This window comes from Vibrio fluvialis (assembly GCF_900460245.1).
GTDB classification, from domain to species: Bacteria; Pseudomonadota; Gammaproteobacteria; order Enterobacterales; family Vibrionaceae; genus Vibrio; species Vibrio fluvialis.
This window is the reverse complement of the sequence record NZ_UHIP01000002.1, coordinates 516,752-978,124: the sequence shown is the minus strand read 5'-3', so window position 1 is coordinate 978,124 and position 461,373 is coordinate 516,752. Positions and strand designations below refer to the sequence as shown.

429 protein-coding genes, 3 pseudogenes and 1 riboswitch (2 of these 433 only partly in view) are annotated in these 461,373 nt (G+C 50.9%); of the genes and pseudogenes, 215 read left to right on the top strand and 217 right to left on the bottom strand.

Features of this window, described 5'->3' with window-relative positions; translation table 11 throughout:
* From DYA43_RS19545 to thpR, 4 genes are all read right to left on the bottom strand, one after another.
* Positions 1-333, bottom strand: partial view of a LysE family translocator gene (locus tag DYA43_RS19545; RefSeq protein ID WP_061055434.1) — the 5' portion only. The gene continues 300 nt to the left of window position 1, outside the view; only the first 333 of its 633 coding nucleotides appear in the window; its start codon is at positions 331-333; its stop codon lies beyond the left edge, outside the window.
* 27 nt (positions 334-360) lie between these two features.
* Positions 361-693 (bottom strand): hypothetical protein, encoded by a 333-nt coding sequence (locus tag DYA43_RS19540; RefSeq protein WP_061055433.1) that lies wholly within the window; start codon positions 691-693, stop codon positions 361-363.
* A gap of 13 nt (positions 694-706) precedes the next feature.
* Positions 707-997 (bottom strand): YciI family protein, encoded by a 291-nt coding sequence (locus tag DYA43_RS19535; protein WP_061055432.1) that lies wholly within the window; start codon positions 995-997, stop codon positions 707-709.
* Positions 998-1,072: 75 nt separating this feature from the next.
* A complete protein-coding gene (gene thpR / locus DYA43_RS19530) occupies positions 1,073-1,612 on the bottom strand; it encodes an RNA 2',3'-cyclic phosphodiesterase (RefSeq protein WP_061055431.1) in 540 nt (179 codons plus the stop codon).
* A 161-nt stretch (positions 1,613-1,773) separates the two neighbouring features.
* Here thpR and DYA43_RS19525 point away from each other — a divergent pair, with 161 nt between their 5' ends.
* The 3 genes from DYA43_RS19525 (at position 1,774) to DYA43_RS19515 (ending at position 5,515) form a co-directional block, all read left to right on the top strand.
* Entirely contained in the window at positions 1,774-2,724 is a 951-nt protein-coding gene (locus tag DYA43_RS19525) for a ketopantoate reductase family protein (RefSeq protein ID WP_061055430.1), read from the top strand.
* A 63-nt stretch (positions 2,725-2,787) separates the two neighbouring features.
* Entirely contained in the window at positions 2,788-3,423 is a 636-nt protein-coding gene (catB, locus tag DYA43_RS19520) for a type B chloramphenicol O-acetyltransferase (RefSeq protein ID WP_061055429.1), read from the top strand.
* A gap of 433 nt (positions 3,424-3,856) precedes the next feature.
* Positions 3,857-5,515, top strand: a complete 1,659-nt coding sequence (locus tag DYA43_RS19515) for a putative transporter (protein WP_020329078.1) — start codon at positions 3,857-3,859, stop codon at positions 5,513-5,515.
* A 90-nt stretch (positions 5,516-5,605) separates the two neighbouring features.
* Here the strand turns inward: DYA43_RS19515 and DYA43_RS19510 are convergent, their stop codons facing one another.
* Both DYA43_RS19510 and DYA43_RS19505 read right to left on the bottom strand, forming a co-directional pair.
* Positions 5,606-6,640, bottom strand: a complete 1,035-nt coding sequence (locus tag DYA43_RS19510) for a methionine synthase (protein WP_061055428.1) — start codon at positions 6,638-6,640, stop codon at positions 5,606-5,608.
* A 28-nt stretch (positions 6,641-6,668) separates the two neighbouring features.
* A complete protein-coding gene (locus DYA43_RS19505) occupies positions 6,669-7,646 on the bottom strand; it encodes a DUF1852 domain-containing protein (protein WP_061055427.1) in 978 nt (325 codons plus the stop codon).
* Positions 7,647-8,104: 458 nt separating this feature from the next.
* Between DYA43_RS19505 and DYA43_RS19500 the strand changes: the two genes are divergently transcribed.
* The 3 genes from DYA43_RS19500 to DYA43_RS19490 all read left to right on the top strand — a co-directional run bounded on the left by DYA43_RS19500 (position 8,105) and on the right by DYA43_RS19490 (position 11,857).
* The gene (locus DYA43_RS19500; RefSeq protein WP_061055426.1) at positions 8,105-9,649 is read left to right on the top strand and encodes a methyl-accepting chemotaxis protein; all 1,545 of its coding nucleotides are present in this window, start codon (positions 8,105-8,107) and stop codon (positions 9,647-9,649) included.
* Between the two features lie 193 nt (positions 9,650-9,842).
* A complete protein-coding gene (locus DYA43_RS19495; protein WP_047460379.1) occupies positions 9,843-11,228 on the top strand; it encodes a sensor histidine kinase in 1,386 nt (461 codons plus the stop codon).
* Positions 11,225-11,857 (top strand): response regulator, encoded by a 633-nt coding sequence (locus DYA43_RS19490; RefSeq protein ID WP_024374452.1) that lies wholly within the window; start codon positions 11,225-11,227, stop codon positions 11,855-11,857. Before DYA43_RS19495 ends, DYA43_RS19490 begins: the two co-directional genes overlap by 4 nt.
* Before the next feature lie 255 nt (positions 11,858-12,112).
* Here the strand turns inward: DYA43_RS19490 and DYA43_RS19485 are convergent, their stop codons facing one another.
* The gene (locus DYA43_RS19485) at positions 12,113-13,351 is read right to left on the bottom strand and encodes a DEAD/DEAH box helicase (protein WP_061055425.1); all 1,239 of its coding nucleotides are present in this window, start codon (positions 13,349-13,351) and stop codon (positions 12,113-12,115) included.
* A 385-nt stretch (positions 13,352-13,736) separates the two neighbouring features.
* Here DYA43_RS19485 and DYA43_RS19480 point away from each other — a divergent pair, with 385 nt between their 5' ends.
* Entirely contained in the window at positions 13,737-14,363 is a 627-nt protein-coding gene (locus DYA43_RS19480) for a LysE family translocator (protein ID WP_061055424.1), read from the top strand.
* 39 nt (positions 14,364-14,402) lie between these two features.
* On the top strand, positions 14,403-15,467 hold the full coding sequence (locus tag DYA43_RS19475; RefSeq protein WP_061055423.1) for an NAD(P)H-dependent flavin oxidoreductase: 1,065 nt from the start codon (positions 14,403-14,405) through the stop codon (positions 15,465-15,467).
* A 67-nt stretch (positions 15,468-15,534) separates the two neighbouring features.
* Here DYA43_RS19475 and DYA43_RS19470 read toward each other — a convergent pair whose 3' ends face one another.
* From DYA43_RS19470 to DYA43_RS19380, 19 genes are all read right to left on the bottom strand, one after another.
* Positions 15,535-15,975, bottom strand: a complete 441-nt coding sequence (locus DYA43_RS19470) for a F0F1 ATP synthase subunit epsilon (RefSeq protein ID WP_020329068.1) — start codon at positions 15,973-15,975, stop codon at positions 15,535-15,537.
* Between the two features lie 15 nt (positions 15,976-15,990).
* A complete protein-coding gene (gene atpD / locus DYA43_RS19465) occupies positions 15,991-17,376 on the bottom strand; it encodes a F0F1 ATP synthase subunit beta (protein ID WP_020329067.1) in 1,386 nt (461 codons plus the stop codon).
* A 22-nt stretch (positions 17,377-17,398) separates the two neighbouring features.
* A complete protein-coding gene (gene atpG / locus DYA43_RS19460) occupies positions 17,399-18,259 on the bottom strand; it encodes a F0F1 ATP synthase subunit gamma (protein WP_020329066.1) in 861 nt (286 codons plus the stop codon).
* 30 nt (positions 18,260-18,289) lie between these two features.
* Entirely contained in the window at positions 18,290-19,825 is a 1,536-nt protein-coding gene (gene atpA, locus DYA43_RS19455; protein WP_024374457.1) for a F0F1 ATP synthase subunit alpha, read from the bottom strand.
* 12 nt (positions 19,826-19,837) lie between these two features.
* The gene (locus DYA43_RS19450; RefSeq protein WP_024374458.1) at positions 19,838-20,380 is read right to left on the bottom strand and encodes a F0F1 ATP synthase subunit delta; all 543 of its coding nucleotides are present in this window, start codon (positions 20,378-20,380) and stop codon (positions 19,838-19,840) included.
* Between the two features lie 8 nt (positions 20,381-20,388).
* A complete protein-coding gene (locus DYA43_RS19445; protein WP_020329063.1) occupies positions 20,389-20,859 on the bottom strand; it encodes a F0F1 ATP synthase subunit B in 471 nt (156 codons plus the stop codon).
* Between the two features lie 44 nt (positions 20,860-20,903).
* On the bottom strand, positions 20,904-21,140 hold the full coding sequence (gene atpE / locus DYA43_RS19440) for a F0F1 ATP synthase subunit C (RefSeq protein WP_004727739.1): 237 nt from the start codon (positions 21,138-21,140) through the stop codon (positions 20,904-20,906).
* A 55-nt stretch (positions 21,141-21,195) separates the two neighbouring features.
* Positions 21,196-21,966 (bottom strand): F0F1 ATP synthase subunit A, encoded by a 771-nt coding sequence (atpB, locus tag DYA43_RS19435; protein ID WP_061055422.1) that lies wholly within the window; start codon positions 21,964-21,966, stop codon positions 21,196-21,198.
* The gene (locus DYA43_RS19430) at positions 21,967-22,365 is read right to left on the bottom strand and encodes an ATP synthase subunit I (protein WP_061055421.1); all 399 of its coding nucleotides are present in this window, start codon (positions 22,363-22,365) and stop codon (positions 21,967-21,969) included. It abuts the gene before it with no gap.
* A gap of 565 nt (positions 22,366-22,930) precedes the next feature.
* Positions 22,931-23,647, bottom strand: a complete 717-nt coding sequence (locus DYA43_RS19425; RefSeq protein WP_061055420.1) for a carbonic anhydrase — start codon at positions 23,645-23,647, stop codon at positions 22,931-22,933.
* Positions 23,648-23,924: 277 nt separating this feature from the next.
* Positions 23,925-25,982: an FUSC family protein gene (locus tag DYA43_RS19420; RefSeq protein ID WP_061055419.1), complete on the bottom strand. Its 2,058-nt coding sequence runs from the start codon at positions 25,980-25,982 to the stop codon at positions 23,925-23,927.
* A 5-nt stretch (positions 25,983-25,987) separates the two neighbouring features.
* Positions 25,988-26,851: an efflux RND transporter periplasmic adaptor subunit gene (locus DYA43_RS19415; protein WP_024375152.1), complete on the bottom strand. Its 864-nt coding sequence runs from the start codon at positions 26,849-26,851 to the stop codon at positions 25,988-25,990.
* 8 nt (positions 26,852-26,859) lie between these two features.
* Positions 26,860-27,060 carry a DUF1656 domain-containing protein gene (locus DYA43_RS19410; protein ID WP_020329055.1) on the bottom strand — a complete coding sequence of 67 codons (201 nt, stop codon included), beginning with the start codon at positions 27,058-27,060 and terminating at the stop codon, positions 26,860-26,862.
* Positions 27,061-27,470: 410 nt separating this feature from the next.
* A complete protein-coding gene (locus DYA43_RS19405) occupies positions 27,471-27,818 on the bottom strand; it encodes a helix-turn-helix domain-containing protein (RefSeq protein WP_020329054.1) in 348 nt (115 codons plus the stop codon).
* A 231-nt stretch (positions 27,819-28,049) separates the two neighbouring features.
* Positions 28,050-29,222, bottom strand: coding sequence for a D-alanyl-D-alanine carboxypeptidase family protein (locus DYA43_RS19400; RefSeq protein ID WP_047459926.1), 1,173 nt, complete (start codon positions 29,220-29,222; stop codon positions 28,050-28,052).
* Positions 29,223-29,559: 337 nt separating this feature from the next.
* Complete coding sequence (locus DYA43_RS19395) at positions 29,560-30,285, bottom strand: amino acid ABC transporter ATP-binding protein (RefSeq protein ID WP_020329052.1); 726 nt, start codon at positions 30,283-30,285, stop codon at positions 29,560-29,562.
* Between the two features lie 19 nt (positions 30,286-30,304).
* Complete coding sequence (locus DYA43_RS19390) at positions 30,305-31,249, bottom strand: amino acid ABC transporter permease (RefSeq protein ID WP_020329051.1); 945 nt, start codon at positions 31,247-31,249, stop codon at positions 30,305-30,307.
* 89 nt (positions 31,250-31,338) lie between these two features.
* Positions 31,339-32,148 (bottom strand): transporter substrate-binding domain-containing protein, encoded by an 810-nt coding sequence (locus DYA43_RS19385; protein WP_061055418.1) that lies wholly within the window; start codon positions 32,146-32,148, stop codon positions 31,339-31,341.
* Positions 32,149-32,330: 182 nt separating this feature from the next.
* Positions 32,331-33,560 (bottom strand): trans-sulfuration enzyme family protein, encoded by a 1,230-nt coding sequence (locus tag DYA43_RS19380; RefSeq protein WP_061055417.1) that lies wholly within the window; start codon positions 33,558-33,560, stop codon positions 32,331-32,333.
* Positions 33,561-33,711: 151 nt separating this feature from the next.
* Between DYA43_RS19380 and DYA43_RS19375 the strand changes: the two genes are divergently transcribed.
* Positions 33,712-34,179, top strand: a complete 468-nt coding sequence (locus DYA43_RS19375; RefSeq protein ID WP_020329048.1) for an Lrp/AsnC family transcriptional regulator — start codon at positions 33,712-33,714, stop codon at positions 34,177-34,179.
* 73 nt (positions 34,180-34,252) lie between these two features.
* Here the strand turns inward: DYA43_RS19375 and speB are convergent, their stop codons facing one another.
* From speB to DYA43_RS19360, 3 genes are all read right to left on the bottom strand, one after another.
* Positions 34,253-35,179, bottom strand: a complete 927-nt coding sequence (gene speB / locus DYA43_RS19370; RefSeq protein ID WP_020329047.1) for an agmatinase — start codon at positions 35,177-35,179, stop codon at positions 34,253-34,255.
* On the bottom strand, positions 35,180-37,090 hold the full coding sequence (gene speA / locus DYA43_RS19365; protein ID WP_020329046.1) for an arginine decarboxylase: 1,911 nt from the start codon (positions 37,088-37,090) through the stop codon (positions 35,180-35,182). It lies immediately after the preceding gene.
* 177 nt (positions 37,091-37,267) lie between these two features.
* Positions 37,268-38,104: a TPR end-of-group domain-containing protein gene (locus tag DYA43_RS19360; protein ID WP_225869410.1), complete on the bottom strand. Its 837-nt coding sequence runs from the start codon at positions 38,102-38,104 to the stop codon at positions 37,268-37,270.
* 306 nt (positions 38,105-38,410) lie between these two features.
* Between DYA43_RS19360 and proV the strand changes: the two genes are divergently transcribed.
* The 4 genes from proV (at position 38,411) to DYA43_RS19340 (ending at position 42,308) form a co-directional block, all read left to right on the top strand.
* The gene (proV, locus tag DYA43_RS19355; protein WP_061055416.1) at positions 38,411-39,598 is read left to right on the top strand and encodes a glycine betaine/L-proline ABC transporter ATP-binding protein ProV; all 1,188 of its coding nucleotides are present in this window, start codon (positions 38,411-38,413) and stop codon (positions 39,596-39,598) included.
* 52 nt (positions 39,599-39,650) lie between these two features.
* The gene (gene proW / locus DYA43_RS19350) at positions 39,651-40,757 is read left to right on the top strand and encodes a glycine betaine/L-proline ABC transporter permease ProW (protein ID WP_061055415.1); all 1,107 of its coding nucleotides are present in this window, start codon (positions 39,651-39,653) and stop codon (positions 40,755-40,757) included.
* Complete coding sequence (proX, locus tag DYA43_RS19345) at positions 40,754-41,758, top strand: glycine betaine/L-proline ABC transporter substrate-binding protein ProX (protein WP_061055414.1); 1,005 nt, start codon at positions 40,754-40,756, stop codon at positions 41,756-41,758. The genes proW and proX overlap by 4 nt, the downstream gene beginning before the upstream one ends.
* Positions 41,759-41,819: 61 nt before the next feature.
* Positions 41,820-42,308, top strand: coding sequence for a MarR family winged helix-turn-helix transcriptional regulator (locus tag DYA43_RS19340; protein ID WP_020329041.1), 489 nt, complete (start codon positions 41,820-41,822; stop codon positions 42,306-42,308).
* 20 nt (positions 42,309-42,328) lie between these two features.
* Here the strand turns inward: DYA43_RS19340 and DYA43_RS19335 are convergent, their stop codons facing one another.
* Positions 42,329-44,686, bottom strand: coding sequence for a methyl-accepting chemotaxis protein (locus DYA43_RS19335; protein WP_061055413.1), 2,358 nt, complete (start codon positions 44,684-44,686; stop codon positions 42,329-42,331).
* 321 nt (positions 44,687-45,007) lie between these two features.
* Between DYA43_RS19335 and DYA43_RS19330 the strand changes: the two genes are divergently transcribed.
* From DYA43_RS19330 to hemB, 6 genes are all read left to right on the top strand, one after another.
* Positions 45,008-45,583 carry a mechanosensitive ion channel domain-containing protein gene (locus DYA43_RS19330; protein WP_020329039.1) on the top strand — a complete coding sequence of 192 codons (576 nt, stop codon included), beginning with the start codon at positions 45,008-45,010 and terminating at the stop codon, positions 45,581-45,583.
* The gene (locus tag DYA43_RS19325; protein WP_020329038.1) at positions 45,580-46,929 is read left to right on the top strand and encodes a magnesium transporter; all 1,350 of its coding nucleotides are present in this window, start codon (positions 45,580-45,582) and stop codon (positions 46,927-46,929) included. The genes DYA43_RS19330 and DYA43_RS19325 overlap by 4 nt, the downstream gene beginning before the upstream one ends.
* A 266-nt stretch (positions 46,930-47,195) precedes the next feature.
* A complete protein-coding gene (locus tag DYA43_RS19320) occupies positions 47,196-47,486 on the top strand; it encodes a co-chaperone GroES (RefSeq protein WP_020429407.1) in 291 nt (96 codons plus the stop codon).
* Between the two features lie 30 nt (positions 47,487-47,516).
* Positions 47,517-49,109, top strand: coding sequence for a chaperonin GroEL (groL, locus tag DYA43_RS19315; protein ID WP_061055412.1), 1,593 nt, complete (start codon positions 47,517-47,519; stop codon positions 49,107-49,109).
* A gap of 52 nt (positions 49,110-49,161) precedes the next feature.
* Positions 49,162-49,377, top strand: coding sequence for a hypothetical protein (locus tag DYA43_RS19310; RefSeq protein WP_081035119.1), 216 nt, complete (start codon positions 49,162-49,164; stop codon positions 49,375-49,377).
* A gap of 295 nt (positions 49,378-49,672) precedes the next feature.
* Positions 49,673-50,659: a porphobilinogen synthase gene (gene hemB / locus DYA43_RS19305; protein ID WP_061055411.1), complete on the top strand. Its 987-nt coding sequence runs from the start codon at positions 49,673-49,675 to the stop codon at positions 50,657-50,659.
* A 56-nt stretch (positions 50,660-50,715) separates the two neighbouring features.
* On the opposite strand, the gene DYA43_RS19300 is transcribed toward hemB, so the two are convergent.
* Both DYA43_RS19300 and DYA43_RS19295 read right to left on the bottom strand, forming a co-directional pair.
* Entirely contained in the window at positions 50,716-51,669 is a 954-nt protein-coding gene (locus tag DYA43_RS19300; protein WP_020329033.1) for a GGDEF domain-containing protein, read from the bottom strand.
* A 29-nt stretch (positions 51,670-51,698) separates the two neighbouring features.
* Positions 51,699-52,826, bottom strand: coding sequence for an HD domain-containing phosphohydrolase (locus DYA43_RS19295; protein ID WP_061055410.1), 1,128 nt, complete (start codon positions 52,824-52,826; stop codon positions 51,699-51,701).
* A gap of 367 nt (positions 52,827-53,193) precedes the next feature.
* Here DYA43_RS19295 and DYA43_RS19290 point away from each other — a divergent pair, with 367 nt between their 5' ends.
* Positions 53,194-53,913 carry a prephenate dehydratase domain-containing protein gene (locus tag DYA43_RS19290; protein ID WP_104408438.1) on the top strand — a complete coding sequence of 240 codons (720 nt, stop codon included), beginning with the start codon at positions 53,194-53,196 and terminating at the stop codon, positions 53,911-53,913.
* 65 nt (positions 53,914-53,978) lie between these two features.
* Here the strand turns inward: DYA43_RS19290 and DYA43_RS19285 are convergent, their stop codons facing one another.
* Positions 53,979-54,950 (bottom strand): LysR substrate-binding domain-containing protein, encoded by a 972-nt coding sequence (locus DYA43_RS19285; protein WP_020329030.1) that lies wholly within the window; start codon positions 54,948-54,950, stop codon positions 53,979-53,981.
* Between the two features lie 289 nt (positions 54,951-55,239).
* Here DYA43_RS19285 and DYA43_RS19280 point away from each other — a divergent pair, with 289 nt between their 5' ends.
* Positions 55,240-55,641 carry a ribosome recycling factor family protein gene (locus tag DYA43_RS19280; protein ID WP_061055409.1) on the top strand — a complete coding sequence of 134 codons (402 nt, stop codon included), beginning with the start codon at positions 55,240-55,242 and terminating at the stop codon, positions 55,639-55,641.
* A gap of 39 nt (positions 55,642-55,680) precedes the next feature.
* Here the strand turns inward: DYA43_RS19280 and DYA43_RS19275 are convergent, their stop codons facing one another.
* From DYA43_RS19275 to ectA, 5 genes are all read right to left on the bottom strand, one after another.
* Complete coding sequence (locus DYA43_RS19275) at positions 55,681-56,484, bottom strand: Cof-type HAD-IIB family hydrolase (RefSeq protein WP_061055408.1); 804 nt, start codon at positions 56,482-56,484, stop codon at positions 55,681-55,683.
* Positions 56,485-56,888: 404 nt separating this feature from the next.
* Positions 56,889-58,325 carry an aspartate kinase gene (locus DYA43_RS19270; protein ID WP_020429420.1) on the bottom strand — a complete coding sequence of 479 codons (1,437 nt, stop codon included), beginning with the start codon at positions 58,323-58,325 and terminating at the stop codon, positions 56,889-56,891.
* Between the two features lie 83 nt (positions 58,326-58,408).
* Positions 58,409-58,801 (bottom strand): ectoine synthase, encoded by a 393-nt coding sequence (locus DYA43_RS19265; protein WP_020329026.1) that lies wholly within the window; start codon positions 58,799-58,801, stop codon positions 58,409-58,411.
* A gap of 9 nt (positions 58,802-58,810) precedes the next feature.
* A complete protein-coding gene (ectB, locus tag DYA43_RS19260) occupies positions 58,811-60,076 on the bottom strand; it encodes a diaminobutyrate--2-oxoglutarate transaminase (RefSeq protein ID WP_055452195.1) in 1,266 nt (421 codons plus the stop codon).
* A gap of 11 nt (positions 60,077-60,087) precedes the next feature.
* Entirely contained in the window at positions 60,088-60,654 is a 567-nt protein-coding gene (ectA, locus tag DYA43_RS19255; protein WP_020329024.1) for a diaminobutyrate acetyltransferase, read from the bottom strand.
* Between the two features lie 591 nt (positions 60,655-61,245).
* Between ectA and DYA43_RS19250 the strand changes: the two genes are divergently transcribed.
* Positions 61,246-62,145 (top strand): AraC family transcriptional regulator, encoded by a 900-nt coding sequence (locus DYA43_RS19250; RefSeq protein ID WP_024375521.1) that lies wholly within the window; start codon positions 61,246-61,248, stop codon positions 62,143-62,145.
* A gap of 65 nt (positions 62,146-62,210) precedes the next feature.
* Here DYA43_RS19250 and DYA43_RS19245 read toward each other — a convergent pair whose 3' ends face one another.
* Both DYA43_RS19245 and DYA43_RS19240 read right to left on the bottom strand, forming a co-directional pair.
* Complete coding sequence (locus DYA43_RS19245) at positions 62,211-62,978, bottom strand: TerC family protein (RefSeq protein ID WP_061055407.1); 768 nt, start codon at positions 62,976-62,978, stop codon at positions 62,211-62,213.
* A gap of 198 nt (positions 62,979-63,176) precedes the next feature.
* Positions 63,177-64,034 (bottom strand): AraC family transcriptional regulator, encoded by an 858-nt coding sequence (locus tag DYA43_RS19240; RefSeq protein ID WP_061056060.1) that lies wholly within the window; start codon positions 64,032-64,034, stop codon positions 63,177-63,179.
* 97 nt (positions 64,035-64,131) lie between these two features.
* Here DYA43_RS19240 and DYA43_RS19235 point away from each other — a divergent pair, with 97 nt between their 5' ends.
* Complete coding sequence (locus DYA43_RS19235) at positions 64,132-65,523, top strand: MATE family efflux transporter (protein ID WP_061055406.1); 1,392 nt, start codon at positions 64,132-64,134, stop codon at positions 65,521-65,523.
* Between the two features lie 106 nt (positions 65,524-65,629).
* On the opposite strand, the gene DYA43_RS19230 is transcribed toward DYA43_RS19235, so the two are convergent.
* Positions 65,630-65,962 (bottom strand): 4a-hydroxytetrahydrobiopterin dehydratase, encoded by a 333-nt coding sequence (locus tag DYA43_RS19230; RefSeq protein ID WP_020329019.1) that lies wholly within the window; start codon positions 65,960-65,962, stop codon positions 65,630-65,632.
* Positions 65,955-66,746, bottom strand: coding sequence for a phenylalanine 4-monooxygenase (gene phhA / locus DYA43_RS19225; protein WP_061055405.1), 792 nt, complete (start codon positions 66,744-66,746; stop codon positions 65,955-65,957). Before phhA ends, DYA43_RS19230 begins: the two co-directional genes overlap by 8 nt.
* A gap of 227 nt (positions 66,747-66,973) precedes the next feature.
* Here phhA and DYA43_RS19220 point away from each other — a divergent pair, with 227 nt between their 5' ends.
* Positions 66,974-68,959: an acetoacetate--CoA ligase gene (locus DYA43_RS19220; RefSeq protein WP_061056059.1), complete on the top strand. Its 1,986-nt coding sequence runs from the start codon at positions 66,974-66,976 to the stop codon at positions 68,957-68,959.
* A gap of 106 nt (positions 68,960-69,065) precedes the next feature.
* On the top strand, positions 69,066-69,989 hold the full coding sequence (locus DYA43_RS19215) for a LysR family transcriptional regulator (RefSeq protein WP_024375478.1): 924 nt from the start codon (positions 69,066-69,068) through the stop codon (positions 69,987-69,989).
* 246 nt (positions 69,990-70,235) lie between these two features.
* Here the strand turns inward: DYA43_RS19215 and DYA43_RS19210 are convergent, their stop codons facing one another.
* The 8 genes from DYA43_RS19210 to DYA43_RS19175 form a co-directional block, all read right to left on the bottom strand.
* Positions 70,236-71,690 (bottom strand): sensor histidine kinase, encoded by a 1,455-nt coding sequence (locus tag DYA43_RS19210; protein ID WP_370446026.1) that lies wholly within the window; start codon positions 71,688-71,690, stop codon positions 70,236-70,238.
* Positions 71,644-72,300, bottom strand: coding sequence for a response regulator (locus DYA43_RS19205; RefSeq protein WP_024375479.1), 657 nt, complete (start codon positions 72,298-72,300; stop codon positions 71,644-71,646). The genes DYA43_RS19210 and DYA43_RS19205 overlap by 47 nt, the downstream gene beginning before the upstream one ends.
* Positions 72,301-72,302: 2 nt before the next feature.
* On the bottom strand, positions 72,303-72,938 hold the full coding sequence (locus DYA43_RS19200) for a tetratricopeptide repeat protein (protein WP_047459868.1): 636 nt from the start codon (positions 72,936-72,938) through the stop codon (positions 72,303-72,305).
* Between the two features lie 11 nt (positions 72,939-72,949).
* Entirely contained in the window at positions 72,950-73,762 is an 813-nt protein-coding gene (locus DYA43_RS19195) for an SDR family oxidoreductase (RefSeq protein ID WP_020329012.1), read from the bottom strand.
* Positions 73,763-73,772: 10 nt separating this feature from the next.
* On the bottom strand, positions 73,773-74,456 hold the full coding sequence (locus DYA43_RS19190; protein WP_061055404.1) for an iron-containing redox enzyme family protein: 684 nt from the start codon (positions 74,454-74,456) through the stop codon (positions 73,773-73,775).
* 34 nt (positions 74,457-74,490) lie between these two features.
* Entirely contained in the window at positions 74,491-75,975 is a 1,485-nt protein-coding gene (locus DYA43_RS19185) for an AMP-binding protein (protein WP_052193040.1), read from the bottom strand.
* Positions 75,972-76,592 carry a thermostable hemolysin gene (locus tag DYA43_RS19180; protein WP_024375483.1) on the bottom strand — a complete coding sequence of 207 codons (621 nt, stop codon included), beginning with the start codon at positions 76,590-76,592 and terminating at the stop codon, positions 75,972-75,974. Before DYA43_RS19180 ends, DYA43_RS19185 begins: the two co-directional genes overlap by 4 nt.
* Positions 76,593-76,722: 130 nt before the next feature.
* Positions 76,723-77,304: a class I SAM-dependent DNA methyltransferase gene (locus DYA43_RS19175; RefSeq protein ID WP_024375350.1), complete on the bottom strand. Its 582-nt coding sequence runs from the start codon at positions 77,302-77,304 to the stop codon at positions 76,723-76,725.
* Positions 77,305-77,583: 279 nt separating this feature from the next.
* On the opposite strand from DYA43_RS19175, the gene DYA43_RS19170 reads away from it, so the two are divergent.
* From DYA43_RS19170 to DYA43_RS19160, 3 genes are all read left to right on the top strand, one after another.
* Positions 77,584-78,462: a LysR family transcriptional regulator gene (locus DYA43_RS19170; RefSeq protein WP_020329009.1), complete on the top strand. Its 879-nt coding sequence runs from the start codon at positions 77,584-77,586 to the stop codon at positions 78,460-78,462.
* 202 nt (positions 78,463-78,664) lie between these two features.
* Positions 78,665-79,561, top strand: coding sequence for a cation diffusion facilitator family transporter (locus tag DYA43_RS19165; RefSeq protein ID WP_024375351.1), 897 nt, complete (start codon positions 78,665-78,667; stop codon positions 79,559-79,561).
* A 248-nt stretch (positions 79,562-79,809) separates the two neighbouring features.
* Positions 79,810-80,328 (top strand): P-loop NTPase family protein, encoded by a 519-nt coding sequence (locus DYA43_RS19160; protein ID WP_032080753.1) that lies wholly within the window; start codon positions 79,810-79,812, stop codon positions 80,326-80,328.
* Positions 80,329-80,370: 42 nt separating this feature from the next.
* Here DYA43_RS19160 and yddG read toward each other — a convergent pair whose 3' ends face one another.
* The 5 genes from yddG to DYA43_RS19135 form a co-directional block, all read right to left on the bottom strand.
* Positions 80,371-81,294: an aromatic amino acid DMT transporter YddG gene (gene yddG, locus DYA43_RS19155; RefSeq protein ID WP_061055403.1), complete on the bottom strand. Its 924-nt coding sequence runs from the start codon at positions 81,292-81,294 to the stop codon at positions 80,371-80,373.
* 52 nt (positions 81,295-81,346) lie between these two features.
* Positions 81,347-81,919: a sugar O-acetyltransferase gene (locus DYA43_RS19150; protein ID WP_020329004.1), complete on the bottom strand. Its 573-nt coding sequence runs from the start codon at positions 81,917-81,919 to the stop codon at positions 81,347-81,349.
* A gap of 81 nt (positions 81,920-82,000) precedes the next feature.
* Entirely contained in the window at positions 82,001-82,606 is a 606-nt protein-coding gene (locus DYA43_RS19145; RefSeq protein WP_061055402.1) for a DUF1294 domain-containing protein, read from the bottom strand.
* A gap of 98 nt (positions 82,607-82,704) precedes the next feature.
* Complete coding sequence (locus DYA43_RS19140; RefSeq protein WP_020329002.1) at positions 82,705-83,109, bottom strand: OsmC family protein; 405 nt, start codon at positions 83,107-83,109, stop codon at positions 82,705-82,707.
* Positions 83,110-83,140: 31 nt separating this feature from the next.
* The gene (locus DYA43_RS19135) at positions 83,141-83,785 is read right to left on the bottom strand and encodes an exopolysaccharide biosynthesis protein (RefSeq protein WP_032080750.1); all 645 of its coding nucleotides are present in this window, start codon (positions 83,783-83,785) and stop codon (positions 83,141-83,143) included.
* Between the two features lie 825 nt (positions 83,786-84,610).
* On the opposite strand from DYA43_RS19135, the gene DYA43_RS19130 reads away from it, so the two are divergent.
* Positions 84,611-85,075 (top strand): dCMP deaminase family protein, encoded by a 465-nt coding sequence (locus DYA43_RS19130; protein WP_020329000.1) that lies wholly within the window; start codon positions 84,611-84,613, stop codon positions 85,073-85,075.
* Positions 85,076-85,330: 255 nt separating this feature from the next.
* Positions 85,331-87,145: a putative bifunctional diguanylate cyclase/phosphodiesterase gene (locus tag DYA43_RS19125; RefSeq protein ID WP_047461069.1), complete on the top strand. Its 1,815-nt coding sequence runs from the start codon at positions 85,331-85,333 to the stop codon at positions 87,143-87,145.
* Here DYA43_RS19125 and DYA43_RS19120 read toward each other — a convergent pair.
* On the bottom strand, positions 87,123-89,774 hold the full coding sequence (locus tag DYA43_RS19120; RefSeq protein ID WP_061055401.1) for a hybrid sensor histidine kinase/response regulator: 2,652 nt from the start codon (positions 89,772-89,774) through the stop codon (positions 87,123-87,125). The two genes, DYA43_RS19125 and DYA43_RS19120, sit on opposite strands and share 23 nt — an antisense overlap.
* Before the next feature lie 119 nt (positions 89,775-89,893).
* On the opposite strand from DYA43_RS19120, the gene DYA43_RS19115 reads away from it, so the two are divergent.
* The 6 genes and pseudogenes from DYA43_RS19115 (at position 89,894) to DYA43_RS23155 (ending at position 98,666) form a co-directional block, all read left to right on the top strand.
* A complete protein-coding gene (locus DYA43_RS19115; RefSeq protein WP_225869409.1) occupies positions 89,894-90,334 on the top strand; it encodes a hypothetical protein in 441 nt (146 codons plus the stop codon).
* Positions 90,331-91,374, top strand: coding sequence for a hypothetical protein (locus DYA43_RS19110; protein ID WP_061055399.1), 1,044 nt, complete (start codon positions 90,331-90,333; stop codon positions 91,372-91,374). The genes DYA43_RS19115 and DYA43_RS19110 overlap by 4 nt, the downstream gene beginning before the upstream one ends.
* Before the next feature lie 356 nt (positions 91,375-91,730).
* A complete protein-coding gene (locus DYA43_RS19105) occupies positions 91,731-93,167 on the top strand; it encodes a glyceraldehyde-3-phosphate dehydrogenase (protein WP_024375360.1) in 1,437 nt (478 codons plus the stop codon).
* 462 nt (positions 93,168-93,629) lie between these two features.
* Positions 93,630-96,746 carry a DUF748 domain-containing protein gene (locus tag DYA43_RS19100; RefSeq protein ID WP_061055398.1) on the top strand — a complete coding sequence of 1,039 codons (3,117 nt, stop codon included), beginning with the start codon at positions 93,630-93,632 and terminating at the stop codon, positions 96,744-96,746.
* Positions 96,747-97,076: 330 nt separating this feature from the next.
* Positions 97,077-97,541 (top strand): annotated as a pseudogene (locus DYA43_RS23160) (CSS-motif domain-containing protein); the annotation flags it as partial.
* Positions 97,542-97,868: 327 nt separating this feature from the next.
* Positions 97,869-98,666 (top strand): EAL domain-containing protein, encoded by a 798-nt coding sequence (locus tag DYA43_RS23155; RefSeq protein WP_225869408.1) that lies wholly within the window; start codon positions 97,869-97,871, stop codon positions 98,664-98,666.
* Here the strand turns inward: DYA43_RS23155 and DYA43_RS19090 are convergent.
* Entirely contained in the window at positions 98,663-99,688 is a 1,026-nt protein-coding gene (locus DYA43_RS19090) for an FAD-binding oxidoreductase (RefSeq protein WP_061055397.1), read from the bottom strand. The genes DYA43_RS23155 and DYA43_RS19090 overlap by 4 nt on opposite strands.
* A gap of 49 nt (positions 99,689-99,737) precedes the next feature.
* Positions 99,738-101,399, bottom strand: coding sequence for a hydroxylamine reductase (hcp, locus tag DYA43_RS19085; protein ID WP_061055396.1), 1,662 nt, complete (start codon positions 101,397-101,399; stop codon positions 99,738-99,740).
* Between the two features lie 277 nt (positions 101,400-101,676).
* Here hcp and DYA43_RS19080 point away from each other — a divergent pair, with 277 nt between their 5' ends.
* The gene (locus DYA43_RS19080; RefSeq protein ID WP_061055395.1) at positions 101,677-101,892 is read left to right on the top strand and encodes an FxsA family protein; all 216 of its coding nucleotides are present in this window, start codon (positions 101,677-101,679) and stop codon (positions 101,890-101,892) included.
* Between the two features lie 107 nt (positions 101,893-101,999).
* Here the strand turns inward: DYA43_RS19080 and DYA43_RS19075 are convergent, their stop codons facing one another.
* The 4 genes from DYA43_RS19075 to DYA43_RS19060 all read right to left on the bottom strand — a co-directional run bounded on the left by DYA43_RS19075 (position 102,000) and on the right by DYA43_RS19060 (position 104,431).
* Complete coding sequence (locus DYA43_RS19075; RefSeq protein WP_024375202.1) at positions 102,000-102,614, bottom strand: LysE family translocator; 615 nt, start codon at positions 102,612-102,614, stop codon at positions 102,000-102,002.
* Between the two features lie 73 nt (positions 102,615-102,687).
* Entirely contained in the window at positions 102,688-103,614 is a 927-nt protein-coding gene (locus DYA43_RS19070; RefSeq protein ID WP_061055394.1) for a LysR family transcriptional regulator, read from the bottom strand.
* Positions 103,607-103,981, bottom strand: coding sequence for a nuclear transport factor 2 family protein (locus DYA43_RS19065; protein ID WP_061055393.1), 375 nt, complete (start codon positions 103,979-103,981; stop codon positions 103,607-103,609). Before DYA43_RS19065 ends, DYA43_RS19070 begins: the two co-directional genes overlap by 8 nt.
* Entirely contained in the window at positions 103,982-104,431 is a 450-nt protein-coding gene (locus tag DYA43_RS19060; RefSeq protein ID WP_020328986.1) for an Lrp/AsnC family transcriptional regulator, read from the bottom strand.
* Between the two features lie 313 nt (positions 104,432-104,744).
* Between DYA43_RS19060 and yjeH the strand changes: the two genes are divergently transcribed.
* Entirely contained in the window at positions 104,745-106,004 is a 1,260-nt protein-coding gene (yjeH, locus tag DYA43_RS19055; protein ID WP_061055392.1) for an L-methionine/branched-chain amino acid transporter, read from the top strand.
* 55 nt (positions 106,005-106,059) lie between these two features.
* On the opposite strand, the gene DYA43_RS19050 is transcribed toward yjeH, so the two are convergent.
* The 3 genes from DYA43_RS19050 to hutX all read right to left on the bottom strand — a co-directional run bounded on the left by DYA43_RS19050 (position 106,060) and on the right by hutX (position 109,594).
* A complete protein-coding gene (locus DYA43_RS19050) occupies positions 106,060-108,183 on the bottom strand; it encodes a methyl-accepting chemotaxis protein (protein WP_061056057.1) in 2,124 nt (707 codons plus the stop codon).
* Between the two features lie 353 nt (positions 108,184-108,536).
* Positions 108,537-109,067 (bottom strand): heme utilization protein HutZ, encoded by a 531-nt coding sequence (hutZ, locus tag DYA43_RS19045; RefSeq protein WP_020328983.1) that lies wholly within the window; start codon positions 109,065-109,067, stop codon positions 108,537-108,539.
* A gap of 23 nt (positions 109,068-109,090) precedes the next feature.
* Positions 109,091-109,594 (bottom strand): heme utilization cystosolic carrier protein HutX, encoded by a 504-nt coding sequence (gene hutX / locus DYA43_RS19040; RefSeq protein ID WP_024375207.1) that lies wholly within the window; start codon positions 109,592-109,594, stop codon positions 109,091-109,093.
* Positions 109,595-109,915: 321 nt separating this feature from the next.
* Here hutX and DYA43_RS19035 point away from each other — a divergent pair, with 321 nt between their 5' ends.
* The 6 genes from DYA43_RS19035 to DYA43_RS19010 are packed head-to-tail and all read left to right on the top strand — an operon-like array spanning position 109,916 to position 114,471.
* Positions 109,916-110,680, top strand: coding sequence for an energy transducer TonB (locus DYA43_RS19035; RefSeq protein WP_081094730.1), 765 nt, complete (start codon positions 109,916-109,918; stop codon positions 110,678-110,680).
* Complete coding sequence (locus tag DYA43_RS19030; RefSeq protein ID WP_061055390.1) at positions 110,680-111,372, top strand: MotA/TolQ/ExbB proton channel family protein; 693 nt, start codon at positions 110,680-110,682, stop codon at positions 111,370-111,372. Before DYA43_RS19035 ends, DYA43_RS19030 begins: the two co-directional genes overlap by 1 nt.
* Complete coding sequence (locus DYA43_RS19025) at positions 111,369-111,785, top strand: ExbD/TolR family protein (protein WP_061055389.1); 417 nt, start codon at positions 111,369-111,371, stop codon at positions 111,783-111,785. Before DYA43_RS19030 ends, DYA43_RS19025 begins: the two co-directional genes overlap by 4 nt.
* Before the next feature lie 11 nt (positions 111,786-111,796).
* Positions 111,797-112,651 carry a heme/hemin ABC transporter substrate-binding protein gene (locus DYA43_RS19020; RefSeq protein ID WP_061055388.1) on the top strand — a complete coding sequence of 285 codons (855 nt, stop codon included), beginning with the start codon at positions 111,797-111,799 and terminating at the stop codon, positions 112,649-112,651.
* A gap of 6 nt (positions 112,652-112,657) precedes the next feature.
* Entirely contained in the window at positions 112,658-113,689 is a 1,032-nt protein-coding gene (locus DYA43_RS19015; RefSeq protein WP_370446025.1) for a FecCD family ABC transporter permease, read from the top strand.
* Positions 113,689-114,471 carry a heme ABC transporter ATP-binding protein gene (locus DYA43_RS19010; protein ID WP_061055386.1) on the top strand — a complete coding sequence of 261 codons (783 nt, stop codon included), beginning with the start codon at positions 113,689-113,691 and terminating at the stop codon, positions 114,469-114,471. The genes DYA43_RS19015 and DYA43_RS19010 overlap by 1 nt, the downstream gene beginning before the upstream one ends.
* A 64-nt stretch (positions 114,472-114,535) precedes the next feature.
* On the opposite strand, the gene DYA43_RS19005 is transcribed toward DYA43_RS19010, so the two are convergent.
* A complete protein-coding gene (locus DYA43_RS19005) occupies positions 114,536-114,997 on the bottom strand; it encodes a TetR family transcriptional regulator (protein ID WP_020328974.1) in 462 nt (153 codons plus the stop codon).
* A 557-nt stretch (positions 114,998-115,554) separates the two neighbouring features.
* Here DYA43_RS19005 and DYA43_RS19000 point away from each other — a divergent pair.
* Positions 115,555-115,857, top strand: coding sequence for a YfcZ/YiiS family protein (locus tag DYA43_RS19000; protein WP_020328973.1), 303 nt, complete (start codon positions 115,555-115,557; stop codon positions 115,855-115,857).
* A 155-nt stretch (positions 115,858-116,012) separates the two neighbouring features.
* Entirely contained in the window at positions 116,013-116,612 is a 600-nt protein-coding gene (locus DYA43_RS18995; RefSeq protein ID WP_061055385.1) for a leucine-rich repeat domain-containing protein, read from the top strand.
* Between the two features lie 66 nt (positions 116,613-116,678).
* Here DYA43_RS18995 and DYA43_RS18990 read toward each other — a convergent pair whose 3' ends face one another.
* Complete coding sequence (locus tag DYA43_RS18990) at positions 116,679-117,785, bottom strand: 1-acyl-sn-glycerol-3-phosphate acyltransferase (protein ID WP_020328971.1); 1,107 nt, start codon at positions 117,783-117,785, stop codon at positions 116,679-116,681.
* A gap of 249 nt (positions 117,786-118,034) precedes the next feature.
* Between DYA43_RS18990 and DYA43_RS18985 the strand changes: the two genes are divergently transcribed.
* A complete protein-coding gene (locus DYA43_RS18985) occupies positions 118,035-118,643 on the top strand; it encodes a hypothetical protein (RefSeq protein ID WP_055452557.1) in 609 nt (202 codons plus the stop codon).
* A 50-nt stretch (positions 118,644-118,693) separates the two neighbouring features.
* Here the strand turns inward: DYA43_RS18985 and DYA43_RS18980 are convergent, their stop codons facing one another.
* Complete coding sequence (locus tag DYA43_RS18980; protein ID WP_061055384.1) at positions 118,694-120,514, bottom strand: hybrid-cluster NAD(P)-dependent oxidoreductase; 1,821 nt, start codon at positions 120,512-120,514, stop codon at positions 118,694-118,696.
* A 258-nt stretch (positions 120,515-120,772) separates the two neighbouring features.
* On the opposite strand from DYA43_RS18980, the gene pyrC reads away from it, so the two are divergent.
* Positions 120,773-121,801 carry a dihydroorotase gene (gene pyrC, locus DYA43_RS18970; RefSeq protein ID WP_061055383.1) on the top strand — a complete coding sequence of 343 codons (1,029 nt, stop codon included), beginning with the start codon at positions 120,773-120,775 and terminating at the stop codon, positions 121,799-121,801.
* Positions 121,802-121,898: 97 nt separating this feature from the next.
* On the opposite strand, the gene rlmC is transcribed toward pyrC, so the two are convergent.
* A complete protein-coding gene (gene rlmC, locus DYA43_RS18965; RefSeq protein ID WP_061055382.1) occupies positions 121,899-123,032 on the bottom strand; it encodes a 23S rRNA (uracil(747)-C(5))-methyltransferase RlmC in 1,134 nt (377 codons plus the stop codon).
* Between the two features lie 92 nt (positions 123,033-123,124).
* On the bottom strand, positions 123,125-124,033 hold the full coding sequence (locus DYA43_RS18960; protein ID WP_061055381.1) for a DUF808 domain-containing protein: 909 nt from the start codon (positions 124,031-124,033) through the stop codon (positions 123,125-123,127).
* Between the two features lie 183 nt (positions 124,034-124,216).
* On the opposite strand from DYA43_RS18960, the gene DYA43_RS18955 reads away from it, so the two are divergent.
* The gene (locus DYA43_RS18955) at positions 124,217-125,134 is read left to right on the top strand and encodes a M14 family metallopeptidase (RefSeq protein WP_020328965.1); all 918 of its coding nucleotides are present in this window, start codon (positions 124,217-124,219) and stop codon (positions 125,132-125,134) included.
* 24 nt (positions 125,135-125,158) lie between these two features.
* On the opposite strand, the gene DYA43_RS18950 is transcribed toward DYA43_RS18955, so the two are convergent.
* Positions 125,159-125,947: an AraC family transcriptional regulator gene (locus tag DYA43_RS18950; protein WP_061055380.1), complete on the bottom strand. Its 789-nt coding sequence runs from the start codon at positions 125,945-125,947 to the stop codon at positions 125,159-125,161.
* A 99-nt stretch (positions 125,948-126,046) separates the two neighbouring features.
* On the opposite strand from DYA43_RS18950, the gene DYA43_RS18945 reads away from it, so the two are divergent.
* The 3 genes from DYA43_RS18945 (at position 126,047) to DYA43_RS18935 (ending at position 128,742) form a co-directional block, all read left to right on the top strand.
* Positions 126,047-126,949 carry a DMT family transporter gene (locus DYA43_RS18945; RefSeq protein WP_020328963.1) on the top strand — a complete coding sequence of 301 codons (903 nt, stop codon included), beginning with the start codon at positions 126,047-126,049 and terminating at the stop codon, positions 126,947-126,949.
* A gap of 163 nt (positions 126,950-127,112) precedes the next feature.
* Entirely contained in the window at positions 127,113-127,874 is a 762-nt protein-coding gene (locus DYA43_RS18940) for a DeoR/GlpR family transcriptional regulator (RefSeq protein ID WP_020328962.1), read from the top strand.
* 145 nt (positions 127,875-128,019) lie between these two features.
* Entirely contained in the window at positions 128,020-128,742 is a 723-nt protein-coding gene (locus DYA43_RS18935) for a LuxR family transcriptional regulator (RefSeq protein ID WP_061055379.1), read from the top strand.
* A 1-nt stretch (position 128,743) separates the two neighbouring features.
* On the opposite strand, the gene DYA43_RS18930 is transcribed toward DYA43_RS18935, so the two are convergent.
* A complete protein-coding gene (locus DYA43_RS18930; RefSeq protein ID WP_020328960.1) occupies positions 128,744-129,325 on the bottom strand; it encodes an acyl-homoserine-lactone synthase in 582 nt (193 codons plus the stop codon).
* Between the two features lie 337 nt (positions 129,326-129,662).
* Between DYA43_RS18930 and DYA43_RS18925 the strand changes: the two genes are divergently transcribed.
* Both DYA43_RS18925 and DYA43_RS18920 read left to right on the top strand, forming a co-directional pair.
* Positions 129,663-130,154 (top strand): acyl-CoA thioesterase, encoded by a 492-nt coding sequence (locus tag DYA43_RS18925; RefSeq protein WP_020328959.1) that lies wholly within the window; start codon positions 129,663-129,665, stop codon positions 130,152-130,154.
* Positions 130,155-130,289: 135 nt separating this feature from the next.
* Complete coding sequence (locus DYA43_RS18920; protein ID WP_061055378.1) at positions 130,290-130,541, top strand: hypothetical protein; 252 nt, start codon at positions 130,290-130,292, stop codon at positions 130,539-130,541.
* 338 nt (positions 130,542-130,879) lie between these two features.
* Here the strand turns inward: DYA43_RS18920 and malG are convergent, their stop codons facing one another.
* From malG to malE, 3 genes are all read right to left on the bottom strand, one after another.
* Complete coding sequence (malG, locus tag DYA43_RS18915; protein WP_020328957.1) at positions 130,880-131,770, bottom strand: maltose ABC transporter permease MalG; 891 nt, start codon at positions 131,768-131,770, stop codon at positions 130,880-130,882.
* Between the two features lie 14 nt (positions 131,771-131,784).
* On the bottom strand, positions 131,785-133,356 hold the full coding sequence (gene malF, locus DYA43_RS18910; RefSeq protein WP_024375421.1) for a maltose ABC transporter permease MalF: 1,572 nt from the start codon (positions 133,354-133,356) through the stop codon (positions 131,785-131,787).
* 79 nt (positions 133,357-133,435) lie between these two features.
* The gene (gene malE, locus DYA43_RS18905; protein WP_024375422.1) at positions 133,436-134,617 is read right to left on the bottom strand and encodes a maltose/maltodextrin ABC transporter substrate-binding protein MalE; all 1,182 of its coding nucleotides are present in this window, start codon (positions 134,615-134,617) and stop codon (positions 133,436-133,438) included.
* 745 nt (positions 134,618-135,362) lie between these two features.
* On the opposite strand from malE, the gene malK reads away from it, so the two are divergent.
* Positions 135,363-136,487 carry a maltose/maltodextrin ABC transporter ATP-binding protein MalK gene (gene malK / locus DYA43_RS18900; RefSeq protein WP_061055377.1) on the top strand — a complete coding sequence of 375 codons (1,125 nt, stop codon included), beginning with the start codon at positions 135,363-135,365 and terminating at the stop codon, positions 136,485-136,487.
* 43 nt (positions 136,488-136,530) lie between these two features.
* On the opposite strand, the gene DYA43_RS18895 is transcribed toward malK, so the two are convergent.
* The 3 genes from DYA43_RS18895 to DYA43_RS18885 all read right to left on the bottom strand — a co-directional run bounded on the left by DYA43_RS18895 (position 136,531) and on the right by DYA43_RS18885 (position 138,527).
* The gene (locus DYA43_RS18895; RefSeq protein ID WP_020328951.1) at positions 136,531-136,806 is read right to left on the bottom strand and encodes a hypothetical protein; all 276 of its coding nucleotides are present in this window, start codon (positions 136,804-136,806) and stop codon (positions 136,531-136,533) included.
* 98 nt (positions 136,807-136,904) lie between these two features.
* Complete coding sequence (locus DYA43_RS18890) at positions 136,905-137,816, bottom strand: hypothetical protein (RefSeq protein WP_020328949.1); 912 nt, start codon at positions 137,814-137,816, stop codon at positions 136,905-136,907.
* 69 nt (positions 137,817-137,885) lie between these two features.
* On the bottom strand, positions 137,886-138,527 hold the full coding sequence (locus DYA43_RS18885) for a curlin subunit CsgB (protein ID WP_061055376.1): 642 nt from the start codon (positions 138,525-138,527) through the stop codon (positions 137,886-137,888).
* 263 nt (positions 138,528-138,790) lie between these two features.
* Between DYA43_RS18885 and DYA43_RS18880 the strand changes: the two genes are divergently transcribed.
* The 3 genes from DYA43_RS18880 to DYA43_RS18870 are packed head-to-tail and all read left to right on the top strand — an operon-like array spanning position 138,791 to position 140,539.
* The gene (locus tag DYA43_RS18880; protein WP_075990041.1) at positions 138,791-139,243 is read left to right on the top strand and encodes a CsgE family curli-type amyloid fiber assembly protein; all 453 of its coding nucleotides are present in this window, start codon (positions 138,791-138,793) and stop codon (positions 139,241-139,243) included.
* A 25-nt stretch (positions 139,244-139,268) separates the two neighbouring features.
* Complete coding sequence (locus tag DYA43_RS18875; protein ID WP_225869396.1) at positions 139,269-139,679, top strand: curli assembly protein CsgF; 411 nt, start codon at positions 139,269-139,271, stop codon at positions 139,677-139,679.
* A 23-nt stretch (positions 139,680-139,702) separates the two neighbouring features.
* On the top strand, positions 139,703-140,539 hold the full coding sequence (locus DYA43_RS18870; RefSeq protein ID WP_020328945.1) for a CsgG/HfaB family protein: 837 nt from the start codon (positions 139,703-139,705) through the stop codon (positions 140,537-140,539).
* Positions 140,540-140,587: 48 nt separating this feature from the next.
* Here DYA43_RS18870 and DYA43_RS18865 read toward each other — a convergent pair whose 3' ends face one another.
* A complete protein-coding gene (locus tag DYA43_RS18865; protein WP_038127602.1) occupies positions 140,588-141,493 on the bottom strand; it encodes a DMT family transporter in 906 nt (301 codons plus the stop codon).
* A 97-nt stretch (positions 141,494-141,590) separates the two neighbouring features.
* Between DYA43_RS18865 and DYA43_RS18860 the strand changes: the two genes are divergently transcribed.
* The 4 genes and pseudogenes from DYA43_RS18860 (at position 141,591) to DYA43_RS18845 (ending at position 144,344) form a co-directional block, all read left to right on the top strand.
* A complete protein-coding gene (locus DYA43_RS18860; protein ID WP_061055375.1) occupies positions 141,591-143,012 on the top strand; it encodes an aminotransferase-like domain-containing protein in 1,422 nt (473 codons plus the stop codon).
* Positions 143,013-143,084: 72 nt separating this feature from the next.
* Positions 143,085-143,486: pseudogene (locus DYA43_RS18855) on the top strand (DUF2391 family protein); the annotation flags it as partial.
* 81 nt (positions 143,487-143,567) lie between these two features.
* Positions 143,568-144,089, top strand: a complete 522-nt coding sequence (gene speG, locus DYA43_RS18850; protein ID WP_020328940.1) for a spermidine N1-acetyltransferase — start codon at positions 143,568-143,570, stop codon at positions 144,087-144,089.
* A gap of 3 nt (positions 144,090-144,092) precedes the next feature.
* On the top strand, positions 144,093-144,344 hold the full coding sequence (locus DYA43_RS18845) for a Rho-binding antiterminator (RefSeq protein ID WP_061055374.1): 252 nt from the start codon (positions 144,093-144,095) through the stop codon (positions 144,342-144,344).
* A gap of 60 nt (positions 144,345-144,404) precedes the next feature.
* On the opposite strand, the gene DYA43_RS18840 is transcribed toward DYA43_RS18845, so the two are convergent.
* The 4 genes from DYA43_RS18840 to kdgR all read right to left on the bottom strand — a co-directional run bounded on the left by DYA43_RS18840 (position 144,405) and on the right by kdgR (position 148,589).
* Positions 144,405-145,013 carry a 2OG-Fe(II) oxygenase gene (locus DYA43_RS18840; protein WP_020328938.1) on the bottom strand — a complete coding sequence of 203 codons (609 nt, stop codon included), beginning with the start codon at positions 145,011-145,013 and terminating at the stop codon, positions 144,405-144,407.
* Between the two features lie 115 nt (positions 145,014-145,128).
* Positions 145,129-145,845: an exonuclease domain-containing protein gene (locus DYA43_RS18835; RefSeq protein ID WP_061055373.1), complete on the bottom strand. Its 717-nt coding sequence runs from the start codon at positions 145,843-145,845 to the stop codon at positions 145,129-145,131.
* A 3-nt stretch (positions 145,846-145,848) separates the two neighbouring features.
* Positions 145,849-147,723, bottom strand: a complete 1,875-nt coding sequence (locus DYA43_RS18830) for a putative nucleotidyltransferase substrate binding domain-containing protein (protein ID WP_061055372.1) — start codon at positions 147,721-147,723, stop codon at positions 145,849-145,851.
* 83 nt (positions 147,724-147,806) lie between these two features.
* Entirely contained in the window at positions 147,807-148,589 is a 783-nt protein-coding gene (gene kdgR, locus DYA43_RS18825) for a DNA-binding transcriptional regulator KdgR (RefSeq protein ID WP_032080597.1), read from the bottom strand.
* 260 nt (positions 148,590-148,849) lie between these two features.
* Here kdgR and kduD point away from each other — a divergent pair, with 260 nt between their 5' ends.
* The 7 genes from kduD to DYA43_RS18790 all read left to right on the top strand — a co-directional run bounded on the left by kduD (position 148,850) and on the right by DYA43_RS18790 (position 153,940).
* Positions 148,850-149,611 (top strand): 2-dehydro-3-deoxy-D-gluconate 5-dehydrogenase KduD, encoded by a 762-nt coding sequence (gene kduD / locus DYA43_RS18820; protein ID WP_020328934.1) that lies wholly within the window; start codon positions 148,850-148,852, stop codon positions 149,609-149,611.
* A 22-nt stretch (positions 149,612-149,633) separates the two neighbouring features.
* A complete protein-coding gene (locus DYA43_RS18815) occupies positions 149,634-150,155 on the top strand; it encodes a YgjV family protein (RefSeq protein WP_044366517.1) in 522 nt (173 codons plus the stop codon).
* A gap of 14 nt (positions 150,156-150,169) precedes the next feature.
* Positions 150,170-150,493, top strand: coding sequence for a cupin domain-containing protein (locus DYA43_RS18810; protein ID WP_020328932.1), 324 nt, complete (start codon positions 150,170-150,172; stop codon positions 150,491-150,493).
* A 51-nt stretch (positions 150,494-150,544) separates the two neighbouring features.
* Positions 150,545-151,180: an RpiB/LacA/LacB family sugar-phosphate isomerase gene (locus DYA43_RS18805; protein WP_020328931.1), complete on the top strand. Its 636-nt coding sequence runs from the start codon at positions 150,545-150,547 to the stop codon at positions 151,178-151,180.
* A 111-nt stretch (positions 151,181-151,291) separates the two neighbouring features.
* Positions 151,292-152,206 (top strand): alpha/beta hydrolase, encoded by a 915-nt coding sequence (locus tag DYA43_RS18800; protein WP_061055371.1) that lies wholly within the window; start codon positions 151,292-151,294, stop codon positions 152,204-152,206.
* 173 nt (positions 152,207-152,379) lie between these two features.
* On the top strand, positions 152,380-153,306 hold the full coding sequence (gene kdgK / locus DYA43_RS18795) for a 2-dehydro-3-deoxygluconokinase (protein WP_061055370.1): 927 nt from the start codon (positions 152,380-152,382) through the stop codon (positions 153,304-153,306).
* Positions 153,307-153,316: 10 nt separating this feature from the next.
* Positions 153,317-153,940 (top strand): bifunctional 4-hydroxy-2-oxoglutarate aldolase/2-dehydro-3-deoxy-phosphogluconate aldolase, encoded by a 624-nt coding sequence (locus tag DYA43_RS18790; protein ID WP_020328928.1) that lies wholly within the window; start codon positions 153,317-153,319, stop codon positions 153,938-153,940.
* A gap of 151 nt (positions 153,941-154,091) precedes the next feature.
* On the opposite strand, the gene DYA43_RS18785 is transcribed toward DYA43_RS18790, so the two are convergent.
* The 3 genes from DYA43_RS18785 to DYA43_RS18775 form a co-directional block, all read right to left on the bottom strand.
* Complete coding sequence (locus DYA43_RS18785; protein WP_061055369.1) at positions 154,092-155,123, bottom strand: pectinesterase family protein; 1,032 nt, start codon at positions 155,121-155,123, stop codon at positions 154,092-154,094.
* A gap of 316 nt (positions 155,124-155,439) precedes the next feature.
* Positions 155,440-157,665 carry a right-handed parallel beta-helix repeat-containing protein gene (locus DYA43_RS18780; RefSeq protein ID WP_061055368.1) on the bottom strand — a complete coding sequence of 742 codons (2,226 nt, stop codon included), beginning with the start codon at positions 157,663-157,665 and terminating at the stop codon, positions 155,440-155,442.
* Positions 157,666-157,748: 83 nt separating this feature from the next.
* Positions 157,749-158,468, bottom strand: coding sequence for an oligogalacturonate-specific porin KdgM family protein (locus DYA43_RS18775; protein ID WP_020328924.1), 720 nt, complete (start codon positions 158,466-158,468; stop codon positions 157,749-157,751).
* Positions 158,469-159,122: 654 nt separating this feature from the next.
* Between DYA43_RS18775 and DYA43_RS18770 the strand changes: the two genes are divergently transcribed.
* The 9 genes from DYA43_RS18770 (at position 159,123) to DYA43_RS18730 (ending at position 170,575) form a co-directional block, all read left to right on the top strand.
* Positions 159,123-160,007 carry a carbohydrate ABC transporter permease gene (locus DYA43_RS18770; RefSeq protein ID WP_020328923.1) on the top strand — a complete coding sequence of 295 codons (885 nt, stop codon included), beginning with the start codon at positions 159,123-159,125 and terminating at the stop codon, positions 160,005-160,007.
* Positions 160,008-160,009: 2 nt separating this feature from the next.
* On the top strand, positions 160,010-160,921 hold the full coding sequence (locus tag DYA43_RS18765) for a carbohydrate ABC transporter permease (protein WP_020328922.1): 912 nt from the start codon (positions 160,010-160,012) through the stop codon (positions 160,919-160,921).
* A gap of 33 nt (positions 160,922-160,954) precedes the next feature.
* A complete protein-coding gene (locus DYA43_RS18760; RefSeq protein ID WP_055453675.1) occupies positions 160,955-162,097 on the top strand; it encodes an ABC transporter ATP-binding protein in 1,143 nt (380 codons plus the stop codon).
* Between the two features lie 21 nt (positions 162,098-162,118).
* Positions 162,119-163,405, top strand: a complete 1,287-nt coding sequence (locus DYA43_RS18755) for an ABC transporter substrate-binding protein (RefSeq protein ID WP_020328920.1) — start codon at positions 162,119-162,121, stop codon at positions 163,403-163,405.
* A 189-nt stretch (positions 163,406-163,594) separates the two neighbouring features.
* Positions 163,595-165,232, top strand: coding sequence for a pectate lyase (locus DYA43_RS18750; protein WP_061055367.1), 1,638 nt, complete (start codon positions 163,595-163,597; stop codon positions 165,230-165,232).
* A 32-nt stretch (positions 165,233-165,264) separates the two neighbouring features.
* Complete coding sequence (locus DYA43_RS18745; protein ID WP_225869395.1) at positions 165,265-166,725, top strand: EmmdR/YeeO family multidrug/toxin efflux MATE transporter; 1,461 nt, start codon at positions 165,265-165,267, stop codon at positions 166,723-166,725.
* 403 nt (positions 166,726-167,128) lie between these two features.
* Entirely contained in the window at positions 167,129-168,898 is a 1,770-nt protein-coding gene (locus tag DYA43_RS18740) for a sodium:solute symporter family protein (RefSeq protein WP_020328916.1), read from the top strand.
* 61 nt (positions 168,899-168,959) lie between these two features.
* Positions 168,960-170,123 carry an oligogalacturonate lyase family protein gene (locus tag DYA43_RS18735; RefSeq protein WP_044366496.1) on the top strand — a complete coding sequence of 388 codons (1,164 nt, stop codon included), beginning with the start codon at positions 168,960-168,962 and terminating at the stop codon, positions 170,121-170,123.
* Between the two features lie 131 nt (positions 170,124-170,254).
* Complete coding sequence (locus DYA43_RS18730; RefSeq protein WP_024375009.1) at positions 170,255-170,575, top strand: heavy metal-binding domain-containing protein; 321 nt, start codon at positions 170,255-170,257, stop codon at positions 170,573-170,575.
* A 122-nt stretch (positions 170,576-170,697) separates the two neighbouring features.
* Here the strand turns inward: DYA43_RS18730 and DYA43_RS18725 are convergent, their stop codons facing one another.
* Both DYA43_RS18725 and DYA43_RS18720 read right to left on the bottom strand, forming a co-directional pair.
* The gene (locus DYA43_RS18725; RefSeq protein ID WP_024375010.1) at positions 170,698-171,369 is read right to left on the bottom strand and encodes a LuxR C-terminal-related transcriptional regulator; all 672 of its coding nucleotides are present in this window, start codon (positions 171,367-171,369) and stop codon (positions 170,698-170,700) included.
* A gap of 301 nt (positions 171,370-171,670) precedes the next feature.
* Entirely contained in the window at positions 171,671-172,123 is a 453-nt protein-coding gene (locus tag DYA43_RS18720) for an Lrp/AsnC family transcriptional regulator (protein WP_020328912.1), read from the bottom strand.
* A gap of 121 nt (positions 172,124-172,244) precedes the next feature.
* On the opposite strand from DYA43_RS18720, the gene rarD reads away from it, so the two are divergent.
* Complete coding sequence (rarD, locus tag DYA43_RS18715) at positions 172,245-173,174, top strand: EamA family transporter RarD (protein ID WP_225869394.1); 930 nt, start codon at positions 172,245-172,247, stop codon at positions 173,172-173,174.
* On the opposite strand, the gene DYA43_RS18710 is transcribed toward rarD, so the two are convergent.
* Entirely contained in the window at positions 173,163-173,681 is a 519-nt protein-coding gene (locus DYA43_RS18710; RefSeq protein ID WP_081094684.1) for a TetR/AcrR family transcriptional regulator, read from the bottom strand. The genes rarD and DYA43_RS18710 overlap by 12 nt on opposite strands.
* Positions 173,682-173,800: 119 nt before the next feature.
* Here DYA43_RS18710 and DYA43_RS18705 point away from each other — a divergent pair, with 119 nt between their 5' ends.
* Together DYA43_RS18705 and leuA are read left to right on the top strand one after the other, a co-directional pair.
* The gene (locus DYA43_RS18705) at positions 173,801-174,007 is read left to right on the top strand and encodes a hypothetical protein (RefSeq protein ID WP_032080933.1); all 207 of its coding nucleotides are present in this window, start codon (positions 173,801-173,803) and stop codon (positions 174,005-174,007) included.
* A 175-nt stretch (positions 174,008-174,182) separates the two neighbouring features.
* The gene (leuA, locus tag DYA43_RS18700) at positions 174,183-175,862 is read left to right on the top strand and encodes a 2-isopropylmalate synthase (protein ID WP_061056054.1); all 1,680 of its coding nucleotides are present in this window, start codon (positions 174,183-174,185) and stop codon (positions 175,860-175,862) included.
* Here leuA and DYA43_RS18695 read toward each other — a convergent pair.
* From DYA43_RS18695 to DYA43_RS18680, 4 genes are all read right to left on the bottom strand, one after another.
* A complete protein-coding gene (locus tag DYA43_RS18695) occupies positions 175,859-176,623 on the bottom strand; it encodes an AraC family transcriptional regulator (protein ID WP_061055365.1) in 765 nt (254 codons plus the stop codon). The two genes, leuA and DYA43_RS18695, sit on opposite strands and share 4 nt — an antisense overlap.
* A gap of 334 nt (positions 176,624-176,957) precedes the next feature.
* The gene (locus DYA43_RS18690) at positions 176,958-177,203 is read right to left on the bottom strand and encodes a hypothetical protein (RefSeq protein WP_024375015.1); all 246 of its coding nucleotides are present in this window, start codon (positions 177,201-177,203) and stop codon (positions 176,958-176,960) included.
* Positions 177,204-177,271: 68 nt separating this feature from the next.
* Positions 177,272-177,622 (bottom strand): hypothetical protein, encoded by a 351-nt coding sequence (locus tag DYA43_RS18685; RefSeq protein WP_024375016.1) that lies wholly within the window; start codon positions 177,620-177,622, stop codon positions 177,272-177,274.
* Positions 177,623-177,722: 100 nt separating this feature from the next.
* Positions 177,723-178,109: a tautomerase family protein gene (locus tag DYA43_RS18680; protein WP_020328906.1), complete on the bottom strand. Its 387-nt coding sequence runs from the start codon at positions 178,107-178,109 to the stop codon at positions 177,723-177,725.
* Positions 178,110-178,209: 100 nt separating this feature from the next.
* Here DYA43_RS18680 and DYA43_RS18675 point away from each other — a divergent pair, with 100 nt between their 5' ends.
* Positions 178,210-179,238: an IS110 family RNA-guided transposase gene (locus DYA43_RS18675; protein ID WP_061055364.1), complete on the top strand. Its 1,029-nt coding sequence runs from the start codon at positions 178,210-178,212 to the stop codon at positions 179,236-179,238.
* A 355-nt stretch (positions 179,239-179,593) separates the two neighbouring features.
* Here the strand turns inward: DYA43_RS18675 and DYA43_RS18670 are convergent, their stop codons facing one another.
* Both DYA43_RS18670 and ppiC read right to left on the bottom strand, forming a co-directional pair.
* The gene (locus DYA43_RS18670; protein WP_024375017.1) at positions 179,594-179,857 is read right to left on the bottom strand and encodes a hypothetical protein; all 264 of its coding nucleotides are present in this window, start codon (positions 179,855-179,857) and stop codon (positions 179,594-179,596) included.
* Between the two features lie 571 nt (positions 179,858-180,428).
* Positions 180,429-180,707, bottom strand: a complete 279-nt coding sequence (gene ppiC, locus DYA43_RS18665; protein WP_020328905.1) for a peptidylprolyl isomerase PpiC — start codon at positions 180,705-180,707, stop codon at positions 180,429-180,431.
* 260 nt (positions 180,708-180,967) lie between these two features.
* On the opposite strand from ppiC, the gene DYA43_RS18660 reads away from it, so the two are divergent.
* Entirely contained in the window at positions 180,968-181,888 is a 921-nt protein-coding gene (locus DYA43_RS18660) for a chemotaxis protein (RefSeq protein ID WP_020328904.1), read from the top strand.
* Positions 181,889-181,893: 5 nt separating this feature from the next.
* Here the strand turns inward: DYA43_RS18660 and DYA43_RS18655 are convergent, their stop codons facing one another.
* The gene (locus DYA43_RS18655; RefSeq protein ID WP_172465305.1) at positions 181,894-182,265 is read right to left on the bottom strand and encodes an MmcQ/YjbR family DNA-binding protein; all 372 of its coding nucleotides are present in this window, start codon (positions 182,263-182,265) and stop codon (positions 181,894-181,896) included.
* Positions 182,266-182,280: 15 nt separating this feature from the next.
* A complete protein-coding gene (locus DYA43_RS18650) occupies positions 182,281-182,763 on the bottom strand; it encodes a MarR family winged helix-turn-helix transcriptional regulator (protein ID WP_020328902.1) in 483 nt (160 codons plus the stop codon).
* Positions 182,764-182,880: 117 nt separating this feature from the next.
* Between DYA43_RS18650 and DYA43_RS18645 the strand changes: the two genes are divergently transcribed.
* Together DYA43_RS18645 and DYA43_RS18640 are read left to right on the top strand one after the other, a co-directional pair.
* Positions 182,881-183,777, top strand: coding sequence for a DMT family transporter (locus tag DYA43_RS18645; protein ID WP_061055363.1), 897 nt, complete (start codon positions 182,881-182,883; stop codon positions 183,775-183,777).
* A gap of 207 nt (positions 183,778-183,984) precedes the next feature.
* On the top strand, positions 183,985-185,001 hold the full coding sequence (locus DYA43_RS18640; protein ID WP_061055362.1) for a GGDEF domain-containing protein: 1,017 nt from the start codon (positions 183,985-183,987) through the stop codon (positions 184,999-185,001).
* A gap of 92 nt (positions 185,002-185,093) precedes the next feature.
* Here the strand turns inward: DYA43_RS18640 and DYA43_RS18635 are convergent, their stop codons facing one another.
* Positions 185,094-185,672 carry an aldolase/citrate lyase/malate synthase family protein gene (locus tag DYA43_RS18635; protein WP_020328898.1) on the bottom strand — a complete coding sequence of 193 codons (579 nt, stop codon included), beginning with the start codon at positions 185,670-185,672 and terminating at the stop codon, positions 185,094-185,096.
* Positions 185,673-185,830: 158 nt separating this feature from the next.
* On the opposite strand from DYA43_RS18635, the gene DYA43_RS18630 reads away from it, so the two are divergent.
* Complete coding sequence (locus tag DYA43_RS18630) at positions 185,831-187,345, top strand: DUF3612 domain-containing protein (RefSeq protein ID WP_075990017.1); 1,515 nt, start codon at positions 185,831-185,833, stop codon at positions 187,343-187,345.
* Positions 187,346-187,617: 272 nt separating this feature from the next.
* Here the strand turns inward: DYA43_RS18630 and DYA43_RS18625 are convergent, their stop codons facing one another.
* Complete coding sequence (locus DYA43_RS18625) at positions 187,618-188,052, bottom strand: Mpo1 family 2-hydroxy fatty acid dioxygenase (protein WP_061055361.1); 435 nt, start codon at positions 188,050-188,052, stop codon at positions 187,618-187,620.
* Positions 188,053-188,087: 35 nt separating this feature from the next.
* The gene (locus DYA43_RS18620; protein WP_020328895.1) at positions 188,088-189,449 is read right to left on the bottom strand and encodes a diguanylate cyclase; all 1,362 of its coding nucleotides are present in this window, start codon (positions 189,447-189,449) and stop codon (positions 188,088-188,090) included.
* Between the two features lie 134 nt (positions 189,450-189,583).
* Between DYA43_RS18620 and DYA43_RS18615 the strand changes: the two genes are divergently transcribed.
* On the top strand, positions 189,584-190,198 hold the full coding sequence (locus DYA43_RS18615) for an alpha-ketoglutarate-dependent dioxygenase AlkB family protein (protein WP_061055360.1): 615 nt from the start codon (positions 189,584-189,586) through the stop codon (positions 190,196-190,198).
* Positions 190,199-190,311: 113 nt separating this feature from the next.
* Positions 190,312-191,421, top strand: a complete 1,110-nt coding sequence (locus DYA43_RS18610) for a DUF3541 domain-containing protein (RefSeq protein WP_061055359.1) — start codon at positions 190,312-190,314, stop codon at positions 191,419-191,421.
* 64 nt (positions 191,422-191,485) lie between these two features.
* Here DYA43_RS18610 and DYA43_RS18605 read toward each other — a convergent pair whose 3' ends face one another.
* On the bottom strand, positions 191,486-192,403 hold the full coding sequence (locus DYA43_RS18605) for a DMT family transporter (RefSeq protein WP_061055358.1): 918 nt from the start codon (positions 192,401-192,403) through the stop codon (positions 191,486-191,488).
* A 92-nt stretch (positions 192,404-192,495) separates the two neighbouring features.
* Here DYA43_RS18605 and DYA43_RS18600 point away from each other — a divergent pair, with 92 nt between their 5' ends.
* Both DYA43_RS18600 and DYA43_RS18595 read left to right on the top strand, forming a co-directional pair.
* Entirely contained in the window at positions 192,496-193,392 is an 897-nt protein-coding gene (locus tag DYA43_RS18600; RefSeq protein WP_061055357.1) for a LysR substrate-binding domain-containing protein, read from the top strand.
* 115 nt (positions 193,393-193,507) lie between these two features.
* Positions 193,508-194,671 carry a GGDEF domain-containing protein gene (locus DYA43_RS18595; protein ID WP_061055356.1) on the top strand — a complete coding sequence of 388 codons (1,164 nt, stop codon included), beginning with the start codon at positions 193,508-193,510 and terminating at the stop codon, positions 194,669-194,671.
* Here DYA43_RS18595 and DYA43_RS18590 read toward each other — a convergent pair.
* Positions 194,668-194,961, bottom strand: a complete 294-nt coding sequence (locus DYA43_RS18590; RefSeq protein ID WP_020328889.1) for a hypothetical protein — start codon at positions 194,959-194,961, stop codon at positions 194,668-194,670. The genes DYA43_RS18595 and DYA43_RS18590 overlap by 4 nt on opposite strands.
* Before the next feature lie 202 nt (positions 194,962-195,163).
* Between DYA43_RS18590 and DYA43_RS18585 the strand changes: the two genes are divergently transcribed.
* Complete coding sequence (locus DYA43_RS18585) at positions 195,164-196,012, top strand: pirin family protein (protein ID WP_047460924.1); 849 nt, start codon at positions 195,164-195,166, stop codon at positions 196,010-196,012.
* A 132-nt stretch (positions 196,013-196,144) separates the two neighbouring features.
* Here DYA43_RS18585 and ppnP read toward each other — a convergent pair whose 3' ends face one another.
* Positions 196,145-196,426, bottom strand: coding sequence for a pyrimidine/purine nucleoside phosphorylase (gene ppnP / locus DYA43_RS18580; RefSeq protein WP_024375139.1), 282 nt, complete (start codon positions 196,424-196,426; stop codon positions 196,145-196,147).
* Between the two features lie 488 nt (positions 196,427-196,914).
* Between ppnP and DYA43_RS18575 the strand changes: the two genes are divergently transcribed.
* The gene (locus DYA43_RS18575; protein ID WP_024375140.1) at positions 196,915-197,355 is read left to right on the top strand and encodes a DUF2850 domain-containing protein; all 441 of its coding nucleotides are present in this window, start codon (positions 196,915-196,917) and stop codon (positions 197,353-197,355) included.
* 3 nt (positions 197,356-197,358) lie between these two features.
* Here the strand turns inward: DYA43_RS18575 and DYA43_RS18570 are convergent, their stop codons facing one another.
* On the bottom strand, positions 197,359-198,726 hold the full coding sequence (locus DYA43_RS18570; protein ID WP_061055355.1) for a TrkH family potassium uptake protein: 1,368 nt from the start codon (positions 198,724-198,726) through the stop codon (positions 197,359-197,361).
* Positions 198,723-199,385 (bottom strand): potassium channel family protein, encoded by a 663-nt coding sequence (locus DYA43_RS18565; protein ID WP_020328884.1) that lies wholly within the window; start codon positions 199,383-199,385, stop codon positions 198,723-198,725. The genes DYA43_RS18570 and DYA43_RS18565 overlap by 4 nt, the downstream gene beginning before the upstream one ends.
* 249 nt (positions 199,386-199,634) lie before the next feature.
* Between DYA43_RS18565 and DYA43_RS18560 the strand changes: the two genes are divergently transcribed.
* A complete protein-coding gene (locus DYA43_RS18560) occupies positions 199,635-200,669 on the top strand; it encodes a mechanosensitive ion channel family protein (protein WP_225869393.1) in 1,035 nt (344 codons plus the stop codon).
* Positions 200,670-200,733: 64 nt separating this feature from the next.
* Here the strand turns inward: DYA43_RS18560 and DYA43_RS18555 are convergent, their stop codons facing one another.
* From DYA43_RS18555 to DYA43_RS18545, 3 genes are all read right to left on the bottom strand, one after another.
* The gene (locus DYA43_RS18555) at positions 200,734-201,978 is read right to left on the bottom strand and encodes an MDR family MFS transporter (protein WP_061055353.1); all 1,245 of its coding nucleotides are present in this window, start codon (positions 201,976-201,978) and stop codon (positions 200,734-200,736) included.
* A 250-nt stretch (positions 201,979-202,228) separates the two neighbouring features.
* Complete coding sequence (locus DYA43_RS18550) at positions 202,229-203,857, bottom strand: methyl-accepting chemotaxis protein (RefSeq protein ID WP_061055352.1); 1,629 nt, start codon at positions 203,855-203,857, stop codon at positions 202,229-202,231.
* A 253-nt stretch (positions 203,858-204,110) separates the two neighbouring features.
* Positions 204,111-206,471, bottom strand: coding sequence for a Lon protease family protein (locus tag DYA43_RS18545; RefSeq protein ID WP_020328880.1), 2,361 nt, complete (start codon positions 206,469-206,471; stop codon positions 204,111-204,113).
* Positions 206,472-206,706: 235 nt separating this feature from the next.
* On the opposite strand from DYA43_RS18545, the gene DYA43_RS18540 reads away from it, so the two are divergent.
* Positions 206,707-207,201, top strand: coding sequence for a hypothetical protein (locus DYA43_RS18540; RefSeq protein ID WP_024375144.1), 495 nt, complete (start codon positions 206,707-206,709; stop codon positions 207,199-207,201).
* Positions 207,202-207,213: 12 nt separating this feature from the next.
* Positions 207,214-208,833 (top strand): ABC transporter ATP-binding protein, encoded by a 1,620-nt coding sequence (locus DYA43_RS18535; protein WP_061055351.1) that lies wholly within the window; start codon positions 207,214-207,216, stop codon positions 208,831-208,833.
* Between the two features lie 140 nt (positions 208,834-208,973).
* On the opposite strand, the gene DYA43_RS18530 is transcribed toward DYA43_RS18535, so the two are convergent.
* Together DYA43_RS18530 and DYA43_RS23285 are read right to left on the bottom strand one after the other, a co-directional pair.
* Positions 208,974-209,873: a LysR family transcriptional regulator gene (locus DYA43_RS18530; RefSeq protein ID WP_004727550.1), complete on the bottom strand. Its 900-nt coding sequence runs from the start codon at positions 209,871-209,873 to the stop codon at positions 208,974-208,976.
* A gap of 167 nt (positions 209,874-210,040) precedes the next feature.
* Positions 210,041-210,118: pseudogene (locus DYA43_RS23285) on the bottom strand (deoxyribodipyrimidine photolyase); the annotation flags it as partial.
* A 1-nt stretch (position 210,119) separates the two neighbouring features.
* On the opposite strand from DYA43_RS23285, the gene DYA43_RS18520 reads away from it, so the two are divergent.
* The 3 genes from DYA43_RS18520 to DYA43_RS18510 all read left to right on the top strand — a co-directional run bounded on the left by DYA43_RS18520 (position 210,120) and on the right by DYA43_RS18510 (position 215,924).
* Positions 210,120-211,772 (top strand): L-lactate permease, encoded by a 1,653-nt coding sequence (locus tag DYA43_RS18520; protein ID WP_370446016.1) that lies wholly within the window; start codon positions 210,120-210,122, stop codon positions 211,770-211,772.
* A 114-nt stretch (positions 211,773-211,886) separates the two neighbouring features.
* Positions 211,887-213,023, top strand: coding sequence for an FMN-dependent L-lactate dehydrogenase LldD (lldD, locus tag DYA43_RS18515; RefSeq protein WP_047459483.1), 1,137 nt, complete (start codon positions 211,887-211,889; stop codon positions 213,021-213,023).
* A 42-nt stretch (positions 213,024-213,065) separates the two neighbouring features.
* Positions 213,066-215,924 (top strand): FAD-binding and (Fe-S)-binding domain-containing protein, encoded by a 2,859-nt coding sequence (locus DYA43_RS18510; RefSeq protein ID WP_081094682.1) that lies wholly within the window; start codon positions 213,066-213,068, stop codon positions 215,922-215,924.
* 86 nt (positions 215,925-216,010) lie between these two features.
* On the opposite strand, the gene ppsR is transcribed toward DYA43_RS18510, so the two are convergent.
* On the bottom strand, positions 216,011-216,844 hold the full coding sequence (gene ppsR / locus DYA43_RS18505; protein WP_061055350.1) for a posphoenolpyruvate synthetase regulatory kinase/phosphorylase PpsR: 834 nt from the start codon (positions 216,842-216,844) through the stop codon (positions 216,011-216,013).
* Between the two features lie 155 nt (positions 216,845-216,999).
* Between ppsR and ppsA the strand changes: the two genes are divergently transcribed.
* Positions 217,000-219,390: a phosphoenolpyruvate synthase gene (gene ppsA, locus DYA43_RS18500; RefSeq protein ID WP_020328873.1), complete on the top strand. Its 2,391-nt coding sequence runs from the start codon at positions 217,000-217,002 to the stop codon at positions 219,388-219,390.
* A 67-nt stretch (positions 219,391-219,457) separates the two neighbouring features.
* Here the strand turns inward: ppsA and DYA43_RS18495 are convergent, their stop codons facing one another.
* Both DYA43_RS18495 and DYA43_RS18490 read right to left on the bottom strand, forming a co-directional pair.
* Complete coding sequence (locus tag DYA43_RS18495; protein ID WP_024374848.1) at positions 219,458-220,189, bottom strand: helix-turn-helix domain-containing protein; 732 nt, start codon at positions 220,187-220,189, stop codon at positions 219,458-219,460.
* Between the two features lie 21 nt (positions 220,190-220,210).
* Positions 220,211-220,672: a carboxymuconolactone decarboxylase family protein gene (locus DYA43_RS18490; RefSeq protein WP_020328871.1), complete on the bottom strand. Its 462-nt coding sequence runs from the start codon at positions 220,670-220,672 to the stop codon at positions 220,211-220,213.
* 174 nt (positions 220,673-220,846) lie between these two features.
* On the opposite strand from DYA43_RS18490, the gene dsdA reads away from it, so the two are divergent.
* Complete coding sequence (gene dsdA, locus DYA43_RS18485; RefSeq protein ID WP_061055349.1) at positions 220,847-222,157, top strand: D-serine ammonia-lyase; 1,311 nt, start codon at positions 220,847-220,849, stop codon at positions 222,155-222,157.
* Here dsdA and DYA43_RS18480 read toward each other — a convergent pair.
* The 3 genes from DYA43_RS18480 to DYA43_RS18470 form a co-directional block, all read right to left on the bottom strand.
* On the bottom strand, positions 222,154-222,570 hold the full coding sequence (locus DYA43_RS18480; RefSeq protein WP_061055348.1) for a PaaI family thioesterase: 417 nt from the start codon (positions 222,568-222,570) through the stop codon (positions 222,154-222,156). The genes dsdA and DYA43_RS18480 overlap by 4 nt on opposite strands.
* A gap of 116 nt (positions 222,571-222,686) precedes the next feature.
* Complete coding sequence (locus DYA43_RS18475) at positions 222,687-223,268, bottom strand: hypothetical protein (protein WP_047459493.1); 582 nt, start codon at positions 223,266-223,268, stop codon at positions 222,687-222,689.
* A 12-nt stretch (positions 223,269-223,280) separates the two neighbouring features.
* On the bottom strand, positions 223,281-223,622 hold the full coding sequence (locus DYA43_RS18470; RefSeq protein ID WP_061055347.1) for a DUF805 domain-containing protein: 342 nt from the start codon (positions 223,620-223,622) through the stop codon (positions 223,281-223,283).
* Between the two features lie 222 nt (positions 223,623-223,844).
* Between DYA43_RS18470 and DYA43_RS18465 the strand changes: the two genes are divergently transcribed.
* Positions 223,845-224,870 (top strand): helix-turn-helix domain-containing protein, encoded by a 1,026-nt coding sequence (locus DYA43_RS18465; RefSeq protein ID WP_061055346.1) that lies wholly within the window; start codon positions 223,845-223,847, stop codon positions 224,868-224,870.
* A 117-nt stretch (positions 224,871-224,987) separates the two neighbouring features.
* Entirely contained in the window at positions 224,988-225,545 is a 558-nt protein-coding gene (locus DYA43_RS18460; protein ID WP_061056052.1) for a hypothetical protein, read from the top strand.
* A 50-nt stretch (positions 225,546-225,595) separates the two neighbouring features.
* On the opposite strand, the gene DYA43_RS18455 is transcribed toward DYA43_RS18460, so the two are convergent.
* Together DYA43_RS18455 and DYA43_RS18450 are read right to left on the bottom strand one after the other, a co-directional pair.
* On the bottom strand, positions 225,596-225,982 hold the full coding sequence (locus DYA43_RS18455) for a hypothetical protein (RefSeq protein WP_020328864.1): 387 nt from the start codon (positions 225,980-225,982) through the stop codon (positions 225,596-225,598).
* A gap of 104 nt (positions 225,983-226,086) precedes the next feature.
* A complete protein-coding gene (locus tag DYA43_RS18450) occupies positions 226,087-226,989 on the bottom strand; it encodes a LysR family transcriptional regulator (protein WP_047459500.1) in 903 nt (300 codons plus the stop codon).
* A gap of 164 nt (positions 226,990-227,153) precedes the next feature.
* Between DYA43_RS18450 and DYA43_RS18445 the strand changes: the two genes are divergently transcribed.
* The 5 genes from DYA43_RS18445 (at position 227,154) to DYA43_RS18425 (ending at position 230,032) form a co-directional block, all read left to right on the top strand.
* Positions 227,154-227,774 (top strand): glutathione S-transferase family protein, encoded by a 621-nt coding sequence (locus tag DYA43_RS18445; protein ID WP_061055345.1) that lies wholly within the window; start codon positions 227,154-227,156, stop codon positions 227,772-227,774.
* Positions 227,771-228,163 carry a nuclear transport factor 2 family protein gene (locus tag DYA43_RS18440; RefSeq protein WP_225869392.1) on the top strand — a complete coding sequence of 131 codons (393 nt, stop codon included), beginning with the start codon at positions 227,771-227,773 and terminating at the stop codon, positions 228,161-228,163. Before DYA43_RS18445 ends, DYA43_RS18440 begins: the two co-directional genes overlap by 4 nt.
* Positions 228,164-228,181: 18 nt before the next feature.
* A complete protein-coding gene (locus DYA43_RS18435) occupies positions 228,182-228,376 on the top strand; it encodes a tautomerase family protein (RefSeq protein WP_020328859.1) in 195 nt (64 codons plus the stop codon).
* Between the two features lie 211 nt (positions 228,377-228,587).
* Entirely contained in the window at positions 228,588-228,962 is a 375-nt protein-coding gene (locus tag DYA43_RS18430) for a hypothetical protein (RefSeq protein WP_047459508.1), read from the top strand.
* A 407-nt stretch (positions 228,963-229,369) separates the two neighbouring features.
* Entirely contained in the window at positions 229,370-230,032 is a 663-nt protein-coding gene (locus tag DYA43_RS18425) for a glutathione S-transferase family protein (protein ID WP_061055344.1), read from the top strand.
* An 86-nt stretch (positions 230,033-230,118) separates the two neighbouring features.
* Here DYA43_RS18425 and DYA43_RS18420 read toward each other — a convergent pair whose 3' ends face one another.
* The 3 genes from DYA43_RS18420 to DYA43_RS18410 all read right to left on the bottom strand — a co-directional run bounded on the left by DYA43_RS18420 (position 230,119) and on the right by DYA43_RS18410 (position 233,486).
* Complete coding sequence (locus DYA43_RS18420; RefSeq protein WP_020328855.1) at positions 230,119-231,447, bottom strand: MFS transporter; 1,329 nt, start codon at positions 231,445-231,447, stop codon at positions 230,119-230,121.
* 237 nt (positions 231,448-231,684) lie between these two features.
* On the bottom strand, positions 231,685-232,302 hold the full coding sequence (locus DYA43_RS18415) for a YagU family protein (RefSeq protein WP_061055343.1): 618 nt from the start codon (positions 232,300-232,302) through the stop codon (positions 231,685-231,687).
* A gap of 278 nt (positions 232,303-232,580) precedes the next feature.
* Entirely contained in the window at positions 232,581-233,486 is a 906-nt protein-coding gene (locus DYA43_RS18410) for an EamA family transporter (protein ID WP_061055342.1), read from the bottom strand.
* 105 nt (positions 233,487-233,591) lie between these two features.
* Between DYA43_RS18410 and DYA43_RS18405 the strand changes: the two genes are divergently transcribed.
* From DYA43_RS18405 to DYA43_RS18380, 6 genes are all read left to right on the top strand, one after another.
* On the top strand, positions 233,592-234,968 hold the full coding sequence (locus DYA43_RS18405; protein ID WP_047459517.1) for an aminotransferase-like domain-containing protein: 1,377 nt from the start codon (positions 233,592-233,594) through the stop codon (positions 234,966-234,968).
* 171 nt (positions 234,969-235,139) lie between these two features.
* The gene (locus tag DYA43_RS18400; RefSeq protein ID WP_020328852.1) at positions 235,140-235,676 is read left to right on the top strand and encodes a hypothetical protein; all 537 of its coding nucleotides are present in this window, start codon (positions 235,140-235,142) and stop codon (positions 235,674-235,676) included.
* A gap of 116 nt (positions 235,677-235,792) precedes the next feature.
* Complete coding sequence (locus tag DYA43_RS18395) at positions 235,793-236,587, top strand: PhzF family phenazine biosynthesis protein (RefSeq protein ID WP_061055341.1); 795 nt, start codon at positions 235,793-235,795, stop codon at positions 236,585-236,587.
* A 44-nt stretch (positions 236,588-236,631) separates the two neighbouring features.
* The gene (locus DYA43_RS18390; RefSeq protein WP_061055340.1) at positions 236,632-236,991 is read left to right on the top strand and encodes a GFA family protein; all 360 of its coding nucleotides are present in this window, start codon (positions 236,632-236,634) and stop codon (positions 236,989-236,991) included.
* Between the two features lie 2 nt (positions 236,992-236,993).
* Positions 236,994-237,701, top strand: coding sequence for an AraC family transcriptional regulator (locus DYA43_RS18385; protein ID WP_061055339.1), 708 nt, complete (start codon positions 236,994-236,996; stop codon positions 237,699-237,701).
* 152 nt (positions 237,702-237,853) lie between these two features.
* Entirely contained in the window at positions 237,854-238,774 is a 921-nt protein-coding gene (locus DYA43_RS18380; protein ID WP_061055338.1) for a DMT family transporter, read from the top strand.
* Between the two features lie 27 nt (positions 238,775-238,801).
* Here the strand turns inward: DYA43_RS18380 and DYA43_RS18375 are convergent, their stop codons facing one another.
* The 3 genes from DYA43_RS18375 to DYA43_RS18365 form a co-directional block, all read right to left on the bottom strand.
* Positions 238,802-241,687 carry an alkaline phosphatase family protein gene (locus DYA43_RS18375; protein ID WP_061055337.1) on the bottom strand — a complete coding sequence of 962 codons (2,886 nt, stop codon included), beginning with the start codon at positions 241,685-241,687 and terminating at the stop codon, positions 238,802-238,804.
* Between the two features lie 21 nt (positions 241,688-241,708).
* Entirely contained in the window at positions 241,709-242,788 is a 1,080-nt protein-coding gene (locus DYA43_RS18370) for a threonine aldolase family protein (protein ID WP_061055336.1), read from the bottom strand.
* A 118-nt stretch (positions 242,789-242,906) separates the two neighbouring features.
* The gene (locus DYA43_RS18365; RefSeq protein ID WP_032080889.1) at positions 242,907-243,881 is read right to left on the bottom strand and encodes a sensor domain-containing diguanylate cyclase; all 975 of its coding nucleotides are present in this window, start codon (positions 243,879-243,881) and stop codon (positions 242,907-242,909) included.
* 161 nt (positions 243,882-244,042) lie between these two features.
* Here DYA43_RS18365 and DYA43_RS18360 point away from each other — a divergent pair, with 161 nt between their 5' ends.
* The gene (locus DYA43_RS18360; RefSeq protein ID WP_020328843.1) at positions 244,043-245,380 is read left to right on the top strand and encodes an MATE family efflux transporter; all 1,338 of its coding nucleotides are present in this window, start codon (positions 244,043-244,045) and stop codon (positions 245,378-245,380) included.
* A gap of 51 nt (positions 245,381-245,431) precedes the next feature.
* Here DYA43_RS18360 and aroG read toward each other — a convergent pair whose 3' ends face one another.
* Both aroG and DYA43_RS18350 read right to left on the bottom strand, forming a co-directional pair.
* Positions 245,432-246,484, bottom strand: coding sequence for a 3-deoxy-7-phosphoheptulonate synthase AroG (gene aroG, locus DYA43_RS18355; protein WP_020328841.1), 1,053 nt, complete (start codon positions 246,482-246,484; stop codon positions 245,432-245,434).
* 173 nt (positions 246,485-246,657) lie between these two features.
* Positions 246,658-247,266: a TetR/AcrR family transcriptional regulator gene (locus tag DYA43_RS18350; RefSeq protein ID WP_061055335.1), complete on the bottom strand. Its 609-nt coding sequence runs from the start codon at positions 247,264-247,266 to the stop codon at positions 246,658-246,660.
* A gap of 189 nt (positions 247,267-247,455) precedes the next feature.
* Between DYA43_RS18350 and DYA43_RS18345 the strand changes: the two genes are divergently transcribed.
* On the top strand, positions 247,456-248,520 hold the full coding sequence (locus tag DYA43_RS18345) for an MBL fold metallo-hydrolase (RefSeq protein ID WP_061055334.1): 1,065 nt from the start codon (positions 247,456-247,458) through the stop codon (positions 248,518-248,520).
* Between the two features lie 17 nt (positions 248,521-248,537).
* Here the strand turns inward: DYA43_RS18345 and cyoE (DYA43_RS18340) are convergent, their stop codons facing one another.
* From cyoE (DYA43_RS18340) to DYA43_RS18325, 4 genes are read right to left on the bottom strand one after another with little or no spacing between them, the layout of a single operon-like run.
* Positions 248,538-249,434: a heme o synthase gene (cyoE, locus tag DYA43_RS18340; RefSeq protein WP_020328839.1), complete on the bottom strand. Its 897-nt coding sequence runs from the start codon at positions 249,432-249,434 to the stop codon at positions 248,538-248,540.
* Positions 249,427-250,482, bottom strand: a complete 1,056-nt coding sequence (locus tag DYA43_RS18335; RefSeq protein ID WP_052193032.1) for a COX15/CtaA family protein — start codon at positions 250,480-250,482, stop codon at positions 249,427-249,429. Before DYA43_RS18335 ends, cyoE (DYA43_RS18340) begins: the two co-directional genes overlap by 8 nt.
* A gap of 19 nt (positions 250,483-250,501) precedes the next feature.
* A complete protein-coding gene (locus DYA43_RS18330) occupies positions 250,502-251,044 on the bottom strand; it encodes a redox-active disulfide-containing membrane protein (protein WP_047459542.1) in 543 nt (180 codons plus the stop codon).
* Positions 251,041-251,778 carry an SURF1 family protein gene (locus tag DYA43_RS18325; RefSeq protein ID WP_225869391.1) on the bottom strand — a complete coding sequence of 246 codons (738 nt, stop codon included), beginning with the start codon at positions 251,776-251,778 and terminating at the stop codon, positions 251,041-251,043. The genes DYA43_RS18330 and DYA43_RS18325 overlap by 4 nt, the downstream gene beginning before the upstream one ends.
* On the opposite strand from DYA43_RS18325, the gene DYA43_RS18320 reads away from it, so the two are divergent.
* Positions 251,777-252,004: a DUF2909 family protein gene (locus tag DYA43_RS18320; protein WP_020328834.1), complete on the top strand. Its 228-nt coding sequence runs from the start codon at positions 251,777-251,779 to the stop codon at positions 252,002-252,004. The two genes, DYA43_RS18325 and DYA43_RS18320, sit on opposite strands and share 2 nt — an antisense overlap.
* A gap of 12 nt (positions 252,005-252,016) precedes the next feature.
* Here DYA43_RS18320 and DYA43_RS18315 read toward each other — a convergent pair whose 3' ends face one another.
* From DYA43_RS18315 to coxB, 4 genes are read right to left on the bottom strand one after another with little or no spacing between them, the layout of a single operon-like run.
* Positions 252,017-252,901 (bottom strand): cytochrome c oxidase subunit 3, encoded by an 885-nt coding sequence (locus DYA43_RS18315; RefSeq protein ID WP_047459547.1) that lies wholly within the window; start codon positions 252,899-252,901, stop codon positions 252,017-252,019.
* Entirely contained in the window at positions 252,898-253,497 is a 600-nt protein-coding gene (locus DYA43_RS18310; protein WP_020328832.1) for a cytochrome c oxidase assembly protein, read from the bottom strand. The genes DYA43_RS18315 and DYA43_RS18310 overlap by 4 nt, the downstream gene beginning before the upstream one ends.
* A 10-nt stretch (positions 253,498-253,507) precedes the next feature.
* Positions 253,508-255,151, bottom strand: a complete 1,644-nt coding sequence (gene ctaD, locus DYA43_RS18305; protein ID WP_024374876.1) for a cytochrome c oxidase subunit I — start codon at positions 255,149-255,151, stop codon at positions 253,508-253,510.
* Positions 255,148-256,317, bottom strand: coding sequence for a cytochrome c oxidase subunit II (coxB, locus tag DYA43_RS18300; protein ID WP_020328830.1), 1,170 nt, complete (start codon positions 256,315-256,317; stop codon positions 255,148-255,150). Before coxB ends, ctaD begins: the two co-directional genes overlap by 4 nt.
* A 315-nt stretch (positions 256,318-256,632) precedes the next feature.
* Between coxB and DYA43_RS18295 the strand changes: the two genes are divergently transcribed.
* A complete protein-coding gene (locus DYA43_RS18295) occupies positions 256,633-258,345 on the top strand; it encodes a phospho-sugar mutase (protein ID WP_061055332.1) in 1,713 nt (570 codons plus the stop codon).
* Positions 258,346-258,411: 66 nt separating this feature from the next.
* On the opposite strand, the gene DYA43_RS18290 is transcribed toward DYA43_RS18295, so the two are convergent.
* Positions 258,412-259,455, bottom strand: coding sequence for an alkene reductase (locus DYA43_RS18290; RefSeq protein ID WP_024374878.1), 1,044 nt, complete (start codon positions 259,453-259,455; stop codon positions 258,412-258,414).
* 151 nt (positions 259,456-259,606) lie between these two features.
* Here DYA43_RS18290 and DYA43_RS18285 point away from each other — a divergent pair, with 151 nt between their 5' ends.
* Positions 259,607-260,185: a TetR/AcrR family transcriptional regulator gene (locus tag DYA43_RS18285; protein WP_020429517.1), complete on the top strand. Its 579-nt coding sequence runs from the start codon at positions 259,607-259,609 to the stop codon at positions 260,183-260,185.
* A 73-nt stretch (positions 260,186-260,258) separates the two neighbouring features.
* Here DYA43_RS18285 and DYA43_RS18280 read toward each other — a convergent pair whose 3' ends face one another.
* Positions 260,259-260,891, bottom strand: coding sequence for a LysE family translocator (locus DYA43_RS18280; RefSeq protein WP_061055331.1), 633 nt, complete (start codon positions 260,889-260,891; stop codon positions 260,259-260,261).
* Between the two features lie 189 nt (positions 260,892-261,080).
* On the opposite strand from DYA43_RS18280, the gene DYA43_RS18275 reads away from it, so the two are divergent.
* The 3 genes from DYA43_RS18275 to DYA43_RS18265 all read left to right on the top strand — a co-directional run bounded on the left by DYA43_RS18275 (position 261,081) and on the right by DYA43_RS18265 (position 263,112).
* Entirely contained in the window at positions 261,081-261,917 is an 837-nt protein-coding gene (locus DYA43_RS18275) for an AraC family transcriptional regulator (RefSeq protein ID WP_024374881.1), read from the top strand.
* A 155-nt stretch (positions 261,918-262,072) separates the two neighbouring features.
* Positions 262,073-262,795, top strand: coding sequence for an AzlC family ABC transporter permease (locus DYA43_RS18270; RefSeq protein ID WP_061055330.1), 723 nt, complete (start codon positions 262,073-262,075; stop codon positions 262,793-262,795).
* Positions 262,792-263,112 (top strand): AzlD domain-containing protein, encoded by a 321-nt coding sequence (locus DYA43_RS18265; RefSeq protein WP_020328822.1) that lies wholly within the window; start codon positions 262,792-262,794, stop codon positions 263,110-263,112. Before DYA43_RS18270 ends, DYA43_RS18265 begins: the two co-directional genes overlap by 4 nt.
* A gap of 33 nt (positions 263,113-263,145) precedes the next feature.
* On the opposite strand, the gene DYA43_RS18260 is transcribed toward DYA43_RS18265, so the two are convergent.
* Both DYA43_RS18260 and ohrR read right to left on the bottom strand, forming a co-directional pair.
* Complete coding sequence (locus tag DYA43_RS18260) at positions 263,146-263,760, bottom strand: fumarylacetoacetate hydrolase family protein (protein ID WP_061055329.1); 615 nt, start codon at positions 263,758-263,760, stop codon at positions 263,146-263,148.
* A 104-nt stretch (positions 263,761-263,864) separates the two neighbouring features.
* Positions 263,865-264,335 (bottom strand): transcriptional regulator OhrR, encoded by a 471-nt coding sequence (ohrR, locus tag DYA43_RS18255; protein WP_061056051.1) that lies wholly within the window; start codon positions 264,333-264,335, stop codon positions 263,865-263,867.
* 129 nt (positions 264,336-264,464) lie between these two features.
* Here ohrR and ohr point away from each other — a divergent pair, with 129 nt between their 5' ends.
* The 7 genes from ohr to DYA43_RS18220 all read left to right on the top strand — a co-directional run bounded on the left by ohr (position 264,465) and on the right by DYA43_RS18220 (position 271,295).
* Positions 264,465-264,890 carry an organic hydroperoxide reductase Ohr gene (gene ohr / locus DYA43_RS18250; protein WP_020328819.1) on the top strand — a complete coding sequence of 142 codons (426 nt, stop codon included), beginning with the start codon at positions 264,465-264,467 and terminating at the stop codon, positions 264,888-264,890.
* Between the two features lie 175 nt (positions 264,891-265,065).
* Positions 265,066-266,022, top strand: a complete 957-nt coding sequence (locus DYA43_RS18245; RefSeq protein ID WP_020328818.1) for a porin — start codon at positions 265,066-265,068, stop codon at positions 266,020-266,022.
* Between the two features lie 187 nt (positions 266,023-266,209).
* Positions 266,210-266,680, top strand: a complete 471-nt coding sequence (gene slyA / locus DYA43_RS18240; RefSeq protein WP_020328817.1) for a transcriptional regulator SlyA — start codon at positions 266,210-266,212, stop codon at positions 266,678-266,680.
* Between the two features lie 19 nt (positions 266,681-266,699).
* The gene (locus DYA43_RS18235; RefSeq protein WP_020429523.1) at positions 266,700-267,758 is read left to right on the top strand and encodes an HlyD family secretion protein; all 1,059 of its coding nucleotides are present in this window, start codon (positions 266,700-266,702) and stop codon (positions 267,756-267,758) included.
* 12 nt (positions 267,759-267,770) lie between these two features.
* Positions 267,771-268,814: a DUF2955 domain-containing protein gene (locus DYA43_RS18230; protein ID WP_020429525.1), complete on the top strand. Its 1,044-nt coding sequence runs from the start codon at positions 267,771-267,773 to the stop codon at positions 268,812-268,814.
* A 115-nt stretch (positions 268,815-268,929) separates the two neighbouring features.
* Positions 268,930-270,243 carry an alpha/beta fold hydrolase gene (locus tag DYA43_RS18225; RefSeq protein WP_061055328.1) on the top strand — a complete coding sequence of 438 codons (1,314 nt, stop codon included), beginning with the start codon at positions 268,930-268,932 and terminating at the stop codon, positions 270,241-270,243.
* 155 nt (positions 270,244-270,398) lie between these two features.
* Positions 270,399-271,295 (top strand): DMT family transporter, encoded by an 897-nt coding sequence (locus DYA43_RS18220; protein WP_061055327.1) that lies wholly within the window; start codon positions 270,399-270,401, stop codon positions 271,293-271,295.
* Positions 271,296-271,324: 29 nt separating this feature from the next.
* On the opposite strand, the gene DYA43_RS18215 is transcribed toward DYA43_RS18220, so the two are convergent.
* Together DYA43_RS18215 and DYA43_RS18210 are read right to left on the bottom strand one after the other, a co-directional pair.
* Positions 271,325-272,194: a helix-turn-helix domain-containing protein gene (locus tag DYA43_RS18215; protein WP_061055326.1), complete on the bottom strand. Its 870-nt coding sequence runs from the start codon at positions 272,192-272,194 to the stop codon at positions 271,325-271,327.
* A 6-nt stretch (positions 272,195-272,200) separates the two neighbouring features.
* Positions 272,201-272,449 carry a hypothetical protein gene (locus DYA43_RS18210; RefSeq protein WP_061055325.1) on the bottom strand — a complete coding sequence of 83 codons (249 nt, stop codon included), beginning with the start codon at positions 272,447-272,449 and terminating at the stop codon, positions 272,201-272,203.
* Between the two features lie 51 nt (positions 272,450-272,500).
* On the opposite strand from DYA43_RS18210, the gene DYA43_RS18205 reads away from it, so the two are divergent.
* The 4 genes from DYA43_RS18205 to nhaD all read left to right on the top strand — a co-directional run bounded on the left by DYA43_RS18205 (position 272,501) and on the right by nhaD (position 277,130).
* Positions 272,501-273,469 (top strand): hypothetical protein, encoded by a 969-nt coding sequence (locus tag DYA43_RS18205; RefSeq protein WP_123946141.1) that lies wholly within the window; start codon positions 272,501-272,503, stop codon positions 273,467-273,469.
* Positions 273,470-273,479: 10 nt separating this feature from the next.
* Positions 273,480-273,809 carry a hypothetical protein gene (locus DYA43_RS18200; RefSeq protein WP_020328809.1) on the top strand — a complete coding sequence of 110 codons (330 nt, stop codon included), beginning with the start codon at positions 273,480-273,482 and terminating at the stop codon, positions 273,807-273,809.
* 443 nt (positions 273,810-274,252) lie between these two features.
* Positions 274,253-275,551: a dicarboxylate/amino acid:cation symporter gene (locus DYA43_RS18195; protein ID WP_020328808.1), complete on the top strand. Its 1,299-nt coding sequence runs from the start codon at positions 274,253-274,255 to the stop codon at positions 275,549-275,551.
* 133 nt (positions 275,552-275,684) lie between these two features.
* Positions 275,685-277,130 carry a sodium:proton antiporter NhaD gene (nhaD, locus tag DYA43_RS18190; RefSeq protein ID WP_055452016.1) on the top strand — a complete coding sequence of 482 codons (1,446 nt, stop codon included), beginning with the start codon at positions 275,685-275,687 and terminating at the stop codon, positions 277,128-277,130.
* 10 nt (positions 277,131-277,140) lie between these two features.
* Here the strand turns inward: nhaD and DYA43_RS18185 are convergent, their stop codons facing one another.
* From DYA43_RS18185 to DYA43_RS18175, 3 genes are read right to left on the bottom strand one after another with little or no spacing between them, the layout of a single operon-like run.
* Complete coding sequence (locus tag DYA43_RS18185; RefSeq protein WP_225869390.1) at positions 277,141-277,551, bottom strand: hypothetical protein; 411 nt, start codon at positions 277,549-277,551, stop codon at positions 277,141-277,143.
* An 18-nt stretch (positions 277,552-277,569) separates the two neighbouring features.
* Positions 277,570-278,043, bottom strand: a complete 474-nt coding sequence (locus tag DYA43_RS18180; protein WP_024374890.1) for a methylated-DNA--[protein]-cysteine S-methyltransferase — start codon at positions 278,041-278,043, stop codon at positions 277,570-277,572.
* A 1-nt stretch (position 278,044) separates the two neighbouring features.
* Entirely contained in the window at positions 278,045-279,415 is a 1,371-nt protein-coding gene (locus tag DYA43_RS18175) for a DNA-3-methyladenine glycosylase 2 family protein (RefSeq protein ID WP_061055323.1), read from the bottom strand.
* 276 nt (positions 279,416-279,691) lie between these two features.
* On the opposite strand from DYA43_RS18175, the gene DYA43_RS18170 reads away from it, so the two are divergent.
* A complete protein-coding gene (locus DYA43_RS18170; protein WP_020328803.1) occupies positions 279,692-280,129 on the top strand; it encodes a DoxX family protein in 438 nt (145 codons plus the stop codon).
* Positions 280,130-280,247: 118 nt separating this feature from the next.
* On the top strand, positions 280,248-281,525 hold the full coding sequence (locus tag DYA43_RS18165; protein ID WP_061055322.1) for a cytosine deaminase: 1,278 nt from the start codon (positions 280,248-280,250) through the stop codon (positions 281,523-281,525).
* 59 nt (positions 281,526-281,584) lie between these two features.
* Here the strand turns inward: DYA43_RS18165 and DYA43_RS18160 are convergent, their stop codons facing one another.
* On the bottom strand, positions 281,585-282,478 hold the full coding sequence (locus DYA43_RS18160; RefSeq protein ID WP_020328801.1) for a LysR family transcriptional regulator: 894 nt from the start codon (positions 282,476-282,478) through the stop codon (positions 281,585-281,587).
* A 150-nt stretch (positions 282,479-282,628) separates the two neighbouring features.
* Between DYA43_RS18160 and DYA43_RS18155 the strand changes: the two genes are divergently transcribed.
* Together DYA43_RS18155 and DYA43_RS18150 are read left to right on the top strand one after the other, a co-directional pair.
* Positions 282,629-282,988 (top strand): MaoP family protein, encoded by a 360-nt coding sequence (locus DYA43_RS18155; protein WP_020328800.1) that lies wholly within the window; start codon positions 282,629-282,631, stop codon positions 282,986-282,988.
* Between the two features lie 72 nt (positions 282,989-283,060).
* Complete coding sequence (locus tag DYA43_RS18150) at positions 283,061-285,049, top strand: flavohemoglobin expression-modulating QEGLA motif protein (RefSeq protein ID WP_062789285.1); 1,989 nt, start codon at positions 283,061-283,063, stop codon at positions 285,047-285,049.
* Positions 285,050-285,139: 90 nt separating this feature from the next.
* Here DYA43_RS18150 and DYA43_RS18145 read toward each other — a convergent pair whose 3' ends face one another.
* Positions 285,140-285,391 carry a DUF3081 domain-containing protein gene (locus DYA43_RS18145; RefSeq protein WP_020328798.1) on the bottom strand — a complete coding sequence of 84 codons (252 nt, stop codon included), beginning with the start codon at positions 285,389-285,391 and terminating at the stop codon, positions 285,140-285,142.
* A 319-nt stretch (positions 285,392-285,710) separates the two neighbouring features.
* On the opposite strand from DYA43_RS18145, the gene nagB reads away from it, so the two are divergent.
* Positions 285,711-286,511 carry a glucosamine-6-phosphate deaminase gene (nagB, locus tag DYA43_RS18140; protein WP_020328796.1) on the top strand — a complete coding sequence of 267 codons (801 nt, stop codon included), beginning with the start codon at positions 285,711-285,713 and terminating at the stop codon, positions 286,509-286,511.
* A gap of 275 nt (positions 286,512-286,786) precedes the next feature.
* Positions 286,787-288,571 carry a M20/M25/M40 family metallo-hydrolase gene (locus tag DYA43_RS18135; protein ID WP_061055321.1) on the top strand — a complete coding sequence of 595 codons (1,785 nt, stop codon included), beginning with the start codon at positions 286,787-286,789 and terminating at the stop codon, positions 288,569-288,571.
* Between the two features lie 67 nt (positions 288,572-288,638).
* Here DYA43_RS18135 and DYA43_RS18130 read toward each other — a convergent pair whose 3' ends face one another.
* Positions 288,639-288,944: a bactofilin family protein gene (locus DYA43_RS18130; protein WP_020328794.1), complete on the bottom strand. Its 306-nt coding sequence runs from the start codon at positions 288,942-288,944 to the stop codon at positions 288,639-288,641.
* Between the two features lie 8 nt (positions 288,945-288,952).
* The gene (locus DYA43_RS18125; protein WP_024375415.1) at positions 288,953-289,900 is read right to left on the bottom strand and encodes a M23 family metallopeptidase; all 948 of its coding nucleotides are present in this window, start codon (positions 289,898-289,900) and stop codon (positions 288,953-288,955) included.
* Between the two features lie 186 nt (positions 289,901-290,086).
* On the opposite strand from DYA43_RS18125, the gene DYA43_RS22925 reads away from it, so the two are divergent.
* From DYA43_RS22925 to DYA43_RS18090, 8 genes are all read left to right on the top strand, one after another.
* Entirely contained in the window at positions 290,087-290,395 is a 309-nt protein-coding gene (locus tag DYA43_RS22925) for a hypothetical protein (RefSeq protein ID WP_123946139.1), read from the top strand.
* A 493-nt stretch (positions 290,396-290,888) separates the two neighbouring features.
* Entirely contained in the window at positions 290,889-292,778 is a 1,890-nt protein-coding gene (locus DYA43_RS18120) for a PTS mannitol transporter subunit IICBA (RefSeq protein ID WP_020328791.1), read from the top strand.
* A 103-nt stretch (positions 292,779-292,881) separates the two neighbouring features.
* A complete protein-coding gene (locus DYA43_RS18115; protein ID WP_061055320.1) occupies positions 292,882-294,027 on the top strand; it encodes a mannitol-1-phosphate 5-dehydrogenase in 1,146 nt (381 codons plus the stop codon).
* Between the two features lie 61 nt (positions 294,028-294,088).
* Positions 294,089-294,622, top strand: coding sequence for an MltR family transcriptional regulator (locus DYA43_RS18110; RefSeq protein ID WP_020328789.1), 534 nt, complete (start codon positions 294,089-294,091; stop codon positions 294,620-294,622).
* 110 nt (positions 294,623-294,732) lie between these two features.
* Entirely contained in the window at positions 294,733-295,662 is a 930-nt protein-coding gene (locus tag DYA43_RS18105; protein ID WP_020328788.1) for a Gfo/Idh/MocA family protein, read from the top strand.
* Between the two features lie 71 nt (positions 295,663-295,733).
* A complete protein-coding gene (locus DYA43_RS18100) occupies positions 295,734-295,913 on the top strand; it encodes a hypothetical protein (RefSeq protein ID WP_020328787.1) in 180 nt (59 codons plus the stop codon).
* Between the two features lie 147 nt (positions 295,914-296,060).
* On the top strand, positions 296,061-297,236 hold the full coding sequence (locus DYA43_RS18095) for a M20 aminoacylase family protein (protein WP_061055319.1): 1,176 nt from the start codon (positions 296,061-296,063) through the stop codon (positions 297,234-297,236).
* A 51-nt stretch (positions 297,237-297,287) separates the two neighbouring features.
* On the top strand, positions 297,288-298,799 hold the full coding sequence (locus DYA43_RS18090) for an AbgT family transporter (protein ID WP_061055318.1): 1,512 nt from the start codon (positions 297,288-297,290) through the stop codon (positions 298,797-298,799).
* 30 nt (positions 298,800-298,829) lie between these two features.
* Here DYA43_RS18090 and DYA43_RS18085 read toward each other — a convergent pair whose 3' ends face one another.
* From DYA43_RS18085 to yegD, 4 genes are all read right to left on the bottom strand, one after another.
* The gene (locus DYA43_RS18085) at positions 298,830-299,756 is read right to left on the bottom strand and encodes a LysR family transcriptional regulator (RefSeq protein ID WP_020328783.1); all 927 of its coding nucleotides are present in this window, start codon (positions 299,754-299,756) and stop codon (positions 298,830-298,832) included.
* Positions 299,757-299,916: 160 nt separating this feature from the next.
* Positions 299,917-300,396 (bottom strand): aminoacyl-tRNA deacylase, encoded by a 480-nt coding sequence (locus tag DYA43_RS18080; RefSeq protein ID WP_020328782.1) that lies wholly within the window; start codon positions 300,394-300,396, stop codon positions 299,917-299,919.
* A 79-nt stretch (positions 300,397-300,475) separates the two neighbouring features.
* Entirely contained in the window at positions 300,476-301,492 is a 1,017-nt protein-coding gene (gene lplA, locus DYA43_RS18075) for a lipoate--protein ligase (protein ID WP_024374748.1), read from the bottom strand.
* A 110-nt stretch (positions 301,493-301,602) separates the two neighbouring features.
* A complete protein-coding gene (yegD, locus tag DYA43_RS18070) occupies positions 301,603-302,955 on the bottom strand; it encodes a molecular chaperone (protein WP_024374747.1) in 1,353 nt (450 codons plus the stop codon).
* Between the two features lie 210 nt (positions 302,956-303,165).
* Here yegD and DYA43_RS18065 point away from each other — a divergent pair, with 210 nt between their 5' ends.
* The 4 genes from DYA43_RS18065 to DYA43_RS18050 all read left to right on the top strand — a co-directional run bounded on the left by DYA43_RS18065 (position 303,166) and on the right by DYA43_RS18050 (position 305,944).
* Positions 303,166-303,642, top strand: coding sequence for a pyridoxamine 5'-phosphate oxidase family protein (locus DYA43_RS18065; protein ID WP_061055317.1), 477 nt, complete (start codon positions 303,166-303,168; stop codon positions 303,640-303,642).
* 18 nt (positions 303,643-303,660) lie between these two features.
* On the top strand, positions 303,661-304,437 hold the full coding sequence (locus tag DYA43_RS18060) for a GNAT family N-acetyltransferase (protein WP_061055316.1): 777 nt from the start codon (positions 303,661-303,663) through the stop codon (positions 304,435-304,437).
* A gap of 37 nt (positions 304,438-304,474) precedes the next feature.
* Positions 304,475-305,242, top strand: a complete 768-nt coding sequence (locus DYA43_RS18055) for a phosphotransferase (RefSeq protein WP_081094680.1) — start codon at positions 304,475-304,477, stop codon at positions 305,240-305,242.
* 84 nt (positions 305,243-305,326) lie between these two features.
* Entirely contained in the window at positions 305,327-305,944 is a 618-nt protein-coding gene (locus DYA43_RS18050) for a 3'-5' exonuclease (protein WP_061055314.1), read from the top strand.
* Positions 305,945-305,973: 29 nt separating this feature from the next.
* On the opposite strand, the gene DYA43_RS18045 is transcribed toward DYA43_RS18050, so the two are convergent.
* Positions 305,974-306,324, bottom strand: a complete 351-nt coding sequence (locus DYA43_RS18045; protein WP_055453485.1) for a VOC family protein — start codon at positions 306,322-306,324, stop codon at positions 305,974-305,976.
* A 249-nt stretch (positions 306,325-306,573) separates the two neighbouring features.
* Between DYA43_RS18045 and DYA43_RS18040 the strand changes: the two genes are divergently transcribed.
* Complete coding sequence (locus DYA43_RS18040) at positions 306,574-307,353, top strand: transporter substrate-binding domain-containing protein (protein WP_020328773.1); 780 nt, start codon at positions 306,574-306,576, stop codon at positions 307,351-307,353.
* A 173-nt stretch (positions 307,354-307,526) separates the two neighbouring features.
* Here the strand turns inward: DYA43_RS18040 and DYA43_RS18035 are convergent, their stop codons facing one another.
* From DYA43_RS18035 to DYA43_RS17990, 10 genes are all read right to left on the bottom strand, one after another.
* Complete coding sequence (locus tag DYA43_RS18035; RefSeq protein WP_020328772.1) at positions 307,527-307,967, bottom strand: GNAT family N-acetyltransferase; 441 nt, start codon at positions 307,965-307,967, stop codon at positions 307,527-307,529.
* Between the two features lie 313 nt (positions 307,968-308,280).
* Positions 308,281-308,880 (bottom strand): LysE family translocator, encoded by a 600-nt coding sequence (locus tag DYA43_RS18030; protein ID WP_061055313.1) that lies wholly within the window; start codon positions 308,878-308,880, stop codon positions 308,281-308,283.
* Between the two features lie 11 nt (positions 308,881-308,891).
* Entirely contained in the window at positions 308,892-310,139 is a 1,248-nt protein-coding gene (locus DYA43_RS18025) for a propionate CoA-transferase (protein WP_225869389.1), read from the bottom strand.
* The gene (locus tag DYA43_RS18020) at positions 310,129-311,397 is read right to left on the bottom strand and encodes an FAD/NAD(P)-binding protein (protein ID WP_061055312.1); all 1,269 of its coding nucleotides are present in this window, start codon (positions 311,395-311,397) and stop codon (positions 310,129-310,131) included. The genes DYA43_RS18025 and DYA43_RS18020 overlap by 11 nt, the downstream gene beginning before the upstream one ends.
* A gap of 9 nt (positions 311,398-311,406) precedes the next feature.
* On the bottom strand, positions 311,407-312,318 hold the full coding sequence (locus DYA43_RS18015; RefSeq protein ID WP_061055311.1) for a PLP-dependent cysteine synthase family protein: 912 nt from the start codon (positions 312,316-312,318) through the stop codon (positions 311,407-311,409).
* 84 nt (positions 312,319-312,402) lie between these two features.
* Entirely contained in the window at positions 312,403-314,061 is a 1,659-nt protein-coding gene (gene asnB, locus DYA43_RS18010; RefSeq protein ID WP_061055310.1) for an asparagine synthase B, read from the bottom strand.
* A gap of 12 nt (positions 314,062-314,073) precedes the next feature.
* A complete protein-coding gene (locus tag DYA43_RS18005; RefSeq protein WP_061055309.1) occupies positions 314,074-315,018 on the bottom strand; it encodes a nucleoside recognition domain-containing protein in 945 nt (314 codons plus the stop codon).
* Between the two features lie 4 nt (positions 315,019-315,022).
* Positions 315,023-315,946 (bottom strand): diiron oxygenase, encoded by a 924-nt coding sequence (locus DYA43_RS18000; RefSeq protein ID WP_061055308.1) that lies wholly within the window; start codon positions 315,944-315,946, stop codon positions 315,023-315,025.
* Between the two features lie 24 nt (positions 315,947-315,970).
* Positions 315,971-316,114, bottom strand: a complete 144-nt coding sequence (locus DYA43_RS23280) for a rubredoxin (protein ID WP_081094679.1) — start codon at positions 316,112-316,114, stop codon at positions 315,971-315,973.
* Between the two features lie 5 nt (positions 316,115-316,119).
* A complete protein-coding gene (locus tag DYA43_RS17990) occupies positions 316,120-317,133 on the bottom strand; it encodes an NAD(P)/FAD-dependent oxidoreductase (protein ID WP_081094678.1) in 1,014 nt (337 codons plus the stop codon).
* 167 nt (positions 317,134-317,300) lie between these two features.
* Between DYA43_RS17990 and DYA43_RS17985 the strand changes: the two genes are divergently transcribed.
* The 3 genes from DYA43_RS17985 (at position 317,301) to DYA43_RS17975 (ending at position 321,230) form a co-directional block, all read left to right on the top strand.
* Positions 317,301-318,038, top strand: coding sequence for an AraC family transcriptional regulator (locus DYA43_RS17985; protein WP_225869388.1), 738 nt, complete (start codon positions 317,301-317,303; stop codon positions 318,036-318,038).
* 561 nt (positions 318,039-318,599) lie between these two features.
* Positions 318,600-320,003: an HD-GYP domain-containing protein gene (locus DYA43_RS17980; RefSeq protein WP_061055305.1), complete on the top strand. Its 1,404-nt coding sequence runs from the start codon at positions 318,600-318,602 to the stop codon at positions 320,001-320,003.
* A 237-nt stretch (positions 320,004-320,240) separates the two neighbouring features.
* Entirely contained in the window at positions 320,241-321,230 is a 990-nt protein-coding gene (locus DYA43_RS17975) for a zinc-dependent alcohol dehydrogenase family protein (protein WP_061055304.1), read from the top strand.
* 151 nt (positions 321,231-321,381) lie between these two features.
* On the opposite strand, the gene DYA43_RS17970 is transcribed toward DYA43_RS17975, so the two are convergent.
* Entirely contained in the window at positions 321,382-321,726 is a 345-nt protein-coding gene (locus DYA43_RS17970) for a YajD family HNH nuclease (protein WP_061055303.1), read from the bottom strand.
* 788 nt (positions 321,727-322,514) lie between these two features.
* On the opposite strand from DYA43_RS17970, the gene DYA43_RS17965 reads away from it, so the two are divergent.
* Together DYA43_RS17965 and DYA43_RS17960 are read left to right on the top strand one after the other, a co-directional pair.
* Positions 322,515-322,976 (top strand): hypothetical protein, encoded by a 462-nt coding sequence (locus tag DYA43_RS17965; protein ID WP_024375388.1) that lies wholly within the window; start codon positions 322,515-322,517, stop codon positions 322,974-322,976.
* A 19-nt stretch (positions 322,977-322,995) separates the two neighbouring features.
* Entirely contained in the window at positions 322,996-323,325 is a 330-nt protein-coding gene (locus DYA43_RS17960; protein WP_061055302.1) for a hypothetical protein, read from the top strand.
* Positions 323,326-323,465: 140 nt separating this feature from the next.
* On the opposite strand, the gene DYA43_RS17955 is transcribed toward DYA43_RS17960, so the two are convergent.
* A complete protein-coding gene (locus DYA43_RS17955) occupies positions 323,466-324,557 on the bottom strand; it encodes a hypothetical protein (protein ID WP_061055301.1) in 1,092 nt (363 codons plus the stop codon).
* A 209-nt stretch (positions 324,558-324,766) separates the two neighbouring features.
* Here DYA43_RS17955 and DYA43_RS17950 point away from each other — a divergent pair, with 209 nt between their 5' ends.
* Positions 324,767-325,633 (top strand): hypothetical protein, encoded by an 867-nt coding sequence (locus DYA43_RS17950; RefSeq protein WP_061055300.1) that lies wholly within the window; start codon positions 324,767-324,769, stop codon positions 325,631-325,633.
* Here DYA43_RS17950 and DYA43_RS17945 read toward each other — a convergent pair.
* Positions 325,620-327,002 (bottom strand): aminotransferase-like domain-containing protein, encoded by a 1,383-nt coding sequence (locus DYA43_RS17945; RefSeq protein WP_020328750.1) that lies wholly within the window; start codon positions 327,000-327,002, stop codon positions 325,620-325,622. The genes DYA43_RS17950 and DYA43_RS17945 overlap by 14 nt on opposite strands.
* Positions 327,003-327,129: 127 nt before the next feature.
* On the opposite strand from DYA43_RS17945, the gene DYA43_RS17940 reads away from it, so the two are divergent.
* Positions 327,130-328,262 (top strand): IS3 family transposase gene (locus DYA43_RS17940; RefSeq protein WP_370445993.1). Its coding sequence is split into 2 segments (ribosomal slippage): positions 327,130-327,382 and positions 327,382-328,262, totalling 1,134 coding nucleotides; the frame shifts between segments, so codons are not numbered across the junction.
* A gap of 126 nt (positions 328,263-328,388) precedes the next feature.
* Positions 328,389-328,985: a LysE family translocator gene (locus tag DYA43_RS17935; RefSeq protein WP_061055299.1), complete on the top strand. Its 597-nt coding sequence runs from the start codon at positions 328,389-328,391 to the stop codon at positions 328,983-328,985.
* Here the strand turns inward: DYA43_RS17935 and DYA43_RS17930 are convergent.
* The 4 genes from DYA43_RS17930 to DYA43_RS17915 form a co-directional block, all read right to left on the bottom strand.
* On the bottom strand, positions 328,982-329,413 hold the full coding sequence (locus tag DYA43_RS17930; RefSeq protein WP_020328746.1) for a YccF domain-containing protein: 432 nt from the start codon (positions 329,411-329,413) through the stop codon (positions 328,982-328,984). The two genes, DYA43_RS17935 and DYA43_RS17930, sit on opposite strands and share 4 nt — an antisense overlap.
* Positions 329,414-329,422: 9 nt before the next feature.
* The gene (locus DYA43_RS17925; RefSeq protein ID WP_020328745.1) at positions 329,423-329,713 is read right to left on the bottom strand and encodes an antibiotic biosynthesis monooxygenase family protein; all 291 of its coding nucleotides are present in this window, start codon (positions 329,711-329,713) and stop codon (positions 329,423-329,425) included.
* Positions 329,714-329,774: 61 nt separating this feature from the next.
* The gene (locus DYA43_RS17920; protein ID WP_020328744.1) at positions 329,775-330,497 is read right to left on the bottom strand and encodes a sulfite exporter TauE/SafE family protein; all 723 of its coding nucleotides are present in this window, start codon (positions 330,495-330,497) and stop codon (positions 329,775-329,777) included.
* A gap of 182 nt (positions 330,498-330,679) precedes the next feature.
* Positions 330,680-331,075 carry a rhodanese-like domain-containing protein gene (locus DYA43_RS17915; protein ID WP_024375394.1) on the bottom strand — a complete coding sequence of 132 codons (396 nt, stop codon included), beginning with the start codon at positions 331,073-331,075 and terminating at the stop codon, positions 330,680-330,682.
* 140 nt (positions 331,076-331,215) lie between these two features.
* Here DYA43_RS17915 and DYA43_RS17910 point away from each other — a divergent pair, with 140 nt between their 5' ends.
* Positions 331,216-332,151, top strand: coding sequence for a helix-turn-helix domain-containing protein (locus DYA43_RS17910; RefSeq protein WP_061055298.1), 936 nt, complete (start codon positions 331,216-331,218; stop codon positions 332,149-332,151).
* Positions 332,152-332,200: 49 nt separating this feature from the next.
* Here DYA43_RS17910 and DYA43_RS17905 read toward each other — a convergent pair whose 3' ends face one another.
* Positions 332,201-332,707, bottom strand: coding sequence for a cysteine hydrolase family protein (locus DYA43_RS17905; protein ID WP_061055297.1), 507 nt, complete (start codon positions 332,705-332,707; stop codon positions 332,201-332,203).
* Between the two features lie 111 nt (positions 332,708-332,818).
* Between DYA43_RS17905 and DYA43_RS17900 the strand changes: the two genes are divergently transcribed.
* Complete coding sequence (locus DYA43_RS17900; RefSeq protein ID WP_061055296.1) at positions 332,819-333,784, top strand: GlxA family transcriptional regulator; 966 nt, start codon at positions 332,819-332,821, stop codon at positions 333,782-333,784.
* Between the two features lie 130 nt (positions 333,785-333,914).
* Positions 333,915-334,802: a DMT family transporter gene (locus tag DYA43_RS17895; RefSeq protein ID WP_047462232.1), complete on the top strand. Its 888-nt coding sequence runs from the start codon at positions 333,915-333,917 to the stop codon at positions 334,800-334,802.
* Between the two features lie 74 nt (positions 334,803-334,876).
* Here the strand turns inward: DYA43_RS17895 and DYA43_RS17890 are convergent, their stop codons facing one another.
* Positions 334,877-335,512 (bottom strand): NAD(P)-dependent oxidoreductase, encoded by a 636-nt coding sequence (locus tag DYA43_RS17890; RefSeq protein WP_061055295.1) that lies wholly within the window; start codon positions 335,510-335,512, stop codon positions 334,877-334,879.
* A 142-nt stretch (positions 335,513-335,654) separates the two neighbouring features.
* Here DYA43_RS17890 and DYA43_RS17885 point away from each other — a divergent pair, with 142 nt between their 5' ends.
* A complete protein-coding gene (locus DYA43_RS17885; protein WP_061055294.1) occupies positions 335,655-336,548 on the top strand; it encodes a LysR family transcriptional regulator in 894 nt (297 codons plus the stop codon).
* Positions 336,549-336,620: 72 nt separating this feature from the next.
* Here the strand turns inward: DYA43_RS17885 and solA are convergent, their stop codons facing one another.
* The 3 genes from solA to DYA43_RS17870 all read right to left on the bottom strand — a co-directional run bounded on the left by solA (position 336,621) and on the right by DYA43_RS17870 (position 340,283).
* Complete coding sequence (gene solA / locus DYA43_RS17880; protein ID WP_061056047.1) at positions 336,621-337,748, bottom strand: N-methyl-L-tryptophan oxidase; 1,128 nt, start codon at positions 337,746-337,748, stop codon at positions 336,621-336,623.
* A 181-nt stretch (positions 337,749-337,929) separates the two neighbouring features.
* Positions 337,930-339,243: a methyl-accepting chemotaxis protein gene (locus tag DYA43_RS17875; RefSeq protein WP_061055293.1), complete on the bottom strand. Its 1,314-nt coding sequence runs from the start codon at positions 339,241-339,243 to the stop codon at positions 337,930-337,932.
* Positions 339,244-339,482: 239 nt separating this feature from the next.
* Positions 339,483-340,283, bottom strand: a complete 801-nt coding sequence (locus DYA43_RS17870; protein WP_061055292.1) for a DeoR/GlpR family DNA-binding transcription regulator — start codon at positions 340,281-340,283, stop codon at positions 339,483-339,485.
* 266 nt (positions 340,284-340,549) lie between these two features.
* Between DYA43_RS17870 and ltnD the strand changes: the two genes are divergently transcribed.
* The 5 genes from ltnD (at position 340,550) to DYA43_RS17845 (ending at position 345,668) form a co-directional block, all read left to right on the top strand.
* Positions 340,550-341,455: an L-threonate dehydrogenase gene (gene ltnD / locus DYA43_RS17865; protein WP_055452525.1), complete on the top strand. Its 906-nt coding sequence runs from the start codon at positions 340,550-340,552 to the stop codon at positions 341,453-341,455.
* A 2-nt stretch (positions 341,456-341,457) separates the two neighbouring features.
* The gene (otnK, locus tag DYA43_RS17860) at positions 341,458-342,714 is read left to right on the top strand and encodes a 3-oxo-tetronate kinase (RefSeq protein WP_061055291.1); all 1,257 of its coding nucleotides are present in this window, start codon (positions 341,458-341,460) and stop codon (positions 342,712-342,714) included.
* Positions 342,711-343,343 carry a 3-oxo-tetronate 4-phosphate decarboxylase gene (gene otnC / locus DYA43_RS17855; RefSeq protein WP_061055290.1) on the top strand — a complete coding sequence of 211 codons (633 nt, stop codon included), beginning with the start codon at positions 342,711-342,713 and terminating at the stop codon, positions 343,341-343,343. The genes otnK and otnC overlap by 4 nt, the downstream gene beginning before the upstream one ends.
* Entirely contained in the window at positions 343,343-344,119 is a 777-nt protein-coding gene (gene otnI, locus DYA43_RS17850) for a 2-oxo-tetronate isomerase (RefSeq protein ID WP_061055289.1), read from the top strand. The genes otnC and otnI overlap by 1 nt, the downstream gene beginning before the upstream one ends.
* 97 nt (positions 344,120-344,216) lie before the next feature.
* Positions 344,217-345,668, top strand: coding sequence for a GntP family permease (locus DYA43_RS17845; protein WP_061055288.1), 1,452 nt, complete (start codon positions 344,217-344,219; stop codon positions 345,666-345,668).
* Positions 345,669-345,744: 76 nt separating this feature from the next.
* On the opposite strand, the gene DYA43_RS17840 is transcribed toward DYA43_RS17845, so the two are convergent.
* Entirely contained in the window at positions 345,745-346,215 is a 471-nt protein-coding gene (locus DYA43_RS17840; RefSeq protein WP_055452530.1) for an Lrp/AsnC family transcriptional regulator, read from the bottom strand.
* A gap of 137 nt (positions 346,216-346,352) precedes the next feature.
* Here DYA43_RS17840 and DYA43_RS17835 point away from each other — a divergent pair, with 137 nt between their 5' ends.
* Together DYA43_RS17835 and DYA43_RS17830 are read left to right on the top strand one after the other, a co-directional pair.
* On the top strand, positions 346,353-347,594 hold the full coding sequence (locus DYA43_RS17835; RefSeq protein WP_061055287.1) for an aminotransferase class V-fold PLP-dependent enzyme: 1,242 nt from the start codon (positions 346,353-346,355) through the stop codon (positions 347,592-347,594).
* Between the two features lie 108 nt (positions 347,595-347,702).
* Positions 347,703-347,942, top strand: a complete 240-nt coding sequence (locus DYA43_RS17830) for an RNA recognition motif domain-containing protein (protein WP_020328725.1) — start codon at positions 347,703-347,705, stop codon at positions 347,940-347,942.
* Between the two features lie 65 nt (positions 347,943-348,007).
* Here DYA43_RS17830 and DYA43_RS17825 read toward each other — a convergent pair whose 3' ends face one another.
* Positions 348,008-348,424 (bottom strand): MerR family transcriptional regulator, encoded by a 417-nt coding sequence (locus DYA43_RS17825; RefSeq protein ID WP_061055286.1) that lies wholly within the window; start codon positions 348,422-348,424, stop codon positions 348,008-348,010.
* Between the two features lie 179 nt (positions 348,425-348,603).
* Here DYA43_RS17825 and DYA43_RS17820 point away from each other — a divergent pair, with 179 nt between their 5' ends.
* Positions 348,604-349,494 carry a GNAT family N-acetyltransferase gene (locus DYA43_RS17820; RefSeq protein WP_061055285.1) on the top strand — a complete coding sequence of 297 codons (891 nt, stop codon included), beginning with the start codon at positions 348,604-348,606 and terminating at the stop codon, positions 349,492-349,494.
* A gap of 85 nt (positions 349,495-349,579) precedes the next feature.
* Here the strand turns inward: DYA43_RS17820 and DYA43_RS17815 are convergent, their stop codons facing one another.
* Positions 349,580-350,311, bottom strand: coding sequence for a class I SAM-dependent methyltransferase (locus tag DYA43_RS17815; protein WP_061056046.1), 732 nt, complete (start codon positions 350,309-350,311; stop codon positions 349,580-349,582).
* A gap of 341 nt (positions 350,312-350,652) precedes the next feature.
* A complete protein-coding gene (locus tag DYA43_RS17810) occupies positions 350,653-351,621 on the bottom strand; it encodes a LysR substrate-binding domain-containing protein (protein WP_061055284.1) in 969 nt (322 codons plus the stop codon).
* 281 nt (positions 351,622-351,902) lie between these two features.
* On the opposite strand from DYA43_RS17810, the gene DYA43_RS17805 reads away from it, so the two are divergent.
* Complete coding sequence (locus DYA43_RS17805) at positions 351,903-353,105, top strand: MFS transporter (RefSeq protein WP_061055283.1); 1,203 nt, start codon at positions 351,903-351,905, stop codon at positions 353,103-353,105.
* Positions 353,106-353,193: 88 nt separating this feature from the next.
* Here the strand turns inward: DYA43_RS17805 and DYA43_RS17800 are convergent, their stop codons facing one another.
* From DYA43_RS17800 to DYA43_RS17755, 10 genes are all read right to left on the bottom strand, one after another.
* A complete protein-coding gene (locus DYA43_RS17800) occupies positions 353,194-354,387 on the bottom strand; it encodes a DEAD/DEAH box helicase (RefSeq protein ID WP_061055282.1) in 1,194 nt (397 codons plus the stop codon).
* Between the two features lie 211 nt (positions 354,388-354,598).
* Positions 354,599-355,255, bottom strand: coding sequence for a 3,4-dihydroxy-2-butanone-4-phosphate synthase (ribB, locus tag DYA43_RS17795; protein WP_061055281.1), 657 nt, complete (start codon positions 355,253-355,255; stop codon positions 354,599-354,601).
* A 112-nt stretch (positions 355,256-355,367) separates the two neighbouring features.
* Positions 355,368-355,508: riboswitch (FMN riboswitch) on the bottom strand.
* Positions 355,509-355,634: 126 nt separating this feature from the next.
* Entirely contained in the window at positions 355,635-357,065 is a 1,431-nt protein-coding gene (locus DYA43_RS17790) for a coniferyl aldehyde dehydrogenase (RefSeq protein ID WP_061055280.1), read from the bottom strand.
* Positions 357,066-357,078: 13 nt separating this feature from the next.
* Entirely contained in the window at positions 357,079-357,555 is a 477-nt protein-coding gene (locus DYA43_RS17785) for an Lrp/AsnC family transcriptional regulator (RefSeq protein WP_020328715.1), read from the bottom strand.
* A gap of 147 nt (positions 357,556-357,702) precedes the next feature.
* Positions 357,703-359,592, bottom strand: a complete 1,890-nt coding sequence (locus DYA43_RS17780) for a methyl-accepting chemotaxis protein (RefSeq protein WP_061055279.1) — start codon at positions 359,590-359,592, stop codon at positions 357,703-357,705.
* A 198-nt stretch (positions 359,593-359,790) separates the two neighbouring features.
* Positions 359,791-360,018, bottom strand: a complete 228-nt coding sequence (locus tag DYA43_RS17775; protein ID WP_020328712.1) for a hypothetical protein — start codon at positions 360,016-360,018, stop codon at positions 359,791-359,793.
* Positions 360,019-360,232: 214 nt separating this feature from the next.
* A complete protein-coding gene (putP, locus tag DYA43_RS17770; RefSeq protein ID WP_020328711.1) occupies positions 360,233-361,723 on the bottom strand; it encodes a sodium/proline symporter PutP in 1,491 nt (496 codons plus the stop codon).
* Between the two features lie 72 nt (positions 361,724-361,795).
* Complete coding sequence (locus DYA43_RS17765) at positions 361,796-362,494, bottom strand: aldehyde dehydrogenase family protein (RefSeq protein ID WP_020433195.1); 699 nt, start codon at positions 362,492-362,494, stop codon at positions 361,796-361,798.
* Between the two features lie 24 nt (positions 362,495-362,518).
* Positions 362,519-365,638: a bifunctional proline dehydrogenase/L-glutamate gamma-semialdehyde dehydrogenase PutA gene (gene putA, locus DYA43_RS17760; RefSeq protein ID WP_047462282.1), complete on the bottom strand. Its 3,120-nt coding sequence runs from the start codon at positions 365,636-365,638 to the stop codon at positions 362,519-362,521.
* A 272-nt stretch (positions 365,639-365,910) separates the two neighbouring features.
* Positions 365,911-366,735: an AraC family transcriptional regulator gene (locus DYA43_RS17755; RefSeq protein ID WP_020433197.1), complete on the bottom strand. Its 825-nt coding sequence runs from the start codon at positions 366,733-366,735 to the stop codon at positions 365,911-365,913.
* Positions 366,736-367,162: 427 nt separating this feature from the next.
* Between DYA43_RS17755 and DYA43_RS17750 the strand changes: the two genes are divergently transcribed.
* The 3 genes from DYA43_RS17750 to DYA43_RS17740 all read left to right on the top strand — a co-directional run bounded on the left by DYA43_RS17750 (position 367,163) and on the right by DYA43_RS17740 (position 371,273).
* Complete coding sequence (locus tag DYA43_RS17750; RefSeq protein WP_024373717.1) at positions 367,163-368,266, top strand: PEGA domain-containing protein; 1,104 nt, start codon at positions 367,163-367,165, stop codon at positions 368,264-368,266.
* A 157-nt stretch (positions 368,267-368,423) separates the two neighbouring features.
* Complete coding sequence (locus tag DYA43_RS17745) at positions 368,424-370,244, top strand: SUMF1/EgtB/PvdO family nonheme iron enzyme (protein WP_061056045.1); 1,821 nt, start codon at positions 368,424-368,426, stop codon at positions 370,242-370,244.
* 309 nt (positions 370,245-370,553) lie between these two features.
* Positions 370,554-371,273: a helix-turn-helix transcriptional regulator gene (locus DYA43_RS17740; protein WP_020328703.1), complete on the top strand. Its 720-nt coding sequence runs from the start codon at positions 370,554-370,556 to the stop codon at positions 371,271-371,273.
* 30 nt (positions 371,274-371,303) lie between these two features.
* On the opposite strand, the gene pdxH is transcribed toward DYA43_RS17740, so the two are convergent.
* A complete protein-coding gene (gene pdxH, locus DYA43_RS17735; RefSeq protein ID WP_020328702.1) occupies positions 371,304-371,939 on the bottom strand; it encodes a pyridoxamine 5'-phosphate oxidase in 636 nt (211 codons plus the stop codon).
* A 220-nt stretch (positions 371,940-372,159) separates the two neighbouring features.
* On the opposite strand from pdxH, the gene DYA43_RS17730 reads away from it, so the two are divergent.
* The 4 genes from DYA43_RS17730 to DYA43_RS17715 all read left to right on the top strand — a co-directional run bounded on the left by DYA43_RS17730 (position 372,160) and on the right by DYA43_RS17715 (position 378,308).
* The gene (locus tag DYA43_RS17730; RefSeq protein ID WP_020433912.1) at positions 372,160-373,551 is read left to right on the top strand and encodes an HlyD family type I secretion periplasmic adaptor subunit; all 1,392 of its coding nucleotides are present in this window, start codon (positions 372,160-372,162) and stop codon (positions 373,549-373,551) included.
* Between the two features lie 64 nt (positions 373,552-373,615).
* Complete coding sequence (locus DYA43_RS17725; protein WP_202649984.1) at positions 373,616-374,266, top strand: transglutaminase-like cysteine peptidase; 651 nt, start codon at positions 373,616-373,618, stop codon at positions 374,264-374,266.
* Positions 374,267-374,271: 5 nt separating this feature from the next.
* On the top strand, positions 374,272-376,182 hold the full coding sequence (locus tag DYA43_RS17720; RefSeq protein WP_061055548.1) for a bifunctional diguanylate cyclase/phosphodiesterase: 1,911 nt from the start codon (positions 374,272-374,274) through the stop codon (positions 376,180-376,182).
* An 11-nt stretch (positions 376,183-376,193) separates the two neighbouring features.
* The gene (locus DYA43_RS17715; protein ID WP_061056044.1) at positions 376,194-378,308 is read left to right on the top strand and encodes a type I secretion system permease/ATPase; all 2,115 of its coding nucleotides are present in this window, start codon (positions 376,194-376,196) and stop codon (positions 378,306-378,308) included.
* 43 nt (positions 378,309-378,351) lie between these two features.
* Here DYA43_RS17715 and DYA43_RS17710 read toward each other — a convergent pair whose 3' ends face one another.
* The 14 genes from DYA43_RS17710 to DYA43_RS17645 form a co-directional block, all read right to left on the bottom strand.
* Positions 378,352-380,025, bottom strand: a complete 1,674-nt coding sequence (locus DYA43_RS17710) for a flagellar assembly protein A (protein ID WP_061056043.1) — start codon at positions 380,023-380,025, stop codon at positions 378,352-378,354.
* A 148-nt stretch (positions 380,026-380,173) separates the two neighbouring features.
* A complete protein-coding gene (locus tag DYA43_RS17705) occupies positions 380,174-381,862 on the bottom strand; it encodes an ATP-binding SpoIIE family protein phosphatase (RefSeq protein ID WP_172465316.1) in 1,689 nt (562 codons plus the stop codon).
* A gap of 25 nt (positions 381,863-381,887) precedes the next feature.
* The gene (locus tag DYA43_RS17700; RefSeq protein ID WP_055453688.1) at positions 381,888-382,187 is read right to left on the bottom strand and encodes an STAS domain-containing protein; all 300 of its coding nucleotides are present in this window, start codon (positions 382,185-382,187) and stop codon (positions 381,888-381,890) included.
* A 9-nt stretch (positions 382,188-382,196) separates the two neighbouring features.
* Complete coding sequence (locus DYA43_RS17695; RefSeq protein WP_024375230.1) at positions 382,197-383,372, bottom strand: methyl-accepting chemotaxis protein; 1,176 nt, start codon at positions 383,370-383,372, stop codon at positions 382,197-382,199.
* A gap of 21 nt (positions 383,373-383,393) precedes the next feature.
* A complete protein-coding gene (locus tag DYA43_RS17690; protein WP_047461857.1) occupies positions 383,394-384,446 on the bottom strand; it encodes a protein-glutamate methylesterase/protein-glutamine glutaminase in 1,053 nt (350 codons plus the stop codon).
* Positions 384,443-385,063 (bottom strand): chemotaxis protein CheD, encoded by a 621-nt coding sequence (locus DYA43_RS17685; protein WP_370446024.1) that lies wholly within the window; start codon positions 385,061-385,063, stop codon positions 384,443-384,445. Before DYA43_RS17685 ends, DYA43_RS17690 begins: the two co-directional genes overlap by 4 nt.
* Before the next feature lie 33 nt (positions 385,064-385,096).
* Positions 385,097-385,927, bottom strand: coding sequence for a CheR family methyltransferase (locus tag DYA43_RS17680; protein WP_061056040.1), 831 nt, complete (start codon positions 385,925-385,927; stop codon positions 385,097-385,099).
* Between the two features lie 15 nt (positions 385,928-385,942).
* On the bottom strand, positions 385,943-388,360 hold the full coding sequence (aer2, locus tag DYA43_RS17675; protein ID WP_061056039.1) for an aerotaxis transducer Aer2: 2,418 nt from the start codon (positions 388,358-388,360) through the stop codon (positions 385,943-385,945).
* A gap of 10 nt (positions 388,361-388,370) precedes the next feature.
* Entirely contained in the window at positions 388,371-388,835 is a 465-nt protein-coding gene (locus DYA43_RS17670) for a chemotaxis protein CheW (protein WP_061056038.1), read from the bottom strand.
* Complete coding sequence (locus tag DYA43_RS17665; protein WP_370446023.1) at positions 388,835-389,326, bottom strand: chemotaxis protein CheW; 492 nt, start codon at positions 389,324-389,326, stop codon at positions 388,835-388,837. Before DYA43_RS17665 ends, DYA43_RS17670 begins: the two co-directional genes overlap by 1 nt.
* A 58-nt stretch (positions 389,327-389,384) precedes the next feature.
* Positions 389,385-391,517 carry a chemotaxis protein CheA gene (locus DYA43_RS17660; protein ID WP_024375237.1) on the bottom strand — a complete coding sequence of 711 codons (2,133 nt, stop codon included), beginning with the start codon at positions 391,515-391,517 and terminating at the stop codon, positions 389,385-389,387.
* Between the two features lie 57 nt (positions 391,518-391,574).
* On the bottom strand, positions 391,575-391,934 hold the full coding sequence (locus DYA43_RS17655) for a response regulator (protein ID WP_024375238.1): 360 nt from the start codon (positions 391,932-391,934) through the stop codon (positions 391,575-391,577).
* Positions 391,934-392,218 carry an STAS domain-containing protein gene (locus tag DYA43_RS17650; protein WP_024375239.1) on the bottom strand — a complete coding sequence of 95 codons (285 nt, stop codon included), beginning with the start codon at positions 392,216-392,218 and terminating at the stop codon, positions 391,934-391,936. The genes DYA43_RS17655 and DYA43_RS17650 overlap by 1 nt, the downstream gene beginning before the upstream one ends.
* A 286-nt stretch (positions 392,219-392,504) precedes the next feature.
* Positions 392,505-394,541, bottom strand: a complete 2,037-nt coding sequence (locus tag DYA43_RS17645; protein WP_055452253.1) for a tRNA(Met) cytidine acetyltransferase TmcA — start codon at positions 394,539-394,541, stop codon at positions 392,505-392,507.
* A 221-nt stretch (positions 394,542-394,762) separates the two neighbouring features.
* On the opposite strand from DYA43_RS17645, the gene DYA43_RS17640 reads away from it, so the two are divergent.
* Positions 394,763-395,797, top strand: coding sequence for an ABC transporter substrate-binding protein (locus DYA43_RS17640; RefSeq protein WP_032082458.1), 1,035 nt, complete (start codon positions 394,763-394,765; stop codon positions 395,795-395,797).
* Between the two features lie 42 nt (positions 395,798-395,839).
* On the opposite strand, the gene DYA43_RS17635 is transcribed toward DYA43_RS17640, so the two are convergent.
* Together DYA43_RS17635 and DYA43_RS17630 are read right to left on the bottom strand one after the other, a co-directional pair.
* Positions 395,840-396,811 (bottom strand): ParB/RepB/Spo0J family partition protein, encoded by a 972-nt coding sequence (locus DYA43_RS17635; RefSeq protein ID WP_061056037.1) that lies wholly within the window; start codon positions 396,809-396,811, stop codon positions 395,840-395,842.
* Positions 396,812-396,818: 7 nt separating this feature from the next.
* Positions 396,819-398,036, bottom strand: a complete 1,218-nt coding sequence (locus DYA43_RS17630) for an AAA family ATPase (protein WP_024375606.1) — start codon at positions 398,034-398,036, stop codon at positions 396,819-396,821.
* 1,273 nt (positions 398,037-399,309) lie between these two features.
* On the opposite strand from DYA43_RS17630, the gene DYA43_RS17625 reads away from it, so the two are divergent.
* Positions 399,310-401,286 carry a replication initiator protein RctB domain-containing protein gene (locus tag DYA43_RS17625; RefSeq protein ID WP_024375609.1) on the top strand — a complete coding sequence of 659 codons (1,977 nt, stop codon included), beginning with the start codon at positions 399,310-399,312 and terminating at the stop codon, positions 401,284-401,286.
* A gap of 247 nt (positions 401,287-401,533) precedes the next feature.
* Here DYA43_RS17625 and DYA43_RS17620 read toward each other — a convergent pair whose 3' ends face one another.
* Positions 401,534-401,998, bottom strand: a complete 465-nt coding sequence (locus DYA43_RS17620) for a hypothetical protein (protein ID WP_024375608.1) — start codon at positions 401,996-401,998, stop codon at positions 401,534-401,536.
* Between the two features lie 357 nt (positions 401,999-402,355).
* Here DYA43_RS17620 and DYA43_RS17615 point away from each other — a divergent pair, with 357 nt between their 5' ends.
* The 3 genes from DYA43_RS17615 to DYA43_RS17605 all read left to right on the top strand — a co-directional run bounded on the left by DYA43_RS17615 (position 402,356) and on the right by DYA43_RS17605 (position 403,720).
* Complete coding sequence (locus DYA43_RS17615; protein WP_024373910.1) at positions 402,356-402,553, top strand: PA3496 family putative envelope integrity protein; 198 nt, start codon at positions 402,356-402,358, stop codon at positions 402,551-402,553.
* A gap of 161 nt (positions 402,554-402,714) precedes the next feature.
* Positions 402,715-402,924 carry a DUF3283 family protein gene (locus DYA43_RS17610; RefSeq protein ID WP_024373911.1) on the top strand — a complete coding sequence of 70 codons (210 nt, stop codon included), beginning with the start codon at positions 402,715-402,717 and terminating at the stop codon, positions 402,922-402,924.
* 76 nt (positions 402,925-403,000) lie between these two features.
* Positions 403,001-403,720 carry a YebC/PmpR family DNA-binding transcriptional regulator gene (locus tag DYA43_RS17605; protein WP_024373912.1) on the top strand — a complete coding sequence of 240 codons (720 nt, stop codon included), beginning with the start codon at positions 403,001-403,003 and terminating at the stop codon, positions 403,718-403,720.
* Positions 403,721-403,743: 23 nt separating this feature from the next.
* On the opposite strand, the gene DYA43_RS17600 is transcribed toward DYA43_RS17605, so the two are convergent.
* Positions 403,744-404,001 carry a DUF2798 domain-containing protein gene (locus DYA43_RS17600; RefSeq protein ID WP_024373913.1) on the bottom strand — a complete coding sequence of 86 codons (258 nt, stop codon included), beginning with the start codon at positions 403,999-404,001 and terminating at the stop codon, positions 403,744-403,746.
* An 84-nt stretch (positions 404,002-404,085) separates the two neighbouring features.
* Here DYA43_RS17600 and DYA43_RS17595 point away from each other — a divergent pair, with 84 nt between their 5' ends.
* Both DYA43_RS17595 and DYA43_RS17590 read left to right on the top strand, forming a co-directional pair.
* Entirely contained in the window at positions 404,086-404,997 is a 912-nt protein-coding gene (locus DYA43_RS17595; RefSeq protein ID WP_061056035.1) for a LysR family transcriptional regulator, read from the top strand.
* A gap of 1 nt (position 404,998) precedes the next feature.
* The gene (locus tag DYA43_RS17590; RefSeq protein ID WP_061056034.1) at positions 404,999-405,874 is read left to right on the top strand and encodes an NAD(P)-dependent oxidoreductase; all 876 of its coding nucleotides are present in this window, start codon (positions 404,999-405,001) and stop codon (positions 405,872-405,874) included.
* A 70-nt stretch (positions 405,875-405,944) separates the two neighbouring features.
* Here the strand turns inward: DYA43_RS17590 and DYA43_RS17585 are convergent, their stop codons facing one another.
* Entirely contained in the window at positions 405,945-407,606 is a 1,662-nt protein-coding gene (locus DYA43_RS17585; RefSeq protein ID WP_024373916.1) for a methyl-accepting chemotaxis protein, read from the bottom strand.
* 126 nt (positions 407,607-407,732) lie between these two features.
* The gene (locus tag DYA43_RS17580) at positions 407,733-408,122 is read right to left on the bottom strand and encodes a thiol-disulfide oxidoreductase DCC family protein (RefSeq protein ID WP_061056111.1); all 390 of its coding nucleotides are present in this window, start codon (positions 408,120-408,122) and stop codon (positions 407,733-407,735) included.
* Positions 408,123-408,548: 426 nt separating this feature from the next.
* Between DYA43_RS17580 and cyoA the strand changes: the two genes are divergently transcribed.
* The 6 genes from cyoA (at position 408,549) to DYA43_RS17550 (ending at position 413,786) form a co-directional block, all read left to right on the top strand.
* On the top strand, positions 408,549-409,463 hold the full coding sequence (gene cyoA / locus DYA43_RS17575) for a ubiquinol oxidase subunit II (protein ID WP_024373918.1): 915 nt from the start codon (positions 408,549-408,551) through the stop codon (positions 409,461-409,463).
* 6 nt (positions 409,464-409,469) lie between these two features.
* Positions 409,470-411,509: a cytochrome o ubiquinol oxidase subunit I gene (gene cyoB, locus DYA43_RS17570; protein ID WP_024373919.1), complete on the top strand. Its 2,040-nt coding sequence runs from the start codon at positions 409,470-409,472 to the stop codon at positions 411,507-411,509.
* On the top strand, positions 411,499-412,098 hold the full coding sequence (gene cyoC / locus DYA43_RS17565) for a cytochrome o ubiquinol oxidase subunit III (RefSeq protein ID WP_024373920.1): 600 nt from the start codon (positions 411,499-411,501) through the stop codon (positions 412,096-412,098). The genes cyoB and cyoC overlap by 11 nt, the downstream gene beginning before the upstream one ends.
* A complete protein-coding gene (gene cyoD, locus DYA43_RS17560) occupies positions 412,098-412,412 on the top strand; it encodes a cytochrome o ubiquinol oxidase subunit IV (protein WP_032080704.1) in 315 nt (104 codons plus the stop codon). Before cyoC ends, cyoD begins: the two co-directional genes overlap by 1 nt.
* A 6-nt stretch (positions 412,413-412,418) precedes the next feature.
* Entirely contained in the window at positions 412,419-413,285 is an 867-nt protein-coding gene (cyoE, locus tag DYA43_RS17555; protein ID WP_024373922.1) for a heme o synthase, read from the top strand.
* Positions 413,286-413,429: 144 nt separating this feature from the next.
* Positions 413,430-413,786 carry a YibL family ribosome-associated protein gene (locus tag DYA43_RS17550; RefSeq protein WP_004727368.1) on the top strand — a complete coding sequence of 119 codons (357 nt, stop codon included), beginning with the start codon at positions 413,430-413,432 and terminating at the stop codon, positions 413,784-413,786.
* Between the two features lie 62 nt (positions 413,787-413,848).
* Here the strand turns inward: DYA43_RS17550 and malT are convergent, their stop codons facing one another.
* Entirely contained in the window at positions 413,849-416,557 is a 2,709-nt protein-coding gene (gene malT, locus DYA43_RS17545; protein ID WP_024373923.1) for an HTH-type transcriptional regulator MalT, read from the bottom strand.
* Positions 416,558-417,089: 532 nt separating this feature from the next.
* Between malT and DYA43_RS17540 the strand changes: the two genes are divergently transcribed.
* From DYA43_RS17540 to DYA43_RS17500, 9 genes are all read left to right on the top strand, one after another.
* The gene (locus tag DYA43_RS17540) at positions 417,090-419,543 is read left to right on the top strand and encodes a glycogen/starch/alpha-glucan phosphorylase (protein ID WP_032080706.1); all 2,454 of its coding nucleotides are present in this window, start codon (positions 417,090-417,092) and stop codon (positions 419,541-419,543) included.
* A gap of 104 nt (positions 419,544-419,647) precedes the next feature.
* Positions 419,648-421,828 (top strand): 4-alpha-glucanotransferase, encoded by a 2,181-nt coding sequence (gene malQ, locus DYA43_RS17535; protein WP_061056033.1) that lies wholly within the window; start codon positions 419,648-419,650, stop codon positions 421,826-421,828.
* A 165-nt stretch (positions 421,829-421,993) separates the two neighbouring features.
* Positions 421,994-424,126 (top strand): 1,4-alpha-glucan branching protein GlgB, encoded by a 2,133-nt coding sequence (gene glgB / locus DYA43_RS17530; protein ID WP_061056032.1) that lies wholly within the window; start codon positions 421,994-421,996, stop codon positions 424,124-424,126.
* Positions 424,127-424,476: 350 nt separating this feature from the next.
* Positions 424,477-424,995 (top strand): type VI secretion system effector Hcp-2, encoded by a 519-nt coding sequence (hcp-2, locus tag DYA43_RS17525; RefSeq protein ID WP_020331126.1) that lies wholly within the window; start codon positions 424,477-424,479, stop codon positions 424,993-424,995.
* Between the two features lie 151 nt (positions 424,996-425,146).
* A complete protein-coding gene (locus tag DYA43_RS17520) occupies positions 425,147-427,243 on the top strand; it encodes a type VI secretion system Vgr family protein (RefSeq protein WP_061056031.1) in 2,097 nt (698 codons plus the stop codon).
* A complete protein-coding gene (locus DYA43_RS17515) occupies positions 427,240-427,770 on the top strand; it encodes a DUF4123 domain-containing protein (RefSeq protein ID WP_061056030.1) in 531 nt (176 codons plus the stop codon). Before DYA43_RS17520 ends, DYA43_RS17515 begins: the two co-directional genes overlap by 4 nt.
* Positions 427,767-431,351 carry a LysM peptidoglycan-binding domain-containing protein gene (locus tag DYA43_RS17510; protein ID WP_061056029.1) on the top strand — a complete coding sequence of 1,195 codons (3,585 nt, stop codon included), beginning with the start codon at positions 427,767-427,769 and terminating at the stop codon, positions 431,349-431,351. Before DYA43_RS17515 ends, DYA43_RS17510 begins: the two co-directional genes overlap by 4 nt.
* A 2-nt stretch (positions 431,352-431,353) precedes the next feature.
* Entirely contained in the window at positions 431,354-432,352 is a 999-nt protein-coding gene (locus DYA43_RS17505) for an SEL1-like repeat protein (RefSeq protein WP_061056028.1), read from the top strand.
* Between the two features lie 99 nt (positions 432,353-432,451).
* Positions 432,452-432,838 carry an MAPEG family protein gene (locus DYA43_RS17500; RefSeq protein ID WP_020329591.1) on the top strand — a complete coding sequence of 129 codons (387 nt, stop codon included), beginning with the start codon at positions 432,452-432,454 and terminating at the stop codon, positions 432,836-432,838.
* Here DYA43_RS17500 and DYA43_RS17495 read toward each other — a convergent pair whose 3' ends face one another.
* On the bottom strand, positions 432,839-433,435 hold the full coding sequence (locus tag DYA43_RS17495; RefSeq protein ID WP_222761821.1) for an START domain-containing protein: 597 nt from the start codon (positions 433,433-433,435) through the stop codon (positions 432,839-432,841).
* 251 nt (positions 433,436-433,686) lie between these two features.
* The gene (locus DYA43_RS17490) at positions 433,687-434,643 is read right to left on the bottom strand and encodes an AEC family transporter (RefSeq protein ID WP_020329593.1); all 957 of its coding nucleotides are present in this window, start codon (positions 434,641-434,643) and stop codon (positions 433,687-433,689) included.
* A gap of 126 nt (positions 434,644-434,769) precedes the next feature.
* Here DYA43_RS17490 and DYA43_RS17485 point away from each other — a divergent pair, with 126 nt between their 5' ends.
* The 3 genes from DYA43_RS17485 to DYA43_RS17475 all read left to right on the top strand — a co-directional run bounded on the left by DYA43_RS17485 (position 434,770) and on the right by DYA43_RS17475 (position 437,910).
* Positions 434,770-435,363, top strand: coding sequence for a TetR/AcrR family transcriptional regulator (locus DYA43_RS17485; RefSeq protein WP_061056027.1), 594 nt, complete (start codon positions 434,770-434,772; stop codon positions 435,361-435,363).
* A gap of 103 nt (positions 435,364-435,466) precedes the next feature.
* Entirely contained in the window at positions 435,467-436,324 is an 858-nt protein-coding gene (locus DYA43_RS17480; RefSeq protein ID WP_020329595.1) for an alpha/beta fold hydrolase, read from the top strand.
* A 197-nt stretch (positions 436,325-436,521) separates the two neighbouring features.
* A complete protein-coding gene (locus DYA43_RS17475; protein WP_020329596.1) occupies positions 436,522-437,910 on the top strand; it encodes an SLC13 family permease in 1,389 nt (462 codons plus the stop codon).
* A 37-nt stretch (positions 437,911-437,947) separates the two neighbouring features.
* Here the strand turns inward: DYA43_RS17475 and DYA43_RS17470 are convergent, their stop codons facing one another.
* Positions 437,948-438,487 (bottom strand): GNAT family N-acetyltransferase, encoded by a 540-nt coding sequence (locus DYA43_RS17470; protein ID WP_020329597.1) that lies wholly within the window; start codon positions 438,485-438,487, stop codon positions 437,948-437,950.
* A gap of 230 nt (positions 438,488-438,717) precedes the next feature.
* Between DYA43_RS17470 and DYA43_RS17465 the strand changes: the two genes are divergently transcribed.
* Positions 438,718-439,995 carry an HD-GYP domain-containing protein gene (locus DYA43_RS17465; RefSeq protein WP_061056026.1) on the top strand — a complete coding sequence of 426 codons (1,278 nt, stop codon included), beginning with the start codon at positions 438,718-438,720 and terminating at the stop codon, positions 439,993-439,995.
* A 57-nt stretch (positions 439,996-440,052) separates the two neighbouring features.
* Here DYA43_RS17465 and DYA43_RS17460 read toward each other — a convergent pair whose 3' ends face one another.
* Positions 440,053-440,676, bottom strand: a complete 624-nt coding sequence (locus DYA43_RS17460; protein ID WP_020329599.1) for a DUF2057 family protein — start codon at positions 440,674-440,676, stop codon at positions 440,053-440,055.
* A gap of 451 nt (positions 440,677-441,127) precedes the next feature.
* Between DYA43_RS17460 and DYA43_RS17455 the strand changes: the two genes are divergently transcribed.
* From DYA43_RS17455 to DYA43_RS17420, 8 genes are all read left to right on the top strand, one after another.
* Positions 441,128-442,525 (top strand): tryptophanase, encoded by a 1,398-nt coding sequence (locus tag DYA43_RS17455; RefSeq protein ID WP_061056025.1) that lies wholly within the window; start codon positions 441,128-441,130, stop codon positions 442,523-442,525.
* Between the two features lie 318 nt (positions 442,526-442,843).
* Positions 442,844-445,393, top strand: coding sequence for a glycosyl hydrolase family 18 protein (locus DYA43_RS17450; protein ID WP_061056024.1), 2,550 nt, complete (start codon positions 442,844-442,846; stop codon positions 445,391-445,393).
* A 134-nt stretch (positions 445,394-445,527) separates the two neighbouring features.
* Positions 445,528-445,899, top strand: coding sequence for a GntR family transcriptional regulator (locus DYA43_RS17445; RefSeq protein ID WP_020329602.1), 372 nt, complete (start codon positions 445,528-445,530; stop codon positions 445,897-445,899).
* Complete coding sequence (locus tag DYA43_RS17440) at positions 445,896-446,759, top strand: ABC transporter ATP-binding protein (protein ID WP_061056023.1); 864 nt, start codon at positions 445,896-445,898, stop codon at positions 446,757-446,759. Before DYA43_RS17445 ends, DYA43_RS17440 begins: the two co-directional genes overlap by 4 nt.
* Positions 446,759-447,613 (top strand): hypothetical protein, encoded by an 855-nt coding sequence (locus DYA43_RS17435; protein ID WP_020329604.1) that lies wholly within the window; start codon positions 446,759-446,761, stop codon positions 447,611-447,613. The genes DYA43_RS17440 and DYA43_RS17435 overlap by 1 nt, the downstream gene beginning before the upstream one ends.
* Before the next feature lie 268 nt (positions 447,614-447,881).
* Entirely contained in the window at positions 447,882-449,768 is a 1,887-nt protein-coding gene (locus tag DYA43_RS17430; RefSeq protein WP_020329605.1) for a methyl-accepting chemotaxis protein, read from the top strand.
* Positions 449,769-450,021: 253 nt separating this feature from the next.
* Positions 450,022-450,756, top strand: coding sequence for an IclR family transcriptional regulator (locus DYA43_RS17425; RefSeq protein WP_061056022.1), 735 nt, complete (start codon positions 450,022-450,024; stop codon positions 450,754-450,756).
* Between the two features lie 6 nt (positions 450,757-450,762).
* Positions 450,763-451,599 (top strand): arginase, encoded by an 837-nt coding sequence (locus tag DYA43_RS17420; protein WP_061056021.1) that lies wholly within the window; start codon positions 450,763-450,765, stop codon positions 451,597-451,599.
* Positions 451,600-451,645: 46 nt separating this feature from the next.
* Here the strand turns inward: DYA43_RS17420 and fdhF are convergent, their stop codons facing one another.
* Complete coding sequence (gene fdhF / locus DYA43_RS17415) at positions 451,646-455,776, bottom strand: formate dehydrogenase subunit alpha (protein ID WP_061056020.1); 4,131 nt, start codon at positions 455,774-455,776, stop codon at positions 451,646-451,648.
* 306 nt (positions 455,777-456,082) lie between these two features.
* Here fdhF and DYA43_RS17410 point away from each other — a divergent pair, with 306 nt between their 5' ends.
* Entirely contained in the window at positions 456,083-457,960 is a 1,878-nt protein-coding gene (locus DYA43_RS17410; protein ID WP_055452264.1) for a PhoX family protein, read from the top strand.
* Between the two features lie 181 nt (positions 457,961-458,141).
* On the top strand, positions 458,142-458,888 hold the full coding sequence (locus tag DYA43_RS17405) for a phosphatase PAP2 family protein (protein WP_061056019.1): 747 nt from the start codon (positions 458,142-458,144) through the stop codon (positions 458,886-458,888).
* 54 nt (positions 458,889-458,942) lie between these two features.
* Here the strand turns inward: DYA43_RS17405 and DYA43_RS17400 are convergent, their stop codons facing one another.
* Both DYA43_RS17400 and DYA43_RS17395 read right to left on the bottom strand, forming a co-directional pair.
* Positions 458,943-459,647: a DUF445 domain-containing protein gene (locus DYA43_RS17400; RefSeq protein WP_061056018.1), complete on the bottom strand. Its 705-nt coding sequence runs from the start codon at positions 459,645-459,647 to the stop codon at positions 458,943-458,945.
* Between the two features lie 96 nt (positions 459,648-459,743).
* On the bottom strand, positions 459,744-461,373 hold the 3' portion of the coding sequence (locus tag DYA43_RS17395) for an ABC transporter ATP-binding protein (RefSeq protein WP_044365293.1). It continues 224 nt past the right edge of the window; 1,630 of the gene's 1,854 nt are visible here — the last part of the coding sequence; its start codon lies beyond the right edge, outside the window; it ends in the stop codon at positions 459,744-459,746.

The window sequence follows — 461,373 nt, the reverse complement described above, 5'->3', positions numbered from 1 at the left end:
GGTCTTTTTCACGCCGTTGACATTACGTTCGATGATCGGCAAGCCTTGTTGTTTCTGACGCAAAGCTTTAACGCCAAGGTAAATCAGGTAGGCGCCGCCAAGCACTTTCATCACCGAAAACCACATCGGCGTTTTACTCAGCAGTTCTCCCACGCCGAGAGCCACCAAGCAGACAATAATCAGCTGACAGCTGAGATTACCCAACACAGTCACAAAGGTAGTGCGCCAGCCATACTGCACCGCATTTTTCAGCACTAGCAGTACGTTCGGCCCGGGTGTCAACGTGGTCGCCAGATACGCCAGAGCAAACATCATCCACAGTTCAATACTCATCATTCTTCCCTGATTGAAAACACACGCTTACCCCATCCACACCATCAGGCCACTGATCAGCAACAATAAAAAGCCAGCGATACCCACAGACAGCGAAAAACTCAGGTTGTTGTACACTTCTGTGCTATCCCGATCATATCTCGCCAAATCAACATCAGCCATTGAGGTAGAAGACGACACCGCCTGACCAGGAGCCTTATCGTAAGTGATGTAGCCAAGTCCAATCGCAGCCGCACCAGTGAAGGCAATATAATCAACCCAAGTGATATCAGCAAAATAAGGAATGGTCAGTTTTGCTGCCGCCGCTATCGCCGCAATCACCACCAGCGATTGCAGGATAGATTTCAGAAATTGGTTCATTCTCTCTATCGCCTTATGTTGTGCGCAACCACGCTAATTGCGGCGCCGTTTTACTGGCGACAAATTCGGTCACATCGTAAGCCGCGAGCCCGTGCACAAAAAACGGATCCTGCGCCAACACCGCATCGAGATCAGCCCGGCTTTCAGCTTGGGCAAGAATAACACCTCCGGTGCGTGGTTCTTTACGTCCAGAGACGAGAAAATGCCCCGAAGCGTAGTAACGATCCAGATAATCAATATGGTCCGCGAGATGCGGTTCCACATCCGCCAAGTCAACCAGATAAGTCAGAGAGACCACAAACATAAGCGCTATCCTGCATTGAGTAAATTCCGAACAGCAATCATTATGTCATTGATTTCATAAATGAACAGTCTTTGTTCATGGTGAGAGGAGAACTTCCTCCAGCGCTTCGTAAATCAGTTTGTTGTCCACCCGCTTGCTTTCCATCAACGCAATAGAGTGTACAGGTAACGTAAAGGGTTCAAGATGCAGCGCTTTCAAGCGGGTATTAAGTACCACATGTCTGCCCAGTGTAATGTGCGGAATGTAAGATCGATTTTCCGGGCTGAAAGGCGTATCAGCCAGCTTCATTCTCAACTCCGCTTGCAACGCCATCAGTGGCGGGTGTTCAGCCACTCCCAGCCAGACAAGCTGACGGCCTTTGATATTGAAATGGCCAAGACGATCAATACGCAGCACCATTGGCGCACATTCAAGCTCATGCAATAAGCCTTTGAGCGTGGGTAACTGCTCACTTGCAACGTCACCGATAAATTCCAGCGTGAGATGAAAATTTTCGCTGTGAGTAAACGGGCCGTTGTCCGCGTGTGCTTTTAGCGTGTCCCGCTCTTGGCTAAGCCGCGCCTTGGCTTCATCAGCAAAAGTCAGTGCGAAGAAACAACGTTTATCTGAACTCATCATCCGTTCCGTTTGGTAGCAATAACCTAATGATACGTCACAACTTCTTTACCCGATGTGCAATATTTCAAAGCTTTGTATGCCCGGTCAAAGCGCTGGTCGCGTAAGCAGATAAGGTTTAACCTGTTGACTCAGATTAACAAGGTCACAGGAGGAGAACCTTGAAATTCGCAATTTTAGGCGCTGGCGGCATTGGATGTTATTACGCAGCGCGTTTGCTCAACGCGGGGCACGATGTGGTTCTGGTCGCCCGTGGCGCTCACCTCGAGGCTATGAAAACCCAAGGGCTATCGCTGACTCATCCCGATTTTTCTTTTGCAGGCAAAGTGAACGCCACTGACATCGCGGGGCTTTGCGAGCACTCTAACGCCGCTGATTTCGATCTGCTGATCCTCGCTTCCAAAGGCAGTACTACGGCGCCGATTCTTGAGCAGATGCAAAGCTGGCTCGCATCCAGCCTGGTGCCGCTGTTGTCGATTCAAAATGGTGTCACTAACGAACAAGTGATTGCCGATGCGCTCGGTGTTGAGCGCACGATTGGTGGTCTGGCGGTCAAAATCGGCGCCCATGTGCTCAAGCCCGGAGTGGTGGAAGCCACCGGCATGGCGCAGATTGATTTCGGTGCTTGGCCGAACGCCGCGCAAAACCCGGCTATGCAGCCATTTCTAAATCAGCTTGCGATCGTGTTCAGCGATTCAGGTATTCCCAACCAGTTGTATGACGATGTGAGTTACGCACTGTGGCGCAAACTGATGATCAATAATGCGGTCAATCCGATTACCGCGCTGACGATGAAAGACACTGGCGTGGTTACGCGCGATCCGGTGTTACGCCGCACTGTGCATGCCATCATGCAGGAAACCGCGCGCGCAGCGAGTGTCGCAGGTGTAACAATGACTGAGCAGGATGTCGATGCCATGTTCGAACTGATCTGTCAGTTTGACCCGATCAAAACGTCCATGCTGGTCGATCGCGAGAAAGGTCGCCCGATGGAGATTCACGAAATCTGCGATCCGGTGATTGAAAACTGCCGCCAATTGGGTGAACCAGCCTACAACACCGAACTGATTAGCCAGTTGTTGCAACACGCCAGTGGGCAACTGTCGGCCTAATCATTTACACTCGCCCATTATGTTTCGAGCGACAAAACGGCAAACTAACCAACAGGAACCGCTGTGAGCAACTACTTTGACAGCCCGTTTTCAAGCAAACCGTTAACCGAGCAGGTGACCAATCCCAATATTCACGTTGGCCGCCACAGTTACTATTCCGGTTATTATCACGGCCACAGTTTCGACGATTGCGTCCGCTACCTGAACCCTGATCGCGATGATGTGGATCGGCTGATCATCGGCGCGTTCTGCTCCATCGGTTCTGGTGCGGTATTCATGATGGCGGGCAATCAGGGCCACCGCACAGACTGGATCAGTACGTTTCCGTTTTTCTATATGGAAAACGAACATTTCACCGATGCCGCTGATGGCTTTGTCCGCTCGGGTGATACCGTGATAGGCAATGATGTGTGGATCGGTTCAGAAGCAATGATCATGGCCGGTGTCACCATTGGTGATGGTGCCGTCATTGCCAGCCGGGCGGTGGTGACCAAAGATGTCGCGCCGTATGAAATAGTCGGTTCAAACCCAGCCAAACACATTCGCTTTCGTTTTGAGCCCGAGCAAATCGAAAAGTTACTGGAACTGCAGTGGTGGCACTGGCGTGATTCACAGCTTAAAGGGGCGATGAAACTGCTGACCTCCGGCGATATCGATGGGTTGTATCAATACTGGCGAAGCAAAATCCGTAATCATTAAACCACGCAAAACCTGTCTTTAATTTTCCAGTTTTCATCCTCATATGACGGCGCAAAAGCCGTCATATGTCACACACTTTTGTGGCTCGTTGTGGCTGGATATTTTGTCGCATTCCATTCACTTTCGGCACTTTTCTTAAACTCTTTTTACCCTTAAGTAACAAATAGTTATCACAATAAGCCAATATCCGTTAAGGTGCACAATTTTGCATAACCACGGTTAACTTTTATGCACCATTGCAGTATTACTGGTAATCAGTTCAGGGCAACAACAAAACGGAACCGAGAGCCATTTCTCACCCTCCGTATTTGAACCCCTCAGCTGTAGACCTAACCACGCTTGCAGTTTTACTGTCGCAGTTCTTACGCCTACCCCTGTCTGCTGTTCAATCACGTTTGCCCATCATGATTTTTAATTGATCAGGAGACTCGCTATGAGTGATATCGCGCTCTCTATCAGCATCCTCGCGCTGGTAGCGGTGTTGGGTCTGTGGATTGGGAATTGGCGTGTTTATGGCGTCGGTTTGGGGATCGGCGGAGTGCTGTTTGGCGGCATTCTGGTTGGTCACTTCACCGGTGCCTGGGGCGTCAAACTCAACTACGAAACCCTTCACTTCATTCAGGAGTTTGGCCTCATTCTGTTTGTTTACACCATCGGAATACAGGTCGGCCCCGGTTTTTTTTCTTCATTGAGAAGTTCAGGGCTCAAACTCAACGGCTTTGCGGCCCTTATCGTTCTGCTCGGTTGTGCAGTAACCGTCGCGCTTTACTATGTGTTTGATGTCCCACTGCCCGTCATTCTCGGCGTCTTTTCCGGTGCGGTGACCAATACGCCATCGCTCGGTGCAGGACAGCAAATCCTGACCGAACTGGGCGAGCAGAGCAACCTGCTGGATCTCACTGGTATGGGTTACGCCATCGCCTATCCGTTCGGTATTTGCGGCATTCTGCTCACGATGTGGCTGCTGCGCATGATTTTCCGCGTCAACGTCAACAACGAAGCCGAGGAGTTTGAAACCCACAACGGCCACAAAAAAGAGAGCCTGCACACCATTAACGTTGCGATCAAAAACCCCAACTTAAACGGTTTGCTGCTGAAAGACATTCCTGCGCTTAGCGAAGGCGATATTGTTTGCTCCCGCCTCAAACGCGGTGAACAGCTTCATGTGCCAAAACCCGATTCCCGGGTCGAAGTGAACGATCTGCTGCATTTGGTCGGCGACAAAAAAGCGCTGGAAAAAGCCCGTCTGGTGATTGGGGAAGAAGTCGATGCTTCACTGTCTACCCGTGGCACCGAACTGCGCGTGCAGCGTTTAGTGGTGACCAATGAAATTGTGCTGGGTAAAAAGCTGCGCGATCTGGATTTGAAAGAGAAGTACGACGTCGTCGTGTCACGCTTAAACCGTGCGGGTATCGAGCTGGTTCCCACCAGCAATTCAACTCTGCAATTTGGTGACATTCTCAATCTGGTTGGTCGTCAGGAAGCGATTGAAGCCGTGAGTGGCATGGTGGGTAACGCGCACCAAAAGCTGCAACAGGTGCAAATGCTGCCAGTGTTCGTCGGTATCGGTTTAGGTGTCTTGCTGGGCTCGATTCCGTTCTATCTGCCGGGCTTTCCTGCCGCGATTAAACTTGGTTTAGCGGGCGGCCCGCTGATTGTCGCGTTGATCCTCGCCCGTATTGGCAGCATCGGTAAGATGTACTGGTTTATGCCACCAAGCGCCAACTTAGCGCTGCGTGAAATCGGTATCGTGCTATTTCTGGCCGTGGTCGGGCTTAAATCCGGCGGGAACTTTGTCGAAACGCTGGTGCAAGGTGACGGCGTGAGTTGGATGGGTTACGGCGTGTTGATCACCGCGATTCCGCTCATCACGGTCGGCATTCTGGCTCGCGTCCTCGGCCACATTAACTACCTGACTATCTGCGGCATGCTGGCCGGTTCTATGACCGATCCACCAGCGCTGGCTTTTGCCAACGCCATTCACGAAGAGAGCGGTGCTTCTGCCCTCGCCTACGCCACGGTCTATCCACTGGTGATGTGTTTAAGGATCCTCTCGCCGCAAATCCTGGCGCTGATCCTGTGGAGTATGTAGATAAAAAAACGGGCTTAGGCCCGTTTTTTTCGTCAGTATCAAGAGTCTGGTCACCGGATCCACTTATTCAATCAGAGTGTTCAAGTAAGTTTATGATTTAGCCAAAATCTCTTGGCGAATGATTTCTGCGCCAGCGCTAAGTGCGCTTAACTTGCCGCGAGCAACGTCGCGTGACAAAGGCGCCATACCGCAGTTGGTGCATGGGTAAAGCTTATCTGCATCGACAAATTGCAGCGCTTTGCGCAGCGTGTCGGCCACTTCTTCAGGGGTTTCAATCGTGTTGGTCGCCACGTCAATGGCACCCACCATCACTTTCTTGCCGCGCACCAGTTCCAGCAGTTCAATGGGCACACGTGAATTGTGACATTCGAGCGAAATGATATCGATGTTCGATTGCTGCAATTTCGGGAACACGGCCTCGTATTGACGCCATTCATTCCCGAGCGTCTTTTTCCAATCCGTGTTGGCTTTGATGCCGTAGCCGTAACAGATATGGACCGCGGTTTCGCATTTCAGGCCTTCGATCGCACGCTCCAGCGCCGCAATGCCCCACTCGTTCACGTCATCAAAGAAGACGTTAAACGCAGGTTCATCGAACTGAATGATGTCCACACCTGCCGCTTCCAGCTCTTTCGCTTCTTCATTCAGAATTTTGGCAAATTCCCACGCCAGTTTTTCGCGGCTCTTGTAGTGATCATCGTAAAGGGTGTCGATCATGGTCATCGGCCCGGGCAGCGCCCATTTGATCGGCTTGTCGGTTTGCTGACGCAGGAACTTCGCATCTTCGACAAACACCGATTTCTGACGTGACACCGGTCCCACCACGGTTGGCACACTCGCTTCATAGCGATTACGAATCGTGACCGTTTTGCGGTTCTCAAAATCAACGCCGCTCAGGTGCTCAATGAAGGTGGTCACAAAGTGTTGGCGCGTCTGCTCTCCATCGCTGACGATATCAATTTCCGCCTGTTGCTGCTCTTGCAGTGACACACGCAGTGCGTCGTGCTTACCGTCGGTGAGTTCCTGACCTTGCAGTTTCCAAGGCGACCAAAGGGTTTCCGGTTGAGCAAGCCACGTTGGTTTCGGTAGGCTGCCAGAGGTTGAAGTTGGTAATAGTTTTTTCATAGTCAATTCTTCTATCAATGTGAGTGAATTACAAAGGTGTGTTGGCAGACCACTGTTCAAGAATGGTTTGATAAGGCTTGATAAAGTGCTCTTGCGCAAACTTCCCTTGTTCAACCGCTAACTGGCTACGCTCTGCACGGTCATACACGATTTGGGTAATGGAATGATCGAGGTTCTTTAAGTTCGGCTGGTAGCGTTTTCCTGCCGACGAGTTCGCATTGTAGATCTCCGGGCGATAGATCTTTTGGAACGTCTCCATAGTGCTGATGGTGCTGATCAGCTCCAGATTGGTGTAATCATTCAGCAGATCGCCAAAGAAGAAGAACGCAAAAGGCGCGGCGCTATTCGCGGGCATGAAGTATCGCACCTGCAAACCCATTTTTTTGAAGTATTGCTCGGTCAGTGACGACTCATTCGGCAGGTATTCATAGCCCAGAATCGGATGGTAATTTTCCGCGCGATCGTAGACTTTGCTGTCTGACACACTCAAGCAAATCACCGGCGGCTTAGCAAACGCTTCTTTGTAGGTTGAGGAATCCACAAAGGTTTTGAAGAGCTTGCCGTGCAGGTCGCCAAAGCCTTCTGGAATCGAAAATTTCGCTTGGTTCTTGTTGTGCTCCAGCAGCAATACGCTGAAGTCATAATCACGCACGTAAGAGGAGAAGTTATTGCCAACAATGCCTTCAATGCGTTCGTTGGTTTTGTGGTCAAGGATGTTGGTTTTCAGGATCTCAATCGATGGGAATGTTTGGCCGCTGCCTTCGATATCCAAATCCACCGAGATGATTTCCAGCTCAACAGAGTAACGATCGCCGGTGGCGTTGTCCCAGTTCGCCAGCGCGTTGAAACGGTTATCAATCATTTTCAGCGCATTGCGCAGGTTCGACTGGCGGCTTTCGCCGCGCGCTAGGTTGGCGAAGTTCGTGGTAATGCGGGTGCTATCAGAAGGATGATAATTCTCATCAAAGACCACACTGTTAATCGTAAATTTAAAGCCTGTATTCATCGTAATCATCCTTCCTATTGCTTGAGCTAAACCTGATTGACTTTGCTGCTCTCTCTGTACTTTTCACTGTTGTTATTCGACGTGGGCTGCGTGATTGGGTTGGGTTAACCAGCCACATCAATATTATTTAGAGTTATGAGCGCTGTATTTTTTATACATGTGCGGTTATATGAATAAAAGTGGCATTACTTCATGTTCAACATGAAAATAATTAATGATTGGTTTTTGGACGGTGTTCGCACAGGACGAAATAGAGGGTGAAGCGCAAAATGGCGGCTTAACATATTCGCTATCCGGCGCAATCATACTTTAGTGAAAGGCAGCACAAGCTCAACGTTCTACAGGTAAAAATCACGCTATAGTTTAGGCGCTACTCTGCTGTTTCAACGCTGGCCCGGCTGTCGGCAATACGGAGCTGCAGGGATAAAAAATCACAATAATAATGACTAGGACGAAGTATGCTATCCGCTCAACAACGTATTGGCTTGAGCCTCACTGCCTGCGCTATTTTGGCATTGGCAGGCGGCCTCTGGCTTGGTATTGAAAGTGCCGCACTGATTATTCTCACCACTGCTGTCGTGCTGCTATTGCAGCGCGCCGGGCAAACCGCTGTGTCTTCGCACTCACTCATGAAAGAGGCAGACGCTGTGGCACCGTTGATTGCCGCAGAACTCAACAACAACGCCGTCAGCGCGGCCAATGTGTCCTACGCAATTGATGTGGTGAAAGCGCAAACCTCGCGCCAAGTCGCCTCCATTCACACTATTGCTGACACCTCGAATGCGATTACCGAAACGCTCGCCGTGACGGCCACCAGCGTGCAATCTGCGCTGGAAGCCACTCAGACTATGCGCGATACCAGCGAGGAAGGCCGCGGCGAGCTGGAATCGGCCATTGCAGGCATGCAACAGATTAGTGCGCAAACAGCCACGTCTGTAGCTCAAATCCAGACGCTGGATCAGCAAGTCCACCGCATCAAAACCGTCGCCGAAGTGATTGAAAATATTGCGGCGCAAACGAATCTACTGGCGCTCAATGCCGCCATTGAAGCGGCGCGCGCAGGCGAAAGTGGCCGTGGGTTTGCGGTGGTGGCGGATGAAGTTCGCAGCCTTGCCGAACGCACTTCGCGCAGCACCGATGAAGTATCCGGCATTGTGCAACAAATTTTTGATGAGACGCAGGAAGTGACGGCCACCATCACCGCGCTGTCCGATAAAGTCGAACAAGGCGTAACTCGGGTTGAAAGCGTCAATCAGCGGCTGCACAGCATCGCCCACCAATCGCAGGAAGTGGAGTCACAAATGAGCGGCATCAGTCAGGATGTGATTGCCAACGAACACAGCCTACGCCAGATTGCTGAATCTATTGAACATATTCAGCGCGAATTGTCCGACAGCGACAACGAGCTGTCTGATTTACAAAGCGAAGCTGAGCAATTGATGCAGATTGCGGAACACAGTAATGCGGTGTTGGTGGAACACTTTGAAGAGAGCATTCACCGTCCGTTTTACGATTTAGCCGCCGGACTGGCGAAGGCGGTAGGCGAGCGTTTTGAAGCCGATATCGCATCAGGCAAGATTGCCGAACAAGCTTTGTTTGATCGTCAGCACAAGCCTATTGCCAATACCTCGCCGGCCAAGTATCACACCGCGTTTGATCAATATTGCGATGCCGTATTGCCTGAACTGCAAGAGCCGATCATCAAACAGCGCCGCGAAATGGTGTACGCGATCGCCACCGACGATCACGGTTACGTACCGACCCACAATAATCAGTTCTGTCAGACTTTGACGGGCGATCCTAAAGTGGACATGGCCAGAAACCGCACCAAACGGATTTTTGGTGACCGCGTCGGTCTGCGCTGCGGCAAGCATACTCACACCATGTTGCTGCAGACTTATAAACGCGATACAGGCGAAGTGATGCATGACATTTCTGTGCCTATAATGGTTAACGGACGACATTGGGGCGGCATGCGCCTTGGTTACTATCCGCCGCAATGATCCGCTCTGACTACTGGTCTGCGACGTGCCATCACTCGTCGCAGGCCATTCGCCTCACCAAACCGCTTTATCTTCTTATCCCTTCGATTCCGTGACATTCACGTGCCACACTGACGATTCATGCAATCTAACTGTGACGTTTTGAGTAATTTCCTCAATTGATAGTGTCTTTTATGTCATTTAGACTCGCGCAATGGACATGCTCATCATCTTCAAACTTTACCTGCTTTCCGGTCTGGCTTTTTTCGCCGCCTCCTTTGCCATATTCTCGCGAAACCTCAAAAACAGCAGCATTCGAATCGCCAAAGTCCTGCCGATTTTTGCGCTGTTTGGCCTTGTCCACGCTTTTCATATTTGGACCGAACTCTACTTCGATCTCTACCAACACGAATTCATTCTGACCCGCGGCATCGACGCGTTTCGCGTGTTCAAACTGGGGCTGTCGTTTTTACCACTTGCCTATTTCGCCTGGCGAATGCTACCGCTGAGCATGTGGTCGCAGCGGCATATCGCATTGATTAAAAAGGCGATCATCCTGCTGTTGTTTCTTCTTGTGGCCAGCATTTACTGGCTCTACACCCACTACTCGTTCCCCGTGTTTATCCATTACGCCAGCAACCATATTCGCTGGGTATTCGGCTTAGGGTTCAGTACGTTGGCAGGCCTGGCGACATACAGTTACGCCGACCGCGTTGAGTTTGAAGGCTTTGGTTCGTCACGCGCATTCAAACTGCTGGGCATTGCGCTGATTGGTTATGCGTTCAGCGCAGGTTTTCTGACCGACGATGCCGCGCAGCGGGTGCAAGTGATTCGTCTGCTGTGTGCTTACGGCATTCTGCTCAGCCTGTGGAATGCGATGCGCGTATTTGACCGTGAACACGACCAACAATTGCAATCGGCACTGCAACTCTCCTTGCAAGACGCCAAACTCCGCGAATTGGGTGAACTGACTTCCGCCATCGCTCACGAAATCAAAACGCCCATCAGCAGTGCGATGATGAGCTGCGATTTACTGGAAAATCAGCTCTCGCACGACAGCAATCACAAGCGCCAAATCGACCGTATTCGTTACGGCCTGAGCCGCGCCGCGGAAATCAGCCAAGAAGTCCTTAACTACGCACACCACAAGCCAATTGACCGCCAACCAGTAATGCTGGCGGAAGTGATTGATCAGGCGTTATCACTCAATCATTACCGCTTAGAAGGTTTTGACTTGCTGGTGAATGTCGACCGCCAACTGAAGATTTTTGGCGATGCCGGGTTACTGGAAGAGGTGTTCAGTAATCTTATCGGCAACAGTGTCGATGCCAGCCAGACTCACAAATCACTGCGCATTCAGGGGTTTCAGAATAAGCTCAACGCCATTCTGACTTTTACGGATTGCGGTGGTGGCATGCCTGAATCTCTGCTTTCCAAAGCGACTCAGCCCTTTTTTACCACCAAGCCCAAAGGGGAAGGCACGGGGATGGGGCTGGCGCTGTGCAAACAAATCATTACGCAACACAACGGCGAACTGTTACTTTATAACCACGATAATGGACTCACAGTCGAAGTTCGCATCCCGAGGAAAATGCAATGACGTTACAACTGTTACTCGCAGAAGACGATCCGCAGCTTCGCGAAGTGCTCATCGAAGCGCTGACTTTAGAATCTTTCGCGGTCACCGCCTGTGACAACGCGGAAGACGCCCTCGACATCGCCGCCAAGCAGCCGTTTGACCTGGCCCTATTCGATGTCGTGATGGGCGGGATGACGGGCATTGATGCCCTGACGACTCTGCGTCGCCTGCAACCGAACATCGGCATCATCATCACAACTGCATTTGCGACGGTGGATATTGCCGTCGATGCAATGAAGAAAGGCGCCGATGAATTTCTGACTAAGCCATTTAATCTCGCGGCTTTATCGGTCACTCTGAAGCGCGTCCATGCAGAGCACGCACCAAAAGCGGATATTGCCGAAAGCGAGCATGATCAGATCTTCAGTGCCCTGTCGAATCCGATTCGTCGCACGGTGGTTAAACAGCTCAAGCTGCACCGCAAAGTGAAGTTCATGGATTTGTGCCGTATGGTCGGAATTGAAGACCACACCAAATTCAATTTCCATCTGCGCCAACTGGTCAACAGTGGCTTGGTATCGAAAGAAGAAGGTCGGGTGTATTCGCTTACCGCACAAGGCATGCAGATCTACGCCAGCCTGCTGAAATAACCCATCCCGCTGATTGAGTGGTTCGGTGTCCCGTGCACCGAATACTTGAATCGCCACCGAGTCAGTGACCACGCGTGAGCCAAGCGTTCAACACGGATTGTTAGTTAACGTTAAACCTATGCAAATCCTGCCCGTTACATCGAATGAGGCGTTGGTGCGACATCCACAAGTGTTAACGACACCAGCAAACGCCAGATAACACAGAGCCACGCGGCTCACTTCGAGGTGTAGAAGCGCAGCGGCGTGGCTTTTCGGTTATTTGCTTTTCGGAGCTTGGCGTTTCACCTTACCCTGAAACTGTTTAATACTGCTCTTATTGTTGGTGCGACGGTTGGCCTTTTTATCACGTGGCGCGCGTTTACTCTCACCTGTTGACGGTTTGTCCGTCACAGGAAAGCCTGCCAAATCTTGCACTGGTAATGCACGTTGAGTGAGGTGACGAATCGCGTTCAGTGCGTCCATTTCACCATGACAGACCAACGACATCGCCACACCTTGCTCGCCTGCGCGGGCGGTGCGCCCCACTCGGTGAACGTATGTTTCGGCATGCATGGGCAGTTCAAAGTTGATCACGACCGGCAGCTGTTCAATGTGAATGCCACGCGCTAACAGATCCGTGGCGATCAGTACGTTGACCTGACCTGATTTAAACTGAGCCAGCGCTTCTTCTCGCTCATCTTGACTCTTATTACCATGCAGCGCAGTGGTCGACACACCCGCTTTATTGAGCTTCTTCGCTAAGCCATCGGCGTTCTCTTTCGCACCGATAAAGACCAACACCTGCGTCCAAGCATTTTGTTGGACAAGTTCAATCAACGCTTTGGTTTTACTGCCTTTATTGACTAAAAACAGCGTTTCAGTGATGTCTTGATTGGTGCTGTTTTCTTGATGCGCAGCCACCTGTTTGGGTGCGCGCATCAACTGCTTCGCTTTTTCCTTCAACGCATCAGAGAAGGTCGCTGAGAACATTGCAGTTTGGCGCTGATTGGCGGTTTGCATCGCGATGTTTTGTACATCCGGCCAAAAGCCCATGTCTAGCAAACGGTCAGCTTCATCCAATACGAGGGTATGAATATGGCTCAAATCCAAGCCGTTATTCGCCAGATCAACCAAACGACCGGTCGTCGCGACAAGAATATGAGGATTTGTCGCGAGCGACTGCTGCTGTTGCGCTTTATCAACGCCGCCACACAAACACACCGCGTTGATTTCAAGCGCTTGACCAACTTGGTTGATCGCTTCACTCACTTGGATTGCCAGCTCACGCGTTGGCACAAGAATCAGCGCTTTTTGCTGAGGATTTGCGGTGAGCTTTTCTAACAACGGCAAAGCATAAGCGAGCGTTTTGCCGCTGCCGGTATGCGCCAATGCCAACACGTCTTTGCCAGCTAATAACTCTGGAATAACTAACGCTTGAATATCGGTCGGCTTCCTGACGTCTTTTGGCAGTGCGTGAATTAGCTCAGAACTCAATGAGAGAGTAGAAAATGGCATTAGCGGAACCTTGTGCTTTGGGTTGAAGAGGCAATAGAAACAATAAAAAGCGGGAAAACGCAGGCGCGGACTCTACCACAATCTACGGGGTGAACCATCCTATTTTAGGCGCTGAAAGCAAGCAGCGCCGAAATGCTGCGCTTTCAAGTAGGTTTACATTGTAAATGGTTCCTTGGTGTAAAAAGCGCACTTCAAGGCCATCTCTAAGCCGCGAACGTCAAGCCATGTGCGCAAGCCGTTGATTTTTTTGCAGTGCAATGCGTCGCATTTTATGCACCGTGTTGTCGTTGCTATCAAAGTTTCAGTCGCCTAAATTACAATCTATTTGACTCATTTCCAGTCATCACGCAACGTTAATCGATGTCAAACCACATGGAACTTAGGAATGGAACACCACACGTTACTGCTGTTTACGATCGCCTGTCTGTCGATCAATTTGATCCCAGGCCCCGATGTGATTTATATCGTCTCTAACACCATGAAAGGGAAAATGGCCGCGGGTATGAAAGCGGCGCTCGGGCTCGGTGTGGGTTATGTGGGTCACACGTTGGCTGCTTGTTTGGGCTTGTCGGCGCTGATTCTCAGCTCAGCAATGGCGTTTACTGTCGTCAAATGGCTTGGGGCGGCGTATCTGGTCTATCTCGGCATAAAATCTCTGTTGGCGATGTGGCGTGGCGGCAGCCAGCTCAGCCTCGACCATCAAGCGAAAGCGCCGCAAAATATCTTTATGCAAGGCGTTATTGTCAGCGTACTCAACCCGAAAGTAGCGCTGTTCTTTTTGTCCTTTCTTCCGCAATTTATCGACCTGTCGGCAGGCTCCGCGAGCATGCAACTGTTTACTTTCGGCTTAGTCTTCAGTGTGCTGGCGACGCTGTGCAATGTGCTCTACGCCACGGCTGGCAGTTGGTTGCTGGGTAGCCCAAAAGCAAGCCGTTATTCACGAGCCCTGGAAGGCGTATCGGGCGTACTGCTGATTGGTCTGGCGGGCAAAATTGCCGTCAGCGACCGTTAAGCCAACCACTAAATCCGATACGAAACGAAAGGAAGTACGATGTACAAAGGTAAGATCACTGAATTGCTCGGCAGCGAACTGCCGATAATCCAAGCCCCGATGGCAGGTGTGCAAGACAGCGCGTTAGCCATCGCGGTGTGTGAAGCCGGTGGCTTAGGTTCACTGCCGTGCGGAATGTTAAGCGCGGACAAGATTGTTGCCGAAATCGAGGCGATTCAGGCTGCGACAGACAAACCGTTCAACCTCAATTTCTTCTGCCATGAAATGCCTGAGCAGGATGCGCGGCAGCAGCAAATCTGGCGTGATACCCTGCGCCCCTATTTTAACGAGCTCGGCAGCGAACCTGAAAACCATAGCGGCGGCGCCAGCCGACTGCCATTTAGCCATGAAATTGCTGACGCGATTGAACACTACCAGCCACGCGTGATCAGTTTTCACTTCGGATTACCGAAACCGGATCTGTTGGCGCGAGTAAAATCCTGGGGGTGCGCGGTGATCTCTTCAGCCACCACTTTACAGGAAGCGCTATGGTTAGAAGTCCACGGTGCCGACGCCATCATTGCGCAGGGCGCGGAAGCGGGTGGACATCGGGGTATGTTCCTGACGAACGATGTGACCACGCAACTCGGTACATTCGCGCTGGTACCACAAATCGCCCACAATGTGCGTATTCCCGTGATTGCTGCTGGCGGCATCGCCGATAGCCGTGGTATTAAAGCCGCCATGACACTGGGCGCCGAAGCCGTGCAACTGGGCACAGCCTATATGCTGTGTAGCGAAGCCAAAACCTCCCCCTTGCACCGCAGCGCCATTTCGTGCATTCGCGCCGAGCACACCGCCTTAACCAATGTGTTCTCCGGCCGACCAGCGCGCGGTATCGTTAACCGCGCCATGCGCGATCTGAACTATCTTTCTTCACTCGCACCGCAGTTTCCGTATGCGTCAGCCGAGATGTCCGCACTGCGCACGTTAGCCGAACAGCAAGGCCGTGACGATTTCACTCCGCTCTGGTGCGGGCAAAACACATCGGGCTGCGTGGCTATCTCCGCCGCCGAACTGACCTTGTTGCTGGCCACAGAAAGCGGCATGTTGCCTATTCGCTAGTCGCTTTCGCGAAAACAAAAAGGCACGTCACTAGAACGTGCCTTTTTCATTGGCTTTGCAGTGAAGATTAACGGCGGGCTTGCATGGCCAGTTCTACCGCGCGCAGCTGTGCCAGCGCTTTGGTTAGCTCAATCTGTGCCTGCGCGAAACTGAAATCGTCACCGTGGTGGCGAATGTTCTCTTCCGCGGCTTTGCGTGCCGCTTCTGCGCGAGCCCGGTCGATATCTTTACTGTGCAGCGCGGTATCGGCCAGTACAGTGACGATATCCGGTTGCACTTCCACCAACCCGCCAGAGACATAGAGGATCTCCTCTGGCTTATGCAAGTCACCGACAATACGCGCCACACCCGGTTTGATCTTGCTGATCAGCGGAGAGTGGCCCGGGCGAATCCCGAGTTCACCATCTGCGCCAGCGATGGCCAGGCCATGCGCGGGGCCAGAATACAAGGTACCTTCAGCACTCACTACGTTGAGTTGAAACGTGTTTTGTGTAACAGCTATCGCCATGTTGCCTCCTGCCAATTACAGCGTTTTGGCTTTTTCAAGCACTTCGTCGATGGTGCCGCAGTACAGGAATGCCTGTTCCGGAATGTCATCGTACTGACCATTCAGCAGCGCTTTGAAGCCTGAAATGGTGTCTTTCAGCGGAACGAACACGCCTTTCTGACCGGTAAACACTTCGGCCACGTGGTACGGTTGAGTCAGGAAACGCTCCACTTTACGGGCGCGTGAAACCAGACGCTTGTCATCTTCCGACAGCTCATCCATCCCCAGAATCGCGATGATGTCTTTCAGCTCTTTGTAGCGTTGCAGAGTCATCTGCACGCGCTGCGCCACATCGTAGTGCTCCTGACCGACGATTTGTGGATCCAACTGACGCGAAGTGGAGTCCAGTGGGTCAATCGCAGGATACAGGCCGAGTGCAGCAATGTTACGAGACAGAACTACCGTCGCATCCAAGTGCGCGAAGGTGGTCGCTGGCGATGGGTCGGTCAAATCATCCGCAGGTACATATACCGCCTGGATTGAGGTGATCGAGCCATTTTTGGTTGACGTGATACGCTCTTGCAGCACGCCCATCTCTTCCGCCAATGTTGGCTGGTAACCTACCGCTGAAGGCATACGGCCCAGCAGCGCCGATACTTCGGTGCCCGCCAGTGTGTAACGGTAGATGTTATCGACAAACAGCAGCACGTCACGGCCTTCGTCACGGAAACGCTCCGCGATGGTCAAGCCAGTCAGCGCCACGCGCAGACGGTTACCCGGTGGCTCATTCATCTGGCCATACACCATCGCCACTTTGTCCAGTACGCCAGCGTCCTTCATCTCGTAGTAGAAGTCGTTACCTTCACGGGTACGTTCCCCTACCCCGGTAAACACGGACAAGCCGGAGTGCGCTTTAGCGATGTTGTTAATAAGTTCCATCATGTTGACGGTTTTACCGACACCCGCACCACCGAACAGACCGATTTTGCCGCCTTTTGCGAACGGACAAATCAGGTCAATGACTTTGATGCCGGTTTCCAGCAGCGCGGTGCTGTTGGCCTGCTCTTCGTAGCTTGGCGCCGGACGGTGAATCTCATATTGCTGTTCTTCACCAATCGGACCACATTCGTCGATCGGCTCGCCCAGCACGTTCATGATACGGCCAAGGGTTTTCTCGCCCACAGGCACGGTGATCGGGCCACCGGTGGTTTCACACTGAATGCCACGTTTCAGGCCATCCGATGAACCCATAGCGATACAACGTACGATACCGCCACCCATTTGTTGTTGTACTTCCAGCATCAGTGACGAGTTGTTGCCGCCGATGACTTTCAGCGCGTCGTAGACTTTCGGCCCTTGGTTTTGCTCGAATTCCACATCAACAACCGCGCCAATCACTTTGACGATTTTGCCAATACTCATAATAAAAACCTCAAATTTCTCTCTAAACCGCCTGGGCGCCTGCAACGATTTCGCTCAGCTCTTGGGTAATCGCAGCCTGACGTGCTTTGTTGTACACCAGTTGCAGGTTCTCAATCAGTTGGCCCGCGTTATCGGTCGCAGCTTTCATCGCCACCATTCGCGCAGCCTGCTCACAGGCGATAGTCTCAACCACACCCTGATACACCAGTGATTCCACGTAACGGTGAATCAGATGGTTGAGGATGTCCTGAGGTGACTGTTCGTAGATGTAGTCCCAGCGACTGTTCTGATCACGCTCGATATCCTCTTTCGGAAACGGCAGCAGTTGCAGTACGCGGGGCTTTTGCACCATGGTGTTCACAAATTGGTTGAACACCATATACAGACGATCGATCTTGCCTTCGGAGTAATGCTCCATCATGGCGTTCACGGTGCCCAGCATCTCTTCCAGTTTTGGCTTGTCACCCAGACCCGAAGTCTGCGCGATGGATTTCCCCATCGACTGGAAAAAGCCAATCGCTTTTGAACCAATCAGTGTGGTATCCACTTCCACGCCTTTGGCGCGCCAATCCTGCATCTCCGTCAATACCTGCTTAAACAGGTTGGAGTTCAAACCGCCGCACAAGCCCCGGTCTGAAGAGATGATGATGTACGCCACACGTTTGATTTCCCGCTCTTGCAGGAACGGATGGCTGTACTCCAGTGTGCCGGATGACACGTGGCCGATCACTTTGCGCATGTTGATGGCATAAGGACGCGATGCTTCCATGTTGTCCTGTACCTTGCGCATTTTGCTCGCGGCCACCATCTGCATCGCACTGGTGATCTTCTGGGTATTCTGAACACTGGCAATCTTGGTGCGGATCTCTTTCGTATTTGCCATAAAGGCCTCCTACTGAGTGATGCAATGCCCTTATTGCAGTGCCATGAACGCTTCCATCAGCGCAAACAACTGGCTTTCGATTTCGCCGTTGTAATCGCCGGTCGCGTTGATGGTTTGCAGCAGTTCTGCCGCGTTTGCACGCGCGTATGCCAGCAAATCGTCTTCAAATTTGGCGATGTCATGCAGCTCAATGTTGCTCAGGAACCCTTTCTCGGCAGAGAAAATCACCACCGCTTGCTCAGCCACACTCATCGGTGAGTACTGCTTCTGCTTCATCAACTCCGTCACTTTCTCACCGTGGTCAAGCTGACGACGCGTAGTCTCATCCAAATCGGAAGAGAACTGAGCAAACGCAGCCAGTTCACGATACTGCGCCAGTGCAGTACGAATACCACCAGACAGTTTCTTGATGACTTTGGTTTGCGCGGCACCACCGACACGAGAGACCGAGATACCCGGATCAACCGCCGGGCGCAGGCCCGAGTTGAACAGTTGGGTTTGCAGGAAGATCTGACCGTCGGTAATCGAAATCACGTTGGTCGGAACGAACGCTGACACGTCACCCGCCTGGGTTTCGATGATTGGCAGCGCCGTCAATGAACCGGTTTTGCCTTTCACTTCGCCGTTGGTGGCACGTTCCACGTACGCTTCGTTCACGCGCGCTGCACGTTCCAGCAGACGGGAGTGGAGGTAGAACACGTCGCCCGGGAATGCTTCACGGCCTGGCGGGCGTTTGAGCAGCAGGGAGATTTGACGATACGCTACCGCTTGTTTAGACAAGTCATCGTAGACGATCAGTGCATCTTCACCGCGGTCACGGAAGTATTCGCCCATGGTACAACCGGCGTAAGGTGCCAGGTATTGGAGCGCCGCCGCTTCAGAAGCAGAGGCCACCACGATGATGGTGTTGTCCAGTGCGTTGTGCTCGTCGAGTTTACGAACCACGTTGGCAATGGTTGACGCTTTTTGGCCAATTGCCACGTAGATACATTTCACACCCAGAGATTTCTGGTTGATGATGGCGTCAATAGCCATCGCGGTTTTACCCGTTTGACGGTCACCGATGATCAGCTCACGCTGACCACGACCGATTGGCACCATAGAATCCACGGCTTTGTAGCCAGTTTGAATCGGTTGGTCGACCGATTTACGGTCGATAACACCCGGTGCAATCACTTCGACGGGTTCCATGCGATCGAACGTGATCGCGCCTTTACCGTCGATAGGTTGACCGAGCGTGTTCACCACACGACCCAGCAGGCCGTTACCTACTGGCACTTCCAGAATGCGGCCGGTGCCTTTCACTTTCATGCCTTCGCACAGGTCCGCGTAAGGGCCCATGACCACCGCGCCGACCGAGTGACGCTCCAGGTTAAGCGCCAGTGCAAAGCGGTTATCCGGCAGTTCCAGCATCTCACCTTGCATCACGTCAGACAGGCCGTGAATGGTGATGATACCGTCGCTGACAGAGACAATAGAACCTTCGTTACGAGCTTCGCTTTCAAGGTCGAAGTTGACGATACGCTGTCTGATTAATTCACTGATTTCGTTTGAATTTAATTGCATTTCTTTACCCCATTACACATGTAGGTTGGTCGAGAGGCGGCCGATATTCGCGATGACGCTGCCATCAAACACGGTTTGGCCGGCTTTAATCACCACACCACCTACCAGGGATGGATCCAGTTGTTGTTCCAGCGTGATGGTTTTGCCAAAGCGCTGCGTTAATGCTTGAGTAAGCTGCAATGCTTGCTCATCATCCAGCGGCTCGGAGGTACACACTGTCACATTCATGGTTTGTTGGAATTCCGCTATATACTCGCGGAACTGGCTCAGGACTTCGCTCAACGCCTTTAGCCGACGATTCTCGGCCATCACTTTCAGAAAGTTCTGAAAGTACTGGCTCATAAACTCACCGCCCACTTGCAGCATCATCTCCAGCAGCGGCTGTTCAGAGCTCTCTTCGTCCAGCTCATTGAGCATCAGAACGGTGTTGGGTTGAGTCAGAATCATCTCGGCGATGGTCAGCGTTTGCTGCCATTCGTCCAGTGCGTCGATCTCTTTGGCGAAATCAAACGCTGCTTTGGCGTAAGGTTGAGCGACGACAGTTAAGTCAGACATGCGTCCTCCTACATTTCACTGATGAATCGGTTCACAAGATCGCGATTCGCAGTGCTGTCGAGATTACGGCTGATCAGCTTGCTGGCGCTTTCGATCACCAGGTCGGCCATTTCCGCTTTCAGTTCCTGACGCAGGCGGTTACGTTCGTTATCGATTTCCGCCTTGCCCTCCGCAATGATGCGGTCTTTTTCTTGTCTGGCGAGTTCCACCGCTTCAGCAACCAATTGGTCCTGACGCTGCTGACCCTGCGCAATGATGGCCTGCGCTTTCTCGCGCGCTTCGGCAATCACGGTGGCACCGTTGGCTTTCGCCAGCTCAAGTTCCTTCACGGCTTTCTCTTTCTGAGCCAGACCTTCAGCAATTTCGGCGCGGCGCTCATCCAGCAGTTTGACGAGTGGTGGCCAGACGTATTTCATGCACAGCCACGCGAAGATCACGAACGAGATCGCCTGGCCGAGCATAGTGGCATTGATATTCATAGCACCCTCACATTCATAACGTGTTTTTGACGATTAATTTCGAATTACGCTACGGCGAAGATGATGTACAAACCGATACCCACACCAATCATTGGTACCGCATCCACAAGACCCATCATGATGAAGAACTGGGTACGAAGCATTGGGGTCAAATCAGGTTGACGCGCGACACCTTCCAGATATTTACCTGCCAGGTTACCGATACCTGCGGCTGCACCCGCGGCACCTAAACCAATCAATAGTGCACCGGCTACATACAGAACTGCGCTAACGATATCCATAACAACTCCTAGAATTGAATCAACAAGTTAAAATTAAATAAATTTGAGAAATAAATTAGTGGTGTTCTTCTACAGCCATACCTAAATAAACCACGGTCAAAACCATGAATATGAAGGCCTGAAGAACAACGATTAAAATATGGAACAATGCCCATGGAACACTTAATGCCCACTGCATCCACCACGGCATTAATGCGATCAGGATAAATATCATTTCACCTGCGTACATGTTGCCGAATAATCGCAAACCTAATGAAATAGGTTTTGAAATTAACGTTACCAGTTCTAACACAAAATTAACTGGATATAACAAAGGATGAGAAAAAGGTTGCGTAGTTAACTCTTTAATAAACCCTTTAATTCCTTTGTTTTTTAACGTATATAAAATCACTAAAGCAAATACACCGAGTGCCATAGACATCGTAATATTCACGTCTGCAGACGGTAGATCTCTAAAGTGACCAATCCCCAACATTCGAGTGATAGCTGGAATAAAATCAATCGGTAATAAGTCGATTGCGTTCATCAGCAATACCCAAACAAATATCGTCAGAGCCAGCGGGCCAATCAACTTGTCTTTGGCCAGAAAAATCTCGCTGACAATGTTTTCGACGAATTCAAAAATCAATTCGATAAAACATTGGAAACGGCCTGGTACTCCTTTGGTTCCTTTGCTGACTGCAAAGCGGAACGCCAGAATGAAGGCAATTCCCAGAACCCAAACCATGATCATGGAATCGATATTGATGCCTGACCAACCCTCGCCAGAGGTAAGAAAGGTCAGGTGGTGCTCAATGTATTCATGAGCCGATTGAACCTTCTCCATCTATGCTTTCCTTTCGGCCTTGTCCTTAAACATCGGCGTGAAGAAATGCCCGAGCATTGCCACACTGAATGCAATCAAGACCACTATGTTGCGCAGAGCCATGAATCGAAAGGTCAATACAAACATCAGGATGGTGTATATCACTTTGATGTTGCGGCTTAAGTTCATTAAGTCGCGTAAACTCTCCGTGGGTTTGAACTTCGATTTAATGGACGCCAGTAACATCCCGATCAAGGACGGCACCACGGCGATAACGACACCGGTGAACGCAGACTCTGCGCTTAACGTTCCATATCGAAAATACTCGAATCCAATGAATAACAACCCTAAGACCGTCTGAGCACACAGTATCCTCTTGCCTGCCACCATAATGGCATTGCTGGTACTACTTGCTTCCATAAACCACCTTGTTAATTAAAATTACAATTTATTCTGATAATTAAAATTCACAAAAAGTCCTTATTAAGTTTAATTTAAAATATCCTGATAATTAAATTTCACAGAATTAAATTCAGATTGATAATTATATTTCACAGAATAAGAATAACTCGGGATAAACAACCTTTCCCTCGAGTCCAAAAAAATATACACCCATAATTCGAACGGTTTGAATCCCAAAAAGCTGAAAATTATCATTCCATTTTTGAAGGTGATATTTATTTGTTTTTCTCAATTTTTGGGGATAGATTAAAAAGCAAGTTTGTACAGCAATGCAGACATAGCTCTATCACATGGATTGTGAACCCATCGGCGCGAGTTATTATGTGTTGGTAATATGAACCCAAATAAAAGCTAATTTTTTTGATTTACCAGAATCCCACTCTAAACACGTTGTTTAGAGTGGTTCTTTTTTTGTACGGGATTTATTATATCGAAGTTAATTTAAACAAATTTTAAATAACCCCGTTATTTAAATTAACGAGGTTATTCATTTTTACTCTTATTTATTTTATTTTTAGTGAAACTAGTTGCTTAATATCACTCGGGCATGGTGAGGCTGAACGGGTCGGTTGTTGTGTCCCATCACTTGCATCAGTGATTGATCCTGCTGCGCAGAGAGCACCTGCGATTGTTTAAGTACAAACCAACGTACCCCTTCGCTGCACGGTGGTGTGGTCAGCGATCCATTAAATCGATAATAATCATTCAGTTGTGGTAGCAAATCGTTGACTGGAAATGCGTTACTCAATAGCTGGGACTGACCTTTTTTCGGCAATGTCTGAGTCAGTTGACTTAGTGCGGAATTCTCTTTACCAACCTCAAACATCACGGCTAGTACCGCCAGATTGCCCTCGGCATCCGCGTTTACAAAATGCGCTTCCAGCGGGTATTGATGCCCCTTAATCAGGTTCTCTGACGGAGTGTGAAAATGAAACTGTTGCAACGTGAAGGTTTTACCATCCACGCTCAGCGTATTGTTGCCACTGACGCTGGCCTGCAACGTGTGGCCATTATTGGTCAGAGAGGTCACCACACCGGCATAATGCACAGCTAAAGGCGCCAGTTGTGCCTCAACTGCGTCATCAATATTAACCGGGCTCTGGTTCACACCAGCAGCGCACACCGGAGATACTGCTCCCCAATGCTCAGGCCCGTGAGCGCCTTCGTACCCCCATTCAGACGCTTGTACATTTGCCGCGCACAGTGCGCTTACTGACATTGCCAACCATAATTTTTTCATCATTTTTCCTTGAAGTTGTTTGTTTGCACTCGATACTCAGCTCACCGTCATAGTGAACGCTGCATAGTAATGACCCTTTTCAATCTGGGTGTATGCTGAAAAATTAGATTGATGCCGGAAATTGGAAGGGTGTTCTCAATGCGCGCACAAGCCAAGCATGATGAGTACGCCTAATTTCCTTAACCACCTGTTTTATCAGTAGAATACGTGCTACACGCATAAAAAAGGCAGTGCCGGAGCACTGCCTGAGTTCACTTCCTTGTGGGACTTAATCTGGTTACTGAGCCTGATTCTCGGCGATGGTTTGGGCGCTGCGCTCGAAGGTCATCGCCAGGCGCTCAAACATCCCTTCCACCACTTCAAACTGGCCTTTCGGGAGATTCGCTTCACGCAGCGCTTGCAACAGTGCATCACTGACTTGGCTGAACCGACATGTCGTTTTGCCTTTAGAACAGAGGAAGAAGGCATCCGCCAGCGCCTGCTGCCAATCATCAAGCATTGTTTCCACCTTGCTGCTTTTCACCCCCGAAATTAAACGGCGCAAACGAATCGACACATGCCCCAGATTGAGGCCCGTCAACGCTAAATCCGTGATGTCACGCGTGCGACTGGCCATGCTTTTGTCGTAGGTAGCAATGCGCAGCAAGCGGTCCCCCATTCGGGCGTTAAACCAGTGATCCGGCGCAGGATGGGACATGAGCTCTCGCAAATCCTTTTGCGTTGCGCGCATCAGGCGGTGCTGCATCAACTGCAGCCCAGGGCCAGTAATCATCTTGAACATCCAGTACAGCACCGTCACGCCGACAAAAATCGACAGCGCATTGCTGAGCGTGGAATCAATCGAAAACGAACGCGTCATGTTGTTGCTTGGGCTGATCAAGATGGTAAACGGAATGCAAAAGCCAAGGCCGTATGGCAGAGTCGGACGGTTCGCCAGCGCCAGCAAACCAAAGAAATACGGACCAGCGAGAATCATCACCAGCAGCTCATAATCTCCACTGCTTTGCGCCAGCAAACCAAGGCCATAAAAAATCGCCACAGGGACCGCGATCATCACCCCAAGTAGCAGGCGTTGCAGCACTATCATCAATATGGTGAGCGGTAAGCGCGCCATCATGATGGAGAAGGTCACCGGCAGGATCATCATCATCAGCGCCGCACTCGAGCCCGTTCCGACCCATACGCCTGCGCCCACAGAAAATACCACCATGGTGCGCAGGCCAGTCGTCAATCCCACCAGCGGGTCTTTGTAGGGTTTAAGATTCGGTGCATTGAGCAAGACCGGCTCTTTGCTGATCAGTGCGTTATACCCTTTCAGGATCATCACCAGATCGGCACTCAGTTCCAGCGAGACTTTCATCAACCGGGATTGTAACGGCGTGAGGTCGACAGCCTGATTGCTGTACACCAACTGACGGCGGCGCAGTGTCTGAGCCAGTTTGTAGCACGCTTCATAATCCGTCGTGGCCTGCATGCGCCTGAAGCTTTCGCCCATTTCGGCCATCATCTGCGCCAAATCATCGCCGATCAGTTCCGAGTGTTTGCGTTGCAGACGACCAAAAATCTGAATCACCGCAAGCAGCGACAGGGTCTTATTGCAAATCAGGCTGGCGGCTTTACTCTGTCCCGGGCCTTCCGGACCTTCGTATACCACTGCGCTCAAGTCATCGCTCATCACCGCAATCGATTCCAGGATCGCATCAATGTGCTGATGCCGGTTTTCGTGGGATCCGTTTTTGTCCAGTTCCAGACTCAGATAACTCAGCGTTTGGTTGATCACATTGCGCGCATGAGTGCGCAGGCCATCTTTTACTTCCATCGGGAAGATCAGTTTACTCACCAACGCCGCGCAGATAGCACCGACGATGATTTCGCTCACGCGCGCCTGAGCGACTTGAAAGATGGTCTGACTGCTGGCGGTCGACGGTGACACCATCACCAGCAACACAATCAGACAGGCGGTAATACCCGCCATCGCAAAGGCGTAAATGAAGTTAGTACGACGCACCATGGCGCCCATACCGGAGTTAAAACCCAGCCACAGCGCAAGCAAAGGCAGGGCAATTTCCGGATACGGTGCAAACCAGTTGAGAATGGCAATCCCGACGATACCCCCGATCAGAGTACCGACGATTTGGCACAAACCTTTTTCAATAACCAGACCGCCTTCCGGACGGATTTGCAAAAACACCGCCGACACCAGCGCCCAATAAGGACGATCCAGATTGAGGAACATAGCGATATACAGCGACAACGCCATCGCAATGACCCCTTTGATCGCAAACAGCACCGCCCGTTTATCCGGCATTAACAGGCTGTTGAGTAACACACCCATGGGCTTTACTCAGCTTCTTGCAGATAAATGGAGACCGTCATCCCAGCGCTGATGTTGATGCCTTCCGGCAGCGGATCCAGTTTGATATCGACCGGAATACGCTGTGCCAGTCGCACCCAGTTGAAAGTTTGTTGCACCTGAGGCAACAACTGCCCGTTGCTGCTGGTGTTGCTGTCGGCAATCGCTTTGCCGATGCTCACCACCGACCCCGTCAGCGGTTCACCGCCGCTCATCAGGCTAATCTTGGCTTTCTGCCCCACTTTGATCAGCGGCAGTTTGGTCTCTTCGAAATAGCCCGTCACGTAGAACGAATCTGTTTTGACCAGCGAAATCACCGAACTGCCCTGACTGACGTAGTTACCTTCACGCAAATTTAGGTTAATCAAGGTACCGTCGGCTGGCGCGTGAACCTGAGTGCGGTCGAGGTTGATTTGCGCGCTGTTCAGCTGAGCTTTAGCGATATCCAGACTCGCTTGTGCCAGTTCGGTATTGATGCGCGCGCTTTCCACTGTCTCTTCACTGATCAGTTTTTTATCGGTTAACTGCTGGCGGCGATGGTACTGATGGCGAGCCAAATCGAGTGAATATTGTTTATTTTCAACCTGCGCGGTCAGCTCTTTGATTTTGGCCTGATAACGGGTGTCATCAACACTGAAAATCAAGTCGCCTTTCGTCACTGGTTGGTTATCTTTCACATTGAGTGTTTTCACCCAGCCGGAAACATCCGGCGCAATGGTGATCACTTCGGCGCGAATGCGTCCGTCGCGTGTCCAGGGAGAATAGAGGTAGTGGTTCCAGACCCAATGGCCAGCAATGACGGCAATAATGACCACCGCCAGAGTCAGCGAAATTCGAAATAATTTTCCCATGCGCAACATTAACTCCCGAAAAAATGAACAACTACAGCCAGATAACAAACAAACAGCCCCACTTCGAACCAGGCTGCTTTCCACAGCAGATGGTAAACACCCGTTGTATGCAGCACGAAGCGGGTCAGACAGGAAAGAATGAACGCCATGGGCACAAACACCACCAACGGACTGAACAGTAAGCCTCCCAGTGCTAATTCTTCAAACATAACGAAATAATCTCAATGGGTTAGATTAGAAGTATAGAACAGCAGAAATCAGAATATGGAACGAAGAATGCGGAGTCAGCGACGACGTGCAGCGTGGCAAGCAGAGCGGCGGGCTCTTTGCCTTAGCCGAAGTCTCTACGTTGTGCAGCAAGCATCAACGCAATGATGACTAAGGAATTTGAGGAAAGAGTCCGGCAACAAAAAGTAAGACGGTTGAGCGTAACTAAACTGACGGCTGGCGACTGTTTTTATTCTAAGTTTGGTCTTAGTTTGCGCCAGCGTTTCTTTCCGGACAAGCACCAATCAGGACGCACACTCGTGACGACAAAGAAAAAATCGTCACTCATCCGGTGACAAAAAAACCGGGCAGATCCCGGTTTTGTTCTTCACATCAGAAGCCTACGCGCTGCTCATCGTGCCAGATGCGTGTATTCAATAATGACCTGATTACCATCAATCAGGACGCGCTGAATTTCACCATCGACCGTGACGCGGTTTTGCAGGTGAACCAGATGCTCACCCGAGATGAACTTATTCTTCAGCGTCGGCAGCACGTTATGTGGCTCCACATGCAGCTGCTGACAAAACTTAGTAACAAACGCCATCGTCAGCGGTGCGTTGCCACGCAAAATGTTTGAAAACTCGACCTGACTGACCCCCAGTCTTTTGGTCATTTCCATCTGCGTCAGATGCATTTTTGCTTTTTGGGACATCCAAACATCGTACAGAGCAATACGATCCTCTGGGCCAAATTCCATTGTGTTTCCTCAATTCATCACCTAATGCTATGAAAATGACAAAAACCCATAAACCGTATGTCAATCGAAAGTGAGTTTCTGTCCAAGATTTCCCACAGTCCATGGTTATGGAAGCCAGATCGCCACCAATGTCATGCTCAGGTTGATGAAGAAACAGTCAGTCGACAACGCGATTGCGCAAGCAAAAAGGCCCGCAAAACGCGGGCCAGTCTTTACCTAACTCTCAGATTGCTATGCAAACAGGCTGGCGAACAAACGCTTCACCCAATCCATTGCCTGCTTGAACCAACTGCCAGTATCAACACTTTCCAGCGCAATCAACGGCGCTTCGCCCACTTTACGTTGGTCAATCTGATAAATCACTTTACCGACCACGTCACCCTGCTCAATGGGTGCTTTGAGTTCACCGTCAAGTTCAATCATCCCGCTCAGCTGTGGCAGTTCGCCTTTCATCAAAGTCAGGTAGGTGGTTTGTGCGACCCCAATCGGCAGGTCATCTTTATTCCCCATCCAGACCCGCGCCGTCTCAATGGTCTCGCCCGCTTTGTGCGGCGCAACCGTATCAAAGAAGCGGAATCCGTAACTCAACAGTTGTTTACTGTCCGACTCCCGGCTCTTCATGCTGTTGGCTCCCATCACGGCGGAGATCAAGCGCATATTACCGCTGGTTGCAGACGTCACCAAACTGTAGCCAGCACCGCTGGTATAACCGGTTTTCATGCCATCAACGTTCATACTTCGATCGCGCAGTAGGCCATTGCGGTTGTACTGAGTAATACCGTTGTAGGTGAACGACGTTTCGCTGTAGATAGGATAGATGTCCGGCAAATCACGAATGATCGCTTGCGCCAGCTTCGCGATGTCGTAAGGCGTGGTGTAAAGGCCGTCGCTATCCAATCCATGAGGGTTGGTAAACGCGGTATTGCTCAGCCCTAAACGCTGCGCCCAGGAATTCATTAAATCGACAAACGCATTTTCAGAGCCCGCGACGTGTTCGGCAATCGCTACACTCGCGTCGTTGCCCGACTGCACAATCAGACCGCGATAGAGATCCATCATGTTGACGCTGGTGCCAACCTCAATAAACATTTTCGATGAATCGGGGAAATTCTTGGCCCACGCTTTCTGGCTGATGGTGACTTGATCGGTCGGTTTGATGTTACCGCGTTTCATCTCCTGGCCCGCGACATAAGAGGTCATCAGTTTGGTCAGGCTGGCCGGGTTCATTTTTTCATTGGCGTTGTGTTCCACCAATACCTGTCCGGTGTTGTAGTCAATCAGCACATAGCCTTTGGCCGACAATTGAGGTGGGTTGGGAACAACGACCGGCGCCGCGGTACTCATGGTAGGAAGTAAAGACATACAGGTCGCGGACAGCGCGACAATTAATCCAGTTTTTTTCATATCCCGCATCCAAGAATCAGAGTGTAAACCCAAAAACTCCAAGTAGTGCGTTTTGCTCCTGTCTGGCTGACGACATAATGCCGATTCAGGCCAGCTCACAGCTTGAATTCGCTCAGCTACTTGGGCGTGCCAGTATAGCGAAGCGGCGCAGTGCCACGCGTCATCTTTACTTACTCTTACAGAGGTGTAAATGATCGTAACAAGGCCATGAACGCAAGCAGCAAGCATGAGCCAATCTGGACACAAATTCAGCGCAATGAGCCAAAAATTGTGCTTTGCTTAACAAAAAACCGAGCCTTGTCGAGGCTCGGTTTGTCAGTAATCCACGAGAAAATCGTTACAAAACTTTCGCCAGGAACTGCTGCAAGCGTGGATGATCCGGACTGTCGAAGACCGCTTTCGGGTTGTCATCCACCAATAGCTTACCGTCTTCCATAAACAGCACTCTATCCGCCACTTCACGGGCAAAGCCCATTTCGTGAGTCACGATCACCATGGTCATGCCCTCTTTTGCCAGTCCTTTGATAACGTCCAGTACTTCACCCACCATTTCCGGGTCAAGCGCGGATGTCGGTTCATCAAACAGCATCAGATCCGGCTTCATCGCCAGCGCGCGGGCAATCGCCACACGTTGCTGCTGACCACCCGACAAGTGCGACGGAAAGTTATTCATGCGATCTTCCAGACCGACGCGCTTGATCAGTTGCTTGGCGTCCGCTTCCACTTCGGCTGTCGGACGCTTGGACACTTTCAGCGGTGCCAGCATCACGTTCTGCAGCGCAGTCATGTGGGGAAACAAGTTAAAGCTCTGAAACACCATGCCGACGTTCTGGCGCAGTACGTTGATGTCCGTGGTTTTGGCGTACATGTCGAAACCATCCACAATGATGGTGCCGGAAGAGATCTCTTCCAACTGGTTCAGCGTACGCAAAAACGTAGATTTGCCTGAGCCTGACGGGCCGATGATCACCACCACCTCGCCACGTTTAACCGTAGTTGAGACGGATTTCAGCGCATGACAGCCGTTTGGATAAAATTTGTCGACGTTGTTGGCGTACACCATATCGACGCCATTGTATTCACTAGTCACTGGCCGATAACCTCTTCTCTAAACGTTGAATAGCCCAAGACAGGGTACCGGTCACCAGCAAATAAAGCGCTGCGACGGTAAACCACACTTCAAACGGAGCAAAACTGCCACTCACCACTTCACGACCCGCTTTGGTCAGATCGGTGATCGAGATAACCGATACCAGTGACGAGTCTTTGATCAGGTTGATGAACTGACCAGCCAATGGCGGCAGTGTGCGTTTCAGCGCCTGAGGCAAAATGACGTAACGCATCGCTTTGGGATAAGTCATACCCAGCGAGCGCGCCGCTTCCATCTGCCCATTCGGAATCGCCTGAATACCCGCTCGGACGATTTCAGCCACGTACGCGCCAGTAAATACCGACAACGCGACCACACCCGCGGTAAAGCGATCGAAATCCAGAACCGTACCGATAAAGAAGTAAACGATGAAGATTTGCACCAGTAGCGGTGTGCCACGTATCAATTCAACGTAGGTTAACGCCAGATTCCTTGCGGTCTGATTTTTGGCGACCCGCATCAGGCCAAAGACCAGACCCAGCAGAACGGCAAAGATCAGAGAAATAAACGAGATTTCAATGGTTACCCAAAGGCCATGAGCAATCGGCCCGAACTTCCATTCATTGAGTTTGGCAATGGTGTCACCCTGAAATACCAGGTCACCCTCACCCACCATGAGTTGTGTGTAATTCTCGATAACTTGAGGCGAATTCTGCCCTTCAAGTGCAATGACTAATTGACCATCTTTGATCGATGCGGTGCCGTCACCCATTGCACGAATTTCCTGCATTTCGGTGTTAACGACGTATGGCCACAAACGATCCCAGTGCCAGTTGTAATTGATGCTGCGTCCGGAGAAATAAACCGCTCCCACCAGCAGCACCATGATCAGCACATAAATGGCGTGTCCGACCAATTTTGAGGATTTTGACTGCATCACTCAGATTCTCTTTATTCTTTTGAATGAACCGGGCAACGGGGCTGCCCGGTTATGACAGATCACTGTCTGACGATAAATGGCTTAGCTTACTGAACTTCTTTCAGCCAGCTGTCTGATTTGAACCACTTGTCGTAGATGCGATCGTAAGTACCGTCGCCTTTGATTTGGCGTAGGTAGTTGTCCAGGAAGTTGAGGAAGTTAGGATCGTTTTGACGAATCGCCCAACCCAGAGGCTCGTATGTGAACGGTTCAGCCAGGTGAACCACTTTGCCTTGGTTTTGCGCGCTGTAAATCGCGTTGTATGGGAAGTCGTAGATGAAAGCATCCGCTTTGCCGTTCACCACTTGCAGTACCGCGTCCACTTCGGTGTCGTACAGATCAAGTTTCGCGTTTGGAACGTATTTCTTCGCCGCTTCTACACCCGTGGTGCCAAGTTTAGTCGCGATAGTGAATTTCGGATCGTTCAGATCTTTGTAGCTCTTCACTTTACCTTCCAGTTTTGGTGACAACACAACAGACTGGCCGATAACAATGTAAGGCGTTGCGAAGTTTACTTTCAGGTTACGTTCTGCGGTAACGGTCATGCCACCCATGATGATGTCACATTTGCCTGTCAACATAGCAGGAATGATGCCGTCCCACGCCGTGTTCACTGGCGTGAATTTCACGCCCATAGAACGGGCCATGTGTTTGCCCAGATCGATATCGAAACCGATGTAACGGCCGTCTTTGGTCTTCATTTCAAACGGCATGTAGCCCGCATCGAAACAAACTTTTAATTCACCTGTGCTCAGAACGGTTTCTAACGCAGACTCAGATGCCATCGCTTGATTGGCAGCAAGTAGTGAGCAAGCAATGGCCAGCCCGGCTGCAGTAGATTTAATGAAGTTTTTCATATTATCCCTTATGTAAGAATTGTTATTTTGTCGTTCGTCCAATGACAAATACGATGTTGTATTACTGCATGTCACGCAAACGCGATTGACATCAGATCCTTACAGATAATGCGATACAATATGGCAACATTTCAACAACTTTTCGAATTTATCACTAATACTTTAGAATAAATATGCAACCATTATCTGAGAGCCACTTCGAGATCCCGGATTAAATCTGTCGGTGATTCCAGGCCGATTGACAGCCTGACGATGCCCTGTCCGGCATCACGACAGAAACGTGCTTTTTGCTCCGGAGTAAATCGATAAGTCGATGCATCAAGATCATCGGTTCTCATCACCACCGCCAAACTACGTTGATGACCAATGGAAAAAGCGTAATAAAACATGGCCGATTCGTGCGCAAAACGCTGCTCAATCAAATCGATGTCATCTACCTGGAATGCAATAATGCCGCCAAAAAGATCCATTTGTTGCTGAGCCAGAGAAAATTGTGGGTGTGAGGTCAAGCCGGGGTAAAGAACCCGTGCTACACGGGGATGATTTTCCAGCCACTGCGCTACTTGAAGCGCCGATTCGCACAAGGTTTTCATCCGCGGATACAGGGTTTCCATACCGCGCATAATGAGCCAAGCACTTTGCGCGGCCAGCGAAGCCCCAAGGTAAACGCCAGCCATCGCCCGTATCTTTTGGATCAATAACTTAGAACCCAGTACGCAGCCACCCAGCACATCACCATGACCATTAATGAACTTAGTCAGCGAATGAACCACAATGTCAGCGCCGAGGCTGAGTGGTCGGGTAATGACCGGGGTTGAGAAGGTGGAATCGGCGCACAGCAACACATCGTGCGCTTTAAGCAGTGTCGCCAATGCGGCAATATCCGTGAGTCGCAGCAACGGATTACACGGCGTTTCAATGTGCACCAGTTTTGTGCTTTTCCGCAGGGCGCGTTGCACATTATCAGTGCACGAGGTATTCACCACGGACACTTCGATGCCATACAGAGGCAGCACCTGAGTCGCAAACTCGTACACGCCTGCGTAGCAGACATCGCTGATGATGAGATGATCGCCAGCACGTAACAGGGACAGGAAAACCGCCGACATCGCCGCCATGCCTGTCGCCGTCGCCATGGCGTCTTCCGCCTGCTCCAGCACCGCCAAACGCTGCTCCAGCAGGCGCACCGTGGGATTCGTCCACCCCGCATAGAGATACGGCGCCTCCGTGATATCACCCACACCTTGAGCCGAGAACGCCCCTTGCGCCGGGTCAAACACATGATTCACCGACATCACAATATTGGGCGCAATCGCGGCGGTAGACGGGTCTGCCGCAATCATCGCATGAACAGCCTGCGTCTGTGGCGAGCAGGATTGGAAGCAGGAAACTTGAGCCTCATCTTTGTGCATAATTACGCAACTCCATTTGTTAAATTTTAACTTTACCTCTGGAGCTATTGTGAATTTCAATCACTCACAAAAATCGGCTATCCTAGCCAGCAGAATGCAGAAACCCCGCGTTTTAGTGCGCGATTTGCGGCTCAGCCGCGCAAGGATGAGTATGACCCCGACCCTGGATGCCTTTGACCACAAAATTCTTGAGCTGATGCAGCGTAACTGTCGTCTTGCCAGCGACCTGATTGCTGAGCAGGTCGGGTTGTCGCCGTCTGCGGTGCAGCGACGCATCAAACGACTGCGTGAAGAGGGCGTGATTCAGGCGGAGGTGGCGATTGTCGACCCGGCAGTAACGACGCACGCCATGACCTTTCTCGCCGGGCTGGAAATCGACCGGGATAACTATGCGGTGTTGAGCAAGTTTCGTCGCTGGGCGGAGCAGCAGAGCCACATTCAGCAGGTGTTTTATGTCACGGGCAGTGTCGACCTGATGCTGGTGATCACTGCACCCAACGCCAAAGCCTACGATGGCTTTATGGAAGAGATCATGGCGCTTTACCCGCAGATACGCCGCGTCAACACCAATGTGGTGCTCGATACGCCAAAGAGAAGCTTATACGTGCCGCTTAGCTAAATCTTGTCAGTGAGAAATAAACAGACATAAAAAAACCGAGGCGATGGCCTCGGTTTTCATATTCAGGTTGTATTTATTCGGCGGCTTTGTTCGATGCCCAAACATACAACAGTTCCAGTGCGATGGTCGCGCCAGCCAGTGACGTCAGATCGCTCTGGTCGTACGGCGGTGAGACTTCTACCACATCCATACCCACCATGTTGATGCCTTTCAGGCCACGGATGATCTTCAGGATTTTGTCTGAAGTCAGACCGCCACACACTGGCGTACCTGTACCGGGGGCAAATGCAGGATCCAGACAGTCGATATCGAATGTCAGATAGACTGGCTTGTCACCCACGATGTGTTTGATTTGACCAACGATTTCGTCCACTGACATGTCGTTCGCCTGCATCGCGTTGATCACGTTAAAGCCATGACCTTCCTGCTTGTACTCGGTACGAATGCCGACTTGCACCGAGTGTTTTGGTGAAATCAGGCCTTCTTTCGGCGCATGGTAGAACATGGTGCCGTGGTCGTACGCACTGCCGTTCGCGTAAGTGTCCGTGTGCGCGTCAAAATGAATCAGCGCCATTTCACCGTGATGCTTCGCGTAAGCACGCAGGATTGGCAGAGTGATGAAATGGTCTCCGCCCAGAGCCAGCATGGTTTTACCGCTTTTCAGAATTTCATTCGTCGCTGCTTCCAGACGGTAAGTGAAATCTTCTGCGTCACCACAGTCAAACACCAAATCACCCGCATCAACCACGTTGATACGTTTGAACAGGTTAAAATCCCAAGGGAATTTTTTTCCTTCCCACGCCAGGTTCACCGACGCGCGACGAATCGCGTCCGGGCCCATACGCGCACCAGGACGGCCTGATGTCGCCATATCGAGTGGCACACCCAGCACCACCACATCGGCGTCAGTGTCAATCGGGTTGCGTTCGTAAGGACGACGCACAAACGTCATCGCATTTGAATACAGTGAATAATCAGTTTTAGTAAACAAATCATTCATTTAGAAATCCTCTAGATAGGTATAACCGCTCAAGCCCTGTTCCAGCTCTGCCAGAACGGTCTCTTGTTCCTCTGCCGCTACACGCTGGCTAACCAGCTGGCGGTAGTTGGTGCGAATCGCGTCCACATCAATATGTACGTAACGCATCATGTCTTCGACCGTATCACCTTCGTTAATGAACGTAATATCGGATTCACCTTTATCTGTGACGTTCACCACGACGCTGTGCGTATCGCCAAACAGGTTGTGCATGTCGCCCAGAATCTCCTGATATGCGCCGACAAGGAAGAAACCCATCAGGTATGGTTGATCGTTTGTCCAAGCTGGTACTGGCAGCGTGGTTTCAATACCCTGACCTTCAACGTACTGCTCAACAGCGCCGTCTGAGTCACAAGTAATATCCAGCATGACTGCACGGCGGTCTTCCACCTTTTCCAGACCAGACAATGGCAGCACCGGGAACACCTGATCGATACCCCACGCATCCGGCAGCGACTGGAACAGCGAGAAGTTCACGAAGAACTTGTCTGCCAGACGATCCTGCAACTCGTCCAGAATCGGACGGTGGAAGCGGTTCTTATTGCTCATTTTCAAACGCAGTTCGTGGTAAATACGCAGTGATAGCTGCTCGACCCACGCACGGTGCTGAAGGTTAATCACGCCAGTGGCAAACAGACTGTGCGCTTCAGACAGATCGCTTTGTGTATCGTTGTAAATCTCAATCAACGCGCGCGCATCGGTACCTTCACGCAGAGTTTCCCAACTGCGCCACATGTTCTGCATCAGCAGTGGTGCATCTTCCGCAGGCGCTTCGATCGCTTCTGGCGAGTACGCTTCGGCACCAATCACGTTGGTGATCAGCACGGCGTGGTGCGCAGTCAGCGAACGGCCAGATTCAGAAATAATGGTCGGCATTGGCTGACTGTACAGGTTACACATGTCGCCCACGGTGTTCACGATGTTGCGGGCGTATTCCAGCAGGCCATAGTTCATCGAGTTCGAAGACTGGCTGCGTGTGCCGTCGTAATCGACCGCCAGACCACCGCCCACATCGAAATACTGGATTTGAGCACCCAGTTCGCGCAGTTCACAGTAGAAGCGTGCTGCTTCGTTCACGCCGTTACGCACGTCGCGAATGTTCGCCATTTGCGAACCCAGGTGGAAATGCACCAGTTGCAGCGCGTCCAGCTGTTGTTCCGCTTTCAAACGTTCAATCACCGTCAGAACCTGCGCCGCCGCCAAGCCGAATTTCGACTTTTCGCCGCCGCTTGACTGCCATTTGCCCGCGCCTTGAGAGGCCAGACGAATACGCAGGCCCAGACGCGGTTTCACACCGAGGCTCTTCGCTTCTTTCAGAACCAGATCCAGCTCAGACAGCTTCTCCAGTACGATAAAGACTTTGTGACCCAGCTTTTCGCCGATCAGTGCCAAGCGCATGTATTCGCGGTCTTTGTAGCCGTTACATACGATCACTGAGCTCGCTTGCTGCGCCATCGCCAGCACCGCCAGAAGCTCTGGCTTACTACCTGCTTCCAGACCCAGCTGTTTGGTTTCCAACTCAGCCTGGCTGGCCAGAATTTCGTCAACCACTTCTTTTTGCTGGTTTACTTTGATTGGGTAAACCAACAGATATTTGTTCGGGTAGTCATACTCTTCAATCGCCTGGTTGAAGGCATCACAGATGTTGTGCACACGTTGGTGCAGGATCTGCGGAAAACGTACAAGCACAGGCAAATTCAAATTACGCGCTTCAAGCTGCTTTACAATCGAACTGAGTTGCGTTGGGTGAGCACCGTCTTTTCTCGGTGACACATACACTTCACCGTGATCATCAATGCCGAAGAAGCCCTGGCTCCAGTAATGAACGTTGTAATCAGCGCGAACGCTGTCTAATTTGGATTGTTGTTCCACATCATATCTCGCAAGAACAAAGAGAATGTAGTGGCTCCGGGACCGAAACCACGCCTGACACCCTTGATGTCACGCGCTTTATCGGTGAAAACCCCGGGTGTGTCTAATGATAATAATTTGTCGTTAGGACAAGTGTTGGTTATCACACATAACTTTTCAAATTTCTGTGTAAACCATTCATTCTGTTTGTGAACCGCTGACCAAAAGATCGAATTTTTTGTTGCCGTATAAAGACTCAAAATCCGCTTCATCCGCAACCAAATCACGTAGCGACGGGCTGGTATCAATCGCACGCTGAATGTCCTCCAACGCCTGCTCTTCCGCCCCTAAACGGGCATACGCACACGCCCGTTGGTACAGCGCCGGGCCATTGCTTTCATCCAGCTCCAACACTCGGTTACACAGGCTCATCGCCCAGTGGTACTCGCGGATTTCCATCGCCGCATCAGCTTTATAAGTCAACGCTTCCAAATCGCCCGGGCGAATTTTGAGAATTTCATCGTACACTTCGATGCGTTGATCCGCCGTTTGCACACTTTGGGCGCGCAGCCATAAGTTGTGAATTTCGTTGATGATTTCGATTTCGCGGTTGTTTTCGGTGATGATGCGTGTCTTACGTTTCAGATCCCGCTCCAGCGCAACAAATTTCTTCTCATATTCCATCGCAATTTTGTTGAGCCGCTTGTCGGCCATTTCACGCGTGTTGTGTTTGACCTCGCGCAGCGATTGCCACCCCACCAGCGCAACTAACGACGCGACGCCAGCAATGATGTAGAAGAAATAGGTTACCGTCACGTTGGCGTAGTTCATCGATTTGTCCGCTACCGCAAGTTCACGGTCCGTGATCTGCACCGTGACTCTGCGCTCAAGGTCTTGTTGGTCCTGACGCAATGATTTCAATTCATCTAATATGTAGCGCTCCATCAAAGGGCGATCGAGCACCGCCGTTTCTGAATACGCCGGCGTTTTATCTGCGCCTTGCGATTCCGACGCCGCCCATACATTTGCCGCCACTATCGTCAGCAAACCTCCGACTACCAACCAAATTTTCTGCACGTATCACTCCTCTTTTGTCTCTTCTCAACGGCAACGTATTTCTAATTCGCCTTGCCATATTAAAACCAATACGAAACATTCTAACTCAAATTATATGTGAATTTTTTGCTATTTTTATTTTTCATTAAAATCAACAAATTAATCATAAATTCGCTATAGATAACGGTAATAGCAGCTTGATAATCGTCAGATTAATGTTTAGTGTACTATTAATATTTGCAATTTATCGTCTCAACAATTAGACGACAACAAAGGATGTAAATGATGTCAACTATGCTTGAAGTGAAGAACCTCTTTAAAGTGTTTGGAGAGACACCCGAGGACGCCTTTACTCTCATCGAACAAGGGCTCAATAAAGATCAGATTTTTGAGCAAACCGGCCTGACCGTGGGGGTTAAAGACGTATCACTGTCGATCAACGAAGGGGAAATCTTCGTCATCATGGGTCTGTCCGGCTCAGGAAAATCGACTCTGGTGCGGCTGCTCAATCGTCTTATCGAGCCTACCCGAGGCAGCGTTCTGCTCAAAGGCAGCGATATCGCCCATATCTCCGATCACGAGCTGCGAGAAGTTCGTCGTCAAAACATTTCGATGGTGTTTCAGAACTTTGCGCTGATGCCGCACATGACCGTGATTGAAAACACTGCGTTTGGTCTGGAACTGGCTGGCGTGCCGGAAGCGCAACGTCATCAGACGGCAAAAGCGGCGCTGGAGCGCGTTGGGCTCGATGCCTATTGCGAATCCTATCCGGACGAGCTGTCCGGCGGGATGAAACAGCGGGTCGGTCTTGCGCGTGCGCTGACTAACGATCCGGACATTTTGCTGATGGACGAGGCTTTCTCCGCCCTCGACCCGCTAATTCGAACCGAAATGCAGGATGAACTGATTCGTCTGCAAAATGACGACAAACGGACCATCGTGTTCATCTCCCACGATTTGGACGAAGCAATGCGCATCGGCGATCGGATTGCGATCATGCAAGATGGTGTGGTGGTTCAGGTCGGCACACCCGATGAAATCCTGCATCAGCCCGCCAATGACTACGTCAGCTCTTTCTTCCGTGGCGTGAACGTCGCCAGTGTGTTCTGTGCCAAAGACATTGCCCGCAAGAACCCCGCCGCCGTGTTCAAAAAGCACGACAACGACGGTCCGGCAGCCGCCATGCAAATGCTGCTCGATAACGACCGTGAGTTCGGCATCGTGGTGGATCGCGCCAACAAATACACCGGTATTGTCTCGCTCGATTCACTCAAAGAGGCAAAACGTGAACAACGCTCCCTGAGTAGCGCTCTGCTGGCAGACACCGTCACCATCTCGCCCGACGTTTCGGTCGGAGACTTAATTGGCCAGGTCGCACAAGTGCCTTATTCCGTGCCGGTGGTCGATGATGACGGACGCTACTACGGCGTGATCACTAAGACCCGCTTGTTACAAACACTCGATCGCGAATAACCACCGCTCAGAAAGCGCGTAGTTAAACCCTATTGGAAAACAGGAAAGAATCATGACAACGGAAACAACGGTTTCAGCGGCGCAACCCGCAGACCCGTGGGGCGCTGCAGCACAAACGACAACCACGGCCGACCCTTGGTCAACAGGTAGCGATGCGGCAACCGCCGGCAACGACTGGCTCAACACCGCACCAACGGACGTCCCTTTTGATTGGATGCACCCCTTCAAAGACGCCATTCTGCCCTTTGATAGCTGGGTGGAAACCGCTCTCAACTGGCTGGTGACCCACGGTCGCCCGGTGTTTCAGGCGATTCGCTTACCGATCGATTTCATTCTCAGCTCATTTCAGACCGCACTGGTCTCTACGCCAGCCCCGATCATGCTGCTGATCCTCTTTTTGCTCGCCTGGCAACTGGCGGGGTCGCGCATGGGGATTGCGTCATTTTGCTCGTTGCTGGTGATAGGCCTGATTGGTGCCTGGGACCAAGCCATGGTCACACTGGCACTGGTAATGACGTCGGTCTTTTTCTGTCTGCTCATCGGTTTGCCACTCGGCATCTGGCTGGCGCGCAGTGATACCGCGGCCAAAATTGTCAGACCCATACTCGATGCGATGCAAACCACCCCAGCCTTCGTTTACTTGGTGCCTATCGTCATGTTGTTTGGTATCGGTAATGTACCGGGCGTGGTCGTGACCATCATCTTCGCTCTGCCACCGATTGTGCGCCTGACCATTTTGGGGATCCAGCAGGTGCCGGAAGAACTGATCGAAGCAGGCCACGCATTTGGCGCCAGCCCGAAGCAGATGCTGTATCGCATTCAATTGCCGCTGGCGATGCCAACCATTATGGCGGGCGTCAACCAGACACTGATGCTGTCACTGTCGATGGTGGTGATTGCTTCAATGATCGCCGTAGGCGGTTTAGGTCAGATGGTGCTGCGCGGCATTGGCCGACTGGATATGGGACTTGCCGCCGTGGGTGGTTTGGGCATCGTGATTTTAGCTATTCTGCTTGACCGCATTACTCAGACCATCGGCGCGAATAGCCGAGATAAGAAAACCCATTGGTACGAGAAAGGCCCCGCCTCACTCGTGTATCAACTGAAACTGAAATTCACACACACCGAAGGTAATAAAAAACTAGGAGAACAGAAATGAACGTAGCATGGAAGACGATGCTCACCACAGGACTTGTGGCAGGTGCAACGCTCTCAGCCCCCGCTTGGGCCAAGTTGCCGGGTGACGGTATTACAGTGCAACCTGTTCAGTCGACAGTGGCTGAAGAGACGTTCCAAACGCTGATCGTCAACAAAGCGATGGAAGCGCTAGGTTACACCGTACTACCCACCAAAGAAGTCGACTACAACGTGGGCTACACCTCCATCAGCGAGGGAGATGCCACTTATCTGGCGGTGAACTGGGCGCCACTGCATGAAGGCAAGTACATCGCCGCCGGCGGTGACGACAAATTCTATCGCAAAGGGGATTACATTTCCGGTGCCGCGCAGGGCTATCTGATTGATAAAAAGACCGCCGATAAGTATCACATCACCAATATTGATCAGTTGAAAGATCCTAAAATCGCCAAACTGTTTGATGCCAACGACGATGGCAAAGCCGATTTGACCGGTTGTAACCCTGGGTGGGGTTGTGAAAGCGTGATTGAACATCAGATGGATGCTTTTGGCTTACGTGACACTGTCACCCACAATCAGGGTAACTACGCGGCGATCATCGCTGATACCATCTCGCGCTACAAAAAAGGCGACTCCATTTTGTACTACACCTGGACACCTTACTGGGTAAGTGGCGTTTTAGTTCCGGGTAAAGATGTGGTGTGGTTGGAAGTGCCATTCTCAGCGTTACCGGGCGATCGTAAAGATGTCGATACCACGCTGCCAAACGGCAAAAACTATGGCTTCCAGATGAACTCGATGAAAATCGTCGCCAACAAACAATTTGCTGAGCAAAACCCGGCCGCGGCCAAACTGTTTGAAATCATGAAACTCAACATCAATGATGTCAGTGCCGAAAATATGATGATGAGTCAGGGACACAACTCTGAAAAAGACATCGAGGCGCATGCCAACGGCTGGATCAAAGCGCACCAGAAACTGTTTGATTCCTGGATCGCCACTGCAAAACAAGCCGCCCAATAATAACTACGGATAAGGCGGTGTGCTGCAAACACGCCGCCTCATTTTCCGCACGGAGGATGACTTGGATATTCACGAGGAAGTATTAGTCTCAATTCGCCAGATCATTCGCGCCATCGATCTGCATTCTAAAAAGCTCAACAAAGATTATGGTCTCACCAGCCCGCAGTTGCTGCTCATGAGAGCCATCAAAGCCGCGCCAAGCATGACGATTCGTCAACTGTCCGTCGCCACCAACATGAGTCAGGCAACGGCCACCAGCATTCTCGATCGCTTGGAAAAACGCGAACTGGTTGTGCGTGAGCGTGACACCATCGACAAACGTAAAGTGCACGCCAAACTGACGGCTTTGGGAGCACAGATTTTGTCACAAGCACCGCAATTGTTGCAGGATGATTTTGTTCAACGATTTCAAGCGCTGGATGCCTGGGAGCAGACGCTGCTGCTGTCGTCACTGCAACGCCTGTCACGCATGATGAATGCGCCGGAGGCTGACGTTGCGGTCGAGCCGCTACTACTGGCTATCGACACGGAACCGTTCAACCTCTCCTGACACAGTGCGAATAAGGAACCTTATCCTTCGTTACGCACTTTTGCACGGCGCGCAGTAGCAAAGTCGTCGTTCGTCACCTGGAACAGGCTGGCGAATGACTGTAACTTGGTGCCCATCTTGTCGATATCTTCCCCAATCAGCGCACTCTCTTCTATTGCTTGCTGGATCACATCGAACTGTTGATCCATGTGCGAGAAGTGACTGGAGACGACATTCAACTGCTGATCCTGCTCGCTGATCGCGCCGCCAATCTTCTCGACATGCAATGAGATATTAGCAATCGCCTCTTCAACCTGGTGCCAAGTATCCTGCGCGTTGTTGACTCGTTCAGCACACGCGGTCGCCGATTCAAGACTGTCGCTCATCACATTCTCAACCCGTTGAGTACTGGTGCGGATGGCACCAATCAGTTCACTGACGCTGTCGGTCGAGGCGCGGGTTTTGACCGACAGATTGCGCACTTCATCAGCCACCACAGCAAAACCCCGGCCCTGTTCACCAGCGCGCGCCGCTTCGATGGCAGCATTGAGCGCCAGCAGGTTGGTTTGTTCGGCGATGTCGTTGATCACCACAATCACCTGACGAATTTTCTCTGCATCGACAGTGAGGTTGCTTACCGCCTGCGCCACCAGCGACAAATCGCTGCTGAGCTGATCCATTTGCGACACCGTTTCAACCACCGATGCACGTCCGGAACCCAGTACTTTCACCGTCGCCCCTGATGCCTGCTGAATCCCTTCCAGTTCGCCACTCACCAGTTGGCTGATTTCCGCAGAATGCGTCATCTGATCCTGCACCTGCTGCGACTGATGATGCATCGAGTTTGACGCCTTGGTCAGCTTCACGTTGACATCGTTCACATCCTGCGACATCGGCTCCATACGTTTTATCGAACCAAGCAACGTCGAGAACGTGGCATCCAGGTGATCGATAAAAGCGTTAAAGCTGCGCGACAGCTCCGTCACTTCATCGTTACCTTTCTCTTCCAGTCGGTAACGTAAATCGCCCGATCCCGAACCCAGCTGTTTAACCGCTTGCAGCATGTGATTGAGCGGAGCGAGAATCGAACGCGACATCATCCAGCCGATGCCAAGACCAATCAGGATGGCGGGCAGCAGCATAAACAGCACCGAGTTTTTGATGTGCAACTTCAGCGTGGTCAGAAACGTCATCGCTTCCGACTCATCAATTTCACTAAGCAGTACCCACTGCAAACCGTGCAGATTCAGCGGCATGTAAGCTGAAAGCACCGGAATATTGCGGTAATCTCGTATCAGTTCAAAGCCTGTTTCGCCGGCTAAACCTCTCGCCACCGCGTCCGAATTCACGGACTGCAAACCAATCGACGTCGAGAGCGCGTCCATTTTGGCCAGTGTCGCGCTATCGGTGCCCAACTCTTTCATCAGCGCCAGATAACCCGCTTTATCTTCCAGCACAAAGCGGGAATTAGAGCGCATCAGCTTATCACTCCCCACAAGATAGGTTTCGCCCGACTCACCTAAACCTGACTTTTTCCAATTCTGGCTGTGGGTCATGATGCCGTTAATCACATCAAGCGGCATCTGCATGATCAACACACCGACGGTTTCACCGTTATCACGAATTGGCGCGCTGACAAACGCAGCCTGCGCTTCGTAAGAAGGAGTGTAAGGTTTGAAATCGGTGAAGAAACTGCCGGAAGTGAGCTTCATTGCGCCGCGGTAAGCATCCGCCAGGCCGCTGTCTTTATAAGGGCCTGATTTAAGTGACGTCGCGAAATCGAGTTCTTTGTAGGCGCTGTAAACCACATAACCGCTTTTCGCATCGACCAGGAATACGTCGTAAAAACCAAAGTTCTTAATAAAATCGGTGAAATAGGGATGATAGGTTTGATGCAGCGCATCGTACTCACCGCCCTGCTCGCCTGAAACCAGCTTATCTTTACTGCCCAGAGGATTGGGGTTGAGTGCGATATACTGGTTTTGCAGCGTTTTGGCACGGTCAGACACCTTGCCAAACAAGTTGTCTGCGCTGATGCTGTCGATGGTGTTGATGTCGTGGTAACGCCCCGCGAATTCATTGAGGTAGTAGTTACGCAGCGCTTCATTGTCATCAGGACGGACGGGATAATCCATAAAGGCTTGAGTAAAACCTTTCACTGCCGCCAGAATACTCAGATCGTGAGACATATTCTGCGCCTGTGAGGCGACCGTATCGAAATAACGCTCAATCTGCGAGGCCGATTCATTACGAGAAATAACCAGACGCTCTTTCGCGGAGGTAGCCAATGCTTCTGAGGCGTCTTTATACACCAACCATCCCAATGCGATGCAACTCACCGCGGTAAACACTACCGCCACCACCACATAGCTGATAAACATTTTGCTGCGTAATTTCATCCGTCCATCCCTTGCATGATCGATTCCCGCTCATGCTAAGGTTTAGCCCAATTCACTCCGCGCAGGCAGAGCAGGCGATGGTTTAGTGACACTTATCACATATGAACTTGATTGCTTCGTTCTAATTATTATTAATCCTATCGATATCGCACCAAGGTTGTGCGTTTAAAAGAGCCTTAAGACGAAGAGCTGATTCCAGAGTAAACCATTTTGTAATCAGGCTGCTGCGGAAAGCAGCGCTTGCCTTTTTTGTCACAGAAATACGGTTGTAATTCATCACAGTTCAGTTATTTTGAACAAAACCCTGTTTCTCAATGTGCTATGGACTACATCGCCTTACTCAATGTCATGCAAGATTATTATCAGTGGCTGTTAACGCTGCTGATTCTGCTCATCTATCCTAAAGCGGCTAAGGTCACTCTTCGTGTGTTTGAAAAGACCGTGATTGGCCGCGACGATGTGCACCGCGTCAAACGGGCGCGTTGGCTGATCAAAACCGCGCTGTTCATCATGCTGCTGATGGCCATTATGATCTTGTGGGGCATTGAATTACGTGGGTTATTGGTGGTCGGTTCCTCCATTTTTGCACTGCTGGGCGTCGGCTTATTTGCCAGTTGGTCTCTGCTGAGCAATGTCACCTCGTTTTTCACCCTCTTCGTGCAGAATTACTGCCGAATCGGTTTGTGGGTACGCGTGGTGGATGGCGCCAACTTTGTCGAAGGCAGAATTACCGACATGACGTTTCTGAACGTGGTTCTGGAAACGGTCGATGGCAACCGCATTCTTTACCCCAATAACCTGTTTATTGTCCGTCCGGTGATTGTGCTTAACAAAGCCCCGGGAAAAGCCGTGAAGAAACCCGAGAAAAAACAGTTACCAATTGGAGTTAAACGTTGAGCGAGTATCAGGACTTATCCCAACAAATCGAAGCGCTCGCGAAAGCGGAAGATGATGCCCAGCAGGTCTCGCTGCTGGGCGAAATGGTTGACAACGGTCTGGATGAAGGTTCACTGGCGCTGATTCTGGAAGCGTTCCCGGTCGATGATCGTGTCCGCATGTGGCGCAGCCTGCCGCTGGAAATGCACATTGACGTGCTGACCGAAATGCGTGCCGATGTGCGTGTGTCGATCATCAAAGCGCTGTCCGAAATTGAGCTGAAGCTGACGCTGGCGAAACTGGACAACCTGTCGCTGATTGAGTGGGAAGACTCGCTGCCAGATGAGATTGTCAGTGAAGCGCTGCGCTTAATCAGCCGCGACGAGTTGGAACTTTACGACCAGGCCAATGAGTTTGAAGATAACGAAATCGGCCACTGGGCAGATCGTAAGCTGTATACCCTGCCGTTCAGTATCAGCGTGAATCGCGCCAAGATCCTGCTCGACAAATATCACCTCGAATCGCCGCAGTACATCTACCTCATCAACAAGGCGAAGAAATTCCGCGGTGTGGTCGCTTTTACGGATATTCTGCAAGCCGAAGGCACAACTCAGCTTAAAGAGCTGAAGAAAGAAGATTTGGTGCTGATTAACGCCCATCAATCACTTTCCGATGCGGTAGAAGCGCTGGAACACGCGAGCTTGCCTGTGGTGCCTGTAGTGAACGACGATGACACGCTCATTGGCGAAATCGACTGGCAGTTTGCTTTGGGCACCCAGCGTGAAATCTACGAATCGCGTTTGATGGCCGGTACCGGTATGGATGAAGGCGACGACCTGTTCGCGCCGATTGTACGCAGTTCCAAGCGCCGCGGCGTGTGGCTCGGGATCAATCTGCTGACGGCGATTCTGGCGTCGATGACCATCGGTCTGTTTGAGAACGTCATTTCCCAAGTGGTTGCACTGGCAGTGTTGATGCCCATCGTGGCTTCAATGGGCGGTATTGCCGGCAGCCAAACACTGACACTGATGGTTCGCGCCATGGCGCTCAATCAGGTCACCACAGGTAACCGCTTTGCGCTGTTGAAAAACGAGGTGGGCATCGGTGCCATCAACGGAGTGTTGTGGGCGCTGATCATCGGCGGAGTGGCCGGTCTTTGGTTCCAATCCACCCTGATTGGCTTCACCATCTCGCTGGCCATCGTGGTGAACATCATTACCGCCGCGCTGTTTGGCGTGCTGATCCCTATCATCCTCGATAAGTTTAAGCTCGACCCGGCTTTAGCCGGTTCGGTTATCCTGACAACCGTGACCGATGTGGTTGGCTTTTTCGCCTTCCTCGGTACCGCCAGTCTGGTCATGCTGTAATCCTGACGCCCTGCTTCGCGGGGCGTGCTTTCATCTGCCCTTCTTCCATCCTTCACTCGGCATTCAGGCAAAAAAAATTTTAAAAAATTTATTTTTTCCCTCTTGAAGTTCGATTTTTTCACCCTATTTATATGGTCGAGCGGCAGTGATGCCCCACCGTATCTGGGTTCGCTCTCCTTTCAGGCGCTGGAACTTCCAGCCATACGCGACCCAATACGTTTGTCTTTTATTTTCGATTTAGCGATTTTAAGTAGGAGGCACTCCCAATGAACATTCGTCCTTTACATGACAAATTGATTGTTGAACGGCTCGAAGTCGAAAACAAATCTGAGGGCGGAATCGTACTGACATCCAAATCTGCGCAAAAATCTAACCGCGGCAAAGTGCTGGCGGTGGGTAAAGGCCGTCTGCTCGACAGTGGCGAACGCGCTGCGCTGGAAGTCAAAGTGAACGACCAGATCATCTTTAACGATGGTTATGGCGTGAAAACCGAAAAAGTGGACGGGCGTGAATATCTCATCCTGTCTGAATCGGACGTATTAGCGATTGTTGAATAATTTTGTTGTGAGTTTTTAAGGAGATACACAATGACAGCAAAAGACGTTTTATTCTCGAACGACGCTAGACAAAAAATGTTGACCGGGGTGAACCTGCTGGCGAACGCCGTCAAGGTAACTCTGGGCCCGAAAGGTCGCAATGTGGTACTGGATAAATCTTTCGGCGCTCCAACCATCACCAAAGATGGTGTTTCCGTGGCCAAGGAGATCGAACTGGAAGACAAGTTCGAGAACATGGGCGCACAAATGCTCAAACAGGTCGCTTCCAAAGCCAACGATGAAGCCGGAGACGGCACCACCACAGCAACCGTGCTGGCACAGTCGCTGATCAACGAAGGTTTGAAAGCCGTTGCCGCAGGCATGAATCCGATGGATCTCAAACGCGGTATCGATAAAGCCGTTGAAGCCTCGGTAGAAAAACTGCACCAGATGGCCAAACCTTGCAGCGACAAACAATCCATCACTCAGGTCGGCAGCATTTCGGCCAACAGCGATGCGGCGATTGGTGAAATCATTGCCGAGGCGATGGAAAAAGTCGGCCGCAACGGCGTCATCACCGTGGAAGAAGGCCAGGCTCTGCAAAATGAGCTCTCCGTCGTTGAAGGCATGCAGTTTGACCGTGGTTATCTGTCGCCCTACTTCATCAACAATACCGACTCCGGCAGCGTGGAACTGGATAACCCATACATCCTGTTGGTTGATAAGAAAATCAGTAACATTCGCGAGTTGATTCCTGTACTGGAAGCCGTCGCGAAAGCGTCTCGCTCACTGCTGATCATCGCCGAAGATGTCGAGGGCGAAGCGCTGGCAACGCTGGTGGTGAACAGCATGCGCGGCATCGTCAAAGCTGCTGCGGTGAAAGCACCGGGCTTTGGTGACAACCGCAAAGCGATGCTGGAAGACATTGCCGTGCTCACCGCAGGCCGCGTGATCTCTGAAGAGATCGGCCTGGAACTCGAGAAAGCAACACTGGACGATCTCGGCAGCGCGAAAAAAGTCACCATCAGCAAAGACACCACCACCATTGTGGATGGCGCAGCGGATGAAAGTGCAATCAAAGATCGCGTGGCACAAATTCAGCACCAGCTGGACAACACCACATCGCAATACGATCGCGACAAGCTGCAACAGCGCATCGCCAAACTCTCTGGCGGTGTCGCGGTGATCAAGATTGGTGCGGCAACCGAAGTCGAAATGAAAGAGAAGAAAGACCGCGTTGATGATGCGTTGCACGCCACTCGCGCAGCCGTCGAAGAAGGCATCGTTGCTGGCGGCGGCGTGGCACTGATTAAGATCGCCAATGAACTGAAGGATCTGAAAGGCGACAACGATGACCAGAATGTCGGTATTCGCGTTGCGTTGCGTGCGATGGAAGAGCCATTGCGTCAAATCGCCATCAACGCGGGTGACGAAGGTTCTGTGGTGGCCAATGCCGTGAAAGCGGGCGATGAACACTACGGCTACAACGCAGCGACTGGCGAATATGGCAACATGATTGAGTTGGGTATTCTTGACCCGGCGAAAGTCACTCGCTCTGCACTGCAATATGCCGCTAGTGTGGCTGGCCTGATGATCACCACCGAAGCGATGGTGACTGACGCGCCAAAAGAGAACGCCGCTTAATCGGCCCAATGCATTGAGGGTGAATCCTCACCCTCAATGACGTGAGGTGAAGATGAAACGTTATCCAGCTTTGCATTTAGAAATTGCCGAATCTGCCGCGGGACCATCCAGCCCTAACTGGCCTGTGGTACAAAATTTCCCCCGGGTTTGCCGCGACGCGATATTCTCGCTGCCGCAGGCCCAAGTACCACAACCCAAAGCAAACGTCTGGGTGGTGACGTTCGATCTAAGCAAACTTGCCGAGCTGCTAAACCCGACGCTTCACTGATGATTGGACACGGCCAGCATTAAGCTGGCCGCTTTTACTCGTTCACTGGCTCCAGTAAACCTGAAAAATTCACAACAAGAATAAATCGAAAGCTCCCATTCAATATCCATATAACACTACACATTACGCGGACAGAGGTTCATTATGGTCGAGCTTTCTGCAACCTCGTTGCCTCTCAAGCACTCCTTGTTGCCAATCCGTCATGAAGACACGCTCAATGCCGCCGAAGGACTCCCGCCTCTCAGGCGCTGTGGCTATTGGCATATTCCAGATTCTAAGAAAGAAGGTGTCTCCAATGGAAAGTCAGTCTCATCAACCGTTAATGAAACGTCCACGCCGCCTGCGCGCGCATCAGCACATTCGCCACATGGTGCAGGAAACCCAACTAAGCAAGAGCGATTTGATTCAACCGATTTTTGTCGAAGAAGGCATCGAAGCGCCGGTGGCGATCGACGCGCTGCCGGGCGTCCAACGTATTCCGGAATCCCATATCGCCGACGAAGTGATCGCACTGTACGAACTGGGGATTCGCTATGTGATGCCGTTTGGTATTTCTCATCACAAAGACGAATGTGGCTCTGATACCTGGCACGACAACGGCTTGCTGAGCCGCATGATCAAAGCCATCAAAACCGCCTGCCCAGACATGATTGTGATTCCCGATATCTGTTTTTGTGAGTACACCACTCACGGCCATTGTGGTGTGGTGCACGAAGGTTATGTCGATAACGATAAAACGGTCGAAAATCTGGTGAAACAGTCCGTGGCTGCCGCCAGAGCCGGTGCGGATATGTTGGCTCCCTCAGCGATGATGGATGGCCAGGTCGGGGCGATTCGTCGCGGTCTGGACGCCGCAGGTTTCCCGAACGTGAGCATCATGGCGCACGCGATCAAATTCGCCTCTGCATTCTATGGTCCGTTCCGCTCAGCGGTGGAATGTACGTTGGAAGGTAACCGTGATACCTATCAAGCCGATCCGCACAATGGTCGTCAGGCATTGGTTGAAGCTGCATTGGATGAAGAAGAAGGCGCAGACATTCTGATGGTCAAACCCGGCACACCGTATCTGGATGTGCTGAAGTCGCTTAGTGATAACACACGCCTGCCACTGGCGGTGTATCAGGTCAGCGGTGAGTACGCAATTTTGAAAACGGCAGCGCAAGCCGGCCTGCTGGATGAGAAACGCGCAGTGCTGGAAACCATGATTGGCTTTAAACGCGCTGGTGCGAGTGTGATTGTCACCTACTACGCGAAAGAGCTGGCGCAGTGGCTGAGTAAATAATTTCGCCATAAACCGATTGCCCGTCACTGTTACGGGCAATTTTTGGATAGTAGCGTTTAGGTTCTGACCAACCGAACGCCATTCTTACCGCTGCGCTTCACTTGATACATGGCTTCGTCTGCCCGTTCATAGAGGGTTTCAAAGTCATGCTGCCCCGGCACAAATTCACACACGCCGATACTAAAACCGATGTGCGCCTTACCGTTTTCCAGCACGACAGGTTCTGCGGCATGAGTCAGCAACTGGTCGGTAAACGTATTCAGCGCCTTCGTTTCTTCTTTTTCGCACAGCAGAACAAACTCGTCGCCACCGAGGCGCGCTATCACCGACTGTGGCGGCGCAAACCGTTTTAGCCATTCGGCCACCACCACCAGTACCGCATCGCCCGCTTTATGGCCAAGATGATCGTTGACCGTCTTGAAGTTGTCGACGTCGATAAACACCATCGCCGCCAGCGAATCGGATTCGGAGTGATTGATGCGGTTAAACTCACTTTGCAGTGCTTTGCGATTAAGCAAATTGGTCAGCGGATCCTGACGCGCCAGACGCGATAGCTCCTGCTCATAACGCTTTTCGTTAGTGATGTCGATGTGAGTGCCCATGATACGCAGCGGCGAACCATCCGCAGCGTATTCGACAATCCGCCCACGGTCCGACACCCAGCTATGGCTGCCATCTTTGTGCAGCATGCGATGCACCACCTGATAAGTATCAGCGCGGCCATGCAGGTGATCTTCAAACGCGCCGACCGCCAGATCATAATCGTCCGGATGCAGCTTGCTTTTCCAGGTATCAAGATTTGCTTCCAGTTCATTGGGCTGAAAGCCAAGCATCTTGCCCCACTCCATGTTGAAAATGCGCAACCGCCCCGTAGGCACATGTTGCTCCCACAGGCAGAGCCCAGTGCCATCAAGGGCGGCATTGAGCTTCTCTTCTAAGCGCTGCTTTTCACGGGTTAATTGCTCAACCTGTTGTTCCAGTTGCTGAATGCGATCTTGCTGTTCTTCCATGGGCGTGATTGATAGTTAACGTAGTAACGCTAGTCTGCCACAATTTCAGGGGACACCGCATCCTCAAATTGACAGCGAATGAGCTGCATATTGGCGAGATTCTCAATAAAGATATCCAGTAACTGTGGATCAAAATGCTTGCCGCGGTTGTCACGCAGATAAGTGCCCACCTCTTCCATGCTCCAGGGGCGCTTGTAAGGACGGGTAGACAGCAGCGCATCGAACACATCACAAATAGCTACAATACGTCCTTCCAGCGGAATCTCCTCTCCCTTCAAGCCAGCCGGATAGCCGGAGCCATCCCATTTCTCGTGATGCGTAAGAGAGATGCGGCGCGCCATGCGGATCAGCTCAGATTTGTTGTCGGGAATGATGACGCCACCCATTGCCGGATGCTGTTGCATCACGTTCCACTCCTGCTCATCGAGCTTGCCCGGTTTGAGTAAAATGTCGTCCGGCACACCAATTTTGCCGACGTCATGTAGCGGGCTGGCGATTTGAATCATCTTGCACCAGTGCGGCTCTTGCCCCGCCGCTTTCGCCAGTTCAAAGCTCATGCGGCTGATGCGTTTGATGTGTTCACCGGTTTCGTTATCGCGAAATTCGCCCGCTTTAGCGAGCGCAAAGTTGAGCTCATGAGCCAACTCTTCCAGCTCAAGGCAAGCGGTGTCGTAATAGACGGAGGTGGCCAGTCCCATGTCCATAAAAATGACCCGGTTGAGCGCCGTCATGTAGCGCTGAACGTTGCCTATTTCTGGCGCCAGCACTTTATACACCACTCCGGCAAGCTGGCTCAGAACAATGCAATAAGCGCCGGAGTAGATCTTAAAGTCGATACCGAGTTTATGATGGGTTTTGCCGATGCGGTTGGTTGCGTTGTAATACTCAGCGCCAAAGTTGCCACGAAATACATAGCGCATCATATGCTCGCGTTGGTGGGCTTTAGCCCGTTTGACTGACTGTTCATCCTGATAAAAATGCGCCGTTTCCCGGTTGCTGCTCAAATGGGCATAAACATGGCTAAGAATGTCATCAATATTTTGTTCCATCACCCAGTAGAATTCGCGTAGCGTATTCAGCGTTTGCTGATCGATGACCAAATACGACGCCCACCGACGAATTACGCTCTCTGGTTCTGAGCTAAAAGCCGTTTCCATCACACACCTGACTTTGACTGTTGTTATTCATCATCCGCACAATAAAAGACCATAACATTTGTGCAGTTAATGTGTGGATATAGCAAAAGCCTCACGTTGCATAAAGTACGACCAGTTAACCAGCGCCCGTTTTTATGAAGGTATTTGCACTACTTCACAAAGCGATTGGAATAAGCCTCACATGTTGCATGTTGTTCGTGCCACAGGTGAAGCTTAGTGACGGAGTCACGCAAAATAGGCGGTACTTCGCCCGTCTGATTGCGTGAAGCCAGATCGTGGTTTGTAAAAAAATGTAGCGGTAACCCTTCTCCACCGATTGATTAAATAATAAGCTCATAGTTTCACACTATAATAAGGAGAATTTGTCGTGAAACGATTGCTACCTCTGGTTATTCTCAGTTCTGCATTGTTGGCTTCCCACGCGATAGCGACGACAGGCGACCACATCTACGTTCAGGCGTCAAAAGGCAGTTTTAACGATGCCGCCATCACCAAGTTGTTCGAACAACAACCCGCACTGAAAGCAGAAGTGGATTTTTCCGGCACTCCGCTCAACACCTTTATGCAGGCCGATCTTAATGATGCACTGGCATTCAGCGCGGTTGAGAACTCCACCATTAACGGCCGCTTAGTCCAGGCTACGGTTGAAGCATTGCAGCAATACAAAGTCGTTGGTGTGAAAGCGTTTATCACTACCCCGATTGAAATGTGTGTACTGATGAACAGTAAAGATGTGAAGGCGAAACGCTCGATTGCATTAATTGCCTCGCACCCTGCCGCTCTCAAGCAAATCGATAGCTGGAAACAGACACTGAATGCGAAAGAACTGGCCGTTCCGGAAGGCACGGCAGCAGCGGCGCAACGCGTCTCAAACGGCGAAATGCCAGATGGCACCGCGGCGATTGGAGCTTGTGTGCTGGAGAAAGTGTATCCGAATCTGGTTGTGGTTGAGCAAGGTGTTCAGGACAACAAGAACAACAAAACGTCTTTCCTGCTGATGGATGTGGAAAAACGGGTCTCACCGATTGGCGAAGCAGATGCTCGTAAAGAGCTGGAAGCGGCGATTAAGCAAGGACAAAAGCTGTAATTTGAAAGGAAGACATACCGACAGCGAGCGGTATGTCTTTCACTTGGAAAAGCGGGATCAGGGGTCTACTGATAAGTCATCAGCTCGCGATCATCAAACCATTTCATCAGCTCTGCTCGTGGCAGATGTGAGGTATTCTGAATCACATTTTTAGTCAGATGCGGCGCAAACTTTTCAATGAAGTCATACATATATTGCTGCAGATAGGTGTTTTTGTTGTAACACAGCCAAGCGTAACAATCCGGCACCAGCCCTTCCAGCGAACGCACGGTAATGGAATCACTCAGCTTGTGGGTGGCAACCGAGGCAATAATGCCGATCCCGACCCCCAGACTCACGTACTCTTTGATCACTTCCGCATCCATCGCCGTGACGATGTATTTCGGCGTCAGGCCTTTCTGCTTAAACGCGTTATCAATCGCGCCACGGCCGGTCGATTTGAGTTCGTAACTGATGAGCTTTTCCTGCGCCAGCTGTTCCAGCGTAATGGTTTCCGCTTTAGCCAGTGGGTGGTTTGATGGCACAATCAGCGCCAGTGACCACTTGTAAGCAGGCAGAACCGCAAGATCCATCTGCTCATCCACATCCTGCGCCACAATAGAGAAATCGTAAGGGCCGGACGGCAACGTATTCCCACGGGTTTCTGGCTCAATGGTTCCCATGTGCAGTGATACTTTCGGGTACTTTTTCATGAAGAACTGCACCGTTTCCGGCAACAGGAATTTCGCGATCGCATTGGTGGTGTAGACGTTCACTCGTCCCATATCCGGCGATGTGACACTGGCAGAAAGCGCCTTGATACGCTCTTCAATTTCCAGCATTTTTCCTGCTTCACGAATGATCTGGCTGCCAATTTCGGTTGCGCCGGATAAGTGCTTACCCTGACGCTCAAAAATCTGCACGCCCAGCTCATCTTCCAGCAACGCAACTTGCTTACTGATACCCGGCTGAGAGGTGAATAATTTTTCTGACGTTAACGAAATATTGTATCCATTACGCTGAATCTCTCGGATATAGCGCAGTTGCTGTAGCTTCATTATGTACTCCTAGGTCACAAAATGATTGCATAACAATCACTTAAATGAGCCATTAGTTATACAGGAATCATCGGTTTCGAGCTAGTCTATCTATTAATAAAAAGATAGGCCATCGCATCACAAAGACACGCAGAAAACTGCGACTGATTTCATGTGTGAGCAAATCAGGCGTGGCGATGGCGGAGTTTATCTGCCGTACAATTTGCTTTAAGATCAGCGGGGTTGAACAACGCATACTGTCGACACGGCGAGGCCGGGTCGGTGGTTCCATCAATCAGGACACAGATATTTGGCCACCAAACACTCGGAATCGACTGTCACCATTGCCCTGCCTTCGCTGATCCATCGCATCGGCCGTGAACACGCTACAGCCTTGCAAGCGTTCGCTGCTGAGCATCGCTGCACCATCAAGCGTGTTCGTCGTTCGCGCAACTGGCAATGTCAGGGCGAACCGGAAGATTTGCTGTTGTTGCTGCGCGCTATTCAAGCCAGCGACATCGCATTGGCCGTCGCGTCGGTAACAAGTAAATTGGAAGCGGGCATCAAGCCCTATCGGCAAGAAACGTTAAGCGAAAGATTGGCTCAGTTGGTGCAGGACAACCCGGCGATGACCCTGGCTGAGCTGATGGAAAAAACCGGCTGCACATTAGTGCAAGCCAGAACGGCGCGGGAAGATCAGGAAAAGTGGTAAACCAGCGTTCAGGCTGGTTCACCAGTGGAATGCAAACGACTAAGCTTGGCTCAGCAGCTCTTTAACGATGGTCAGCACACCGCCATCACGGTTACTTGGCGCGCGGAAACGGGCGTACGTTTTGACTTGTTCATGAGCATTATCAACCGCGTATGAGTAGTAGCTCGCCTGCAACATTTCAACATCGTTGAAGTAGTCGCCGAAGGTCATGGTTTCCTGCTCAGTAAAATCAAACTTCGCCTGCAACTGCTTGATGGCAGTGCCTTTCGATGCTTCTGCGTTCATCACATCCAGCCAGATTTTCGCACTCACCACCACTTTGTGGCTGTGACCAAATTTCGCGTTAATGCTCGGATTAACCCATTGCTCAGTGCCATCAAAATGGCAAATCGCGACCTTGATAAAGTCATCCTCAACCGCCAGAAGATCCGACACCGACTCGCAGCGATGGTAGTACTTCTGAATCTCTTCCATTGCCTGTGGATCCTCTGTCTCGATGTACGCCGAGCGTTTACCGCACAGCACAACATGAGTTCCGGCAATGTTTCTTGCTTCGTTGATGATCGCAGCAACCGCCGATTTATCGATGGTGCTGCTGTAGAGTTCTTCGCCTTTGTACATCACCAAAGTGCCGTTTTCGGCGATAAACATGATGCGATCCTGAATCTCGGCAAAAGTGTCGAGCAAGCTGTAGTACTGGCGACCAGACGCAGCAGCGAACAAAATGCCGCGTTCATCCAATTGCTTGTGCAGGGAGAAAAATTCTGGGTCGAGCTGGCCCTTCTCGTCGAGAAGCGTGCCGTCCATATCAGTTGCGATGAATTTGATGTTTCGTTGTGACATAAAGTGAAGACTCGTAGATTCAAAATGCGTGGGCCCGCTCATCCTACCATATTCCGTCGCGGCTTATTCAGTTTGCTGTCAGAATACCTTCGGCCGAGCGTCTGACGACCAAGCCACTAATTCGTTGATATTTATTGAACTCTCAATTAAAACTCAAAAATATTTGTAATAAACTTAAAAAATGTTTAGTTTGTCAGCAGATTTATTTGAGGAAGTGTCATTATGAGCTTTAAACAAGCCTACCTGTTTTACCTAACTTGCGCCGCCACCATCAGCTTTGGTTTTTCGTTTCTGGTTCTTTACCTGGCGGTAAACAGCTAAGTATCACTGAACACGATAAGAATAAGAAAAGCCGCTGCAGAGATTGTCTGCGGCGGCTTTATTTTTAGCTTGAAGATGCAATCTTATGCGGCTTTAACCGGTTTGGCGTTCGCCGCGCTTTGGCGAGTTTTCTCACTAATTAGCGCTTCGTGCAGTGCGCAAATCGCACTGTTGTAATCGCTGTCTTCAACCACAAATTGCACATTGACATTACGCATTGAAGAGTGTGCCGCCATCGGATTCACATTCAGTTCCGCCAAGGCGTGCATACCGCGCGCCAAAGCTTGGTTGGTGTTGATGTTCGCACCAATGGCTGAAATCAACGCCACCATTTTTCCGGAAATCGACGCATTCGGATAACGTTTCTCCGCTTTATACAGCAGCTGGTTGAGGTTATCGCTGGAACCGCTGAGGAAATAGGTCATCGAGTTGGCATTCATCTCTTTTCCAACCAGATGCACTTTGGCTTCGGCAATGATTTCCATCAGGTCATAGCTCACATTATCCACTTTGCCGACCATGCTCTGATCAAACATGTGCAGCGCAAATACCTTGTTGCGCCCGGCAATGATCTCGACCTTGTTATCTTCAGGCTGATGATGATTGGAGATCAGCGTGCCCGCATGGTCCGGCTCAAACGTATTTTTCACCCGCAGTTCAATCTCCTGATTGCGCAGACCCGCCGCCGCATTGGGGTGGATTGCTTCCATGCCAAGGTTGGCCAGTTGATCGGCCACATCGAAGTTGGTCAGCCCCATTGGGCGCACTTTCTCCGGCCCCACAACGCGCGGATCGGCTGAGCTGAGATGATACTCTTTGTGAATGATCGCCTGATCAGCATGGGTCAGCGCGGCAATGCGGCTGAACGTCATCTCGCTGTACCCACGATCATAGGTTTTCATCAGGCCTTCGTCGCAGTAGGCATAACCCGTCACGATCGGCAGCTCCGTCGAGACATCTATCTCTTCAAAAGCGCGCAGAATTACCTCATCTAGATTGCCCCGAGTGCCTTCGTTCCAACCCGACAGGTCAACAAAACGGGCGTTAATGCCTAGCGTTTTCAGTTTTAGTGTCGTGTTATACGCGCTGTGCGCTTCGCCAATCGAAGAGAGAAATTCGCGGATCTGAGGCAAATAATGACGCAGCGAAAACTGCCCGTACTGGCAGGTTTCAAGAATATTGTTGATGCAGTTCACCGCTTCAGAAATGCGGGAACGAATGAACTTATCGGCGCGAATCCGGCTCATGGGATCGGCAAATAAGTTTTCATTAGTCAGCAACATACGCTGTTCCAGCTCGTACATTGCATCCGTCCAACTGTCGTCGCGTTTCGCGATCATTTGATAGATGCCAGGCTTGCCGGTGCGTTTGCACTCCAGCAGGGCATCGGTCATGCCCGAATAGGCCGAGACAACAAATACGCGGTCATACGGATTACTCGGTTTAAGCAGAATATTATCAAGGACCGCGTCAAACGCAGTCATGGAAGTACCACCGATCTTTTCTACGGTGTAAGACATGGGGTCTCCTCGTTATGTTGAATTTACAGGGTGTCGCTCAAGTAAGGTTGCGGCGTCATGTCCGCAACCTCATTCAGCCAGCACTAATCGGCGATGGGATAGACGCCGTTTTCATCGTGCACTTCCGCCCCTGTCAGCGGTGGATTGAACACGCACGCCATGACCATATCGGCGCCATCGTAGGCGCGCAGGTAATGTTCATCGTGTTTATCCAGGATGTAGAGCGTTCCCGGCTTAATCGGGTAAGTTTCACCACCAACCACGGCAATTTCGCCCTCACCGGACATGCAGTAGACCGATTCCAGATGATTTTGGTAGTGAATGTGGGTTTCAGTGCCTTTGTAGATGGTCGTGATGTGGAATGAAAAGCCCATCTGATCGTCTTTGAGCAACATACGGACACTTTCCCAAGTTCCGGTTTCAGCAACGATACGGCGTTCACTTTGGCGACATTCATCCAGGGTTCTTACGATCATGACTCTTCCTTATGAGGCTTTTTTAATGAATTGAGGTGCGATGTTTTCCACCGCGCGTTCGAAAATCTCCAGGCCTTGTTCCAGCTCGGCTTCACTGATGGTCAGCGGACAGAAAAACTTCACCACTTCATCATTTGGGCCGGCGGTTTCAATCACCATTCCCAAACGGAAACATTCGCGGGCAATTTTTTCAGCCACCTCACCACTTTGGCACTCGATACCCTGCATCAAGCCTCGCCCTTTCAGGCGTGAGAATAATTCAGGGAAGCGGCGCAGCGACGTTTGGATGGTGCGGGTCACCTGCTGAGCTCGCAGTTGAATGTGCTGAGCAAAATCATCGTTTGCCCAATAGGTTTCCAGCGCTTTGGCTGCGGTGACAAAGGCGTGGTTGTTGCCACGGAAAGTGCCGTTGTGCTCGCCCGGTTTCCACTGATCCAACTCTGGCTTAAAGAGCACCACGGCCAAAGGCAGTCCGTATCCGCCGATCGATTTCGACAGCGTGACGATGTCGGGTTCAATGCCGGCAGGTTCAAAGCTGAAGAAGGTGCCCGTACGGCCACAGCCAGCCTGAATGTCATCAACAATCACCAGTACGCCATGTGCTTTACAGATTTTGCTCAGGCGTTGCAACCACTCATTGGATGCCGCGTTCAGACCGCCTTCACCTTGCACCGTTTCAACCAGAACCGCCGCTGGCTTATCCAGACCTGACGAGTTGTCGCTCAGCATGGTCTCAAATAAAACAAGGCCATCAATATCAGCGTAGCCGTCGTACGGCAGACGCGTGACGCCCGAAAGGCCAAGCCCCGCGCCACCACGATGATGCTGGTTCCCCGTCGCCGCAAGAGCGCCGTATGAGCAGCCGTGAAAACCATTCGTGAAGGCAACAATATTGCTGCGCCCGGTGACTTTGCGTGCCAGCTTCATCGCCGCTTCAACGGCGTTAGTGCCTGTTGGGCCTGTGAACTGCACTTTGTAATTCAAGTCGCGAGGTTCAAAGATGTAGGTTTGCAAAGCACGCAGGAATTCCGCTTTCGCTTCCGAATGCATATCCAGGCCGTGCGTGATGCCATCTTTGTCGATGTACTCAAGCAGCGCTTGTTTAAAAATGGCGTTGTTATGGCCATAGTTCAGCGAGCCAGCGCCCGCCAGAAAATCGAGGTAAGCATCACCATCTTTGGTATACAGCCAGCTTCCTTTGGCGGTGGAAAACACCACAGGGAAATGGTTGGCATAAGATTGAACGTTTGATTCTTTCTTTTTAAAGATATCCATAACGATGGGATTTATCCTTTTCGGTTAGTTCGTGGATTAAGAGGAATTCGGTACAGGTATTCGGTGTCGTGCTCGCCATCAAAATGGCGGGTTTCATCAAGAAACGTCGACACTTCACCCTGTTCACCGTGGGCACGATCCAATTTTTTAAACAAGCTCCAAGAGCCATTGTTGTCTCGGGTAATCGTGGTTTCCAGCACGTCAATGTCGGCCAGGTCATCGCGGGTCAACAGTTCGTTCAGCATATGGAAAGCCAGACCCATTCCGCGTGCGCTTTCATGCACAGCGACCTGCCAAACAAACAGCTCGTTTGGCTTATCCGGCTTGCGATAGGCTGAGACGAACCCCACCATGTCGCCATTACGTTCGGCGACCACGCAAGTACTTTGAAAGTGTGTAGATTGCAGGAAGTTACAGTAGGCAGAATTCTCATCCAACGGTGAACATTGCGATACCAATTCATGTACGCGTTTGCCATCCGTTCGGCTTGGAATTCGGAACGACCACTCTTCCTGAGCGTTGTGCATAATTTCTGGGTATGCAACCCATGGTGCTGCTGTAATCATTGTCGGCCACATATCAATTCAATTTGAACTCTAAACAAATTCCTTTTATAAACTAACAGCTCAAATGAATATTTCAACCCCTAAACTCGACAAAATATTACAGAAAACTCATAAATTTATTTTTTATCAATAAGTTAAGATAGTAAACAACAGTACACCCAAATAGACAATATATTTAGATGTGTAATTAAAATGACAATTTACTTACAATGACATGTCAGACTGGATAAATAACAAGGCTGTCACTAGCAATTTGAATGGATTTCGCAATTTGCATTCGCAGAATGCAACAGTTACGGCTGAAATAGTGCCAAAAGCAGAGAAAAACGCGCAAGATATAGTCAAAACAGTGCTCTAAAACTTGGCACATATACTGCATTATATTAGTCGACCCTTATTAAGCCGAGGGTCACCTAGCCAACTGACGTTGTTAGTGAATGCATTTTGTTCACAATCTATATCGGCCAATCGTGATTATTACGATTGGCTCTTTTTTTATCTGCCATACGCAGTTGAGAGTCATTGCACACTTCTCGACACCGCGCTTTACCTCTTTGATTTCCGCAGTAAAGTGACCACGTCAACGTTCACAGATGTGTGCCCATGAAAACGGACTACCACAAACGCTTATTACCCGTCATTCGCTTTCTCGAAACCAACTTCGATCAACCGTTTAATCTGGAAGAAGTTGCGCGCATGGCTTACCTCTCTCCTTACCATTTTCATCGTATTTTCAAAGCGGTAATGGGCGAAACGCTCAACGACTATTTACGTCGTTTGAGAATGGAAAAGGCCGCCAACCATCTGTTTTATAAAAAACTGTCGGTGGTCGATGTTGCGTTATCGATGGGATTTTCCAGTTCGCAAGCCTTTGCCAAAGCGTTCAAGCAACATTTTGGCCTGACAGCGAGTCAGGTTCGCGAATGCGATAATCTGGAGGCGTTTACTCTGCTGCTACAAAACAGCAAGATAGGACACATGCTGCGCAAGTATGGACACGATTCAGAATCAGAGGCTGCCTATAATCACCAGACGTTGATAACAAGGAGTCACCAAATGGATCTACAGACTTTCGAACCGAGCGGTTTGGCATTTGTACGCGTAACCGGACCGTATGGCGAAAACTACGAGCCCGCCGTGGGCAGTTTATATGGTTGGGCGGGGCCAGCGGGACTGGCGCACCACACCTCTATTTTCATTTATCACGACAATCCGGAACTGACACCCGCTGACAAATGCCGTACGGACATCTGCCTGCTGGTTCCATCAGGTACAGAAGTACCCGCTCACATTGAGTACACCGAGTTTTCTGGGGGCAAATACGCAACCATTCGCCGCACAGTAACCGACAAATCGCAGTATGTTCTGTATTGGGATGAGTTGATGGAAAAAGTGGTGGAACAAGGGCTCGATTCTGACGATCGTCCCTGCTTTGAGCTCTACCATGAATGCAATCCAGAAACTGGCGTTGCTGACGTCAGCTTCTGCACCGCGATTCGTTAAATACACGCATCGTCCGGAAACATTAAGGGGAAGCCATCGCTTCCCCTTTCTTTGTTCATGCCGAATTAACGCAGAATCGGATGACGTCTATCCAGATGCAGTGGACGAGCACGTTTTATCGTTAACGACTGCTTTTTCTTCCACTGGATATGACACAGCTCCATTACCAGGCCAAACGCCATCGCGAAGTAGACATAGCCTTTGTTGATGTGCCATTCAACACCTTCAGCCATCAGCAAGCCGCCCAGCAGTACCAGGAACAACAGCGCCAGCGTTTTGAAACCAGGGTAACGGCTGACTAACGCGTTAATCTTGGCCGCGGTCAGGATCATGATCACCGCCGACACCAGAATCGCTGCCACCATCACTGGGATATCGTTGGTCAAACCGACAGCGGTGATCACCGAGTCCATAGAAAATACCGCGTCAACTGCGACAATTTGTAGCAGTACAACGGTCAGTCCGGCACTGACATTCGCGCTTTTCTGATGCTCGACGTGGGTCAACCAAGACCACAGTTCTTTTGCGGCTTTAATGAACAAGAATACACCGCCACCAATCAGGATAAAGTCACGGCCTGACAGCTCGTTACCCAACAGTGTGACAATAGGGCTGGTGAGAGACATCACCCAGCTGATCGAAAACACCAAACCGATACGCGCGGTCACGGCCAGCGCAATACCCAAATTACGCGCCAGCGCTCTCTGATGCTGCGGCAAGCGTTCACACAAGACGGAGATAAATACAACGTTGTCGACACCAAGCACCACTTCCAATGCCAACAATGTGGCAAAAATGGCCCAAGTTTCCGGTTGTAGTAATAGTTCTAGCATGTGGCCTCCTTAGTCAAGGAAGCGGAGTAAAACGAAGAAAGGAATGGGATTGGTCGCCTGAAGGGGTCGTCCATTAGTGATAATAACCTCTGTTACTTAGGAGGCATAAGTAAATCATTCGGCGAGATTTACGACAAGATCTCCATTTGTAACAAGCTATGTAAATATCGTACTGACCAATATTGTTTTGCATACGATTCACAACAGAAATGTGTTTTTCTTATCGTGCCGATGTTCACGCGGTGTCTTACCGCTCCAGCGTTTAAAGCGGGTACTGAAATTAGCACTGTTTGCATAGCCCACCATTTCGCCGATGTGTTGTATCGACCAGTCTGAGCGAGCCAGCAATCGTGCCGCATATTCCATACGCAGGCGGGTCAGATGTGCTTTCGGGCTGTGGTGATAATAACTCTGACTTAAGCGATGCAGATGTGGTACCGAGCACGGCACCAAAGCGGCAATTTGATCCACCGTCCAATCTCGATGCAGCTGTTTTTGTACTTGTTCAAACGCACGGTTTAAACGCACGTGCATGCGTGATTGCGCGTTTGGTGCAGGTGAACTGAGCAAATCATTAATTTGTTCCACCGCATGCTGCGCAACACGCTGTCCTAATTCCGGTGGCAGTGTCATGGTGCGTACCAGCGTTTGAATACAGGAAAACATCACGTCGGTGATTGGCGTTAAATCGTATTGTAGGTGTGTACCGGCGACACATCGCCATTCGTGACGCGGTGTCAAAAACAACCACGCCAGCTGCCAATCTTCCTCTTCGATACCAAAGCCATTCTCACAACCCGCGGGGACGACGATCAGCGATCCGGGCTCCAATACGTAACGCTCTTGCCCACTTTGCAGCCAGCCTTTGCCTTTCACCGTAAACAGCAACATATGCTGGCCCGGAGATTTCCGATACACGCTGAACGATTCGCGACACGTCGCGAGGCCACACTGCACGATGCCACTCTGTTCCAGATGCAGTGCATGTTCCTGATCGATGATCTGATGCGTCGTTTTGTCGGAAATTCGGTAATGTTCCTGCTTATCCTGAATCATGAGAGTTTGGCAAACATTTGAGAGGGAATTGAACAATACAAAGATCCGCCCAGCCCCTACACTGGCAGCGTTAATTCCTTCGAGTGAGATCTCACCCATGATGGCCTCTTTTCGTCAGCTGGACCGTCCGTTCTGGCAAAAATTAATTCAAATCGGCGTGCCTGTCTCCCTGCAGTCAATGCTGTTTTCTCTGTTGGGCGTGGTCGATATATTTATGGTCAGTCAGCTCGGTGAAGCCGCGACCGCCGCCGTCGGTGTCGGTAACCGGATTTTCTTTTTCAATCTGATCGTCATCGTAGGTGCCAGCGGTGCGGTGAGTGTGCTGGCTTCACAATATTTTGGTGCGGGCAATCTCGACGGTGTGCGCCGTGTTCTGGCGCAATCTTGGGTGGTCGCGCTGCTGTTTACTTTGCCATTTATGATGCTGTATCTGATTGCGCCGCAGTCGGTGGTGTCTGTCATCGCATCCGATCCGCAATACGTCTCGCTGGCGACAGACTATCTATGGGTCACTGGCGCCAGCCTGTTTTGCACCGCATTGGTAGTCCCCGTTGAAGGCGCTTTACGCTCGGTTGGCGAGGCGACACTGCCTACGCGAGTCAGCATCATCGCCATCATCATTAACGCGATTCTTAATGCGCTGCTGATCTTCGGCCTGTTTGGCTTTCCGGAGCTTGGCGTGCTGGGAGCAGGGATTGGCACATCCATTTCTCGTCTATGTCAAACCGCAATGCTCTTTTACGCCTTGCGCCGTCGCTACCCGCATCTCTTGCCGACCCGCGACAACTGGCGACAAGCAAAGTCACCTCAGCATCGTGCACGCTATTACAAAGTGGCTTGGCCAATGATCGTGCACGACACTGGTTGGGCAGCGGGCATTCTGGTCTACAACGTGATTGTCGGTCAATTGGGTGTCTCGGAGCTGGCGATCATCTCCCTGCTTTCGCCAATAGAGAGTGTGCTGATTTCTGCATTCCTTGGCTTTGCCGTCGCCGCGTCAATTATTTTGGGCAACGAGATAGGCGCCCAGAACTATCAACGGGTGGAAAGTACTGCCTGGTGGTATGTGCTTACCAGCTGCGCACTGGCCTTGCTACTCGCTCTGTTGTGCTATCTCGCCAAACCTTGGCTTGCCTGGCTTATCAGCCACAGTCCGCTGGAAGACTCAGCGATGGCACTCAATGTCTGCCTGGTCATGGCGTTTGGCATGGTGCTGCGGGTGTTCAACATGGTTGGCATCGGCGGCGTACTGAAAAGCGGCGGCGATATTCGCTACAGCATTTTCATCGACCTGTTCGGTCAATGGGCCATTGGTATCCCGCTCGCTTATTTCACTGGTTTAGTCTTGGGCTGGCCGTTGCACTGGGTGTTGATGGTTATTTGGCTGGAAGAAGGGGCAAAAATTTTTCTTACCACACAACGCATTTTCTCTAAACGATGGATTAACAACCTCATCAATGACGGTGACTCACCCACTCTCACTGCCTGAAACACGATGAAAAAAGCCTGACGGACGAGGGAGGGAGTTCGCGAGTCAGGCCAGAGGGTCGTGTAACTTTATTGTTGTTGTGTTTGCAATGTGACGTCGCCGCGCGCTATTGCGCTAAGTGGTCACATTTGGCCGCACAAATAAAATCGTTCTTGTGTAGGCCTTTAATCGAATGACTCCACCATGTCACCGTCACTTTACCCCATTCGAGTAAAATACTCGGATGGTGAAATTCCTCTTCAGCTAACTGTGCAATCTGATTTGCAAACGCCCAAGCCAGCTTAAAGTTCTTAAAACGGTACACTTTTTCAAGTTGCGGAATACCATCGCGATGGATAAGCGCCCATCCTTCCAGCTCGCTCAGAAGCGTTTGCTGTTCATCTTGTGTCAAAGCGGTCGCATCGGCACTGCAAGCTTCGCAGCGTAATTCATCAAGCATGAGTTTCTTCCTTCGGTGTGAATAATGGTGGCAGTAAACCTGCCGCCATGGCTTTTTCTACATGGCTCATCAGATCGGTCTGACTAAGCTGATACAACTGGCGGATATCATCCAGTACATAATAGACCGGCTGCATGATATCGATGCGATACGGTGTCCGCAGGACATTATGTAAGTTAAAACTTTCCCGATCAGGGATGGTACTGTCGAGTGAATAGATGGTTTCGCCCGGTGAGGAAAGAATACCACCACCATAAATTTTGGTATTGCTGCCCTCTTTCACTAATCCAAACTCTACCGTGAACCAGTAGAGGCGAGCGAGATAGACCCGCTGCTGTGGAGTCGCGTTTTTCCCCAGTTGTCCATAGGTGTGAGTAAACGCGGCGAAATCCGGATGAGTGAGCATTGCGCAGTGACCGAAGATTTCATGGAAGAAATCCGGCTCTTGCAGATAATCGAACTCTTCCCGGCTACGCAGAAACGTCGCAACAGGGAATTTTTTGTCCGCCAGCAGGGCAAAAAAACGGTCAAAATTAATCAGTGCGGGGACCGGCGAAACCTGCCAGCCCGTTTCTCGCATCAGAACTTCATTAATTTCAGGTAGTTGTGGAACACGATCAACGGGAAGATTGAGCATTTCCAATCCATCAAGATAAGCCTGACAAGCCCGTGAACGAATCACAGATTGTTGGCGCTGAACCAGGTCGCGCCAGATGGCATCTTCTTGCGAATCCCAGTCGACTAATCCCTTACTATTCACTGGCTTGGAATGATACTTGGTCATCACCCCTCTCCTTAACAATTCCGTTACATTAAGCCTATCGCCTTCGAAATTGGCTGCCAATGATCTGTTCAGAATACCGCCAAAAACCAGTGTAACATTTTATTTACATTGTCAGTTTTTTTGCTTATATATCAGCAAGCTGATTATTGGGCGCAGGTTTGACTTTACTGAAAAATGGTCAAAACTTGATGCATTACAAAAAAAATCACACACTCATCGAGGATGTTATGCCACACGCCACGCCCCTTTGGACTCCCAGCCAGGACCGAATTGAATCATCCAACCTGCAGCAGTTTCTCCGCCATATCAACATGCAGGGTGAAGCCTTAGATGCCTATGAGCAGTTACATCGTTGGTCGGTCACGGATAAGAAAAAATTCTGGCTCGAAGTGTGGCAATTCTGCGACGTGATCGGGTATTGCGGTGACTGCATTCACGGAGAAGGCATTGCGCGTTGGGATGAATTTGTACCGGCTCGCGATACTATCTGGTTTCCTCAGGCACAACTCAATTACGCGGAGAATTTACTCTCCTACGCGTATCAGCAGCCCGACGGTGTGGCTATTTGGTTTAAAAACGAAAATGGCCAGAGCCGCAAACTGACTTGGCAACAACTGTGCGATCAGGTTTCTGTCGTGCAGCAATGGCTGACTCAAAATGGGGTCGGCCGCGGTGACGTGGTCGCGGGTTATCTCCCCTACTTGCCAGAAACCATCGTTGCCATGCTGGCTACCACCAGTCTCGGTGCGGTTTGGACATCCACCTCACCGGACTTTGGTGTCGACAGCGTGGTGGAGCGCTTTGGCCAAGTGCAGCCTAAAATTCTTTTCTGCTGCAATGGCTACAGCTTCAATGGCAAACCCCATGTGATGGAAGAGCGCAACGCCAGCATTGTCGCAGCGATCCCTTCCATCGAAAACACCTGCCAGATTGAGTATCTCCAACAGCGTACTTACAGTCAGGATTTCAATGACACATTTTCGGACTGGCAGGCGATTCTCGCCAGTTATCTGCCACGTGGCATCGAATTCGAGCGGGTCGGTTTTAACGATCCGCTGTTTATTCTCTATTCTTCCGGCACAACGGGTCAGCCAAAGTGCATTGCGCATTCCGTTGGCGGTATCGTGCTCAATCACCTCAAAGAACATCAGTTGCATTGTGACATTCAGCCGGGTGACCGCGTGTTTTATTACACCACCTGTGGCTGGATGATGTGGAACTGGCACGTCTCCGCACTGGCGAGCGGCGCGACTCTGGTTGTTTACGATGGCAGTCCGATGTATCCCCAACCGAGCGTATTGTGGGAACTGGCTCAGGAAACGCAGATGACGCTGTTCGGCACTTCGGCCAAATACATTGAAGCGCTGCAAAAGAGTCACTTTTCACCCAGTGATTTTTATGACTTAAGCGCGCTGAAAACGCTCTGCTCAACCGGTTCAGTGCTCTACCCTGAGCAGTTTGAATACGTCTATGCCGACATTAAGGCCGATTTACACTTGGCGTCTATTTCCGGGGGCACTGACATCTGCGGCTGCTTTGTTCTGGGCAATCCGATTTCCCCCGTCTACAGCGGTGAGTGTCAGGGAGCCGGTCTCGGAATGGACATCGCGGTGTTTGATGACGAAGGTGTGGCCGTGAGTCAGCAGCGCGGTGAGTTGGTGTGCCGAAACAGTTTTCCCAACCAACCCATCGGTTTCTGGCACGATAATGGTGAACGATACCACCACGCATACTGGGACAAATATCCTGGCGTTTGGCATCACGGCGATGAGATAGAGCTTACGGCTCACCGCGGCTACCGCTTTTACGGTCGCAGTGACACCACGCTTAATCCGGGTGGCGTGCGCATCGGAACGGCGGAAATTTATCAGCAGGTCAATCAGTTAGAAGAAGTGCTCGATTCGATTGCCGTCGGCCAAAAGCAAGGCAACGATGAAGAGATCGTCCTGTTTGTTCAGTTGCACGATAAGGCATTTTTGACCGATGAACTGAAAGACAAAATTCGCAAAACACTGCGCACCCACTGCTCGCCACGCCATGTACCAGCCCGAATTTATCCCGTCAGTGAGGTACCACGCACTAAATCAGGCAAGTTGGTCGAGCTGGCGGTGAAACAGACATTGCAAGGACAACCGGTAAAGAATCTGGGCGCAATTGCCAACCCGACGGTGCTGCATGAAATCGAACAGATCTTTGAAAATGAGCAACCATAACCGGGCAAGATGAACCGGATATCATGCTGGCGTGAGTATTTTTCATTACTCTATTTTTCTTTAATAATGATATGCTTGCGCCACCGTATACTGCTTTATTTATTTTATGGATTATATTCATCTATCGAGATTCAGTTTAAAGCACCTGACGGCACTGCACGTCATGCTCAGCACTCGCAGTGTCACGCAGACCGCTGCCCGACTGTGCGTCAGCCCCTCCAGCATCAGTAAAATCCTCGCTCAGTTACGTGAACTGCTCGATGACGACTTGTTTTACCGCGACAGCAATCAGTTGATTCCAACGCCCTATGCCCTGCAAATGGGTCCTGCGGTTCACAGCATTTTATCCAGCATGAACGGTCTTCTTCATCAGGCCAACTTTGATCCCAAACTCTATAACGGCCACTATCGGCTCGCCATGCGTGAGAGCACGCTCGAGCTCTTCGCCGAAGACATCGCTAACATCATTTCCGAATGCTCACCCAATCTCTCTTTGACGATCCATTCTAAGGAGTATTACGGATTTGAAGCGCTTCAGCGCGGTGTGATTGATTTCATGATTCTGCCGCACGACATCAGCCAACCTCCGACTCACGCTCAGGATCTGGTTTGGCATATTATCGCCGACGACGAAATGGTGTGCCTGATGAATCCCAACCATCCGCTGGCTCAAGGCGAAATGACCACCGAAGACTACCTGTCTTACAAACACATCGCCATTCTCGATAAGGAGCTCAGTGAGCCCTATTTTGAGAAGAATCTCGCTCAGCGTCATAAGTCACGCCAGATTGCGGTCACCACCGCAGACTTCGGCGCAGCGGCAATCATGTGCCAACATACGGATCTGCTGTTTACCTGCTCTAAACACTGGGCAGACAGAGCTCATCAGGCGCAAGGGTTGATTTACAAGACGCTGCCGTTTGACTACGGAACGGTGGCTTACAGTTTGGTATGGAATAAGCCGAGCATGAATGATCAGGCAATGAAGTGGTTGTGTAAGCGCCTCACCAAAGGTCAGTGCGGTTGCTAATCAGCGGCAAGCGATACGGGAAAAGTAAAAAGGTCAGCACATGCTGACCTTTTTATTCTGTTTTTGCTTTTATTTATTTCAAACCCTAGCCATGAGTTGTTAGTCAATAAACAGATTCTGGTATGAAAATGGTCAGGGGAACTGCTTAATAACCAAATTCATATTTGCAGTGTATGTATTGTAGGACTTTTCCGACAGTGAAATTACGTAAATAGTCAATTTACGATTTGGAAAAACCTTGCGGCCCTAGGCTTTGGGCAACGCTACCCAGAATGTATTGAGTTCATTTTCTCGTGGCATCAGTTCAATCGTGCCGCGATGCAGCTTGGCGATGTCTTTAGTAATCGACATACCCAGTCCCGCTCCATCGCCTTTTTCGGTGTTCGCACGATAGAAGTTTTCAAACAGTTTCTCGCGGGTTTCTTCGCTTAACGCTGCGCCGCTGTCGCTCACCCACACGTTGACTGCACCGCCCGCCTCTTTCAGCGTGACTTTAATTTGCGAACCTTGGCCAGAATAACGAATGGCGTTATCGACCAAATTGGTAAACAGAATGCGCAGTAGCGACTCATCCCCCAGCACATAGATATCATCACCATCGAGCGACAGTTCTTGCTGATGACGCAGCGCAAATGGCACCAGTTCCGCCAATACACCCTGCACAAGTTTAGTCAGGTTAATGCTTGAGAACGTGAGGTCGTGAATACTCTCCACTTTAGCCAGCATCAACAGCTGTTGAATCAGGCGGTCGGTACGCTCTATACCGCGCAAAATGTTGTTCAAATCAGATTTGAGCTGATCCTCATTCTGGCTCAACAATGCGTTTTCTGCGTTGAGGCGCAGGACCGTGAGCGGCGTTTTCAGCTCATGCGCAGCCATGCGGGTAAATCGTCGCTCCCGTTGCCAGGCATGATCCAGTTCCGTCAGCAATACGTTTAAGGCATCGACCAGCGGCGATAACTCCACCGTTGGATTGGACACATAGATACTGTCGAGCTTGTTGGCATTACGCTGAGTAATGGCGCGTTTGAGTTCGGAAATCGGTTGGAAATGCTTGCCGATCAATAACGTCATCACCAGCGCCAGGCAAGGGATCATAATCAATTGCGGCAGTGCGGTTGAAAGTGCCAGTTCGCGGCTCATCTCGTTTCGAATCGACTGCTTTTCCGCCACGATCACGTATTCAGGCTTGGTGTGGTAACGATCCGGCAGTGGCAACTGGAAATAACGCCATGTCTGTCCATCAATATCAAAATAACCAAAGCCGGCATAACGTGGATCGTGGGCCGTTCGGGCGATATCAGGAATGGAGCTCCACACCAGTTCACCGCTGTGATAGAACTGAATCAGAATATTGCGTTCATACGGGTGTCCAAACGTGGTAGGTGAATCATCACTTCCAGCTTGCGCTTTGATGCGCTGCATCCAGGTATCGAGAATTTGGCTGGCTCGTCTGGCTTCCAACCCTTCTTCCTTGAACGGCATGCCGAGCAGCAGCATTTTGGCCGATTGCCCCAAGCGTGCATCGTACACTTCTTCGATTTCATGCTGGGAGGCACTGAAACTGAAAAACAGCGACAGAAGAATGAGTCCGCTGGAGAGCAGAACAACCGCAATGGTGAGGCGTTTTTTGATCGAAAACGCTTTTACGTGATTATTTTTCAATGATGTAACCCACGCCGCGAATGTTTTTGATGACATCATTGGAGACTTTTTTGCGTAGGTTATGAATGTGAACTTCGATGGCGTTATCGCTCGAGCCTTCATCCCAACCATGCAGTGATTGTTGCAACTGCTCTTTGCTCATCACTCGGCCAGCATGTGTCATCAGAGACGCCAGAAGTTTGAATTCGTTGTTGGTCAGTTTCAGTCGGTTTCCCTGATAATCGACCGACTGTTCAGAGAGCGACAGTGACAACTCTCCCACTTCAATACGCGTGTCACAGTAGCCCGATTGACGGCGAATCAGTACCCGCAGGCGCGCCATCAACTCTTCCAGTGCAAACGGCTTGATCAGGTAATCGTCCGCACCGCCATCAAGGCCTTTCACCCGATCTTCGATGTCGTCACGCGCAGTCAGAATCAGCACCGGCAAAGTAAAACCCGCGCGGCGAATGTTGCGTAGCACCACCAGACCATCAATATCCGGCAGCGTGAGATCGAGGATCACCGCGATAAACTGTTCGGTTTTGAGCACGGTTTCCACACCGGAACCGCGCTCAACCCAATCGACGGTGTATCCATGGCGACTTAACGAGGTCACCATTGAGCGTCCTAACAGGACATCATCTTCTACAAGCAACAAACGCATTACTAATTGAGTTCTCCAAGTTTTTGGGCAATTTCTTGTTGTCGGCCCTGATCAGCCAGCGGACGATCCGGACGTGGCTTCGCGTGCTGCGCTTTGGTCAGATATTGAATCGCTTCTGCTTTGCGACCATCCTGAGCCAGGAAATCACCATAAAAGTAATTCGGATCAATACCTTCCGGATTTATTTCCAACGCTTTATGCAGCATTTTTTCCGCTTTGTCATCATCACCAAAGCCGATAGGCCAGCCCGGTACCTGATAGTATAGCGAACCTAAACTGGTATACGCAGAGCCATCTAACGTTTCCGGCGCTTTTTCAATAACTTGTTCCAGCAGTACTTTCGCTTCCTTCACCAACGACAACGCCCCCAGACCACCTTTCGCTCCAGCGAGTGAGGATTTATTGATCGCCAGCCACACTTTGAGATCCTGGCGCTCCGGCTCCTGCGTCAACGCCTCTTCATTGCGTTTGATGAGGTTTTCCAGACAGTAAACCTGATGATCTTTGTCTTTGGACTGATACTGACACACGGCCCATTTTTTCTGAATAGTCAGCAGCGGATCAGCACTCGCTGCTGATACCGAAAGAGAAGTCCCCAGCGTCAGCGCAGCTGCGAACATTGCCATATTCCGTTTCATTGTTTGTTCCCTCATGATTTACCGTGAACCTGATTGATGTATTGATGAATGGTGTCCTGCTGTTTGCGAATCGATTTTGACACCACTCCGGGAATGATTTGGTTGAGGCGTGCAAACAGCTTCTCTGGCCAGCCAATCCATCTCGACGCCTGTTCATCTTCCAAAATAGAGACCACGTGTTTGGCAACCACACTTGGCGCATCGCTGTGATTACCTAACTGGCGATTCATTTCAGTCACGCGATCATCGTTAAGATCGGTTTTCGTCGCACGTGGCGCCAAATACAGCACGCGAATGCCTGCACCATCAAGTTCACGATCCAGCGCTTCACTAAAGCGCTGCACGCCCGCTTTCGCCGCGCAGTAGGTGGTGTAGCCGGGAAAACCGATGGATCCAAACGTAGAACCGATGTTGAGGATGATCCCTGGTCTTTGCAGCCAATTCAGTGCCGACTGGCTGGTCAGAATCGGCGTCATCAGATTGAGGTGAATCTCCTCTTGCAGCGATTTGGCGCTGCGCTGGGCGAGGAAACTGAACTGATTGTTGCCCGCGTTGTTGATCAGCACATCAATGCGCTGCTCGTTTTGCACCTGCTCAAGCCCGAACGCTTTGAGCTGCTCTTCACTGTCCGGTTGCTGAAAATCAATGCAGAGTGTCTGATGACGTTCAGGGTCATTCAGGCTGTTCTTCAACGCTTCCAGTTTATTGCGGTTACGCGCCACCAGCACCAGCGATGCGCCTTTCGCTTCGAGCGCGTGTGCGATCTCCTGACCGATTCCCCCGGAGGCCCCCGTCAGCAGTACGCGTTTACCTTGCAAATTCATCTCTCTCTCCTTACGCTGCGCGCTGTAACGCATCAGGCGTCAGGCCACGCAACATATCGCCATACAAGCGAAACACCATATTGGCCGAATCGATAATGGCTTGCTGATCCAGCGGATCGGTGATTTGGTTCATCAGCCCTTCAAACAGCTGAATGTGGTCCTGATCGAGCACGCTGTGCGATGTCAGATAACTCATCGCGCTGTCCGGCAAATTCAGTTTATCCTTGACCAACGCCGCCACCTGACCACCGACGCCTACACTGGTACCTTCAAGCACCCAAACCATACCGAAAAAAGCCATCGGGTTGACCCGGTCAATCTGGTGATAGAGGTAAGCCACCATCAGTTCGATCGGTGCGCCGACTCTCCCTTGAGCCTGATTCGCACGCACCATACCTGCATCTGCACCACACGCTTTGATGTCGTTGAGAATCCACTCGTGGTGGCCCTTCTCTTCTTCGATGTACTCACCAATCGCCTGACGCAACCATTCATATTTCTCCGGCAAGCGCCCACCACAAGCCATCAAGAGTGGTACGGTGTGTTTCACGTGATGGTATGCTTGCGTCAGAAACGCAACGTAGGTTTCGCGGTCGATATCCCCTTTTGCACACTGGGCAAAAATCGGTGCCTGCAACATGGTTTGCTGCGCCGCTAAGGTCTGCTGTTTCAATGTCTGAAAAAATTCACTCATCCTGTATTCCTCTTTAATGCTTCAATTCAATGCGTTAACAAGATTGCTGGAGCTGGGTCGTGACGATTTTGTTGTCACTTTCTGGCAGTGTTGCCAACCAGTTTTCAAACTGTTGACGTACCGGACGCCCATTACTGGTGAACAGCCCCGGCTGCTGCTTGAGCCCGGCGACCGTTACCACTTTGCCGATGCGGGCATAATCCGGCAGTGTGTTGTTCAGTTTGTGGATGCTCTGCACCACGATTTCAGGTTGATTGCCATCCACGACCGCTGTCAGCGAAGACTGTCCTTCGCCAACCACGACCATACTTTGCAGAGCAGGCAGCAATTGCGCTTCCGATTCCAGCCACTCCGGTGAGATATTGCGTCCGTAGGCAGTAATGATTTGATTCTTTTTACGCCCGTTGATGGTCAGAAAACCTTGTTCATCTAACTCACCGAGATCCCCGGTTGCCAGCCAAGGCTGAGCGAAGGGTTCGCCGATGTAGCCCAACGCCACGTTGCCGCGCACCAGCACTTCGCCGTCTTGCGCGATTTTAACTTCCACATGGGGAAGCACCCGGCCACTGGTTCCCGGCTTTTGAGCACTTGGCGTGTTGAGACTGACGACCGATGCGCACTCAGACAAACCGTAACCTTCAAAGGCCGGAATGCCCAACGACTGCGCCTTTTGCAGTAAGGCAGGTGTCACACGTGCACCACCGACGGCCACGAACTTGAGCGAACGTGACAGCATTGGATTGAGCGTCACAATGTGGATCAGCGCCATCAGTAACGCCGGAGTCAGAACCAGGCTATTTGGCTGATACTGGCTCAGGGCTACCGCGAACTGATTCGGATTGAACTGGCTTGAACCCGACAATCCCACCGCTTGTCCCGGAACCACGACTGAGGTGGCACCCAGCAGAAGCGGAACATAGACGCCGGTGATGTTCTCAAGTAGCGTCGACAGCGGCAGAAGTATCAGATGTTTCTCACAACAGGTTTCGGTTGCAATCGAATCAGCCAGCGCGGCACTCACCAGCGCCAGTTGCTCGTCGCTTAAACAAACCCCTTTCGGCTGTCCGGTTGAACCGGAGGTAAAAGTAATTTTGCTGCTGCCGGGCAACCAGTGCGCGCCATGCGCATGCTCATTACGCCACAGTGGCAAACCTTCGATTTGCCCCAACAGCTCAGGCTGCCAACTGTGCCACTCTCCGATCAATACATCCGCACCGGATTGCTCTAACGTGTGCGCGACCTGCGCATCACTAAAAAACATCGGGACAGGCACAGACGGGATCTGCGCCTGCATCGCGGCAAGGTCAGCGATGACCCAGTCCAAGCTGTTTTCTGCTCTCAGCGCAATACAATGAGCCGCCAAACGACTAAGCTGATCCGCCGCTTCCCGCACTCTGACCAGCAAACTCAGATAACTGATCGATTCCATTTGTTGCGTGCGCTCGCTGTATCCGGTAAACGCCGTGGCATCCGGTGTCTGCTCTGCGCGTTGGACTAACGCCTGTAAAATCTTGTTCATGAAAAACCTCCGCTTAAACGATGTTTGCGGTCGGAAAACAGAGCCTGTAAATGCGCTAGGGCTCCTTTGAGATTGCCTGCAACAATGCGTGGCTGATATTGGTAGTAATTGCCCCAAATGCTGTGGGCATCAGGAATGCGGGTCGGATCGGCTTCGGCCAGAATGGTCGGATCCAAACCAAGGCGGCACATCATGGCGTACAGGGGATCTGTGGCGGTAAAAATGCACCACTCATACCCCTGCTCCACCAGCTTCTGTGTCATCAGCAGAAAATGCAGTGAAGAAAAACCTTTGGAAAATGATGCAAGCTGACCAAATTCAATCAGCTGCGCGCGGTCAATCGGACGACTGAACGCCGAGGCGAGCAATTCATCGGCCGGATGATCCAGATATTGTTCGAGAAACAGTGCCTCTTCGCTGGCAACGCGGTAACCACACAGAGATTTAATGTGGTCCTTATCCATCAACGCCATGAAGGTTGGCATAAAGCAATTGAGACGTGCATCAAACGCCAGCGAATAACGCTGAGCAATGTAGTGTTCGACCTCACCCCGCTTGGGATGGTTGCGATCAATGATCGCCAGATCAAGTGCATGATCCTGAAAAAAGTCTCTCATTCAGAAGCCCTCTGTGGTGCCTTACTCACTGAGCTTAAGGAGGCAAGCTTAAGAGAAACTTAAGAGACTTAAGAAAACAAAAAAAGCCGCGACAGGAACCCTGTAGCGGCTTGGATTGATTACAAAATTTTTATTTTCTGCCGACGCCCATGACGACTGGCATGACACCTTGCGGAGTGCTGATTTCAAACACCTTGCTCACTTCGACCGTCGCAAAGCCAGCCTGTGTCAGCATGGTTTCCACATCACGTTCACTTAAACCAAATTCAGGGTCGTTATCATCCACCAGCCAATCCCAGTGAACAAACAAACCACCCTCATCCAACAAGGTATAAATGATGTCGGCAACTTCATTCTGGTTGGGTACAAAACCACACACCGAAGACGCCACGACCACATCAAATTGTTTGCGGAATGCCGGGTGCTGCGCAACCAGACCGCGTGTTAAGTGATCCACTACCGGCTCAACATTGGCCAGCTCTTTTTTATCCAGCTCTTCGATCATGGCTTCGGATGCATCCAAAGCCACAATATCTTTTGCCACTGGTGACATCAGTTGACTTAGCAAACCCGTACCGCAACCGAAATCCAGCACATGCTTGCCTTCAAGCGAAATGAGCTTATTCAGTTGCTGAAAAACGTTCTGCGCAAAAACGGTTGTCGCTTCGTCTTTTTCCCAATCCGCTGCGTATTCGTCCCAGTCGTGTGCCATCATGGCCTCCGTGTTACTTCTTGTATTCGGGCAAACTGCCCAAGTGACCTCAAAATGGCTGGCTCATGGCCGAAAATCGATAGATTTTCTGTGAACCCGTCGGTTTGAGGCAACTTGAACTCCCCAAGATTAAACCAAAACGAAGTGAAGTTCATAGAGTTACAACGCAATCTTGCGTAAGAAAATCTGAATTTGGCTCAATTGGCGATTATTAGAGCAGATAGGCAGCCACACAAAAATTGTTTATGATTCCGAGACTTTCATTGAGTTGAGCACGCTATGAACCTGTCACAAATCGAAGCATTCTGCACCATTGCCAACACGGGTTCGGTTTCAGAAGCCGCCCGTCAGTTGGAGTGCAACCGCACCAAACTCAGCATGGCAATCAAAGCTTTCGAAACCGAATTGGGCGTGGAACTGTTCGCACGTACCGGAAATAACCTTACCCTATCTGAAGCTGGCAAAGCGATTTACAAAGATTGCGAGAGCATCCTGATCACCGCGACGCGCATTCGCCGCACCTGTTCACAAGTGTCTGATGAGTTCGCCGCAGAAATGTGGATCGCCCGTGACGACTCTTTGCCCGATACACTGTGGCAGGATCTGGCGCATTCACTCAATAAACTGTTTCCCAATACCTCGTTTAACATCGTGCTTGCCTCGAGTGGTGACCTTGCAAGCCTGGTTGCGACTCAACAAGTGGATTTCGCGTTCGGAGTTGACTACGAACGTTTGGACGATCCCCGTATCGGTTATCAGCCGCTGGGCAAAATCCGTATGATGTCGGTGTGTAGCGCGACCCACCCGCTAACCAAAATCAAACGGGTAACAGACGAAGATCTGCGAAAATCCATGCAAGCGGTGATGGTGTATCTGAATGAACAAGACAATTCGAGTCTGGAGCCTTTTTCGCGCCGTTATATCGGCTTTTCCAGCTTTGAGTACATGCTCAGTACCATTCTGACGGAAAGTGCTTGGGGCGTACTGCCGGAACCGCTGATTCGTCACCACTTGCGCGAGCAACGCCTTGCGGTAATTCGCCACACCTATGGTTTGACACAAGAGGATTTTTGTATGTTTAGCGTTGCGGGCAGTTCTGAAAACCCGGCGATGCTTTGGCTCGCCGATAAGATCAGCGACTACTTGTTTGATTTCTAAATTCTTGCTTTGGGGATGCCCGACTTGCCAATGAGCCAGTCAGCGTCAATAATAATGACAGCAAAAACACGAAGCAACCTATTGATTTTAAATAAATAAAACAAAACAGCTCAAACATTAACCTGTTGAATATGCAAATCGTCGTTGTAAAGCCACGCCGTTCAGCCAAAATATCCTCAGTTTCCAACAGGTAAAAATTAAAATGTGTGCTCGAACAAGTTTTAACGAAAATCGTGTCTTGACCCTCTCAGCTCTTTTTGCGTCAATGTTTGCGGGTGGTGGCTTGATTGTCGGTCTGCTTGTAGGCTCACTGGTTATCATGTTTGACGGTGTCTATTCTCTCGTCAGTTTACTGTTAACATTATTGTCGCTAGTCGCTGCTCGCTACATCAGAAAACCATCTGATGCCCAATTTCCTTTTGGCCGCGCAGTGTTCGAACCGGCGGTAATCGCCGTGAAAGGTGCTGTGATTCTACTGATCGTCAGTTATTCACTGTATTCTGCTATCGGTTCCATGTTTACTGGTGGCCGCCCAGTCGATGCGTCTGTCGCGACTGCTTTTGGTGCCATCAACGTTGTAGGTTGTGGCCTGGCTTGGTGGTATATGAAATCACTGGGTAAACGTCACGCATCAGGTCTGATTGACGCTGAAGTTAAACAGTGGCAAATGGACACCATGTTGAGCGTAGCCGTAACTGCTGGTTTCGTTATCGCATGGCTGATGACTCTGACGCCAATGGCAAAATACGCGGTATACGCCGACCCGATGATGATGCTGGCAATGTCGTTCTACTTCATCAAAGTACCATTTGAGATGCTACGCTCTGCAATGCGTGAAATCTTCCTGATGGCACCGAGTAAAGAGATTTGTCAAACCGTCGACCAAAGTGTGGTTGCGGCTGGTAAAGAATCGGAACAGGACATTGAACTGGCAGGCGTGACTAAAGTCGGTCACGAGCTGTGGGTCGACGTGGATATTTACCCAGACAGCAGCGAAGTAATTCTGGTAGAAGATATCGAACAAACACGCAATACCATCGAAAAACGTTTGTCGAAACTGCCGCTGAAACTGCAGATTACCGTAAACATCGCAAGCTAATCGCAAACCCGCCCTTCGGCGGGTTTTTTATTCCCACTTTTGTGAATACCCTCTTTAGCATTGACAACCCTCAGTACATGTATGAAATTGATTGTATGAAAGCGAATCAGAAACACCTCAACGCACGAATTATCATCATTCCATAGGAATGGTGGGATTGTGCTGTGCTTTTAATATCTCGAACCCACCCTCAGAGGTGGGTTTTGTGTCACTGCCTCGTGGGAACTGACAGCACCACAGGAGATCACATGAATAAAATCGCCGTTTTTGGAAAGCCCGGTAGCGGAAAATCGACGCTCAGCAAAGCGCTCGCGGAGTCTACAGGTATCCCGCTTCATCAGTTGGATTCGATTGTTTATCAGGCTGACGGAGAGCTTACGGATCGCGAAATATTTAACCAGGCGCATCAGCAAATCTTAGCGTCAGAGCGTTGGATCATTGATGGTTTCGGCCCGTTGGCTTCGTTCAATGAACGGTTGGAAGCGGCAGATACGTTGGTGTACATCGATCTGCCCTATGCATTGAGCTATTGGCTGGTGACGAAACGCTGTTTGAAAGGCTTATTGGTCAAACCTGAAGGCTGGCCTGATGGCAGTTCTGTTCTTAAAGGCACTTGGCAAAGCTATAAGGTACTTAAGCTTTGTCCTAAATTCTGGAATGATGATTTTTTGAGTCGCTTACAAGTGCAGTCAAATCATAAGCAACTGCACGTCATCAGAACTCTGGAAGAGCTCAATCATTTCGTTCAGCGACATACCCATTCATAGCCACATCTGCGCCACAAAATAACTCTGCGGCGCACTGCCTTGTCAAACAGATTCTTGCGGCGCATGGGTAGCGCTGCTCTCTGCTGCGCGTTCACGGGTCACCCACCAGCAAATCAGTGAACCCAACGTCACCATCGCCACGCCTTGCCAGAAGCTGGTCCCCAGTAGAACCCCCAATATCAGCGAAGAAAACAGGGTGGAAATCACTGGCGTAAAATACGATAAGGTCGCCAGCAACAGCATATTGCCGCGCAAAATAGCCAGATTCCAAAGCGCATAGCCGCTCCCCATGACAATACCGGTCAATAGTAAACTGATGGTGCCGGTGCCGTTAAATACCAGCGGCCCTTCATCACTGGCCGCATACTGCCCCCAAAGCACCGCCGCCGTCGCCAGAAAAAACACACAGATGGCATTCTGACCGTTGGCAATAATCTTGGTCACATTGCAGTAAACCGCCCAGATAATGGCGCCAAAGAAGGCCATCGCGTAAGTGAGCGGATTAGTCGCGACATTATCGGCGATGAGAGAGACAGACAACCCCTGTTCGCCCGTAATAGTCCAGGCAACGCCGATAAACGCCAACGCGATACTCGGATACACCCAAAGACTGACCGCTTTACGACTGGTGAGAACAGCAAACAGCACCGTTAATGCTGGCCAAAGGTAGTTGATGACGGCCATTTCCAGAGCCTGATGACGCGAGTTAGCCATACCCAGCGCCAACGCAAGACATATCTCATAGCTGACGAACAGCGTACCGCCGATCAAAACATAGCGCAGTGAGAAACCGCGAAACTTGGGAACACCCATGACACCCAGCAGAAACAGAGACGCCACACTGTAAATCAGTGCCGCACCGCCTATTGGCCCGAATTGTTCAGCGACCGTGCGTGTCAGCCCCATTAAGCAACCCCACAACAAAATAGCTGCAACACCAAACAGGGTATAACGATGACGTGCCAAGATATGCTCCGCGAATACTAGCAGGAAGAGAAGTGCACTGTAGCGGAAAACCTCAGAAGAGAGAAGCCTCCTCACTCGACTTAAGGTAGCGAATAATCCTCGCTGGCGTACCGCCTACCAACGTATCCGGTGGCACATCGTGATTAACGACCGAGTTCGCCGCAATCACAGAGCGAGCGCCAATCGTCACCCCCTGATTGATCACGACATTGCCGCCGATCCAGACATCGTCTTCCACCACGATTGGCTTGCACACCGTTTCCCAAAGGCGACGGCTACGATAATCCAACGAATGGGAAGCGGTATAGAACTGACAGCTTGGCCCAATCAGCACGTTGTCGCCAATGGTAATCGGAGCGTTATCCAGCATGACGATATTCATATTTAAAAAAGTATGACGACCAATTCGAATCGTCTGACCAAATTCACAATGAAAGGGGGGCTGGACAATACTTTCCGGGCCGAAAGCTCCAAACAATTGGCTTTGCAAACGGCCTCGCTCTTGTGCGTCGATAGATTGATTGATGCGCACTTTGAGTTCTGTCGCTCGCTGGCTGAGCTCAATAATCGAAGGATCGTTGCCGTCAAACACCTGACCTGCCATCATTTTTTCTCGTTCTGTCATTTTGTTTTCCTTTGCTAAGTTCACAAAGGGTAACGGCTTTTAGTCAGGAAAAAAGAGAAAAACCGACAGTTTGACTTTCCCCTATTTGAGAAGCAAAGACGAAATTGTTGAGATGAGAAAGTGTAGCTGCGTTATTCCCTTAGGCGTCAGCGTCCAAATAAGCCAAACAATGTGCCCTAACACAATGCACAACATGAACAATTGGAACAGCAATGACCGAGGTGAAAGGTTCAGGTGGTATTGCCCAAGCAGTGCACCCGGCCAGCCACCCAGCAAAGACAAAAAGAGCACGGCCGATGCACTGGTTCGCGGCTTGCTGCGTTTTTCTGCTCGTTTGTCTAATGCGTAAATAAACCAAACCAGAATACTGGCCAATAGGTAGTAATAACCAACAACCGGCGGATAATCCCAATAGATCACACAGCCGACCAATGCGGCAAAAAACCACATGGCGGTCAGTGACGACCACGGAAACGCACGCACTCCGTCAAGGTGAGTGGCACGCCGCTTTCCTTCTTCATCCTGAACAATGCGAAACCGCACTTCTTGTCCTGAGTGGCTTTTCAGATCGACTGAGTTAGACACATCCTGCTGATAAAATTTGATGCGCAACGCGTCGGCCTCCGGAGTAACGTAGCCGTAGCCTTTGTCTGCATACCACTCTGTGATTCGTCCTTTGACCGCCATGATTTGCTGAGTTTTCTATCAACGTGCTTTAAGCATAGCTAAGCGGGCAGCAACAGCGAATGCCGCCCAATAAAAAACCGGGCTTTTGCCCGGCTTTTTTATTCAGTGATGATTTCCCAACTGTGGGTCATTTCGACCCCTTTGCCCAACATGAGACACACCGAGCAATATTTCTCCAGTGAATCGGCGGTGACTCGCGCGACCACTTCTTCGCTGAGGTTTTCACCGGACACAGCAAAGTGAACGTTTACTTTGGTGAACAGACGCGGCGCCGTTTCACGACGCTCTGTCGTCAGTTTAGCCGTGCAGCTACGAACCTTCTCACCCGCAGATTTAAGACCATCCACCACGTCAACTGAGCTGCAACCACCTGCCGCCATCAGCACCATCTCCATTGGGCTTGGCGCTGTTGCACCGCCGTTGCCATCCATCACAATAGAATGACCCGATTGTGACTGGCCGATAAACTTAAAGTCTTCAACCCACTTAACTTGTGCTTCCATTTTTACTACTCATCTATGCCAGAACTTGGCGTCATAATACCAACATCAGCGAGTTCATCGCTATACGAACCAGAATATAGCCTATCCACACCGCAAACAGACTGATCGCGCTACCGACTATCAAGAACAGCCCATCACGCTCAATAATCCCCAGTGCAAAAAAGATAATCGCGATGTTCGGCGGGAAGTTCACAAACGGCAGCGGCAGCACTGCGACCGCCGCGAGAACACAGATAATAATACCAATGACACGACGAGCCATCTTATTCGACAGCGGTTCCCAACGCGGTTTGATGTAATGCTCAATGCGTTCAAACCAAGGCAAAAGCTCTTCAATAAAACGAATGGTTTTCTGACGGTGCAGTTTACGTTTTTGAATGATGCGAGGCAGACGTGGGGCCTGAAAACCCAGAGCCAATTGCAGGCCAAGCAGGAAAATCGCAAACCCGGCGAAAAAAGAGATACCAGGAATCAGGCCAGCTAAACTCAGCATGATCAGCAGCGCGCCATAAGAGCGTCGCTTAAGCAGCTCCAGCAAGGTACCAATCGACAAATAAGGTTCAGGGTGATCTTTTAAAGTTTTAACCAGAAACTCAGAGGTTTTCTCCACGTAGTGATCGCTCTCTTTATTTTGTTGGCCTGACGGAATCAGGCGGATGGGCGCATTATCATTCATCCTTCTCGCCTCACGCAATCGAGATTATTGTCTTTACGACAACTTGCCATAATCACTGTTGCGCTTTGTCAGCGCAGATAAAAGAAAACCCCACTAAGCTTTCGCTTAGTGGGGTTCAGTTCTTACTCGCAGCAATCCGGCTACTAATAGGTGCTCCCTGCATCTATTCCTTGATAGTCTGCTGTATCCTTCAGCGCATTCCGTTTCATCGCCGTCCTAGCGGTGTCCCTGTTTCCGTCATCCTGACAGACTTACGCCTTAATCCTTTAGGTTGTCCATCGACCTTCCGTTGTAACCATCCTAGTTAGCAAGCGTCCAGCTAATGTCCTTCGCTTTCCATGCCGACCATTCATCCTGAATAATCGAATCTTCGTCCTGAAGATGACCTGTCCTTGGGTCTTTCCTGTTCCGTGTCTGCTTCCTGCTGACAACTTGAGATTACGACATCGGCGATTTTCAGCAAGCGGCTTACAACACGATAGATATTGAGAAAGTCTCTCAAATCAAATAAAAGTAAATAATTACAATACGTTAAAGTTAAACTTTCGTTTTTGATGATAGTTACAAACGCCGATCTCTCACATCACGTGTAAGAGATCTCGCACAAAGCCAATCCTAAATCATCCCTGTCATCAAAAAGCCCCTCGAACACAAAAGTTGATGGAGCTCTCACTCTAAAAAGCGTAATAAGGAAGCAGTCAGGCTGTCTTGGCGGCTGAAGGCCAGATTTTCCTAGACTCACCCTATTAAATTAAGGATATTATTACCGATCTTAATCACATAACTGACAAAACTCACCGCTAACTCTGTTGAGGAAACCACCACATGATTTCTAAATGGGCACAACGCTTTTACCAAATGGCAGAACTTGTTGGCTCGTGGAGTAAAGACCCTTCCACGCAGGTAGGAGCCGTCATTACTAAACAGAATCGCATCGTCTCGGTTGGCTTTAACGGCTATCCACACGGTATCTCTGACAGCGCCAATACCGATGATCGTGACATGAAATATCTCAAGACACTGCACGCCGAAGAGAATGCCATTCTGTTCGCGAAACGAGATCTGGATGGTTGTGAGATATACGTCACCCACTTCCCTTGTCCGAACTGCGCAGCCAAAATCATTCAAACTGGTATTTCTGCCGTGCATTGTCCTGAGCAGTCGGAAGATTTTCTGTCGCGCTGGGGCGACAAAATTAAAGTGAGTCAGGATATGTTCCTGCAGGCAGGGGTTAAAGTGAACTGGCTGCCAATTAATGAGCTGCAACCTATCAGCGAAATCAACAAATAATATGAGCCCTCCTTTTGGAGGGCTTTATTTTTCTACCTACGCTGTCTTTTCAATCTTTCGAATTAAAACAAAAGTTAAGAGCGTTTTTTGACCGTCTCTTAAATGAGACTGAGCGGTAACTTTGCCGTGTTTGTCTGCCGTTTTGACCTGAGTCTGCTTTGTGACAGACAAACTGGGGCTACAATTCCATTCATAAACCCGATTCGCTGCAATTCGCTTTCTCTGCAGCCCGAGCGCGACTAAAACAGGATCTCTATGGCATCAACGTCAAATAAGGCTGTTTCAGGATTAGGTACGCGTTTTATCATTACGCTGTTGTATCTGCTCGCTGTTTCCGTCATCAGCTACACGCTGCTCACCCAACATCACGTCGCGGTGCACTACTACTATGGCTATCCGGTTTGTATGCTGATCGCTCTGGTTGCCCGTCCGCGGTGGCTGAAAGCATTGGCGGCTATCACTTCTATTGCCGTTATTCTGGTGGGGAGCTATTTTGAACCGCTCAATCTGGATGCGATAGAAGAAGCATTTCTTCTGATCCCCCTGACCTACATCGTGCTCTACCCCGGTTCACTGTGGCCGTTTGCTTCAGCAATCCTGCTGATCGCCAGCTACCTGCAATACCAAAAAGTGGGAACGCCAGCTTTCAGCGAATTCACTGAAGATGCGCTTGAACTTACGGCCATCGCCTTCTTTGCCACGGTCGGTGTCTATTACAAACAGAAGCTGCAGCGCCAGCTGGAACGTTATCGCCGCGACAGCCAGACCGATTTCCTGACTCAACTGGCCAATCGCAAAGCGTTTACCCACGAAACCAAAGAGCTGGAGCGTCACCGTGATCCCACGGAACATTACGCGTTGCTGCAACTGGATATTGACGACTTCAAACTCATCAACGACAGCCTTGGCCACCAGCAAGGTGACAAGCTGCTGGCGGAACTGGCGAAACGCCTGCGTGAGCTGGATTTTTCGCGGGTGAATCTCTATCGCATGAGCGGCGATGAATTCGCGATCATTCTCAAAGACAAGTTTGATATTCGTTTCTACGCCGATCAGGTGGCCAACTACATTCTGGAAGCGTGCAATAAAGGCTTTAGCCTTAACAACCGTACGTATCACATGACGATGAGCATCGGGATTGCCCTGTTCGAGGATGCTATGCACGACAGCGACATCTGGTGCCGCAATGTGGACATCGCTGTGCTGCGCGCCAAGCAAAAGGGCAAAAATATCATTCAGCATTTTGATGAAGAGCTGATCAGCGAAACGATCCGCAACTACCAACTGGAAAGAGAACTGAGTAACGCCGTCGACAAGCAGCAGCTTGCGCTTTACTTTCAGCCAAAAGTCGACATTGCCACAGGTCAGGTGCATAGCGCAGAAGCGTTGATTCGTTGGCAACATCCCGATTTAGGGTTGGTCAATCCGGAAGAATTTGTGGGTGTGGCTGAAAAGAGCCAGCAGATCATTCCGATTGGTCGCTGGGTGATTGAAACCGCGTGTAAACAGGCCAAAGCCTGGCAACAAGCAGGGCACGAAATCTGTATTGCCGTGAATGTTTCTACGGTGCAGTTTTTATACGATGATATTTTTCATGTGGTGACCAAAGCCCTGCGTGAAACCGGGTTAGATCCGAAACTACTGCAACTGGAGATTACCGAAACCACATTAATGCAGCAACCGGAGAGCGTGTGTGAAACCTGTCAGGATTTACGTACGCTGGGTATACGAATTGCGATCGATGATTTTGGTGTCGCATACTCGTCCCTGAACTATCTGAAACAATTGCCCGTTGATGTGTTGAAAATCGATAAATCGTTTGTTGATGACTGCGTGCACAACCACGACGACCATATGCTGGTGCGTACCATCATTCAGTTGGGCCACAACATGGGTAAAGTGGTTACGGCCGAAGGCGTGAACAACCACAACCAACTGCATTTGCTGGCGATTGAAGGCTGCGACGAATATCAGGGCTACTACTATTCAAAACCGCTCCCTGCGAATCAATTCATTGAACGCATCGAGCGCATCGAATATCCGGAGCCTACGCGACTTCAAGCTCATTAAAAATATCGAATAGCTGCTTTGACTTATACGGTTTGGGCAAATACGCATCCATCCCCGCTTCAAAGCAGTGAGCGATATCTTCATCCAGCACACTGGCCGTGAGAGCGATGATCGGTATTTTCTTCAGCCCTTTTTCGGCTTCCCACTCACGAATTTTGCGCGTGGCGGTAAATCCGTCCATGACAGGCATCATGCAATCCATCAGCACCGCAGAGAACTGGCCGCCCTGAGTAACAATGTCCACCGCTTCCTGACCATTGCTGACAATCACATATTCCAACCCTGCTTTCTCGAGAAAAAACGTCGCGATTTTCTGATTCATCAGATTGTCTTCGACAATCAGAATGCGGGAGGTGCTATCAGCATCGACCGCCAGCAAAGGGCGTTCCTGATTAAGCGACGCTTCGCTGGATACTAACGGCATGCGGATCATCCGCTCGAAACGGCTGCCCAAAAACGGCAGTGTGATTCGGCCATTCACCAGTTCAGCCACTTCTTTATTGGTGAAGAGATGGTGCTGCAACATGATGAGTTTAGCGTGTGGAAAACGCTGTTTAAGTACCGCAATATCTGCGCGGCAACTTTGCGCCAGACTATAGCAATACAACACGTTCACCACACTGCTGGTAAAGGCTATTTCAGCCAGCTGCGCAACCGTGTTGGTTTCGACCAGATCCAGCCCCAACCGTTGACACTCACGGCGAATCGCCGCGGAATAGTTGGAATTGTTGTTGATCAGCAACGTGTATTCGCCCAAGGCCGCGATAGCGGGCTGATCCGTTGGCAAATCCACCGGAATCATGAACTCAAACTGGCTGCCCAACCCCTTGGTGGAATGAACCTGAATAGAGCCATGCATCATCTCCAGTAGTTCGTGACAAATCGCGAGCCCCAGCCCCGTGCCGCCATACCGGCGCGTAATGCTGCCATCTTCCTGAGTAAACGGCTCAAAAATCGTTGTCAGCTTACTCTTCTCAATGCCTTTGCCCGTATCTGTCACACTGCACCGAATCATCGGAGGGCTTTGGTCGAGATAGTTCACCTCAACATTGACGTAACCATCCTGGGTAAACTTCACCGCGTTAGAGAGCAGGTTCATCAGGATCTGCTTCACCCGATATTCATCCGCAATCACCAATTCAGGCAACGCAGGATCGAGCTGAATATTTAACGCAATATGCTGGCTGACCGCTTTTGAGTTCACCATGTTGACGGTGTCATACACCATTTCCGAAAAATTGAAGCTGTTGGGGTTAAGCGTAAGACTGCCCGCCTCGATTTTCGACAAATCGAGAATGTCGTTGAGCAGCATCAGCAACGAGTGGGAAGAGGTATCAATATCGGCTAAGACTTCACTCTGGTTCGTGTTGAGGCCTGTGGAGGCCAGTATCTCCGTCATACCGATAATGCCGTTAAGCGGAGTGCGAATCTCATGCGACATGTTAGCCAGAAAGAAGCTCTTGGCGCGGTTCGCCGCAACCGCCTCTTCTTTGGCGTGAATCAGTTTGGCCTCATGGGCCTGCATTTCCTGCACAATATGATTCAGGCTGCGACAGAAATCTGAAAACTCATCGTTCCCGTCAATCGGGATCTGCTTTGCGCTGTCACGTTGCTCGCGCAAACGTCCCATGGTGTCGAGAATGCGGTTGAGTTTGGATGAGATGCGATAAAAGGTGCCAAGACCCAGAATCAGCAGCAGCACGAAGACCAACGCAACGCCTGCGCTAATCGTTGTGATACGCTGCGTATCGCTGGCAACACGTTGTTCAATCTGCCGCGAAAGATGGTCGGAAAAACCCATGAATAGCTTTTGCACCGCCGCCTGGCGATTCTCAATTGACTGCACGTATCCGGTCAACTCTTGCGGTGTCACCTCCTGATGCAATATTTTATCGCGCACCAGTGCCCCTTGTCTGAAATCTTGCTGCGCGAAGAGTTTGACGATTTGATCGAGCTGTGCGGTACTGGCACCGGTATCGATAAAACGCTCCAGATGTTGCTGTTCCCGTTCTGCTATCTGAAAATACTGACCCAACTGCTGCTGATCAAAATTCCCCGTTTCCGATACGCCGCGAATAAACCACACTTCACGCTGCATCCAGTAGAGAAACCAGCTCAAGTCGTCGTACACCACATCCAGCGTATGAATCTCAGACGGCGCCTGATGATTACTGCGTTTTTGAATTTCCACCAACAGTTCGTAAATCAGATCAAACGACCACTGACCGTAATCTTCCATATTGGAAGCCGACGCCGAGTTAACCTCACGCGCAAGGTTTTTAAGTTCTGCTACGTTGTTTTTGATCAGCAGTCCTGAGTTACCGATCAACCCTGTGTACGTCTGCGTATCGAGCAAACCATTCACGGCATTCAGTTCCTGATCGAGTTGCGCAAGATAGGGCTGAATATCATCGCCATTGGTGCGACCAATCATGGTTTGATACATCAGATGCGTCACATTGGTGATGTGACTGAGCATGGTGATCTTTTCTGTGATCACACGATAGGACGACAATTGTGACTGAAACTGGCTGAAGAGATTCCACGTTCCCCAACCAATCACAAGCATCGGCACTAAACAAAGCAGCATCAGGCGAGTTTTTATCGAGAAGCGAGAAGCAGTGCGCATTCCTAAACCTTGATTGTGAAGAGAGCTAGCCTATGGTTAAAGAGTAGACAGTCTTCGCACCGTTTGCGTCCATAATTTCAAGAAAGTTGAGTCAGTTAGGTTAAGGAAAACCATTTTTGGTGAAGCGAGTCTGGTTTATCGTCATAGGCTTTTTTCTGCTCTGGAGCACCGCTGCGTATCCGGAGCCTTATGCTATTGTCACACTCAACCCCAACCTTCCCCCACTCAAGTCCAGTCAGGTCAAAATGCTGTATCGAGGTCGCCTGAGCCATATTGATGAATACAACATCTCATTGCTGGATCTGCCCCATAGCTCACCTTTGCGTGAGCAGTTCTATTATGGACTGCTCGGCAAAAGCCCGGCACAGATGCAAGCCATCTGGGCCAGGCAAACTTTTTCAGGGCGCAGCAAGGCACCTTTTGAAGCCAAAAGCAACAGTATGGAAGAAATCATGGCGTGGCTAACCCACAACAAAAACGGTATCGCCTATGTCCCCGCCAGTTGGGTCAACGAGTCAGTCAACGTCATTTATGTCTTCGATAGTGAGGAAGGACTATGAAAACAACGTCTCTCATCGGCTTATTACTGTTCTCGCCATTGACGATGAGTCAGATCAATGTCGGGGAACACGTTCGGATCAGCGGTTTCGGCACGGTATCGGCCACCAAATCCGACACCTCCGTACCCATTTTTGTTCATCGCAATATTGATGACGAATGGTGCTTCGACTGCGACACCACACTGGGCTTGCAACTTGATTGGATCATCAACGATCAATGGCGGACATCAGTACAAACCGTCAAACGCCCACAAGACCACTTTTCCAGCCCGGAGCTGGAATGGGCTTATCTGGAATCGGCTTGGGGAGCCTATAGCGCCAAAGTAGGACGGCTGCGTTTACCCGTCTTTATGATGTCCGAATACTACTATGTATCGGTGGCCTATCCTTGGATTCGTCCACCACAAGATGTATACGACAGTTTATTGGGTATCACGCACTACGATGGTGCTTCTTTTGAGTGGAATAAAATGTTGACCGATGCGTCACAGCTGCGTATTTCAACCTTTGCCGCACTGCCGAGTGAAAACGACTACCGACTTTACAACACTCAGTACACGCTGGATGCCAGCTCCGCTTATGGCCTGACGATGGACTGGTATCAGGACGATAACGTATTCCGTATTGCTTATCTTACGGCCGAAGCGGATCTTAAAACTGGCTCGTATAACATTTCGCACTACGATATGGATCTGCTGGCGTTGGGTATCAACTACGCGCTGGGTGATTACCACCTGTTTTCTGAATACATCTATGACAACCAACTCTACTCCAACTGGTATGTAGGCCTGGCGCGCCAGTTTGGCAAGTGGCAGCCCTATGCGCAGTATGGTCAGCGACGCAAGTTATACAGCAATGACTCTTACTTGTTCGGCCTGCGCTACAACGTCGTGCCAAATGTCGCCATCAACGGCGAATGGCAAGTAGTCAACAGCACAGAAAATATCATCAGTGGTCACTTCACCAGAGAGCAAAACCCGCTGACCGGGATTGAGACCAAAGCCCACATCATCTCTCTGGCTATTTCGTTTACCTTTTAAGGGGGTAATTTGATAAAGATTACAGTTTTGTGAAACAAATAATGCAAAACCTACAAATGAAATAGATATGAAACAAAATTAGCACGAAATAAGTGTGCTGCTTTGGATTTGTCAATACGCAGAAATGCGGACTGAAACCATTTACATCCACTGCACATTTACACTTTTAAAGCTGAAAATATGGCCATTATTTTTCCTAGCAGAATAACCAGTTAGCCCTTACAATCCCGCCACATAAAAATAACAAACTCCCCCTATGCCAAACGCAGTCCAAACTGCGGGCAGAAACCGCTGTTGTTCATCCCCCTACAGATGGACAAATAAGCTCAACGAAACGTGAAAGGTCCCGAGTAAAAATGAGTCCAGAGAAACATCTCCTAGAATGGCAAACTAGCCAAACGATTGCTGAAGCTATGTCTCCCCTGATCGGTCAGCTATATCGTCAAAAAGGGGTGGAAGTGATCCTGTTCGGTAAAACACTGATCAACGCTGACACCATCGACATCATCAAAACTCATCGCATTGCTCGCCGCTACACTGGCTCCTCCCTCTCTCTGCAACAAACCATGCCAATCCTTCAACAACTGTCTGAGATGGAACTGTCTCCATGTCGCGTTGACATCGGTCAGATGGCACACCAGTTCTGGCAAGCTCATGAAGAAGAACACGGCCTGAAAGATTTTCTGGCGACGGCATTGCAAGGCGCGCTGAATGGCGAAGTGATGAATGAACCGAAAGATGTGGTTCTGTACGGCTTTGGCCGCATCGGTCGTCTGCTGGCTCGTCTGTTGATTGAGAAAAGTGGTCCGGGTTACCCGCTGCGTCTGCGTGCCATCGTGGTTCGCGGCGGCAAAGAAGGCGACCTGGAAAAACGTGCCAGCCTGCTGCGTCGTGACTCGGTTCATGGCCAATTCAATGGCAGCATTATCATTGATAACGAACGTAAAGCTCTGATCGCCAACGGTAACTACATTCAGTTTATCTACGCGAACTCTCCAGCAGACGTAGACTACACCGCGTACGGCATCAACAACGCTCTCGTGGTCGACAACACTGGCGTTTGGCGTGATTCTGAAGGTCTGGGCCAACACCTGGGTTCAAAAGGCGCGGCGAAAGTACTGCTGACCGCACCGGGCAAAGGCGACATCAAGAACGTTGTTTTCGGCGTGAACGAATCTGTGATTCAGCCAGAAGACACCATCATTTCAGCGGCAAGCTGCACCACTAACGCGATTACGCCTGTGCTGAAAGCGATGCACGACAAATATGGCGTGGTATCGGGTCACATCGAAACTGTTCACTCGTTTACTAACGACCAGAACCTTATCGATAACTTCCACAGCGGCGATCGCCGTGGCCGTTCCGCGTCTCTGAACATGGTGCTGACTTCAACAGGCGCAGCAAAAGCCGTCGCGAAAGCTCTGCCTGAACTGGCAGGTAAACTGACAGGCAACTCGATTCGCGTCCCAACGCCAAACGTTTCTATGGCCGTTGCGAACCTGAACCTAGAAAAAGAGACCGACAAAGACGAGCTGAACGCATACCTGCGTGATATGGCACTGAAGTCTAAACTAGCGGCTCAAATTGATTACACCGAATCGACTGAAATCGTCTCAACTGACCTGGTTGGCTCTCGCTATGCTGGTGTGGTTGATGGTGCTGCGACCATCGCTCAAGGCAACCGCTGCGTACTGTATGTATGGTATGACAACGAGTTTGGCTACAGCTGTCAGGTCGTTCACTGTATGGAACAGATGATGGGTGTTCGTTACAAAACTTATCCATCAGCGTAAAAATTTAGACTCCACAACATAATAAAAACCAATCCTGAAGATGAGAGTGTGACGACTTATACCTCTCGTGACACTCCCTTCTGACGGCATACACACCCCCGTGCTTGCCGCCCTTACCTGATGTGGGCGGCTTTTTTTCTTAACTTTCCCTCACTATTCCACTGGTTACCTATTTTTTTGGTTCTGGTTCTTATTCCTCAGCAGTAAATTTAGGTACACTTACCCGCAATCTTTCTAATCCGTTAGATTGACTAAAATCTGGCTCTTTTCTTAAAAGTTGCGGGTTAGGATATACACTTAATACGAAGCCTAAAGGCGCAGAAATTGTCGTGCTGCTGCGAAAACAACACCAATAAGCATATGAATGCTATGCAATAAATACAGCCATACCACTCACGACACAGAAATTTCTTCCCCGCAGGTAAAACACTGAAGTCAAAATAAAAGGGATCACCCCCTAATATGCCAAACGCCTTGTCAAATCTTGCTCAACGCTTTAAGAAAGCACCCAAATATGTGCGCTATGGAACCTATGCGCTCTCAGCTTATGGGCTGTACGCTCTCACGCTGGGACTTATCACACCCGCCGTGCTGCAAGCTAAAGTACCCGAACTGCTTGGTCAGCAACTGGGCCGAACGGTTGTACTGAACGAAGTTCGGATCAACCCGTTCCTGCTGCGCGCTCGCATCAACGGATTTGCGATTCAGGAAGCAAACGGACAGGATGCCTTTACTCAGTTTGATCAATTGGAAGTCGAAGTCAGTTTCTGGAAAAGCGTGTTCTCGCTGACGCCAACTGTCGATCATGTGACCTTAACGGGTCCGAAAATCGCGCTGCAACGTCTCAGTTCTGGTGAACAAGCGCGCTTCAATTTCAGCGATATCGTCGACACATTGCAGGCGAGTACTCAGCAAACACCGCCTGAAACGGCCGCGACCTCCGAAGCTGATTCCGCCATCCCGGCATTTCGCATTGGCAACATTCAGATTGCCCAAGGCAAATTCCACTTTAAAGATAATGTCACTGGCGCCAATCTGAACTACGACGGCCTGAATCTGAACCTGTCTCAGTTTGACAGTCAAGCATACAGCCTCACGCTGCCACAAAACGCGCAGGACAAAAATACCGAACTCGCCACTGCGGCCAACCACTACAACTTTGTCATTCAGGGCGTCGACAGCAGTGAGCTGTCGCTGAAAGGTCAATTCCAGCTGGCGCCATTGGAAATCGAGGGTGACATCGCCCTCAAAGGACTGACACTGCCGCCATTCTGGCCATTTACCGCTGATCAAATGAAAGCTGCGGTGACTGATGGTGCGATCAACTTCTCCGCTCATTATCTTGCTGCGCACCACGCCGATACGCTGAGCTATCAGCTGAGCGATGGTCAGTTCTCCATGAACAATCTTGTTGTCAGCGATGGTAAAGCAGCGAAAGTTAAACTGCCCTCTCTGTCTGTCAACGGCATTGGGCTGAAGAGCGAAACCCAGGTTGTCGACATTGCTGGTATTCAGATGAAAGGCCTGTGGGTGGATGCACAATTCACTCGTCAGGGATTGGATCTGCAAACGTTGTTCGAGCCGAAACAGGCGAAGAAAGAGCCAACCGCTGCGGCGCCGAAAACAAGCACCAATGCAACAGACAACGCTGCGCCAAGCTGGTTGGTACGTTTGAACCAATTTGCCATGACCGACACCGACATCAACGTCAAGGAGAGCGCACAAAGTGATGGCGTCTTCTGGCGCGTGTTCCCGATGTCGGTTACCACGGGTGCTGTGGTCAGCGATCTCAGCCAACCCATTGATTATGATGTCTCACTGGCCCTGAGCTCAAGTAGCCGTTCACAGCCAGAAAAGAGCCGAGGCGAAATCAAAACCTCAGGCAGCGTCGATGCGAAAGCACTGAGTGCACAAGGCAAGCTCGCGATCAGCGATCTGGACCTGAGCCAATTGCAACCTTATCTCAAACCTTACGTGAATCTGCATTTATCAAAAGGTCAGCTTTCCACTGCGGGTAACTACAGCGGAGACAGTCAGGGTAAAGCAACATATCAAGGTACGGCATCGGTTGATAATCTGCTCATTCGGGACACATTACAGAACCAACCTTTGGTGAAATGGCAGGCGATGAACATCGATTCACTCAATTTCGATGCTCAGAAAAACGCGCTGAAAATCAACACCATCACCTTCAATGCGCCTTACGCTAAGGTAATGATTGCCAAAGATAAACGAACCAACATTGGTAACATTGTCGTTGAAAGCAAGGCGCCGGCGGCCAAACCTGCGTCAGGCAGCCAAAAACAAGCGGTCAGCGTCAAAGCCAGCACCAGCCAATCCAAAGAGCAACCACTGGCGATTGACATTGCGGCCATCAAACTGGTCAATGGCTCGGCGTATTTCGCGGACAACTCATTAACGCCAAACTTTGCATCTGGGATTGAGTCACTGCAGGGTTCGATTCGTCACCTTTCGTCGACGCCGGGAACCAAAGCTCAGGTCGACATCGCAGGTAAGATCGATAAGTACGCACCGGTCACACTCAAAGGTGAAATTAACCCGCTGATTGAAAAACCGTATCTCGATCTGGACCTAGTGTTTAAGAGCGTTGAACTGACCTCCGTTAACCCGTATTCCGGTACCTACGCGGGTTACTACATCGATAAAGGTCAGCTTTCACTGGCACTCAACTACAAACTGGACAACAACCAGCTGGAAGGTAACAACCATCTGGTGATCGACCAGCTCAAACTGGGTAAGCCGAGCGAGTCCGATCTGGCGACCAGCCTGCCACTGACACTGGCTATCGCCATCTTGCAGGATAAAGATGGAGTCATTGATCTGGGTGTGCAGGTGTCCGGCGACGTTGACGACCCGGATTTCAGTTTCGGCAGCGTCATTCTCAAGGCACTGACCAATATCATCGTCAAAGCGGTCACTGCACCATTCTCGCTGCTCGCCAACCTGGTGGGTTCCGATGAAGAGCTCAACCACGTAGCCTTTGCATTTGGCGCGACAGAGCTGGATAAAGATGAGCAGGAACGTCTGACCAAGTTGGCTGAAGCTCTGGACTCACGCCCAGGACTGAAACTGAGCATCGCGGCATCGGTGTCTGAAGCGGACGACAGCAAAGCACTGGCAGAAATGCAGGTGCAGCAGGCACTGCAGGAGCAAAGTGGGCTGGATGCTCTGCCAACCGATTTCAGTGCGAGCCGAATTTCCGAATCAGCGCCACTGGCCGATGCGGTTGAATCACTGGCCAAAAAGCAGCTGGGTCTCAACATTCGTGAAGAACGCAATAAGGTTGAACAACAACTGACCGAGCGTGCAGAAGGCAAGGAAATAACCAAGGAGCAAATCCAGACGACGTTAATGCTTGGCCTTTACAACCAGTTGGTTAACTCGACCAACATCACGCCAAACCAGTTAGGCAATCTGGCAGAAGAGCGCGCCAAAGCCGTGAAAGCGTATCTGGTGGACCAAGCCAATATTGCTCCAGAGCGAGTATTCCTGCTTGATAGCAAAACGCACCTTAAAACAGAAGACAGTGGTGCAGAGCTCACGGTTGGTGCCAACTAACTCTATCTAAAACCGCTGACGCCCCGGATAACCCGGGGCGTTTTTTATTATTTTTGTACCATTAATATTTTATTAAAACCGATTAAAGTCAGATCAATTTTCTTATTTCCATTTATATTCAACAATAGCTTTATATAAGTACTCACTGATACGCTAAAATACGGTCAGTCATTGACTCTTTTATCCATATATACGAAGATGACAGTTCGTTTAATCGGCTATCTTGCTTGTCAAAAATTTATCAATGACAATAAGTTGACTGGTTAAACCACCTTTAAGAATATCGCGCTCTCACCGTGAGAGTGAGACAGAGGCGGAATTCACGACTGTATGTTAACAACCCAATTAACTCCTAAGTTTTTATTGCGTAAGTTAAATCGCCAATCATTAATTCATCATATATTTTTGCTTGGTTTATCAATATTAATCTACGCACTTATCTGCGTATTTTACAGCAATCGATTATTTGATTATTTGGGTAACCAATCAGTCTCACAGATTGAACAGGCACTGCAGCACACCCGCCAGCAAACACAATCCCTGATTGACCAAGTTCATACAGACGTTCCATGCAGTAACGTAGCAGAGAACCTTCGAAAGTTTGTCTTCAAGTCAGACTACGCAAAAGAAATCGGTATCTTTCATGGCTCGCCATTAATTTATTGCACCAGCTCACAAGGTGAGTCTTCGGTACGTATTTATAACTCGGTATTTCAACGTGTGGTCGCCTCCCCAACCCATGAAACTCTGACGTTCACGAAAACCGCCATAACAAAAACACACTCCGTGATATATCTCTATGCCGATGATGATTTAAACGGTGTCAGTATGGTGATTCCACCGCGTTATCTGACGAGACTTGTCACCAACATGATTGGTCATCATCATCTTCCGTTTGTTATAAAAATCTACGATAACCCAGTTTTAAATAAGCAAGCTGATGGGATAATTAAAACATTAGGATTTAAATCTCAAGTATTCCCTTTAGTATTAGAATTTTATTTAACCCCAAAAACTTACGTTCATTTTTTGTATAGTGAGGCGTGGATCTTACTGTGCGTCTATTTCATCATTCTTTCTGTATATCTGTATAAACGCAAAAAAGTGATACAGAAACAGAGCTTGGAAAGCTCAATATTACATGCACTGAAAGACAAACAGTTTAGTGTTCATTTTCAGCCTATTATTCAGGCTTCAACGCAGAAGGTAACTGGTTGTGAAGCGTTATTACGCTGGAATCATCCGACGCAAGGGCAGATCCCGCCAACGATTTTTATTCCGCTCGCCGAGCGCCTCGGATTTATCGAACAACTGACTGACTTTGTGATTGAGAAAGCGCTGAAGTTGATTGAACGCAACCCGGATCTGATGCAGGGAAAATACGTCAGTGTCAACATCGACCGTAGCCTGATGTGTGATGTCGCCTTTACCTATCGCATGGTGGAGCGGGTGATGACCAACTCGAAGTTTGCCCAGCACATCGCGTTTGAGATCACCGAAAACGGCGATTTCACCGACCATGAGCTGAACATGGTTGAGCGTAATTTTCAACTACTCAGTCAGGCTGGCATCCGTTTGTTAGTAGACGATTTCGGTACCGGTTATTCGGGTCTCAACTTTGTGCGTCAATTCCACTTCGATACATTAAAAATTGACCGGGTATTCGTGAAGAATCTGGGGCATGAGCCACATCTCAACAACTTGTTGATGTCGATGCTACAACTCGCGCAGAGCTTAGATATGCAGGTGATCGTGGAGGGCGTTGAAACTCAGGAACAGCTCGACATTTTGCGTGAACTTGGGGTGGATTACATTCAGGGTTATCTCTATTCGAAACCTCTGCCTGCGCGTGAATTTGTTGACTATCTAGCAGGTAATGCGCAAGAGAGTGAAGGCCAGCTGTCACTGGCCCTCAGCTAATTCAGAGCGATTTCTACATCGGATTCCAGCACTGTTGAACAGGCCAGCACATAGCCCTGCTCTATTTCGTCAGCACTCAACGTTTCCTGACTGTGGCTGCGCACTGTTCCCGAGGTGACGCGGCACTTGCACGAACCACAAATTCCACTGCGACACGCGGCGATAATTGGCAACTGCCCGGTTTCCAGCGCTTCGAGCAGCAAACTCTCGCTGGGCGCTTCTATGTCAGCGCCGAAGGCATCGACACGTACACGAACCGATTCAGCCACAGAAGCCTGCGTGTTCTCAGCCACGGTTGGAGTAAAGCTCTCCTGATAGAAGTGCTGCATATCGAAATCGAGCGCCTCAAGGTAGCGCTTCACATCCTGCATAAAACCTACTGGCCCGCACAGATACACCGTTCGCTGATGCAAATCCGGAATCAACGTATTGAGCCAGGATTGATCCAATCGCCCTTGCGCATGCTGAGTGCTGCCAGCCTCTTTGAGCAGCAGCTTTAGATGAAACTGCGGATACTGTTGACCCAGTTGCTCCAACTCGTTGGCGTAGATCGTTTCCGTTAAACTGCGCGCGACATGCAGAAAGTCGATGTCCACATTCCCCTGCTCCAGCCACGAACGCGCCATCGACATGACCGGCGTAATACCACAGCCAGCACTGATCAGCACCACTTTATCGCGCGCCGCGCAATCGACATTGTTAAATAGTCCTTGCGGCTTCATCACGCGAATCACGTCCCCCTGACTGAGCGACTCCAATACATGGCCGGACACTTTGCCGCCAGCCACACGTTTGACAGTGAATCGTAATACCGGCTGCTGTGGCATTGAACTGATGGAATAAGCGCGGTACTCGGTTTGTCCTGCAATATCAAAACCCAGGCTGGCAAACTGCCCCGGTTTGAAGTCAAACCCAACAGACGCATCAGGTGATGCCAACTCAAAGCTGACACAATCGGCGGTTTCTGCCCATTTGCGCGCACATACTAATTCGAGAATGTCTTGTTCTGCCCAGGCAGACATATATGTTTCTCCTCTTGCTCATAGGCCCTGCAAGCAGGGCCAGGTATTGTTACGCGGCGAGAATGGTCGCCAAATCGTTTTCAACCGTCGTGATACTGCGCAAATCAAACTGCTCTTGCAGCACCGCCATCAGATTTGGCGTCAGGAAAGCCGGCGCAGTCGGGCCGGTGTAAATCCCTTTCACACCCAGAGCGAGTAGAGTCAGCAAAATCACAATCGCTTTTTGCTCAAACCAGGACAGTACCAGAGTCAGCGGCAGATCGTTCACGCCACAATCAAATTCCTCAGCCAGTGCCAATGCCAGCTGAATCGCCGAGTACGCATCGTTACATTGGCCTACATCCAGCAGGCGCGGAATACCATTGATGTCACCGAACTGATTTTTGTTGAAGCGGAATTTGCCACACGCCAGAGTGAGGATCACACTGTCCTGCGGTGCCTGTGCGGTGAAGTCGGTGTAATAGCTGCGCTCCGCTTTGTCGCCATCACAACCGCCCACCAGGAAGAAGTGTTTGATGTTGCCCTGCTTAACCTGATCCACCACCGCTGGTGCGGCAGCCATCAGTGCGTTGCGGCCAAAGCCGACCGTAATGTAGTGCTCAATTTCATCGTGCTGGAAACCTGGCTGGCCAAGCGCGCACTCAATAACGGCACTGAAATCGTCCCCTTCTACATGCGCCACACCGGGCCAGCCGACAATGCTGCGGGTAAACAGGCGATCGGCATACTGGCCCACGTTCGGATTCAGCAGGCAGTTCGACGTCATCACAATCGCGCCGGGGAAATTAGCAAACTCTTTCTGCTGATTCTGCCATGCGCTGCCGTAGTTACCGACAAGATGCGGGTATTTGTTCAGCTCAGGATAACCATGAGCTGGCAGCATCTCACCGTTGGTGTAAACGTTAATGCCTTTGCCTTGTGTCTGTTGCAGGATTTTTTCCAGATCGTGCAGGTCGTGACCTGACACCAGAATGCATTTGCCTTTGACAGGTTTTACGTTGACCTGAGACGGCGCCGGATGGCCGAAAGTATCGGTTTCACCTTTATCCAGCATTTCCATGATGCGATAGTTCATCATGCCGATTTGCATCGCTGTCTTCAGCAACTCGCTGATGTCGGTCGGGTCAGTACCCAACCAAGCCATGATCTGATGGTATTCGGCGTAAACCGCGTCGTCGGTCTGGCTCAGAACGCGGGCATGTTCCAGGTAGGCGGCTGCGCCTTTTAGACCGTACAAACACAGCAGACGCAGGCCAATAATGTCTTCATTCAGGCTCTCTTTGCCGCGGTTAACCGCAGCGGTTGGTGCAAATGCCAGCAGCGCCACCTTATCTTGTGGCAGTTCAAACTGCGCCGCCGCCGACAAGGGCGGGATTTCAAAGCCAGTCAGCGTGGCAGCAGCACGCACCTGTTGCTCTAACTGACGTTTGTACTGATGAGACAACTGAGCAAATTCGATGATACGTTCCGGGTCGAAGTTCACATTGGTCAATGTTGCGAAAAACGCTTTCGGTGCCCACTGGTCAATTTCTTCGATGGTGACGCCGCAAACGCGGCCCAAGTTCGCCCAAAAAGAGACACCTTGCAGTGAATACACCAGCACGTCTTGCAGATCTGAGACTTCCGCCGTTTTGCCACACATGCCTTGAGAATAGGCACAGCCTTTAGCAACCGGGGTTTGAATGGTTTGTTCACATTGAATACAGAACATATTGAAGCTCCAGAGTTATGATGCGAGTTCATCTCGCTTATTTTCTTTCCGAAGCTCTAATGGCATATTACGTGCCAGTTTTTATCCATATGAATTTATTGAAAATTATCATTTTCATTACATTTAACAAGGTCATTTGGACTTACTAAAAAACAAACCAAATAACTCAAATGTGTCATTATGACTCCCACATTGATGAACGCATGGATAATGTTGTTCATGTTTGATTCATCTTGACCCGGTTAGAGTAACCACTCATGACACAGAGGAGCAGAACATGTATCGATTTCTAGTCACCGCACTGACTCTGATCACCGGATTCTTCGCTTTGATGTTCAGCCTGTTGCTGGCGATTCCCTTGACAATCGCAGCCATCATCACAGGCAAACGTCTGGAAAAGCAACTGAAACGCCGCCCTTTCTATCAGGCACAGGGTAACCAAGGCAACGTGATTGACGGCGAGTTTGAAGAAGTCTCAGGCCAAAGCCGATAAGCCATTCCAATACGCAAAAGCCGCTGGCAACTCAGTTGTCAGCGGCTTTTCTTTGGCGATAAAAAACATGGCTTGCAGATACAGGTGGCAACAAGCCACGAAAAAGATCACACCGTCATCACGACTCGCAGTGCCAGCGCAATCAACACAACACCAGATAAACGGTCAATCAGCACCGCTCGGGCACGCAGTTTATCCAACAGTCTCGGGCTCGAGAGCAAAAAAGTGATGAAGGTATACCACAAACCATCGACCACAAACGGCGTCACGACAATCAGCGCTTTGCTCGAAAACTCGTTACCTACCGCGACAAACTGGCTGAACAGTGCGATAAAAAACAGCGCAATTTTAGGACTGAGTAGTGAAATCATCAGGCCTTCACGCGCCGACTGCCATACACTGACACTCTCGCCCGATTCCAGCTTCGCAGCAACGCCGCCTTTTGAGCGCAGTGCATTCAAACCCAGATAAGCAAGATAAAACGCCCCGGCGTAACTGATGGTTTTGAACAGCAGCGGCGACTGATGCAACACCACAGCCAGACCAATCAGCGTGATAAACGCATACACCCCGATACCAAAGGCATGCGCCCACGCCGTTGCGAGACCATTTTTGCGTCCACCAGCCAAACTGTGTTTAGCGACCATCGCCAAGCTAGGGCCAGGCGACATCGCGCCAAGAATACAAATCGTGAAAAGGGAAAGCCAAACGGTAAACGTCATACAAAACTCCTTACTGGAGCCACGACATTAACAAGCATTAACTATCAATTGAAATCAACAATTCTCATAAAAGCTATGATTTATAGTCATAACCTATCGAATACGAGGTTTCTGTCATGATGGCGTGGACGAGGTTGCGCGCCCATTGATGGGAAGCTTGATTGTCGTATTTGGCATGCCACAACAACCAGTATTTATGCAGCGGCGTCGTCACCGGCAGGCGTTTGTAGACGACGTCGTAATGATGTTGCAGATTGCTGGCAATGTGCTCCGGAACCACCATCAAATGCTGGCTCAGGCATAGGGAACGAAACGCCGCTGAGAAGAACGGAACTTTGAGTGCAATGCGGCGCTGGTGACCCAATTTAGCCAGCGCTTGATCAATATAGGTATCTTTGTCGCCGCCCCCAATCACTTTGATGTGGGCAAAATTGAGCAAATCTTCCACACTGAGCTCGGTTTGAGCGGCCAACGGGTGCTGATTGTGCATCGCGACTACCGGGTAATCAGCGCCAATCAACACGGAGGAGACGCCAACCGGCGGTTCCGGCGACATGGTAGAAGCGAGTTGAATATCGGATTCGGCCATCTGCGACAGCAAATCCGGCTGCCAGAGACAATATTTCACCGATACCTGCGGTGACTGCACGGCCATTGCTTCGACAATCTCCGGCAAAATAAACTGCGCCACGTAATCACTGGAAGCAAGGACAAACTCCCCTTTCCACTGCGCAGGCTCAAACTCAGCTTCCACCATCAGTTCGTCCAGTTCCACAAACCAGTGTTCTAATTTAGCCTGAAGCTGCAGCGCTTTCGGAGTCGGGATCAGTTGGTTACCGTCACGCACCAGCAGAGGATCAGCAAACAGTTCACGTAATTGGCTGAGCTGGCGACTGACTGCTGACTGAGTGATGTTGAGTTTGTAGGCGGCCTGACTGACGTGACACTCATCCAGCAGCACTTTCAGTGAGCGCAGCAGATTGAGGTTAATGTTATTCATACTCGACCCAGGCTTTGCGCCACTCCGGAGCCGGATAGTCATCCGGCCAGAACTCAACCTGACAACAAATCAGCCCGTTGGCAACCGTATGGAACGTAATGGCCGTGGCTTGAATGACCCCATCGCTGACCTTGACGTGAGTGACAACTTCCTCGCCACTGCCAATCAGCTTCTCAACCGCGAATGTCCAACGTCCATGGGCAGGATATTCGCTATTGATACGAGCGAAATTATCGCGGCCATGAATGCGCTCTTTGGATTGCGGCCAATGAATCACACAATCCTCGCTCAGCCATTGGCTGGCCTTAAAGAAATCGTTGCTGGCCATCGCTTGCCAGTAGTGTTCGACGACTTGTTGTGCGTTCATTCAGACCTGCTTAGTGGTGTTAAAAAATTCTTTGAGTACCGCATGTGTCATCAGATTGCGCAGTTGAGGATTGAGCTGTAGCTCATCGCGAATGGCATTGAGTTCAGCCATGCTTTCCACTTCCACATACAGCATCAAATCCGTTTCGCCGCTGATGGCATGGCACCACTTGATGCCGGGAATCTGATACAGCTTTTCAGCATAGCGCTCACACGAGTGCAAACTGGCCGAGGTATCGAACTTGAGCGCGAAGTAAGCGCACACATTGTTGTTTTTTTCTGGCTGCGCCACCTGAGCGTGATAGCCCAGAATGACTTTATCCTGTTCGAGCTTTTTGATCCGAGCGGTCACGGCAGAACGGGAAAGACTGACTTCACGGGCGATGTCGCTAACGGACATACGGGCATCGCGCCGAAGTAAGTCGATGATCTGATTGTCAAATTTATCCATTGTTATTATTTCCACACAAACTGGTTTTTCTGCTCTATCCCACGTCGAAAAACCACCAACTTATCCCGTTGATTCCTCGCTAATTTGACACAAATTTTCACACGAGACCACTTGTTCTCACACTATCCAATCAGTTTCACCGTCAATTTGACGGCCAAACCGAGAAAATGCGTCACTTTGACGTGAAAGCCAGCCATTTTGTCAGCTGCATCACATTGCGCTTCAGAGTATCCTTTCAGCCATAAACCCGCCGCAGGTTCAACGCCATCAAGGCCGGGAAGAAGAAGAAGAATAAAAATCAGGGAACAAGAACGTGCAACAACTCAGACAAGACATCACGCTGCTATCCGGTATCGGTCAGCTTTCCACGACCCTAATGGGTACCGGCTTATTTATGATTCCGGCCATCGCGGCAGGCATCGCCGGCGAGTTTTCATTGTGGGCCTGGCTTATCCTGTTTGTTGCCATCTGTCCAATTGCCCTGACTTTCGCCGCACTGGGTAAACGCTATCCCAACGCCGGCGGCACAGCCTATTTCGTCCGACAAGCGTTTAATGCCCGCCTTGAGCGCGCCGTCGCTTGGCTTTTTGTTAGCGTCATTCCTGTAGGCGTTCCCGCAGCTGTTGCTTTAGCTGCCGGGTTTTTACAGCAACTGTTACCGGCACCACTCAATCATGCACTTTTAGCACAGGGGATCACTGTTGCGTTGCTGATTGGGGTCAATCTGGCCGGTACCAAGTCCTCCGGTCGTCTGCAGACGGTCATCGCGCTGAGTATCTTCGCTCTGGTTGCCTCGTTTTTCGTTATCGGCGATGTGGGACGTGACGATCTGGTGATGCCAGCACTGACTCAAACAGCTCTGTGGCCGATTGGTGCAGCATTGGGCGTGATGTTCTGGTGTTTTGTCGGCATCGAAGCCTTTGCCCACATGGGGGAAGAGTTTAAGAATCCACAGCGCGATTTTCCTATCGCGATTCTGGTGGGCTGCTTCGTTGCCGGTGCGACTTACTGGGCGTGCTCGGTGGTCATTCTCAAATTCGGCGCTTATGGCAGCCCGCAATTTGACAGCGCCTCAATTCCCTGGCTGAGTGACAAACTGTTCGGTGCCAAAGCAGCCACTCTGATCAGTCTGGTTGGCTTTTTCGCCTGCTTTGCCAGCATCAACCTTTATACCCAGAGCTTGTCTCGTATGGTATGGGCGCAGGCGCGCGAATATCGCCCGCATAGCGCCGCGGCCAAACTCTCCAGCCGCGGAGTCCCGGCTCACGCCACCTGGATAGTGGGGTTCATTTTGCTGATCTCGTGCGTGTTCGGTGAATGGTCGGGACTGGATCTTGAATTTTTCCTTAAACTGGCTAACGGCATCTTTGTGCTGGTTTACCTGCTGGCAATGTTTGCCGCATACAAGCTGCTCAGCGGTTTTGCCAAAGTGTTGGCCGCCATCGCGTTGTTGCTTTGTACGGGTGTTTTTATCTGTTTAGGTTGGTCGATGTTTTATGCTCTGGGCATCTTCACTTTGCTCGCCGTACCATGGAAGAAATCAGCCCGTTCACCACGAGCGACATCCGAATAACAGAAAAGAGAAAAGGCGGGGTTTCCCGCCTTTTCTCTTTTCTGACCTATTGATATTACGACGCTTTACTCACTTCAAAGCGACCCACCAATTGATCGAGCCGTTGCAGCGAGTTTTGCATTAACGTTGTCCGCCGCGCCAGTTGTGATGACGCTTCCTGCAACTTCACTACAGTGTGCTGAGCGGAATCCGCCGTTTGCCGATGCTCTTCACTGTTGCGGGCAATTCCCTGGATCAGCGTAAACAGACCCGTTGCCGATGACTGTAACTGCTCGCTGCGCACGGAATCATCCACGATCTGGGTACTATTTTCGACGTTCGTGATCCCTTCCTGCATGTATTTCACCGCCAGTTCCGACTGGCTGTGCAGGGCTTTCATCAACTCGCCAATGTTGTTCGCCGCCTGCGATGTTTTGTTCGCCAACACCCGCACTTCATCGGCCACTACGGAAAAGCCGCGACCGTGTTCTCCCGCTCGCGCCGCTTCTATCGCGGCATTGAGGGCCAAGAGATTGGTCTGCGCGGTAATTTCCGTGATAAGCGCCACTATGCCGCCAATTTTCTGCATTTCGCTGTTCACTTCGTTCACCGTTTGCGCGGAAGACTGAACGATGGTTTTGATCGACTGCGCACTTTCCGCGGCTTTTTGATACTCCAGTTGCGCGGCTTCTACGGTCTCCTGCATTAACAGGTTCATCTCATTCGCGGTATCGTTGGCGCTGTTGATCTCTTGGCTCTGAATGCCGGCCAGTGACAACATATCGGTGATGGACGTCGCCGTTGTGTCGCTGGTCGAAAGCAATAGTTGACTGCGGCGGAACATCGATTCCGATACGCTCTGCACTTCCCGGCTGGCAAACACCAGCTCTTTAATGATGCCTTCTAAACTGTCAATGAAGCTGTTGGTCCAGCGCCCCAAATCGCCCGTTTCATCGGCTTTGAATCGGCTGGCATCCAGTCGTCGGGTCAGGTTGCCATCGCCTTCCGCCAGCACCTGCATCACTTGCGTCATGCTTTCCAAATTTTTGGCCATTGGACGCGAAGTCACCATATGGAACATTCCGACTGCAAGCGCGCCCATGATCAACGAGCAAAACAGCAGTTGCCACTCTTGCAACGGGTACCAATAGCTGACCAGAAACGGGAATAACAGCGGCGTAAAGATGCTCAGGGTAAACTGTTGATCAAGCTTTTGCGCCAGTGAACGGTGGCGATACACCTCTTCCAGATCCGATTCACACATCATGCCCCAGCGATCCACCGAGCCCGGCATGGTGAAGGTCACACCTTTACCGATGACCGGAATGTGGCGATAGTCCGAATAGCCCGGATATTCCACAAATAAGTTGCTGCCGTGGTTGATCGTTTCTCGCACTCCGGGATGCAATTTGTTGGTTGCCGGATCGTTGAACACAATTTCAAATTCGGTGTGCCGCTGTACTTTGACCACTCCCCAACGCGTATTGACGCCCTCTTTGAGGTTTTCGCCGTGGGAAAAACGGTTGTCTTCAAAACGGGAGCGCGACAGAGCCACGCCTTGCTGAATTGACGGGTCAAATTGCGACTGCACCATAAACAGGTAGTTGTCGCCCGATTCACTGTAGATATGACCTGCCTCACGCTGGATCAGGTCGCCAATCACATCGTTGGGAACACGGCCGCACAAACAGCCAATCAGTTCGCCGTCATTGCGGAGCGGTTGATAGAACATCAGCGTCACTTCATCGTGAAACAATGAGCTCGACGGGCCGATCGCTAACGTGACATCGTCACGATAAGGTCCATGCAGAAAAGGCTGCGTCAGTCCTGCACGCAGAGCTGGCATCGAAGCGACCGACTTACCTTGTTGGGCCGGGTAGGTGGAGTCGATGATCTGTCCTTGCGGCGACACGATAAACAGTTCAGAAAAATCGCTGCTGCGCTTGAGCAAGCGATGCAGGGTTTCGCGGTATTCATGCGTCGCTTTGGTTGCCAGATAGAGCGCCGCATCGTGTAAAAAAGACCACTCGTTTTCCGCCCAGGTTGTGAGGATCTGTACTCGCGTATTGGCAATATTTTCAAAGGTTTGTTCAAGAGAGGCTACGCGTTTACGATTCATAAAACACGCTTTGCGCATTGCCAGTTTACCGGTACTTCCCAGCCAAGGGAGCCATCCTCGCTCCGCTGCCGTTAACTGCATAAATTCACCATCCATGTGTATGATTATTCAATTAATAAATGCAAAGCCTGTTCCAAAAACCGAGAAACCATACGCTGTGCTGAATTTCATATTCTCTCAAAACAACTTCACTACTCCTTAATGAGTAATGTAGTCATATTCTCTTATGTTATTGAATTGTTTCATTTTAATTTGCACCAACTCAAAGCATGAATTGACGATTTATTGACCGCAACGCACCATTATTGTGAAGTTCAGCGCCATACTGCACAGAAATGAACTCGAACTGCAGGAAGCGGTGAAGAGATAACGGCCCGGCGAAAGAAACAAAAAAAGGGGCTGCAATGCAGCCCCTGACAATCTGGTTTAAACGCTTAGCCGTTAGAGATTTTGCGATGGCCTTCCTGCAGATGAACAAAGTCCACCAGATCATCACCGGACACCTGATACGCCTGACCAAACCCTTTCACGAACAAACCTTTCTCCGGTTTTAGGCAGTAGAGCGTAAAGTCTTCCAACTGGCTGAGTCCGTCGATGATTTCGCCAAAGCGCGCTTTCATCTGACCAATCACTTGTTGCCATAACAAACTGTCACGGGCAACGCTTTTGGCCACGGCATCAAAAGTCAGACGCTTGCGAGCAAACAACTGCTTCGCGACACTTTCATCTTCAATCATCATGATCGACACCTGTGGATTGATGTCGAGGTTGCGAGCGTGGCGGGCAATGTGCGAGATCAGAATGAAGTAGCCTTCCTGGTTCTGCACAAACGGCGCATAGCTCACGTTTGGACGCCCATCAGCATCGACCGTCGCCAATTGCAGCGTTGAGCGCTCCTGGCGGAACTCCTGAATTTCCGGCTCCAGACGTCCTTGCAGTCTTTCCTGCTTAACTTGCTGATCCATTTACTTTCTCCTAAAACCGATCACTATTTTTGTAGTTGTTGTTGCAATGCTTTAAAGCGGATGACCTGATCCGATAACAGCTCACGCTTTTCGTCACGTCCCAGATATACCTTAAAAATGTTGTCGCCCTGGGCACTGAAAAAGCCAAAGTAGTGACTTTCACGCCCCATAAACGGTTTGCTGACTAACGCAACATGCGTAATCGTATCGAGCTTTAAATGGCCATGCAGTTGACCATCACGCCCCATTAAATTGTAGTAGCCACGTGCCATTTTCCCTTTCGGCAATGGCGCTTTGACTTCGAAAATAGAACCAAACGAATGAACAATAGTGGTCACTGTGCCCCAGTCTGCGATATCGCTGAGTAACGTTTCCGCTTCGCTGCCATCCACCACAGCCACCATTTCCGTTGGCAGGGCGTTCACCACATCAAATTCGGAAACATTGAGTCGCTCAGCCATCGCGGCTGTCAGCAGTGTCGGTTCCTGTTCAAGCAGCGTTGCGACTTGTTGTTGTAGAGATTCCATAGTTATTTCCACTGTTATCTGGCTCGTAGAGCGCTCTGGCCACGAACTGGTTCAATCTGAATATTGTGCAGCCTGATGAGTGCTTGTTGCAGGTTTGTCACCATTTTAATGTGACTGAAACCTTGATGACTGTCGAATGATTGGAGCCGTCGATAAACCAAATAGTTCATCCGAATCCGCTGAATCATTGCCAGTGCAGTCGTTCACACAAAGTGACAAAATCATAGATACACTCAAATGAGAATACAATTGATAATTGATCTTATTTACATGTTGGGTGATAATTCTGAAATTAAATGGATACGGGCTTCGGAGCTGAGAGTGAATTTCCCAAGATATTTTGTCGCAGGCGGCGTTTCTCTTGCATTGCACGCTTCACTCCTGTTGGTGGCAAAACAGTCCACCGCGCTCGCCATGCCTGCGGGTAATCAATCCACTTCGGTCGCGATCAATTTTGTCGCCGCGCCGCAAGCAACGCCGCAGGTTAAAGCGGACAACATTGCGAAATCGCCAGCCAAACCCGAACCTAAAACCACACCAGTAACACCTGAAAAGCCGACAGAAAAGGTCGCCCAAAGCGCTGACAAACCGAAACCCACAGCGAAAACGGCGACCCAAAAACCCATTCGTTCAGCGTTCAATAAAACGGCGCAGGCACCAAAAACTGGCGCACCGCCAGTCAAGCACAAATCAGAGACAAGGCAGGCAGTGACTCACACTGCAGCAGCCGCTACGCCCGTTGAAACCGTAGCGAAAGCCAAACCGGCGCCTGCGGTAAGCAGCCAAGGCGCGAATGCTGCACCAATCCTGGTTGATCGCCCCTCTTTTGTGTCACGGCCGATTCGCCCCAATTACCCACGTTTGGCACAAAAGCGCGGTATTGAGGGAGTGGCCACTTACGAGGTGTGGCTCGATGCACAAGGTCACCAAATCAAACAGATTTTAATCTCTTCTTCCGGTACTGAGATGTTGGACCAATCCGCGCTGGATGCCATCAAACAGTGGAAGTTTTCTCCGCACATCATCAACGGTGAAGCGCTGGCTCACCGAGTGCAAATTCCCGTTCGTTTTAGGTTGGATGGATAATGGAACCACTACATCAATTGCAACAACAACTCGGTCTGATGACCTGGCCCCTGCTGATCTGCTCAGCATTGACCGTCATGATCCTGACTGAACGCGCCTTTCAGGTGATACTCAGTTTAGGCGTCGGCAAAGGAGCCATCCGCCGTCACCTGAACCAAGTATCGCCAACCAATGCCAACGAATTGGAAGCGTTAGCCGAGTCACTGGCAGACAAGCGCCCGCTGCTCTACCGCGCGGTGGCTATGCTACTGGCCCACCATGCCTTTCCTAAAGCGTTACGCGAAGATGCAGCTGGAATCTGGCTTCAGGAAAAACGCCATCAGCTCAATGCCGGTCTGCGTCTGCTCACTCTGATTGGCGTTATCAGTCCGTTAATTGGCTTGCTCGGCACCGTACTGGGCCTGATTGAAATGTTCAAAGGTGTAGCGGCTTCGAGCGGCAATATTACGCCCAACGATCTGGCCGATGGTCTTGGCATTGCGATGCGCACCACCGCAGCGGGCCTCATGATTGCCCTGCCCGCCATCGCTGGCGCGCAGTTACTCAGCTTATGGGCCGACAAAGTGATGGCGAAACTGGAGCACACGCTCAACTACGTCAATCTGTGGCTGGAAGGTATCAGCCTTAATACCAGTGACGCGCGCCGTTCTTCGTCAGACACCGCCGCTGCGCCTGCTGTGAGTTCATCATGATCAAAAGCGCACCGCACAAAAACGAGTTTGGCTTAACGCCGGATCTGACGCCGCTGCTCGACATCATCTTTATCGTGATGGTGTTTTTGATGCTGACCGCAGCGGTCAAGCTCGATTCGCTCGATGTCACCTTACCCACCAGCGATTCCGATGTCGTTACCGCAGTGGAGTCTCAGTCGCTGACCATTAACATCACCGCGGCTGAACCCTATTGGGCAATTGACGGCCAAGCCTACCTAGACTGGCCCAATTTCACTCTCGCCCTACTTGAGGCTCATCAACATAACCAGCGCCCAATCGTCATCGGCGCCGACAAAAATGCTGAGGTGCAACATTTGGTCAAACTGCTGGCCTTTTTGCAGGAAAACGGCATTCAAGCCACTCAACTGTTAACCGAAAAACCATCGAAATAATGAGACACACCATGAAAACCACCGTTCGAGTAGCGTGGCTGGCGGCCACTGCATTTACTGCCTTTTCCTCTTCCACTCTGGCCGCTGAACGCATCATCAGTGCAGGTAGCAGCGTGACTGAACTCATTCTGGCGCTTGGCGCGGAGCAGCAACTGGTCGGGATTGATGTCACCAGTGTGACGCCACCTTCTCTGGCATTGCCGAAGGTCGGTTATCATCGTCAACTGTCTGCCGAAGGCCTGCTTGCGCTTGAGCCGACGCAACTACTCGGCTCCAATGAAATGGGCCCTGACACCACATTAAAACAGCTCAAATCTGCCGGGGTGGACGTTGAAGTGATCAACAGTGATTCGACGCCGCAAGGCTTACTGCAACGCATCGTTCAGATTGCCAGCCTGACCCACAGCGAAGCGGCCGCTGGTCCTCTGAAACAACAGGTCAACGATGCGCTTAAAGCGCTGCAAGCCCAACAGCCAGACGCATCAGCACGCAAGAAAGTGTTGTTTCTGCTGATCCATGAAGGACGCGCAGCGAACGTTGCAGGCAGTGACACGGTACCGGATGCGATGATCACGCTCGCAGGCGGCGTAAACCCGGCGGCGACCCAGTTGACGTCATACAAACCGTTGTCGATGGAAGCCATGGTTGAAATGCAACCCGATGTGATTCTGGTTAGCGGCCGCAGCTACGACAAAATGGGCGGCGCCGACGCTATTCTTGCGGCAATGCCAATGCTGGCCGCCACACCAGCAGGTCAGAGTAAACAGATCATCACTGTCGATGGCCACGCGTTGGTCGGTGGTTTGGGACTCAAAAGCTTAGCAGAAGCGCAGCGCCTGCAGGCGTTGCTCTATCCACAGGGTTAAATGCGCGTGTTAAGACAGGTTCCTCTTTATCTGACCACGCTGGTGTTGGGTTTGATTGTGGCGATTTCCGCCATTTACTCCATCACGGTTGGTCCCATGAACATCAGTTTCCGTGACAGCCTGAGTAGCTTGCTGCTGCAAAGTGACGATATCGCCAAGCACATTAATTTGGTGATCCATGAGATTCGTTTCCCACGCACCCTGTTATGTATGCTGGTCGGCGCGATTCTCGCGTTGTGTGGCACCGTGATGCAAGGGCTGTTTCGCAACCCATTGGCGGAACCCGGCATCATCGGCGTCTCTGCCGGAGCGTCTTTGGGGGCCGCGCTGGCCATTGTACTGCTGGGCAACCTCAACTTTGACGCGCGTTGGATGAATGCGATCACGCTGCCACTGTGCGCTTTTCTCGGCGGCGCTCTGACCACCATTGTGGTGTATCGACTCGGCACCAATAAATTCGGGACTTCCGTCACCATCATGTTGCTGGCCGGGGTCGCGATCAGCGCCGTATCCGGCGCGGGCATTGGTTATCTGAACTACGTCGCCGACGATCAGATGCTGCGCGATCTCACCTTGTGGTCCATGGGGTCGTTTGCCGGAGCGAACTGGCAAAGCATTACGCTGTGTGGCATCACGTTACTGGGGTTGTACCTCTACTTCTCCCGCCGTGCGATGACATTGAATGCCCTGCTGCTCGGCGAGTCAGAAGCGCGCCATCTGGGAATTCCGATTCAGCACCTCAAGCGAGCATTGATTGTGCTCAGCGCAGTCGGCGTCGGCGTTACCGTCAGTGCCGCTGGTATGATTGGCTTTGTCGGTCTGGTGGTGCCCCATCTCGGTCGAATGTTGGTCGGGCCGGATCATCGCAACTTGCTGCCAATTTCTGCGCTGCTTGGCGCGCTCTTGCTGACCATCGCTGATATGTTTGCCCGCGTCGCGGCAGCCCCGGCTGAGCTGCCGATAGGCATCGTCACTGCCTTAGTCGGTGCGCCCTTCTTCCTCTATCTTCTGTTTCAGCAAAAGGGAAAAATATTCTGATGTCGTCTATCGCCCTTCAAGCACAGGGGTTGTCTGCTCAATTTGGCGCCCGCACCGTGCTGAATGAAATTGATATCGAAATTCGCTCGGGTGAAGTCACTGCGCTACTTGGCCCCAACGGCGCCGGGAAAAGTACCCTGCTGAAACTTCTGAGTGGTGAACTCGACAGCAGAGCGCCGATCCACATTTTTGGCCAGGCGCGGGAGATGTGGTCGCCCTCTGATCTCGCCCGTCATGTTGGTCTGTTGCCACAGAGTAGCAGTCTGAGCTTTCCCTTTACCGCGCAAGAAGTGGTGGAACTGGGCGCGATTCCGCTCAATGCTTCGCAGCAGGAAACACGCAGGCTCGCGCGTCATTACATGACCCAAACCGATGTGATTCACTTGGCGGATCGTTTGTATCCGGCTCTTTCCGGCGGTGAAAAGCAGCGCCTGCATTTGGCTCGCGTATTGACGCAATTGCATCAAGGGGGAGAGCAAAAAATACTGATGTTGGATGAACCTACTTCGGCGCTCGACCTTGCCCACCAGCATAATACGCTGCGAATTGCCCGCGATTTAGCCCGCGACGAAGCGTGTGCGGTGATTGTCGTGCTGCACGATCTCAACCTCGCGGCACAATATTCCGATCGTCTGGTTTTGCTGCATCAAGGCAAACTGGTGTGCGATGCGCCGCCATGGCAGGCGCTTAACAGCGAACTGATTGAACGGGTTTACGGTTATCGGGCAATCGTCGCGCCTCATCCACAGCTCGATTTTCCGATGGTTTATCCAGCGGCTTAGAGCTCTCAGAATCTGCGCATAAAAAAGGCCAACTCATGTTGGCCTTTTTATTCAATCCTGCCGGTTATTGGCTCATGGTAACCAGTGATTTACCGATCAGCCATTCCACTTGTCTGTCGCTGCCATTGCCCAGCTTTTCGTCCGCCAAGCGGTACAAACGATCAATGCCGTTGGACGCAAAGCTTTCTGCTCGCTCTGCGGTCACAATGTGGTGGAACAGCAGGCGAAGAATGGCGAGAAACTCTGAATTGTCTAACGCTTTCATCCAGCTGGATGAGAACGAATCTGTGCCATTGTCGAAATCCAGATGCTCGACAAACATTTTAAAAATGCGGCTATCCAGCGCTGAAGCAAAATCCGTTTTCTTCGGGAAATGGTGACTAATCCCGGTTCGTGATACACCCGTTTGCTGACTTAACGTCGTGTATGACATTTTGTCGTACCCTAATCGCAACAGCTGATCAACGACGGCGTCCATGATCTTCTGAATCGTGATTTCGGTATCTTCTTTACTACGCTTTGGCATGGTTAAGGCTCTTCTTATGTAAATCCATATTGTCTATTCTGCAATGAAATGCCCGCGTTGAACTTAATGGGGTTCCACACTGTATACGCGTGGTTCAACGGGTCATCCTAGCGAACAGAAATTTCATTTTTTCTTTTTATCAATGCCTTACACTCTGCCTTCATGACAACACACAAGTGCCCTGAGTACACCCGTGTGCCAAACCGAATGCGTCATGAGAGCGACAGAAATGGCGACAATGAACGGATGAAAACACCCTACTAAACGTCGTTTAAATCACGACAAAATATTGTTACCTCGAGTAGGGATAATCTTACAATCCATAAGCTATAGCAATGAAATAGGTAGCATTATGCCAAAATAATGGCACCTTAACTCACAAAAAATTGACTCAAGTCACATCTATCCGTCAGATATTCGCCATTCCTCTCAATACCCTGCGTCTATTGATACAAAACATCAAACTGTTAATTGGCAGAAAAACAGCGGGGTCTGACTCTGGAATACGGTTGCATACAGGGTTAAAATGACCATAACTTTTGTAAGAGGATTATGAGATGAGTAACGAAAGCTACGTAGAAACCGAAGTGTGCGAAGCGTGTGGCGTGGCCGGTGAAATGGGCTACATCATTCGTGAAGGCGACGATGTGGCAGAAGTGTCCATTTTCGCAGAGAGCCTGGAGCAACTGAACGCTGAACTCGATAAATACCTGGCTGTCGCTAAACAGGTGAATGAGAATGTACAGTACGAAGTTCTGCCACTGGCTGACAATGCAAAAGAAATGCACGCGCGCTTTAAGTTTGAAGTGAGTGCTGAAAAACTGATTTTCGAACTGAAGACCCGTTCTTTGGCGCGTTAATTACGCCGTCATTCAAACGAGATTTAACGGGCTTGATTGGCCCGTTTTTTGTGACTTTCCCCCGACTCCTCCCGCCTTTCAAGCATTAGGCATTGAAGCAATACCCGATGCTGGCGATACTAACAGCGTTCACGTTTTGACTACCGGAAGCCGCTATGCCGCGCCTGCTGATTTGTTTGCTGCTGTTGTTACCTGGCGTTCAGGCCACGGCAGATCCTTTGGACCAATACCATATCCTGAATTATCTCGATAACTACGGAAATCTGGATTTGCGTAACAAGCCCTTTACCAGCCTGCCTGATGGGCTGGAAGTCAAAGGGAATCTGAACATCGCGAAAACCGGCATTACCCGTCTGCCCAGCGGATTGAAAGTGCAGGGCAGCCTCGATGCCACCAACAGCAAATTGGAGCGCATTCAGCGCGGCACCTATATCCGTGGTTACGCCAACCTGCTGGGTTCACAAATCAAAAACTGGCCTGCCGGGGTCAATGTCGGCGGCTATATCAATCTTACTGACACGCCGCTGACTAAACTGCCGCCACGCCTGACCGTCAAAGGCGATCTGAGCGTGATTCGTACTCCGCTGACTGAACTCCCGGAAGGACTGGTCGTGCAGGGTAGTCTGTTTATCGGCGGCTCCAAAATTACCACCTTTCCCGATACGATGACGGTGAACGGCAACATCTATCTGGGCGGCAATCAAATTACCAAGTGGCCGACCACACTGACTCTGGGCGGGGCGGTCGCCCGTTAATATCACCGCGCAGCCATAAAAAAAGAGAAGCCGAAGCTTCTCTTTTTTGTGTCCGAATGGATACCGTTACTTGCGGTTACGCACCGGGTTTGCGTAGCTATCAAGCAGATAGGCATGCGCCCCTTCTGGTAGCTGAGCGAGTTTCTCATTCAGTTTGGCACGCACAGCTGGCGTGATATCTTCACTCTCTTCGCCCGCGGCCAGCAGGTTAATTGGGTAAAGCTGGTAGTTTTCATGAATTTGGCGATCAATCTCATCGGCCAGCGCTTCCGGCGTTTCGAACGTTTGATCAATCACACTACCAAACGCGACATGCACACGGCCTTTATCACCTACGATACCTTGAATGATGCTCTCGATATCTTCAAATTCCGCTTTCTCGTATTTACCGTGTGTCGCCTTCTCGTACAGTTCACGTGCTTTTGCAATGTCACACGGGTCATTTTCATACGCGATAGAGACAGGCACGATTCTCAGCGACTTAACGTAGTCCGCAAACTCCATCTTTTGCTTACGACCTTCCACGTGGAACATCTTCAGAATCGCAGGATCGGTAAAATCGTTACCATCTTTTGCACGGCCCTCTTTCTGCGCAATCCAGATTGAGTTACCCGTGTCGAGCGAATGCTTGATATAGCCAGATAAAGTGCCCAGCGCCTTCATCATTTCACGCGGGCCTTTGGCTGAACGTTTCACGATAAAGCTTTTGTTCAGCTTCATCAGCTCTGTCGCACAGGGCTTTTTCAGCAGGTTGTCACCGATAGCAATACGCACGGTGCGGTGACCCGTAATGTGCAGGCCATAGTTAACCAGCGCCGGATCCATCGCGATGTCCCGGTGGTTGGAAACAAACAGATACGCGGTGTTCTTGTCGAGTTGGTTCAGGCCACTGTAGGTCACGCCGCGTGTGGTGTGCTCCAGTGTCTGGTCGAGATATTTCTTCACTTCCAGCTGAATGGCTTCGACGGAGGTCAGCTTGGCCCATTTGAATTTCAGATAGGCTTTAACAAAAGGTCCCATCAGAGATTTTAGCCAAGACGGCTGGCGCTCAAACCGGTGCTGCAAAATGGCAGCGATAAACTCTTCGTCATTGATCAGACGATCAATGGCCGCAGGAATCTCATCGTCATTGTAAGGACGAATTTCTACAAAAGGATCAGTTGTTGATGTCATATATTTATACGTCAAATAAAAAGCTGGCCTATTCTACGCATACTCACAGAGCGTCGCAGCTATCGTTACCACATAATTTACAAGGTCAGACCAGCTTAGAACAAAAAGGTTTCCGTACTCGCATAATCTACGTTTATCTCAATGCAACCCATTGAATAATGCATTGAACGTGCCTGTTTTCATCGGGATATTTGGCTTTTATCAGTGAAAGCGGTAACCTTAGCGCCCCAAATTATCACGAGGCCATCCATGAACTACGCTATTCAGTCAGAAACGTGCTTATTTCCCTATTTAGAAGCCACGTCTCGCAAACGAGCGACCAAGCATAGTTTGATTCATGTAGATCAGGGACTGGTGCTGGTAAAACTCGGTAAACAGGAATACGCCGTTGAGCCTAATCAGGCGGTGTGGATCCCACTGGATTGCCTGTGCTCGCTGACTTTCTTTCCTAATACCCAAATTAGCCGCATCGATTTCTCGGTGCGTCTGCGTGACACTTTCCCGCATCAGGCAGGCCTGGTACAACATAGTGCACTCAGCCTGGCTGTGCTGGAGCGTTTACGCCACAGCAAGCGCGAGGACGAAGTGTATCCGCATTTGCTGCAAGTACTAAAAACAGAAGTGCAAAACTTTGAACCCAAACTGAGAGTGACACCATTTACTCAGTCGCTGGCCAGTTGGTCTGCGACACAACACAATGGGATCAGCAAAGAACAGCATTTGGTCTTGTTGGTAAGAGAAGCGATGAAACGCCGTTTGTCCGGTGGCAAAGAAGACGCGATTGTAACGGAGCTATTTGCCGGGAATCACGTGCAGTATCAGCAAATGTGCCAGCTGGTGATGGGCGATGCCCAATAAGCACAACGCATAAAAAAACACCTCCCATCGGGAGGTGTTTTTTATTGCGATTAGTCCACCACTTCGATATCCGTTTCCGGAATACAACAGCAAGCCAGCACAACGCCCATATTGCGCTCATGCTCTTGTAGCGCGGGCACATCTGGCTGGTGCACCAAGCCCGATTCGACAGTCACTTTACACGAACCACAGAAGCCTGCTCGGCAACTGCTCGCAATCGCGATACCTGCTGCTTCCGCCTGTTCCAACAGCGTCGTCTGGTTGTTACCTTCAAACACATTGCCGTTGACACTCAATTGCAGCGTCTTGAACTCTTTCGGTGCGGTTTGAGCAACCCCAAACGCCTCCTGATGATAGGCAGCTTCCGGCAGACCCTGTTTCAGCAACAGGCTTTTCGCCTTCTGCATAAAACCATCCGGGCCACACACAAATACCTGACGCGAAGCCACATCTTTGACCTGCTTAAGGTGAGAGAGTGAAAAACGGCCTTTGAGGCCAAACCAATCCAGCGGTGGCTGCGTGAGTGAGATGAACACTTTCAGGCCATCAAATTCACGGTTGAGCTGTTCCAGCTCTTCACGTACCGGAATGTCTTCCACCGAGCGGCACTGATGATAGAACACCACATCGCTGATTTGCTGATGGTCCGCCAGATAACGCAGCATTGACAGCATCGGCGTCACGCCACTGCCCGCAGAGAGCAGCAACAATGGCTGTTGGTGTTGCTCTTTTTCAAGACGGAAACTGCCGTCAGGCAACTGAGTGGAGAGCGTATCGCCCACCTGCAAATTTTGCGCCAGCCAGTTGGAAACGCGTCCGCCGTCAATGCGTTTCACTGAAATCGCCAGACGCCCCGGACGTGACGGACTGGAAGATAAGGTGTAGCGGCGAGCAACATTTTCGCCATTCACCACCACTTCAATCGGCAGATGCTGGCCCGGCTGGTAACTCGGCGCCATACCGTGCTGTGGTTCGAGCCAGAAAGTGACAAAATCACGGGCGATCTCTTCGCGTTCCACGCACGTCATCAGATAGTGGCTCTGACCATTGTCGGCGTAGAACTCTTTTTCTTTGTATTCCAGCACTTCCACCACATCGCCAGTGCGGATCATGCCTTCATTCTTCGCCACCAAGTTCTGGCCGAAGAATACGCCGCCTCGTTCATTGGCGCGGAACTGGGACAGCGTTCTGAGCGGTTCTTTCGTCGGGCGGAATTCACCTTTCTTCACATCGACCGTAGTCAGTATGCAGCGTTCGCAAGGTTTCACCGCTTCAAACTCAACGTCACCGATACGAATGCGCTTCCAGCTGTCTTCGCCAAACGGTTCAGTCCCCGACACCACTAAGTTGGTGCGAAACTGATCCATGCTGTGCTGTTCCGGACTACGACGATTGAGTTCTTGCAGCGAGCCTTCACTGATCACCAGCAGCGGGTAACCGTCGGCAAAGCTGACATTGCCACCGACTTTCTCGCGCACACGGTTGGATTGCTCGCCGCTGAACAGCAGCTCAACACGTTGTCCCAATACCGCACTGAACCAGTCATCGGCTTCATCGGTGGTGGTGTAAGCGGTGAAGTTGTCGCTCCACACCTGAGCCGGCGCTTCCTGCATTTTAAAATCTTGATAACGCAGTTTGAGCGGAGACAATCCCTCAGCGGCGAAAATCAGGCCATCTGGGGTCAATGTTGAGCGCACCTTAACCATTCCCGGATACTTACGCGCCGTCACCATGCTGCCATCAGCCAGTGCCACCATAAAACGGCGGTCAAACATCAAACCCTGTTTTTCTACCCATGCATTGGACAGGGCGATACCACCGACAGATTTGACCGGATAGACGTTAATTTGAGAAAGATGAGCTGACGACATTGCAATTCCTTACGCACGATTATTATCCAGCGATGATAAAGCAAAATTGGCCCAACGACTAATGCGAGTGCATATCCTTAGCAATCAGCGCTGAGTAAACTGGCCAAAATGGCGATTTGGGGAGAATTTCAAAGAAAAGGGTGAAATGCCCCCCCTTTTCCTCTATCATCCTGTCGCCTAAACGGAAGCGTTTGCGCAAGACAATTCGCTGGCCGTTCAGGCTCCAATCACTCAACGCATTCATGGTGGGAGCAATTCATGACAACTCTAACGATCACACGTCCTGACGACTGGCACGTTCACCTTCGCGATGGCGAAGTTCTGACTGACACTGTGCGCGATATCAGCCGTTATAACGGACGCGCGCTAATCATGCCAAATACTGTCCCACCGGTTACCACGACGGAAATGGCGCTGGCTTACCGCGAACGCATCATGGCGGCGCAGCCTCAAGGCCAGTTTGAGCCACAAATGTCGCTCTATCTGACTGACAACACCTCACCAGAAGAGATTCGCAAAGCCAAAGCTTCTGGCGCCGTTGTTGCCGCGAAACTTTACCCAGCAGGTGCCACCACCAACTCTGATTCAGGTGTGACTTCAGCGAAAAACATCTATCCGGTACTGCAAGCAATGCAGGAAGAAGGCATGTTGCTGCTGGTTCACGGTGAAGTGACCACGCACGACATCGATATTTTCGACCGTGAAAAGACGTTCCTGGAGACCGTTCTGGCACCAATCGTCAACGATTTCCCAAGTCTGAAAATCGTGCTGGAACATATCACCACCGCAGAAGCCGTCGAATTTGTAAAAAATGCAGGCGACAACGTTGCCGCCACCATTACCGCTCATCACTTGCTGTTTAACCGCAACCACATGCTGGTTGGCGGTATTCGTCCACACTTCTACTGCTTACCCATTCTGAAACGTGCCACGCACCAGCACGCGCTGGTTGCAGCCGCGACGTCAGGTAACAAGAAGTTCTTCCTTGGCACTGACTCTGCGCCACACGCGAAAGGCAAAAAAGAAGCGGCTTGTGGCTGTGCGGGCTCTTACACCGCGCACGCCGCACTGGAACTGTACGCTGAGGTATTTGAGCAGGAAGATAAGTTGGATCAACTGGAAGCGTTTGCCAGCCACAACGGTCCGGATTTCTATGGTCTGCCACGCAATAGCGATACCGTTACCCTGACCAAACAAGCATGGGACGTACCGGCGTCGATGCCATTTGGCGGCGAGACTGTCGTGCCGATTCGCGCTGGCGAACAAGTGCAGTGGACAGTGAAATAATCCGCTGAGCCACGGCATTATCGGCTGACTAACAACGCGTTCGGCTGAATGACAAGCACAAAAAAGGAGAGGTTAACCTCTCCTTTTTTAATACTTTTCAGGCATTACGTTCAAGCAACACCAACACTTCAGCATGATCAGTATGCGGGAACATATCGAACCATTGCAGCTTCACACTGTGATAATCGCTGAGTTGTTCCATATCGCTTTTCATCGTCAGCGGATTACAGCTTGAGTAGATGATGTGTTTTGGCGCCAGCATCGCGAGTTGCTTCGTCAGCGCTTGACCTAGGCCACGGCGAGGCGGATTGACCAGCACCAGATCAGGCGCGGCATCCTGCCCTAATGAAAACTGCGCAGAGTCGAGTGCGGCAAAGCTGAGGTTATCGATCCCCATCGCACTGGCTGAACGCTTGGCACTGGCAATGGCTTCAGGTTCAATCTCAATGCCGGTTACCGCCGTGCTGGGTGATGCACAATGCAGCGCAAAACCACCCACACCACAAAACAGGTCCCACATGTGCGCAGGATCCAGCTCACGTACCCACTGACGTGCGGTCGCATACAACGATGCCGCCACCTGCGGGTTGGTTTGGAAAAAGCTTTTCGGACGAATCACCATCGGTACATCGTTGAACTGCTCCATCAGCACTTGCGTGTCGGTGAGAAAGATCTCTTCATCGCCCTCAAGCCTTGCCATGTGCACGGGCTGAATATTGACCGACACGACTTCAATCGCCGGATACGCCTCCAACAATGCAGGCAGATTGCGTTCAATACGTGGCAGAACATCCTTGCTGCGGCTGACAAAACGCAGCATAAACTGACCAGTGTGCTCGCTACGTGTGAGTAAGATGAATTTGAGTTCGCCCTTTTTTTTGGCTTTGTTGTAGGGCGGTATCCCAGCAATGCGAATCCATTGCTGCAGATACTCCAACAGCGCTTGAGTTGGTGCCGGATAGAGTGGGCACTGAGTCAGTGACAGCGCTTCTCCGTCAAGTTGGCTTTCAATCCCCAGAATCGGCGCATGAGCCGCGCCAAGCACGACCATTTTGGCCTTATTGCGAAACGCCGTCTCTTCACTCAGCATGGGCGGCAGCCATTGCTGCGGCGCGAGATCGGCCAGCAGATCTTTGAGGTGGGTATCTTTGATCTCAACCTGAGAAACGTAGGGTGTCGCGCAGTGCGTACACGAGGTGCAGCGCTGCTGTTCAAAGAATTCACAATGCATAAATGGTGACTGCCGGAGAAAGAAAAGCGCTAGTCTATTCCTTCACTGACAAATCACCATTGAGATAATTTATTGTCACGATAATTAAAATTTTAATTTCCGCGCACTTTATGAACAACTTCCATGACCGCGACAATCACCAGTCCGGCGACGACACCGATCAAGCCGTTCAACAGCGCAGGCACCAGTGAGCTCACCAGCGACAGATTCGGTAAGTCCATCAGCACAGGCTCAATCCAGTGATGAATCACCGGAACGTTGTGAACCACAATGCCTCCGCCGACCAGGAACATCGCTGCCGTACCGACCACCGTCAGTCCTTTCATCAATTTGGGAGCAAAGCTGACCAGCGCACTGCCAAGGCGTGCGCGCAGCCCTTCACCTTTGGACTTACGTTCAAGATAGAACCCGAGATCGTCCAGTTTCACGATGCCGGCCACCAGCCCATAAACACCCGCGGTCATAATGACTGCAATCAGGCTCACGACCACAATTTGCGTCAGCATCTCTTTGCCCTGCACCGTTCCCAGCGCAATCACAATGATTTCGGCAGAAAGAATAAAGTCGGTGCGTATCGCACCTTTAATTTTCTTCTGCTCATACTCTTCCACATTGAGCTGACTGAGCTCTTCCATGGCCTCTTCCGGATTTTTCTCGGGCTGAGAGTGAAACAATTTTTCCAGTACCTTCTCCGCGCCTTCAAAGCAGAGGAACAAGCCGCCAAGTAGCAACAGCGGCATAATCAGCCACGGAGCAATCGAACTGATGATCAGCGCCGCCGGAACCAGAATTAATTTATTGCGGAACGAGCCTTTCGCGACCGCCCAGACAACCGGGATCTCTCGTTCCGCAGCCACACCGGAAACCTGCTGCGCATTCAGAGCCAAGTCATCCCCCAGCACGCCTGCGGTTTTCTTCGCCGCCACTTTCGACATCACTGCGACATCATCAAGCACCGTCGCTATATCATCTAACAGAGTCAGTAAACTCGCACCCGCCATGAATATTCTCTTTATTTCTTATCATCAGTTCATTGAGACAAAATGTAACACTAACCCGGTGATTCCGTTAGTCATCACGAAAAGAAAAACGGCCGGAGGGACGATTTATGCTCCTGTCGCCAGTTGCGCCGGCAGCGGAGTGAGATTACCCTGCTTACTCTCTTATGCTTAACAGGGAAAGTCATGAACTCTGCTTACACCTACCCAATCGGTACTCCAGGCCAAAAATGGGGTAACGCTGAGCGCCAGGCCTGGCGCGCGCAAACCACCATCAAACGTGAGTATCAACAAGAAGTGGTCCCGAAAATCCAGGCTCTTAGCCAGTCATTCAATGTCGAACAGTATGGCGCGCTCTCTTACGATGCAGCCCGTTATCCGCTGTTTTGTCTTAAAACACGCGACTGGCAAGACGATAAACCGACGATTTTGATCACTGGCGGCGTACACGGCTACGAAACCAGCGGTGTCCACGGCGCACTGAAGTTTCTTGCGACGGAAGCCAAACGCTACGAAACGCATTTCAATATCGTGGCGGCGCCATGCATCAGCCCGTGGGGTTACGAGACGATCAACCGCTGGAACCCAAATGCAATTGATCCGAATCGTTCGTTTTATGCCGATACTCCGGCTGAAGAATCCGCCAATCTGATGGCGTTAGTGGCGACACTGCCAAACGTATTGATGCACATTGACCTGCACGAAACCACTGACACTGACGAAAGTGAATTTCGTCCGGCGCTGGCAGCACGTGACGGGATTATCTTTGAAGAAGGCTCGATTCCGGACGGCTTTTATACCGTTGGTGACACAGCAAACCCACAACCAGAGTTTCAGGCGGCCATCATCGCTTCCGTGCGCAAAGTGACACACATTGCGCCTGCCGATGACAACGGTGAAATCATCGGTTCTGAAGTGGTTCAGGATGGCGTGATTCTTTATCCGATGAAAAAGCTCGGCCTGTGTGGCGGCGTAACGGATTGTGTTTACGGTTCAACCACCGAAGTCTACCCAGACAGCCCGAAAGTCACGGCTGAAGAGTGCAATGACGCGCAAGTTGCCGCCATCATCGGCGCGCTCGACTACGTACTCGAACAGATCTGATTGCCTCAAAGCTGAAGGCTTGAACTACAGCAATCGGTTCTTATACTGCTCCGGGGTCTGCCCGGAGTATTTTTTGAACATCGCAATGTACGGACTGGCTTGGTTATAACCCAGCGTCAGCGCCACCTCTTTCACCGAATGACCATTGCGCAGCAGATCCATCGAATAAAGATAACGCACGCGCAGCCGCCACTCGGTAAAACTCATCCCCAGCTCCGCCTGACAATGTCTGGCCAATGTTCTTTCGGTGGTATGCACCCGATCCGCCCACTGCTGCAAACTGGTGTCATCGGTCGGGTTCTCTTCCACTGCCGCAAGAATCGGTGCCAGATATTTATTATTGCTGGATGGCAGAAAATGGTGCTGCGTTTCGCGCGTTGCCAGTTGATCGAGCAACACCTGCACCAAACGCAGATCCTGCGGCGTTTCTGCCACACTGATTTTCCGTTGACGAAAATCATCAATGATCGCGGAGACGATCGGTGTCACCTTGATCAGACTGGTTTTACTCGGAAACGCCGTGGTCATCGCCGCCGCGATATTGAGTGAACAATATTCGATCGGTTTGCGGTTATAGCTGCGGTGACGAATCCCCGCAGGCACCCAGATCGCCAGATGCGGCGGAGCGAGAAAACGGGTGTCTTCGGCTTCCATTTCCAGGATCCCGCCGGAAATCAGCTGTACCTGCCCCCAAGGATGGCTATGTTCGCGCGTTTCAGTATTGGAAAGAAACGCTTCGAAATTCATAAACACATCGGATGGTGCCTGCTCAATTGATAAGGATGGGTGAAGGTTTCTGGCGCGTTTTTTCAAACTTGTCTTCCTATCGCTCGCAATGTCGTTTTAGAGATATATGTAATTATATAGACCTGTCAAACTACTTTCCAACACGCAAATTGCGACGAGGCGCACATGATTTATCTCCTTCCACTGTTTACTGTGCTGATTTGGGGCGGTAACGCCATCGTCAATAAAATTGCATCGACCACCATCGAACCCAGCGCGATGAGCTTCTATCGCTGGTTTCTTGCCATGTTGTTGCTGACTCCGTTCTGCTTGCCGGCGGTCATTCGTCAGCGTCACATTATCAAACCCTATCTTGCCAAACTGGCCTTTCTGGCCCTGCTTGGCATGGTGCTGAACCAGTCATTGGGTTATTACGCCGGGCTGACTACCACCGCGTCCAATATGTCGCTGATTTCTTCTCTGGTACCACTGATGAGCGTCTTCATCAGCGTGCCGCTGCTCAACAAACGTATTTCCGGTTTGAGTATCGTCGGTGGCGTGATTTCACTTTCAGGTCTGACGTTTATGCTCGGTCAGGGCGACGTGCTGTTCTTCCTGAATCAGGATGTCACGCAAGGCGATGGCCTGATGGTATTGGCGGCATTGGTTTACGCCCTGTACTGTGTGCTGCTCAAACGCTGGAAAATGCCATTGAGCAACTGGACGCTGATTTATCTGCAAGGGATGTGCGCGGTGGTGATGCTGGTTCCGCTGTGGCTGACCAGTGAACATATTTTGCCAACCGATGGTTCGCTACCGCTGATCGCGTATGCGGGTATTGGCGCATCGCTGTTGGCGCCTTGGATGTGGGTTAAAGCGATCGACGCGATTGGGGCGGACTCGACCGCCATGTTCATGAACCTATTGCCTGTGGTGTCTGTCACTCTGGCGGCCTGGCTGCTCGATGAACGTATTCATGTTTATCATCTGATTGGTGGCTTGATGGTGATCAGCGGTGTCATATTGTCTCAGATGAAAAGCCGTCGTGTTCGAATCATGGAACCAATCGAAAAGGCACCTCAGGCGTAAGCATCGAAATGCGCATAAATGTAAACATTGGCATCCTTATATGTTCGTTTTATGTGAAACGAAGCTTAAAACGAGCAGTAATGCTGCAAAAGTCGCGCCAGTCGATTGAATTTAGTGCGCTAAACCGTACACTTGCACTACTTCAATGTATAAGGACATGCCAGTGAAAGCGGTAAAACGCCATCAAGAAATCATCGAATTAGTTCAGGCTCAGGGCTTTGTCAGCACCGATGAGTTGGTCGAACGATTCAATGTCAGTCCACAAACAATTCGACGTGATCTGAATGAACTTGCCGATGCGAACAAATTGCGCCGCAACCACGGCGGTGCGACCATCACCACCAGTTCAGAAAACTCTTCTTACCATACCCGTCAGGTCACCTCGCAAAGCGAAAAAGAGAAAGTCGCTGCCGCGTTGGTGAAACACATTCCTGATGGGGCGACGCTGTTTATCGACATCGGCACCACACCAGAAGCCATCGCCCGCGCGCTGATGGACGAGCACCACAATCTGCGTATCGTCACCAACAACATCAACGTTGCGACCATTCTGATGGCGAAGCCCGATTTCAGTATCATTCTTGCCGGTGGTGAAGTGCGAAATAAAGATGGCGGCGTAACCGGTGAAGCCACGCTGGATTTCATCTCTCAGTTCCGCCTCGATTTCGGCATTCTTGGTATCAGTGGCATCGATTACGATGGCTCGCTGCTTGATTTTGACTACCACGAAGTACGCGTAAAACGCGCGATCATCGAAAACAGCCGCTGTGTGTTCCTCGCTGTTGACCACAGCAAATTCGGCCGTAATGCCATGGTTAAACTGGGTACGCTTGCCGATGTGGATCTCATCATCACCGATCAACCGCCACCAAAAGAGATCGCCAGCTTTGCGAAAGAACACGAAGTGACCATTCAGGTGGCCTGATAAGAAAGCGCGAAACTCGCGCTTTCTTTCGTTTATCAGCGTTTACAGCAGGTAATCCGGACTGAAAACAAATGTCATCTTGCCTTTCGCGCTTATCTGATATAAATATCACTATCTGATTGTTGTTATTAGATTATTGCCCTTTATGCAGAAAATTCTCCGTCTTATTCAAGAAAACCAACAAATTACCAGCTATGAAGGTTTGGAGAACACGCTGTCGGCGCTCAATAACATCATCGACCACGAATACTTCCTGTTTGGATTGTCGCTGCAGCCGACGCTGACCACCAACGAAATGCTGATCACCGATAACTATCCGGCCAGCTGGCGTCAGCAATACGATGAAGCTGGCTTCATGCACGTCGACCCTATTGTGCAGTACAGCATGACCAACTTTCTGCCGATTCAGTGGTCCCACCTTCCACGCCTGAGCGGCAAAGCGAATGAAATGTTTGAAGAGGCGCGGATCAATGGCCTCAAAGAAGGTTTTTCGATTCCGGTACACGGATTACGCGGTGAATTCGGAATGCTGAGCTTTGCCACCTCAGACATCCGTCACTATGAGCTGAACAGCGAAGCGATTCAGACCTCGCAGTTGATCATTCCGCTCCTGTCGCACAACATTCACAACATTGCCCGTTGCCATAAAGACGCCGCGCCGCGCGCGGAGCTGACGGCTCGTGAAACCCAATGCCTGACCTGGGCCGCAGAAGGGAAAAGTGCCTGGGAGATCGCCAAGATCATCGATACCTCAGAGCGTACAGTGAAATTCCATATTTCCAACGCATGTAAAAAGCTTGGCGCGACGAATCGCTACCAAGCTATCACTAAAGCCATTTTAGGTGGCTACATTAATCCTTACGTCTGAATCAGGCCCCCACGCTGTCTCGGTAACGTTCATTCATTGGAATAAGCAGTGCGACTGAGCGGGTATCACCCAACATGTGGACCTGCTGATCGCCGACCCGCTCACACGGAATACCCAAACGTTTGATCAGTTTTTCCACTCCGGTCGATGTCACCGTTACGTAGCGTTCAATCCCCTGACTCTGCGCATGGTGGTACAGCGACTGAAACATCTTCATCGTGACATTGCTGACCCCACCCGACTGAGCAGAAAACTCCTTATCGACCGCAAAGCGACTGAGTTCATAGATACGCTCACCTTGCGGTGCCTGAACGTCGCCCAGAAGCTCGGGAAAGGTATCTTTGAGCATGTAGCTCTGTGTGGTCGGCAGAATGCGCCAGCAGCCAATCAGGTGCCCTTCATCGCCTTTGGCATAGAGGTAGTGGGCTCTCGGGATATCGTACTCATCGCTCTCCAGCCCCTGATGGGTTTCAAGCTCCCAGTGCAAACGTTCCGAAAACACTTTGTAGCGCAGTTTCAGCAACGCTCGGTAATCCTGAGCAGGTACAGTGGTGAATTGATAACTATGGATTGAGATACTCATCGGACTTCTCCTTTTTGTTGAGGGAGAAATCACGCTAAACAATCTCTTAGGTGACGAAACCTGTCCGATCGAACAGTTACGCAGTGACTTTGATTACATTATTATCAAGCCAACTGAATTACTAGCAATCAGTTGGCTTAAAAAATCAGGTACGGCAGATTTATAAAATAATTCGTACCCTTCCGACATGGCCCCTTTTGCATCACGCAAAAGGGGTTTTTTCTTGCCTGAAATACCGAATCAAAAACAAAATGAACAAAATATTGCGATTAAGTTATAGATTCGTTATTAGTACTGCTAATTCCCCTGTCCGTGTCAAACAATGAAGGAACAGCCAATGAGCAGTGGCAAACGTGATATTACTCTGCGCTTTTTAGCAGAGCCTGGTGATGTAAATTTTGGTGGTAAAGTTCATGGCGGCGCCGTGATGAAATGGATCGACCTGGCAGCCTACGCCTGTTCTGCCGCATGGAGTGGTAAATACTGCATTACGGCTTATGCTGGCGGTATTCGCTTTGTGGCACCGATCCACGTTGGCAACCTGGTCGAAGTCAGCGCGAAGGTCATTTATACCGGTAAAACCTCAATGCACATTGCGATCGACGTGCAAGCATGCGACCCGAAAGAGCTGAAAAATCGCCTGACCACTCACTGCATCGTCATCATGGTGGCGGTGGATGAAAACGGCAAACCGACGGCCGTTCCTGAATGGATTCCGACCAGCGATGAAGACATTGCCCTGCGCAATTCTGCCGTGCGGTTGATGAACATGCGCACCGAAATCGGTGAAGAGATGGAAGCGCACGTCAAATACCTCAAAGCGAAATAACCCCTTTGCGCCGCAGTCATTCACTGCGGCGTTTTCTCTCTTCTGTCATCTTTGTCATCGAACCTTCATTTTTCTCTGCTTTAATGCCCGATTAACAGGCAAACGTGTGCCTGAAAGGACAGAGAAAACACACCAATGGCATTAACCCTCAGCGATATCACGCTCAGTGAAACTACTTTAACCAACCCAAAAGCTGTCGAGTATCAGTGGGTACGAACCATGTATGTCGAAGGCTACCAGTCAACGGAGATTAACCATTACATCAAGGCATGCTTTGGCGGCGATGAGACGTTTGCTGATCTGTTTCGTAAAGTCGCGCTGCAACAAGAGAGTCTGTATGTACTGTTGCAATACATAGGTTGTGCGCCATCCAGTCGTGAGTTCTGATTTTTCTGTATTGATAGAACGCATTGCAACAACAATTCAGATCTCGCTCGCACTCCCATGCGCCCCCCCTTTTGTCCCTGTTTGCCCGCTATATACTGGCTCGCGTTACCCAATGGCCTGCGAGTACACCTTAATTGCCATAAACGACAGACATAAAAAAACCTGAGCTATGCTCAGGTTTTGGTTACAAAAACTGTTAGTCGTTGATAGTAAGGAATAGAGCTAACAGCCAGCTATGCGTAACGCCAGAATTTGCACCCTTCTTAACTGATCGGCGGCCAAACCAAAAGTGTTAAGGGGATACAAAATGGGCGACCTCTCGGTCGCCCTTATCGTTGTTATCCTTTGACACCGCCAGCCGTCAGTCCTCCGACCAACCAGCGCTGCGCAAGCAGGAATACGATAGTGATAGGTAATGCAGACAAGACTGCCGCTGCCGCGAAGTCGCCCCACAAGTAGTTTTGAGGGTATAAATACTGCTGCATACCAACCGCAAGTGTGTACGAGTTTACATCAGAAAGTAGCAAAGATGCTACAGGAACTTCACCCACCACCATGATAAACGACAGGATAAATACCACCGCCAGAATTGGCACAGACAGCGGTAACAATACCAGTTTGAACGCTTGCCATGGGGTTGCGCCATCCAGCGCTGCCGCTTCTTCCAACGAATTATCGATGGTTTCGAAGTAACCTTTGATCGTCCATACATGCAGTGCGATACCGCCCAGGTAAGAGAAGATCAAACCGCCATGCGTGTTCAGCCCCAGGAACGGAATGTACTGCCCCAGTTTGTCAAACAGCGCGTAGATAGCCACCAGTGCCAGAACCGCAGGGAACATCTGGAAAATCATCATCGCTTTCAGGATGGTCTCTTTGCCTTTGAAACGCATACGGGCGAAAGCATAAGCCGATGTGGTCGACAGCGACACGATCAGCACCGATGAAATCGCCGCGATCTTCACTGAGTTCCACAGCCAGGTCAGTACCGGGAACGGCGGTGGTGTTACACTTCCATCGGCGTTCGTGACCGAGAAGCCCAGCGCCAGTTTCCAGTGTTCCAGAGACGGATTATCCGGAATGATGCTGCCCGTTGCGAAGTTACCTTCACGGAATGAGATAGCGACAATCATCAGTAACGGGAAGATGATGAGCGCCAAAAATGTGCACAGTGCGATGTGTGATGCCCACACACGGTATTTGAGCGATTTGCCTTGAACCATTGCCATCGTCGTCGCTCCTCTTAATTCTGACTGACTTTAGTAAAACGTAGGTTGAGCAGCGCCAGAGCGCCCACCAACAAGAAGATCAGGGTTGCGATAGCACTTGCCAGACCAAAGTCCTGACCACCAGCACCTTCAAACGCGATACGGTAGGTGTAGCTCACCAATAGGTCGGTGTAACCCGCTGGCTCAGACGTACCAATCATGTTCGGACCACCCGCCGTCAACAACTGAATCATAACGAAGTTATTGAAGTTAAAGGCAAAGCTTGCAATCAACAGCGGTGTCAACGGTTTGATCATCAGTGGCAGAGTGATCTTAGTGAAGTTCTGCACGAAGTTGGCGCCGTCAATCGCGGAGGCTTCGTATAAGTCATCCGGAATGGCTTTCAGCAGACCCATACACAGAATCATCATGTAAGGGAAACCCAACCAAGTGTTGACGATCATCACCATGCTTTTCGCCAGGAACGGATCCGAGAACCATGCCGGGCTGATACCAAACAACGCTTGCAGCACCATGTTGATTTCACCAAAGCTCTGGTTAAACAGACCTTTAAAGATCAGAATCGAGATAAATGCCGGTACCGCGTAAGGCAGAATCAGTAGCACACGGTACACAGAACGGCCTTTCAGCTCTTCCCACTGCACCACACTTGCCAACACCAGACCGATGATCAGAGTGAAGATCACCGTCAGTACCGAGAACACCACCGTCCAGATGAAGATGCTGATGAACGGTTCTTTGATACCATCGTCTTTCCACACACGTTCAAAGTTGTGCGTACCGATGGAAACGATAAAGCCCGGAGAGACAGTGTTACCGACAAACTGACCATTCTCATCAATCGGTTGGTAGAAACCCACTTCCATGTTCGGACGCAGCGTCTCACCCGACTGGTTGTTGACCAGTGTTTCACCATCTTCCTGCAGCGTATACAGCGGAACCACCGCCGCAAATTTGCGCAGTCCGCTCATGCGAATGTCGTCACCCGACGGGAAGTGCAGATCCAGGCTGCCCAACGCATTGCGGTTACTGATGATGGTTTTGATTGGCTCTTTGTCACCGCTCATTGCATCTACCGGAGCCAAGTCGAGATCCGACGGCACACTGGTGATAGAGAAAGGCTGAGTCGCGTACAACGTCTCACCGTCTTCAATGGAGATACGGTAACCTTCATCGGTGCTGTAGAGATTGAATGGGTAGCTTTCCCCACTTTGGAACGTACGGTCCATCAGGACAGATTGAGCACGCTCAAAGGAAAGCTGGTTCTTCGCGCTGTAGTTGGTAAACGCCAGGTTCACCGTATAGGCTAAAGGAAACAGGATGAATAGGATCATCCCAGCGATACCTGGATAGATATAACGATGCGCGTAAGTTTTCTTACTGCCGAAAATGTAGAGAGCAAGAGCAGTAAGGATAAGGGTCAGCAAGGCAAACGCCAGCTCACCACGGGAATACATTAGAATCGTTGCATAGCCATTCACGATACCCACTGCGCCTAATACGGCCCATTTGATGAATGCGCGCTTGTTGGCCGGAAGTGTCGTTGCTGGTGCTGACATCGCCTCTGTACCTTGAATTGACTGCATAGAACAACCTGCTAGCGAAATAAAAACTTAGAAAGTAAGGAGAGGTTGCCCCCTCCTCAAAAGATAGACGAAAGTGTACTTACTTTGTCATTTGTTTTTCTGCATCTGCCAGAGCGGCATCTACAGTCTGGCGGCCATCAACGATGTTGATGATTGCGTTTTTCGCTGCACCCCAGAACGCGTTCATTTGTGGAATGTTCGGCATGATTTCGCCGTTCATTGCGTTGTCCATGGTCGCTGCGATACGAGCATCTGAATCCAGTTCACGTTGGAAAGAGTTCAGAGCAACCGCGCCCAGTGGTTTGTCGTTGTTCATCGCACGCAGACCATCGTTGGTCAGCAGGTAGTTTTCGATGAACTCTACAGCCAGATCTTTGTTTGGAGAAGCGGTGCTGATACCAGCAGTCAGTACGCCTACGAATGGTTTAGAAGACTGACCGTTGAATTTCGGCAGAGTGGTGACACCGTAGTTGATACCTGATTTATCAATGTTGCTCCAAGACCAAGGACCGTTGATGGTCATGGCTGTGTTGCCTTTGTTGAATTCAGCTTCAGACACTGAGTAGTCCATATCCGCAGAAATCACGCCTTTGTCAACCAGGCCTTTCACGAAGTTCATCGCTTCTTTCACGCCTTTCTTGTCGATACCCGCGTCTTTCACGTCGTAACCGTCAGACGTGTATTTGAATGCGTAACCGCCATCAGCCGCCATCAGTGGCCAAGTGAAGTACGGTTCTTTCAGGTTCCACATGATCGCTGATTTGCCGTCTTTTTTCAGTTTTTCATTCAGAGCAGCCACTTCTTCCCAGCTTTTCGGTGGGTTTGGAACCAGGTCTTTGTTGTAAATCAGAGACAGAGATTCAACCGCGATTGGGTAACCGATCAGTTTGCCGTTGTATTTCACTGCATCCCAAGCGAAATCTACGATGCCGTCTTTTACTTTTTGTGACGGTTTGATTTCAGTCAGCAGACCCGCTTCTGCGTAACCACCAAAACGGTCATGAGCCCAGAACACGATATCAGGACCATCACCAGTGGCAGCTGTTTGAGGGAACTTGTCCTGAAGTGCATCAGGGTGAGCAACTGTCACTTTAATACCTGTGTCAGCTTCAAACTTTTTACCCACCTCAGCCAGACCGTTGTAACCTTTGTCACCGTTGATCCAGATAGTAAGTTGTCCTTCTTGAATAGCAGCGTGTGCACCAAACGAACCAAGAGCAACCAAAGTACTTAGCGCTACAGTGCTTAGGGCGTTTTTCATGTTCATATCCTTTTTATTAGTGTTGTAGGGCTCACCAGATGAGGTTTCGCCGTATTTCGCCATATATCATCAGAAAAAACGGGCACTTCCTCATCATCCTACTCCCTACGCCCTTTGCATTATGGCGTATTTTCGTGATCTCTATCGTCCAGAGTTCGAGAGAACAGTCACAAAAAAAACATGGTTTGTGATCAACCTCAAGTTCATGGCAATCAATAATTTGAACTGGATCTAACTCGGCGTTTTTACCCCTCCTCCACCTCCTCCTTTTCTACTCCCCCTGCAAAAAAAGTGATTAGGAGGATGTATTGATAGTTCACTTTACGGAAACTAAGCACATCCAAGAGTGGATGGTAAGAACCCTTTCCAGTATGTCAGATTGTACTGGCTTGCATCGCCGAATTGGTTTGCTGTCACAGATCGTGCGTTCGTGGTAATTATTGTACGGGGGAGACGCGCATCTGTGCCGGGGGAAGCAAACCGATTCTTGGCTTTGATGGGTGATGCTTTCTTCAGACCCTTTGTCTGAAGACATCACCCTTTCTTTTCTTGCCTGCCAGCTCTTCGATAGACAAACATAAAACGGTGTGCGGCACGACCGCAGAAATCAGACACGCTCATCTGAGTGTGGATTCACCTAAAAACGTATTCCTACTGTTATTGCCTGTAAGTCATTTTTTTATAAGAAATTTCATATAATGAAGGGCAGTAATCATTAAAAAATCTTGATCCGAGGACGAGCTAGATGGCGAGTGTCACGTTAAAAAATGTATGTAAAGCTTACGGCGATGTGCTGATTTCCAAGAATGTCGATCTGGACATCAAAGAAGGCGAATTTGTGGTCTTCGTTGGCCCGTCAGGCTGTGGTAAATCAACCCTTCTGCGCTGCATTGCCGGCCTGGAAGATATCACCTCCGGCGATCTGTTCATCGGCGAAGAACGCATGAACGACATCGAACCGTCCAAACGTGGCGTCGGCATGGTGTTCCAGTCTTACGCGCTTTACCCTCACCTCAATCTGTACGATAACATGTCGTTTGGCCTGAAACTGGCCAAAGCCGACAAGAGTGAAATCAGCAAACGTGTAGAACACGCTGCCGATATTCTTCAGCTCAGCCACCTGCTGGATCGTCAACCTAAAGCGCTATCCGGCGGTCAGCGTCAGCGTGTGGCTATCGGCCGTACTCTGGTTTCTCAACCGAATGTATTCCTGCTGGACGAACCGCTGTCTAACCTTGATGCGGCGCTGCGTGTGCAGATGCGTTCTGAAATCACCAAGCTGCAACGCAAACTGGGTTGCACCATGATCTACGTTACCCACGACCAGGTGGAAGCGATGACCATGGCAGACAAGATTGTGGTGCTGGATGCCGGTTTTGTCTCGCAAGTGGGTAAACCACTAGAACTGTATCACTACCCGCAAAACCGCTTTGTGGCGGGATTTATCGGTTCACCGAAGATGAACTTCATGAGCGTGACTGTTGATGAAGCAGAGAAAGAGCGCGTGAAAGTGCGCCTGTCCAACGGCTTCTCGTTCTGGATTCCGGTGGATGGCACAACGGTCACTCCGGGATCTCGCATGTCGCTGGGTGTTCGTCCTGAGCATTTGGTGGAAGCAGGCGAAGGTGATGCGCGCATCGAAGGCAAAGTGATGATCGTAGAGAAACTGGGTAACGAAACTCAGGTATACATGAACGTGAAAGGTTCGGACTCAGACATCATCTACCGCCAGCCAGATACTCTGGATATTGAAGTCAGTGATACCCTGACCATCGGTATTCCGGCGCACCGCTGCCACCTGTTCCACAGTGATGGCCGCGCATGTCAGCGTATGTTCAAAGAAAAAGGCGTTGAGTTTAGCGACGCGTAATCCGTTGCCAACCGCAAAATAACACAACGGCCTCTTAACTCAGTTAAGGGGCCGTTTTACATTGTTCGCCAAGCGCTATCGTTTCGCTTTCGCCTTTCTCATCACCCGCCGTCAGCTTGACTGGCAACTGCTCTGCGCTCAGTCCGAGATTAAGAGTGGTCTGTCCTTGCAGGCGATGCAAAATGCGGCTGCCAGAGACCGATTCAGCCCGCACCGAACCGGAGAAATCCGGCTGACTGACCAACGTTAACCGCAGTTTCTGGTCATCCCCGTAGGCGCAGGCAATGTGAATTTTGCCATTCAACAATGAGGTTTCCATTACCACCTCCTTCTTTGCGGCACTCAACGGCGACGCAAGAAAAAAAGCGGCGCAGAGCGCCGCTGTATACAAGGTTTTCATAGCCAAACCTGATGTTGTTAGTACTGTGCAATATTCACAGTATTTGAGTTGCTGCCAACCAGGCTCACGTTCGCAACGTCACCAGAAGTTTGCAGAACAGAGATACTGTTAGCGTTACTCCAGTTAACATAAACGTTCGCTTCTGAGTTGAAGCCAGTTTGAGTTACGTATATATCGTTGTCAGAGCTGTGCATCACGTCGATGTCAGCATCGTTGGAAACGCCAGTTTGCGCCACACCAATGGTGTTGTCGTCCGCGTACATCACATCGACATCCAGATTGTTAGCCGAACCGTTTTGAGTAAAGGTCACATCATTGCCAAAACCGCTGTCGATCAGAACATCCGCCACGTTGTTGTCACCAACCACAGTCCCTGTCACTGTGCTGCCGTCAGCCCAATCCAGCACAACATCAACATCGTTCGAATTGCCGTACGAAGCCAGCGTGACGGTGCTGTCGTCGGTGCCGTGTTTCAACGTGACATCCGTGGTGTTGTGTGCGCCATTCTGCACCACACTGACGGTGTCATTGTCGTAAGAATAAGCGTGATGGTTGAAATTCTCAGTGCTGATGTTGGCTTCATTCGACACACCAGACTGGTCGATAGAGAAGTCTGCGTTATCAGCACCCAGTGCCGTAATGGTGCCTTCGTTACCAAAACCACGCTGAGTCACCGCTAGCGTTGAATCTTCTACCACAGCCGCATCAATTTGCGCATCGTTCTGACCGCCAAACTGATAAATCGTCAGCGTGTTGTCTGAAGAGAAACCAGAATTGATCACCGCATCGTTACCCTGGAAAGGAGAAACCTGAGTGATCGACACATCTGAGTCGTCAGTCAGGAAAAGGTTAGCGGTTGCATTATTGTTTGCCAGGGCGCTACCAGACGCCAACGCAGCTGCGATAAATAGAGCTAGTTTTGTTTTCATGACAATTTCCTTTATATCATATTGTTACATTTGAATAGACATGTATCGATATATCGTTCGCTATGATGATTAATATTGCGTAACAAATACATTGATACCTGAGCCCCCAATTATCGCAACGTAGTCATTACCATTTTGACTGATGCCATAATTAGAACCTCCATTATCGACAAGATAAGCCTGATTATTATTACTACGTTGATTAATACTCATGGAACTTCCGGAACCGTTTTGAATAATCGCGGCAATATTGTAATTACCGTTTTGATTTATCCACGCATTATTGGAATAACCATGTTGGCCAATAAATGCTTCATTTCCTGTTCCGGTTTGAGTAACCAACGCAATATTCTCAGAACCGCCTTGCCAGATTCTCGCCTCACTTCCTCGGCTGTTTTGCTGGACAACTTTGGCTTTGTTGCCTGTCAATCCACTCAACTGCTGAATTGACACTCGGCCTCCAATGGCATTTTCCATTTCCACTTCGGCATAATTATCGGCGGTCACAATGTCTTCCAATTCATTGAAAGTACTCAAATCACCAATACCGTTGCCAAAACCACCCATGGATGAATCACCATAACCGATAGCAATCAAATCATGACCCGAATGTCCTGGGCGCTGGGCCGACCAAGCGACACCAGCAGAGACGATTGCCAGAGCGATCAACATAAACAACTTCATGACGTAGGCAGTAATACGGTTGGACATATTTCCTCCCTGACGTAAAGAACTGTGTGTTCTCGAAGAAATAGATTAATAGGGATAATTGCTTTTCACCATCAACTTTAAATTAATATTGATAAGTAAATTTTTATTATTTAGTTGTCTTGTAAACAAGCATATATCCGCATTTAGTATTAGAGGAGTTTTATTCAAACTAACACTTTGGTTTATTTCAAAAACCTTTAATTAAAACTAACATTAAGCCATTGTCAGACGCTTATTTACCTATGGTAATTTCAATGAAAAATATGAGTGTCGTATATGCATTCTCTTTAAGTTTCCTGCTTACTTCAGCAAGTGTGTCCGCCAGTCAGGAAGACTCAGGAAAGCTGGAAAATAACCAACAGCTGGAGAATAACGAGCCACTGAATCTGAACGATATCGATGGGCTGATCATCGACCGCACGATGACCCGCTTTGGCAATAATTTTTACACCGAGTTTTCCCGCTACATCAACGATCAACACGAGGACCTAAAAGAGAACCTCACCGTAAAAGAGCGGGCAACGGCCTCTCAGGGCAGCATTATCAGCGTTTGGCATGCGCAGAAGCTGGTGTATCGCACCACCTTATCGCCGGGCGCCCGACAGGCGCAGGAGAAAGCCAAGGCCGCGGCGGACATAGTAAGAACTTACTTAACACGTTGGAAAATCCAACGTTTGTATTCGGATACTTTTGACCTTGCTCATGACGAGCTGTGAAAGTAGCGACAGAAAGGACACTGAGATGAATAAGCACACGAACCGAAAAATCTGCTCCGCATTGAGCTTGGTCTTCGCCCTCAGCGGTGGGGGATTGCTCGCCTCCCCCGCCTTGGGCTCGGCGCTGGTGTATGAACCCGTCAACCCGACCTTTGGCGGCAATCCGCTCAATACCACGCACCTGTTCAACCGCGCCGAAGCGATCAACGATTATGAAGCCGATGATGACAGCAGCAGCTCCTCTTCGCTGCTTTCGTCATTAACTTCAACCCTGCAATCCAGACTGATCAGCCAACTGCTGTCATCCGGTGAGGCGGGCAGTATTGAAACCGATGATTACTCCATCATCGTGACCGATAACGACGGTTCGATGACGATTTCCATCATCGACAAATCCACCGGCGAATCGACATCCATTGAAGTATCCGGGCTATAAGCAACCAATAGGGACAACAAAAAATGAAAAAATGGATGCTGCTGACACTGGTGCTCGCCATCGGTGGTTGCTCAAACTCTATGTCTATTCCTGATGCGGACGAGGCGCCGACCCTCACGCCACGTGGCCCTACCTACAACGATCTGACCAAACTGCCTCTGCCGAAAGGCAAGATTCAGGTGTCGGTGTACGATTTTCGTGACCAGACCGGGCAATACAAATCTTCACCCAACAGTAGCTTTTCAACCGCGGTCACTCAGGGCGGCACCTCGATGCTGACCACCGCGCTGATGGACTCGGGCTGGTTTTTGCCACTGGAACGGGAAGGACTACAAAACCTGCTGACTGAACGCAAAATCATTCGCGCAGCGCAGAAAAAAGATGAATCGCCCAGCAACATCGGCGACGATTTGCCCGCGCTGAAGGCGGCCAATCTGGTGATTGAAGGCGGCATTATTGGTTATGAGTCAGACATGAAATCCGGCGGCAGCGGGATCGGCTATTTAGGCATCGCGACTTATGGCGAATACCGAATGGATCAGGTCACCGTCAACCTGCGTGCTGTCGATGTGCGTACCGGCCAAATTGTATTAAGCGTCACCACCAGCAAAACCATTTTTTCCCATGAAATTTCCGCGAGTGTGTTTCGCTATATCGCCTATCAGGACTTGTTAGAACTGGAATCGGGCTACACCAATAATGAACCGGTTAACGTGGCGATTATGTCGGCCATCGATTCCGCCGTCATCCATATGGTGGTTGATGGCATCAGGCGTGGCTTATGGCAACCCGCAGATAAAGCCCAGCTGAACAACCCCGTGCTTAAGCGCTATGCGGGACAGACGATTGAAATTCTGTAATCAAAAGCCCCGCACATTGGCGGGGTTGCTTTTAATATCAGGCTTTGTTCACACTTCGCGGCTTAGCGCCGCTGATAGCTTAGGGCGAAAGAGTACTGGCTTTTTCACCACCAGATAGACCGCCATGGCTGCCATCACAAAACCCAGCACACCAAGCATGTCAAACGATTCACCAAAGCAGATCCACGCCTGAATCGCCGTAGTCGGCGGCACCAGATAAAACACAGAGGCGACGCTCGACGAAGCACCGTGCTCCACCATATACAGTAGCAGCAGAATGGCGATGCACGACAACACAACCACGAGCCAAGCGAGCGTCATAATAAAGGTCGGCGTCCAATCCACCTGCATGGTTTCAAAGCTCACCGCCGCGGGCAGTAGCAACGCCGCTGCCGCCACATATTGCACCAGCGCACCACCAATCAGATCGACACCCTGACAGAATTTCTTCTGATACAGCGTTCCCAGCGTAATACCGGCGAGAGAAATCACACACATGCCGATCGCGGCCCATTTGTGCGCATCAGATTGCCATTCGATGTTACCCAGCAGTACACAACTGATACCAGCAAAGCCCATTGCGAGTCCCAGCCACTGAGCTAAGTTAAAACGTTCGGTCGCCATACACACCAGCAGCAACGCAGTGAATATCGGCTGAATACCCACCAGAAGAGAAGTCAGGCCGGCAGGCATGCCCCAGTAAATTGCCTGATAGGTGCCGCCCAGATAAAGACCATGAATCAATAAGCCAGACACACACGAATGCCAGAACTGTTTACCCGTAGGCAGGCGGCGCTTGAGCACAGCGATCAGCACCGCAAACAGCAGCACGTTGAACACCATACGCAAAGTTAAGAAAGTCATGGGCTCGGCATACGCCAGCCCAAAGCGAGCACCGACGAAGCCGGACGCCCAAAGTACAACAAACAGGAAAGGAATCATTTTGACGAGCATGGAAAAATCTCTGGCTTTCTGAGTCACGATGACGTTACTTTAATTGGGTACAGAAAAACTAAAAAGGCACAGTTTCTGCCATTTGAATGGGTACAGAATGAAGGACGATTGCAAATACAGCGAAGTCGAGGCGCAGTTGCGTCAGTCGATGGAAAATGGCTTGTTTCAGGCACACGACAAACTGCCGTCGATTCGCCAGTTGTGTGAAAGTCAGGCGGTGGGGAAAAACACCGTGATCCGCGCCTATCAGGAACTGGAAGCGCAGGGCTGGATCTATTCCGTCCCGCGCTCCGGTTATCGTGTGGCCGAGCGTCAACACAAAGCCGAAGCGCAGGCCCACTCTCCTTCACGGGTCGACCTGCTGTCGATGTCCAAATCAATTCTTATCCAGCCCGCTGTGAAGCATCATATGCCCGCAGGTTCGGCGCATCCGAGCACAGATTCTCCGGCCATTCGCAGTTTGTATGCCGAAATCGGTCGCCACAGCCGCATGCAAACCCACATTCCCAGCCACTACCAACTGCCACCGGGTAATGATCAATTGGTGCGCCAGTTGCGCAAGATCAGCCGCGATTTGGGCATCGAGGCCAAGCTCAGCGACATCGCCATCACCCACGGCGGCCAGCAGGCGATCAGCCTGGCTTTTCGCGCGCTGACCCAGCGGGGTGACATCGTGGCCGTCGAATCCCCCTGCTATTTCGGTACTTTACTGTTGCTGGAATCACTGGGGCTGAAGGTGGTGGAGATCCCCAGCCACACCGCCACCGGCATTGATATTGATGCGGTGAAAGAAGCCGTTGAACGCTGGCCGATTAAAGCTTTGCTGGTGACGCCCAATTTCAATAACCCTACTGGCGCGCAGATGCCGCTCAGCCATCGGCAGGCGTTGTTGGACGTCACCCACAACATTCCCATTATTGAAGACGATGTATTCGGCAGCCTCGGTTTTAATGAGGCTCTGCCCAATCTGAAAGCGCTCGATACCGAGGAACGGGTCATTTACATCAACTCATTGTCAAAGACGCTCGATTCAAGATTGCGCATTGGCTGGATGGTCGCCGGGCGCTATATGGATCAAATCGAAAAAGTGCTGCTGAGTGAAAACATGGGCAGTCTTAATCTGATGCAATCCGCCGTGGCGGAGTTTCTGACCTCAGGCAAATATCGCACGCATCTGGCCCGAATGCGCCGGGTCTATCAGCAGCATCAGCAACGCTTTGCCCGTCTGCTTAATCAGGCATTCAGCCACGAGCCTCAACTCGCTGGGCGTTATCACTTATCGCGACCAGAAGGCTCATTTCTGTGCTGGCTGACTTTGCCACTCGAAGTCGACACCTACCGGGTATATCAGGAGTGTCTGGAGCAAAAAATCAGTCTTCTGCCCGGCCACTTGTTCGCGACCCAAGGCCAATTCAATCACTGCATTCGCTTCAGCGTTGCGACTCTCGACGATGAGCAGCAATGGCTGCACAGCCTGCAAACATTGGCTGCGATCATCGTCAAGCAACTGCGCTCCTGACGCAGCGAAACTCGCCAAATCCGTTTGTGGAGCGTACAGTGAAAAGAGCAAAAGAATCAGAGAGCTGGGAAGAAATCGATGAAATTCAGTTTTAACTTGGAAGATGCGGGACAAGTTTGCGTCGGAGCATTTGCACTGGCGGTCCCCATCTCCTTTTCAGAAGAGGCGTGGCAGCTCGGCACATCTCTGCCGCTGCCCAACTTACTGCTGCTGCTGACACTCTCTCTCGGTTTTCTCGGCGTGTTCGCCTACGGCAGTGTGTTTCAGAGTAATATTCGTGCCCGAGTTCCGGTGTTTGTGTTCCGGATTCTGATTGCTTACGTCATCACTGCACTGGTGGTCGGGTTCGTGCTGCTGGCACTGGATAAACTGCCGCTGCTCGCCGAACCGATCGTGTCGCTCAAACGCATCATTGTGATTGCGATGCCGGCGTCGATGGGGGCGATTGTGGTGGACAGTTTCGATAAAGAATAATTGTTGGTAACGGCTTGTTTTGCAATAAATCCGCGATATATTCATCAGCAGACGCCACACCAAGCTTAGTCAGGAATCGTTATGAAAAATCAGTTAAGCCTCAGAGCTCTAGAACGCGGAGACCTGCGTTTTATTCATAATCTGAACAACAACCGCAACATCATGTCGTACTGGTTTGAAGAGCCTTATGAATCGTTTGATGAGCTGGAAGAGCTGTACAACAAGCACATTCACGACAACGCCGAACGCCGTTTTGTGGTCGAGAACGACGACAAAGAACTGGTGGGTCTGGTCGAGCTGATTGAAATCAACTACATCCACCGCAGTGCAGAATTTCAAATCATCATCACGCCGGACCATCAGGGTAAAGGTTTTGCCCGCACTCTGATCAACAAGGCGCTCGACTACTCGTTCACCATTCTCAACCTGCACAAAATTTACCTCCATGTTGCGATTGACAACGAAAAAGCGGTCCATTTGTATGAATCGTGCGGCTTTGTCGAGGAAGGTCATCTGGTGCAGGAGTTCTTCATTAACGGCCGCTATCGCGACGTGAAACGCATGTACATTCTGCAAAATGACTACCTGAGCAAAAGTGAGTAAAGCATGATTTCCTGCAGCCAGTATGACTACATCGAGATTGCCTGCCTCTACCGTTTGCCCGTAGCACTGACACTGCAAGACGGTTCGGTCATTCAGGGCACAGCCAAAGACACCGGGCGCAATGCGGCGCGTCAGGAGTGCATTATTGTTGAGGACAACAGCCGCGAGCATTGGATTGAAACCACTGCGCTCGTTCGCATGCAGGCACTGAGCGACAATCCGCACTTCAGCGATATTCACTTTCAGCAACAGTAAAAAAAGCCGCGCTTCTGGCTTCAGAATCGCGGCTTTTCCATCAAAAATATGCGTTCACACTCAGTTGGCGATATCGAGCTTATTCGCCGTCACGCCGTTGGTACGAAACCAACCTGCGATACTGACGCGATCCGCGTGCGTCGGCAGGACTTCGTGGGGAAATTTCTCTGACAAAAACACCACTAAGCGCCCGGCAACCGGAGCGACAGTATCAATCAATTGATCGTCAAGATCGTAGATTTTCAGCTCACCGCCATCAGCGGGTTGCCACGCTTCGTTCATGTAGAACACCGTCGTCAGCTTACGGTTTTCCTGCCCGCGAAACGCATCAAGATGCTTCTTATAAAAGTCGCCCTGCTCATACTTAGCGAAATGCGCCTCGTACTCGAATAGCCCAAGGAAAAAGTCCCGGTTAACGGCCTGACGAATCTGCTCCATGCGCTCAAGATAATCCTGAACCGGCTGTGCCATATTCTGGCTGAGCCACTGAATCTTGTCGCTGCGAATCGTCGTTTCCCGCTGCAAATCGTCATTGCGGCCAATGCGAGCGCGCTTCCAGTTTTCCGGAGCACAATCTCTGAGAGACTGTACCTGCTCTGCGGTCAGGAAGTCATCCCAAATAAACCATCCCTGTTCGGCGATGGCGTCTAATAACGCGTCTAAAGCCATAATTTTCAATGCATGTTGACGAAAGAAGGCGTTATAACGGCAGGACGGCAAAGCAACAAATCTGATTATTTGTCCACAAGGTCAATAAAAATTGTTGATGGATGAGCGCGATGAATCAGGGCGCGATCAGCTTAGACAGCTTCGGCGGATGGTTCTTAAACAGCGATTTCATTTGCGCGGTAAAGAGTTCGGCCGTGGCAAGGGCATCAATCGCGGCAGAGTGCGCGGTGTATTGTGGCAGGGCGTAGCGCTGGCGTACATCATTGAGCTGAAAGCTGGTGCCCGGCGCTTTTTTACCGGCGTAGGTCATCTGCTTTTCGATGTGCAGCGTGTCTATCCACACGCAAGGAAAATGCTCGACACCGAAGCGCTCGCGCATGTACTGCGCCACAAACGCCCGTTCAATGCAGGCGCCGTGCACCAGTGCGATTTTTCCGGCCAGCTGATTGAACAACTGATCCATTGCGTCATCCAGCATGACGCCCTGTGACAACACATCGGGAGTGATGTGATTGATGACCGCAGAGTCCGCCGTCACAAACTCGGGATGACGAACGAACAGCTCTTCACTGGCGGCGACATCGATGTGATCCATCGTCATTCCCACCCAGCCAATGCTCAGGATCTGATCCTGACTGGCGTTGACTCCTGACGTTTCAAAATCAAACGCCACCATATCCATCTGATACACCAAGGCTTCCGGGCTTGGCAGTGCCTGACTGAAATAGTGTTCAAGCCCTGTTGGCCAATCGCGGCGGGCGGCCAATAGCTGATGCTGTTTCACCATCTTGTGGTAGCCGCCGCCAAAGCGGCGTTTCAATGCATTAAGCATCGTTTATCCTTTTACAAACCTGAGTTTGGCTACGTCCTGTAGCTCACTGATGATTTTAAACGCGTCTTTCAGGTGTTTGCGCTCAAAGCTGCTGAAAGAGTCCGGTGAAATATGGTTGTTCGGCTCTTTGCCTTCACGCAGAGCCTGCAACTGATGCTGAAAACGAACCTGAGTAATGAATTTGTAGGCGCCGATAATGTTCTGACAGCTGTCTTCGGACATCGTGCCCTGCTGAGCCGCAAAGCGAAAACGCTCTTCGGTGCCGGTCATTGAACCGCCAGCCGCCAGACTGAATATCCGTGCCAGGTCGATAATCAGGTTCAGGGCATATTTTTTGATATTGAGTGTGTTGCTGTTGTCGCCGCCTTTCTCCAGCACCAGATTATTGAAAATCCCCAGCGGCGGCTGCGTATCAATCGCGTCGCGCACCAGAGCCGGCAAGAAATTCTGGCTGTTCTGAATACACTGATGCAGGTGCTGTTGCAGCTCTTCCACCAGTTCGCTGTTGCCGTAAATCGAACGCACCTCAAGAAACACACTGATACTGAGCAGTTTATTGTATTCCGGGCTGGCCACCCACTTGCGGTAATACTCTTTCCATACCTGAATCGGCTGACACCATTTCGGTGACGCGGCCATGTATTTGCCGTCACACAGCGGATAGCCACACGCCGCCAAGCCGTTGCATACGCGCATCGCCAGATGGGTGAAATAGAGCATATCTTCAGGCTTGGCATCCTCCGCCAATACCAGAGCGCTGTCTTGGTCGGACAACATATGCACTTCATTACGTGCATGCGAGCCCGCGACGACCCAGGCATAATCACACGGCGGCGGCCCAAGCAGTTCCTCGTTGATCTGCAACAGGCGGCGGGTAAACGCATCCATGATCATCGACATCACCCGTCCCTGAATTTCTGCGCTCACGCCGCTTTCAACCAGCGATTCAAAAATAGACTGCTTCTCCACATTGAGCGCCGCCAGCGCATTCACGGAACTGGCGTATTTGATTTTCTCAATCAGAAACAGGGCTTGTGTGCGATGGTTGTGGACCAGATGTGACGTGGTCAGTAAGCCGACCACCTCGCTCCCCTTCACCACCGGCAGGCAACGAATGTTGTATTGCAGCATGATGGAGATGGCCTGAATCACTTTGTCATCGGCCTGAATCAGTTGCGGATTTTGAGTCATCACCGTACTGATAGGCTCATGAATACCGATACCGGTCGCCACGACACTGCGGGTCATGTCCCGGTCGGTCACCACACCGACAATTTCACCATCGCGCATCACCACCGCGCACGAACTGCGGCTGCGCTCTTCACCACACATGGTTTGCGCCACATCCTGAATCGGCGTGTTGACATCGACAATCGCGATATTTTCGCTGGCAATTTCCCCGACGCGGCGGAAAAACAGCCCTTTGTCCTCTTCACGACCAGCGGCATCGTTGACTGCCGACGTTAAGCGCAACTGCGCATGGGATGCGAAGTAGTTGGCAAATTCCGGATGCTCCTGGCAAACGGTCTGCACATCGGTGTGCGGCACCAGATAAAGCAGTGAGTCCTGAATCGCTTCAGCCTGATAGCCATCTTCGGCATCTTTCAGCGGCGCGAGAAAAGTAAAACCAAACTGGTCCTCTTCTCCCAAGCGGGCACGCAACTGACCGTCGCGCCTTCTCTGCTCAATCGCCCCGGTGCGAATGATGTAGAGATAACGTTCTTGGCACAATGCACTGAACTCTATTTTTTCGCCTTTTGCCAGATAGCGCACTTTGACGTGATTCGCGAGCGATTCAACAATCTCGGAGGGCAACTTATCAAACGGATCGAGCTTGATAAGAAAGTCATAAATATTAGGGGTTAATGATGAGCCCACACCGCCCTCCTCATTTCAAAACGCCGTTTCAATACAAAAAATGATACTAAAAAAAGCAGCCCGACGGCTGCTAATTTTTTTGCCTAAGCCGGGTAATTGTTATAACCAAGCTGAAGCGAGATATTGCGACCTGCCGTTTGCAGTAAGTCCACGTAGTAACCCATGCGTTGTTCATCAAAACGGATGGTTGGCAGCGACATCGACAAGCCCGCAATCACATGACCAAAGCGGTCATAGACAGGTGCAGCGATACAGCGCAGACCCGGTTCTTGTTCTTCATTGTCTTCCGCATAGTGTTGAGTGCGAACCAGCGCCAGCTCTTCCAGCAGTTGCTCAACATTTTCCAGCGTACGATCCGTGTGTTTGATGAACTCCACCCCTTCCAGAGTATCGCGTACAAACTGCTCGTCGCGTTCAGCCAGCAGCACTTTACCAATCGCGGTACTGTACAGCGGGTTGCGGCGACCAATGCGCGACTGCATGCGCAGGTTGTAGCCAGAATCGATTTTGTGGATGTAGATGATGGCGTTTTCATCCAGCGAACCTAAGTGCAACGCTTCGTTGGTCTGCTCAGAGATATAACGCATCTCTTTGTCCGCTAACTCAATCAGATCGACGTACTCAAGGGATTTTGCGCCCAGCTCAAACAGTTTCAGGGTCAGTTTGTATTTATCCGCTTCCCCTTCCTGAGCCACAAAGCCCATGGATTTCATGGTTTGCAGGAAACGATAGGTCGTGGCTTTAGACATCATGAGACGTTGAGACAGTTCCGAAACACCAATTTCTTTCTGCTCGCCCAGGGCCTGAAGAATGCTGAAGACTTTCAGAACCGAAGATACCGCTTCCGGTTGAGTTGACTTTTCCATTGTAGAACCTTTGTGTTTTCTTGTTAGCGCCTATTATAACCGCTCACTTTCTGTGTACCACAATTTTTAAAAAGCCTTTTCAAAAATTTGAAACCGCGCAAGTATTCCATCATCAAAAAAGAAGATCACCATCAATATTTTTAAAACACCTTTTCAAAAATAATTGCCTTAGGTTTCTTTTTGATCCACGATACAGACATACGAACTGAGATGGCCAACTCGCCGCCACTCAAAAACCAGCTACCACTGAGGAAAACGTTATGATTCTTGATTCATTTAACCTGGAAGGCAAAGTCGCTATCGTCACGGGTTGTGACACTGGTCTTGGTCAGGGTATGGCACTTGGCCTGGCTAAAGCAGGTTGTGACATCGTGGGTGTAAACATTGTTGAACCGACTGAAACTATCGCAAAAATGGCAGAAACCGGACGTAAGTTCGTTGATATCCGAGCTAACCTGATGGTTCTGGACGACATCCCATCCATCATCGACCGCGCAGTGACTGAGCTGGGCCGCATCGATATTCTGGTCAACAACGCTGGCATCATCCGTCGTAATGACGCGATTGAATTCAGCGAAAAAGACTGGGATGACGTGATGAACATCAACATCAAGTCCGTCTTCTTCATGTCTCAAGCGGTGGCGAAACAGTTCATTGCACAAGGTGAAGGCGGCAAGATCATCAACGTAGCGTCCATGCTGTCTTATCAGGGTGGTATCCGCGTACCGTCTTACACCGCATCAAAGAGCGGCGTCATGGGCATCACTCGCCTGATGGCCAACGAGTGGGCGCAACACAACGTCAACGTGAACGCAATTGCACCGGGCTACATGGCAACCAACAACACTGCTGCGCTGCGTGCTGATGAAGATCGCAGCAAAGAGATTCTGGATCGCATCCCGGCGGGTCGTTGGGGTACACCGGAAGATCTGGCAGGCCCAGTGATCTTCCTGGCGTCGAAAGCATCAGACTACATCAACGGTTACACCGTAGCGGTTGATGGCGGCTGGTTAGCCCGTTAATTACTAAGAAGCATACGAGAAGATGATTGCAGATTTATCACTGGCTCAGGCATTAGGGTTTGTCAGCTTTGGTTTAGGAATCTCCACTTTCTACCAGAAAAACGACAGGCGGCTGAAGATCGTAATGTTCGTCTTCAATCTCAATCATCTTCTCCACTTTATTTTGCTTGGTTCGGCAGTCTCAGCGCTCAGCGCTGCCCTGTCGGCCATGCGCACAGCCAGTTCCATCTACACCTCGTCGAAATATGTTGCGGCGATATTCCTGCTCGCCGGAGCGGGATTAGGCCTTTACATCGCCGACCATTGGTGGGATCTGTGGCCAGTGATTGGCACCATGATTGGTACATTTGCTATCTTCATGTTGCGCGGCATTCAAATGCGCATTGCCTTTCTGATTGGCGCCTGCTGTTGGCTAACCAACAATATTCTGGTTGGCTCCATTGGCGGCACATTGCTGGAGCTGACTGTCATTACCGTTAACAGCCTGACCATTTTCCGTATGCTGCGCGAACAAAAACGCGCGCTGGCCAGTCAGGCACTGTAAACAAAGAGGGCATCATGTTTGTCTATAACCAAGATGTAAAACTGGAAGATCTCGGCGCTGGCGTTTCTCGCAAAATCCTCGCCTACAGTGACAACATCATGAGCGTTGAAGTGCATTTTGAACAAGGCGCAATTGGCCCGATGCACAGCCACCCGCATGAACAGCTGACGTACGTGCTGTCGGGTGAATTCGAATTTACCATTGGCGATGAAACCAAAATCGTCAAAGCCGGCGACGCGCTTTACAAAGAGCCGAACGTGATGCACGGCTGCGTTTGCCTTAAAGCGGGGGTGCTGCTCGATAACTTCACCCCAATGCGCAAAGATTTCATTCAATAACGAATTCGCTTTTTAACTGATTTGTTGCGGACAAACCGCAGGAGAAACTCTATGAAAATTGCACTGATGATGGAAAACAGCCAGGCTGGCAAAAACGCGATGGTTCTGAACGAACTGAACACCGTAGCGGCGCCGCTGGGTCACGATGTTTTCAACGTTGGTATGTCTGATGAAAACGACCATCACCTGACTTACATCCACTTAGGGATTATGGCCAGCATTCTGCTGAACTCAAAAGCGGCCGATTTTGTTGTCGCAGGTTGTGGTACCGGCCAGGGCGCAATGATGTCTCTGAACCTGCATCCGGGTGTTATCTGTGGTTACTGCCTGGAGCCTTCAGATGCGTTCCTGTTTAACCAAATCAACAACGGCAACGCGTTGTCTCTGGCTTTTGCGAAAGGATTTGGCTGGGCAGGTGAGCTGAACGTTCGTTACATTTTTGAAAAAGCGTTCACTGGCGAACGTGGTCAGGGTTACCCAATCGAGCGTGCGGAACCTCAGCAACGCAACGCTGGCATTCTGACTCAGGTGAAATTCGCGGTCGCGAAAGACGTCGTTGAGGCACTGCGCTCTATCGATCAGGAACTGGTGAAAACAGCTGTTGGCGGCGCACGCTTCCAAGAGTGTTTCTTCAGCCACTGTCAGGTGCCGGAAATCGCAGAATACGTACAGTCTCTACTCGACTAAGCACTGCATTACTTATTTATCGGGAACTCATCAAAAAGCCAGCCTTCGCGCTGGCTTTTTTTATTCCATCAATAGCACAATGGTTCCACCTCTTCGCTTCAAGGATTTGATATGACTGATGTTTCGTTTACTTCTCTCACGCAGTGGTTCCCCGGCCACACAGTCATTCCGCTCTGGCCATCGACTCGGCCCGTCCCCGACCTTGCGCCTCGTTTCAGCGACCGCAGCAGTGATGAAGTGGTGCGCGACCGCGAAGTTTCTCATATTACCCGGCCAGAGATGGTGGTGGTTGAACCTGAGCATCCCAACGGCATCGGTCTTTTGGTCCTACCCGGTGGCAGCTATCAGCGCGTAGCCTTTGACAAAGAAGGTATAGACACCGCCATCGCGATGAGCGAGAAAGGTTATACCGTGTTTGTCATGACTTATCGTATGCCGGGCGATGGCCATGCGGAGGGCGTGCACGCCCCGCTGGCGGATGCTCAGCGCGCGATTCGGCTCATTCGCGCCCAAGTAGCCCGTTGGGGATTACGCCATGTGGGCATCGTCGGTTTTTCGGCCGGCGGACACGCGGCGGGCACACTGGTGGTGCATCATCATCAAGCGGTTTACCCTTTACAGGATTCTGCCGATTTACTTTCACCACGCCCGGATTTTGCAGCGCTGATGTATCCGGTGATCAGCATGGATGAAGAGATCGGCCACGACGGTTCCCGTTATGAACTGATGGGCGACTATCCGGATACAACGACTCGTCAGCACTATTCGCTGCACACCCAGGTACGCCCAGATACACCCCCCTGCTTTCTGATGCACGCCAGCGATGATAACGCCGTCAAAGCCGACAACAGCCTGGTCTTCTGGCAGGCGCTCAAAGCACACCATGTCCCGACCGAACTGCACATTTTTGCCCGCGGCGGCCACGGCTTTGGCCTGCGCGGTGTCCAGAACCTGCCCGCCAAACACTGGCCACAGCTACTCGACAGTTGGGTGCAGAGCTTGTACGCCCCGGCTTCCGTTCGATAACTCCGGCATCAAGTGGCACGCAGAGTGCGTGCCGATTTTGGCTCTTTCACTTCACACGCAAAAACTCAAATAAAGACCCAATTCACAATTTAAATGAACCATCGTTTTAAATTTATTGTTTCATGGTTTTTTTATTGCCATAATGGCGTCAGATTATTTTGAGGAGTACTCCTATGAAGGTGAATCGAGTCGCGGTCATCGGCGAATGCATGGTGGAATTGCAAAAAGCCGACGATCAGCTCAAGCAGAGTTTTGGTGGCGATACACTGAATACTGCGCTCTATCTGTCTCGCCTGACGCAGCAACACGGCATCACCACCTCTTATGTGACCGGATTGGGGAAAGATCCGTTCAGCAAACAGATGTTGACCAGTTGGCAGCAGGAAGGGATCAACACCGATCTGGTTCAGATCTCCGACAGCAAACTGCCGGGCATCTACGCGATTGAAACCGCGCCGGATGGTGAACGTAGTTTCTACTACTGGCGTAACGACTCGGCGGCGAAGTACTGGCTGCGCGAAAGCCCGCTGTTGAGCCTGGCAGAAAAGCTCAGCCAACATCAGGTGGTTTACCTCAGCGGCATCAGCCTGGCGATTTTACCCGCTGATTGCCGTAAAAAATTGGTTGAGCTGCTCACACTGTGTCGCAAAGATGGCGTGACCATCGCCTTCGACAACAACTACCGTCCAGCCCTGTGGGAATCTGCCCAGGCAGCGCGCGACATGTACGCCAGTATTCTGCGCTTAACGGATATCGCATTTCTGACATTTGACGATGAAGTGATGCTTTATGGCGACAGCGCGGAACAGCAGGCAATCGAACGCACGCAAGGTTTTGGCGTCAAAGAGATCGTGGTGAAGCGTGGCGCGGACGAATGCTTTGTCGTGACGTCTGATGATTTTATCGCCGTACCGGCCATCAAAGTGAGCAAAGTGGTAGACACCACCGCCGCTGGTGACTCATTCAGCGCTGGTTATCTGGCCAAACGCCTCACCGGTGGCAGTACCGTCGACTCCGCGGTTTCTGGTCACGCTCTGGCGGGCACCGTTATTCAACATCGTGGGGCAATTATTCCACGCGATGTCATGCCTCTAATTTAAGGATGGAAAAATGAAAACTCTTAACGAGCAACTGCGCGACATTAAAGTCGTTCCGGTGATTGCAATCAAAGACGCAAACAAAGCCGTCAAACTGGCCGAAGTGCTGATTGAAAACGGCCTGCCTTGTGCGGAAGTGACCTTCCGTACTGAACAAGCAGCGCTGGCCATGAAAAACATGCGCGAAGCATTCCCGGACATGCTGATTGGCGCAGGCACCGTACTGACGACAGCTCAGGTTGATCAGGCGATTGAAGCGGGTGTCGACTTTGTGGTCAGCCCGGGCTTTAACCCGACCACAGTGAAATACTGTCAGCAGCGCGGTGTGACCATCGTCCCAGGCGTCAACAATCCAAGCCTGGTGGAACAAGCGATGGAAATGGGTCTGGATACGCTGAAATTCTTCCCGGCTGAGCCTTCAGGCGGTGTTGCTATGCTTAAAGCCCTGACGGCCGTTTACCCGGTCAGCTTTATGCCAACCGGCGGCGTGAGCCCGAGCAACGTGAAGAACTACCTCGCTATCCCAGCGGTGCTGGCGTGTGGCGGAACCTGGATGGTGCCCAACGATCTTATCGACAATGAAAAATGGGACGAACTGGCTGTGTTGGTCAAAGAAGTCGCTGGCATTATCGCTTAACGATTACCGATCCTTTTTCGAGATCAAACCTCTCGACCTTGATTTGTTATCCTGCAACAAAGACTGGTTTTGAGTCGGCAGTCCGTCCATGCCTGCCGGCCCATTGTCAGAACGCATAGGTGTTTGCCCATACTTCGGTATGGGCCTTTTTTTATCCGCGCGCTACGCGAGTAAAGTCCCAGCCATCCAGTATGCTGATGTCATCGTAACAAGCCGACTCTGCCTCGCTCAATTGCGGCCGCGCCGGAGTGATGCCAGCGCCGCAGCCCTGATTGGCGTATTCCCAAAAGCGTGAGTCTTGGGGGTGAAACCAAATCAGTTGCTGACGAATATCCCGACCACTCATCCTGTCCCAGCCATAGATATGATCGCCCATTTGGCAATGCAGAAACGCCGCGTGGCCAATGGCATTAGGATCGGCATATCGTCCATCGCCAAACGTGGTCGTCGGGTGCCAGGGGCGGCCGAGCGCGTAACTGCCCGCGGGAACACCGGGCTCTTTCTCCAGACGGCACGCTTTAAACACCAGTCCGAAGCGCTGGGTTGTCGGCGTTGATGGCGCGGTGATATATCCCCATTCGCCTTCGGCGACATCGTCCCGGCGACGAGCCAATATCTGACACTGTTTGAACAGGCCGATGCCCTGGCCGAAGATAAAATCCACCGTTCCGCTGATATGGCAGTGTTCAAATACGCTGCGGCCACCGCGCAGATACAGGGTGTCCTGAAAACTGCTCAGCGCCACATCCCGAAAATAGGCGCGATCGGCTGCTCGGCCAACCATTAAGGCGACCGCCTGAGTATTGATGATGCGGCTGGGATCGCCCTCGTGTTTGGCCTGATTGGCACGAAAATCAAAACTGTTTTCGATCGTCAAAGCGTGCGCGCTAAAGTCCGGCGCATCCACATACACGGTGCGGCTGCCCGCGGTACTGATGCGAACGCCATTCGCGTCCAACATGCCATTGGCGGTGGCGGCGCGAATTACAGTACTGTCGCGCCCTTCTCCGATCAGAGTGAGATGTGGCCGACGGATCGTCAGCCGTTCGTGATACACCCCTCGGCGTACAAAGATAGTGTGCGGCGTTTTGCCGTAAGGCACCGCGTCTATCGCTTGTTGAATGGCCCCAAAGTCGCCACTGCCATCCAAGGCGACCACCGCATCATAGTGTCGGCTCAACATGATTCTCTCCTTGGCATCAGTGGAAATAGGCTACCTGTTGATCCAGCGCGCGCGCTGATATTGCCATCTGTTAAGTCGCTGCCTCGCCTGCGACACTGACAAAATGCGCACTGATTCGCCGACTGGTTTCACAAGTCTGCCCCACCAGCGGATTGAGAGCCCGGGCCGTCTGCCGGCACCTTGAGTCAATGGCATCATTTCTTTGGTGGGAATGTCTCACCGCTCAGATGAACCTGAGCATGAGAGCTGAAATGAAGAGCAAATGGGAAAAGAAAAAGGGGGCTTATCCCGACAGAAGTAAGCCCCAAAAGGACAGTTAGTCCATGTTTAAGGTTTCCCGAATATGTACGACCTGAGCTTGACTCGGCGGTGCGTCTTTCTCTGCGAGTTGTACCGCTGATTTCAAGGCCTCAAGTGTTTGCAGATCCACCGCTTGTCCCTGCTCGTCCGTAGTGACACCATTGACGATGAAGCGGTTTCCGCGCAGCGTTTCACCGTTGACCACGTCGCTGTACTGACTGGCAACAGAAAAACGGTATGACTGGTTATTGATGAATGAACCTTGTTTTCCTGCCGCTTCGTAAGGGCTCTTACGGAACAGGTAGTTAAAGCGCACGTTATCAATTGCCACGTTGTTTTCCAGCGTCAGCGCACCCGGGTTAAAGTTGTCGGTAAACCCATCCATATTGTTGCGAAACGCCAGGTTGTTTTTCACGATGTGCGCCACTGGCAAGCCTTCCCCTCCCAGTTTGAAACCGTTACCGCGCGTTCCGCCTTTGGACGGCACGTCCATTGTCTGGCCGTTCATGTAAGAAATCGAATCCAGAATGGTGACCACGCCGTTGGCGCCATCTTCCACTTTGTTGAACAAATCCCAGCCATCATCAATGTTGTGATGCGAGATACAGCGAATGAAGGTGTTGCCATCACCAATCCGCATTTTGGCGGCGAAACCGTCAGCGTTGATCTGCGACTTATCCATGTTGTTGAAGCTTTCACTGTCCGTCACGGTGTTGTAACTCGCCCACAGTGCACGGCCAATTTTTTCCGGTGACGAGATTTGGAAGCCCGTATCCGGCGCGCTATGCGTCACCATGTGTGAGAACTGGTTGTGGCTGCCGTGCACGATAACGCGGGCACCGGCGACTTCAATGTTCGACACATTCCAGTAGCTGGCTTCATGCAGGTAATCGCCCGTAAAACGCACCTTATCGCCTGCCGTTTTCAGCGTTTTCATCGCCTTTGGCGTACCGCTGGCAGAAACGGGCAGAGTCAGACCTGGGTAATCGCCTTCTTCCAACACAATGGTGCCGCCCGGAGGAAGCAGTTCGACTGCCGCGTCCAGTGTCATACGCCCGTTGCTGCCGTTCGGGTTAACACGAATTTCCATCGGATTGGCGAGCGCCACTTTCTCTACCTGATATTGGTAGCTCAGCGGTTGTAGGCTCGGCCCTTCAATCGGCGTGAAGGTGACGTCAAATTGCGTGTTGGCTTGAGTCAGTGTGGTTGGAAAACCAAACATCTCGCCGGCTGATACTGCCTGTTTGTCCGCTAACCACTGACCATTTTGTGCCACACTGAATGTGCCGCTGTAGTTAGCACGCGCCTGAACAGTGTAATTCTCGATTGGTGAGTGATCCGCCGAAGCTTGCTGTAGAACTGGGTTGTCGAGTTTTGCGTGATAACGCGGAGCCTCAACCGTGTTGGCTTTAGACAGCGTCAGCTCGACATCGCTCACGGTCATTTTGGCATTACGTGAGGCAAAAAAGCCGACGTACTGATGTTTGCCATCCTGCATTTGCACCAGGTTGGCATTGGCGCCGCTGACTTCCTGAGTTTGTTTCACCACACCATCGTCGTAGCTGACCCAATATCCGCTGTCGGTACGGGTCAGCGTCATGTGATACGTTTTGCCCGGGCCAAACTCGACGCCTTTGACAAATTCGTCGTGGCTCATGCGGTTGCCCGCCGTTCCCCACGGCTGATAAATGCCTTCGCGGTACGTCGCATCGACATTGACCAGCCCATTGTGTTCTTTCTTATTGGCACGGATCAGGTTCATCACCATGTTCGAGGCAGCCGGAAACTCTTCCAGCCCTTGTGGCTGAGGGTCGAGGCGCGCTTCGCCAACAATATCACGCACCATCAGACCCGCCCCTTCCTGACGGTTAGGCGAAGATCCGGTTTCCGGGCCAAGCTGATCAATCGTCACATTGGCCGATAAAGTGAAGTTCACGTTCGTCGGTAATTGGGTGTAATAGAAAGTACCGCCTTCATGGGAGTTGGCGATCTTGCCGCCACGGCTTTCAATGGTGAACTGCGAGGCGACCAATCCCGGTTGTACTGCTTGCCCGTTGGCCACCACGTGATTGAGGCCGACTTTTTCCGGCAGGATGGTGGAGCCGAAGTTAAGATCGGTAGACTGGCCAAATGTGATCGCCTGCCATACCGCCTGACTGCCGTCGAGATGAGTAACCTGAGAAGAGCAGGCGGTCAGCGCAAACACGGACGCCAGACACAAAGCAATGGGTGTTTTTTTCATGACAATACCTTCGAAAAGCAAAAGGCTGACTCGGATCCTTCCGGGTCAGCCTTGGAATACAGTGGACAGTGAGGACGTTGAATTTAGAAGCTGTATTTCAGACCGACACGGTAACGAGGCGCGTAATCGTCTTTACCTTCCGCGCTGCCCGCATCAACCGATACCATTGCGAACTCGGCAAATGGACGCCAACCGCTTTCCAGACCGCTGTATTCGGTCGATACACTCACCAGGTTGAGGTAGTTTTCATCGCCTTTGTAGCCAGAGCTTGAGGATTGCTCAAACTTGTATTCCACATCCAGACCGAATTTGAAGTCACCCGCTTTGTAGCCACTGGTCAGGTTCAGCTGATGGTAATGGCTGTCTGCTTTGCCTGAATCTTCCGTTTTGTTGGCATCGCCATAACGGTAACGCAACGCAACATCCCAGTCGTCAGAGAGTTTTTGCGTCCCTTTCAGGTTGAATTTGTGAGTAATGCCGTTGGTATTGGAATCAGCGCCGTAAGCAGGTTGTAGCGTAAAGGTGTCGGTCACTTTGTAGTTGTAGCTCACCACGACTTCATGTCCGGCATCATGCAGTTCACCCAGATCAAAACCTTCGCCTTTCGGGTTTGCCCACTTCACTTCAGCGCTCAGGCCAATACCGTTCTCAAAGCGATGGTCGAGCAGCAAACGATCTTTGTGCTGAGATTCGGCTTTGCCCTTGCCATCTTGAAATTCATGACGAAGGTTAAGGCTGGTCGCCTGAGCCGCAGTGGCAGTCAGTCCGATAAGGATGGCAGAAGTTATAATTTTCACTTTCATAATTGAAACACCGTTTTGTTTTATTGGATTTACAGTTTCATTTTATGAATCAAGTTCCGATAGAAAAGCCAGAAAGAGACAAAATGTGATCAATGAAACCACGTTCCATCTAAAACCAAGAATATATGTGATCAAAGTTGAAATATCGGTTTATTTTTATAAGCAAATAAAATTCCGCTCAATTAACAACTCATAAAAAAGTGAAAAAATCCGAATACGATAAAATAATAAAATCTCAAAAACTGAAGATTATATTGATTTCAATCAACGCATTTAAACTCACTTCAGGCAGAAAAAAACCACCCCAAGAAAACACACTAAGTACTTGATATTTATTGAACACCAACAACGAGTGATTACATTTATTATTTTAAATCAAACAGTTAAATACAGATCAAGCAAACCATTCGACACAAGGATTGAACGATAACTCTGAAGTGCGCATCTGAACACTCATGCATCAACAACAAAACAAAACGTTGTTTCACATTTTTATTTTAATTTATTTAAAAATATTATCTTTTGATCACACTTATAGATTCATCGAGTGGAAGTTAACTAGTTATCTGCGTTTAATAAACTCAGAAACCGAGAAGTGACTTCGGAGCGATGCTTTCTACTTTTCGGTGAATAAAAACTAACGAGGACGAGAAAATGTATGAAAGTCGTAAGCTAGGATTGGCGTACCTGTCTCCCTACATCATAGGGTTGATTGTGTTTACCGCCTTTCCTTTTGTTTCGTCATTTTTGATGAGCTTTACCGATTATGACTTGATGACCGCACCCAAATTTGTCGGCATCGAGAACTATCGTTACATGCTCACAGAGGACGATTTATTCTGGAAATCAATGAGCGTCACCTTCGCGTACGTTTTCTTGACCATTCCAGTCAAACTGGCGTTTGCGCTGTTTATTGCCTTTATCCTGAACTTTAAGCTCAAGGGCATCGGCTTTTTCCGCACCGCTTACTATATTCCGTCGATACTCGGCAGCAGCATTGCGATCGCCGTTCTGTGGCGCGCTCTGTTTGCTATTGATGGTGTGTTAAACGGCATGCTGGGCTTTATTGGCATCGACCCGGTCAACTGGCTCGGCGAACCCTCTTTTGCTCTGTTCTCGATCACGCTGCTGCGAGCATGGCAGTTCGGATCAGCGATGGTGATCTTCCTCGCGGCGCTGCAGAACGTGCCGCAATCTCAGTATGAAGCGGCACTGATTGACGGCGCCAGCAAGTGGCAAATGTTCATGAAAGTGACCGTGCCATTGATCACGCCGGTCATTTTCTTCAACTTCATCATGCAAACCACGCAGGCCTTCCAGGAGTTCACGGCGCCTTACGTCGTTACTGGCGGCGGCCCGATGAAGTCGACGTATCTGATCTCACTCTATATCTACGAAACCGCGTTTAAGTTCTTCGACATGGGCTACGGCAGCGCGCTGGCATGGTCGCTGTTTATTGTCGTGGCGATTTTCACTGCCATCACATTCCGTTCATCAAAATACTGGGTGTTTTATTCCGGTGACAAGGGAGGCAAATAACCATGTCTACAACCATCACTGCTCAAAACGAGGCCAGCGAAGTCCGCGCCAGTAACGTCGAGAACGAACGCACACTGCGCCGTGAAAAGATCAACGCCACCATTCGCTACACCGTGTTGATCATCGTCGGCATTATGATGCTCTATCCCTTGCTGTGGATGTTCTCCGCTGCCATGAAACCCAACCATGAAATCTTCTCTTCCATGAGTCTGATTCCCAGCGAATGGAGCCTGGAAGGATTCATCAACGGTTGGAAAACCGGTACCGAGTTCACCTTCGGCCACTACATCATGAACACCTTCTTGTATGTGCTGCCTAAAGTGTTCTTTACCGTGGTCTCCTCCACGATCGTCGCCTACGCCTTTGCCCGCTTTGATATTCCGTGGAAGAAGTTCTGGTTCGCGACCTTGATCGCCACCATTTTGCTGCCTCAGTCGGTACTGCTGATTCCTCAGTACTTAATGTTCCGTGAAATGGGTCTGCTTGACAGCTATCTGCCGCTCTATCTGCCACTGGCTTTCGCCACTCAAGGTTTCTTCGTCTTTATGTTGGTGCAGTTCCTGCGCGGCGTTCCAACGGACATGGAAGAAGCGGCGATGATTGACGGCTGTAACTCTTTCCAGGTGTTGTGGTACGTCGTGGTTCCGGTGATCCGCCCGGCCATCATCTCGGTGGCGCTGTTCCAGTTCATGTGGTCGGTGAACGACTTCCTTGGTCCATTGATCTACGTATCGAGCGTCGAGAAGTATCCGATTGCCCTGGCTCTGAAAATGTCTATCGACGTTACTGAAGGCGCGCGATGGAACGAGATTCTGGCCATGGCATCGATCGCCATCATCCCATCGATCATCGTGTTCTTCATGTCTCAGAAATATTTCGTGGAAGGCGTGACCAGCAGCGGCATTAAAGGCTGATTTTGGAATTAAACAAGTTTTGGAGTTAAAACAATGGCTGAAGTCAAATTCAACAAACTGGAAAAAGTCTATTCCAACGGATTCAAAGCCGTGCACGGCATCGATCTGACCATTCGTGACGGAGAGTTTCTGGTGATCGTCGGCCCGTCGGGCTGTGCCAAGTCGACCACGCTGCGCATGCTGGCCGGTTTAGAGAACATCACCGGTGGCGAAGTCACCATCGGCAACAAGATCGTCAACAACCTGCCACCGAAAGATCGTGGCATCGCGATGGTGTTTCAGAACTACGCGCTGTACCCGCACATGACGGTGCGCGAAAACCTCGGCTTTGGCCTCAAGCTGCAAAAGCTGCCGAAGACAGAAATCGACCAACGTGTGAATGAGGCCGCCAAGATCCTTGAAATAGAAGAGCTGCTTGAACGTCTGCCGCGCCAGTTGTCTGGTGGTCAGGCACAACGTGTGGCGGTAGGCCGCGCTATCGTGAAAAAGCCGGACGTCTTCCTGTTCGACGAACCGCTTTCTAACCTCGATGCCAAACTTCGTGCTTCCATGCGTGTGCGTATTTCGGATCTGCACAAGCACCTGAAAGCAGAAAACCGTCCGGCGACCGCGGTGTACGTCACGCATGACCAAACCGAAGCCATGACCATGGGCGATCGCATCTGCGTGATGAAACTCGGTGAGATCATGCAAGTCGACACGCCGGAAGAGCTGTACAACAACCCGGTCAATATGTTCGTCGCTGGCTTCATCGGCGCACCAGAAATGAACCTGCGCGACGTCACGCTGGATGACATCGACGGCGAATTAGTGGTGTCGCTGGAAGGCCAACACCTCACTCTGCCTGCGGACAAAGCCGCCAGCATCAAAGCCACTGGTTATCACAAAACCGTACTCGGCATTCGCCCGGACAACATCACATTGGCGCTAACCGACGATATTCCCGAAGGCGTGCAGGCGCTGACCGGTGATGTGATTCGCATGGAAAACATGGGCCACGAAGTGTTTGTCTACTTCCGTGTCGGCAAAGAAGAGTTCACCGCTCGTGTGCCGATCGACGATGTGAAGGCCAAGCTCAACATGGAATTGAAACGCGGTGTGACCTTCATGGTAGACATGAACAAAGCACACATTTTCGATAAAGAAACCGAAAAGAACATCTCGCTAAAAAAATAAAATAGCTTGGAGGCTAACCCTATGAACATGAAGAGAACACTGCTATCAACGCTGACTGCGCTCGCGCTCGGTGGCATGGCTGCCAATGCCTACGCGCAAACTGAACTGCGTATGTCCTGGTGGGGTGGCAATGCCCGCCACCAAGCTACCTTGAAAGCGCTGGAAAAATTCCACGAGAAATACCCGGACATCGTCGTCAAAGGGGAATACACCGGTTGGGATGGTCACTTGTCGCGTCTGACCACGCAAATTGCAGGTAATACTGAGCCAGATGTGATGCAAACCAACTGGAACTGGCTGCCCATCTTCTCCCGCGATGGCGGTGGCTTTTACGATATGAACCAGAACAAAGATGCGTTGCAGGTGGCTCAGTTCCCGCAGCAAGCCATCAACATGACCACCGTCGACGGCAAGATCAACGGTCTGCCGGTGAGCATGACCTCTCGCGTGTTCTACTACAACAAAGACATCTGGGCGAAAGCGGGTGTGGGCTATCCGAAAACCTGGGATGACCTGATGAAGGCGGGTCAGGCGTTCCAACAAAACCTCGGCGACGGCTACTACCCACTTGTGATTGAAGCGCGTGATGTGTTCGCGATGAACCGTTCGCTGTTCATTCAGAAACATGGCAAAGACATCATCAGTCACGACACCAACCTGCTGGCGTTCAGCGACAAAGAGATGACCGAGTTTTTCCAGTTGTATGTGGATCAGGTTAAAAACCACGTGTTCCCATCAACCAAAGAGTTCGCTTCTTACGGCAAGGGCAACCTGTACGAAATGCGTCCTTGGATTGACGGCCGTTTTGGCGGCCTCTACATGTGGGATACCGCGGTTGAGAAATACGCCGACAATCTACAGCCACCGATGTCGCTGGAGTTAGGTCCCTACCCAATGGAAAACAATGCGGTAGAAGCTGGTCTGCTGGCTCGCCCATCGATGATGTTCTCTATCGGCCGTAACACTAAACACCCGCAAGAAGCGGCGAAACTGGTGAACTTCCTGCTCAACGATCCTGACGGTATCGAAGCACTAGGGCTGACACGCGGCATTCCAATGAGTCAGTCGGGCCTATCGACGCTGCAACAAAGTGGCCACATCGACCCAAGCAGCCTGTCGTTCCTTGGCTATGAGCAGGCGAAAGCGCTGCCTCAGAAAATCATGCCAACCACCTACACCGACAACGCGCAGTTGATGGAACTGTTCAGCGAGGAGATGCAGCATCTTGACTACGGCCAGTCCAGCGTCGAAGAAGCCGCGAAAAACTTCCTGCGTCGCGGTAACCGTGTATTGAAGCGCATGAACTAAGCGTTCACGTGATATCAGCACCCCTTTTCAGGGGTGCTTTTGCAGTTTGTGGCGCAGACGTTTTGAGTCGCCATGGGTAAGTCGCTCGCATTGCACAAGCCGCTTACCCCTGTTCGATTCGCTCGAATTCATCATCCGTGGTGACAACGCGGATTCTCTTATTTCCGAACACTAAAATGGAGTGGCACTATGGCTTTCACCCGACATTCGCATCTCCCGTTACTGATGGATTACTATCAGCGCCTGTTGCAACTGGCGACCTCTCCGACCTCGCCGCTGCTGGCCGATGGACTGGATATCCACACCTTGCAGCCAGTGCACTGGACATACCCGGATGGCCAGCGCGTGCCGATGAGCAATTTCGCCAGCCAGCAGAATTTTCTGCGTGGCCTGACCGCGCTCAGCATCCTCACTCAAGACCCAGGCTTTGATCAGCAGGCACGCCATATCACCGCGTATTTTCTCGATCATTATGTCGATGATGCCAGCGGCCTGTTTCACTGGGGCGGCCATCGGTTTATTCATTGGCAGAACGGCAATATTGAAGGCCCGGCCAGTAAAGAGTGCGTGCACGAACTCAAACACCATTTTCCGTTCTATGCCTTTTTACATCAGGTCAATCCGGCGAAAACCGAAACTTTTCTCAAAGGGTTCTGGGCTGCGCACGTCTCCGATTGGGAAAAGCTCGACCTCAGCCGTCACGGCGAGTACGGCCAGCCTTTTGCTCCCGATCTGTTTGCCCGCCACCAGCCGCAGCCGGTGGTTGACCCCGCGCTCTGGCCTGCCCTGCCCGAAACGGTTGGTCTGACATTTGTTAACGCCGCCACCGATCTGATTTACGCCGCCAGTCATTATTTCCACTACACGCAGGATGAACATGCCAAGCGTTGGGCAAAGCATCTTTATCAGCAGTTTGTTCTGGCGCGTCACCCGCAAACGGGCATGCCGGTGTATCAGTTCTCTTCACCATTGCAACGTCAACCGATCCCGGACGACGACACCCTGACCTACTCCTGGTTTGGCGATCGGGCGAAACGTCAGTTCGGCCCGGAATTTGGCGAGATTGCCCGTGAAGCCAATGTGCTGTTTCGCGACAGCTGGCCCGTGGTGGTCGATAATCCGCTGGCGATCCTCGAATGCGCCAAGCTGCTGGATGAGCCACAGATGCGTCAGTGGGCGATTGACGGCATCACGGCATACTTTGCCCATGCCTGGGATGAAACGCACAACCGAATGATTCCGATGTGGAACAGCGGCGAAGACATGACTGGCTATACGTTTGTGCGCGACGGTTACTATGGTGATAAAGGCACGACGTTGGCCAGACAACCGACCGATCCCGCCTATCTGCTGACGCTGATCCGCACCAGCCTGCAAAGTGAAGACGCCACGCTGCGTGATCTCACCGTGCGCATGTGGCAACGCTTTGGTTTGGGAGAGCTCGATGGCGCCACTTTGCATGCAACGCATGTGGCTGAGCAGACCACGCTGGCATCGGCTTATCTGCTCATGGCAATCCTTGAGCTGCACGCCGTCAGTCACGATGAAAGATTGCTGTGTTTAGCCGACGATGTCGCAGAAAATCTGCTGCGCCAGCACTATCATGCCGGCTTCTTCTTACCCGGACCGCTGCACCGTTATGTTCGACTTGATGATCCGCTGCCTTACGCGTTGTTGGCTCTTGAAGCGGCGCATCAGGGAAGGTACGCCGACATTCCTGTGATGATTTCCAAAGGTGGTTACCTGCACGGTGAGCGCCTGGTTGGTGATGCCATCAAAACGGTGTACGACTACGACGTCATTTACAATCAGACCTCAGCGGCCTGAATGCTGTTCTCTTTTATTGATGGAAGTGAATTTTGTCTGACCGTTTTTCTTCAGAAACCGAGCTGGTTGCCAGGCCTGACTCCGAACCACCTTGCTCCCAAACGCCAGTGCGACGCTGGCGTATACGCTATCGTCACCGCGTATTAATTCAGCGTAGTATTCTGCCTTTTACCTGGCCGATTCTGGTTGAGTTGATCTGCGTGGTGTTGATGGGGATCGTCAGCACCATTCTGGTCAGCCGGATTGGTAAAGATGCCACCGCCGCGGTGGGGATCACCGACAGCGTGACCTACATTATTCTGTCACTGCTCACGGCGATCGCGCTCGGCGGCTCGGTATTGATTGCTCAGGCCTTTGGTCGCCGGGATCGGCAAAAAGCGCTGTTTGGTGCCAGTCAGGTGATGAACCTCGGCGTGTTGATCAGTGTGGTCTGCTGCGTGGCGATGTTTCTGTTTGCCGAGCCTATTCTGGCGGTGGTGGCCTACGGCGCTGAGCCAGAGGTGATAGCGCTTGCCGATCAATACCTCAAGATGATAGCGCTGAGCTATCCGGCACTGGCAATCACGCTCTCAGGCAGCGGCATTTTGCGCGCCGTAGGCAATTCACGCTCGCCCGCAACGACCAATATACTGATGAACATCCTCAATATCGTCATCAGCTACCCGTTGATTTACGGCATTGAAGCGCTGCACTGGAATGGCTTGGGGATGCTGGGCGCCGGGATTGGCATCAGTGCGGCTCGCTGGATTGGGGCGGCAATGATTCTGTTTGTGCTCACTCACAACAGTTCGCTGCGCGTGCCAGCCAATGAATTTCTCAAACCGTTCAGCCGTTCAATCCTCAAAGAAATCTTGGTCATCGGCGTGCCTGCCAGCGTCGAGTCGCTGATGTTTAACATTGGCAAACTCATTACCCAAATCATGGTCGCAGGCATGGGCACGATCGTCATGGCGGGAAACGTGGTCACGTTTTCCGTCCTGCTGTTTGTCAATATCCCCGGGAATGCGCTGGCCATGGCTGCGACGGTGCTGATTGGCAAACGCCTTGGTCAGAACCAGACCCGCACCGCGCGGCTGGAAATGCAACTGATCCTCTGGCTGGCGACCGCAGCGTTGATCGCGCTGGGCATTGTCACCGTGCCATTTTCCCATCAAATTGGCGCGATTTACACCGATGACCCGGCGGTGATTGACGTCGTGGTTAACCTTATCTATCTCAATGCGTTGATGATGCCGATTTGGGCGGCTTCCTTTGTGTTGCCTGCTGCGTTTAAAGGCGCCAAAGACGTGAAGTACAGCATGTGGACGGCAATCCTCAGCATGTGGGGATGCCGGATTGTGCTCGGCTATCTGTTGGGTATCTATGCGCAATTGGGCATCTACGGGATCTGGCTCGGTATGTTTGCCGACTGGTGGCTGCGCGGTGCCCTCTATTTATATCGTATGCTCAGTCGTCGTTGGCTCAACGTCTATCTCACCAGCCGGGATAACTGAACCCGTTCTGAGCTGACGGCGCCTCGGGACGCCGTCAGTTTTTAATCACTTTCGCACACCAAAGCACACGACTTCGCGTATTCTTAACAAAGAGCTGATGATACCGAAGCCGCTGTGACTCACTCTCATTTCACTCGAACTGCCTTGTTTTTATCACTTCTGATTATCGTAGAACGGTTAGTTTTTCAGTCAGTTAATCACGCTAAAGCGTTGCGGTACAAGCTCTCAGTCAATATGGAGGCGCGCTGACTATGGCAAGAAACTGGAAAGGTCTGTTTATGATTCAGATCACTAAATCATTAAAAATATAAAAATTGAACCATTGTTTCGATTTTTATCACATACCATTTCAAGTTCTTCTCATATAATCATCGAAAATTAAAACAGCGTTTCGAGGTTTAACATGCAATACGATTATCTTGTCATTGCAGGCTATTTTGCCCTGATGGTGGCAATCAGCTTGCTGTTCAAAAAGATGGCCAGCAACAGTACCAGTGATTACTTCCGCGGGGGCGGTAAAATGCTCTGGTGGATGGTGGGTGCGACCGCCTTTATGACTCAATTTTCTGCCTGGACATTCACCGGTGCTGCCGGTAAAGCGTTCAGCGATGGTTTCGCCGTCCTCGCCGTCTTTATCGGTAACATGGTGGCGTATGTGTTCGCTTACTTCTACTTTGCTCGCCGCTTCCGTCAGATGCGTGTCGATACCCCAACCGAAGGCGTGAAGCGTCGTTTTGGCGGCGTCAACGAGCAGTTCTTCACTTGGGTGATCATTCCTCTGAGCGTGATCAACGCCGGGGTATGGCTCAACGGCCTGGGTGTGTTTGCCTCTGCGGTATTTGATGCCGACATCGTGACGACCATTTGGGTTACCGGCCTGGCTGTACTGGCAATTTCATTGCTGAGTGGCGCCTGGGGTGTAGTGGCTTCTGACTTTATTCAGACTCTGGTGGTTGCGGTTATCTCTGTCGCGTGTGCACTGGTTGCGCTCTACGTGGTGGGTGGCCCGAGCGAAATCGTCAATAACTTCCCTGGCGGTTTCATCATGGGCCCGGATATGAACTATCCGCTACTGCTGGTGTGTACCTTTATCTTCTTTGTGGTGAAACAGCTGCAAAGTATCAACAACATGCAGGAATCTTACCGCTTCCTGAACGCAAAAGACTCGAAAAACGCCAGCAAAGCTGCCCTGTTAGCGCTGGGTATGATGGTGGTTGGCGCGGTGATTTGGTTCATTCCACCTTGGGCTTCTGCCATCCTTTACCCTGATGCGGCAACTCAGTATTCGCAACTGGGCGCGAAAGCGGGTGATGCGGTTTACCTGGTGTTTGCACGTGAAACCATGCCTCTTGGCACCGTGGGTTTGCTGATGGCCGGTCTGTTCGCCGCCACCATGTCTTCGATGGATTCAGCACTGAACCGCAACTCAGGCATCTTCGTTCGCAGCTTCTACGCACCTATCATGCGTAAAGGTCAGGCAACGGATAAAGAGCAGCTGCGCGCAGGGCAAATCGCGTGTCTGGTGAACGGTCTGCTGGTTATTTTCATGGCACAGTTCTTCAACTCTCTGAAACACCTGAGCCTGTTTGACCTGATGATGCAAGTTGCGACGCTGCTGCAATCTCCGATTCTGGTGCCGCTGTTCCTGGGTATCCTGATTCGCAAAACGCCAAAATGGGCACCATGGGCAACGGTTGTATTCGGTATGCTGGTTTCTTGGTCTGTGGTGGAATTCTTCACCCCGGCAAACGTGGCAAGCTGGTTTGGTATCGATGAACTGACTCGTCGTGAAGCGGGCGAAATGCGCACCATCATCACGATTGCGGCGCACCTGTTCCTGACCGCAGGTTTCTTCTGCCTGACCACACTGTTCTACAAAGAAGAGAACGACTCATACAAAGCGCAAACAGCCGAGTTCTTCAAAGATGTGGACACAGAATGTGTTGCCGAAGAAGGTCAGGACATCGTTGACCGTATGCAGCGCAACAAGCTGGGCAGTTTGGTGATGTACATGGCGGCGGGTCTGTCACTGATGATTCTGATCCCGAACCCAATGTGGGGACGACTACTGTTCCTGGGTTGTGCGGCGGTGATTGCTTTCGTCGGCTACGCTCTCAAACGCAGTGCCGGGCTGGACACCGTAGTAAAAAAAAGTGTGATTTCTTCTAACTGATTCAATTGAACGTTCACTGCCAATCCTCGTCGGTTGGCAGTGCCATTTGCGGAGATTATTTATGGCTAAAGGTGATGTAATTCAGCTGGCATTCGAATCATTCATCGACAGCGACACCCAAGTAAAAGTGACTCGTCTGACTCCAACGGATGTGATTTGTCATCGTAACTACTTCTATCAAAAGTGTTTTACCAAAGACGGCAGCAAACTGCTGTTTGCCGGTGACTTTGATGGAACCCGTAACTACTACCTGGTCGATCTGAACACACAACAGGCCAAGCAGCTTACGGAAGGCAAAGGTGACAATACCTTCGGCGGCTTCATCTCTGACGATGATCGTTCTTTCTTCTACGTCAAAAATGAACTGAACCTGATGAAAGTGGACCTCGAAACACTCGAAGAACAGGTCATTTACACCGTCGATGAAGAGTGGAAAGGTTACGGCACCTGGGTGGCGAACTCCGAATGCACGAAACTGGTCGGTATTGAAATCCTCAAGCGTGACTGGCAGCCACTGACCTCGTGGGAAAAGTTTGCTGAGTTTTACCACACCAAACCCACCTGCCGCCTGATCAAAGTCGATATTCAAACTGGTGAACTGGATGTAGTCCATCAGGACAACGCGTGGCTGGGCCACCCGATTTACCGTCCGTTTGACGATTCCACCATTGGCTTCTGCCATGAAGGTCCGCACGATTTGGTCGACGCGCGCATGTGGCTGGTGAACGAAGACGGCAGCAATGTTCGCAAGATAAAAGAACACGCACCGGGCGAATCGTGCACTCATGAGTTCTGGATTCCGGATGGTAGCGCCATGGCCTATGTTTCTTACTTTAAAGGCATGACCGAGCGCGTGATTTACAAAGCCAACCCGGACACGCTGGAAAACGAAGAAGTGATGGTGATGCCGCCATGTTCACACCTGATGAGTAACTTCGACGGCTCTCTGATGGTGGGTGACGGCTGTGATGCACCGGTGGATGTGGCTGACGCGGAAAGTTACGACATCGAAAATGATCCGTTCCTCTACATCCTCAACACCAAAACCAAGCACTACGCCAAGCTGGCCAAACACAGTACATCGTGGGATGTGCTCGATGGTGACCGTCAAATCACTCACCCTCACCCATCTTTCACACCGGGTGATACGGGCGTGCTGTTTACCAGTGATTTTGAAGGCGTGCCAGCCATTTATATCGCCGACATTCCGGCTGAATTGCGTTAAATCCCCCTATGCTCCGATAAGCCTTCGCTCACTGCGAAGGCTTTTTTTTGTCCGCCCCGATTGCTGCACGGAACTCTCGGCTGGTTTACACTTCTAACTCGCGTAAACCTTAAAACATAACGGAGTCAGGAATGATCGTCACCACCACCCCTCAGGTTGAAGGCAAACGTATCGTGCGCTATTGCGGCGTCATCGCCGGAGAAGCCATTTTAGGCGCCAATATTTTCAAAGATCTGTTTGCTGGCATTCGCGATATCGTGGGTGGCCGTTCAGCAACGTATGAGCATGAATTACAAAAAGCACGCACCATTGCCCTACAAGAGTTGCAAGCGCGCGCCACAGAGCTTGGGGCGAACGCCGTTGTCGGGATTGATCTGGACTACGAGACATTCGGAAAAACCAACGGCATGTTAATGGTGTCCGTCAGTGGTACAGCGGTAATAGTCGAATAAAGTAAAAAGGCAGCCTTAGCTGCCTTTTCTGTAATAAATAAACCTTCGTTGACTCATAAATATAAATCTAAACTTTAGTATGGCATCGGACATTCATATTTATCTAAGATCTGTTTTTATTATTAGCTGACTTCTTCCATGCCAATATTACTCTTCGCCCAGATTAACGCCTGCAGACGATTCTTCGCATTTATTTTCTTAAATACATTGTGCAGGTGAGTCTTCACGGTGTTTTCACTCACGTAAAGTTTATCGGCGATTTCAATATTTGAAGCACCACTGCCAAGCAGTTTAATAATTTGTTGTTCACGGCGAGTCAAACGAGTGTAGACCTGTGACGTCACAGCCGGAGCACCTGCGCGATAGTGCATGATGTACTCCTGAGCCAACTTACGGGTCAGCCACATTTCGTCTTCCAGAATCTTGTTCATGCCTTTGACTAACGCTTCAATATCGTCGTCGGCGAAGAACACACCAGATAGTTTTTGCCATTTAAACAAAGACTTAGATTCAGCCTCAGGCGGGCAATTGATCACCACCTCTTTGGCCTCCGGGCACGTCATCTGTTTAAACGTGTAGTAATCGCCGAGGGTCTCGCTCTCAATGCATGAATAATCGATGATGATAATTTTGACGTCGTGACACGCAGGATCATTCTCGTGCTGCCACACTTCACTAAACGGTGAAACATCAATCCGAACCGGCAATTTGGATTCTAATGCGTCTTTTAATAATCTCGATTGCATGCATACATCGGAAAGTAATCGTACGTTTAGTCTTTTTCCTTCACTCATTACAAATACTCCTAAGCCCTATGACTGACATAAGTAAAAACTAACCCGAAGGAGGGGGAAGTCAATGCACCAAATTCGCGAGGAACTATTTATATACGAATAATGCTTATTTTAGTTGAACTAATTCATCAACTTAATTCATTGTCTTATTTATGAGAAGCATTGATAGATTTAATTATATCCATGTATTAGTGAAGCTTAAATAACGACATGCATCACAATTAAATAGCCAAATATTAATAATTCAGACAATTAATATCCTGTTCGATCCAGCTTCTTTGCCCCAACAACCTAAGGCAAGTTACAGTACATCCAACGTCGCCTTCACTCGCTCCAGCGCCACCATGGTTCTGAACCATTTCACGTTGGGGTTACTGTGAAACAGCTTGTCGCAAATCTCCTGAAAACGTTGCATGTTGGGCACCACCAGCACTAAGACAAAGTCAGCATCGCCGGTGACGTAGTAGCACTGCTGAACTTCTGGGCCGGAGAAACTTTGCTTGAGGACATCCAGATCGAGCGCATACGTTTTCTCTGCCTGTACTTCCACCACAATCGTGATGACCTGATTGAGTTTGTCAGGGTCCAAAACCGCAACATTGGCTTGAATGTAACCATTGTCTTTGAGTTTTTGGATACGCCGCTGCACAGAAGCCGTCGACAAATAAACCGCATCCGCCAACTCGCGCAGCGGGGTTTGGCAGTTACGCTGCAACAATTCCAACAATGCATAATCGTATTTATCTAACGTCATCAGACTCTTCCGGTGAGAAATTTTCTCACTCACGTTATGAATTTCGAGCGCCTTTATCAAGTCTGACGCAATAAAATATCTTCACTTTATTCATAACCCTTTTGTGACCATGCAAAAAACCATGCACACCCCATTAGGCGTCACCCTCAATGTGATTGCCTCTGCCCTCTTTGCGCTGATGTTCGCCTACACCGCTTTATTGCAAGAGCTGAAAGGCGAAGAAATTTATGGCTGGCGAATTCTGCTCACCTTTCCACTGCTCACGCTGTTCATCCTGCTAAGAGGCTATTGGTCTCAGGTCGCCACGTTGTTTCAGCGCCTGCGGACCGAGCGCTTTTTTTGGTTGTCACGCATCGTATCGTCGTTTCTGATTAGCATTCAGTTGTGGCTGTTTATGTGGGCGCCCGTCAATGGTTACGGGCTTTCGGTGTCTCTAGGTTACTTCATTATGCCAATCACCATGGTGGTGGTCGGGCGCTTTGCGTTTAAAGACCGCATGTCGCGCTTTCAGCAGTTAGCTTGTTTGTTTGCATTGGTCGGCGTTATAAACCAACTGGCCATCTCTCAAACATTGTCATGGCCAACGCTCATGGTTTGTTTAGGTTATCCGATCTATTTTTGGCTGCGCTACAAAACCGACACCAACCACATTGGCGGCCTGTGGTTTGACATGATGCTCAGCCTGCCTTTCAGCTTGTACTTCATTTTTCACGGCGGCCATGTGTTGCAAGCATTGAGCGTCAATCTGGATTTGTTGTGGCTTATCTTAGGGTTGGGCGCAATCAGTGCGCTGGCGCTGGCCTTTCAATCGCTGTCGGCACCGCATCTGAATCTAACACTGTTTGGCTTGCTGGTTTATGTCGAACCCGTGTTATTGCTGCTGGTTGCACTGTTGCTCGGCGAAAGCATTTACGCTGGCGAATGGCCAACTTACATCGCCATCTGGCTTGCCGTCGTCGTATTGATGATGGAAGGCGGGCTGAGTCTGCGTAAGTCCAGCAGGGCGGTAAAACGCACACCAAGCGACGAACCCATTCGTTCAACTGAGTAAGCTTTGGTATTTGCTTTCTAATGTTTGAAGCGCGAGTTCAAGATTGGGCTCTGGCTTGCTCAGATGAGTTATCAGAGTCATGAAGTAGCAATCAAGCAACACCGGTATTTTTTCGGCTAACGCCGCCGGAAGATTGGCCGTATCAAAAATCGCCTGATTGAAAGATTGGTAGTAGTCCATGTCCCACAAGACTTCTTTAAGCAGGGCTCGACTCAAATTCACGTTAGAAAAGTAGTAGCCGTAATAGGTGCGAGCAAACTGCATCGCCAGCTCGCACACATCTTGCGAAGGCTGATTGAATCCTTGTTGCGACAACCGCTCCAGTTGATTCATGACGCCTTCGCGCAGTATGGCCAATTTAGTCTCAAAGTGACTGAAAACCGTTCCATCCGCCACGCCAGCCTGACGCGCTATCTGGCGAGTCGAGGTTTCTTGATATCCCTGAGTTTCAAATAGTTGCCACGCAGCTGCCAGTATTCGCTCTCTCGTTTGCTCTCGCTTACCCATAATCCACTCATCATCATTTCATGCCGTTGCATCATACCTTTCCCTACTCACATTGACAAACTGAGCGCGCTCATTTATAAATTGAGCGCGCTCAATAAAACGATGATTTGGAGGAAATAATGATAACGATGCTCAAGACCGTGATGCTAACACTCTGCCAATGGTTTGTATTTTTGCCAGGCTTGTTTTGCTTTTCGTACCTGCTAAGGCCGCTGCTGATTGTGGTGTTGGTGCCGGGTGGCCTGCTGCTTTTGGCCGTGATTGGCGGACAAGAAGTCAGAGCGGAAATGAAACAGATGCTTAAAGGAATGATGACGTCGCTTTGACTCAAGCAAACAGCCAGTTTCAATATCGATTGCGCGTAATGAGAGCCCGACTTAGCTGATTTGAATGTCGCACTTTGTCCAATTCACGACGATGCCTGTCCAGTTCTGCGCAGATATCCTGGCGGCGCTTATTTAGCATGAATGTCCGATTTACTTACCCATGGACAAATTCATCATGTTAGATAACCCTGCAGACAAATACCGACCGGCTGCGATCATTCCGTTTCCGCAGCGAACCTGGCCTTCAAAAGTACTGACGCAGGCACCACGTTGGTGCTCCACGGATCTGCGTGACGGCAATCAGGCTCTCGCCAACCCGATGAATAAAGAGAGAAAACTGAAGTTCTTTCACCACTTGGTTGAATGCGGATTCAAAGAGATCGAAGTCGCTTTCCCTTCTGCATCACAAACCGATTTCGATTTTGTGCGCTGCCTGATTGAAGAGCGCCTGATTCCAGACGACGTCACCATTCAGGTCATCACCCAATCGAGAGCGGATCTGATTGAGCGCACCGTCGCCGCGCTCAACGGAGCGCCAAAAGCCATCATCCATTTATACAATGCCACCGCGCCGCTCTTTCGTGAGCTGGTGTTCGAGCAAGGCAAGCAAGCCACATTGGAACTGGCCGTCAAGGGGGTGAGGCAGATTAAGGCCTTGTGCGACGCACATCCACAAACGCAGTGGACACTGGAATACTCGCCAGAAACATTCAACTTCACCGAGCCAGAATTTGCACTGGAGATTTGCGAAGCCGTTGCCGCTGTCTGGCAGCCAAGCCAACAGCGCCCGCTCATTCTTAACTTGCCCACCACGGTGGAGTGCAACACGCCGAATGTATTCGCCGATCAAATCGAGCACTTCATTCGTACCTTCTCTTGCTTGCAGTTTGTCACCATCAGCGTACATCCGCATAATGACCGCGGCACCGGAGTCGCCAGTGCTGAGCTTGCCATGCTGGCAGGCGCCACTCGTGTTGAAGGCTGCTTGTTCGGCAACGGCGAACGGACCGGCAACGCCGATTTGGTGACAATTGCGCTCAATCTGTACTCACAAGGCATCGATCCGCAACTGCGCTTTTCAGACATTCGACGCACGGTGGAAGTCGTCGAAGAGTGCAATGAGCTGCCCGTTCACCCGCGCCACCCGTATGGCGGGCGACTGGTGTTTACTGCATTCTCCGGCTCGCATCAGGACGCGATCAAAAAAGGCTTTGCCCGCCATCATCAAGCGCCACAACCGGTTTGGTCGATCCCTTATTTACCACTCGACCCCATGGATCTGGGTTGCAACTACGAAGAGGTGATTCGGGTCAACAGCCAGTCGGGGAAAAGCGGCGCAGCGTGGTTGCTGCAAGAGAACCACGGCTTGTCGCTCCCCAAAATGCTGCAAGTGGATTTAAGCCAACGCGTGAAACGCCATACCGACCAAACCGGACGCGAAATCTCGCTTGCCGAATTGTGGCAGCTTTTCAGACAAGCCTATGGATTAACGCCATCGCCAGAGATGTGCCTGATGAGTTATCAGAGCCAACCCACACTGGCGGGCCAGAGTATTGAAAGCCGCCTGCGTTTCAATGAGGAAGAGATATTGTGCTCTGGCGTTGGCAACGGTTTACTCTCAGCCATGTTAAACGCACTCACTAAGCAGTTTGGTGTAGCGAGCAACATCGTCGATTACCACGAACACACGCTCGGCTCGCACACGCAGAGCAAGGCGGTGACCTACGTTCAGCTTCAGTCTCAATCGTCGAATGTGAATCACTTTGGCGTGGCGATTGAAGAGGATGCGACCAAGGCATCGCTGCAAGCCTTGATCAATGCCTACGCCAATCTGCTCAAAACGCAGAATAGTTAGAGCGCCATTGAGGCCGTATATTCGCTCGGAGACAGCCCGATACGGCTTTTAAACATGGCGCTGAACGCACTCGGGCTGTCGTATCCAATGGCCAGCGCGCTGTCGAGCACACTGTGGCCGCTGGCTAACAGTTCGAGAGCGTGAATCAAGCGTTTCTGGCGCAGCCATTCGGTGAACGTGAGCCCCAGCTCTTGTTGAAATTTGCGCGAAACGGTGCGTTCACTTTGGCTCAAATATTTCGCCGCGTCAGACGCGGTCCAAGGGTGAGCAATGCGTTCAGACACGTAATCACACAGCATGATTAACCCATCTGAACTTGGATTTGGCAGATAAAAGTCGACTGGTTTAAGTCGGCGCAACTCATCCAGAATCAGCTCAAAAATGCGCTCTTCCCGCGTTCCGGCAATCCGTTCATCGGGCAGAGACACCGCTTCAACAATCAGATGTTTCAGTAAAGACGGCACTTCCGACAACACGCAAGTGTTAGGCAAATCAGCTCGTGCCATCGAATCGACAAACAGCGTACGCACTTTGACATTACCCGTAATTCTGAGGCTGTGAGAAACGCCAGCCGGAATCCACATGCCTTTATTCGCCGTCACCACCCAAGTTCCGGCGGCCGTATCCACCCGAATCACGCCATTTAACGCGTGCAGAAACTGTGCACACTGATGCTCGTGTGCGGCTTCTGTATCACCATGAGTGTAATCGTGAGCGTAAGCCAGAACAGGCGGCCCCAACATTTCGTCGCAGAATTTCATTGTGTGTTCGCTAAAGCCAGCCTCACTAAACGCGGCGGAGAATCACCAGAAAAATCATACTAGCGGTCACACCGTGAGATGCAACTGTTTGGAACATCTGGCTATTCGGAAAGCAGAGTTTGGTGTTCCACACCCTATCTATCATGGCTAAACAAATCGTCAAACATTAGAAAAGGTAAAAGCGCAACCAAGGGGAAACGCAGTTTAAAGCGCGTAATTAAAATTCGATGAATTAACGCCTCGTTACTGTGAGACAAACGTAAGCCATACTTGAGCGCAGTGAAACTGTCCTGAGGTTGGAGGAGCTCTAAAACAACCTGTTTTCGGCCTGCCCTTATCTCGATATGAATGTATTGAAAATACCGACCAATAGCAGCACACCTATAATAATGGCCAGACCTAGATAGCTTATTTTCATGCGCATTGCGTCGTCGTTTCCAGCCGGAAATTTGCCCAATGTCACCGTTTTTGAAACCGTATATCCAACCGTATAAAAAAAACACCCGACTAATCTAATTTCAAGTAGCAGCATAAACACTCTGCCAAACACTCTGAGCAGCATACTTATAAGATCATCCATTTATTGCTCCATTTTCAATACCAAGCGTAGGGAATAACTATTAACGCCATACTCGTTTATGCTCGTACTCAAAGAAATTGAAGGACTAAACAAGCAATAAACGCTGGTAGACCAGCTATGAAAAAAACTAAGCCAGTCTGGTAGTTCATTCGATAGTGCTCTCGTTCGTCTTTTGCGAAATCATGGCCTTCTACCATTTTGTAGACTTTATCTGTTCTAGGATCATCTAACCGAGTCGTCTTACTATGGATGCCACCTTCCCACATGAGCTTCGCCAAAAACCATATGACGATGACAACAAAGAAAAGAAAGTCGACCAACTGAGTAGTAGCAAAGAATGGAACAAACTGGGCTAGAGCTATAACAACAAGAACCGCTGAGAGGTTAATTAGAACCAATTTTTTGAGCAAATCGAGCAAAATTACCTCCTAGAGCAGAGCACTGAGTTAAGGGGTGACTGCCACAAAACCACCGCAAACTAAAAAGGCCACGCGGCATGAATCTCTCTTGAGCGCCTTGCTATACGTTGACCTTGTAGGTTAAGTCTGACACTTCATCACCTGTGATACCTCTGAAACCCCAACAATGAGCAGGTTGCTCTTTAATTGTAATTTCAACATCAATGGGAGCGATGCCTAAACTCGATTCAATATTATTAAATAGAGCCTTTATTAGAGCCTTCTTGGTTTCGACTTTGCGACCTTCCATCATATTTACTTCTATCACCGTGTAAGCATCAGAACGGCCACTAGGATAGTAGAAATCACTTTTATCGAGAGGGACGAATCTTTGAGCACGCTTATCCTCAGGCAAACCTAAGGCTTGAGTCATCGATTCTTGGATCACATCTGATAAATCAGCTTTTATGGCATTCAAATGCTCTTTAATTCCATATATAACGACCACGATTTCTCCTTAAAACGTATAACGAATGATATGGACTCCCTCTACCTGACACTTCACGTGCCATAGTTACTCATGACACGTTGATAATACGGAGGTGACTATGTCCACCATTCAAACTATTGGCATTGACCTCGCCAAGAATGTCTTCAGTATTCACGGCGTTGATGCATATGGCAAGTGTGTACTACGCAAAACAGTTAAAAGAAACAGACTGTTAGAGGTATTCGCCAACCTACCGCCCTGCTTAGTCGGTATGGAAGCTTGCTCTGGCGCTCATCATTGGGCGAGAGAACTGAGTAAACTTGGACATACACCTCGCATTATGGCTTCGAAGTTTGTTATCCCTTATCGGCAAAATGAAAAGAACGATGCCAATGATGCTGAAGCTATATGTGAAGCCGTCAGCCGTCCCAAGACGCGGTTTGTCGCTATTAAAAGTACAGAGCAACAAGCTGTGCTTACCCTGCATCGCATTCGACATGGTCTGATTAAAAACCGCACCGCCACCATTAATCAGTTACGTGGATTACTTTCTGAATTCGGTATTATTATTCCTCAAGGTCGATACCCACTCCAAAATACCATTTCCAGCATTCTTGAAGATGCTGAAAATGGGCTACCTATGCTGGCTCGCGAACTACTCTATGACTTAGTCAATCGTATCCACGATATCAACATTGAAGTACTGCGATACGACCGCAAAATTTATGCGCTCGTCAGTCAGATGAAAGAGGCTAAAAAGCTCATGACTATTCCTGGCGTGGGAGAACATAGTGCAACAGCCATTGTTGCTACGGTTTCTGATGGAAAACAATTTCGTTCCAGCCGTCAATTTGCTGCATGGGTTGGATTAGTGCCGAGACAATATACCACTGGCGGTCACGTCCAACTTGGGCGCATAAGCAAACGAGGCGACAAACACATCCGTACGTTACTTATTCATGGAGCACGTGCTGTTATAGCAAGATGCAAAGACAAAACGGATAGAAACAGTCTCTGGTTACAACAATTAGTTGAACGTCGCGGTTATAAGCGAGCAACCGTCGCTTTAGCCGCTAAAAACGCCCGAATTATCTGGGCGTTACTGACTTCGGGAAATGAGTATAAAGTTAACTATATCAATGGTTAACCCCACCGAGTCAACACAATTGCAATTGATGGCAATACGGTCAGACCGAGGTATCAAAGCCTGTTTAATTGGGAAGTAGAAAATACTGTCTAACGAATGAGGCTGGTACCAAGCGAATATCATCAAGGTAATGGCAATAAAGCCTGTCAAATACCGAATGTAGAGCTGCTGTCCGATCCACTGTTGTCAAAGAGAGCTATTGTTGACAAAAGAGGGAGTCCATGTAGCCCAATTAAGGGGTGAGCAACGCTACCACCCAAACCTAAAGCATTGTGCCATAAACACTAAACTTGAAGTAGAAGCAAAAATACCAAGCGTTGGGAATCCCTCTTAAATTGTTTGTTATGTGCCGTGGTTAGTGTTTTTCACAATCCTTTTTGTCTTTGAACAGATTAGTTAGTGCCGTTGCTTCTGTTCTTTCTAGGTCTTGATAAGCATCGAAAACGTCACCATTTTTGTACCCAAGAAGGAACAGCCCACCTTGAATAATTAGGGTAAAAAATGACACAACTAGAATCAGAAATGGAATGACACCAAACATATCAAGAGACAGTAAAAGTGAAGACAATGCTATAGCCACCACTGAAATCACCACTTTAACCTTGCTGCTAAAAACCATAACACCCTCTAAAATATGAAATTTTAGCCATTCTATAAGTTAATGGTTGCACATAATGTTTGTCGCTTCACGTGAAAGGCACATAACATTTTATTAGTGCACACGATTACTTACCTCATTAAACCAGTAAAAACGCGCATTGTTAACTGATTGTATTTCAAAGAAGTAATTACCTGTATCTTAAATACACCATTCGGGGAAACGCGCATGCGCGTTATCCAAACCTATTATTTACTGGATGAAACACATAGGTGATTAACTTTAAGGTTATTTGCTACGAGAAAAATGAGAAAACGCGCACGAATACAGGGTAGGAATCACTATAAACCCTTAATTTAAATACAGCTGTATAGTTGTAATCAATCTCTGGAAGCTTTCATCAGACGAGATATATAGATGAGAATTTTTCGGGAGAACATCCGTTTGTTGCTTCGCCGCAGACAACTGACTAATTCTTTGGGGCAGAAATAAGCACATCATGGCAAGCCAGAACGTGCTTACCATGATGTTGAGACAGGGATTTGGATGGGAATATTTAAGCTATACGTCGGCGAGCTTACGCTGCTAACGATTAAGTGCGGTACAGCACTTTAACAACGTGCCAGCCAAATTTAGTTTTCACCAGTTGAGGGGTGAGGATTTCACCTTGGAAACACGCTTTGTCAAACTGTGGCACCATTTGCCCTTGGCGAAACTCACCCAAATCGCCACCTTTTTTGCCCGATGGACACAGTGAATATTTCTTGGCCAGAGTCTGAAACTTTGCACCTTTCTTTAGCTGCTGAATGATGTCATCAGCCTGTTCTTTGTGCTTCACCAGAATATGAAGCGCTGCTGCGGTTCTTGCCATATTTGACCCTCAAACGACTTAGTGCGGTAAAAAAGTGGCTTAGTCTATCGGAACTCCGACCGAGTTGCACCCTGCATTGACGACGACATTCTAGCTACAATTTAATGAATCTTTGTTATCGGTCGCTAAAGGAATTGAAACGAAGTTGTATAACTTATTGAACAACTTCTCACTCAATAGTAAAAAAGCGCCGTTACCGTTGCTGATACGATATTTTCGGTTAGTATAGTTACTCATGCGTTTAGATTAAGAATTTCGTTATGGCTAAAACCATTAGTAAGGCAAATCAGTCACAAGGCATGCTGATGTTCACGCTGAACATGCAAAAGCAGTTGTTTGCGATTGGTACACTCAAAGTACGAGAAATCGTTCCTTACTTGCCGATGACTCAAATCCCCTACTCTCACCACCACGTTGTGGGCACTGTGACTATCCGCAATATGACCGTGCCTGTCATCGACATGGCTGCGGCGATTGGTTTTCGTCCGATTGCTCCTCAAGAGTACAAAAACAGCTATCTGATTGTGACGGACTGTCTGCGTACCGTAGTAGCATTCATGGTGCGTGGAATTGAGAAGATCATCGAGTGTGACTGGCGTTCGATTGAATCAGCGCCGCCAACCGCCGGACGCAATGTGTTCGTCACTGGCATCACCCGTTATCAGGAGCAGATTGTTCAACTGCTGGATGTGGAGCTGCTGCTGTCAAAAATCTATCCGCAGTATGAATCGACTAAAGTGCCGATGCTGACTGACGTTGAACGTGAACGCTTGAAAGCCCTGAACATTCTGTTGGTTGACGACTCATCGATTGCACGCAAACAACTGGCGGATGCACTGGATCGCATTAATATTCCGTATCAGATCTGCAAAAATGGTCTGGAAGCGGCAGATTTAATGAAAAAGCTGGCTGGCGAAAATCAGGCGATTGATATTTTGGTGAGTGATATTGAAATGCCAGGTCTGGATGGTTATGAGCTGGCGTTTGAAGTGCAGAACGATCCAAAACTCAGCCATGCATACTGTATTTTGCACACTTCTTTGTCGAGTGAGATTTGTGTCGACCGCGCTCATCAGGTTGGTGCGCATGAAGCACTGGAAAAATTCAATGCAACCGAGCTAATCGAAGCCATGCTACGTGGCGCGAAGAAGCTTGAAGCTCAGCGCCACTCACACGCGTAATGCATTCAGCCTTGCAAGGTCAGGCTTTGCAAGGCTTCTCTGTCTGATTTCTTCAGTTTGCTGACCACCAGTTGGTAGGAACGCAGACACAAATCTTCAATCATTCCCGTATCAACATCGCCTTCTAAATCGACCGAAATCCAGTGACGCTTGTTCATATGATAGCCCGGACGAATGGATGAAAACTGACTGGTAAGAACTTCGCCGTCCTGCGGAGTGCATTTTAGTGTCACGAAGTACGGCGCGCTCTCCTGAGAGACATAAGCAAACATTTTTCCGCGAATCTTATACACCAGTGGATCAGGGCCAAACGGATAGCACGCTTCCGACTGGAGCAGAGAATCGAGATAGTCGGTCAGTTGTTGCAAAGTCATCATCACGTACTCCTAAGATTATTCGAAGCTAGAGAGCCAAAATTTCAGTAACTGAGTGAGTTGCTGCTGATCGTCACCCGACAATCCTTCCACCAGCTTTTCCTGAATTTTCACATGCTCAATCACCAGCTCATTGACCACGTCTAAACCTTCATCACTGAGCTGAACTTCAATACTGCGACGATCCGCGGTGCTGTGCAAACGGTGAATCAAACCTTTTTGTTCAAGCTTATCAAGGCGATTGGTCATCGCACCGGACGTCAGCATCATCGAAGCAAGCAACTCCGACGGAGTCAGGCGATAAGGTGCCCCCGCTCGCAATAAGGTGGCCAGTACATCGAACTCGCCCATTTTCAAACCGTAGCGCTTATGAACTTCCGCAACGGCAGTTTCCAGGTGTTTGGTCAAACGCATCATGCGTCCCATAATGCTCATCGGTAACGTGTTGAGCTGCGGCCGTTCTTGTTGCCATTGTGACAATACGCGATCAATCGCATCCATCAGTGTGGGTTCTCCGTCTGTGTTTACTGACAAAATACTTTAACATAAAGATACTTTACAAAAAGCATTTCTTACGATAACTTTCTGCTCAGATATCTCAACATAAAGATACTTAACATGAACATTTTAATTGCCATGATACCTGCCTTCTTTTGGGGAACCACCTACGCGGTGACCAAATACACCCTAGCGGACTGGCCTCCGCTACTGCTCGGAGCCATTCGAGCGCTGCCTGCTGGCTTGCTGCTGCTGGCCCTGCGCCCGAGCCTGCCGGAGAAATCCAGTTGGCGTCCACTGCTTACCATTGGCCTGGTCAACATCGCTGCCTTCTTTAGCCTCATTTTCGTGATGGCCCTGACCTTGCCTTCCGCTATTTCAGGTGTGGGCATGGTATCGGTGCCCGTATTCGCGATGTTTTATCACTGGCTGGTCAGTCGTCAGCGTCCATCGTCAATTCAGTTGCTCAGTGGCGCGGCATTGATTGCTTTGGCTTGGTTCTTGTTCGACCCGAAATCGCTCAGCCTCAATCCATTGGGTTTGATGGCGATGCTGGCCGCCATTCTGTGTATTATCTTCGGCTCAACTCTGACCAAGTCGCTCGGCGGCAAAATCCACTGGTGGACAGTGCTCAGCTGGCAGCTGATCATCGGCGGTGTGGCACTTGGTCTGGCGGCTCTCGTGCATGCCTTTTTCTCGCCTCAGGTCTACATGGAGACCCTGACGCACATCAGTACACGTAACATCCTGGGTTTATTGTGGATTGTGCTGCTCAACACAGCGCTCGGCTACGGATTGTACGTGTGGCTCTTGCAAAGAATGTCGGTGGTGGATTTCACGTTTGGTGGCATTGCCAACCCGGTCGCCGGGATCGTGTGTGGCGGTTTATTGCTGAATGAGATTTATCGTCCGGATCAATACGCATTGATGGGAGGCATGATTGTGATGTCTTTACTGCCACAAGTGGTTGCTCTGATCCGTCAGCGCCATACTATGCGCGTGGTTTCTGAGCAGTAGTCGTTTTCGACCGGTGTGACGTCACACCGGTCAAGCTTTGATTTAGTGTAACTGCATCGCAATGCGTGCGTTTTATCACAGAGAGCGACGATAGTGAGAAAAACGTTCAGATAAACCACAATTTCAGTCTGTTTTTTGCGGCGCGAAGCCTCGAGATCCGCTAATCTTAGCGCATAGAGTTTAGGTGCCTTTTAGCTTATCCCAAGAATGACTGACGACGACTTTAAAAAATCCACTTCTAACTTAAAGAAGGCCGTTCCGCTGATGATGAAACATCACGTTGCGGCTACTCCTGCGAATTACGCCCTTTGGTACACCTACGTTGACAACACCATTCCTCAGCTCAATCAGGAAATGGATGTTGTGCTGGATAACTTCGGGCTGTGCCCGCCTGCATCCGGCGAATACATGTACAAGCAATACATCGCGACCAAAGCCGAAACCAGTATCGGTGAACTGCGCGCCAACATTGAGCTGCTGGTTAACGAAGTGGCAAGTTCGATGTCGGACACCATGACCGATACCACCGCTTTTGAAACGATTATCGACAGAAGCTTTAATGATCTGGAACGTGTCGAAAAAGAAAATCTGTCGATTGAAGAAGTGATGTCGCTCATCCGTCAGTTGGTCAGTGAATCTCGCGATATTCGCCACTCGACCCGCTTTCTTAACAGCCAGCTGAAAACCGCGAGCCAGGAAATCACGCGCCTCAAGACTCAGCTCGCGGAAGTGCAAAAAGACGCTCTGTTTGACACTTTATCAGGGCTATACAATCGACGTGCGTTTGACGATGACATCAGCGCTTTGCTGCACGCACAGCAACCGATGAGCATTGTGCTGCTCGATATTGACCATTTCAAAACGTATAACGACGATTTCGGTCATCTGTTTGGTGATGCAGTGATCCGTGCAATTGGCAAGCGCCTCCATTCCAGTTGCCGCGAAGGCATTACCGCCTATCGCTTTGGCGGTGAAGAGTTTGCATTGATTGTGCCCAACAAGTCGCTGCGCAGTGCTCGCCAGTTCTCTGATGCGCTGCGCCGTACGATTGAAAAACTGAGCGTGCGCGATCGCCGCACCAGTATGCAGGTTGGCAACATTACGGCGTCATTTGGTGTCGCAGAGCGCGACCCTACCGATACCGTTGAAACGCTGATCGATCGCGCCGACAAGATGCTCTATGAAGCGAAAAATCTTGGCCGAAACCGCGTGATGCCTATTTAAGTTCAAGGCAAGTACAACATTTTCGGCGTGCAAAATGGAAAATCCTCCCAATGGGAGGATTTTTTTATGGAGAGCGTTTCATCAGGATGGCATTACAAATTAAAGCAGTAGTTCAGGTAGTAATCTTCGCCGCTTTTTGCGGTGTATTCTTTGTCTTCACTGCATGCCTGAGGTTTACCACGTTCATCACCTTTCACCAGACTAATCCAGTGACGCATCGCTGCGGTTGGCGTGGTGTTGTCGCCCATCTGTGTGAAAGTGGTACAGGTTTCTAACTGAATATCGTCAATCTCTACCAACTCCACACAGCCCGTGCCTTTCTGGCAACCCAACATCACATCCACATGGCAGCCGTTACCGTCACGGAACAGAATCGAACACGGATTATCTTTACCACCTGTAAATGCCACAAAGTGCTTAGGATGTTTCAGACCGCTGTGACGTCCATCTTTGAAGTAAGCGAGAACGTGGTGGTAATCAATCACGTAACTGGTCACTTCCTGATGAGACCCTGTTTCCAGCGGGAACAAACGGTCGAGCAGTTGTTTCGCTTTCAGCTGTTTTTCACGTTGCTGGTTTGCGCTGATTGTCTCGACGGCGAAGACTGCTTCAGCGATAAAGGGTTTCTGTTGTTTTTGGATTTCTGTTTTATCGAATGTCAGCATATTCATCGTCTTTCCCTCATGGATAACATTAAATTTCGTCCTAGAGCAAATAATCCAAACTTGCGTTTAATTTTCGTTCAAGTTTGTGACTTGCTTAATTTGTAGACTAGCGGATTTTTAACTACAATTTCACAACAAAAATTTTACAATGTGAATTTTACAAAATGGCCGTGTCAAAAAGCTTAGTCAGACAGTCTCATTTTCTGGGAACGAAAGTGAGAAACCTTAGGAAACGCAACCACTTAACGATGGAAGATCTGTCGGCGCGTTGCATTCGCATTAATCCGGAGTACGCCCCCTCGGTTTCTTACTTGTCGATGATCGAACGGGGAAAACGGGTTCCGAGCGTCGAAATGTTGGAAGTGATCGCCGAAGTGTTCCAAAAGGACCCAACATGGTTTCTTGACGACGAGCCGGAGCAAGCCGACATCACGCCAGACAAAGGCAACCGCGGCGGTATCAGCGGCATGGCGCTGGAGCCGAGCTTTCTGTTTTCCAATGACATCCTGCAAATTGCGATTCCTGAAATGCTGTCACAAACCGGCATCACGGGTCGCCAGTTCGCCCACCTCCTCATTCGCGCGCATCAGGAAAGCCTGCAAAACCACTTTCCAGATCTGGAACGAGCCGCGGAAGATGTCGGCCTGAAGCGCCTGAATCTGGCTGTCGAAGATCTGTTTGATATCGCCAAAAGCCTTGGCCTCAACATTCGTTGGGTACAAAGAACGCCACACGATGTGGTCGACGAACTGGGCGTCAGCGCCAAACAGCTCGTAACCTCGTTCTTTGAGCCGCCAGGCACCATTTATCTCAATGAAATTCTGCGCAACTACCCGACGCGGCTTAAATACGATTTGGCGGTGTACATCGGTCACAACGTGCTGCACAGCAAAGACGGTCTCAAGAGTGTACTGTCGGTCGGTCACACTCAGGGTTGGGAAGAGCAGGACACACAACCGACTTCGGAGCTCAACTCTCAGGACATTTTGCAGGCGTGGCGCGACTTCGAATCGAGTTTCTTTGCCGGTGCTTTGCTGTGTCCGAAAGTGCCGTTTCGTCAGTTGCTTGATCGCAACGGCTATGAAATCGATGTGCACAAGAAAGCTGGCGTCTCTCCTTCAGTTGCGATGCGTCGCATGACGGTGGTTTCGCCTTATCCGCACTGGCACTACTTCGACGCATATGGCGAAGGCAAACTAAAAGCTGTCTATCGTGGCAACGGCATCCCGCTACCGTGGGGTAACATGCGCAAAGTGAACGACCCTTGTCAGCACTGGGCGGTATTTCGTCGATTATCTGAACCGCAGGATGGCAGCTCAGCTCAGATTTCGATTCTCAACGTGGGAGATGAACCCAGGATCTATTGCTGTGAATCGGTGAACATGATTGATCCTGCGGGCAACAACCGAGTGTTGTGTGCCGGGATCGACCTCAACCCGGCGATTGCGGCGCAAGGTGGCGATGCACGCTCGATTGCAGAAGAACTGAAAGCCTCTTGCGTCAGCCAAGGCGGCAGTACCGTGATCCCTCGTCACATCAAAAAAGATCTGCTGACCATTGCCAAGATCCTGAACATCAACTGGATTGAGCGTGGCATTGAAAATGATGCGAGGCTGATTTGTTCACGCGGAGCTGTGTGTCCACGAAAACCGAGTTGTTATGAGAAATGTGGTGGATAGCAGGCAGAAAAAAAGCCAATCGCAATACTCGCGATTGGCTGATATAGATGTGAACAAGAAGGTTCACTAACAACGTCAGTTGGCTAGGTGACCCTCGGCTTAAAAGGGTCGAACTATATAATGCAGATAGCGTGCCAACTTTTATTTTTACTGAAACACACGCTTTCTGGACAAATGTTCATCAGTTTCATTACAACAGATATCATAATTGAATTGCAATTTGCGAATATATGCAGATTGCAAATGTTATATGGAATTAATTGGCCAGCATGTTAATGCTTATAGAACACCCAGATTGGCCCAATTAATAAGAATTGCAGATCACTCAAAAAGGAAGGTTTCTTGCCTTCAATTTTATGGCCAACAAACTGCGCTATCCACAGCAGTACGAACAGAGCCAGTGACAGCGGCAGTAAAGGCAATGCCATCAGTTCTACACTCCAGGCCAACCCGATACAGGCCAGCGTAAAGCCGAGCATCATCAGAAAAACAGTCATGGATAAGCGGTAGTAGAAACCAAGAACCGGCATCGCAACCAGCCAGATCCAGTCAACGCGCCATTCCATTAACGGTACCGCAGGCAGCGACCAGATAAGGCCAACGATAGAGAGGTAAATCCCGGGCACGGCCACACGGTGAATTCTTTTGTTGATCGGGTTTTGATGGCTGACAGCATACGCATCCAGCCATTGATTTAGCGTTCGCATTATTCATCCTTGAACAACGGTAGAGGAAGGCTCAGTCAGCGATGTGTCTGACGCCGTTTTACGGCGTACATGCGTTCGTCAGCCAGTTTGAGCATGGCATCGATATTTTCGATGTCCGCGCTATAGATAGCGTGGCCAATACTGATATGTAAATCAATCAGATGGCCTTCGTAAATCACCGGAGTGTGACAAAGTGCGGTTTCTATCGCGCTGACAACGGTTTTAATGTCCTCTTCCACAATCCGCGGCAGCAGCACCAGAAATTCATCGCCGCCGATACGCGCGATCACATCTGAACCACGCAGCACAGATTTCAACCGTTCAGCACACGCGATCAGAACCTTATCACCAGCCGCATGACCATAGGTATCGTTGATGAGTTTGAATTTGTCCAAATCAATATTGAGCAGAGCAAAGCTGTCGTGATTGCCAGATTTCTTGGCGTGGTCAAAGAAACTCTGCATGGTGAACATGAAGTAGCGCCGGTTAGGCAGGTGCGTCAGTGTGTCATGCATTGCGCGGTTGTGTGCCGTGCGATAAAGGCGATAAATCACCACAAACGCAATCGCGAGTAGCGCCATCACCGGATAGCCGACCAAACGCACCAGATTGACTTGATACCAGGGCACATTGCCCAGCATTTCGTGCTTCTCAGCGGCGGCAATCGCCCAGCTACCATAAGGGAAATGCACGGTCTCTACCGCAAACGCATTATCAAATGTACTCTGCTTACCGTAGAACAGGTCGCCATTCATGCCGGTGCTGTCGATACCACGAATCGCAAAATCGTAGGTATACACAAACGACTCGATACCCGATGCCAAAAACAGTGATTCCCAGTCCAGTACAATGCTGCACACACCCCAATATTCCTGATTCATCGGCGGGTCAGTAAAAATTGGAATACGCACGATCAACGCCCGCCCGCCCTGTACCAGATTGACTGGGCCAGCAATGAAAATTTGCTTGGCAGTCCGTGCTTTCACGATGGATGCCCATTGGCTGGGTACTGTTCGATAGTCCAGCCCCATGGCGGCTTTGTTCTCGTCGTAGGGGAAGATGTAACTGATGACATCATTCGGTGCGAGACCAATCACTTTGAGGTGTTTACCTTCACGCAGGATGTGGTTGGCTAATTTGTTCCAGTCCCGCACTTTAGAATCAGGGCGCAGAGTGACAAGAGTAGACAGGCTATTCGCCACATAAATATCAGAAAGGATAGAGGCTTCCAGTCGAAAACGGATTAAAGAAAGCTCTTCACGTGCATGAGACTGAAGTCCGTCCCGAATGTACGCTATTTGATGATTGTTGAGCGCTTCTATCAATCCAATGCTGGAAAGAATAAACACGAAAAAAAGCACACGAATAGACTTTCTCTTGCCTGAGGTTTGACTCATGCAACCCCTCTCTTTGCCTGTCGTCTTTTGCGCCAGGTTCTGGTATTTAGTGTATGGCTTGCCGCTATTTACTTAGCATAACCAAAGTAAGCAACAAATCTATAATTAAATAACAACATTATTGATATAAGTTTATGGAATCTGAAAACTTCAGTCTGTTCGCCTATGAACCACAATGGCTCCCCATCACAGATGGTAAATTGCTGTGGGTCGAACACTTTCTGACTCCGACTCAAGCCGATCATGCATTTTCCGTTCTCACTCAAGAGCTGGATTGGCAACAGGAAGCGATCACGCTGTTTGGCAAGTCGGTATTGCAACCCAGATTGCAAGCCTGGTATGGCGATAAAGCCTATACCTACTCGGGCCTCACCATGCCGCCCAAAGCCTGGACACCCATGCTTGCCGACCTGAAGCAGCGCTGTGAATTGCTGGCTGGTCAGGCGTTCAACTCGGTACTGGCTAACTTATATCGTGACGGCCAAGATTCGATGGGCTGGCATCAGGATAACGAACCCGAACTCGGCCAACAGCCCGTGATCGCTTCACTTTCTCTGGGCGAAACCCGACGTTTTGTTTTACGCCACCTGCACAGCAAAGAGAAATTTGAGCTGCCACTCAGCCACGGCTCTCTGCTGATTATGGCAGGTAATACTCAGCATTTCTGGCAGCACTGCGTGCCCAAAACCGTGCGTACGCTGGAACCGCGCATTAATCTGACCTTTCGCCTAGTACACGGTGACGGATGATGGGCAGAGTCCCATTCCGCCGATTTTTCACACAACACTGACCCATTGCTCACACGAATACCGCCACCTTGGCCTAATGTGTTACGTTATCTTTGGTTAACTCTCGGTTCACTATGTCGTTACGTAAAACCAGTCTGGCGCTCCTGATAAGCAGCGCTCTAATCCTGCCGTTTTCTGGCTTGCAGGCGCAGCCGGAACCCGTTACGGCATCAAACAGTTACACCTATACCGCCGACGTCATTCGCCATACTTACGAAAGCCAGCTGTATACCCTACCCGCATTTAAAGAAGGTCATTACGGCTTACGCATGTACCGACAAACGCTGGATAAGAAATATGCCGCCGCAATCTGGAGTGACATGGCCCGCGTCGCAAGTCGGCTCAACTACTTCGCCGCGGAAGTGAACACGCCAGAGCAGATTTATCTCTATTCTCAGCAAGAGCTGGCAGACTATGCGGACGAAACTGACGAGCGCTCTAAACTGCGATACACCGTGACCAAACATATGCCTGAATATCTTTATCTCGGCATCGATCTGCTCGGTTCGATGGCGCGGGCGAACGAATATGGTCTCAAACACATTGACGATCAGAAGCTGCGCGACGTCATTCGCCGCTATGATTTTCGCAAGTACGCAACTGACAAACCGATGATTGAAGCTTGGGCAGCGCAGCTGGCGAATCAGGTTTATTGGCTGCGTCAGTTGGGAGAGCAGGATGTGGTCAATGATTTCATTCAGGCATTTCGCGATACCTACCCGGATAACAAAGATGCGGGTTTATCGAATCAGCAGTACGGCAACAAACTTTATGGAATGACACACATCATTTTCGCCGATTCGGAATACTATCAACACGCCGTCAGCGAAAAACAGTATCAGTGGATATATGACTACTACCGCGCCAATATCGACACCATTTTGCAGCGCGCGAAAGAAGACATCATTGCCGAAGTCGGTATTTCGTTCCTGCTCGCAGGGCTGGTGGACGATCCGGTGGTTGAGAAGACCCGTCAGGCAATTCAGAATGCAGTCAACAAAGACGCAGGCATGGTTCCATCCACTACGGGCAGCACCGATGTATCGGAAGGTGAGCACCGCAACGTGCTGGCAATTATGCTGCTGGACTGGAAGGGCGTGAACGAAGCGCCGACCATTCAACACCAACCTAAAGTATTTAGCAGCCTGCCCTACGGTTTGGTTGCCAACACCCCATCAGAATAAAAAGGGGCGAAAGCCCCCTTTTTTACTACCATGACACCGCTACTCCGTAATCCCACTCAAAGCCCTACGAGGCCGAATGTAATCTGTGGCTCGCCGCGTGCCACAGCTTAGGCAGCAGGCTGGTGCTGACGGTCGCCACCACAATGAGCACAAGGCCCAACTGCTGCGCTGCGGTATAGCTGACATTGAAAAACAGCAGCTGCAACGCCGCGGAAAACAGCAGGTTGGTGAAAATCAGCGGAGCCAACTGAGACCCCGACTCTGCCAGTCGGTAGGCCTTCGCCCGAAAGACCTGAGTATTGATGACCAACAATGAGACCACGACCAGTGTTGCAATCGTGAGTAGCAGGTGACGGTCCATCGATAAGTCGAGCGCAGAATGCCAAGGCACCAGCGTCAACATCGGGAACAACATGACCGCTGCCATGGTGAAGCTCCAGACATTGATCTCGACCGAACGTAAGCTGCTTTTCGACGCTTTATAGAGGCTCAGCTGTGAACCTGCATTAAATAAGCCCGCGAACAATCCGGCCAGCAATTCCGGCCGCCACTCCATTTGCGTGACATCGCCAGACAGCATCACTACCCCCGTAAAGGTCGCGATTAATCCAACCACCGTCACCCAAGGCATCCGCACACCAAAAATCAGTTTTTCTAACAACGGAATGAACAAAGGCCCGGTACTGAACAACACCACTCCTTCCACTAACGAGAGATGCTGCAGAGAATAGATAAAACACACCTGACACGCCGCCAGACACACAGCCCGCACAGCCAGAGGCTTCAACATCGCTCGCTCCGGTATGCGAAAACGGCTGACTGCCAAAAACGCCAACAAAATCAAAGCAGGAACCGCAAAACGCAGAAAGCTTAACAGGCTGATGGGGACAACGGTGGTCAGATATTTGGTCAAAAGCCCCGTGACAGACAAACTGGCCGTCGACGACAACATGAACACTACAGGCAATAGTTTATTAGGCATACAACACTCCTTAACTTGCGCCCTATGTTACGTAAATGACAGCACAAAGAATAACGAGTAATATTGACCAAACCTGTTAGGAAAACTTACACATGCGTAAACTCATCCCACTCAAATCGCTCTACACATTTGTTGCAGTCGCCGAAACAGGCAGCATGACAGAAGCCGCCCAAGTGCTGAGTGTCAGTCATTCAGCGGTCAGCCAGGCGATAAAATCGCTGGAGAGCCAACTTAATCAGCCGCTGTTCAATCGGGTGGGTCGTTCAGTCACACTTAACAGTGCCGGACAAAAATACTACCGTAAAGTGGCCCCGGCGCTGGAACAGATTGTCGATGCCACAGAATCCATGCTGGTGTCGCACAACAGCAATCGCCTGACTCTGAATATGATCAACTCTCTGGCGCTGCACTGGTGGATCCCCCGTGTGCCGACTTTTCAGGCGTTTGCCCCCAACGTGGATATTCGTATTTCAACGTTAACGGGCGCTTTCTCACTTGAGGTAGAAGGGGTCGATGTGGCCTTAATCCACGGTTTTCAGCGGGAGTGGCAGGGGTATTACTGCGAAAAATTGGCCGATGACGAAATCGTGCTGGTCTGTCACCCTGAACTATTGAGTGAGCGCAACATGACGACGGAGCAAGTTCTTGAGTGTTATCCCGCAATTGTCGCGGCCAACCCAAGGCGCCAGAGCGACTGGTCGATTTGGTGCGAGGCCAATAAGTTGCCACAACCCAAGCAGCAAAAAAACCTGACCTTTTCCACATCGGCTCAAGCCGTGCAAGCTACGATACGAAAGCTCGGTGTGTTTGTCACTCACCGCCAGTTCGTGCGTGAAGAGATTCAACATGGTCTGCTGATGGAAATTGGCCACAGCACACTCCATCCGGAGCAAGCGTTTTACTTTGCCTGCCCGAAAGACAAGCTCAAACTGGAAAGTGTTTTACTACTGCGTAAGTGGCTAAAACAGGAGTTCAGCCAGGCTCAGTAAAGAATCTTTTGAAAACATTGAATTAGGTCACAGGCTTTTTTTCATACTTTGCTTCAGACAAAAAATTCTTAACTAGACTGTACTCGAGCGGTTTTATATCAAGGATGAGACAGTCATGAACAGTCTGGTGGGACAACAACTTAAAGAGATGGCCAAATTGGGCCGTTTGCGTAAACAAAAAGTTGTCCTGATTAGTTCTATCATCACTGCGTTAGTGCTGAGTCTGAATGGCTATCTGTTGTTGGTTGATAACCAGTTGGTGTACAGCCTGTTTAATCTGGCGTGTGCTGCTGCAGCCATCGCCAATATGATTTACAGCCGCTATCGACGCTCCGCGCATGCCGACCTCATCCTGACCAGTTTGCTGCTTACGCAAGCAATGATGCTTCTGGCACATGGTAACATTGAAGGCAGCAAACTGTTCTGGGTCTACCCGATTGTTGCCACCATCATTTTTATCAATCGTTTCCAGACAGGTCTCTTTCTGAGTATCGGTTTTTGCATGCTGTCGATATTGTCGATCTACAGCAACCGGCATGCGTCATTAGGGCCTGATACCATGGCGTCTGACTACTTTGTCATCAGCCTGATTTCGCTCACCGCAATCTGCAATACCTCAGCCTATTTCTATTCCAAAGCGGTACGCTACATTCATTTACTTTATCGAGAAGGGATTGAAGAGCTGGCCTATACCGACCAGTTGACCGGCCTTGCCAACCGCTGGAGCTTTGAAAACTGGGCGACCGCAAAACTGGCAGAGCCGCACCCTCATTCACTGATTACCGCACTGGTATTTCTCGATATCGATAACTTTAAAGCCATCAATGACAACTACGGGCATGATGTCGGCGATCGGGTGTTGAAGCATTTCGCCCAGCGACTGAAAAACAACGTGCGCCACAGTGATCGTCGAACGGAGCGCCATGACTACTCAATTGCCCGCTTTGCCGGCGATGAGTTCGTGTTGCTGCTTTATGATGTAAAGTCTTTACAAGATCTCGACAGCATCCTGCACCGCATCAGTCATCTGTTTGAGGAGCCATACAAGGAAGGAGACACGAAATTATTGAACAATCTGACCGTCAGTGCCGGGGCTGCGCTGTTTCCGCTTGATGCGGATAACTTAGAAGAGTTGACGCGCTGTGCTGACAAGGCCATGTACGCAGCGAAACATGGCGGCAAAAACCAATACCGCTACTACCACAACGTCACCACGCACCATGATGAAGAAGCCGAGCAAGAGCTCGCTCAATTCACTCCCGCGAAAAACCAAAGCTAAACATCCATATACATCAGCCACAAAGCGATGATGGCGAATACCACCAGCCAAATGGCGTAACGAGCCGTATTCGGCTTGTTCTCTTTCGGTTTGATCACAGGTCGCATCGCAGCGCGACGTGCTCGTCTCGCCACTTCAACAATCGACGGCTGTTCCTGCTCATGCAGCTCTTCACGCTTCTTCTGCGCACTGTTGGCCGCACGGGTAAAGCGCTGCAACTGGTCCAGCGTCATGTCATCATCCGGGTTGTAGCGCGGATTCTGGTCGGTGTGTTTGGGAAGCACAGCCATCGTGACCTCCTCGTCAATGAATTCATCTGGTTAAAGTATAGACCAACTCAATTAGTCCGTTAGTGGGTCACCTCGTATCTGAGTTGACCGACTGACTTTTGGTATTGTTCAAAATTCTTGAATGACTGCCTCAAATCCGCCCCCTCTTCTTTCGTCAGCACTCAACTACAATTCACTCATGTTCCACCAACGGAGAAGAACAATGAGCAAAGTAAGAGAAATTCGTCAGCTGATCCCGTCGCAAGCGACTTCTGACGGCGATGGCGTGAAAATCCGCCGCCTGGCAGGATTCAATAATGCGAGCTTCTCACCGTTTCTGATGGTGGATGAACTCAAATCCGACGAACGCAAAGACTACGTGGGTGGATTTCCTCCTCATCCGCATCGCGGTATCGAAACCCTGACCTACATGTTGCAAGGTCATTTTCAGCATCGCGATCATATGGGTAATGTGGGTGAACTGCGCAGCGGCGGCGCACAATGGATGGCGGCAGGACGTGGTGTGATCCACAGCGAAATGCCAATTATGGAAAACGGCGATTTGCACGGTTTCCAGATTTGGATCAACCAACCGGCGCGCGACAAGATGATCCCGGCCAGATATCACGACTTTCAGCCGGAAACCATCACCGAGCATCGCAGCGAAACACTCGGTCTGCTGCGTGTTCTGGCGGGCGATATTCGCGCTAACGGTGAAGCACTGCAAGGTCCGCTGACTCAAACTGGTGTCCCTGCCACCGTTGCCGATTGGCAGGCTGGCCCGGGCAGTGAGCTGACTATTGAAACCGACGAAAACCACAACATGATGCTGTACGCCTACAAAGGCAGCATCAAAGCGGGTGAACGAGTAGTCATGCAAGGCGAAATGGCATTACTGTCCAAAGGAGAGACGGTGTCTCTGGTCGCCAATAATACCAGCGGCGTGCTGATTTTCATCGGTGAACCGATCAACGAACCTGTCGTACATTACGGCCCGTTTGTGATGAACAGCATTCAGGAAATCGAACAAGCGATCAACGATTACAACGCGGGTAAGTTCGAAAGCTATTAATTGATGAGATTTGAGCCCGGATTGGGCTCATCACTGACACAAAAAGCGAATAATCCACTGCCATTCCTTTTTGTCTTTCTGCCACACTCGATGAGTGTGGCATTTTTCATTGTCGGGTTACCTAAATCGCGCTTACAGATATTCGCACAAATATGCAGTCGCAACGGCTACCTGCAGATCAAAAGAGGAATTACCTTCCACTTCAAACGCTTCACCTGAGTTGAACGTTACCCAGTCTGCATCAGTCGCGCGTTTAATGGTCAACGCACCTTTCACAACGGTCATGCGCTCTGGTGCACCTGTACCGAAGGTGTATTCGCCCGGCGCCATAACGCCGACGGTGATTTCATTACTATCCTGCTGAAAACCCAAAGACTTTACGTTGCCTTCGAAATAGCTGTTCTCTTTAATCATTGTTCTTCCTTGTCAAATTTAATGCTTGCCGAGTCGCTGCCTGCGCGAACGGACGTTCTGTTTTTAACTCAAGAGCGCGCTTTACACAAGCGATTGTCACCCCTTTGGCTGCGACTTTTACACCGACACGCCACATCACTATTGACCTCTTTGGTGCGGCATCTTCCTTCCGTTGGCAACAGCATTGATAGAAAACTCAATTTTTTGAAGCAAGATCATAATTTATTGTGGGAAATTTGCGCTCACTTTGCGCCTACTCCACTCTATGTTTCTCTATTTTTGCGATACTTTTGCAACAGATAGACGCCAACTGCTCCATGTTATTTTCGCGCGACCATTTTATGAAAAAAATAAATGGTGCCGCCGAGATAGCCTCGCCAGACGAGGTCACGCGTGCAGACACAGAGTAGCCGGGACAGGAGTAAATCACGGTGGCAACAGGGACTAAGCGAACCAAAACAGACAAGATGAGAGCGGGATCGCCCAGAATATCGAAAGCCAACATGTTCAGAATCGTCTTCTGGAGTGGTTTGTCTCTGCTCGCCTGTGCATTCGCGGCTCTGCTGCTGTTTAGCTACAAAGATTATGTCAATCCCGAACAGGTATATGGCTCCTGGATAGAAATCGGCACACCCAGTTATCAGACAGAGATCCTGACGTTCAATGAGCAAGGCGTATTTCGTAACAGTCGGCTGGTGAGTACCAACTTCGAGTACGATGGCAAAAATATTGAGGTCGAAACCGGTTTGGGTCGCATGACCTACCAAATCGCTGGTACAAGAAATTCACCGCAGTTAAAACGGGTAGAGCCCACAATACCAATTCAACGCTTCATCAAAGAAGGGTATGAAGACACGATTGAAGAGGGTGAAGGCACCGCAGGCCAAGCCAGAAGATCGGCACTCTCCGCCCACTTCAATGAGAAATAGCACTTAACCCGTCAGAACATTATCTTCCGGATATTTGAGGAGTGTCGCCTTTGGGCGAGCCAGCATGTAAGCCAGAGTGAGCGGGCCAATACGGCCGATGATCATTACGGCAATCATGATGTATTTACCCGGCTCACTCAGCTCCGCGCTTAATCCCGCACTCAGTCCCACCGTTGCAAATGCGGAGATGGTTTCAAACAACACCACTTCGAAACGCGCGTTCTCTGTCAACATCAGCAGAAACATCGCCGTCGTCAATAAGGCGCCACTTACCACAATGATGGCCAACGCTTTGGTCACTGTCGGCCAGTTAACCGTGCGATGGAACATCACCACATGATTTTTCTGCCGCAAGAAAGCCCAGGTTGCCACAAATGCCACGGTAAAGGTTGAGACTTTAATCCCGCCCCCGGTAGACGTAGAACCCGCCCCAATAAGCATCAGGATGATCATGATCAGCATCGCTGGCTGAGTCATCTGCGTGACATCGATACTGTTAAAGCCAGCGGTACGGGCGGTTGCTGATTGGAAAAAGGCCGCCAGCCACTGTTGCCAGAGCGGCAGGGATTGCATCGTCTCCGGGTTGCGATGTTCCAACACCCAAAACAGCAACGTTCCAACCAGCAGCAGACCCGGCGTGGCAATCAGCATGATTTTGGTGTGCAGGCTGAAGAAACGCCAGCCTGAGCGCCAGTGCGCCCATACATCGCCAACCACCGTAAAGCCGAGGCCGCCAAAAATAAACAGCCCCGCCAAGGTGAGCAAAATCGTCGGATCGCTGGCATAGCTCGTCATACTGTCGGAGAAGAGTGAAAAGCCCGCATTGTTAAATGCCGAGACGGCGTGGAACAGCGCGCAAAACAGTCCTTCCGCCCAGCCCAGTTGCGGCACCCAACGAAACGACAGAATGACCCAGCCAATTCCTTCTGCAATGAGAGCAAAAATGATGATGCGTTTTACCAGCCGCTGCAGGTTGACCGAACGATCCTGCCCCAGCGCATCTTTGGCTATCGCCTGTTGTTTGAGGCTCAGACGCACGCCAAACATGTACAGCAGCACCGCAGATAATGTCATCTGACCAAGGCCACCGATTTGCATCAGCAGCATCAACAGAATCTTGCCTTCAATTGTAAAATGCGTGCCGGTATCGACCACCCCAAGCCCGGTCACACTGATGGCGGACGTGGCGGTGAAGAGCGCATCGGTAAAACTGAGTCCGGTTTTTGAAAACACAGGTAACGTCAGCAGTACGGCCGCTGGAACGAGTACCGACAGAAAACTGACCAGAATGATTTTCGGTTCTGATCCGCTTTTGTTGTTCTTATCTTTATCCAGCGCGTAAAAAATGCCGCTGCGTTCGAGAGACATCATAAGGTTTTCAACTGTTTGGTGAGGGTTTGTTGGGGGCCAACGACAATCAGCATGTCACCAATTTCCATCACGGTATCGAGAGATGGCGCTTTCGTCATTTCAGGGCCACGCTTAAAGCCCAGCACCTGAACACCGTGTTCCTGGCAGATCGCCATTTCATCAATCCGCTTGCCCATCATACGTGAACCAATCACGACCTCAGTCAATGCCAACCCGCTGCCCAGTTCGATGAACTCCAGCACGCGGCGGTCGAGCATTTTTCGCGCCACGCGAATCCCCATATCCCGTTCCGGCATGATGACGTGGTCTGCACCCACTTTCTGCAGAATCTTCACGTGAAATTTATCGTTCGCTTTGACCCACACCGATTTGGCACCGGATTCCTTCACCACCAGGGTTGCGAGAATGGAAGCGTTGATGTCTTCACCAATTGCGACCATCACCATGTCGTAGTCTTTCAGTTTGAGTTCAAATACGGTTTCTTCAATGGTGCAGTTCGCCACAATTGCCTGAGTCGCGTAGTTCATTGCCGCCTTGACTTTTTCTTCGTCGATATCGACCGCCAGCACTTGCGCGCCAGCTTCTGTCAGCTCCTGACAGACCGACAGCCCAAAACGTCCCAACCCAATCACTGCAAACTGCTTGTCACGAATTTTCATTATGTTGCCTTATACGAATACTGACGTAAGGCAGAGCCTTCACTCTGCAATCTAATAGCGGGTAATGCTCCTCATTTTATAACTCAAACGCAGAGCGGATGGAAATCATCCACCGCGCCATCTATAGAGAATCCCTGCATTTTCTGCTAGTTTTAGCCACAAATTTTCATCGATAAGAATACTCATGAGCATAGACGATTTACTGATGCGCTTTCAGGCATCCCCTATTTAAAAGACTGGGACAACAGTGTGTTGTTTATCACCCTCGCCAGCTTTGTGGCCTGGGGGATCTGGCGACTCTCTTATCGCTATCTGTTCAATCTGACCGAAAAAACTAACTTTCATTGGGATGATCTGATCCTGCACGCTCTGAAAACGCCAATCAGTACCTTGATCTGGTGCTGGCCGGCAACCATCTCGCTGGGTCTGCTGCTTGATGACCATTTTCAGACCAAATTTAACTGGTTGCAAAACACCAAGAAACTGATGTTGATCACCATCTTTGTCTGGATTCTGCTGCGTCTGGTGTCTGAGGTAGAACACTACATTCTCAAGCAGCGTAAACGTGATGAGACCACAGTGCAGGCTGTATCGAAAGTGACGCGTTTAATCGTGATTATCACGGGAATGTTGTCGATCATGCAGGCATTTGGTTTGAGCCTCAAAGGGCTGCTGACATTTGGTGGTGTCGGTGGTCTGGTGGTTGGTCTGGCAGCCAAAGATCTGCTGTCGAACTTCTTTGGCGGTCTGATGATTTACTTCGATCGCCCATTCAAAGTCGGTGACTGGATTCGGTCTCCGGATCGCCAGATAGAGGGGACGGTTGAACGTATCGGCTGGCGTATGACCATTATTCGCACCTTCGATAAACGCCCGCTGTATGTACCGAACTCGGTATTCAGCAACATCGTGGTGGAGAACCCGTCACGCATGCAAAATCGTCGTATTAACGAAACCATCGGCCTGCGTTATCAGGATGCAGACAAGATGGAGACCGTGATCAACGAAGTGCGTGAAATGCTGAAAAATCACCCGGACATCGATGCACATCAAACCCTGATTGTGAATTTTAACGCCTTTGGTCCATCGTCGTTGGATTTCTTTATCTACACCTTCACGAAAACCGTCAACTGGATTCGTTATCACGAAGTGAAGCAGGATGTGCTATTGAAGATTATGGCCATCATTCAGAAAAATGGTGCCGACATTGCGTTCCCGACCCGCACGCTGATCATCGACCCGACCAGAGCCGGCGAAGTGCCTGAGCCCCCCGCGCGTCCATGATAGTTCTGAAGCGATAAATAAGAAAACCGCCAATATGGCGGTTTTCTTATTATCTATGCAGCTCTCAGTTTTGTGCTGCCACTTCACGCTGCACTGGATCTTCCTGATGTTCAGCCAGCCAGTAAAGCCAGATCATCCCCAGACACAACACGATACAGACACCAAACAACCAACTAGGATTGAGTGACTCAATCACCACACCACCCACTAATGGCGCGATAGCAAAGCCCAGTGAGTAGAGCGCCGCCGCGCCGAAGTACGAGCCGCGTAAGTGAGCAGGCGCCATCCGGTCAATCTGTACATTCAGAGTCGGGAACGCGATCACTTCACCCATGCTGAGAATAAACCCGGCAATGTACCAGCCGTAAGGCCAATCGGTCGGGGTAAACAGAAATCCAACCTGCGCCAGCATCATTAACACCATGCCGATACGGGTACGCACAAACAGCGGCACATGTTCCAGCCACTTGAGCGTCGGGAACTGAAAAATGATGATGGTCAGCGTATTGACCAGCACCAGGCTGGCGACAAGTTGCGCCGCATCCGAGACGCTGGAGCGTACAATCACCTGCGGAATTGACGACTCCATCTGCGCGTAGACAAACATCATGATGAAGTTGGCAATCATCATTTTGACGAAGATGCTGTCTTTGCTGATCACACGCAGTGTGCGGGCAAAGTTCGGCAACAGAGAAGTATCCGGTTTGACGTGATGGCCTTTGCGTTCAATCGCCATCAGCAGCCACAGTGCATAGATCAAGTAGGTGATGCCCGTGGCGATAAACAGCACCTGAGGATGCGCCAAGCCGAGAGTAATACCAATCAGCGGGCCAATCGCACCACCGAGATTGAGCAAGAAATAGCGAATGTTCATCGCCAGTTCGCGATCTTTGAGGTTGCTGAGGTTATCGCCCAACACGGCTTTCGCCGGCGCTTCAATCATCGGACGCATCAAGCCCGCCAGAATGATCAACACGTAGAAATGCCAGATCTGATTCGCCAGGCCGATACCAGTGTACGCAACTGACGCCGCCAACGCCCCCGCCACCATGACCCATTTGCGACCAAATTTGTCAGACAGGTAACCAGAATAGAGCCCGGTGACCGCACCGACAACTGCCGAACTTGCGAGCATAGTGCCCACTTCCACCGCTGTCGCGCCATAATCCTGATAGAGAAACACAATCAGAAACGGCCAGGCCATAAAGAAACTGGTGCGAGCAAACAGGGTGCCGGCCAATACCGTCCAGACTGAGAAGTTAAAGCGCTGTATCCTCTGCCATTCAAATAAACTTTCTTGTTTTTCCATACATTCTCCTAGATCCGCCTGACGTTATAATTACGCGACAACAGTCACATTTTTGGCTGTTTTATCGCCAATATAGAGAGAAAAGGTAAAGAAAGATAGCGATATTTGGCCTTTGATTCATGACGAAACGGAATAAGAAAAACGTTTAATAAAACCTAATTTATACAGTTAGTTAGATCATCTTCTCTGCAAATAAAAAGCCGCACAATACAGCGTATTGCACGGCTCTGAATGTTTATTTCCAGAATATTTACAGTGTAAAGAAGGAAAGCTGCTCTTTCTGCTTTTCTGCTAAGCGAGACAGTTCGTTACTCGCGCTGGCGCTCTGGCTGATACCCGTCACGTTCTGCTGCACCAGCTCCGACATATTGACCACGTTGCGGTTGATGTCTTGTGTAACCTGAGACTGCTCTTCAGCGGCGGTCGCAACCTGAGCGTTGGTGTCGTTGATTGCCGATACCGATTCCGTGATGCCAATCAGAGCATCGTTGGCTCGCTGCGCCAGTTCGTTGTTGCGATTAAGCATCTCTAGGCTGGTTTGCATGCTTTCATTGGCCAGCACCGACTGACTTTGCAGCTCTTCGATGATGGACTGAATCTCTTCGGTTGATGCCTGAGTACGGGCTGCCAGCATGCGTACCTCATCCGCCACCACTGCAAAACCACGGCCTGATTCGCCTGCGCGCGCCGCTTCAATTGCCGCATTCAGCGCCAACAGGTTGGTTTGGTCAGACACACCGCGAATCACTTCGATGACATTGCTGATTTGTTCAGACTGCTCTTTGAGGCGTTGCACCACTTGAGCCGCATCGTTGAGCGCCACAGACATCTGCTCGCTTGCCTGTCCGCTTTCCATAAAGATAGACAGACCCGATTGCGCCAGACCGTCTGCTTCACGCGCCGTCGCATCGGCTGACGTCGCGTTATCACTGACGTTATTGGCTGTGCTCGCCAGCTCGTTCACCGCCGACGCCACCTGCTCGATTTCCATCAGCTCTTGCTGCGCGTTGCTTTCTGCCTGAGTCATCACCGCTGCCAGCTCCGTCGCCGCCGAAGCCACATCTTCACTGATGCGCGTCAGTTGATCGACCGTCGCGTGTAACTGCTCTGCGGTTTGGTTAACGTCTTTGTTCAGGCGCGCAATTTCGTTATCGCCGCTCGCATCAGCACGCACTGACAGATCGCCTAGCGCCAGTTTACGCATCACCGCTTGCAGACGTTGAATCGGCGCCACGATTTTACCCGACAGCAACCAAGCCGCACCGAGTGAAACCACAAGCACAGACAGTGCCGTCCACATTGCATTTTGCATCACTGCTGCGCTGTCTTTGGCGCTCTGTTCCATCGATTGGGTAGCGTAGTGGTTCACTTTCTGCGACAGGTCATTGATCGATTCCACCATGTGGTTACCGACTTCGCGATATTGTGTCACAAAGCGTTGATAATCCTGCTCGGTCACTAAACCTGCATCACGACGAGTGAAAAATTCCACCGCTCGCTCGGACATATCGACATATTCGACGATGTTCTGCTGAACGTGTTCGATTTCTTCGTCGTACAGCTTTTGCTTCTGCATCTCTTCCAGCGTTTGATCAACCACTTTCAGGCCGGTTTTCAGCTCGCGCAGGAACACTTCGCGGCGCGCCGGATCGTAAATCGCGTATACCGCGCTGATGCGTAATGGATAGATAGTGTCATCAACACGTGCCAGCGTATCTTTGTACTGCACCAGCGCGTGTGTATTGTTCGCAACGGCGTGCTGTTCGTGAATCAGATTGGATTTGGTCACCCAAAGTGCGATCAGCAGGGCCACCGTGAGAAAAGCGACAGGCAGTAAAACCTGAACTCTTATTGATATGTTTTTCAATGAAAACTGCATGCTACACCTCAAGAAAGAAAAGATTGCGTCCATGCAGCGGGCGTTAGCCCAGAGAGTTAATTCGGCGCCGAGATTAGACAAAGATCACATTTCTGTCCAGCGTTAAATCCACATAAATCATAATGTTAACAGCGGAAACGTTTGGTTTTTCTCACACAGGAGAAATGTGAATCAATCATGACAATTTATGAAGAAATATATAAAAATGGCCACCCAAAGGTGGCCATTGAAAGTCAGCGCATAAACAGGCTGCTTACTTGCGCAAGGCGTTAAGTTTGGCCTGTGCCAAACCGAAGATGGTATCCACCGGATAACTGCCGTCATCCGTTGCAACGCCAGCGGGTTTTCCGGTGAAAATTTCAATCGCTTCAATCACATGGTCTATCGCCCAAATGTGAAACTCACCTTTTTCCACCGCTTTGACGATATCGGCGCGCAACATCAGATTATGCGTATTCGAACGAGGAATGATCACCCCTTGAGTATTGTGGCGCCCTTTGATGCCACACACGTCGAAGAAGCCTTCAATTTTCTCATTCACCCCGCCAATCGGCTGCGATTCACCGAACTGGTTCATTGAACCGGTAATCGCAATGTCCTGACGGTTCGGCTGTTTGGAGAACGCCGACACAATGGCACAGAACTCTGCCATGCTGGCACTGTCACCATCCACACCACCGTAAGACTGTTCAAACGTGATGGTCGTGGTCAGGGGCACCCGCGCCGTGCGGCCAAAGACCGAACTCAGATAAGCCGACAGAATCATCACCCCTTTCGAGTGAATGCTGCCGCCCAGATCCACGCTGCGCTCGATATCGATGATGTCGCCATCACCGTATGACGTCGTCGCGGTAATCCGGTTTGGCGCGCCGAATGCGTGATCGCTGGTCGCCAGCACCGACAGCGCGTTCACCTGACCAATCGCCATGCCTTCGGTTTGCATCAGCGTAGTGCCGTTCACAAAGCTCTCCATCACCCCTTCTTGCAGGCGATTGACGCGCATTTCCTGATTCTTCAGCGCCTCATCGACGTGGTTCTGACGAATCATATTCGAGTTCGCCTGACGAGCCACGTAGTTGGACTCACGCAGCAGATTGGCAATGTGCGCCGAGTGCAGCGACAGCTTGTTCTGATCGCCGGTGATACGCGAACTGTGTTCAATGATGCGGGCAATCGCTTTACGATCACAATGCAGCATGTTGTTGTCGTGCACGATGCTGGAGATAAAACGGGCGTAATGCAGCTCAGAATCGGCGGTACGCTTCATTTCATCTTCAAAATCAGCGGTGACACGGAACAGCTCACTGAACTCAGGATCGTAGTGCGTCAGCAACTCATAGGTGCGGTAATCACCAAACAGAATGATTTTCACATCCAGAGGGATCGGTTCCGGATCAAGCGATACAGTACCCGTCAGCGTCACTTCTTTTTCCAGAGAAGTAAAACTCATCTGACGTGAACGTAGCGCGCGCTTGAGGCCATCCCACACATAAGGCTGCTCCAGCACTTTCACCGCGTCCATCAGCAACACACCGCCGTTGGCCTTGTGCAGGCTGCCAGCACGAATCAGTGAGAAATCAGTAAACACGGTCCCTTTGTAGGTCGCGGTTTCGATGTAACCGAACAGCGAGTGATAGTTCGGGTTCTCTTCCACTACGATAGGAAAATCTTCTTTGTTGCGGCTGACCAGCACGTTCACTTTGTAACGACGCGGCAGTTTTTTATCCAGCGCGGCACTGGCCAGTTCACCCTGTTCACCGGTTTCATCCAAAAAGATATCCACGTTTTCGACGATATCTTTTTGCAACTCGGTCAGATAGGTTTTGACTTCGGAGTACTTGGAGTAATCGTGTTTCAGCTGCTTGATAAAGTGACCAATCACATCCAGTGTGACGTCGTCATTCAGCTTTTTGATTTTTTCGCTGTACGACTCTTCCCACTCAGTCAGCTGGCGCACCATATTGCGCAGCGCCACTTCCAGCTCATCGATTGTCTGGCTGAACTGTTCCTGCTCTTTTTTACTTAGCGCGTCAAAGGTCTCTTCGGTATGCAGCTCTTCGCCGTTCATGGCAACGAACTGATAATCCCCCTGAGAGGTAATAGTCAGGCTGATATTGCGTTCTTTGGCTTTGCGGGTGATCTCTTCCAGCTCATCCTGCTGCTTTTGAGCCAGCTGGTTTTTCAGCTTTTCGGCACGGGAGAAGTAGAGCTCATTGTCAAAGGCAAGCGGAATAGCGTTCATCAGCTTCACCATCAGTTTTTCGATATCCTGACGGAAAGCCTGACCCACACCGCACGGCAGTTTAAGCACACGCGGAGTACGAATGTCATCAAAATTCGCCACGTAGCACCAATCGAACAACTCGGCGATTTCATGTTTGTGGCGGCTGAGGTAACGCAGAATCATGGTGCGTTTGCCAAGGCCATTGCGCCCGATGGCGTAAATGTTGTAGCCCTTTTCCTTGATGGACATGGCAAATTCGACCGCTTTTTGTGCGCGTTCCTGGCCAACGATTTCATCAATGGGAGCCAATTCTTTGGTAGATTTACACGGCAGTTTTTCTAGCTCTGCAACATGGTAGAGCTGCGCTGCGTTCAATTGTTGAATCGCCATACTCCCCTCCTTTGGTATTTATACTTCTTGTTTTGTAGCCTAAGTGTAGATGTAAAGCATTGACTTTTTAGTGACTTAGACTGGATTCGCGCTCAAGCGAACAAATAATAATCAATTTGCACCCTCAAGCGGGTAATCACTGCGGCGAACAATATCCAACTTAAAAATGACAATCATTTGCAATTGATATTTATTTGCATTTAAATATTCTCCATCGATGCACAGGAGGCGGACTATGAATCTGCAACAATGTTGGACCACGTATCTTCAGGCGGAAAAATTGCTCGAACAGGGCCACTGGCCGCAGGCACACTATTTGTTTGAGGATGTGCTGCATCATCTGCCGCACCACATTCAGCATGCTACGCACGACGAGAACACCAAGCCCTGTCAGATGAGCTGCCTGATCGCCGGATTGCGCGACGCGGCGGTTTATCAGTCAGAAATCCTCAACAACATGGGTCAGTACCAGCGTGCGTTTGAGGTACTTAATCAGTCCTATGCGCTGCTGCAGTTCATGTCGATTGAAGAATCGGATTTGGTCGCCGCCGTCTCTCCTGTGCTGGAAAAAAACAGTAATGATTTGCTGCGTCACATCGGCGCGTTCTGTCTCGCGCAGCGCAATGCCTCTTGGCAACTGGAATATGAACAGGTGGAAAAAGCACACCACTATTTCACCCAACTGAAGTCTTATCGCGAGCTGCAAAGCGGCGCACCCGTGATCAATTGATAAGGATGTACAATGTCACACTCTCCTCTGTTGCAGGTCCGAAACCTGTCGGTCAGTTTTCAAACCAATGACGGCGTGGTTAATGCGGTCAACAATGTCAATTTCGAACTGAATGTCGGTGAAACGCTGGCCATCGTCGGAGAGTCCGGCAGTGGCAAATCCGTTTCAACCAACGCGCTGATGCAACTGTTGCCTAACAATGCCCGGATTGATGCCCAGTCGAGCATCGTGTTTGAAGGCGAAGAGCTGCTGGAAAAAAGCGAAGTGCAGATGCGCCGGGTGCGCGGCGATCGCATCGGGATGATTTTTCAGGAACCAATGACCTCGCTCAATCCTTACCTGCGCGTGGGCATTCAGGTAGCAGAAGCGATGATGTGTCACCGCAACGTGTCGATGGCTCAGGCCAAACAGCGCGTGTTGGAGTTGTTTGAACTGGTGCACTTGCCAAATCCGCAGCAGGCATACAGCAAGTATCCGCACGAATTTTCCGGCGGCCAATTACAACGCATCATGATTGCGATGGCGCTGATCAACGAGCCCGACATTCTGATAGCCGACGAGCCAACCACCGCACTGGACGTGACGGTGCAGGCGGAAGTGCTCAAGCTCATCAAAGAGATTCAGAGCAAAATGGGCATGGCGATTTTGTTCATCACCCACGATTTGAGCGTGGTGCGTTATGTCGCGGACCGCGTACTGGTGATGTGCAAAGGCGATGTGGTCGAAGAAGGTGACACTCAAGAGCTGTTTACTAACGCCAAGCACGACTACACCCGTATGCTGATTAACGCCATTCCTAAAGGCAGCAAAGATCCGGTTGATGCGAATGCACCCGCGCTGCTCAAAGCAAGCGACATTCGGGTCAAATTCCTGATCAAACCGCATTTTATTGCCAGCCGGAATCAGTATTTCGAAGCAGTGAAAGGCATTTCACTGGAACTCAAACAGGGTGAAACGCTCGGCATTGTCGGCGAGTCCGGCAGCGGCAAATCGACACTGGGCCGCGCACTGATCGGCCTGCTGCCATCAACAGGCGAAATTGAGTTTAAAGGCATGGACTATCGCAAGCTGAGCGAAGTGCAGCGCCTGACGCTGAAAAAAGACATTCAGATGGTGTTTCAGGATCCCTACGGTTCCCTGTCGCCGCGCATGACGGTCGGCGAAATCATCACCGAAGGATTGCTGGTGCATCAACCGCACATCAGCAAAGCTGAACGTCTGCAACGGGCACGCAAAGCACTGGAAGAGGTGCGTCTGGATGCCAGCGCGATCAACCGCTATCCGCACGAGTTTTCTGGGGGTCAGCGTCAACGCATTGCGATCGCGCGCACGCTGATCCTGGAACCATCATTCATTCTGCTCGACGAACCGACCTCGGCCCTCGACCGTTCGGTGCAGCTGACCGTGATTGACTTGCTCAAAGACATTCAACAGCGCCGAAATATCGGTTTTCTGTTCATCAGCCACGACCTCAGCGTGGTGAAAGCGCTGTCGGATCGCGTGATGGTGATGCAAAAAGGCGAAGTGATGGAACAAGGCAGCGCCGAGGATATTTTCCATCGTCCGCAGCACGACTACACCAAGAAACTGATTGCCGCTTCGTTTGATATCGAAGACGAGGTCGCCGCGTAATCAAACTGTCATTGAGCGTCGCCATACTGGCGCCGTCAATATGATTGATATCGGTTTGGCCGCCGATCGATAATGCCGCACGGATGCGGCATTTTTCTTTTCTGGTGCGAACCGATAACAACGAACCGACAGTAAAAAGCTCAGAAATAGTGGGAAATGGCCAAGTAACGGGCGCGAATGTGTTCAATCAGCAAACGGACTTTGTTCGGCGGTTGGCGGGTAAACGGATACACCGCGTAGATGCCGAGTTTCTTGCCGACCTGCTCCGGGAAAATGTCCACCAGCTCACCATTACGAAAATCGTGATACACCAAGCAACGCGGTACGTAAGCAATGCCATGACCACCGAGCGCCGCCTTACGCAGCGCCGTAGCATTATCCGTCGTGAAGGTTCCTGACACGCGCACAATGTAGTTGCCTTTGGCGCTTTTGAACTCCCAATCGGTCGCCCCTGTCGTCTGGTAAGCGTATTGCAGGCAGTTATGATTGACCAAATCTTCCGGCTTAATCGGTTTGCCGTTACGCGCAATGTAGGATGGCGACGCGCATACCACCCATTGTGAATCCAGAATATGGCGCGCGATGAGGCTGGAATCTTCGAGATAACCCGTGCGGATCACCAAATCAAAGCCACCTTCCACCAGATCAACGAAGCGGTTATCGAGCGACATTTCCACCGTCAGCCCCGGATGCAGGTTACAAAATTCCGCCACCGCGTCAGCCAGAATCAAATCACCCGAGATACTGGGCACCGACATGCGTATGTGACCGCTGACATTTTCGCCAAACCCCGCCACCGCATCCATCGCCTCCTGAGTGGCTTGCTTCACATTTTTCGCACTCGCCAGCAACGCCTTGCCCGCTTCGGTCAGGGTCAATTTACGCGTTGTTCGATATAATAGCTGAACGCCCAATTCCTCTTCCAGTCGCGCCATTCTTTTACTAACTACCGAATTCGTAAGGTTATTTTGTTCAGCTACCTTACTAAAACTGCCCAGCTCTACCACCTGAGAAAACAGAATTAAGTCGTCTGCACGCATTCGATTATGCCAATTTTGGAACTAATTATTTTCATTATTTCCCTATATCACCAAAAAATAAAGGGGTACATTCACGCCGAATTAACAAACCCATCACAACTATAAAAATTTGTAACACCGAGCTCTAACGTCTTAACCCGTATCCTACAGCACGCGTTAAGCCATCATTTACGGATGGAGAGCTCAAGGACGAGGAAGTATTCCATGAGCGACACTTTATTAGCATTGGTTGCGTTTTCACCGATTGTGGTGGCAGCCATTCTTCTGGTTGGCCTGAACTGGCCAGCAAAAAAAGCCATGCCGGTCGCCTTTGCGCTGACCGTGGCGATTGCTTTGACATTTTGGGACATGACGGCCAACCGCGTGTTGGCGTCGGTTCTGCAAGGATTGGGGATCACCGTCACCGTGCTGTGGATCGTGTTTGGGGCGATTTTCCTGCTCAACACACTGAAATACACTGGCGCGATTACCGTGATTCGCAATGGGTTTACCAACATTTCACCTGACCGCCGCATTCAAGCCATCATCATCGCTTGGTGTTTTGGTTCATTCATCGAAGGCGCTTCCGGTTTCGGCACGCCCGCAGCCATTGCAGCGCCTCTGCTGGTTGCCATCGGTTTTCCTGCACTGGCAGCGGTGCTGATGGGCATGATGATTCAGTCCACGCCGGTTTCATTTGGCGCGGTAGGTACACCGATTCTGGTCGGTGTGAACAAAGGCCTGGATACACACAACATCACCGAAGCTCTGGTGGCGCACGGCTCAAACTGGGACGCATACCTGCAGCAGATCACCGCCAGCGTGGCGTTAATCCACGCCAGCGTCGGCACTTTGATGCCCGTGCTGATGGCGATGATGCTGACCCGTTTCTTTGGCAAAAACCGCAGTTGGACCGAAGGTCTGAGCATCCTGCCATTCGCGCTGTTTGCCGGCCTCGCGTTCACGGTTCCTTACGCGCTGACTGGCGTGCTACTGGGTCCTGAATTCCCATCACTGGTGGGTGGTCTGTTCGGTCTGACGATTGTCGTCACCGCAGCGAAAAAAGGCTTTCTGGTGCCAAAACAGAGCTGGGATTTCCGCCCGGAAAACGAATGGCCAGCGGAATGGCTCGGCTCACTGAAAATGGAACTGGATGACATCAAAGGTAAACCGATGGGCCTCGCGCTGGCGTGGCTACCGTACGTGCTGCTGGCGGTCATTCTGGTGCTGAGCCGCGTGAGTGCGGATTTCAAAGGCCTGCTGCTGAGCGTAAATCTGGCGTTCAACAACATTCTCGGCGAAGTGGGCGTGAGTGCCTCGATTGCACCACTCTACCTACCAGGCGGCATTCTGGTGTTCGTGGCTCTGCTGGCCGTCTTACTGCAAGCGCGCAGCCTCAAACCGATGGGTCAGGCGCTGGGCGAATCGACCAAAACTCTGATTGGCGCAGGTTTCGTGCTGGTATTCACGATTCCCATGGTGCGTATCTTCATCAACTCAGGCGTAAACATGTCGGATCTGGCGAGTATGCCGGTCACCACTGCGAACTTTGCGGCGGGTCTGGTGGGCAGCGCCTTCCCGGCTCTGAGCGCAACGGTAGGAGCACTGGGCGCCTTCATTGCCGGTTCGAACACGGTTTCTAACATGATGTTCAGCCAGTTCCAGTTTGAAGTGGCACAAACGCTGAGCGTGTCGAGCGTTATCGTCATCGCGCTACAAGCGGTGGGCGCGGCAGCCGGCAACATGATTGCCATTCACAACGTGGTGGCGGCGTCGGCTACGGTCGGCTTGTTGGGGCGTGAAGGTGCGACACTGCGCAAAACCATCATTCCAACTTTCTACTACCTTGTAGTAACAGGATTAATTGGTCTGGCCGTGATCTACGGTTTCCACATGACCGACGCGTTAATGAACTCTTAAGTCAACGATACCCCGCCAACCTGACGCTGCGCACCAAGCCTCCCCCAGCAGCGTCCGGGTTGTCCGGGATAAACAGGCATCTGACCTGTATGAGCTAACATTAGGAATGTATCTATGATTATTTCGGCATCTACCGACTACCGTGCTGCGGCGAAAGCCAAACTGCCTCCGTTTCTGTTTCACTACATCGATGGCGGCTCCTACAGTGAACATACCCTGCGCCGCAATACCGACGATCTGTCCGACATCGCGCTGCGCCAACGTGTGCTCAACGACATGTCACAGCTTGATCTGTCGACCGAACTGTTTGGTGAATCGCTGTCGATGCCGATTGCCCTCGCGCCGGTTGGCCTGACTGGCATGTACGCCCGCCGCGGCGAAGTGCAGGCGGCCACCGCCGCCAGTAACAAAGGCATTCCGTTTACGCTCTCCACCGTCTCAGTATGTCCGATTGAAGAAGTGGCGCCCGCGATTGACCGCCCGATGTGGTTTCAGCTCTACGTACTCAAAGATCGCGGCTTTATGAAAAACGTGCTGGAACGCGCCAAAGCCGCCGGCGTGACCACGCTGGTGTTTACAGTGGATATGCCAGTGCCGGGCGCACGCTATCGCGACATGCATTCCGGCATGAGTGGTCCGAACGCGGCCGCTCGCCGCGTAATGCAAGCTATGACGCACCCAAGCTGGGCGTGGGATGTGGGTCTGCTGGGCAAACCGCACGATCTGGGCAACATCTCAACCTATCGCGGCACACCCACCAAACTGGAAGATTACATCGGCTGGCTGGGCGCGAACTTCGACCCGTCGATTTCGTGGAAAGATCTGGAATGGATTCGTGATTTCTGGGACGGCCCGATGGTGATCAAAGGCATTCTGGATACCGAAGATGCCAAAGATGCGGTACGTTTTGGTGCTGATGGCATCGTGGTTTCGAACCACGGCGGCCGTCAGCTCGACGGCGTCCTTTCGACCGCGCGTGCGCTGCCAGACATCGCGGATGCGGTGAAAGGCGACCTGAAGATTCTGGTCGACTCCGGCATCCGCACGGGCCTCGATGTGGTGCGCATGCTGGCACTGGGCGCCGACTGTACGCTCCTCGGCCGCGCCTTTGTTTACGCACTGGCCGCCCAAGGACAGGCCGGGGTGGAAAACCTGCTCGACTTGTTTGAAAAAGAGATGCGAGTCGCCATGACGCTGACCGGCGCCAAAACCATTCAAGACCTGTCGCGTGAGTCGCTGGTCAAAGGATAAACACCAAGAAGGCTTCGAAATTCCATTTTGAAGCCTTCTTTCATGACACTGGAAGCTATGATGAATCAGTCACCTACTGCCGAACATTATCGTCAATTAGAACAGAAACTGAGCAGCAAAATCGACCCGGAACGTATCGTGACTCAGGAGGCCAAGCGCCTCGCTTACGGCACCGACGCCAGTTTTTATCGTCTGGTTCCCAAAATCGTGCTGCGCCTGAAATCACTCGACGAAGTGATTTTTGCCATTGAATGCTGCGGCGAACTCGGTATTCACTTCACCTTTCGCGCAGCAGGCACCAGCCTGTCGGGTCAGGCGGTGTCCGATTCTGTGCTGATCACATTGACCGACGATTGGCGTGGTCACCAGATCCTCGAGAATGGCGACAAAATCCTCCTTCAACCGGGCGTGATTGGCGCCGATGCCAACAAATACCTTGCGCCGTTCCAGCGCAAAATCGGCCCGGACCCGGCGTCGATCAATACCTGTAAAATCGGCGGCATCGCGGCCAATAACGCCAGCGGCATGTGCTGCGGGACGGCGCAGAACTCCTATCGCACCGTCGACAGCATGAAAATCGTCTTCGCCGACGGGTTTGTGTTGGATACCAAAGACGCCGCCAGCGTTGAACACTTCAAGCAGCACAAAGCACATCTGGTTGCGGGCCTTGAAGCGCTGTGCGCTGAAACGCTCGCCAATCAGGAATTAACCGAACGCATTCGTCACAAATACCGCCTGAAAAACACCACCGGCTACGCACTCAATGCGCTGGTAGATTTCAGCGATCCGATTGAGGTGCTTGAGCACCTGATGATCGGCTCAGAAGGCACACTCGGCTTTATCGCCGAAATCACCTACAACACGGTCATTGAACACGCGCACAAAGCGTCGGCGCTGTTGGTGTTTGCCGATATCGAACAAGCCAGCCAAGCCGTGACGACGCTGTCTAAATCGCCGGTCGCGGCGGTTGAAATGATGGATGGCCGCGCGATGCGCTCGGTGGCCGATAAAAAAGGCATGCCTGCGTTTATCGCCGGATTGGATCTCGAAGCCGCCGCGCTGCTGATTGAATCCCACGCCAGCGATCAAGCTACGCTGGATACGCAGTGCGACGCGATCATGAGCGCGCTGAGCGATTTTCACATTCTCGAATCCGTGCCCTTTACCACCGACAGCCGTATGGTGGCGACGCTGTGGGGCATTCGCAAAGGCATGTTCCCGGCCGTGGGTGCCGTGCGCGAAGTCGGCACCACCGTTATCATTGAAGACGTGGCGTTTCCGGTTGAAGATCTCGCCGCTGGCGTGCGCGATCTTCAGGCACTGTTCGACAAATACGCCTACAACGAAGCGATCATTTTCGGCCATGCGCTGGAAGGTAACCTGCATTTTGTGTTCACGCAGGGCTTTGACAGCCAGCAAGAGATCGACCGCTACGGCGCCTTTATGGACGATGTTGCCGAGCTGGTGGCGGTGAAGTATCAGGGCTCGCTGAAAGCGGAGCACGGTACCGGACGCAACATGGCGCCGTATGTAGAGCTGGAGTGGGGCAAAGACGGCTACGCATTGATGCAGAAAATCAAAGCGCTGTTTGACCCGCGCGGCCTGCTCAACCCGGGCGTCATCATCAACACCGATCCCCATTCGCACATCAGCAATCTCAAACCGATGCCGGCAGCCGATGATTTGGTCAACCGCTGCATCGAGTGTGGCTTCTGTGAGCCGGTGTGTCCGTCGCGTACCTTAACGCTCTCTCCGCGTCAGCGCATTGTGCTGTTCCGTGAATTGCAGCGCCGTATTGCCGCGGGTGAAAACATGCAGGCGAGCGAACTTGAGCAAGTGTTCGAGTATCAGGGGCTAGATACCTGCGCCGCGACCGGATTGTGTGCCGAGCGCTGCCCCGTGGGCATCAACACTGGCGATCTGGTGAAAAAACTGCGCACCGCCAAGTATCAGAAATTCACCCCCATTGCGCGCTGGACGGCCGATCACTTCTCCGCTACCACCGCCATTGCGCGCAGCGGACTGAAAGCGAACCAACTGACGACCAAGGCGCTGGGTGAGAAAACCGTCGGCAATCTGACCAACGGCTTACGTAATCTGACTAAAGGCAAAACACCGCTGTGGATGCCAGAAATGCCACAGGCCAACACCTATAAGCTGGCACAGGCCGCCGAAAATCTGCCGCGCCGTGAGAAAAAAGTGGTCTATCTGCCGTCGTGTGCAAGCCGCAATATGGGCCAGCAAAGCGACGCGCAGGATCAGCGCCCACTGACAGAGGTGACTTTATCGCTGCTCAATAAAGCGGGTTTTGAAGTGATTCTGCCGAGCGAACTCAGCAGCCAGTGCTGCGGCATGCCCTACGACAGCAAAGGCATGACCGAACTGGCGCAAAGCAAAGCCCAGCAACTGGAAGAGGCGCTGTGGGAAGCGAGCCATCACGGCGACTATCCGGTGCTGATGGACACCAGCCCGTGCGCCAAACGCAGCATTGAGCAGTTCACCAAGCCGCTGGAAATTCTCGAACCGACGGGGTTTGTCAGCAAGTATCTGCTGGATCATCTGGCAATCACACCGAAACAGGAAACCGTGATGCTGCACATCACCTGCAGTTCGCGTCGCATGGGGCTGGAAAGCGAGATGCTCAAACTGGTGCAGGCGTGCGTGACCGATGTCGTGGTGCCAGAGCACATTCAGTGCTGCGGTTGGGCGGGCGACAAAGGGTTTACTACTCCAGAGCTGAACGCGGCGGCGGTGCATCCATTGAAAGAGCAAGTGCCGTCAGCCTGCTCGCGCGGTTTTAGTAACAGCCGTACGTGTGAAATTGGCTTGTCGCATCACAGCGGCATTCCGTACCAGTCGATTCTGTATTTAGTCGATGAAGTGGCGCGCCCGGTTAATTAAAGTGGTTGCTGACTATCGCTTACAGAGCGCGAAAAAACAGGGAGCCGAGGCTCCCTGTTGATGGCTTGAACAATAGGGCGTTAACGTCAGAATAAGCGCCGTTTCAGGCCCGCTTTTTCAAGAATACGGGTGGAGATCTCTTCCACCGACAACGATGAAGTGTTGATGTACGGAATCGCTTCGCGGCGAAACAGCGCTTCGACCGTGGCGAGCTCCGTCTGACACTGCTCGGTGCTGGCATAGTCACTGCCCGATAAGCGGTTTTCGCGGATTTCGGTCAGACGCTCAGGGTCAATGGTGAGACCAAACAACTTGTGACGGTGAATTTCAAATTCCGGCAGCAGTTTGAGCGCACGAATGTCGTCGGCAATAAACGGATAGTTCACCACGCGCAGACCAAACTGCATCGCCATGTACAAACTGGTTGGGGTTTTGCCACTGCGCGACACGCCGAGCAGAATCACATCGGCTTGATCGAGGCCTTTGGTGGAGATGCCGTCATCGTGCGCCAAGGTGTATTCAATCGCGGCGATGCGGTCAAAGTAGGTGTTGGAATCTTTGCCGACACTGCGCGAACGTTGCAGTTTCGGCGTCGGTTCCATCTGAATGTCATCTTTGACGCGCTGAACAATGCTTTCCAGCACGTCATAACAGTGCGCGGGGGCATTCAGCAGACGCGTGCGGAACTCAGGAATGACGATGGAGAAGAACACCAACGGGCGAATGCCGTTGCGCTGAAATGAGTGCTCGATCTGTTTGATGAGCTCGCTCAGTTTGTCGTCGGTTTCGACAAACGGAAAGGTCTTTTCGTTCGGCACAAAAGAAAACTGGCCGAGAACGACGTGACCCAATGTTTCACATGTAATCGCGGTTCCATCCGAAACGTAGAATACATCACGGCTTTGACAATCTATTTCCATTTTCGTTTAAACATTCAAATAAATTTTATTACGATGGTTTACATAATACCGATAATAAAACCCGGCATGCCATTACGGCCCCCACAGCTTTGAAAAATTCCTCGGAATTTTTTTCAGTTGCCACGTAATCGATTGCCCTCCCCTACAAAGCTGCAATGTTTCTGGAGAAAGACATGCAAAAGAACACCCTCTGGTTCAATAGCCTATCCATGGAAGATGTCGATAAAGTCGGCGGTAAAAACGCATCACTTGGCGAAATGGTATCTAACCTCGCCAACGCCGGTGTGTCCGTACCCAACGGTTTTGCGACAACCTCTTACGCGTTCAACCAATTCCTTGATTTTGAAGGACTGGACGATCGCATTCACAACCTGCTCGACGAACTGGACGTTGACGATGTAGAAGCCCTGCGCAAGACAGGTGCCACCATCCGTCAATGGGTATTAGACGCCCCATTCCCTGCAGATTTAGAGCAGGACATTCGAGACAACTACGAAACGTTGATTGAAGGCAACCCCGAGCTTTCAGTGGCGGTTCGCTCTTCTGCCACTGCAGAAGACCTGCCAGACGCTTCGTTTGCAGGCCAACAAGAAACCTTCCTTAACGTGAAAGGCATCGATGCGGTGCTGGAAGCAACCAAGCACGTGTACGCGTCGCTGTTTAACGACCGCGCGATCTCTTACCGCGTGCACCAAGGCTTTGACCACCGCGGCATCTCGCTGTCGGCGGGTATCCAGCGCATGGTGCGTTCAGACAAAGCGGCATCGGGCGTGATGTTCACCCTCGATACCGAATCTGGTTTCGACCAAGTCGTCTTCATTACCTCGGCTTGGGGTCTGGGCGAAATGGTGGTACAAGGCGCGGTGAACCCGGATGAGTTCTACGTGCACAAACCGTTGCTTGAAGCAGGCCAAGCGCCGATCGTGAAGAAAACCTTCGGTTCGAAGCTGGTGAAAATGATTTACGCCAACAGCCAGGTGATCGGCAAACAGGTTGAAATCATCGACACCACAGACGCAGAACGTAATCAGTTCTCTCTGAGCGATGACGAGATCAAAGAGCTGGCAAAACAAGCGATGATCATCGAGAAGCACTACCAGCGTCCGATGGACATCGAGTGGGCGAAAGACGGCATCGACGGCAAGCTGTACATCGTACAAGCGCGTCCAGAAACCGTGTGTTCACAAAGCGAACAGAACGTCATTGAGCGTTACGAGCTGAACAACAAAGCCGACATCCTGATTGAAGGCCGCGCGATCGGTCAGCGCATAGGCAGCGGTACCGTTCGTCTGGTCGATTCACTGGATCAAATGTCACTGGTCAAAGAAGGCGATGTGCTGGTCACCGACATGACCGACCCAGACTGGGAACCGGTGATGAAGAAAGCCGCAGCGATCGTCACCAACCGTGGCGGCCGTACCTGTCACGCTGCGATCATCGCGCGTGAACTGGGCATTCCGGCGATCGTCGGTTGTGGGAACGCCACCAGCACATTGACAGACGGCGCAACCGTGACCGTTTCGTGTGCGGAAGGGGAAACCGGCTACGTGTACCAAGGACTGCTGGACTTTGAAGTGCGCCGCTCATCGGTTGATGAACTGCCACTGCTGCCAACCAAAGTGATGATGAACGTGGGTAACCCGGATCGTGCCTTCGATTTTGCACAAATCCCGAACGAAGGTGTGGGTTTGGCGCGTCTGGAATTCATCATCAACAAAATGATCGGCATTCACCCGAAAGCGCTGCTGAACTTCGACGCGCAAACCGACGAGCTGAAAGCCGAAATAACCAACCGCATTCGTGGTTACAAAGATCCGATCGATTTCTACGTCAGCAAACTGACTGAAGGTATCGCGACCATCGCCGCGGCATTCTGGCCAAAACGCGTGATCGTGCGTATGTCAGACTTCAAATCGAATGAGTACAGCAACCTGGTGGGTGGTAAGCACTACGAACCGCACGAAGAGAACCCAATGCTGGGCTTCCGCGGCGCGTCTCGCTACATCTCACCGGTGTTTGAAGACTGTTTCGAACTGGAAACGCTGGCGGTGAAACGCGTGCGCAACGAGATGGGACTGAAAAACGTCGAAATCATGATTCCATTCGTGCGTACACCAAGCGAAGCGGCATCGGTGATTGACCTGCTGGCGAAGTTTGACCTGCGCCGTGGCGAGCAAGGCCTGAAAGTGATCATGATGTGCGAACTGCCATCCAATGCGGTACTGGCGGATGAGTTCCTCAAGTACTTCGATGGGTTCTCTATCGGCTCAAACGACATGACTCAGTTGACCCTTGGCCTTGACCGTGACTCCGGTGACGTGGCGCACCTGTTTGACGAGCGCAACCCTGCGGTGAAAGTGATGCTGAAGATGGCGATTGATGCGGCAACCAAAGCAGGCAAATACGTCGGCATTTGTGGTCAGGGTCCATCCGATCACGAAGATCTGGCGGAATGGCTGATGGAACAAGGCATCAGTTCGGTCTCGCTCAACCCAGACACCGTGATTGATACGTGGATCAAACTGGGTGAAGTGGCTGCGAAATAATTCGCTCACTGCTCCATCGAAAAAGCGCCGTCTTGCGGCGCTTTTTTTATGCCTGCTGGCCAGCCAATCAGGGCCTGCGCTGGCGGATAAATTGTTTGGGCGTGATGCGGGCAATCTGTTTGCACTCGCGCGTCATATGGGCCTGATCGGCAAAGCCCTGTTCGAGCGCTAAATCGGCGAGCGACACATGAGGCTGCGCGCGCAGTTGCTCCAAGGTCTGTTTCACCCGCACGATGCGTTGATACTGTTTCGGCGTGATCCCCAGCCATTTCTGAAACTGGCGTTCGCGCTGACGCTGACTGAGCGTCTCGGGCTGGCGATGAATGATATGCCCCACATCCTGCGGCTCATACTGCGCGATCAACGCGTGGCACCAACGATATAACGTAGTAATTCTGGCGGCCGGAGAACGCGCGCTTTGCAGCGCTAAAAAGACGGTCTGTGCGGATTCGGCAAGTGGGTGGTCGCCAGCAATACGCAGCGGCGTCTCCAACCGTTCACCAAACAGCTGATAGCCTACCGCTGGATGAAAGCGTACCCCCGCCACCACGGCTCCCGGTGGCAAGCCAACCTGATGGGCCAAGGTGCTGACCGGCAGCAACACCACACCCGGCGCCTGCCATTCGTTGTCCATTTGCACCTGCTGTTGCAAAATGAAGGTCACGCCCGTGCCTGCATCGCTGAGGAGTTGCCTGCGCACGGTTTGCTCGGTTTCAGGCGCAACAGAAACCGACCAGATTGCCTGAATCTGGCCGGCTAATAATCCCTGCGGTTTGAAAATCTCAAAATCTAAATCCAAACGGATGTTCCCACATTGCGATTAGTTGGGTTGATACAGTCCCACCTGCGGCTTAAACACTTTCACTATCCGGTTCCAGCTGTTGATGGCATTCACCGCCACCGTCAGGTTCACCATAGCTTTATCGCCAAAGGTATTCAAGGTGAGCTGATAGGCGTCATCCTCCACCGGTTGACCCGCCGTCAGCAGTTCTGCCCACGCCAACGCCACGCGTTCGGCCTCGCTGTAAAGTGGCATGTCTTTCCAGGCACTCAGTCCCCAGATTCGCTCGGGCTGCTCACCCATTTTGAGCGCGTCTTTGCTGTGCATGTCGATACAGAAAGCGCACTGATTAATTTGCGACACACGCAACTTTACCAGTTCCCAGATGGTCATATTCATGGTGTCCGACTGACGAAACTGGTCATGGAAGTACGCTTCTTGCGTGTACAAAATTTCCATGGCTTGCGGTGCGATGTGGATGTAGTTGATGCGTTTTGACATGGTCTTTCTCCTCTGTTTTTCACAGCATAAGGAAAGAGAAGCATCAGAGATTGAAGATTTTCGACATCCACCCGGCCAAGGTGAAGAATCGGTTCAGACTTTTATTGACCCGCCCTAGGCAAACCGACACAAATCGTTATGATGACAAGCTAAAACCCGATGAGAAGGTGCCCTATGACCGATGCCCTTATTGAACGATTTCCATTGCTCAAACAGCTCATTGCGCTACAAGAAACGCAATGGTTCAACCCCAACATCACCACACTGGCGGAAGGCCTGCCCCATGTTGGCCTGAGTGAGCAAGACGTGCAGGATGCGGCTGCAAGGCTGCGCCGCTTCGCGCCGTATATTGAACAGGTGTTTCCTGAAACCGCCGTCAACCAGGGCATCATCGAATCGCCGCTGGTCACCATCGATCACATGCGCCGTGCGCTGCAATCTCACTACCAAACCGACATGCCGGGCAAGCTGCTGCTCAAACTCGACAGCCACCTGCCGATTTCGGGCTCGATCAAAGCGCGAGGCGGGATTTACGAAGTATTGGCTCACGCCGAACAACTTGCGCTGCAAGCGGGTTTACTTCACCTTGAAGACGATTACCGCACGCTGGCAAGTGATGAACTGCGCCACTTTTTCTCGCAGCATCAAATTGCCGTCGGTTCCACCGGAAATCTCGGCCTATCGATTGGCATCATGAGCGCCAAACTCGGCTTTCGCGTCACGGTACACATGTCGGCCGATGCCCGTGAATGGAAAAAAGCCAAACTGCGCTCACATGGCGTCACCGTGGTGGAATACGACAGTGACTACGGCGTCGCCGTTGAACAAGGGCGCGCACAAGCGCAAAACGATCCGAGCTGCTTTTTCATCGACGATGAAAACTCCCGTACGCTATTTCTGGGCTACGCGGTGGCCGGCGAGCGCCTCAAAGCGCAGTTGGCACAGCGTGAAATTCGCGTCGACGCCGAGCATCCGCTGTTTGTTTACCTGCCGTGCGGCGTCGGCGGTGGCCCGGGCGGTGTCGCCTTTGGCCTCAAACTCGCGTTTGGCGATCACGTGCACTGCCTGTTTGCCGAACCCACTCACTCGCCGTGCATGCTGCTTGGCGTGCATACCGGTTTGCACGATGCTATCTGCGTGCAGGATTTGGGCATCGATAACCTCACAGCAGCCGATGGCCTCGCGGTCGGGCGCGCATCGGGTTTTGTCGGCCGCGCCATGGAGCGCCTGCTCGATGGCTACTACACCGTCAGCGACGAAACGTTATTTACGCTGCTGAAAATGCTCAGCGATTACGAACAGATTCAGCCCGAACCGTCAGCCTTGGCGGGCATGAAAGGGCCGGTGGTCGCACAGCGCGATCACGGCTATCTCGCTCAGCATGGTTTCAGTGACGCCCAACTCAGCCGCGCCACGCACTTGGTGTGGGCAACCGGGGGCGGCATGGTGCCGAAAGACGAAATGGACAAATACCTGCGCAGCTAGCTCGTTCTCACTTTCTCTTGGAGAAATTTGCCGCTGGCGCTGACCCGCAGCTCACCGTCAACGTGCAGCTGTGCGGTCAGCAGGTAAATTCCTCGGCGCACCGTATCGCAGTGCGCCGAAATCACCACCTGTTCCCCTACAACAATCGGGCGATGAAAGCGCACGTCCAACTGCGCCGTTAACGCTTCGATGCCTTGATATAACAAACAGTGCGTCATCGCGGCATCCAGCAGCGAACTGGCAATCCCACCATGCAGCTTTCCCCGATACCCCTGATGACGAGAACAGACGGTAAAGTGACCACTCACTTGCCCGCGTTCGTCGCAAGCCAAAGCCACGCCCAATGAATAAGGATTGTGCTCGGCTGGCGAGCACACCGCGCACATTGCGTGCGATTCTAACGCCTTGGTCATCATCCACCTCACTATCAAAAATGAAGTTAGCATATGCCAACAACAAATCGAATTCTGAGGTGGAATCAATGTTTGCAGCGAACCTGTGCACCTAGCGATTATTCATGCACCTGACGCTAATATTGACGTGTGTAGAGCTGCTTGAGTTGCGCCTCGGTCGCGGTTTGACAGCGCGCGGCTGACCATTCGCCATTGAGCCACGAAGTCCACTTGCGGCGCGGGTTCAAAATAAAATGCACTTGGCTGCCGATGCCGCTTTCGATCGCCACATCACCGGGTTCATGGTCGAACCCTTGCGTCACGTGTAAGTGCTCACTCGTGACCTGATCGCCGTTTTTCAGCGCTTGCGACACTTCGCGGCTGTAAATGCGCAGCGTCACCGGGCCAGTTTCTTTGACCACAATACCGCCTTGCTCAAAGTTACCCGCCACGATGTGCAGCGGCGCCACAATGCACAGTTCGCCATCCTCATTGCGACTCAGGTACGCGCCTTTGCCAGCTATCCCATGCAGATAAACCAGATGCCCCTCCGCCACAGTCGGCACGATGACCATGCCTTGCACATCGCTGGGGAGCCATGTTGCCGTCTTGTCTTGTCCATGTTCGCTCACCCGCGGTTTTTCCGTTGCCTGCGCCGCGCTTGATAGACCAAATGCCCATACGAGTGCCAACCAAGCTGCTATTTTAATTCGTCTCATCTTCTATTCTCCCTATTGCTCGATATCAAAGCGATTGCGGTGCGACTCGCTGCGCTGCGCCATCAGCACCAACAGCACGACCACGCCAATCACCGGAATAAAGAACACCAAACTCCACCAGCCAGAACGTCCGGTGTCGTGCAAACGGCGCACCGTCACCGCCACCAGCGGCAGAAAGCTGAGTATGCTGTACGCCACTTCCACCCACGGCGGCGAACCGGCGTTGATCTCCAGAGCCACCAATACAAGGCTGACCAGCAGATTGACCAAAAAGAACATCCAGTACGCCTGACGCGTCGCTCGCCCGGAAAAACTCAGCCCAAGTTGCCACGCCTGCCAATACCAATTCATCATCGCGCTCCTTTTTCTCGCCTATGACCTCTGTCGTTAAAAATGATGTCCGGCAGTTGCGCCGAACAGGGTCACTTTGGCGCAATCCCTTGGCGGGCGAGTCCTCGATCCGGTTCGAGGACTTCCTACATCCGGTTTGAGGACCGCAACATCTTCACGTGACGCGGAGAAATCGGTAGGCTTAGCACGTTGGATTATGAAACGTTGCCCATGTAAGGAAAGCCGATGATCGCCATTCCCCTGCCCTTTGTTGTCTCATTGCTGCTGTTGATGTTGGCGATCGTGTTGTGGGTCAAATCCGATGCGGCGACCAAACCCGCCAGCCTGTTTACCGCGCTCTGCGCCTTAACCACGGCCATTGTCGGCCTGCGCTGGACACTGGATATTGCACTGTTTCGCATGTTGCAGCCGGTGTGTGCCGCGCTGGTGCCGATGGCGGCCTGGCACTGTTTTCGCCGCGCCCACCAATCCGGAAGGCTCGCGCGCCTGCATTGGCTCGGGCCACTGGTGATTGCCGCCGGGTCGCTGAGCTATCCGTATTGGCATGCGCCACTGGATTTGATGCTGACGGCGCTGTATATCGGTTACGGTATCGCGCTGCTGCTGGCGTCGCGCAATGAAGCGCCGCGAGTCCGCTTGTCCGATATGGAATGGGTGCGCTACGCCGAGCGCATCGCCGGTTGCATGCTGCTGTTTTCCGCCTGTATTGATGGCGCGCTAACACTTGATTTCGCGCTGTATGAGGGCCGGCACGCGATGTATGTGCTGGCGGTCGGCTACACCCTGTTGTTGCCAACCTTAGCGTTAGCGGTGGTGATGGTGGCGCAAAGTACTTTGCACGTGGCCGAAGAAGAACCGCAAGCGAGCGCGCCGGACTCTGTCGTTGAGCAAAGCGATAACAGTGCCATGAGCGATGAACACGCACAGGCGATTCTGACGCGACTCGATGCACTGATGAACGAAAAGCAGGCATTTCTTGACCCGGATTTAACCCTGGATCGTCTGGCACGCAAACTGACGATTCCCGCCAGGCAGATTTCAATGGCGGTCAATCAGATTCACGGCCGCAACATCTCAAAAATACTCAATGAGTATCGCATCGAGTACGCCAAGCAGCGTTTGCTACGCAGCGATGAGAGCATTACGCAGGTCTATCTGAATTCCGGTTTTCAAACCAAATCCAACTTCAATCGTGAATTCAGCCGCGTGACCGGACTGACGCCCAGCGGCTTTCGCAAGAGTGTGAACTGACATGAGCTCATCCCTTGTCGAGTCGCCAACCTGAGCTAATACTTGTAGCAAGTGATTAGGAAAGTCGATGAGATGTGTGATTTCTCTTGTGCAGAGAAAGTAACGGAGGGCGCATTCATGTTTAGCACCGATAAGTTTATTGAGAATTGCATTCAGGCCGTCGCAGAGGGGGAACAATCGGTTCATGCGGTGGTGTCAGAAGCCATGTCTGAGACCAGAATGATGGCCTCAGTACTTGGCCAGCAAGAGCACGCTGGTATCCATCTGCTCTACCGCTCACCTGCGCTCACAATCATCAATTTCAAGTGGGCGCCTTACATGAATTTAATGCCACACAATCATCAGATGTTTTCGGTGGTCGGTATCTATTCGGGCAGAGAAGACAATATTTTCTGGCAAAGGACGCCAAACGGCATTGAAGCTCGAGGGGCAAAATCACTCGGAGCAGGAGACGTGTGCGTACTCGATACCACTACGATCCATTCCGTGCTCAATCCGATCGGGAAAATGACGGGCGCTATTCATGTCTATGGCGGTGACTTTTTCGCGCCTCACGAACCCAGAAGCGAATGGGATCATGAAACCCTGGTCGAACATCCATGGGATGTCGAGCGGGTGAAATCCGTGTTCCGGGACGCCGAAGAGAGATTCAACGCCAGCAAAAAGCCCATCTGACGTCGATTGAGGCAGGAACGCCTCAATCATTGAATGGCTGATATCTCCAGTTAGTAACGAAGACTCACGGTCAGGCCGACATAGGTACCGTGCTCCTCGGGAGCAATGACAGGGGCGAGCAAGTAGCGGTCGGTCACATATGCCCCGATAGCGGACCCAAGTGCGTGCGACGCCGCATCCAGAAATGCCTCTTTGCCCGTATTTGTCCCTCGCTCATATTCATAGTATTGCGACACAGCCCCTAAAGCCGTGCTGATATAAAAACCGACCCAGCCCCTATCCTCTTTAGACCACCAAGCGTCCGACGCCCATACAAATGCCCCGGCCATCGCCGCGCCGCCAACGGCATGGCTGAATTCGCTATTCACGCTGTTGTTACCGGCTTTCACTGGTGATGCCAATAACGCCAATACGACCAACAATAAGGTGCGTTTCATCGCTTTCTCCTCATTCTCATTTCAGGCTCACGGCATAACACACCCGCCCGACCTTTTATGAGTGTAGAAGACATTATGAGTAAGGTGGCGCACAGACAGGCGGCTTATGCGCTGCCTTCGCGTACTTCGCGGCTCTTATTCGCAAACCACGCCTGTAAAAACTCGATACATAACGCTAACTTAGCGGGCACATGATGCCTGGCTGGGTAAAGCGCGTAGAGCGTCAGTTGAGGCTTGTTGGAATCCGCGAGTATTTCCACCACCTCGCCGCTATCAATGGCGCTTTGTGCGACAAAGTCCGGAATAAACCCGATTCCAAGACCTCGTTTGATGGCTTCCATCATGAACATCGTGCTGTTGACTTTCAGTCGGCCACTGATGGCGACGCCATCCTCTATCGGCCAGACATGTTTGCCTTGAAAATAGCTGTAAACGAAGCAGTTGTGCTCCTTCAGATCTTTGGGCATCAGAATGTTGGGATGACTGGCTAAATAGCCCGGTGAAGCACACACCTTGTAACTGAAATGAGTGAGCGCTTTGCCAACATAGTTGACATCAATCGGCTGGCTTGACGCGCGAAACCCCAAGTCAAAGCCATGCTCGACCAGATCCATCTGTTCGTCGCCCAGATGAATATCCAGCTCAAGGTCGGGATGAGCCAACATAAAATCGGCAAACAAACCGGATAAATCAGTGATTCCCAGAGCCATCGGCGCATTGATCTTCAGCTTACCACGCAGGTTTTGTTGTAAATCCTGCGCAAAACTGTCAGCTTCGGCGAGCTTTGCCAGAATGTCATTCGCGCGCTGCAAATAGCCCTCTCCGACGGGCGTCAGTTGAACATTACGGGTGGAGCGATGCAGTAAGCGCGCGCCAATATCCGCTTCTAAACGTGAAATCTCTTTGCTGATCATCGATTTTGAGGTGCCAGTCTGCTCAGCGACCTTAGTGAAACTGCCCAGATTGGCTAAGCGCACAAAGAGCTCAATAGCGCGTAGTTTATCCATCCTCAACTCTCCCGATAAAGCCATCATTGTTCTCGATTTGAGCACAGTATATGCACATTATAGCTATATATGAAACCAATAGTGCGGACTAGGATAAGCCCATCACCGAGCGTTGCTTGCCAAGCCGAATCGGTGAAGAAATTTGTCTAGTTAAGGAGAACACCATGTACACACTCTATTATTCCCCTGGTACTTGCGCCATTGCGACACAAGTCATTTTGCTTGAGCTCGGACAGGACGTAAAAATTGTCGACAGAGCACACGTCGCTGATTTTGCCGCAATAACGCCAATTCAAGCGGTTCCGGTTCTGGTGGATGGAGAACATACGCTGACGGAAGGGGCGGCTATCATTCTGTATTTGTTAACCAAGCACGAAAACACCCTGCTTCCCAGCCACAGTTTTGCGCGCCAGAACGCGATTCAGAACATACTGTTTGCGAACGCTACGATGCACCCCGCCTACAGCCGACTGTTCTTTATCGCCGCGAATATCGATGATGAAGCCGTCAAGCAATCCGCGTTGAATCAGGCAGCCGATGCAATCAGCACTCTATGGCGCTATGTCGAAAGCCTGTTGCAGACCCAACCATACCTCGGCGGCAATGCCCCGAGCGCGGCCGATATTTTGCTCGCGGTCTACGCCACCTGGGGTGCGTATTTTCCGGTGGATATCAATATCGGGCCTCGTTCTCGTCATATGATTGAAACCGTGCAGACTATGCCGAACTTTCAGCGCACGATCGAAGCACAACGTATTGAATCCGAGAAAAACAAGGATAAATGATGCCCACGACGTTTAACGGCAATGATGATCGCCAGCAGATCATCGCCATCATCAACCACTATTTTGACGGGCTACACCGAGGTGATGCCGCACTGCTTGGGCGCATTTTTCACCCGGACGTGTGCCTGAAAGCCCCCGGCGTTCGACGCAGCATGACTGAGTGGCTAAACGATGTGTCGGAGCGAAAAAGCCCTGAGCAGTTGAGCCTCGCATTTAACTTTAAGATTGAGTCGCTCGATATCGTCAAAGATCAAGCGATGGCGAAAATTCATTGTCCGTTGTTTAGCTTTGATTACATCGACTTTTTGGGGCTTCTGAAGGAAGACGGACAGTGGCGCATCGTCAGCAAAATGTACACCGACGTGTCAGTTGAGGTTGAGAAACCTTAAGATCAGGAGAAAGAAAACATGCCTTATATCAACGTAAAAGTCACCGATGATGGTGTGACCAAAGAACAAAAACAGGCGATCATCAAAGGTTGTACGCAACTGATGGTCGATATCCTGAATAAGAACCCGGAGAAGACTTTTGTGGTCATCGACGAGGTCAACACAGACAACTGGGGCGTCGGTTTTGATCAGGTAACGGAACTGCGCCGCTGACTGTCATAGCGCAGTTAACCAAGCATCCACTCTCAACCAAGGGTGGATGCTTTGTCTCAATCAAGCATCGGTAAACACACTCAACAGCGGCTTTGGCACCCCGCCAGAACCAAATCCACCGAGGGCAATCCACTTCTCTGCCTATTGAGATAGTATTTTGCTGGAAAACGCGCATAATCGTCCGGTACAACTCTCAGAGAAGACATGACCTATGACTGATTTTCAATATTACTTCCATCAACTGCCTTGTTTTAACTGCAAAAAAACCACAGTAAGCACCGATCTTGGTTGGTTAACCGCAGCGATGAAAGATGATGTTCTGGCACAAGTGACCGCGATTATCGAACAAGGCAACATTGAGCCGGATATTTCGGTGAACGTGACTTGTACTAAAGACGAAGCGCGTGAGTATCTATTGCTGAACTTCTACGGCTATTCAGAAGAAGAGCTTGAGAATCAAGTTGAAGCAGAAGATGAACAAGAAGTCGCCGATGAGATAGCCGAGCTAGCGGCAGAAGGTAACGAAGCCATCGTGTTTGAACACGAAATCGCCCTGCAAAGTTGCACCAATTGCGATGTTGAATAAGAGCCCAAACCCGCTCAATCAGTAACATGAAAGGCATCTGCCACCTGAGGCGGGATGCCATCAATGATAAAGGCGTTAGTCAATCTGCTAACGCCTTTTTTGTTTCTGCGCTTTTCAAGCGGTGGTTATCGCTTGTTCTACTTAGAACTGGCTGCTGTTTATCTTAGCCGCTGTAGGACATCAGCCAGTCGGCACGATGATCGTGGTTGATCTCGAAGGCGATAGGTTCAGTGAAAAAATTGGCCCAACGTCGTCAGTAAATATGGCTCATCATTAAACAATGTTTCAGCACAATACTCGCAAATAGAATCTTCATAGATTATTTTTTGTGTAGCCGCGACAGGTTTTAACCGCAACTAACCGTAATGACTTGTTAACTATCCAAAACCGATGAAAGGGACTGAGCAATGAGCAAACTATCTATTCACTATTTTGATTTTCCCGGTGGACGAGCGGAACCCGCACGCATTGCATTACGTTATGCTGGCATCGATTTCGAGGATGTGCGTTTTTCACCCAAAGAGTTGGCTGAAAGGGCGAAGGCTTACCCGCTAGGCAAAGTGCCGGTGATGGACGTTGAAGGCCATCGGGTAACTCAATCCAACGCAATCAACCGCTATGTGGGCAAATTGACGGGCTTATACCCGAATGACCCCATTCAAGCGCTGCTGTGCGATGAAGCATTGGACGCGGCAGAAGAACTCACCGCGAAGGTTGCAGAAACATTTTCTTTGCAAGGCGAAGAACTGAAAGCCGCGCGAGAAAAGTTATGCGCTACGGTCTTTCCGGCGTATCTGACCTTCTTTTCAAAGAAACTAGCTCAAGCGGGTGACTACTTTGCGGACAATCGTCTCACGATCGCCGATCTTAGAGTAATGATGTTGCTTCGCCACCTTTGTTCCGGTGCGCTCGATCATGTTCCTGCGGATTTGGTCGACAAACACGCCCCCAAAACTGCAAGACTATCTGCAACGAGTCAGCCAACACGAAGTGTTTGTCAAAGGACACGCGTCATAAATGGCTCAGTTCCACTCTCACATTATCTCAACGGGTTGCCATCAATCACGTGATTGTCGGAATGTGCGAAGAGCAAATAAGCGCCTTTTTAAGGCCTTATCTGGGCAAATCGTGATAGTGGCGGCAAGAAGAAAATCACTTACGCCACTTCTGCCTTACTCTCTTCTTCCTCTTCAGATTCAGATTCCATCTCTTCATCGTCAGTGTCCGGAGTTGGCGTCATCTGCTCTTGTACTGATTCAATATCAACCCGTGGGTCGAGCGCTGCCGCCAGTGGCGAAGAGACTAAATCGCCCGTCGCCATGATGTAATCTTCGGTGGTTTGCACTTCGGCTTTTTGCTGTGAGTTGATGTATTGCAGCGTCAAGAACAGCACACAACCACACGCTCCCATAAAGCCATACAGCATATTATTGCCCAGCCATTGCATCACGCCTGAAGCAATCAGCGGGCCGATACTGGCTCCCAAACCAAAGGTCAGCAGGATAGTCGCCGATAGACCGACTCGCTCACTTTGTTCGACGCGAGAATTCGCCAGCGCAGTAGCCAGCGGATAGAGGGTGAACGCTAAGATGCCAAACAGAAATGTCATCACCAGTGCCGCAAAGTGATGGTAAGGCGTGAATGCGATACTCAGTGTCAACCCGACCAGCAACACACAGTTGATGCGAATCAGGCTACTGCGCGAGATGACATCAGAAAGTTTACCCATCGGCCACTGAGCAAGCAGGCCAGCTAAAATGGTAGCGGTCATGTAGGTGGCGACCTCTTCCGGCGCCAGCCCAAGATTACTGGCATAAGCTGGTGCCAGGCCGTAAAACGAACCGACCACCATGCTGCCAATCGCTACCGTAGTAAGCGCTTGCGGTGCTTTTTTCCAGTAATAGGTGATGTGCAGCGGCGCGGGCACCAATGGCGCCGGGTGAATACGCCGGGTAATTGCAATCGGCACAATGCAGAGCGCAAAACAGATGGCGATCAGCAGTAGCGGTTCCAGACCTAAATCGGGGTAGAGACTGATTGCGCCCTGGCCCAGAATCAACGCAAGGTACGACACGATCATGTAACTGGCGAACACCGTGCCCCGTTGACTGTTGTCTGCCTGCTCGTTCAGCCAGCTTTCCAGCACCATGTATTGGCACATCATGCCGATACCGACTATCAGCCGCAGCACAATCCAAATGGTGAGCTGATCAACTAATGCATGGCCCAGAGCGGATGCGGTGACAATCCCGGCACTGGCTACGAACGCACGAATGTGGCCTACCCGTGCAATCAAACGGTGACCAATCTTAGAACCAGCAACCAGCCCCGCGTAGTATGCCGACATCATGCCACCAATCCAGATTTCAGGCACTTGCATGGCTGAAAGGCGAAGTCCGAGGTAGGTCGTCAACAGGCCGCTGGCCAGCACAGTCAGCAGTGTCGTGCTGTACAAAGAGGCAAAAGTACGCAGAGGGTTTGTCATCTACAAGTCCTTGTAAACATGCCGAGGATACTGTCGGCAATGCGTCGCCCGTTGATTGGCGCGACGAGAAAAATGAACGTCTTGTTCTCAGGAATCCCCTCTCAATCTAGCAGTTCTTTAAGCGCAATGTACATGACTGAAACGCGTAACCGTGGACTGAATCTCTCAACAATTTTTGCGACGGTGAAACGTAAAAAAGGTCGCTAATGCGACCTTTTTTACACAATGTGTAATTATTTATCGGGTGGTTGCACTCAGTGCTACTTCAGGATCCGGCTCATGTGTGATGCGGTTGCGCAGATCACGACGAATAATTTCAATAGACCAGAACCAAACCAAGTGACCAACGATTTCAGACACGTGTTCATACCATGGCCATGCCATCACAGGCGGGGTCAAACCTAACATTGGGAAGGTGATCATATGTACACCGATTTGCGCCAGCGCACCAGCAAACAGGCCTTGCCATAATTTGATTTTCGGAAACTGTTCAGCCACCACACAGTAACCGACTGCAAACACGATAGAAAAAATAATGTGAGTCACGCCAACCCAGTTGAATACATGACCCGCAAAGGTGTACACCGCTTCATTTGGATCAATAACACCAATCCAGTCACGCAGGAAAACATAAGGAGGGTTTAAGAAGTTACGCGAGCAGTCGATGTGATCGGCAGCGCGAATCAACGATTCCGGCGCACAAGCCGCTTGGAAAAGATCACTTGGGCTACGTGGTGGCAGCGGCACTTCAGCCCCCCACTTCACGAAAGCAGAAACGATACCTGCGATTAAACCAATGAAGGCAGCCAAACCATAACGTCGGCGAGAAGGATCTGTTTGTTGAAATATATTCATTTTTTATTCCTGGTAATATTTTGTTACAAAGCCAATAACGTGAACAATATCACCCTATACACCGAAAAATATGAAGATAGATCAATTTATAATGAAACCGGTCACATTTTTATTTTTACTGTTAAAACTATCATCTTATGCAGGCCTAATTGACACGACTCCCGTTGAAGAAACTGATAAAACAAACAATAACAAATGGTTGAATCATAATGCCTCCCCACATAAACAAAAAATGCCCTGAATAAAAATCCAGAGCATTTCGAGCGCTTAATGACGCGTTATACGGAGGTGGGCGCACTCACTGTTCGCTTCTCAAACGCAGGCTGTTTTTTGCTCTGCGGATAGAGCACCAAACCAATTCCCAGTAAGAAGGTGCTGCATGATACCCACTGAGCGAGCGACAGTTGCTCATCGTAGATCGCGTAACCACTCAGCAGCGCAAACACCGACACCAACAACGTCATTGGCGCCAATTGACTCATCGGGTATTTAAGGACCATTTTGTTCCACACCCAATAGCCGAATACGGTGGTCGGGTAAGCCTGAAACAGCACTGAAATCCACGCATTACTGTTCCACTGTTGATAGGTGGTACTCAGCACGTCCCATCCATTCATGCCGACGCTCAGCGCGACCAAAGGCAGCGGCGCAAACAACATACCCCAAATGTTGAATGCAAAAGCCGAGCGCGTGCCCGATTTGCGTACAATCACCCCCGCCAGTGGCCAGCAAATTGCCGAGATCATGATAAACAACACGCCTGCGAGCGTAACGTTGCCATTGGTGTAAATGATAGAGACCACTAGCCCAACCACGGACACCACGATCCCTGTCGCCATGCGGGCGGAAATCACCTCTTTATACAGCAACACCCCGACCAGCACGGTGGTCAGCACATCGGTTTGCAGCAACACCGATGCCATACCCGACGACAAACCAAACGTGATGGAGCACGATGCCATGCCCCAAATACCAGTACCGAACACCAAGCCATAGGCCATCAGATAGCGCCACTGCACATTGGGTTTACGGACAAAGAAAATGATTGGAAACGTGGCGCAGAAAAAGCGCGCGGCGGCGATCAACAGCGGATCCATCTCGCTCACGCCCAGTTTGATCATCGAAAAATTGAATCCCCAGATTGCCATCACGCTGATGATGAGCAGTAAATCTCGTCCCTGCATTGCTTATCTCCTGACTTTTAACCTTGTCACCCAAGTCTCCCTTGCCGAACAAAAACAGTACAGATACAATTTTATAAAATTTAACCAGTACAATTTGGTGACAGCATGGCGCGGTATAAACAACTGGCAGAGAAATTTGTTCACGATATTGAGGCAGGGAAACTGACGCCAGGCGATCGTATGTTGTCGCTGCGCCAGTTCGCCAGCCAACATGGCGTCAGTGTCTCGACTGCCGTCAGTTGCTATGCTGAACTCGAAGCGCAAGGCTGGTTGGTTGCCCGGCCGCAGGCCGGATTCTTTATTGCTCAGCAAAGCCAGATTGCACCGCCGCCGAGCTGGCCACCTTTTCGCAGCACCGTCACCACGCCGACCACCATTCGCAGCCGCACGCTGGCACCTTGCGGGCCACTCGGTACATCGCGTTTGCAACTGGATAATCCCACGCAGCAGGCGCTGGATCGCAGCCTGCGCCGAGCGATGAAACGGGCCGCCAACAAAATAACCTATTACCCGGAAACCCAAGGCGAACCAGCCCTGCTCAACGCACTCGCCACTCATTTCACGCACTGCGGCTTTGCGCTCAACGCACAGGAGCTGGTGATCACTCACGGTTGTATGGATGCGGTCAAAAACGCACTGCAGGTTTGTACACAACCCGGCGACACCGTGGCCGTCAGTTCGCCCTGTTACAATGGCTTGTTGGATTTGCTCTCCCAACTTTCATTGCGCATTATCGAAATTCCCTCTCTGGCTGATGGCATCGACCTCGATCAGTTCGAACAGCACCTTCAATGTGGCCAAGTGCAGGCAGGTTTGTTCTGCACCACCCACATGAACCCACAGGGTATTACGCTCTCCAGCCAGCAAAAGGAGCGCTTGGCTAAACTTGCTAATCACTACCGGGTGCCCGTAATTGAAGATGACGTCTATCTGGAACTGCCCCATCGCCATCAGCCACTGCTGCCCGCCGCGTATTACGATGACGGCGGATACGTTCTGTGGTGTGGCTCAGTATCGAAAACCTTGTCCCCCAGTTATCGGATTGGCTGGTGCCGCCCGGGGCGCTTTTTTCAGCCGTATTTGAAACGAGCCTTGGGCGTGCCAACGCTGATTCAATATGCACTGGCCGATTTTATCGACTCCGGCGCTTACGCCAGTCATCTCAAACGGGTGCGTTACCAACTCAGTCAGCACAAAGCCTACTACCTCAATTACCTGAGTGAACATCTGCCAACAGGCAGCCGGATTACGCAGCCCGATGGTGGTTTGGTGTTATGGATGCAGATCCCCGGCCTCAATGCCAAAGCCGTCGGTGAGGCTGCTGAGCAGGCGCAGCTTGATATTCGTATCGGCCCTTGGTTTACAGAGTCTGAGCGCTATCAGGACTGCCTACGCATTAATATCGGCTTTGCGCCAAGCGAAGAGATAACCGGAGAACTGGCTAGGCTGATGACGGTCATCAAGCAGCACGTGCGCCTTTAAGCGCGAATGCCAGCGCAAAGCGTCTTGTGTCTAAGATTTTAAGCACAACATTGCACAAGAGATAGACAGTTTCATCGCCAGCTCCTAGACTTCTCATGCCGTGATTAACGTGCTGAAAATCATAACAATAACTTCAACGCCAGCTGGCTTAACTTTCAAAGGAACGACGAAATGAAACACACCCCGGTATGGGCAGGTCTGCTACTGCTACTCTGCTCAACATCAGGCTTTGCGAAAACCGTACTGACTGAGAAAAACCTCGATACTTACATGCAGGTGACCGAAGAGCTCGACGCAACCGCAGAGGATTCTTTTGACACCGACGAGACAACGATGCCACTGACCTACGCGGCGCACTGTGACTGGCAACGCCACTATCAACAGGCCGTCGCTTCAGCCCCCGCCAAAGAGGTCGCGGATGTGGAAGCAGCAGCCAAACATCATGGCATGTCACCGGTTGAGTACTTCGAGTTCACCCACAAAATGCAGTGGATGATGATGGAAGAGATGCAGATGATGCTCAAATCCAGCGAATCGTTACTGAAATCCCTGCCAGCGGAGAGCCGTAGCGAGCTCGAAGCGGAAATTGCCAATCAGAACAACGTGATTGAACTGCTGAACCGCTGCATGACTGATGAAGACAAAAAAGCAGCGCAACGCCTCAAACCGATCCTGATGAAAAAAGCCATGCAGATGATGGAAAACTAATTGGTTATTGTCGGGGCGGGCTTTAAGCCCCGGCTTTTCTCTGTGCTTCCCCGTTGCTATATGCCTGATTTTCTGTATGTTGGACAATCAAACATCAGAGGGAATCGGGAGAAAATATGGAACTGGAACTGTTTGTGGTTGATGCCTTTACCACCGAACGCTTTAAGGGCAACTCGGCCGCCGTTGTCCCTGTCACGGACTGGCTGAGCGACGAGCTCATGCTCGCCATTGCCCAGGAAAACAACCTCTCTGAAACCGCGTTCATCAAACGCCTTGCTGCGGACCATTACGCCATCCGCTGGTTTTCTCCTCTGACCGAAATTGATTTCTGTGGCCATGCGACACTGGCCTCCGCTTACGTGTTGTTCAATCACTTTGGCGGAGGCGATACATTGACGTTCGATACTGCCGCCGTCGGCACACTCAGCGTGACCCAGTCGGCGGACAAGCGCATCGCGATGAGCTTTCCCAATCGCGCGCCGCAACCTGTCAGTGACATTCCAGCCGCTTTACTGGAAGGGCTTTCCATCAAGCCTGATGAAGTGCTTCTCAGCCCTCAAGCCTATTTTGCGGTGTACAAGGATGAAGCAGCGGTGACTCAGGTGCTGCGCGATAACCAAAAACTCAAACAACTCGCACCGTATGATGTGGTTGCGACGGCCAAATCGGCCGACTATGATTTTATCTCGCGCTATTTCTGGCCCGCCAATGGCGGTGATGAGGATCCGGTGACGGGTTCAATTCATGCCGGACTGGCACCCTTCTGGGGCGAACGTCTGGGTAAAACCAAGCTTCTCGCTTATCAGGCGTCACAACGTGGCGGTTTGCTGCAGTGCGAATTGCAAGGCGATCGCGTCATCGTTTCCGGCCATGGCGTGCTCTATCTGCGTGGCAACATTCACGTTACTTAGCACGTTTGATGCCGTTGAAACCTCAACTCAGGAAGGACGACATTATGATTCGTGGACACTGTCACTGCAGCAACATCAGTTTGGAGATCCCGCGTCTCACCACGACAGCCACTGAATGCAACTGCTCTATTTGTCGCCGTTATGGCGCGCTTTGGGGTTACTTTACTCAACCTGAAGTTAAGGTCATCGATCAGGGGGCGGGTCTTGAACAGTATGTATGGGGTGATCAATGTATTGAGTTTCAGCGCTGTAAAGGATGCGGCTGCGTCACCCATTACACGGCGGCTCCGGGCACGGGCAGCGAGCGCCTTGCTGTCAACTATCGAATGTTTGATGCCGTGGTCCAACAGGCCTTGACCATTCGCCACTTTGACGGCGCCGATTCGTGGCGTTATCTGGATTAACAATGCGCAACCGTCTGTCGATTCGCTCCTACACTGCCCACTCCACCAGCCACATGCACCACTATCACCAGTTGGTGTTGCCGCTATCGGGCTACATCGACATTGTGGTCGATGATGTCGTGCTCAAATCTGGTTTGGGCGATTGCGTGGTGATTCGCGCCGGATCGCGCCACGATTTCAGCGCGCCGGAAGCGTTCCGTTTTCTGGTTGCCGATCTCAACGAACTGCCTGCCAATCTGACTCAGTCGGAAGTCGTGAGTTTTCTGCTTGATCCTTCAGCGTTGGCGTACATTCAGTTCGTCGACAAGCAGCTCAGTGCGCAGGTTGATAAACACATTGAAGCCATGACGCTGGAGCTGTTTCTGGCGCTGTTGGCTCGCCAGAGCTTTGCGCGCAAAATCGACCCGCGAATTCAAAAAGCGGTGCAGACAATGCGCGATAATCTGGCCCGTTCACTGACCATCATTGAGCTGGCCAACATTGCGTGCCTGAGCACCACTCAATACAAGAACCTGTTCAAAGCCAATCTGGGGATGACGACGTTTCAGTACCTTACCCAACTGAGAATGGAGCGTGCCCGCGCACTGCTGACTCACTCCGACTACCCGATTGGTCTGATTGCTGAGCAAGTGGGCTTTCAGGATCCTTCCGCTTTCAGCCGCAGTTTCAGCCGTTATTTTGGCCAGCCGCCCAAGTTCTACGCCAAGTAAGTTTTCCATCCCAACAATACATATGGTGAACTTGTAGCGGTGGCAACACGAAAAGCACCATCTCGGCGTAGCAAAGTGTCCTTTCTGCACAATTTTAAAAAATAATCGCTCTACTATCGGTGTTACTGATTTTTGTTCACCGAGAATGTCTCATGTCGCGTTCAATACGTTTCAACCAACCTTATTCCCTGCTGACACTGGCGCCGACTCTGTTTCTTCTGATGTGGAGCAGTGGTGCGGTGATGGTCAAGCTCGGCTTAGAACACGCTTCCGTCTGGAGCTTTCTGATTGCCCGTTCGGCCATTTCTTTCACGCTGACACTGTTATTACTGCGCCTGATGCGCGGCCGCTGGCGACCCAATCTGTCTCACACCACTGGGGCTACCCGGTGGAACCTACTGGGCTCCGGCTTGCTATTGCAGGCCGGCTATCTCAGTGGTTACTTTCTGGCGATCTCAACAGGTCTGTCTCCGGGCATCGTTACCGTCATTTTGGGCTTACAACCACTCCTGACACCACTGCTGACCGGGCAACGTCAGAGCCGACGCGCAATGCTGTTTCTGCTGTTTGGATTTATAGGGCTGAGCCTTGCAGTCGCTGGGTCGGCGCAACTGGACGCGCTGAACTGGAGCGGGATAGGTCTGGCGATACTGGCATTGGCAGCGATTACTTTTGGCACCATTTGCCAAGGCCGAATCAAGCTCGACAATCTGGATTCGGTAGTGTGTCAGAACAGTGTAGCACTGGTTATTTTCAGCCTTATCCAACTGACGCAACCCTGGCAGATGCAGTGGAATACGCCGCTTGTCATCTCACTACTGTGGATGAGTGTGGTGGTGTCGACCGGCGCGTTGCTGCTGTTGATGCTGATGCTCAAACATCAGTCCGCCAGTCAGGTCAGCGTGCTGTTCTACTGCATTCCGGTGCTGACGATTCTGTTTGATTACGCGCTATTTGGCACCACGCTCAGCCTGATGTCATGGGTTGGGGTGCTCACCGTTGCCGCAAGCGTATGGGGTTATCAGAACGACAAAGCCAGACGCGCGTTAATCGCGAACGCAGCGTCTGGCTAAGAGGGAGATATCACCTCAGGTGATAAGTTACTGATTGTGAATATCGAGCTTATTCAGCAGCGATGGAAAGCCCCAACCATTTTGACCCGGCACTACCGTTTCGCCGGTTAAATATTCAAACAATGTCGGTGCCAATGAGCCGTTCGCTTCACTCAGCAGCGGCTTTTTATTGGCTCCCACCGGCGCGCCCCAAAAGCCCAGAAACGCATCTTTTTCCAGATAACTTTCCCCGGCATGACGTCCCGGCACTTTGGTGTTGTAGCCAATACCATCACGCGGGAACAGGTTGACGGTGCCAGCACGGTCCTCTTCGTAGATGGCTGCTAACTGATTGACGGAATCCGGCCGCGCGCTAAAGCGGGTCAAATCACGCCATTGATTGGCATTACACCAACTTGCGACGTGATCTGCGGTCGCTTTATACAGGCATTTATCCACCAGCTTGGCGTAATGGCTGAGTGCCAGCTCGCTCGGGCGTGACAGATACGGGTTGAGCACCTGCACATCCAGCAGACGCGCTTTACCATTTACGCCAGCGTAATAGAGCTTGTCGCCCTGCTTGCGGATAATTTCATCCACCCGCTGACCGTCGCGTTCGCCAATCAGACGCACCGCACATTGCTTCAAATTGCAGGCGCTTTCGCGGACCGCCAGATAATCCAGCGTATCGCCAAGACGGGTCACGCTCTCGGCAATAACATCGATGGGTTTCTCGCTCTCTGCGGGTTGCCATTGGGTCAGTTCCTGATACACCGGTTGCACTGTCCAGCCTGCTTTGGCGTTAAAGAAATCCAGCATGAAGTTACCGCCCGCGGTCGACGCAACCACCACATCGACCTGATGATAGCCAGGCGGATTGAGCGCGTTGGTCAGCTTCGGCCCTTCACCTTCATCTGAGGAGATTTTCTCCAGATGAATCGGGATTCCGAGTTCTTTCGCCAGCGGAGTGAAGATCTGCTTTTCCGGATTGAGCGCAAAATAGACCGGCGCCAGGCCGTGGTCCCCCGCCATACCCCACAAAGTGCGCTCATACACACCTGCATCCCGATAAGCACTTTCCATCCGCCCTAACCAGTAATCAAGACGGTTAAGCTCGCCCGTGGGCATGATGACTTCATCGCTGAACGGGCCGGTAAAATGCGCAAAATGATCCGGCCACGGGTTGTACACCAGGGTGTAATCCGGCAAACCGTTGATGTCTTGCTCGGCGTATTCGGCCAGTGCTTGTTGCAACGACCATTTGCGGCTCAGGCGAGTGTAGAAATCCCATTTGGAAATGTCCTGATAGTGACTTACCTGCTCAATCAGTGTCGCGCGCACGCCATTCAGCGATTGCTCCACTTTCGCCCGCGATTCAAGGTCGCGCAAGCAGCGTTTCTCACCAAAATCGCGCTGCGCCTCGCCGACACCGAGGTTGATTAAGCCATCGTACGTGACGTGCGCATTCCAGTCGTATTGCGCGTTGCAGTTAAGCGTTTTGAGGTAGTCCAAACGATCAAACATAGTTTTGACATGACGTTCACCAACCAGCTTATCGAGCTGCAATGCATCATTGCCGTAGAAGTAATACGCCCGGTCTTGTTGGCGATCGACAAAGTGGAAATTGGGAATGCCGGTACCGCCATCGCCGGAGACTTTCGCCCCCGTTTTGATCAGCGGCAGGTTGCGCACGCTGATGGTGGGCGTCGAGGAAATCCCTACCTGAACGATATTGCTGTGCTCACTACGATAAAGGCGCTTAAAGAACGGCAAGTAATAGGGATCGTGATACGGCTGTTCGGCGAGGATTTGCATAAAGCGCACCTGCTGCTGATGCTCAGGCTGTTCATGAGTCAACGGCGAACGTACCGACTCCGCATTTACCTGACGGCGGTGCACTTCGCCGATAAATGGCTTACTCGGATCAACCAGCCCCTGCATCAGGCCTTGTTGCAAACCATCGACGGTAATCTGCACCGCAAAACGGCGCTGCTGCTGAGAACGCAGAAAATCCGCGACTTGTGCCGGGTTACTGTCGAGCGTGTCCACCAGCCAATCCGTCAAGCGTTCAGTACGCTCCTGCTGATACAAAAACTGGCGATACCCTTTGAGCACATTGAGGCGCACAAAATCGATCAGACTGACGGTCACAGCTTCTGCTTTGTTGTTGATTTTGCTGGCATTGGCGGGTTTGGCATCTTCCATCACCGCCAGCAGCGCATTTTTCATATCGCCGTCCTGCATGCCAGATGAGGCTTTCTCCAGCAGCCCAACCACTATGGGTTGAATTTTAGCGACCAACGCTTTGTCTTGCGCACTGCCGCTCAGGTATTGATACTGCTGCGGCAACTGAGCCACATTTTGCCACTCGCCCACCTGCACCAACGCATCATACAGCGTCACCAAAGTCGCGATGAAATCGCGATCAACTTTAATCCCTTCCTGATGCGCCTGATCTTTACTGCGCATCTGGGTTTCATCCGTCGGCTTATCACCCACATGATACAGACTGTGTTCAAAGCCTTTGAGCGCTTGCTCGTCGTACACGCTGCTAAGATACGCTTTGAACTGATCACCCGGCTCAATCCCGGTGTAACGGTCGTAATACTGATAGAGGAAGTAGCCGAGCGGAATGGCGTAGCCCGGATCGGAAATTTGCTTAATGACGCGAGCTTTGACTTTCGCGTCCAGCGGTAAAGTCAGAATGTAGGTATCGAGCGACACTCCCGCGATAGTAAAAATAGTGGCATCACGCGCCACGGTGGTCGAATAGCTGAGCGATGAGACAATCTGATTTTTGAGGATCTCAGCGGAGTTAAACACGCCGCCGATGATGGGCGTGTCCCCCAACGCCGCCTGAGCGGGAGAGGCCAGTAAACAGGCAGACACCGCTGCAATGAGCGGTGTCTGATGAGTCAATTTCAAATAAGACATAGACGGAGATTCCGTAAATCGTTATTGGCTAAGCTGCTCTCGCACCCAATCCAGCACTTCAATCAGTTGGTGATCAGGTATGTTGAGCAACCGGTCACCCACATACCACTCAATGAAGCTTTGATTCGGTTGCGGTGCACTCTGCGGGTTGCCTAGCCAGATTTTCTTGTCTGACGCCAGACGGTTACGCAGTACGATCGCATTGTCGACGCTTAGTGGCAGATAGAGGTGCAGCATGTTGGCCTGCGGCTCAATCGGGTTGAGCACAAATTCCGGATATTCAAGCAGGATTTGATAAACCTGTTGCGTGCGCTCGTATAGCGCGGGCATCATCGCAAGGCGCTGTTCAAACTGCATCGCAGCCGAGACCACATAAGGTGTGCGATGATATACGTTGCCGCCCTGACGGCGCATCCACACGGCCGCTTTCTGAATAAAGGCTTTGCTGCCAAGCAACATTGAGCCACCAAGGCCATTCACGCCTTTATACAAAGAGACATACGCGGTGCTAAACCCCTTAGCAATATCACGATAACTCTTCTGATAATACGCGGCCGATTCCCATAAGCGCGCACCGTCCATGTGCAGGTGGATACCCTGCTCGGCGCAGTATGTTTTGACCTCTTCCAGTTGTTGCCAACTTGGCAGCTGACCACCAATCTCACGCATCGGCAGTTCGTACACCGCCGCCGCAATTTCATCCGGCCAGGCTTTAAGATCTTTGACATTCCACGGACGATGGCGATCGCCGACGGGCAGTACCTGAAAGCGTTGCTGCATCTGATAGCCCTGCGCTTCATGCGCAAAGATGTGACAGGTTTCGTGCATCGCAACCACCGGGCAACGTTTTTCCTGACACACCAACTGCAACGCGGTTGGCTGGGTCATGGTACCCGTGATCACAAACAGCGCGGCCTCAAAGCCCAGTAGCTCAGCGACCTGCTGTTCAAAATTCTGAATGGTTTTTCCTTCTCCGTAAGCATCATGCACAGCATCATGCTCCTGGCACCAGTCTGCCATCTGGCGAAACAGTGTCGCCGGATCCGGTTCATGGTTGCCCGCGATAAAGGTGTGGCATTGTTGGCGAAGATCGGCATCCATACGTTCTCATCCTATTGCATATCGTCCAAGCAGAACGATATCACTCCCGAATGAATTTTCGATACTGATGCACTAAAACTGTGAAACGTAGTGAGGAACGAGCAACCCCAAAGCGTGATCAGCGTCCTTTGGCGGCCCGAATTTGTGTTTTCTGACGGTACATTACCTGATCAGCCTGTTCGAGTAAGGTATCGATACTGACATCCGCCACTCCATCCCCTGCCACGGTGCCGCTGCAAAACGCCAGCTGATAAGGACGACCAGCGGTGTGGTTAAACTGTGCTACGGATTGACGGAAACGTTCGATCGCGTTTTCAGCATCCGCTGGCAGTGTCGCCGACATAAACACCACAAACTCGTCGCCGCCGAGGCGAGCAAGCAGATCCGATTCGCGAAAGCTTTGTTTCATCAACTGTGCAAAATCTTGCAGCGCATCGTCACCGATGGAATGGCCAAGTTTGTCGTTAATCTCTTTGAAACCATTGAGGTCAAAAAACGCCAAACTGTAAGGCATGCTGTTGAAACGGCAGTGCGCTAAGCTCTTTCCTACCAGAGATAAAAAGCCGCGACGATTGGAAATATTGGTGAGCTCATCCATCGAAGCATTGTGCGTTGCCGACAGCTCACGCTCCGCCATTTTGGCCAGATCAAGCAAATCAACAATCTGGTCCTGATCCAGGTTACGCGGCTCGGTATCAATAATGCACAACGTGCCGAGCTTGGTACCATCCTGGAACACCAGTGGCACACCCGCATAGAAGCGAATGTGAGGTTTATCGGTTACCAGCGGGTTGTCGGCAAAGCGTTCGTCCACTTCAGCGTCATTGATGATAAACGGTTCATCGCCCAAAATTGCATGCCCGCAGAAAGAAACATCCCGCGGCGTCTCTTTCACATCCAGACCAAAACTGGACTTGAACCACTGGCGTTTCTCATCCACCAGAGTCACCAGGGCAATCGGCACATCAAACAGGCGTCTTGCCAGGCGAGTAACACGATCAAAACGCTCTTCCGGTGCGGTATCCAGAATGCCGAGTTTGTGCAGGTTGGCAATACGTTGTTGTTCGTCGAGAGGTTTGGCTGGTATTTGCATGGCGACTCGCCGTTTACACTGTTAACATAGTTCTACAATAGTTGAGTTGCGAAATCAGGTAAACCTTTGTCTCGTAGAACAAAGGCGTTGATTTCGACATTTTCAACCGCATATTACCTGACATAACTGCTCGTTCAAATTCAAAAAAACCATAGGTTCTTATGCAAAACCGCCAAACAATTACTCCCCCCTCGCTGTCACGTCAGCTGTTTCAGATGACCTGGCCGATGCTCTTTGGCGTACTGTCGCTGATGAGCTTCCAACTGGTCGACAGTGCTTTTATCGGCCAACTCGGCGTTCTGCCACTGGCGGCGCAGGGGTTCACTTTGCCAATTCAGATGATCATCATCGGCATTCAGGTTGGTCTTGGCATCGCGACCACCGCCGTGATTTCACGGGCGCTGGGGGCAGGTCAGGATAAATACGCCAAGCAGCTGGGCGGTTTAGTCGTGGCGATGGGCAGCATTGGCGTCGCCGTATTCGGCGTGGCGCTGTACTTGTTACGTCACCCGATTTTGTCGCTGTTAAGCGCGCCGGAAAGTGTGTTTACCATCATTGATAGTTACTGGATTTGGTGGGTCATCAGTGCGTGGACGGGCGCGGTGCTCTATTTCCTCTACAGTCTTTGCCGCGCCAATGGCAACACCATGCTGCCAGGGACAATGATGATGATCACCAGCGTACTGAACCTGATTCTGGATCCGCTGTTCATCTTTACTTTTGATCTCGGCATCAATGGCGCCGCGATTGCGACCATTCTTGCTTTTGGTATCGGTATTGTGATCGTAGCACCGCGGGTATCGGCCAAACATTGGATGCTGTTTGACTGGAGCGATTTGAATATTGCCCAGAGTGTGCGCTCCATTGGTCACATTATGGGACCGGCAATGCTGAGCCAACTGCTGCCGCCTCTTTCCTCAATGCTGGCCACCAAATTACTGGCAGGCTTCGGCACAGCGGCTGTTGCGGCCTGGGCATTGGGCTCACGCTTTGAATTTTTTGCCATTGTGTCGGTGTTGGCGCTGACCATGTCGATGCCGCCAATGGTGGGCCGTCTGCTCGGTTCAAGCAATATAGCGGACATTCGAAAACTGGTGACTATAGCGATTCGTTTTATTCTGGTATTCCAGCTACTGATCGCCTTGCTGACATTGGTACTGGCAACGCCTCTTGCCGGTCTGATGACCAGTGAACAGAGCGTGGAATCGATCCTCAACTGGCACCTGACGGTGGTACCGCTCAGCCTTGGGCCATTGGGCATCTGTATGCTGATGGTATCGGTGTCTAACGCGCTGGGTAAATCTTACGTCGCGCTGACCATTTCTGCACTTCGCCTGTTTGCTTTCTTCCTGCCCTGCTTGTGGTTGGGCGCGCAGATTGGCGATTTGAAAGGGCTATTTATCGGGGCGTTCATCGGCAATATTCTGGCGGGCGCGACCGCCTGGAGCATCTATCAGCGTGCATTGCATCGCATCGAAATGAATGTCCGTCAGGCTTAATATGAAAACAAAAAAGGCGCTCAGATGAGCGCCTTTTTTAATCATTGAGTGTTAGCGATTGCGACGCGCTTCCACTGCGGCAGCCAGTTGGCGCAGCACAGTTTCTGTGTCGTCCCAGCCAATACACGCGTCGGTAATAGACTGACCGTACGTTGGCGCTTTACCTTCAACCAAGTCCTGACGACCTTCGACCAGATGCGATTCAATCATGACGCCGAAAATCGCGTGTTCGCCACCTGCGATCTGCGCCGCAACATCTTCTGCCACCACCATCTGGCGTTGGTACTGTTTCGAGCTATTCGCATGGCTGAAGTCGATCATCACTTTCTGTGACAGACCAGACGCTTCCAGTTTCTGTTTGATTTCACCCACATGTTCTGCACTGTAGTTCGGCTCTTTACCGCCGCGCAGAATGATGTGGCAATCCGGGTTACCTGCGGTTTCCACAATCGCAGAATGACCGTATTTAGTCACTGACAGGAAATGGTGCGAAGCGCTGGCTGAACTGATCGCATCGGCTGCGATCTTGATGTTGCCATCAGTACCGTTTTTAAAACCAACCGGACAAGAAAGACCCGATGCCAGTTCACGGTGAACCTGAGATTCTGTGGTACGCGCGCCAATAGCGCCCCAGCTGATCAGGTCAGCAATGTACTGCGGGGTGATCATATCGAGGAATTCGCTTGCCGTTGGCATGCCCATATCGGTCAAATCCAGCAGCAGTTTACGGCCGATACGCACGCCGTCGTTGATTTCGTAAGTGTCGTTCAGGTACGGGTCGTTGATCAAACCTTTCCAACCCACCGTGGTACGTGGTTTTTCAAAGTAAACTCGCATCACGACTTCGAGCTGTCCGCTCAGTTCATCACGCAGCACTTTCAGGCGTTTGCCGTATTCGATAGCCGCTTCAGTGTCGTGAATTGAACATGGACCAATCACCACCAACAGGCGATCGTCTTTGTCTTGCAGAATGTTGTGAATAGCTTCGCGGGCTTGAAATGTCGTTGAAGAAGCGACTTCAGTCGCTGGAAACTTCTCCAGTACAGCAACTGGGGGTAACAACTCTTTAATTCGTTTAATATTTACATCATCAGTTTGGTACATCGCTTACTTCTTCCTATTACTTGTCGCTGCTGGCTATTCGAACGGAAATAGCCTCTCCCAAAGCAGCGTCATTTGCTCTTCCCGTAACTTATCCACTTCAAGCACCAAGCGCAACCATTATTTTTTGCCAAAAGCAATATGTGTAAATTATTTACACTTAAAATGATGTGTAATTATTTTTTTACACTGTAATGACTGAGAAAGAACTGGGCACTCTGCTGCGCCAGTTTGCTACGTTCTTCCTGTGATAACGACGGTTTCAAACCGAGGATTTGTGGCCAGAAACAGCTGCCCTTGATCAGGCTATGCAACTGGATATTAGCCAAATCGATATCCTCAATATTCAGTTGCTTATTATCCACCTGATGCTTGAGCCAACGGGCGAGTTGAGTCTCTTTCATCGCCATCTGTTCGGAATGCTGTGTCAATTCTTCTGGACGATACAGATAGTGCCCCAGCACGACCCTCGCCAAGTCGAGATATTCACCGGATGCAAGAATATCAATTTCACTCAGCAGCAGCTGTTCTAACTGCTCATGCAACGGCAAAGAGGCCAATTTGTCTGAATCCATTAGGTTCGCTGTCGCTTGCCACAGATCCGCCAGCAGGGTCATGACCAACATCTCTTTAGAAGCGAAGTGGTTGTAGACCGTGCGCTTGGAGACCTGCGCCATCGCGGCAATCTTATCCATACTGGTGTTTTGCGCGCCAAACTCGCGAAAAGCCGCCATCGCCGCCGATAGTATGGCTTCGCGCTTCAATTCACTGCGGGTCTTTTTCATTTTTCTTGCCTTGGTCGAATGTTCATTTTTGGTCAATATTACACTAAGCAGTTTACTTTTCACCACCCAATATGTAAACTACACCGACTAGTTTACTTTAAAACTTATAAGAAACGTCACAAACACTTCATGTTGATCGCTAAAGATACACCTAAGCGTTTGTGCCACAGCACAACACAGGAGGAAGATATGAATATCGAAACAACCTGCTCAACGGCGACTGAACTTCCGATGCGCGACGGCAAATTTGCCAACAGCGAGGTCGTGACCAAAACCACGATGCGCGACTTCCTGACCATTTCCTGGGCTTACCTAACCGCTGATCGCGAGGAAGCTGAGCCAAAAAAGCCGATACCTGTTCAGTCGATCACTACTGAGCAGCTCAACGATGAAAGCGAAGACGTTGTCTATCGTCTTGGCCATTCCACTGTACTGATGAAACTTGACGGCCAATGGATCCTCACCGATCCGGTCTTCAGCGACCGCGCATCACCCGTACAATGGATGGGGCCGAAACGCTTTCACGACACACCAATTTCTCTCTCAGAACTGCCTTTTATTGATGTGGTGTTGATCAGCCATGATCACTATGACCATCTCGACAAAGCAGCGGTAAAGCTACTGGCCGATAAAGTCGGACGCTTTCTGGTGCCACTTGAAGTGGGCAAGCTGATGGTGAAATGGGGACTGCCGCAAGAGAAAATCAGCGAGTTTGGCTGGTGGCAGAGTGCAACCGTTGGTGAGACAGAGTTTGTCTTCACGCCGACGCAGCATTTTTCCGGACGTGGCCTGAATGATCGCAACACGACCTTGTGGGGAAGTTGGGTGATCCGAGGTCAGGATAAATCGATCTTTTTCAGCGGTGATTCCGGTTACTTTGGCGGCTTTAAACAGATTGGCGATCGTTTTGGACCATTTGATCTGACTTTGGTTGAAACTGGCGCCTACAGTGCACTCTGGTCTGAAGTCCACATGTTTCCTCGTGAGAGCCTGCAGGCGCATTTGGATCTGAAAGGCAAAGTGATGCTGCCGATTCACAACAGTACGTTTGATTTGTCGCTGCACCGATGGTACGAGCCACTGGAGCAGGTCACTAAACTGGCGCGAGCACTGAATGTAACCGTCACCGCTCCGATGATTGGTGAACGTATGACCATCGCCGAGCCAGCACCGTTGGAAAAATGGTGGCTGAGCACCGTCAACGAGAGCGAACCAACGGCCGCAACCGAGCCATGTTTGAATACGTCTAACTAACTCTCGTCGCTGGCGCCTCAGAGGTAATGATCCAGTAGCAACGCGATAAACAGCATCATCAGATGATAAATGGAATACTTGAAAGTATTCATCGCCGAGCTGTTGTCCGGATCGTACTTCAGCGCCCACGCAGAGTAGATAAACCCGGCGCTGAGCACACTCGAAGCCGCGAAATAAATCACTCCACTCATTCCCACCAGCACTGGCAACAAACACACCAACGCCAGCAAAAAGGTATACAGCAGAATCGAAGTTTTGGTGTATTCCACCCCATGCGTCACGGGCAGCATCGGAATGTCCGCTTTGGCGTAATCGTCTCTGCGATGAATCGCGAGTGCCCAAAAATGCGGCGGCGTCCAGATAAAGATGATCATCACCAGCAGCCACGCGTTGGCGTGCAACTCTCCCGTCACAGATGTCCAACCAAGCAGCGGCGGCATCGCGCCAGCCAAACCAGCAATCACAATATTCTGCGGTGTCGCGCGTTTGAGATACAGCGTGTAGACCACAGCGTAGCCAAGCAGGCTGGCAAAGGTCAGCCAAGCAGTTAATCCGTTGACTCCCCAATACAAAATGGCAAAGCCGCACGCGCCTAAACTCAAGGCAAACAACATCACGCGGCTGGCCTGAATCTCGCCTGAAGGCAGCGGCCGCTTGTAGGTGCGCGCCATCATCGCATCAATGCGTCGGTCAATCAGATGATTAAATGCCGCCGCTGACCCGGCCATCAAACCGATACCTGACAACCCCAAGACTGCCGCTTTGAGTGGCATCAACCCCGGCTGCGCGAGGCACATTCCAACCAGTGCGGTCAGTAGCATCAGAGCGACCACTTTCGGTTTGGTCAGCGTGAGATAAATGTGCCAGCGACTGGAAGCCGATGCGGTATGGACCACCGCAATAGATTTACTCATGAGTCACACTCCTTGTTTGACTGACGGCGAGCGTCTGCGGCCAAAGCAGATAATTGCATTTGAGTACCGATATCAACAGCAACGCGGCGCCGAGGTTGTGCAACACCGCGATCGTCAGCGGCAGGCTCAGCAGTACATTGCCCATGCCAAGCAGTACCTGTACCGACAGAGCACCGATCAACATCTTGGCGGGTCGGAGATAGCCGAGCGCCCGTAACCTCAAGGCCAGTAATCCCAGCACGGCAATCGTCAGCATGGCGCCAAAGCGATGTGCTACATGGATGGTGAGTCTGGGTCCGTAATCGAGCACGCCAAATTCATAGCTATCGTGGCCATAATGAACCGGCGTAAACGCGGTACGAAAATCAAGATACTGACTCCAGTTACCTTCACACACTGGCAGGCTGCTGCACATCAGCGCCGCATAGTTAGATGACGTCCAGCCACCGAGCATGATTTGGATAACCACGACCCCGAGTGAAATCATGGCGAGCAGGCGCAGGCTGATCGGTGCTAAGGCATGGGAAACTGACGTTGATACTACCGCCTTCAGGCGCCAATACAGCAGCCACAAACAGCTCAGCAGGCTGAACCCACCAATGAGATGTCCCATCACCACCAGCGGCAAGAGTTTGAGTGTCACTGTCCACATGCCCAGCAGCGCCTGAAATACCACGATAGCCGCAATCATCAGCGGCAGCGTCATCGGAATGGGCCGATAGCGCAAACACAAATAGGTGATGCTGAACACCACCAGCCCGAGTGTTCCGGCGAAATAACGATGAATCATTTCCGGCCAGGCTTTGTGTGGCTCAACATCAAGATGAGGATAGAGAAACTCGGCTTTTTGCAGCGCGCTGGGCGAGAGCGGCACAGTGTAATGGCCGTAACAACCGGGCCAATCCGGACATCCCAGCCCCGCATCAGATAACCGGGTATACGCGCCGAGCGCGATGACCGCGAGCGTAAGTACGAGACTCAAGCGAACCAGATTCAGCCAACTGACGCTTGGGGTAGAGATTGCGAGACTGTGCGTTTGATTCGACATACCACCCTCCCTGATGTGTTCAGCCGACGCGCGATAACTTGAGCAGCTTACGCAAATCCGCCAGTACGTTGCGGCTCTGCGCGATTTGCTGTGACGCTTCCGGCTCGGCAAAACGCATCACCAACTGACCGAGCGGGTCGACGATCACCACATCCCCACCCTCAACGTGCTGCATAAACAGCGTATTCACCGGAATCTGTTTGAGCACACTGCCACCAAGCGCCGTCATGTCACTTTGATCGCTCACCAGCAGCACTGGCGTGACTCGGCCTTGTTCTTTGCCAAGTGCCGTATGGCTTTGGGCCAGCAAGTAAATCTGCTGCTGACATTCCGCGGCACAATGCGCGGGCACCACATACCCCATTTGCCAACTCACCTGTTCAAGCGGGTTAAATACTCCGAGCGAAGACATAGTGACCCGCGGCTCAATCAGTTGACCTTTGTTGGTCGCACCGGACTGATACCAGTGATTGGAGAGTACTGCCTGAGCGACCAGCGCGGGCAGCGCAAAGAACAGCGCGATACCGATCAGAATCAAGCGGCCTTTGTTTTTTGATGTCATTGATGCCTCCTTGCTCGCCATACTCTTAAGCCAATAACCAACGCGATCACGGCCAGAACTGCTGCCATGGTGAACCACTGCAAGGCATAGCCGAAATGCTTCTGTGCGCTCATCGCCAGTGGCTGCCAAGGTTGCGGATAGGGCCAGTTCGTCTGCTGTGGCTGAAATGCCAACGGCAGAATCGGCGTACCAAGCCACTGCGACAACTCGTCCATATTGAGGTTCTGAATCCGGTGCGGATTGCCCGCTTCCAGACCCAATGAGGAACTCAGTGGATTAGGAGAACGGGCATACAAACGCCCGGTCAGCGTCTGCGGTTCAGAGAGCCAGTCCACTTTCGGTAGCACGCGTCGGTCGTTTCCCGCTGGCACAAAACCGCGTTCAATCAACATCCAGTGTCCATCCTGTTGTTTCGCCAGTTGATAAGCGAGATAGCCCACTTTGCCGTCGAACGTTTGGTTATCGAGCAGGAATGTCGCGTCGGTATGCGGGTCAAACGTCACCGTAACCCGTAACCCGGTAAGCTCGGCCATTGGGTAACGTTCGAGCGCCACCGCCAAACTCAGCGGAGCCATCTGCGCTCGCGCGGCCAAGCTGGCTTCTAATCGCTGCTTTTCTTCACCACGCCCCAACTGCCAAAAGCCCAATTTGACCAGCAGCGCAAACACGACCACAGTTAATACAGCACCCACCCAGATTTTGCCCGACCACACACGCCTTGAAGGAGCTGCCATGCTGCCACTGGTTGTAAAAATTGCTTTGGTTTTGCTTTTACTGTTCATCATATTCAATCTGGCCCGCGCACTGATTCGAATGGTGAGTGAACCCAAAGAAGGCGAAGAAGAACGCCCGATGAGCTACTATCTCGGTCGCCGTTTGATGTTCTCGGCATTGGTGGTGATTCTGCTCATTTTCGCTCTCCTGAGTGGCTGGCTACATCCGAATGCCACGCCCTACTAATCTTAAAAACCTTTATAAAACATACACAAAGACGAACAGACACAGCCAAACCACATCGACAAAATGCCAGTACCAACTGCCAGCCTGAAACGCAAAATGGTCTTTAGGCGTGAAGTGATCTTTGGCGATGCGCGCCAGCAGCACCGTCAGGAATAGGGTGCCGAGACAAACGTGCAACCCGTGAAAACCCGTCAGCATAAAGAAGGTGTTGCCGTACACGCCCGACTGCAGCGTCAGTCCCATCTCGTGATAAGCATGCAGGTATTCGGTAGCCTGAAAATAGAGGAAAAACGCCGCCAGTATGATGGTGATTTCCAGCCACACCACCAGTGCCATCCGTCGGTTGCGCTCTAAACTCAGGTGCGCCATGTGCAGCGTGATGGACGATGTCAGCAGAATAATGGTGTTTTTGAGCGGAATGCCTTCCCATGGCATAGCCTCGGTCGTAGTGCCGCCCGGCGTAGTCAGTAGTGGCCACACGGCCTCAAACCCCGGCCACAGCACTTCGTGCGTCATCGCATTGTTGCTGGCCCCGCCCAGCCAGGGCACCGCGACCATACGCGCATAAAACAGCGCGCCGAAAAATGCGCCGAAAAACATCACTTCAGAGAAAATAAACCAGCTCATGCCTTGACGAAACGAACGGGCGATTTGCGCCGAATAAAGCCCGGCAAGCGACTCGCCGATCACATTGCTGAACCAGCCGGAAAGCATGTACAGCAGCACAAAAAATCCGGCAAACAGGATGACTTTGCCAATCACCCCACCAGCGCCATCTGTGCCCACGTGTTGCACGGTGATGCCCGCGCCGACCGCCACCATAAACAGCGCCAGCGCGCCGACGATCGGCCAGCGGCTCTGAGCCGGAACATAGTACGCATTCGGTTTGTCACTCATTGGGTTGCTCCTTGCGAAACAGAGACTCCCGCGTTGGCCAATGCAGGTTGCGGTTCCGCTTTATCCGTAATGTTGTACAGCGTGTATGAGAGTGTGAGAGTGTGGATGGTGTCCGGAATGTCCGGCTCAATATAGAAAATCAACGGCATTTCAGCGTGAGCTTTGGCCATCAGCGGCTGCTGACTGAAACAGAAACACTCTATTTTGTTGAAGTAAGTCGCACCTTGCCCCGGAGAGACAGACGGTACCGCCTGCCCCACCAAGTCCGAACCCGACAGATTGTCGGCCAGATACGCGGTCTGAATCACCTGCCCGGGATGAACGTCGATGTGTGTCACCTTCGGGGCAAACGTCCACGGCATGTTGTGGCTGATGTGCGCCATAAATTCGACCCGTATGGTGCGCGATTCGTCGATCTGCATGCCTTTGGGCTGAATGGCGGCTACCTCATTAGTTTTGCCATTGATGCCCAGCTGTTTGCACATCACGTCATATAGCGGCACCAGCGCGAAACCAAAACCGAACATCAGCACCACCGCCAGCAGCAGCTTAAAGGTCAGTTTACGGTTGGCTTGGCCGGAAGTTGGCTGCGTCATCACTCACCTCCTACTCTTCCACTTTTGGCGGAGTTGAGAAGGTGTGATGCGGCGCGGGGCTCGGTACGGTCCATTCCAAGCCTTCAGCACGTTCCCATGGTTTTGCGGCAGCTGGCTCACCGCCGCGCACACACTTAATCACCAACCACAAGAAAATCAGTTGAGACAGACCAAACGCAAACCCGCCGATGGAAACTATCTGGTTCACATCCGCAAACTGAATCGCATAATCCGGAATTCGGCGCGGCATCCCCGCCAAACCAAGGAAATGCATCGGAAAGAACAACACATTGACCGAAATGACCGAACACCAGAAATGCCAGCGACTGAGGCGTTCGTCATACATGTGTCCGGTCCATTTCGGCAGCCAGTAATACGCCGCGGCCATAATCGAGAACACCGCGCCGGAAACCAGTACATAGTGGAAATGCGCCACCACAAAATAGGTGTCGTGATACTGGAAATCCGCCGGCACAATCGCCAGCATCAGGCCGGAAAAACCGCCGATGGTGAACAGCACAATGAAGGCGATCGCAAACAGCATCGGCGTTTCAAAGGTTAACGAGCCTCGCCACATGGTCGCGACCCAGTTAAACACTTTCACCCCGGTTGGCACCGCAATCAGCATGGTGCAATACATAAAGAAGATTTCGGCAAACACTGGCATCCCGGTCGTGAACATATGGTGTGCCCACACCAGAAACGACAGAATCGCGATACTGCTGGTCGCGTAGACCATCGAGTGATAACCAAAAAGCTTCTTGCCGCTAAATGCGGGAACGATCGCCGAAATGATACCGAATGACGGCAAAATCATGATGTACACTTCCGGGTGACCAAAGAACCAGAAAATGTGCTGGAACATCACCGGATCGCCGCCCCCCGCCGCGTCGAAAAAGCTGGTGCCGAAGTACTTATCGGTCAGCACCATGGTGACCGCGCCGGCCAACACCGGCATCACCGCGATCAGCAGAAAGGCGGTGATCAGCCACGTCCAGACAAACATCGGCAGCTTAAACCAGGTCATGCCTGGCGCGCGCATATTGACGATCGTCACGATGACGTTGATCGCCCCCATGATGGAACTGATCCCCATAATATGAACAGAGAACACAAACAGTGCAGTGCTATCCGGGCCATAAGTGGTGGAGAGCGGCGCGTAGAAGGTCCAGCCGAAATTGGGCCCGCCCCCTTCGGTAAACAGCGATGACAACAGAATCAAAAAGGCAAACGGCAAAATCCAGAAACTGAGGTTGTTCATGCGCGGCAACGCCATGTCCGGCGCGCCAATCATCAGCGGGATCATCCAGTTCGCCAAGCCGGTAAAGGCTGGCATCACCGCACCAAAGACCATGATCAATCCGTGCACCGTCGTCATCTGGTTAAAGAACTCCGGTTTCACCAGTTGCAGACCGGGCTGGAACAGTTCGGCACGAATGACCATCGCCATCGCGCCGCCAATCAAAAACATGGTGAAACTGAACCACAGATAAAGGGTACCTATGTCTTTGTGATTGGTGGAATAGAGCCAGCGGGTCAGCCCTTTCGGCGGACCGTGATGTTCGTGTTCATCCAGCGCCAGCGTGCTGTTTGCACGGCTGAGATCCGCATCCGTTACCGGAGCCGATTTGGATTGTTCGGTGGACGGTTTCATTGCCCCTCCTTGCCACTGGCTTGTCCCTGAGTTTTAAACGCATTGATGTCTGACGCTTGCACCGCATCGCCGGTATTGTTGCCCCACGCATTGCGTTCGTAAGTAATGACCGCCGCCAGCTCTTTCTCACTCAGCTGGTTACCAAATGCCTGCATGGCCGTACCCGAACGGCCATCGACCACTGTAGCTATATGCTGATGCACATCGCCGGTGGTGACCGGGCTGCCTTTCATCGCAGGGAACGCCCCCGGAATCCCGAGCCCCGTTGGCTGGTGACAGACGGCACAGCGGTCGAGATACACTTTCTCGCCCAGCGTCATCAGCTCATCCAGCGACATCGAACTTTGCAATGCTTTTTCGGCTTCCTGTTTGGCCAGCGCAACTTCCGCTTTCTTATCGTTCAGCCATTGGTCGTAATCGTCTTCGGCCATCGCCTGTACCACAATCGGCATAAAGCCATGCGCCCGGCCACACAGTTCAGCACACTGGCCGCGGTAGACGCCCGGCTCTTCAATCCGGGTCCATGCTTCATTGATAAAGCCGGGAATGCTGTCTTTTTTGACGGCAAAGGCAGGCACCCACCAAGAGTGAATCACATCATCAGAAGTGAGCAGAAAGCGGATTTTACGGTGCACCGGCACCACCAGCGGTTGATCCACTTCCAACAGGTAGTGCGCGCCTTTAGCTTCAATCCCGTCAATTTGCTTTTGAGACGTGGCTAGCAGGCTGTAGAACTCCACGCCCTCATCGAAATAGCTGTAGTGCCATTTCCACTGTGAGCCGGTGATTTTGATGGTTAAGTCCGATTGAGACGTGTCTTCCATCGCCACCAGTGTTTTGGTGGCCGGAATGGCCATCGCGACCAGAATGACGATCGGAATGATGGTCCAGATTATTTCAACTTTGGTGCTTTCATGAAAATGTGCCGCCACCGCACCTTTGGATTTACGATGCTTGAAAATGGCGTAGAACATGGCACCAAACACCACCAGCGCAATCGCAACACAGATGTAGAAAATCAGCATGTGCAAGTGATACACCTTGCCACTGATTTCGGTGACACCGGGTGTCATGTTCAGTGATCGTTCAGCAGAAATCGCTGGGGCCGCAAAGCCGATCAGGATCAGATCAGTCCACAGCCACAGATTGGTCACAAATCTTCTCAAGAGAGATCTCCTCTGCTCAGCCGCACGGCATGTGCGTTTCTGGATGGGCTCCGTGTGAACAGCGAATTCGACACAATTTGTTATATTTATGTTAACTAAAGGCTAGTTAGTGTTTTGCGTTTGTTCAAGAAACGAACAATAAAGTCTTGAGGGAGATAAGTGACTGAAAATTTGTCCTAAGATTGGAGTAGGCGAAGACTTGGGCAACCATGCTGCGAAAGCATCAGGCCATAAAAGTTTAGCGATTGCGCCCTCATAATCGAGAATAAATATCACTTACACTAACAACTCAATGAACAAAATAAGGTGACAACCATGATGCAACAAGTCACGCAATGGTTAGCGAAAGATCCCGATCCAAGAACCCGCGAAGAGCTTCAGGCGCTGATTGATGCGCAGAATCTTGACGAACTGCAGGAGCGATTCAAATCCCGACTGGAATTCGGTACCGCTGGCCTGCGTGGAAAAGTCGGCTGTGGCCCAAATCGAATGAACCGCTTGGTGATTCAGGAAACCGCAGCCGGACTCGGAGAATACCTCATCAAACAAGTCGACAATGCCAAAATGCGTGGTGTGGTGATTGGCTATGATGGTCGCCCGGATTCGCAACAATTTGCCCACGACACAGCAGCCGTGCTGGCATCACTTGGCATTAAAGTTTATCTGACCTACAAAGTCGCCCCGACCCCAGTCGTGGCATTTGGCGTAAAACACTTCAATGCGGCCGCCGCCGTGGTAGTGACTGCCAGTCACAACCCACCGGAATATAACGGCTTTAAAGTCTACTGGGAAAACGGCGCGCAAATCATTCCACCGCACGATTCCGGTATTGCTGGCGAAATCGATCTGGCCGCTCAGCGCGCGGTGCCGTTGATGTCTTTGGATGACGCCCATCAGGTCGGTCTGCTGGAATGGCTGGACGACGCCTACTACCAGACTTACCGCAAAACCATTGACAACAGCCCACTGCTGAACAATCACACCAACCCACAAGCTGTTACCATCGCTTACACCGCAATGCATGGCGTCGGTGCTGAAATGGCCGAGACGCTGCTACACGATGCAGGCTTTAAAAATCTGCTGAGCGTGAAAGAACAACGCGAGCCGGATGGCACCTTTCCGACCGTGAACTTCCCCAACCCGGAAGAAGCCGGCGCGATGGACATGGTGATTGCGCTTGCCGACTCTATCGACGCTGAACTGGCGTGCGCCAACGACCCGGATGCCGACCGCTTTGCCGTGGCCGTACGCAAACCTGATGGCCGCTATCAGATGCTGACCGGCGATCAGGTCGGAACGCTGTTTGGTCATTACTTGCTGAGCAAAACCAACGCCAGCAAACAATTGGTGGGCAACACCATCGTGTCATCGAGCCTGCTGGGCAAAATCGCAGCGGCACATGGGGCGAAATATTATCAGACTCTCACGGGCTTTAAGTGGCTGACCAACATCGCCATGCAACAGCAAAGCGAGCAACATCAATTCCTGTTCGCCTACGAAGAAGCGCTGGGTTACACCGTAGGTAATGCGGTGTGGGATAAAGACGGCCTGTCGGCGATGGTGGCGTTTGCTCAGCTTGCGGCCGAGTTGTACGATCAAGGCAAAACCATCTGGGATCAGCTGGAAGCCATCTACCGTCAACACGGTTTGTACGTCACGGCGCAGCGCAGCATCGCACTCGATCCTGCGGCACCACCTGTCGGTGATCGCCTGCGCAATGAACCGCCGCACGAAATTGCCGGCAAAGCCATCATCAGCACCGATGATCTGAAGCATTCCGTACGCCGCTTTAAAGACGGCACGACAGAAAGCATCGACTTACCAAGCAGTGACGTGCTGATTTATCACCTTGATGGCGGCGCACGTGTGATTGTTCGCCCATCCGGTACGGAGCCAAAACTGAAGTGTTACTACGAGGTGGTGGGCAGCTTTGCTCACAACGAAAGCTTCGAAAGTGCCCAGGAGCGTGCCGATGAACAGATGGCGCTGCTGATCAGCGAGCACCAGACCAGCCTGCAAGGTCATTAATCATGCGAAAAGCCCCGCCGAAGCGGGGGCTTTTTATTGCCATGAATTCGCGCTTAACCAGTGAACTTACACCAGTTCAGCCAGCATGCTTTCATCGTATGCTTTGACTGCCTGACCATCACGCACCAGCGACACGTAATCCGGGTTGGCAATGAACGCACGACCGATCGCCAGCAGTTCAAACAGACCTTGTTCAATTGCCTGAGCGCCAGTTTGTGCAGTGAAACCACCCACCGCCATCAGCGTTTTCGAGTAATGCTGACGCATGTATTCCGACACTTTACCGCCGAGATAATCAAACTCCATGCTGTCGTCAAACATACCTTCGTGCAGGTAAGCCAATTCGCGTTGTTCCAGCTCGGCCAGCAGATAGTCAAATACCGCGCGGTCACGTGGATCCGGACTGATGTGCGCATACGCACCCGGTGACAAACGTAAACCGGTGCGGTAACCGCCGATGCGTTCAATGATGGCATCAATCACCGCCAGCGGGAAACGCGCCATATTTTCCGGCGTTTGACCAAATTCATCATCACGCAGGTTGGTGTCGTAGTGCAGGAACTGATCCAGCAGGTAACCGTTCGCGCCGTGGATTTCGACGCCGTCAAACCCGGCCACAATCGCGTTTTCAGCCGCGACTGCGTAGTCTTCAATCAGTTGGTCAATCTCTTCTTTCGTTGCCGCTTTTGGCACGGTGTAAGTCAGATCGCGACGACGCGGCACCGTTCCTTCAAACGCGACCGCTGAAGGTGCCAATACGTATTCACCATCAAAAAATGCCGGATGCGCAACACGGCCAGTGTGCCACAGCTGAGCGAAAATCTTACCGCCACGTTCGTGCACTGCCGCAGTCACTTTCTTCCAGCCTTCCACTTGTTCAGCAGAAAACAGACCTGGTGTGCTTGGGTAACCCTGACCGTCCGGGCGAATAATCGTCGCCTCAGAGATAATCAGGCCAGCATCGGCACGGCGCGCATAGTACGCCGCCATTTCATCAGTCGGAACCAGACCTTCGCCCGCCATACAACGGGTCAGAGGTGCCATCACAATACGGTTATCCAGAGTGATCTGGTCATTCAGTCGGTAAGGTTGAAACAGTAAATCGGTCATCGCAATGTCCTTGCTTTTAGTCAATGCGCTTATGCTAGATCAAACTTGAACGATCATTCAAGATATATTTTGAATGATCGTTCAAGAATTTTTGTCAGCGCAGAGAAATCGGAGTAGAATCGCACCAACATAATTGAGTTAGAGAAGCGATGTGCGCGTAGCCGAATTTGACAGAGAGCAGGTATTGCGCTCTGCGATGTACGAATTTATGTCGAAGGGATTCAACAAAACCAGCATGCAGGACCTGAAAAAAGCCACCGGTCTGCACCCTGGTTCGATTTACTGTGCCTTTGAGAATAAACGCGGCTTACTGCTGGCAGCGCTGGAACATTACGCCTGCGAGCGCACCGAGGAATTCAACGCCATCTTTGCCGCACAACCGACCGTGATGGAAGGGTTGAAAAGCTACTTTTGCATGGTGGTGGACGAGTGTGCACGCGAAGAGATCAAGGATTGTTTGCTGCAAAAGGCCCTGAGTGAGTTGTCCCAGCAGGATGACGAAGTAGAGCAAGTGATTCGCGACACACTGAATATCTGGAAGCTTGGTTTGCTGGCGCAGCTCAATCAGGCGCAGCAGCGCGGCGAAATCGCCCCGGATGCGGATTGTGATTTTCTGGCAGAGTATCTGGTGATGGGTATTTACGGCCTGCGCTCATTTGCCCACACCAAGCCGAAGAAAGAGCTGCTGTGCAAAATGTCCGATCAGTTGCTCTCGACCATTCAGGCATAACTTCAAGCATCCATTCAGACACGACAAAGGCACCCTTCGGTGCCTTTGTCGTTTTGATTTCGATGGTGTGGAATTAGCGCAGCAAGTCGCTCAGCATCCACAACGCCAGCACAAAGAAAATCAACCCCATCAGCTTGTGCTGATAAGTACGGAACTTCTCATTATCGAGCAGAGACTGACCAAATACTCCCACCGCCCCAACCAGCAGCAGGTTAAACAGCAAGCCACACACATTGAGCAGCAGTCCCAGTGCCAGCATTTGTTCTCCCGACGTCGCGGCAATATTGCCTGAAACAAACTGCGGCAAAAACATCACAAAGAACACCAGAGCTTTCGGATTGAGCAGATTGCTCACCAGCGCACGCTGATAAAAGGTGCTCGCCATCGTCTGGCTGCCCTCGAGTTCCGGTGCCTGCGCCGCATTGGCACGCATGCAATCAAAACCCATTTTGAGCAGGTAAGCTCCGCCGAGCAGATGCAGGATCTGCAGCGCCACCGGGCTCATGGCAATCAATGCCGATACGCCCAGCGCGGCCAACATGGTGAGGATAATACCGGAGGTCGCATTGCCCAGGCTGGCAAACACCCCTACTTTTCGTCCGTAGCTGAGACTCGAACTGGCGATCAGCAACATATCCGGCCCCGGCAGCAGCAACAACGCCACCACCGCAGTGAGATAGACCGGCAAAACAGCAAAGTCGATCATAGTAAATATTTTATAGGAATCAGGAAGCGGCGGATTTTATATCAACAACATCGATCAATCCAATACCATCATCCAACTAATTAAAGGTAATTGGTTAATGATTTCATATTTAATCACATGAGCAATTTTGTACAAAAAACGCGGTACGGTTTGAAGTAGACTGAACAGCCGTCGTGCAAAGAGTGGATTATGGATAAACAACGCGCCCCAAAATCAAAGGAAAGTGCCAAGTTTCAGGTGGCCGACGAACTCGGCGGCATTGAGCTGCTTGATGCCCAATACGAAACACAGAACTTTTCCCGTCACAGCCACGAAGGGTATACCGTGGGTGTGATTGAGCGCGGCGCACAACGTTTCTACCGCACAGGCGGCAACCATGTTGCCCCGCAAGACAGCATCATTCTGGTCAACGCCGACGAAGTGCACACCGGCCATTCAGCGGTCGAAGGCGGCTGGGCCTACAAAGCCATGTACCCGTTACCCGAGCAATTTCAGGCTATCTCGCGCGAGCTGGGCAATGGTGGTTACGGCACTCCCTACTTTCCCGAAGCCGTGGTTTACGATCCGGAACTCGCCAATCAATTTCGCCTGGTGTTTGATACGCTTGAGAAATCCGACAATCGCCTGTTGCGTGAAACGCTGGTGTACGCCAGCCTGGTCAAGCTGATGGCGCGTCACGGCAAAACGCCGCCGAAGCCGGTCGAGATGTCTAAAGCGCAGCAGCAACTGACTCTGGTGAAAGAGTTTCTGGATGATTTTCCGCAGGCGGATGTCTCGTTAGAGGAACTGGCAAAACTGGCGGGGATCAGCCCGTTTCATCTGGTGCGGGCGTTTCAAAAACAGTTTGGCTTTCCACCACACGCTTACCAGATTCAGGCTCGCCTGCGTTACGCACGCACGCTGCTTAAAGCAGGCCACTCGATTTCCGATACCGCGCAGGAATGCGGCTTTCACGATCAAAGCCATCTGCACCGTCACTTCAAAAAGGCAATGGGCATTACCCCTAAACAATACGTTCAGCATTGAACCGCCTGCCCGGTTGAAGTGAGCAACTTTGTACAAGTAATTGCCCCGCGGCTGTGATGTGATGAATCTTGCCCGCTCGCATCCCAGTAGCGGCGACGCACTGTATCTTTACGCCAGTTGCGTATAAAGTCAGCATTCACTATCAGGACGATTTCATGAGTAGTACCGTTTTGTCTCAACATTCTCACACCGAATCCAAATCCCGCCTGTTCTGGCAGGGAACCGTCGCCATGCTGCCGCTGAGCGTGGCTGTTTTGCCCTGGGGGCTGCTGGCTGGGTCATTCGCGATTGATGCCGGACTCAACCCGTTTGAAAGTCAGGCACTGTCAGCCATTTTGTTTGCCGGATCGGCGCAACTGGTTGCGACCGGCATGATCAAAGCGGGCGCAGGTTTGATGACGATGCTGATCACGACCCTGTTTATTACCTCGCGCCATTTTCTCTACAGTGTGTCGATGCGCAGCAAAATCAGTCCACTGCCGACACGCTGGCGTTTAGCGTTGGGCTTTCTGTTAACCGATGAGCTGTTTGCGCTGTGCGGTCAGCAAAGTGAACAGCAATTTAATCGCTGGTATGCGCTGGGAGCTGGGCTGAGCTTCTATCTGATCTGGAACCTCGCGACTCTGGTCGGCATTATCGCTGGCAGCTACATTCCGGCACTGAACGAACTCGGCTTGGAATTTGCGGTTGCCGCCACTTTTATCGCCATCGTGGTGCCGAACATTAAGAGTTTGCCAGTGGTGGTGTCGGTGGTGGTGGCGCTGCTGTTGTCCGTTGGCCTGACGGTGCTCCGTGTGGATGGCAGCCTGATGATTGCAAGTGTCGGCGCCATGCTGGCAGGCTACGCGACTGAGCAACTGCAAGGAGGTCAGGCATGATCATGTTATCGATTCTGGCCATGACGGCACTGGTGTTCATGAGCCGTTATCTGTTTCTAGAACCTAAACTGCCACTGCGCCTGAGCCCGGGTTTACAACGGTTGCTCAGTTATTCCGGCCCGGCAGTACTGACCGCTATCTGGGCTCCCATTGTGTTTACGCATGAAAAATCGCTGTGGCTGGAAAGCACCAACCCTTACATCTGGGCCGCGTTGTTGGCAGGTTTGTTGGCGTGGCGAACCAAGAACGTACTGCTGACCACCGTGGTCAGTATGGCGGTGTTTTTGCTGCTGAACTTGGTGGTCTTCAGCGCCTAATATTGGCTGGATTGCAAAAGAAAAAAGGCTAGCCTATTCGGCTAGCCATTCAATTTCGAGTAAGGTTTGTTCGCCGCATTTCAGGCGGCCGAGGAACACATCCCCCGCGTGCACAACCCCAACACCCTGCGGCGTGCCCGTCATGACGATATCACCGTCAAACAGCGTGGTATACGATTGCAGCTCTTGCAGAATCATTGCTGGTTTGAACATCATCTGTGAAACACCGCCACACTGCACACGCACGCAGTTGATGAACAGCTCAAGCGACAACTGTTCAATATCGAGACCAGCGAGCGACACAAAGCGGCTGAAGACCGCAGAACCATCAAACGCCTTGGCGCGCTCCCAGGGCAGCTGCTTTTGTTTGAGTTGCGATTGCAGTTCGCGCTTGGTCAGATCCAATCCGAGTCCGACACCCACATACTGGCCGTTTTCAACCACGAAGCAGATTTCTGTTTCGTAATGCAGTGGCTCTTCATGAAAGGCTCGCAGCGTACTGGAAATACTGCTGTTGGGTTTGTTGAATACCACCATCTGATCCGGGATGGCATTATTCAGCTCTTTGACGTGTTCCACATAGTTGCGTCCGACGCATAAAATTTTGGACGGGCTCACTGCTTGCTCTTCGAAACGAACCGCCTTCATATCTCTTCCTTGAATGATGATTGAGCGCAAAGTGTACCGTATCCCACTCAATCGCCAACAAAATTAGCGCGCGCGATGTCAAAATTCTGATCCTTGGCAAACTCTTATCCGTTGAGTTTACCAATCACCTTTTCACACAACTGTTTGAGCGTCACCAGTTCTTCGATATCGAGGTCGAACTTGCACACCATCGACTTCGGTACTGCCAAAGCCTGTTCGCGCAAAACCGTTCCCTGATCTGTCAGGCACAACTCGCGTGCACGCTCATCGGTCAGACTGCGACGACGCTCCACCAGCCCTTTACCTTCCAGACGTTTGAGCAGCGGCGTCAATGTGCCGGAATCCAAATGCAGTTTTTCACCCAACGTTTTCACGCTGATGGCGTTTTGCTGCCACAGCACCATCATCACCAGATATTGCGGATAAGTCAGATCCAGCGTCTCCAGCAACGGGCGATAAGCGCGCACCACCGCGTTCGCCGCACTGTAAAGCGGAAAACACAGCTGGTTGTCGAGCAGTAACAGCTCGTCATCACTGACAGGAAAAGGGTTCTGGGAAGGAACACAACGACTCATCTTCATCACTCACAATTAAATTGTGCACAATATACTTGCATTCCATCTCAAGATCGATTTAATATTGCTAACAATTAAATTGTGCGCAACTTAATTTTACACAATATACATTCCCAAAGGAGCAACATCATGAGTACGCTATACACAACAAAAGCAACCGCACTGGCTGGCCGTAACGGTAAAGTTTCAACGGATGACGGACTACTGTCACTGGAACTAAGCTATCCAAAAGAGATGGGCGGTACTGGCGCTGCCACTAACCCGGAACAACTGTTCGCTGCGGGTTACTCGGCTTGCTTCTCAAACGCAATTCTGCACGTAGCACGTGAAGCGAAAGTAGCACTGAAATCAGCCCCGGTTACCGCTGAAGTCGGTATTGGTCCGAACGCGAGCGGCGGCTTTGCCCTGACGGTGAATCTGGAAGCGACGCTGGATCTGCCAGAAGCGCAAGCGGTTGAGCTGGTGAAAACGGCGCATCAGGTGTGTCCTTATTCAAACGCAACGCGCGGCAACATCGCCGTGGGTGTAATTGCCAATGGTGTAAAAATCGCCTAATTCGCTCTGTATTTGTACAAAAGCCCGCCAATCGGCGGGCTTTTCATTTTTCTTCAATAAAAACAAAACCTAAACGTAACAATCCAGAAATCAAACCGTCATTTAAAAAACCTACCTTACTCTCAACCAAACGATAGAGCATCGAAGCTCGTAAACTATGAATAAGGTAATAACAATGAAACAAGCAGCAGTAGCAACCGCGATTTTCGCAGCACTAGTTTCTGGCTCAGCAATGGCGGCAACTGTTTATAAAGCAGATGGTACAGAACTTAAAGTTGGCGGCCGAGCTGAAGCTCGCTTCAACGTATCAGACAACAACGAATCTGACGCAACAGCAACAGAGTCAGGTTCAACGAAATTTAAAGACAAGTCACGTGCTCGCGTAAACCTTGTGGGTAAATCTCAGTTTTCTGACAACCTGTACGGCTTTGGTAAATACGAAGCTGAATTCGATGGCGACGAAAACCTGACTAACCGTTACTTCTTCGCGGGTGTGGGTACTTCTATCGGTGAATTCTCATACGGTAAACAAGATTCAGCTCAGGTTATGCTGACTGATTTGACAGATACCATGGCAACGTTCGGTGCAGATGCTGCTGACATCGTAACGGGCAACAAAGACAAACGTCAGAACAACTTCCTGTACACCGGTAAATTCGATTCTCTGACCGTGAAAGCCAACTACCTGGCAGCAGATGAGAAAGAACTGAACGGCGACGAAAACAGCAGCTACGGCGTAGCCGCTATGTACAACTTCGGTATGTTCACTCTGGGTGCGGGCTATGTTGGTCAGGATAACGATGACAAACAGTACAACCTGGCAGCAGAAGTTAAACCAATCGACACGCTGACTCTGGCTGCTCTGTTTGCTCAAGGTCAGAAGAGCGACGACGATTACATCGCTTACGAGCTGTCTGCAAAATTCAAAGCGACGAAGCAACTGGATGTGATTGGTGTGTACAACTACCAAGAAAACCAAGATGCTGATACTGACGGCGAAACAGCAAACAACTTCGCAATCGAAGCTGTGTACAAGTTCGACGCTCACATCCGCACTTACGCAGGTTACAAGTTTGAACAGTTGAACGACAAAGACGACCAACTACAAGCTGGTATCCGCTACGATTTCTAATCGGCTCTCGATACTCCCAAGGATACTTACTGTCCTTTTGGCCAAGCATTCGCTTGGCCTTTTTTGTTTTTGATTCACGCCATTCTCATCCGCTTAGAATTTTTATTGTGATTTCTATCACATCCCATTTACTTAGCGTGCTAACTAAATTATATTACTTAGCACGCTAAGTATTTAGGGAAGCATCATGATTCAAGACATCAACAGCCTTTACGAGCTGACTCTGGCTGAAAAACTCGCCCGCGTTTCGCGTTTGTGGAAGATGGTGGCTGACCGCGAGCTGGCTCCTTTGGGCCTGACACATCCTCGCTGGACCGCACTATGGAAACTGCAACGCCTTGGCGACAACATCAGCCAGAAACATCTTGCCGAAGCGCTGGAGATAGAACTGGCGTCATTGATGCGCACGCTCAACCAACTCGAAGAGCAATCACTCATCACCAGACACTGCTGTGCCAGCGATAAGCGCGCACGTATTGTCAGCCTGACCGAACAAGGCCGCATCATGATCAAGCAAATGGAGACGCGTATTCTTCAGGTTCGTCGCCAACTGCTTATTCACATCAATGATGAAGAGCTGCTCAAACTCGGTCAGATTCTGGAGCAGATTGCCAACAATGCCCTCGAATCACTTAGCGAAAAGTCAGATAACCTTTAATTAAGAGAAATAAACTCCCATGACACCCGATCAGAAATTCGCACGCTGGATCAAATACTCCAGCTTCGTGTTTGTCTTCGTCTTTGCTTATTTTCTCGTTGCCGACCTTGCGATGCCTCTCACACCGCAAGCCATGGCGACCCGCGTGGTCACCAAAGTGTCACCACGCGTTAGCGGACAAATTTCAGAGATTTACGTCAAGAACAACCAGACCGTGCACAAGGGCGACGTTCTGTTCCAGATCGATCCGGCGCCGTATCAGCTGGCGGTAGAACAAGCTCAGCTCAACTTAGAGCGCACGATGCAAAGTAACGATCAGCTGGATGCGTCAATTGTTGCCGCACAGGCCGACGTGACCGCAGCGGTGATCGTTTCCGACCAGAAAACCCGCGAATACAACCGTTTAAATACCCTATTTAATCGCAACGGCACCTCGCAACAGCTACGTGATGATGCGCAAAGTTCCGCCACCGCCGCGAAAGCCAATCTGGCGGCCGCACGCGCTCGCCTGAAAGAGCTTCAGGTTAGCCGTGGCAACACTGACGATTCAAACGTCAGCGTTCGTGTTGCTCAGAACCAACTCGACCAAGCCAAACTGAATCTATCTTACACCAAAGTGATGGCAGAAAATGATGGCGTGGTGACCAACCTGCAACTCGAAGCCGGTACTTACGCGGCGGCGGGTAGCCCGCTGATCGCTCTGGTAGATAACCAGGTGGATGTGATTGCCGATTTCCGCGAGAAGAGCCTGCGCCATCTGAGCACCGATAGCGATGCGCTGATCGCGTTTGACAGCAAACCGGGTCAGGTATTTGAAGCGCGTGTAAGCAGTGTTGATGCGGGTGTGAGCTCCGGTCAGTTTGATGCCAACGGCCTGCTGGCGTCACCGACCTCTTCAACTCGCTGGGTACGTGACGCGCAGCGTATGCGTCTGCATCTGGCGCTGAGCGATGAACAGCTGCAAAAACTGCCAGCGGGCGCACGTGCGACCGTCCAGTTGTTGCCGGAAAACAGCGTGTTTAATCTGCTGGCGAAAATCCAGATCCGTTTCCTGAGTGCTCTGCACTACATCTACTAAGCAGGTGATGGCATGAGACTATGGGACCATCCGTTGTCGGAGAACGATCTCCGGCAATGTCTGCGTATCGCCACAGGTGCCACACTGGGTTTCACCTTTAATAAGTTGATGGGGTGGAACTACGGGGTGTTCTACACCGTCACGCCGATGCTGCTGCTCGGTATGGTGCCGGTAATGAGCGCCCACGCGGCACGCCAGTTGCTGGCTTCTGCTGTGGTATGTGGTTTGGAAGTGGGAATTCTGGGCGGCTACTTCGGTACGCATCCGGGCATGATGACCATCATCGCCTTCTTTCTGTTTCTGTATAAGTTTGCCTGTATGTCAAAAGGCAGCCTGTTTCTGTTCGGTGCCAACAGCATCATCAGTCTCAGTATTATGCTGCACTTTGCCAGTTACCCGACCACCGACCTCAACGACCTGATTTTTGGCAATATTTTTGCCACCGTATTGTCGGTGATGATTGCCTATCTGGTGACGTTTGTGATGCCGGATGCCGAGCCTCGTCAGCCGCCACCGCGTCCGACGACGCCCAAGCAGTCGCACCGTATGCGTCACGAGGCGTTAATGGGCGCGACCATCACCACGTTGTCGTTTGTCGTATTTCAGGTGTTTGATTTGAGCGATTCCCTCTCGGCGCAAGCCACCACCATTCTGCTGCTGTTTCCGATGCACTGGAACGGCGCAATGGGATACGCTCGCAAACGCGGTATGGGGACGATTCTCGGTGTGACATTTGGTCTGGCCGGGCAGTTGCTGTTGTACGATTGGTCTGACTTACTGTTGTTTGTGGTGCCGCTGCTGTGGATTGGCGCCATGGTATTCAGCTACATGCACGTGAAAGAATCCAGCGGCTCTGGCGCCGGATTTGGCGGCCTGACTACGCTGGGCATTCTGTTTGGTCAGTACCTCAGTCCGGGCGGCGATCTGGTCTACAGCGCGCTGTATCGGGTCAGCAGTATTTTCTTTGCCATTGTGGTCACGCTGATGATCACCTATCTGGTCCACCGCATCCTTAACAGCTTCGAATCAACCCGATTCGGGCCGATGGAAGGTTAAGTAACACCCCCATGACGCTCTGTGGCAAAAATCGCAGAGCGTCATATCTCCCTCTTCAGCCTTGTGCTATCGTCTGCGCAAACCAATAGATGACTCACAAGGAAATCAGTCAGTCATGATGCATTCCCTGCACAGCTTCGTTGAAGCGGGCGTTCGTTACACGCCGTACACCTTTTCTGTCCCGTTGGATTATCAGCAACCTGAGGGCGAAACCCTCACGGTATTTGCCCGCGCCGTGACATCGGCCAGCGGCAATGATGAACACAAGCCTTGGCTGGTCTATTTTCAGGGAGGTCCGGGCTTTCCGGCGCCGCGCGCCAGTGCCAGCAGCGGCTGGATGAAACGCGCGCTGCAGCAGTTCCGAGTGCTGTTATTGGATCAGCGTGGCACCGGCCAAAGCAGCGTGGTGAACCACCAGACACTGGCAGGCAAAACGCCGCAACAACAAGCGGAATATCTGAGCCACTTCCGCGCCGATAACATCGTACGCGACGCCGAGTTCATCCGTCAGCAATGGGGCGTTGAGCGCTGGGCGATACTTGGCCAGAGCTTTGGTGGTTTTTGTTCGCTGACCTATCTGTCGCTGTTCCCTGAGAGCCTGCTACGCAGTTACATCACGGGCGGCGTACCGTCATTATCACGTCAACCGGATGACGTCTACCGCGCCACCTTCCAGCGCACTCTGGACAAAAACGCCGCGTTCTTTGCTCAGTTTCCTCAAGCGCAGGCGATGTGTCAGCGCATTGCCGATCACTTGCTGGCTAACGACGTTCGCCTGCCAAACGGCCAGCGTTTTACCGTTGAGCAGTTCCAACAGATCGGTATTCATTTTGGTATGAGTGATGCGTTTATGCCGACCTACTTCACGCTGGAAAATGCGTTTATCGACGTCGATGGCAAAGAGACTCTACGCTACGAATTTTTACAGCACATGATGATGGACCAAGGGTTTCAGACCAACCCTATCTACGCGATTCTGCACGAAGCCATTTATTGTCAGGGTTTTGCCTCACAATGGTCAGCGCATCGCATGCGTGATGCCTTCCCGGAGTTCCATTACCAGCCGGGGCAACCGTTCCTGTTTACCGGCGAGATGGTGTTTCCGTGGATGTTTGATCTCTACACCAATCTGCTGCCACTGAAAGACGCTGCGCAATTGCTGGCGGATAAAGAGGACTGGGGTCAGTTGTACGATGCCAGCGTGTTGGCGCGCAACACCGTTCCGGTCAGTTGCGCGGTGTACGCCGACGACATGTTTGTCGAAATGGACATCAGCCGCGAAACACTCAAGCAGATTCCAAACAGCAAAGCGTGGATCACCAACCAGTATGAACACAACGGGTTGCGTGCCGATGGCGAACACATTCTCGATACACTGATCGCCATGGGTGAGCAAACGGCGGCGAACCTCGGTCAACCACTGCTGTAACGCCGTTCGAGCTTTCGATGAGCAGGCTTCGGCCTGCTTTTTTACCTCTGCCTACCGCCCAGACTCGCCATTTCCGGCAGTGTAATCTTTTTAGTGATTGACCAAAATTCAGCACTGCTTCACAGTAGCTTTTCCAGACACAACAAGGATTCGTCATGCCTGTCGCCAGTTTTCTTCAGCTGCTCGGATTGGCCGCCATTTGGGGTGGGTCATTTCTGTTTTTACGTATTGCCGCACACAGCTTCGGCCCGGCCTACCTGATTGAAGCCCGAGTCGGATTTGCCGCTCTGAGCCTGCTGCTGATTGGCCTGTATCTGAAAAAATCACTGCCATTTCGCCAGCACTGGCAACACTTTATGATTCTCGGCCTGTTCAACAGCGCACTGCCGTTTCTGCTGTTCGCTTATGCGGCGCAAACACTGAACGTGTCTACTTTATCTATTCTCAATTCCACCGCGCCGATTTGGGGTGCGGTCATTGGTTATGTGTGGCACAAAACGCCGCTCAGCCCGAAAGCCATCGCGGGTCTGCTGATTGGTGTCGCGGGTGTGTCCGTGATTGTCGGCCTCGACCATTCGCTGATCGGCACTGATGCGGGATTGCCGATTGTGGCGGCGACCATGGCTGCATTCTGTTATGGCATTGCGACCAACTACACCAAAAACGCGCCGGCGATCTCGTCGTTTGATAACTCGCACGGCAGCATGTGGGCGGCTTCGCTGTGGGTGCTGCCTTTATTGCCATTCATCCCAATGCGCGAAGCGCCCAGCGGAACAGAAGTGCTTTCCGTGCTGGCGCTCGGCATCATCTGTACCGGCCTGGCTTATCTGCTCTATTTTCGACTGGTGAAAGAGATCGGGCCGTCGCCGACTTTGTCCGTGACTTTTTTGATCCCGGTGTTCGGTATTTTGTGGGGCTATCTGGTGCTTGGCGAAACCATTGGGCTTAACACGGTACTCGGCACTGCACTGGTACTGACGGGCACCATGATGGTGACCAACTTTTCGCCGCTCGCATTACTCAGAGCGCGAAAACAAGCAGCATCAATATAAGACAGCGCGGGGCCAATTGGCCCCGTTTTTTATGGTAGCGGTTTGAAGCGCTGGCGAAATTCACGCGGCGTCATCTGCTTGTATTTGAGAAACAGCCGGTTGAAGTTGGCCTGATTGGTAAATCCGGCCTGCTGTGCCACCAGCGATACCGGAAAATCGGTGCGAATCAACAGAGAGCAGGCTTTGCCGATGCGAACCTGGGTGATGTAGCGATTGACCCCCTGCCCCATCAGGCGTTTAAAAAAGCGGGTGAGTGTGCTTTCGCTCATCCCCACATCCTGCGCCAGTTCGCTCAGCGCCAGTGGCTGAGTATAGTGAGCGTGAATACGCTCCAGCAGTTGTGACAACAGACGCTGCTCTCGCCCGTGGGTTTCAGCCAAGCTGGCACCGCCCTCAACACCCAACGTCTTTGGTTGTTCACACTCCACCAACGAGGTCAGAATACTCAGCAACAACGTTGAGCGCCGCGCCGGAGCGGCGACGTCCAACCGCTCAAACATTGGCAGCAACGAGGCTGCAAAGACGTTTGGAAAGGCCACACCGTGGCGAGCCTGCTTAAACAGCGTATCGAGCGGACTAAATTCCGGAAACGAACGCAGCAAGTTATCGACCCACGCTTGGTCAAACCATAACACATACACTTTTTGTGGCCGCGTCGGGTCCAGATGATGTTGTGATTGCCAGGTATGCGGAATATTCGGTCCCACTAGCGTCAGATCCGCATGATGATAATCGCTGATATTGTCGCCGATATAGCGCTCGCCAGCGCTGTTGAGCGTCAGGGTCAGCTCATACTCGGGGTGAAAATGCCACTCAAACGGAATGGTCTCCAGTTCCCGAATCAGTAGCCGCCAGGAACTGTCGTACCGATATTCCACTTTTTCAAACTGCGCACGCATAATTTTCTACAATACTGACTTCATCATTACTTTATTTTGATGGAATAGTATTATTTTTTGCCAAGATTGCATCACCCATTTAGCGGCAAATTGCCAGAATGTGATCAGGCGAAATCGTGTGTGCTCCTGATATTTCACCCCCACCCCGAAATTCCATACACGGTTTCGCTTTTTAAGCCTTTCATTGCCCTGCCCGACGCTTCTCGGATCCATAATTGCTCGCTTCGGAATTAACATCACAGCAACAATATGCATAAAGAGTCATAATTCATCACTTTGCTCAATCAAACAGGAATTCTGGGTTGCATGACGTTATGGAATGATTCGCGGCGCGCGGTGTGCATGACACTGCTGGGAGCCACTGCGCTGAGTGGTTGCTCGGTCACACCAACCGGCCCGATTGCCAGTTACAGCGACAATGCCCGTCAGGTCAGCCAGCAGATTGATGGCCTGATCAGCGATTACAACGCCTCTGCGCGTAATGAAGTGCTGGCCAACTTAACCACCAGCCCTAACAAAGTCACCAAGCAATCGCTGCAAACCGCCGCGCAAGCGGGCCTTGGCAACCTTGATGGCAACGCCTTGTATCAGGCAAATCAGGCATTGCTGACCTATTCGCAGGCGTTGTATCAGTTAAGTACTACCGCCTCCAATCAGGAGATGGCGCGCGCCGGAGTCAAACTGGCGGATGCGTTATCTGATCTCGACCATGCGTATCAAAAGTGGGGGAAGGCATCCGTCATCAGTGATGAACAGGCCGCACGCTCAAGTCGCATCATCAGTGAAGCGTTCGCGGTTTACACCGACCGTCAGCGTGCCAAAGCCATCCGCGATCTGGTCATGGCCGCAGATCCGCTGGTGCAGTCTCTCAGCCGCCACGTCGCAAAACAGATATTGCGCCAGGATTTCAGCCAGCGGCTGGAAGTGGCGAAAAATATTGAGCTCAGCCTTTATCTCACTGCGGTCAATAACACCTCGCGTCAGGACCTGCTACTGCGGCGTCAGGCCGTCGAACAAAGTTATCAGCGCTATTCAGCGATGCTGGCCAGTTTGGCTGCGGTAGAAAGCAGTGCCCGCGCGTTGCATGAAATGGCCAGTGCGCACCATGTGATTGCCAGTGAAGTACAGGCTGGTCGCTTTGATTCCAGTCGGATTATTGATGCTGTCCAACATCTGAAACGCACCCACAAATTGTTCTCATCGGTGGAAGATATGGTCAACACTTGTTTAAGCCAGGTCATCATTGACCAGAACGGCGCTCGCTGTCCTGAGTAAGGAGGGAACCATGAATCAGGCATCACTCAAACAACAGCTTTATCTGTCTCTGCTGCAAATCGACGATTTGATGGCAGTGATGAACGTGGCCACACCGGAATACGATGAACTGTGGCAGCAGCAGGATACGTTGCGCCAACAATACACCGCACTGGTGATTGAATCACTGCAGGACACCAGCCAGATTCAGGATGCGATGCAAGGGCTGGAAGAGCTTTGTGATGAAAGCCGCCGCGTATGCGATGAGCTCAATGAGAATGTGGCGTCTTTAGCGGGTATCGCGCGCGTTATTCGCTCGGCTGGCAAGGTGACCAAGACGCTCGCCAAGCTGGTGACCTGAGTGTGCCACTTGTGCTCAACTTAAGTGGCACGCTGAAAAAGAGCACGTGTCACTTCCTTCTCTTCGATAGGCCTCATACCTTTCATTCACCCCGCCAATATCGCCGAACGCTTAAATGCAAGCTTATGCACATAAACACAAATATTCGACTAAATATGCACCAATTTATTGCCATGTAAAGTCAAAAATCCCCCAGATTATCAATGGTTGAGAATCGTGAACATTGTTGCATGGATAAGCTTATATGTTGCCAAGTTACATACAAGCGCATTAATTCACTATTAAATTGTTATAAATCGGTTAAAAATAGCGAATAAATAGTGAGCATGATCACAGCGATGGATAGGTATTGTGAAATTACTTTTTTATTTTGAATTGCGCCTGCTACCCTGCCGCTCGCTTTGAAATGATGTCGAAGTGCATAAATATAAGGAGTGTTCAAGATGAATACCAAGAAGCCGATGTCGCTCACCAGCCGTGTAATTCTGGGTATGGTAGCCGGTATCTTGACAGGGTTTGCTATTCGCACCCTGTTTGCGGACAACGGATTTGTGGACGCATATATTGTTAATGGATTATTCGAAGTTGGCGGCAAGATCTTCATTGCCAGCCTGAAAATGCTTGTTGTGCCACTGGTTTTTGTTTCACTGGTGTGCGGGACAAGTTCACTGAAAGACCTATCTACGCTGGGCCGCATGGGCGGAAAAACTCTGGCGTTTTACATCACAACCACCGCGATTGCGATCACACTAGCACTGACTATGGGCACCATTTTCCAGCCGGGTGCAGGTGCGGATCTGACAGCGGCCAGCGGTTTTACTTCAGCAGAAGCACCATCGCTGGGTAAAGTGCTGATTGATATGTTCCCAACCAACCCAATCAACGCGATGGCAGAAGGTAAAACTCTGCAAGTGATCGTGTTTGCGGTGCTGTTCGGTATTGCGATCAGTGCAGCAGGTAAACCGGGTGAACGTATTGCGGCTGTGTTTAACGATCTGAACGAAGTGATCATGAAGCTGGTTGCGCTGCTGATGAACGTTGCCCCATACGGCGTGTTCTTCCTGATGGCGAAACTGTTCACCGGTCTCGGTCTGAGCGCGATTCTGAATCTGGCTGAGTACTTTGTGGTTCTGGCGGCAACGCTGCTGATCCACGGTCTGGTCACTTACAGTGTGATGCTGAAGAGCTTTGCGGGCCTGAGCCCAATTACCTTCTTCCGCAAGATGGAAGACGCCATCATGTTTGCGTTCTCAACCGCATCATCAAACGCGACCATTCCGGTCACCATGGAAACGGCGAAAAACCGTTTCGGCGTCGACAACAAAATTGCGTCATTCACTATCCCTCTGGGTGCGACAGTGAACATGGATGGTACGGCTATCATGCAAGGTGTTGCGACCGCATTTATCGCGCAAGCCTTCAACATCGATCTGTCGATGGGTGACTACCTGACCGTGATCCTGACGGCGACACTGGCGTCAATCGGTACTGCGGGTGTTCCGGGCGTAGGTCTGGTTATGCTGGCGATGGTTCTGAACCAGGTGGGTCTGCCACTGGAAGGTATTGCCCTGATCATGGGTGTTGACCGTCTGCTGGATATGATTCGTACTGCAGTAAACATCACTGGTGACAGTGTGGTCACCTGTATCGTGGCGAAATCAGAAAACGCACTGGATGAAGCACGCTTTTATGACCCAATGGCGGGTGCAAAAGAAGAAGAAGTTCATCTGAAACGCGCGTAATCATCGTGTTAAAAACCCCGGCTTGCCGGGGTTTTTTATTGCCTGTCGATCAGTCAGATTCGATACACCTCACACTTAGTGGGGAAAATAGCTTCTAAAATTTGTGTAATTTCCGCAGCTTGGAGCACAGATTATGAAGCGAGTTTGGCCTGGCCTGATCCTTGTCTCGTCCCTGTTTTCATCGTTGTGTTTCGCGTCTGCGGCGCCTGAATCAACCTTACCGCTAACCCGCTCCACTATCGGTTATCTCTCACTTCTTCTATTTGGCCTGGCGTATATTCTGGTTACGCTGGAAGAGTACCTCCAGCTGAAAAAATCCAAGCCAGTACTGCTGGCGGCTGGTCTCATCTGGGCAATGATTGGCTATGTCTATCAACAACACGGCATGGCAGACGTTGCTCGCGAAGCACTGGAATACAATCTGCTGGAATACGCCGAGTTGTTGCTGTTTCTGCTGGTTGCGATGACCTACATCAGTGCCATGGAAGAGCGGCGTCTGTTTGATGCGCTGCAAGCCTGGATGATCGGCAAAGGGTTTAATTTCCGCTCGCTGTTCTGGATAACTGGTTTGCTCGCGTTTTTCATCTCCCCGATTGCCGATAACCTGACCACCGCCCTGCTGATGTGCGCCGTGGTCATGAAAGTCGGTGGCAAGAACGACCAGTTCGTTAACCTTGCCTGCATTAACATTGTGATCGCCGCCAACGCAGGCGGTGCGTTCAGTCCGTTTGGCGACATCACCACACTGATGGTGTGGCAGGCCGGACATGTCTCTTTCATGCAGTTTATGGATCTGTTTGTGCCGTCGATCGCCAACTATCTGGTTCCGGCGATGGTCATGTCGCTCTATTTGCCGAAAGAACAGCCGGACTCGGTGTATGAACAGGTAGAACTCAAACGCGGCGCGCGGCGCATTGTGCTGCTGTTTGTGCTCACGATTATCACCGCGGTCAGTTTCCATGCGCTGTTCCACTTCCCGCCAGTGATGGGCATGATGATGGGGCTCGCCTATTTGCAGTTCTTCGGTTACTTCCTGCGTAAAACGCTGGCCAGTTCGCTGGCGAAGAAAACCGCGCTAGCGATTGCCAACAACGACGAAGCGGCGCTGCGCCGCATTGGTTCAGTAGTACCGTTTGACGTATTTCGCCGCATTTCGCACGCCGAATGGGACACTTTGCTGTTCTTCTACGGTGTGGTCATGTGTGTCGGTGGGCTGAGCCTGCTTGGTTATCTGGGGCTGATTTCTGACGTGATGTATTCTCAGTGGGATCCGGTGTGGGCCAACGTGATGATTGGCTTCCTCTCTTCTGTCGTCGATAACATTCCGGTGATGTTCGCCGTTCTGACGATGGAGCCCACCATGTCTATCGGTAACTGGTTACTGGTGACACTGACCGCCGGGGTTGGCGGCAGTCTGCTGTCGATTGGCTCGGCCGCCGGGGTCGCGCTGATGGGCGCCTCACACGGCAAGTACACCTTCTTTGGTCACCTGAAATGGACGCCGGTGATTATTCTTGGTTACGCCGTGAGCATCGCCCTGCATCTGCTGCTCAATCAACCCCTGTTTATGAGTATGTAGTGCGCAAAGATTAAGATTGTTTTTCGCCGGGCAGTTCGACGTTTTTCGCCTCTGCCCCTTCTCGTACCCAGATGTTGCTCAACTGATAACGGGCGCAGGCGCTGCATGTCAGCACCTCCCCCTTACCATGCACACGCATCACCAGCTCAGGGCGCTGCTCTTTGGAGTTCTGGCTCATCTGAATCGTCAGTTCGTCATCGTCGAGATCGAACGGTCGCTGCCACACAGCATCGCCATGAGCATCCTGTATCGCGACTTTACCGTCTTTGAATACCAGAAGTTGCTGGTCATACTGATTGTCGTAGATCCCTTCAAACATATAGGTCTCCTTGTTGACCATGCGCTGCAAATCATCGCGGCTGCAACCGGACATCGCGCCAACACAGATGAGCAGCAGGGGGACAAGGGTCGATCTTTCCATGACGAACATTTTTCTCTGTTATGCCTCTTTTTCTAACGCCAGCAGCTGGGCTTTTCTCTCGACACCACCTGCGTAGCCAGTCAGTTTGCCACTTTTGCCAATCACTCGATGGCACGGCACGATGATAGAGAGTGGATTTTTGCCATTCGCCAGACCAACTGCGCGCACCGCTTTCGGGTTACCAATGGCTTCAGCCAGTTGCAGGTAGCTCCAGGTTTCTCCATATGGAATGGTACACAGCGCTTGCCAGACGGAACACTGAAACGGTGTGCCCGTCGCCGCGAGCGGTAGGTCGAAATCTTGGCGCTTGCCCGCAAAATACTCTTCTAACTGATTGATTGTTTTGACGAGTATAGGACAACTTTCACTGTATTGACCAAGATCCTTTGGCATCGTTTTTTCTGTCTCAAACCAGGCACCCAACAGGCCATTCTGGTTCGCTTGTAAGGTCATTTTGCCCAGCGGGCTATCAAAGTAAGTAAATTGATTCATGTTATTGGTCCCAACAATGAAAGGTGGCATAACTGCCCCATGGCGACACGCTTTCCGGTGTCAGATGGGGAAAGGTCGCCAATGCTTTTTTCACCACCAGATCGGTGTGCAAAAAGCAGTTGCTGTCTGACACACCGCGCAAGCGGGCGTAATTGACGGTCCACGGCCCGACACCTTTGAGTGCCAGCCAGTCGTCAAGTGATGCATTCGGCTGCTCAGCCATAAACACCGCAAAGCGGTGCAGGGTATCCTTGCGGCTTTGCGGCATGCGCAAAAAACTCAGGTCCGCGTCAGCCACTTGCTGCGGGGTGGGAAAATACCACGGTTTGGCGCAATTGTAATTGAGCGTCGCAACCAGCAGGTTGAGCTGCCCTATCGCCGCTTTAATCGACACCTGCTGCCCCAGTATCGCCCGCACGCCGGCTTCCCAGGCATTCCACACGCCGGGAATACGAATGCCAGAGTGAGTCACCAGCCCCGGCGCCGCCTGCTCAAGCTGCGCTTCAATGCTGACAATATCGGCATCGAGATCGAACACGCGGCGTAACTGGCTCACCAAATGACGCAATTCGGTCAGCTCCGCCAGTTCAAATTCGATCTCCAACTGCGAATCCGACGCCAGCGTCGCTTTAAACCAGCCGTCGCAACCGTTAATTCTGACATGGCGTTGATAGCTGTCCTCTTCAACCTGTTCAATCCCATCAACGGCACGCAGACGATAAAACGCCAGCATGTGCGCCCAGTCAAATGGGCCGCGATAGGCCAGCGACAATCGATTTTGCGCCGTCACCGGTGCTGACTGCCGACGCACCTGGCTGGGCGTCAGTTTGAGCACTTTCTGAAACGCATCATTGAAACGTCGGGTACTGTTAAACCCGCATGCAAAGCCGATATCAGTGATCGACATATGGCTGGTGTGCAGCAGTTGCTTGGCAAACATCAGTTGGTGATATTGCGCATACTGTTTCGGCGACATACCGAGATGCGACTGAAACAGTTGACGCAAGTAGCGATCACTGATCCCCAGCCGCTCAGCCAGCTCACTCAGGCGCTGGCCTTGCAGTTCACCGTTATCAATCAGTTTCATCGCACGCAGAAACGTGGTTTCCACCCCTTTCCACGCCCACGAGCTCGGCGCACTGTCCGGGCGGCAACGCAAACACGGACGATAACCCGCTTGCAGTGCCTGCGCCTGATTGAGGAAATATTCTACGTTCTCCTCTTTGGGCAGGTTGGCCGGACAAATCGGCCGACAAAAAATACCCGTGGTTTTCACGGCAACGTAGAAGCGTCCATCGAAACGCGGATCGCGGCTTAGCCTTGCTCGCTGGCACTCTTGTGGAGTCAGTGCAACATCAACCTCAGTGTCCATATATCGGTTCCTTCGTTCTGTTAAGCACAGTGTACGACGTCATCACCAGAACACTAGCCATTTTCGGAACTCAATGGTCACACCGTGCGTTCACTCATCGTTACCCGGCTATTCACGAAAATGAGATTAAGTTCACGGAAAGTCCTTCAAGTTTTTCGAACAAGAATGTCGAGTTATGAACGTTATCTATTTTTTTAAACTCTCCTAAACTCTCTCCATCGGCACACAACAATGCACGACACTTATTGCAGATTATCGAATATTGAGGAAACCCACATGAACGCATTTTTGAAAAAACTCATGAGCACTGACGCAGGATTTGCACCACTGGCTCTACGTATCCCTATCGGCATCACCTTTATGGCGCATGGCTCGCAAAAACTTTTTGGCTGGTTTGGCGGATACGGTCTGGAAGGCACTGGTCAATGGATGGCATCCATCGGCATTGAACCGGGTGTTCTGATGGCTTTCCTGGCGGGTAGCGGTGAATTCTTTGGCGGCCTGTTCTTGCTGATCGGTCTGCTGACTCGTCCTGCTGCGTTTGTAACCGCATTCACCATGGTCGTTGCCATTCTGAGCGTGCACATCGGCAATGGTCTGTTCATGGCGAACAACGGTTACGAGTTTGGTCTTGCTCTGCTAGCCGCCAGCGTATCACTGCTGATTTCTGGCGCGGGCAAAGTGAGCATCGACTCAGCAGTCAGCCAGAAATAATTTTCTGAAGATTCAATGAAGGGCGAGATTATCTCGCCCTTTTTTTGTTCTTACGCCATTACGCACTCTGTGCCACACTAGGTGGCAGTAAACAGTGCTGTTGGCAAAAGGACTTTCCATGACCACACTTCTGATCACCAATGCCCGACTTGAGGGCGAATCATCACTCAAACAGATCCTGATTGAATCCGGCCGTTTTACACATATCGAACCAACGACTACTCACATCGACTATCAAGGCGAGGTGCTGGATGCCTCTGGTGGCTTAGTGGTCGCACCGTTTTGTGAGCCCCACATTCATCTGGATACCACCCAAACGGCGGGAGAACCTGCGTGGAACCTGTCCGGCACTCTGTTTGAAGGCATCGAACGCTGGGCAGAACGCAAAGCGTTGCTGTCGATAGAAGATGTCAAAGCACGCGCGATTCAAACCCTGAAGTGGCAGATTGCCAACGGCGTGCAGCATGTGCGCACGCACGTGGATGTGTCCGACCCGACGCTGACCGCGCTCAAAGCAATGCTGGAAGTACGCGACACCATGAAACCCTGGGTCGACATTCAAATCGTTGCCTTTCCGCAGGAGGGCATCCTCTCCTACCCGAATGGCAAAGCGCTGCTTGAAGAAGCGGTCAAACTCGGCGCCGATGTGATTGGCGCGATCCCGCACTTTGAATTCACCCGCGAATATGGCGTGGAATCGCTGCATTACGTGTTCGAACTGGCCCAGAAATACGATCGCCTGATTGATGTCCATTGCGATGAAATCGACGACGAGCAGTCACGCTTTGTCGAAACCGTCGCCGCTCTGGCCCTTCAGTATCAGATGGGCGAAAAAGTCACGGCCAGCCACACCACCGCCATGGGTTCCTACAATGGTGCCTACGCCTCGCGCCTGTTCCGCCTGTTGCGCATGTCGGGGATTAACTTTGTCGCTAACCCGCTGGTGAACATTCATCTTCAGGGCCGGTTTGATGATTATCCTAAACGCCGCGGCGTCACCCGGGTGAAAGAGATGCTGGGTGCGGGCATTAACGTCTGTTTCGGGCACGATGACGTGTTTGACCCCTGGTATCCGCTCGGCACCGCTAACATGCTACAGGTACTGCACATGGGGCTGCATGTATGCCAGGTGATGGGATATGAACAAATCAACGATTCACTCAAGCTGATTGGCCGCCATTCAGCGCGCACGCTGAACATTCAGGATCAGTATGGGATTGAAGTGGGCAAACCGGGCAACCTGCTGGTGCTGCCTGCTGAAAGCGGTTTTGATGCGGTGCGCCGTCAGGTTGCAGTGCGTTATTCGGTTCGTGGCGGAAAAGTGATCGCGGAAACGCAGCCCGCCACCACCCGGATTCACCTCGAAAGCAGTGAAGCCATCGACTTTCGCCGTTAATGGCTCGCCGCGCTAATTTCAGCATCAAAAAAGGCGAGATTCTCTCGCCTTTTTCATGTTCAGGATGACACCCCAAGACCACCGGCCCTTTGCAGGCTGTATGCGGTGAGTGGATCGATACTCTTGACCAGTTTTTCCACTTGCGTAATCGCATCGACCGACGAGCTGTTTTTGCGATAGCTGAGATAAATTGGCCGATACCAGTCTTCGACTCCGACCACGCGATATAACTGCCCTGAGTTGAGGAACGGCTCAACCACAGACGCTGGCAGATAGGCACTGCCGCCCTTCTCAAGAATGAAATCCAGCGCAATACGCGCGGTAGAAGTGCGTAGAAACGGCGCTGGCGCTTTCGGGTGACGGTCGGCATGCTCTGATGCAAAACGTGCGCCCCAGTCCACATACACGTACTGATGGTCAAAAACGCTGTCTGCGGTATCCGGACGGGTCGACACAAGCACCAGTACCAAGTCGGCGACTTTCTTGCACTGCAGCTCTTCCGCTTTAATTTGGTCCAGCGCAAACGCCATATCCAGCGTGCGCTCTAACAGGTTGCGACTAAGCTGCTCGCGCCCCATGACTTCCGCCATGAATCCGTAACCGCTGAACGCATCGGTCACCACACTCAAACAGTTCTGCAAGTAGGCGTCCCAAATGTTCGGTGTCCCGCCCAGAGTCAGTTGCAGCGCTTTACCGCTCTCGAGCGAGAGTTCAAATTTCGCTTGCTGTAAGGTCGCCACCATCACTTCGGCATAGCCGACCAAACGCTCGCCGGCGGAGGTGAGTTTGATGTTGTTCCGGTCGCGAGTGAAAAGCTGAGCATCGAAGTAACTTTCCAGCTGTTTAATACGTGCGCTGACAGCGGCCTGAGTTAGGTACAGATTCTCTGCGGCCCGGCCAAAATGACGAACTTTAGCCAGTTCAAGAAAGGTGCGAAAGACTTTTACGTCCATATTGAATCCTCTGATATTCCTCGTGAAGATTAACAAGTAAGTACAATAATGACGATAAAAAATTTTTGTTTTTCTTTTCGAGATTTTGCGCCTAACTTTCGCCGTGAACCACGGCTACGTAGTGGTAGCACATATTCACACGAGGTTGATATGTCTGAGACAGTATTTCGTCAAGGAAAAAAACGATTTTTCGATACTAAAAAGTTTCCAAGAGGCTTTGCCAAGTCTGGTGATTTCACTCTTGGAGAAGAGGATATCCTAACGCTGTACGGGGATACAATGGTTGGCCTTGAGACCGGTCTGCTTCAGCCTGAAAATGCGGAAGAACAGCACTTTTTAGAGGTGTTGGATAACCCGGATCTGGCTCAGAGCAAGATTGAACGCGTTTGGATGAAGTACGTTCGTCTGTCTCGCGGTCGCAAGCGCTTCCATACGTTGAACGGTCGCAACAAACCAGATGCGGCGGACGACTTCACGGATGACGAACCAAGCCTGACAGAAGAAGACTAATGTGCCCGGCGTTGAACTCTCGGCGCCGCTTACTTCAACGACGAGAATAGCCGTCTTCTAATAGGGTCACGCATGGCCAACCCAATTTCCAAAGTTTATTCTCTAGAAGAGATGCTCTCGCTGATTCAGCGGGGGCAACCTTTCTCCGGCGAACTCGAAGCCGCTGGTTGTTTTATCAAAATTGAACAATACCTGCCTGTCGTCTGTACCGCTATTCACGCGGGTAGCCGTCTGCGCGATGACCTGCAAAAACAGTGTCAGCTTTCCAAAGCCGAGCGCCGCCTCGAAGAAGCCCCGTTGACCGACCAACTCATCGCATCTCAGCCCATTACGCTGTGGGGACTCGATTCACGCTTTGAGTACGATCTCAACCGCGCTCGCACGCTGAGCACCCGCTACAAATCGGCATGGAAAAAACCGCTCAACGACAAGCAACGCTCTGCCAGCCATCTCAAACACGGCCTGTTTTATCAGCTCTACGAAGCTCTGATTCGCAAACTGGAATCGATGTTCGGCATGGTGATCGTGTTCGATCTCTACGCCTACAACTACCAGTCACTGTCGCAGCCAACGCCCGTATTTAACGTCGGTACTGCGCAGATCGACATGCAGCGCTGGGGCGCGGTGGTCAAACGTTTCTGTACTGAGCTGGGCAAGATTCAGTTGCCCCATATTGAAAACCAGACAGCCATGAACGCGGTGTTTGAAGGCCGTGGCTATCTGATTGCGCACACCAACGCGCATTTTGACCGCACACTGGTGCTGCCAACGGAAGTCAAAAAAGTATTCATGGAAGAGGCGGACGGCACCGTTTATCCGCTGGTGATGGATGCACTCAAAAGCGGCTTCAAAGAGGCGTTCAGCCAAACCAGTGCCTATTTCCAGCGTCGTCACAACCGCCGCCGAATCACCAAAGCCAACATGCTCAGCTCGTCGATTGAGCCGAACGTGCTGGCGATTGATAAAGCGTTAGCCAAGCTGACGCAAAAAGTGGAAACGCTCAAATACGTCAACCCGAGCAATATTAACGCTGAGCGTAAGCGTTTCGATGCTGCGCCGAGTCGCTTTAAGCCGGATTTTCGTTACAAACAGTTACCGATCCACGCCAACGAGTTCAAACATAAGCTGTTCCAGTTACCGATTGAGTCAATTACGGATCCGGATCTTAAGCAGCTTTACAGCTCGATGGTCAACAAGCTGAGTGAGAAAATCGACCTGCTGACCAGCATTGGTCAGGAGAAATTCCTCTATAACTCGCTGCGCTTTTATGGACGTCCGAGTACAACGGCTATCGACAACGCCCGCTTTCTGCTGTACGCCAAAACGTTGCCAGAAGAAAAAGGCCCGTTCTACACCGCCGATGAAGCGGCGGTGATCATGGCCAACAAAGCCAAAGAGTGGGGTATGGCATGTAATGTGACGCCGACGTCCTCCCTCGCGGCGCGTGCCATGGTGAGCGGGAAAAAGCCACCGACGCTCTATCTCAACAGCAAAGTGACCTACTCGCACGCGGAAGTGCAGCGTCTGATTCAGCACGAACTTGGCGTGCATATGGCGACCACGTTCAACGCGCGCATGCAGCCACTGAAAGTGTTCTCCATCGGTCTGCCGGGTTCTACTGAATCTCAGGAGGGGTTAGCGATTCTGGCGGAGTATAAAGCGGGCTATATGTCACACGATCGCTTACAGACACTTGCGACCCGCGTGCTGGCCGTAGATTCTATGCTCAAAGAGCAAAACTTCTACCAGACCTTTGATTTTCTTGTGGATGAGTTTGGCCTCGATCGTGACAGCGCATTTGTCACCACCACGCGCGTTTACCGCGGGGGCGGCTTTACTAAAGATCATTTGTATCTGGAAGGATTCCTGCACACCTTGCAGCAAGCGCAGAAACGTAACATCGACAACCTGCTGGTCGGCAAATGCAGCCACACCTATCTGGATTTGATTGATGAACTGGTGGAACGCGGCTGGCTGGTCAAGCCAAAACATCGCTTTGATGATAAAGGCATTGAACCCGAGCCGGTGCTGAAATACCTCATCGATTCATTGCGCCACTAAGCGCTTGCTCTGATCGAATCTTTCTCCCAAAGCCCTAGTGCGATATTCGCCTAGGGCTTTGTTTTGGGACTTTCCTTATCGCCCTGCACACTATTTAGCCAGCATGGCGACTTTCTTCAGAAAGCTGTCACGCAGATGCTCCTGGTCATACTCCAGATGGTAGGTATTGTGGAATCCGACCTTCAGTTCGACGCCATTCCCCCGCATGTAGACGTTGTAGCCGTCATAGTCGGAAAACGCTTCGATGCCTTCATAAATCTTACCGAACTCCGTGGGTGTGCCATGCTCCATAACCACTTCGTATGCATGCAAAATTTTGGCAGGATCAAGTTCATTTTTCATATGCACAGCTCCTTTTTCATCATTCAGTTCAAGTATGGATAACGAACCCTCGCTTCGCCAATCTGCAACACGAAACACATCAAATTATCACTTAATTTTATAAATAAATTTTTTGTCATTTTTGACTATGCTTAACAGGGTTTAGTCAGCCTGAGTGCCGAATTTTTCGCCTCAAAATGGCCATTTATGCGATCATTGCAACGAAAAGAAAAAGAATGTTGAAAAATTTGACCCAAAACAATGGCTGACTACCTAAACTTATTTTATAATGCGAATTAACGATTATCCGAATCACGAATTATCACATTAGGGGCTACAAATGAGACTGATTCCATTAAACAACGCGGCACAAGTAGGTAAATGGGCTGCAGCACACATTGCAAAACGCATTAACGACTTTAAGCCAACTGCGGACCGTCCTTTTGTGCTTGGCCTTCCAACTGGTGGTACACCTCTGACAACTTACAAAGCACTGATCGAGCTGTACAATGAAGGCAAAGTGAGCTTCAAACACGTTGTGACATTCAACATGGATGAATACGTTGGCCTGCCAGCTGACCACCCAGAATCTTACCGTTCATTCATGTACAACAACTTCTTCAACCACGTTGATATTCAAGATCAGAACATCAACCTGCTGAACGGCAACACTGGTGATCACGATGAAGAGTGCCGTCAGTACGAAGAGAAAATCAAAGCCTTCGGCAAAATCCACCTGTTCATGGGCGGCGTGGGTAACGACGGTCACATCGCATTCAACGAACCAGCGTCTTCACTGGCTTCACGTACTCGTATCAAAACACTGACTCACGATACTCGTATCGCAAACTCTCGTTTCTTTGATGGTGACATCAGCCAAGTGCCAAAATACGCGCTGACTATCGGTGTGGGCACTCTGCTGGATGCACAAGAAGTGATGATTCTGGTCACTGGCCACAACAAAGCTCAAGCTTTGGAAGCGGCAGTCGAAGGTTGTGTAAACCACCTGTGGACAGTATCTGCATTGCAACTGCATCCAAAAGCGGTGATCGTATGTGACGAACCAGCAACGCAAGAACTGAAAGTGAAGACGGTAAAATACTTCACTGAGCTGGAAGCTGAGAACATCAAAGGTTTCTAAGCATTCGCTAGCGTATCTTTTCGAGCCCTGCTTCATGCAGGGCTTTTTTGTGCCACAAATTTGGTCACCTCAATTAATATTTTTATTATTTATCAGAACGTTACTAATCCTGTGGATTTCGTGACATCCACTCATTGGTCTTGCGAATAATTAATTCATTGCATCATCATTATTTGATATCAGTTCACATTATGCACCAAGATGCATTAATTAACATTTCATTAACCCAATGGCTGGCAAAGAATAGTCTGGATCTCTTACACAAGGAGTTACAGATGCAAGTACGCATGACAACAACAAAAACGCTGATCGCAACCGCAGTCAGTGCAACGCTATTGACCGGGTGTTTTCTCGACGATCCTCGTTGGGTCGCGCAACAGGTCGCCAAACGAATCCAGCAAAGCGATGTGGTGGATCACCTTCAGACTCTTGAGGGTTTAGCATCTCCAACCAGTGACAACAGCGGTATTACCCGCGCGGCGGGCAGCCAGGGTTATCAGGAATCGGTGGAATACATTATCGCCACCATGAAAGAGCACGGCTATAAGGTGACCACTCAGGAGTTTGATTTCCGCGCCTGGGAAGAGCTGGCCAATACTCATCTGAATGTTAACGGCAATGAACTGGTCAGCACACGTAGCGCACCTGAAGGCACGGAACCGGACTACGCAGCAATGTCATACTCTGGTGGTTCAAACGGTGAACTGAGCGGAGAACTGGTGTTTGTCACTCCTGATTTCAACTTTGATTCTGACACCTACGACAGCAGCGATGGCTGTGAAGCTTCCGATTTCGAAGGCAAAGCCATCGCCGGCAAAATCGCGGTCATTCAACGCGGTTCGTGTAGCTTTAGTGACAAAGTCGTCAACGCGCAGAATGCAGGCGCGATTGCGGCCATTATTTTCAACCAAGGCAATGATGAGGGTCGTAAAGGCGTCGTGAACGGCACCCTCGGCAGTGACACCTCCGCCACCATTCCGGCTTTCGGAGTTCGCTTTGAGTTAGGTGAAAGCTGGTATCAGGCCGCTCAGTCTGCCTCGGTTCCGGCCGTGCTGAACATTGATGTCAAAGATGAAATGGTGGTGACGCAAAACGTCATCGCCGAAACCCGCGGCGGCAACCCGAACAATGTGGTCATGCTCGGCGCGCACCTCGACTCCGTACCGGAAGGTCCGGGGATCAACGATAACGGCTCAGGCACCGCTGGCCTGCTGGAATACGCAGTGAAGCTGGCTGATTTGAAAGTGCCGGTGAAAAACCGCGTCCGCTTTGCCTGGTGGGCAGCAGAGGAAGCAGGCTTAGTGGGCTCGGAATACTACACCAATGAACTGTTTGCCCCGCTGTACGACAAAGCGCAGCAGCAAATCATGGATGAGCTGGGCATCAGCGACCCGGCGCAATTGACGGAAGCGCAACTGGAGTTGGTCGATGCTCGATACAACAAGCTCAACAAAGTGAAGCTGTATCTCAACTTCGACATGATTGGCTCTCCGAACTACATCTACGGCGTCATGGATGGCGACTTGTCCGATACCAAAGACAGCCCGGACAACGCCTACACTGGTGATTTTGAACCGCCTTACGGCACTTCAGACATCGAATCCATCTTCAACGAATTCTTCACGTCAAAAGACAGCGCGACGGTTCCTCAGGCACTGTCGAAACGCTCTGATTACGCAGGCTTTGCGGATTGGGGCGTGGCGTTTGGTGGCCTGTTCACCGGAGCAGAACAAACCAAAACCGCAGAAGAAGTAGAGCAATTTGGCGGGGACATTGATGTCGCCTACGACGTTTGTTACCACCAGGCGTGTGACGATCTCAACAACATCAGCCAACAGGCGCTGTGGGTGAACACTCAAGCACTGGCTTACGTCACCACGTATTACGCCATGAGCAACCCGCTCTTCCCGGCACAAGCGGACAGTGAACAACCGATGCTGCGTAGCATGAGTGCCCAACCAGCGGCGCAGAAACTGCGTATTGGTGAAAAACTGAAAGCGGCGCACAGCCATTCGGATCACGCCCATTTCCACGGCGATTTTGATCAGGACAAACAGTAATCCGATTACTGACAAACGACAAAGCCCCGCATTGCGGGGCTTTTTGTCTTCGGGACGTTGAGGAAACTTAGCCTTCAGCGACCATTTTCATCTCACTGATTTCCACCAGTTCAGCGACTTTGGTGTGCGCTGCCGGATGAGTGACACCATTAAAGCGTCCGCCCTGCTCGATGCTGAGATCATCGCTGTAAATACTGCCATTCACACGGCCTTTGCTCAGAATCTCAATCTTGTCGGCGTGGCAGGTTCCTTCAAACTCGCCGTTGACGATCACGTGTTCAGCGTAGATTTCACCACTGACGATACCGCTTTCGCTGATCACCAGAGATTTTTCAACATGGATCTGACCATCAATCTGACCGTCAACCTGCATATTACTCTCTACCCGGAGTTGTCCGCTAATTGAACAACCCTTTGCGATGAGAGTTGTAGCTGAGCGCTGACTCTGAGCTCGACTTTGTTTACTAAAGATTCCCATCGTATACCTCTTACCTTAGTGAATATCGACTCGAAATCATTTACCCCCCAGTCAACAAACGGTCTGGGATCTAACGAACGGCCGACAAATCGAATTTCATAGTGCAAATGCGGGCCAGAAGACAGTCCGCTATTGCCTGAATAACCAATTAAGTCACCTTTCTGAATGAAGTCTCCGCTCTTTACCGCAAACTTCTGTAAATGCGAATAAGAGCTGGTAAACCCATACGAATGCTGCAAACGCAAAAAGTTACCTGACCCTTTGCTGCTTGCGCGGGTGACTTCCACTACCCCGTCCGCCGGAGCATAAACGGGAGTGCCAGTATTCACCGCAAAATCCTGTCCACGATGAAATTTCACCTGTCCGGTGACCGGATGGACACGTTTACCGTATCCTGACGAAATTCTTGCATTATGAACAGGTGCACCACTGGGGATTTGGGTTAACATCACCATCCTGACAGAAGAAGTGATTGCGGCGGTGTCCAAACGTGACTCCAGTTCCGCGCCCGAATCTTCCACACCCAGGACTTTCTCCAAATCGCCTAAGCGGTCGGAAACAATCTGCATCTTCTCTTCACGTTCGAGCAGATCGTTTTCCAAGTTATCTTTAAGCTCTTTAAGCGAGGCAACTTCTTCATTTAGCGACGTTGACTGGCTTTCCAGCTCTTGCTGTTTCAATTTGGCAAAATCCACCTCACCGACCAGGTAGTAAATAACACCACCCGCTGCGACTGCTCCTGCAAGCAGGACATAGCCGAAGCCTTTAAGACAGTGACGGAACCATTTGCCAATATGAAAGTGCCGTGTTCCGTGAATAGACGAAACCGAAACAATGACGTTTTCTTTCATGCGCAAATTCTAATTGTCATTCTTGAAAGTGGCGGAATTCTAGCAAGGAACGCTTATTGACTAAACTGTTTGCTGCTTATCTCTTCCGCAACTTGCATCCTTATTGTTCAGTTTGTGAATCAGAGCATAAACGAGCATTGCCCTGACCCAATCCATTTAATTTTAAATCAATAACTTATTAACAGTATGCGTCAAACGATACTGCGATTTAATTCACTGAATCTGAAAAACCTGCCGCAAGATATTCGTCAACACCACGCTTTGCCCGTCAATAGTGCAACGATCGTTCGCGGATTGTGCGTCGAAAAACGCAACGCCGGGACACGTTCGCTATTCCACTCTGCGCTTATCAAGGTAATGCGACAGGCTGAGCGGGCATCTTTAATTAAAAAGCTGACTCACGACCCGGAATGGGGCAGTGAAGCAAAAATGACACCATTTCTGGAAAGCACGCCTCACTTTTTTCGCACTCCGCTCACGCAGCCCCACTTTTAAATGCAGCAAAAACGTAAGCAACATGTTGCAATATATCGTCTAAAATTACGTAAGTTCGCTGTCGAAATTTCGTATCTAAGTTACAAATCACTCATTAGATTTATGACTTATTTATTTCGACTTTTGAAATAAATAGCAATGAGTGACGTAGATCACTTTGATATTTTTTCCAGTTTAAAATTCGAATCAATACGTGATCCTTGTCGCTTTTTATTTAATTTCAAAGATCTTTAATTTGTGACATCACGCATTACAAAGTTATTGAAAATTGTAAATTCACTAATTTGTAGCAAAATTACATGGTCAGGAATAGATGTAGATCACGGAAAAAATATTTGAATGGCGGGAATTTTGAGGCTTTGATCACGAAAAACCCGTTGCCAGTTCCGGGTCAAAATTGTGTGGTAAATTGATTGTGTACTAAGCAATCAACGGTTTTTAGCGAAACCGTTACAACAACAAAATTCATCAGAACATCGAACGGGGAAAACATATGTTATCACCAGAAGCGAAGGTCAAGGTACAAAATTTTGGCCGGTTCCTATCTAACATGGTAATGCCGAACATCGGCGCGTTTATCGCTTGGGGTTTCATTACCGCGTTATTTATCCCAACAGGTTGGGTGCCAAACGAAACACTGGCCTCCATGGTTGGTCCTATGATTACCTACCTGCTGCCACTGCTGATCGGTTATACCGGCGGTAAAATGGTCGGCGGCGACCGCGGCGCGGTTGTGGGTGCCATCACCACGATGGGTGTGATCGTTGGTACCGACATTCCAATGTTTATGGGTGCAATGATCGCTGGTCCTTTAGGCGGTTTAGCCATCAAAAAATTCGACGCAGCTATTCACGGTAAAGTGAAGAGCGGCTTTGAGATGTTGGTTAACAACTTCTCAGCGGGCATCATCGGTATGATCTGTGCGATCATCGCCTACCTGGTCATCGGCCCAGCAGTAAAAACACTGTCTACCGCTCTGGCAGCAGGTGTAAACGTACTGGTTGATACTGGCGTCCTTCCTCTGACTTCAATTTTTGTTGAGCCTGCGAAGATTCTGTTCCTGAACAACGCGATCAACCACGGTATCTTCTCACCACTAGGTATCCAGCAATCTGAAGAAATGGGTAAATCTATCTTCTTCCTGATTGAAGCAAACCCAGGTCCGGGTCTTGGTCTTCTGCTGGCATATATGATGTTTGGTAAAGGCAGCGCGAAACAATCTGCAGCCGGTGCATCAATCATCCACTTCCTGGGTGGTATCCACGAAATCTACTTCCCATACGTACTGATGAACCCTCGCCTGATTCTGGCGATGATCGGTGGCGGTATGACGGGTGTATTCGTAAACGTAATGTTCAACTCAGGTCTGGTTTCTCCAGCATCACCTGGCTCTATCTTCGCGGTATTGCTGATGACGCCGAAGTCAGCATTCCTGGGTGTTATTCTGTCGGTAATCTGTTCTGCAGCGGTATCTTGTGCCATCGCATCGTTCCTGCTGAAGACTCAGAAACAGACTTCTGACGACGAATCTCTGGAAAAAGCGACCAACCAGATGCAGGACATGAAAGCCTCATCGAAAGGTCAAGCATCACCAGCGGCAGACATCAACCTGGCAAACGTTCGCAAAATCATCGTAGCGTGTGACGCAGGTATGGGTTCAAGTGCGATGGGTGCAAGCCTGCTGCGCAAGAAAGTAGAAGCGGCAAATCTGAAAATCGACGTGACCAACCTGGCGATCAACAACCTGCCTGGCGATGTCGACATCGTAGTGACTCACCGCGACCTGACTGACCGTGCTCGTAAGCACGCAGCCAATGCGAAACACATCTCGCTGACCAACTTCCTGGACAACTCGCTGTACGACAACCTGGTGGCAGATTTAGTTTCGGCTCAAGAGGGCGAACTAAAAAAGCCTGAAGCACCAGCAAACGCAAGCTCTGGTAATGCAGGAACACTAAAGCTTTCAAATGAAAACATCTTCTTGGGCTTGGCACCTAAGAGCAAGGAAGACGTAATCAAGTTTGCTGGTGAGCAGTTGGTTAAGTTAGGCAATGTGGCACCTGAATACGTCGACGGCATGCTTGAGCGTGAGAAGTTAGTGTCGACGTACCTGGGTGAATCCATCGCCGTACCGCACGGCACCATCGAAACCAAGAAGTACGTGAAGAAAACCGGCATCGTCTTCTGCCAATTCCCTGAAGGTGTTCAGTGGGGCGAAGAAGAGGATGACGTAGCGAAAATGGTTATCGGTATTGCAGCGCAAGGCGATGAACACATTCAAGTTATTACTGCCATCACGAATTCGCTAGATGATGAAGAAGCTGTCGAGTGTTTGAAGACAACAACCAACCCGGAAGATGTTCTTCGAATCCTAAATGGCTAACTAAGCGTTAAAGCCATGCTCCTCGATGAACCTAAGGCCGGTCCACCCCCGACTGGCCTTATTTTTTAGATTTTTTATTTCTTTATTTTGTGGAAGATCTGTTATGAAAGCGTTACATTTCGGTGCCGGTAATATCGGCCGTGGTTTTATCGGCAAACTGCTTGCTGATGCCAATATTCACGTAACTTTCGCAGACGTTAATGAAGTCGTTGTGAATGCTCTGCGCGAGAGACAAGAGTACCCTGTTAAAGTGGTAGGTGAACACTGTGTAGTCGATACGGTCACAGGTGTGACAGCCATCAACTCAACAGACCCAAAGATTGTCGACTCTATTGCTGAAGTTGATATCATTACCACCGCTGTTGGCCCAACTGTCCTGAAAATCATCGCTGGCACGCTTGCTCAGGGCCTGGAAAAACGCATCAGCAATGGCGTGACATCACCACTGAATATTATCGCGTGTGAAAATATGGTGCGCGGTACCAGTCAGTTAAAAGAAGCTGTATTCGAACACCTTTCAGCCGACGCTAAAGCCAAAGTTGAACAACTGGTTGGCTTCGTGGACTCTGCGGTAGACCGCATCGTTCCACCAGCGGAAGAAGGCGAAACGGATCCATTGGCGGTCACCGTTGAAACGTTCAGCGAGTGGATCGTGGATGAAACTCAGTTTAAAGGCGACATCCCGAACATTCCGGGTATGGAACGCACAGACAACCTGATGGCGTTTGTGGAACGCAAACTGTTTACTCTGAATACTGGCCACTGTGTGACCGCGTATCTGGGTAACCTGGCCGGACACAACACGATTCGCGAAGCGATTGAAGACGATGCCATTCGCGCAGAAGTGAAACAAGCCATGCAGGAAAGTGGCGCAGTGCTGATTCAGCGCTACGGCTTTGATGCCGACAAGCACGCTGCTTACATCGAAAAAATTCTCGGCCGCTTTGCCAACCCTTATCTGGTGGATGAAGTGGACCGCGTAGGACGCCAGCCAATTCGTAAACTGGGTCCTAACGATAGACTAGTGAAGCCATTACTCGGCACTATTGAGTACGGCGCAGAAAACAAAACATTACTAAAAGGCATCGCGGCGGCGCTGAAGTACACCAACGACAGCGACCCGCAAGCCGTAGAGTTGCAAGATTCGCTCAACCAACAAGGTGTTCGCAAAACTGTCGCACACTACACTGGTCTTGACGAAAATAGCGCGGAAGTACAGACCATTGAGTCTCTATACAACCAGCTATAACGGTGCAGCTAGATTGGGGGGCAGATTGCCCTCCATCCCAAGAAATAGCTTAGATCAGTATATGGCAGAAAAAATTAACGAGACCGAGATCCTAGAACGACTGAACGATGCGCCATCTGTCCGTGGTTTCTTCATTGCAACAGTCGAAGTATTCAATGAAGCCATTGATGCACTGATGCAACGTATTTTCCGCAAAGACAACTTTGCCGTTCAATCTGTCGTTGGCCCCCTACTTCAAGATACCGGACCGCTCGGCAATCTCTCAGTTCGTTTAAAACTGCTTTATGGTTTGGGTGTTCTGCCTGATGCCGTTTACCACGACATCGAAAGCATCATCAAACTGCGTAATCAGCTCAACAGCGACGGCGCAGAATACACCTTTACTGATCCCAAGATCATCGCACCTATCCAAGCACTCAATTTAGTCAAAAAAATGGGCATGGTTCAATTCAACCCGCTTGAAGAACCCGACGGAGACGTCGACCTGGAGTTTTACCACTTGCAGCTGCAACGCCAACAGCAGGTGATCAAATCCGGACTGTCACTCGCCATCATTGAAATCTGCAATGAGCTGAACAAAGAGAGTCCGTTCTAAACCGTCACATCCTAAGGCACGGATCGCCTTCCCATTTTCATCACGAGTCACTACCGAATTCTCTGTCGCGTGTTAGCCTTGGCACATCCTTCACCAACAGAGAATCTTTCATGAAAATCGGCATCATCGGCCTGGGCGATATCGCGCAGAAAGCCTACCTACCGGTCATCACTCAACTGCCCGGCGTCGAACTCATTTTCTGTACCCGTAACGCCGACACTTTGTCTTCTCTGGCGAGCCAGTATCGTATTGCTGATACCTGCAGCGACTATCGCGATGTCCTCAATTTCCAGCCAGATGCGGTGATGATTCACGCGGCCACCGCCGTGCATCCGGAAATTGCGAGCTTTTTCCTCAGCCATGGCATTCCGACGTTTGTGGATAAGCCATTGGCCGACAGCGCAGCGGCCTGTGAACAGCTGTATGAAGTGGCCGAAAAGCACCAGCAGCCACTGTATGTCGGTTTTAACCGCCGTCACATTCCTCTGTTCAATGCGCATCTGAGCGGCATGCAAAACGGTACTCGCGACGATCTGCGTGGTCTGCGCTGGGAGAAACATCGCTACGATTTGACCGGTGAAATCCGCACTTTCCTGTTCGATGATTTCATTCACCCGCTCGACAGCGTCAACCTGTTCGCCAAAGCCGACCTGAATGATGTGTACATCACCCATCAGATGGCGGGCAATCAATTGGCCCGGATTGATGTGCAATGGCAGCACGGCGACACACTGCTGCACGCATCGATGAACCGTCAATTTGGCAAAACGGGTGAGCGCATCAGCGCCCAATTTGTCAATGACGCCTATGAGTTTGACTCGTTTGTCGAAGGTAAACGCTGGCACGCCAATCAGGAATCCACACTGGCCCTCAAAGACTGGACGCCGATGCTGACCAGCAAAGGCTTTGCCGACATGATTGGCGACTGGCTGAATGTGGTGCAGAGCGGCAAACTCGCCAGCGACATCATCGCCCGCAACCTCGCCAGTCACCAATTGGCCGAAGCGGTGTGTGCGCGCGTGACGGCTTTGGTCCGTTAGCGCGGAGAGTCTCCTATACTTACTGTGTTGTTGTTCAAACCCTAGCTCAGAACACAGCCGAAGGAGGCACCATGGAACTCCGTAATAAATCCGGTCAGGTGACCCATCTTGCCGACAACCTCACTCTCAAAGAGGTACGCGACATGGGCTTTACCATTGATCTGTGCGACGAAGCGTACGATCAGCAAGAGCACTGGAAAGCCAAAGCCGAACAGCGCGGCCGTCAGAAAGATTACCCTGACGAATCCTGACTCCAGCAAACCGGGCACTCTCGCCCGGTTTTTTATTTCCACCTGTGTTACCCCCAACTATTAGCGTTGCTAATAGTATGAGTAGAAATCCGGTTTGTTCCGATTGTTTCAATAGTGTTAAATCCCTATCAAACAAAGGGGAGCTGTATGAACATTATTGATGTTTTAAAACCTTGGATTCCAGAAGCTATTAGTATTCGTCACGCCATTCACCAACATCCGGAGCTGGGATTCGAAGAGAACCACACTCAGGCATTGGTGGTTTCAGAGCTACACAGCTACGGCGTGGATGAAGTGTGTACTGATTTCGGTAAAACCGGTGTCGTCGGTATCATCAACGGCGCTCTGGGTGATGGCCCTTCTATTGGCCTGCGCGCGGATATGGACGCGCTGCCGATCCATGAAGAGAACACCTTCGCGCATCGGTCATGCCACGACGGAAAAATGCACGCCTGCGGCCATGACGGCCACACCAGCATGCTGCTGCTGGCGGCGCGTTATCTGGCCGATTCTCGCCAGTTCAGCGGCCAAGTGGTCCTGATTTTCCAACCGGCGGAAGAAGGCCGTGGCGGTGCTGCAACCATGATTGGTGATGGACTGCTTGAACGTTACCCGATTGATGCCTGTTACGCGCTGCACAACATGCCGGGCATTCCGGCTGGCCAGTTTGCGTTTAAAACCGGGCCTATCATGGCAAGTTCAGATCGCCTGTTTGTCACCATCAACGGCCAAAGCGGCCATGCTGGTCTGCCGCATCTGACTCAGGACCCACTCTTGGTCGCGACTCATATTTATCAGGGCATTCAGGGAATGGTGAGCCGCAGCTACGACCCGTTTGATCCGCTTGTTGTCTCAGTGACTCAGCTGCATTGCGGCGAAACCACTAACGCAATCGCCGATCAGGCGCACATGAGCGGCACCTTCCGCACGCTCAACCAAGCGACCCGCGACAGCCTGGTGGAACGTCTGGCGCAACTGGTGGAACACAGCGCCAAAGCGCACGGCATGAGCGCAGAATTCAAACTCGGCCCTGTCTCGCATCCGCCAACGGTCAATACCCAAGCGGAAACGGATCAAGCCATTCTGGCGGCGCAAAAAACCGTTGGGGCAGAGAACGTCAACCCGAGCTGCGAAGCCAAACTGACCAGCGAAGATTTCGCCTTTTTCCTCAACCAGGTTCCGGGCTGCTACGGCTTTCTGGGCAACGGCGCGGGCGAAAACGGCACCTGCAGCGTAGGCCTGCACAATAAAGCCTATGATTTTAATGATAATTTACTGCCCATTGGTGCTGCCTATTTCATCCATCTGATTGAAAAACACTAACACCGCATGAGGGGAAGTGAGTCCCCTCTTTACACAAGGAGTGTACTGACAATGTCGACCGTACTTGCACAAAAAGCGGCGCCACGCGCGTCGATGATCGATCGCATTGAGCGATTCGGGGACAAAGTGCCCCATCCGTTTTATCTGTTTATTTTCCTTTGCCTGGGCGTCATGGTGCTCTCCTGGTTGCTTGCTATTGGCGGTGGTGGTGTCACGCACCCGGCCACGGGCGAACTGGTACACGTGAAGAATCTGCTCAGTGGCGAAGGGCTGGTGTATATCCTCAAGTCCACCGTCAACAACTTCGTCTCGTTCAAACCGCTGGGGCTGGTACTGTGTATGATGCTGGCGGTGGGTTTACTGCAGGAAGTCGGTCTGGCGGACAGCGCCATCAAACACTCGCTGCTCAATGCGCCGCGCCAGTTTGTAACGGCCTCCATTTTCCTGACCGGCATCATCGGCAATCTGGCCTCTGACGCTGCGTTTATTCTGGTTCCGCCATTGGCCGGTCTGATTTTCGCCGCGACCAACCGCAACCCGATTGTCGGCATCGCCGCCGGTTTCGTGGCCGTCGCGGCTGGCTTTACCGCCAACCTGTTTATTGCCGGAACCGACGTACTGTTGTCAGGCATCACAACCGAAGCGTCCAACATTGTGGAACATGTGGAAGTCAGCCCGGCGGCGAACTGGTACTTCATGCTGATCTCAGTGCCGATTCTGGTCGTGACAGGCACCCTGTTGACCGACAAATACATTGAACCACGCTTTGCCCACAGAATGGTGGCGCACGAATCGGCAAGCCAGCAATCTTTCACCATCACCGCGCAACAAAAAACCGCGCTGAAATGGTCGGGCATTGCGTCACTGCTGTTTATCGGTTTGCTGCTGGCCGTCATCTGGCCAAGCGATTCACCGCTGCGCAACGCTGATGGAAGCCTGGTGCCATCCCCGTTTCTGAGCGGCATCATCCCAATCATCATGGCGTTTTTCATCATGAATGCGGTGGTGTATGGCGTGAAAGCGGGCACCATCAAACAGGCAAGTGATGTGCCGGAACTGATGGCCAAAGCGCTGAAAGGCGTGGGCGGTTACATCGTGCTGGTGTTTGTGATTGCCCAGTTTATTGCCTGGTTCAAATGGTCCAATCTGGCGATCTTCATCGCGGTGAACGGCGCAGAATGGCTGTCTTCAGTCGAGATGCCCAAGCTGGCCATGATGGCGGTGTTTATGATTCTGGCCGGCCTGATGAATATGATCGTCTTCAGCGGCTCGGCGCAGTGGGCCATTATGGCACCGGTGTTTATTCCTCTGTTTATGTTGCTCGGCGTCGATCCGCAAGTGACGCAGATGGGCTATCGTATTGCCGATTCCACCACCAACATCATCTCGCCGACCAACCCGTATATTCCGATGGTGCTGGCGCTGATCGCCAAATACAACCCAGAGGTGAAGTTCGGGACGTTCCTTGCGATGATGGTGCCGTACGCGCTGGTGCTGTTCGGTGTGTGGGGCGGTTTCTTCCTGCTGTACATGCTGACCGGGCTGCCAGTCGGCCCGATGTAAGCCAAATCATCAACGGATGTTGTGAGCCTCTTACTGAGGCTCACTCACCCCAATCCCTGCTTCCCACAACGTCGATTCGCTGACATGCTTTTTCAGGATCAGCGCAAACTCATCCACCAATGCCCTCTGCGTGTCTTTGCGCGTGATAAGTCCCACCAGTCGAAATTGCACCGGCTGCACAATCGGAATAAAACGAATCGCGTCACTCTGGTTTAACCCGGCAATCGTCGACGAGAGAATGGTCGAACCCAGTCCACTGGAGATCATGCCCAGCAGCGTCGAGGTGTGCGAGGCGCTGAACTCAGGATCGTAGGTCAACCCGACCCGAGAGAACGCTTCATCGGCCAATGTGCGTAAACTGTTGCCCGGACTGACGCCAATGGTGGCGTATTGATGCGCCTGCTCCCAGCTAATTTCGCTCTGCTCCGCCAGCGGATGATCGGCGCGGCAGACAAAACAGAGATAATCACGAAACAGCAGATCGAAGTTCAGATCGGGATGATTGGGATTGGTATTGATACCAATATCCGCACGTCCTTCCAACACCGAGTGGGTGATGTCGTCCACCCGCTCTTCAATCAGCCGAAAAGTAAAATCCGGGTAGCGTTTTTTGAGGTCATTGAGGGTTTTCGGTGCCAGCGAAGCACACAGTGTGTAGAGCGATGAAACCACCAGCGACTTGTTATAGCCATGCTGGCGATCGCGGTTTTCCTGCACCAGTTTATCCAGGCGATTGACGATAAACCGCGCTTCCTGATAGAGATGATGGCCGGCATCCGTCAGCACAATCTTGCGCCCTTTGCGTTCATACAACTCACACGATAGCTGCTGCGCCAGCTTTTTCATCATCTGACTCAGCGCCGATTGGGTAATGTGCACTTTGTCGGCGGCGTAAGTGAAATTCTGCTCTTCAGCCAGCGCGATAAAGGCTTTGAGCTGGCGATAGCTGATGTCCATATTCAGGCTCATTCCAGATTAACGGCAAAGGCGCCAGTATACCCTATCACCAGCCCCGAAGCCGCTTTGGCAACGCAGAGAGTGGTGCAGATCTCACTCTCATGACCCCATTTCAGGCAAAGAAAAACCGGGCCTTAAGCCCGGTTTTGCGTGCGTCACTTTAATGGAAGATTTCACTGCCAAAACGCAGGCAGCGGCTGTGGCCGATGAGCTGATTAAACGCATTGCGATCCAGACGGATCAACGTTTCGTGGTCGCCGGATTCCAAGTACACGTGGTCGAGTTCAGTCAGCGACTGATCGCACACCATGTTCATGTGATAAGGCATCCCCATCGGCGGCACTGCACCGCGGTCGCAGTCATCAAACATCTGATAGATATCGCGCTCTTTCACCAGATGATATTTGGCCTGATATTCGTCATTCAACACCCGCAAACTCACTTTAGCGTTTGCCGGCAGAATGGCCATTAAGTGTTTACCATCATGATCTTCCAGTACCACGCCTTTCGCCAGATGCATAGGCTGAATGGCAGCGGTGTGGGCACTGTGCAGCGAACTGTTGCTGTGGCGGTGCACCACTCTTTGGTATGGAATATGATGGTCGCGTAAATAATGATCTAAGCGGGTTTCCATGGTCATACTAGCCTCCGCATGTCCTTTCCCCTTCCTGATTATAGAAAAGGAACCCGCTTTTCGCCGCGAAACGCGGCGATTTTACTCAGTCAATCTGGCCGATAAACCAGTGCTGAAAATCCTCCAGCTGCGCCTGATATTGCGGCAGCTCGCTCATCAGTTCAGCCAGGCAAGGTTCAATCGCGATTTTGTTGTAGGCCAGACCGCCAAGGCGCTGTGCCAGTTGCTCCATCGGGTACGGTTCGAGCATGTCGCTGAAAATGGTCGCCTGCACAATCGCGCCGCGTTCCACGTCCAGATACACATCCACCCCGCCCCAGCCAAAGCGCTCATCCATGTTGTGGGTGAACGGTGGCGTTTGGCCAAAGTTCCAGTCCCAACTGCTTTGCAGCGCAAATTTCTGCTCAAAGCCCGGTAAATCCAAAAACGACTGCGGCGAGATAAATTCCGGCTCCACCTCCTGCTGGTAGTGCTCGCAATAGGCCTGCATGATCACCTCGCACACCGCTTGGTGTTCAATATCGGCTTTTACCGTGTTGAGGTTGATCACCCGCGATTTCACCGAGGTGATGCCTTTGGCTTGCAGCTTTTTGATGTCCGGATTGAGGTAATCCGCCAGACGGCTGAGATCGGCGCTCAGCAGCAGCGTGCCGTGGTGAAAACCGCGATCCAGCGTTTCGCGATACGCAGACCCCGAAAACTTGCGAATGCCATTCGCATCTTCCAGCACCAAGTCGTTGCGGCCATTGGCCACACCGTCAATACCCAGCTTTTTCAGCCCAGCCAGCACGATGTTGGTCGAGACTTCTTTGTCGTATTCCGGTTTCCCCGCCATAAAGGTGAAATTGGTGTTGCCCAAATCGTGGAACACCGCGCCGCCGCCCGTTTGGCGACGCGCCAGCTTTACCTTGTCCTGTTCCATGCGGTCGGTTTTACACTCGCGCCACGGGTTTTGCGCGCGGCCAATCACCACCGTGTCGGCATTGCGCCACAAAAACAGCACGCGTTGGTCAGCAGGCATGGAACGGAAAATGGTGTCTTCCACCGCGAGGTTAAACCACGGGTCGGTAGAATCGGAGATCAGAATGCGGGTCTTTGTCATGGTCGTTTTCGCACCAAACAGAAGGGAAGATGCGGCTATGTTACGAGATTCTGCGGCCAATCACGAGCCAAAGCGACATAAAAAAGCCTTCCGAAGAAGGCTTTTCAGCATCAGCGAAAACAGACCTGCGCCCAGCGCGCCAGGCCGGCGGTGACCGAGCCAAAGTAGTTGCCACTCACCACGGGTACATTGGGCAACGCCTGCTCAACCCCGGCGCGCAAAATCGGTGAGCGCGCGCTGCCGCCAGTCATGAAGATCACATCCGGCGTCACGCCGCCCAGCGTCACCGCTTCCGTCACCAGTTCAATCATCTTAGTTTTTGGTGCATCAATCGCTTCAATCATCGCTTCGCGTTGAATATCGACCTCCAGCAGCTCCGACAGCACCTTCACTTGCGCCGTCACCTGCGCCGATTCCGACAGCGCAATCTTCGCTTCTTCGGCTTTCTTCACCAGGCTGTAGCCAAGCGTGTCGTGATACACCGCCAGCAAACGCGCCAGTTTCTCCGGCTCACGCGCTTCTTTGTGCAAGCGCTTTAGATCCGCCAGGTTTTCACGGGCGAAAAACTTGGCCTGTGCGCTGACATCGTTAATCGCAATCGGATTCCAGAACTGCGTGATCGGCATTTCCAGCCCGCTTTGAGTCTGGCTGCCAAAACCAAACGGCGTCATCAGTTGTTTAAACGCGAGATGAATATCAAGATCGTTACCGCCCACGCGCTGACCCGTGTGCGCAATCAGGCTTTGGGTTCGATCCGCTTTGCCGCGCCACGATGGCCCCATCTGAATCAATGAGCAGTCGGTGGTACCACCGCCGATATCGACCACCAATACGGTTTTGTCTTCGTTTAAGGTCGCTTCATATTCCAGCCCGGCGGCTACCGGCTCAAACTGAAACTCAAGGTGGCGGAATCCGGCACGTGTCGCCGCGCGGCGCAGAATGTTTTCTGCCTGTCGGTTGGAATCTTCCCCGCCACGGCCATGGAAGTTGACCGGACGACCAATCACCGCATCATCAATCACTGCATTCGAGCGCGCTTCCGCCTGAGCTTTGATGTTGGCCATCATGGCGCACACCAGATCTTCAAAGAAACTCAGCTGAATATCGTGCAACCCCATCGCGCCCAAAAACGATTTCGGCGATTTGACGTAATAGACCTCATGCGGGTCCGACAGGTAGAGATCGAGCGCCGCCTGACCAAACACCACGTCATCAAATTGCAGGTCGATGTCTTCATCGCGGTTGGCCGCCACCGAACGGCGCAGAAGTTGCTCGCCCAGCGCATCCGCCGGCGAGATCTGGCGATGGCGGAACAGGTGCTCCGACACCGAATCACGGGTTGGCGCCGCCAGTGTCGACGGAATATAAAGACTGTCGCGCTCAAGAGGGATCAGCACCGGAGTCTCATCCTGCATGCTGGCCACCGAACAGTTGGCCGTGCCGTAGTCAAACCCTATGTACATCTGCTTACTCCTACTCTGGTGCGAAAAAGGTCGGCGATACTACCGCAAGCCTTGCCTGATCTCTAGCGGAAATTGTTATTTTTTATGCAGTTTGATAGCGCTTTCGCGCATTTTCTGTTCAGCATTGATTCTCGGTGAACAAGTTGTAAAGATAAGCAACCAGTCGGATAACTGATGCCCGGCGTCATACACGAGTTCAGGAAGAAAACGATGAAGATGGACCTCAATACCTACTGCGAAAGCAGCGTGCTGTGCTGGCTGGCCACCGTCAGTCATAGCCTCGTTCCCAATGTGTCACCCAAAGAGATTTTTACGTTGTGGGATGACGAACGTCTGCTGATCGCCAATATCGCCTCGCCCGTCAGCGAGCAGAACATTCTCGCCAACCCCAACGTGTGCGTCTCAATGATTGATGTGTTTGAGCAGCGCGGCTACAAACTCGGCGGCAAAGCGCGCATTGTGCGCCCGGACGATACCGAATGGAGCGACTACATTGGCGCGCTGCGTGAACTGGCTGACGAACGCTTCCCGATCAAAAACATTTTTGAGGTGCAGATTCAATCCAGCACCACCATCATCGCGCCGAGTTATTTCCTGTTCAGAGACACCACCGTGGAAGAGCAGGTGAAAAGCGCGCTGAGCACTTATCAGGTTGAGCGTCCACGCACGTTCAATGCCGCCGAATAACGAACCACAAGCAGGCTTATGACCCACACATCCCCCACACACATCCGCGCCTTTGCGCGCTACTTTCAGTTTAATAACGCGCGCACGCTGTCCACCGATGCACCGAGTGAGCTGCGCGTACTCAACGCCGGTGTTTATCAGGCGTATATCGACCCGACCCGCCGCTACGATAACCAGTTACTGATTCAGGCAGAATGCAGCGTCAGCCAGCTCGCCGCTGCGCTTGAGCTGTATGCCAACGGCCCCGCACCGGAGATCAGCGTTGCGCCAGCGGCCGACAGCGTGACGCTCGAAAACTGGATGAGTGACAACGGCTTCCAGCGCGAGTTTGATCACCAGTTTTTGCAATTGCGCAGCCGCGATTACCACTCCAGTGATTATCACCCTGTGGTGCGCGGGGAGCGCTGGACATCAGAGCGCGCCGATGACTTTCTGGCGCTGCTGAAAACCTCCGGCCTGCGTTGCAGCAATGAGATTTGGCAAGCCAAACGCCACCTGTATTGCAGTGATGCGTTTCGCTGCTTTGTCGCCTATCAGGGCGATACGCCTTGCGCGTGGGCAACCACGTATCTTGATGATGACGTCGCCACACTCGCCAATGCGTTCACACAGGAGACGGCACGCGGCAACGGCTGCCAAACCGCGCTGCTTCATGCCCGCATTCATGATGCGATTGAACACGGCGCCACGCTGCTCTTAACCGATGTGATGCCAGAGAGCACCAGCGCTCGCAACTGCCTGTCGGTCGGCTTTGAGCCCGTGGTAACGCGTCAGGTGTGGTGTCAAAGCGAATAGGATGGCACCGCCAGAGAACAGATCTCACAGAGCGGAGATGGCACAAATGGGTGCTTCCAGCGTGCAGCGCACACGCTGGAACGGCTTGGATGCCATTGTTAAAACTTCGCCCAGCGCGGTTGAGCTGGCATTTTATCAGCACACTGCACCGCTTCTGCGCGCGGCAGGTATTCACATCCCCGATCTACTCAGCGCAAAGCTAGATCGGCTCGTCATTGAACGAATTCCACATCCTGTAGCACTGGACGAATTCCACAGCTGCGACATCGGCCTCGCGCAAATCGCCAAACTGCACCGCACCGATATCCCTTCCCCAACCCCACTCAAACGTCATAGCTGGTCTCAGGAGCAGACAGATCAAACTCTGGCGCTGCTGTCATTGCCAGAGTGCAGCTCTGAACTGCTGCGCCAGTGTCAGGTACGCAGCCATACGTTGTTTGATACCGAGCAAATCATTTCCGGTGATACCAACAGCGGCAATTGGGGCAAACGTACCAATGGCGACTGGGTGCTGTTTGACTGGGAACGTTTCGGCCACGGCCACATCGCGATCGATCTCGCCCCGCTGATTCCCGGCATGGGTGAAATATCGGCCTACTCCACACTTGCGCAGCGCTACACCCGTTTCAACCCGGATATGGATGCCACCGCACTGGCACGCCACATTTTGCTCAGCAAAGCGTGGCTGGTCACCGAAGTCGTGACACTGCTGCACCAGCGCCGCAACCCCATGCTGAATAAATACGTCACTTGGTACAACCAAATCCTACCAGACTGGTTTGAACGCATCGCCGGACATCTCTGAGCGATCCCACGTTCACGGCGATGTGTTATGCCTTTGCCAAGCAATCGGCGTATACTCGCCCTTTACGTTTATCAGGGCTTTGTTATGCACCATCCCGCTCACTCCGTTATTGTTCTCGACTTTGAAACCACCGGACTTTCACCCAACATGGGCGATCGCGCGATTGAAATCGGTGCGGTGAAACTCATCGACGGTCAGGTCGCCGGCACGTTTCAACAGTTGATGAATCCGGGCTTTCGCGTTAGCGGGTTTATTGAAGGCTACACTGGCATCACCAACACCATGCTGCGTGCCGCGCCCAGTTGTGAAGAGGTGATGGCCGAGTTCGCTCACTTCATCGGCGACACCCCGTTAGTTGCACACAACGCGTCGTTCGATAAACGCTTTCTGGATGCCGAATTTGACCGCATCGGCGCGCGCTATCCCGGTCAGTTTGCCTGCTCAATGTTGATTGCCCGCCGCCTGATTCAAAACGCGCCCACCCACAAACTGGGCGATTTGGTGCGCTTCAAACAGATTGAAAATGACGGCACTTTTCACCGCGCGTTAGCCGACTCACAAATGACCGCCAGTCTGTGGATGTTGATGGTGAACGACCTGCGCGAGCGCGGTGTCTGCGACCCGAGTTTTGCGCTGATGCAGAAGATCAGCAAAACCAATAAAGGGGCGTTGCGGGGCGTGTTGGCTGAGTACATGGAGTGAGTGCGAGAGGGGTTGATGTGCTGAAAACGTTAGCTCATTCCCCGCAGGCCGATTAAGTTGCCAAATGGGTCTTCGACCTGACACATCACCATTCCGCTCTCAATATTGAGCGGACCACGATAGAGTTTGGCCCCAAGCGATAAGAAATGTGCCAACGTCTCTTCAAAATCAGAGACCCGCCAATACAACACTGAACCACTTTTCCCTGTGCTCACTTTCTCATCCGCCTGCACGATTTCAATAGAAAAGCCCTGCATATCGAGAATAGTGAAATCAAATTCATGGAGAAAAACGGGCATCGCTTGTGGAAAGGCTTTTTGATACCACGCCAATCCAGCTTGAACGTCAGGGACATGAATAAGAACAGCAGATGGTGCCACAGTAGCCTCTCAAATTCTGATCGTGGAATGTTGCGCTTTGGCCAAGCTTTAAACACAACTTATGGGAGTGTTCACCAGATAGTCTTTGTCGACTGCCAAAGTCTCCTATTTACCACCTTGTTTAATTTTTGTTAAAACTTTTGCAATCCTATCTTGTGAAAGATGCCCAGCACTCTTAAGATAATCAATTGGTTTTATATGTAAATAAACCTTCAATAAACTTTATCTCGTGAATAAAAGGATGTTTAGATGAGAAAAATATTGTTCACATTGGTTATCTGCTGCGGCTTATCAGCAAATACATTTGCTAAAGAGTGGAAAACTATCCGTTTTATGGTCGAAGGTGCTTATCCTCCTTTTAACTGGACAACTGAAGACGGCCATTTGGCTGGGTTCGATGTTGATTTAGCCAATGCTCTTTGCGAAGAACTAAAAGCGAAATGTGTTATTCGCAAGCAGGACTGGGACGGTATTATCCCTGCGTTACTGGCACGTAAAAGTGATGCCATTATTGCTGCGATGACAATTACGCCTTCAAGAGAAGAAAAAGTAGCTTTCACAAATCCTTATGCACGTGTTCCGCAACGATTTGTCATGACCAATGATAGAGAAATTGATACCAGCATGATTGGTATGAATAAACTCGTCGTAGGTGTTCAGCGTGCGACTATCGGTGATGAGTATTTAAGCCAAGCTTTTCCTGATATTCAAATTCGTCGATACAATACTTTTGATGAAGCTTTTACGGATTTACTAAATGGCCGCTTAGATACTGTATTCGGCGGTGCCATTGGTTTAAGAAGCGGTTTTCTCGACACCGAAGAGGGCAAAAACTTTCATTTTACAGGTCCGTCGTACACTGATCCCAAATGGTTTGGTAAAGGAATTGGAATTGCCGTACGTAAACAAGATGACGACTTGAAAGTACAACTAAACCAAGCTCTGGAAAGGCTGGTTGCTAACGGTACTCACAAATCAATTGCTGATAAATATTTCTCTTACGATATCTACAATGCCGAAACTATGTAATTCAGTCTAACTTTCGACATTAGCAGCCTTCTGTAAACTATAAGCCGCCTCCAAATTAGGAGGTGGCTTGATCATTTAGACTGTCTTCACTGAGATACCGAGCCGGTCAAATACAAAGAAACCAATGAACCTACCTTCGTAGCAAACAAAAAATTCCCTTTCCCACGCAAACGTCACTGCCAAATCAGCCCTTTCTCATAATTATGCGCCGTCTTCTTAAACTCAAACCCCGTCATTGTGTAAAACGCATGGGATTCCATACGCGCAATATTGGAGCGCACAACAAGATGAGACAAGCCCAGTTCTTTTGTCCACTGCTCAGCTGCGGCCAATAACAACTTGCCGATGCCCATTCTTCTCGCTTTTTGACTCACCACTAACGCGGTGATTTCTCCTTTATGTCCTGCGTCGAGAAAAATACGTTTTTCGACCACGATCCAGCCACGCACTTCACCCTCATGTTTTGCAACAAACATGGTGTGATGGTCGGAATCCGTAATCGCATTTAGCCAGAATTTGGTTTGCTCTAAGCTAGCGGAGTGACCCCATTCGGCAGTCAGGGAGTGAATGCCTTCAAGATGAGACGGTTGAGCGATTAGAATCGAGGGAGTCATAAGGGTTGACCATGATCTATAAACGAGAAAACACGGTACTCAGCCAAGCCGAACTCGGTCAATAACCAGTCAACGAATTTGAGAGTTCAGATAGCCAACAATACCAAATCAAAAACGAGACCTAACCTAAGCCACAAAATCAGGACAAAAAATTCATCCATGAATTTTCTCCTGTTTGTGAGGTACAAAGCTAACTCGTAACTGGACAAAACCTTGTCAGCCGCTTTTCCAAATTAACATTTAACGGATTACGGTGGATACCAAAAACCTCTAACTAAGTGGCCAACCTTAGTTAGTCACTACAAACCTCACTTCAAAACACAATTTTAATATTCAACAGCAATTGAATAACTAGATACAGTATGACGACAGACGCGACTTTGTTAATCAGCCAAATTTGAGTATTTAAAAATCGACTCACAATAGGCACCTGAAAGGTGAAACCAACCAAACCATACCAGATAAAACTAATACCACAAGTAACCATTGGTATCAGCATTACTAGCTCAAAAGGTAATGCCCTATTCATACTGATGGTCACAGCGCTCGTAATAAAGAGTATGGCCTTTATATTAGAGACTTGAATCATAAAACTGGAAGCAAAGCTTGCTTGCACTGTTGACTCATGGAACGGTTTAGCGCTTGTCAGGAACAGTTTATAGGCAACGAAGAGCAAGTAGGCGCATCCAATCAGCGTGATTGTAGTGGTGGTGCGCGGCTCTAAAAGTAACGATGCGCCCCCTATCACTCCGATTGTCGAAATGAATAGATTTGCTATCGCCAAGCCAGAAACGACTTTAAATATTCTCCATTTTGTACCTCTTACGGCTTGAGTGACTGTGTGAATAAAGCCTGGCCCAGGACTCATAATGCCAAGTGAAACTAATAGTGCGTAGCTAGTAAGCAAAATCAATTACCTCCTTATTAACCAGTGATAAATCTAACGTCTTGTGAAGGATCATACTTGTAGCTTATATCTGATAAGTTATCAGCCGCGGCTTTCTTCCTATGACAAAAAGTTAGCTTTTTTACAGATTGACTAATATCGACAAAGCCCCCTACACCAAAAAACTTTCGTCCAAGTTGCGCTACATGTATGTTCCTGTTGGCATCTATATCTCCTACACCTAATACAGCATGATCGATATCGCCATCCCATATTTTTTGAAAAATTTCACGTTGCGACAGCGCACTTTTTCCGTTACTACAAAGCCCAAACCCATCACCATCGTATAGAACCTGCCCCGTCATACCCGATTCAACAAACGCTTTAAAAGGCATTATTGAATGTGATTGTCGTAAGCGGTTTATGGCCGGCACAGGCAGCCCTATGCCAACGATCAATTCTTCATCACGCTCAATTCGCTTACGCAATCCTTCTGATATTCGATAGGAAACATCACAGGTTCGTGTAAGGTTCTGAGAACTTTGGTGGTATCTTGGAGGGAAGTACCCGATTTGGTGTAGCCCCTTAGGAGGGACGAACACACCATCAAACAAATCAAGGCTACAAGTTACAGTAGGATTAGAAATAATCGTGTTTGGCGTTTGAACGACGACTTTTGCGCCTCTTGCTTTTGCTGATCGAATACACTGTTCTATATCTAAATCTATTGGGTCAGTTTCTATGACGATAGATCCCGCCTCTGTCAAACCAGAGCCTCGAACCAGAATTAAATCACTATTGGGCAAGCGATATTCAATTTTGTTGTCTACGCGTTTCGAAACACTAAGTCTGCCTGAGTAATTAGAATTAATTAACGTCCCTCTAGAATCAGGATCAAGGAAAGTTCCCCTGCCGATGGATGTTTGTAGACTCCGATTTTCCTGAGATAGCAACATACTCGCCACACCTTGTGGAATGTTGTGAACTTCGATACTGTTATTCTCAATGCTGGTATTGATACGTTCGACCGTACCAAAAAAGCCGCCAATCACCCAATCTACGTTTCTTGAAGTGATCAAGGTGTTGAACCCGCCACACCAACCTGCCCCGGGCAGGGATGAAGCAATGAAACCATACTTTGTGGACGAGAATCCGTTCCAGCTCGCTTCGCTGAGTAAGTTAATAAGATATTCAGGCGATATCGCACTGCCAAAAGAAGCGATATCTATAACCTCAACTCCTTTGAGTAACTGTCGAAACCGATATACATCTCCGTTAGTCAACATGCGTGAGGCCCTTTACTGACAAAATGTGCTCCACAAGAATAGACGCATCACGAACCGTTAATGTCGTAGCCTCAGTAAAGAAACGACTGCCATTTGTCAAAGGGCCTAAACAGTATATATTCCGAGAATCCTTCACTCTGCAGTGCTTATCAACATCCACACCTGCAATAGGGTGCTTAGGCAGTTGACTCAACATTAAAAAGGGCGTCATTTTTGCTGTATTAAAAGCAAGAAAGTCATTTCTGTCACCACTCTCACTTGAATAGTAACCTTTCGAAATGCTCAACTGCTTATCGTTGAGTAAAATCGACAGTTTTCTAGCGTTCTTTAAAGGAAACATCGCTCTGTTTTCGATGATTTTGCACCTTAGTTCATGTGCTAGCTTTTGGTCCTTTTCATCAAAACTTTGATACACTTTGCAGTAGTCTAGCGTAGAGGAGTATAGAATTTTCTGCCATTCAGGAATGGTTGACTCACAATAATCAATCTCGTCGATTAAACTGAATTTTTCATCGTAGATAATGCTTCTTTCGATGTCGTTGTTAAGCAGATCGTTGAACCGACTAATAACATCGTTCATGCCAAATTCACCGGCTTTCAACCCATCAAAGAGGGAACCTTCCCCAGATTTGAACTGACTTCGGACCCTTGGGAATCGGCCCGAAGGTGAAATACACTCAATAGATGCGTTTGGATGAATGTCATGGGCATAAAGAATTAAATCAATAGCGCTAAGCCCCGAGCCAAATATCCTTATAGGTTTAGAACTGTCACAGTTTTTGATTGCGGACAAAAGATCATCATTCAATAAATCATTGCCAAATCCAATACTCACGATAGCCGTGTCGACCTCATAAGTCACATCTTTTGAAATGATGTTTCCTAGATCATCAATGTAATCAGCCGCTTCGAAGAGTTCTACACTGCCACCATGATCTTGTATCTGTGTGACGAGTTCATCTTTAACATCTTGTAGATATCGACCATATATATATCTTGGAATGTAATCATCATCCGAGAAGGTTTCACTGCGACTCTGAAGCCATGTCTGAAGTGGAATGACTTCGTCAAACTGTGTTAATGAATCTAGCCGTGTATTCATGATAAAAAAGTCTGGTGCATATTTGTATGCATAGCCAATTTGCGAATGGTCTTCACTAAAAATCTTTATTTTTAGGTGGCGAACATTTTTCTGACACAAGTTCTTTAGTACCGCTACACACCCAGCACCACTACCGATAATACCAATTGTTTTCATGATAATTCTCTATAGTCCGGCTGATAAGTAACGTTCAGATTGACTGGCGGCTATAGTGAGTATTTTCTTTCCTTCATTCTCTGGTTGCTGAGCGTACTCAATCGCACAAGCGATAGATGCGCCTGAAGAAAAGCCTAGTAATAACCCCTCATTTTTGATGATTTCCCTTGTGACCTGCTTAGCCGTATGTTCATTGATGACATACACATCATCAATCACACTCTGATCCACTGTTGAGGCAATAATACCAGGGCCAATCCCCAAGATCCCGTGATCTGAATTAACCTTGTTCATCGGTGTTTTTCCACTTAGTATTGCCGCCTGTACAGGTTCAATCGCGACAACTTTGACGTGTTTGTTGTGCTGCTTGAGTGTATTTCCAATCCCATTGCAATGCCCACCTGTGCCGATGCCAGCAATAAAAAAATCTGGTGTACCGTCAAAGAAATCGATGATTTCGCGACCTGTTTGTTCATGGGCGAGCGGATTTGCAGGGTTATTACCTTGATCGACGAGAAAATGATTGGGCTGCTTAGCAAGTTCGTTGGCTTTACACACTGCGCCAGCATAGTTATGTTCCTTGGGGGTTAGGATGACTGTAGCACCCAACATTGTTAGCAATTTCTTCCGTTCTTCAGACACATACTCAGGCATTACGATGATGAGCTCTAACCCCATAGACGCACATAAACCAGCAAGAGAAATTCCGGTGTTCCCAGTAGTCGCTTCTACCAGAACCGTGTTGTTCGTGATTTTTCCTGAGGCTATTCCCGACTCAACCATAGACTTAGCAGCTCTATCTTTGATAGACCCCCATGGATTCAGGAACTCCAGCTTGACATAGATATCTGCATACAATGAATTCGACGTTTTCTCCAACTTGATAATTGGAGTGTTTCCAACGTAATCTTTCAAAAACATAATAATCCTTTATTCTTGGCATAAATAAGCCCATTCAAATGGACATAAACATTGTGAATGAGCTTTAAATGTAGATCTTCGGGTTTAAATAGCTTTTTCTAGTACAACTGAATGTTCTTCATGGACACTTTTAACTGAGCGACCTGATGGATCTGCTGACTCTTGAAAAGCTTTGTCCCAGAGAATTGCATTGGGAGTGGAACACGCAATTGTCTTTCCATGCGGCACACACAGTACCGCCGAATTGTTTTTGAATTTCGATTCAAATATTGAACGATAATAGAAGCCCTCTTTGGTCAGTGGTGTATTGACCGGGAACTGTAGGCGAGCATTTTTTAACTGAAGGTCAGTGACAACTGTGTCAACGTAGTCTTTGAGTCCATCAATCCAAGAGTACCCAACACCATCAGAGAACTGTTCTTTTTGTCGCCAAGCGATATTATGAGGAAGCAGATCTTCAAAGGCCTCTCGCAAGATTCGCTTCTCGATCACCCCATTACCACACATTTTTGCCAACGGATTTTGCGTCATTGCAACATTGATGAATTCATTATCTAGAAACGGAACACGGCTTTCGATACCCCAGGCTGACATCGCCTTATTCGAACGTAGGCAATCAAACTTCGACAGTTGCTCTAGTTTACGAACGGTTTCTTCATGGAACTCTTTGGCATTCGGTGCTTTATGGAAATATAAGTAACCGCCAAACAATTCATCACTGCCTTCACCAGAGAGAACAACTTTCAATCCCAAAGATTTGATTTTACGTGCCATCAAATACATCGGTGTTGCAGCTCTGATGGTCGTAATATCATAGGTTTCAATATGATAGATAACATCTTCAATGGCTTTAATGCCTTCATCAACCGTAAAGATCACTTCATGATGGATCGTTCCAATATGCTCAGCAACTTTCTTTGCTGCTACTAAATCTGGAGACCCACTTAAGCCTACAGAAAAAGAACGCAATGGTTTCTTGCCCTGTTCCTTAGTAATTTTCTGCGCGACAGCAGAGATGATTGAAGAATCCAATCCTCCCGATAGCAATACACCATAACCAACCTCACAATCCATGTGAGACTTGATTGCTGCAGACAACGACTCTCGGATCTGTACAACACTACTCGTATTGTTGCTTACATTGTCAAACTCTTTCCATGATGGCTTGTAAAACCTCTCCGGCTCAGTGCACGAATTTGCTAGCAAATAGTGGCCAGGAGGAAATTCCGAAACAACGTCACATACACCCGATATTGCTTTCATTTCAGAGGCGACATAGAGCACGTCATTCTCATCATAGCCATAGTATAGAGGAATGATGCCAATCGGATCCCTTGCAACAAGACATTCACCAGTTGCGTCGTTGTAAATAATGAATCCGTACATTCCATTAATATGATCAAACATATCGAGACCGTATGTCTTAAACAACGGAAGCAATACTTCACTATCAGATGTTGTGTTGAAAGCATACGAAGCCTCAAAGTCAGTTCGTAGCTGACGGTGATTATAAATCTCGCCATTTGCTACCAACGCAACACTATAATCAAGAGATGTGATGGGCTGCCTACCCCTTTCCACACCAACGACCGAAAGGCGTTCATGAGCTAATGTAATATTATTCAGTGATAAAATACCTGAATCATCAGGTCCGCGATGACGAATTGTTTTTGCTAGTTCGAGTGCGATTTGGTCTGCGTTATTTAGTTTATTTTTATGATAAATAGCAATGATGCCACACATAACTTTTCCTTATTAAGCCTTTATAATTTTCCAAAAAAAATCACTGTTGAATTTTAAAAGTTGAGAGATAACATTCATTACTATTACTGTTAAAATAAATCTAACGAATAAAACCCAGATTAAAACCCCACCCATCATAAATATAATTATCGTATCTTCTATTATTGAGTGGAATAAGTTCATTGATGTAATTGACAAAATCACATCGTCTTCATCTAAATCTCCACTATCAACTTCTTTAAGCAATAACGCACCACCATAAACAAGCCCTAACGTCATACCAACAAGAGTAATTGGTGCACATTTTTTAGATAAGCCCATCAATTTAAAATATGGAGACAATATTTCGCCCAGTTTATGTACAAGTCCAAAATGCTTTAGTAGATCTAAAACCAAGGTTAAGGCCAATAACATTAAAAAAACGATAACATAGCTCTGGAGTTGACCAAGCACCCAATCAGAATAAGTTGACTGACTCATTCTGGTTTGAGAAATGTATATCATTGCTTGTTCTTGGAGTAGATCGTAAGTCGTAAATATCCAGTTAAATAAATAAGCCGTAATTATTGCGCCACCAACTCTGAGAAAGCAGGAAAAAAACGCACTGACACCACACTTCTGAGCCATTCGTATCTCTAAGGGAAGACCATGGGCAAACAACATCATGATCCCTAGAGTGGTGGCTTCGGCGCTGGTTATTTCCATTCCACTACTGACCGTTACGAAAACTAGTGCCGCTGTCCAAAGGTTGGTTATTAATGCAACCGCCCAAACCAGCCCCAAAACCCCAGGAAGACCAACCGAGATCATCACTGGTTCAAGTAGCTCTCCCAAGTAATTAATGGCACCAAACACTTCCAAAATCTTTACCGCGATGGCAATCGGGATCATTAGCTTCATGACCCCTCCCCATAAATAGACCGTTTTTATTAAGCTATTTTTTATAAATTCTAACATGATGCTAGACCTCTATACCGGCATTTAGGAACACATCTCGAGCCGAACTAAATTCCAAAACTCCCATATTTTTTAAAAAGGTAATCGTAGGTCGAGCGGCGATCAGCATTTCCTCCTTTAACACTTCAGGTCTATAGATTTCGGAAATAATTTTGTTTGCTTCTTCACGGTCGATGCCTGACGCCTGAGAGAAATAGAATCCAAGTCGGTTCACATCAGGATAGCTTCGAGCGATCGTCGTTTCTGCATATAACTTGGCTAAAATTTCCCTTTGGCGATTATCAATATTTGCCCAAGACCATTTGCCTAACGCTCGAAACTGAGAAGCGTGAATCGTTTCGTCTTCTTGGTGAGAACGACAGTTTTCAACTACAGCTGAGTTGATCATTTCATCGTTGGTAAAAGCACCTAGTTCTTTCGATATTCTAGTTTCAGTTACAACACCAATCACCAGGTTGAACATTGCTAAATCACCTTCAGTCTTGAGAAACTCTTTCTTTTCATAGAGTTTGCGCAAGAACAATGGCATCTCATTACCCTTTTCATATACTCTCAAGTCAAACAACTCTTTGATCGCGTTAACAAATGCAAGAGCCTGCGCCGCATGATGACCTTCATCTGTCACCAATTTGTATAGTTCTTCTTTGGGATGATCTGGAATATCAATAGGGAGAAGGTGCAAATCTCGTATTGCAGGGATCACAATATTGTGCTCTACAGCAATCGTGTCATGAAGAAACCCAAGAAACTGAGCTGCGCCGAATTTTTCACTTTCGTACTGTGATTTGAAGTATGGCTCCAACATATTGTTTACTGGATAAAACACTTTGTCAGGTTCACGAGTGACTTTCGTTTGAAAGTGTTGTTCAATACATGTCGGTTCTTTATTTAAACTTTTGAAAGTTAAAAATTCTGGGTAGTTAGACATTGTCTATTTTCCTTATACTAGATTTTATAATTTTATTTTTTCGAAGACATCCTTGCCTTCATCACATTCTGGACACATATAATCATCGGGTAATGATTCAAATGTTTGATTATGCTCAGAATCATCATGAACATAACCACATACTAGACAAACATATTTACTGCTCATTTTTCCTACTTGACGTTGATGGTTGTTTTTAAAATTGGTTTTCCGACTTTAATTATTACGCTATAGTCTTCTTGATTAAATACAGAAGGAATGTTAGATATATTATTCGCAATTATTTTTGACCATTTTTTTATTATAATAATGTTACTAAAAACTCTACCTTTATAACTTGCACAGTCACCCAGAGCGTAAATATTTTCGAATTCAGTTTTACATTTATTATCTATTGGTATTACGCTCATATGCTTCCCGTCCAATAAATCTGTACTAGAATCATTTCCAACACATTCAATAATTATTTCTGATTCAATCTCTACTTTTTCACTACCTTTCTCAAAATATACTGATTGAGAAGGGTTACACCTATACGATATGTTTTTAACACTATTGAATAATCTCACATTTCTCGCACTAAGTCGCTCAAACACCTCTTGACTTAATGTTTCATCATTTAAATTTGATAAAATTCTATTTGCAGAGTTAATTAGGTTGACGTTATCAAACCTATGAGATAAATCATATGCGATTTCACAACCAACAATACCTGCACCAATAATTGAAATTCTTTTATATTGAGTAAGTTCATCTATCAAACTAACGTAATTTTTCCAAGAGCTAACGTTTTTCACCTTAATATTTTTTTCGTCATTATTATATAATGTTTTTCTTGGAACTGAACCAGACGCAATAATTAGATCACTAAAATGAACAACCTCTTTATTACTCAAACTGACCGTTCTTTTTTCAGTGTTAATATATTTCGCTCTAACGTTTGATAATAAAGTGCAGTTATATGTAGCTTCAATTTCACTCGCCGTAACTATATTGAGTATCTTTTCATCAAATCCAGAGTGGCACATTTTGGACAACATCGGCTTGAGGTATGTATAACCCTCGTTCTCATCAATAACCACTATTGACGTTTCGAGATCATTTTTTCGTATTTCATTCAAGACGGAAACTCCGCCAATTCCAGTACCAATAATGACGATTGGGTCACGTTTACAATGATTTCGCATAAGTAAATAATTATATGAATTGAAATAGGTTATTGTGCGGCTATCATACAGCGATAGTTGTATACAAGTTATGGATAGGTAGACAATAAATGTACTTAAGTGGACAAAGTGTCACTGCCAATGATTTAATCCGCCAGAACTCTTGTTATTCAGCCATAGTAAGAACTATGAAAATGGATAAATTCGAGTTAGATGACCTTCACTGTCATCCTTGGCATCAGTTAATTTTTCCCTACACTGGTTTGCTTCAAACACAAGTCGAAGATAAAAAATTTTTAGTTCCTCATACGACTGCTATTTTTGTTCCGGCCGGTGTTGCACATGAGTCTCTAGCTCTAACGGATACGCACTTTATGGGAATTTATATTAATCCTGTTTTTTTTTGCGACGTAGAGACTAAAATTTCACCAATATTTGTTTCTGAATTCATCAAACTTTTGTTTATTGAAATTGAAGCGAACTTCAGTAGTGATAAATACGACAATAATGTTCAGAAAAATTTGGTTAGTGTGTTACTTGACCAAATTGAAGCTAGTAAAGTAACAAACTTTAAATTGCTAGTTCCTAAGGATAAGCGAATTAAGCAAATTTTTGATTGCTATTGTGTGGACCCGTCAATTCCCTATACGCTTGACGATTGGAGTAATAGAGTTGGAGCAACAAAAAGAACGTTAACAAGATTGTTTGCAAAAGAGTTTGGTACTTCATTTTCCCTTTGGCGTCAGCATTTGAGACTAGTTACGTCACTAACATTGCTTGAAACAAACTACTCAATACAAGACGTGGCTATTACGATAGGTTATAAAAATGACTCTAGTTACATTAGAGCTTTCAAAGCAAGATTTGGTATCACACCGCTTTCTTTCAGAAGTTCAAGTAGTAATACAGTTCTATATCAGCGCTAAGCTCATATTGATATAACCCTTAGAGATCATGGTATTGGCGTTGTATTCACGAAGAGTCAGTTTAGGGATGTTGAGCTGCTTTGTTGCGTAATTCGTAGAAACAAAACTGGGAAGCTACGAACTGATCAGCCACATCAGTTGATCACCGTAGTCCCACTCTTTAAAAAACAAATAACTGGAAGCGGTACAATAAAGCCTTAATCAACCATGGCTCACTCACTTTCTAGATTGATAGCGTGAAGAAAAAACAATATGGTAGCCATTTTAAAATGAGAAAAAGTATATCAAATCACAGCTTGGTAATCGTGAGAATTAGTTAGCTCTAACTTCGAACGGGGCACTTCTAAGTTACGAAGTGCCCACTGTGGACATTCTGAACACAAATTTGCTAGCGCCTTTACCAGATAAGCATTTGAGGTGTTATTTGAGATATTGCGAAGCCCCTCTCTGAGTGGTCAAGATTACTCATTCACTGCCGTATTTTTATTGTTATTTGTCATTAGATTACAGTGTAAGGTTGCACTATAGTTTTTTTGTTTAAGTATTGATGAGTAGCATGCGATGTTATTACAAGGTTCGAATCTCAATATGCCTCTGGCCGAGCTGGTCACTTCACTGACAGTAGCGCTAGATATGACAGAGGGACAGCCTCCAGAGCACAGTATGCGTTGCTGCTGGATTGGAATGCATATTGGTGAGCGAATGAACCTCTCATCAACAGAGCTCCATGATCTGTATTTTACGTTACTTCTCAAGGATGCCGGCTGCAGCAGCAATGCGGCGCGTATTTGTGAACTCTACGCCACCGATGATCTTACTTTTAAACAACGTTATAAAACGGTCGGTACAAGCCTGACGAGTGCAATTAATTTTGTACTAAAAAATGCAGGCTCAGGAGAACATTGGCATAAGCGTATCTCTACCACGATTGATATTTTGAAAAATGGTACAGATTACGCTCAAGAACTGATTCAAACGCGTTGTACAAAAGGGGCAGAAGTTGCTCGTGAGCTCTTGTTCAGTGAGAATGTGGCCCAAGGTATACAACATTTAGATGAGCACTGGGACGGTTCAGGTCGTCCTGATGGGTTGATGCATGATCAAATCCCACTATTTTCAAGAATTGCCCTTCTCGCTCAAGTGATGGATGTTTTTCAACGTGAACATGATTTGAATATTGCATTTTCTGAACTAGAAAGTCGTTCCGGAAACTGGCTGGATCCTAACTTAGTGGCCATTGCTAAGCAGTTGAAAGACAATCCTGATTTCATTAAGGCACTTAATGCCCCTTCCATAGTCCCTTTTGTGCTCTCTATGTCCCCCGCCCAAGCGATGATTCCATTAGATGATGATTATTTCGATCGAATTGTGACGGCTTTCGGCAAAATCATTGATGCCAAGAGTCCTTTTACCTCCGGCCACAGTTCCAGAGCGGCTATTTTTAGTACACTCATAGCCGAAGAACTCAAGGTCGACAAAGAGGATCGACTATGGCTAAAACGTGCCGCACTCTTACATGATCTAGGTAAACTAGGGGTAAGTAACACGATCTTGGATAAACCAGGAAAATTGGATGATGACGAGTGGGCAAAAATACAAAATCACGCGGTGTTTACCAGAGAGATCATTGAAAAGATATCCCCTCTAAAACAATTCGCCAAAATGGCAGCTGCTCATCATGAAAAGTTAGATGGCACAGGCTATCCCGATAAACTGGTTGCCGATGAAATCTCGATGATGACACGGATTATTACCACAGCAGATATTTTTGATGCCATTACGGCTGAACGCCCTTATCGAGGTGCTGTGCCAATTCCAAAAACTTTAGAAATCATGGAAGAAAATGTGGGTACAGCCATCGATCCATTGTGCTTTAACGCACTAAAAGCGGCACTAAACAAACTACCTGATAAGTATATGCAAGATATTGGTATGGGTGGGGTTCCCTCGTCACCGATGCTCTAGATTGATTTGAAAAAATATGAATGAGCGCAAGTGAATACGACTACCTACTTGCGTCAGGCCTTTCCTTTTTACAAGTATGATTTCTTATAGATCAAACACCCATTAACAGAATGCGAACTAATGTTTACGCAGGCACACAATGGGACAAAGAAGAGTCAGCATAAAGCTGGACATTTGTGATAAAAATGCCTGCTTAACGTATGATACTTGAAGAATTTATCGAACAAAAACAACACAATGTCTAACATCACTACAAACACCAGAATTCGCCAGCTCTGTTTCGGTCAACCGCAAGATTCATTGACGATTGAACAGGTACCTTTGAATTCGCTTGAAGAAGATAAAATCAGAGTAAAAATCGAAGCAACTAATATTAATCCAAGCGACTTGTTGTCTATACATGGTGTGGGTCAATACAGGCATAGTCATCAGCCGCCCCGAGTACCCGGATTTGAAGCTGTTGGACAAATCATCGTCTCCAACCATGCAGAATTTACCGTAGGGCAAAGAGTTGTCGTGGCTACCAGCGGTACTTGGCAGAAATATATCGATGTATCACCAGATAACCTCTTCATCATTCCGCCGCATCTGGACAACGGCTATGCGTGCCAGTTGTATATCAATGCGCTAACAGCGTGGGTTTTAACCACCGAAATTGCTCAGTTGAAGCAAGAAGATGTACTGATTATCAACGCTGGAAGTTCTGCAATAGGTAAAATTTTTGCACAGCTATCTTCATCGCTAGGGTTCACTCTTATTGTCGTAACGTCGAAGCCTGAAAATTATCCATATGATTCAAACCATGTCATAGATGCAAAAGTAGACCTACTCACTCAACTACAGCAACTTGATTTGCCTAGCCCAAATATTGCATTCGACGCTATTGGAGGCAAAAAAGGAACAGAACTGATTCATACCATCGGCGAGAATGGACGGTATATCAACTATGGAACTCTTTCTCTGGAGTTCTATCAGCCTCATTTCTTTGAGTATGCGAAGAACCTAAACATTGAATTCAGTACATTTTTCTTACGTTACTGGGAGAATGCTGTTGGTAAAGATATCCGACGTGAAAAATTTTCGATGATGCTAGACCATTTCATCACCAATGGAATACAACTAGATGTAGATCGTTGTATTCCATTGGAACAAATTCAGAACGCTATCAAGCTAATCGAGTCTAATTCTACGAACTTACATGGAAAAATCATTTTGCTACCAATGTAGTAGAGATATGACCATTTACGGCTAGTTATCATAGGAAAAAGTACTTTAAATTCAGAGGCGAGCCCCGCCCCCATAACTGAGTATTTACGTTAAAACACTAAGGGCAAAAATGCTTTAGAGCGCAAACCTCGAATCGTTTTAATACTTTGAATTACTTCTTCATCATCTTTGCTAAATCAGCAAATGGATTGCACGTTGCCCCCTGATATTCATCTTCTCCGGGCTTTATTTCACTACCATGAAGTTCATATTCTAAGTATTTGCTATGTTCATGATCGTGGCAATAGAGGCACAACAACTCCCAGTTGCTACCATCTTCGGGGTTGTTGGTATGGTCATGATCTTTGTGGTGAACGGTTAATTCACGCAGGTTTGAATAGACAAACTCTCTGGCACACCTTCCGCATACCCAAGGGTAAAGTTTGAGTGCTTTCTCTCGGTAATCGGCTTCTTTACGTGCGTAACGGGCACTGGTTCCGTAATGATCTGAAGACATCTTTGCTCCTTTATGTGAATAGCTACCGCTATAGTAGCCACTTTTAGTATGACCCCAAATAGGTCAAATTACCGCTCTCAGAAATACTGATTCAAATAGGCACAACTTAAAATGGGACAGAAACGATTCTCCCTCTGAAAGCACAAATTCCTAAAACCAAGCAGCCACAATACAGAGAGAAACTCATGAACCTGCCAGCGTGACAATCAAACTGTCTTCACCTTGCACACAGAGACATCATCAGCCCAACTCATTCTCATAGTTGTGCGCTGTCTTCTTCAGCTCAAAACCCGTCATGGAGTAAAACGCATGAGATTCTGCGCGAGCAATAAGAATCGAAGGGGTCATAAGCGTTGGTCATCATTCAGTGATAAGAAAGATACGGTAATCAGCCAAGCCGATTTTGGTCAATTATTAACCCAAAAATTTGAGAGCAAAGACATTCACTATTTTGTTGGACACGCCAAGATTTCAAGCAAACTGACCTCTCAATGTTCTCCCCTGTTTCGTTCTCGTCGTAACCACCGATATAGCGTGATTGTCGTTTGCTAAATATAGAACAGCGAACACTGTAACTAATGATGATTTTTATCTTAAAATCTAAATATGTTATTAAAATCAATATGATATAAAATTTAAATTATTAATATTGCGCATTACTTTAGTCATAACTAATATTAATGAGAGCTTACGATGTTCGCCATTTTTCTATTAATGGTGACACCCGTTTGGGCTTTTAAAATCAGAATAAATGAACCTTTGCGGAACATTTATTAGGAGGGCGAACTATGTCCAAAGAATTTATATTGATGCTTCACCCTACGTTTGGAGTCCTTGCGCTGATTGCCGCCGTCTGGGTGTTCGTCGACACGCTGAATGCAACCGACACGAACTCTGGCCGTATTCGAAACATGAGTGTGTTAGTCGCAGTTTTAATGTGGCTGACCTATATCGCCGGTGGCTATTGGTACGTCGTTTTTTATGGCGGTGAAAAGGCCATTATTAAGCAGGGACCATGGCCATTTTCTCATTCTTTCTACATGGAAATGAAAGAACATATATTCCTTATGCTTTTGCTGCTTTCAACCTACCTTCCTATTGTTGCCTGGAATGATATCGTCAACCAATTACCCAGTAGAAAATTGTTATTGTGGACGTCGGCGATAGTCATTGTTCTCTCGCTTGTTATGGAGGGAGCCGGAGCCATTATCAGCATGGGAGTCAAAGTCTCTTTGCTTGCCAGCCAATGAGATATAAGGAGATGGGAAAATGTCCGTCAACCAAACCAGCCAACACAAGCCTGAAGCCAGTAATGCGATAACCATTGGGTTCGGTTTATCCTATGCCATCACTAGTGTGTTAAGCGCCCTACTGGTTGTGCTTAAAGAAAGCAATGAAGAAGTCCACAGTGTATTGGCCGCGATCACTGGCCATCACTGGGTGACCCATGGGTTACTCGATATCATCGTATTTCTTGTGCTCGGCTTTGTGTTCTATCGCGTCTGTGACTGTTCACGTATGAAAGTGACATCAGTCATCACGTTCGTGGTGGGCTCTACTGTATTAAGTAGTCTGATCATCGCCGGATACTTTATCTGAATCCGTCGGGCTCAGGCCCACTTTACTCAGAACGAGGCTAAATGCTGTTCGGCGCATTCACCGCCGCAAGATTTGGCCTCGTTCATAGGCCTGCGTGGTATTAATGCTCACCAAGCAAATTCACGCGACAAATCTGCAAATTAGTGTCTAAATCGTCCCCACCCCGGAAACCAAACCACCGCCGCCATGCCCATCACCGTATACAAAAGCCACATCGGCAGCATCAATAACCACTTCGCCAGCAACGCAATGGCATCGCCTTTGTAGGCAATTTTCGCCCCGCGCGCGGCCAATTTGGTGAACTTCAACGCCCCCAGATTATCCAGCAAACGCAGCCCGCCTTGGCCAAACGTGGCCGCCAGTTTCATGCTCTCTTTGCCCAGTTGCGCGGCGCGTGGTGTCATCGCCACCAACGCATCGCCGCCAAGTTGATAAAGCGTGACACTTTGTGAGCCAAACGCTTTGGCAAACGCCGCCATGCGGCTCAGTTCAGCGCTGTTTTTTGTGCGGCTGAGCAAACGAAATCCACCGCGGGTGTTAGCGAGCGTGGTGACATCGCTCAGCATCTCCGTCAGCGCACTGAGGCTTTTCGATTGCTGCGCGATTTTGGCTTCTCGCACTAAGGTTTTACCCAGCCAAGGCGGCAGTTTGCCTAACCGTTTGGCGGTTTTCAGCGCGACTAACCCGCTTTTGGTCGCGGTGGTGGCGACCAACGTCGGTGCGGCGACACCCGCAGTTTCGACGGTGCCGATGCCACTGGCAATCTGCGCGGCCGTTGCCACGAGGCCGAGCGCCGACAATGCTACTAACGTTTCATCCACTTCTTCCCCTTGCAGATGATTCATGCCTTGCAAGGTGAGGTCACGAATATCACCAATCACCAGAAAATCGGTGGTTACGGCCGCAGCCTGACCAATGGTTTCGTCGCTGGTGCCAGTCAGTAAGCCTTCGCTGAGTTTGTCGAGCTGATAACGCCAATCGCTGCGAATGCGGGTGATATCAGCATACAGCGCCTGCGCTTTTGGGTTGTCACGCACATAGTCGTAATCCATAAAAAAGCCAAGGTAGCTGGCCGCATCGGCGTAACGTTGTTCCGCCAGCATTTGGCGTGTTTCCGGCAGCGGGTCAATACGCCCCAGCGCGATCACAGAAAGCTGCGCTTGCTGCCACAGTACGCCCGCTGAGATCAGCGCCAACGCCAAAAGCGTGAATTTGAAAAGCCGTTTGAACATCGCGTACCGCCGTGAAAAACCCAGTACCCCTATCCTAGCAACGATTTCGCTGTAGAGAAAAGCACGTCTGCGTCAGGATTTTTCCGCTGTGTTTACAATGTAAATCGCGTGGCGCGCTCACAGATTTCAGTCGCGGTTTGACGCCAAAGATTGAGCGCTGCGCAGCAAACTGATTGAATATCAGCATTACCTCGGTAAGGGATTCTCACATGTCTGACAAACTGTCGACTTCAGCGCTGGCCAAACTGCGCGGTATCGAAGCCAAGCAACTGTTCGCGGATTTAAAAAAAGCAGGCTACATCAGCCGTCATGACGAGCAATGGATTTTGACCGAACTCGGCGCGAAGTTTGGTGGCGAATACGTCCAGCATGCCAAATTCGGCACCTTTATTGTCTGGCCGGAGAATTTACTCATCGACATGGCGGCCACCAGCGGCAGCACACTCAGCGCAACGCAAGTAGGTGAGTACTTCAAACTCAACCCTAAGAAAATGAATCAGTTGTTCAGCGAACTGGGATGGATAAGCAAAAGTGATCTGGGCTGGGTCGCCACCGCCGCCGGCCTGCGTGCTGGCGCACAGCAGCGTGAAGGCAAAGCCTCAGAGCAAAAGTTTGTGGTGTGGCACGATTCGATTCGTCACAACCCACACCTGCGCCAATCGGTGGTGGAGTTTCTTGGCCAGGATGCTGGTGAACAGGCGACCGACAAATCCTACTCCAGCTTTCGCCAGAAGTTCGAAGCCAAACACCGCACCCTCGATGGCCATTACGTGCGCTCGGTGGGCGAACTGCTGATCGATAACTGGCTGTATCTCGCTGGCGTGGTGCATGCCTACCAGCGCCCGCTGCCAATCGAAAAACCGCTGATGAGCGATTTCTACCTGCCGTCAGGCAATGTGTATCTTCAATACTGGGGCACCGACGGCGCACCCATCAGCGACAAGCAGCGCGACGAGACCCGCGCCGTGTACGCTGACCACCAGTTCAAGCTGATTGAAATTACTCCCGAAGAGGTGCATCAGCTCGACGACATTCTGCCCGCTCGGCTGCGTGAGCACGGCATTAAGGCTTATTAAGCGGATCGTGCGCCCGTAAATCCAGATGCGCTTTGATGCGTTGCAAGCCTTGCTTTAAGTCATCGCGCGATAACGGCCCGGTAAGTGATATGCGAATTGCGTTGGGCAAGGGGTAAGAGCCGACGCGAAAGAACGCCGCATCACGCACAAACACGCCATCTTCGGCGAGCTGCTGTTTCAGTTCGCTCGCGGGGCAATGTTCCGGCAACGTGATCCAGCAGTTGAATCCGGGAATCGCACAGGTTTGGCGCTCAGGAAACACCGATTGCAATATCCGGTGGCGGGCGCTGAGTTCCAGAGCGATATCTTCATCGACTTGCTGCATCGCGCCATTGCTCAGCCAGCGACAAACCAAATCCACCAGAATCGGGCTGACGTGCATACACGATGCGCGCAGCGCTTTTTGCAGCGGCAGCTTGAGGTTGGTCGGCAGCACCATGTAACCGACGCGAATGCCACCAGCAAAATACTTAGAGAAACTGCCGATATAGAGCGTAATGTCCGGCGCAATGGTCACCAACGGCGAACGTCGATGCTCCGGCGGGCAATAGAGCACGTCGTCTTCAATGATCAAGACATCGAAACGGCGGCAGATTTCGATGATTTTCAGTCGCCGTGAATCGCTCAGTACCACACCTGTCGGGTTTTGAATTGCGGGTGTCATATAGAGCAAGCGCGGACGATGGCGCTGACAGTGCAGCAACAGATCGTCCGGCACTATGCCTTCGTCATCAACCGCCACCGGAATGACTTTGCGCTCCTGCTGAGTACAGGCATTGATGAATTCGCCGTAGCACAGCCCTTCGAGCAAAATGGTATCGCCACTGCGGGTGAGCGCTTGCAGCACTGTACTCAGCGCATGCTGGCCGCCGTACGTCCATTGCAATCTGGAGCGGTCAATATCGCACTGCCAACGCTGATTCACCCAGCGTTGCAGCGTGGCACTATGGCCTTGCAAACCGTCGGCGGAGAAATAATCCAGCACCGCTTTTTGCGCCGTCGGCTGACTGGCGAGTTCGCCCAAAGCCGCCATCAAATGGCGCTGCTGGCTGAGAATTAACGGGCGACACAGTGACAAATCCACGCCACCGCGCGACACCAGCGGATGATAATAGTCCTGCTGCTCGTGGCTGCGATCTTTAATGTAGGTGCCGCTGCCCACCACGGGTACGGTGACGCCGCGCAGTTCCAGCTCCTGATAAGCACGCGTGATGGTGCCGACCGTCACGCCAAGTTTGTAAGAGAGCATGCGCTGCGACGGCAATTTACTGTGCGCTCGTAACTCGCCGCGCTCGACCGCTTCTTCAAACGCATCGGCCAGAACTTTGTATTTCGGCCCCGCGCGGCCAGTGAGATCCGGTATAAACATTGTCACCATTGTCATCGATACACTTGGTTGGAAAGTTAAGCATATTCAAGGGTTGGCGTGACCTGCTCCCCTTAATCTAGTCCAGTCTACACTTAGTAATGTTCATCCAACCAAGGAGATGATGAACATGAAAAAGCGATTCAATGAACAACAAATCATTGCCATTTTAAAGGAAGCGGAAGCAGGTATCCCCGCCAGAGAGCTTTGCCGCAAGCATGGGATATCGGATGCGACGTTTTACACATGGCGCAAAAAATACTCAGGACTGGATGTCTCTGAAGCCCGTCGCCTTAAGGCACTGGAAGACGAGAACGCTCGGCTCAAAAAGCTGCTGGCTGAGACACTGCTGGATGCAGAAGCACTTAAAATCGCTCTTAGCCAAAAGTACTGACCGTCGAGGACAAGCGCAAGGCTGTTAAAGTCATTCAGAAAAGCACCCAGCTTTCAGAACGCAGAGCCTGTCTACTCGTCGGTATTCAACGCGCGTCACTGCGATATCAACCTCAAGCTAATCGCGAGGATGATAAGCTTCAGGCTCGTATAAAAGAGCTGGCATTGGAACGACGTCGATTCGGTTATCGTCGGATCCATCGCCTTCTGAGGCGAGAAGGTTTTGATGTTAACCATAAGCGAGTTTATCGCTTGTACTGCGAATTAGGCTTAACGGTCAGCAAACGGAGACGTAGAAAATCACAGTGTGTTGAGCGAGAGCCTCTCTTGCTTCCTTCAGTACCAAATCACACTTGGTCGATGGACTTTGTGATGGATGCGCTCAGTAACGGCAGACGGATTAAATGCCTGACGATTGTGGATGATTACACAAAGGAGTGCCTAGATATTCCTGTTGCTACGGGGATCTCGGGAGATGAAGTCGTGATCACGCTGGAGTCTATCGCTGCGTTTCGCGGTTATCCAGCATCGATACGAACGGATCAAGGCCCAGAATTTACAGGGAAAGCGCTCGACCAATGGGCTTATCAGCATGGTGTGATTTTAAAAGTAATCCAGGCAGGAAAACCGACACAAAATGCTTATATTGAAAGTTTTAATGGTAAGTTCAGAGATGAATGTTTAAACGAGCACTGGTTTAGGGATTTGAGTCATGCTCGTGACCTAATCAGCCTCTGGCGAATGGATTACAATGAAAATCGCCCCCACTCAGCTCTAGGTTACTTAACTCCTTCTGAGTTTGCAGCGACAACAAGAACGGCACGAAACAGTGGTAATTTAACAAGCATTACTAATGAAGTTTTGGATTAGTTCTCGGGGGCAGGTCAGGCGGAATGTGAAATACAAAAGTGTCATGGTGACGCATAAACACTAGGGGTTCACTTTGCGGGCGGATTAGAGTGTGCGCATATCGTCAGTTAAAGGAGCTTAACTCTCATGTGGACCCTATTGCCTTCGTTGTGTCTGTTCGCGTTCATCACCGCCTTCACGCCGGGGCCGAACAATTTTCTGCTCGCCAGTTCCGGCTCTCAGTTTGGTCTGCGCCGCACCTGGCATCACATTCTGGGCATTCGTATCGGTGTCAGTGGATTGATTCTGCTCAGTGCGGCAGGTGTCGGTGTGCTGGTGCAAGCGTATCCGCTCGCCTACTCGGCGCTCAAATACTTCGGGTTTATTTACATGAGCTGGCTGGCCATCAAGCTGATTCTGGCGGGTGGTAATCTCAATAAAAGCCATGCGGCGCAGCCACTGACATTAGTTCAGGCAGCGCTGTTTCAACTCGGCAATGTCAAAGCCTGGGCGGCCAGCCTGACGGTGGTCGCCACCTATACGCTGCCGTCGCTGTATTGGGTATCGGTGGTCTGGATTCTGGCCGCGTTTACCGTGACCGGACTGGTGTGTAATTTATGCTGGGCAGGAATGGGAAAAGCGGCGAGCCTGTATCTCGACACGCCGCGTAAGATTCGAACGTTCAACTACAGCCTGAGCGGAATGACCTTTGCGACCATCCTGCCAGTGCTGTTTCAGGCTTAACGACGCTGGCCGTACCGTGCGCGGGCGGCCTCTTCTTTGGAGACGATCGTCTGGCCAATCGGGGCCAGCGAAATGACCGCCAGTTTGAGGTGTTGCAGGGCAAACGGAATGCCGATGATGGTGATAAAGCACGCCACCGCTGAGAGCAGATGACCAATCGCCAGCCACACCCCAGCCAGCAAGAACCAAATCACGTTACCGATCACCCCAAAACCGCCAGTGCCGATGTCTTCTTTACCGGTCAGTTCATCGCGGCCAATCGCCTCCTGACCAAACGGAAAGAAGGAAAAATTACCGATGACAAAACAGGCGCGCCCCCAGGGAATACCGACAATGCTGATAAAAGCCAGCAAGCCGAAAAACCACCAGGCGAGGCCCATCATCACGCCGCCCAATAAAAACCAAATAATATTACCGATCGTTCTCATGTCTTCCTCTTAAAACACACGTTGATAATGCTCCACCGTGGGAAACGGATCGTAAAAGTGATGAAGCAACGCGCGCCATTGCTGATATTCCGCCGACTGACGGAATCCTTCGGTATGTGCTTCCAGTGTCTGCCAGTTGACCAGCAGAATGTAGCGGCTCGGATTCTCTAAGCAGCGTTGCAACTGATGCGACACATACCCCGCCATGCTGGCGATAATTTGCTGCGCTTTAGCAAAACTCTGTTCAAACTGCGCTTCCTGTTCTGGTTTTACATCCAGAATCGCGACTTCCAGTATCATGGTTTTTCCTTAACGTAATATGAATGCGTCATTCAGACGCAAATTTCAGCTTTTCAATGTGTTACATCAATCCTTTGCCGAGTGCAGTCAGACCGCTGAGCAAGCACAGCGACAACGCACCCACGCGGATTTTCTCTTTCGGCAGGGTTTGAGTGGTTTTACGAGCCAGAGCGTAACCCAGCCACGCCGATGGGATCAGCGGAATGGTAATGAGCAGATGGTGCATGGTCAGAAAGCCCGCCGGGATCTGCACCATCAGCGAAATGATGGAGCTGAAGACAAAAAACGCAGACAAGTTGCCGCGCAGTTGGTTGGCTTCCTGATGCTGCAGCAGTAGCGCCATCGGCGGGCCGCCAATCGCGCTGCTGGTGCCGAAAAAGCCGGAGAAGAAACCAGCAATACCCATGCGTGCGGGCGTCGGTTCAATGCGAAACGGCAGAAAACTCACCCCGACGGCAAACAGCACCAGCAAACCGAGCCACAACGCCAGCACATCGGTCGAGACCCACACCAGCAGCAAACCACCGGCAATCGAACCCGGCACGCGACCGATCAACGCCATTTTTAAACCGCCGATAGAGATGCTGCTGCGATGCTTCATGGCGCTCAACAAGGAGATGAACAACGCCACAATACAAATCGGGGCGGGAACGTAATCCGGCGAAACCATAAACAACAAAGGCGCAGCCACTACCGCCAACCCGAACCCAATTGCCGTCTGCACAAACGAGCCGACAAAAATAAGAAACATCGCAATGAGTACGGTACTGCTGAAATAGTCCATGATGACGCCTTATACCTTTTTGTTTTACAACGGCAGCAATGCTGACTGCCACCCCCATGGTTTGAGGTTGGATTGACGGGCGAAAGCCCAAAGAGAATGAAAAAAGTCATGCAATTGCATGACTTTTGAACGTTAACAGTTTGCTGAATTTTCGCAATAAAAACGTTTCGCTGGCAGCCGGTTCACGCCGGGAGCAGGCTAAAGCCTTCATCCAACCAACCGGTCACGCCGCCAATCATTTTTTTCACCGGGCGTCCCAGTTTTGCCAAACGTATCGCCGCTTTTTCCGTGCCATTGCAATGTGGCCCCGCGCAGTAGACCACAAACAGGGTTTCTGGCGGGTACTCGGCTAAAGTGCGCTCATTAAGGCGCGGGTGGGGCAGGTTGATCGCGCCGTCAATGTGCCCTTCAGCGAACAGCGCTTCGCCACGCACATCGAGCAAAATGAAGTCCTGCGTGTGGTTGGTCAGCGCGTGGTGCACATCCCAGCAGTCGGTTTCAAATTGCAATAAGGCGGAAAAATGAGCAAGTGCTTGCTCACTGCTGGCCGCAGGAATTCTCGATACCGCGCTCGACATAATGACTCTCCTTTTCATGATTGATGCGTCAGTGATGTGTAGTGTGCCGCACACTTTGCTCACGCAACACTGGCGCAAACGCCAATTATCGACAATATTACGCCAACACTCATACCACCCTTTCGTGCCAAAGGAAGCCCATGCGCCGCATCGCTATTCTCACTCACGCTCACTGCTCGCTGTTTGAACTCGGCTGCGCCGTCGAGCTGTTTGCCCTGCCACGTCCGGAGATCGAACACTGGTATCACTGTGATGTGGTCAACCTTGAAGGCGAGCCATTTGACTCCACCGCTGGGGTACGAATTGAAGCCAAACGTGTTACCAGCCTGAGCGATTACGATACCTTGGTGATTCCCAGTTGGCCGGCGCAGGGCGCCCCTGTGCCCGAGCGACTTGCCAATGAAGTGCGCGCGTTTGCCCAGGCAGGTAAGCGCCTGATGACGTTTTGCTCCGGCGCATTTTTACTCGCTGAACTGGGCATTCTCGATGGCCGTCAGGCGACCACCCATTGGCGTTATGCTGAGCAGTTTAAAGCGCGCTTTGCCAAGGTCGATTACGTCGATGATGTGCTGTACGTGTGGCAGGATCCGATTGGCTGCTCGGCCGGCAGTGCCGCGGCGCTGGATTTGGGTCTGGCGGTGATTCGCCACGATTTCGGCTACAAGGTTGCCAATCAGATAGCGCGGCGGCTGGTGATGTCGGCGCATCGCGCGGGCGGTCAGTCGCAGTTTGTTGAAGCGCCGATGCTGGCGGTGCCCAACCAGTTTGCGGGCGCACTCGACTGGGCGCAGCAGAACCTCACTGCGCCGCTTAATGTCGACCAACTGGCCGCGCGCGCCAATATGTCGCGCCGCACCTTTGAGCGAAAGTTTCGCGCCAGTTTTAACCTTTCGCCCAACGAGTGGCTGATTCAGCAAAAAATCGAGCGCGCTAAAGGGCTGCTGGAAGAAACCACGCTGCCGCTGGAACGCCTCGCCGAACAATCCGGCTTTGAAAGTGTGGTGACGCTGCGCCACCATTTTCGCCGTTTACTCGGCGTCTCGCCCAAGCAGTATCAGCAGCAGTTTCTTCCTTAGGTTATCGGCTAGTGCCTTTTGTATGAGAAGATAAAGAGAAAGTGAGTGCTCACAAATTATCCAATGTCATCAGCGGCACGCGGTCGCTCAATGCGCGTAGTGCAATGCCATGCACCATGGCATCCGGCGCGCTGCACGCATCGCTGAGCACGCGAACCGAGTAATCACTGGCCGCAGGCGACAGCGCGGTATGGGTGACGCAGTTTTGCGTCATCATGCCGCACACCACCAACTCACGAATATTTTGCGCGCGCAGTACGTCACTTAAGATGGTGTTGAGAAAGCTGTCGGCGTGCTGCTTCTCCACCACAACGCTTGAAGGCACTTTGGCAATCAGTGCCGAATGCAAGTTCACCCCTTCGCTGCCCGCTTTGAAAAAGGGTGCCTCTTCGCCGCCGACATGCTGTACCAATACAACAGACCAGCCGCGTTGCTGCGCGATATCTATTGCGGACAGTGTGTTAGCCAACGCCTGCTCAGCCAGATGCTGCGGATAGGCCCCTGCCGGGAAGTAGTCGTTTTGAACATCGATAACAATTAACGCCGTGTGACTCATGGTTTTCTCCTATTCTTGTTGGGATGAGTCCTGAGTATCCGCCGATTGCATTGTGTTGTTCAGAGTCTAAAATGACTTTTATCGAGCCAAAAACGACAGCAAGGATGTTTCGTGAACCACATTCAGATTGCCATTATCGCCTACCCCGGTTGCCTGCTCTCTGCCGTGCATGGGCTGGAAGAAATGCTGTGGATGGCAAACCGCGCCTGCGCCGAACTGGAGCAGCCCTTTCAGTTTAACTGCCACCTGCTGCGCTGGCCGCTGGACGCCGCCACTCATGAAGATGTGCCTTACGCGGTGGTGGTGCTGCCACCCAGTCGTGAACGCGGTTTTGACGTCAAAGCGCCGGTTGAACTCACCGACTGGCTGCAAACGCGTCATCAACAAGGTGCGATTCTCGCTTCCGCCTGTGCGGGCGTGTTTTTGCTCGCCGATACCGGTTTGCTGGCGCACAAAGTCATCACCACCCATTGGGGCTTGGCCGAACTGTTTCAGCAGCGCCATCCCCAGTTGCAGCTCAATACCGACGACATTCTGATCAACCAAGGCGACATCATCACCGCCGGCGGCATGATGTCGTGGATTGATTTGGGTCTTGAACTTATCGCGCAGTTTGCTTCGCCTGCCGTGATGCGTCAGGTGGGCAAATTGTTGGTGGTCGATACCGGCTCACGTGAGCAGCGCTACTACCAGCAGTTCACGCCCAGCTTTTTGCACGGTGATGAAAGCATCGTCGCACTGCAACATCTGATTCACCGCCGCTTTGCCGACAACTTAACCATCGTGCAGCTCGCCGATCACGCCAGCGTCACCGAACGCACAGTGCAGCGCCGCTTCCTCAAAGCGACCGGGCTCAATCCGATTCAGTATCTGCAACGCGTGCGGATTCAAAAAGCTTGCGACTGGCTCGAATCCACCGCGCAGCCGTTTGAATGGATCGCCCATCAAATTGGCTACGAAGATGTCGGTGCCTGCCGAAAAGTGTTCATCAAAATCATGGGGTTAACTCCAAGCGATTTTCGCCGCCGCTTCGCGCCGTCCCACTATACGGTCGATACCGTGGCGCAAAGCGGCTGACAGTTTCCCTTGATAAGGTGTTTTAAACTTCGCTACATTCATTTTTAAAACACCTTTTCATTTTTCACAAATCCTCTAAAATAGCGCCACTCTCCGGCGCTGAGCGCTTTCATTTTTGCAGGCACATTTCATGTCGAACCCCATTTCGCGCGCGATTACTTTGTTGGTACTGGCGAACTTGCTGGCCTCTTTTTCCGATGTGTCGCTTAAAGTGCTCAACGGCGAAGTGCCGACTTTCCAATATGTATTTATTCGCCAGTTGATCAGCACGCTGATTCTGCTGCCGTTGTGGCTGCGTATGCCGAAAGCTGAACGCATGCAGGGTGGAAAATGCTGGGTAACCTTCTCGCGTGCGCAACTTATCCTGCTGGGCAGCGCGTGCGCGATGATAGCGATCACTTACTTGCCACTCGCCACCGCCAACGCGATGTTCTACGTCGGCCCGCTGCTGATGCTGCCGCTGTCGATAACCCTGCTCGGTGAGCGCCCGGCAGTGAAACAGATTGTCGCTACTCTGATTGGCTTTGCCGGCGTGCTGGTGGTGCTACGTCCGGAGCAGTTTCACTGGGCGGCGATTGCGGGATTGGGCTGCGCGCTGTCGATGGGACTGGGGAATATTCTGATTCGCAAACTGCCCTCGGAGCAGCCGATGGTCGCGACTCTATTCTGGACTGGAGTGATGACGCTGCCACTAGCGCTGATTCTCGCGCTGCCACAATGGGCACCAATTTCCTGGCGTCATTTGGGCTGGATTGTGCTGATTAACCTGTTGGTACTGGGCTATCACGTTTTGGTGCTGCTGGCATACAAAGGGGTGGAAGCCAACCGCATCGCACTGGCGGAATATTCAGGCTTGGTGTTTGTCACCTGGTTTGGCGTGATGTGGTTTGACGAAGTGCCGGACGTGTTGACCGTGGTGGGCATCTTGCTTATCGTGGTGCCGATGATGCCGGTCAAATGGCGCCGGCTGTGGCGCGCCAGACAGAACAAAGCGCTCACGCAACAAGAGCTTTCTTAAATGCATTGAAGATTAAAAAAGCCAGCCGTTTCGGGCTGGCTTTTGGTTTTCATTTGGCCATAAATTGCTTGATATTAGTAAGCAAAACCAATGCGTTGACGTGGGTGCGCTGCGCTTTCCAGCTCATCGACCAACGCCGCGGCGTAGTCCGCCACAGAGATGCGGCTGTTACCTTGTGCATCGCTCAGCAGTTGGTCACCGCCAACGCGGTAAGCGCCCTGTTTTTCGCCCGGGAAGATTTCCGCCGCTGGGCTCATGAACGTCCAGTTCACTGAACTGGTGCTGGCTTTAAACACATCCAGCGCTTCGCCTTGTGCCAAGGCTTCAGCTTTATACGCTTCAGGAAAGTCCGGTAAGGTCACCAATTTTACGCCCGGAGCCACTTCGAGTGAACCCGCACCGCCAACCCATAGCAGACGCTCAACACCTGCTTGCGGCAACTGTTCCAGCATCACGGTTGCGGTTTTCGCGACGATGTCGTGCGTGCCAGCTGCACGGCCACCAATGGATGCCACCACCACGTCGGCACCAGCGACTGCCGCAGCAAGGTCACCACCCGCTTGCAGATCAAACTGGCGAACGTCCACGCCTTGTGCGCTGACTTTTGCCGGGTCACGCACCACAGCAATCACGTCATGGCCACGCGCTTGTGCTTCTTCAACAATGTGGCTACCAATCCAACCGCTTGCACCCAATACTGCTACTTTCATCTGAACTCTCCTCATCTGGAATCTGAATTTTTCAATGGATGTTTCCAATCAACGGAGCCCAGTTTAATTGCTAACCAAACCGTGAAAAATGCACAAAAAGGATGTAGATTGTTTCAATGTGAGTTACTAATTGGAGCCAACGATGGACAGACTGACCGCCATGCGCAGTTTTGTTGAAGTCGCTAACACCGGCAGTTTTACCAAAGCCGCGGACAACCTGAACCTCAGCCGGTTGCAGGTTACGCGCCATGTGCAGGAAATTGAGGACTGGCTCAAACAGCGCTTGCTGCACCGCACCACACGCAAAGTGAGCCTGACCGCCGCCGGCGAAGAGGCGCTGACCCGCTGCGAGCAAATTCTCGACCAAACGGCCGAGCTGGAAATTCGTGCGCTGGAGCAGTCGCAATCACTGACCGGCAGCATTCGTATTTCCGCCCCGATCGGGTTGGCGCAGCATCTGCTGCTCGACACCGTCGAAGCGTTTACCGATCTGCATCCGCAGGTGACGATTGATATTCTCGCCTCCGACCGCCTGTCGCAACTGGTGGATGAACGGGTGGATGTGGCGCTGCGCTTTACTCAGCAGCCGGACGAGAGTCTGATTGCCCGCCGCCTGATCCAGGTCGATACGGTGGTGTGTGCCTCGCCACAGTACTTGCAAACGCATGACCCCATCACTGAGCCTGCCGATCTCACCCGCCATAACTGCTTCGTGCATCTCACCAATCACACCTGGGATATGGTGCGCGACAATCAGCATTTCAGCGTCAAAGTCAGCGGTACGATTCGCGCCAACGACATGGATATTCTGCGCAGCGCGGCGCTGCATCATAAAGGCGTGGTGTGGCTGCCGTGCGATCTCGCTAACCCGTATCTTGCACGCGGTGAACTGGTCAAAGTGCTGGCCGATTATCACAGCCCGAGCAGTCATCTGTGGGCGGTGTATCTGTCGCGCAGTTATCAAACGCCATTGGTGCGTCAGTTCATCGATTTTGTTGCCGAGCGCTGGCAGGACGACATTCGCGCGCCGGTTTAAGCGCCATCACGCAAAAAAACACACAATAAAAAAGGAAGCCGAATGGCTTCCTTTCGCTTTGAATGCGCGTTGTTATGACTGAAAACGGCTGAGCGAAAACAGTGAGATATCGTGCTCCGTTTCACCGCGCACAGCCAAATCGCTGAGGATCTCACCAATCACACTGGCAAACTTAAAGCCATGGCCGGAAAAACCAGCCGCCACAATGATGTTATCGTGCTCTGGATGCCTATCGATGATGAAATTCTCATCGGCGGTCATGCTGTACATGCAGGTTTTTCCATACATCAGGCCAGACGTTTTGGGCATGACCGTCGCCAAAAAGCGCTCCAAATCGACGCTGTCAGTAACGTTGTCGTAAGGGGCAACCGGCTGATCCGGGTCCTGCGCGTCACCACCATCGTGGCGACCGACTTTCAGCCCCGCACCGTCGATACTTGGGAAACCGTAGTAAATGCCTTGCGGCGAATCAAACGAGAATGCCGGGAACACGCCGTCACCATACAGCGCTTCGTCGGCTTCAAACCAGGCAAAGGTTTTGCGATTCGGCTGCATCGGCAGAGCAAAATCCAGCTTGTTCATCAGCTTGGTCGCCCACGCTCCCGCAGAGACAATCACTTTATCAGCCACGATCACTTTGTCGCCGCTGCGCAGCGTCACTTCGCCACCTTGGACTTCAATCTCTTCCAGCGGATGGTACGTCAGCAGCTCAGCACCGTGCTCCAGCGCCAACTGGCGATAAGCAGTGATACAGTCTTCACAACGCAATACACCCGAGGTCGATTCAAAACAACCGATGTAGCTCTCTGGCAGCGTGATGCCCGGAAAACGCTGGTGAATTTGTGCCGCAGTCAGCACTTCGATCGGCAACTGATATTTTTCCGCACTGGCGATGATCATCTGAATGAACGGCGAGGTGGCTTCACCCATATTAAGCACGCCAGTTTTGAGAAACAGCGTCTGGCCACTTTGGGCTTGCAGCTCTTCCCACAACGCCTGTGCGCGCAGTGCCAGCGGTACGTACTTTTCCCCTTCGCCGTAAGCGTGGCGAATAATGCGGGTTTCACCATGATGGCTGGCGTGGTGATGCGGTGGGTCAAAGGCGTCCATCATCAACACTTTTTTGCCCTGTCTGGCAAGAAAATAGCCTGCGGCCATGCCCATCGAACCGGCCCCAACGACCACAACATCGTATTTCACACCCACCTCTCCTTTGGCTGCTGAATTAAATACAAACGGCGGGTTGATGCCCGCCACTTGCTTTACTCTAACTGCCTCGTCCGGCAATGGATAATGAAAATTCTTCAGCTTTGCGCAAACAAACCGCAAATCTCAGCTAAAGCGCACACCGCTTGAGCAGTCGCGCTCGGGTTGCAAACCGTCAGCGCTGCGAACTGTTCACCAAGTCCCCCACCACGTGCGACACGTAGTCGGCTCCTTTGAGGATCTCATGAATGATTTCCGAGGCTTCGGCAATCAGGTCGGCGTTGCGCGTTGCCTGTTCGGTCACCTCCACCATGCTGCTGCGCACATTGCCCACCAGCTGATTATTGCGATCAACCATAGTGTTGATCTCTTCCGTCGAGCGGGTCGTGCGTGACGCCAGCGTGCGCACTTCGTCCGCCACCACCGCAAACCCGCGTCCGTGATCGCCTGCCCGCGCCGCCTCGATCGCCGCATTGAGTGCCAATAAGTTGGTTTGATCGGCAATCGATTTAATCGTGGTGACGATTTTCGAGATCTCTTCCGATTGGGTATTGAGATCATCCACCAGCCCCGACGAGCGGCGAATGTCTGAGGAGATTTTTTCTGAATTACTCAGATTCTGTTTCAGGATACTGGCACCGCGTTCCGATACCTGGGCAGTTTCCACCGACGTGCTGTGCGCCACTTCCGCCGCTTTCTGGATCGCCAGTTGGCGCTCCATGCGTTCAGTAATATCGCAAGCGATCTTGGTGACTTTGATCACCTTACCGCGGTGATCAAACACCGGATTGTATGTCGCTTCGATCCACACGTTGTCGCCATTGCGACTCACGCGGCGAAACAAGCCATTTTTCACCTGACCATTTGCCAGGTCGCGCCAAAAGGTCGGGTTCTCTTTATAAAATTCTGGCGGACAGAAGATCTCGTGATGCTGGCCTTTGATCTCTCTCAACTCGTTGTAACCCAGCGCGTGCACAAAGTTGTCATTCGCGTCGATCACCCGACCATCGACGGTAAATTCAATCACCGCATTGGAGCGATGAATCGCCTGCAGCAGCGCTTTGTCGTCCACCGACTCTTCAAAATTCTGCGTGATGTCGTTGGCGATTTTCATGATGCGCACCACACGACCATCCTGCTCAATCGGAATGTAGGTTGCTTCCAGCCACACATCATGGCCTTGCTTGCTCTTGCGCAAAAAGGTGCCGCGCTGTGGTTTACCCTTGGCCAAGTCGCTCCAAAACTGGCGATATTGCGGTTTGTCCACCAGCTCAGGCGGACAAAACAGACGGTGATGCTGGCCTTTGATCTCATCGAGGGTATAACCCATGGTGCTCAGGAACAGCGGGCTGGCATCAACCACTTCCCCCTCCGGAGTAAAGTAAATGGTTGCACATGAATTGGCGATACTCGACAGTTCAGCCTGTAGCGCATTGATGATTTGATTATTGTTATCTTTAGGTTGGGTAACATTTTTACGAAACAACATACTCACTCCCTCGATTGACAAGCAGCGTAAGATTAAAAAACGCAGCATTCTGCTGCATAAAAAATGTGCAAAACTCCTACTAAAGTTAACCTTATTCTTCAATATATCAATTAAAGCGCTTAAATCATTTCGTTCTATATACATGACCAATGTGTCATAACGCCCACCCACCGAGGCGCAGAAACCAAAAAGCCAGCGACAAGTGCTGGCTATGGATCGTCACTTGTGTGAACCCGGCCTCAGACGGTGGCTTCTCCCAGCGCTGTCACGCTGGCCGCCGACGTCTCCATCAGCACTTGAATGCCTTTTTCTTCCAGTTCCTGACGCACGCTGACCGGGAACGATGCATCGGTGATCACCGCGTCAAAACTCTGAATATCGAGGGCGTGAAAGGTGGCGATTTTGCCGTATTTGGATGAGTCGGACACCAGAATCACCTTCTGCGCCGCCGCAGCCACCGCTTTTTTAACAATCACCTTCGGCTCACTGGGGGTCGAGATGCCGCGCAGGTTCCATGACGAAGTCGACACGAACGCCACATCCACATTCATCCCCGCCAGAAAGTCCGACACCTTACTGCCCACGCTCGACTGGTTCTCGCGATCCACGCGCCCGCCGGTATGATAAAGGTCGCTTTTGCTGTGATGAGTGAGATAAGCCGCAATCACAAAATCGTTGGTAATAAACAGCAGATCGTCACGTGGAGCGAGTTGATGGGCAATTTCCAGCGTCGTGGTGCCGGCATCAAGATACACCGTGGAATTTTTCGGCACCAACTGGCTGGCAATGTGGCCAATCGCCGCTTTCTCGTTGGCATGTTGCGTCGCTTTGGCATCGTGGGACGGCTCCTGATGCAGCACCTTAGTGAGCTGCACGCCACCGGACACCGACAGCACCTTGCCCAGTTTTTCGAGTTTGGCGATGTCGCGGCGAATGGTCATGTGCGACACATCGAGTTGCTCAACCAGCTCGTTGATGCTGATAACTTCCTGTTGTGAAAGCAGTGACAGGATGGTTTTGTGACGTTCTGCTGGAATCATAATGACTTAGCCGTAGATGATAAGTGTGTTCATCTTACCAGCCATCCATCGATGTGTGAAGTTGTGTTAACTATTGTGAATTCAATCCGCTTTTGGGCACTAAACTGAGGGTAAGGAGTGTGAATTGCGGCTTAATTTTCACATTGTTGTTAGTGAATGGTAAATTTTGTGAGTTACCACACAGGATAATCGCGTAAAATTCACATATAATCACAATAAAGAACACAAATTAACATTTTAAAACACGTTTAGAGCGAGATAAGTGTATGGATAATCAAACAGTTAAGTCGGTAGCTGTGATCGGATTAGGCTCTATGGGCATGGGCGCCGCGAAATCCTGTGTTCGTGCCGGGCTGGATGTGTACGGCGTTGACCTTAATCCGGTTGCTCTGGAGACACTCGGCAACTACGGCGCGAAAGCGGTATCGAGCGACGCGAACCAATTTGCCAGCCAACTGGATGCAGTACTGCTGCTGGTGATCAACGCCAAACAGGTGAAATCGGTGCTGTTCGATTCAGGTCTGGCCGCGAACCTCAAGCCTGGCACCGCTGTGATGGTCTCTGCCACGATCTCTGCTCAAGACGCAAAAGACATTGAAGCCGGCCTTAAGGCTCACAACCTGCTGATGCTCGACGCCCCCGTTTCGGGTGGCGCAGTCAAAGCGGAAGCGGGCGAGATGACCATCATGGCGTCCGGCAGCGAACAAGCCTTTGCAAAACTGGCGCCGGTACTCGACGCCACTGCGGGCAAAGTTTACAACATCGGCACGGAAATCGGTCTTGGCGCCACGGTGAAAATCATTCACCAGTTGCTCGCTGGCGTGCACATTGCCGCAGGCGCGGAAGCGATGGCACTGGCCGCTCGTGCCAATATTCCTCTCGATCTGATGTACGACGTGGTCACCAACGCAGCAGGCAACTCCTGGATGTTTGAGAACCGCATGAAACACGTGGTGGACGGCGACTACTCGCCAAAATCCATGGTCGACATCTTTGTCAAAGACCTCAATCTGGTCGCCGATACCGCGCAGGATCTGAAATTCCCACTACCACTGGCAAGCACTGCGCTCAACATGTTTACCTCCGCCAGCAACGCGGGTTTTGGTAAAGAGGACGACAGCGCCGTGATTAAAATTTTTGACGGCATCGACCTGCCTGGCGTGGAGAAATAATTATGTTGCTAGGAGTCATTGCCGACGATTTTACCGGCGCGACGGACATTGCAGGTTTTCTGGTAGAAAACGGCATGCGTACGGTGCAGCTCAATGGGGTCCCCGCGGGCGACACTCAAGTGGACGCCGATGCGGTCGTCATCAGCCTCAAATCACGCTCATGCCCGGCCGACCAAGCCGTCAGCCAGTCGCTGGCTGCGCTGCGCTGGTTACAGGCTCAGGGTTGCCAACAGTTTTACTTCAAATACTGCTCGACGTTCGATAGTACCGAGCAGGGCAACATTGGGCCAGTGACCGATGCCCTGCTGGCCGAACTGAATGAAACCTTCACTATCGTCTGTCCGGCACTGCCAGTGAACGGGCGCACCGTGTTCAACGGCCATCTGTTTGTGCTGGGTGAACCGCTGAACGAATCCGGGATGCGTCATCACCCGGTGACACCGATGACCGATTCGAGCGTCGTGCGCCTGATGAATCGTCAGTCGCAAGGCGAATGTGGTCTGGTGAACTATCAGGTGATTGAGCAAGGCGCCGATGCCGTGGTTGCCCGCTTTGCCGAACTGCAAAGCGAAGGCAAACGTTATGCTGTGGTTGATGCGATTAACAGCGCTCATCTGGTCACACTGGGTCAGGCGGCCAAATTGCTCAAACTCATTACCGGCGGTTCAGGTCTCGCCGCAGGTATCGCGCAAAACTGGGCCGACACTCTGGCGGATCAAAGCGAAGCCAAATCAGCAGGTCTGCCGCAGCGCGCGCGCAGTGTGGTGCTGTCAGGCTCCTGCTCGCTGATGACTAACCAACAAGTGGCCCGTTATCAAACGCTGGCACCGCATTTTGCCGTCGATGTTGAAGCGTGTTTACGTGATGAACAGTACGTGCAGCATGTATTTGACTGGGTGACCAAACAGCTGGATGGCGACTACGCACCGATGGTGTACGCCACCGCTGAAGCCGAGCAACTCAAAGCCATTCAAGCGCAATACGGCGCGGCGGCATCAAGCGAAGCGGTGGAGCAGTTTTTCAGCCAGCTTGCGCACCAGTTGCAGGAGTTTGGCGTGCAGAACTTTATCGTCGCGGGCGGCGAAACGTCCGGCACCGTGACCCAGAGCCTTGGCGTCACAGGTTTTCACATCGGACCGCAAATCGCTCCGGGCGTGCCTTGGGTCAAATCCATCGACGGTTCACTGTCGCTGGCGCTTAAGTCAGGCAACTTCGGCGATGAACGGTTCTTCGAAAAAGCGCAGGATTTTTATCTATGACAGAACTACAACTCAGAGAACAGATGGTCAGGCTGGCACGTTCGATGTTCGAACGCGGTTACGCCACCGGCGGCGCAGGAAATCTGTCGCTGAAACTGCCTAACGGCCATTTTCTTGCCACCCCAACCGGCTCATCTTTCGGCCGCTTGGTCGCCGATGAGCTGTCGGTGGTGGATATCGACGGTAATCAGATCTCCGGCAAACGCGCGTCAAAAGAGATTGCGTTCCATCTGGCGATTTACCGCAACAACCCGAAATGCAACGCGATTGTGCACCTGCATTCGACGTATCTGACGGCGTTGTCGTGTCTCGACAACCTCGATGCGGAAAACGCCATTCGCCCGTTTACGCCGTACTACGTGATGCGTATCGGCCAGTTACCGGTGATTCCGTATCTGCGTCCGGGTGAGCCACGCATTGCTGAAGAGCTGGGTAAACGCGCCGCCGATTATCGCGCCTTTTTACTGGCTAACCATGGTCCGGTCATCACCGGCACCGATATGGAAGATGCGGTCGATAACGCGGAAGAGCTGGAAGAGACTGCCAAACTGATGTTTTTACTTAACAATCACCCTGTTCGCTACCTGACCGATGCGGAAGTGGAAGACCTGAAAGGGAGAGGAAAATAATGGCCAAATTTGCTGCAAACCTCACCATGCTGTTCAACGAAGTGCCGTTTTTAGAGCGCTTTGAACAAGCGCACCGCGCTGGCTTTAAGGCGATCGAATTTCTGTTTCCGTATGCGTTCGAGCCACACGTGCTGGCAGAAAAACTGGAACAGTACGGCTTTGAGCAAGCGCTGTTCAACATGCCTCCGGGCGACTGGGACGCGGGCGAAAAAGGTTTTGCTGCCCTGCCGGGGCGCGAGCAGGAGTTCAAACTGAGCGTGGCCACCGCGCTGATGTATGCCAAAGCACTGAACTGCAAAAAAGTGCACGCCATGTCGGGCATTATTAACCCTGCGTACAGCATGCAGCAACACATCGATACCTTTATCGCCAACATCCGTTATGCCGCGGACACATTCGCCGAACATGGGATAGATGTGCTGATTGAACCACTGAACACCCGCGATGTACCGAACTACTTCGTCGCCCACCAGCGCCGCGCGGTGGAACTGATTCAGATGGTCGACCGTCCGAACGTGAAACTGCAACTGGACCTGTACCACGCGCAGATCATGGATGGCGATCTGGATGTACTGATCCGCGATTTAGCGCCGTTTACCGGCCACATTCAAATCGCGTCTGTGCCGCACCGCAATGAACCCGCCGGCGGCGAAATCAACTATCCGTACCTGTTCGATGTGCTGGACGACTCCGGTTACGACGGCTGGATTGGGTGCGAATACAAACCAAAAACCACCACAGAGCAGGGCTTGGCCTGGGTCAAACCTTACCTGTAACCCTTGTGAGCAATAGCAAAACGCCGCCTGCCTCAAAATCCTGAGGCAGTGGCCCTACACAATCTAAATATGGATAAATTATAAAAAGGACCGAAAGATGGACGCTGCTTTAATTGGAATCATCCTTGGGATCGTGGCCATGATGGTCATGATCATCAAGACTCGTATCCCTGTGGCACTGGCTATGATCATCGCCAGTATCATCATGGGTTTGTTTGCCGGCATGGCACCAACGGATCTGGTCAATGCGATCAAAGCCGGCTTTGGTGGTGTGCTCGGTGGTATTGGCCTGATCATCGCGTTTGGTGTGATCATGGGTGCCTGTTTTGAACGCTCCGGCGCGGCAGTACGTATGGCGAAAACCTTCGTCAAACTGTGCGGCAAAGGACGTGAGGACGTGGCGCTTGGATTCACAGGCGTGCTGGTCGCTATCCCGGTTTTCTGTGACTCTGCCTACATCATTCTTCATTCCCTTGTTCGCGCCATTTCGCGCAATACTGGCAAGTCCGCGGTCGGCCTTGGGGTAACGCTGGCTTTAGGCCTGCTGATCACCCATGCGATGGTGCCACCAACGCCAGGACCGGTTGCTGTCGCAGGCATACTGAACGTAGACCTTGGCGTATACATGCTGTGGGGGCTGGTGGTGTCGGTTCCTATGATGCTGCTGTCTCTGTTCTACATTCGTAAAGTGGGCAAAGAGTACTACCGCGTACCAAACGGCGACAGCTGGATCACACGTGAAGCCGACTGGGCAAATCTGGAAGTTGTACAAGAGACCGACGAGCGCCACCTGCCAAGCAACTTCCTGTCATTTGGCCCGATTCTGATCCCGATTATTCTGATCCTGGTCAGCACGCTGACGTCAAAAGACGAATCGCTGTTCTATGCGGTGATTTCGCTGCTGGGTAACCCGGTGGTGGCGGTCGGTATCGGTGTACTGATGGCACTGTACGGCCTGACCCGTAACATTGAACGCAAAGACATGATCGGTTCAATGGACGATGCCCTGTCAACGACGGGTCTGATTCTGGTTGTGACCGGTTGTGGCGGAGCGATGGGGGCGGTACTGAAAGCCTCTGGTGCGGGTCCTCAGGTGGCCGAAGCGATTGCCAGCAGCGGTATTCCCCCTCTTCTGGTCCCACTGGCGATTGCCTCGATGCTGCGTCTGATCCAAGGTTCTGCGACCGCATCAATGATGGTAGCAGCCACCATGACACTACCGCTGGTGGAAACGTTAGGTCTGGATCCGGTATTCGTTGCACTAGCGTGCGCAGTCGGCCCGGTTGGCTTCTCGCACCTCAACGACTCTTACTTCCACATCATCAGCCGTACGCTGGGAATTACGGAATTGTCGGACCAACTGAAAATCTGGACAGTATCCTCAACCATCGCATGGGCAATTGGTGCCAGCATCGTCATGGCGCTGAACCTGATCTTCGGTAAAGCAGGTACCCTGCTGGACCCAATCGTACCGTTCGTTGTCCTTGCCGCCATCATGCTGTGGATGAAAGCCAAAGAGCCCAAGAAAGTGCTGAAAACCGCCAATTAAGAGCGCTTAGCACTCCACGTAAAAAGCCCCTTCCTCGGCTCAGAGTGAAGGGGCTTTTCTTTATTACATTCTGCGTTCACTGTGCCGATGGCAGCGCCAGCGTGTTCTTGAAACAATCGAGCAGCATATAAGAGTGCATGCCGGAAATGCAGCGCGTCTGAAAGGTTTCGTTAATCAGATGATTGAATTCCGTCATGCTGGCACAACTGACCTTGAGCGCAAAATCGTGCTCACCGGTAATCGAATAACATTCGTGAATGATCGGCGTTTGCTCAATCAGTGCCAGCAGCTTATGGCGCGCATCCGGCTCCGACTTGCTGTATTGCACCATCACCAGCGCATTGACATCAAACCCTGCTTTGGCGTTGTTAAGCACCACTGAATAGCGCTCAATGATCCCCGATTGCTCCAGCCGTTTCAGGCGGCGAAAACATTGCGATGACGAGAGGTTAACAGCTTCGGCCAATTCCAGACGCGGGATACGGCTGTCTTTCATTAGTAACTCCAGAATGCGAACATCGAGGCGGTCTAGGGCTATAGAATGCACAATATTTTCCTTAATATCACTATTTATGCTTGGTTTATCGCATTAGCTTGTGCTTTTCAAGCGCAGATTGCTAAGAATTCAGCGTGACTTTATTCGTATGATTAGAACTACGATGTTACCCAAGGAACGGAGCCACAATGAGCACACTCGACCTCAATTTTATTCGCCAGCAGTTTCCTGCGTTTGAACAACCTTCCCTGCAATCTCAGGCTTTTTTTGAAAACGCCGGCGGCTCGTACCTGTGCCGCCAGGTGCTGGATCGCTTCGACACCTACTTTCACCAGTTGAAAGTGCAGCCCTATTACCCCAATGCGGTCTCAGGCAAAGCCGGACAATGGATGGACGAGAGTTATCAGGCGCTTGCGCCTTGGCTGGGTGTTTCCGCCAGCGAGATTTACTTCGGCCCGTCCACCTCACAAAACACTTATGTGCTGGCCAATGCCGTGATGGGCTGGTTGCAGCCGGGTGATGAAATCATCGTCACCAATCAGGATCACGAAGCCAACAGCGGCGCATGGCGACGTTTAGCTGAGCGCGGCATTGTGGTGCGCGAATGGTCCGTCAACAATGCCAGCGGTATGCTGGAACTAGAGACTTTGACGCCACTGTTCAACGCCAACACCAAGCTGCTAACCTTTCCGCACTGCTCAAACCTATTGGGCTACGTGAATCCTGTGGCAGAAATTTGTGCGCTGGCTCATCAGCACGGTGTACGCACAGTGGTTGACGGCGTCTCCTACGCTGGCCATGGTCTGCCGGATGTGCCTGCGCTGGGTACCGATATCTATCTGTTTTCCCTGTACAAAGTCTACGGGCCGCATTTGGGAGTCATGGTGATTCAACCAGAGATGGCGGAAAAACTCAGCAATCAGGGCCACTATTTTAACGCCGGAATTCGCGAGAAAATGCTCTATCCTGCGGGGCCGGATCACGCTCAGGTGGCGGCGACAAAAGGGGTGGGTGAATACTTTTCGGCGCTGTATCGGCATCATTTCCCTGATGAACTCAATGCCAGTGACGCGCACAAAGCACAGGCGGTACGCACGCTGCTGCACGATGCCGAACTGGCACTCCTGGAGCCGTTGATGACTTATTTGCGAGCGCACCCCGCGATTCGTATTGTCGGCCCGGACACGCTTGAAAACCGAGCGCCAACGGTGTCGATCACGGTTGAAGGCCACTTGCCGCTTGAACTGGCAGAAACACTCGGTAAGGCGGGCATTTTGTGCGGCGCAGGCCATTTTTACTCCTATCGCCTGCTGCAAGGTATGGATATCGACCCAACGCTTGGCGTGCTGCGTTTTTCGATGGTGCACAACAACAGTCCTGAGGAAGTGCAGCGGTTAATCGACACGTTAGATGCACTGCTGGCCGCGTAAACACCCCGTGCTGATTCACTGAACAATGACCAAGCGATCAAAACAATCGCTTGGTCATCGCCGGGTTTACTGCGACAATAGCGGCGTTTCTTTATATTAAGGTTCATTATGAAACTTTTAGTTCGCAACCTGTCTCGTTCAACGACTGAACAGGAAATCCGCAAGCTGTTTTCAGATTTCGGCACAGTAAAAGAGTGTACGCTGGTTCTTGACCAGGAAACTGGCCAGTCAAAAGGTTTTGCCTTTGTCGAAATGCCAGATGCCGCAGAAGCCAAAACGGCCATCAATGCGCTGAACATGACAAGCGTGGCAAAAAGCAAAATCCGCGTGAAAGCGGCGCAGCAGTAATCTCGAATTCTGCAGAGAGAGAAGCCAACCATTCGGGTTGGCTTTTTTGTGTCTGAATGATGGGCTCAGGTGCCGCTGTCAGCCAGTTTCAGACGCGACAGCACGCGCTGTGCATTGGTGGAACAATCGACACCCTCCGGTCGCGATTCAATATCCTCGACAATACTCAGCAGATGCGCTTTGGTCTCAGCCAGTTTGGCCTGCAGTTGCTCAATATCGGCAATTTTGCTGCGTAGCCGCTCCACCAGTACCTCGCCCTGCCATTGTGTCAGATCCGATGGCAGTAGCGCACCGATTTGCTCCAAACTGAACCCCGCTTGTTGACCGAGCATAATCAGCTCCAGCGCCAGCACCGCCTCTTCGGGATATGTGCGATAACCATTGGCACGGCGCTGCACCATTTTCAGTAGCCCGGCACTCTCATAAAACCGAATGGCCGATGGGGCCAAACCCGTGCGTTTAGCCAGCTCTCCAATCTTCATGTTGTTCATCCTGTGGTGACGATGAGTCATTATAAAGTTTAAGTGAACTTGAAGGTCAATGCTGTTTGAAGCCAACATTGTCGGTTTACTCAAGCAAATTGTTGACACTATCAACAAGGATTAGTTACTCTGCCCAAAACCATATCGTTGATAGAGTCAACATTATTAGGAAAGCACTTATGAACTCTGTGGAACAGATTCGCGGTGAACTGCGTTATCTGGTGCGAGAACTGGGATTATTGGACAAAAACTGCTGGAATTCGGGGCTGTCGCTCAGTCAGGCACACCTGCTGACCTACCTGAGTAAAAACGGCTCAACTCCGTTTTCCGAACTGTGTATTCAGCTCAACGCCGACAAAGCGTCACTCAGCCGCACCATCAACAAACTGGTCGAAAATGGCGACGTGCAGCCGATGCCGCACCCACACGACAAACGTCAGAAATATTACCAAATCACGCCAGCTGGCAGCGACACTCTACAGTGCGCCAATCATGCCGCCAACCTCGCATTGGGCGATGTGATAGATTCGCTGGCTGACGATGCACAAGCGGCGGTGCTCAATGGCCTGCGTACGCTGCGCCTGAGCGCCTTTCACCACAACACACGCCATCAGCAAGCCCGCGTACAAGTGGAGGCGTTAAATCCGGTTTATCGCGCCGAAGTCGAGCAGTTGGTGATGGATGTGTTTGCGCAGGAGCAGAATATTCCGCCAGCATTGATTCCATTTGCGAATGACAGCGACGTCAAATGGTGGGTCGCGCGCTCCGGCGAGTACATTTTAGGCGCCGTTGCCGCTTGGCGTGAAGGTGACGCTTGGCACTGGGGACGCTTTGCCGTGAATCGTCAGTTTCGCGGTTTGGGAATTGGGAAATCGCTGGCGTTGGCCTCGCTGACAGCACTGCTTGCGACAGAGCCGGAAATCTTGATTGAAGCGCGCGATACCACCGTCAACATTGTGCGCCAACTCGGCGGTGAGGTGCTGGGTGAAGCGTTTGATTTCTATGGCATGCCCGTCACGCCCATGCTCCTCACCGCCACCCGTTTTCATGCCACTCAGCAGTTGATGTGAGGCAGATACACGCTCTGCCTCTAAAGGATGGGGTAAGTATAGCTGCTGTCCCAAGGCACACCGCCTTGGCGGCGTTCCTTTTCAGTTACGCTTTGCGCGCCGACACCAGCACCAGCATCGGACGTTCCGCCTCTTCCGCCAGAGCAGGCATCGCGGCAATTTGCTCGGCGCTTGGTCCCCACTCTTCAATATGCTCAAGCACAAAGCCCGCCGCGATCAGGGCGTTGAGAATAGAGCCCAATGTGCGGTGGTATTTGATGACGCCTTCGGCCAGCCAATTCGACACGCGCTGGCCTTCATCCTGATAGCGATTCACCGCCCAAGAACGTTGACCGTCGGCATCGGTGAGCCAGCCCTGGCGCGGCGAGCAGGTGAAAATCGGGTGCTCCATGGAAAAGACCAACTGACCGCCGGGTTTCAGCGCCTGAAATACGGTGGTAAACGTTGGGTTAAGATCGGGCAGATAATGCAGCGCCAGCGAGCTGTATACGAGATCGAACTGCGCATTACCCAGCGTGAGGTGTTCCAGATCGCCGCGCTGATAAGTAATGCGCGCATCCGAAGTCATGGCGTGCGCTTTATCCAGCATCTTTTGCGACAAGTCGATTCCCAGTACCTTGGCTGCGCCTTTGTCGGTCGCCGCGCGGCAAAACCAGCCGTAGCCACAACCCAAATCCACCACGTTTTTTCCGGTGAGATCCGGCAGCATCGCTTCAATTGATGCCCATTCCGGCGCGCCGTCGAGTCCAAACTGCGAGCGCGGCAACTGCGCATAACCATCAAAAAACGCAGCATTATCATAAATATTCTGAGACATGGTCTTCATTCCTCAATCCATAAAAATCAGTAACCTCAAATGCGAGGCATAAAAAAAGCGAACCGGGCTGGCTGGCCCCGTTCGCTCGTGCTGCCGACAAACGGCAGAAACAACAAGGGCCACGGTGAAACCTCATCCGTAGCCCTTGTTTCGCTCGCTATCGATATGACGTGATCTCTCCGTAAAGAGATCAGTCAAAACCATAGCGATGAATTTGTCGAAATGTTTATTTCGTTGGCTCTGTCCAATGTTTCATCGCAAACAATTGTCAGAGCTGACTCGGGTCACTCGCTGATCCGAGGCATAAAGCGGTTGCATGGTCGTTTTCTTCAACTTGCTGTTTATGAATCGGCGCTAATTTTATGCCGTTCGGGCATAGAGTCAAGTGCGGATACTTGGTCAAGACGTGCGACACGTGCTGATGGCATGGCATCGCCCGCGATTTGCTGCTTCAACCACTGAATAAAACAGCGCACTTTGGGTCGCTGTAAATTCTTTTCCGGTAAACAAATAAAATAAGCGGCTTGAGGCTGAGATTGCTGCGTATCAATTCGCACCAGTGTGCCGTTTTGAATATATCGCTGCGCCAAACTGTGTTTAATTAAGCCTACCCCTTGCATCGCTAAGGCACTTTCCACCACAAACTGAGAACCATCAAATAATAGCGTCGGCTGCTTCACTGGTTGGTGATGTTCATTCAGCCACGTTTCCCACCGCATGTCGGTATGAATATCTTCAATCAACGCAGCTTTCTGCAAATCCGCCAGCGTTTCAATGCCAAACTCCTGCTGATAATGAGGATGACAGACGGGATAAATCGCATCATCCATCAACCATTCACTATGCATACCGGCATACTGCCCTGAACCGAATCTCACGCACACATCCACGCGGGTGTCGTCGGGCGAAGTGAGGCGATTGGTGGGCTCAACCAATATGCTGATGTCGGGAAACTGAGCGCGAAACGCCTGCAATCGAGGGATCAACCAGTGATGAGCGAACGAGCTGGGCGCGGAGATGGAGAGCTGGTTGGGGCGCTCATCCGCGGTCAATGCATCCACGCCCGCTTGCAAATGGTGAAAGCCGAGTTTGACCTCTTGATAGAGGTTTTCGCCGCTGGGCGTCAGACCGATGGTGCGATGATTGCGCGTAAACAGCGACGTGTCGAGCGTGGCTTCAAGTTGGCGGATTTGCTGGCTCACCGCAGCAGGAGAAACACATAGATCCTGAGCCGCCAATTTAAAACTGCACAGTTCGGCAGACTTATAAAAATAAAGCAATCCTTGCAGGGGCAGGTGTCGACGTTTCAATTAACTCAGCCTTAATCAGAGGTAAGGAATGATCGTTTGCCAGATTAACACCGATTCATAAAGATATGAAACCAAGATAAGCCGCGCAGCTGATTGTCACGGGGGAACGACAAATTCACCTCTCCATCATGAGTCATCTCATAATAAGGATTCGTTTTGTATCGCAAACCATTCAGAAATAACGTCGCCCCGATCTTAGGGAATCTTTTCAATCGAGTTGATTGTTATTTTCCTGCCGCATCAAACAGGAATCGCACTTTAACACCATCGGAGGCGAAACAATGAAAAACCTTAGCACTCGCTTGCTGCTGCTCTCATGTTCACTGGTGTTGATGGCGCAAATGTCCACCACGTTGTACTTACCCGCGCTGCCCTTGGTGGCGAGCGAGCTCAACATCAGCCGCTACGGTGCTGAACTCTCGATTTCATTGTTTGTGTTCGGCGCGGCGCTTCCTGTCATTTACTGGGGCCATGCCGCCGAAAAGTACGGCCGTAAATCCGCGCTCTCGTTGGCATTGCTGCTGTTTATTGGTGCTTGCTTGAGTCTCTACGTGGCTCAATCGCTGACCCAGTTATTGTTGGCTCGCGTGATACAAGGCGCAGCCGCTGGCGGGGCCGCAATCATTGCTCGAATCGTGATTCGGGATTACTGGAGCGGTGACGCGTTGGCGCAAAAACTCTCGCTGTTATCAATGGCTTTTATTGCCGCCTTGGGCCTGGGGCAGTTTGTGGGGTCGCTGCTCACGCTCTACAGTGACTGGCGCATCGGCTTTCTGCAGCTAGCATTGATTGCCCTGCTGGCGCTGCTGACCACCTCTCGTTTCCCACTCAAGGGGCCTGCGCAACCCCAGCACGCACCAGGCGCGTTCAGCACCCACTACTTGACCATTCTTCAAGACAAGGGATTTCTCGTGCCTTGTGTTCAAGGCGGCTTGGGCTTTGCCACGATCGTCACGTTGCAGCAAGCCAGCCCGTTTGTCTTTGCCGAAACGCTGGACCTTTCGAGCCAGTGGTTTGGTGTATTTGGTTTGGCAATAGGCTTGGTTTACCTGCTGGGATCACTGCACGTGAAGCGCCACGTGACCCGAATCGGCAGCCAGCCAATGCTGCGTCGCGGCGCCTATTGCGTGGCGATGGGTGCCCTGCTGATGTTGGGCCTGTGGCTACTGAGTGATACGCTGCCACCCCACGTCCTGACCGGCGGTTATCTCGCGTTGTACTTGGTGATCATTTGGGGTCAAGCGGTGATTTTTCCCAACAGCATGTCGCTGGCCGCGAGCCATTCAGCGCACAGTGGCGCACGCAGCATTGCCCTGTGTGGCTTTTTGCAACAATCAATGGCGGGCGTGGCGGCTATGCTGGCCGGGGGCGCAACTCAGAGCCACAGTTGGGTGTTTGGGGTGGCCATGATGAGCATGGTGATCGTCGGGCTCACTTGGAGCAAGCCGAAGATGCACGCCTGTCAGCCATACGAGCGGGAGTGAAGAAGAAGGAAGAGAAAACGGTTCGCGCAATCGTCAATCACGCCAAGAGTCCAGCATTGCACCAAGATCGGCGCAATGCTGGCTGAGATTAGTCTTGCGGAGTTCGTTTGCTTTTCGGAATGTAGTTCAGAATCGAGATTGGCACCGGCTTTTTCGGTTCAAATCCTTCCACCACACGGCGCTCAATCAAATGTCCCAGACGGCTTTCAATCATACACAGGTTTTTGAAGTTGTCTTTGGAGACAAACGAAATCGCCTCGCCTTTGGCGTTTGCACGGCCCGTACGACCAATGCGGTGCACGTATTCGTCCGCCGGGAATGGTAAATCGTAGTTCACCACGCGAGAGAGTTCGTGAATGTCGATACCACGCGCGCCAACACCAGTCGCGATCATGTACTTGATTTTGCCCGCTTTGAAATCTTCCAGCAGTTGCACGCGCACAGCCTGACTACGACCACTATGGAATGCTTCCGCCGTAATACCACGTTTTTCCAATTGGCTCGCCAGTTTTGCTGCACCATGTTTGGTTTCGATGAAAATCAGCGCCTGATCCCAGTTATTTTCGGTGATCAGATGGCTCAGCAACGCGGATTTTTTGTCTTTATCGACCGTGATCAGCCACTGCTCGATGTTCGATTTCGATGCCTGATTCGCCGCAATACTGATTTCAAACGGGTCGTTCACCGCGGTTTTCGCCAGATCGCGCACCTTGTGCGACAACGTAGCAGAGAACAGCAGGTACTGCGCATCCCGAGGCAGGCGATCGATGATTTTGTTGATCGATTCGATAAAGCCCATGTCGAGCATGCGGTCGGCTTCATCCAACACCACCATTTCCACTTCTTCGAAGTAGACGGCGCGCTGACCGTACATGTCCAGTAAACGCCCCGGCGTCGCCACCAACACGTCCACACCCTCAATCAGACGCTGTTTCTGAGCCTGCTCTTCCACACCACCATACATCGCCAGCGTCGTCAGTCCGGTGTGTTGGCCGTACTGCGCCACTTTGTCTGCCACCTGAATCGCCAGCTCGCGAGTCGGCACCAAAATCAGGGCACGAATACGTTTTTTACGTTGCGTTTCGCGTCCTTGCAGTTTGTGCAGAATAGGCAGCACGAAACTGGCGGTTTTACCCGTCCCGGTTTGCGCCGCAGCGATCAAATCCTGCCCCTGCAAAATCACCGGGATGGCTTTGGTTTGAATGGTGGTTGGCTTTTGATAACCGAGTTCTGCCACTGCTTGTGTCAGGGCTTCACTCAGTCCAAGTTTGGAAAATGACATGAACAGACTCTGAATTGGTAACCGTTAAAGTAGAGCATGCTCTACCACAGCGCGGAATTCTAGCATGAAGTTATCATGGTCATCAGTGTTTTTGCGCTTATCGGCCACGTCAAGATAATCTCCCTCTTGTTGCCCGAGAGAGATGAAGCGGATACAACTGCTCCCGCATAAAAAAGGCGCGAATCATCGCGCCTTTACAGTGTAAAGCGGCTTATGCCAATTTGAGATCAAACTGCATGCGGTACTGCACCATATCCTCAATGGTCAGAACTGGCATGTTGTGCAGCTTGCCAAATGCTACGATTTCAGGCGTTTTAGCCATCGTGCCGTCTGGATTGGTGACTTCGCACAGAACACCTGATGGCATCAGACCCGCCATCTGCATCAAATCCACCGTACCTTCGGTATGACCACGACGCGCCAACACGCCGCCTTTGCGTGCGCGCAGCGGGAACACATGTCCTGGGCGCGCTAAATCGTCAGGTTTCGCGTTCGGGTTGATCGCCGTTTTGATGGTGGTCACACGGTCTTTTGCAGAAACACCAGTAGTCACGCCGTGGCGCGCTTCGATGGTCACGGTAAACGCAGTTTGGTTTTTGCTGTCGTTCACTTGCACCATGGGTGGCAGTTCCAGCTTGTTGGCCTGTTCATCGGTCAGACACAGACAGACGATGCCGCTGCATTCACGGATCATCAGTGCCATTTGTTCCGCGGTCAGCGTTTCTGCTGAGTAGATGATGTCGCCTTCGTTTTCACGATCTTCATCGTCGAGCAGCAACACACCGCGGCCTTCGCGCAGCGCTTGCAGTGCATTTTCAACACGGGTGATTGGGCCGCCGAATTCGGCAAGTAGCGATAACTGATTCATGGTTACTCCTAATAATGACCAGAATCAGGGCTGTTATGAGGGATCAAAAGCCAAAACCAAGTGCACCAAATCCTAGGCGTGAGGGAACCTCAAACCGTCAGGCTGGTGTGTTTGTCATTCTCTCTCATCCGGACTGTAACCGTCGGCTCTGGCGTCTCACCAGATCTGCTGACCTCGACGAATCGAGCGCTCGTGGGCTCACCCTGTTGGGTATACCACCGGTGGGGAATTTCGCCCCGCCCTGAGAATACGTTAAAAATAGTAAGCCGCTACGTTCAGCATAGCGGCCTGAGGTATGGTAGTGCTTTCATCGACGATTGAAAAGCACCCGTGGCGCAAATGGTGTAAAAAGCGCCGCTTCTCAATCAAAGCGAGCGATTTAACGCAGAACGAAGCGTCCGAGCAACTTGAGCCACAGCTTGCGATGGTTAAGTAACCAGCGGCTACGTGGCAGTTTGCTGAAGGAATGCAACACGGTTTTGGCATGTGAAAACGTCTGGAATCCTTCAAGGCCGTGATAATGTCCCATCCCCGATTCCCCCAAACCGCCAAACGGCGCATCATCGGCCGCGACGTGCAACAGGGTGTCATTAATCGCCACACCGCCACTGTGGGTGCGTTTAAGCACATAATCGATGATGTCCTGATCGTCACTCATCACATACAGCGCCAGCGGTCGCGCCTGCGCATTGACGCGTTCGATGGCTTCTTCAATGGTGCGGTAACCGACTAACGGCAAAATAGGACCGAAGATCTCTTCTTGCATCACTCGCATCTGATCCGTCACTTTGCTCACCAGTTGTGGCGCCATCTGACGCTCAGCCAAGTCAAGTGTACCAGTCAGCGAGCTTACCTCAGCGCCTTGCTGACGTGCATCATCCAGCAGCGCCTGCAGCCTTTGATGCTGCGCCTGATTAATGATGTGTGTGCAATCGAGTTTGCCCTGCTTGCTGACAAAACGTTTGGCAAAGCGGCGTAAATAGAGTTCGGTAAAAGGGGCCACCTGCGCTTCTGGCAGCATCACATAATCGGGTGCAACACAGATCTGGCCGCTGTTGGTGGCCTTGCCCAACATGATGTTGTCTACCGCACGTGGAAGATCGGCATCGGGCGCGATGATGACCGGGGATTTGCCCCCTAACTCCAGCGTAACTGGCGTGAGATTGTGCGCAGCGGCAATGGCCACTTTGCGCCCAACCGCCGTGGAACCAGTAAACAGAAGATGCTGGAATGGCAAGGCACTGAAAGCCGCGGCAATCTCCGCCTCTCCTTCCACGCATTGGGCGATATCGCCCAGTGACGCCACAATACGTCGCAGCACCAGATTGGCCTGCGGCGTGTGTTCACTGAGCTTTATCATGACCTGGTTGCCAGCTGCGACCGCGGTCACCAGCGGTGCCAGGCTCAGCACCACCGGAAAATTCCACGGCACAATAATGCCGACCACTCCCAGCGGCTGATAGCGCACACAAACGCGCGAGGGCGCCAGAATCAGCCCCGCTTTACGTCGCTGCGGTTTCATCCAGCGTTTGAGAGATTTGAGGGTGTAATCGAGATGACTGACTGCTGGCACGATGTCGCACAGCAAACTGTCAAAACGGCTGCGATAACCAAAGTCACGGCTCAGGGCCTCCACTAAAGCATTCTGCTCGGTGAGCAGTGCCTGCTTGAGCGCCACCAGACGCTGCTGGCGTTTTTCCAATGAAGGGGACGGGTCGTTGGCAAACTGAATGGCTAAACGACCAAACTGAGCGGATAACAGTGCCTCCTCACTAAGAGGTTCGGTGACCACATCGGCTAACTGCGCCATAGTCTCTCCAAAGTTACAGGTTGTGAAGCAGCTCCGGGTTGATGCCAAAGCTGGTCTTATGTTCTTCAATCACAAACTCGCTGCGAGTCTGGATCACGCCCGGTAGGGTACCCAATTTCCCTGACATAAACGCCTGATAGGCCTTCATGTCTTTAACACGTACTTTAATCATGGTGTCGAAATCCCCGGACAGCGAATAACACTCTTCGATTTCCGGCACATCGCGCACCGCTTCAGCAAAGCGTTCAAAAATTGAAAAGCTGGTCTGGTCAAGACGGATATGAATGAATACCTGAACGTCCAATCCGAGTTTTTCCGCGTTCAACTCCGCATGATAGCCTTTGATGTAGCCCTCTTTTTCCAGCCGTTTCACCCGGTCTGAACAAGGGGATGTGGTGAGATTGACCATCTTGGCCAGTTCCACCACTGGCAAACGTCCTTTGTCGTGCAGAATGCGCAGAATTTGTTGGTCTACCCGGTCTAAATGCATAATGTTCGAATTCCCTGTGAGACATCATTTGCGACATACAATACTGACTAATCCGCTCAGGAAGAAACGTTTCAATACGGGTTGTGATTGCGTTCACAGTGAAAAAATAAAGGGCATCGTCAGATGCCCTTAGTTGTTTACGGTAAATCAAAGTCTGAAGCGGGAAATTTCCTGATCCAACTCCTGCGCCAGATTGTGCAGCTCTTTGGCCTGCTGCACCGCATCCTGAGCGTCGCTCGCTAGCGCGTCACTCACTTCGCGCACCGACTCCGTGTTGCCGTTAATGTCTGCCGTTACCAAGGATTGCTCCTCTGCCGCCGAAGCAATTTGTGTCGCCATGTCGCTGATCAGTTGAATCGCTTCACTGATCGCCTGCAGGCTTTCCCCCGTTTGATTGACATCGCTGACACTGGTTTCTACCAGCTTATGGCTTTCAGTCATCACCGACACCGCATTTGAAGTCACTTTCTGCAAACCGGCGATCTTGGTCTGAATTTCTTCTGTTGAGGCATGAGTACGCTGCGACAGCACGCGAACTTCATCCGCCACCACCGCAAAACCGCGCCCCTGCTCGCCTGCCCGCGCAGCTTCAATCGCAGCGTTGAGCGCCAATAGGTTGGTTTGCTCAGCAATCGCACGGATGGTGGACAAAATGGTTGAGATTTCGTTGGCATGCTCTTCCAGCTCGCCAATGATGTTGACCGCGCCCGTCAGCTCTTGAGCCAACTGGTCAATCGAGTGCTTACTCTGCTGCATTTGCTGGTAACCCTGCGCGCCGAGCTCAACCGATTGGTTGGCATTTTTCGCCGTGTTGTCAGCATTGCCGGCAATTTCCGCCGTCGCAGAGGCCATTTCAGTCACCGCTGTCGCCACCATGGTGATCTCATCTTGCTGGGTACGGATGCGCTCGCTGCGCTGACCTGCTGCGCGCGCGGCATGGTTCGCCCCTTCGTTCAGAGCAACCGATACATCACGCACGTTTTTCACCATCACGTGCAGGCGATCGACGAACTTATTGAACTTATCCGCCAACATGCCCACTTCATCGTCACTTTTAACGGTCAGACGGCGGGTCAAATCGCCATCACCTTCAGCGATATCTCCCAGTGCCGCAGCGATGTTGCTCAGCTCATTCAGTTGACGTGCCACAAACCACGAGGTGGCTAAGGCCATGATCAACAGAATCACCAGACCAATCAGGGTTTGTGTCATCAGCATCTGATTTAACGGCTGCTCCAGCACGGCTTTATCCATCACCATCACCAGCATCCAGTCGGTATTGTCGATGCTTTGTGCCATCAGCAGCTTGTCCTTGCCGTCAATCGACATCGGCAGCAGATGGTGATCATTAGCCGCCCCCTGCAGCGCGGCTATGCTCAAGCCAGAGGCGATATCCTGAGTCGGTTTGAGGATCAGGTCTTTGTTCGGGTGAGCAACAATTTTGCCTTTCTGATTGACCAGAATGGCGTAACCTTTGCCCGGAACTTCAATCGCCAGTACGTCTTCAATCAACTTATTCAGTGCCAGGTTGGACGCCGCTACGCCGATAAACTGGCCATCGACGCGTACAGGCTCTGTCAGCGTCACCACCAGCGTCTGCATGGTCACACTCACATACGGTTCCGTTGTGGTCGGCTTGCCTGCGGCTTTGGCTTCTTTGTACCAGCCGCGCTCGCGTGGGTCGTAACCCGCTTTGTTAAGGGAAGGATCCTGACGGAACATCTCTCCTTGCTCGTTACCGTAGTAACTCAGGCCAAATGAACCGGACTCGAGGGTTTGGCGCAGATGTGGCACCAAATCAAGATTCGGATTGCGTTCAATTTCTTCGCGCAACCCTTTCAGAGCATGCTGTTTGGTGGCAAACCAGTCACCGATCCCCTTGGCATGCGCCTGCAGCGTATTGCGGCTTTCACTTTCGATGGCACGCCAACTGTCTTGCTGGAAGGTTTTATAACCCGCGACCACCAATGCGATTGCGGTCAGCGCGATCGCAATCACCACAGAGAAAACCATTTTTCTCTTTAAACTTAACTGCATGAATGGGACTCCTTCGTCGTATCCACAGGTGAATTCCCTACAGATTAGCTGAACGAAGAGAGATTACCTTGCGAAAGTTCCCATTACGGGACAAGAAGTCGGCTGTTGCATCAAATCGGTGATCTGCTGCCCATTGTGTTGAAGAGACAAATAAAAAACTCCCGTGACAACCACGGGAGTCATCAAACTGACACGAACTTAAATCACTCTGGCTCGAGAGAAATCAGCCGCTGATAAATCGGATTGTTGATTACAAACGCGGCAGAAACCCTGTTTCTCCATTTTGTAATAATGCTCACCGTGCATCAGTGCAGCCATGAATTGCTGAAAACCCTGCCAACCCGTCGTCGGTTCCGTCTGACAACGCCTCATTACAACTTTGTGCGGTGTGGTTTTTCGACAACAGTTGCAATACGCTTCTGGCATGGTGGGTCCCCCTGTTTGAGCCTTTCTATTGACAATTGACGCATTTTGAATCGGTTGGTTCCATTGTCCCAAACTTTAGTTTTAAGTTTGTGACTGGGATTCAAAAAATAACACCCACTTTCGAGTGAGTTTCTGCTATTGCATTGCCATGACACAAGCACGAAAAAGCCCCACATTGGTGGGGCTTTGTTCAGTTATGCAAACTGTTTGTCAGTTAGTCCAGCTCAACAAGATGCTTCTTGAAGGTAAGGTGCTGCTTCTTCACTGCTTCTTCAGGTTCACCCGTCAGCAGGCTAACCGCAACAATCGCGATGGTCGAGAAGATGATTCCCGGTACGATTTCGTACACGTCATACCAACCACCTGATAGCTGTTTCCACACGACGATAGTGATACCGCCGATCACGATACCCGCCAACGCGCCGTTACGGTTCATGCGCGACCAGTACAGGCTCAGTACCAGTGCCGGACCAAATGCCGCACCAAAACCTGCCCATGCGTAAGACACCAGACCCAGAACCGAGCTGTCTGGCGTCATTGCCAGGATCAGCGCAATAATAGAGATGATGATGACCGCCGCACGGCCAACACGCACGATCTCTTCTGACGTCGCATCTTTCTTATACACTTGCTTGTAGAAGTCTTCGGCCAGTGCAGAAGAAGAAACCAGCAGCTGAGAGTCCGCCGTACTCATGATTGCCGCCAGAATCGCTGCCAGCAGAATACCTGCCATCACTGGGTGGAAAATCGCGTTCACCAACAGCATGAAGATTTTCTCGCCGTCGTCCAGCTGGATAGAACCGTCGTTGGTCACGTAAATCAGACCAACCAGACCCACCAGCATCGCGCCCGCCATTGACAGACCTGTCCAGATAACCGCAATGCGGCGTGCTGTGGTCAGATCTTTGTTCGAACGAGTTGCTTTGAAACGCGCCAGGATGTGTGGCTGACCAAAGTAACCCAGACCCCACGCAACCAGCGAGACGATCGCCACCGCAGACAGCGGCTGGCCTTTCACGTCATTCCACATGGTCAGCAGTTGTGGGTTAATTGCCAAAAGATCGTTGTCCAGCTTAGTGAAACCACCATTCATGGCTGCGATAGGTACGATCATCAGTGCCGCTGCCATCAGCAGACCTTGCACCAAGTCGGTCCAGGATACCGCCAGGAAGCCGCCGAACAATGTGTAAGAAACCACACACACCGTACCCACGATAACTGCTGTGCTGTAATCCAGACCGAAGACTGTTTCAAACAGTTTACCGCCTGCCACCAGACCCGAGCTGGTGTAGAAAAGGAAAAACAGAAGAATGAAAAACGCTGAAATCGTTTGAATCAGTTTTGAATTGTCGTTGAAACGACGAGACAGGAATTCAGGCAGCGTCAGTGCGTCAGTGGTAATGCTGTAGGTGCGCAGACGCTTAGCTGTGATCAGCCAGTTTGCCCAGGTACCCACCAGCAGGCCACCCGCCAGCCAGAACGCTTCAATACCGGCCGCGTATGCGTAACCCGGCAGACCAAGCAGCAGCCAGCCACTCATGTCAGATGCACCCGCAGAAAGCGCTGCAGGCCATGGGCCTAAAGAACGGCCGCCCAAAAAGTAATCAGCTGAGTTTTTCGTTCGCTGATATGCATAGACCCCAATCGCCAACATCAAAATGAGGTAGACGATAAATGTGGTCGTAATAGCAAAGCTATTTTCCATTGATGTGTCCTCTTATATACGATCGCCTTCCATGTCCCCCCACAAGGTGCGGGGGGAGAACTACAGAAAGGATTAGTGGGCCTCGTTCCCAAGCTCAAGCAAGGTCGCGTTACCACCCACTGCTGTTATATTTATTGTGCGCGTACGTTCGGTAATAAAACGCAGCGATAAGTGTGGATCATTCGCCACCGGGAGTGCGGCAAAATCCGTTTCAGACACCAGGCTAACAATTGCGCCTGAGCGTTTGGCTAATTGACGGTTGATTGTGCGTTCAACCGACGTATTACCGACATAACCCATGCAGCGAATATCCGATTCCATCAATTGATGATAGGCGTCGAACGTTGCAAACTGCAGCAGGTTAGCCGGGAGCGTTGACTGCTCGTAAGCAGCCGACAGAGCGGACGTCAGCTCAGCATCGTCACTGCAGAATACGACGCTGTTGCCTGCGACCAGCGCAGCACACAATTGAGCTGCGACCGCCAGTTTTGCTTCATTACTGCTGTCATCCTGAACGATGAGGGCAACACCGCGCCCTGCAGTATAAAGCTCGTTGGTTTCTCCAGTGGGTCCAACTAATTGGTGCGGTTGCGCCAATAAAGCTGAAGCCTGTTGAAGTTGGTAAGAAATCACTTTTGCCAATGCTGGCATAGCGCTCTCTAAATTGTGTTTCAATGACAGCAGTGCCTCACATTTTGAGTCAAAGCCAGTCAGATTCCAGTTTTCCCAAGCCGAAAAAGCGTCAGAAAAACGAGTTACTTGATGCACCATAGTTAGTCTCCTTCGCTGAACGGATTAGCTGTACTGAACTTGAGTGAAACGGTACAGGTAGTGTGGACCACCTGCTTTTGGTCCGGTGCCGGACAGGCCCTGACCACCAAACGGCTGCACACCGACGACCGCACCAACTTGGTCACGGTTGATGTAGCAGTTACCCACACGCGCGTGTTTTTCAATCCAGCGATAGGTCGTTTCGTTACGGCTGTGGATCCCCATGGTCAGACCAAAACCGGTATCGTTGATTTGCTGAACCACCTGCGCCAATTCACTCGCTTTGAAGCGAACGATGTGCAGGATTGGGCCAAACTGCTCTTCGGTCAGGCAGTCGATACCCGAGATTTCAAACGCAGTCGGCGCAACGAAATCACCGTGTTCACACACCTCGCCCAGTTCCAGCTGTGCCACTTTCTTCTGCGTTTTGGTCATGCGTTCGATGTGCTCAAGCAGACCTTGCTTAGCTTTCGCATCGATCACCGGACCCACATCCGTGTTGTGCAGATAAGGAGTACCGACAGAAAGCTCCTGCATCGCGCCCTGAATCAGGGTAATGATGCGATCGGCAACGTCTTGCTGAACAAACAGCACACGCAGTGCTGAACAACGCTGACCCGCCGACGCAAAGGCAGAGCGCAGAACGTCACGCACCACTTGCTCAGGCAGGGCTGTACTGTCCACGATCATCGCGTTCTGACCACCAGTCTCCGCGATAAACGGCACAGGATCAGCATCGCGCTCAGCCAACGTTTGGTTGATGCGCTGGGCTGTCGCAGTGGAACCCGTAAACGCCACACCAGCAATGGCCGCGTGTGACGTCAACGCCGTACCGATTTGCGAACCGCGACCAGGCAGTAACTGAATCACGCCGCCAGGGAAACCCGCTTCCAGCATCAGTTCGACAGCGCGCGCTGCGATCAGGCTGGTTTGTTCTGCAGGTTTGGCCACGACGGTGTTACCCGCAACCAGTGCGGCACTGATTTGGCCTAGGAAAATCGCCAGCGGGAAGTTCCACGGACTGATACATACGAATACACCGCGGCCCTGACGAGCAACCTGACGGCTCTGACCATCAAAGCCCTCTACCGAGAACTCGCCCAGTGTGTCTACGCGTTTGGCGTAGTAACGACAGAAGTCGACCGCTTCGCGCACTTCATCAATGCTGTCGTGAATGGTTTTACCCGCTTCCTGATGACAAATTGCCACCAGTTCAGCCAGATTGGCTTCCAGCAGGTCCGCCAGTTTGTCCAGTTTCTCAGCACGCGCTTGTGCCGGAGCTTGGTTCCACTCAGCAAATGCAGCATGTGCGGTTTCGATCGCTGCGGAAACATGATCATGGCTAGCATGGAAAACCTGGCCCACTTCGATGCGACGATCATACGGCGCTTTAACCAGTTCTGGCTGGCCAGCTGCCTTGATCATGCTTTCGAACTGAATCTCGCCGTTAATGATCGGCGATGCTTCCCATTGTTTGCTCAGGAACGCATTGACCTGCTCTTCGAATGGCTTCGCTTCACTCTCGATGTCGATGTTGACACCGTAGGAGTTGCTGCGCTCAGCAAAAATGCGTGAAGGCAGAGGAATCTTGGTGTTATTCAACGTATCGAACGCCAGCAACATGTCCACCGGATGTTGAGTCAACGTGCTGATTGGGCAGCGCGCATCCACCAGACGGTGTACGAATGAGCTGTTCGCGCCGTTTTCCAGCAGACGACGAACCAGATACGGCAGCAGATCTTTGTGGCTACCCACGGGTGCGTAAATACGCACAGATTGCTTGTATGCCGCCATGACGTGGTTGTAGAGCGCATCGCCCATACCGTGCAGGCGCTGGAATTCAAAGTCTTTGTGCTGCGCCATCACCGCGATTGCGGTTACGGTCTGCGCATTGTGGCTGGCAAATTGTGGGAACAGATTGCCGCGCACGCTTTCGCTCAGCAGGAAGCGGGCACACGCCAGGTAAGAAACATCGGTCGCTTCTTTGCGGGTGTAAACCGGATAACCGGTGTAACCGCTCTGCTGTGACCATTTGATTTCGCTGTCCCAGTAAGCGCCTTTTACCAGACGCACCGGAATCAAATCGCCCTGCTCTTTCGCCAGTGCAGTCAGCCAAACCAGGACTGGCAGGGCACGTTTTGAGTACGCCTGCACCACCAGACCAAATTTGCCCCAGCCTTTCACTTTCTCGCTGCGGTAAACTTTTTCAAACAGTTCCAGTGACAGTTCCAGACGATCCGCTTCTTCTGCGTCGATCGTGATCGCCACATCCAGCTCCATCGCACGATCCAGCAGTTGGATCAGCGTGCTGTACAGCTCAGTCATTACGCGGTCGCGGTTTGCCACTTCATAACGCGGGTGCAGCGCGGAAAGTTTGATCGATACTGATGGTGCCGGGCTGGTGTCCAAACCGTATTTGTCGCGGCCAACCGCTTCAATCGCCATCAGGTAATCTTTGAAATATTTGTTCGCGTCTGCCGTGGTCAGCGCCGCTTCACCCAACATATCAAATGAGTAGGTGTAGCCTTTATCGCGCATCGGACGACCGTTTTTCTGCGCTTCGGCAATGGTGCGACCCAGAACGAACTGGTGACCCATGATCTTCATCGCCTGATGCATCGCTTTACGAATCACCGGCTCACTCAGCTTGTTCACCAAGCGGTTTACCGCTTGAATCGGGCTGGTGCCTTCTGCATCGGCCAGACCAATCACTTTACCGGTCAGCATCAAACCCCAGGTGGACGCGTTAACGAACACCGAATCTGAGCTCTTCAGGTGAGATTTCCAGTCTGCCACGCCCAAGCGGTCACGAATGAACGCGTCAGCGGTTTCAGTATCCGGAATACGCATCAGCGCTTCAGCCAGACACATCAGAAGAATGCCTTCCTGAGTATCCAAACTGTACTCAAGAAGCAGGGCGTCGATCATCTGAATCGACTTTTTGTCCTTACGAATTGCTTCGATAAGTTCAGTGGTTTTGACGGCCATCGACGATTTTTCTGCATCGCTTGGGGTCGCCAAAGGTAAAAGCTGCTCTAGCCATTGGGATTCGTCCACCATGTAAAGTGGCGAGATCTTTGACCACAGCTTGCTAAGCGGCTGCTCAACAAACTCTGCTTTCAACACATCTGTTGCTGTAAACATGCGTTTTCCTCAATCTCACACCCGAGATTCAATTGGGTCGGGTTTCCTACAATGGCTGGCAGTGTATTTTGAGCGCGTGAAGAATACTTGTCAAAAACTCCGAGCTTTTTGCCAAAAACTCGGTTTTTTAACAAAGCAAAAACAGAATCACATCAATTTAGATAAAATAAAATGCTGTTCATTTACCAATTTTCGCAAATAAATAACCCGAGAGTGCGCAAACAGTCTCGGGTTATAGAATAATTCTCATTAAAATTCGCGATAATCAGCGTTTAGTTGCGGCACATTTTTTTGTACTGAGAAGGAGAGACCCCTTGCAGGCGAGAAAAGGTGTGGGTAAAGGTACTCTGGTTGGAGAATCCGCTCAGTTCGGCAATCTGGCCAAGCGTCAATCGTCCCTGTTCAATCATCAGTTTAGCCATATCAACACGCTTGCCGAGCACATACTGGTGCGGCGTAATGCCCATCTGCTCTTTAAACAGCATATGAAACTGGCTCTCGCCGAGAAACACGCTGCCCGCGAGCTGTGCGACGGAAATGCGGCTGCTGATGTGCTGTTCGATGTAGCGATCGATCGCCTCCAGATCAAATCGCGACTCACGGCGATGAGTTTCGAAGGCGGAAATATGACGCTGCAACAAAGCAAGCACCGTGTCACTGCAAGCCCGGCTTAGCAGCATATCTTCCGGGCTGTTCTGCATTTCCTGCACCAACATCTGCACCAGTTTCTGGATCTGACCATCCAGCTGGAAATAGACATCGGCGTTAGAAAGATCGTTGATCTTCTGCAACATCAAAGGATCATCGTTGCTCGGCAGTGGCATGTTCAGTACCAGAATATCCGACTGACCAATGATGCCGCCAAATGCGTGATCGGATCCGGACGTCACCACGCAGCCCTGCCCCGGGCCGACGATATTCCCCATCCCACTGACTTCAAATTCAGCCTGACCTTTTAAGCCGATAACAATCTGGGTATAGCTGTGATCGTGACAGTGCATGTGGGAAGGCAAGGTCACCAACTCTGCCGGACGAGGCGACAAAAGTTTGGCTCTTTGCTCTAAAATGGACGGATTGTGAGAAGATAATGTACTCATACTGGTTTCACCTCACGATGACAGACCTGCATGGTATAACAATTTCGCGTCGAGCGAAATTACCCGCCACTCAAGATGCGTTATAGAAAACCATGTGCATAATTGTGCTGGCCCGGCATGAAATTCCGGCCAAATTCACACTTCGGAACAATGATCAAGTGCACATAAATTACGGTCAATGTGTATTCAATTGAAAAACGTCAAACCAGATCAGAAATCGGTGCTTGCATATTTCGATAATCTGCTCAAAATGGAGCTTGAGAAATAGAAGACTCACAAAATCAGTGGCCTATTGTCCAGATTTTGTGATTTTATTGTAATAGAAATAGCTTTTGCATTATGTAAACCAGCGTATCCATCGCGCTGTCAAAAGTTTGTCTTTTCCCACTGACCTCAGTGGAACCACATCAATTTGTTGCAGGGACCTATGATCAGACATCGCCTCCCAGCGCTACTGCTTGCGCTAAGCCCTATTTGGGTATCTGCATCGGTGTACGCGGATGAAGTTACACAGGTTGATCCTGTTACCGCTATCGATGAGAAAATCAGTACAAAACAGAGCGAGATCGATTCCATCGCGTCTGAGTACGACGCCGAAGGCTCTAAGCTTCAACAGCTGAAAAACGAACAAAGTCGTTTACAGCGTGAAAGCGATGAGTTGGATGCGAAACGTAACCGAGCTAAGTCGGCACTGGACAAACAATATAGCCGCCTTCTTGAAGATCCAGATACAGACTTAGTGACTTTCCAGAAGAAATATCAGGAAAGCTGGAGCGCGGTGAAAGAGAATCAGTCTGAAGCACTGACGAACGATCAGGCCATTACCGAAAGCGAAATGCGTCTGTCACAAATCAAGCAGAAGCAAGCACGTCTTAAAACCGAATTTGCCAACTTGGAAGAAAGCAAAATCGAAGCGCGCGTAAAACGTCTGGATGCGGAACTGCGCGAAAGCGATGTGTTGGAAACCAGCTACAAAACAGCGTGTTCTACCACGATGACGCTGGGTGAATGTTCAAGCCAGGGTCAACATCTGACGAAACAGAAAGCAGTGAAAACGTTCCGCGCCAAACTGCTGGATAACCTGACTGAGTCCGTGATTGCCAAGCAGAATCTCAACGGTGTGGAACTGAACATTCACGTTCAGGAAAGCCAGATCATCCGCAGCGGCTTTGAAGGCAACAACGAATACTTTACGCAAATGCAGGCTCAGCTACAGGCAAAACCAGAGGCAGTGGCTGCATGTAAACTGCTGAACGTCTCAAGCCGCTACTGTCTGAAAGGCTCTTCTGATGAGCAAACGACCAAGAAAGACAAGCAGTGGGCGAATGTCACTGTACGTTCTGATCAGTACAACGATTCAGTCACCATCAACGGCATCAACTACGGCAGCACGCCAGTCGAAATCGTGCTACCAGCAGGCCGTCATCAGGTGACAGTTGCCAAAGACGGTTATGAAACTTACAACCGCGTGATTACCGTCAATGGTAATGACACGGTTTGGGTGAAGCTTCGCCCGAACAAAGACAGCTAATCATCCCTTGCGGCTCTGATTTGGTGTCGAATTTCACAAAGCTGTCGTTTAAACGCCATTTTGTCACTAAGTTATTGAAAGATGACTTCTGACAAAATGGCGTTTTCGTTTAGAATGCTGACAGGTTTTTTCAAACATTTAACTGAAGTAGACAACCATGCGACAAGGTTTACCCGCTCTGTTATTCGCACTCTCGCCATGCTTACTGGCAGTGCCCGCGATAGCTGAAGACACGGCACCCGCCACTGTTATGGCTATCGATGATGCACTGTTTAGCAAGCAATCAGAGTTGCAGGACGCTAAAAAGGCTACCCAGACTCAGCAAACCGCTGTTGATAATCAGCAAGCTGAACTGGATCGCCTGAATAAACAAACGCAAAGCTTGGACGCGGCGCTGAAGACAGCCAAAGCGAACCTCGAGCGTGATTACCAGAAAATGATTGATGAGCCAGAGCTGGATATTACAGGCTCTCAGAATGCCTATCAGGCAGCCTGGTCAGACATCAAACAGAATCAGAAAGCACGTTTGGAAGCCGAGCAGAAACTGCAGGAGCAGCAGGCAGCACTTGCTCAGACCAAATCTGCGCAGCAGGTGATTGAGCAGAGTATTGTCAAGCTTGATCAAGACAAACTGCGCGCACGGGTTGAACGTCTGCGTTCTGAGCTCAATCGCACTGGTGAGCAAAAAGTCAGCTTCACCAACGCGTGTAGCGCCGATATGACGTTGGCGCAATGTGCCAAACAGACCACAGATCTGGCGTTACAGAAAGCCGTGAAACAGTTCCAGGCTTGGCTGATTGATGAAACCAGCGAAGCGGCGGTAGTAAAACAGCATCTGGCTGACGTGTCGCTCAATATCCACGTACTCAAACACACAACGACAGATTCTGGCTTCTATGACGGCAGCAAGTTTAAAACCGTTATCGACACGCAACTGGATGCCCGCCCGGCAGAAAACACCCCCTGTAAGCTGCTGAATGTCGATTCACAATACTGTTTTGCGCCGGGTGAAAACGCTCAGACCAGCAAGCAAAAAGAAGTGGCGTGGGTGAACCTGGCCATTCGTTCGAATCAGTACAACGACAAAGTGTCGGTTGATGGTGTCAGCTACGGCAGCACTCCGGTCGAAATCATGCTGCCGGTTGGCAATCACATGATCACGGTGGAAAAAGAAGGCTACCGTTCATTCCATCAGGAACTGAGCATCAATTCCGATCACACCTTACGTGCGGTGCTGCGCGAGCAGGCCAACATTCTTAAGCAGGGCTTTAAGTTTGCTGACTCGCTGAAAGGCAACATCAAGGCTCCGGAAATGATCACGTTAGTTAGCGGAGAATACCTGCTGGGTGAAAACGCATCGCGTCAGGTTCTCCTTGATCATGCTTTCGCAGTCAGCGCGACACCGATTACTGTCGGTGAGTTTGAAACCTTCGTCAATCAGACTGGCTACCAAACCGATGCTGAGCTGCAAAACGTTTGTATCGCAGTCAACAATTCCGAAGTAACGCCGATTCCAGACAGCTACTGGCGCAACCCAGGCTTTAAACAATCGGCGCAATCTCCGGCCGTGTGTATCAGTCAGAACGATGCCAACGCGTATACGCATTGGCTATCAAAACAAACCGGCTTTACCTACCGTCTGCCTAGTGAAGATGAGTGGGAAGTAGCCGCCCGTTCCGGCAGCAAAACCAGTTACTGGTGGGGTGATAACTTCGGCAGCGGTCAGGCCAACACGGGCTGGGGTGGCACACCTTGGTCAAACAAGAGCACATCACCAGTCCGCTCATTTGAACCGAACCGCCTAGGTTTTTATGACGTGGTCGGCAACGTTTGGCAGTGGACCAATGATGCGCGCGGTTTAGCAAAAGGTGGCGCCTGGAGTTTCTCTCCGGAAATGGCCAAAGCAGAAAGCGAGTTGTTTATTTCGCCGTCTGCGGCCGCGAACTATGTCGGTTTTCGCATACTTCGCGAACTTTAACTGCAGGTTTTTCTCAAAAGGGGGGATTTCCCCCTTTTGCGTTTCTGGCCGCTTCAATATAGTTAGCTCAAGCATTAGGTAACACCTAATGCCCGGTATCTTATTGATACCTCTGTGTTTTCAGCAGACCCTCGCTGAAATCATGGAACCTCTTCTACACGTCGACAAGATATGTTTCTTGTATTTATTGCCAGCCCGTCTTCAGGCTGGCTTTTTTTCGTCCTTTTCCCCGAAAATCACTGCATTTCGTTGCTTACAACCGTATTGCTGCTTGATATCATAAGTCGCGTTGTACTTGAGGAAATATGTGTGTCTACTCATCTGACTGCCGAACAAATCTTACTGTTTAAACAATTGCCCGGTTATTGGGGCTGCAAAGACTTAAACTCGGTGTTTGTCTACGCGAATGATGCGTATGGTGAGCTGATCGGTGTCGATTCCGCCGAAGAGTGTGTCGGTCGCACCGATTTCGAAATGCCAAGCCCAACGGTCGCCTGTGCCGGGGATTTTCAGGAACAGGATCGCTATGTGATGGAAACCGGGCGCTCACTCAAGGTCCTCGATATACACCCCTATCCCGATGGCCGCTGGCATGCCCACATTTTTACCAAAAGCCCATGGCGCGATGCCGAAGGCAGGATTCAGGGCACCATTTTCTACGGCCAGGATCTGACGGACACGGCGATTTTAGAAGTGGGACACTGGGTATGCCGGGCGACGGGCCTGACATCGCCCTTCAAAACATCCAACAGCCACAACACAACCCAACTACCGAAACTGACAACTCGTGAATCTGAGACGCTGTTTCTGATGCTGTATGGCAAAAAACCACAGCACATTGCGCGCGTGATGGGAATTTCAATCAAGACCGTCGAAGGTTATGAAGCGCGATTGCGCAATAAGTTTGGTGCTCACAGCAAAGAAAACTTGCTCGATTTGGCGCTGGATTTGGGTTTTGGTTCGGTGATTCCGAAAACGCTGCTCAAAACGCAGTTGTCGGTGGTGCTGAAAAACGAACACGCCGCATAAAGCGGCGTGTCTTGGTGTCATCTTCGCAGATTAAGGCGCCAGGCGATCCACATCCCAGCCAGCATCCGCTTTGCTGTAAATAAAGCGGTCATGCAAACGGTGTTCACCGCCCTGCCAAAATTCAATGCTTGACGGCCTGATACGGAATCCACCCCAGAAGCTCGGTACCGGAATTTCACCTTTCGCGAATTTCTGTTTCAGTTCCAGATACTTACCTTCCAACACACCGCGAGCAGAAATACGGCTGCTCTGATGGCTGGCAATCGCTGCGATCTGGCTCTCTTTGGGACGAGAGGTGAAGTACTTCATGTTCTCCAGCGCACTCAGCTTTTCTGCCGTGCCAGTGATGTGTACCTGACGCTCAAGCGGATGCCAAGGGAAATGCAGGCTCACTTTGCTGTTGTGCTGAATATGCTGCGCTTTGCGGCTGCCGAGATTGGTATAAAACACAAAGCCGTCTTTATCGACGTTTTTCAGCAACACGATTCGTTGAAATGGCTGGCCAGTTTCATCCACCGTGGCCACGGTCATTGCGGTCGGGTCTGTTAACTTGGCATCAATCGCCTGTTGCAGCCAAAGGTTGAACTGATCAATCGGGTCAGCAAGCAAATCCTTTCTGCGTAAACCACCTTGAATGTATTCGCGGCGAATATCTGAAAGATCCATTTCTACTCCTCATTATTTTTTGCCGATTGTGCGCTTATACGCCTCAGAACTCAAGCCGCAAGCCGCCAAAAAGCGCACGCGCTCTATCTCTCATAACTGTTAATTTTCGGATACTTATTCGGCCAGCCATCACAGCGAGGAATAAGAAAACGTCTAAACTGTAATGACAAGTCTCGGCGACTTGCCGTCTCGTTTTTTCTCACACACGCAGGATCGCGCCATGAGTCAACGCAGTTATCACCAGCTCTCGCCCGGCGAACTTGAATTTGTCGACGACCAGACCGCCGCGCTGCTGCTCAACACCCCGAGCAGTGCCCGCATTATGTTGTGGGTGATGGTGCTGTTTTTTATCCTGGCGGGCGCGTGGGCTTCGTGGGCACAAATCGACAAGGTGACCGTCGGCCAGGGTAAAGTGGTGCCCTCGTCGCAGATTCAGGTGGTGCAGAACCTCGAAGGCGGGCTGGTGAAACAGATTCTGGTGCGCGAGGGGGAGCAGGTGAAAAAAGGTCAACAACTGCTGCTGATTGACGACACCCGCTTTCGCTCTGATTACCGCGAGCGTGAGCAGCAGGTGGCCAACCTGACCGCCAGCGTGTTGCAGCTCTCAGCCTCGATTGCCAGTGTGGTGGTCAATGAAGAGTTCACTGAAGCCGAGTGGGAAAAGAGCGTGCGCATCGATTACACCAAGCTGGCGTTTCCGCCAGCGCTGGTTGAGTCGCAGCCAGACCTGGTGGAGCGTCAGCGCGCGCAGTACCGTCAGGATTTGGATAACCTGCGCAACCAACTGTCGGTGATTTCCCAGCAGGTGAAGCAGAAGCAGCAGGATTTGGTGGAGATTCAGGCCCGGGTGGTGAACCTGCGCCAGAGCTACAGCTACGCCAACAAGGAGCTGGAAATCACCAAACCGCTGGCGGATGAAGGCGTGGTGCCGCGCATTGAGCTGCTCAAGCTGCAGCGTCAGGTCAACGACACCCGCCGCGACCTCACCTCCAGTGAGCTCAAAGTGCCGGTGCTGAAATCCGCGCTGCGCGAATCGATGCTGAGCCGCATTGATGCGGCGCTCAAGTTCCGCTCCCAGCAGCAGGATGCGCTCAATCAGACTCAGGACAAGCTCTCTGCGATGACCGAATCCACCGTGGGACTGGAAGACCGGGTCAACCGCACCGTGGTGGTCTCGCCGGTGACCGGCACCATCAAAACCCTGTACGTCAACACCGTCGGCGGCGTGATTCAGCCGGGGATGGACATCGTGGAAATCGTGCCGACCGAAGATACCTTGTTGGTGGAAGCGCAAATTGCGCCGCAGGACATCGCTTTTCTGCGCCCTGACCTGCCGGCGATTGTCAAATTCAGCGCGTACGATTTCACCAAATACGGCGGGCTGGAAGGCACGCTGGAGCACATCAGCGCCGACACCTCACAAGATGAGGACGGCAACAGTTTTTATCTGGTGCGGGTGCGCACCAAAGAGACGTCCCTCGGTCATGATGCCAGCCTGCCGATTATTCCCGGCATGACCGCTTCGGTGGACATCATCACCGGCAAACGGACCGTGCTGGACTACTTACTTAAGCCCATCCTCAGCGCCAAAGACAACGCGCTGCGGGAATGATGGAGAAGCGGCAAGCTCATGAGACGGATGACCGGACGTGACCCGACATAGCGTAAAGCGCGGGCTGATACTGCTGGCCGTGCTGACGGTGTCGTCGCTCGCCGGAGCCCTCAATACCCAGGAGCAGCAGTGGGTGGATGCAGTGAGCGCCACCTACGGACCGCGTGCGGGCAAACGGGTCGCCACCTGGCGCAGCGAGATGGCGCGTTATCGCTCGCTGCCGGAGCGTGAGCAGCTCACCGAGGTCAACCGCTTCTTCAACCAGCTCTATTTCGTCAACGACGATGTGCTGTGGGGCAAAACCGATTACTGGGCGACGCCGCTGGAGTTTCTCGGCAGCAACGCCGGCGACTGTGAAGACTTCACCATCGCCAAATATTTTTCACTGCTGGAGCTTGGGGTCTCGGACAAGAAGCTGCGTCTGGTGTACGTCAAAGCCATTGAGCTGAATCAGTTTCACATGGTGCTGGCCTACTACGACACCCCGAGCGCCCAGCCGTTAATCCTGGACAACATCAACCCGCAAATCAAACCGGCGTCGCAGCGTCGGGACCTGCTGCCTATCTACAGCTTTAACGGTCAGCATCTGTGGTTGATGAAATCCAAAAACGGTGAGCTCGCGGGGAACGCTTCACGGCTCAGCCTGTGGAATGACTTACGTTCACGCGAGCGCTCGCTGAACCTGAATAAACCGTTGGTCAATTACGATGAGTAGGTAAGATGACACTATACAAACAACTGGTCGCCGGCATGGTCACGGTACTGATTCTGTTGATGATTTGCGTATTCATCATCGAATTTAAGACCACCCGCAACAACTTAGAGCAGCAACAGCGCTCAGAGGTGAGCAACACCATCAACACGGTGGGGCTGGCGCTGGCGCCGTATCTGGAGAACAAGGACACCGTGGCGGCCGAGTCGGTCATCAACGCGCTGTTTGACGGCAGCACCTATTCGGTGGTGCGCCTGCGGTTTCTGGACGACGACGCGGAGATTGTGCGCGCCTACCCCATCAAGCCGAGTCAGGTGCCGCAGTGGTTCACCAACCTCAACCTGTTTGAGCCCATCCATGACCGCCGCGTGGTGACCAGCGGCTGGCTGCAACTGGCGGAAGTGGAAATCGTCAGCCACCCGGGTGAGGCGTACGCGCAGCTGTGGCAGGCGCTCATCCGTCTGTGTCTGGCGTTCGGCTCGATTACGCTGGTAGGCCTGATGGCGATTGCGCTTATCGTGCGCCACGCGCTCAAGCCGCTGCAGATGATAGTGCAGAAGATGGCACAGATTGCCCGTAACCAGTTCGGCGACCCGTTGCCGCTGCCCGACACGCGCGATTTGACCGCGGTGGTCGAGGGCATCAACAGCATGTCGGCGCAGGTGGAGAAATACTTCAAAGCGCAGGCTCAGGAAGCGCAGATGCTGCGTGAGCGCGCCTACATCGACCCGGTGTCGCAACTGGGCAACCGCGCGTACTACATGAACCAGCTCAATGGCTGGCTGAGCGAGAACGCCGTGGGCGGCGTGGCCATTTTGCAGGCGCAGTTCATCAAAGAGCTCTACGAAGAGAAAGGCTACGAAGCGGGCGACGGCATGGTGCGCGATTTGGCCGCGCAGCTCAAAGCCACCGTCACCACGCCAAACGCCACCATTGCGCGCATCTCCACCGATGAATTCGGTTTGATTTTGCCCAATCTGGATGAGAGCGAGCTGCGTCTGGTGGCCGATGGCCTCATCAACGCCATTCAGGTGGTCAACCCTGACCCGACCGGCATGGCCGCGGCGGATGCGTCGCTGGGTGTGGTGCACAACAAAGAGAGCAAAACCTCAACCGAGATGCTCTCACTGCTGGATAACGCGGTGGCCACGTCCAAAGCCAATCCGGAGCTGAAGTACGGCTTTGTCACCAGTGCCACCCATCAGGTGGTGATGGGCAAACAGCAATGGAAAGCGCTGGTTGAAGAAGCGATTCATCACGACTGGGTCACCTTCCGCTTCCAGGCCGCCAACCACAGCGACGGCCAGACGTTCCACCGTGAAGTGTTCTCGGCGATTGAAAAAGACAACGTGCGCTACAGCGCCAACCAATACCTGTTTGCCTTAGAGCAGCTGCACGCCAGCCACCTGTTTGACCAGTACGTGTTGCAGGCGATGGTGGAGAAACTCGACGCCGGCGAGCTGACCGACACCCTCGCCATCAATATCGCGCAAAGCAGCATCGAGCAGCCGAGCTTCATTCGCTGGGTCACTCAGCTGCTCGCGCGCCACAAAACCGTGTGCGACAAACTGCATTTTGAAATTCCCGAGAGCTGCTTTGTCAACGCGCCCCATCACACCGCCCTGTTCTGTCATGCGGTGCGCAGCGCGGGCGCCGGCTTTGGGGTCGACAACTACGGCCGTAACTTCCAGTCGCTCGATTACATCAACGAGTTCCGTCCGGATTACGTCAAACTCGACTACCTCTTCACTCATCACCTGGATGACGAGAAACAGAAATTTACCCTCACCTCCATTTCGCGCACCGCGCACGATTTGGGCGTCACCACCATTGCGTCACGGGTCGAGACCCAAGTGCAGCTCGATTTTCTGTCGGAGCATTTTATCGATGTGTTCCAAGGTTTTATTGTGGATAGATAAGGATGCGCGGAATGCAAGACACGCTGCTCAATGCCCTGATATACGTCAGCCGTTATTACGGCCTCGCCAATTCGCCGGAGGCGCTGGTCAACGGCCTGCCGCTCTCCGACGGTAAGCTGACGCCCTTCTTATTCCCGCGCGCTGCCGAGCGGGCGGGTCTGGTCGCCAAAGAGAACCGCTCAGCGCTCCAGGCCATTCCGCATCTGGTGTTTCCGGTGGTGCTGCTGCTCAAAAGCGGCGAAGCGTGCGTGCTGAGCAGCATCAACGAAGAGAAGCAGGAAGCGGAAATCGTCACCGCCGAATCGGGCATGGTACCGGTCGCCTACCCGCTGGCAGAGCTCACCGAGCGCTACATCGGCCGCTACTTCATGGTCAAAAAGCAGTTTCGCTTTGATGAACGCTCACCGGAAGTGCTCAAGACCCGCCACGGTCACTGGTTCTGGGGCACCATCTGGCAGTCAAAACGCATCTACCGCGACGTTCTGGTGGCCTCAGTTCTGATTAACCTGTTTGCCATCGCCGCGCCGATGTTCACCCGTCTGGTGTACGACAAAGTGGTACCCAACCTCGCGTTTGAGACCCTGTGGGTGCTGGCCAGCGGCGTGTTCATCATCTTCTTGTTTGATTTGACCCTCAAGCTGCTGCGCAACTACTTCATCGACGTGGCGGGGAAAAAGTCCGACATTCTGATTTCCTCTAAACTGTTTGCCAAAGTGATGGGCATTCGTATGGAGTCGCGCCCGCCGTCGGTCGGCGCCTTTGCGCGTCACCTGCAGGAGTTTGAGTCAATTCGCGAGTTCTTTACCTCAGCGACCATCGCCTCTCTGATTGACCTGCCGTTTGCGCTGCTGTTTCTGACCCTGATTTGGCTGATGGCTGGCAATCTGGTGCTGGTGCCGGTCGCCGGCGTGGTGATTCTGATTGTCTACTCGCTGCTGATTCAGGCACCGCTGCGCCGCGCGATTGAAGAAGGCTCGCGCCTCGCCTCGCAAAAGTACGCCAACCTGATTGAGAGCCTGGCGGGGCTTGAAACCCTCAAACTGTTCGGCGCGCAGAGCCAGTTTCAGTACCGCTGGGAAGAAGCGGTGGCGCACATGGCCAACTGGAACATCAAAAGCCGCCGCATCACCGACGGGATTCAGAACACCGCCGGCTTTGTCCAGCAATCGTCGAACGTCGGCATGATTATTCTCGGTGTCTACCTGATTGCCGAAGGCGACCTCACCATGGGCGGGCTGATTGCTGCCACCATGCTGAGCGGGCGCGCGATTGGGCCGCTGGTGCAGCTGTCGCTGCTCTCCACCCGCTACAATCAGGCCAAATCGTCGCTGACCATCATTGAGCAGGTGATGGCGATGCCCGACGAACAAGAAGAAGGCAAACGCTACATTCACCGCCCGATGATTCAGGGCAAGATTGAGCTCGATAAAGTGACCTTCCACTACCCGAACTCGCCGGTGGCCTCGATTCGTGACCTCAGTCTGACCATCAATCCGGGCGAGAAAGTCGCCATCATTGGTCGCATCGGCTCGGGCAAAACCACCTTAGAGCGCCTCATCATGGGCCTCTACCAGCCCACCGAAGGCCACGTGCGCATTGACGATACCGACATTCAGCAGCTGCACCACATTGATGTGCGGCGCAACATCGGCTGCGTGCCGCAAGAAAGCGTGCTGTTTTACGGCACCATTCGCGACAACATCACCCTCGGGCGCCCGCTGGCTGACGACCGCGACGTGATGGACGCTGCCAACCGCGCCGGCGTGACCGTGTTTACCCAACAAGATCCGGCAGGACTGGAGCGTCAGGTCGGCGAAGGCGGCCTGCTGCTCTCCGGCGGCCAGCGTCAGGCGGTCGCCATTGCCCGCGCCCTGCTTGGCCGTCCGCCCGTGCTGCTGATGGATGAGCCCACCAGCGCGATGGACAACCGCTCTGAGCTGCAAATCAAACATCAGCTCAGTCAGCTCACCCCGAGTGAGACACTGGTGCTCATCACCCACAAAACCACCATGCTGGATGTGGTCGACCGGGTGATTGTGATGGAGAAGGGCTGCATCATCGCCGACGGCCCGAAAGAGATGGTGCTCAATGACCTACGCCACGGCAAAGTGAGAGTGGTGCAGTAAGCCACAAAAAAGGGAGCCGAAGCTCCCTTTTTTTACGTATGAATCAGATACCGATGCCTTCTTCGTCGAGTTTCGACGACATCTGAATTTCGTACTGGTTAAAGGTAAACACCGAAGGTCCGTGGACACGTTTGGTGGTTACCCGCTCGTCACCATACTGAATCGTCACGTGAGTAAACACTTTCCCTTTGGCTTCCACCGTGTTGGTTTCCAGCATCTGCTCAAATTCTTCATTAAGCATTTCCAGCGCCATTTTGACCTTTTCCATTCGGTCTGAAGTTTGCGCTTTCTGCTCGTCAATGGTGTGTTCTTCTTCCTCGGTGCGCTGCGCTTTCGGCCGTTTTTTAAACTCCAGCTCACGGCGAATCACATCCATCGTCTCTTCCTGAGTGAGCTTGTATTGCTCTTTGTGTTTTGCGATACGCTCTTTGTACCAACCAAAACGGGCGAACGCCTCGATATTGGTTGCGGTATCGCCTTCCACCCCAAGGTTAAAGCAGACAATTTTCCCACCCACTTTGGCGCTACCGCCACTGAGCGTTCCTTGCTTTTCGGAGCCATCAAGCACAATCAGATCTGCGCCACAACGCACATCATTACTCATACTGTGGACAGCTAACTGAATGTTTTCCGAAGCTTGTAGCGCAGAATATTGCGCGTAGTTGGCTTTGATACTGCCGCCTGATTTGACCACGCAGCTCTTATCTTCACCATCCGTGACCGTGTGGCCGATGATGCCTTTACCGACTTCAATATCGCCTTGCGCCTGCACATCTGCCGATTCAACGAAACCGCCGATGGTCACCGACCCCGTCGCGCGCACGATCATGCCCGGTTCCACATCACCTGCGATCACCACACAACCTTTGAATTTCACGTGCCCGGTCGCGACGCTGACGTTGTTAAGACACAGCGCGTTATCAACATCGATGGTCTTGCCTTTGATGATCGGCATGCCGGATTGGCTGGCTAACAGAAGGTTGGGATCGTCAGGCGAGATGATGGTACCTTTCCCCGCGACCAGCGCGGAATCGTTACCCGGTTTGGGTGGAATAATCTTGCCTTGAACAGTGAAACCAGGTTCGCCTTTGGTCGCTGGCTTACGGCGCATCACGGCCTCGTTTTCACCGACCGTAATGGTTTCACCGAGGTTACGCATATCAATTTTTTCATTGCTTTTGCGTTCTTTGGGCGCCAGTACGCGCTTAGTCACATCATCCACCAGCGGAATAAACTGAGCATCCTGCCCCTGCACGGCTTCTTTGCCTTGCGCCACAGGTTGAGTGAAGATTTCGCCGGGCTTGAGTGTGTTGCTCATTAACAACACTTTTTTCAGCGCCAGCTTGTTGATGCCTTTAATGACGTGTGACTGAGCCAGCGCATGCACCAGTTCGCTGCCATGTAGTCCGCGGCCGCCGTATGCGCCCGTCACCACCATGCTGGCCAGCATATCCTGTTCACTGAGCACCACTTCAACCACGGCATTGCGCATTTCAGCAACCACAATCCCTTCGTAAGCCTCTCCCTTCAGCTCTCTGGCGCAATTAATAAACCGGGTCACCGAATCATCCAGCACCCGATATTTTCGCGCACCAATTTCCGCTAACGCTTCTGCTAATCCTGCTGCCGAGAACGTTTTGTCGATCTCCTTACCCGCAGGCAATTGAGCGACAACGCTTTTTTTGTTCTCAGAGAGAGTAATGAAATCCTTCCACATACTGCACAACCTTACGGCATTCCTGTCGTTTACAGCACAGTGTATAAAAAATGATACTGAGTCGAAATAATTCGATGTTCAAATTAAGGCTTACATCACTTCTGGAACCAAAGTCTCTCGCTGATGAAGAGGTTTACAGTGTAAATACTTAACCGATGGCAGGAAAGGTGTGCGACTCATTGAATACATACACCGCATGCACACATTTTCCGTTGTTGGAGTAATGCAGAGATTCACACAACTCCGACGCCAGCAGTATTCCTCGCCCATAAGTCACATTCGAATCGGTCTGGCTACTTTGCTGACACTCAAAGCCTTTACCGCTGTGTTCCAACGTCATCTCAATACGACCTTTGGCCGGCTGATAATCGACGTTCAGACGAATCCAGTGATACTCGGCAAGTGATTTCAACTTCTCTTCGCGCATCTGGTAATAGTGGAAAAAGCCGTCCGGATCCTCTTTCATGTCCGATTTCAGTTCCAGCAAACCATGTTCGATCGCATTAGAAAACAGCTCAGACAATATCGAGCAGAGCAGATCCAAATGCGCTCCGCCAAGTACCATGCCTTTGAGGAAATTACGAATCTCGTTCATCACCACTACCTCTTTCAGCACCGCCGCCGGAAAACTGATTTCGCTTTTCACCGGAACATTGCTCAGAAGCAGAGGCTGCGCGAGCTGAACCTGACTGCTGTTGGTAATCGGAAAAACCATGGTGAGAATGGAGAGGTCATCCCGCGAACCTGCTTTGGCAAACAGTTTGACCTCTTCATACAACGTCGGGATAAGTTCGCCTTGCGGCACACGCATCAGCAGCGCTTCCAACCGCTCTTCTCCGAACCGTTCCCCCAGCGCGTTTTCTGCTTCAGTGATGCCATCGGTATAACCGACGATACGCTGGCCGGGTTCCAGTTTGAAATGTTGCAAATCGCTTTCGAACTCGTTGGATTTCAACACGCCAAGTGGCATGTGTGTCGAGACCAGACGTTTCACCACTCTACCTGCGTCATCGAGAATATAGCCGTCCGGTAAACCTCCGCCCCACCAGGAGACTTCAAAGCCGTTGGCGCGCACTTCAAACACGCTGGCCGCCAGCATCATACCGGTCGGCAAAAAGCTTTCCAGCGAGCGGTTGAGCTCGGTCACCATTTCCCCCAGCGATAATCCTCGTGCCGCGGTGGAGAAGAAGGTTCTCGTTGCCGGAATAGTCGAAATCGCAGCGGGTAAGCCGCTGCCTGTCGCATCCGCAATCATCACGTAAGCTCCGCCATAAGGGCGGCTAGCTGCCACAATTAAATCGCCGTTAAAGATGGTCGATGGCGTTGAGATGTATTCAATGCCAAACAGGTGCTCAACCTGCGCGCTCATCTCTTCCATCAGGTTAGAGAAGATCGATTCCGAAATCGCGTAGTCGTACTGCACCTGTTCACGAAAATGTTGCAACTGATCGCGCTGCTCGGTGACCTCTTTGTGCATCTTCACGGTGCGGTAATGGGCCTGAACTTTGGCAATCAACACATTGCGCTCGACGGGTTTAAGGATGAAGTCATCGCCATACGTCAGACAACGCTCAAACGAATCGTGATCATCGAGTACGGTCAGAAAGATTATCGGAATGTAGTTTTCCGGGAACGCACGACGAATGTCCTGCGCCGTGGTAAAGCCGTCTTTAATCGGCATCATGACATCGAGCAAGATCAGATCCGGCAAGGTGTCCATCTGCTGCATTGCTTCCACCACACCCTGACCATTAGCGAACACATCGATCTGGTCAGCCACATGCGCCAGCATAAAGCGGCACAATTCTCGGTTGGTGGCATGATCATCCACAACCATCACACGCATGGTAATGCCTCATCGCTTATTCAATGGTGAACTTCTTGTCGAAGCGGGAAATCAACAACACTTTTCGCACCTGCGGCAGCGTGTTTACGATACGTATCATGCCGTCCGGTTGCTCAAGATAGTTTTTCATGTTCAGCAACATACCCAGCGCGGCGCTATCGATGTAATCCACTTTACGCAAATCGACCGTGAAACGGTGATCGTAGCGTTTGGCGTAACTGCTGCGAAAATCTTGCACCAGGTTAAAACAGAAGGTGCCTTCCACCGAAATGGTCACGTGTTTGTTGTTCGTATCGATGCTGGTTTCAATTCCCATGCTCGCTCCTTAGAAAAGTTCTACTTCGCCTTCATCCATACAACTTTGGTTCGCTGCAGGAGCACTGCGTTTAGACGAACGTTCTTGCAGGTGCTGAATTTGCTCGGTCACCTCGTTGAGTTCCTGAGTGTTGCGGCGCAGCACGCCCAACAAACCGACCGCCTCTTCCAGGTAGTTCAGTGAGTCTTGCGCATAGTCGCCCTGCTGAATCACGATATCGGCAAACTGCAGCGAACGCACTCCGTCACTTACGTGCTTGACCAAAGCTTTACCGAGCTCCTGAATCTTCTGCACTTCACGTTCAATTTCGGTATTGACCTGCTGCACGCCATGGAGCATGTCGTCAACTTTGTGTTTAGAGGCTTCCACATGCGACATGTCTATCGACGCCATCTCGCCCACGGTTTTGTTGGCCTCTTTCACCGTTTGCTGCGCAATCTGGATCTCTTTTTCAATCTGGCTATTCAGCTCTGACGCTTTGACGGAGAGGTTTCGCACTTCCTGTGCAACCACGGCAAACCCGCGCCCGGCTTCTCCTGCCCGCGCCGCTTCTATCGCGGCATTGAGTGCCAACAGATTTGTCTGTTCGGATAAGCCTCGCACCTGATCGAGCAGCTTAAACACCACATCGAGCTTATTCGACATATCGCGAATACTGGTCACCGCTGAGGTACTTTTCTCCGACACATTCAGCAACGTTGATACGTATTCGTTGATGATGGCTTCGGTACGCGGCAGCACCGTCGTCAGGCTGTATTCGCTGTTCTGGTTAGCGAGAAGATTGTTCACTAAAGTGCTGGAAATGGCCGACTGCTGCTCACTGACAGTTTGCAGACCAAAAAAGCTCTCGTTAAGAGTCTCGACCGACTCATCAATGATGCGATGCTGTTTTTGCAACGGGTCGCGAATACGATTGAGATTAAGGGTGATCACCGATTCCAACTGTTCGGTTGGGGCGTTGTCCGCAGCAGGAACCACCGCTTTCTTCGCGACGTTTTTCTGAGGCGCAGAGACGTTGCCTGACTCCGGTTGTTTTGCAGACAACATCAGCCACGGCAGGGCGGCGGCTGCAATCATTCCTATCACCAGCCACGCCGAGTGAACCTGAGTCAGCAGTGCGCCCAGTAACACCAGCTGCACGAGTAGAATCAGCCCTTTCTTATTCATGGTTTTTCTGTTTTCCATACCGACTCCTTGGTGAGAAACTCAACGCTGAATTTTATGTAGCTCGACTTGTTCGCAAATCCATTGCGGCACCGCATTCAATGAACGCACATCCTGCGCGCCGCCAAGTTCAACCGCGACTCGCGGCATTCCCCAGACGACGCTGCTCTTTTCATCCTGAGCGACAGTCGGGGCGCCTTGCTGACGCATTTTCAACATGCCACGCGCACCATCCTGCCCCATTCCGGTCAGAATGATGCCAACTGCCCGATCGCCGACCACTTCTGCCACCGAATCAAACATCACGTCCACCGATGGTTTGTGACGATTCACCGCAGCGCGATCATCGAGATCCGCATACAACTGCGCACCACGTTTGATCACCACCATGTGGCGATCGCCCGGCGCGAGGTAAGCATGCCCTGCTTTCAGCGGCGTATGGCTACTCACCACTTCGTGAACGCTGATTGCACTGTGTTCATCCAGCCGTTTGGCAAAGGACGGTGTAAACATCGCACTGATGTGCTGCGTGATAACAATCGGTGGCAACGTAGCGGGCAGCGCCGATAACACACTCTTGACCGCTTCCGTACCGCCTGTCGACGCGCCAATCGCCAGCAACTGAATTCGTGTTTCATCTGATGTCCGTAACACGGGCGCAGACACCACGGATTTCGTCACCGACGCCACATTGGCACCGGCCGCCATTTTGATTTTCTCGTTGACCAACGCTTTGTAGTTGACCATATCGGCGGTGTTTTCCACCGACGGCTTAGGAAAATAGTCCACCGCTCCCAGTTCAAGCGCTGTTAATGTAGGCTCAGCGCCGTGTTGCGCCAGCGTGGATATCATCACTACCGGCATTGGCCGAAGGCGCATGAGATTTTTGAGAAACTGTACGCCGTTCATTCTCGGCATTTCAATGTCGAGTGTCAGTACATCCGGGTTGTAACGTTTGATCAACTCGCGTGCCTGATAGGGATCTTCGGCACTTGCGACCACTTCCAGATCCGGATCCGATTCGATTAACTGAGTCAGCAGCGCACGAAAAACCGGAGAATCATCCACGACCAACACTCTGATCTTTTTACTCATTCAAACAACTCCACCGCACCCGTTTGGGTGTGCGTCTCTTTGTCCAGTTGAACAAAATAGCGTTCTTCATGACGGCGAATGTTGGACACTTCCGCACATGGAATGCGCTTGATCCATACCCGGCCGCTTCGTGGGTCAAACAAGACCCGTCGCGGCTCAGTGCCACCCAAATCCTGCGCTTCGACTTTTAATTGTTCGCGTTGCACATACGCCATCACAAACTCGACGTTTTTGATGCCAATCAGCGACTGAAACCCCATCAGTTGCGCACCGCCAAACAGCTTCACTTTTATACGACGCCTGTCAGCGCCCTGGATAATCAGCTGGTTAATCAACAGCTCCATCGCATAGCATCCATAACGCGAAGCGGTGGAAAGCAGTTCCTGCGGTTTCCAGTGATGCAGCTGTGCAGAGGTATCAAATGGCAGAAGAAAATGATTCATCCCGCCGACCTGCGCTTTTTCATCCCACATGCATGCTGCCACACAGGAACCCAGACCGGTGCAGATGATCTCGGCCTGGTTGGTCACATACACGCCACCCGGCAATACTTTCACCCAAGGCATGTTGGGCTTGAGATTTGGAAAACGATCATGATTGATGTTGTCCATTTTTATCGTTGTCGATGTCGGGTTATCCATTCTTCCGCCCTACATTTTGACGTAGATCGTCTGACCTAAGTGGTGAAACAGCGGACTGCAACGGCCGACGCTTTCCGAATGGCCGAGAAACAAGACGCCACCGGGTTTTAAGCGATCATGAAAACGGGTGATCAGCAGTTCTTGGGTCGGCTTATCAAAATAGATCATCACGTTACGGCACAAGATCAGATCCAACTCGTTCGGCAGCGACCAGTGATCCATCAGATTCAGCTGTTGAAAATGGACAAATTGCTGCAAACGGTTCGCCACTTTGATCTTGCCATTCTGATCCCCTTTACCACGCAGGAAACACGGTTTGAGATACGGTTTAGGAATGCTGGCCAGCGCATCCTGCGAATACACGCCGCGTTGCGCGTGATCCAGCACTTGTGTATCTAAGTCGGTTGCCCAGATATTGACAGATTCAGCGAAGTCAAACGTGCCGGACATCAGCAGTGACGCTGCGACACTGTATGGTTCCTCGCCGGTAGAGCAGCCTGCTGACCAGATGTTGATGTTGTGGTTGTTAAGGCTACGCCACCCTTCAACCACCACTTTTTCAAGAAACTCAAAGTGGTGGTATTCGCGAAAAAACTGGGTTTTATTGGTGGTTAACGTATTGATGAAATGGATGCACTCCTGTTCATCTTTTTCAATTAACGTCCGATATTCCGCAAAACGCGTCAGACCACGGCGGCGCATCTGACGACTGATGCGCCCATACACCATGGTCCGCTTTCGGTCGGACAGATAGATGCCCACCCGTTTGTGCATAAACCACTGGATGAACTTGAAGTCTTTGTCCGTCAGTTCAAATTCTTGTTCATTCAAAGCCAACATTGTTGGAGTCCTTTACTAAAACTCTTCCCACTCATCACCATCGTCTTTCACATCGAGTCTGGCATTTGCGACTTTTCCCGAAGAGCGCAAGTCACTGACATTGCTACGCTTCGACTGCATAGGTACCGCAGGCGGCGCAGACTTTCGCGTTTCAAAAGTGGTGATGTTGCTGTCGGTGGTAAAGTAGTTCATCAGATTGAGCAGCTCTTTACCTTCATCTTTCAGCGACTGACTGGCCGCCGAGATCTCTTCAACCAGCGAGGCGTTTTGCTGCGTCATTTCATCCATTGCTGTCACCGCGCGGTTGATCTCATCAATCCCTGTCGACTGCTCGATACTGGACGATGCTATCTGGCCAATCAGGTGCGACACTTTGCTGACGGCTTCCACTATTTCGTTGAGGGTCGATCCGGACTCATTCACCAGACGGGAACCTTCATCCACTTTCTCGACGCTGTCTTTAATAAGACCTTTGATCTCTTTGGCCGCCGCCGCACTGCGCTGAGCAAGGTTGCGAACTTCACCCGCCACCACAGCAAAACCTCGGCCTTGCTCGCCTGCTCGTGCCGCTTCTACCGCCGCGTTGAGCGCCAGCAGGTTGGTTTGGAAGGCAATCTCATCAATGACGCCGATGATGTCCGCGATTTTCTTACTTGCGGTGTTGATCTCGCCCATGGCGTTAATCGCTTGGCCGACCACTTCGCCACCGCGCGTCGCTTTCTTCGCCGCATCGGCAGACACGCCGTTGGCATCTTTCGCATTATCGGCATTCTGACGTACCGTCGCGGTCATCTGCTCCATGCTGGCGGCGGTCTGTTCCAGATTAGAAGCCTGTGCTTCCACGCGCTGACTGAGATCGTTATTGCCTTCGGCAATTTCCGTCGACGCGGTCGCAACGCGCGCCGACGACTTGGTGATCTTGTCGACCATGTTGCGCAGGTTAGTAATGGAGGTGTTGACCGCTTCGGCCAGACGCCCAAATTCACCCTGATGTTCATGCGGCATTTGGTTGTTGAGATTCCCCTCTGCCACCTGACTCATCACATCAATACATTGGCCAAGCGGTTCAACCAACGTATCCAGCAGGTTATTGATGCCATCGCCCAGCTCGCGCATAAAGCCGCTGTAAACCGATGTATCAATCCGTTCATGCAGTTGACCATCAATCGCTTTCTGAATCAGGCTTTCGACCTGACGCTGACCATCGCGCTGCTCTGTGATATCGACCCACTGTAATGCCGGGCCAATGTAGTTGCCTTTCGCATCACGCATCGCGATGCAGGTAAGGTTGAATTCCAGCGACCCCACTTTGATGTTGGAACTGAACGGCAGGCGATCCGGGGTGCTGATGATGCTGCGTTGATGGGACGGATTTTTATGGAACGTGTCGATGCTGCGCCCGACCAGTTTGCTGACTTCAAAACCCGGAAAAGCCTGAGCCAATTCACTTTCCCGGCTACGTAACAGGGCGGAAAGCGACGGGTTGAGATATTGGATGATGCCTTCCTGATCAGCCATCATCAGGTTAGTAGTCATGCCTTCCACCGCGGACGCCAGACGGCCGATTTCGGTCTCTTTGGCCCGCTCTTCCGTCACGTCACGCCACTCCAGCGTGTTGCCAATGTACTTGCCATCCAGATCGAAAATCGCCGCTACATTGAGCTCTATTTTCAGCGGGCCAATGGTGATGTCGGTGCTATAAGGCAGGTTGTTCGGATCGCTGAGCAGCTTGCGCTGATGCGCCGGATTACGGTGAAATTCATCAATGCAGCGTCCCATCAGCCAATCGGATGAAGCGGTAAAACCCGACCACACTGTGCGCAGCGTCGCTTCATGCTTACCAAACAGCGTCAGTGTTTCTTTGTTGATGTAGGTAATGTTGAAATCACGGTCGATCATCACCATCGCAGTCTGCGCTTGGTCAATCGCCGCTCGCAGGCGAGCCACTTCATGTTCCTGCTGGCGCGCCGCGGTTACATCTTTCCACTCCAGCGTGTTGCCAATGTACACGCCGTTGCCATCAATGATGGCACCGACATTGAGTTCGATTTTGACCCCTTTGATATCAATCGTCGTTACGTAAGGAAGATTAGCGGGAGTCGACAGCATCTGCCGTTGATGTGCAGGATGAGCATGAAAATTGTCGATGCTGTAGCCCATGAGGAACTGCTCTTCTGCGCGAAAATTGGGCCACACAGACTTAAACAGTGCTTCATGATGTTTAAGCAGATTCATCGATTGCTTGTTGAGATAAGTGATCTTGAAATCCCGGTCGATCATCATCAAAGCGGTCTGAGCGGCGTTCAGCGCAGAAAGAAGCTGCTGATTGGAAAGCCCCTGTTCTGCTTCATCTTCCCGTTCGTCCAGCAAAGAATCCGTAGCCGGTGCGACATAGCGCTTTTCTTGTTGGGGTTTACGATTCCAAAATGCCATGAGTGTTCCCTCACATGATTGCTTCTTCAATGGTGTGGTGATTGAGTTCTGTCACGTTAAACAGCGACTCAATATCAATCAAAATCAAATGACCGCTTTTCACCGCGGCAATGCCTTTAATAAACTTTTGCTTGGCGACACTGGACAAATGCGGCGCCGGTTTTATCTGTTCAGGATTGAGTTCATACACTTCCGCAACGCCATCCACGATGAGCCCGAGCGGGTGCTTCTCAATGTCGTTGAGTACCACCACCACGGTCGTGGCCGTGATTTGCGCGGCAGGCAGATGAAAGCGCATCCGCAGATCCACAATCGGTACGTACTCTCCACGAATATCAAGCACGCCAACCATGTAGTCAGGCGAGTTGGGCACCGCGCGGACGTCGTTCCAGCCACGCACTTCGCGCACATCCAGAATTGGGACGCCGTATTCATCCTCATCCAGCACAAAGCTGAGAAACTCCTGAGTCGCCATCACGCCTCCTCACCCAAAATGCGCGCCATATCCAGCAGCGTATCGGTATCCAGCAGTGACATCACTTCTTCACCCACATTGAGTAACCCTTGCAGATAAGGCGCCACCGATGTCTCGCCGATCGCCGGGTACAAATCGTTATCGCCCTGCCCAATCACATCGCTGACCGCATCGACAACCAACCCCATCAGCCTTGACTGGTCACCCACTTCACTACGCAACACCAACACAACAGTCGTGGGCAGATAGTCATTCGAACCGATGCCAAACCGAAGACGTAAATCCATGATCGGTACAATCATGCCGCGCAGGTTAATCACACCTTTGACAAAATGGGGAGAGCGAGGAATCGGCGTCGGATGTTCCCAAACGCGGATCTCTTCGACATCGCGAATGGCCACGCCGTACAGCTCGTTCGCCAGACGGAAGCTGAGAAAATCTGCGCCACGTGACGCATCGTCGTGACTGGCCATCAGTGCTGCGTGCACCATGGATTCATGTTGAAGCGGATGTGCGTGTTCGATATCCATTCGTCGCTCTCCTTAACTACTAGGCCGCCATGCCTTTCTGACCACCGAAACTTCGGCGTTTTAAGTAACTGGTGATGAGTCCCTGAATATCCAGAATCAGCGACACGGAGCCGTCGCCCAAAATGGTCGCACCAGAAATACCCGCGACTTTGGCGTAGTTGGACTCCAGACTCTTAATCACAACCTGCTGCTGATCGAGCAGTTCATCCACCAACAAACCGACCCGATTCCCTGCGGCTTCAACGAAGCAGAGTAACCGTCGTCCCAGCGCGCCGCTGTCACCCATTTCCAACTCATCCTGAAGGCGTAGAATCGGAATGTTTTCGTCACGCAGGCGATAGAGTTCAACGCCACCAGAGGCGAGTTTGACGCAGGATGGATTGATTTGTATCGATTCGATGATCGTCAGCAGCGGAATGATGTAGACTTCGCTGCCAACCTTAACCAACTGGCCGTCGAGAATGGCCAGTGTCAGCGGCAAGCTGATGGTGAAATGGCTGCCTTGCCCGAGGTGAGATTCCACTTCGATATGGCCGCCCAGCTCTTCGATATTGCGTTTCACCACATCCATGCCGACGCCACGACCGGAAATGTCCGACACCTGATCGGCCGTCGAAAAGCCAGGAGCGAAAATAAGATTAAGCACCTGTTTGTCTGAAATCTCGTCACGACGCGAGTCGGCAGGCAGCACACCTTTCTCCACCGCTTTGCGCCACACGCGGTCGCAATCAATGCCGGCCCCATCGTCTTTCACTTCGATGATAATGGAGCCGCCCTGATGATAGGCATTCAGTTCAATCAGCCCCATTTCCGACTTACCCGCTGCAAGCCGTTGCTGCGGACGTTCAATGCCATGGTCGATACCATTACGCACCAGATGCACCAGCGGATCGACAATGCGTTCCAACACGGTTTTATCCAGTTCGGTATTTTCGCCTTGAATCTGCAGGTCGACTTTCTTCTCCAGTCGCCCGCACAGGTCACGAACCAGACGCGGAAAGCGGCTAAAAGCAAAACTCATCGGTAACATGCGAATATTGAGCACGTTCTCTTGTAAATCTTTGCTGTTTTGCAGCAGTTGCGCGAGCCCCGCTTGCAACTTCTCCAGCTTATCCATCGAGAAATCATTGCCAATTTCAGTCAGCATCGATTGAGTGATCACCAGCTCACCGACCAGATTAATCAGGCTATCGACTTTATCGATATCCACCCGAATGGAGGTGACGCTCGATTCCGCTTTCGCTGCTTTGGCTGGTGCTTTCTCTTTCAGTTCCGATTCTTTGCTGTCGCTCAGTGCAGGTTTTATTACCAACGGCGGCGAAACGTCTTCAACTGGCGTAGCGTCCTGAATGCTGATTGGCTCTTGCACCGCAACAGGTTCGGCAGCAACATTGGAAGGGGCACTTGTTTCTGCACTGGATGCAGCAGCGCGTTCGATGGTTAACTCACATTCGTCTTCCACCCATTCGAAAATTTCACGAATCGCCGCTTCATCCACTTCGCCACTGACGTCAGCATGCCAGGACAAGTAGCAGAGTTCCGCTTCCATTTCGAGAAGCTCAGGCAAGGCCTGACTATCCGCCTGAATGTTACATTCTGAGTCGAGTTCATACAGTTCACGCAGAATCCGCAATGGATCATTGCCACTGAAAAACAGCTCACGATGCGGAACAAAGGCAATGCGCCAACGGCCGGTTTGCGTATCTGACGTTTTGGCGGCTGCGAGATCCGCACTCTGGGTTGGAGAAGAACTCCCCAGCGGCGATGAGGACAATAGCTGTGCAAGCTGATGACTTACCGAAGCTTTCAGGTCAAGATCGACATCCGAACCCGTTTCATGTCCAGCCAGCATATCGCCAATAACGTCGCAACTTTTGAGCAGAACATCCACGCTGGTGGCCGACAATTCTGCTTCGTGATTACGAACTTTATCGAGATACGCCTCAACGGAGTGAGTAAACTCGCTGATATCGAGCAAATTGAAGGTAGCAGCGCCACCTTTGATGGAGTGAGCGGCGCGAAAAATGGTGTTAATGGTTTCGTGGTCTCCATCCTGAGGGTCAAGATGGAGCAACACATTTTCCAGCACTTCAAGATTTTCACGACATTCTTCGTAAAACATCTTGCGCAGCTGTTCCATGTCTAAAGCCATATTCAGTCCTGCCAATTGACGTTATCGATATTTCAACGCTTCAAAGTCGAAGTAAAATTACAGCACGCGTTTTAGAGTTTTTAGTAACGTATCTGGGTTAAAAGGTTTCACCAGCCAGCCGGTCGCCCCCGCTAACTTACCTTCTTGTTTTTTCTCCATGCTGGTTTCTGTGGTCAGCATTAAAATCGGAATGAATTTGTATTGAGGATTACCACGAATGGCTTTCACCAGTTCGAAGCCGCCCATGTTGGGCATGTTGACGTCGGAAATCACCACATCAAATTTCGTGCTCTGCGCTTTGGTCAGCGCTTCACGACCATCATTTGCGGTTTCCACCTCATAACCAGCATCCATTAAGGTGTGGCTGACCATCTGACGAATAGAAATGGAGTCATCTACTGCGAGAATTTTTGTCATCACGTCTTCCTTGTTACATCCTGAGATTCCATAAACCTGTGCTTCAGGCCCAGCACCTCGATGCCTTCCTGCAACACTTCAGATATGTTTTCTAAACGAATGTTTTTTTCCGCCAAGCGAGCAGATTCAAAAAGTGACACCAGCAGCTGGATACCAGCGGCATCGACTCGCGAGACACGAGCCGCATCAACGACAATCTTGCTGTCTTGTTGCAGCCATTCCAGATATTGGAGTTTGCAATCAACCACATTGCTGATGTCCAGGCTCTCATTTAAGGCGAACATAAGCAGATTTCCTTGTCATTGTCGGATTGAAATTAGGTTTGTTTTTTCCTCATGTCAGTGTAGGAAGGAATAGTTAATTAGCAAATTGCATAATACAGATTCATTTGTTCAGTGAATGCGACTTTTGTATTAGACAAATTCTTAAGTCATTCAATAAGAAGGGAAATGTCGAAGAGTTGTAGAAAAGAAAAAGTCCTACTTAGGTTCATGTTCAAGTAGGACTTTTTTGTCATTCGGAATTTCAGTGAAGCATTTACAGTGTAAATCAACCTATATCAAACCGATCTCACTCCGGCGTTTTACAGTGTAAATTTGTCAGTAACTTAGCGAGAGATGTTCTGATTTCCTGCTCCACTTGTTTGCGTCCGGCTAAGCCGAACGCTTTGGCACATTCTTGCCATGTTCTCTGCTGTAATACTTTTGCAATCAATAAGTCTGGCACTTGTTGCCATTGTTCTTGAGTTAAACCCAGCAAAAGTTGTTCTATCCAGGCGCCCACACTTTCAAAGTTGGCTCCGCCATATGAGTATTGTTCCAACAACCCAATCGGAATTTCGCCCGCTTTCGCTTCAGAGGACGTAGACATCAAACGTCGCACCAATGCGGGAGGTAACGTACGCAGCGTATCTTTCAGTTCATAGAGAAAATGAGTTTCGAACTGAGAGGACGCTTCTGCCGTCCATGGTGCGTTGGCACTCTTAACCATCAACAGAGAATAACATCCGCTTGCTTGATCACGCTGCGACCCCATTTTCATCGCTCGAAATTGATTACGCTGCCAGAAATGAACCAGTTCATCCGTTGCGCCAAAACTCGTTGCGAAATAATCGGCATGATGGGTAGTAAAAAATTGCGATAGTAACTGCGAGCCAATACCTGAATCTTGCACCTGAGGATGAACCGCAATACGCATCACGCGCAAACAAGTTTGCGACGCGGCTTCGCTGAACCCAAGTTGATTCGCGAGAGTTACTGGCGCCAAGTGCCCTTTCGGACGGCGTTGACCAAGTTGAATCTGTTGTACCAGTTCAGCGTCCAGCCCACCTTCGCGCACAGCAAGAATACATCCCACCACTTGCTTGTTCGCTTTGGCGATAAAGACACTCATCGCGTCATCGCCAAGAAGGTGAAATAAATCATTCGGCGACGTTTGGTAATGGGCGTTCACCAACAACGAAAAAATTGACTCCAGCAACTCGCGATCGGCCAATAGTTGTTGCTTGGAAATCGACTGGTAGGTCAACGCCGCGATGTCGAGAGCATCGGGCAAAAATTCAAATTCATAATCGAGTAAAAACGCGCGCCGATGCCATGCTTCCAGTGGATCGCCAAGGTTCCAGCGTATTGGTTGGTCAAGATGAAGTGCGCGTGTTTGCGGGCGCTCTTGCTGTAGCCACTGTTGAAACTTGAGCGTAAATCCGCGCCCACACCCTTCGTAACCATGAATGGTGGTAGAGAAAACGGCGCGGTGGTAATGAGAGACAAATGCCATCAGAAATGGCAATGGCAGCGCAGCCGCTTCATCGACCAGCAACAGATCACACTCAGGCAGATGGGCAATGATGTCATCCGGCGCCATAAAACGCAGCCGTGACTCGCCAAAGCAAAGCTCACCTTTATTCATCTGTGCCTGCGGAAGAAGACGGAAAGCATGGTGAAATACCGGCGCGACGGCGCTCAGAGTCGGCGCCGTAAGAACAATATTGAGTGAGCGCGACTGCATCAACTGCGCAGCGGCAATGCCCAAAGCACTGCTTTTCCCCCTCCCCCGATCAGCAGTCAGTACTAACGGACGTTTGCGATGTCCTTCAATAACACGCACGATTTGCGCCACGGCGGCAGTTTGCTGAGCAAATGCATCCACCTCTAACGGCAACTCAACAGCAGGGATAACGGGTATCGAGGTCGGAGTTACTACGAGCAATTCAGATAACGCCGCAGTGAGCCATTGCTGCGCGGGATTCTCATTGCACGCATCCGCGCCGATCACCAGCAGCATACCTCCGCCAACCAATGTCCCCAGTGCAGCACTGAAGCTGTTGGCATCAAACTCATCACTGACATCACAGATCAGCAGCTGGCATTCGCGTCCCAATAACAACTGGCCTTTCTTCGCGGCAACATGCGTTACCCCCGAGTTTGGATCCCCCCCCAACTGAAAGACTGTCGCATGCGCATTTTGTTGATTCAAAACTTGCTGCACCAATGCTTGTTGCCAAACCGCTCCACCTTGCAGACGGATGCCAAAACGACAACGTTGCTTCGCCGCCAATTGCTGAAGCTGTTCAAAGAATTGCAAAAAGTTTGGAGTTGAATTTGCCATAAAAAACCGTGATTTGTTGCAGTTGCACCATGGTAGCACAGGCATGCATCCGCGCCACATTCCGTCGTTATTGGGCTGCGTCCAGTTGCACCAAATCAGGCAATTGAAGGCTAAAAACTTTTTCCATAACGACAAATTATATTTGCTTTATTGAGAACTTAATTTCACTAATTATGCAATCGAAATCCAGCATGGTGCTGGTCTTAAGGAATCAAAATGCAATGAAAAATTTCATCAAAGGATTGGTACTTGCTGCTGCAGTCGCCTCTTCTCAGGTGAGCGCAGAGACGCAAACACTGAATGTTTACGCTTGGGGTGGTTATCTGCCAGAAGCTTCTCTGAAAAAGTTTGAAGAACAAGAAGGCGTAACCATTAACTATTCAACCTTTGAGAATAACGAGTCAATGTACACCAAACTCAAACTTCTTAAAGGTACTGGTTATGACGTGGTGTTCGCATCTGCCTACTTTATTGAGAAAATGGGCCGTGAAGGTCTGTTGGCAGAACTGGACCACGCACAAATCCCGAACATGAAAGATGCAATGCCTTCCCTACTCGGCCAGGCTCACGATCCTCAGAACAAATACTCCCTGCCTTACATTTGGGGTGTAACAGGTCTGAGCTACAACGCATCAATGATTCCTGAAGGCATCACACACTGGAAAGATTTGTGGGATCCTAAATACGCTCAGCAAGTCATGCTGATTGACGATATTCGTGACGTATTCGGTATGGCGCTGATACTGAACGGTTACAGCATCAACACCAAGAACGAAAAAGAGATTGAAAAAGCATACCAATCTCTGTCAGCTCTGAAAGACAATGTCCTGCTGTACAACTCAGATGCACCGCATGTTCCGTACGTATCCGGAGAAGCGGCGTTGGGTATGCAGTGGAACGGCAACGCGTATCAAGGCCAACAAGAGATGCCTGAGCTGAAATTCGTGATGCCGGAAGAAGGTGCCGTTTTGTGGATGGACAACTTCACCATTCCTTCAGGCAGTGAACATAAAGCGCTGGCGCACAAGTTCATTAACTTCATGTACCAGCCAGAAAACCAGGCCGAAATCGTTAACAGCCTGGGTTATGCTTCGGCAACCAAGGGCGGTCGTGCGCTGCTACCTGAAGCGCTGCGTAACAACGCGACTATCTTCCCATCGGACGAAGATATGGCGAAAGGTGAATTCATCAATGATGTGGGCCCAGAAGCGCTCGCTATTTATGAAAAATACTGGCAACGCCTGAGAAACCAATAATTACGATAAGCAATAAAAAAGCCCGCTTCGGCGGGCTTTTGTTTAACTCAATTTTTGTTCGACGAAGTCGAGAATCTCTTTCATCAATGCATCATCGACTTTCTTCAGATTCAGCGCCAGATTCGAACCTTTACGGGAATAACTGACGCGCCCTTTCACCAAGTCAACTTTGTTGTTCACAGCGCGCTTTGGCGGTACCAGTTCTGCAATCCACTGTTCAATGGTTTCGGTCACTTCTTTGGTGATACGAGCCACGCCCTGTGATTGGCAGCGCTGCCACACCAGACCTTCAGCCTGATGACACTTATTCAGCAGTTCAGATTGCTGCTCCGCACTCAAATCGTTGAACTGCTTGTGCAGTTTAACGATCGTTGGACGGCCCAATTCCACCACGTTTGGGTAAGCTTGCAGTAGCTCAAGCGGCAAAGCCGCGGCTTTCAAAGCGCCACTGACGAGCGCTTCGCTGCACTGGAACATCTTCGCCAGTGCTTTTTGGTCTTCCGCTTCCCCGCTGTCGAGTTTGGCCTGCATTTCACGCCCTTTCTCATACAGAGACAAAGGTTTGTGCGCATTAGCGACATCCGACAGGAACTTCGCGTGTTCACCATTGATGTTTTCTGCTACGTAAACCAGAAACTCTTGATTGGCCAGAATACACGACTTGCGGCGACGGCTACCGTCGAGTACTTCAATTTTGCCATCCGCCGTTTTACGGCCAACGGCTGGGTACTGCTGACCACGTTCGCGCAGTGTGCTCAACACATCCGACAGCGCGTGTTCATTCAGGAACGCTTGCTCACGTGCGTTTTCCGCAAAGACGGTGGTACGGGTGGCCACTTCCGAAGCCGGAATACGCACCAGTTCAAACGTCACCAGCTCTTCACCAGCGACAGACAGCTCAATCACTTGAGCCTGAGCTTTAGCAGCCGCGTGCGCTTCTTGAGGGGTCGATGCACGACGCTTATCCGCTTTGCCAAAAAGTTTTGCGTTCAGATCAGACGTTTTAATTGCCATGTGTTACTTACCCCTGATTAAGTGAGTTCCAGTGTGAATGAAGTACGCGTTCCAATTCTAGCGCGCTCTTTTGCACCGCATCCTGCGCGGTCGCCAGTGTTTTCTTACCCCCTTCAAAATCGCTGGTGGTTAAGTCAAACACGGTGCTGTAAGTATCCGCACAAGTCTCAAACGCGCGGCTACGAGGAATCGTCGCCATCATCACCTGGTCACCCAGCAAATAGTTCATTTCGGTCAGTACCGATACCTGCTTCTTGTTATCGTCTTCAAACATGGTTGGCATCAGACGGACAAATTCCAGCCCTTTCCAGTCTTCCGGGAACATCTCGTACACCGTTGGCAGGTGTTGGAAGAAGTTCACCGTTGAAGCCCAGTCCAGACGTTTCGCCGCACATGGGATTAGCAGAGCGTTTGACGCATACATCGCGTTCCACACCAGCGGGTCAACGTGGGGACCGGTATCGATCATAATCACATCAAATTCGTCGGCGATTTTGTCAATCAGCTTCTCTTTCAGCAGTCGCACGATATCCAGTGACTGGTTCTGAGAGAGATATTGCCACGCTTCTGCGTTAAACATCGCATCTTCTGGGAATGCGGAAATGGTTTTCAGATTCGGATACTGAGTTGGCAGCATCACGTTCTTTTCCAAAAACGCCTTATCCACTTCGACATCTTCCGGCACGTTGTCCAGCATGATATCGACTGCGGAATAAATGTTGCTGTGTTCGGCAAGGCTAATTTGTGGGTTTAAGAACAAACGCAGTGAACCTTGTGGGTCCAAGTCAATCAGACAGATGCGGTAACGCTTGTCGAGATTCAGCGCCAAGCAAGCCGCCAAATGCACGGCCGTCATCGATTTACCGGTGCCACCCTTCTGGTTTTGCACATTGATAATCCAAGGCTTGTTCTCGGTGTTCTTTTTGCGCTGATGGAATTTTGGCACGCCCGCCGCATCCATTAGCATGTGCGCTTCCGCCAGAGAAATGGAGTAATGGTTCGCGTTGTTTTTAGTAAACTGATGTCCCGCTTCTTCCATCTTGGCGATGGCTTCATCAAGTTTACGACGTGTCAGCCCGGAACGGGTTTCCATCAGGGCTTTCGACATCGGCGGGAAATGCTCATCGCGACGCTCTTCCAATACAATCTCAATACGGTCAGCTTGCACCTGTTGGGTCAGTTCTGCGAGCGTATAGAGATTATCTATGGTTTGTTCTCTTTTCATAGCCAAATTCCGTAATTAGTGCCAATCAGCAAATTGTACAGCAATATTAACCATATACAATAAAAAGGTGAACAATCACTTTTAGATTAAAATCACATTAAATAGATTTTTAACATGAAATTCATTGAATCATGAACAAGAGCTGAAAAAACATTCAATAAAAGGGCAACAAAAAGATGTTCGTTCTTTATCAGATTTAAAATGTCACAACGTCACTTATTTACAATGTAAACCTGATTTTTTCTAAACACGATACGCAATGACAGAATGTCATTCCGGAACGATTAATTCCATGCGATAAATTACGGCCTCTGTCATTTCAATCTCGATTTCGCAACACTCACTGCATTTCATCAACATTTTCACCATTGAATAACATTTTACTCAAAATGCACTGTACCACCGCTGGGGCGCCAGATTTACGAAAGCATGATCAAGGAAGCAATGATGATCATGCTTCCGCTGAGAAATCGCGAATAAGGAAACATGATCAAGGTAATTTCATACTCGCTAACATTGCTTTAAATGCCAGAGTGAAAATGATCTTAGATCGGATCAATGATCAAGAGATCCACTGTACCGGAAGCATGTAAAATCAACGACGATTTACGGGCAATGTCAATCAGAGTAGGGGTTGTGGCTGATTGAGCCCTCAATCGCCATTCATTAAGCTGCAATTGAATTGACGCACGATTGGCAGCGATTGCCATGATCATGCTTTCGCCAGCACGTAGCAAAACCCGTTGATACCGCAATCGGTGTTAAACGTGTCATTCAATTAAGAGAACGTCCAAATAGTAGCCAAAACAGGTCTATTTTCTATATTGCTTGATCATGCTTCCGAATCGTTAACCACAGCAATAGAAGGCACAAAACAAAAAGAGGACAAGAAGGCATGCAGATGATTCAAGGGATTGTGGATAAGTTGTGAGTGCACCTTGATCATCGTTTAAGAACGCTGTTGATCATAGATTCGAGGATCACATGATCATGGTTCGGAATATTTTTGATCATGCTTTCAATGAGTTAATGATCATCGTTTCAGGAATACTATGATCATGCTTTCGAAGGGCATTTTAAAAAGTCATTTAAAAACAGTGTATTACAGAGCGATTTGGCCTCAGATCATATGATCATATTAATCACTCTTAATCATAATAATCAAAAAGATCAGTTATTTAAAACCAACAATTTTTTCTTTATTTATGATCTCTTTTTCTTTATTCTCTTGGAACTATAGCGATATTACGGCCAGTGTGATACGGATCTAATAATGACGTCAGAAGAGAAATTGCTGATTAAGGCACCCAGAAGCCACAAAGATGGACACCTCTTTGAAGTTTCTGAAACTGCAGTAGATTGGATAGAACAATATCAGCATTTTAAAGGTGTCACGAAGAGTATTGTAGAACTCCTAAACTTAATTTCTCTGCGTGGCTTTCGTAGCAAGGATGGCCTGGTATCAACCACAGAATTGATTGATGCAACTGATGGCCAGTTGACACGTGCTGCTATCCAGCAACGGTTGAGAGCCGCTGTATCGATCGGGCTGTTTAAGCAAATCCCAGTACGCTTTGAGGAAGGCTTGGCGGGCAAAACCATGTTGCACTGCTTCGTGAACCCGAACCAATTGATCTCTGTGCTAGGATCCACCAGCTTGGTGACGGAATCAGTCAAGCAAAGCGAAAAACGCAAGCGTTCTAAAGCATTAGCGCAAACTCAGGTAAATCAACGTTTGTTGACAGAACATGGGTTGAATACACCACCAGCCATGAAGGATGAAGCCGATCAATTTGTGGTTTCACCAACCAACTGGGCCGGAATTATTGATCAGGCATTAGCGCCCCCTCGCACTCGTAAAAGCTATCAGAAATCCATGGTATCGATTTCAGGCACTCGAGCAGTGATCGAGACACGATCATCGAAAAACATCATGACAGTCGATGATCTGATGACCTTGTTTGCACTGTTTACGCTTACGGTGCAGTACCATGATCATCATCAGGAAGATTACCAACTCAACGCCAGCCACGTACCCAACAAGACACCGCTCTATATCACGGACATCTTGTCGCTGCGCGGAAAAAAGGACAGCGGGCCGGCTCGTGACTCGATTCGAGACAGTATTGATCGTATTGAATTTACCGACTTCCAGTTACATGAACTCACCGGGCGTTGGCTGAGTGAAAACATGCCGGAAGGGTTCAAGAGTGATCGTTTCCGTTTTCTGGCACGCACGATCACGGCATCAGAAGAGGCACCAACAGAAGGCAGTGATGGCGAGATCAAGATCAAACCAAACCTGTATATTCTGGTCTGGGAGCCTTCGTTCTTTGAAGAGCTGATGACGCGTGATTACTTCTTCCTTTTCCCGCCAGAAATTCTGAAGCAGCATACGTTGGTGTTCCAGTTGTATTCTTATTTCCGAAGCCGCATGTCACGCCGCCACACGGATGTGATGCTGCTTAGTGAGCTGAATCAGAAACTGGCTCGCAACATAGAATGGCGCCGATTCTCCATGGATCTGATTCGAGAACTGCGCCGCTTGTCTGATGGCAAAGGCAATGACGATCTGTTTGTCGTAAACCTGTGGGGCTATCACCTGACGATCACCACCATGATCGACAAAGGCAAGCTGACCGACTATCAGGTTGATATTAAGTGCGATGTGGAAGAGGTGCTGCGCTATTCACGTGCGAAAACCACCAATGCCGGCAAACGTAATATGGCGCCGACGTTGCCAAACCCGCTGCGTAACGAGATGGTGTCCAAGCAGAAGCTGGAAGAGCTGTCAGAAATCATCGATGGTGAATTTGAGCCCATTCAGCGCAAATCACCGTCACCGCGCGGAAAATTGGGCCGTCGCGTGAAGCTGCGTAAACACCTGGTTGAGATCAATGCAGACGAGATTACCATCACTCTATCTAAATACACCTCACCAGAGGCTCTAGAACGCGGTATAACGGCTTTGGCGGCGATGACCGGGCATGCCCCTTCCTCAATCCGTGAAGAGTGCGTAGAGCTCATTGACAAGCTTGATTGGCTGCGAGTCGATGAAGATGTGATTCCGTACGAGACGCTCAGCAAGATGATTGAGCTGTATAATTCGCAAAATGAGAGCAAGCATCTCTCCATCGAGCGCCTGATTTCTGGCCTGGCAGTACGCCGTAAAGTGTGTAAACAAGTGCACGAAGGGCATCTGGATGAATCGGTATTCCGGGCGCTGGATGAAGTGGCGATTGGTATTTGAGCCGATAAACAACACTTTTAGAACACAACGTTGACATACATCTGACAATGAATGGGCGGGCCTTGCGTAAAGTTAAACCCGAATAGACAACCTTTTGTCCTATCTGATGAATTAATAGATTGGCTCATATTGTTACATTCATTCTGAATTAGTTTGCGAGTTCTTCCTGAGAGCTCGCTTTTTTTTCGCCTGAAATTCAGATTGTTACGATCAATTCTTATCATTGGCCCTTGATCATGCTTTCGGATCACCACCAGTTCTGTGAGGTATGCTCTTGATCATGCTTCCATTCAAACTGCTGCATTAGTCTCACATGCGCTTCGATCAACTCTCGCGATCGTTGATGCCAGCCCGTTTCAGGCTGATTCTGACAGAGTTCGAGCAACAACACCGTGAGGCGGGTGAGCCGTATCAGACACCAATCGCGAACCTGCCTGGAAGTATTGGGCGTGCAGACGCACAGCTGCAACTTGGCTTGCACGAAGCTAATCCAGGCAAAGGCCTGTTCTGCGGAATCAGGAAGAGTTTGCTGGTAGAGACGAATACCTGCGTCAAGGAAGTAAGTCAGCGCCAAAGGTTGATCGTGAAAGCTGCTGTCGGTGAATACATCGTCTGGTGTTGCCAGCAGCAACGAGATTAAGGCATCACCTTGATCATTGTTCCGAATTCGCTGGATGGATAGGATCGCGTCAATCCATTCTTGTGCACCCATTTAACGTTGTCCTGCTGCCACTTTTTAACAGTGTGGTTAAGAGGTTGGCAATGAGCAAGAATCGAAAAATATGAGCGATTCAAACCTGCAGAGCAGCTGTGCGATAAATAGCCATTGAAGCCTGATGACACAAGGGATAGCGCGACAAGAATTGAGAGATTGATCGGCTTAATTTTTTTGCGAGAATTTTTTAAATGTACTTCTACACTGTAGGTAGAGCAAAAGATAATTGAGCTATTTATTGATTAGATTTCTGAACTATCGTCGAAATCACATTCTGGCTCAAATCTGCTTAACAAGGTTTTGGCGCTTTGCTACAGATTACATGTCCCTGGCATGGTTTGTTCGGAGGTTACAATGTCCATTAATTCAATTGACCATGATGAAATGACTAATATCGCAAGCAGTTGGGACTTCACGGAAGAAGTTGAAACACCACGCCCAATGAAAAATCTAAAATCTGCGGAAGCTCGTCGTCGCATTGAAACACTGCGAGAGATCCGAGAAAGCGGGTTGACCATTGAGGAAGCAAAGGAATTAGGTCTGCTTCACTGAGAAGTGCCTATTAGGCGAATTGAGAAGGGTGGCGAAAGCCACCCTTTATGTTTTTAACGCTTTTATTGATGAATGCTGATTAAACCGACATTTTGACTCTTAATTTTTCCTATTCCTATGCTATATTTCGCCCCACGTTTTTATCGACTGTGGGCTTACTAATGTCTTTCAACCTCGCATTGCTGGATGCTGCAGAGAAAAACAAAATAGAACTCGACAAACAGGCTTCTTTTTTAGTTTGGAAGATGAAGCAGGCAAAAAGTGGATCGGAAGAGATCACTAAGCAGCTAGCCAAGCTTGTTTCTGCACAAGAAAAAGAGTGGTTTCAACAGTCGGTAGACAAGTACAAACGAGTGATGGGCGTGGCATAACGCTTGGCTCTCAGCAGAAGCTAAGGCTATCTGCTAAAATCCGTCGCATAAAATTTGAACTAGAGAGAACATCCCGATGGGAAGAAGTTTTGAAGTGCGCAAAGCCTCTATGGCGAAAACTGCAGGCGCAAAAATTAAAGTTTATTCCAAATACGGTAAAGAAATTTACGTGTGTGCGAAAAACGGTGGTAGCGACCCAGACATGAACCTGTCTCTGCGTCACCTGATCACTAAAGCGAAACGCGATCAGGTTCCGGCGCACGTTATCGAAAAAGCGATCGATAAAGCGAACGGTGGCGGCGGTGAAGATTACCAACCAGCGCGTTACGAAGGTTTTGGCCCGGGTGGTACAAACGTTATCGTTGACTGTCTAACTGACAACGGCAACCGTACGTTCCAAGACGTTCGCCAATGCTTTGTAAAAGTAGGTGCGAAAATTGGTGTGGAAGGTTCTGTTTCTCACATGTTCGATCACCAAGCGGTATTCCAATTCAAAGGCGAAGACGATGAAGTGATTCTTGAAACGCTAATGATGGAAGATGTCGACGTGACTGACGTTGAACTCGAAGATGGTGTGATCACAGTATTCGCTCCTCACACTGAGTTCTTCAAAACGAAAACAGCGCTAAACGCTGCATTCCCTGATCTGACCATTGATGTGGAAGAAATCACTTTCGTTCCTCAAACACCAACGCCAGTATCGGGTGAAGACGCAGAGAAATTCCAGAAGTTCCTAGACCTTCTTGATGACTGCGACGATGTTCAGCAGGTATATCACAACGCTGAAATCGAATAAGAACGCAAAAAGAAAACCGAGCTTTAAGCTCGGTTTTTTTCTGCCTGAGATTTGATGCCTGAATGGGGTCTCGAAAGCCATGCCGCTAAATTGCGGATTTGTGGCAGAACGGTAAGGTTAAGCAGCAGCGCCAGCGGCCAGGCGATAGTAAATCCGTTCAACCATATCGGCGGCCACTGTGCGTTAAAGCCGAGCTTATAGCCAGATAACACGCCAGACATGATTAGCGCCATCACAAACGATGACATCAGCGCGGTTAGCCAGAATTGTTTACGACTTATCATGGATTTTTTTCTCTTGTTTCCTCTGCATGGCAACTAAGATATAACTATCCATAACTGAGAAAAATCCCCAAGAAAAGAAGTATGAATTCCATTTTCGGAAACATTGATGATCTCTATTTGTTCTTCTGTGTGGTGGAGGAAGGTTCACTGGTATCGGCATCGAAAAAGCTTAAGTTACCAATCTCAACCATGTCTCGCCGCCTGTCCGCATTGGAATCACGTCTGAATCTTCGTTTACTGGAAAAGCAGGGCAGGGAACTGGTCGCTACGCAAAGTGGTTTGCAAGCATTTTTGGCTATTCGCAGCGGAATGGAAAATCTGGAAAGCACGTTTAACCAAATGTTGTCAGAAAACCAGGAAGTGACCGGCAGTGTTAAGCTGGCCATTCCTCACAACTTCTATCGTGCTTTTGTCGGGAAAGTGGTGGAAGAGTTCATTCGTCAGCATCCGAAAGTGCACGTCGAGCTGGCGCTAAGCCAGGAGTCTGTGACACCAGAAACCAATCGCGACCTGTTGATTACCTTTGACATCGACAACATGGAAGGCATGATTGCGCGTCCTCTGTTTAAAGCGAATCACGGTTTTTTTGTTAGCCCGGAATATCTGGCGCAATGTGGACCGATCACCAGTCTGGATCAACTCGAAGCACTGGATTGGATCTCGGTCGATCGCGCGCAAGAGATCCCGCTTTATTGTGGTGAAGAGTTTGAGCGCCTGATTCATATTAGACCCAAATTGATCGTCAACGACATCAATGCAATTGCCAGTGCCGTCGAGCGCGGCTTGGGAGTGGCGTCACTGCCATATCGGCATGTTTCTAAAAGCATGAATATCGTACAGTTACTACCGAAGTATCATCGCAGCGCCAAACAGGCCTATTTGGTGTATCGGGATAGAAAGTATCAGCCCAGAGCGCTGACCTTACTGGTTGAGGCACTGCTCGATGCAGTGAGCAAGCTCGACAAAGGCGCGCCTGTCGTAAAAGGAGATTAAAATGAAAGTCAGTTTTATTGGTTTAGGTGTTATGGGTTACCCGATGGCCGGCCATCTGGTGAAAGCGGGATTTGAGGTGACGGTGTTCAACCGCACTCAGGCGAAAGCAATCGCTTGGGCTGAACAACACGGTGGTCATGCGGCCGCTACGGTGGAGGAGTGTGTGAGCGATGCCGATGTGGTGCTGACCTGCGTAGGTAATGATGACGATGTGCGTAGCATGACCACCAGCGAGCAAGGCGCATTGGCCTTCATGAAGCCGGGCTCTATTTTGGTCGATCACACGACGACTTCAGCACAGCTGGCAGAAGAGCTGGGCGCGGCGGCGCAGAAAGTCGGTGTTCGCTTTATGGATGCACCCGTATCCGGCGGTCAAGCTGGCGCGGAAAACGGCTTGCTGACCATCATGTGTGGTGGCGAGGCGGAGTTGTTTGATGAACTGCAGCCAGTATTTAAGGCGTATGGCCGTTCTTCGGTTTTGATGGGCGGCGTCGGTCAGGGACAGCGCGCTAAGATGGTTAACCAGATCTGTATCGCTGGCGTACTTAACGGTTTGTCCGAAGGTCTGATTCTGGCGGAAAACGCAGGGCTGGATATTCCAACGCTGGTTGCTTGCCTGAAAAATGGTGCTGCGGGTTCATGGCAGATGGAAAATCGTGCAGTGACCATGGCAGAGAACAAGTTTGATTTTGGTTTCGCCATTGACTGGATGATCAAAGATCTGGGCTTCTGCCTGGATGAAGCTCAGCGTCAAGGCGTGCATTTGCCTATGACCGAGAAAACCATTGCAGCATATCGCAGCCTGTCTGCAAACGGGGATGGTCGTATGGACACCTCGGTATTGATTAAAGCGGTCAAGCAGGAAGCCAAACAATAGACAGCCCTATATAGCCAAAAAGCCCCCGAAGTCGGGGGCTTTTTTATGGCGGTTTACAGTGTAAAACTGGTTAAACTTTAAACCGTGCCACCAAGTCATACAGTTCATGCGCACGACCATTGAGTGCCTGGCTGCCTTGACGGTTTTCATTAGCCAGATCGGCAGACTGGCTGCTTTGATCGGAGATCACCACAATACGTTGTGAAATTTCCTGCCCAACCAGACTTTGCTCTTCCGTGGCGGTCGCAATCAGTGAGTTCATATCCATAATCGTGCCAATCGACTGCTGAATTTGCTCCAGCGCCTTGGCGGCGGCATTGGCCTCCTGCACGGTAGAGACACTGCGATTCTGGCTGGAATCCATCGCGCGTACCGCAGCATCGGAAGCCGCTTTCAACTGCTCAATCATGGCGTGAATTTCACCAGTACTGTCTTGTGTGCGGCTGGCCAGTTTACGCACTTCATCGGCAACTACTGCAAAGCCGCGCCCTTGATCGCCTGCGCGCGCCGCTTCAATGGCAGCATTGAGTGCCAGCAGGTTGGTTTGTTCAGCAATATCCTGAATCACGGCAAGGGAGGTGGAAATGTTCTTCACATCGCTCTCCAACTTGGAAATCACGCTGCTGGCTTCGGCCACTTCTTCCGCTAGTGACTGTACGGACCGCGCAGCGGTATCAACAATCGAATGGGCTTCTTTGGCATTGTCGTCCGCCTCTTTGGCCGATTGCGCAGCCTGGCTGGCATTATTGGAAATTTCGTGCGCCGTAGTGGTCATCTCCGTCATGGCGGTGGCAACCTGTTCGGTCTCTTCGCGCTGACCGGAAGCCAAATCATCGACCTGGGTCGCGCGCTGGGTCATGGAGTTAGTTTCGTCCACCACTTGCTGGCCGACCAAGTTCACTCGTTTGATGATGTCTTGCAGGCTGGCGACAAAGGCATTGAAGTTCTCACTCAGTTGAGCAAATTCCGGCACGTTGAAACGTTCCATACGCGCTGTCAGATCGGCATCGCCGCTGGCAAACGAGCGGATTGACGCATCAAAGAGACGCAGAGGATGCAAGATGCTGCGGTTGATGAACATGGCAACAATCCCCACCAATACCACAATCACGACGCTGATCGCGGTGAGCGTCCACAAGCTGCTGGTGAGTCTTTGTTTGGCGAGCATTTCCATTTCGGCTATTTCGGCGTCGACATCATCGGTATAAAAACCGGTACCAATGATGAGATCCCACTGTGGCAGATAGACGGAGTAGCTTAATTTAGGCAGAGGCTGAGTCTCACCGGGTTTGGGGAAATAGTAAGTGGTGAAGTCACCGCTTTTGGCGTTTTTGATCAGATCCCGCACCAGGTAGTTGCCTTGCGAGTCCTGTAAATCGATGAAGTTGTCTCCGAGGCCGGTTTGGCCTTTGCCGAGTAAGACTCGGGTGCCTTTGCTGTCATAGCCAAACAGGTAGCCATTTTGGCCAAACGCAATCTCCTGCAAAATCGCGACCGCATCCTCGCGGGTCGCTTGGCGGTTTTTCAGCGGCGTCAGTGCGGATTCGGCGATCTGTAAATACGCTTTAAGCTCCGCCTTCTTCATGTCCATCATCGCTTCGCGCGTGTTGGCCATTTGAGTGTGACTGAAGCTCTGGGTCTCGGTAAAAGTAAAGTACATCATACTGATGGCGATGATCAGCAGCGGCACGATCGACAAAATATAGAGTCGATGACGTATGGTTAAATTCATAGCGTGTCCCGTCCAGTAAAGGTGATTGTCTTTTGCCTGCGCTCTGGTTTGAGGTGGCTTATTGTTGTTTTACTCAGTAATCGTAGCGCAGTTTTGTTACGGGGGAGGGGAGTTGGTTCGATTTTGTTATTTGCGTCGACATTGATCGTTATCGCAACGGCTCTGACCTGTCAGCCAGCGGGATAATGTGTAGCGATGACGAGCGAACAATAAATAGCCGTAATTGGCGAGTGGGCGGATAACAGGCCAGCGTGTCATGGCATAGATCCACGGCCTACCGACCAAAGACCAGGCCAAATGTAGCGCATCCAATCCTCGGATCAGCTCACCTTGCGAATTGTAGGCGAGCAGGATCCGCCGCGCTTCTTCTGCGTCGATCTCGGGATAGGCGTCCATGGCTTCACTGTGGATGTCGATCAGGGTGATGGAATTATGAACATAATGCTGCTTTAATGCGCACATTTCGCGAAAGCAGAGCGGACAGCGCCCATCAAAAAAAATCGTAATTTGTGACATCATTCGAGCTTATTAACTTTTCTTCTTAGCACAAAAGTATGACATTTCTTGATCCAAATCAAAGAAACTTTTCAGATATAACAGGTGTTTGAAGTGTGTAACCCCACATTAGTAAAGGTTTAAATTTACTAATGATTCCATTTATGAAAGGTAAGATTGCAATTTGATCTACTGTGATTCGGACTTAATGTCCGCATAATGCGCCGGATGTAACAAAATGTTTCCGACTGTGACATTTGTGTTTTGGCGTGAGTTGAATTGTTGGACGTATGTCGATGTTCATGACTTGCGTGCACGCGAATGTTACCTCAAGTAAACATTTGTTCAAGCTCAACACATATAAAAATACTCATAAACATCAACCGCAGATTCCAAAAAGTGCCAACTTTTGTCGGTGGAAATCTGCAAATACAGTCGAGAAAGTCAATGGAAGCCTCAAGATACAAAAACATCTTGTCGAGAGCGGGATTGTTTTTTGCAATTTTGCTCCTCTCAGGATGTCAATCTGCTTTGCTTGATCCCAAGGGCATGGTAGGGGTACGTGAAAAAGAGTTGATCATCACCGCTCTTGTTCTGATGTTGATTGTCGTCATCCCCGTGATTCTGATGACAATTTACTTCTCCTACAAATACCGTGCGAGCAACACTGACGTAGAATACACACCAGAATGGTCTCACTCGACCAAAATCGAAGTGGTGGTTTGGACGATTCCAATCATCATCATCGCGATTTTGGGTGTGATTACCTGGCGTTCTACGCATGAGCTGGAGCCATCCGTCCCACTTCAAAGTGACGTCAAACCGATGACGATTGAAGTTGTTTCACTGGACTGGAAATGGCTATTCATCTATCCAGAGCAGCAGATTGCTACCGTCAACTACGTCGCATTCCCGAAAGATGTTCCTGTGAAGTTCAAAATCACTTCTGACAACATCATGAACTCCTTCTTTATTCCGCAACTGGGCAGCCAGATCTACGCGATGCCTGGCATGGTGACTCGTCTGCACCTGATTGCGAACCACGAAGGTGAGTTCAAAGGCATGTCTGCCAGCTACAGCGGCGAAGGTTTCTCGCACATGAAGTTCGTGGCAAATGCACTGCCAGATCAACAGAGCTTCGACAGCTGGGTTAACGAAGTGAAATCACAGCCAAAAATGCTGCACGATTTCAGCGATTACCAAGCGCTTGCGAAACCAAGTGAAGACGTTCCTGTGACTTACTTCTCTCACGTCCCTCATGACTTGTTCTCGACTGTGGTTATGCAGTTTATGGGTTCTCACAGCATGGGTGGTGAAGCTGAAGAGCATGGTCATATGAACATGGCAGAACATAAAGGGTAACAAACGATGTTTGGAAGACTAACACTAGATTCCATTCCATATCATGAGCCTATCATCATGATCACTATGGCAGTGATCGCGCTTGTTGGCCTTGCTGTGGTAGTGACCATTACTCGTATGGGTAAATGGCAGTACCTGTGGAATGAATGGTTTACTTCGGTAGACCACAAAAAACTGGGCTTTATGTACATTGCTGTCGCGATGATCATGTTAATTCGTGGTTTTGCCGATGCAGTGATGATGCGTAGCCAACAATTGCTGTCGTCAGCGGGTGAAGCAGGTTACCTGCCTCAGCACCACTACGACCAAATCTTTACCGCGCACGGCGTGATCATGATTTTCTTCGTGGCAATGCCGCTGGTCATCGGTTTGATGAACATCGTGGTGCCGCTGCAAATCGGTGCTCGTGACGTGGCGTTCCCATACCTGAACAACCTGAGCTTCTGGCTGTTTGTTGTCGGTGTCATCCTGACCAACATGTCTCTGGCTGTGGGTGAGTTCGGCCGTACCGGTTGGCTTGCATACCCGCCATTGTCTGGCATTGATGCGAGTCCGGGTGTCGGGGTCGACTACTGGATATGGGCACTGCAGATATCCGGTGTCGGTACCACGCTGACGGGTGTGAACTTCTTCGCGACGATTCTGCGTATGCGTACGCCGTCTATGCCGCTGATGAAAATGCCAGTATTCACTTGGGCATCGTTCTGCGCCAACATCCTGATCATTATCTCGTTCCCGATTCTGACCGTAACCATTGCTCTGCTGACGCTTGACCGTTACCTAGGCATGCACTTCTTCACCAATGATATGGGTGGCAACATGATGATGTATGTCAACCTGATTTGGGCTTGGGGTCACCCAGAAGTGTACATCCTGGTTCTGCCAGTGTTCGGTGTGTTCTCAGAAGTCACTGCGACGTTCTCGCGTAAGAAACTGTTCGGTTACACCTCTCTGGTTTGGGCAACGATTGTTATCACCATTCTGGCGTTTGTTGTTTGGCTGCACCACTTCTTCACCATGGGTGGCGGCGCGAACGTGAACGCGTTCTTCGGTATCGCGACCATGATCATCTCTATCCCGACCGGGGTTAAGATTTTCAACTGGTTGTTCACCATGTACCGTGGTCGCATTCAGTTCACAACACCAATGATGTGGACGGTCGGCTTCCTGATTTCGTTCTCTATCGGTGGTATGACTGGCGTTCTGATGGCCGTACCGGGTGCGGACTTCGTACTGCACAACTCGGTATTCCTGATCGCGCACTTCCACAACGTTATTATCGGTGGTGTAGTGTTCGGCTGTTTCGCAGCGATCACTTACTGGTTCCCGAAAGCGACCGGTTTCACTCTGAATGAAACTTGGGGTAAACGTGCGTTCTGGTGCTGGTTGACCGGTTTCATTCTGGCATTCCTGCCGCTTTACGCGCTGGGCTTTATGGGTATGACTCGTCGTATCAGCCAGAACATCGACCATGAGTTCTTCCCTCTGTTGGCGGTTGCTGCCTTTGGTACGGCAATTGTTGCGCTGGGCGTCCTGTGTCAGTTCATTCAGATCTACGTGAGTGTGCGTGACCGTAAACAGAACCTGGATCTGACTGGCGACCCATGGGGTGGCCGTACTCTGGAATGGGCAACGTCATCTCCTCCTCCGTTCTACAACTTCGCAGTGCTGCCGAAAGGCGACGAACTGGATGCCTTCTGGTACCAGAAAGAGCGCGGTGAACACGATCTGAACAAAGAAGTGGAATACCAGCCAATTCATATGCCTAAGAACACACCAACGGGTATCTACGTATCGGCTTGGGCACTGATCTTCGGCTTCGCGATGATTTGGTACATCTGGTGGCTGGCGGCTATCGGTTTTATCGGTATCGTCGTAACCAGTATCAAACACAGCTTCAACGAAGACCTCGACTACTACGTTCAGGTTGATGAAATCAAAGCGATTGAAGAAGCGCACCGTAAACGTGCTGCGCAAGCGACCGCTAACCCAGTGTCTGGCGACCAGGGTGACGATGAAGATATGGAGGTGACCTATGCACGCTAATGTTCATGGCGCACATGATCACGATCATCACGACACCGGTGGCAACAAGCTGTTCGGTTTCTGGATCTACCTGATGAGCGACTGCGTTCTGTTTGCAAGCTTGTTTGCAACGTTCGCCGTCCTGTCTAACGCGACCGCTGGCGGTCCAACCGGCAAAGAGCTGTTTGAACTGCCATTCGTTTTCGCTGAAACCATGCTGCTGCTGTTCAGTAGTATCACGTTTGGTTTCGGTATGATTGCGATGAAACGCAAAGACATCGCTGGCCTGAAACGTTGGCTGGCGGTGACCTTCCTGTTGGGTGCTGGCTTTATCGGCATGGAACTGTACGAGTTCCATCACCTGATTGCAGAAGGCGCAGGTCCGCAGCGCAGTGCATTCCTGTCGGCGTTCTTTACGCTGGTGGGCACGCACGGTCTGCACGTAAGCTTTGGTCTGATTTGGCTGGCAGTGTGCTACTGGCAACTCAACAGCAAAGGCCTGAACGAAATGATGGAAACCCGCTTTAACTGCTTAAGCTTGTTCTGGCACTTCCTGGATATCGTTTGGATCTGTGTATTCACCATCGTCTACCTACTGGGAGTAATGTAATGAGCAACCAACACGTAGATTCTGGTAAAAACGATTACATCAAGGGCTTTATTGCGTCACTGATCCTGACCATTATCCCGTTCTACTTTGTCGCGACTCAAAGCCTGCCAGAGACGGTTACTTACGCTCTGATGTTTGGCTGCGCGATCGTGCAGGTGTTTGTGCACTTTGTGTACTTCCTGCACATGGAAACCCGTACCGAAGATGGCCGTTGGAACTTTGTGTCTCTGATGTTTACCGCCATGGTGGTACTGATTCTGATTGGTGGTTCAATCTGGATCATGTGGAACCTCAACATCAACATGGCGATGTAGGCATCCATGATTAAAGGTTACATCTCTATCACCAAGCCGGGCATCATCATCGGTAACCTGATCTCAGTCGCTGCGGGGTACTTCCTCGCAGCGAAATCTGAGGCGGCTGATGTGGCTTTGCTGGCATACACCTTGGCGGGTGTGGCAATGGTGATTGCGTCAGGCTGTGTGGTGAACAACATTTTCGATCGTGATATCGATTTGCGAATGGATCGCACTCGTGGCCGTTTACTGGCGCAAGGGGAAATCAATGTTGACCACGCGTTTGTCTACGCTATCGCTCTGCTGCTGGGCGGCACGGCTCTGCTTTATCGCATGGCCAACCCGCTCTCGACAGTGGTGGTGTTGTTGGGATACGTGTTTTACGTGTTCTTCTACACCATGTGGTACAAACGCACCTCTGTGTACGGCACTTTAGTCGGTAGCGTCTCTGGCGCCGTACCACCGCTGGTGGGTTACCTTGCCGTAACCAATTACATCAGCCTGGAAGCGGTACTGCTGTTTGCACTGTTCTGCCTGTGGCAGATGCCGCATTCCTACGCGATTGCGATGTTCCGTATGCAAGATTACAAGACCGCCGGCATTCCTGTATTGCCGGTTGTATCTGGCATTGAAAAAGCACGCAAACACATGATGGCGTATGTGGTGGCATTCAACCTGGTGGCTTTGGCTTTGTTCCTTCTCGGGGAGTGTGGCTACGAGTATCTGGTGATTGCTTCTGCCGTGTGCTTCATGTGGACCAAAGTGACTTTCAAACCGGTGACCGAAGACAACTATGTTGAATGGTCAAAAACGGTGTTTAAAGTGTCACTGCTGGTAGTGATGGGCATCAGTTCTGTTCTTGGCTTGGAACTGATTCCTCTGACTATCTAGCTTCCAACCCGTCACAAGCTCAAAGGCGCCCTTTATGGGCGCCTTTTCTTTTCCGCCATAGCGGATATTTTGTTGGTGAGAAAACCGTTACGCGTTGACGCATTGTGCTATACTCCGTGCCCGATCTACAAAGAGGGTTTTTCCATGAGTCTAAAAAACGACATTCAACAAATGCATAACCGTCTCGATACCTGCCGTCACAAGTTGGATGCTGCTAAGACTCGCGGCGATGACGCGATGATCAGCAAGTTCACCGATGAGGTGGAAGAGCTGTCGAAGAAGCTGAACGGCCTAAAAGGCAAAAACGATTACGAGACGAATAAAGAGCGTAAGAAGCTGGCGGATATGCCTTTCTCGCGCGAAATCACCAAAGCCGAGCAGGCGGATCTGGGTAAGCTGAAGAAATCAGTCAAAGGTCTGGTTGTGGTGCACCCGATGACCAAAGTCGGTAAAGCGCTGCGTTTGGAAGTGATGACCGGGTTTGCGCCAAAGCCGTTCTAAGGCGACACCGCAAGAATAAAAAGAGCCAGCGATAGCTGGCTCTTTGCGTTTCTGGCTTTCGATTAGTAACCCATCAATTGCAGCAGATTCTCTGCGGTGCGAATCGCCTCTTTACGGTTGGCGATGTTGAGCTTCTGATACAGGTTACGAATGTGGGTTTTGATGGTGGTTCCTGCCACATCCAGCTCCTGCGCAATCTGCTCATTACTAAAGCCGGAGTAAATCAGCCCCAGCACCTGCCATTCGCGCTGCGTCAGCGGGCTGGTGCGCACTAACTCCGGAATATTCGGGTGGTTGATGAGCTTCTCGACAAACTCTTCGTCGAAATGCACTGAGCGGCTGCGCTGGGTGGTCGAAATCTCTTTCATCAGTTGCTGCGCGCGATGACGTTCTAAATCGCCGAGTTCAACCCGATGTACCAGTTTTTCCAGCAAGTGGCCAATCTTGTAGCCATCAATCAGGAAGTTGCCAATCATGCCGGTCTGGTTGGTCAGACGCAGCGCTTCTTTGATTTTCTCGCGTGCCAGTTCCTCCTGACCGCCAGAAGTCGCGAGGTTCGCTTCTACAATCAGGTTGCGGTTCATATCGGTGATGAGCTGATACTGCTGCGCCTGTTCTTGCATGAAAGTGAGCGTTTGCTCCGCATCTTCGTAGCGTTCCAGATTGATCTGCACGCGAGCGATGTTGCGCCACTGCAATTGCGAGAAGTGGTTGCAGGCGCGCTCCGGTCTGGAAGCGGTCTCCAGCCAGGTTTGCATTGCATCCAGATCGCCACGTGCCTGCCAGTAGAGGATCAGCGACAGTGAGGCGTTCGCGGTCCAGTCGACGTGGTAGTTGGATTGTTTCATCAGATGCTGAATCTGTTCGATAAAGCGGCCGGCTTTATCCAGCTCGCCACGACCAATCGCAATGCGTGCCAGCATCGAGTAACTGTGCAGGTGCTGACTTGGTGAGTGATTGCCGAGCACATCCAGCCCTTTATAGGCACACTCTTCGGCTTCATCCAGACGATTCCAGCACCACAGAATTTGCGCGCGGATACGCAGCAGGAATTCGTGCAGCGGCACTTGGTGCAGATGCTGCTCTTCGACCAGCTTGAATGCATTGTCCTGCACCTCAAATGCGGCCTGCACGTAACCTTGTGCGATCAGAATTTCGCTTTGTTGTAGCAGCGCCCACAGTGCCTGATGGTAAACCTGATACTGGCGCGCCAGTTTTTCGGTCTGCTGCATCATCGACAGCGCGCGGCTCAGTTGCCCCAGCACATGATTGACTTCGCCCACCACCGAGGTTGCTACGATGCGGCTACGGTAAATGGTGTTATCAAGCTGACTCAGGGCCAGTTCGGCCAGCTCCAGCGCTTTTTCCGGTGCGTTCTGGTTGATGGCAACCTGCGCACGTAGCGCGTTGAATTCGCCCTGTTCTTTGCTGCTTGGCTCAACGTTGAGCGCTTTCATCTCTTTGTCGGCGCGGATCAGCATATCGCCGACATCATCGTAACGGTGCTGACTCTGCGCCAGCCAGGCTTGCAGCAGGCAAAGTTTCGGCTCGCTGTAGAGCTGCGTTGGCGTGAGCAGGTTGATTGCCGCTTCGAGCACTTCCAATTCGCCCTGGTTGAACATCTTCCAGCCGTGCTGAGTCAGAATACTGGCCAGTAAGTCTGTGTCCTGAGCGAGGTGTGCATGACGCAGTGCCTGATGCGGCGTATTGGCTTCCAGCCACGCGCGGGCTGCAGCGCGGTGAAGCTCTTGTTCTTGCTGCGGAATGCGCGCCATACGCTGGTGGGCAAGAAACTCTGCAAACAGGTTGTGGAAGCGATACCAGTTCTGCTCGCCTTCCAGCGGGTAGATAAACAGGCCATAGCGGTTGAGCGATTCAATCATGCTCAGCGCGTCATCGCGCTTGGTGAGCGCAGATACCAAGGCGTCATTGAAATGATCCAGCACGGAGCACTGCATCAGGAAGTAGCGTGTTTCCTGATCGAGCAGGTCAAATACCTCTTCCACCAGATAGTCCCACAAATGCGCGTGGTTAAAGTGCGATACCGATTCTGCCGTTTGCGCCAGAGTGCGTTTCTGATGCTGCGCCTGCAAAGCGATCAATTGCAGGGCTGACGGCCAGCCTTCAACATAATTACGCAGGCTGACGGCTGTGATGTCATCAATGCCATCGGCGACGCGCTGGTTAAAGAAGCGGGTGGTTTCTTCGGTATCAAAGGCCAGCAGCTCGTTGCCAATTTCGATCATCAGATCGCGCACGCGCAGGTTGGCGGTACCCAGCGGCGGCGTCATGCGGCTGGTCACGACCAGTGTCAGGTTGTCGGGCATGTGCTTGAGGAAAAAGCGCATAGCTTCGTGGATCTCTTCATCCGAAATCAGATGGTAGTCATCCAGCACGACAAAGCATTCCTGATGAAAATCCGACATTTCGGCAAACACTTCACTAAAGAGAGAATGTAGAGAAGAGAACTGGCGACGCTCCGCCAGCTTTTGCGCGTTCGGGCAGCTTTGCGATGTGGCTTTGTTGATCGCTTGCAGCAGGTAGTTCATGAAGCGGAACGTGTCGTTGTCGCTTTCATCGATGCTGTACCAACCGACATTCGGTTTGTCCGCCAGCCACTGCGCCGCCATGGTGGTTTTGCCATAGCCAGCGGGCGAGCGGAACAGAACGAGTTTATAGCAGGGAGCCTGCTGCAACAGTTCTAATACCCGCGGCCTGACGATGGCGTTATGCAGCCGTCCGGGGCGAGTTAATTTAGAGGGTATCCACATCGTCGTACTTCCCGTTTCTGTCTCTTTGTAATAAGTAGTGAGGGCTAGCTCACGGTTTAATGATGAAGATGTTACTTGATGTCTTTCCCTACGTTTATTGATCGCCCACGAGATTTTTGCAGGTTTCACACTTCTCACTCAACTACGCCCCATTATTGTGAAGTTAATCACTAAAATGGTGCGTAGCTAGCGGTGTATGACTATCACCCTCTACGAAAATTAGTGAAATCTGCGTAACGAGAACGAATAGTTTGTGATCGCGGCTGCACATTGAGCAAATGATTTCAGGCGGAGAAACCTGCGTTTAATAAATCTCCACTAGGGTTATGGAGATGGTTGCCGTGATCCCTGTCACTCATAATTTCGCGACTTGCCCAATCAATGGGAGATAGATCACTCCAACTCAGGTGCTACCCCTTCTACGCCCTGACTCCTCCTCCTAAATTCCGCCGGAAACAGGAGGATGTTTTGATTGCGTAGCAGATGCACGATATGTCTCAGATGGATTAGAACCGAAAAGTGAGATTTCTCAATGAAACCTACTCAACAAAAAAGTTTTGATAAAGCTTTGTTCCAAGAAAACGTAAAACGCCACCTGACTGCTACCTACGCGACGACGATTGAGCACGCATCCAGCCGCTCTTGGTATTTGGCGATGGGCCGTGCCCTGGCCGAATTAACCACGTTTGATCTGCTGCAAACCGAGCAGGACGAGCGCATTGTTAACGCGAAAAGCCTGAACTACTTGTCACTGGAATTTCTGATCGGCCGCCTGACAGGCAACAACCTGATCAGCATGGGGCTGTACGAAGAGATTTCAGCAGCGATGACCGAACTGGGCCAAAGCCTGACCGATCTGCTCGAAGAAGAGCGCGATCCGTCACTGGGTAACGGCGGTCTGGGCCGACTGGCGGCGTGTTTTATGGACTCTTGTGCTGCGCAGGAATACCCGACAGTGGGTTATGGTCTGCACTATGAGTACGGCCTGTTTAAACAATCTTTTGAACAAGGCCATCAGAAAGAAGCACCCGATGCCTGGTGCGGTGTTGAAGGTTACCCTTGGGAAGTGGCACGCCCTGAACTGAAACAGGAAATCGGTTTCTACGGTCATGTGGAAGTGTATCAGGACAACGGCAAAGAGAAGCGCCGCTGGGTACCGGGTATGCTGGTTCAGGCGATGCCGTGGGATCTGCCGATTGTCGGTTACCAGAGCGAGACGGTCTACCCGTTGCGCTTGTGGGAATGCCGCGCGATCGCACCGTTCTCACTGGAAAGCTTCAACAACGGCAACTACTTTGAAGCGCAGCACTCACTGATTGACGCGGGCAACATCACTAAGGTGCTGTACCCGAACGACAACCACGAGAAAGGCAAAACACTGCGTCTGATGCAGCAGTACTTCCACAGTGCTGCGTCGATTCGCGACATTCTGCGTCGCCATGAAGCGGCTGGTTTTGCGTTGGCTGATCTGTCAAAACAAGAAACCATTCAGCTCAACGACACGCACCCAACCATCGCGATCCCTGAGCTGATGCGCATCCTGATTGATGAGCGCGACCTGTCGTGGGAAGCGGCGTGGGCGATTTGTTCAAAAACCTTCGCTTACACCAACCACACGTTGCTGCCAGAAGCATTGGAAACCTGGAGCGAGTCTCTGATCCAGCGCCTGCTGCCTCGTCATATGGAAATCATTTACGAAATCAACCACCGCTTCCTGCAGGAAGTGCGCGCGAAATGGCCGGGTGATGTGGCGAAACAGCAAAAGCTGTCGATCATAGAAGAAGGCTTTCACCGCATGGTACGCATGGCGAACCTGTGTGTGATCGGCTCTTACGCGGTGAACGGCGTAGCGGCGTTGCACTCTGAACTGGTGAAGCGCGACCTGTTCCCTGAATTCAACGAGCTTTACCCAGGCCGTCTGCAAAACGTGACCAACGGTATTACGCCACGTCGCTGGCTGAAGTTCTGTAACCCGGGTTTGTCTGCGCTGATCACGGAGAAAATTGGTGATCAGTGGCCTGCGGATCTGGATCAGCTAGAAGCGATTTCTCAGTTTGCTGATGATAAAGCGTTCCAGAAACAGTTCATGGCCGTGAAGAAAGAGAATAAAGAGCGTCTGGCGCACTGGGTGAAAGAGAACATGGGTATCGAGCTTGATACCAATGCGATCTTTGACGTGCAGATCAAACGTCTGCACGAGTACAAGCGTCAGCACCTGAACATGCTGCACATTCTGTCTCTTTACCACCGTCTGCTGAACGATCCAAGCTTTGACATGCATCCTCGCGTAGTGTTCTTCGCAGCGAAAGCAGCACCGGGTTACCACCTGGCGAAAGAGATCATCTACGCCATCAACAAGATTGCCGAGAAAGTGAATAACGATCCGCGCATCAACAACAAGTTGAAAGTTGTGTTTGTGCCGGATTACCGCGTCAGCATGGCTGAAATCATCATTCCGGCAGCGGATGTGTCTGAGCAAATCTCTACCGCAGGTAAAGAAGCATCGGGTACCGGCAACATGAAGATGGCGCTGAACGGTGCATTGACCATCGGTACCATGGATGGCGCGAACGTAGAAATTCGTGAAGAAGTGGGCGATGACAACATCTACATCTTCGGTCTGGAAGTGGATGGCGTGGAATCACTCAAAGCCAACGGCTATAACCCGTACGACTTCTACCACGCGGATCCGCTGCTGAAAGCATCGTTGGATCTGCTGGTGGGCGACGAGTTCACGCCGGGCGCGCCGGGCAAACTGCGTGCAACGTACGACAGCTTGCTCGATGGCGGCGACCCGTATCTGGTGCTGGCAGATTTCGCCTCTTATGTGGCGGCGCACGAAGCCATCGATCAGCAATACCGCGACCAGGCGGGGTGGGCGAAGAAAGCCATTCTCAATACTGCGCTGGTGGGCAAATTCAGCTCAGACCGCAGTATTCGGGATTACGTCAACAACATCTGGAAACTGGAAGCGGTCAAACGCTAAACCAAATAACAGCCAAGGCAACTGCCTTGGCTGTGTCACAACCATATTTATTACAACACACCCTACACGTTTTGAAGGGGAAAGCAGTCCCTTCGGAGAGAGCGATGAAAGAACAAAACGCATTAAAACAAGTCGCAGAGATGGCAAAAATTGTCGATCACTATGTGAGCGCATGGGGCGACGAAGCGCGTGTTGAAGACGACACTATCCGTCGTCTTTTGGCGTCTTTGGGCTACGACACCACCAATGACGAAACCTTATTGAAGTCGGCAGAGAAAAAACACAAGAAAGATGTGTTGGATCCGGTTCTGGTGATCCGCGAAGGTGAAGCGGTGGAAGTTCCGCTCTATCTGGGCGTGAGTGCCCGTGAAAGCGAATTTAACTGGCGTCTTGAAACCGAGCAAGGAGAGGTACTTGAAGGCTATCTTCAGTCTCAAATCGTTCGAGACGAGCGTGCCGAGGGTGGCCCTCTAGTGTTTGCCCTGCCAAGTGATCTGGCATGGGGCTACCATACGCTGCACATCACCCGCAAACGCCGCAAAGCGCCGTATGAAATGACGCTGATCATTACGCCACCAGCTTGTTTTAAGCAATCTGCGCTGGAACACGGCAAGAAACTGTGGGGCCCGAGCGTGCAGCTTTACACCCTGCGTACCCAGCATAACTGGGGTATCGGTGACTTTGGTGACCTGAAACAACTGGTTGCTGACATCGCGTCACGCGGTGGTGATTTTGTTGGTCTGAACCCGATTCACTCTCTGTTCCCGGCCAACCCGGAAGGCGCTAGCCCATACAGCCCGTCTTCGCGTCGCTGGTTGAACATTCTTTACATCGATGTCAGCTCTGTGCCGGAATTTGCACTGAGCGGCGAAGCGCAGCAACGTGTCGGCAGCCCGGATTTCCAACAGCGCCTCCAAAAAGTGCGTGACACGCATTGGGTGAACTACACCGAAGTCGCTGAAATGAAGATGAGTGTGCTGCCGCTGCTGTTTGCTGAATTCAAAAAACGCCATCTGGAAAAAAACACCGATCGCGCCAATGCCTTCCTCAACTTTGTCGAAGAGGGTGGCGATAGCCTGTTGCATCAGGCAACGTTTGATGCGCTGCATGCTGACCTGCACGCCAAAGACAGCCAAGTATGGGGCTGGCCAGTGTTCCCGGAAAGCTACCGTCGCTTCGATAGCCCGGCAGTGCAGAAATACATTGAAGAGAATCAGGACAGCGTCCACCTCTACATGTACCTGCAGTGGATTGCTGACACCCAGATCAATGAAGCTCAGGCTTTGGCAGAAGAGAAGGGCATGTCCGTCGGTCTGTACCGCGATTTAGCGGTGGGCGTATCGGACGCAGGTTCTGAAACCTGGGCAGATGATGGCAACCTGATCATGGACGCGAGCATTGGTGCGCCGCCGGATATCCTTGGTCCTCTGGGCCAGAACTGGGGTTTACCACCTCTGAACCCGCAAGTACTGCAAGCCACCGCTTACGATGCTTACATCAAACTGCTGCGTGCAAACATGAAGCATTGTGGTGCGCTGCGTATCGACCACGTGCTGGGGCTGCTGCGTCTGTGGTGGATTCCGAAAGGTGAAAACGCGACCAAAGGCGCGTACATCTACTACCCGGTGAAAGATATGCTGGCGATTCTGGCGCTGGAATCGCATCGCCATCAGTGCAGCGTGATCGGCGAAGATTTGGGCACCGTGCCGGATGAAATCGTTGAATTGCTGCGTGATGCTGGCGTGCACTCATACAAAGTGTTCTTCTTCGAAACTTCCAAAGACGACGGCGGCTTTATTTCTCCGGAGCATTATGCCGAGCAGTCAATGGCAGCGCTGTGTACACACGACATGCCAACGCTGCGTGGTTTCTGGCACTGCGACGACCTGAAACTTGGCGGTGAAATTGGCCTGTACCCAGATGCAACCCAACTGGCGGCGCTGTTTGATGATCGCCTCAAGTGCAAGCAAGGCATTCTGGATTCAGTGGCGTGGCATGGTTACCTGCCTGAAGGCGTAGGCCGTGATGCCAGCCTGGTCCCGATGGATTCCTACCTGAGCGAAGCGTTGCAGTTGCACGTCGCTGCCGGTTCTTCGGCGTTGTTGAGTGTCCAGCTTGAAGACTGGTTGGAAATGGATAAGCCAGTCAACATTCCTGGCACAGTTAATGAATACCCTAACTGGCGCCGTAAGCTTTCCATGAATCTGGACGAAATTTTCGCCCGTGAAGACGTGAACCGCATTGCGTCGAAACTGAGCGAAGTTCGCGCCAAGGCAAGCAAATAAACCCATTGGAGTGATTTAGCCTTTTCTCATAAATTACAACGAGAAGTTTAGGTTTGGTCACTCCACGTCATACTTGAGTTCGATAAGATGGTTTAACGCTAGCAAGCCCGCACTTTTAGCGGGCATTTTTTTCTTTTGAGTGAGTCAAGGTTAGGAGTAGGTATATTGAAAACGACAAAAAAGAAGCCATCCAAACAGCAACTGGCCTATCAACAACTTTCCCACGCCGCGTTTGCTGATCCTTTTGCCTTTTTAGGCCCCTACATTGCCGATGAACAGTGCGCGCTGCGAGTGTGGCTGCCGGGCGCAGACAGCGTTGAGCTGGTGATTGAAGGGGAACCCCGTATTGCGCTGGAGCGTGAAGATGAATCCGGTTTTGTTCTCAAATCATCATGTGATCTGCGTTTTACCCATTATCAATTGGCTGTCAACTGGGCTGGTGTCGAGCAGTTGATTGACGACCCGTATCAGTATCATTCCATTTACGCCGAGTACGACGACCTGCACACGCCAAAGCAGATGTATCGTTTTCTGGGATCGCATTTTGTCACGCTTGAACGTGATGGAAAGCAGATCTCTGGGGTACGTTTTCTGGTGTATGCGCCGCACGCTTCCTCTTGCAGCTTGATCGGCTCATTTAACCAATGGGATGGTCGCCGCCATCCGATGCAGCGTCTTGATTACGGCATTTGGGGCTTGTTTGTTCCGGGCCTCGAAGCGGGTGTGCAGTATAAATATGAATTGAAAGGTCCACATGGTGAAGGTTTACCGCATAAAGCCGATCCGTGGGGTAGTTACGCTGAGCAGTATCCATCCTTTGCTTCGGTAGTGTATGACCACGAAAGCTATGAGTGGCAGGATGCGTCTTGGCAAACCCGTCCGGTGACGGAAAAACGCAAAGAAGCGTTATCGTTTTATGAGCTGCACGCTGGTTCATGGAAACGCGGCGAAGATGGCCGCTTCCTCAATTATCGTGAATTGGCCGATCAACTGGTGCCGTATCTGGTCGATATGGGGTACACCCATGTTGAACTGATGCCGGTGTCTGAGCATCCGTTTTACGGCTCTTGGGGCTATCAGCCTGTTGGTTTATTCGCGCCAACCAGTCGCTATGGTACACCCGATGATTTCAAATACTTTGTCGACGCCTGTCACCAAGCCGGACTGGGCGTGGTACTTGACTGGGTTCCGGCTCATTTCCCATCGGATGACCATGGTTTGGCCAACTTCGATGGCACACCACTCTATCACGACCCGGATCCACGCCGGGGCTGGCATCAGGATTGGAACTCGTACATCTATGATTTAGGGCGCGAGCACGTACGCCGTTTTCTGGTTTCTAACGCGCTGTACTGGTTTGAAATGTTCCACATTGATGGCATTCGTGTTGATGCGGTGGCGTCGATGCTGTACCTCGATTACTCGCGCAGTCACGATCAGTGGATTCCTAACATCGACGGTGGCCGTGAGAACTATGATGCGATCGCAACGCTGAAGTGGATGAACGAGGAAGTCTACAAATACTTCCCGAATGCGATGACCATTGCCGAAGAATCCACGGCGTTTCCGGGGGTCTCTGCACCAACCTTTATGGGCGGTTTGGGCTTTGGCTTTAAATGGAACATGGGTTGGATGCATGACAGCTTGTCGTACATTCAGGAAGATCCGGTGCACCGCAAGTATCACCACAATACGCTGACCTTCCCGCTGATTTATGCCTTTAGCGAAAACTACGTCTTGTCGCTATCTCACGACGAAGTGGTGTATGGCAAGCGCTCTCTGATCTATAAAATGCCGGGCGATGAATGGCAGCAAACTGCCAACATGCGCGCTTATTTGGGTTACATGTATGGTCAGCCAGGCAAGAAGCTTAACTTTATGGGAGCGGAGATCGGTCAGACGGCGGAGTGGAATCACGATGATCAATTGCAATGGTTCCTGCTGGAATTTGCCCGTCATAACGGTGTGCAAAGTCTGGTGCGTGATTTGAACCATCTGTACCGTAATGAAGCGGCATTGCATGAACTGGATTGCGATCCGAAAGGTTTTGAATGGCGCCTGCAAGATTCCGCTGATGCCAGCGTGATTGCCCATGAACGCTTTAGTGAAAATGGCGAGCGCATTCTGGTGGTAACAAACTTCACCCCTGTGCCACATGAATCTTTCCGCTTAGGTGTACCCAAGACAGGTAGTTATCAACTGCTGCTCAACAGCGATGCGCCTCAGTACGATGGCAGCGGCTTTGAGGTCAATACGCTGGTGGCTACGGAAAAAGTACCTAGTGAGGGTTTACCTTAGTCACTGAGACTACGCGTGCCACCTTTGGCTACGTTAATGTATAAGTTTATCGACTGAATGACTCATTAGCCTGTTCGAGCCCGATTTTACAATGTAAATCGGGCTTTTTTGTATCGCAGGATCCTTGCCCGACAAGCAAGATCTTGCTTGTTCAAAGGCAGTTTGTTGCTCTAATGGCAAGGTTTTAAATATAACTAATTGATTTTAAAAGAATGCCAAAGTGGCATCGACTTTGCTCCCTTACTCACTGAATTCGCGCTGAGCGCACTTACATCACGAACGTTTTATCGAATGGCAAAGGTTGTCTTAACCCGTTGCCTGATAAACAACCAGTTAGAAAGGAATGAGCAATGCCAACTCCATGTTATATCTCTATCGAAGGTCAAACTCAGGGTCTAATCACTGCAGGCGCTTGTACTGCGGATTCTATCGGCGATTCATTCGTTGAAGGTCACGAAGACGAGATGCTGGTTCAGCAGTTCGACCACATCGTTACTGTTCCGACTGACCCACAATCGGGCCAGCCTTCAGGTCAGCGTGTGCACAAACCATTCAAATTCACCGTGTCTCTGAACAAAGCTGTTCCTCTGCTGTACAACGCACTGGCATCAGGCGAGAAGATGACGACGGTTGAACTGAAATGGTACCGCACGTCTATCGAAGGCAAACAAGAAAACTTCTTCACCACCAAGCTGGAAAACGCGTCTATCGTGGATATCCAATGTGAAATGCCACACTGCCAAGATCCAGCAAAATCTGATTTCACTCAGAACCTGACCGTTTCGATGTCTTACCGCAAAATCACGTGGGATCACGTGAACGCGGGTACTTCAGGCTCAGACGATTGGCGTAAACCAATCGAAGCGTAATTTACGCTCGAGCTGTGTTGCCCGTCTCAAGGCGGGCAACCTTGTGAACCTTAAGCACAAAGCATCCAACCCGCACCCTGGCATCCGCTTGGTTTCGGGTGTTTTGCGCTTAAGGTTTCACCATTTTTACTGAGTATGAAGGAATGGCAGGATGGCGACGTTAAAGTATCAGTTTCATGTGGAAGGTCTGGAGGACGACACGCTGGTGGTGCGTGGGTTCGACGGGCAAGAAACGCTTTCCAGCGAACGTATAAATGGGCAGCTATGCCACGGTTTTCGTTATCAACTGGAACTGGCCAGTCGGCTTGCCAATTTAACGCCGGAGATGGTGGTGGATAAAGTCGCGGAGCTGACGTTCTATCGCGACGATATGCTGGTTCAGTGCGTGAACGGCATCGTGCGCCGCTTTACTCGGGGCGATACCGGCCATCACCACACCTTCTATTCACTCACGTTGGTGCCTGCTTTAGAGCGTTTGTCTCTACGCCACAACAGCCGCATCTTCCAACTCAACACCGTGCCGGAAATCCTCTCCATTCTGTTGCAGGAAATGGGCATCAACGACTACGCCTTTGCGCTGACCCGCGATTGTGCGCAGCGTGAATTCTGCGTTCAGTACCGTGAAACCGACTTGGATTTTCTCCATCGTTTAGCTGCCGAAGAAGGGTTGGTGTACAGCTTCATTCATGAAGAAGGTAAACATACGCTGATATTCAGCGACGCCTCAGAGAGCCTGCCGAAACTCGGTGAGCCAATTCCGTACAACACGCTGGCAGGCGGCATGATTGAATCACCGTATATCTCGGCGCTGAGCGTGCACACCCAATCGGAGGTGAGCCAGACCGCGCTGCAGGATTACAGCTTCAAAAAACCGGCGTACTCGTTTGCCCAGCAAGTGGTCGGGACAGAAATGGAGTACCAGCAGCCAGATTACGAACATTTCGATGCGCCGGGGCGCTATAAAGACGATGTCAGCGGCAAAGCGTTCAGCCAGATCCGCCTTGATTATTTGCGCCGCAACGCGCACACCGCGACCGGGAAAAGCAACCAACCGTTGCTGCGTCCGGGGGTGAAATTTGACTTGCAAGAGCACCTTGATGACACCTTAAACCGAGACTGGTTGGTGGTGAGTGTCACCAGCCAAGGCACGCAGCCTCAGGCGCTGGAAGAAGCTGGCGGTCATGGCGCGACCACCTACGCGAACCAATTCACATTGATCCCGGCGCATCGCACCTGGCGCGCCACGCCGCAAGCCAAACCTCAGGTTGATGGCCCGATGATTGCCACAGTCGTTGGCCCAGAAGGCGAAGAGATCTTCTGCGATGAACACGGCCGTGTAAAACTGCATTTTCCGTGGGATCGCTACTCCAACGGTGATGAGCACAGCTCCTGCTGGGTGCGCGTCTCGCAAGGTTGGGCGGGCAGCCAATACGGCATGATTGCCATTCCGCGCATCGGCCATGAAGTGATTGTGTCGTTTCTCAATGGTGACCCCGACCAACCGATTGTCACCGGCCGTACCTATCACGCCACCAACACTGCGCCGTATGCGCTGCCGGACAACAAAACCAAAACCGTGCTGCGCACCGAAACCCATCAGGGGCAGGGTTATAACGAACTCAGTTTTGAAGACCAAGCGGGCAGTGAGCAAATTTACCTGCACGCGCAGAAAGACTTTGATGGCCTGATTGAAAACGACCACACCAGCGTGATTAAGCACGACAAACACCTCACGGTGGAGAACGACCGCTTTACTCAGATCAAAAACAATCAGCATCTGACGGTGGGCGGCGAAAGCCGTACCAAAATCGCATTAGATCAAAGCATTGAAATCGGTGGATCGCTGCATCAGAAAGTGGCCGATAAGACCATTTTCGACTCCGGTAACGAAGTGCATCTTAAAGCAGGCAACAAGTTGGTCCTCGACGCGGGCAGTGAACTCACCATCAAAGCCGCAGGCAATTTTATTAAAGTCGATGCTGGCGGCGTGCATGTGGTCGGTTCCGCCATTAACCTCAACTCCGGCGGCAGCGCCGGATCCGGCTCGGGTTATGGTGGGCAAGTGGCTGAACTGCCTGGAGGCGTTGAAGCTCAAGCAGTGCCAGAGGAAATGCTATGTGCTCCAATGTCAGCGACGATGTCGAGTCTACTACCTGCTGTCGCTACATTGGACTTACCTGTAATAGAGCTTTGTCAAAAAAGAGCAGATGGAAGTTGTCCAAAGGCGAATTGCGAGTGTACTCAATGAATAGCGAAGAAAAGAACTATCTGCTTGTCGTCGATACACTTCGCGTGACTGACGCTAAAAAAATATGTGCTCAGGAAGAAAAAGAGTGGGAACCATTGTATTTAGGAACTGATTGGCAGCCGCAAATTTCGAATAGCCCTATATGGATCAAAGTAAACCCTCTGGATGAATTGTGGCAGCGTTGGGAAAATGACCTAAATTGGGCAACTAGTGCAATTATCTTTGTTTATCAGAATGATAAAAACATTGAAGATGTGGTCAAGTCATTACAAAAAAATATTACAGCAAGAAGTGAGGATGGGCGTCTATTCCTCTACCGCTTTTATTCCCCCTATACATTATCTGTTGTCGCTAAATATGGAGATGAAGATGTTATCAATGCGACTTTAGGATTAACTGAAAGCGCATGTTTCTCCCCCTCTTTAAGTGATGAATATGTTTCTTCGATTGTCAGAAATACACATCGCGATCTGGGACAAAAACAACTTTCACTTCCTAGTGCACTTATTGAGGAATTATTACAATGAGCACACATCTTATCCAACCCGGCGATACGCTCTCTGTATTAGCCAAACGTTACAATACCGATGTTGCTACTTTACAGCGGTTGAATGCCCAGCAGATCAAAGATATTGATCTGATCTACAACGGTAATACTTTGGTTTTACCCGAAGTCTACGATGTGGCTAGTGGTGAGCGGGAGGCTAAGCAAATTTTATCGAATGAGCGGCTTACCCTCTCTGAATGCAGTGTTCCGCAATTTGTCGATGCTTTATATGTCCCCGAGCATCCAAACACCAGAAAACAGATGCTGATCCTGCTCACAGAGGAGGCAAAAAAGTATGTGCTTGAGGATAACAAGCGTTGTAAAGCTGCTTTACAAGGCGATAAAGAAACCGTTCTTAAACAGCTCACCAAACTGGGCGTGATGGATCAATTCAATAGCATCGCCCATGAAGCTTTTTTAAAGCATATTGATGAACAGAAAGCCAAGGATTATCGAGAAGCTTTGTTGGAACACATGGCCTTATCCCACTGTTACCAAAATAATGTCCTGCAATTCCCTTCAGAAAATGAGCGTATAGGGCTCAGTCGCATCATTGCACGCCAGCAACAGATTGAAAAACAATATGAAGAGACGTTGCGTGATATTGAACAACGCTCTCAAGGCTCAAGTTGGTTCATTGATGGTGAATACGCTACGTTAACTAAAGATGCGATTGCTGGTGCCGAAACTCACCGAGTTTCACAACTCAAAAAATTACAGAAGTCTCTGATAAAGCAGCTCGAAAAAAGCATTCAACGCTTTGAAAAAGAGGCGATGGATTTTGCTGCCAAAACAAGTCTTGAAGAGCAAGGTAAACATTACCAATTTTCTGATAAGCATGCCTATTACTCCTCAAACGTTGAGCTTAAAATTTATAACGCATTAGAAACTATCAAAAAAGAACGTAAAAAAATTGGGTTATGTGACGATATCGACAGTGCAGATTTAACCATTTCCACCGCGATACCCTCATTAAAAACCGCGTATGAAAGTTATCAGTATTGGCAAGGCACTGCGCATAAGGTTTTAAATCGTCTAAGGAATCAAACGCTAAGATGGGAACCTAGGGCCTTTTTCACTATTACCAAGAGTGATAACCGACTGCAGAATCCTGATTTTTATGCTGCGGTGTACCACCTGAATCAGACGGGAACGGTACTCAAAGAGCAGTGCTTAACGGAAGATGAGCTATTTAACGGATGGGAGCGAGTAGAGCAAGTACGGATTGCGATCAAAGAACAACGTGCCAGTATTGCTGATTTAAACGACCTTCTGGGGAGGATTAACCAACAGAGTCCGATTGCCAGTTCCATGGGATACTACTGTGTTTATGTGCTGAATTTGCTGTTACTGCAAGAAGTCGCGCTGCGAGTACAAGATTTTGCTGAACGGTTGGGCGAGAATGCGCAGTATGCTCAATACGTTAAAAGTTTATTGCGTTACGCGGAAGCGGCACAGCAACGTTGTGAAAATCTTTTAACACTAGCCACTCAGAAGGCCAAAGCTCCCCATTGGGATTACCTGAAAAGAGACATTACCTTTATCGGTGATGTTCCAGTTTGGGATGATTCATCTCGCACGGTGTTAATTCGTGAAACACACTGGCAACCTCAAAACCTCAATAACCAGATTTTTGCCAATAGTGGCATTAATCAGCGAACCGTAGTGGAATGTGCCCTCTCTTCTGATCCAACAACTGCGCTTTATATCTTATCTGATAGCCCTGTGCTTTCTTCTGATGTGGCTGAAAATAAAAAATGTACCTCGGTGATTTCGTTAAATCTGGCCACATCAGCTGCACGGGAGAAAGGCAAAATCACGGCAGGGCTCAAAAAGGCACTGGGCAGTGAATCGGTATTGAAAAGCCTGAAATTTGAGCAAACCGCAACTTGGGCTAACGTTGAAGACATTGTGTTTCCTTGGCAAACAAAACGTTTTGAAAATGAAATGTTTGGCATTAATACTGCTTACGAAACCAGCGGCGGCGTCCAGTTTGCTCGTTATGTTCATAGCGCTGAGGTGAAAGTTGATCATGAACTGATCAAAGCAGACTCCTCTACTCTGGTGAAAATCGATCTGAATGCCGGTTTTTCATTGGCCAGTGCTGAACGCGTCTTCACGATACGACTCCCGAATGCAGGAGCTTTGCCATTAGATATTCCGTATCGTGTCAGAGAGAGTAGCGAACAGCAAACCCAAAACATAGGCACAGCAGTATTGATGATTGAAGGCAAAGCTTATGGTGTATTAGGAGCAAGCCTTAAGTTGGGGACTCAACTGCATATTGGCAATATTGAAGAAACTCGCGAGGGGTTTGGAAAACGTCAAGTAAAGCCACTAGGCATTAAGGGCACGGTACCGAGTAGAGCGGACTACAGCTCTTACGCGACTGCATCACTGGGTACGCGCGGTAATAATGACAATGCCATTGGCGCTGGTATTAAAGCGGAAGCCTCCGCCTTTGCTGGGCTCGAAGCCGGCGGTATGTTGAGCTGCAAATACGATTGGACAAAAGATCAAAAATCGCCACCGCAAAACCTGTTCAAAGTCAGTCAATATTTTAAAATGAGCCTAGGTATTGGCTATGAGGGTGTGCTGCAATGCACCTTCCAAAATGGCCGCTTTATTTTTATCACGGCGCTGGGGGCAAGTACCGGGCTGGGGATTGGCGGTAAGTTTGCCACTGAACTTAACCCAGCGGCTGCGAACGATTTTTTCGCCGCTTTACTTGCGGTGATGCAAAATTCAGGCTTCCAACGTTTTGAATTTTTCGATGAATCGGGTGAGGTGAATACCTTTGCCGCGTTTAACACAATATTGACTGTAGCGGCGGCTTTTGGCCTTACGGTTGGGCAGGTGATGATGTTACCCTTTAACATCATCACCAATATGGAAAAGCAAGCCAGTGATAAAGATAACGCTTATTTTGTGGCGAACTTTTTACTCTCGAAGGAGCATCAGCGAGAAAACCAACAGTGGATCGCCAATATGCCCGCAGAAACGTTAGCCAAGCTATTGTCGGTACTGATCCATTACAATGATATTCCTTCCTTCACACTATTTGGTGATACAGAAGCTGAGCGAAATAAAGCGGCCACCCGCAATGAAAAACAGCGTAAGGCGATCAACCAAATATTACTTTGGTTAGGGGGTGAAAAGGCCAATCAAAGTGGTATGCGCCGTTTTGAAAATGCGCTGCAGCGCATGGGGTTAGTAGATCCTACTCAATTAGATAAAACAGAGCAGTGGTCACGTTACGCAAAAAATATATTGATTTTACGCGATTTCTTTAGCAAAGCTTTTTCTCAACCGTATGAAAATCCAAAAGATAGAGATGAAACCGAATATATGAGAGTGTTAGGAGAGGACTACGATTTGTTTAAAGCCTATTTATTACGACTAACAGAGCAAAATAAAATTTTAGAAAAAAACACCCTGAGTTCTGAGCGCCGTGCCCGTTTAAACACTGAGTACACAGTGCTACGTGCCAGTGACTCGATGCAGCTTGAATACCTAAGAACCAAGGGCTATCGACTTGTTAACTGGTTACCCGAGAAGTAAACATGAAAAAAATTATCTTTATCTGGCTAGTTTTATTACACAGCGCTGCTTGGGCGATGGAGTCTGTTGAGCAGGGAATTATCTTGTTTAATCAAAAAGAGTATCAGCAAGCGCAGCATATCTTTCAGCAGCAATCGGATGCTGGCAGTGCTTATGCGACATTTTGGTTAGGGGTGACCCAGTACAAAAACCGCCAGCACTTTGAGGCTGGACAAACATTTTTAAAAGCGGCAGAGATGGGTGACCCCTGGGCGATGGGGGTTTTGGGGGATGTGAATCTGTATGCTAACAACCCTTGTAAGTTTCTTGGCTGGCCCTGTGATGAGAAATGGTTGACGAAGGCCAAGCAGGGATGGAAAGCTCTTGCTGAAAACGGCGATGGTAAAGCCGCATTTGCTCTAAAAATCAATCAAAGAGAGTGGTGGGAATATATCCCTTTTTATCGTCAAAGTCGGTATCAAGAAATCGTCAGTAAGGCCATTCCTAATGGTGGCTATAAGTTCCTAGACTACAATACTTATTGGGATTCATCTGAAGACAAGCTACCGTACCTCAAGTTGGTTGCCAACCAAGGTTATGCTCCAGCAATGAAAACGCTTTATTATCGAATGGATACCATTGGTTATGATGAAGCCATGAAATGGATTAATAAAGCAATAAAATTGGGTTATGCGGAAGCAGCGAAAACACTATATCTTGCCTATCGAGTAGGTGAGGAAGATCGTGATGGTAATATCATCATGTCCCCCGATCCTAAAAAAGCCTACTACTACAGTCGACTTGCCGAGGCGTTAGGTGGACAGAAACAAGATAATAGCCTTATTTTACACAAACGCATCATCAAAGATGGCTTACCCGTTTCGGATGAAAATGGTGAACCAGTATTTGAAATTCTCGTTACTGAGCAAGAGCAAGCGGAAATGGATAAACAAGTGGCTGAATTTGTGAGAGACATTAAGCCTAATCTATTTTTGGATGAAACCTCGATTGATTTGTTCTAATGCTTAAGCGCCCTTGCTTGAGTTCGGGTATTAGGGCGCTTTTTTCTTTCCTCTCTTTTCATCTACACTTATCTCCTCAATTGAGATTAAGGAAATCTTATGGTTACAGCGTTGTATGCCGTCATTTTGGCTGGGTTATTGATAGGGTTGGCGGTGCAGGTGATCAAGCAGCGGCGGCGTCATCAGGTGAAGTATATGGACGGTGGTGTGAATGCGTTGACTTTGGCGCGCAGTGCGCAGGGCAATGCGGCGGAGTATATTCCGATCACGTTGATTTTGATAGGCTTTGCAGAGTTCAACGGTGCGAATGTATGGTGGCTGCATGCGACGGGAATTGCTTTCATTCTCGGTCGTTTGCTGCATGCCAAAGCGATCTTAAACGATCAACTTAAAGGTCGCATAACCGGAATGAAACTGACTTTTAGCGTCATGATTATACTGATGGTACTGAATCTGATTTATCTGCCGTACGGCAAACTGTTCTAATCACTCCTTTACGTGAGGGTGCAGTTTATTCTGATAATCAGGCAACTGCGCTCTCAATCCTTCAAAAGTATTGAAAGCACTCGACACAGAGAGCTTGTTCGCCAGCCAATTCGGTAACATGCCGCCCGGATCGGCAAAGGCGGTATAGTCGATATGCGTCATCCCATTGGTCAGCTTTTCTAGTGTCCAGGTGGCTTTGACGGCCTTGATTCGCACAAAACCTTCCTGCTCAGGATACTGATCTGACGCATCCTTAATGGTCAGTACCAACGCGCCTGCAAACTGCTTGAACTGCGAATAAGTCACCATATCTCTGTCTCTGGCTGGCCAAGGGGCCGCAAAGCGTGTGTAGACGATATTTTCGTTGTCCGATATCTGTTTGAGGACTCGGCTGGAGTCCACATTATCAATCCAGTTCGGAACATTGCTGCTGTCTTCCAGGAGTGTCATAAAGGCTGCGTACGTGGTGTTTACAAACATCTGCGCGCGAATCTCGACTAAACCGTCACGATGCTTGCGAGTTTGGATAGTGATGCCATCCTGGTTTTTAGCCATTTCCCAAGGAACTGGTTGAGCCGTTTCGGCCCAAGAGATCATCGGAAGTAGCAGTAAAAGAGCGCTCAGCCAATGTGCCAACATAAGGTTCCTTGTTTTGCGAAAGAGTATGAATTTCAGTCGGGTACGTTCTGCCCTTTGACTAAGCGTAGAGCGAAATGAGGGCTTCCTGCAACAGCGCAGTTAATGCTAACGCCAAACAAGGACCTTGGTCATAACAAAAGCAGAGAAGTTCTCTTTAGATTGCGTTCTCCGCCGTACAGGGTGGTATGGGCGGAGAACAAAATCGTGTGTCAGATGAGCTGGAAACTGGAGAGAATAAAGATGCCCAACGTGCACGAGAGTAGGGAAAATACGGTGGTCAACGCGATGATGTTGGCGGCCAACGTTGCATTCCCACCCATCGCCCGAGCCATGACGTAACTTGCGGCTGCGGTTGGTGACGCACTCATCAGGAAAATCAGGCCCAAATCCATACCACGGAAACCATAGAGCAGTGCGGCGCCTGTGATCATCACGGGCGAGAGCACCAGTTTATAGGCGGTAGAGAACCAGGCTGAACTTTTGTCATCTTTGAGTGAACGCATATCGAGTGAACCACCAGTGCACAATAGCGCCAGTGGCAGAGTCATGTTGGCGAAGTAATGTCCGGCCTGAGTGACAATGTTGGGGATAGGCACGGCCAGAAAGTAGCACACCACACCGAGCATAATTGAAATGATCAACGGGTTTTTGGTCAGCGTTTTAACGATGAGTTTGCTCGCTTGCACCCCTGTGGTTTCACCTTTGGGCGTCAGAGCGATGACGGCTTGAATGTTATACAGCACCGTTGTCGAGGCAACATAAATAGCAGCCAGAGCCACACCCGCATCTGAATAAGTATTGGCGACATACGCGAGGCCAATAATAGCGGTATTGGCTCGAAAGCCACCTTGAATGATCACGCCTTGGTCGCGCGGGTCACGAAATGCGCGCTTGGTGGTAAAGGTGGTGAAGAGGAAAAACGAAAAGTTGGCCACCAAACCGAAGATGATCAGCGCGGCACTGGAAGAAAAGTCGTGCTTTGAACCCACAATACTGAGAAACAACATCGCAGGCAGAGTGACCTGAAATACCATACGGGATGCAACTTCAATAAAGTTTTCGTTGATCAGATTCATGCGTTTAAACATCACCCCCAAAACCAGCATGAGGCAAATGGGGCCGGTGATGGACGCCGAAAACTGCAGTTGCTCTAATATCCCTTCCATATCAATCCTTTGACCGTGGTCGCAATTTCACCATTCTTTCACAGATTTCTAAGAGCGAGAAATCAAATTTGCAAAATAGAACGAACGTGCTAAAAATAGAGCCTGATGCAATTATGGTGGCCAATAATGAGCAAAGGAAGAATCACTCGAGAGAATATATTGCAGACGGCATTTGAACTGGCGAGCGCCAATGGCTTAGAGAGTCTGACGATCGGTGAGTTGGCGAAAGAATGCGGTATGTCCAAAAGCGGCCTGTTTGCACACTTCAATTCCAAAGAGAATCTGCAAATTGCCGTGTTGGAGTTTGCCAACCAGACGTTTATTCGTCGAGTGATCTCACCAGCCCGCGAACTTGATGACGGTGATATCGAGAGAAAACTGCGTCGGATTCTGGACAACTGGCTGGGCTGGAACCAATCGTTTCAGGGCAGTTGCATGTTTTTGGATGCGTGGAAAGAAGCGGTGCACACCGATTGTGCGATTCAGCAGACACTGAAAGCGTCGATTTCGAGCTGGATTCATTATTTGCAGATTCAAATCCACAAAGGCATAGAGCAGGGACAATTTGTCGCTCATTTGAATGCTCAGCAAGCGAGCTATGAATTGTATGGGCTCTATCTGAGTGCGCATCTATTTTATTCACTATATGGACAAGAACAGAGTTATCAACACTTTTGGCAGGGCGTGGATGCGCTGCTGGCGCGCTGGAAAAAGGCGTGAAGAATTTGGTTACCTCGCTTTACGTTTAGCGAGTTAGCTTGAACACAAAAAATTTTACCAATAAAAAGCACGAACGTTCGTTTTTGTGCTGAAGGATCGAATCATGAGTGAGAAGATTTATTTCAATACGTCCGGCAAGTTCAGTCTGCGCCGCAGCCTGGTTAACTGGACAACCCGTTTGCACCATACTCTGGCTCCGGCGCATGCGCGTAAAACGGCGCGCAAGGTACTGCTAACTCCAGCGCGAATGACGGCGAAGAATCACCCGCCAAAAGGTATGATCAAAAGTCAGGTGGAGTCTGCGGAAGGTAAACTGACCACTTACCGCTTAGGAGAAGGTCCGGTGTGGATCCTGACTCATGGTTGGTCCGGGTCGTCGAGCCAGTTTTTCCCGCTGATGGAGCATATTGCGGCGCAAGGTTTTACGGCGCTGGCTTACGATCATCCGGCGCACGGTGAAAGTGAAGGGGCATTTGGTCATGTGCCGGCATTTGTGCGTGGTCTGGAAGCGATTCTCGACAGTGAACCTGAGTTTGTCGGACTGATTGGCCACAGTATGGGGAATGTCACTGCGTTGGAATGTCGTCATGCCAAACTGGAACGTTGTCCGATGGTGCTTATTGCGCCTGTTCTGGATTATCTGGATAACTTATTCGGTACGGTAGCCCGTTCAGGATACTCTATGCGTCTGTTTGAAGAGGTCGTCAACGAAGTACAGGACGAGTATCGCTATCCTATTCATTCTATCCAGCCCTACCAGAGCCTTAAACAGCGTAAAGCGCCAACCATCATTGTCCATGATGAAAAAGACCGATTTGCTCGCTACGCTGAATCTGATAAGGCGGCGCAGGAAATAGAAAATGTCACCTTGATTACTACTAAAAATCAAGGACATGGAAGAATTATGAAAGGAAGTGAAGTTAAAGTGGCATTTGAACAAATTGTTAAAAGTATTGATTAGCTCAATCGTTTGAATTGAAGCACGTATTTTTCCAAATTGTTAAAATTTATGGTGTCGGGATTTCTATTTATTTCAATGTGTTAAATTGTAAGTGATAGTTTTGATAGGCTTAACAATTTCGCAATAATTATTATCTCCTCGTTTGAATCTGTGTGATGATCGCGAGTGCCGATTGGCCTCCTTAAGGAAGAATAATAATGAATAGAAATGATAGTGTCCCTTTACCCCACAATACCCGAGAATGGTTTTTTAACCGCAACAGCCTGATCATCCTTGCCGATGTCGCGCTGTTTTTTATCCTTTTTAATACCCTGCCATTTGAGCCAAATGTCGTTTTAGGTATCAGCATGCTCGCGTTTATCGCTGTGCTGTGGTTGACCGAAGCACTGCACGTGACGGTAACGGCAATACTGGTGCCTATCATGGCCGTATTGTTTGGCGTGTTTGATACGCAGGCCGCGCTCAATAATTTTGCTAACTCGATCATTTTCCTGTTCCTGGGAGGCTTCGCGCTTGCTGCCGCGATGCACCGTCAGGGGCTGGATAAAGTGATCGCTGACAAAGTCCTGATCATGGCTCGCGGCAAAATGAGTGTCGCGGTGTTCATGCTGTTTGGCGTGACGGCTGGTTTGTCTATGTGGATCAGTAACACTGCGACCGCGGCGATGATGTTGCCACTCGTGCTTGGTGTACTGAGCAAAGTCGATGACGACCGTGGTCACAGCACTTACGTTTTCGTGCTGCTTGGCATTGCATACAGCGCCAGTATTGGTGGTATTGCGACCGTTGTGGGTAGCCCGCCAAACGCCATTGCAGCGGCAGAAGTGGGTCTGTCGTTTACGGATTGGATGAAGTTTGGTCTGCCTACCACAATCATCATGCTGCCGATGGCGATTCTGGTGTTGTATCTGGTTCTGAAACCAGACCTGAGCGGCCACTTTGAGCTCAACCGTCAGCCAGTTCTGTGGGACAAAGGTAAAGTGGTCACACTGGCGATTTTTGGTCTGACTGTGTTCCTGTGGATCTTCAGTAAACCCGTCAACGCAATGTTGGGCGGCTTTAAGAGTTTCGATACCATTATTGCGTTGGGCGCGATTGTCATGGTGAGTTTTGCGCGCGTGGTGCACTGGAAAGATATCGAGAAAACGGCGGACTGGGGCGTGCTGCTACTGTTCGGCGGCGGTATTTGTTTGAGTAACGTACTGAAACAAACGGGTACCAGCGTGTTTCTGGCCAATGAACTGAGTGCGATGATTGCCGACCTGGGCCTGCTGTTCATCGTGCTGGTGATTGCCGCATTCGTTGTTTTCCTGACGGAGTTTGCCAGTAACACTGCCAGCGCGGCGCTGCTCATCCCGGTCTTTGCCAGCGTGGCAGAAGCGTTTGGCGTATCGCCAGTACTGCTTTCTGTGTTGATTGCCGTTGCGGCTTCCTGTGCGTTCATGCTGCCAGTGGCGACTCCGCCGAATGCGATTGTGTTTGCAACGGGTCATATCAAGCAGAGCGAAATGATGCGTGTGGGGATGTTCCTCAACATTGCCTGTATTGCGTTGCTATCTGCTATTGCGATGTTCTTCTGGCAATAAGAAAAAGGCGGAGCTGGGCTCCGCTTTTTTATGGATGCTATTCGGCGTTGGTGCGCGTCAGTCCAAACACCACATGGTCAACGACGCGCCCGTTCAGATTCTCTGCCCGGGTAATTATCCCTTCCTGATTAAATCCAAGGCGCTTGGCAACTGCCTGACTCGCCAGATTACCGCTGGCGGCAGCCAGTTCAACTTTCTCCAGTTGATAGGCGTTAAATGCAAGGTCAATCAAACGAGAAACGGCCCGGGTGACAATGCCTTTCCCCTGATGTTCTTGTGACAGCCAATAACCAATGCGGGCTTTCTGTAAATCGCGGTTGATCTCTTGCAGGCTGCAGTTTCCAACCAATTCCCCACGATAAAACATCGCACATACGACGACTTTGCCGTCGGCATAGTCGTGCAGCATATTCTGGATAAAAAGCTGGAAATCCTGCTCTGAGCGACAATAAGGCGGCCACGCCAACCATTGTGACAAATACGCCTGCTGTTTTGCGACTATTTGGGCATACAAAGGGGCAAACGATTCTTCGATGAGTGCCAGCTGTACGTCGTCATCGACCATTAGGGTAAACATTCTAACCACCTGATTTTGTCTGTTATTTGTCCGGCATGTTGCCGCGCAGAGTAGCATTTTGCGTGCGACGCTCAAAGTTTATTCGTACGTTATATTGAAATGAAACTTGTAGCACATGGTTTTCGTCACGTTATGTAGAAAAACCTCAAAAAAAATCAGGAATAAACTGCCTGTTTGTATTAATCTCGAGAAACATAATTATTCAAAAATTTTTAGTGTCAGTTAACAATATGGAATTGCATGCTGAAGACGTCAGCGTCGACTTGCGTCGGGTATTATTGGGCATCGCCCAAGCATTGGATGCGGTGGGGTTCGATGAACTTCATCATAGCCATCGGGTAGGTTATATGGCTTATCGGTGCGCGCGGTTAATGGGCTGGGATGAAGAACAAGCGCAATTGGCTTTTTCTACAGGTCTGGTGCATGACTGCGGCTCCACTCAGTCCTCGGCTTCAATGCCGTTGATCTTTCCCCTTCAAAGCGGCAGTTTTGCCCGTCATTGTGAAAAAGGCTACAAGCTGCTGCTGGAATGCGCGCCGCTTTCGTGTTTTGCCACACCGGTTCTTTATCACCATACGCCGTGGAGTGAGTTGCAACATTTACCGATCGCAGATGCCGACAAGGAGCTGGCAACGCTCATCTGTCTGGTGAACCGTGTTGATCACCTCTATCGCCATCAACCCAAGGATAAGTTTGGTAACTTAAACGCCGAGGCCAAATTGTCCATCGCGCATCAACTGCAGCAGCATTCCGGTACGGTGTTTGAAGCGAATATGGTGCAACATATGACGGAGCTGGTGGATAACGATGATTTCTGGTTCTCAATGAACCCACGCCATATCGAGGCCAAGATGATGCATCTCGATTCGGTGCCTTTCTTTTCCAGCAATATCGGTCTGGATGAAACCATCGCCATTGCAGAGCTGTTTGCCAAAGTGGTCGACGCCAAAAGTACGTTTACCTTTCAACATTCGCTCAAAGTTGCGCAGCTCTCGAAGTACCTTGCTAAACAGCTCGCCTATTCACCCAAAATGCAGAAAATGCTTTATCTTGCTGGTTTGGTGCACGATATCGGCAAGTTGTGTACGCCGGATGTGGTGTTACACAAGCCCGGCAAGCTGACGGCGGAGGAGTACACCTGCATCAAACGTCATGCAACGGATACTCGCTTCATTCTGCAAGGCATAATTACTTCACCGCTGATTAATGAATGGGCATCAAATCACCATGAGCGTCTCGATGGCTCGGGTTATCCGCTGGGCAAAATCGCGCAAGAATTGGATCGGCCGAGCCGTATTGTTGCGCTTTCGGATGTGTTTCAGGCGCTGACGCAGTCGCGCCCTTATCGGGAAGGCATTACCTTGCAGCAGGCACTACAGATTGTCGGGGAAATGGTTGACGCCAACCAGCTGGACCGGGAGATTTTTGATTGTCTGACTCAGCACGCGGATTACTGTTATCAGTTGTCGGTGGATGATGACATCGTGATGCAATCACAAGTGATGTAACCAACGATTCGGGCTCCTATTAGGAGCCCGAATCGTATCGAATGATGCGTGACCAGCTTATTGCTGATTCACATACTGTTTGAAGCGGGCTTTGGTTTGCGCGTCGGCTTTACCGTACCAGAAATGCAGCATCTCTTCGGCGGTGGTGTCGCTGGTGCTGCCGTTTGCTGATGTCGGTTTGACATACTGAGTGGTGATCGCTGCCGGGCCGCCAGTCATGTTGTATTCCAGCGTTTCTTGCTTGTAATCGCGGCCAATTTGCATGCCTTCTTTGATCAGGCGATCCTGCTTCATCTCAATGGCGGTACCTTGTTGATCTCGTAAAGTCCATTCCATCGATTTGATGCTGCGCTCGGCATCCGCAGCATTGCGAAACTCCGGCATGTCGAATGAAATGGATTGATCCGCGGCATTGAACTTGGCAATGACTACGTCGCTTTCTACACCAACACGGTCATTACCTTGAGTGAAATAAGGGTGGTAGCGAAACACGATTTGTTGCTGACCATCTTCCATTTCAACCTTTTTCGATGATGCAAAAAAGCCACCGGAAGTATTCGGTTTGCCACCATTGACGACCAAAAGATCAATAGTATCAGGCACGTCCAAAGTAACGGTCGCTGCAGCAGAAGCACTGAAAACAATAGCCAAAAAACATGATAAAGGTTTGATTACATTCATTAGTTTTATCCTTTTAACCGCTTGCGCGTAGTGTCATGAGAGGGTGCCGATTGTGGCTGAGAATTGCAAGTTTTCATGGTTACGGAGTCGTGAATTTCATCAAAACTTAACACGTCATTTCACTTACTGTGATGATGAAGATGTGAGCAGTCCGGCAAAGTATGAAAGAGATGCAAGCCAAACGCTAAACCGCTGCACTATAGTGATTTCATGACTCAGCAACCGGAGATGACGCGATGGACTTCAACGCAACGCACGACATTAAGTTAGTGTTGTCGTCTTGGTATAACCTCGATTACTGCTTGTCTCTGCTCAGCAAAACCTCCTCTCTCGCTTAAATTCCTTGCCCATCGAACGGGCTTTTTTCTTCTGCCGCTGTGACGGCATCCCAATCAATTGAACTTTGTCTGCGCGTTTATCTGCGCGGGCGAAGCGATAAAGGTATTTAAGCATGAAACGTATTCCTGAACCGTTCCGCATTAAGATGGTGGAACCGATTAAAATGACGACTCTGGCCGATCGCGAGCACGCACTACAAGAAGCGGGCTTCAACCCTTTTTTGCTGCGCAGTGAAGATGTTTATATCGATCTGCTGACCGACTCCGGTACTGGCGCCATGAGTGATAACCAGTGGGCGGGTCTGATGCTTGGTGACGAGTCCTACGCGGGCAGTCGTAACTATTACAACCTGTGTGCGGCGGTTGAACACTTCTTCGGTTACAAGCTGACCGTTCCGGCGCATCAGGGACGCGGCGCTGAGCAAATTCTGTTTCCAGCCCTGATTGAACGCATGCGCCAGGTGCGCGGCGGCACCACGCCGGTATTTATCTCCAACTACCACTTCGATACCACCGCTGGCCACATTGAGCTCAATGGCGGCAAAGCAGTCAACGTGGTGACTCAGGAAGCGTTTGATACCACCACGCCGTATGACTGGAAAGGTAACTTCGACCTCGACAAGCTGCAAACCACCATCGATCAGTATGGCGCCCACAACATCTGCGCCATCATCACCACGATCACGTGTAACAGCTCGGGCGGGCAGCCAGTGTCAATGGCGAACATGCGTGCGGTGTATGAGATTGCCACTCGTCACGATATTCCGGTGGTGATCGATTCGGCGCGCTATTGTGAGAACGCCTATTTCATTAAGCAACGTGAAGCGGGTTATGCGGACAAGCCGATCCTCGATATCATCCGCGAGATGTATCAGTACGGCGATATGTTGACGATGTCAGCCAAAAAAGACCCGATGGTGAATATTGGCGGGCTCTGCTGCATTCGTGACCATGAGGAGCTGTTCCAGGCGGTGCGTACACGTTGTGTGCCGATGGAAGGGTTTGTGACTTACGGTGGGATGGCCGGACGCGATATGGAAGCGCTGGCTCGTGGTCTGTACGAAGCGGCGAACGAGGATTTTCTGCATTATCGTATCAGTCAGGTCGCGTATCTGGGCGAACGCCTGCGCGAGGCAGGTATTCCAATTCAGTACCCAACGGGTGGCCATGCGGTCTTTGTTGATGCGGCGAAGATCCTGCCTCACATTCCGGCTGAGCAGTTCCCGGCGCAAGTACTGTGTAACGAGCTCTACCTCGAAGCGGGCATTCGTGCGGTTGAGATTGGTTCGCTGTTGCTGGGGCGCGATCCGCAAACGGGTGAACAAAAGCCCGCAGAACTGGAGCTGATGCGCCTGACCATTCCGCGCCGTGTCTACACCAACGATCATATGGACTACATTGCTGATGCGATTATTGAGCTCACCAAGCGTGCCTCAAGCTTTAAAGGGCTTGAATTTGCCTATGAGCCGTCAGTTTTGCGTCATTTTACCGCGAAATTTCGCCCGTTATAATTGATAGTTCTTACACTAATGCCCTCTTTTTAGAGGGCTTTTTTGTTTTTGGTATCTTGTAAAGAACTTCATTAGCTCAAAAAAATAATTTTGCCTTCCTGACTTTGTAAAGATTCTGAATTCTTGGCTTAGAGTAGAATTTGCTATGTAACACGGTGAATTTTCGCCACAAAATGCTCGTTGTGACTCGAAAAGCGTTTTAATTTTTTTTCAAAAAAATAAAGTCTCCCAAATACTGAAGCCGATGTTCTTCAAAGCCTTACTGAAGAGCAGCCAACTCATGTTGAGTACAATCTGCAAGGAACGAGAGAAATAGATATGAATCGTATTACTCTGTGCGCCGCAAGTATTGCGCTGGCTCTGTCTGGAACGGCCTTAGCGGCTCCGGCGGCACCAAGTATTGATGTCTACGGGTCGAACAATCTGCAATTTTCAAAAATTGAGCTCGCGATGGAAACCACCGCTGGCTACAACCAGATGGTGAAATACCACGACGAAGCGCCAATCTCCATTACGTTTAACCAGTGGAGTGGTGAAACGGGCAACACTTACAAAATTTATTTTGACGGTCAGGAAGTGGCTTCCGGCCCGATTTCTGGCAGTCAGACGACGGCCAACTTCACTTACAGCAAAGGTGGTTTGTATACGCTGGAAGTGGCCGCATGTGACGACACCGGTTGTAGCAAAAGTGCACCCGCTGAGCTGACCCTCGCGGATACCGATGGTTCGCATCTCAAACCACTGACCATGAATGTGGATCCGAACAACAAAACTTACACCACCGATGCGAATACTGTGGTGGGGACCTATTTTGTTGAATGGGGCATTTATGGCCGTAACTACACCGTGGATAACCTTCCAGCGCAAAACTTAACACACATTCTGTATGGATTTATCCCGATCTGTGGTCCGAACGAGTCGGTAAAATCAGTCGGTGGCAACAGCTACAATGCACTGATGACCGCATGTCAGGGTGTGCCAGATTATGAGGTAGTGATTCATGACCCTTGGGCTGCATATCAGAAAAGCTTCCCGCAGGCAGGTCATGAGTACAGTTCTCCGATCAAGGGCAACTACGCCATGATGATGGCACTGAAGCAGCGCTATCCGGATCTCAAGATCATTCCTTCTGTCGGTGGCTGGACGCTTTCTGACCCATTCTTTGATTTCACCACCAAAGCCAATCGTGACACGTTCGTTGCATCGGTGAAGCGTTTCCTCAAAACCTGGAAATTCTTTGATGGTGTAGACATTGACTGGGAATTCCCGGGCGGTGACGGCGCGGCGCCAAACCTTGGTGATCCAGTGAACGATGGCCCGGCTTACGTTGCTCTGATGCAAGAGCTGCGTACCATGTTGAATGATCTGGAAGCGGAAACAGGCCGCACTTACGAGCTGACTTCTGCCATTGGTGTCGGCTACGACAAGATTGAAGACGTGAACTACGCCGATGCGGTGCAGTACATGGACTACATCTTTGCCATGACTTATGACTTTTACGGCGGTTGGAACAACGTACTCGGTCACCAGACCGCGCTGAACTGTGGCACATTCATGCGTCCGGGGCAGTGTGATGGCACGGGCGTTGATGAAAATGGCGAACCATACAAAGGCCCGGCCTATACCGCTGACCGTGGTATTCAGCTTCTGCTGGCTCAAGGTGTCCCAGCCAACAAACTGGTACTGGGTACGGCGATGTACGGCCGTGGCTGGGACGGTGTGATGCCGTCAAGTCTGACGGATCCAACCGATCCGATGACGGGTGTTGGTAATGGCAAACTGACCGGCTCGACGGCGCAAGGCGTATGGGAAGCGGGTGTCATTGACTACAAAGGCATTAAAGCCAACATGTTGGGCGCGGATAATACAGGTATCAATGGTTTTGAGTACGGCTACGATGCTCAGGCAGAAGCGCCTTGGGTATGGAACCGCACCTCTGGTCAGTTGATTACCTTTGATGATGACCGTTCAGTGAAAGCCAAAGGTGCGTATGCACGTAGCCTCGGCTTGGCTGGTCTGTTCTCGTGGGAAATCGATGCTGACAACGGCGACATTCTGAATGCGATGCATGAAGGGTTAGCTGGCGGAACTACTCCGCCTGCGAATCGTGCACCAACGGCCAATGCAGGCGCTGCTCAGACGGTGACAGGTCCGGTAAGCGTGACTCTGGATGGCAGCGCGTCGAAAGACAGCGACGGCACGATTGCCAGCTACCTGTGGGAGCAAACATCAGGTGCAGCGGTAACGCTGAGCAATGCCAATGCGGCTCAGGCAAGCTTTACTGCGCAGGAAGTGACCAGCGAACAAGCGCTGACCTTTAAGTTGACTGTGACGGATAACGACGGCGCAAGCGCATCGGCCAATGTGACTGTGACTGTGAAACCGGCGGGCGGCAATGAGAACAGCGCACCAGTGGCTGCGGTAAGCGCTCCGGCGCAGGTGAACGCAGGTGAAACGGTGGTGGTTGATGCTTCCGCTTCGAGCGATGCGGATCTCGACACTCTGACTTTCAACTGGAATGTACCTGCAGGTCTGAACGCGACGGTAACCGGCAGCACCGTCACTTTCGTGGCGCCTGAGTACTCGCAAGATACCACGTTGAGCTTCACTGTGAGCGTGAGTGATGGCCAGGCGAGCGCTTCGGCCAGCACCAATGTCGTCGTTCTCAAGACCTCAAGTGGTGGTGAAACCTGTGACAACTTGTGGGATGCAAGCCAAACTTATGCATCACCGGGTACCATTGTTGCGTGGCAAGGACAACTGTGGTCAAACAAGTGGTACGTAAACCCCAACGAAGCATCACCTGATCAATCGGGTGAGTGGGGAGTGTGGCAACTGGTCGGCCCGGCAGACTGTTCAACCAACTGATTAAGTATGTCATTTGTTCTAAAGGCTTCGCTTCGGCGGGGCCTTTTTCTTTTCTGTGCGAAAAAGAGAGTTGCGAAAATTCGTTTTCAAGTTTAGTGTTATATACATGTATAACACCATATCGGTAATGTGCAGTGACAGAATGGCAGGACAACCAACCGATTTTTCGCCAACTGGCGGACAAGATCACCGAGCAGATTCTACAAGGTATCTGGCCTGAAGGTGAGCCGCTTCCATCGGTGAGAACCGTATCAGCCGACCTGAAAATCAATCATCTGACGGTGATGAAAGGTTATCAGTTGCTGGTGGATGAAGGCTTGGTAGAAAAGCGTCGTGGACAAGGTATGTATGTAGCCAGTGGCGCACTGAATCAATTGAAAACCCAGCAGCGACAACAATTTCTCGAGCAGCAGATTCCGCAAATAGCCGCGACGCTGACTCAGATAGACATGTCGCTGGAAGATTTTATGCAGCAGTTAAAACAATATATTGAGGACGAGCAATGAATCCGTATGTTGAAGTAAAACATGTGTCGAAGCAGTACTCGGCTTCACAAGGGGAGAGCGCCTTGCAGGATGTCAGTTTCACACTGCAATCGGGTCAGGTGCTGGGTTTGCTCGGCCATAATGGCGCGGGGAAATCGACCTTAATCAAAGCGTTGCTTGGCGCTCACCATTACCAAGGCGACATTCAGATTTTTGGTCTGGAACCGATCCATCAACGGGCAAAAGTGATGGAACATCTGGCCTACATCTCGGATGTGAATGTGCTGCCAGAATGGATGACCGTCAAACAGCTTCTTAAATACACGTCGGGGGTACATCCGGGATTTTCGCTAGGCAAAGCGCACTCGGTGCTGGCCAAAACCGATATTCGTTTACACAGTAAGATCAAGGCGTTGTCTAAAGGTATGAAAGTTCAGTTGCATCTGGCACTGGTGATTGCCACGGACACCAAAGTGCTGATTCTGGACGAACCGACGCTGGGGCTGGACCTGATTTACCGCGATACGTTTTATCGTCATCTGCTGGAATGGTTCCACGATGGCGAACGTGCGCTGATCATTGCCAGTCATGAAGTGTCGGAAATTGAACACCTGTTGACGGATGTACTGATTCTGAAACAGGGCAAAGTAGTGTTGCAGGAGAGCATGGAACAGGTGGAGCAGGGGTACTTTGTGTTGGAAGCGCCAACATCCATGACGCAGCAGATTACGGCGCTCAACCCATTGTCGTCTCAGGTCGGGCTCGGTACCACGAAGTGGCTGTTGAAAGCACAGTATCGCAATGCTGTCGAAGGGCTAGGCCATATTTACAGTGTAAAACTGGCAGAGCTGTTTTTGGCCCTGCAGAAGGAGAACGCATAATGCATGCTTCCGTCTACATGTTAGAAAAAGAGTGGATTGAACACAAAGCGGTGAGCCGCATTCCATTGTTCGTGCTGGTGTGTGTGCTGGTACTGTTTGCCGGTATTTTGAGCAATGGCAACGTTCAAAGTAATCTCTCGTTTGAAATGAGTTACAGCGGATTTGACAACATGGATCTGCAGTTTGTCGATGAATTCAGTTCGCTGATCGTCGTGCTGGCTGGCGCGCTGTCGATCATGTTGAGCACGTTGTACATTCCTAAAACGTTGCGTAAAGAGCGTCAGGAAGGCAGTTCAATGTTCTGGCGTAGTATGCCTGTCAGCAATCTGATGACGCACGGCGTAAAACTGACCTTTGGATTATTGGTGATTCCGGTGATCTGTTCAGTGCTGGTTATCGCTTCGGATTTGATGTTCTGGCTGGTGAATCTGGCCACTGATGATGCCATTCCACTGCTGATGCATCAACGCTCACTGTTGTTTGTGTTGACTCACTGGCTGAACTATCTCGGGTTGATGCTGTTGGTGGCGCTGGCGTTACTGCCGCTGGCCTGTATCACGCTGCTGATTTCACAGTTGGTGAATTCTCCTATTCTGGTGATGTTTATTGCTGTGTATGCGCTGAAATGGCTCAGTCTGGGTCTGTTTGGCAGTGATGCGATCGGCGATTTCTTTCACCAGACACTGGCGTTGCCACTGAATATCCTGACCGATTCCAGTCTGTCACAGGTTGTCGCGCAGATCAGTGTGGCTAACGCGTTGATTTACATCGCGCTGGGCGTGGTAAGTTTTATTCTGAGCCTCAAATGTTATCAGACTGACGAGGTGTCCTGGCGCACTTTATTGCAGCGTTAAAACGCAGAGTAAAGATTCGGAGGCTTCGGCCTCCTTTTTTTCGCCCGTTTTTAATCAGCGATCTTTTGTCCTTCACAATTTGCACATGCAACCGAGCGCAAAGCACGGACAGAAATGGAATTAGCACTACACTTGTGACATGTACCAGCTGGTAAAAGTGATTTTCGTCGGGCAGTTCGCATTTATTTTGAGGCTAGAAATTATAATGCAGACGCCCTGAGGGCGGCTTCATCGTGAAGCAAAATTATAAAGACAATCAGGACAGGGTATGTTCAAAAATCTATCGTTAAAAAATAAGCTGGCCATTTCTGCCAGCGCTGCCATTGTGATCGGGGGAGTGCTGGTTGAAGCGCTATCATTCAATGCGTCTCTGGGACGTCTGGATATCGAGGTTGAACAACGCCTGCAAAGCGTGACCGCCTCTTACAATCAATATGTATCGGATTGGCTCGTGTCTAAACAGCGCGCGCTGACTTCTCTGACCTCGGAAGCCAAGCAGGACGCAATCGTCACGCACCTGAAACAGGTGAAGCACGCAGCGGCATTCGACAACGTGTTCCTTGCATACCCGGATGGCTCGCAGCAAAACGCCAACGGCGCGGTGTTGCCACCGGACAACAACGATCCACGTAAGTGGGGCTGGTACATCAACGCCAAAGCCAATCCGGCCAAAGTGTTTATGGATAACCCAACCGTTGCCGCGGCCACCGGGGCTAATGTGGTTTCGCTCGGTAAAGCCGTGGACTTGTACGGCCAGCAGTTGGTGCTGGGGGCCGATGTGGAAATTACCGACATTCTCAATAACATGAAACAGGTGGTGCTGCCGGGCTCCGGTTACATGTTTATCGTCAACGACAAAGGGAATATCTTTACCCATTCCAACACCAAATTGCTCAATAAAAGTGTCTCTGAGCTGGGCATTAATTTCTCAGATATTAAGAATGCTCAGCGCTCAGGCAGTGACAGTCGTATCGAGATTGATGGTGACAAATATGTGCTGTTTGCCCGAGCGATTGAAGGTACCGCACTGAGTACCGTGATTGTCATCAACTACCAGTCACTGATTTCACCGCTGTTTGATGCGCTGTGGGGCCAACTGCTGGTCACCGCCCTGGTGGTGGTGCTGTGTACCATTCTGTTCAACCTGCTGTGTAATGTGTTGTTCCGTCCGCTGAAAAACGTCTCTTATGCACTGGAGCAGATCGCCAACGGTAGCGGCGATTTAACGCAGCGTATTGTGGTGGAAAACAACGACGAAGTCGGCAAACTGGCCGATAGTTTCAACACGTTTGTCGCCAGTTTGCAGCAGTTGATTGGCCACATTCGACATCAGTCAGAGCAGTTAAGTAATCAGGCGGAACATGGCGCGCAACGTGCGAACTTGTCGGCTTCCGAACTTGGCATGCAGCAGCAAGAGATTACCATGGTGGCCACGGCGGTAACTGAAATGGCATCCGCGACACAGGAAATCGCTTCACATGCAGAGCAAACGGCTCATGCCGCTCAGGACTCCTCAACAAGCACGAATAATGGCCGCACATTGGTTCTCAATACCAAAGCGTCAATCAACAATCTGGCGAATGAAGTGAGCCAGGCCAGCGATGTCATTTCTGTTCTGAACCAACACGCACAGGATATCTCTACGGTGCTGGCGACGATTCAGGGGATTGCGGAACAGACTAACCTGCTGGCGCTCAATGCGGCGATTGAAGCTGCGCGTGCCGGTGAGCAAGGCCGAGGTTTTGCGGTGGTGGCCGATGAAGTCCGTGTGTTGTCACAGCGCACGCATACCTCGACGGAAGAGATCAAAGCGACCATTGATACGCTGCAGGAAACCACCAAACGAGCAGTGGCATTGATGTCGAGCAGCTCCACATTGGCGGCAAACTCGGTGGAAGATGCCGATAAAGCGACGCATGCGCTGGAAGAAATTAACGCGGCGGTGGCGCTGATCAGCGATATGGCGACGCAAATTGCGACTGCGGCGGAAGAGCAAACCCATGTGACCAGCGAAATCACGCAAAACATCACTGCTATCAAAGATGTGACTGAGCAGTTGGTCGAAGGCGCGGACGACAGTTTGAATCAGTCTAATGAGCTGAAACAACAGGCGTCTGAGCTGAGCGCCAAAGTAGCCACGTTCAAACTCGCCTAACTGGGTGTGAGTCTGAAAAAAGCGATGCTTCGGCGTCGCTTTTTTGTTGGGATTTTCTGCATGTTATGCCGATAAAACCACCGCTTTCTGCATAACTCTTCAACGCTTTTTTCGCCAAAAAAATTCGTTCAATTTAGCCAATTTAAGTTGTTTTCTCACTTGGTGAGAATGCAATCCTTTAATTCGAATTAAATTCTCGATATATAAGAATTCAAGTTTGAGCTGAAGCACGATAAAGGCTAAAAAAGCAGTCATGAGCGAAATAAAACAATCTGCGAATCAAGTTAACGAGAAATCACTGCAACTGCTGATGCAGGTCGCGGTGAATGACGAGCCGGTTTCGGCCAAAACATTAAGTGAACAATTGCAGGTGCCACTGAGCAGTTTGTACCGACATCTCAAACTGCTGAAAGAGTGGAACCTGATTGAAGAGAGCCCGCATGACAAAACCTTGATCATCGGTTCTGCGGCCCTTCTTCTGATGCGCAGTTACGAAACCAGCCAGCACAACCTTGATGCGGTCGATGCGGTGTTAAGCCGATTGCAAAAGCAGACTGGTGAAATGGCGGCGTACATGGTGCCAGTCGGTTACCGCGCACTGTGTGTCAGCCAGAAAGAAAGTATGCAGGCGCTTCGATGCAGCTTCGTCCAGGGTCAAAGTCAACCCCTGCTTCGTGGCGCCTCATCCAAAGTGATGTTGGCGTATATGCCTGCGCAGCGTTGTGAAAAGATTCTGCGTTATTTCGGTGAAGATCACCGAATGGAAAAATGGCAAGCCGAGCTGGAAAAAATACGCCGACACGGATATGCCGTGAGTACGTCTGAAATTGACCCTGGAGTGTCGGGGATCAGTGCTCCGGTGATGAAAGGGAGTAAGTTGATCGGTGCAATTTCGGTGATGGCTCCTGCCCATCGTGTCGAAACTCACAAACAACGGATCATTTTACATGTGTTGCAGGCCGCGCGAGCGTTGCCACCAGAAAGGTAATTCATCATGTTAAGTTTATTCAAACGCTACCGTCTGAACCGTACTGCGGTTCCACACATCTCTGCTTTTACGTTCATGACCGTGTGTGAACGTGTAAAACCGATGTCACGCGTAGAGTTTGAATTTGCTCAACAAAGTTTAGAATTCGCGTCCGACTGGCTGTATCAACAACAGTCCAATCCGAACTACGCCGATGCCGGGCATCTGGTGTTAACGGATGCGTCGGATGTTCGTTATCAGGATATTCTGAGCCGTCATCTGGCTCTGAGTTCTGTGCCGGTTGTGCTGGCGAACTGCCATGAGCTTCTGCTCAACGCACTGCCTGTACTGGCGTTGGATAATGAGGAAATTGGCATTATTCATATCGGTCATGATTTCGAACTGAAACAGACCTTAGATCCACAAGTGGGCTCCGTTTACCATTTCGCCTTGTCGCGTTTTTCCAATGCGCGTTTGTTCTGCTTAGGGGTCGATGCAGAGCGAGTGCCGAGCCAAATTTGGGAATACGCGGAAGATTTAGGGTGTGATTGGTTAACCGAGGAAGAGTGCAGTTTCCGTAATCGTAGTCAGCTTAAAAGCCAATTGAGCCACTACATTGAACACTGCGATCAACTGGTGCTCTCTGTGGATCTAGCCTCTTTAGTCCAAGGCAATGGCCTGGACGAACATAAAATTCTCGACAATCAGCTGGTGCTGCGCGCCATCCGCCAAGCGGTGATGTCCGGCAAAGTGAAAATGATTCAGCTCGTCGGTGCCAAAGACAAACTGATCTATTCCAAACAGACCAAGGAGATTGTCGACGAGTTGTGTAGCCTCTCTGCCGAAGTCACTCAAACTTACTAAAGATTGAGTGCAGTAAAAGCCACCCGATTGGGTGGCTTTTACTTTTCTAAGACCTGAACGGTATCAATGTGGTGAGCGGGGCTATTTTCTCCAGCCGCACTGCGGACACTTTAAACTCCGGAATTTTAGCGGTCGGATCGCGCGCCTCTGACGTCAGGCGGTTGGCGGGGGATTCCGCAAAATGGAATGGCACGAACACCACACCCGCTTGCATGCGCTTGGTGACAAACGCAGGCGCTTCGATTTCACCGCGTCGTGAGCAGAGGCGAACCCGCTCGCTATTGTGGATCCCGAGACGCTCTGCATCTTGCACACTGATCATGATGCGCGGTCCCGCACGCTGATCCAGACCTTGGGTCTTGCGCGTCATGGTGCCCGTGTGGAACTGCTCCAGCAGACGGCCGGTGGTCAAAATGAGCGGATAATCGTCATCCGGCAACTCTGCGGCGTATTCAAACGGGACAGCCACCATCTCGCCGCGCCCGCGTTTAAAGCTGGTTTGATGCAGAATACGCGTGCCATTAGGCGCTTGCTCATTGCACGGCCACTGCAGGCTACCTTCGCTTATGCGCTGCCAATCCATACCGGCATATTGCGGCGTGACTGAGCAGATCTCCTGTTGGATCTGCTCAACATGTTGATAATGCCAGTTGCCACCAAGCGCATTCGCAATATCTGTGATGATTCGCCAGTCTTCGCGCGCCTCTCCCGGTGGCTTAATCGCGGGTGACAGCGCCTGCACGCGGCGTTCGGTATTCGTGAAGTGGCCCTGCTTCTCTGCAAATGAGCAGGACGGCAGCACCACGTCCGCCAGTGCTGCGGTTTCCGACAGAAAAATGTCCTGCACCACGAGAAAATCGAGCGCGTTGAGTGCGTCGATGACGTGCGCCTGATGAGGATCGCTCAGCACCGGGTTTTCGCCCATCACATACAAACCGCGCAGTTGCTGGGTGGCCGCGGCATCAATCATCTCGGTCAGGGTTAACCCGGGCGTGGTGGGCAGATGATCGCACTGCCAAGCTTGCGCAAATTTGGCCTGCACCAGCGGGTTAGTGACTTTTTGATAGCCGGGGTAGTCGCCGGGCAGGGCGCCCATGTCACAGGCCCCTTGCACATTCGACTGACCACGCAGCGGGTTGATGCCCCCACCTTCCGCGCCGATGTTGCCACACAGCATTTGCAGGTTGGCAATCGAACGCACATTGTCGTGTCCGGTGGTGTGCTGGGTGATGCCCATCGCGTAATAGACGGCGGTGACGCGCGCGGTACCAATCATCTCGGCGATTTTGACCACATCGGCCGCTTTCACGCCTGTGACCAGCTCAACTTTCTCGGGCAGGTAGCGGTCGGACATCACCTCCATAATCAGCTCATCAAAACCATCGACCCGTTGGCGGAGATAAGTTTCGTCATACCAGGCGTGAATGATGATCTGCTGCATGATGCCATTGAGCAGCATCACATCGGTACCGGGGCGCTGCGCCACATACAGTGTCGCGTGATCGGCCATCTCGATGCGTTTCGGGTCGGCGACAATCAGCCGCGCGCCGTGCTGAATGGCCTGCTTGAGATGCGACGCGATGATCGGGTGGGCGGCCGTGGTATCGGAGCCGATGATAAAAATGACATCGGAGTGGGCAATGCTGGCGATGTCGTTGGTCATGGCGCCGCTGCCAAGGGACGCCTCCAATCCTGTGACCGTGGAGGCATGGCACAACCGCGCACAATGATCGACGTTGTTGGTCCCCAACTCGCGGCGCATCAGTTTCTGAAACAGGTAGTTATCCTGATTGGTCGTCTTAGCCGAGGAGAAGCCGCCCAGCGCATCACTGCCATGTACTTGTTTAATATGTTGAAAACGTTCGGCGATCAGGGCTATCGCTTCGCCCCAACTGGCGGGTTGCAATTCGCCATTGCGCCGGATTAACGGCTGAGTGAGGCGCTGTGGACTGTGAATGAAATCGAAACCAAAGCGGCCTTTGACGCACAACATGCCTTGATTGACGGGCGAGTCTTTATCGCCCTCGACGTAACGCACGCGGTTGGCTTTCTCGTCGACATACATCACTACCTTGCAGCCAACCCCGCAGTAGGTACAAACGGTTTTGACCGGCTTGAGCATTTCGACCCGAGCATGGGATTTGTCGCGTTTATCGACCAGAGCACCCGTCGGACACACCTGCACACACGCCCCGCACTGCACGCAGTTGGAGTCTCCCATCAGCTTGCCATCATGAAACATCGGCCGGCTTTGTGAGGCGGAAAAATGCAGTGCCCCGTGCACTGTTTCTTCCTGACATGTCTGCACACAGGCACCGCAGCTGATGCAGCGGTTGGCATCAAACACGATGAATTCGCTGCTCTTATCGACAGCAAAGCGCTGCTTATCGTTGCAATCCAGAGCAGATGCGCTGAGTTGATGTTCGGTGGCGTAGTCGCGTAAGCGGCAATCAGTATTCACCTGACAACCACACTCCAAACAGCGGTCAGCTTCCAGACGGGCCGCCAGTTCGCCGGGATCGATTTCCACTTCCGAGAAGTTTTTGCGTCGATACAAGCTGGGCAGATGGGGAAAGCTGATGCGCCGCCGCTTGGCTTCGAGACGATATTCACTGCGTTTGACGAGGCTGAGCGTGTCCGCTTTACGGCTGGTAAAACGCGTGGCGGTTGGAGGACACGGACCAAGCAGTAATCGTTCTGTGATGGCATCGGCGGCGCGTTTGCCGTCGGCGATGGCTTCAATCGCGGTCGCCGGGCCGCGGCGAAAGTCGCCGATGGCGTAAATATTGTCAAAGTGATGCAGCGTGTACTCATCGACCTCGGCGGTGTGTTTGCGGGACAAGGGCACGACATCAAGCTCCGCGCCAAACAGGCTGAGATCGGGAGTTTGCGATAAGGCTGAAATCACAGTATCAAACGACTGTTCACGAAACTCTCCGGTTGGTAAGGGTTGGCGACGTCCCGACTCATCCGGCTCGCCTTGCGTCATGGTTTCCAATCGAACCGCACGTACACGGCCTTGTGCATCGGCAAGGTTCTCGACCGGGCGGGTGAGAAAACAGAACTGCACACCTTCGTGTGCGGCGGCCTCAATTTCGTACTCTTCGGCTGGCATTTCATCGACGGTGCGGCGGTAGATGAGCGTGACGTTTGCCCCAAGGCGCAGCGCCGTGCGGGCACAATCTATCGCGGTATTTCCGCCGCCGATCACCGCGACCTGCTTGCCAGTAGTGAGTGTGCGTTCGGTTGCCGCATCTTTGAGGTAGTCCACCCCGAGATAGCACCCCGACAGGTCACTGCCGGGATAGTGAGCGCTAACTGCCAAACCAGCACCGATGGCGACACATACCGCGTCATACTCTTGCTGAAGCTGTTTAAGAGTGAAATCCTGGCCCACTTTCTGATTACACAGGATCTGAATGCCAGTCTGACATAGCAGGTCGATTTCCTGATCCAGTATCTGTTTGGGCAGGCGATATTCCGGAATGCCATATTGCAGCCAGCCGCCGGGTTTAGGCATGGCTTCAAATATCGCCACGGAAAAACCCGCCAGACGCAGATAGTAGCCACACGCTAACCCGCCGGGCCCTGCACCTATTATCGCAATGTGTTTGCCATTACCGAGAGGAACGATGGGGCGAAATGGCTGGGCTGCTCTGTCGACGTCTGCGGCGTGGCGTTTGAGCTGACGAATCGCCACGGGTTCATCCACCAGAGTACGGCGACATTCGGTTTCGCAAAAAGCCGGACAAACACGGCCAATCGATGCGGGTAGCGGCAGGTGGCGTTTGATCACTTCCACTGCTTTGTGGTGATCGCCCTGCGCGATGTGATGGAGGTAGCTTTGAATATCAACGTGCGCCGGGCAGGCAATTTGGCACGGAGCCTCACAATCGGCATTGTGGTCGGAGAGCAGCCGCTTCAGCGCGGATTGGCGCGCCTGATACAGTGTGTCGCTGTGGGTATGAATCACCATTTGTGGCTGTAGCATGCGCTCACAGGCTCGCACGATACCGAGCTGTTCAACCTCGACCACACACAAATCGCAATGTTGCTTGTCAGCGTGGTGGCTGGTGGCACATAAATGTGGAACGTCGATGCGGATCGACTGAAGAAATTCAAACAGGCTTTGCCCGCTCTGATACGGATAGGCAACGCCATTGACGACCACTTGCATAGATACCTCTCTGGCACGGGTTAGGTGCAACTCGACTGGCTTTGTTATGCGAATGGCAAGTGTGAAGAATACCGCTGCGTGCTTTACCTTCGCAAAGTCTGCATAAAAATTGTGGTTATTAAGGAAGTATAAATAATGCTGGCCAGCATTCCAGCGACTGATCTCCCAAATCACTGAAACAATTGTCATCATTCAGCAACACAATCTTCACTTATCAGTCATTTAATGGCGCTAAGCTCCTGAGCCATCATCAATTTGCATTGATGCAACACACAATAAAAATTACGAAAGTAAAGGAGCAAGCTCATGTGGAACCGTGATGAGAAAGATTCACAGTTTAGCGAAATGATTGAAGCGCGTTTATCGCGTCGCCGCTTCCTGGCGGGTAGTGCCGCAGTCAGTGCTGGCGCATTTCTTACTTTAAACCCGGTCGCGAAAGCGGTCGCAGCGAAACCGCAATCTTCTCTGCTGAACTTTGAGCCGGTTCCTGCGTCAACGGCGGACATGGTTGTAGTACCAAAAGGCTATAAAGCCACACCACTGATGTCTTGGGGCGACCCGATTTTCGCTGATGCACCTGCATTTGACCAAAGCGGTAAACAAGATTCACGTGCGCAGGAGCGTCAGTTTGGTGATAACACCGACGGCATGAGTTTCTTCCCTATCAGTGACGATCGCGCGGTAATGGCGATCAACAACGAATACACCAACTACGAATACCTGTTCGACCACAAAGGTGATGCGATGACGGCTGACGACGTGCGTAAAGCGCAGGCGGCGGTCGGTGTGACTGTGGTTGAAATTGTGCGCAAGAACGGCAAGTGGATGATTGATCGTGAAGGTCAGCGTAACCGCCGTATTACTGCCAATACGCCAATGGAAATCACAGGTCCTGCCGCAGGCAGCGAATGGCTGAAAACGAAGGCCGATCCAAAAGGCACACTGGCGCTGGGCACCTTCAACAACTGTTCAAACGGTCAGACGCCGTGGGGCACGTATCTGACCTGTGAAGAGAACTTTGATGATTTCTTCGGTGCGAACGAAGAGGGTTCTGTTACGGCGGACCAGAAGCGTTACGGTATCGAAGCGAAACCAAGTGATTACAAATGGCATCAGCACGATGAGCGTTTTGATGTGACGAAGAACCCGAATGAGCCAAACCGTTTTGGCTGGATCGTGGAAATCGACCCGCACAATCCGGATTCAACGCCAATGAAACGTACCGCACTGGGCCGTTTCAAACATGAAAACGCAGCATTTACGCTCAACAGCGACGGCTATGCGGTTGTGTATCTGGGTGACGACGAGCGTGGTGAGCACCTGTACCGCTTCGTATCGAAAAACCGTTACCAGAAAGGTAACGATGCCGCTAACCGTAAGCTGCTGGAAGAGGGCACGCTGTATGTCGCGAAATTCGACATGCAGGACAAAGAGCTGAAAGGTCAGGGACGCTGGATTGAACTGACGTTCGGCAAGAACGGCCTGACGCCGGAAAATGGCTTCAAAAACCAGGCTGAAGTCCTGATTTTTGCGCGTCGCGCAGCCACTCACGTGGGAGCGACAACCATGGACCGTCCTGAATGGGTTGCTATCCACCCAGACAACAAACACGTGTTCTGTACGCTGACCAACAACAAGAACCGCGGCGTGAAAGAAGGCCAGCCAGTGGGTGGTCCGAACCCACGTGCGAAGAACAACTACGGCCAAATTCTGCGCTGGATGCCAGTGCATGGCGATCACACGGCTGAGATGTTTGCCTGGGATCTGTACCTGATTGCGGGTAACCCAACGGTGCATCACGGTGACCTGTACGCGGGCAGTGACAACATCAATGCCAACAACATGTTCAACAGCCCGGATGGTCTTGGTTTCGACAATGCCGGTCGTCTGTGGATTCTGACCGACGGTAACTACTCAAACAAAGGCGATTTCGCGGGGCAGGGTAACAACCAGATGCTGTGCGGCGACCCGATTACGGGTGAAGTGCAGCGCTTCCTGACAGGTCCTGTGGCGTGTGAAATCACTGGTCTGGCGTTCTCACCGGATCACAAAACCATGTTTGTGGGTGTGCAGCACCCGGGCGAAGAAGGTGCGCCTTCGCACTTCCCGGCGGGTGGCAGTACTAAGCCACGCTCTACGGTCATGATGATCACTCGCGAAGATGGCGGCGTGATCGGCGCATAATCTGCCTTAACTCTCAGTCTTAACCTGTTCATCCCGGAAAGTTTCAAGCCACTTTCCGGGATGTTTTTTTAGGTATAAACCACCGATTTTCAAACGGATTTGAAACCAAATTGACAGATGTTTGATAGATTTTTCCTTTGATTGGATTACACTGAGCCGCTCTGCGACGAGGTGAATGCCAATGCTTTTAAAACAACGACTCCATGATCAGAAATCCGGCTTAACGTTGCTGGTGTTATTTGTGTTGATTCTGGCGCCCATTTCGGCGGCGTGCATGAGGCTGGATTTCCTGCAACTGACCAATGAGAAGCTCGCTCAGGCGTTGTCTCTGTTGACCAATAGTGCCGGTAAAGAGGGCGTTGTCTTCACGTTAATCTTACTGCTGCTCTGGACGGGCTGGGGCGTGCGTGCCAGCAAAACGGAGTGGCTGAACAAAGCCATTCAACTTGGTGTTTTACTGGTGTTGGCGATGGGGCTGAAAACAGGCATCAAAGCGCTGACTGAAAGCCCACGTCCGTACACCGAAGCCATGACTCAGGCGCTGGTGCTGCCCTCGGCGGAGCATTTTTATAAGCTGGACACTGAACAAAAACTGGCTGTAATGAATGAGATAGCGGCCAGAGTGTCGCCAACCCGCCTGGCAAACTGGAAGAAGGAAATGGACTACTCATTTCCATCGGGCCATACCGTATTTGCCACTCTGTGCTTAGTGTTTTTCGGCGGTATTTTGCTTGAGCAACAGCGCCGTATCAGCGCGGCTGTGCTGCTGATGTGGAGCTGCAGTATCGGATTTTCTCGTCTGTGGCTGGGCATGCATCGTCCGGCGGACTTGCTCGGAGCGGCGTTGCTGGTCGGGCTGCTTTATATTCTGGTGCCGAGACGTTATGCTTTTGGCACTAAGCTGCTTAGCAGGGTTCAATCCCGCTAGAATGACGATAAAAAAATGGGCCTTTGCGGCCCATTTTTTTATGTCTCAAAGTTATCAGGCAATGAATGCGGAAATCACACCGATCAGGCCACCAAAGACGCCGCCCCAAACCACCAGCCAGCCCAGATGCTCTTTGATCATCTTCTGCACCATCTCTTTGACCAGTTTCGGCGTCAGTTCACTCAGACGCTGGTCGATGATGTTCTCGATGTTGCCCTGAATTTCGCTCATCATGGCCGGAGATTCCAACTGCTCTTTCAGGGCCGATTTGACGTTTTCGCTCTGGCTCATTTCAACCACCGCTTCCTGCATTTTTTCCACAAATGGCTGTTTGAGTGGTTGCAGTGCTTCGCTGCCGCCAAACATCGCCAGCATGCCGCCAAATGAAGAGTTGCTGATCACTTCAACTAATGAGTCAAAAGTCGGATTGAAGTCCACTTTGGCAATCACAGGTTCGAGGTTGAGGGTTTTATCGCCGGCCATTTCCTGATTGAGGAATCGGTCGATGTTCGCCTCGGTGAAAAACTGTTCCATCATCAGGGTTTTGATGGCCGCTTTGAAGGCTTCAAAGCGCGCCGGAATAACGCCTGAGCCGTACAGTCCCGGCACTTTTTCAAACAACATGTGAATGGCCAGCCAGTTGGTGATGGCGCCAGAGAAGGCAAACAGGCCTGCGTAATAGGCAAAGGTGTTGTCCAGCGTATAGCCGGCACCCAGCAACGCCAGGGCCGCTAAGTTGGTGATAAGACTCTTGTTCATAGCAAAAATAGATGATGTTGATTAATGACAATGAGCGGAATTTTAAGAGAAATTACGCCAAGGGAAAAGGGCCGGAGCAACGCTCCGGCTTGAGGATCAGGCAACATTTGCCTCATTATCATCGTCACAGCCGATGAAACCACCGGTCTGGTGTGCCCACAGGTGCGCGTAGATACCGTTGTGATCGATCAGTTGCTGGTGGGTGCCTTGTTCGACGATTTGGCCTTTATCCAGCACAATGAGGCGATCCATGGCCGCGATAGTCGACAAACGGTGCGCAATCGCAATCACCGTCTTGCCCTGCATCAACTCATTCAGGCTTTCCTGAATCGCCGCTTCGACTTCTGAGTCGAGCGCGGATGTGGCTTCATCCAGCACCAGCAGAGGTGCGTCCTTCAGCAGTACGCGCGAAATCGCGATGCGCTGACGCTGGCCGCCGGAGAGTTTCACGCCGCGTTCACCCACCTGAGCGTCATAACCCACATTACCGAACGGATCAGTAAGATTTTCGATAAACTCATGGGCGTGTGCCTGTTGGGTTGCGCGCAGCAAATCGTCTTCTGATGCGGTTGGATTACTGTAGAGAATATTGTCGCGAATCGAACGATGCAGCAGTGAGGTATCCTGCGTCACCATACCAATTTCACTGCGCAGCGAGTCCTGAGTCACTGCGGAGATATCCTGCCCATCGATACGGATGCTCCCGCTTTCTACATCGTGAAAGCGCAGCAGCAGGTTAACCAGCGTCGATTTACCGGCGCCCGAGCGGCCAACCACACCAACTTTCTCACCTGGTTTGATGGTTAGGTTGAGATGATCAATCACGCCTTTGTTTTCACCGTAATGGAAACTGACATCGTCGAACTCGATGCCACCTTGCGACACTTGCAATGCTTTGGCATTCGGCTTGTCCTGAATGGCTATCGGTTTAGACAGCATGTGCATACCATCGACCACCGTGCCCATGTTTTCAAACAGGCCACCCACTTCCCACATGATCCACTTCGACATCCCGTTGATGCGCAGCGCCAGACTGATGGCAATCGCAATCGCGCCAACGGTGATCGCGCTGGTCATCCACAGATAAATCGACATCGCTGCAATGGTGAACACCAAAATGTAGTTAGAGATTTCCACCCAGATATTAAACCCGGTCACCAGGCGCATTTGGCGGTAGACCGTATCGAGAAAACCTTCCATGCCCTCTTCCGCGTATTCGGTCTCACGGCGGCTGTGAGAGAACAGTTTAACCGTGGCGATGTTGGTGTAGCTGTCTACGATGCGTCCGGTCATCAGTGAGCGGGCATCGGCCTGCTCGGCCGAGACCTTTTTCAGCTTGGGCACGAAGCGAATCTGAATCATGATGTAGGCCGCCAGCCAAAGCAGCATCGGTATCATCAGTCGCCAGTCGGCTTGTGCCAACATGACCACCATGGCAGTGAAATACACCGCGACGTAGACAAACACATCGAGGGTTTTCATTACGGTTTCGCGTACCGACAGCGCGGTTTGCATCACTTTGGTGGCAATACGGCCGGCAAACTCATCCTGATAAAACGATAAACTCTGCTTGAGCAAATAGCGGTGCGCCAGCCAGCGGATCGACATCGGGTAGTTGCCGAGCATGGTTTGGTGGATAAGCAGCGAGTAAATCGAGACCAGAATCGGCATCCCGACCAACAGCAGAAGCGACAAGCCAATGAGTGTGTGGCGGTTCTCCTCCAGA

What these genes read in the sequence shown, in the direction of transcription:
- hutZ (WP_020328983.1), bottom strand. Translation starts at nt 109,067, where the DNA reads ATGGATCAGCAAGTTAAGCAGGAAAGACTGCAAGGACGTCTGGAGCCG.
- DYA43_RS17805 (WP_061055283.1), top strand. Translation starts at nt 351,903, where the DNA reads ATGAAAAACCTTAGCACTCGCTTGCTGCTGCTCTCATGTTCACTGGTG.
- ctaD (WP_024374876.1), bottom strand. Translation starts at nt 255,151, where the DNA reads ATGAAACCGTCCACCGAACAATCCAAATCGGCTCCGGTAACGGATGCG.
- DYA43_RS18015 (WP_061055311.1), bottom strand. Translation starts at nt 312,318, where the DNA reads ATGTTTTTGAAAGATTACGTTGGAAACACTCCAATTATCAAGTTGGAG.
- asnB (WP_061055310.1), bottom strand. Translation starts at nt 314,061, where the DNA reads ATGTGTGGCATCATTGCTATTTATCATAAAAATAAACTAAATAACGCA.
- DYA43_RS18550 (WP_061055352.1), bottom strand. Translation starts at nt 203,857, where the DNA reads ATGCAGTTTTCATTGAAAAACATATCAATAAGAGTTCAGGTTTTACTG.
- DYA43_RS18730 (WP_024375009.1), top strand. Translation starts at nt 170,255, where the DNA reads ATGATCGTCACCACCACCCCTCAGGTTGAAGGCAAACGTATCGTGCGC.
- DYA43_RS18705 (WP_032080933.1), top strand. Translation starts at nt 173,801, where the DNA reads ATGATAACGATGCTCAAGACCGTGATGCTAACACTCTGCCAATGGTTT.
- DYA43_RS17470 (WP_020329597.1), bottom strand. Translation starts at nt 438,487, where the DNA reads ATGTTTACCCTAATGGTCGATGACGACGTACAGCTGGCACTCATCGAA.
- malK (WP_061055377.1), top strand. Translation starts at nt 135,363, where the DNA reads ATGGCGAGTGTCACGTTAAAAAATGTATGTAAAGCTTACGGCGATGTG.
- DYA43_RS18880 (WP_075990041.1), top strand. Translation starts at nt 138,791, where the DNA reads ATGAGTGTCGTATATGCATTCTCTTTAAGTTTCCTGCTTACTTCAGCA.
- DYA43_RS17975 (WP_061055304.1), top strand. Translation starts at nt 320,241, where the DNA reads ATGTCTAACATCACTACAAACACCAGAATTCGCCAGCTCTGTTTCGGT.
- DYA43_RS17960 (WP_061055302.1), top strand. Translation starts at nt 322,996, where the DNA reads ATGTCCGTCAACCAAACCAGCCAACACAAGCCTGAAGCCAGTAATGCG.
- DYA43_RS17730 (WP_020433912.1), top strand. Translation starts at nt 372,160, where the DNA reads ATGAGTCAACGCAGTTATCACCAGCTCTCGCCCGGCGAACTTGAATTT.
- DYA43_RS18755 (WP_020328920.1), top strand. Translation starts at nt 162,119, where the DNA reads ATGAACATGAAGAGAACACTGCTATCAACGCTGACTGCGCTCGCGCTC.
- DYA43_RS18005 (WP_061055309.1), bottom strand. Translation starts at nt 315,018, where the DNA reads ATGTTAGAATTTATAAAAAATAGCTTAATAAAAACGGTCTATTTATGG.
- DYA43_RS19030 (WP_061055390.1), top strand. Translation starts at nt 110,680, where the DNA reads ATGGAACCACTACATCAATTGCAACAACAACTCGGTCTGATGACCTGG.
- DYA43_RS19250 (WP_024375521.1), top strand. Translation starts at nt 61,246, where the DNA reads ATGAAAACGGACTACCACAAACGCTTATTACCCGTCATTCGCTTTCTC.
- DYA43_RS18675 (WP_061055364.1), top strand. Translation starts at nt 178,210, where the DNA reads ATGTCCACCATTCAAACTATTGGCATTGACCTCGCCAAGAATGTCTTC.
- DYA43_RS19170 (WP_020329009.1), top strand. Translation starts at nt 77,584, where the DNA reads ATGAACCTGTCACAAATCGAAGCATTCTGCACCATTGCCAACACGGGT.
- DYA43_RS17630 (WP_024375606.1), bottom strand. Translation starts at nt 398,036, where the DNA reads ATGAAAAGAGAACAAACCATAGATAATCTCTATACGCTCGCAGAACTG.
- DYA43_RS19490 (WP_024374452.1), top strand. Translation starts at nt 11,225, where the DNA reads ATGACGTTACAACTGTTACTCGCAGAAGACGATCCGCAGCTTCGCGAA.
- proX (WP_061055414.1), top strand. Translation starts at nt 40,754, where the DNA reads ATGAACGTAGCATGGAAGACGATGCTCACCACAGGACTTGTGGCAGGT.
- DYA43_RS17660 (WP_024375237.1), bottom strand. Translation starts at nt 391,517, where the DNA reads ATGGCTTTAGACATGGAACAGCTGCGCAAGATGTTTTACGAAGAATGT.
- DYA43_RS17950 (WP_061055300.1), top strand. Translation starts at nt 324,767, where the DNA reads ATGTCTGACAAACTGTCGACTTCAGCGCTGGCCAAACTGCGCGGTATC.
- DYA43_RS23280 (WP_081094679.1), bottom strand. Translation starts at nt 316,114, where the DNA reads ATGAGCAGTAAATATGTTTGTCTAGTATGTGGTTATGTTCATGATGAT.
- DYA43_RS19070 (WP_061055394.1), bottom strand. Translation starts at nt 103,614, where the DNA reads ATGAATAACATTAACCTCAATCTGCTGCGCTCACTGAAAGTGCTGCTG.
- DYA43_RS17505 (WP_061056028.1), top strand. Translation starts at nt 431,354, where the DNA reads ATGAAAAAAATTATCTTTATCTGGCTAGTTTTATTACACAGCGCTGCT.
- ppiC (WP_020328905.1), bottom strand. Translation starts at nt 180,707, where the DNA reads ATGGCAAGAACCGCAGCAGCGCTTCATATTCTGGTGAAGCACAAAGAA.
- DYA43_RS17980 (WP_061055305.1), top strand. Translation starts at nt 318,600, where the DNA reads ATGTTATTACAAGGTTCGAATCTCAATATGCCTCTGGCCGAGCTGGTC.
- ltnD (WP_055452525.1), top strand. Translation starts at nt 340,550, where the DNA reads ATGGATAATCAAACAGTTAAGTCGGTAGCTGTGATCGGATTAGGCTCT.
- phhA (WP_061055405.1), bottom strand. Translation starts at nt 66,746, where the DNA reads ATGACCAAGTATCATTCCAAGCCAGTGAATAGTAAGGGATTAGTCGAC.
- malF (WP_024375421.1), bottom strand. Translation starts at nt 133,356, where the DNA reads ATGCAGTCAATTCAAGGTACAGAGGCGATGTCAGCACCAGCAACGACA.
- DYA43_RS17550 (WP_004727368.1), top strand. Translation starts at nt 413,430, where the DNA reads ATGAGTCTAAAAAACGACATTCAACAAATGCATAACCGTCTCGATACC.
- DYA43_RS18760 (WP_055453675.1), top strand. Translation starts at nt 160,955, where the DNA reads ATGGCTGAAGTCAAATTCAACAAACTGGAAAAAGTCTATTCCAACGGA.
- DYA43_RS18630 (WP_075990017.1), top strand. Translation starts at nt 185,831, where the DNA reads ATGGCCGTGTCAAAAAGCTTAGTCAGACAGTCTCATTTTCTGGGAACG.
- DYA43_RS17720 (WP_061055548.1), top strand. Translation starts at nt 374,272, where the DNA reads ATGACACTATACAAACAACTGGTCGCCGGCATGGTCACGGTACTGATT.
- DYA43_RS17695 (WP_024375230.1), bottom strand. Translation starts at nt 383,372, where the DNA reads ATGGAAAACAGAAAAACCATGAATAAGAAAGGGCTGATTCTACTCGTG.
- DYA43_RS18465 (WP_061055346.1), top strand. Translation starts at nt 223,845, where the DNA reads ATGATCGCCATTCCCCTGCCCTTTGTTGTCTCATTGCTGCTGTTGATG.
- DYA43_RS18725 (WP_024375010.1), bottom strand. Translation starts at nt 171,369, where the DNA reads ATGAGTGAAGGAAAAAGACTAAACGTACGATTACTTTCCGATGTATGC.
- DYA43_RS18055 (WP_081094680.1), top strand. Translation starts at nt 304,475, where the DNA reads ATGGCACAAATGGGTGCTTCCAGCGTGCAGCGCACACGCTGGAACGGC.
- DYA43_RS18455 (WP_020328864.1), bottom strand. Translation starts at nt 225,982, where the DNA reads ATGAAACGCACCTTATTGTTGGTCGTATTGGCGTTATTGGCATCACCA.
- DYA43_RS19405 (WP_020329054.1), bottom strand. Translation starts at nt 27,818, where the DNA reads ATGGAATTTGGCCCAGAGGATCGTATTGCTCTGTACGATGTTTGGATG.
- DYA43_RS18235 (WP_020429523.1), top strand. Translation starts at nt 266,700, where the DNA reads ATGACACCCGATCAGAAATTCGCACGCTGGATCAAATACTCCAGCTTC.
- DYA43_RS18870 (WP_020328945.1), top strand. Translation starts at nt 139,703, where the DNA reads ATGAAAAAATGGATGCTGCTGACACTGGTGCTCGCCATCGGTGGTTGC.
- DYA43_RS19275 (WP_061055408.1), bottom strand. Translation starts at nt 56,484, where the DNA reads ATGTCACAACGAAACATCAAATTCATCGCAACTGATATGGACGGCACG.
- DYA43_RS18625 (WP_061055361.1), bottom strand. Translation starts at nt 188,052, where the DNA reads ATGCGAACGCTAAATCAATGGCTGGATGCGTATGCTGTCAGCCATCAA.
- DYA43_RS18180 (WP_024374890.1), bottom strand. Translation starts at nt 278,043, where the DNA reads ATGAATCAATTTACTTACTTTGATAGCCCGCTGGGCAAAATGACCTTA.
- DYA43_RS17955 (WP_061055301.1), bottom strand. Translation starts at nt 324,557, where the DNA reads ATGTTCAAACGGCTTTTCAAATTCACGCTTTTGGCGTTGGCGCTGATC.
- DYA43_RS17750 (WP_024373717.1), top strand. Translation starts at nt 367,163, where the DNA reads ATGATCAGACATCGCCTCCCAGCGCTACTGCTTGCGCTAAGCCCTATT.
- DYA43_RS18775 (WP_020328924.1), bottom strand. Translation starts at nt 158,468, where the DNA reads ATGAAAGTGAAAATTATAACTTCTGCCATCCTTATCGGACTGACTGCC.
- DYA43_RS18295 (WP_061055332.1), top strand. Translation starts at nt 256,633, where the DNA reads ATGATGCAACAAGTCACGCAATGGTTAGCGAAAGATCCCGATCCAAGA.
- DYA43_RS17485 (WP_061056027.1), top strand. Translation starts at nt 434,770, where the DNA reads ATGAGCAAAGGAAGAATCACTCGAGAGAATATATTGCAGACGGCATTT.
- DYA43_RS18215 (WP_061055326.1), bottom strand. Translation starts at nt 272,194, where the DNA reads ATGCGTGCGCAGTTTGAAAAAGTGGAATATCGGTACGACAGTTCCTGG.
- DYA43_RS19310 (WP_081035119.1), top strand. Translation starts at nt 49,162, where the DNA reads ATGAAACGTTATCCAGCTTTGCATTTAGAAATTGCCGAATCTGCCGCG.
- cyoC (WP_024373920.1), top strand. Translation starts at nt 411,499, where the DNA reads ATGCACGCTAATGTTCATGGCGCACATGATCACGATCATCACGACACC.
- DYA43_RS18035 (WP_020328772.1), bottom strand. Translation starts at nt 307,967, where the DNA reads ATGACTCCCTCGATTCTAATCGCTCAACCGTCTCATCTTGAAGGCATT.
- DYA43_RS18220 (WP_061055327.1), top strand. Translation starts at nt 270,399, where the DNA reads ATGCCTGTCGCCAGTTTTCTTCAGCTGCTCGGATTGGCCGCCATTTGG.
- DYA43_RS18800 (WP_061055371.1), top strand. Translation starts at nt 151,292, where the DNA reads ATGACTGATGTTTCGTTTACTTCTCTCACGCAGTGGTTCCCCGGCCAC.
- DYA43_RS19265 (WP_020329026.1), bottom strand. Translation starts at nt 58,801, where the DNA reads ATGATCGTAAGAACCCTGGATGAATGTCGCCAAAGTGAACGCCGTATC.
- hcp-2 (WP_020331126.1), top strand. Translation starts at nt 424,477, where the DNA reads ATGCCAACTCCATGTTATATCTCTATCGAAGGTCAAACTCAGGGTCTA.
- DYA43_RS18985 (WP_055452557.1), top strand. Translation starts at nt 118,035, where the DNA reads ATGAACTACGCTATTCAGTCAGAAACGTGCTTATTTCCCTATTTAGAA.
- DYA43_RS19475 (WP_061055423.1), top strand. Translation starts at nt 14,403, where the DNA reads ATGTACAAAGGTAAGATCACTGAATTGCTCGGCAGCGAACTGCCGATA.
- putP (WP_020328711.1), bottom strand. Translation starts at nt 361,723, where the DNA reads ATGGAAAATAGCTTTGCTATTACGACCACATTTATCGTCTACCTCATT.
- cyoE (WP_020328839.1), bottom strand. Translation starts at nt 249,434, where the DNA reads ATGAGTAAATCTATTGCGGTGGTCCATACCGCATCGGCTTCCAGTCGC.
- DYA43_RS19450 (WP_024374458.1), bottom strand. Translation starts at nt 20,380, where the DNA reads ATGTCTGACTTAACTGTCGTCGCTCAACCTTACGCCAAAGCAGCGTTT.
- yegD (WP_024374747.1), bottom strand. Translation starts at nt 302,955, where the DNA reads ATGTACATAGGGTTTGACTACGGCACGGCCAACTGTTCGGTGGCCAGC.
- DYA43_RS18670 (WP_024375017.1), bottom strand. Translation starts at nt 179,857, where the DNA reads ATGGTTTTTAGCAGCAAGGTTAAAGTGGTGATTTCAGTGGTGGCTATA.
- DYA43_RS18655 (WP_172465305.1), bottom strand. Translation starts at nt 182,265, where the DNA reads ATGATGACTTTGCAACAACTGACCGACTATCTCGATTCTCTGCTCCAG.
- nagB (WP_020328796.1), top strand. Translation starts at nt 285,711, where the DNA reads ATGAGACTGATTCCATTAAACAACGCGGCACAAGTAGGTAAATGGGCT.
- malQ (WP_061056033.1), top strand. Translation starts at nt 419,648, where the DNA reads ATGAAAGAACAAAACGCATTAAAACAAGTCGCAGAGATGGCAAAAATT.
- DYA43_RS18315 (WP_047459547.1), bottom strand. Translation starts at nt 252,901, where the DNA reads ATGAGTGACAAACCGAATGCGTACTATGTTCCGGCTCAGAGCCGCTGG.
- DYA43_RS18815 (WP_044366517.1), top strand. Translation starts at nt 149,634, where the DNA reads ATGATTGCAGATTTATCACTGGCTCAGGCATTAGGGTTTGTCAGCTTT.
- DYA43_RS19270 (WP_020429420.1), bottom strand. Translation starts at nt 58,325, where the DNA reads ATGTCTTACACCGTAGAAAAGATCGGTGGTACTTCCATGACTGCGTTT.
- DYA43_RS17645 (WP_055452253.1), bottom strand. Translation starts at nt 394,541, where the DNA reads ATGGCAAATTCAACTCCAAACTTTTTGCAATTCTTTGAACAGCTTCAG.
- DYA43_RS18955 (WP_020328965.1), top strand. Translation starts at nt 124,217, where the DNA reads ATGAACTCTGCTTACACCTACCCAATCGGTACTCCAGGCCAAAAATGG.
- DYA43_RS19145 (WP_061055402.1), bottom strand. Translation starts at nt 82,606, where the DNA reads ATGGCGGTCAAAGGACGAATCACAGAGTGGTATGCAGACAAAGGCTAC.
- DYA43_RS18555 (WP_061055353.1), bottom strand. Translation starts at nt 201,978, where the DNA reads ATGGAAAAACAAGAAAGTTTATTTGAATGGCAGAGGATACAGCGCTTT.
- DYA43_RS19090 (WP_061055397.1), bottom strand. Translation starts at nt 99,688, where the DNA reads ATGTCTGCCTGGGCAGAACAAGACATTCTCGAATTAGTATGTGCGCGC.
- DYA43_RS18490 (WP_020328871.1), bottom strand. Translation starts at nt 220,672, where the DNA reads ATGTCAAAACGCATCAACTACATCCACATCGCACCGCAAGCCATGGAA.
- DYA43_RS19060 (WP_020328986.1), bottom strand. Translation starts at nt 104,431, where the DNA reads ATGGATAAATTTGACAATCAGATCATCGACTTACTTCGGCGCGATGCC.
- DYA43_RS17615 (WP_024373910.1), top strand. Translation starts at nt 402,356, where the DNA reads ATGTCCATTAATTCAATTGACCATGATGAAATGACTAATATCGCAAGC.
- DYA43_RS18365 (WP_032080889.1), bottom strand. Translation starts at nt 243,881, where the DNA reads ATGCAAATACCAGCCAAACCTCTCGACGAACAACAACGTATTGCCAAC.
- DYA43_RS19445 (WP_020329063.1), bottom strand. Translation starts at nt 20,859, where the DNA reads ATGAATATCAATGCCACTATGCTCGGCCAGGCGATCTCGTTCGTGATC.
- slyA (WP_020328817.1), top strand. Translation starts at nt 266,210, where the DNA reads ATGATTCAAGACATCAACAGCCTTTACGAGCTGACTCTGGCTGAAAAA.
- hemB (WP_061055411.1), top strand. Translation starts at nt 49,673, where the DNA reads ATGGAAAGTCAGTCTCATCAACCGTTAATGAAACGTCCACGCCGCCTG.
- DYA43_RS17475 (WP_020329596.1), top strand. Translation starts at nt 436,522, where the DNA reads ATGAATAGAAATGATAGTGTCCCTTTACCCCACAATACCCGAGAATGG.
- DYA43_RS17925 (WP_020328745.1), bottom strand. Translation starts at nt 329,713, where the DNA reads ATGATACTGGAAGTCGCGATTCTGGATGTAAAACCAGAACAGGAAGCG.
- DYA43_RS19140 (WP_020329002.1), bottom strand. Translation starts at nt 83,109, where the DNA reads ATGGAAGCACAAGTTAAGTGGGTTGAAGACTTTAAGTTTATCGGCCAG.
- atpD (WP_020329067.1), bottom strand. Translation starts at nt 17,376, where the DNA reads ATGAGTATTGGCAAAATCGTCAAAGTGATTGGCGCGGTTGTTGATGTG.
- DYA43_RS19110 (WP_061055399.1), top strand. Translation starts at nt 90,331, where the DNA reads ATGAAAACAACGTCTCTCATCGGCTTATTACTGTTCTCGCCATTGACG.
- DYA43_RS18695 (WP_061055365.1), bottom strand. Translation starts at nt 176,623, where the DNA reads ATGAAATTCTGCGACGAAATGTTGGGGCCGCCTGTTCTGGCTTACGCT.
- DYA43_RS18635 (WP_020328898.1), bottom strand. Translation starts at nt 185,672, where the DNA reads ATGAATATGCTGACATTCGATAAAACAGAAATCCAAAAACAACAGAAA.
- DYA43_RS17620 (WP_024375608.1), bottom strand. Translation starts at nt 401,998, where the DNA reads ATGGGTGCACAAGAATGGATTGACGCGATCCTATCCATCCAGCGAATT.
- DYA43_RS18225 (WP_061055328.1), top strand. Translation starts at nt 268,930, where the DNA reads ATGATGCATTCCCTGCACAGCTTCGTTGAAGCGGGCGTTCGTTACACG.
- DYA43_RS17400 (WP_061056018.1), bottom strand. Translation starts at nt 459,647, where the DNA reads ATGAACAAGAGTCTTATCACCAACTTAGCGGCCCTGGCGTTGCTGGGT.
- DYA43_RS19335 (WP_061055413.1), bottom strand. Translation starts at nt 44,686, where the DNA reads ATGAAATTACGCAGCAAAATGTTTATCAGCTATGTGGTGGTGGCGGTA.
- DYA43_RS18840 (WP_020328938.1), bottom strand. Translation starts at nt 145,013, where the DNA reads ATGGCTTTAGACGCGTTATTAGACGCCATCGCCGAACAGGGATGGTTT.
- DYA43_RS19230 (WP_020329019.1), bottom strand. Translation starts at nt 65,962, where the DNA reads ATGCTTGATGAATTACGCTGCGAAGCTTGCAGTGCCGATGCGACCGCT.
- DYA43_RS18835 (WP_061055373.1), bottom strand. Translation starts at nt 145,845, where the DNA reads ATGCTTAATGCATTGAAACGCCGCTTTGGCGGCGGCTACCACAAGATG.
- DYA43_RS18265 (WP_020328822.1), top strand. Translation starts at nt 262,792, where the DNA reads ATGATCATGTTATCGATTCTGGCCATGACGGCACTGGTGTTCATGAGC.
- ppsR (WP_061055350.1), bottom strand. Translation starts at nt 216,844, where the DNA reads ATGGAAATAGATTGTCAAAGCCGTGATGTATTCTACGTTTCGGATGGA.
- DYA43_RS17420 (WP_061056021.1), top strand. Translation starts at nt 450,763, where the DNA reads ATGTTAAGTTTATTCAAACGCTACCGTCTGAACCGTACTGCGGTTCCA.
- DYA43_RS17655 (WP_024375238.1), bottom strand. Translation starts at nt 391,934, where the DNA reads ATGACAAAAATTCTCGCAGTAGATGACTCCATTTCTATTCGTCAGATG.
- ectB (WP_055452195.1), bottom strand. Translation starts at nt 60,076, where the DNA reads ATGGATATCTTTAAAAAGAAAGAATCAAACGTTCAATCTTATGCCAAC.
- DYA43_RS18160 (WP_020328801.1), bottom strand. Translation starts at nt 282,478, where the DNA reads ATGGACGTAAAAGTCTTTCGCACCTTTCTTGAACTGGCTAAAGTTCGT.
- speB (WP_020329047.1), bottom strand. Translation starts at nt 35,179, where the DNA reads ATGAATGATTTGTTTACTAAAACTGATTATTCACTGTATTCAAATGCG.
- pyrC (WP_061055383.1), top strand. Translation starts at nt 120,773, where the DNA reads ATGACAACTCTAACGATCACACGTCCTGACGACTGGCACGTTCACCTT.
- DYA43_RS18410 (WP_061055342.1), bottom strand. Translation starts at nt 233,486, where the DNA reads ATGCAGGGACGAGATTTACTGCTCATCATCAGCGTGATGGCAATCTGG.
- DYA43_RS18645 (WP_061055363.1), top strand. Translation starts at nt 182,881, where the DNA reads ATGAACATTTTAATTGCCATGATACCTGCCTTCTTTTGGGGAACCACC.
- DYA43_RS17920 (WP_020328744.1), bottom strand. Translation starts at nt 330,497, where the DNA reads ATGGACTATTTCAGCAGTACCGTACTCATTGCGATGTTTCTTATTTTT.
- DYA43_RS19495 (WP_047460379.1), top strand. Translation starts at nt 9,843, where the DNA reads ATGGACATGCTCATCATCTTCAAACTTTACCTGCTTTCCGGTCTGGCT.
- DYA43_RS18960 (WP_061055381.1), bottom strand. Translation starts at nt 124,033, where the DNA reads ATGGCGGGTGCGAGTTTACTGACTCTGTTAGATGATATAGCGACGGTG.
- DYA43_RS18170 (WP_020328803.1), top strand. Translation starts at nt 279,692, where the DNA reads ATGAACGCATTTTTGAAAAAACTCATGAGCACTGACGCAGGATTTGCA.
- dsdA (WP_061055349.1), top strand. Translation starts at nt 220,847, where the DNA reads ATGACCGATGCCCTTATTGAACGATTTCCATTGCTCAAACAGCTCATT.
- DYA43_RS18120 (WP_020328791.1), top strand. Translation starts at nt 290,889, where the DNA reads ATGTTATCACCAGAAGCGAAGGTCAAGGTACAAAATTTTGGCCGGTTC.
- DYA43_RS19240 (WP_061056060.1), bottom strand. Translation starts at nt 64,034, where the DNA reads ATGATTCAGGATAAGCAGGAACATTACCGAATTTCCGACAAAACGACG.
- malT (WP_024373923.1), bottom strand. Translation starts at nt 416,557, where the DNA reads ATGTGGATACCCTCTAAATTAACTCGCCCCGGACGGCTGCATAACGCC.
- rarD (WP_225869394.1), top strand. Translation starts at nt 172,245, where the DNA reads ATGCACACCCCATTAGGCGTCACCCTCAATGTGATTGCCTCTGCCCTC.
- DYA43_RS18930 (WP_020328960.1), bottom strand. Translation starts at nt 129,325, where the DNA reads ATGAGTATCTCAATCCATAGTTATCAATTCACCACTGTACCTGCTCAG.
- DYA43_RS18375 (WP_061055337.1), bottom strand. Translation starts at nt 241,687, where the DNA reads ATGTCTTATTTGAAATTGACTCATCAGACACCGCTCATTGCAGCGGTG.
- DYA43_RS17670 (WP_061056038.1), bottom strand. Translation starts at nt 388,835, where the DNA reads ATGGCGACTCAGGAGTTTCTCAGCTTTGTGCTGGATGAGGATGAATAC.
- DYA43_RS19375 (WP_020329048.1), top strand. Translation starts at nt 33,712, where the DNA reads ATGACCCCGACCCTGGATGCCTTTGACCACAAAATTCTTGAGCTGATG.
- DYA43_RS18605 (WP_061055358.1), bottom strand. Translation starts at nt 192,403, where the DNA reads ATGCCTAATAAACTATTGCCTGTAGTGTTCATGTTGTCGTCGACGGCC.
- DYA43_RS17650 (WP_024375239.1), bottom strand. Translation starts at nt 392,218, where the DNA reads ATGTTCGCCTTAAATGAGAGCCTGGACATCAGCAATGTGGTTGATTGC.
- DYA43_RS19420 (WP_061055419.1), bottom strand. Translation starts at nt 25,982, where the DNA reads ATGGGTGTGTTACTCAACAGCCTGTTAATGCCGGATAAACGGGCGGTG.
- DYA43_RS18805 (WP_020328931.1), top strand. Translation starts at nt 150,545, where the DNA reads ATGAAAATTGCACTGATGATGGAAAACAGCCAGGCTGGCAAAAACGCG.
- DYA43_RS19190 (WP_061055404.1), bottom strand. Translation starts at nt 74,456, where the DNA reads ATGAGTGAATTTTTTCAGACATTGAAACAGCAGACCTTAGCGGCGCAG.
- DYA43_RS18200 (WP_020328809.1), top strand. Translation starts at nt 273,480, where the DNA reads ATGAATCAGGCATCACTCAAACAACAGCTTTATCTGTCTCTGCTGCAA.
- DYA43_RS18335 (WP_052193032.1), bottom strand. Translation starts at nt 250,482, where the DNA reads ATGTCGAATCAAACGCACAGTCTCGCAATCTCTACCCCAAGCGTCAGT.
- DYA43_RS19125 (WP_047461069.1), top strand. Translation starts at nt 85,331, where the DNA reads ATGGCATCAACGTCAAATAAGGCTGTTTCAGGATTAGGTACGCGTTTT.
- DYA43_RS17405 (WP_061056019.1), top strand. Translation starts at nt 458,142, where the DNA reads ATGCTTTTAAAACAACGACTCCATGATCAGAAATCCGGCTTAACGTTG.
- atpE (WP_004727739.1), bottom strand. Translation starts at nt 21,140, where the DNA reads ATGGATATCGTTAGCGCAGTTCTGTATGTAGCCGGTGCACTATTGATT.
- DYA43_RS19075 (WP_024375202.1), bottom strand. Translation starts at nt 102,614, where the DNA reads ATGACGTTTACCGTTTGGCTTTCCCTTTTCACGATTTGTATTCTTGGC.
- rlmC (WP_061055382.1), bottom strand. Translation starts at nt 123,032, where the DNA reads ATGCATTGTGAATTCTTTGAACAGCAGCGCTGCACCTCGTGTACGCAC.
- DYA43_RS18710 (WP_081094684.1), bottom strand. Translation starts at nt 173,681, where the DNA reads ATGGGTAAGCGAGAGCAAACGAGAGAGCGAATACTGGCAGCTGCGTGG.
- ohrR (WP_061056051.1), bottom strand. Translation starts at nt 264,335, where the DNA reads ATGAGTCGTTGTGTTCCTTCCCAGAACCCTTTTCCTGTCAGTGATGAC.
- DYA43_RS18040 (WP_020328773.1), top strand. Translation starts at nt 306,574, where the DNA reads ATGAGAAAAATATTGTTCACATTGGTTATCTGCTGCGGCTTATCAGCA.
- DYA43_RS19385 (WP_061055418.1), bottom strand. Translation starts at nt 32,148, where the DNA reads ATGAAAAACTTCATTAAATCTACTGCAGCCGGGCTGGCCATTGCTTGC.
- DYA43_RS18115 (WP_061055320.1), top strand. Translation starts at nt 292,882, where the DNA reads ATGAAAGCGTTACATTTCGGTGCCGGTAATATCGGCCGTGGTTTTATC.
- DYA43_RS19300 (WP_020329033.1), bottom strand. Translation starts at nt 51,669, where the DNA reads ATGGAAGAACAGCAAGATCGCATTCAGCAACTGGAACAACAGGTTGAG.
- DYA43_RS18890 (WP_020328949.1), bottom strand. Translation starts at nt 137,816, where the DNA reads ATGAAAACAAAACTAGCTCTATTTATCGCAGCTGCGTTGGCGTCTGGT.
- DYA43_RS18875 (WP_225869396.1), top strand. Translation starts at nt 139,269, where the DNA reads ATGAATAAGCACACGAACCGAAAAATCTGCTCCGCATTGAGCTTGGTC.
- atpA (WP_024374457.1), bottom strand. Translation starts at nt 19,825, where the DNA reads ATGCAATTAAATTCAAACGAAATCAGTGAATTAATCAGACAGCGTATC.
- DYA43_RS18510 (WP_081094682.1), top strand. Translation starts at nt 213,066, where the DNA reads ATGACACTGGAAGCTATGATGAATCAGTCACCTACTGCCGAACATTAT.
- otnK (WP_061055291.1), top strand. Translation starts at nt 341,458, where the DNA reads ATGTTGCTAGGAGTCATTGCCGACGATTTTACCGGCGCGACGGACATT.
- DYA43_RS17875 (WP_061055293.1), bottom strand. Translation starts at nt 339,243, where the DNA reads ATGTTGTTTCGTAAAAATGTTACCCAACCTAAAGATAACAATAATCAA.
- DYA43_RS18565 (WP_020328884.1), bottom strand. Translation starts at nt 199,385, where the DNA reads ATGAAAATTCGTGACAAGCAGTTTGCAGTGATTGGGTTGGGACGTTTT.
- DYA43_RS17605 (WP_024373912.1), top strand. Translation starts at nt 403,001, where the DNA reads ATGGGAAGAAGTTTTGAAGTGCGCAAAGCCTCTATGGCGAAAACTGCA.
- DYA43_RS17625 (WP_024375609.1), top strand. Translation starts at nt 399,310, where the DNA reads ATGACGTCAGAAGAGAAATTGCTGATTAAGGCACCCAGAAGCCACAAA.
- DYA43_RS19515 (WP_020329078.1), top strand. Translation starts at nt 3,857, where the DNA reads ATGAGTGATATCGCGCTCTCTATCAGCATCCTCGCGCTGGTAGCGGTG.
- DYA43_RS17775 (WP_020328712.1), bottom strand. Translation starts at nt 360,018, where the DNA reads ATGCCAGAAGCGTATTGCAACTGTTGTCGAAAAACCACACCGCACAAA.
- DYA43_RS17985 (WP_225869388.1), top strand. Translation starts at nt 317,301, where the DNA reads ATGAAAATGGATAAATTCGAGTTAGATGACCTTCACTGTCATCCTTGG.
- DYA43_RS17700 (WP_055453688.1), bottom strand. Translation starts at nt 382,187, where the DNA reads ATGGGAATTGAAACCAGCATCGATACGAACAACAAACACGTGACCATT.
- DYA43_RS19540 (WP_061055433.1), bottom strand. Translation starts at nt 693, where the DNA reads ATGAACCAATTTCTGAAATCTATCCTGCAATCGCTGGTGGTGATTGCG.
- DYA43_RS18130 (WP_020328794.1), bottom strand. Translation starts at nt 288,944, where the DNA reads ATGCAGGTTGACGGTCAGATTGATGGTCAGATCCATGTTGAAAAATCT.
- DYA43_RS19005 (WP_020328974.1), bottom strand. Translation starts at nt 114,997, where the DNA reads ATGCCAAAGCGTAGTAAAGAAGATACCGAAATCACGATTCAGAAGATC.
- kdgK (WP_061055370.1), top strand. Translation starts at nt 152,380, where the DNA reads ATGAAGGTGAATCGAGTCGCGGTCATCGGCGAATGCATGGTGGAATTG.
- DYA43_RS17665 (WP_370446023.1), bottom strand. Translation starts at nt 389,326, where the DNA reads ATGGTGCACGCAGCACTGATGGCCAGTCACGACGATGCGTCACGTGGC.
- DYA43_RS18290 (WP_024374878.1), bottom strand. Translation starts at nt 259,455, where the DNA reads ATGACCGATTTACTGTTTCAACCTTACCGACTGAATGACCAGATCACT.
- DYA43_RS18080 (WP_020328782.1), bottom strand. Translation starts at nt 300,396, where the DNA reads ATGACCATGGAAACCCGCTTAGATCATTATTTACGCGACCATCATATT.
- DYA43_RS18420 (WP_020328855.1), bottom strand. Translation starts at nt 231,447, where the DNA reads ATGACAAACCCTCTGCGTACTTTTGCCTCTTTGTACAGCACGACACTG.
- DYA43_RS18110 (WP_020328789.1), top strand. Translation starts at nt 294,089, where the DNA reads ATGGCAGAAAAAATTAACGAGACCGAGATCCTAGAACGACTGAACGAT.
- DYA43_RS18945 (WP_020328963.1), top strand. Translation starts at nt 126,047, where the DNA reads ATGATTTATCTCCTTCCACTGTTTACTGTGCTGATTTGGGGCGGTAAC.
- DYA43_RS17500 (WP_020329591.1), top strand. Translation starts at nt 432,452, where the DNA reads ATGGTTACAGCGTTGTATGCCGTCATTTTGGCTGGGTTATTGATAGGG.
- DYA43_RS18345 (WP_061055334.1), top strand. Translation starts at nt 247,456, where the DNA reads ATGAATATCGAAACAACCTGCTCAACGGCGACTGAACTTCCGATGCGC.
- DYA43_RS19400 (WP_047459926.1), bottom strand. Translation starts at nt 29,222, where the DNA reads ATGAAAAAAACTGGATTAATTGTCGCGCTGTCCGCGACCTGTATGTCT.
- DYA43_RS18270 (WP_061055330.1), top strand. Translation starts at nt 262,073, where the DNA reads ATGAGTAGTACCGTTTTGTCTCAACATTCTCACACCGAATCCAAATCC.
- DYA43_RS18690 (WP_024375015.1), bottom strand. Translation starts at nt 177,203, where the DNA reads ATGGATGATCTTATAAGTATGCTGCTCAGAGTGTTTGGCAGAGTGTTT.
- lplA (WP_024374748.1), bottom strand. Translation starts at nt 301,492, where the DNA reads ATGACAAAGACCCGCATTCTGATCTCCGATTCTACCGACCCGTGGTTT.
- DYA43_RS19500 (WP_061055426.1), top strand. Translation starts at nt 8,105, where the DNA reads ATGCTATCCGCTCAACAACGTATTGGCTTGAGCCTCACTGCCTGCGCT.
- DYA43_RS19470 (WP_020329068.1), bottom strand. Translation starts at nt 15,975, where the DNA reads ATGGCGATAGCTGTTACACAAAACACGTTTCAACTCAACGTAGTGAGT.
- DYA43_RS19130 (WP_020329000.1), top strand. Translation starts at nt 84,611, where the DNA reads ATGATTTCTAAATGGGCACAACGCTTTTACCAAATGGCAGAACTTGTT.
- DYA43_RS17580 (WP_061056111.1), bottom strand. Translation starts at nt 408,122, where the DNA reads ATGTCACAAATTACGATTTTTTTTGATGGGCGCTGTCCGCTCTGCTTT.
- DYA43_RS19000 (WP_020328973.1), top strand. Translation starts at nt 115,555, where the DNA reads ATGAGTAACGAAAGCTACGTAGAAACCGAAGTGTGCGAAGCGTGTGGC.
- DYA43_RS17585 (WP_024373916.1), bottom strand. Translation starts at nt 407,606, where the DNA reads ATGAATTTAACCATACGTCATCGACTCTATATTTTGTCGATCGTGCCG.
- DYA43_RS18370 (WP_061055336.1), bottom strand. Translation starts at nt 242,788, where the DNA reads ATGGATGCCGATCTTCGCCAACAATGCCACACCTTTATCGCGGGCAAC.
- DYA43_RS18020 (WP_061055312.1), bottom strand. Translation starts at nt 311,397, where the DNA reads ATGAAAACAATTGGTATTATCGGTAGTGGTGCTGGGTGTGTAGCGGTA.
- DYA43_RS18785 (WP_061055369.1), bottom strand. Translation starts at nt 155,123, where the DNA reads ATGTTGAGCCGACACTATGATGCGGTGGTCGCCTTGGATGGCAGTGGC.
- cyoE (WP_024373922.1), top strand. Translation starts at nt 412,419, where the DNA reads ATGATTAAAGGTTACATCTCTATCACCAAGCCGGGCATCATCATCGGT.
- DYA43_RS17905 (WP_061055297.1), bottom strand. Translation starts at nt 332,707, where the DNA reads ATGAGTCACACGGCGTTAATTGTTATCGATGTTCAAAACGACTACTTC.
- DYA43_RS18155 (WP_020328800.1), top strand. Translation starts at nt 282,629, where the DNA reads ATGTCTGAGACAGTATTTCGTCAAGGAAAAAAACGATTTTTCGATACT.
- DYA43_RS19505 (WP_061055427.1), bottom strand. Translation starts at nt 7,646, where the DNA reads ATGAATACAGGCTTTAAATTTACGATTAACAGTGTGGTCTTTGATGAG.
- aroG (WP_020328841.1), bottom strand. Translation starts at nt 246,484, where the DNA reads ATGTACCAAACTGATGATGTAAATATTAAACGAATTAAAGAGTTGTTA.
- DYA43_RS17835 (WP_061055287.1), top strand. Translation starts at nt 346,353, where the DNA reads ATGAGCACACTCGACCTCAATTTTATTCGCCAGCAGTTTCCTGCGTTT.
- DYA43_RS17610 (WP_024373911.1), top strand. Translation starts at nt 402,715, where the DNA reads ATGTCTTTCAACCTCGCATTGCTGGATGCTGCAGAGAAAAACAAAATA.
- DYA43_RS18360 (WP_020328843.1), top strand. Translation starts at nt 244,043, where the DNA reads ATGCAAAACCGCCAAACAATTACTCCCCCCTCGCTGTCACGTCAGCTG.
- otnC (WP_061055290.1), top strand. Translation starts at nt 342,711, where the DNA reads ATGACAGAACTACAACTCAGAGAACAGATGGTCAGGCTGGCACGTTCG.
- DYA43_RS17430 (WP_020329605.1), top strand. Translation starts at nt 447,882, where the DNA reads ATGTTCAAAAATCTATCGTTAAAAAATAAGCTGGCCATTTCTGCCAGC.
- DYA43_RS19200 (WP_047459868.1), bottom strand. Translation starts at nt 72,938, where the DNA reads ATGAAACGGAATATGGCAATGTTCGCAGCTGCGCTGACGCTGGGGACT.
- DYA43_RS19410 (WP_020329055.1), bottom strand. Translation starts at nt 27,060, where the DNA reads ATGTTTGAAGAATTAGCACTGGGAGGCTTACTGTTCAGTCCGTTGGTG.
- DYA43_RS17440 (WP_061056023.1), top strand. Translation starts at nt 445,896, where the DNA reads ATGAATCCGTATGTTGAAGTAAAACATGTGTCGAAGCAGTACTCGGCT.
- DYA43_RS18150 (WP_062789285.1), top strand. Translation starts at nt 283,061, where the DNA reads ATGGCCAACCCAATTTCCAAAGTTTATTCTCTAGAAGAGATGCTCTCG.
- DYA43_RS17970 (WP_061055303.1), bottom strand. Translation starts at nt 321,726, where the DNA reads ATGTCTTCAGATCATTACGGAACCAGTGCCCGTTACGCACGTAAAGAA.
- DYA43_RS18060 (WP_061055316.1), top strand. Translation starts at nt 303,661, where the DNA reads ATGACCCACACATCCCCCACACACATCCGCGCCTTTGCGCGCTACTTT.
- DYA43_RS18195 (WP_020328808.1), top strand. Translation starts at nt 274,253, where the DNA reads ATGAATACCAAGAAGCCGATGTCGCTCACCAGCCGTGTAATTCTGGGT.
- DYA43_RS17965 (WP_024375388.1), top strand. Translation starts at nt 322,515, where the DNA reads ATGTCCAAAGAATTTATATTGATGCTTCACCCTACGTTTGGAGTCCTT.
- DYA43_RS17830 (WP_020328725.1), top strand. Translation starts at nt 347,703, where the DNA reads ATGAAACTTTTAGTTCGCAACCTGTCTCGTTCAACGACTGAACAGGAA.
- DYA43_RS18165 (WP_061055322.1), top strand. Translation starts at nt 280,248, where the DNA reads ATGACCACACTTCTGATCACCAATGCCCGACTTGAGGGCGAATCATCA.
- DYA43_RS19485 (WP_061055425.1), bottom strand. Translation starts at nt 13,351, where the DNA reads ATGCCATTTTCTACTCTCTCATTGAGTTCTGAGCTAATTCACGCACTG.
- DYA43_RS18050 (WP_061055314.1), top strand. Translation starts at nt 305,327, where the DNA reads ATGCACCATCCCGCTCACTCCGTTATTGTTCTCGACTTTGAAACCACC.
- DYA43_RS19150 (WP_020329004.1), bottom strand. Translation starts at nt 81,919, where the DNA reads ATGACAGAACGAGAAAAAATGATGGCAGGTCAGGTGTTTGACGGCAAC.
- DYA43_RS17450 (WP_061056024.1), top strand. Translation starts at nt 442,844, where the DNA reads ATGAATCGTATTACTCTGTGCGCCGCAAGTATTGCGCTGGCTCTGTCT.
- DYA43_RS17705 (WP_172465316.1), bottom strand. Translation starts at nt 381,862, where the DNA reads ATGGTTGTGGATGATCATGCCACCAACCGAGAATTGTGCCGCTTTATG.
- DYA43_RS18925 (WP_020328959.1), top strand. Translation starts at nt 129,663, where the DNA reads ATGAGCAGTGGCAAACGTGATATTACTCTGCGCTTTTTAGCAGAGCCT.
- DYA43_RS18540 (WP_024375144.1), top strand. Translation starts at nt 206,707, where the DNA reads ATGAATCTGCAACAATGTTGGACCACGTATCTTCAGGCGGAAAAATTG.
- DYA43_RS18275 (WP_024374881.1), top strand. Translation starts at nt 261,081, where the DNA reads ATGGATAAACAACGCGCCCCAAAATCAAAGGAAAGTGCCAAGTTTCAG.
- DYA43_RS19160 (WP_032080753.1), top strand. Translation starts at nt 79,810, where the DNA reads ATGAATAAAATCGCCGTTTTTGGAAAGCCCGGTAGCGGAAAATCGACG.
- ectA (WP_020329024.1), bottom strand. Translation starts at nt 60,654, where the DNA reads ATGTGGCCGACAATGATTACAGCAGCACCATGGGTTGCATACCCAGAA.
- DYA43_RS18480 (WP_061055348.1), bottom strand. Translation starts at nt 222,570, where the DNA reads ATGACCAAGGCGTTAGAATCGCACGCAATGTGCGCGGTGTGCTCGCCA.
- DYA43_RS19480 (WP_061055424.1), top strand. Translation starts at nt 13,737, where the DNA reads ATGGAACACCACACGTTACTGCTGTTTACGATCGCCTGTCTGTCGATC.
- DYA43_RS18405 (WP_047459517.1), top strand. Translation starts at nt 233,592, where the DNA reads ATGGCGCGGTATAAACAACTGGCAGAGAAATTTGTTCACGATATTGAG.
- DYA43_RS19165 (WP_024375351.1), top strand. Translation starts at nt 78,665, where the DNA reads ATGTGTGCTCGAACAAGTTTTAACGAAAATCGTGTCTTGACCCTCTCA.
- DYA43_RS18205 (WP_123946141.1), top strand. Translation starts at nt 272,501, where the DNA reads ATGACGTTATGGAATGATTCGCGGCGCGCGGTGTGCATGACACTGCTG.
- DYA43_RS18860 (WP_061055375.1), top strand. Translation starts at nt 141,591, where the DNA reads ATGAAGGACGATTGCAAATACAGCGAAGTCGAGGCGCAGTTGCGTCAG.
- proW (WP_061055415.1), top strand. Translation starts at nt 39,651, where the DNA reads ATGACAACGGAAACAACGGTTTCAGCGGCGCAACCCGCAGACCCGTGG.
- DYA43_RS18025 (WP_225869389.1), bottom strand. Translation starts at nt 310,139, where the DNA reads ATGTTGACTAACGGAGATGTATATCGGTTTCGACAGTTACTCAAAGGA.
- DYA43_RS17780 (WP_061055279.1), bottom strand. Translation starts at nt 359,592, where the DNA reads ATGCAGTTAAGTTTAAAGAGAAAAATGGTTTTCTCTGTGGTGATTGCG.
- DYA43_RS18460 (WP_061056052.1), top strand. Translation starts at nt 224,988, where the DNA reads ATGTTTAGCACCGATAAGTTTATTGAGAATTGCATTCAGGCCGTCGCA.
- DYA43_RS19285 (WP_020329030.1), bottom strand. Translation starts at nt 54,950, where the DNA reads ATGAAGCTACAGCAACTGCGCTATATCCGAGAGATTCAGCGTAATGGA.
- groL (WP_061055412.1), top strand. Translation starts at nt 47,517, where the DNA reads ATGACAGCAAAAGACGTTTTATTCTCGAACGACGCTAGACAAAAAATG.
- DYA43_RS18845 (WP_061055374.1), top strand. Translation starts at nt 144,093, where the DNA reads ATGATTTCCTGCAGCCAGTATGACTACATCGAGATTGCCTGCCTCTAC.
- cyoD (WP_032080704.1), top strand. Translation starts at nt 412,098, where the DNA reads ATGAGCAACCAACACGTAGATTCTGGTAAAAACGATTACATCAAGGGC.
- DYA43_RS19105 (WP_024375360.1), top strand. Translation starts at nt 91,731, where the DNA reads ATGAGTCCAGAGAAACATCTCCTAGAATGGCAAACTAGCCAAACGATT.
- DYA43_RS19205 (WP_024375479.1), bottom strand. Translation starts at nt 72,300, where the DNA reads ATGCGTTTGTTGCTTGTAGAAGATGATGTCCTGTTAGGACGCTCAATG.
- DYA43_RS19295 (WP_061055410.1), bottom strand. Translation starts at nt 52,826, where the DNA reads ATGGAAACGGCTTTTAGCTCAGAACCAGAGAGCGTAATTCGTCGGTGG.
- DYA43_RS18435 (WP_020328859.1), top strand. Translation starts at nt 228,182, where the DNA reads ATGCCTTATATCAACGTAAAAGTCACCGATGATGGTGTGACCAAAGAA.
- DYA43_RS17595 (WP_061056035.1), top strand. Translation starts at nt 404,086, where the DNA reads ATGAATTCCATTTTCGGAAACATTGATGATCTCTATTTGTTCTTCTGT.
- DYA43_RS18615 (WP_061055360.1), top strand. Translation starts at nt 189,584, where the DNA reads ATGGAATCTGAAAACTTCAGTCTGTTCGCCTATGAACCACAATGGCTC.
- DYA43_RS18765 (WP_020328922.1), top strand. Translation starts at nt 160,010, where the DNA reads ATGTCTACAACCATCACTGCTCAAAACGAGGCCAGCGAAGTCCGCGCC.
- DYA43_RS18895 (WP_020328951.1), bottom strand. Translation starts at nt 136,806, where the DNA reads ATGGAAACCTCATTGTTGAATGGCAAAATTCACATTGCCTGCGCCTAC.
- DYA43_RS18595 (WP_061055356.1), top strand. Translation starts at nt 193,508, where the DNA reads ATGAACAGTCTGGTGGGACAACAACTTAAAGAGATGGCCAAATTGGGC.
- DYA43_RS17935 (WP_061055299.1), top strand. Translation starts at nt 328,389, where the DNA reads ATGTGGACCCTATTGCCTTCGTTGTGTCTGTTCGCGTTCATCACCGCC.
- DYA43_RS17945 (WP_020328750.1), bottom strand. Translation starts at nt 327,002, where the DNA reads ATGTTTATACCGGATCTCACTGGCCGCGCGGGGCCGAAATACAAAGTT.
- kduD (WP_020328934.1), top strand. Translation starts at nt 148,850, where the DNA reads ATGATTCTTGATTCATTTAACCTGGAAGGCAAAGTCGCTATCGTCACG.
- DYA43_RS18935 (WP_061055379.1), top strand. Translation starts at nt 128,020, where the DNA reads ATGCAGAAAATTCTCCGTCTTATTCAAGAAAACCAACAAATTACCAGC.
- DYA43_RS19320 (WP_020429407.1), top strand. Translation starts at nt 47,196, where the DNA reads ATGAACATTCGTCCTTTACATGACAAATTGATTGTTGAACGGCTCGAA.
- DYA43_RS17520 (WP_061056031.1), top strand. Translation starts at nt 425,147, where the DNA reads ATGGCGACGTTAAAGTATCAGTTTCATGTGGAAGGTCTGGAGGACGAC.
- ribB (WP_061055281.1), bottom strand. Translation starts at nt 355,255, where the DNA reads ATGAATCAGTTATCGCTACTTGCCGAATTCGGCGGCCCAATCACCCGT.
- DYA43_RS19425 (WP_061055420.1), bottom strand. Translation starts at nt 23,647, where the DNA reads ATGAAAAAATTATGGTTGGCAATGTCAGTAAGCGCACTGTGCGCGGCA.
- DYA43_RS17680 (WP_061056040.1), bottom strand. Translation starts at nt 385,927, where the DNA reads ATGTTGGCTTTGAATGAACAAGAATTTGAACTGACGGACAAAGACTTC.
- DYA43_RS19535 (WP_061055432.1), bottom strand. Translation starts at nt 997, where the DNA reads ATGTTTGTGGTCTCTCTGACTTATCTGGTTGACTTGGCGGATGTGGAA.
- DYA43_RS17690 (WP_047461857.1), bottom strand. Translation starts at nt 384,446, where the DNA reads ATGAGTAAAAAGATCAGAGTGTTGGTCGTGGATGATTCTCCGGTTTTT.
- DYA43_RS18570 (WP_061055355.1), bottom strand. Translation starts at nt 198,726, where the DNA reads ATGATGTCTCTCGAACGCAGCGGCATTTTTTACGCGCTGGATAAAGAT.
- DYA43_RS18790 (WP_020328928.1), top strand. Translation starts at nt 153,317, where the DNA reads ATGAAAACTCTTAACGAGCAACTGCGCGACATTAAAGTCGTTCCGGTG.
- DYA43_RS18425 (WP_061055344.1), top strand. Translation starts at nt 229,370, where the DNA reads ATGAGCAAACTATCTATTCACTATTTTGATTTTCCCGGTGGACGAGCG.
- DYA43_RS18920 (WP_061055378.1), top strand. Translation starts at nt 130,290, where the DNA reads ATGGCATTAACCCTCAGCGATATCACGCTCAGTGAAACTACTTTAACC.
- cyoA (WP_024373918.1), top strand. Translation starts at nt 408,549, where the DNA reads ATGGAAGCCTCAAGATACAAAAACATCTTGTCGAGAGCGGGATTGTTT.
- DYA43_RS19210 (WP_370446026.1), bottom strand. Translation starts at nt 71,690, where the DNA reads ATGTCATCAAAAACATTCGCGGCGTGGGTTACATCATTGAAAAATAAT.
- hutX (WP_024375207.1), bottom strand. Translation starts at nt 109,594, where the DNA reads ATGGAATCTCTACAACAACAAGTCGCAACGCTGCTTGAACAGGAACCG.
- DYA43_RS19195 (WP_020329012.1), bottom strand. Translation starts at nt 73,762, where the DNA reads ATGAATTTGCAAGGTAAACGCGTACTGCTGACGGGGGCCTCCGGGGGA.
- DYA43_RS18135 (WP_061055321.1), top strand. Translation starts at nt 286,787, where the DNA reads ATGCAAGTACGCATGACAACAACAAAAACGCTGATCGCAACCGCAGTC.
- DYA43_RS17480 (WP_020329595.1), top strand. Translation starts at nt 435,467, where the DNA reads ATGAGTGAGAAGATTTATTTCAATACGTCCGGCAAGTTCAGTCTGCGC.
- DYA43_RS18400 (WP_020328852.1), top strand. Translation starts at nt 235,140, where the DNA reads ATGAAACACACCCCGGTATGGGCAGGTCTGCTACTGCTACTCTGCTCA.
- DYA43_RS18475 (WP_047459493.1), bottom strand. Translation starts at nt 223,268, where the DNA reads ATGAGACGAATTAAAATAGCAGCTTGGTTGGCACTCGTATGGGCATTT.
- proV (WP_061055416.1), top strand. Translation starts at nt 38,411, where the DNA reads ATGTCAACTATGCTTGAAGTGAAGAACCTCTTTAAAGTGTTTGGAGAG.
- DYA43_RS19025 (WP_061055389.1), top strand. Translation starts at nt 111,369, where the DNA reads ATGATCAAAAGCGCACCGCACAAAAACGAGTTTGGCTTAACGCCGGAT.
- DYA43_RS17990 (WP_081094678.1), bottom strand. Translation starts at nt 317,133, where the DNA reads ATGCGAAATCATTGTAAACGTGACCCAATCGTCATTATTGGTACTGGA.
- DYA43_RS18185 (WP_225869390.1), bottom strand. Translation starts at nt 277,551, where the DNA reads ATGGAAAGATCGACCCTTGTCCCCCTGCTGCTCATCTGTGTTGGCGCG.
- DYA43_RS19100 (WP_061055398.1), top strand. Translation starts at nt 93,630, where the DNA reads ATGCCAAACGCCTTGTCAAATCTTGCTCAACGCTTTAAGAAAGCACCC.
- DYA43_RS17845 (WP_061055288.1), top strand. Translation starts at nt 344,217, where the DNA reads ATGGACGCTGCTTTAATTGGAATCATCCTTGGGATCGTGGCCATGATG.
- DYA43_RS17895 (WP_047462232.1), top strand. Translation starts at nt 333,915, where the DNA reads ATGTCGAACCCCATTTCGCGCGCGATTACTTTGTTGGTACTGGCGAAC.
- DYA43_RS18995 (WP_061055385.1), top strand. Translation starts at nt 116,013, where the DNA reads ATGCCGCGCCTGCTGATTTGTTTGCTGCTGTTGTTACCTGGCGTTCAG.
- DYA43_RS18385 (WP_061055339.1), top strand. Translation starts at nt 236,994, where the DNA reads ATGCGCAACCGTCTGTCGATTCGCTCCTACACTGCCCACTCCACCAGC.
- DYA43_RS19080 (WP_061055395.1), top strand. Translation starts at nt 101,677, where the DNA reads ATGTATCGATTTCTAGTCACCGCACTGACTCTGATCACCGGATTCTTC.
- DYA43_RS19245 (WP_061055407.1), bottom strand. Translation starts at nt 62,978, where the DNA reads ATGCTAGAACTATTACTACAACCGGAAACTTGGGCCATTTTTGCCACA.
- DYA43_RS18980 (WP_061055384.1), bottom strand. Translation starts at nt 120,514, where the DNA reads ATGTCGTCAGCTCATCTTTCTCAAATTAACGTCTATCCGGTCAAATCT.
- kdgR (WP_032080597.1), bottom strand. Translation starts at nt 148,589, where the DNA reads ATGGAAAAGTCAACTCAACCGGAAGCGGTATCTTCGGTTCTGAAAGTC.
- DYA43_RS18230 (WP_020429525.1), top strand. Translation starts at nt 267,771, where the DNA reads ATGAGACTATGGGACCATCCGTTGTCGGAGAACGATCTCCGGCAATGT.
- thpR (WP_061055431.1), bottom strand. Translation starts at nt 1,612, where the DNA reads ATGAGTTCAGATAAACGTTGTTTCTTCGCACTGACTTTTGCTGATGAA.
- DYA43_RS19050 (WP_061056057.1), bottom strand. Translation starts at nt 108,183, where the DNA reads ATGCAGTTAACGGCAGCGGAGCGAGGATGGCTCCCTTGGCTGGGAAGT.
- DYA43_RS18440 (WP_225869392.1), top strand. Translation starts at nt 227,771, where the DNA reads ATGATGCCCACGACGTTTAACGGCAATGATGATCGCCAGCAGATCATC.
- DYA43_RS18430 (WP_047459508.1), top strand. Translation starts at nt 228,588, where the DNA reads ATGACTGATTTTCAATATTACTTCCATCAACTGCCTTGTTTTAACTGC.
- DYA43_RS18770 (WP_020328923.1), top strand. Translation starts at nt 159,123, where the DNA reads ATGTATGAAAGTCGTAAGCTAGGATTGGCGTACCTGTCTCCCTACATC.
- DYA43_RS18260 (WP_061055329.1), bottom strand. Translation starts at nt 263,760, where the DNA reads ATGAAGGCGGTTCGTTTCGAAGAGCAAGCAGTGAGCCCGTCCAAAATT.
- DYA43_RS19330 (WP_020329039.1), top strand. Translation starts at nt 45,008, where the DNA reads ATGGACTACATCGCCTTACTCAATGTCATGCAAGATTATTATCAGTGG.
- DYA43_RS18735 (WP_044366496.1), top strand. Translation starts at nt 168,960, where the DNA reads ATGGCTAAAGGTGATGTAATTCAGCTGGCATTCGAATCATTCATCGAC.
- atpB (WP_061055422.1), bottom strand. Translation starts at nt 21,966, where the DNA reads ATGGAGAAGGTTCAATCGGCTCATGAATACATTGAGCACCACCTGACC.
- nhaD (WP_055452016.1), top strand. Translation starts at nt 275,685, where the DNA reads ATGAAGCGAGTTTGGCCTGGCCTGATCCTTGTCTCGTCCCTGTTTTCA.
- DYA43_RS18380 (WP_061055338.1), top strand. Translation starts at nt 237,854, where the DNA reads ATGTCGCGTTCAATACGTTTCAACCAACCTTATTCCCTGCTGACACTG.
- malE (WP_024375422.1), bottom strand. Translation starts at nt 134,617, where the DNA reads ATGAAAAACGCCCTAAGCACTGTAGCGCTAAGTACTTTGGTTGCTCTT.
- DYA43_RS17745 (WP_061056045.1), top strand. Translation starts at nt 368,424, where the DNA reads ATGCGACAAGGTTTACCCGCTCTGTTATTCGCACTCTCGCCATGCTTA.
- ohr (WP_020328819.1), top strand. Translation starts at nt 264,465, where the DNA reads ATGAGTACGCTATACACAACAAAAGCAACCGCACTGGCTGGCCGTAAC.
- DYA43_RS18395 (WP_061055341.1), top strand. Translation starts at nt 235,793, where the DNA reads ATGGAACTGGAACTGTTTGTGGTTGATGCCTTTACCACCGAACGCTTT.
- DYA43_RS19430 (WP_061055421.1), bottom strand. Translation starts at nt 22,365, where the DNA reads ATGGAAGCAAGTAGTACCAGCAATGCCATTATGGTGGCAGGCAAGAGG.
- DYA43_RS18280 (WP_061055331.1), bottom strand. Translation starts at nt 260,891, where the DNA reads ATGATCGACTTTGCTGTTTTGCCGGTCTATCTCACTGCGGTGGTGGCG.
- DYA43_RS17930 (WP_020328746.1), bottom strand. Translation starts at nt 329,413, where the DNA reads ATGAGAACGATCGGTAATATTATTTGGTTTTTATTGGGCGGCGTGATG.
- DYA43_RS17640 (WP_032082458.1), top strand. Translation starts at nt 394,763, where the DNA reads ATGAAAAATTTCATCAAAGGATTGGTACTTGCTGCTGCAGTCGCCTCT.
- DYA43_RS18105 (WP_020328788.1), top strand. Translation starts at nt 294,733, where the DNA reads ATGAAAATCGGCATCATCGGCCTGGGCGATATCGCGCAGAAAGCCTAC.
- DYA43_RS18065 (WP_061055317.1), top strand. Translation starts at nt 303,166, where the DNA reads ATGAAGATGGACCTCAATACCTACTGCGAAAGCAGCGTGCTGTGCTGG.
- DYA43_RS17465 (WP_061056026.1), top strand. Translation starts at nt 438,718, where the DNA reads ATGGAATTGCATGCTGAAGACGTCAGCGTCGACTTGCGTCGGGTATTA.
- DYA43_RS18330 (WP_047459542.1), bottom strand. Translation starts at nt 251,044, where the DNA reads ATGACATCAAAAAACAAAGGCCGCTTGATTCTGATCGGTATCGCGCTG.
- DYA43_RS17870 (WP_061055292.1), bottom strand. Translation starts at nt 340,283, where the DNA reads ATGATTCCAGCAGAACGTCACAAAACCATCCTGTCACTGCTTTCACAA.
- DYA43_RS18445 (WP_061055345.1), top strand. Translation starts at nt 227,154, where the DNA reads ATGTACACACTCTATTATTCCCCTGGTACTTGCGCCATTGCGACACAA.
- DYA43_RS18780 (WP_061055368.1), bottom strand. Translation starts at nt 157,665, where the DNA reads ATGAAAAAAACACCCATTGCTTTGTGTCTGGCGTCCGTGTTTGCGCTG.
- DYA43_RS18210 (WP_061055325.1), bottom strand. Translation starts at nt 272,449, where the DNA reads ATGCATATTGTTGCTGTGATGTTAATTCCGAAGCGAGCAATTATGGAT.
- DYA43_RS17425 (WP_061056022.1), top strand. Translation starts at nt 450,022, where the DNA reads ATGAGCGAAATAAAACAATCTGCGAATCAAGTTAACGAGAAATCACTG.
- DYA43_RS18750 (WP_061055367.1), top strand. Translation starts at nt 163,595, where the DNA reads ATGGCTTTCACCCGACATTCGCATCTCCCGTTACTGATGGATTACTAT.
- DYA43_RS17495 (WP_222761821.1), bottom strand. Translation starts at nt 433,435, where the DNA reads ATGATCTCTTGGGCCGAAACGGCTCAACCAGTTCCTTGGGAAATGGCT.
- DYA43_RS17785 (WP_020328715.1), bottom strand. Translation starts at nt 357,555, where the DNA reads ATGCATTTAGACCGGGTAGACCAACAAATTCTGCGCATTCTGCACGAC.
- DYA43_RS19180 (WP_024375483.1), bottom strand. Translation starts at nt 76,592, where the DNA reads ATGAGAGACTTTTTTCAGGATCATGCACTTGATCTGGCGATCATTGAT.
- DYA43_RS18810 (WP_020328932.1), top strand. Translation starts at nt 150,170, where the DNA reads ATGTTTGTCTATAACCAAGATGTAAAACTGGAAGATCTCGGCGCTGGC.
- leuA (WP_061056054.1), top strand. Translation starts at nt 174,183, where the DNA reads ATGTTAGATAACCCTGCAGACAAATACCGACCGGCTGCGATCATTCCG.
- DYA43_RS17820 (WP_061055285.1), top strand. Translation starts at nt 348,604, where the DNA reads ATGAACTCTGTGGAACAGATTCGCGGTGAACTGCGTTATCTGGTGCGA.
- DYA43_RS18325 (WP_225869391.1), bottom strand. Translation starts at nt 251,778, where the DNA reads ATGGCAGCTCCTTCAAGGCGTGTGTGGTCGGGCAAAATCTGGGTGGGT.
- DYA43_RS17710 (WP_061056043.1), bottom strand. Translation starts at nt 380,025, where the DNA reads ATGTGGAAGGATTTCATTACTCTCTCTGAGAACAAAAAAAGCGTTGTC.
- DYA43_RS19235 (WP_061055406.1), top strand. Translation starts at nt 64,132, where the DNA reads ATGATGGCCTCTTTTCGTCAGCTGGACCGTCCGTTCTGGCAAAAATTA.
- DYA43_RS18310 (WP_020328832.1), bottom strand. Translation starts at nt 253,497, where the DNA reads ATGACGCAGCCAACTTCCGGCCAAGCCAACCGTAAACTGACCTTTAAG.
- DYA43_RS18095 (WP_061055319.1), top strand. Translation starts at nt 296,061, where the DNA reads ATGAACATTATTGATGTTTTAAAACCTTGGATTCCAGAAGCTATTAGT.
- DYA43_RS18000 (WP_061055308.1), bottom strand. Translation starts at nt 315,946, where the DNA reads ATGTCTAACTACCCAGAATTTTTAACTTTCAAAAGTTTAAATAAAGAA.
- DYA43_RS17715 (WP_061056044.1), top strand. Translation starts at nt 376,194, where the DNA reads ATGCAAGACACGCTGCTCAATGCCCTGATATACGTCAGCCGTTATTAC.
- DYA43_RS17910 (WP_061055298.1), top strand. Translation starts at nt 331,216, where the DNA reads ATGCGCCGCATCGCTATTCTCACTCACGCTCACTGCTCGCTGTTTGAA.
- DYA43_RS18350 (WP_061055335.1), bottom strand. Translation starts at nt 247,266, where the DNA reads ATGAAAAAGACCCGCAGTGAATTGAAGCGCGAAGCCATACTATCGGCG.
- DYA43_RS18470 (WP_061055347.1), bottom strand. Translation starts at nt 223,622, where the DNA reads ATGATGAATTGGTATTGGCAGGCGTGGCAACTTGGGCTGAGTTTTTCC.
- DYA43_RS17410 (WP_055452264.1), top strand. Translation starts at nt 456,083, where the DNA reads ATGTGGAACCGTGATGAGAAAGATTCACAGTTTAGCGAAATGATTGAA.
- DYA43_RS17890 (WP_061055295.1), bottom strand. Translation starts at nt 335,512, where the DNA reads ATGAAAGTAGCAGTATTGGGTGCAAGCGGTTGGATTGGTAGCCACATT.
- DYA43_RS18530 (WP_004727550.1), bottom strand. Translation starts at nt 209,873, where the DNA reads ATGCGTGCAGACGACTTAATTCTGTTTTCTCAGGTGGTAGAGCTGGGC.
- cyoB (WP_024373919.1), top strand. Translation starts at nt 409,470, where the DNA reads ATGTTTGGAAGACTAACACTAGATTCCATTCCATATCATGAGCCTATC.
- DYA43_RS17635 (WP_061056037.1), bottom strand. Translation starts at nt 396,811, where the DNA reads ATGGCAATTAAAACGTCTGATCTGAACGCAAAACTTTTTGGCAAAGCG.
- DYA43_RS18545 (WP_020328880.1), bottom strand. Translation starts at nt 206,471, where the DNA reads ATGGCGATTCAACAATTGAACGCAGCGCAGCTCTACCATGTTGCAGAG.
- DYA43_RS18620 (WP_020328895.1), bottom strand. Translation starts at nt 189,449, where the DNA reads ATGAGTCAAACCTCAGGCAAGAGAAAGTCTATTCGTGTGCTTTTTTTC.
- DYA43_RS19215 (WP_024375478.1), top strand. Translation starts at nt 69,066, where the DNA reads ATGGATTATATTCATCTATCGAGATTCAGTTTAAAGCACCTGACGGCA.
- DYA43_RS19065 (WP_061055393.1), bottom strand. Translation starts at nt 103,981, where the DNA reads ATGAACGCACAACAAGTCGTCGAACACTACTGGCAAGCGATGGCCAGC.
- DYA43_RS19415 (WP_024375152.1), bottom strand. Translation starts at nt 26,851, where the DNA reads ATGGGAAAATTATTTCGAATTTCGCTGACTCTGGCGGTGGTCATTATT.
- DYA43_RS19395 (WP_020329052.1), bottom strand. Translation starts at nt 30,285, where the DNA reads ATGGTGTACGCCAACAACGTCGACAAATTTTATCCAAACGGCTGTCAT.
- DYA43_RS19120 (WP_061055401.1), bottom strand. Translation starts at nt 89,774, where the DNA reads ATGCGCACTGCTTCTCGCTTCTCGATAAAAACTCGCCTGATGCTGCTT.
- DYA43_RS19220 (WP_061056059.1), top strand. Translation starts at nt 66,974, where the DNA reads ATGCCACACGCCACGCCCCTTTGGACTCCCAGCCAGGACCGAATTGAA.
- DYA43_RS18415 (WP_061055343.1), bottom strand. Translation starts at nt 232,302, where the DNA reads ATGAATATATTTCAACAAACAGATCCTTCTCGCCGACGTTATGGTTTG.
- DYA43_RS17435 (WP_020329604.1), top strand. Translation starts at nt 446,759, where the DNA reads ATGCATGCTTCCGTCTACATGTTAGAAAAAGAGTGGATTGAACACAAA.
- DYA43_RS18720 (WP_020328912.1), bottom strand. Translation starts at nt 172,123, where the DNA reads ATGACGTTAGATAAATACGATTATGCATTGTTGGAATTGTTGCAGCGT.
- DYA43_RS18740 (WP_020328916.1), top strand. Translation starts at nt 167,129, where the DNA reads ATGCAATACGATTATCTTGTCATTGCAGGCTATTTTGCCCTGATGGTG.
- DYA43_RS17815 (WP_061056046.1), bottom strand. Translation starts at nt 350,311, where the DNA reads ATGTCTCAGAATATTTATGATAATGCTGCGTTTTTTGATGGTTATGCG.
- DYA43_RS17800 (WP_061055282.1), bottom strand. Translation starts at nt 354,387, where the DNA reads ATGTCATTTTCCAAACTTGGACTGAGTGAAGCCCTGACACAAGCAGTG.
- atpG (WP_020329066.1), bottom strand. Translation starts at nt 18,259, where the DNA reads ATGGCAAATACGAAAGAGATCCGCACCAAGATTGCCAGTGTTCAGAAT.
- DYA43_RS22925 (WP_123946139.1), top strand. Translation starts at nt 290,087, where the DNA reads ATGCGTCAAACGATACTGCGATTTAATTCACTGAATCTGAAAAACCTG.
- fdhF (WP_061056020.1), bottom strand. Translation starts at nt 455,776, where the DNA reads ATGCAAGTGGTCGTCAATGGCGTTGCCTATCCGTATCAGAGCGGGCAA.
- DYA43_RS17510 (WP_061056029.1), top strand. Translation starts at nt 427,767, where the DNA reads ATGAGCACACATCTTATCCAACCCGGCGATACGCTCTCTGTATTAGCC.
- DYA43_RS18100 (WP_020328787.1), top strand. Translation starts at nt 295,734, where the DNA reads ATGGAACTCCGTAATAAATCCGGTCAGGTGACCCATCTTGCCGACAAC.
- ppsA (WP_020328873.1), top strand. Translation starts at nt 217,000, where the DNA reads ATGTTTCTGGAGAAAGACATGCAAAAGAACACCCTCTGGTTCAATAGC.
- DYA43_RS17590 (WP_061056034.1), top strand. Translation starts at nt 404,999, where the DNA reads ATGAAAGTCAGTTTTATTGGTTTAGGTGTTATGGGTTACCCGATGGCC.
- DYA43_RS18125 (WP_024375415.1), bottom strand. Translation starts at nt 289,900, where the DNA reads ATGAAAGAAAACGTCATTGTTTCGGTTTCGTCTATTCACGGAACACGG.
- otnI (WP_061055289.1), top strand. Translation starts at nt 343,343, where the DNA reads ATGGCCAAATTTGCTGCAAACCTCACCATGCTGTTCAACGAAGTGCCG.
- DYA43_RS17790 (WP_061055280.1), bottom strand. Translation starts at nt 357,065, where the DNA reads ATGGCGCAGTTAGCCGATGTGGTCACCGAACCTCTTAGTGAGGAGGCA.
- DYA43_RS19185 (WP_052193040.1), bottom strand. Translation starts at nt 75,975, where the DNA reads ATGAACAAGATTTTACAGGCGTTAGTCCAACGCGCAGAGCAGACACCG.
- DYA43_RS17515 (WP_061056030.1), top strand. Translation starts at nt 427,240, where the DNA reads ATGAATAGCGAAGAAAAGAACTATCTGCTTGTCGTCGATACACTTCGC.
- DYA43_RS17885 (WP_061055294.1), top strand. Translation starts at nt 335,655, where the DNA reads ATGGACAGACTGACCGCCATGCGCAGTTTTGTTGAAGTCGCTAACACC.
- DYA43_RS19010 (WP_061055386.1), top strand. Translation starts at nt 113,689, where the DNA reads ATGTCGTCTATCGCCCTTCAAGCACAGGGGTTGTCTGCTCAATTTGGC.
- DYA43_RS17915 (WP_024375394.1), bottom strand. Translation starts at nt 331,075, where the DNA reads ATGTCGAGCGCGGTATCGAGAATTCCTGCGGCCAGCAGTGAGCAAGCA.
- DYA43_RS18535 (WP_061055351.1), top strand. Translation starts at nt 207,214, where the DNA reads ATGTCACACTCTCCTCTGTTGCAGGTCCGAAACCTGTCGGTCAGTTTT.
- DYA43_RS17825 (WP_061055286.1), bottom strand. Translation starts at nt 348,424, where the DNA reads ATGAAGATTGGAGAGCTGGCTAAACGCACGGGTTTGGCCCCATCGGCC.
- DYA43_RS18885 (WP_061055376.1), bottom strand. Translation starts at nt 138,527, where the DNA reads ATGTCCAACCGTATTACTGCCTACGTCATGAAGTTGTTTATGTTGATC.
- DYA43_RS18145 (WP_020328798.1), bottom strand. Translation starts at nt 285,391, where the DNA reads ATGAAAAATGAACTTGATCCTGCCAAAATTTTGCATGCATACGAAGTG.
- DYA43_RS18990 (WP_020328971.1), bottom strand. Translation starts at nt 117,785, where the DNA reads ATGACATCAACAACTGATCCTTTTGTAGAAATTCGTCCTTACAATGAC.
- DYA43_RS19380 (WP_061055417.1), bottom strand. Translation starts at nt 33,560, where the DNA reads ATGCACAAAGATGAGGCTCAAGTTTCCTGCTTCCAATCCTGCTCGCCA.
- DYA43_RS17765 (WP_020433195.1), bottom strand. Translation starts at nt 362,494, where the DNA reads ATGGTGCATCAAGTAACTCGTTTTTCTGACGCTTTTTCGGCTTGGGAA.
- DYA43_RS18585 (WP_047460924.1), top strand. Translation starts at nt 195,164, where the DNA reads ATGAGCAAAGTAAGAGAAATTCGTCAGCTGATCCCGTCGCAAGCGACT.
- DYA43_RS18590 (WP_020328889.1), bottom strand. Translation starts at nt 194,961, where the DNA reads ATGGCTGTGCTTCCCAAACACACCGACCAGAATCCGCGCTACAACCCG.
- DYA43_RS18865 (WP_038127602.1), bottom strand. Translation starts at nt 141,493, where the DNA reads ATGCTCGTCAAAATGATTCCTTTCCTGTTTGTTGTACTTTGGGCGTCC.
- DYA43_RS18090 (WP_061055318.1), top strand. Translation starts at nt 297,288, where the DNA reads ATGTCGACCGTACTTGCACAAAAAGCGGCGCCACGCGCGTCGATGATC.
- DYA43_RS19020 (WP_061055388.1), top strand. Translation starts at nt 111,797, where the DNA reads ATGAAAACCACCGTTCGAGTAGCGTGGCTGGCGGCCACTGCATTTACT.
- DYA43_RS18450 (WP_047459500.1), bottom strand. Translation starts at nt 226,989, where the DNA reads ATGGATAAACTACGCGCTATTGAGCTCTTTGTGCGCTTAGCCAATCTG.
- DYA43_RS19510 (WP_061055428.1), bottom strand. Translation starts at nt 6,640, where the DNA reads ATGAAAAAACTATTACCAACTTCAACCTCTGGCAGCCTACCGAAACCA.
- putA (WP_047462282.1), bottom strand. Translation starts at nt 365,638, where the DNA reads ATGTTTACAGCAACAGATGTGTTGAAAGCAGAGTTTGTTGAGCAGCCG.
- DYA43_RS17755 (WP_020433197.1), bottom strand. Translation starts at nt 366,735, where the DNA reads ATGAGTACATTATCTTCTCACAATCCGTCCATTTTAGAGCAAAGAGCC.
- ppnP (WP_024375139.1), bottom strand. Translation starts at nt 196,426, where the DNA reads ATGATTAAAGAGAACAGCTATTTCGAAGGCAACGTAAAGTCTTTGGGT.
- malG (WP_020328957.1), bottom strand. Translation starts at nt 131,770, where the DNA reads ATGGCAATGGTTCAAGGCAAATCGCTCAAATACCGTGTGTGGGCATCA.
- pdxH (WP_020328702.1), bottom strand. Translation starts at nt 371,939, where the DNA reads ATGGATCTTTCAGATATTCGCCGCGAATACATTCAAGGTGGTTTACGC.
- DYA43_RS18600 (WP_061055357.1), top strand. Translation starts at nt 192,496, where the DNA reads ATGCGTAAACTCATCCCACTCAAATCGCTCTACACATTTGTTGCAGTC.
- DYA43_RS18245 (WP_020328818.1), top strand. Translation starts at nt 265,066, where the DNA reads ATGAAACAAGCAGCAGTAGCAACCGCGATTTTCGCAGCACTAGTTTCT.
- DYA43_RS18175 (WP_061055323.1), bottom strand. Translation starts at nt 279,415, where the DNA reads ATGGACACTGAGGTTGATGTTGCACTGACTCCACAAGAGTGCCAGCGA.
- DYA43_RS17455 (WP_061056025.1), top strand. Translation starts at nt 441,128, where the DNA reads ATGAAACGTATTCCTGAACCGTTCCGCATTAAGATGGTGGAACCGATT.
- lldD (WP_047459483.1), top strand. Translation starts at nt 211,887, where the DNA reads ATGATTATTTCGGCATCTACCGACTACCGTGCTGCGGCGAAAGCCAAA.
- DYA43_RS19175 (WP_024375350.1), bottom strand. Translation starts at nt 77,304, where the DNA reads ATGGCACACGACTGGGACGAATACGCAGCGGATTGGGAAAAAGACGAA.
- DYA43_RS18660 (WP_020328904.1), top strand. Translation starts at nt 180,968, where the DNA reads ATGGCTAAAACCATTAGTAAGGCAAATCAGTCACAAGGCATGCTGATG.
- DYA43_RS18390 (WP_061055340.1), top strand. Translation starts at nt 236,632, where the DNA reads ATGATTCGTGGACACTGTCACTGCAGCAACATCAGTTTGGAGATCCCG.
- DYA43_RS17460 (WP_020329599.1), bottom strand. Translation starts at nt 440,676, where the DNA reads ATGAATGTAATCAAACCTTTATCATGTTTTTTGGCTATTGTTTTCAGT.
- aer2 (WP_061056039.1), bottom strand. Translation starts at nt 388,360, where the DNA reads ATGGCATTTTGGAATCGTAAACCCCAACAAGAAAAGCGCTATGTCGCA.
- DYA43_RS19390 (WP_020329051.1), bottom strand. Translation starts at nt 31,249, where the DNA reads ATGCAGTCAAAATCCTCAAAATTGGTCGGACACGCCATTTATGTGCTG.
- DYA43_RS17540 (WP_032080706.1), top strand. Translation starts at nt 417,090, where the DNA reads ATGAAACCTACTCAACAAAAAAGTTTTGATAAAGCTTTGTTCCAAGAA.
- speG (WP_020328940.1), top strand. Translation starts at nt 143,568, where the DNA reads ATGAAAAATCAGTTAAGCCTCAGAGCTCTAGAACGCGGAGACCTGCGT.
- DYA43_RS18640 (WP_061055362.1), top strand. Translation starts at nt 183,985, where the DNA reads ATGACTGACGACGACTTTAAAAAATCCACTTCTAACTTAAAGAAGGCC.
- DYA43_RS18610 (WP_061055359.1), top strand. Translation starts at nt 190,312, where the DNA reads ATGTCGTTACGTAAAACCAGTCTGGCGCTCCTGATAAGCAGCGCTCTA.
- DYA43_RS18650 (WP_020328902.1), bottom strand. Translation starts at nt 182,763, where the DNA reads ATGGATGCGATTGATCGCGTATTGTCACAATGGCAACAAGAACGGCCG.
- DYA43_RS18085 (WP_020328783.1), bottom strand. Translation starts at nt 299,756, where the DNA reads ATGGACATCAGCTATCGCCAGCTCAAAGCCTTTATCGCGCTGGCTGAA.
- DYA43_RS18320 (WP_020328834.1), top strand. Translation starts at nt 251,777, where the DNA reads ATGCTGCCACTGGTTGTAAAAATTGCTTTGGTTTTGCTTTTACTGTTC.
- hcp (WP_061055396.1), bottom strand. Translation starts at nt 101,399, where the DNA reads ATGTTCTGTATTCAATGTGAACAAACCATTCAAACCCCGGTTGCTAAA.
- DYA43_RS17490 (WP_020329593.1), bottom strand. Translation starts at nt 434,643, where the DNA reads ATGGAAGGGATATTAGAGCAACTGCAGTTTTCGGCGTCCATCACCGGC.
- DYA43_RS19135 (WP_032080750.1), bottom strand. Translation starts at nt 83,785, where the DNA reads ATGAATGATAATGCGCCCATCCGCCTGATTCCGTCAGGCCAACAAAAT.